This is a genomic window from Pseudomonas farris (assembly GCF_019145235.1).
Lineage (GTDB): Bacteria > Pseudomonadota > Gammaproteobacteria > Pseudomonadales > Pseudomonadaceae > Aquipseudomonas > Aquipseudomonas farris.
On record NZ_JAHSTV010000004.1, the window covers coordinates 173,015 to 513,248 of the forward strand.

The 340,234-nt window shown below is 58.8% G+C and carries 281 protein-coding genes, 3 tRNA genes, 19 pseudogenes and 2 riboswitches (1 of these 305 only partly in view); of the genes and pseudogenes, 145 read left to right on the forward strand and 158 right to left on the reverse strand.

From position 1 onward, the window contains the following. From KVG95_RS09850 to KVG95_RS09860, 3 genes are all read left to right on the forward strand, one after another. Positions 1 to 39: the 3' portion of a sigma-54-dependent Fis family transcriptional regulator gene (locus tag KVG95_RS09850; protein ID WP_217856033.1), read on the forward strand. The gene continues 1,737 nt to the left of window position 1, outside the view; 39 of the gene's 1,776 nt are visible here — the last part of the coding sequence; the start codon falls outside the window, past its left edge; its stop codon occupies positions 37 to 39. Between the two features lie 191 nt (positions 40 to 230). Beyond that, on the forward strand, positions 231 to 1,217 hold the full coding sequence (locus tag KVG95_RS09855; protein ID WP_225922975.1) for an alpha/beta hydrolase: 987 nt from the start codon (positions 231 to 233) through the stop codon (positions 1,215 to 1,217). 57 nt (positions 1,218 to 1,274) lie between these two features. Further along, the gene (locus tag KVG95_RS09860; protein WP_217856035.1) at positions 1,275 to 2,039 is read left to right on the forward strand and encodes a substrate-binding periplasmic protein; all 765 of its coding nucleotides are present in this window, start codon (positions 1,275 to 1,277) and stop codon (positions 2,037 to 2,039) included. Between the two features lie 104 nt (positions 2,040 to 2,143). Here KVG95_RS09860 and otnI read toward each other — a convergent pair whose 3' ends face one another. Both otnI and KVG95_RS09870 read right to left on the reverse strand, forming a co-directional pair. Then, the gene (gene otnI / locus KVG95_RS09865) at positions 2,144 to 2,926 is read right to left on the reverse strand and encodes a 2-oxo-tetronate isomerase (RefSeq protein ID WP_217856037.1); all 783 of its coding nucleotides are present in this window, start codon (positions 2,924 to 2,926) and stop codon (positions 2,144 to 2,146) included. 299 nt (positions 2,927 to 3,225) lie between these two features. Beyond that, positions 3,226 to 4,791, reverse strand: a complete 1,566-nt coding sequence (locus KVG95_RS09870; protein WP_217856039.1) for a carbohydrate porin — start codon at positions 4,789 to 4,791, stop codon at positions 3,226 to 3,228. A gap of 169 nt (positions 4,792 to 4,960) precedes the next feature. Here KVG95_RS09870 and KVG95_RS09875 point away from each other — a divergent pair, with 169 nt between their 5' ends. The 20 genes from KVG95_RS09875 to KVG95_RS09970 all read left to right on the forward strand — a co-directional run bounded on the left by KVG95_RS09875 (position 4,961) and on the right by KVG95_RS09970 (position 28,367). After that, positions 4,961 to 6,235, forward strand: a complete 1,275-nt coding sequence (locus KVG95_RS09875) for an ABC transporter substrate-binding protein (protein ID WP_217856041.1) — start codon at positions 4,961 to 4,963, stop codon at positions 6,233 to 6,235. A gap of 21 nt (positions 6,236 to 6,256) precedes the next feature. Beyond that, positions 6,257 to 7,219 (forward strand): carbohydrate ABC transporter permease, encoded by a 963-nt coding sequence (locus KVG95_RS09880; protein WP_217856044.1) that lies wholly within the window; start codon positions 6,257 to 6,259, stop codon positions 7,217 to 7,219. Next, a complete protein-coding gene (locus KVG95_RS09885) occupies positions 7,216 to 8,058 on the forward strand; it encodes a carbohydrate ABC transporter permease (RefSeq protein WP_217856045.1) in 843 nt (280 codons plus the stop codon). The genes KVG95_RS09880 and KVG95_RS09885 overlap by 4 nt, the downstream gene beginning before the upstream one ends. A 27-nt stretch (positions 8,059 to 8,085) precedes the next feature. Further along, a complete protein-coding gene (locus KVG95_RS09890; protein WP_217856047.1) occupies positions 8,086 to 9,231 on the forward strand; it encodes an ABC transporter ATP-binding protein in 1,146 nt (381 codons plus the stop codon). Further along, a complete protein-coding gene (locus tag KVG95_RS09895) occupies positions 9,228 to 10,730 on the forward strand; it encodes a glycoside hydrolase family 32 protein (RefSeq protein WP_217856049.1) in 1,503 nt (500 codons plus the stop codon). The genes KVG95_RS09890 and KVG95_RS09895 overlap by 4 nt, the downstream gene beginning before the upstream one ends. 92 nt (positions 10,731 to 10,822) lie before the next feature. After that, positions 10,823 to 11,815 carry a LacI family DNA-binding transcriptional regulator gene (locus KVG95_RS09900; RefSeq protein WP_217856051.1) on the forward strand — a complete coding sequence of 331 codons (993 nt, stop codon included), beginning with the start codon at positions 10,823 to 10,825 and terminating at the stop codon, positions 11,813 to 11,815. A 670-nt stretch (positions 11,816 to 12,485) separates the two neighbouring features. Further along, positions 12,486 to 13,007, forward strand: a complete 522-nt coding sequence (gene rfaH, locus KVG95_RS09905) for a transcription/translation regulatory transformer protein RfaH (RefSeq protein ID WP_217856490.1) — start codon at positions 12,486 to 12,488, stop codon at positions 13,005 to 13,007. A gap of 233 nt (positions 13,008 to 13,240) precedes the next feature. Continuing rightward, positions 13,241 to 14,395, forward strand: a complete 1,155-nt coding sequence (locus tag KVG95_RS09910) for an outer membrane beta-barrel protein (protein WP_217856053.1) — start codon at positions 13,241 to 13,243, stop codon at positions 14,393 to 14,395. Positions 14,396 to 14,407: 12 nt separating this feature from the next. Continuing rightward, the gene (locus tag KVG95_RS09915; RefSeq protein ID WP_123721779.1) at positions 14,408 to 14,941 is read left to right on the forward strand and encodes a polysaccharide biosynthesis/export family protein; all 534 of its coding nucleotides are present in this window, start codon (positions 14,408 to 14,410) and stop codon (positions 14,939 to 14,941) included. A 2-nt stretch (positions 14,942 to 14,943) separates the two neighbouring features. Further along, positions 14,944 to 17,190 carry a GumC family protein gene (locus KVG95_RS09920; RefSeq protein ID WP_217856055.1) on the forward strand — a complete coding sequence of 749 codons (2,247 nt, stop codon included), beginning with the start codon at positions 14,944 to 14,946 and terminating at the stop codon, positions 17,188 to 17,190. A 142-nt stretch (positions 17,191 to 17,332) separates the two neighbouring features. Then, a complete protein-coding gene (locus tag KVG95_RS09925) occupies positions 17,333 to 18,724 on the forward strand; it encodes an undecaprenyl-phosphate glucose phosphotransferase (RefSeq protein ID WP_225922976.1) in 1,392 nt (463 codons plus the stop codon). Between the two features lie 11 nt (positions 18,725 to 18,735). Beyond that, positions 18,736 to 19,443, forward strand: coding sequence for a WecB/TagA/CpsF family glycosyltransferase (locus tag KVG95_RS09930; RefSeq protein WP_217856057.1), 708 nt, complete (start codon positions 18,736 to 18,738; stop codon positions 19,441 to 19,443). Between the two features lie 23 nt (positions 19,444 to 19,466). Continuing rightward, positions 19,467 to 20,546: a glycosyltransferase gene (locus tag KVG95_RS09935; RefSeq protein WP_217856059.1), complete on the forward strand. Its 1,080-nt coding sequence runs from the start codon at positions 19,467 to 19,469 to the stop codon at positions 20,544 to 20,546. Continuing rightward, positions 20,543 to 21,655 carry a glycosyltransferase gene (locus KVG95_RS09940; RefSeq protein ID WP_217856061.1) on the forward strand — a complete coding sequence of 371 codons (1,113 nt, stop codon included), beginning with the start codon at positions 20,543 to 20,545 and terminating at the stop codon, positions 21,653 to 21,655. The genes KVG95_RS09935 and KVG95_RS09940 overlap by 4 nt, the downstream gene beginning before the upstream one ends. Beyond that, positions 21,652 to 22,965 (forward strand): O-antigen ligase family protein, encoded by a 1,314-nt coding sequence (locus tag KVG95_RS09945; RefSeq protein WP_217856063.1) that lies wholly within the window; start codon positions 21,652 to 21,654, stop codon positions 22,963 to 22,965. The genes KVG95_RS09940 and KVG95_RS09945 overlap by 4 nt, the downstream gene beginning before the upstream one ends. 17 nt (positions 22,966 to 22,982) lie before the next feature. Then, positions 22,983 to 23,936, forward strand: a complete 954-nt coding sequence (locus KVG95_RS09950) for a glycosyltransferase family 2 protein (RefSeq protein ID WP_217856065.1) — start codon at positions 22,983 to 22,985, stop codon at positions 23,934 to 23,936. Positions 23,937 to 23,949: 13 nt separating this feature from the next. Then, entirely contained in the window at positions 23,950 to 25,368 is a 1,419-nt protein-coding gene (locus KVG95_RS09955; protein ID WP_217856067.1) for an oligosaccharide flippase family protein, read from the forward strand. Between the two features lie 83 nt (positions 25,369 to 25,451). After that, on the forward strand, positions 25,452 to 26,516 hold the full coding sequence (galE, locus tag KVG95_RS09960) for a UDP-glucose 4-epimerase GalE (RefSeq protein WP_217856069.1): 1,065 nt from the start codon (positions 25,452 to 25,454) through the stop codon (positions 26,514 to 26,516). A gap of 11 nt (positions 26,517 to 26,527) precedes the next feature. After that, positions 26,528 to 28,000 (forward strand): family 16 glycosylhydrolase, encoded by a 1,473-nt coding sequence (locus tag KVG95_RS09965; RefSeq protein WP_217856071.1) that lies wholly within the window; start codon positions 26,528 to 26,530, stop codon positions 27,998 to 28,000. Between the two features lie 73 nt (positions 28,001 to 28,073). Beyond that, the gene (locus KVG95_RS09970; RefSeq protein ID WP_217856073.1) at positions 28,074 to 28,367 is read left to right on the forward strand and encodes a hypothetical protein; all 294 of its coding nucleotides are present in this window, start codon (positions 28,074 to 28,076) and stop codon (positions 28,365 to 28,367) included. Between the two features lie 15 nt (positions 28,368 to 28,382). On the opposite strand, the gene KVG95_RS09975 is transcribed toward KVG95_RS09970, so the two are convergent. The 15 genes from KVG95_RS09975 to KVG95_RS10045 all read right to left on the reverse strand — a co-directional run bounded on the left by KVG95_RS09975 (position 28,383) and on the right by KVG95_RS10045 (position 42,474). Next, on the reverse strand, positions 28,383 to 28,637 hold the full coding sequence (locus KVG95_RS09975; protein WP_217856075.1) for a hypothetical protein: 255 nt from the start codon (positions 28,635 to 28,637) through the stop codon (positions 28,383 to 28,385). A gap of 1 nt (position 28,638) precedes the next feature. Continuing rightward, a complete protein-coding gene (locus tag KVG95_RS09980) occupies positions 28,639 to 29,280 on the reverse strand; it encodes a cytochrome c oxidase subunit 3 (protein ID WP_217856077.1) in 642 nt (213 codons plus the stop codon). Beyond that, the gene (locus KVG95_RS09985) at positions 29,267 to 30,865 is read right to left on the reverse strand and encodes a cytochrome c oxidase subunit I (protein WP_217856079.1); all 1,599 of its coding nucleotides are present in this window, start codon (positions 30,863 to 30,865) and stop codon (positions 29,267 to 29,269) included. Before KVG95_RS09985 ends, KVG95_RS09980 begins: the two co-directional genes overlap by 14 nt. Further along, entirely contained in the window at positions 30,862 to 31,806 is a 945-nt protein-coding gene (gene coxB / locus KVG95_RS09990) for a cytochrome c oxidase subunit II (protein WP_217856081.1), read from the reverse strand. Before coxB ends, KVG95_RS09985 begins: the two co-directional genes overlap by 4 nt. Continuing rightward, on the reverse strand, positions 31,803 to 32,603 hold the full coding sequence (locus tag KVG95_RS09995; RefSeq protein WP_217856083.1) for an SCO family protein: 801 nt from the start codon (positions 32,601 to 32,603) through the stop codon (positions 31,803 to 31,805). Before KVG95_RS09995 ends, coxB begins: the two co-directional genes overlap by 4 nt. Then, positions 32,600 to 32,980: a hypothetical protein gene (locus KVG95_RS10000; RefSeq protein ID WP_217856084.1), complete on the reverse strand. Its 381-nt coding sequence runs from the start codon at positions 32,978 to 32,980 to the stop codon at positions 32,600 to 32,602. Before KVG95_RS10000 ends, KVG95_RS09995 begins: the two co-directional genes overlap by 4 nt. After that, positions 32,970 to 33,980 carry a hypothetical protein gene (locus KVG95_RS10005; RefSeq protein WP_217856086.1) on the reverse strand — a complete coding sequence of 337 codons (1,011 nt, stop codon included), beginning with the start codon at positions 33,978 to 33,980 and terminating at the stop codon, positions 32,970 to 32,972. The genes KVG95_RS10000 and KVG95_RS10005 overlap by 11 nt, the downstream gene beginning before the upstream one ends. Continuing rightward, a complete protein-coding gene (locus KVG95_RS10010) occupies positions 33,977 to 34,510 on the reverse strand; it encodes a c-type cytochrome (RefSeq protein ID WP_217856088.1) in 534 nt (177 codons plus the stop codon). Before KVG95_RS10010 ends, KVG95_RS10005 begins: the two co-directional genes overlap by 4 nt. Beyond that, positions 34,507 to 35,031 (reverse strand): DUF3341 domain-containing protein, encoded by a 525-nt coding sequence (locus KVG95_RS10015; RefSeq protein WP_217856090.1) that lies wholly within the window; start codon positions 35,029 to 35,031, stop codon positions 34,507 to 34,509. The genes KVG95_RS10010 and KVG95_RS10015 overlap by 4 nt, the downstream gene beginning before the upstream one ends. Then, entirely contained in the window at positions 35,024 to 36,388 is a 1,365-nt protein-coding gene (nrfD, locus tag KVG95_RS10020) for an NrfD/PsrC family molybdoenzyme membrane anchor subunit (protein ID WP_217856092.1), read from the reverse strand. Before nrfD ends, KVG95_RS10015 begins: the two co-directional genes overlap by 8 nt. Continuing rightward, the gene (locus KVG95_RS10025; protein WP_217856094.1) at positions 36,378 to 39,275 is read right to left on the reverse strand and encodes a TAT-variant-translocated molybdopterin oxidoreductase; all 2,898 of its coding nucleotides are present in this window, start codon (positions 39,273 to 39,275) and stop codon (positions 36,378 to 36,380) included. The genes nrfD and KVG95_RS10025 overlap by 11 nt, the downstream gene beginning before the upstream one ends. After that, the gene (locus tag KVG95_RS10030; RefSeq protein WP_217856096.1) at positions 39,272 to 39,928 is read right to left on the reverse strand and encodes a cytochrome c3 family protein; all 657 of its coding nucleotides are present in this window, start codon (positions 39,926 to 39,928) and stop codon (positions 39,272 to 39,274) included. The genes KVG95_RS10025 and KVG95_RS10030 overlap by 4 nt, the downstream gene beginning before the upstream one ends. A gap of 229 nt (positions 39,929 to 40,157) precedes the next feature. Further along, positions 40,158 to 40,460, reverse strand: coding sequence for a hypothetical protein (locus KVG95_RS10035; RefSeq protein WP_217856098.1), 303 nt, complete (start codon positions 40,458 to 40,460; stop codon positions 40,158 to 40,160). A 217-nt stretch (positions 40,461 to 40,677) separates the two neighbouring features. Next, the gene (locus tag KVG95_RS10040; RefSeq protein WP_217856099.1) at positions 40,678 to 41,622 is read right to left on the reverse strand and encodes a proline iminopeptidase-family hydrolase; all 945 of its coding nucleotides are present in this window, start codon (positions 41,620 to 41,622) and stop codon (positions 40,678 to 40,680) included. A gap of 93 nt (positions 41,623 to 41,715) precedes the next feature. Continuing rightward, complete coding sequence (locus KVG95_RS10045; protein WP_217856100.1) at positions 41,716 to 42,474, reverse strand: LuxR family transcriptional regulator; 759 nt, start codon at positions 42,472 to 42,474, stop codon at positions 41,716 to 41,718. Positions 42,475 to 42,654: 180 nt separating this feature from the next. Here KVG95_RS10045 and KVG95_RS10050 point away from each other — a divergent pair, with 180 nt between their 5' ends. The 6 genes from KVG95_RS10050 to KVG95_RS10075 are packed head-to-tail and all read left to right on the forward strand — an operon-like array spanning position 42,655 to position 48,843. Beyond that, positions 42,655 to 43,542 (forward strand): proline iminopeptidase-family hydrolase, encoded by an 888-nt coding sequence (locus KVG95_RS10050; RefSeq protein ID WP_217856102.1) that lies wholly within the window; start codon positions 42,655 to 42,657, stop codon positions 43,540 to 43,542. Between the two features lie 3 nt (positions 43,543 to 43,545). Next, complete coding sequence (locus KVG95_RS10055; protein ID WP_038983062.1) at positions 43,546 to 44,493, forward strand: ABC transporter permease; 948 nt, start codon at positions 43,546 to 43,548, stop codon at positions 44,491 to 44,493. Next, positions 44,490 to 45,344: an ABC transporter permease gene (locus KVG95_RS10060; RefSeq protein ID WP_217856103.1), complete on the forward strand. Its 855-nt coding sequence runs from the start codon at positions 44,490 to 44,492 to the stop codon at positions 45,342 to 45,344. The genes KVG95_RS10055 and KVG95_RS10060 overlap by 4 nt, the downstream gene beginning before the upstream one ends. Beyond that, entirely contained in the window at positions 45,341 to 46,327 is a 987-nt protein-coding gene (locus KVG95_RS10065) for an ABC transporter ATP-binding protein (RefSeq protein ID WP_217856105.1), read from the forward strand. The genes KVG95_RS10060 and KVG95_RS10065 overlap by 4 nt, the downstream gene beginning before the upstream one ends. After that, positions 46,324 to 47,295: an ABC transporter ATP-binding protein gene (locus KVG95_RS10070; RefSeq protein ID WP_217856108.1), complete on the forward strand. Its 972-nt coding sequence runs from the start codon at positions 46,324 to 46,326 to the stop codon at positions 47,293 to 47,295. The genes KVG95_RS10065 and KVG95_RS10070 overlap by 4 nt, the downstream gene beginning before the upstream one ends. 33 nt (positions 47,296 to 47,328) lie before the next feature. Continuing rightward, positions 47,329 to 48,843 carry an ABC transporter substrate-binding protein gene (locus KVG95_RS10075; protein WP_217856110.1) on the forward strand — a complete coding sequence of 505 codons (1,515 nt, stop codon included), beginning with the start codon at positions 47,329 to 47,331 and terminating at the stop codon, positions 48,841 to 48,843. A 67-nt stretch (positions 48,844 to 48,910) separates the two neighbouring features. Here the strand turns inward: KVG95_RS10075 and KVG95_RS10080 are convergent, their stop codons facing one another. The 13 genes from KVG95_RS10080 to KVG95_RS10140 all read right to left on the reverse strand — a co-directional run bounded on the left by KVG95_RS10080 (position 48,911) and on the right by KVG95_RS10140 (position 61,713). Next, positions 48,911 to 49,858: a Csu type fimbrial protein gene (locus KVG95_RS10080; RefSeq protein WP_437180791.1), complete on the reverse strand. Its 948-nt coding sequence runs from the start codon at positions 49,856 to 49,858 to the stop codon at positions 48,911 to 48,913. Between the two features lie 68 nt (positions 49,859 to 49,926). Next, on the reverse strand, positions 49,927 to 52,284 hold the full coding sequence (locus tag KVG95_RS10085; RefSeq protein ID WP_217856495.1) for a fimbria/pilus outer membrane usher protein: 2,358 nt from the start codon (positions 52,282 to 52,284) through the stop codon (positions 49,927 to 49,929). A gap of 117 nt (positions 52,285 to 52,401) precedes the next feature. After that, positions 52,402 to 53,190, reverse strand: a complete 789-nt coding sequence (locus KVG95_RS10090; protein WP_217856114.1) for a fimbrial biogenesis chaperone — start codon at positions 53,188 to 53,190, stop codon at positions 52,402 to 52,404. Positions 53,191 to 53,221: 31 nt separating this feature from the next. Next, positions 53,222 to 53,719, reverse strand: a complete 498-nt coding sequence (locus tag KVG95_RS10095; RefSeq protein WP_367616739.1) for a Csu type fimbrial protein — start codon at positions 53,717 to 53,719, stop codon at positions 53,222 to 53,224. After that, a complete protein-coding gene (locus tag KVG95_RS10100) occupies positions 53,719 to 54,255 on the reverse strand; it encodes a Csu type fimbrial protein (RefSeq protein WP_217856116.1) in 537 nt (178 codons plus the stop codon). The genes KVG95_RS10095 and KVG95_RS10100 overlap by 1 nt, the downstream gene beginning before the upstream one ends. A gap of 18 nt (positions 54,256 to 54,273) precedes the next feature. Further along, complete coding sequence (locus KVG95_RS10105; RefSeq protein ID WP_217856118.1) at positions 54,274 to 54,807, reverse strand: Csu type fimbrial protein; 534 nt, start codon at positions 54,805 to 54,807, stop codon at positions 54,274 to 54,276. A 119-nt stretch (positions 54,808 to 54,926) separates the two neighbouring features. Next, positions 54,927 to 55,427, reverse strand: a complete 501-nt coding sequence (locus KVG95_RS10110) for a Csu type fimbrial protein (RefSeq protein ID WP_217856120.1) — start codon at positions 55,425 to 55,427, stop codon at positions 54,927 to 54,929. A gap of 192 nt (positions 55,428 to 55,619) precedes the next feature. Beyond that, positions 55,620 to 56,117: a Csu type fimbrial protein gene (locus KVG95_RS10115; RefSeq protein WP_217856122.1), complete on the reverse strand. Its 498-nt coding sequence runs from the start codon at positions 56,115 to 56,117 to the stop codon at positions 55,620 to 55,622. Positions 56,118 to 56,341: 224 nt separating this feature from the next. Further along, positions 56,342 to 57,406, reverse strand: a complete 1,065-nt coding sequence (locus KVG95_RS10120) for a 2,3-butanediol dehydrogenase (protein WP_225922997.1) — start codon at positions 57,404 to 57,406, stop codon at positions 56,342 to 56,344. 89 nt (positions 57,407 to 57,495) lie between these two features. Further along, complete coding sequence (locus KVG95_RS10125; protein WP_217856126.1) at positions 57,496 to 58,608, reverse strand: acetoin dehydrogenase dihydrolipoyllysine-residue acetyltransferase subunit; 1,113 nt, start codon at positions 58,606 to 58,608, stop codon at positions 57,496 to 57,498. Beyond that, positions 58,605 to 59,624 (reverse strand): alpha-ketoacid dehydrogenase subunit beta, encoded by a 1,020-nt coding sequence (locus KVG95_RS10130; RefSeq protein ID WP_123721746.1) that lies wholly within the window; start codon positions 59,622 to 59,624, stop codon positions 58,605 to 58,607. The genes KVG95_RS10125 and KVG95_RS10130 overlap by 4 nt, the downstream gene beginning before the upstream one ends. 33 nt (positions 59,625 to 59,657) lie before the next feature. Then, positions 59,658 to 60,635, reverse strand: coding sequence for a thiamine pyrophosphate-dependent dehydrogenase E1 component subunit alpha (locus KVG95_RS10135; RefSeq protein ID WP_123721745.1), 978 nt, complete (start codon positions 60,633 to 60,635; stop codon positions 59,658 to 59,660). Continuing rightward, positions 60,613 to 61,713 carry an ATP-NAD kinase family protein gene (locus KVG95_RS10140; RefSeq protein WP_217856128.1) on the reverse strand — a complete coding sequence of 367 codons (1,101 nt, stop codon included), beginning with the start codon at positions 61,711 to 61,713 and terminating at the stop codon, positions 60,613 to 60,615. Before KVG95_RS10140 ends, KVG95_RS10135 begins: the two co-directional genes overlap by 23 nt. 346 nt (positions 61,714 to 62,059) lie before the next feature. On the opposite strand from KVG95_RS10140, the gene KVG95_RS10145 reads away from it, so the two are divergent. After that, positions 62,060 to 63,946, forward strand: a complete 1,887-nt coding sequence (locus KVG95_RS10145; protein ID WP_217856130.1) for a sigma-54-dependent Fis family transcriptional regulator — start codon at positions 62,060 to 62,062, stop codon at positions 63,944 to 63,946. Positions 63,947 to 64,057: 111 nt separating this feature from the next. Further along, positions 64,058 to 66,055 carry a peptidase U32 family protein gene (locus KVG95_RS10150; RefSeq protein ID WP_217856132.1) on the forward strand — a complete coding sequence of 666 codons (1,998 nt, stop codon included), beginning with the start codon at positions 64,058 to 64,060 and terminating at the stop codon, positions 66,053 to 66,055. Between the two features lie 201 nt (positions 66,056 to 66,256). Here the strand turns inward: KVG95_RS10150 and KVG95_RS10155 are convergent. Further along, a tRNA-Gln gene (locus tag KVG95_RS10155) sits at positions 66,257 to 66,331 on the reverse strand. 173 nt (positions 66,332 to 66,504) lie between these two features. Here KVG95_RS10155 and KVG95_RS10160 point away from each other — a divergent pair. From KVG95_RS10160 to KVG95_RS10175, 4 genes are all read left to right on the forward strand, one after another. Further along, positions 66,505 to 67,617, forward strand: coding sequence for a CapA family protein (locus tag KVG95_RS10160; RefSeq protein WP_217856134.1), 1,113 nt, complete (start codon positions 66,505 to 66,507; stop codon positions 67,615 to 67,617). An 86-nt stretch (positions 67,618 to 67,703) separates the two neighbouring features. Beyond that, positions 67,704 to 69,443 (forward strand): dipeptidase, encoded by a 1,740-nt coding sequence (locus KVG95_RS10165; RefSeq protein WP_217856137.1) that lies wholly within the window; start codon positions 67,704 to 67,706, stop codon positions 69,441 to 69,443. A gap of 77 nt (positions 69,444 to 69,520) precedes the next feature. Continuing rightward, positions 69,521 to 70,339: a diaminopimelate epimerase gene (dapF, locus tag KVG95_RS10170; RefSeq protein WP_217856139.1), complete on the forward strand. Its 819-nt coding sequence runs from the start codon at positions 69,521 to 69,523 to the stop codon at positions 70,337 to 70,339. A gap of 97 nt (positions 70,340 to 70,436) precedes the next feature. Then, positions 70,437 to 72,401: a metallophosphoesterase gene (locus KVG95_RS10175; RefSeq protein WP_217856499.1), complete on the forward strand. Its 1,965-nt coding sequence runs from the start codon at positions 70,437 to 70,439 to the stop codon at positions 72,399 to 72,401. Positions 72,402 to 72,481: 80 nt separating this feature from the next. Here KVG95_RS10175 and KVG95_RS10180 read toward each other — a convergent pair whose 3' ends face one another. Further along, positions 72,482 to 72,844: a DUF6124 family protein gene (locus KVG95_RS10180; RefSeq protein ID WP_217856141.1), complete on the reverse strand. Its 363-nt coding sequence runs from the start codon at positions 72,842 to 72,844 to the stop codon at positions 72,482 to 72,484. 608 nt (positions 72,845 to 73,452) lie between these two features. Here KVG95_RS10180 and KVG95_RS29740 point away from each other — a divergent pair. The 3 genes from KVG95_RS29740 to KVG95_RS29745 all read left to right on the forward strand — a co-directional run bounded on the left by KVG95_RS29740 (position 73,453) and on the right by KVG95_RS29745 (position 87,004). Further along, complete coding sequence (locus KVG95_RS29740; protein WP_225922978.1) at positions 73,453 to 77,784, forward strand: beta strand repeat-containing protein; 4,332 nt, start codon at positions 73,453 to 73,455, stop codon at positions 77,782 to 77,784. Positions 77,785 to 78,088: 304 nt separating this feature from the next. Next, complete coding sequence (locus KVG95_RS10190; protein ID WP_217856143.1) at positions 78,089 to 80,800, forward strand: DUF5801 repeats-in-toxin domain-containing protein; 2,712 nt, start codon at positions 78,089 to 78,091, stop codon at positions 80,798 to 80,800. A 249-nt stretch (positions 80,801 to 81,049) separates the two neighbouring features. After that, entirely contained in the window at positions 81,050 to 87,004 is a 5,955-nt protein-coding gene (locus KVG95_RS29745; RefSeq protein WP_225922979.1) for a DUF5801 repeats-in-toxin domain-containing protein, read from the forward strand. Between the two features lie 161 nt (positions 87,005 to 87,165). On the opposite strand, the gene KVG95_RS10205 is transcribed toward KVG95_RS29745, so the two are convergent. From KVG95_RS10205 to KVG95_RS10230, 7 genes are all read right to left on the reverse strand, one after another. Next, positions 87,166 to 87,909 carry a response regulator transcription factor gene (locus KVG95_RS10205; RefSeq protein ID WP_123722444.1) on the reverse strand — a complete coding sequence of 248 codons (744 nt, stop codon included), beginning with the start codon at positions 87,907 to 87,909 and terminating at the stop codon, positions 87,166 to 87,168. Positions 87,910 to 88,027: 118 nt separating this feature from the next. Then, positions 88,028 to 88,150, reverse strand: coding sequence for a hypothetical protein (locus KVG95_RS30025; RefSeq protein WP_264082251.1), 123 nt, complete (start codon positions 88,148 to 88,150; stop codon positions 88,028 to 88,030). Positions 88,151 to 88,616: 466 nt separating this feature from the next. After that, positions 88,617 to 89,996: a TolC family outer membrane protein gene (locus KVG95_RS10210; RefSeq protein ID WP_217856145.1), complete on the reverse strand. Its 1,380-nt coding sequence runs from the start codon at positions 89,994 to 89,996 to the stop codon at positions 88,617 to 88,619. Positions 89,997 to 89,998: 2 nt separating this feature from the next. Continuing rightward, a complete protein-coding gene (locus KVG95_RS10215) occupies positions 89,999 to 91,312 on the reverse strand; it encodes an HlyD family type I secretion periplasmic adaptor subunit (protein ID WP_217856147.1) in 1,314 nt (437 codons plus the stop codon). Continuing rightward, entirely contained in the window at positions 91,293 to 93,077 is a 1,785-nt protein-coding gene (locus KVG95_RS10220; protein ID WP_217856503.1) for a type I secretion system permease/ATPase, read from the reverse strand. The genes KVG95_RS10215 and KVG95_RS10220 overlap by 20 nt, the downstream gene beginning before the upstream one ends. A 416-nt stretch (positions 93,078 to 93,493) precedes the next feature. After that, entirely contained in the window at positions 93,494 to 94,897 is a 1,404-nt protein-coding gene (locus KVG95_RS10225) for an MFS transporter (protein ID WP_217856149.1), read from the reverse strand. Between the two features lie 515 nt (positions 94,898 to 95,412). Next, a complete protein-coding gene (locus KVG95_RS10230; RefSeq protein WP_217856151.1) occupies positions 95,413 to 96,429 on the reverse strand; it encodes an AraC family transcriptional regulator in 1,017 nt (338 codons plus the stop codon). Positions 96,430 to 96,560: 131 nt separating this feature from the next. Here KVG95_RS10230 and KVG95_RS10235 point away from each other — a divergent pair, with 131 nt between their 5' ends. From KVG95_RS10235 to KVG95_RS10250, 4 genes are all read left to right on the forward strand, one after another. After that, a complete protein-coding gene (locus KVG95_RS10235; protein WP_217856153.1) occupies positions 96,561 to 97,745 on the forward strand; it encodes an acetyl-CoA C-acyltransferase family protein in 1,185 nt (394 codons plus the stop codon). Positions 97,746 to 97,758: 13 nt separating this feature from the next. Further along, positions 97,759 to 98,610: a 3-hydroxybutyryl-CoA dehydrogenase gene (locus KVG95_RS10240; RefSeq protein ID WP_217856155.1), complete on the forward strand. Its 852-nt coding sequence runs from the start codon at positions 97,759 to 97,761 to the stop codon at positions 98,608 to 98,610. Further along, positions 98,597 to 99,256, forward strand: a complete 660-nt coding sequence (locus tag KVG95_RS10245; protein WP_217856157.1) for a TetR/AcrR family transcriptional regulator — start codon at positions 98,597 to 98,599, stop codon at positions 99,254 to 99,256. Before KVG95_RS10240 ends, KVG95_RS10245 begins: the two co-directional genes overlap by 14 nt. Positions 99,257 to 99,327: 71 nt before the next feature. Beyond that, positions 99,328 to 100,008, forward strand: a complete 681-nt coding sequence (locus KVG95_RS10250; RefSeq protein WP_217856159.1) for a class I SAM-dependent methyltransferase — start codon at positions 99,328 to 99,330, stop codon at positions 100,006 to 100,008. A gap of 144 nt (positions 100,009 to 100,152) precedes the next feature. Here KVG95_RS10250 and KVG95_RS10255 read toward each other — a convergent pair whose 3' ends face one another. From KVG95_RS10255 to KVG95_RS10265, 3 genes are all read right to left on the reverse strand, one after another. Beyond that, complete coding sequence (locus KVG95_RS10255; protein WP_217856161.1) at positions 100,153 to 101,388, reverse strand: saccharopine dehydrogenase family protein; 1,236 nt, start codon at positions 101,386 to 101,388, stop codon at positions 100,153 to 100,155. 27 nt (positions 101,389 to 101,415) lie between these two features. Next, positions 101,416 to 102,513, reverse strand: coding sequence for a carboxynorspermidine decarboxylase (nspC, locus tag KVG95_RS10260; protein WP_048393627.1), 1,098 nt, complete (start codon positions 102,511 to 102,513; stop codon positions 101,416 to 101,418). 207 nt (positions 102,514 to 102,720) lie between these two features. Next, entirely contained in the window at positions 102,721 to 102,918 is a 198-nt protein-coding gene (locus KVG95_RS10265; protein WP_123722430.1) for a hypothetical protein, read from the reverse strand. Between the two features lie 593 nt (positions 102,919 to 103,511). Between KVG95_RS10265 and bcsQ the strand changes: the two genes are divergently transcribed. The 9 genes from bcsQ to KVG95_RS10310 are packed head-to-tail and all read left to right on the forward strand — an operon-like array spanning position 103,512 to position 118,194. Continuing rightward, a complete protein-coding gene (bcsQ, locus tag KVG95_RS10270) occupies positions 103,512 to 104,642 on the forward strand; it encodes a cellulose biosynthesis protein BcsQ (protein WP_217856163.1) in 1,131 nt (376 codons plus the stop codon). Further along, positions 104,639 to 106,870 carry a UDP-forming cellulose synthase catalytic subunit gene (bcsA, locus tag KVG95_RS10275; RefSeq protein WP_217856165.1) on the forward strand — a complete coding sequence of 744 codons (2,232 nt, stop codon included), beginning with the start codon at positions 104,639 to 104,641 and terminating at the stop codon, positions 106,868 to 106,870. Before bcsQ ends, bcsA begins: the two co-directional genes overlap by 4 nt. Continuing rightward, positions 106,867 to 109,170, forward strand: coding sequence for a cellulose biosynthesis cyclic di-GMP-binding regulatory protein BcsB (bcsB, locus tag KVG95_RS10280; RefSeq protein WP_264082252.1), 2,304 nt, complete (start codon positions 106,867 to 106,869; stop codon positions 109,168 to 109,170). The genes bcsA and bcsB overlap by 4 nt, the downstream gene beginning before the upstream one ends. A 22-nt stretch (positions 109,171 to 109,192) precedes the next feature. After that, entirely contained in the window at positions 109,193 to 110,419 is a 1,227-nt protein-coding gene (gene bcsZ / locus KVG95_RS10285) for a cellulose synthase complex periplasmic endoglucanase BcsZ (protein WP_217856505.1), read from the forward strand. Next, a complete protein-coding gene (locus tag KVG95_RS10290) occupies positions 110,395 to 114,258 on the forward strand; it encodes a cellulose biosynthesis protein BcsC (RefSeq protein ID WP_217856169.1) in 3,864 nt (1,287 codons plus the stop codon). Before bcsZ ends, KVG95_RS10290 begins: the two co-directional genes overlap by 25 nt. A 17-nt stretch (positions 114,259 to 114,275) precedes the next feature. Then, the gene (locus KVG95_RS10295) at positions 114,276 to 114,944 is read left to right on the forward strand and encodes an SGNH/GDSL hydrolase family protein (protein ID WP_217856172.1); all 669 of its coding nucleotides are present in this window, start codon (positions 114,276 to 114,278) and stop codon (positions 114,942 to 114,944) included. Beyond that, a complete protein-coding gene (locus KVG95_RS10300) occupies positions 114,941 to 115,615 on the forward strand; it encodes an alginate O-acetyltransferase AlgF (protein WP_217856174.1) in 675 nt (224 codons plus the stop codon). Before KVG95_RS10295 ends, KVG95_RS10300 begins: the two co-directional genes overlap by 4 nt. Before the next feature lie 18 nt (positions 115,616 to 115,633). Further along, entirely contained in the window at positions 115,634 to 117,043 is a 1,410-nt protein-coding gene (locus tag KVG95_RS10305; RefSeq protein ID WP_217856177.1) for an MBOAT family O-acyltransferase, read from the forward strand. After that, the gene (locus KVG95_RS10310; RefSeq protein WP_217856179.1) at positions 117,043 to 118,194 is read left to right on the forward strand and encodes an alginate O-acetyltransferase AlgX-related protein; all 1,152 of its coding nucleotides are present in this window, start codon (positions 117,043 to 117,045) and stop codon (positions 118,192 to 118,194) included. The genes KVG95_RS10305 and KVG95_RS10310 overlap by 1 nt, the downstream gene beginning before the upstream one ends. An 86-nt stretch (positions 118,195 to 118,280) precedes the next feature. Here KVG95_RS10310 and glyA read toward each other — a convergent pair whose 3' ends face one another. Then, complete coding sequence (gene glyA, locus KVG95_RS10315; protein WP_217856181.1) at positions 118,281 to 119,519, reverse strand: serine hydroxymethyltransferase; 1,239 nt, start codon at positions 119,517 to 119,519, stop codon at positions 118,281 to 118,283. Then, the gene (locus KVG95_RS10320; protein WP_217856183.1) at positions 119,516 to 120,721 is read right to left on the reverse strand and encodes a benzoate/H(+) symporter BenE family transporter; all 1,206 of its coding nucleotides are present in this window, start codon (positions 120,719 to 120,721) and stop codon (positions 119,516 to 119,518) included. The genes glyA and KVG95_RS10320 overlap by 4 nt, the downstream gene beginning before the upstream one ends. A gap of 351 nt (positions 120,722 to 121,072) precedes the next feature. Between KVG95_RS10320 and KVG95_RS10325 the strand changes: the two genes are divergently transcribed. Together KVG95_RS10325 and KVG95_RS30355 are read left to right on the forward strand one after the other, a co-directional pair. Then, positions 121,073 to 122,461, forward strand: a complete 1,389-nt coding sequence (locus KVG95_RS10325; protein WP_217856185.1) for an aminotransferase-like domain-containing protein — start codon at positions 121,073 to 121,075, stop codon at positions 122,459 to 122,461. Between the two features lie 12 nt (positions 122,462 to 122,473). Further along, positions 122,474 to 122,589, forward strand: a pseudogene (locus KVG95_RS30355) (LysR family transcriptional regulator); the annotation flags it as partial. On the opposite strand, the gene KVG95_RS10330 reads toward KVG95_RS30355, so the two are convergent. The 6 genes from KVG95_RS10330 to gabP all read right to left on the reverse strand — a co-directional run bounded on the left by KVG95_RS10330 (position 122,564) and on the right by gabP (position 133,635). Further along, entirely contained in the window at positions 122,564 to 125,563 is a 3,000-nt protein-coding gene (locus KVG95_RS10330) for an EAL domain-containing protein (protein ID WP_217856187.1), read from the reverse strand. The pseudogene KVG95_RS30355 and the gene KVG95_RS10330 sit on opposite strands and share 26 nt — an antisense overlap. Then, positions 125,551 to 126,570 carry a substrate-binding domain-containing protein gene (locus tag KVG95_RS10335; RefSeq protein ID WP_217856507.1) on the reverse strand — a complete coding sequence of 340 codons (1,020 nt, stop codon included), beginning with the start codon at positions 126,568 to 126,570 and terminating at the stop codon, positions 125,551 to 125,553. Before KVG95_RS10335 ends, KVG95_RS10330 begins: the two co-directional genes overlap by 13 nt. A 551-nt stretch (positions 126,571 to 127,121) precedes the next feature. Further along, complete coding sequence (locus KVG95_RS10340; protein WP_217856190.1) at positions 127,122 to 129,245, reverse strand: TonB-dependent siderophore receptor; 2,124 nt, start codon at positions 129,243 to 129,245, stop codon at positions 127,122 to 127,124. Between the two features lie 243 nt (positions 129,246 to 129,488). Beyond that, positions 129,489 to 130,592: a choline metabolism transcriptional regulator GbdR gene (gene gbdR, locus KVG95_RS10345; RefSeq protein WP_217856192.1), complete on the reverse strand. Its 1,104-nt coding sequence runs from the start codon at positions 130,590 to 130,592 to the stop codon at positions 129,489 to 129,491. A gap of 425 nt (positions 130,593 to 131,017) precedes the next feature. Beyond that, on the reverse strand, positions 131,018 to 132,115 hold the full coding sequence (gene gbdR / locus KVG95_RS10350; RefSeq protein ID WP_217856194.1) for a choline metabolism transcriptional regulator GbdR: 1,098 nt from the start codon (positions 132,113 to 132,115) through the stop codon (positions 131,018 to 131,020). Between the two features lie 113 nt (positions 132,116 to 132,228). Further along, a complete protein-coding gene (gene gabP, locus KVG95_RS10355; protein WP_217856198.1) occupies positions 132,229 to 133,635 on the reverse strand; it encodes a GABA permease in 1,407 nt (468 codons plus the stop codon). Between the two features lie 595 nt (positions 133,636 to 134,230). Between gabP and KVG95_RS29750 the strand changes: the two are divergent. Next, a pseudogene (locus KVG95_RS29750) lies at positions 134,231 to 134,374 on the forward strand (AraC family transcriptional regulator); the annotation flags it as partial. 44 nt (positions 134,375 to 134,418) lie between these two features. Here KVG95_RS29750 and KVG95_RS10360 read toward each other — a convergent pair. From KVG95_RS10360 to KVG95_RS10370, 3 genes are read right to left on the reverse strand one after another with little or no spacing between them, the layout of a single operon-like run. Next, entirely contained in the window at positions 134,419 to 135,396 is a 978-nt protein-coding gene (locus KVG95_RS10360; RefSeq protein WP_217856200.1) for a saccharopine dehydrogenase family protein, read from the reverse strand. Then, positions 135,393 to 135,794 carry a VOC family protein gene (locus tag KVG95_RS10365; protein ID WP_217856202.1) on the reverse strand — a complete coding sequence of 134 codons (402 nt, stop codon included), beginning with the start codon at positions 135,792 to 135,794 and terminating at the stop codon, positions 135,393 to 135,395. Before KVG95_RS10365 ends, KVG95_RS10360 begins: the two co-directional genes overlap by 4 nt. A gap of 29 nt (positions 135,795 to 135,823) precedes the next feature. Further along, a complete protein-coding gene (locus tag KVG95_RS10370; RefSeq protein ID WP_217856204.1) occupies positions 135,824 to 136,567 on the reverse strand; it encodes an SDR family NAD(P)-dependent oxidoreductase in 744 nt (247 codons plus the stop codon). Positions 136,568 to 136,705: 138 nt separating this feature from the next. Here KVG95_RS10370 and KVG95_RS10375 point away from each other — a divergent pair, with 138 nt between their 5' ends. Beyond that, entirely contained in the window at positions 136,706 to 137,626 is a 921-nt protein-coding gene (locus KVG95_RS10375; RefSeq protein WP_217856206.1) for an AraC family transcriptional regulator, read from the forward strand. 81 nt (positions 137,627 to 137,707) lie between these two features. On the opposite strand, the gene KVG95_RS10380 is transcribed toward KVG95_RS10375, so the two are convergent. From KVG95_RS10380 to KVG95_RS10400, 5 genes and pseudogenes are all read right to left on the reverse strand, one after another. Beyond that, positions 137,708 to 137,911, reverse strand: a complete 204-nt coding sequence (locus KVG95_RS10380; RefSeq protein WP_217856208.1) for a hypothetical protein — start codon at positions 137,909 to 137,911, stop codon at positions 137,708 to 137,710. A gap of 13 nt (positions 137,912 to 137,924) precedes the next feature. Next, positions 137,925 to 138,563, reverse strand: coding sequence for a hypothetical protein (locus tag KVG95_RS10385; protein WP_217856210.1), 639 nt, complete (start codon positions 138,561 to 138,563; stop codon positions 137,925 to 137,927). Positions 138,564 to 138,651: 88 nt separating this feature from the next. Continuing rightward, positions 138,652 to 139,011, reverse strand: coding sequence for a hypothetical protein (locus KVG95_RS10390; RefSeq protein WP_217856212.1), 360 nt, complete (start codon positions 139,009 to 139,011; stop codon positions 138,652 to 138,654). Beyond that, a pseudogene (locus KVG95_RS10395) lies at positions 139,007 to 139,203 on the reverse strand (IS3 family transposase); the annotation flags it as partial. The gene KVG95_RS10390 and the pseudogene KVG95_RS10395, both read right to left, overlap by 5 nt. A 124-nt stretch (positions 139,204 to 139,327) precedes the next feature. Then, positions 139,328 to 140,218 carry a LysR family transcriptional regulator gene (locus tag KVG95_RS10400; protein ID WP_217856214.1) on the reverse strand — a complete coding sequence of 297 codons (891 nt, stop codon included), beginning with the start codon at positions 140,216 to 140,218 and terminating at the stop codon, positions 139,328 to 139,330. Positions 140,219 to 140,357: 139 nt separating this feature from the next. On the opposite strand from KVG95_RS10400, the gene KVG95_RS10405 reads away from it, so the two are divergent. The 3 genes and pseudogenes from KVG95_RS10405 to KVG95_RS30360 form a co-directional block, all read left to right on the forward strand. Then, positions 140,358 to 141,098 carry an SDR family oxidoreductase gene (locus KVG95_RS10405; RefSeq protein WP_217856216.1) on the forward strand — a complete coding sequence of 247 codons (741 nt, stop codon included), beginning with the start codon at positions 140,358 to 140,360 and terminating at the stop codon, positions 141,096 to 141,098. Positions 141,099 to 141,133: 35 nt separating this feature from the next. Beyond that, positions 141,134 to 141,643, forward strand: coding sequence for a DUF1097 domain-containing protein (locus KVG95_RS10410; RefSeq protein ID WP_217856219.1), 510 nt, complete (start codon positions 141,134 to 141,136; stop codon positions 141,641 to 141,643). A gap of 27 nt (positions 141,644 to 141,670) precedes the next feature. Then, a pseudogene (locus KVG95_RS30360) lies at positions 141,671 to 141,754 on the forward strand (oxidoreductase); the annotation flags it as partial. Between the two features lie 260 nt (positions 141,755 to 142,014). Here KVG95_RS30360 and KVG95_RS10415 read toward each other — a convergent pair. After that, positions 142,015 to 142,944, reverse strand: a complete 930-nt coding sequence (locus KVG95_RS10415) for a LysR family transcriptional regulator (RefSeq protein ID WP_217856509.1) — start codon at positions 142,942 to 142,944, stop codon at positions 142,015 to 142,017. Between KVG95_RS10415 and KVG95_RS10420 the strand changes: the two are divergent. Beyond that, a pseudogene (locus KVG95_RS10420) lies at positions 142,930 to 143,181 on the forward strand (type 1 glutamine amidotransferase domain-containing protein); the annotation flags it as partial. The gene KVG95_RS10415 and the pseudogene KVG95_RS10420 sit on opposite strands and share 15 nt — an antisense overlap. A 62-nt stretch (positions 143,182 to 143,243) precedes the next feature. Beyond that, a pseudogene (locus KVG95_RS10425) lies at positions 143,244 to 143,467 on the forward strand (SDR family NAD(P)-dependent oxidoreductase); the annotation flags it as partial. A 228-nt stretch (positions 143,468 to 143,695) separates the two neighbouring features. On the opposite strand, the gene KVG95_RS10430 reads toward KVG95_RS10425, so the two are convergent. Further along, positions 143,696 to 144,685, reverse strand: coding sequence for an isopenicillin N synthase family dioxygenase (locus tag KVG95_RS10430; protein ID WP_217856221.1), 990 nt, complete (start codon positions 144,683 to 144,685; stop codon positions 143,696 to 143,698). Between the two features lie 360 nt (positions 144,686 to 145,045). Between KVG95_RS10430 and KVG95_RS10435 the strand changes: the two genes are divergently transcribed. Next, positions 145,046 to 147,082 (forward strand): NADH:flavin oxidoreductase, encoded by a 2,037-nt coding sequence (locus KVG95_RS10435; RefSeq protein ID WP_217856223.1) that lies wholly within the window; start codon positions 145,046 to 145,048, stop codon positions 147,080 to 147,082. Positions 147,083 to 147,101: 19 nt separating this feature from the next. After that, a pseudogene (locus KVG95_RS10440) lies at positions 147,102 to 147,230 on the forward strand (VOC family protein); the annotation flags it as partial. A 66-nt stretch (positions 147,231 to 147,296) separates the two neighbouring features. On the opposite strand, the gene KVG95_RS10445 reads toward KVG95_RS10440, so the two are convergent. Together KVG95_RS10445 and KVG95_RS10450 are read right to left on the reverse strand one after the other, a co-directional pair. Further along, a complete protein-coding gene (locus tag KVG95_RS10445; protein ID WP_217856511.1) occupies positions 147,297 to 148,073 on the reverse strand; it encodes a pyrroline-5-carboxylate reductase family protein in 777 nt (258 codons plus the stop codon). Next, entirely contained in the window at positions 148,063 to 148,770 is a 708-nt protein-coding gene (locus tag KVG95_RS10450) for a TetR/AcrR family transcriptional regulator (protein WP_217856225.1), read from the reverse strand. The genes KVG95_RS10445 and KVG95_RS10450 overlap by 11 nt, the downstream gene beginning before the upstream one ends. Positions 148,771 to 148,774: 4 nt before the next feature. Here KVG95_RS10450 and KVG95_RS29755 point away from each other — a divergent pair, with 4 nt between their 5' ends. Then, positions 148,775 to 149,014, forward strand: a complete 240-nt coding sequence (locus KVG95_RS29755) for an SDR family oxidoreductase (RefSeq protein ID WP_367616741.1) — start codon at positions 148,775 to 148,777, stop codon at positions 149,012 to 149,014. A 110-nt stretch (positions 149,015 to 149,124) separates the two neighbouring features. Here the strand turns inward: KVG95_RS29755 and KVG95_RS10460 are convergent, their stop codons facing one another. The 12 genes and pseudogenes from KVG95_RS10460 to KVG95_RS29760 form a co-directional block, all read right to left on the reverse strand. Next, a complete protein-coding gene (locus tag KVG95_RS10460) occupies positions 149,125 to 149,904 on the reverse strand; it encodes an SDR family NAD(P)-dependent oxidoreductase (protein ID WP_217856227.1) in 780 nt (259 codons plus the stop codon). Positions 149,905 to 149,999: 95 nt separating this feature from the next. After that, complete coding sequence (locus KVG95_RS10465) at positions 150,000 to 150,929, reverse strand: DMT family transporter (RefSeq protein WP_217856229.1); 930 nt, start codon at positions 150,927 to 150,929, stop codon at positions 150,000 to 150,002. 140 nt (positions 150,930 to 151,069) lie between these two features. Further along, complete coding sequence (locus KVG95_RS10470) at positions 151,070 to 152,083, reverse strand: GlxA family transcriptional regulator (RefSeq protein ID WP_217856231.1); 1,014 nt, start codon at positions 152,081 to 152,083, stop codon at positions 151,070 to 151,072. A gap of 102 nt (positions 152,084 to 152,185) precedes the next feature. Continuing rightward, entirely contained in the window at positions 152,186 to 153,184 is a 999-nt protein-coding gene (locus KVG95_RS10475; RefSeq protein WP_217856233.1) for a 4-hydroxyproline epimerase, read from the reverse strand. Between the two features lie 12 nt (positions 153,185 to 153,196). Then, positions 153,197 to 154,045, reverse strand: coding sequence for an ABC transporter permease (locus KVG95_RS10480; RefSeq protein ID WP_217856235.1), 849 nt, complete (start codon positions 154,043 to 154,045; stop codon positions 153,197 to 153,199). Next, the gene (locus KVG95_RS10485) at positions 154,042 to 154,890 is read right to left on the reverse strand and encodes an ABC transporter permease (protein ID WP_217856237.1); all 849 of its coding nucleotides are present in this window, start codon (positions 154,888 to 154,890) and stop codon (positions 154,042 to 154,044) included. The genes KVG95_RS10480 and KVG95_RS10485 overlap by 4 nt, the downstream gene beginning before the upstream one ends. Then, positions 154,887 to 156,005, reverse strand: coding sequence for a quaternary amine ABC transporter ATP-binding protein (locus KVG95_RS10490; protein ID WP_217856239.1), 1,119 nt, complete (start codon positions 156,003 to 156,005; stop codon positions 154,887 to 154,889). Before KVG95_RS10490 ends, KVG95_RS10485 begins: the two co-directional genes overlap by 4 nt. Positions 156,006 to 156,080: 75 nt before the next feature. Next, entirely contained in the window at positions 156,081 to 156,932 is an 852-nt protein-coding gene (locus KVG95_RS10495; RefSeq protein WP_217856241.1) for a glycine betaine ABC transporter substrate-binding protein, read from the reverse strand. A gap of 68 nt (positions 156,933 to 157,000) precedes the next feature. Next, on the reverse strand, positions 157,001 to 158,347 hold the full coding sequence (locus KVG95_RS10500) for an NAD(P)/FAD-dependent oxidoreductase (protein ID WP_217856243.1): 1,347 nt from the start codon (positions 158,345 to 158,347) through the stop codon (positions 157,001 to 157,003). After that, positions 158,344 to 159,861, reverse strand: a complete 1,518-nt coding sequence (locus KVG95_RS10505) for an aldehyde dehydrogenase (RefSeq protein WP_217856245.1) — start codon at positions 159,859 to 159,861, stop codon at positions 158,344 to 158,346. The genes KVG95_RS10500 and KVG95_RS10505 overlap by 4 nt, the downstream gene beginning before the upstream one ends. After that, on the reverse strand, positions 159,854 to 160,765 hold the full coding sequence (locus KVG95_RS10510) for a dihydrodipicolinate synthase family protein (protein WP_217856247.1): 912 nt from the start codon (positions 160,763 to 160,765) through the stop codon (positions 159,854 to 159,856). Before KVG95_RS10510 ends, KVG95_RS10505 begins: the two co-directional genes overlap by 8 nt. After that, positions 160,762 to 160,964, reverse strand: a pseudogene (locus KVG95_RS29760) (GntR family transcriptional regulator); the annotation flags it as partial. The gene KVG95_RS10510 and the pseudogene KVG95_RS29760, both read right to left, overlap by 4 nt. 629 nt (positions 160,965 to 161,593) lie before the next feature. On the opposite strand from KVG95_RS29760, the gene KVG95_RS10515 reads away from it, so the two are divergent. Beyond that, complete coding sequence (locus KVG95_RS10515; RefSeq protein ID WP_217856249.1) at positions 161,594 to 162,829, forward strand: aromatic ring-hydroxylating oxygenase subunit alpha; 1,236 nt, start codon at positions 161,594 to 161,596, stop codon at positions 162,827 to 162,829. A gap of 114 nt (positions 162,830 to 162,943) precedes the next feature. On the opposite strand, the gene KVG95_RS10520 is transcribed toward KVG95_RS10515, so the two are convergent. Next, on the reverse strand, positions 162,944 to 163,897 hold the full coding sequence (locus KVG95_RS10520; protein WP_217856251.1) for a LysR family transcriptional regulator: 954 nt from the start codon (positions 163,895 to 163,897) through the stop codon (positions 162,944 to 162,946). Positions 163,898 to 164,343: 446 nt separating this feature from the next. Between KVG95_RS10520 and KVG95_RS10525 the strand changes: the two genes are divergently transcribed. The 6 genes from KVG95_RS10525 to KVG95_RS10550 all read left to right on the forward strand — a co-directional run bounded on the left by KVG95_RS10525 (position 164,344) and on the right by KVG95_RS10550 (position 171,276). Beyond that, the gene (locus KVG95_RS10525; protein WP_217856253.1) at positions 164,344 to 165,381 is read left to right on the forward strand and encodes a quaternary amine ABC transporter ATP-binding protein; all 1,038 of its coding nucleotides are present in this window, start codon (positions 164,344 to 164,346) and stop codon (positions 165,379 to 165,381) included. 46 nt (positions 165,382 to 165,427) lie between these two features. Next, positions 165,428 to 166,393, forward strand: a complete 966-nt coding sequence (gene proW / locus KVG95_RS10530; protein ID WP_038982995.1) for a glycine betaine/L-proline ABC transporter permease ProW — start codon at positions 165,428 to 165,430, stop codon at positions 166,391 to 166,393. A gap of 68 nt (positions 166,394 to 166,461) precedes the next feature. Next, positions 166,462 to 167,505 carry a glycine betaine/L-proline ABC transporter substrate-binding protein ProX gene (proX, locus tag KVG95_RS10535; RefSeq protein WP_217856255.1) on the forward strand — a complete coding sequence of 348 codons (1,044 nt, stop codon included), beginning with the start codon at positions 166,462 to 166,464 and terminating at the stop codon, positions 167,503 to 167,505. A gap of 86 nt (positions 167,506 to 167,591) precedes the next feature. After that, positions 167,592 to 168,941 carry an MmgE/PrpD family protein gene (locus KVG95_RS10540; protein ID WP_217856258.1) on the forward strand — a complete coding sequence of 450 codons (1,350 nt, stop codon included), beginning with the start codon at positions 167,592 to 167,594 and terminating at the stop codon, positions 168,939 to 168,941. Between the two features lie 48 nt (positions 168,942 to 168,989). Next, entirely contained in the window at positions 168,990 to 170,024 is a 1,035-nt protein-coding gene (locus KVG95_RS10545) for a GlxA family transcriptional regulator (protein WP_038982992.1), read from the forward strand. 100 nt (positions 170,025 to 170,124) lie between these two features. Beyond that, entirely contained in the window at positions 170,125 to 171,276 is a 1,152-nt protein-coding gene (locus tag KVG95_RS10550) for an MFS transporter (RefSeq protein WP_217856260.1), read from the forward strand. On the opposite strand, the gene KVG95_RS10555 is transcribed toward KVG95_RS10550, so the two are convergent. The 6 genes and pseudogenes from KVG95_RS10555 to KVG95_RS10570 form a co-directional block, all read right to left on the reverse strand. Beyond that, complete coding sequence (locus KVG95_RS10555) at positions 171,262 to 171,534, reverse strand: hypothetical protein (RefSeq protein WP_217856262.1); 273 nt, start codon at positions 171,532 to 171,534, stop codon at positions 171,262 to 171,264. The two genes, KVG95_RS10550 and KVG95_RS10555, sit on opposite strands and share 15 nt — an antisense overlap. Positions 171,535 to 171,566: 32 nt before the next feature. Beyond that, positions 171,567 to 172,427 carry a sensor histidine kinase gene (locus tag KVG95_RS30365; protein ID WP_437180792.1) on the reverse strand — a complete coding sequence of 287 codons (861 nt, stop codon included), beginning with the start codon at positions 172,425 to 172,427 and terminating at the stop codon, positions 171,567 to 171,569. Then, a pseudogene (locus KVG95_RS30370) lies at positions 172,428 to 172,967 on the reverse strand (response regulator transcription factor); the annotation flags it as partial. Between the two features lie 9 nt (positions 172,968 to 172,976). Continuing rightward, positions 172,977 to 175,289, reverse strand: a pseudogene (locus KVG95_RS30375) (sensor histidine kinase); the annotation flags it as partial. Positions 175,290 to 175,312: 23 nt separating this feature from the next. Next, positions 175,313 to 176,413 carry an ABC transporter substrate-binding protein gene (locus KVG95_RS10565; RefSeq protein WP_217856266.1) on the reverse strand — a complete coding sequence of 367 codons (1,101 nt, stop codon included), beginning with the start codon at positions 176,411 to 176,413 and terminating at the stop codon, positions 175,313 to 175,315. A 285-nt stretch (positions 176,414 to 176,698) separates the two neighbouring features. Next, the gene (locus tag KVG95_RS10570; RefSeq protein ID WP_217856268.1) at positions 176,699 to 178,573 is read right to left on the reverse strand and encodes a GGDEF and EAL domain-containing protein; all 1,875 of its coding nucleotides are present in this window, start codon (positions 178,571 to 178,573) and stop codon (positions 176,699 to 176,701) included. Between the two features lie 1,286 nt (positions 178,574 to 179,859). Between KVG95_RS10570 and KVG95_RS10575 the strand changes: the two genes are divergently transcribed. Together KVG95_RS10575 and KVG95_RS10580 are read left to right on the forward strand one after the other, a co-directional pair. Then, positions 179,860 to 180,150 (forward strand): type II toxin-antitoxin system ParD family antitoxin, encoded by a 291-nt coding sequence (locus tag KVG95_RS10575; protein WP_217856270.1) that lies wholly within the window; start codon positions 179,860 to 179,862, stop codon positions 180,148 to 180,150. Between the two features lie 2 nt (positions 180,151 to 180,152). Continuing rightward, positions 180,153 to 180,510, forward strand: a pseudogene (locus KVG95_RS10580) (type II toxin-antitoxin system RelE/ParE family toxin). Positions 180,511 to 180,624: 114 nt separating this feature from the next. Here KVG95_RS10580 and KVG95_RS30125 read toward each other — a convergent pair. Both KVG95_RS30125 and KVG95_RS10590 read right to left on the reverse strand, forming a co-directional pair. Then, entirely contained in the window at positions 180,625 to 180,762 is a 138-nt protein-coding gene (locus KVG95_RS30125; RefSeq protein WP_217856272.1) for a transposase, read from the reverse strand. Between the two features lie 1,139 nt (positions 180,763 to 181,901). Beyond that, the gene (locus KVG95_RS10590) at positions 181,902 to 182,897 is read right to left on the reverse strand and encodes a lipase family protein (protein ID WP_217856274.1); all 996 of its coding nucleotides are present in this window, start codon (positions 182,895 to 182,897) and stop codon (positions 181,902 to 181,904) included. Positions 182,898 to 183,148: 251 nt separating this feature from the next. Here KVG95_RS10590 and KVG95_RS30130 point away from each other — a divergent pair. Next, a pseudogene (locus tag KVG95_RS30130) lies at positions 183,149 to 183,292 on the forward strand (type II toxin-antitoxin system RelE/ParE family toxin); the annotation flags it as partial. 91 nt (positions 183,293 to 183,383) lie between these two features. Here the strand turns inward: KVG95_RS30130 and KVG95_RS10595 are convergent. From KVG95_RS10595 to KVG95_RS10620, 6 genes are all read right to left on the reverse strand, one after another. Next, positions 183,384 to 183,459, reverse strand: a tRNA-Gly gene (locus KVG95_RS10595). 63 nt (positions 183,460 to 183,522) lie between these two features. Further along, a complete protein-coding gene (gene pgsA, locus KVG95_RS10600) occupies positions 183,523 to 184,083 on the reverse strand; it encodes a CDP-diacylglycerol--glycerol-3-phosphate 3-phosphatidyltransferase (RefSeq protein ID WP_052964322.1) in 561 nt (186 codons plus the stop codon). A gap of 33 nt (positions 184,084 to 184,116) precedes the next feature. Then, on the reverse strand, positions 184,117 to 185,940 hold the full coding sequence (gene uvrC / locus KVG95_RS10605; protein WP_123722400.1) for an excinuclease ABC subunit UvrC: 1,824 nt from the start codon (positions 185,938 to 185,940) through the stop codon (positions 184,117 to 184,119). A gap of 2 nt (positions 185,941 to 185,942) precedes the next feature. After that, positions 185,943 to 186,584, reverse strand: coding sequence for a response regulator transcription factor GacA (gene gacA / locus KVG95_RS10610; protein ID WP_008015884.1), 642 nt, complete (start codon positions 186,582 to 186,584; stop codon positions 185,943 to 185,945). Between the two features lie 127 nt (positions 186,585 to 186,711). Continuing rightward, complete coding sequence (locus KVG95_RS10615; RefSeq protein WP_217856276.1) at positions 186,712 to 187,155, reverse strand: GNAT family N-acetyltransferase; 444 nt, start codon at positions 187,153 to 187,155, stop codon at positions 186,712 to 186,714. Further along, positions 187,156 to 187,914, reverse strand: coding sequence for a carbon-nitrogen hydrolase family protein (locus tag KVG95_RS10620; protein ID WP_217856278.1), 759 nt, complete (start codon positions 187,912 to 187,914; stop codon positions 187,156 to 187,158). Between the two features lie 629 nt (positions 187,915 to 188,543). Here KVG95_RS10620 and KVG95_RS10625 point away from each other — a divergent pair. Then, complete coding sequence (locus KVG95_RS10625) at positions 188,544 to 189,632, forward strand: 3-deoxy-7-phosphoheptulonate synthase (RefSeq protein ID WP_217856280.1); 1,089 nt, start codon at positions 188,544 to 188,546, stop codon at positions 189,630 to 189,632. Between the two features lie 60 nt (positions 189,633 to 189,692). On the opposite strand, the gene KVG95_RS10630 is transcribed toward KVG95_RS10625, so the two are convergent. Then, entirely contained in the window at positions 189,693 to 190,745 is a 1,053-nt protein-coding gene (locus tag KVG95_RS10630) for a hypothetical protein (RefSeq protein WP_217856282.1), read from the reverse strand. Between the two features lie 338 nt (positions 190,746 to 191,083). Here KVG95_RS10630 and KVG95_RS10635 point away from each other — a divergent pair, with 338 nt between their 5' ends. The 10 genes from KVG95_RS10635 (at position 191,084) to KVG95_RS10680 (ending at position 204,197) form a co-directional block, all read left to right on the forward strand. After that, positions 191,084 to 191,965, forward strand: a complete 882-nt coding sequence (locus tag KVG95_RS10635; protein WP_217856284.1) for an esterase/lipase family protein — start codon at positions 191,084 to 191,086, stop codon at positions 191,963 to 191,965. Positions 191,966 to 192,099: 134 nt separating this feature from the next. Next, the gene (locus KVG95_RS10640; protein ID WP_007898306.1) at positions 192,100 to 192,381 is read left to right on the forward strand and encodes a peptidylprolyl isomerase; all 282 of its coding nucleotides are present in this window, start codon (positions 192,100 to 192,102) and stop codon (positions 192,379 to 192,381) included. Positions 192,382 to 192,516: 135 nt separating this feature from the next. Further along, positions 192,517 to 194,385, forward strand: coding sequence for an extracellular solute-binding protein (locus KVG95_RS10645; protein WP_217856286.1), 1,869 nt, complete (start codon positions 192,517 to 192,519; stop codon positions 194,383 to 194,385). Then, positions 194,385 to 195,446 (forward strand): microcin C ABC transporter permease YejB, encoded by a 1,062-nt coding sequence (locus KVG95_RS10650; protein ID WP_217856288.1) that lies wholly within the window; start codon positions 194,385 to 194,387, stop codon positions 195,444 to 195,446. The genes KVG95_RS10645 and KVG95_RS10650 overlap by 1 nt, the downstream gene beginning before the upstream one ends. Continuing rightward, entirely contained in the window at positions 195,446 to 196,468 is a 1,023-nt protein-coding gene (locus tag KVG95_RS10655) for an ABC transporter permease (RefSeq protein ID WP_217856290.1), read from the forward strand. Before KVG95_RS10650 ends, KVG95_RS10655 begins: the two co-directional genes overlap by 1 nt. 26 nt (positions 196,469 to 196,494) lie before the next feature. Next, entirely contained in the window at positions 196,495 to 198,075 is a 1,581-nt protein-coding gene (locus KVG95_RS10660) for an ABC transporter ATP-binding protein (RefSeq protein ID WP_217856292.1), read from the forward strand. A 148-nt stretch (positions 198,076 to 198,223) separates the two neighbouring features. Next, complete coding sequence (locus KVG95_RS10665) at positions 198,224 to 199,639, forward strand: sigma-54 interaction domain-containing protein (RefSeq protein ID WP_217856295.1); 1,416 nt, start codon at positions 198,224 to 198,226, stop codon at positions 199,637 to 199,639. Positions 199,640 to 199,922: 283 nt separating this feature from the next. After that, entirely contained in the window at positions 199,923 to 201,314 is a 1,392-nt protein-coding gene (locus KVG95_RS10670) for a GntP family permease (RefSeq protein ID WP_217856297.1), read from the forward strand. A gap of 7 nt (positions 201,315 to 201,321) precedes the next feature. Further along, the gene (hbdH, locus tag KVG95_RS10675) at positions 201,322 to 202,095 is read left to right on the forward strand and encodes a 3-hydroxybutyrate dehydrogenase (protein WP_217856299.1); all 774 of its coding nucleotides are present in this window, start codon (positions 201,322 to 201,324) and stop codon (positions 202,093 to 202,095) included. Between the two features lie 146 nt (positions 202,096 to 202,241). Continuing rightward, positions 202,242 to 204,197 (forward strand): acetoacetate--CoA ligase, encoded by a 1,956-nt coding sequence (locus KVG95_RS10680; protein WP_217856301.1) that lies wholly within the window; start codon positions 202,242 to 202,244, stop codon positions 204,195 to 204,197. Positions 204,198 to 204,320: 123 nt separating this feature from the next. Here KVG95_RS10680 and KVG95_RS10685 read toward each other — a convergent pair whose 3' ends face one another. Further along, positions 204,321 to 205,430, reverse strand: a complete 1,110-nt coding sequence (locus KVG95_RS10685) for a PilT/PilU family type 4a pilus ATPase (protein ID WP_217856303.1) — start codon at positions 205,428 to 205,430, stop codon at positions 204,321 to 204,323. A 119-nt stretch (positions 205,431 to 205,549) separates the two neighbouring features. Here KVG95_RS10685 and KVG95_RS10690 point away from each other — a divergent pair, with 119 nt between their 5' ends. Together KVG95_RS10690 and KVG95_RS10695 are read left to right on the forward strand one after the other, a co-directional pair. Then, positions 205,550 to 208,087: a PAS domain-containing hybrid sensor histidine kinase/response regulator gene (locus KVG95_RS10690; RefSeq protein WP_217856305.1), complete on the forward strand. Its 2,538-nt coding sequence runs from the start codon at positions 205,550 to 205,552 to the stop codon at positions 208,085 to 208,087. A gap of 67 nt (positions 208,088 to 208,154) precedes the next feature. Next, a complete protein-coding gene (locus tag KVG95_RS10695) occupies positions 208,155 to 208,430 on the forward strand; it encodes a peptidylprolyl isomerase (RefSeq protein ID WP_007898282.1) in 276 nt (91 codons plus the stop codon). 144 nt (positions 208,431 to 208,574) lie between these two features. Here KVG95_RS10695 and KVG95_RS10700 read toward each other — a convergent pair whose 3' ends face one another. The 8 genes from KVG95_RS10700 to KVG95_RS10735 form a co-directional block, all read right to left on the reverse strand. Further along, positions 208,575 to 209,507, reverse strand: a complete 933-nt coding sequence (locus KVG95_RS10700) for a sugar kinase (protein WP_217856307.1) — start codon at positions 209,505 to 209,507, stop codon at positions 208,575 to 208,577. 141 nt (positions 209,508 to 209,648) lie between these two features. Beyond that, positions 209,649 to 210,866 carry an amino acid deaminase gene (locus KVG95_RS10705; protein ID WP_217856309.1) on the reverse strand — a complete coding sequence of 406 codons (1,218 nt, stop codon included), beginning with the start codon at positions 210,864 to 210,866 and terminating at the stop codon, positions 209,649 to 209,651. Between the two features lie 39 nt (positions 210,867 to 210,905). After that, positions 210,906 to 211,670 carry an IclR family transcriptional regulator gene (locus tag KVG95_RS10710; RefSeq protein WP_123722383.1) on the reverse strand — a complete coding sequence of 255 codons (765 nt, stop codon included), beginning with the start codon at positions 211,668 to 211,670 and terminating at the stop codon, positions 210,906 to 210,908. 171 nt (positions 211,671 to 211,841) lie between these two features. Next, positions 211,842 to 212,231, reverse strand: a complete 390-nt coding sequence (locus KVG95_RS10715) for a RidA family protein (protein WP_050681226.1) — start codon at positions 212,229 to 212,231, stop codon at positions 211,842 to 211,844. 24 nt (positions 212,232 to 212,255) lie between these two features. Then, the gene (locus KVG95_RS10720) at positions 212,256 to 213,047 is read right to left on the reverse strand and encodes an amino acid ABC transporter ATP-binding protein (protein WP_063340152.1); all 792 of its coding nucleotides are present in this window, start codon (positions 213,045 to 213,047) and stop codon (positions 212,256 to 212,258) included. After that, the gene (locus KVG95_RS10725; RefSeq protein WP_052964342.1) at positions 213,044 to 213,706 is read right to left on the reverse strand and encodes an amino acid ABC transporter permease; all 663 of its coding nucleotides are present in this window, start codon (positions 213,704 to 213,706) and stop codon (positions 213,044 to 213,046) included. The genes KVG95_RS10720 and KVG95_RS10725 overlap by 4 nt, the downstream gene beginning before the upstream one ends. Positions 213,707 to 213,715: 9 nt before the next feature. Further along, positions 213,716 to 214,378 carry an amino acid ABC transporter permease gene (locus KVG95_RS10730; protein WP_105341167.1) on the reverse strand — a complete coding sequence of 221 codons (663 nt, stop codon included), beginning with the start codon at positions 214,376 to 214,378 and terminating at the stop codon, positions 213,716 to 213,718. Positions 214,379 to 214,430: 52 nt separating this feature from the next. Further along, a complete protein-coding gene (locus tag KVG95_RS10735; RefSeq protein ID WP_201062415.1) occupies positions 214,431 to 215,279 on the reverse strand; it encodes a transporter substrate-binding protein in 849 nt (282 codons plus the stop codon). A 425-nt stretch (positions 215,280 to 215,704) separates the two neighbouring features. Here KVG95_RS10735 and KVG95_RS10740 point away from each other — a divergent pair, with 425 nt between their 5' ends. Next, the gene (locus KVG95_RS10740; RefSeq protein WP_217856312.1) at positions 215,705 to 216,109 is read left to right on the forward strand and encodes a hypothetical protein; all 405 of its coding nucleotides are present in this window, start codon (positions 215,705 to 215,707) and stop codon (positions 216,107 to 216,109) included. Between the two features lie 103 nt (positions 216,110 to 216,212). Next, positions 216,213 to 216,704 carry a thioredoxin family protein gene (locus KVG95_RS10745; protein ID WP_217856314.1) on the forward strand — a complete coding sequence of 164 codons (492 nt, stop codon included), beginning with the start codon at positions 216,213 to 216,215 and terminating at the stop codon, positions 216,702 to 216,704. Here the strand turns inward: KVG95_RS10745 and KVG95_RS30380 are convergent. After that, positions 216,673 to 216,786 (reverse strand): annotated as a pseudogene (locus KVG95_RS30380) (hypothetical protein); the annotation flags it as partial. The gene KVG95_RS10745 and the pseudogene KVG95_RS30380 overlap by 32 nt on opposite strands. 249 nt (positions 216,787 to 217,035) lie before the next feature. After that, positions 217,036 to 217,902 (reverse strand): LysR family transcriptional regulator, encoded by an 867-nt coding sequence (locus KVG95_RS10750; RefSeq protein ID WP_217856512.1) that lies wholly within the window; start codon positions 217,900 to 217,902, stop codon positions 217,036 to 217,038. A gap of 165 nt (positions 217,903 to 218,067) precedes the next feature. Here KVG95_RS10750 and KVG95_RS10755 point away from each other — a divergent pair, with 165 nt between their 5' ends. Further along, positions 218,068 to 219,609 (forward strand): MFS transporter, encoded by a 1,542-nt coding sequence (locus KVG95_RS10755; RefSeq protein WP_217856316.1) that lies wholly within the window; start codon positions 218,068 to 218,070, stop codon positions 219,607 to 219,609. 61 nt (positions 219,610 to 219,670) lie between these two features. Further along, positions 219,671 to 219,939 (forward strand): annotated as a pseudogene (locus KVG95_RS10760) (2,4-dienoyl-CoA reductase); the annotation flags it as partial. Between the two features lie 131 nt (positions 219,940 to 220,070). Here KVG95_RS10760 and KVG95_RS10765 read toward each other — a convergent pair. The 5 genes from KVG95_RS10765 to cobW all read right to left on the reverse strand — a co-directional run bounded on the left by KVG95_RS10765 (position 220,071) and on the right by cobW (position 228,667). Next, on the reverse strand, positions 220,071 to 221,717 hold the full coding sequence (locus KVG95_RS10765) for a phospholipase D-like domain-containing protein (RefSeq protein ID WP_217856318.1): 1,647 nt from the start codon (positions 221,715 to 221,717) through the stop codon (positions 220,071 to 220,073). A gap of 184 nt (positions 221,718 to 221,901) precedes the next feature. Further along, positions 221,902 to 222,447 carry a vWA domain-containing protein gene (locus tag KVG95_RS10770; RefSeq protein ID WP_217856320.1) on the reverse strand — a complete coding sequence of 182 codons (546 nt, stop codon included), beginning with the start codon at positions 222,445 to 222,447 and terminating at the stop codon, positions 221,902 to 221,904. 119 nt (positions 222,448 to 222,566) lie between these two features. Continuing rightward, complete coding sequence (locus KVG95_RS10775; RefSeq protein WP_217856322.1) at positions 222,567 to 223,574, reverse strand: magnesium chelatase ATPase subunit I; 1,008 nt, start codon at positions 223,572 to 223,574, stop codon at positions 222,567 to 222,569. Between the two features lie 161 nt (positions 223,575 to 223,735). Continuing rightward, positions 223,736 to 227,602 carry a cobaltochelatase subunit CobN gene (cobN, locus tag KVG95_RS10780; protein WP_217856324.1) on the reverse strand — a complete coding sequence of 1,289 codons (3,867 nt, stop codon included), beginning with the start codon at positions 227,600 to 227,602 and terminating at the stop codon, positions 223,736 to 223,738. Positions 227,603 to 227,605: 3 nt separating this feature from the next. Next, positions 227,606 to 228,667, reverse strand: a complete 1,062-nt coding sequence (gene cobW / locus KVG95_RS10785; protein WP_007898232.1) for a cobalamin biosynthesis protein CobW — start codon at positions 228,665 to 228,667, stop codon at positions 227,606 to 227,608. Between the two features lie 101 nt (positions 228,668 to 228,768). Then, a riboswitch (cobalamin riboswitch) is annotated at positions 228,769 to 228,982 on the reverse strand. 187 nt (positions 228,983 to 229,169) lie between these two features. Next, positions 229,170 to 229,397, forward strand: a riboswitch (cobalamin riboswitch). Positions 229,398 to 229,518: 121 nt separating this feature from the next. On the opposite strand from cobW, the gene KVG95_RS10790 reads away from it, so the two are divergent. From KVG95_RS10790 to cobM, 4 genes are all read left to right on the forward strand, one after another. Continuing rightward, a complete protein-coding gene (locus KVG95_RS10790) occupies positions 229,519 to 229,725 on the forward strand; it encodes a CbtB domain-containing protein (protein WP_123722376.1) in 207 nt (68 codons plus the stop codon). Between the two features lie 11 nt (positions 229,726 to 229,736). Beyond that, on the forward strand, positions 229,737 to 230,444 hold the full coding sequence (locus KVG95_RS10795) for a CbtA family protein (protein WP_217856326.1): 708 nt from the start codon (positions 229,737 to 229,739) through the stop codon (positions 230,442 to 230,444). Continuing rightward, a complete protein-coding gene (locus KVG95_RS10800; RefSeq protein WP_007898224.1) occupies positions 230,441 to 230,854 on the forward strand; it encodes a cobalamin biosynthesis protein in 414 nt (137 codons plus the stop codon). Before KVG95_RS10795 ends, KVG95_RS10800 begins: the two co-directional genes overlap by 4 nt. A gap of 82 nt (positions 230,855 to 230,936) precedes the next feature. Continuing rightward, positions 230,937 to 231,683: a precorrin-4 C(11)-methyltransferase gene (cobM, locus tag KVG95_RS10805; protein ID WP_048392726.1), complete on the forward strand. Its 747-nt coding sequence runs from the start codon at positions 230,937 to 230,939 to the stop codon at positions 231,681 to 231,683. An 85-nt stretch (positions 231,684 to 231,768) separates the two neighbouring features. On the opposite strand, the gene nfuA is transcribed toward cobM, so the two are convergent. Further along, a complete protein-coding gene (gene nfuA / locus KVG95_RS10810) occupies positions 231,769 to 232,353 on the reverse strand; it encodes a Fe-S biogenesis protein NfuA (RefSeq protein ID WP_007898222.1) in 585 nt (194 codons plus the stop codon). Between the two features lie 213 nt (positions 232,354 to 232,566). Beyond that, positions 232,567 to 234,852: a fatty acid cis/trans isomerase gene (locus tag KVG95_RS10815; RefSeq protein WP_217856328.1), complete on the reverse strand. Its 2,286-nt coding sequence runs from the start codon at positions 234,850 to 234,852 to the stop codon at positions 232,567 to 232,569. Between the two features lie 155 nt (positions 234,853 to 235,007). On the opposite strand from KVG95_RS10815, the gene metH reads away from it, so the two are divergent. Both metH and KVG95_RS10825 read left to right on the forward strand, forming a co-directional pair. Beyond that, entirely contained in the window at positions 235,008 to 238,718 is a 3,711-nt protein-coding gene (gene metH / locus KVG95_RS10820; protein ID WP_217856330.1) for a methionine synthase, read from the forward strand. Between the two features lie 196 nt (positions 238,719 to 238,914). Further along, on the forward strand, positions 238,915 to 239,136 hold the full coding sequence (locus tag KVG95_RS10825) for a DUF2970 domain-containing protein (protein ID WP_123722372.1): 222 nt from the start codon (positions 238,915 to 238,917) through the stop codon (positions 239,134 to 239,136). Positions 239,137 to 239,142: 6 nt separating this feature from the next. On the opposite strand, the gene KVG95_RS10830 is transcribed toward KVG95_RS10825, so the two are convergent. After that, entirely contained in the window at positions 239,143 to 240,228 is a 1,086-nt protein-coding gene (locus KVG95_RS10830) for an ABC transporter substrate-binding protein (RefSeq protein WP_217856332.1), read from the reverse strand. A 523-nt stretch (positions 240,229 to 240,751) separates the two neighbouring features. Between KVG95_RS10830 and KVG95_RS10835 the strand changes: the two genes are divergently transcribed. Together KVG95_RS10835 and KVG95_RS10840 are read left to right on the forward strand one after the other, a co-directional pair. Beyond that, positions 240,752 to 242,410 (forward strand): nitrite/sulfite reductase, encoded by a 1,659-nt coding sequence (locus KVG95_RS10835; protein ID WP_217856334.1) that lies wholly within the window; start codon positions 240,752 to 240,754, stop codon positions 242,408 to 242,410. Continuing rightward, a complete protein-coding gene (locus KVG95_RS10840; RefSeq protein ID WP_217856336.1) occupies positions 242,394 to 242,888 on the forward strand; it encodes a DUF934 domain-containing protein in 495 nt (164 codons plus the stop codon). The genes KVG95_RS10835 and KVG95_RS10840 overlap by 17 nt, the downstream gene beginning before the upstream one ends. Before the next feature lie 83 nt (positions 242,889 to 242,971). On the opposite strand, the gene sohB is transcribed toward KVG95_RS10840, so the two are convergent. Next, entirely contained in the window at positions 242,972 to 243,994 is a 1,023-nt protein-coding gene (gene sohB / locus KVG95_RS10845; protein ID WP_052964359.1) for a protease SohB, read from the reverse strand. 202 nt (positions 243,995 to 244,196) lie between these two features. On the opposite strand from sohB, the gene KVG95_RS10850 reads away from it, so the two are divergent. From KVG95_RS10850 to KVG95_RS10880, 7 genes are all read left to right on the forward strand, one after another. After that, complete coding sequence (locus tag KVG95_RS10850; RefSeq protein WP_217856337.1) at positions 244,197 to 244,907, forward strand: histidine phosphatase family protein; 711 nt, start codon at positions 244,197 to 244,199, stop codon at positions 244,905 to 244,907. Between the two features lie 64 nt (positions 244,908 to 244,971). After that, a complete protein-coding gene (locus tag KVG95_RS10855) occupies positions 244,972 to 245,286 on the forward strand; it encodes an SCP2 sterol-binding domain-containing protein (protein WP_123356684.1) in 315 nt (104 codons plus the stop codon). Positions 245,287 to 245,590: 304 nt separating this feature from the next. Beyond that, complete coding sequence (locus tag KVG95_RS10860; RefSeq protein ID WP_217856513.1) at positions 245,591 to 247,438, forward strand: amidohydrolase; 1,848 nt, start codon at positions 245,591 to 245,593, stop codon at positions 247,436 to 247,438. Between the two features lie 282 nt (positions 247,439 to 247,720). Continuing rightward, a complete protein-coding gene (locus KVG95_RS10865; protein WP_217856339.1) occupies positions 247,721 to 249,439 on the forward strand; it encodes a hydrogenase maturation protein in 1,719 nt (572 codons plus the stop codon). 186 nt (positions 249,440 to 249,625) lie between these two features. Next, a complete protein-coding gene (locus tag KVG95_RS10870; RefSeq protein WP_123356843.1) occupies positions 249,626 to 250,489 on the forward strand; it encodes a LysR family transcriptional regulator in 864 nt (287 codons plus the stop codon). Between the two features lie 110 nt (positions 250,490 to 250,599). Further along, complete coding sequence (locus KVG95_RS10875; protein ID WP_217856341.1) at positions 250,600 to 251,742, forward strand: sterol desaturase/SRPBCC family protein; 1,143 nt, start codon at positions 250,600 to 250,602, stop codon at positions 251,740 to 251,742. After that, on the forward strand, positions 251,739 to 252,827 hold the full coding sequence (locus KVG95_RS10880; RefSeq protein WP_217856343.1) for an SMP-30/gluconolactonase/LRE family protein: 1,089 nt from the start codon (positions 251,739 to 251,741) through the stop codon (positions 252,825 to 252,827). The genes KVG95_RS10875 and KVG95_RS10880 overlap by 4 nt, the downstream gene beginning before the upstream one ends. 150 nt (positions 252,828 to 252,977) lie before the next feature. On the opposite strand, the gene KVG95_RS10885 is transcribed toward KVG95_RS10880, so the two are convergent. Then, positions 252,978 to 253,238 (reverse strand): hypothetical protein, encoded by a 261-nt coding sequence (locus KVG95_RS10885; RefSeq protein WP_217856346.1) that lies wholly within the window; start codon positions 253,236 to 253,238, stop codon positions 252,978 to 252,980. 108 nt (positions 253,239 to 253,346) lie between these two features. Beyond that, the gene (locus KVG95_RS10890; protein WP_123722362.1) at positions 253,347 to 253,589 is read right to left on the reverse strand and encodes a hypothetical protein; all 243 of its coding nucleotides are present in this window, start codon (positions 253,587 to 253,589) and stop codon (positions 253,347 to 253,349) included. Positions 253,590 to 253,807: 218 nt separating this feature from the next. Between KVG95_RS10890 and KVG95_RS10895 the strand changes: the two genes are divergently transcribed. Further along, positions 253,808 to 254,329 carry a DUF4142 domain-containing protein gene (locus KVG95_RS10895; protein ID WP_217856348.1) on the forward strand — a complete coding sequence of 174 codons (522 nt, stop codon included), beginning with the start codon at positions 253,808 to 253,810 and terminating at the stop codon, positions 254,327 to 254,329. A 295-nt stretch (positions 254,330 to 254,624) separates the two neighbouring features. Here the strand turns inward: KVG95_RS10895 and KVG95_RS10900 are convergent, their stop codons facing one another. The 7 genes from KVG95_RS10900 to KVG95_RS10930 form a co-directional block, all read right to left on the reverse strand. Then, positions 254,625 to 256,736 carry a hybrid sensor histidine kinase/response regulator gene (locus tag KVG95_RS10900; protein ID WP_217856350.1) on the reverse strand — a complete coding sequence of 704 codons (2,112 nt, stop codon included), beginning with the start codon at positions 256,734 to 256,736 and terminating at the stop codon, positions 254,625 to 254,627. Between the two features lie 131 nt (positions 256,737 to 256,867). Continuing rightward, the gene (locus KVG95_RS10905) at positions 256,868 to 259,945 is read right to left on the reverse strand and encodes an error-prone DNA polymerase (RefSeq protein WP_225922986.1); all 3,078 of its coding nucleotides are present in this window, start codon (positions 259,943 to 259,945) and stop codon (positions 256,868 to 256,870) included. After that, a complete protein-coding gene (locus tag KVG95_RS10910; protein ID WP_217856354.1) occupies positions 259,942 to 261,357 on the reverse strand; it encodes a Y-family DNA polymerase in 1,416 nt (471 codons plus the stop codon). Before KVG95_RS10910 ends, KVG95_RS10905 begins: the two co-directional genes overlap by 4 nt. Before the next feature lie 7 nt (positions 261,358 to 261,364). Beyond that, the gene (gene imuA, locus KVG95_RS10915) at positions 261,365 to 261,982 is read right to left on the reverse strand and encodes a translesion DNA synthesis-associated protein ImuA (protein WP_217856356.1); all 618 of its coding nucleotides are present in this window, start codon (positions 261,980 to 261,982) and stop codon (positions 261,365 to 261,367) included. Beyond that, positions 261,982 to 262,599 (reverse strand): transcriptional repressor LexA, encoded by a 618-nt coding sequence (gene lexA / locus KVG95_RS10920; RefSeq protein WP_217856358.1) that lies wholly within the window; start codon positions 262,597 to 262,599, stop codon positions 261,982 to 261,984. Before lexA ends, imuA begins: the two co-directional genes overlap by 1 nt. Positions 262,600 to 262,795: 196 nt before the next feature. After that, positions 262,796 to 263,764 carry a Gfo/Idh/MocA family protein gene (locus KVG95_RS10925; RefSeq protein ID WP_217856360.1) on the reverse strand — a complete coding sequence of 323 codons (969 nt, stop codon included), beginning with the start codon at positions 263,762 to 263,764 and terminating at the stop codon, positions 262,796 to 262,798. Positions 263,765 to 263,777: 13 nt separating this feature from the next. Further along, entirely contained in the window at positions 263,778 to 264,665 is an 888-nt protein-coding gene (locus tag KVG95_RS10930; protein ID WP_217856362.1) for a Dyp-type peroxidase, read from the reverse strand. A 199-nt stretch (positions 264,666 to 264,864) separates the two neighbouring features. Here KVG95_RS10930 and KVG95_RS10935 point away from each other — a divergent pair, with 199 nt between their 5' ends. Further along, on the forward strand, positions 264,865 to 266,490 hold the full coding sequence (locus KVG95_RS10935; RefSeq protein WP_217856364.1) for an NADP-dependent glyceraldehyde-3-phosphate dehydrogenase: 1,626 nt from the start codon (positions 264,865 to 264,867) through the stop codon (positions 266,488 to 266,490). 47 nt (positions 266,491 to 266,537) lie between these two features. Beyond that, positions 266,538 to 267,578 (forward strand): FUSC family protein, encoded by a 1,041-nt coding sequence (locus KVG95_RS10940; RefSeq protein WP_217856366.1) that lies wholly within the window; start codon positions 266,538 to 266,540, stop codon positions 267,576 to 267,578. Between the two features lie 8 nt (positions 267,579 to 267,586). Here KVG95_RS10940 and KVG95_RS10945 read toward each other — a convergent pair whose 3' ends face one another. Then, the gene (locus KVG95_RS10945) at positions 267,587 to 268,480 is read right to left on the reverse strand and encodes a DMT family transporter (RefSeq protein ID WP_217856368.1); all 894 of its coding nucleotides are present in this window, start codon (positions 268,478 to 268,480) and stop codon (positions 267,587 to 267,589) included. 135 nt (positions 268,481 to 268,615) lie between these two features. On the opposite strand from KVG95_RS10945, the gene KVG95_RS10950 reads away from it, so the two are divergent. The 3 genes from KVG95_RS10950 to KVG95_RS10960 are packed head-to-tail and all read left to right on the forward strand — an operon-like array spanning position 268,616 to position 269,847. Beyond that, positions 268,616 to 269,053 carry an Lrp/AsnC family transcriptional regulator gene (locus tag KVG95_RS10950; RefSeq protein ID WP_008006559.1) on the forward strand — a complete coding sequence of 146 codons (438 nt, stop codon included), beginning with the start codon at positions 268,616 to 268,618 and terminating at the stop codon, positions 269,051 to 269,053. Positions 269,054 to 269,110: 57 nt separating this feature from the next. Then, positions 269,111 to 269,443, forward strand: a complete 333-nt coding sequence (locus tag KVG95_RS10955; RefSeq protein WP_201062431.1) for a YceK/YidQ family lipoprotein — start codon at positions 269,111 to 269,113, stop codon at positions 269,441 to 269,443. Positions 269,444 to 269,454: 11 nt separating this feature from the next. Then, positions 269,455 to 269,847 carry a VOC family protein gene (locus tag KVG95_RS10960; protein WP_217856370.1) on the forward strand — a complete coding sequence of 131 codons (393 nt, stop codon included), beginning with the start codon at positions 269,455 to 269,457 and terminating at the stop codon, positions 269,845 to 269,847. Between the two features lie 72 nt (positions 269,848 to 269,919). Here KVG95_RS10960 and KVG95_RS10965 read toward each other — a convergent pair whose 3' ends face one another. Then, positions 269,920 to 270,591, reverse strand: coding sequence for a Bax inhibitor-1/YccA family protein (locus KVG95_RS10965; RefSeq protein WP_007898177.1), 672 nt, complete (start codon positions 270,589 to 270,591; stop codon positions 269,920 to 269,922). A gap of 124 nt (positions 270,592 to 270,715) precedes the next feature. On the opposite strand from KVG95_RS10965, the gene KVG95_RS10970 reads away from it, so the two are divergent. Continuing rightward, positions 270,716 to 270,803 (forward strand) — tRNA-Ser (locus tag KVG95_RS10970). Between the two features lie 287 nt (positions 270,804 to 271,090). Here KVG95_RS10970 and KVG95_RS10975 read toward each other — a convergent pair. Continuing rightward, entirely contained in the window at positions 271,091 to 272,257 is a 1,167-nt protein-coding gene (locus KVG95_RS10975) for an MFS transporter (protein WP_217856372.1), read from the reverse strand. A gap of 94 nt (positions 272,258 to 272,351) precedes the next feature. Between KVG95_RS10975 and KVG95_RS10980 the strand changes: the two genes are divergently transcribed. From KVG95_RS10980 to KVG95_RS10990, 3 genes are all read left to right on the forward strand, one after another. Further along, positions 272,352 to 273,245 carry a LysR family transcriptional regulator gene (locus tag KVG95_RS10980; RefSeq protein WP_217856374.1) on the forward strand — a complete coding sequence of 298 codons (894 nt, stop codon included), beginning with the start codon at positions 272,352 to 272,354 and terminating at the stop codon, positions 273,243 to 273,245. 501 nt (positions 273,246 to 273,746) lie between these two features. Then, the gene (locus KVG95_RS10985) at positions 273,747 to 274,619 is read left to right on the forward strand and encodes a TauD/TfdA dioxygenase family protein (protein ID WP_217856514.1); all 873 of its coding nucleotides are present in this window, start codon (positions 273,747 to 273,749) and stop codon (positions 274,617 to 274,619) included. Between the two features lie 107 nt (positions 274,620 to 274,726). Beyond that, positions 274,727 to 275,206: a 2,4'-dihydroxyacetophenone dioxygenase family protein gene (locus tag KVG95_RS10990; RefSeq protein ID WP_217856376.1), complete on the forward strand. Its 480-nt coding sequence runs from the start codon at positions 274,727 to 274,729 to the stop codon at positions 275,204 to 275,206. 66 nt (positions 275,207 to 275,272) lie between these two features. Here KVG95_RS10990 and KVG95_RS10995 read toward each other — a convergent pair whose 3' ends face one another. Then, a complete protein-coding gene (locus KVG95_RS10995; RefSeq protein ID WP_217856378.1) occupies positions 275,273 to 276,310 on the reverse strand; it encodes an alpha/beta hydrolase in 1,038 nt (345 codons plus the stop codon). 109 nt (positions 276,311 to 276,419) lie between these two features. On the opposite strand from KVG95_RS10995, the gene KVG95_RS11000 reads away from it, so the two are divergent. Both KVG95_RS11000 and KVG95_RS11005 read left to right on the forward strand, forming a co-directional pair. Beyond that, the gene (locus tag KVG95_RS11000; protein ID WP_217856380.1) at positions 276,420 to 277,445 is read left to right on the forward strand and encodes an AraC family transcriptional regulator; all 1,026 of its coding nucleotides are present in this window, start codon (positions 276,420 to 276,422) and stop codon (positions 277,443 to 277,445) included. Between the two features lie 246 nt (positions 277,446 to 277,691). After that, positions 277,692 to 278,549 (forward strand): TauD/TfdA dioxygenase family protein, encoded by an 858-nt coding sequence (locus KVG95_RS11005; protein WP_217856382.1) that lies wholly within the window; start codon positions 277,692 to 277,694, stop codon positions 278,547 to 278,549. 340 nt (positions 278,550 to 278,889) lie between these two features. Here the strand turns inward: KVG95_RS11005 and KVG95_RS11010 are convergent, their stop codons facing one another. Then, positions 278,890 to 279,543, reverse strand: a complete 654-nt coding sequence (locus tag KVG95_RS11010; RefSeq protein ID WP_217856384.1) for a TetR/AcrR family transcriptional regulator — start codon at positions 279,541 to 279,543, stop codon at positions 278,890 to 278,892. A gap of 101 nt (positions 279,544 to 279,644) precedes the next feature. Here KVG95_RS11010 and KVG95_RS11015 point away from each other — a divergent pair, with 101 nt between their 5' ends. Both KVG95_RS11015 and KVG95_RS11020 read left to right on the forward strand, forming a co-directional pair. Beyond that, positions 279,645 to 280,385, forward strand: coding sequence for an SDR family NAD(P)-dependent oxidoreductase (locus tag KVG95_RS11015; protein WP_217856386.1), 741 nt, complete (start codon positions 279,645 to 279,647; stop codon positions 280,383 to 280,385). Then, positions 280,382 to 281,575, forward strand: coding sequence for an MFS transporter (locus KVG95_RS11020; RefSeq protein ID WP_217856388.1), 1,194 nt, complete (start codon positions 280,382 to 280,384; stop codon positions 281,573 to 281,575). Before KVG95_RS11015 ends, KVG95_RS11020 begins: the two co-directional genes overlap by 4 nt. Before the next feature lie 601 nt (positions 281,576 to 282,176). Here KVG95_RS11020 and umoC read toward each other — a convergent pair. Then, positions 282,177 to 282,677, reverse strand: coding sequence for a lysozyme inhibitor LprI family protein (umoC, locus tag KVG95_RS11025; protein ID WP_217856390.1), 501 nt, complete (start codon positions 282,675 to 282,677; stop codon positions 282,177 to 282,179). A gap of 604 nt (positions 282,678 to 283,281) precedes the next feature. Further along, the gene (locus KVG95_RS11030) at positions 283,282 to 283,707 is read right to left on the reverse strand and encodes an ester cyclase (RefSeq protein ID WP_217856392.1); all 426 of its coding nucleotides are present in this window, start codon (positions 283,705 to 283,707) and stop codon (positions 283,282 to 283,284) included. A 237-nt stretch (positions 283,708 to 283,944) separates the two neighbouring features. On the opposite strand from KVG95_RS11030, the gene KVG95_RS11035 reads away from it, so the two are divergent. Further along, complete coding sequence (locus tag KVG95_RS11035; protein ID WP_217856394.1) at positions 283,945 to 284,895, forward strand: LysR family transcriptional regulator; 951 nt, start codon at positions 283,945 to 283,947, stop codon at positions 284,893 to 284,895. A gap of 104 nt (positions 284,896 to 284,999) precedes the next feature. On the opposite strand, the pseudogene KVG95_RS29775 reads toward KVG95_RS11035, so the two are convergent. The 3 genes and pseudogenes from KVG95_RS29775 to KVG95_RS11050 form a co-directional block, all read right to left on the reverse strand. Then, positions 285,000 to 285,139 (reverse strand): annotated as a pseudogene (locus KVG95_RS29775) (IS66 family transposase); the annotation flags it as partial. 116 nt (positions 285,140 to 285,255) lie between these two features. After that, positions 285,256 to 285,663 carry a DUF3224 domain-containing protein gene (locus KVG95_RS11045; RefSeq protein WP_030131260.1) on the reverse strand — a complete coding sequence of 136 codons (408 nt, stop codon included), beginning with the start codon at positions 285,661 to 285,663 and terminating at the stop codon, positions 285,256 to 285,258. 69 nt (positions 285,664 to 285,732) lie between these two features. Then, positions 285,733 to 285,935, reverse strand: a pseudogene (locus KVG95_RS11050) (transposase domain-containing protein); the annotation flags it as partial. Between the two features lie 287 nt (positions 285,936 to 286,222). Between KVG95_RS11050 and KVG95_RS11055 the strand changes: the two are divergent. Beyond that, positions 286,223 to 287,500: a sugar MFS transporter gene (locus KVG95_RS11055; RefSeq protein ID WP_217856396.1), complete on the forward strand. Its 1,278-nt coding sequence runs from the start codon at positions 286,223 to 286,225 to the stop codon at positions 287,498 to 287,500. 13 nt (positions 287,501 to 287,513) lie between these two features. Here KVG95_RS11055 and KVG95_RS29780 read toward each other — a convergent pair. Together KVG95_RS29780 and KVG95_RS11060 are read right to left on the reverse strand one after the other, a co-directional pair. Then, positions 287,514 to 287,876 (reverse strand): annotated as a pseudogene (locus KVG95_RS29780) (site-specific integrase); the annotation flags it as partial. A gap of 337 nt (positions 287,877 to 288,213) precedes the next feature. Then, positions 288,214 to 288,474, reverse strand: coding sequence for a hypothetical protein (locus KVG95_RS11060; protein WP_123722349.1), 261 nt, complete (start codon positions 288,472 to 288,474; stop codon positions 288,214 to 288,216). An 819-nt stretch (positions 288,475 to 289,293) separates the two neighbouring features. On the opposite strand from KVG95_RS11060, the gene KVG95_RS11065 reads away from it, so the two are divergent. Continuing rightward, positions 289,294 to 289,626: a cyclin family protein gene (locus KVG95_RS11065; protein WP_217856398.1), complete on the forward strand. Its 333-nt coding sequence runs from the start codon at positions 289,294 to 289,296 to the stop codon at positions 289,624 to 289,626. A gap of 418 nt (positions 289,627 to 290,044) precedes the next feature. On the opposite strand, the gene KVG95_RS11070 is transcribed toward KVG95_RS11065, so the two are convergent. Both KVG95_RS11070 and KVG95_RS11075 read right to left on the reverse strand, forming a co-directional pair. Beyond that, positions 290,045 to 290,524, reverse strand: coding sequence for a cyclophilin-like fold protein (locus KVG95_RS11070; protein ID WP_225922989.1), 480 nt, complete (start codon positions 290,522 to 290,524; stop codon positions 290,045 to 290,047). Between the two features lie 81 nt (positions 290,525 to 290,605). Beyond that, positions 290,606 to 291,802 (reverse strand): MFS transporter, encoded by a 1,197-nt coding sequence (locus KVG95_RS11075; RefSeq protein WP_217856516.1) that lies wholly within the window; start codon positions 291,800 to 291,802, stop codon positions 290,606 to 290,608. Between the two features lie 232 nt (positions 291,803 to 292,034). Between KVG95_RS11075 and KVG95_RS11080 the strand changes: the two are divergent. The 9 genes and pseudogenes from KVG95_RS11080 to KVG95_RS11115 form a co-directional block, all read left to right on the forward strand. Further along, a pseudogene (locus KVG95_RS11080) lies at positions 292,035 to 292,532 on the forward strand (AraC family transcriptional regulator); the annotation flags it as partial. Positions 292,533 to 292,712: 180 nt separating this feature from the next. Further along, positions 292,713 to 293,168, forward strand: coding sequence for a (2Fe-2S)-binding protein (locus KVG95_RS11085; protein WP_217856401.1), 456 nt, complete (start codon positions 292,713 to 292,715; stop codon positions 293,166 to 293,168). Continuing rightward, a complete protein-coding gene (locus KVG95_RS11090) occupies positions 293,168 to 295,417 on the forward strand; it encodes a xanthine dehydrogenase family protein molybdopterin-binding subunit (protein WP_217856403.1) in 2,250 nt (749 codons plus the stop codon). Before KVG95_RS11085 ends, KVG95_RS11090 begins: the two co-directional genes overlap by 1 nt. Before the next feature lie 17 nt (positions 295,418 to 295,434). Further along, entirely contained in the window at positions 295,435 to 296,787 is a 1,353-nt protein-coding gene (locus KVG95_RS11095; protein ID WP_217856405.1) for a c-type cytochrome, read from the forward strand. 11 nt (positions 296,788 to 296,798) lie between these two features. Continuing rightward, entirely contained in the window at positions 296,799 to 297,821 is a 1,023-nt protein-coding gene (locus tag KVG95_RS11100; RefSeq protein WP_217856407.1) for an XdhC family protein, read from the forward strand. 406 nt (positions 297,822 to 298,227) lie between these two features. Beyond that, a pseudogene (locus KVG95_RS30385) lies at positions 298,228 to 298,293 on the forward strand (transcriptional regulator); the annotation flags it as partial. Positions 298,294 to 298,311: 18 nt separating this feature from the next. Further along, positions 298,312 to 298,512 carry a hypothetical protein gene (locus KVG95_RS11105; protein WP_007895617.1) on the forward strand — a complete coding sequence of 67 codons (201 nt, stop codon included), beginning with the start codon at positions 298,312 to 298,314 and terminating at the stop codon, positions 298,510 to 298,512. Between the two features lie 54 nt (positions 298,513 to 298,566). Next, the gene (locus KVG95_RS11110) at positions 298,567 to 298,731 is read left to right on the forward strand and encodes a hypothetical protein (protein WP_217856409.1); all 165 of its coding nucleotides are present in this window, start codon (positions 298,567 to 298,569) and stop codon (positions 298,729 to 298,731) included. Between the two features lie 44 nt (positions 298,732 to 298,775). Further along, positions 298,776 to 299,255: a hypothetical protein gene (locus KVG95_RS11115; protein WP_217856411.1), complete on the forward strand. Its 480-nt coding sequence runs from the start codon at positions 298,776 to 298,778 to the stop codon at positions 299,253 to 299,255. A 740-nt stretch (positions 299,256 to 299,995) separates the two neighbouring features. Here the strand turns inward: KVG95_RS11115 and KVG95_RS11120 are convergent. After that, the gene (locus tag KVG95_RS11120) at positions 299,996 to 300,334 is read right to left on the reverse strand and encodes a hypothetical protein (protein WP_217856413.1); all 339 of its coding nucleotides are present in this window, start codon (positions 300,332 to 300,334) and stop codon (positions 299,996 to 299,998) included. A 234-nt stretch (positions 300,335 to 300,568) separates the two neighbouring features. Here KVG95_RS11120 and KVG95_RS11125 point away from each other — a divergent pair, with 234 nt between their 5' ends. From KVG95_RS11125 to KVG95_RS11135, 3 genes are all read left to right on the forward strand, one after another. Continuing rightward, on the forward strand, positions 300,569 to 301,102 hold the full coding sequence (locus KVG95_RS11125; RefSeq protein WP_225922990.1) for an HD domain-containing protein: 534 nt from the start codon (positions 300,569 to 300,571) through the stop codon (positions 301,100 to 301,102). A gap of 103 nt (positions 301,103 to 301,205) precedes the next feature. Further along, positions 301,206 to 301,997, forward strand: coding sequence for an XRE family transcriptional regulator (locus tag KVG95_RS11130; protein ID WP_217856415.1), 792 nt, complete (start codon positions 301,206 to 301,208; stop codon positions 301,995 to 301,997). Between the two features lie 282 nt (positions 301,998 to 302,279). Beyond that, positions 302,280 to 302,954, forward strand: a complete 675-nt coding sequence (locus KVG95_RS11135; RefSeq protein WP_217856417.1) for a polysaccharide lyase family 7 protein — start codon at positions 302,280 to 302,282, stop codon at positions 302,952 to 302,954. A gap of 93 nt (positions 302,955 to 303,047) precedes the next feature. On the opposite strand, the gene KVG95_RS11140 is transcribed toward KVG95_RS11135, so the two are convergent. Continuing rightward, entirely contained in the window at positions 303,048 to 303,293 is a 246-nt protein-coding gene (locus tag KVG95_RS11140) for a DUF3079 domain-containing protein (protein WP_217856419.1), read from the reverse strand. Positions 303,294 to 303,500: 207 nt separating this feature from the next. Here KVG95_RS11140 and KVG95_RS11145 point away from each other — a divergent pair, with 207 nt between their 5' ends. The 4 genes from KVG95_RS11145 to KVG95_RS11160 are packed head-to-tail and all read left to right on the forward strand — an operon-like array spanning position 303,501 to position 306,608. Beyond that, complete coding sequence (locus tag KVG95_RS11145) at positions 303,501 to 304,031, forward strand: iron transporter (RefSeq protein WP_217856421.1); 531 nt, start codon at positions 303,501 to 303,503, stop codon at positions 304,029 to 304,031. Further along, complete coding sequence (locus tag KVG95_RS11150) at positions 304,032 to 304,364, forward strand: cupredoxin domain-containing protein (protein ID WP_217856423.1); 333 nt, start codon at positions 304,032 to 304,034, stop codon at positions 304,362 to 304,364. It abuts the gene before it with no gap. A 22-nt stretch (positions 304,365 to 304,386) separates the two neighbouring features. Then, positions 304,387 to 305,241, forward strand: a complete 855-nt coding sequence (locus KVG95_RS11155) for an FTR1 family iron permease (protein ID WP_217856425.1) — start codon at positions 304,387 to 304,389, stop codon at positions 305,239 to 305,241. Continuing rightward, positions 305,229 to 306,608, forward strand: coding sequence for a 4Fe-4S binding protein (locus KVG95_RS11160; protein WP_217856427.1), 1,380 nt, complete (start codon positions 305,229 to 305,231; stop codon positions 306,606 to 306,608). Before KVG95_RS11155 ends, KVG95_RS11160 begins: the two co-directional genes overlap by 13 nt. A 16-nt stretch (positions 306,609 to 306,624) precedes the next feature. Here the strand turns inward: KVG95_RS11160 and KVG95_RS11165 are convergent, their stop codons facing one another. The 11 genes from KVG95_RS11165 to KVG95_RS11215 all read right to left on the reverse strand — a co-directional run bounded on the left by KVG95_RS11165 (position 306,625) and on the right by KVG95_RS11215 (position 321,280). Continuing rightward, positions 306,625 to 307,320 carry an anaerobic ribonucleoside-triphosphate reductase activating protein gene (locus KVG95_RS11165; RefSeq protein ID WP_217856429.1) on the reverse strand — a complete coding sequence of 232 codons (696 nt, stop codon included), beginning with the start codon at positions 307,318 to 307,320 and terminating at the stop codon, positions 306,625 to 306,627. Further along, complete coding sequence (gene nrdD / locus KVG95_RS30030; RefSeq protein WP_017338867.1) at positions 307,317 to 307,484, reverse strand: anaerobic ribonucleoside-triphosphate reductase; 168 nt, start codon at positions 307,482 to 307,484, stop codon at positions 307,317 to 307,319. The genes KVG95_RS11165 and nrdD overlap by 4 nt, the downstream gene beginning before the upstream one ends. A 32-nt stretch (positions 307,485 to 307,516) precedes the next feature. Next, complete coding sequence (locus tag KVG95_RS11175) at positions 307,517 to 309,532, reverse strand: ribonucleoside triphosphate reductase (RefSeq protein WP_217856431.1); 2,016 nt, start codon at positions 309,530 to 309,532, stop codon at positions 307,517 to 307,519. A 266-nt stretch (positions 309,533 to 309,798) separates the two neighbouring features. After that, positions 309,799 to 310,791 (reverse strand): GTP 3',8-cyclase MoaA, encoded by a 993-nt coding sequence (moaA, locus tag KVG95_RS11180; RefSeq protein ID WP_217856434.1) that lies wholly within the window; start codon positions 310,789 to 310,791, stop codon positions 309,799 to 309,801. A gap of 25 nt (positions 310,792 to 310,816) precedes the next feature. Beyond that, on the reverse strand, positions 310,817 to 311,776 hold the full coding sequence (locus KVG95_RS11185; RefSeq protein ID WP_217856436.1) for a peptidylprolyl isomerase: 960 nt from the start codon (positions 311,774 to 311,776) through the stop codon (positions 310,817 to 310,819). A 10-nt stretch (positions 311,777 to 311,786) separates the two neighbouring features. Then, entirely contained in the window at positions 311,787 to 312,467 is a 681-nt protein-coding gene (narI, locus tag KVG95_RS11190; protein WP_048392509.1) for a respiratory nitrate reductase subunit gamma, read from the reverse strand. After that, positions 312,460 to 313,215: a nitrate reductase molybdenum cofactor assembly chaperone gene (narJ, locus tag KVG95_RS11195; RefSeq protein WP_048392506.1), complete on the reverse strand. Its 756-nt coding sequence runs from the start codon at positions 313,213 to 313,215 to the stop codon at positions 312,460 to 312,462. The genes narI and narJ overlap by 8 nt, the downstream gene beginning before the upstream one ends. Positions 313,216 to 313,217: 2 nt before the next feature. Next, the gene (narH, locus tag KVG95_RS11200) at positions 313,218 to 314,756 is read right to left on the reverse strand and encodes a nitrate reductase subunit beta (protein ID WP_038982852.1); all 1,539 of its coding nucleotides are present in this window, start codon (positions 314,754 to 314,756) and stop codon (positions 313,218 to 313,220) included. A 1-nt stretch (position 314,757) separates the two neighbouring features. Continuing rightward, on the reverse strand, positions 314,758 to 318,531 hold the full coding sequence (locus tag KVG95_RS11205) for a nitrate reductase subunit alpha (RefSeq protein WP_217856438.1): 3,774 nt from the start codon (positions 318,529 to 318,531) through the stop codon (positions 314,758 to 314,760). A 69-nt stretch (positions 318,532 to 318,600) separates the two neighbouring features. Then, on the reverse strand, positions 318,601 to 319,998 hold the full coding sequence (locus KVG95_RS11210) for a NarK family nitrate/nitrite MFS transporter (RefSeq protein ID WP_217856440.1): 1,398 nt from the start codon (positions 319,996 to 319,998) through the stop codon (positions 318,601 to 318,603). Further along, complete coding sequence (locus KVG95_RS11215) at positions 319,976 to 321,280, reverse strand: MFS transporter (protein WP_217856442.1); 1,305 nt, start codon at positions 321,278 to 321,280, stop codon at positions 319,976 to 319,978. The genes KVG95_RS11210 and KVG95_RS11215 overlap by 23 nt, the downstream gene beginning before the upstream one ends. Before the next feature lie 304 nt (positions 321,281 to 321,584). On the opposite strand from KVG95_RS11215, the gene KVG95_RS11220 reads away from it, so the two are divergent. The 4 genes from KVG95_RS11220 to KVG95_RS11235 all read left to right on the forward strand — a co-directional run bounded on the left by KVG95_RS11220 (position 321,585) and on the right by KVG95_RS11235 (position 325,265). After that, a complete protein-coding gene (locus tag KVG95_RS11220; protein ID WP_217856444.1) occupies positions 321,585 to 323,387 on the forward strand; it encodes a HAMP domain-containing protein in 1,803 nt (600 codons plus the stop codon). Then, the gene (gene narL, locus KVG95_RS11225) at positions 323,384 to 324,031 is read left to right on the forward strand and encodes a two-component system response regulator NarL (RefSeq protein WP_052964418.1); all 648 of its coding nucleotides are present in this window, start codon (positions 323,384 to 323,386) and stop codon (positions 324,029 to 324,031) included. Before KVG95_RS11220 ends, narL begins: the two co-directional genes overlap by 4 nt. 86 nt (positions 324,032 to 324,117) lie before the next feature. After that, positions 324,118 to 324,792 carry a Crp/Fnr family transcriptional regulator gene (locus KVG95_RS11230; RefSeq protein WP_217856446.1) on the forward strand — a complete coding sequence of 225 codons (675 nt, stop codon included), beginning with the start codon at positions 324,118 to 324,120 and terminating at the stop codon, positions 324,790 to 324,792. Positions 324,793 to 324,866: 74 nt separating this feature from the next. Next, on the forward strand, positions 324,867 to 325,265 hold the full coding sequence (locus tag KVG95_RS11235; protein ID WP_217856448.1) for a putative zinc-binding protein: 399 nt from the start codon (positions 324,867 to 324,869) through the stop codon (positions 325,263 to 325,265). A 123-nt stretch (positions 325,266 to 325,388) separates the two neighbouring features. Here KVG95_RS11235 and ubiT read toward each other — a convergent pair whose 3' ends face one another. The 7 genes from ubiT to norR all read right to left on the reverse strand — a co-directional run bounded on the left by ubiT (position 325,389) and on the right by norR (position 332,171). Then, positions 325,389 to 325,859: a ubiquinone anaerobic biosynthesis accessory factor UbiT gene (gene ubiT / locus KVG95_RS11240; RefSeq protein WP_217856450.1), complete on the reverse strand. Its 471-nt coding sequence runs from the start codon at positions 325,857 to 325,859 to the stop codon at positions 325,389 to 325,391. Beyond that, positions 325,853 to 326,743, reverse strand: coding sequence for a U32 family peptidase (locus KVG95_RS11245; RefSeq protein WP_217856452.1), 891 nt, complete (start codon positions 326,741 to 326,743; stop codon positions 325,853 to 325,855). The genes ubiT and KVG95_RS11245 overlap by 7 nt, the downstream gene beginning before the upstream one ends. A gap of 10 nt (positions 326,744 to 326,753) precedes the next feature. Next, entirely contained in the window at positions 326,754 to 327,749 is a 996-nt protein-coding gene (gene ubiU / locus KVG95_RS11250; RefSeq protein ID WP_052964423.1) for a ubiquinone anaerobic biosynthesis protein UbiU, read from the reverse strand. 132 nt (positions 327,750 to 327,881) lie between these two features. Next, the gene (locus KVG95_RS11255; RefSeq protein WP_217856454.1) at positions 327,882 to 329,117 is read right to left on the reverse strand and encodes a molybdopterin molybdotransferase MoeA; all 1,236 of its coding nucleotides are present in this window, start codon (positions 329,115 to 329,117) and stop codon (positions 327,882 to 327,884) included. Continuing rightward, positions 329,114 to 329,668: a molybdenum cofactor biosynthesis protein B gene (moaB, locus tag KVG95_RS11260; RefSeq protein WP_201060718.1), complete on the reverse strand. Its 555-nt coding sequence runs from the start codon at positions 329,666 to 329,668 to the stop codon at positions 329,114 to 329,116. Before moaB ends, KVG95_RS11255 begins: the two co-directional genes overlap by 4 nt. 247 nt (positions 329,669 to 329,915) lie before the next feature. Next, entirely contained in the window at positions 329,916 to 330,563 is a 648-nt protein-coding gene (gene pdxH, locus KVG95_RS11265; RefSeq protein WP_217856456.1) for a pyridoxamine 5'-phosphate oxidase, read from the reverse strand. Positions 330,564 to 330,641: 78 nt separating this feature from the next. Then, the gene (gene norR, locus KVG95_RS11270) at positions 330,642 to 332,171 is read right to left on the reverse strand and encodes a nitric oxide reductase transcriptional regulator NorR (RefSeq protein ID WP_217856458.1); all 1,530 of its coding nucleotides are present in this window, start codon (positions 332,169 to 332,171) and stop codon (positions 330,642 to 330,644) included. A gap of 154 nt (positions 332,172 to 332,325) precedes the next feature. Here norR and ytfE point away from each other — a divergent pair, with 154 nt between their 5' ends. Next, positions 332,326 to 333,000 carry an iron-sulfur cluster repair protein YtfE gene (gene ytfE / locus KVG95_RS11275; RefSeq protein WP_008075057.1) on the forward strand — a complete coding sequence of 225 codons (675 nt, stop codon included), beginning with the start codon at positions 332,326 to 332,328 and terminating at the stop codon, positions 332,998 to 333,000. A gap of 75 nt (positions 333,001 to 333,075) precedes the next feature. Here ytfE and KVG95_RS11280 read toward each other — a convergent pair whose 3' ends face one another. Continuing rightward, a complete protein-coding gene (locus KVG95_RS11280; protein ID WP_217856460.1) occupies positions 333,076 to 333,513 on the reverse strand; it encodes a hypothetical protein in 438 nt (145 codons plus the stop codon). A 28-nt stretch (positions 333,514 to 333,541) separates the two neighbouring features. Then, positions 333,542 to 334,732 carry an NnrS family protein gene (locus KVG95_RS11285; protein ID WP_217856462.1) on the reverse strand — a complete coding sequence of 397 codons (1,191 nt, stop codon included), beginning with the start codon at positions 334,730 to 334,732 and terminating at the stop codon, positions 333,542 to 333,544. 617 nt (positions 334,733 to 335,349) lie between these two features. Here KVG95_RS11285 and KVG95_RS11290 point away from each other — a divergent pair. Together KVG95_RS11290 and KVG95_RS11295 are read left to right on the forward strand one after the other, a co-directional pair. After that, positions 335,350 to 336,033 (forward strand): Crp/Fnr family transcriptional regulator, encoded by a 684-nt coding sequence (locus tag KVG95_RS11290; RefSeq protein WP_217856464.1) that lies wholly within the window; start codon positions 335,350 to 335,352, stop codon positions 336,031 to 336,033. A 5-nt stretch (positions 336,034 to 336,038) separates the two neighbouring features. After that, positions 336,039 to 336,230, forward strand: coding sequence for a protein DnrP (locus KVG95_RS11295; RefSeq protein WP_217856517.1), 192 nt, complete (start codon positions 336,039 to 336,041; stop codon positions 336,228 to 336,230). 23 nt (positions 336,231 to 336,253) lie between these two features. On the opposite strand, the gene KVG95_RS11300 is transcribed toward KVG95_RS11295, so the two are convergent. The 3 genes from KVG95_RS11300 to KVG95_RS11310 form a co-directional block, all read right to left on the reverse strand. Continuing rightward, positions 336,254 to 338,095 (reverse strand): nitric oxide reductase activation protein NorD, encoded by a 1,842-nt coding sequence (locus tag KVG95_RS11300; protein WP_217856466.1) that lies wholly within the window; start codon positions 338,093 to 338,095, stop codon positions 336,254 to 336,256. A 78-nt stretch (positions 338,096 to 338,173) separates the two neighbouring features. Then, the gene (locus KVG95_RS11305; RefSeq protein ID WP_217856468.1) at positions 338,174 to 339,601 is read right to left on the reverse strand and encodes a cbb3-type cytochrome c oxidase subunit I; all 1,428 of its coding nucleotides are present in this window, start codon (positions 339,599 to 339,601) and stop codon (positions 338,174 to 338,176) included. 3 nt (positions 339,602 to 339,604) lie between these two features. Beyond that, entirely contained in the window at positions 339,605 to 340,045 is a 441-nt protein-coding gene (locus KVG95_RS11310; RefSeq protein WP_038982840.1) for a c-type cytochrome, read from the reverse strand. Positions 340,046 to 340,234: the final 189 nt, after the last annotated feature.

A 340,234-nucleotide genomic window follows, 5' to 3' on the forward strand; every position in this document is an offset into this window, starting at 1 on the left:
GCCTACCGACTGAAGAAGTACCGACAGGCATCGGCCTGACTCAGGCTGAGTCAATGCAGGCCCACCTCAATAGGAGCAGCCCTGCTCTTGTTGAGGCACGGAGGTTAGCGTAGCAACGACGACCCGTCGTAGATGAGGATGAAACGAAATTATCTTGCCAATATAGTTATGACAATTAACTATGTTTGAAGTTAACTTGTTTTCCCCATAACACGCGCCCCGGAGTCCACATGCCCAATAACAACAACATCGACGGCATCATAGAACAACTCGCCCAACTACCTCCCCTCAGCTCGCTGACTGTCGATCAGCAGCGTCAACAGGCCGAACTACTCTTCGGCGCCGGCTCCTGTGCCGAGGGCGTGACCTTTGAGGCCGCCAATCTGGCCAGCGTCAGCGGGCTTTGGACCATTCCCACAGATGTCCGGCCTGACTTCGTGTTGCTGTATCTGCATGGCGGAGGCTACTCATTCGGCAGTGCCCGGGCCTATCGCCCGCTCACCAGCCAATTGGCCGCCCGCAGCCGGATTCGTACCCTGTGCATCGATTACCGCCTGGCCCCGGAACACCCTTTCCCGGCCGCCGTAGAGGACGCTCTGGATGTTTACCGTGTACTCCTCGAAAACGGTGTGAACGCCGAGCACCTGGTGCTGGCCGGCGACAGTGCCGGCGGCGGTCTGTGCATGGCGCTGATGTTGGCTGCCAAGGCCGCTGGTTTGCCGCTGCCCGCGGCTGCGGTAGTGATGTCGCCTTGGGTGGACATGGCTCAGACAGGAGAGTCCTGGAATTTGCAGAAAGCTCGAGATCCATTGCTCGGCCCGCTTGCTGGCGAGCCCCTTATGGCCGACACCTATCTGCAGGGCGCCGAACCACTGAATCCGCTGGCCTCCCCCCTATACGGCGACCTTAGGAGTCTGCCGCCAGTACTGATCCAGGTGGGCAGCCGGGAATGCCTGCTGGATGATTCAACCCGGCTCGCCAGCCGCCTGGCCAGCGCCGAAGTGGCGGTACACCTGGACGTCTGGCCGGGAATGATTCATGTCTTCCAGACCATGAGCGATCAACTCGAAGAAGCCCGCCGGGCACTGGACCAGATCAGCGCCTTCCTGCTTCGGCACCTGGGGGAAGATGTGTCCCGACTTCAAGTTTGCGTAGAATGCCGTGTCGATACTGAATTCAATAACAAAAAACGGTCGGCAGACTCATCATCCTTGTGATCAACACCACTGGTGACTTGTGGCGCCCTTCTACGTTCAATGCCTGACCTATCAACCATGAGCGAGAGTTCATGGGTATTAATTGCCAATACAAAAGTGCTTTGCAGGTTTTGTCTGTCGGTATCGTTGCTTATTGCCGGTAACGCCTCAGGCGCGCCATTGCCGCTTGAGTTGTATATCCCTGACGCGCCGCCACTGACGTTTGTCGATGACTCCAAGGGTCATGGAATGGTCGGAGAAGCCGTCCTGGCGGCCATTGCCAACGCCGGCTATGTCGCTCATGTCCACGTGCTTCCTTGGGCTCGATCACAGAAACACGTCAGCGAGAAGCAGGATATCCTGATAGCCCCCTTGTCTCGCACGCCGGAACGCGAAGATCGCTTCACCTGGATCGCGTCGATCATGCCCATGGAGCGCGCCTTCTTCAGCCTCGACCGGCCAGTGAGCAGCTTCGCCCAAGCGAAAAAAACCTACCGGGTGATCGGCGTCGGCCTCGGTAGTGCACAGGAGGAAATCCTGCGTGCACAAGGCTTCAGCGACGAACAGATTTACCCGCTGACCATTGGCGACAATCCCGCACAGATGCTCTTGAAAGGTCGCATTGATGCCTGGTTCAACGGTGTTCCCGAGAGTCAATACATCTGGCCGAAAATGTCTGAACGCAAGCTGTTCATGAGCCCCGTCATGAACAGAGCGGAGCTCTATCTGGCTTGCTCCAGGCTTTGCTCCGCTCAACTGGTGCAAGACCTGCGCGAGGCGGTTGAAACGCTTCGCGATGACGGCACTTTGGCGCGTATCCAGCAGAGCTATTTGTCGCCATAACGGTCCGCAACAACTCGTCCGTTGGCCGTAGATTCGCGACTATGTTTGCCCCGCTTTCCCTGTTGGCGGATTTCTTCATTCTGGAGCCTGAATAGCGTAGGGCGTTAGCGCGCCTTCCAGTCACGCAACCACTGCAAGCCGGCCGAGGTGTTACCACGCGGCCGGTATTCGCACCCTACCCAGCCGTCATAACCCAACTGATCGATCAGCTCGAACAGATAGGGATAGTTGACTTCTCCCAGGTCCGGCTCATGTCGATCCGGCACGCCGGCGATCTGGATGTGGCCGATGCCGTCGAAGTCCCGACGCAGTTTAGTCGCCAGGTCACCTTCGACGATCTGGCAGTGGTAGCAGTCGAACTGAACCTTCAGGTTACTGGCGCCCACTTCCTTGCAGATGGCTTGGGCCTGATCCTGCCGGTTGAGGAAAAAGCCCGGCATGTCCCGCGTATTGATCGGCTCCAGCAGCACCGTGATGCCAGCCTTGGCGGCCTGCGCGGTGGCGTAAGCCAGGTTCTCCAGGTACACGCCGTGATGCCGTGGGCGATCGCTTTGCGACGGCAGCAAGCCGGCCATCACATGGATGCGCGAGTTGCCCAGTACCGCGGCGTATTCCAGCGCGCGATCGAAACCGCTACGAAATTCACTCTCCCGCCCCGGCAACGACACCGTGCCGCGCTCGCCCGCCGCCCAATCGCCGGGCGGTGCGTTGAACAGTGCCTGCACCAGGCCGTTGTCGCTCAAGCGCTGTTTGAGTTCCTGAGCGCTGTAATCGTAGGGAAACAGGTATTCCACGGCTTCGAAACCATCGGCGGCAGCGGCGGCGAAGCGGTCCAGAAACTCATGTTCCGGGTAGAGCATGCTGAGGTTTGCAGCAAAACGAGGCATGGTAGCTCCTTGGATAGAAGGTTAGACAAACGGCCAGATCAACAAGGTAATACCGAAACCCAACGTGCCGAGCAAGGGTCAGCAGAAAGCCCTGGGCGGGTACCGGCAGACCGGTGGTACGCAGCATATCGGAGACAACCGCGCCGATTCCGGTATCCACCAACACCTTACCGAACCCGCGCATGTTCCTGATGCTTAATGTTCCAGGACAGCACTACCGTGCTGCTGGCCAAAAAAAATGGATCTCTTTTCAGGGATCCATTTTTTAATGCGTGGAGCGGGTAGTGATGAAGCAGATATCAGAACCAGGTTTCCATCTGTATGCCGTACTGCCATACACCGCCGGCGTTGAAGTCCGTCTTGCCGAAGTTGTCTGTGGAACTGTATCTGTCCAGATCTGAAGACCAGTTCATGAGACTTGCGAACACTCGCAATTCGGGGCGTGTGAGCAGGTCTCCAAAGTCAGGCTTGAATGTCGGAGCGACCGTGAATTTCCAGAAGTTACCGTCCACCGCATTACGTTGCAGGTAACCCTTGGGATCGAGGTCCATGGTTTGCCAGCTCATTTCGTAGGCCATCTCGAAATTGCTGTTGATTTCATTGGCCAACCGCACGTTCAGGGTCATCCAGCGGTAGTCGTCACCCTTGACGTATCTGTCCTTACTCTGTTCGGCCAACAAGCTGGGGCCGATGCGCCAGCCGGGTGCAATGGGTGTCTCGCCATAAAGGGCCAGACGCAGAGCCCGGGCGTCGTCGATCAGTTCGCCATCCGAACCGATGTTCTTGACCTCTGCCCCCAAACCTTGCCCATAGAGCAGCGCCGTTTTGAAGAAGCCTTCCCTGCCGAAAAAGTTTTTCTGGTGATTGGCCAGCATGCTGTGCAAGCCGGAATCCGCAGGCGTCAGGCCCGCTTCATTGGTGCGAGTGCCAAAGTCGTTTTTCTTCGAGCCAATGCCATTGAACATCCACTGCCACTGACCATTATCGAAGAACTGGTTGGAGGTCAGGATGTAGCTTTCCACATCGGCGTTGACACCGCCCTCACTGAAATCTCCGTAGTTACGCCCGATCAAGGAGTAATTCGAGCGCCAGTTCTTGTTCATCTGCACATCGTAGATACCACCCCCGGTGCCGGCCAGAAAGATGACGTCCGAGTCCAGCCAGTGGATATCGAAATTGTCCCTGTCGAATCGTTTGCCTGCCCACAGGGTGGAATTTTCGAACACTGAATTGCCCTTGAAGGCGGCGAGATGATCGAGTTCAGTAAATACCTGACGCACGTTCAGGTTGCTCTCGTCCGCCGTCCAGTCATTGGAACTCTCCACCCCATCGGCGATGGACACCGTGAATTTGGAACGGGTGCCGTTCTGCGCGTAGGCTTCTTTCGACAGGTCTATGCGCATGTAGGTGTCGTCTTCGTTACCGAGTCGCCCGACGGCGCCACCGACTGAACCGGCCGGTGTTGTATAAGGGCCGCCACGACCACCACCCAGCCCATCGTTGATCAGCAATCCAGAACGGGCGTAGCCCTTGAAGCTGAAACCGTCAGTGAGGTGTCCGCTGCTGCCCTGCTTTTCCATGCTTTGCTGACGGGCTTCAAGTTTTGCCAGTCGGGTGTCCAAAGCAGGCGCCGACATGGCTGCTGCAGTAGACGCAGCGGGCTGCAAGGCGGAAGTGGAAAGTTTGATTTGCTGCAATTCCCTGGCGAGTGCCTGGGTTTGCTGTTCGGCTGCGGCGGCGCGTTTTTCCGCTGCGCTGGCACGGGCTTCAAACGCGGCCATGCGCTCTTCCAGAGTAGCGGCCTGAGTGGTCGCCGCCGAGGTGCCGAGCACGCCTGCGAGTAGCCAGCTTGATGCTTTCTGCATGGGGGATTTCCTGTTTTGTTTTTATTGTTTTGTTCCAGTGGCCGAGCCTTTTTTCCGTGTTTCGCGGATTGCCAAAATCGACAAAAAAAAGGATGCCTCATCGCAAATACGCTGCTACATTGACGATGTTAACGTTAACTTTTCTAAAAACAAAAATAAAGAGGGCTTTATGAAACAGCTGAAATCTCTCCTTCCAGCAGCACTGCTAACCCTCTGTGCCGGGCTTCCATCCCTCTCGAGCGCAGCCGATTTGACGATCTCGTGTGGGGCGGTGGGTGCGGAGTTACAACTCTGCAAAGAGGCTGTCGAGGCGTGGTCGAAACAGACCGGCAACAACGTCGAGGTGGTTTCCACGCCTAACTCGGCGACCGAGCGGTTGTCGTTCTATCAACAGATCCTCAGTGCGCAGTCCAGCGACATCGACATCATTCAAATCGACATGGTGTGGCCGGGGATGCTGGCCAAACATTTGATGGATCTGCGCGAGGTGCTTCCCGCCAACGCGACCCAGGGCTACTTCCAGGCACAGGTGGATAACGCCACGGTGAACGGACGGCTGGTGACGATGCCGTGGTTCACCGACTCGGGCCTGTTGTATTACCGCAAGGACTTGCTCGAGAAGTACAACGAGCAGGTTCCCCAGACCTGGGAAGAAATGACCGCTACCGCGAGGAATATTCAACAGGCCGAGCGCACTGCCGGGAATCCCAATGCATGGGGTTACATCTTTCAAGGACGCGCCTACGAGGGCCTGACGTGTAATGCGCTGGAGTGGATCAGCAGCCAGCCGGAAGGCGGACTGGTCAATCCACGAGGCGACATCGTGGTCAACAGTCAGGCTTCAAGAACGGCTTTGACCCTGGCGAAAAGCTGGGTGGGAGACATCTCCCCGCGTGGCGTACTCAATTACACCGAGGAAGAAGGTCGTGGCGTATTCCAGTCGGGAAATGCGCTGTTCATGCGTAACTGGCCTTATGTCTGGGCCCTGGTGCAAGGCAAGGACAGTGCGGTAAAAGACAAGGTCGGGGTCGCTCCCCTGCCCCGCGGCGGCGAGACCGGCAGCCATGCATCCACCCTCGGTGGATGGGGCCTGGCGGTATCGCGTTACAGCGCCCATCCAAAACTTGCCGCAGAGCTGGTGAGCTACTTGACCAGTGCCCAAGAGCAAAAACGTCGTGCCCTGATAGGCGCCTATAACCCGGTTATCGAGTCGCTGTATCAAGACCCCGAATTGCTCGCGGCCATGCCTTATTACGCTCAGCTGCACAGCATTCTCAACGATGGGGTGATGCGCCCCGCCTCCATCACTGCCGATCGCTATCCACGGGTCTCCAATGCGTTCTTCGATCGAGTGCATGGCGTGCTGGCGGGCGAGTTGCCTGTCGATCAAGCGCTGGCGGAACTGGAAAGCGAACTCACGCGCATCAAACGCCGGAACTGGTAAGTCACAAGGAAGGAAATCACCATGTCTGTCTCTTCTACCCATGCCCCCTGTGAGGAGCTTCTGCTCACCAGGGAAACGCCCGTACAACGTCGCCGAGTACGCGCCGCCTGGCTGTTTCTGACACCGATGCTGTTGTGTCTGGCCCTGGTGGCAGCCTGGCCGCTACTGCGCACATTCTGGTTCAGCCTGACCGACGCCAACCTGGCGGACACCGGTGGCGGAACCTTCATAGGTTTTAGCAATTATCTGTTCCACAACGGTTCCAGCTGGTCGGGCATTCTGGTCGATCCACAATGGTGGAACGCGGTGCGCAACACCTTGCATTTCACCGTGGTGTCGGTGGGACTGGAAGTCGTACTGGGACTGCTGGTGGCGTTGCTGCTGAACATCAAGTTCACCGGACGCTCCCTGGTGCGTGCATTGATTCTGATTCCCTGGGCGATTCCGACCATTGTCTCGGCAAAGATCTGGTCATGGATGCTTAACGACCAGTTCGGCATCATCAATCACCTGATGCTGAGCCTCGGCCTGATTGACGCGCCCCTGGCCTGGACGGCAGATGCGGACCTGTCGATGTGGGCGGTGATCATCGTCGACGTCTGGAAGACCGTCCCGTTTGTCACGCTGCTGATGCTGGCTGCCCTGCAGATGTTGCCGAATGATTGCTACGAAGCTGCCAGGGTCGATGGCATTCATCCGCTGAAGGTGTTCTGGCGTGTCACGCTTCCCCTGCTGATGCCCGCATTGCTGGTGGCGGCGATCTTCCGCATCCTCGACTCCCTGCGGGTATTCGACGTGATCTATGTGCTGACCTCGAACTCGTCGAGCACCATGAGTATGTCGGTGTATGCCCGCCAACACCTCGTGGAGTTCCAGGACGTCGGTTACGGCAGCGCGGCCTCGACGCTTTTGTTTCTGGTGGTTGCGGTCATCGCCCTGCTTTATCTCTACCTCGGACGCCGTCAACTGGAGGTCCGCTCATGAGCCCTCGTCTACTGAAAAAAGCACTGTTGCGCCTCGGGTTCTGGTGTCTGATCGGGGTGTTGCTGCTGTATGCGGTTTTCCCTTTCTACTACGCCATCGTGACTTCGCTGAAGCCGTCCAGCGCCTTGTTCGAGGTGAGCTACTGGATCCATAACCCCGACTTCTCCAATTACGCGGCGGTACTCCATCAAGCTTCATTCCTGCGGGCTATCGGTAATTCGCTGGTGGTTGCGCTGTGCGTGGTAACACTGGCGCTGTTCCTCAGCCTGACCGCCGCCTATGCCTTGGGCCGGGTGAAGTTTCGTGGGCGTGGGACGGTCTTGATGATGGTCCTTGGCGTGTCGATGTTTCCTCAGGTCGCGGTGCTGTCGGGGCTGTTCGAAGTGATCCGCGCCCTGGGTCTGTACAACACGTCCTGGGCGTTGATCCTGAGCTACACGATTTTCACCCTGCCCTTCACCGTCTGGGTGCTGACCACGTTCATGGGGCAACTGCCCCACGAACTGGAGGAAGCGGCAATCATGGATGGCGCTTCACCGTGGGTCACGCTGACCCGAGTGCTGCTGCCGCTGCTCTGGCCCGCACTGGTCACCACCGGCTTATTGGCCTTCATCGCAGCGTGGAACGAGTTCCTCTTTGCGCTGACCTTCACCCTCACCGACACCCAACGCACGGTGCCGGTCGCCATCGCCTTGATTTCCGGCGGCAGCCCCCATGAGTTGCCTTGGGGGTTATTGATGGCCGCATCGGTGCTGGTCACCGTCCCACTGGTGATTCTGGTGCTGATCTTCCAGCGCCGAATCGTTTCCGGCCTCACTGCCGGCGCGTTAAAGGGTTGATGCCCAACAAAGACAAGGAACAGCATCGTGATCAAATTGAAACTGGACAACGTGAACAAACAATTGGGCGGCGCGCGGATTCTTCGCGACGTCAGCCTGGAAATCGCGGCGGGTGAATTCGTGGTGTTCGTTGGCCCTTCGGGCTGCGGAAAATCGACCCTGCTACGACTGATCGCCGGACTGGACTCGATCTGCGGCGGCGACCTGCTGATCGACGGGCGTCGGGTCAACGACCTGGAGCCACGCGAGCGTGGCGTCGGCATGGTGTTTCAGTCTTATGCGCTGTACCCGCACATGAGCGTCTACGACAACATCAGTTTTGGTCTCAAACTGGCCAAGACGGAAAAGACCAGCCTGCGCGAGCGCGTACTGAAAACGGCGCAAATCCTGCAGTTGGACAAGCTGCTGCAACGCAAGCCAAAGGAACTGTCCGGAGGGCAGCGTCAGCGTGTGGCCATGGGCAGAGCCATGGCGCGGGAACCGGACATTTTGTTGTTCGATGAACCACTCTCCAACCTGGATGCATCCTTGCGGGTGCAGATGCGTAACGAAATTGCCCGACTGCATGATCGACTCGGCTCGACCATGATCTACGTCACCCACGATCAGGTTGAAGCGATGACCCTGGCCGACAAAATTGTCGTGCTCAATGGCGGTCGCGTAGAACAGGTCGGCTCACCGCGCGAACTCTATGAACGCCCGGCCAGCCGCTTTGTCGCGGGTTTTCTCGGTTCGCCCAGAATGAATTTTCTGCCAGTGCGCCTGCAGACGCCAGGCGAAACCAGCCTGGTCAACACCCTCGTATGGGGTATCACCTCCCTCCCCTTCGACAGCTCGAATCTGGCGGCAGGCACGCAGCTGACCCTGGGGATTCGCCCGGAGCACGTGTCGCTCAAGGCGGCGGAGGGAACCGCCGGCGTCGTCGTGACCGCGGTCGAATACCTGGGCAGCGAAACCTATGTGCACCTCGATACACGTCTGGACGAGCCACTGATCTGTCGTTGCGAAGTCAGCGCCGGCTGGCAGGCGGGCGATCGGGTTGAGCTGCTGCTGGACATCGACAACCTGCACCTGTTCGACGCCGACGGCGCGGCCTTGAGCCGTCATCCACACGCCATTGAAACCCTGCCGGATGGCGTCCCTCTGCGCTCGGCACGAGCAAGCGCCCTATGACTGTGTATTTGAATCCCATGAACGACCCAATGTCTTGCGCCCTTGACCTTGCGCAGTGTGCGCTGAGTGATGGCCTGTCTCGCGTCATCGATGATTATCGGCCCGGTTATCATCTTGCCCCTCCAGCGGGCTGGATGAACGACCCTAACGGGGTGGTGTACTTTGGTGGCGAATACCACGTGTTCTATCAACACCACCCCTTCGACGCGAAATGGGGCCCGATGTATTGGGGGCATGCCAAGAGCGCCGATCTGGTCCATTGGCAGCATCTGCCCATTGCGTTGGCGCCCGGCGATGACTTCGACCGCGATGGTTGTTTTTCCGGTAGCGCGGTGGTGTGTGGCGACACCCTGGCACTGATCTACACCGGGCACACCTGGCTGGGGGACGTGGGGGACGAGCGCTCGATCCGTCAAGTCCAGTGCCTGGCCACCAGCACCGACGGCATCCGGTTCGTCAAGCATGGCGCCGTCATCGACACCGCGCCGCAAGACACGATCATGCACTTTCGTGACCCCAAGGTATGGCAGGAGGATGACTATTGGTACCTGATTGCCGGCGCACGTCTAGGCGATGTGCCGTTGCTGCCGCTGTACCGTTCCACGGATCTGCATAGCTGGGAATTCCTCGACTATGTGTCCAGCGGCAGCGCGGGCGATGGCTATATGTGGGAGTGCCCGGATCTGTTCCGACTGAACGGACGCGATGTGCTGCTGTACTCCCCCCAGGGCATGCAACCCGAGGGTTACGAACGGCTCAACAAGTACCAGACCGGTTATCGAGTGGGCCGACTCGACAGCGAATGGCACTTCACCGGCGGGCCTTTTATCGAGTTGGATAACGGCCACGATTTCTATGCCGCGCAAACGCTCCTGGCCGCCGATGGCCGGCGCCTTGTGTGGGCGTGGCTCGACATGTGGGAAAGCCCGATGCCGAGCCAGGCCCATCATTGGTGCGGCATGCTCGGTTTGCCGCGCGAACTTGAACTGCACGCCGATCGCCTCTGCGTGTACCCGGCACGGGAGCTCACCGCTCTGCGCATGGCGCCATTGCCGGGCACATCCTGGTGGGATGAGTCGGGAACCCGGTGCGTGCCGGAAGTGAATGGCGACATGCTCGAAATCCATGTGCATCTGGATTTGCGCGGCTGCACCGATGGCCACCTCGGAATCGCCTTGCGTTGCAGCGACGATGACCATGAAGAAACCCTGCTCTACTACGATGCGTCGCTGCAGCGACTGGTGCTCGACCGCAACCGGTCGGGTGCGCAAGTCGCCGGTCAACGCAGCGTGTTGATAGACCCGACACAAGAGCGACTGGAATTGCGCGTGTTTCTTGATCGCTCGTCCATCGAGGTGTTCGACGAAAACGGGCGCTTCAGCCTCAGCAGTCGCCTCTATCCGCGGCCCGACAGTCTGGGGGTGAAGCTGTTTGCCAGCGGGAGTGGCGGGCGTGTCTCGATTCCCAAGGCATGGCCTCTCGATTCTGGATGGTTATGAGCGAGGGATGGCTATGAGCGGCGTCATTCGTGTCGCGAGAAGCCCGGGCCCTGTGTCATGATCCTGCGTCAACCTGACCGGCCTCGCCTCGCATGACTTCAGTGAAAGACGTTGCACAGCTGGCCGGCGTGTCCCTGATGACGGTTTCTCGAGCGCTCAATAATCCGGAAAAACTGAGCCCCGAAACCCTTCAGCGGGTGCGTCGCGCCATTGACGAACTGCAATTCGTACCGAGCCTGTCGGCGCGCAAGATGCGCGGCGACAACCTCCAGTCGCGCACCATCGGTGTGTTCGCACTGGACACCGCGACCACACCGTTCGCGGTCGAACTGCTGCTGTCCATCGAACAAACCGCGCAGCAGGCTGGCTGGAATGTGTTCATTCTTAACCTGTTGAGCAACCCGCCCACCGACCAGAACATCGACCTGATGTTGTCGCACCGTCCCGACGGGTTGATCTTCAGTGCCATGGGGTTTCGCCAGGTGAGCATTCCCGAGCGCTTGAAGAGCAAACCCTTGGTACTCGCCAATTGCCTGGCGGATGACAGTCGCCTGGTCAGTTATGTGCCAGACGACGAAACGGGGCAGTATCGCGCCGTACATCACGCGTTGAGCCAAGGCTATCGGCGCCCTCTTTGTATCAATCTGCCAAAACAGAGTCTGGCTTGGGACCTGCGACACAAGGGCTTGCTGCGTGCCTGTCAGGCATTCGGCCTTGCGCCTGACGCACTCCTGCAATACGACCTTTCCGATCATGATGCCTATGGTGAAACCGCAGCCATCCTCGACCGGCACATTATTGACGGTCGCCCAGAATTCGACATTCTGATTTGTGGCAACGACCGCATTGCCTTTTGTGCCTATCAGCTGTTGTTGGGCCGTGGCCTGAAAATTCCCGACGATGTCGCCGTGCTTGGTTACGACAACATGATCGGCATCGCCGAACTGTTCATCCCGCCGCTGACCACCGTGCAACTGCCGTACTACGAGATCGGTCGCAATGCGGCCCTGCACCTGATCGAGGCCCTCGAAGAATCGGGAGCTCAGCCAGTCGATTGTCCATTGGTGGTCAGGGCGTCGCTATGAAGCGATTGACGCATTCCATTCGTAACCTGAGGCGCTTACGCTCTGGAGGCAACGCGGTAGTGGGCAATCCCCTTGCCCTTTACCAAATCGCGCGCCAATTCAGATTCAATAAAACACTTTAAAAACAATAGATTGAAGTCAGCGAGTGGATTATTGGACAGAAGGCTATATTTTTGACTAGTGACATTTGACAGGCCGTCTGGAGTGGTCGATACCTAAGTGGGTCGACGTATAACAAAAGATGTAACTCCATTAATAGATATACGCTGCCCCTGCGTTTAAGTTCACGATCGAAAGTGCTTGTTTTTCAAAGGACCGTGCGTTCGGACCCTGCGGTAGCTTTGGCCATCGCAAAAGAACACCCTTCCTCTGATGACACGACGACATCACTTATAGCGTTAAGTAACGTTTACACTTTCTATCAAGAGTTTTGATTGAGCGCAGCCCCGACAAGAGAATCTTCCCGCACTAGGCAGCGCCTACGCCAGATTATTGACTCAACCTTTATTGTCATCGTTACTTGTGCATTACATGCTTCATTATTAATACACCTGTTCCAGTGACTTAACACCTTCGCGATTCCACATTCTCTATAGAGTTCATTGGAAGCGCAGTGGCATTGCTGAAGCGCGAACAGGCATGTTTAACCAATATTTCGGAGCTTGCCAGAATGCTGACGAGTACCCAAGGTTCCAACTGGTATCTTTTGCAGTGCAAGCCGCGTCAGGACGAACGGGCACAAATCAATTTATTGCGACAAAACTACGTCATATTTTGCCCGCAAATCATTAGCGAGCGCCTGATTCATGGCAAACCCCATCAATCGCTTGAGTCTCTGTTCCCCGGGTATCTTTTCATTCAGCTGAGCCGTGACGACAAATGGGCTCCGTTGCGTTCTACCCGCGGGGTCAGCCGCATCGTCGATTTCAATCATGGCCCGGCAACGGTCCCGGACGACGTCATCGAGCATCTGCGTATCCGGTGTTTCAAACCACCAGAATTGCACACACCCCAACCGTTCAAGCCTGGGGAAACGCTGCAAATAACCCGAGGACCATTATCGACACTTGAAGGTATTTTCCTGAGCATGTTAGGTGACGAACGCGTCATGATTCTTCTGCACTTCTTGAATAGAGAACATCAGGTTCGCGTGCCATTGACTGACATTGAGCGGCCCCGGCCTAATTTATAAATAAATCATTGTCTTTTTTAACTAGCGCGCCTTGCAACAATCTGTACAGTTCCAAATACATCGCCGTTATTGCCAGCACTCTTTTGAATTATTGCACTCTGCACAGCTATTTGATTGAACTTATAAACTCCTCCCCATGAACAAATTATTGATAGCTATCGGCATTACACAACCACATTCACCCACTTTTTTCCGGTCTATAGTCATTGAACTCACCCCCCAGGAGCAATGATATGACTTTCAAGACCCGCGGCCCTTTCGCACTGTTCATGATCTATTTGTGTCCCGGAACGGCCTGGAGTCTTAATCCCCAGTCCATTGATATCTATGGGTTCGACTTCACCCCTACCCTGCTGTTTTCAGAAAGTTATGATGACAACTTCCGCGAACTGGAGCGGGCGCAGTCTTCCATGGTGACAAAAGTGGCGCCCACTTTCGAACTCAAGGCTGAAGACCGCAACAGTGCCACCCGACTTATCTGGCAGCCTACACGGTACATTTATCATGACGATTCGGATGCCTCGAATACGGCACAACGCGTGCGCCTGAACAGCATCATGGAATTCACCGATCGCCATCGACTGAAACTTGAAGCGGAAGCACGTAAATACGAGCGTACGACGTCGACCGCAGTCGATGGCATCAATGACAAGATTCGCAGTAACCGCGTCAATGGTCTCTATACCTACGGCGCCAGGAGCGCTGCCAATCAGATCGATCTGGGCGCCAGTTACGCTCAACTTCGCTACGACAATTCAGGCGGCATCAACGACGACAAAGAGCGCGATACCACTGGCCTGACCAGCACCTGGTACCACCGCATCGGCAGCAACACACGTGGATTGCTGGAATACGACCATACCGACTTTGATTACCGGTCCAACAACCGTCTCAACAGCACATCCGATGCGGTCCTCGCCGGTGCCGAATGGGATTTCACCGCACGCACCTCCGGCAAAGTCCGTGTGGGTTATGAGCGCAAGAACTTCGATGACAGCAGTGTCGATGACCTCAGTAACCCGACCTGGCGGGTGGATCTGCGATGGAAACCACGAACCTATTCGACCTTCTCGTTTGTTGCCCGCCAAGCCATGGCCGAGGGCGACGACGGTGCTGATGCCGTCAAAACCACCTCGGCCCTGGTCGGCTGGCGTCATGGCTGGACCGAACGCATCACCACGGTGGCCGAAGTCGGGCTGGCCCGCTATGAGTACGAAGGGCAGGAGCGCACTGATGACCTTCGTGATTACAACCTCGCCGTGGAATACGCAATGCGCCGCTGGCTGGATATCGAACTGGGCTATCGCTACCGCAACGATGACTCCGATGCGGACGATCAGAGTTTTGAACGCAACATCTTCCTGCTCAGCTTCAACGTAAGTCTCTAAGAGGTTTTCCCCATGAACTCGCGAATGCTTGGCTTGTTGTTCGTGCCGTGGCTGTTGCCCGTGACTTTTGCAGCAGACACCGGTGCCCAGTATAAACTGGCAGCCGGCGATGTATTGCGCATCACCGTGTTCGGTGAGCGGGATCTGAGCTTCGAGAAAATCCGTCTCAATGATGCCGGAATGTTTTCCTATCCATTTCTGGGTGATATTGCCGCCAAGGGGCTCACTCCCAATCAGGTGGAAAAGATCATCGTCGACGGGCTAAAGCAAGGGTACCTGGTCGACCCCAAGGTCAGCCTCAACCTGATTGCCTACCGCTCGTTCTACATCAATGGAGAGGTACAGAAACCCGGCAGCTATCCGTTCGAGCCCGGGCTGACACTGGAGAAAGCCATCGCTCTGGGCGGCGGCCTGACCGAGCGAGCCTCGATCAAGCGGGTGACCATCGTGCGCGGCGATGGCTCCCCACCACTGACCGACACGGTCACGCGCAGCACCGCCATCGCCCCCGGTGACACCATTTCCATTGCACAAGGCTTTTTCTAATCATGGACAACAGCCCTAGCCTATATGTCGAACGTCCACTCCAGCCGCATGTGCCGCAGCATCAGCCGTACAGCGAGGAAAAGGACACCATTGACCTGCTCAAATACTGGAGGGTGATCTGGCGCGCCCATTGGAAAATCGGCTGGCTGGTACTGCTTGGCTGTGCGCTGGCGATGGCCACGCTGTCGTTCATTCCCTCGCAGTACATCGGCAGCACCACGCTGCTGATCAAAGAAAAAACGCCACCGTTGTTGACCTTTCAGCAAGTCACGGATTCGAGCGCCGGTACCGTCGATTATTTGCAAACGCAACTGGCACTCCTGCAATCGCGGGACCTCGCAGAGCGGGCAGTCAGAAAGCTGAACCTGACCACGCACCCGGTGACCGATCCGCGCCAGCAACCGAAGTCGTGGTTCACGCCGCGCAAGTGGTTGGCAACGCTTGAGCTAGGCCAATGGCTGCCAGTACTAGGCCGTTTGACACCCATCGAGGTAATGCCCTCCGAAGCCGAGATCTTCAATCAAGTCACGCAGAACCTCATGCGGCGTACCAGCGTCAAATTCGTCGGCAAGAGCCAGCTGATCAAAATAGAGGTGGAGCTGCCCGACCCTGGTTTGGCGGCCGCTACCGCCAATGCGATTGCCCAGGGCTTCATCGATAGCCAGCTCGACAACAACCTGAAGTCCTCGCTGACCAATACCAGCTGGATGAACTCACGCCTGATCGAGTTGCGCAATAACCTGCGCAGTGCCGAAAACAAACTTCAGGGCTACCGGGAAGCTCAAGGCCTGGTCGACGTCGGCGGTGTCGCCACCATCAGCGCCAATGAACTGGAATTGACCGGCAATCGCATGATCGATGCCCGCCGTAATCTGGCAGAGGCCGAGAGCCAGTTCCGTCAGGTCCAGGCCCTGAGCAATGGCAACTTGAGCAACCTTTCCAGTGTGCCGGCCGTCTTGAGCAACCCTTTGGTGCAGAAATTCCAGGCTCAACAGGCCAAGGCTCAAGCCAAGGTCGAAGAGTTGTCGGGGCGCTACGGTCCAAAACATCCGACCCTTGCCGCCGCTCGCGCCGAGTTGCGAATGGCCACCGACAGTTTGCGTGTGCAGGTTCAGCAGGTGGTTGCCGGGATTGAACATGAGTACCAGCTATCCCGGGCCAATGAAAACTCACTGCGTAAATCATTCAACAGCAACAAGGCGCAGCTACAGGATATTTCGCGCAAGGAGTTTCAACTGCGTGAGTTCCAGCGTGAAGTTGACAGCAGCCGCGCGCTGTATGAAACCTTCGTCACCCGTTTAAAGGAAACCGCAGCCACGTCCGACATGGACTCCACCAAAGCACGCATCGTCGACCCTGCGATTGTTCCTCTGGAACCGAGCAAGCCACGTAAAACACTGATTCTGGCGATTGTCGCCGTCGTGGCTGCGCTGATCGGTGTAGCACTGGCATTGCTGTCCGAAACCCTGAACAAAACCTTCAAGACCGACGAAGCGATCGAAAGCACACTTGATGTTCCTCTGCTCAGCGTGGTGCCGCTGGTCACCAAAAGAAGCCGCCGACAACTGGCGCGACTGTTCGACGACAACGACCATCCGCGTTTTTGCGAGACCATCCGCAACCTGCGCACCTGGTTGATGCTGCACAGCGGCGACACGCCGTCACACGTGGTACTCGTTGCCTCGACCATGGCCGATGAAGGTAAAAGCACCATCGCCAACAACCTGGCCTACTCACTCGCCAAGCTGGAACGTGTGCTGCTGATCGACGCCGACATGCGCAGACCCAGCCTGTCGCTCAATTTCGATTTTCCGGCTGACGGCCCGGGGTTGGCCAACGTCCTGGCGGGCACTGCGCGGCTCGAAGACTGTATCCGTTCTGTCGGCAATCTCGACATGCTGCCGGCCGGCAAGCTGTCGCCGCCACCGCTGGATCTGCTCAGTTCGTCGCGCCTGGCCCCCATGCTTGAGGCGCTGAAGTCGCGGTATCAACGCATCATCATTGACTCCCCGCCTGCACAAATGGTCAGCGATGCACTGTTGCTGGCCAAGCATTCGGACGCGGTGATCTACGTGATCAAGGCCGAAAGCACGCCTGTCAGCCAGGTACAGAAGTGCCTTGCGATACTGCAGCAGAGTCATGCGCCGGTGTTCGGTGTGGTGCTCAACCAGGTTGACCTGAGCAAGGCCCGCAAACAAGGCTACAGCCATTCCGATACGTTCCAGAACTACGACTACATGTCCCGGTAAAACCTTGCGTCTGCCTCATCCGTAGTTCCCTCCAAACATCTACCAAAAGCTGCTTCATCCCAGTCGAGCTATACCAGCGTGCGGGAACGAGGGCGTGCACTATTCGGCGCCGATGTCCAACCCATGCCCGGAGGTTGCGCCGATGACATCGCTCTACACCGCTCAAATGACGCACCGCCGAGGTCTGACCTTCTGGGGCCAATGGCTGTGCGCGCTCAGTCTGGCCAACCTGCTGCTGATGTTGCTCGTGTATTGGCGCGTCGGCAACCTGACCAGTGAATACCGCGTTCTGATGATTCTCACGGTTCTCGGTTCGGTGCCGATCTACAGCGTCATGCAGGTTTACCACAAGCGTCATGAGTGGTTGTCAGGGCTCGCTCGGCTGCTGACGGCCTGGATGATTTTGCTGGCTGTTCTGATCAGCATTGCCTTCGTCACCCAGACCAGCGTGATTTTCTCGCGTCAGGTGATCATCGTCTGGGCCGTGCTGGGTTATCTGGTTCAGGCGGCGAGCTTTGTGCCCCTGCATTACCTGGCCCGACTGCATTCGCACAAGCTCTGCAACGAGCGCCGCGCGGTGATCATCGGGACGTGTCCAACCGCCCATAAGCTGGCGAGAAAACTGTCCAGACGCAATCGCGTACCGCTACTGGGTTTTATTGCAACCGCCGAACATACCGGCCCGGCCCCGAGCATTCTGCCGCTGCTGGGACGCATCGACGAGATTCGCGAAATCATTACCCGCCTGAATATTCGTCGTGTCTATATCGTCTTGCCGATGGCAAAAGCCGCCATCATCGAAGCGCTGTACATCGATCTTCTGGACATGAATGTCGACGTGGTCTGGATCCCCGATTTCGGCAGCATGGTGCTGCTCAATCATTCGATCTCGGAAATAGAGCGAATGCCGGCCATCTACCTCAATGAAAGCCTCATCAGTTCGCACCCCGGCAGCCTGCTCTGCAAAGAGCTGTTCGAACGTAGCCTGGCCGCCGTGGGCATTATTGTGCTCAGCCCCTTGCTGCTGATCGTGGCGGTAGCCATCAAACTTTCCTCGCCCGGCCCGGTGTTGTTCAAACAAAATCGCTACGGCTGTAACGCTGAGGTGATCAAGGTCTGGAAGTTCCGGTCGATGCGTGTGCACGACGACAACGAAGTCCGTCAGGCCACCCGCGAGGACGACCGCGTCACCCCGCTTGGGCGTTTCTTGCGCCGTAGTTCCATCGACGAACTACCGCAACTGTTCAACGTGCTCTGCGGCGAAATGGCCCTGGTCGGCCCGCGACCGCATGCGGTCACGCACAACATCTACTACACCGGCAAGGTCCGCGCCTACATGGCCCGTCATCGCCTCAAGCCGGGAATCACCGGATTGGCCCAGATCACCGGGCATCGTGGTGAAACACAGACGCTGGAAAAAATGCAGCAGCGCGTCGCCCAAGACCTCAACTACATCAACCAATGGTCGCTGTGGCTCGACATCAAGATTCTGGTCAAGACCCCTTTCACGTTGTTCTCAAAAGACACTTATTGAGGAGTCAGGCAATGATCGACCTGGAATTAATCGGGCATTACGCACCGAATTTGCTGGATGCCAACAAGGCATTTTCCTTCATCAATTTTGCGTCCGTCGGCAGTCTGTTCGACCGGGACCCGACGTCCATCGCCTATTTTTGCGACGGCATGCTGATGTCGACCTTCATGTCGCGCATCACCGGCCGCACGGTCGGCCGGGTCAGCTTCGACTTCACGTCCATCGCCGACGCTGTGTTCAGTTGCGCCGAGAAACAAGGCAAACGCCTCTATTTTGTCGGTGCCCAACAAGCCGAACTAGACCTGTTCCTCAATAAGATCAAGGCTCGCTACCCGGCGCTGATTATTGCCGGTCATCACAATGGCTATTTCGATGAAGCACAGGCCGCGTGCATCCAGGCAGACATCTGCCACAGCGAAGCGAACATCCTGATCGTAGGTTTGGGCGCCGGGCTGCAGGAGCAGTTCGAGCAGGATGCCCTGCGGGCCGGCTTCACCGGGGCGGCATTTACCTGTGGCGGTTTCATTCGCCAAGAGGCCACGGCCACTCATCACTATTACCCTGAGCTGATCAACCGCCTGCATCTGCGCGCGTTCTATCGGATGTACCGCGAACCGCACACCATCAAACGTTACCTGATCGACTACCCGACCAATTTTGTTCATCTATTGGTGAAGATCGTTCGGCGGGAAGTGACCATCAATATCACTTATCCCTGAGCATCCAGCACCGAGCAACGACCATGCATATCCTGTTCATCCTCAAGGACTTCAAGCCCGATGGTGGCCTCGAGCGTGTTCAGCAACGCCTGGCCAGGCAGTTTCTCAAGGATGGCCAGCGTGTCAGTTATTTCGTCATGAACGGCGATACGCCGGGCGATGAAGGAGCTGCCACGCTCAATGGCGGCGGCAATGGAATCGTCGGTCTGATCAAGTCCATCGTATTGCTACGCCGGATTATTCGTCGCGAACAGGTGACCCACCTCATCGCCGCCAAGGAACAAGCCAACCTCTGCACCTGGTTTGCCACCTTGGGTAGCCCATGCAAGGTCATCTACACCCGTCACGCGGCACTCGATTGCGGCGAGCAAAAAATAACCCCCACCACCCTGCGTCTGCTCTATGCGTTGTACCTCTGTGGCAACGGTCGGGTAGTGGCGGTTTCCAACGGCTTGCGTCAGTCCCTCGCCGAGCTGGTGCCCTGGGGTCGCGAGCGCATCCGTTATTGCCCCAATGCGGTGGTCACCGAACAACTGCTCAGTGCCGCACAGACGCCCATGCTCACCGGTTTGCCAGCCGATTTCTGGTTAGCGGTGGGTCGGCTGGTGGAGCCGAAGGGTTTCCACCTGCTGCTCGACGCCTATGCCATGGCCTCAAGCAGTGCCGCGCTGCCGGATCTGGTGATCATCGGCGATGGCCCGCAACTCGCCGCGCTGACCTCACAGGCCAGTCGCCTGGGCATCGAGGACCGAGTGCATTTCACCGGTTTTCTGAGCAATCCATACCCTTTGATCAGGCAGGCACGACTGCTGATCTTGAGCTCGTTTCATGAAGGCTTGCCGACCGTCCTGATCGAAGCCCTGGCGCTGGGTACGCCAGTGTTGGCCTGCGACTGCGAAACCGGGCCCAGGGAGCTGCTTGATAACGGTCGTCTCGGCGATCTGGTCAAGGTCAATGACGTACCGGCGCTGGCCGAAGGGATGCTGCGCAGCGTGACCTCGCAACACCATGCTGCGCCAAGCGGCCAAGTGGCCGCTGACGCTGTCCGACAGTACACCAGCCAATGCGCCGCGCAGGCGTACTACCAGGTATGGAATCAATGAAAAGGCTGCTGATTATCCTGCAGGACTTGCGCGGGGGTGGCGCCGAAAAAATGATGGTGCGCCTCGCCACTGCGCTGACTGATGCAGGCAATGACGTGACCTTACTGATGCTCACCGATACAGGTGTGAACTCGGCGTGCATCGACCCAAGGGTCAAGCGCGTCGAGTTGCACAGTGCGCGCAGCTCCAGGGCGGTGCCGGCGCTGGCACGCTTTCTTCGCCAAAACCGCTTTGACGCGCTACTGGCTGCCCTCACCCACGTCAACGTGGTGGCCATCGCCGCGGCCATGCTGTCCGGTACTCTGGCGCGCCTGCATGTCAGTGAGCGCAATGCGTTTTCTCATGACAAACACGTCAACCCCGCGTTGGCGGTGCGCACCGCGTATCTGTTGGCACCGCTGCTGTATCGACTCATCCCCAATCCGGTGATCTGCGTCTCGCGCGGTGTCGCCCAGGACCTGGTCGATACCACCATCACCCGTGCGCAGGATGTCACCATCGCCGACAACCCGGTGCTCGACAACGATTTTCGCGACAAGGCGCCGGGACGTCCGAAGCACCGCTGGCTGTCGAAAAAAACCACCCCGGTGATTGTCGCCGTAGGTCGTCTGGCACGACAAAAAGGCTTTGATGTATTGATCGATGCCTTTGCCCGATTAGCCGATCCCAGGGTCCGATTGATCATTTTCGGCGAAGGCGCGCTCAGAACCGAGTTGCTCGAGCAAGCAGTCGCCTTGGGCGTGGCCGACCGCTTCGATCTGCCGGGCTATACCAGCGACCCATTGGCGGAAGTGGCAGCGGCCGATTGTTTTGTGCTGTCGTCGCGTTTCGAGGGCAGCCCCAACGCGCTGGTGGAGGCCATGTCCACGGGCACCCCGGTGGTATCGACCCACTGCCCCTATGGCCCGCAAGAGATTCTCGACAATGGCGCGATCGCCCCGCTGGTGGCGGTCGACGACCCTGACGCACTGGCACAGGCCATCACTGTAGAACTGACGTTGTCGCGTGATGCAAACCGTCAGGCGCGCATCGATGCGGCTGCCCGTTTTGTGAGCGCCTGCGCGGCGAAGACCTATCTCGATGCGTTACTTGGGAGCCAGTCGTCATGAACAAACTGGAAGTCAGGTACACCACCCTGCGCGACGCCTTTACATTGTTCGGCGTGCTGTTCTATATCCAGGTCATCGGATTTTTTTTCGGGTTGGCGGATACGTCGAATCTGGGCGCAGCCGAAAAAGATCTCGAAGGCAACGTGGTCAACCAGATCTGCGGCCTGATCACCCTGCTGGTTCCGCTGTTCTTTTTCATCCGCAACAAGGTCTTCATCAGCAAAAGCTTTTACAGGAACAACGCCTTCCTGCTGATATTCATGCTCAGCCTGGCCGTATCGATCAGTTGGTCCTACGACCCGATGTTGAGTTTCAAACGTTTTGTGGCGTTGATCAGCATGGTGTTCTTTGCAGGGTTCATCGCCTACAACTACAGCCTCGAGAAAATCGCCTTCATGCTCGGCTGCACCATCGGTGCCGCCGCGTTTTTCGGCTTGATATTCGCGCTGGTAAGGCCGGACATCGCCTTCATCGACGGCGGTATTCGCGATGGTGCGTTCAAGGGGATTTTCCCGGAAAAAAATGCCGGTGCCCGGCTCAACGCGATCGCCATTCTGTTACTGCTGCCGATGATCCGTCAGCGCAATCCCTGGGCCATCATCTGCTCGTTATTCTCGCTGATCGCGATTGCGCTGGCCCAATCTGCCACGGCAGTAGCGCTGATTGTTGCTGGCGCAGTGAGCTATTGGTACTTCCTCACACTGATCCGCTTGCACATCAACCGCTCACTGACAGCATTCCTCGGTACAACAATCATCTATTTTCTGATTTGCCTGTTTCTATACGGCAATTACACCCTGCTGCTGGAGCTGATGGGTCGTGACGCGTCACTTACCGATCGCACGCTGATCTGGGAGCTGCTCACACCGCTGATCGACGCCGAATTCCTCAAGGGTTACGGCTTCGGCGCCTTCTGGTCCAGCCCGGGCGCCGAGATATTCATCAACCGCTGGGGTTACATCGGCAATGCCCACAGCGGCTACATGGAGACCTTGCTCAACGGCGGTGTCATTCAGCTGACAGCGCTGATCTTCATGCTGATCGAGGCGCTGATCAAACACTACCGGGCTGTGGTGGCGGATCAGTCGTCACGGTTTCACGCCAGCGCAATGATCATCATCGGATCGTTCATGCTCACCAACTATGTGGCGTATGTCATTCCCAATTACCGCTCGGCAGAGTTCATGGTGTTCTGTGTCCTGGCCCTGTCCTTCCGGCATCACCACGTGACATACCCCCAGTTGTCACCGGCAACCCTGCGTCAACGTCCGCCTGGCAAGGCATTACCACGCGACTCGGCCAAGGCGTAACAAGAGGAGAAATAACCGTGCCAGACCAAGCCCTCCCTTCACCCCATTCAGTGTGCGTCATAATCGCGATGTACAACGGCGCCGACAGCATTGAGCAAACACTGGCGTCCGTGGCCGGGCAAACGCGACTGCCCGATCACGTCATCGTCATCGACGATGGTTCCACCGATGATGGCCCCCAACGGGTCAAGGACTTCGCGGCGCCGTTTCGCCTGACGCTGTTGCACCAAGCCAACGAAGGCCAGGCCAGCGCCCGCAACCACGGACTGCAGCACTCTGAAGAGACTTTTGTGGCGTTTCTCGATGCCGATGACAGATGGTATCCGCAAAAACTGGAGCAACAAGTGGCACTGTTTGACGAACTGAGTCGTCAGGGACGGCCGGTGGGGCTGGTCGATTGCTACGTGCATAACGATTACAGCGACGGCAAGCGAATACTGGAAAACCGGCAAAAAAACGGTAGGCATTTCGACGATTTCATCCGCGCCAACGTCCTTAATGGCGTGTCCTCCGCGATGGTCAGACGCGACGTTATCATGCAACTAGGCGGCTTCAATGCCAGCCTGCGTTACTCCGAAGACCGCTTCATGTGGACCCGGATCGCCGAACACTGGGAGATCCACACGGTGCCGGAGGTGCTGCTGCAGCGCATGGTCAACAGCGCCAACATGACCGCGCAACCGACAAGGTACTACCCGTACAAGATCAGGTTCATCGAAGCGTTCCTCGCCCTCTATGGCGCGCAGCTCAGCAAGCAGCAACGGATCGATTTCGCGCTGGGCAGCCACAGCGACTTTCTCGAACTGTTTTCCCGCAGAGGCGAGCATGCCCAGGTGATCGGTGTGTACCGGCGAATGCTGGAGTATTCCTGGCAAACGCTGATCTTCAGAAACGGCAAACCGACATTGCGCTTCCTCTACGCGTGCGTCCGATCATTGCGCAAGCCAGCTGCGTCAACCACCGCTCATTGAGCCGGTATCCGCCATGGCCAATCACCGACTGGTTAAATTGATCTGGATTTTCACGGAAAAATTCGGCCTGATTTTCCTGTCGATGATTACCTTTGTCGCGTATGCCAGGCTGCTGTCGCCCACAGAGTTGGGTGTGGGCACGGTCATCATTGCCATCGTCGAGTTGATCGGCATGATTTATTCCTCGGTTCTGGAAGACCCGCTGGTACGACTCGAGCGGCTGGAAGACAAACACATCGCCACAGCCTTCTGGGCGTCGGTACTCGTCAGCCTGGCGTCCATCGTCGTCATCTCGGGCGCAGCGATTCTGTACGCGCCCGACCCGATTCTGCAATGGATGACGGCGGTGGCCTCGGTAAAAATCCTGTTCACCATGATGGCGCGGGTCTATGTGGCGCAAATGCGCCGTAGCGGCAACTTCAGGATGCTGGCGTCACGCACGCTGCTGGGCAAGGTGTGTGGTGGCGTGGGCGGCATCGCTGTCGCGCTCTGGGGATTGGGCGCCTGGGCGGTCATTGCCCAGGCACTGATCATGGAGTTCGTGTCCATTATCGTATTGATGCGCGCAGACCCGCGCCGCATTGCCTTTTACATTGACGGCCCGCTCTTGCGCGAACTGTTGAAAGCCGGCGCACCGGTTGCCGTCAACGCGCTGAGTTCGCAAACGCTACAGCGCGGGGTCACCGTCATCCTGGGCATGACGGCCGGCACCAACGCGGTTGGCATGTTCAACATGGCGATGCGCATCATCGATCTGCCCCGCACGGCGATCTATCACGGCCTGATCAGCTATGCGCTGCCGGTGTTTGCCCGACGCAGCGCCGATCCATCGCGGTTGCGCGCGATCATCAGCGATTCGACCGCCGTCAGCTGCTTCCTGCTGACGCCCCTGTTCATCGGCATCGCACTCACGGCGCACGACCTGATCCTGTTGATCTTCGGCGCCAAATGGACCGAGGCCATTCCCCTGCTGCAAGTGCTTGCGTGCACGGCAGCCATCGGTAATACCGCCATGTACGCCACGACCGCACTGGTCGCGGTCAATTGCAGCCACCTGACCATCAAGGCCGAAGTGGCAACCACCGTATTGGCACTGGCGCTGGTCTATGGCTTCGGCAGCCTCTATGGCGGCATGGCCGCCGCCCTCGCCCTGCTGGCCCGGATGGCGATCATCACGCCACTGCAAATCCGCGGGTTGAACAGTGCAATCGGCTATGGCTGGCGGCGATTTTTCGAAACCAATTATCGCAGCGTGATTGCTTCGTTCGTCATGGCAGCGATCGTCCTGATGGTTTCTTCCCGCCTGGGTGTTCAGGGCTACTTACACCTGATCTGCAGCATCGTGGTTGGCGCGCTGAGTTATGCCGTGGCGTATAGCGTGATGCATCCGCGCTGGCTGCAAGAATTCAAATCGGTTTTCACCACCCGCTGAGAGGACGCACCCGACAAGCTTTTCCCTTCCCGGATCACATTCTCCTGACTCGTGCAATTTCCTTGTGACAGGAACGCCTCATCATGCACAAAACCACGTTGATTACCGGCGGGGCCGGATACATCGGCTCCCATACCACCCTTGCCCTGATTGACGCCGGTCGACAGGTGCTGGTCCTCGATAATCTGTGTAACAGCTGCCGTGAATCGCTCACGCGTCTCGAGCGTTTGACCCTTACACAGGTCGATTTCATTGAAGGCGATATTCGCAATACGAAGCTGCTCGACGATATTTTCAGCCGCTACGACATCGATGCCGTGATGCATTTTGCCGGCCTCAAATCCGTCGAGGAAAGCGTTCGAAAGCCGCTGGATTATTACGCCAACAATGTGGTTGGCACACTCAATCTCTGCCATGCGATGGCCCTACACGAAGTCTTCAAACTGGTGTTCAGCTCATCGGCCACCGTGTATGGCGCCCCCCGGCAGATACCGATCATTGAAGACTTGGGCACCGGTAAACCGGTCAGTCCGTACGGTCGCACCAAGCTCACGACCGAAGAATTGCTCACCGACCTGTGCCTGTCGGACCCGCGCTGGAACATCGCTGTGTTGCGCTACTTCAACCCGATCGGCGCGCACGAGAGCGGGCTGATCGGGGAAAACCCCAATGGCCGGCCCAATAACCTGCTGCCTTGCCTGACCCAGGTCGCGATGGGGCGAGTGCCCGAACTCACTGTGTTCGGCAGCGACTATCCCACTGTCGACGGAACGTGCGTGCGCGATTACGTCCATGTGGTCGACCTTGCCGATGGCCATCTCAAAGCACTGCAAGCGTTGCAGAACAGGAACGGCATCCATGCCTGGAACCTGGGGACCGGTATTGGCTACAGCGTTCTGCAGATCATCCGCGCCTTCGAGGACATCACCGGCATTAGCATCCCCTTCCGATTCGCGCCGCGCCGCGCCGGCGATATCGCTGAATGCTGGGCCAACCCCACCAAGGCCGGGCGTGATCTGGGCTGGTACGCACAGCGCGACCTGGTGCGGATGATCATCGACACTTGGCGATGGCAGTTGCGTAATCCGCATGGCTACCACGCCCAGTCCGATTTATTGGCAACCGTTGCGTTAAAGCAACGGGTATGAGCAAAAGGCCCATGTCCAGGTATGTTCTGCTGATTGTCCTGGCAGCGGTTGTTTGCCACGCGCCTGGAGCGTCCCCACAGCCGCTTGCCGATGGTTTGGTGCTGTGGCTCGACGCTGCCGACGCTTCGAAAATGACCCTCGATGCCCACGCCCGTCTCTTGCGATGGCATGACAAATCCGGCAAAGCCAACGACGCTGCCGTAGACGATGCAGCAAGCGCCTCGCTGCCGTTGCGCGTGGAAAACGCCATGAATGGCCATGCGGTGGTGCGTTTCAGTGGTGCTTCGGCGTTCCTCGGCAAGACCATTCGCGCGGCAAAAGGCCCCGTTACCGTGTTGGTCGTATCACGCAGACTGACCGAACAAAGCAGCAGTGAGACCTGGCAGCGACTGTTCAGCTCGCGCCCGCAGATCGTCGATAACGACAATGTGGCACCGAATTTCGCGATCAGCGTGCAACAGACCACCGCTTACGATCCGACCCTGTTTTTTCTGGAGCTCAACGACGTGCCTATCGGCCCCTATGCGGTTGGGCGCAACGTGGTCGGCAGCGTCGAAGACCTGCGCGGCGACATCGCCGAAGTACTGGTGTACGACCGCCACCTGGCCTCGCTCGAGGAACGGCAGCGCGTGTTTCAGTACCTGGCGAACAAGTGGTCTGTCGCCATGCCCAAGGCTGCCAATTCCTGGACCCGTGCCGGCCCCCTGGGCACAACACCGAAACAGATCAACGCCCACCTGCCGCTGTCCGATCAAGGCAATGTCGGCCAATGGCGGCTGGACCCACGATTTTCCGATGACTTCGATGGCGCGACCCTCAACGCCAATCGCTGGCACGTCAACAATGCCATAGGCACTGAATCGCTCGGGCGTAAGCCGGCACTGTTCAAGCCGGACAATGCCTACTTGAGCGATGGCCATCTGAACATCGTTTTCCGCAAGGAAACCTTGCCGCAAAAATACGTACGACTCGGCTATGAAGGCTATAGCTCGGCGATGGTGCGCACGATCGAGCGCAGTTTTTACGGCTACTACGAAGCCCGCGCCAAACCGATGGACTCGGCAGGTTCCAGCGCCTTCTGGCTCGCGTGGACGGGGCTTGCCGATAACGCCACGGAAATCGACATTTTCGAAATTGGCGGCAAAACCAAAAACGCCTCCTTCGACCGCATGTACAACATGAACGCCCACGTTTGGGCCACGCCGCACAGCACCGAGCATTTGAGCGATGGCAGCAACTGGATCAGCCCTTGGCGGCTGGCCAGCGACTTCCATGTCTACGGTTTTGACTGGCAGCCCGACACGTTGCGCTGGTACGTAGACGGCGTCCTGGTGCGCGAGGCAAAGAACACCCACTGGTTTTTCCCGATGCAGATCAACTTTGACAGCGAGGCCATGTGGAACTGGTTCGGCGTTGTCGACGACGCCGATCTGCCCTCCACCTTCCGCGTGGACTACCTCAAGGTTTGGCGCCGCGGTAAATAGCCGCCAGCCACTTTTTTCAGGCGCCTGGTATTACCCAAAATCCAGAAACACACCCATAAAAGAGGTCGCAGCAATGAACGGTACGATGACTTCCGATCAAGCGATAGCCTGCCTAAACCTGGCGCTTGAACGTAATAAACAACTGTTCAGCGAAGCCTATCACTTGAGCCACGCCGCCCTTGATCTTCTCGATCAGCCCCACATGGACATAGAAAAGTTCACGCTGTATCAGAAGAAAAGAAAGCAGGCCGATCTTAAATACCTGGAAGCCATCGAGCACTTGCGATTAATCATGGCTGAGTACCCTGAGCATCTCTTATCAGCTGAGCACTCAATCCATCAGCCGCAGGTTTCGGCTGAGGAATGATGACGACATTTGATCTCAGCGAGTTGCTGTTTCACCGAGGATGAACACCATCATCATCAGCAGCCACAGCAGATACAGGCAACCGAACAGCCGCACCCAGCCCTGATGGCGATAGAGGCCCAGGTAAAATATCAATAGCAGCAAAAACTGCCCGGCAGCGGCGAGCATGATCAGGCTGCTGTTGCGCGGCCAGAACAGCGCGACCAGCACCTCTACCGCCAGAAGCAGCAGCAAGCCGACGTAGACTTTCAATGCGTTCGCCGTGCTCATCTCAGCGCCCCACCAGGTAGAGGGTTGGAAACAACAGGATCCAGATCCCGTCCACCAGATGCCAGTACAGGGTGACCATTTCCAGACGCGTACGCGTCCCACGCGCTGACAGGTTGTCTGGTGCGAGTCGCATGTAGAGCCACAGCCCCAAACCGACCGCCACCAGTACGTGCACAGCGTGTAGCGCCGTAGCGATGAAATACAGGTTCATGAATAAGTGCGCTGACGGCAGATGCAGTGGTGAATCCTCGGCGAAACCCGGCAGCAGCCCTTCGCGGTATTCAAGACCGTATTCCACGCCTTTGCAGGCCAGAAACAGCACTCCCAGCAACGCCGCGCCCAGCAGGCAGCGGCGCAGACGCAGCGCATTCCCCTGCTCGCTGGCCGCCAGCGCCAGGGTCATCAGCAAACTGCTGGTCAACAACATGAACGTGTTGGCCGTTGCCAGCTGCCAGTGCAAACCCGCCACCGCTTCCGCCACGCCGTCGGGGTGCTGCAGTCGGTACAACCACGCCACCATGATCAGGCTGCCGAACATCATCGCTTCGGTGGCCAGAAACAGCCATATACCCAGCCTCGCGGCCTCACGCTGCTGCGCCCAGGCCACGAAGGGCTCGGCGGGCTTCTCGTCAGACCGGATCACGGCGCGCCTCGGGAGAATAATCATAGGCTTCGAAATCCACCGTCACCGGTTCCTCAAAGTTGTGCAGCGGCGGCGGTGACGGCACGCGCCACTCAAGGCCGGCCGCCTCCCAGGGATTCATCGGCGCCCGTTCGCCCCAGCGCAAGGATCCGAGCAAATAAAAGAACGGCAATACGTAGGCCAGCGCCAGAATCGAGGCCCCGGCCGAGGACAGTACGTTGAGGAACTGAAAATCCGGGTCATAGGCGTGATAACGCCGGGGCATGCCCAGATACCCGAGCAGGAATTGTGGAAAGAACGTCAGGTTGAAACCGCAAAAAACCAGCACCGCAGTGATCTTGCCCCACAGCTGCGAATACAGGCGCCCGGTGATTTTCGGCCACCAGAAATGCAGCGCGCCAAAGTACCCGGCCACTGCCGCGCCGACCATGATGTAGTGGAAATGCGCGACCACGAAATAGGTGTCATGGGCATGCAGGTCGGCGGCGAGCAGCGCCAGGAACAACCCGGTGACTCCGCCGATAATGAACAACCCGATAAAGGTCAGGGCAAACAGAAACGGCGCATGCAGGGTCAAGTCGCTTTTGTACAGGGTCGCGCTCCAGTTGTAGGCCTTGATCGCCGACGGAATCGACACCAGGAAACTCAGCAGCGAGAACACCAGGCTGGCATACATCGACTGCCCGGCGACAAACATGTGATGCCCCCAGACCAGGAAACCGATCACCGCAATCGCCACGCTGGACCAGGCGACAAAACGATAACCAAAGATGCGCTTGTGCCCCGCCGCAGTGATCAGCTCGCTGACCACCCCCATCGCGGGCAGGATCATGATGTACACCGCCGGGTGGCTGTAGAACCAGAACAGGTGCTGGAACAGCAACGGATCACCGCCCAGGCGCGGGTCGAATACGCCAACGTTGAACAGGTGCTCGGCGGCCACCAGCAACAAAGTAATCGCCAGCACCGGCGTCGCCAGCACCAGAATGATCGAGGTGGCATAGATCGCCCAGATGAACAGCGGCAGACGCATCCAGGTCATGCCCGGGGCGCGCAGGGTGTGCACGGTGACGATGATGTTGATGCCGGTGAAGATCGAAGAAAATCCGGCGATAAACACACCGCAGATCACCGCCACCACGTGGCCGTTGCTGAACATCGTCGACAGCGGCGTGTAGAAGGTCCAGCCGGTGTCGACCCCGCCAAGCAGCAGCGCCAGCAACGTGAACAACCCACCGCCGAGCAGCAGGTACCAACTGAACAGATTAAGACGCGGAAACGCCATGTCCCGGGCGCCGATCATGATCGGCACCAGGAAGTTGCCGAACACGCTGGGGATCGACGGAATCAGGAAAAACCAGACCATGATCACCCCGTGCAGAGTGAACGCACGGTTGTAGCCGTCGGCGGTCAACAGATCGCCTTGGGGCGTGACCAATTCGATGCGGATCAGGGTCGCGGCCAACCCGCCGGCGAAAAAGAAGAAGGTCACCGTGACCATGTACAGCACAGCAATGCGCTTGTGGTCCAGGGTCAGAAACCACGAGAGCAAACCTTGCTGATGCAAATAGCTGGGTGCGCTCATTTCGGATCCCCGGAAGCCGTGGCAGGCAACGAGCGCAGGTAAGCCACCAGGCGCTGCACGGCTTCTTCGTCCAACAGATTGCTGTAAGTCGGCATGATCGGCAGGTAACCCGTCACCAGGTGTTTTTGGGGCAACACAATGCTGTCGCGCAGGTAGGCGTCGTCCGCCACAACCTGGCCGCCGTCGGCCAGACGCACCGTTCGATTGAACACGCCAGCCAAGGGCGGCGCGTTACCGGAATCGTGACAACTGCCGCAGCCGTATTGTCGGTACAAGGTCTCGCCCTGGCTGATCAGGTCGGCGGCGCTGCCGTTGTCCTGCAGCCAATGTTGATAGTCTCCCGGATCGAGCACCACCAGCCGGGCGAGCATCGCCGCATGATCGGTGCCACAGTATTCGGCGCAATACACCTGATAGGTGCCGCTGTGTTCGGCCTGGAACCAGAGCATGCTGTAACGCTGCGGCAACACGTCCTGCTTGATCCGCAGGCTGGGGAAAAACAGGCTGTGGATCACGTCTTCGGAAATCATCGTCAGCTTCACCGGGCGTCGTGCCGGGACGTGCAAGGTGTTGATCTCACGCTGCCCGCCCTGATGCTGAAACTTCCACATCCATTGCCGCGCCGTGACCTGTATTTCCAGGGCATCGGCCGGAGGCGTGCGAGCGAAAAAGAATAGCCGTGCCGAAAACAGAAAAATCACCAGCGAACCAATGAACGGCAAGATGATCCAGGCCAGTTCGATCGGCAAATTGCTCTGCGCCCGATGATCCCGATTCGCCTCGCGCCCGCGTCGATAGCGCCAGATAAACATCCATAGCGCGACAAACACTGGCACTACAAACAACGCCATCATTCCGGTGAAGCCGATCACCAGCCAATCGACCGAGACGGCATAGTCCGAGCCCTGCACGGGCCACAAGCGCAGGAAGTGTTCGTTCATGGCTGCCTCTGCCGATCGCGGCGCAACGCCAGAACAATGAACAGGCCCAACACCAGCACGGTCGCCATCCCCGCCACTTGCAGCAAAACAATGATCCGACTGCTATAGGTGCCGCTCTGCGGGTCGTAGTGGTAACACAGCAGCAGAAGCTGTTCCTTGAATGCGCCCAGCTTGCCCTGCCCCGCCTCGGTCAATGCAAGGCGCACATCGCTGGCCTGATAACCGAGGCCGTAGAGCCAGCGCGACAGGCGTCCATCGCCGGTCAACACCGCCACCGCCGAGCTATGCGCATATTGTTGCTGTTGCTCATCGAAGCGATAGCCGAAGCCCAGTGAGCGGGCCAGGGCCTGACCCGCAGCAGCGTCGCCGGTCAGCAAATACAAGCCCGGCTCAACCGCCAGCGACGGCCAATGCTGACTCAGTTTGGCCAGTTCCTCGCGGGCGGCATGGCTGTCTTCCCGCGGATCGAAACTGAACGCAATCACCTGAAAATCCCGGCCCAAGCGGTAAGGCTGATGGGTCAATTGACTGAACAGCGTCGAGAGCGCCGCGTCACAGACGTTCGGGCAGCGGTAATACAAAGGCACCAACAGCGTTGGCTGGCCGCCAAGCAAATCGCCGAGGCGTACCGAGCGGCCGTGCTGATCGGTAAATCGTGTGTCCAGTGCCAAGCGTTGGCCGACCTGGGCCGTGTCGATTCCGGCGGCGGAAAACGGGTCGAACGTCTGCGCGACGCTGTGTTGCAATGTCATCAGCCACAGCAACGCCAGCACCAGCGAGATCCGTTCACGGTTCATGGGGGGGCGTCCTCGGGTGTTGGCCAGCCCTGCTCCAACAGCACCTGCCGCGCCTGCTCCAGTGGCAAGTGTACGATGCGGCGCTCGCGGTCGACCCAGCCGAAGCTGTCGAGGTGAATACGCTCGGCGGCGAGCTGTCGTTCGGCGTTCTGCCGAGGCTGAGATTGCAAGCGTGGGGCCGGTGGTAGCAGGCGCTCGCGTTCCAGGGCACTCAAGGGTGGCTGCCGCGATTCTGCGCGATTCTGATAGCTGATCAGCCACCAGGCCACGCCGGTGAGGCACAGCAGAACCGCCGCCAAAAACAGCGCCACCAGACTCCAGACTTTGCCACTGTCGACCTCGTTGGGTTCGTAGCCGAGCGGTTTTTCAGATTTCATGGCGCCTCCGTTGCCATTGCCAACGCCACCATGCCCACAGGCCGAGACCGTAAACCCCTTGGCAGAGCACGGCCATCAGGCCGGCTCCGATTTCAACGTCGGGGAAGATCGACGGCAAGCTCATCCAGATCGACTCGACACTGCCCAGTAGCAGAATAGCCGTGCACCCCCAAATCAGAACCTGTGGTCGACCGCCCCAAGGAGAGGCCAACGCCAGCAGACAGGCCACCTGCCCTGCCATCAGCAACCCGCTGACCACGCCCCAGATGCCTCCCTCACGCACGCGATACCATTGGGTTTCATGCTGAAGATTCACCGACCAGATAATCAGGTACTGCATGAAATGCACGTAGGCCCAGAACGCCAGGGCACTGACCAGCAATCCGCGCAGCACCTGACGCTGTGGAGCCGGCAGCGGCACAAGGTTCCAGCACAGCACGCAGAGGCCGGCAAACGCCAGGCCATCGAGCAACTGCCGGGCGATCAGCAGTACACCGAACAGGCTGGACACAAACCCCGACTGCAATGACATCAACCAGTCGACCGCCGCCAGGCTGACCATCAGCCCATACAGGATCAGCCCCGGGGCACTGCGCTCGGCGTCCGGACGTTGCGACCAGCACAGCAGAGCCAGGGCAAGCCCGGCGTAAAGCAGCGTGCGCACCACGAAAAACCACGGCGACAACCACAGCCCGCGAAACCCTGGCGCGTCGACGTGGAACCACGGGTACAGCCAGGCCATGGCGAGTAGCACCGGCAACAGCATCGGCACAATCAGCACCACCGCGCTGCGACCCAGTCCGCTGCCCGGCGCCAGCAGTATTTGCCAGCGGCCACTAATCAACGGTGTCAGCAGCGCCAGCAGCAGGCAGCCCAACACGATGTTGCTGCCGTTGATCGCGGCCGCCAACGCCCCGGCGCCCACCCAGGCCGGCTGCCAAACCCCGAGCAGGATGACGCCGACGGCGCCGATGGCGAAGGCTCCCGACAACCGCCTCATTGGTTGTTCTCCTCGAACGCCTGACGCAACTCGGCTGGCAGGCCCTCCAGAGGCGCGTGCTGGCTTAACTGCAGCAAGCGCACATGAGCAACGATGGCCCAGCGTTCTGCCGGCGGGATGCGTGATTCATAGCCGTACATCAGGCCTTTGCCCTGAGCGATGACATGCATCAGCTGAGCGTCAGAGGCGCCGAGCAACCGCGGTTCGGTCAACGCCGGCGGTGCCGGAAAACCACGGCCGACCACCAGACCATCGCCTCGCCCGCTCAAGCCATGGCACGGGGTGCAAAATGTCTGATAGCTCGCTTCGCCGCGGGTGAGCAACGCATCGGTCAATGGTGGGCGCTGCTGCAAAATCGCTTCACGCTCCAGTTGCCCGCGAGCGACGGTGCCGACGGGTGGCTGACGGCTACTCAAGCCGTTTTCGAACAAGGCTCCGGCCCGTTGTTGCTCAATCCTGGCCTGGCGCGACATGTCATCGCAGCCGCTGCACAACACGGCGATTATCAGCGCGCACCGCCAGCCGTTCATGGCCGCACCTCGCGCACGCTAATCGCTCGTTCGGCCAACCAGGCTCGGGTAGCCTGCGCGTCGAACAGCGGGTCACCGGCCTCGATAAACAGAAAAAACCCATCGTCACTGGCCCGCTCGAAACCCTCAGCGCCAAACAACGGGTGATGCAAACGTGGCAGGCGGCTGCTGACCAGCAGCGTCAATACCGCAGCGATCGCCGCCCCGACCACGGCGAATAGAAAGGTCACCACCATCAGCAACGGCAGGGCGATCAACGGCCGACCGCCGACGTTTAGCGGATAGCTCCACACCGAGCCAATCTGCATCAACAGCGCCAGGCCGATGCCGAGTAATCCGCCGATGCAGGCCATGCTCGATACCCTGGAAGCCTTGGGTTTCAACAACGGTTGCAGCGCCTCAAGAGGAAACGGCGCGAACGCATCGAGGCGTCGATAGCCGATGGCCCAGGCGTGCAGGCTGGCTTCAACCAACGGCTGCGGCGCATCGAATTCAGCCAGCAACCCCAGGGATTCAGTCATCGCCGCGCTCCTGATGCAGCGCCTGCTTGACCTCGAACGCCGAGACCATGGGCACGTAGCGCAGAAACAGACTGTAGGGCAGCAGGAACACACCGAAACTGCCGATGAACAACGTCCAGTCCCAAATCGTCGGGGTGTAGCCGCCCCAGGTCGAGACTAGAAAATCGCGGGTCTGCGGCGGGATCACCAGCATGAAACGCTCGGCCCACATGCCCACCAGCACCGCCAGCGCTACGGCTGCTAATACACCCGGACGCTGGCGCACCGAACGCCACCACAACGCCTGGAGCACGCCGACGTTGCAGACGATGGCCAACCAGAAACTCCAGGCGTGAGGGCCGCTCAGGCGTGTCAATAAGACCTCGATCTCATGGGTATCGCCGCTGTAAAACGGCATGAACAGATCCATCAGATAGCCATAGGCGGTGAGCCAACCGGTGGCCAACAGCAGGCGCCCGAGCATGTCCAGATGACGCAAAGTGATCAGCGCTTCGATGTGCAGCAACCAGCGCACACCGATGGCGAGCAACGCCACCAAGGCAAATCCGGAAAACACCGCGCCGGCCACGAAGTACGGCGGGAACAGCGTCGAATGCCAACCGCTTTGCGGGCCCATGGTCAGCAGGAACGAATAGCCGCTGGACACGGCGAACACCAACGGGATCGCGAGCATCGCCAGCACGCGAGTGGTACTTCGCCACAACGCCCAATGCTGCTGCGAACCGCGCCAGCCCAGCGCCATCAGGCCATACAGCGTTTGCCTCAGCGCACCTTGGGCACGGTCCCGCGCCGTGGCGAAATCAGGAATGGCCCCCACCAACAGAAACAGCAGCGACACTGTCAAATACGACAGGATCGCAAACATGTCCCAGGCCGTCGGGCTCTTGAACTGCGGCCACAGCCCCATTTCATTCGGGTACGGCAGGATCCAGTAAAACAGCCAGGGCCGCCCCAGGTGCAGGATCGGGTACAGCGCGGCGCAGATCACCGCCATCAGTGTCATCAACTCTGCCAGGCGATTGAGGGTGTGTCGCCACGGCCGCTCGATCAGCAACAGCAACGCGGAGATGAAGGTGCCGGCGTGGCCGATGCCCAGCCACCAGATGTAGTTGAGAATGCCGTAGCCCCAGTGCACCGGCTGATTGTTGCCCCACATGCCCACGCCGTTGGCCAGCAGTACCGTGGCCGAGGCCAGGTACATCAGCAACAGCGTGATGGCGATTCCAAATAACCAGCGCCACGCCACCCGCCGGGGAAACTGTTGCAGGGGGCCGAATACCTGCCGCGACACCTGCTGATCGCTCAGGTCCCGTGGCAGAAAATGCCCGGTATCGTGCAGCAGCGGTTCAGGCCTCATCGCTGCTCTCCCCCTCCTCGATCCGCGCCAGATAGGTGGTGCGCGGGCGCGTGCCGAGGGCTTCGAGCAAACGGTAATGACGTGGATCCTTGCGGGCATGGCTGACCGCGCTGGCGGGATCGGCAATGTCACCGAAACGGATCGCCTGGCTCGGACAGGTTTGCTGGCAGGCGGTGACGACTTTGGTGGTGTCGAAGTCGAAGCCCTGCTGTTTGTCTTCGATGCGTGCGGCGCTGATGCGCTGAACGCAATAGGTGCATTTTTCCATCACCCCCCGGGCGCGCACGGTGACTTCGGGGTTGCGTTGGGCCTGAATCGACGGAGCGGCGTCGGCGCTCCAGTCCAGCCAGTTGAAGCGGCGTACTTTGTACGGGCAATACGAGGCGCAGGTGCGGGTGCCGATGCAGCGGTTGTAGACCATCTGGTTCAAGCCATCGCGGCTGTGCACCGTGGCATTCACCGGGCAACCGGTTTCACACGGCGCCTGTTCGCAGTGCATGCACGGCAAGGGTTGGAAACGCGAGCGTGGCGCATCCAGTGATCCCTGATAGTAATGGTCGATGCGCAGCCAGTGCATGTTGCGCCCGTTGGCCACCTGTTCGGCACCGACCACGGCGATGTTGTTTTCCGCCTGACACGCCGTGACGCAGGCATTGCAGCCGGTGCACAAGTCGAGGTCGATGACCATGCCCCACTGCGGGCCGCTGTCAACGACCGAGCTATAGAGAGATGCCGGAATCTGCTGCGCCGGCAACTGCGGCGCCTCGCGTTGCACCACGCGAATCGGCGGTGCCTCATAGTCCGGTAACTGGTGATGAGTCTGAGTAACGGCCAGGGTATGGTGCTCGCCACTGGAGCGTACCGAGGCACTTACCGACGATGACTGGATCGGCCGTACCGCATAGCCCAAACCGTTACCGACCCGCCCGGCGTGGCTACGCCCGTAACCGGTGTACAGCGCAATGACCTGATCGGCCTGCCCCGGCTCGATCCACGCCGCGCCGCGCAATAATTGCCCCGGCAGCGCCACTTCAACGCCGTCGCCATTGCGCACGCCCACCTGTTCCGCCAACCGTGGCGACAGCCCGACCACGTTGCTCCAGGTCAGGGTACTGATGGGTTTGGGCAATTCCTGCAACCAGCCAAGATTGGCGAAACGCCCGTCCCATACACAAGGATCCGGACGCACCACGGCTTCGAGGCCATCGATATCGATCAGGTTCAACACCCATGTCGCCGCTTCAGGGACATCCACTGCCGGCGCAGAGGCTTCGATCCAGCCATCGGCCAAGGCCTGGCGCCACTGACTTTGCGGAACATGGGACCAGGTGATGCGCACCTGATCCAGGGCGTCGCTGTCGGCGGAGGTCAGCAGCAGTTCGATGATTTGATGCAGGGTTCGGGTCGAGTACATTGGCTCAATCAGCGGCTGCACAATGCAGGCACTGCCATCCGCCGCGCGTGTATCGCTCCAGCCGTCGAGCGCATGATTGAGCGGCAAATGCCAGTGGCAGTGCGCGGCGCTTTCGTCGTAGTAAAGCCCCGCATGCAGTCGGAACGGTACTTTCTGCAGCAACCCCTCCAGCCCCAGATCCGGCGCCGAGGTGTGCAACGGGTTGCAATCGAGCAGCCACAATTGGCTGACGTTGCCACCCGCCAATTGCTGGCTCAGTTGCTCCAGCGACGCCCAGAACTGTCCGCGTTCGTAACCCAGCAACGTCGGCGTCTGCCAATCCAGCGTCTGGCCGTGCGCACCCAGCCGCTGATTGAGCCGCATCACCTGCGCCTGCACATCTTCTGCCGCTTGCTTGCTCACGCAGATCAGGCCACGGCCGGGATGAGCCTTGAGCGCCGAGGCGGCTTCATCGACCCAGTCGAGCTGTCGCGCACTCAGGCGCGGCTGGTCGGCCACGTTGTCACCCAAGGCGCGGCTCAGCGCCAGCACCAGATCAGGCAGTCGCGATGGGGCAATCGCCAATCGTCGCGTGGCCGCAGCCCCGGTCAGCGTCGGAATGCTTTCGGCGACAAACGACAACGCCGCGCCCTGCCCTTGCGCCGCCTGCCGTCGACGCTCTGCCCAGCCACGTTGCAACAGCGTCTGGCGCGGGCCGCTACCCAGCGGATCGTCTTCCAGGCAAACCAGCACCTCGGCGTTTTCCAGATAACGCCGGGCATTCAGCGGCTGACCGAATACCCGCTCGCTGACGCGTAGAGCCTGAGTCTCGGCGAACGGTTCGGCGTGATACAGCTGCGCTTCGGGCCAGCGCCGACGCAGCGCTTCGAGTTGCCGCCCGAGGGTCGGCGAACTGCTGGCCCCGCAGACGATATGCAGGCCTTTGCCTCGCGTGGTGTCCAGCGTCAGGCGTTGTCGAGCCAGCGCGCCACGCACTTCGTCCCAACTGGTTTCCCGACCCTTGAAGCGCGGCGCTTGGGAACGGTCAGGGTCATACAGTTGCAGGATTGCCGCCTGAGTAAAGGCATCGCACGCGCCACCGGACATCGGGTGCTGCGGATTGCCTTCGAGTTTGATCGGGCGCCCGGCAAGCGTCTTGCCCAGCACGGGTTGGGCGATGCCACAAAACGGGATGGCCGTTGCATACCAGCTCGCAACGCCGGGCGTCAGTTGCGTGGCTTGTCGGATCGCCGGCACGGCTTGCTCAGGGGTTTTGCCACACGCGACCAAGCCTGCCATGGCCAAGGACGCCGCCATCAATTGCAGAAAATGTCGGCGGTCCAACAAGGGCGCGGCACCGGGAAACTCCGCCTCGATCAGCGCTTGCGCCTCGGGCGTCGCCGCCAGCGCTTCGAGGCCACGCCAGTACGCGGAGCCTTTGAGCCCGGCGAGCTGCTCGCGCCATGCGGCGAAGTCCAGCGAGGAGGCGCTCATCGATGGCAGATCCCGCAATCGCTCAGGCCTCGGGGATCGATTCGTCGATCCTTCATTAATTGCTCACCCAGCGCCCGACGATCCTGATCGGTGTGCCATTGCAGCCGGGTCACTTGCCCTGCGGGGCGCAAGTGCGGCGCCGGATCGCGGTGACAGGCCAGGCACTGGCCCATGCTCAGTGGTTCGGCCTTGAACATCAGTTGCATGCGGTCCACCGCGCCGTGGCATTCGCTGCAGCCCACGCCCGCATTCACATGCACGCCATGATGGAAGTACACGTAATCCGGCAGTTCGACCACCCGCTGCCAATGCAACGGCTGTGATTCACGCAGACTTTTTCGCAAAGGTTCGAGCAGGTCGGCGTTTTTCCAGATTTGCGAGTGGCACGTCATGCAGGTTTCGGTGGGCGGCAGACTGGCCATCGCAGAGGACTCCACGGAACTGTGGCAGTAACGGCAATCGATTTTCAGCTCGCCGACATGGTGGGCGTGACTGAACGGCAGCGGCTGCTCGACCACCCAGTTACGGCCGGTTCGGTAGTCGGAGCGGTCCAGGGCCAATGCCACGAGCAAGCCTCCCGTGAGACCGACGAACAGCACCAGCAACCCCAGGCGCAGCCAGGTATCGGCCGAGCGGCTGAAGATCTGCGCCATCGCCGGATTCCAAAATTCACGTTCTTAAGGCTATGGCTCCGTTTGCGCTCAGGAGTTCTTTATTTCCGATGCACGTGATCATCGTGCGACCGCGTGGATCCCGCTGCCGCTGGCTGCGCTCGGTTTGATCCAATTCCCGTAAGAGCGAGGCTGTGGTTGCGGGGTCTTCAGTGGAGATGAGTGAACCTGAAGTTGTAGCGGCACCTGCGGCTTAAGATCACTGCGCAGATCAACCGGCCTTGTCGTTGTCCTGTTCTGGCGTTTCGATGCCGGGCTCTACTTCGCTTGTTTGTGGCCGGGTTTTGGTAGTCGATGGCGCCTGTACATCAGGCGCTTCACGCGGGTAACCGGGCATCCCTCGGGCGTCACTCGGGCCTTGGCGATGGTCTTCAGCGTTCCTTTCCTTGTCCCAGTCTGTGGTGGTGTTCGGGTCTTCATCGCGGCCAGCGGTACCGAGCACGCAGCCGTCGTCATTGGGGTTGCTCAAATCCTCGGTGGGCTCATCTTTGGTGGTAGAAGGATCGGGTTTCATATCAGTCTCCAATACGAGGTAATGGAACTTCTTTGGAGACACTGTCAGTGCCAGAGTGCAGCGCAATTGACGAATGGTGTCTGCGATCTCCACAGCAAGGGCCGCTGGACTCGATCCGGCAATGGGGCCGGCCAGGCGCTGATCAGCGAAAACGATGGGAGAAAATCGGCCGCAGCAACGCCCTGCGCTTGTTTGGTCTGCAGTAACGGCACCCGGGTCAGGGCATCAGCGCTTCAAGCTTGCGATTGCCAACCATCGCCCCGTGCATACACTCATCCAGGAACCTCACCACCGTCCCCATGCAGGCGACCCGCTCCTCGACATGAGGCATATGGCTGGAGTTCTGGAACAACGCCCAACGCACGTTCGGGATCTGCTCCAGATAAGGTCTGACCACCGTCGGTGTTGCTTCATCGTAGCGACCGGAGATCACCAGCGTCGGCACGTTGATGTGCCGCAAGCGGTCGACAATGGTCCAGTTTTTCAGGCTGCCTATCACATGAAACTCCGTCGGCCCGCTCATGGCATGGTAAACGGTGGGATCGGCATCGACCTGGGCAAACGTACGCGCGACTTCGTCCGGCCAGGGAAGGACGCGACACACATGGTTGTCGTAAAAGACCCTCGAAGCTTCCTGATAGGCGACCGCTTGAAAATCCCCTGCCCGTTCGTGTTCAAGCAACGTTTCATGTACGCCGACAGGCAACAATTGACGTAAACGGTTAGCTTCCTCAACCCAGACGCGCATATCCGAAGGGGAATTGGCGGCAATCAAGGCCCGCAGCCCCGCAGGTTGCCGTACGGCGTGCTCACTGGCGAGCATGCCACCCCAGGATTGCCCCAGCAGCGCGTAATTGTCGCTGATTTCCAGATGATCCAGCAGGTTGTCCAGTTCATCGAGAAACAGCGCTACGTTCCAGAACGAGGCATCTTTTTCCGGCAGGTGGGTCGAGCGACCGTTACCCAGTTGATCGTAATGAACCACCGGATAGCCACTCGCGGCGATGTCCTTGAAAGCGTCGACGTAATCATGCGTGCAGCCCGGGCCGCCATGCAGAATCACCAGCGGCGTGTTTTTACCGTCGAAGTGACCCGTGACGCGGTACCAGGTCTGATAAGGACCAAAAGGTGCGAAGCCTTCACGTATTCCGATAGATTCCATTTCTGTTTGCCGCCCCTGAAAAACCGTACGGCACACGATACCGGGATCAGATTTTCGAAATAACTAGAGAAACAAATAGGTTTCTGCCCTATTTCAGCTATCGAGCAATCGATAGTGGGTAGCCCGAACCACGGCCTGGACCCGATTCTTGGCCCCGAGTTTATGCATGGCCGAGGTCAGGTGGAGGCTGATGGTGGCCAATGAGCGATTCAGATGACTGGCAATCTCGGCGGCGGTCAGGCCCTCAGCCGCCCATTTAAGGCACTCGCGTTCACGTTTGGTCAGGTGAATGGGAGGCGTGTGAGCCTCTTTGCCAAGCAACGGATAGGCCGCTTCCTGCAAGGCATGGGAAATCAGGCTGAAATCCGCCAGGGTCCGCCGGGCATCGCAAAGGACACTGCTGCTGGCGGTACGCAGCCCGGTCAAGGAGGCAAAGCCGCCTCTGGGCAGATGAATCGGGACCGACACACCACAGGTCATCTGCGCGTCTTCCAGATAATTCACCACTGGCGCATGGCACTGACTGATGACCGGCTCCAGCACGGTGTCAGTCCCGGGTTTGTAAGACCAGACAAAGGGTGAAACACAATTGAGTGCTACCTGCTGGACAGGGTCGATCTGGTAGTAACCCTCTGCACACCAACGCGCATGCCAATCGGCTGGTGTGTTGCGCAGTTTGAGCACCGCGGGCGTGATCAACTTGCCTTCATGGTCCAGCGGTACCGGGCTGTAGTCGTACACCAAGGCCTCAAAGCCCAGCTCTTCGGCCAACAGCAAGGCGTTGTCCATCAGCTCATCCAGGCTCTTGCCCGACAACAGACGGGGATTGAGGTCTGATAGCTTCGTCTGCATCCATTGCCCTCCCTAATTAATTTCAATCCTGAAATTCAGCACGTAGAATGCCACGCCTCGGCGAGGGACTGCCAGACCAAACCTATAACAAATACTAGCTTTTGGGCACATGACTTACTCAGTAAGGTAGGCCATTTAGTTTGCCTGCGAACCGGTCAGCATCATAAAGGGAGAGTTGCGATGTGGCGTGAAATCGAGCCGGACCAGCACTATAACGTCAAGGTCGATGGCCACAATCTGGTGGTTTATAGCTTTGGCGAGGGCGATGAGGTCCTACTGTGCCTCAATGGAGGCCCGGGGCTTCCCTGCGATTATCTGCGTGACGCCCATGGCTGGCTCAAGGACAAGGGGCTGCGCGTTGTCGCCTTCGACCAACTCGGCACCGGGGCGTCTGACAGACCCGAAGACCCGTCCCTCTGGGACATCACCCGTTATGTCGCTGAGGTGGAAACCGTCCGTCAGGCCCTCGACCTGGGCCGGGTGCACTTGCTGGGGCACTCCTGGGGCGGCTGGCTGGCGATCGAATACGCCATTTACCACCCTCACGCACTCAAAACCCTGATTCTGGAAAACACGGTAGGCGATATCCCCCACCTGTCTCAGGAACTGGAGCGTCTGCGTGGCGCGCTGGGCAGCGAAACCGTGGCCATGATGCAACGCCATGAAGCCATGGGCACCCTCGATCACCCGCAATACCAAGCGGCGATCACCCTCCTCAACTATCGCCACGTCTGCCGCCTGGACGAGTGGCCGGCACCGGTCACGCGCTCTCTGGGCGACTGGAACATGGGGCCCTACACAACCATGCAGGGGCCGAATGAGTTTCTCTATGTCGGCAACCTGAAAAACTGGAACCGTCTGCAGGAAATGGCCGACTTCACCATGCCGGTATTGATTACCACCGGCCAACACGACGAACTCACACCCGCCTGTGCCATGCGCATGAAAATGGCGCTCAAGGATGCTGCGCTGCATGTGTTCCCCAACAGCAGCCATATGCCCTTCTATGAAGAACCTCACGCCTACTTTCCGGTGTTGCTGGATTTCCTCCAGCGGCACCGAGGTTAGTCGATGAATCTGTCGCGTTACCGTTTCATCCTGTCACGGCCCCTGCAACTGCTGCCGGTGCTGTTCGGCATCAGTCTCATCACGTTTGTGCTAGTGCGCTCGATTCCCGGCGACCCGGCGCGCGCCCTGCTCGGCTCGCGCAGTACGCCGGAGGGGCTGCTCAGGGTTCGCGCTCAGTTCGGCCTCGATCAGCCGCTGTGGATGCAGTACTTCTACTTCCTGAAAAACCTGTTCAACGGCGATCTTGGCCAGTCATTGCTGTACAAGGTCGACGCCTTGAAGCTGATCAGCACACGCATCGAGCCCACGCTGTTTCTGGTGCTTGGCAGTGTGCTGCTGGCAATGTTGATCGCGGTGCCGCTGGCCACCGTTGCGGCCCGCAACAAGGGTGGCTGGGGCGACAACCTGATCCGCCTGTTCACCACCGCCGGGCTCGGCATGCCGGCGTTCTGGCTGGGGATCATGTTGATCCTGCTATTCAGTGTGCAACTGGGCTGGTTCCCGGTTTCCGGCTACGGCCGCTCCTGGCTGGACAAACTGCACCACATGGTCCTGCCCTGCCTGACCATTGCCCTGGCGTTATCGGCGGTGCTGGTACGCAATCTGCGGGCAAGCATGCTGATGGAGTTGCAAGCCGACCATGTCACGGCAGCCCGGGCTCGCGGTCTGTCTGAAGACGCGGTGTTTCGTCGGCATGTGCTGCCCAACTCACTCGTACCCGCCGTCAACCTGCTGGCGGTGAACATCGGCTGGCTGATCAGCGGCACAGTGGTCATCGAGAGTCTGTTCGCCATTCCCGGGATCGGCCAGTTGTTGGTCCGAGGTATCTTTACTCGTGACTACATGGTGGTCCAGGGCGTGGCGATGGTGCTGGCCTGCGCCACCGTGGCGGTAAACTTCCTCGCTGATGTGATCACGGTAGCCATCGATCCACGGGTAAAAATCCGATGAGCAGTCAGGCAACGACGGTTCCCCGACTGAACCTGCGCCTGGGTTTGCGCAACCCTCGATTGGCAATGGGATTGGGCCTGACAATCCTGCTCGGTTGGCTAGTGCTGGCGATCTTCGCGCCCTGGATCGCGCCCTTTGATCCCATCGCCCAGAACACCGATATTCGCCTGCTGGCCCCGCATCTGGCCCACCCGTTCGGCACCGACAATTTTGGCCGAGACGTCTTGTCTCGAGTGATCTGGTCGGCCCGCATCGACTTGCAGCTGGCAGTGATCGGGGTCATTTTTCCGTTTCTGATCGGCACCTGTGTCGGGGCCTTGTCCGGCTATATTGGCGGGCGTTTCGATACGTTCTGCATGCGCCTGATCGATATCATCCTGGCCTTCCCGTTCCTGGTGTTGATGCTGGCGATCATGGCGATCCTCGGCCCCGGCCTGATGAGTTTCTACATCGCCATGGCCCTGGTGGGCTGGGTGTCCTACGCGCGGTTGATCCGCTCGCAGATCCTGATCCTCAAGGAAAGCGATTTCGCCCTGGCCGCCAAAAGCCTCGGCTTCAGTCATGGGCGCATTCTGTTTCGGCACCTGCTGCCGAACGCGATGTTCGGCTCGATCGTGTTTTCCATGTCCGATGCGGTGCTGGTATTGCTCAACGGCGCGGCGGTCAGTTACCTCGGCCTCGGGGTTCAACCACCGACTGCCGAGTGGGGCACGATGGTCGCCGAAGGCCAGAGTTTCATTACTTCCGCCTGGTGGATCTGCACCTTTCCGGGATTGGCGATCGTCACCCTGGCCATGGGCTTCAGCCTGCTGGCTGACGCTGTTGCCGAACATCTGGGTGAACGCTCATGAGTGCGCCTGTGCTGAAGGTCGAAGAGCTCAGCGTCATCGCCCGTAAGGGTGAGCACGAGGTAACGCTGGTGGATCGCTTGTCCTTTGACCTGGCCGAGGGTGAAGTACTCGGACTGGTGGGGGAAAGCGGCTCCGGCAAAACCATGGCTTGTCGCGGTTTGATGAGGCTGCTGCCGTCGCCGAACCTGCGAGTCGAAGGCACAACCGTGCAACTGGCCGGGGAAAATCTGTTGCATCTGGACGAGGCCGGCATGCGTCGCATGCGTGGGCGTCAGCTGGGAATGATTTTCCAGAACCCCAGCAGCCATCTCGATCCTTTGATGCGCATCGGCGAGCAGATTGGCGAGGGTATTCGTCTGCACCAAGGCGCCAGCAAGCGCGAAGCCCGCGCCCAGGCCATCGACGTACTTAGGCAAGTGGGCATTCCCGATCCGCAGCAACGAGTCGACTGTTACCCTCACGAATTTTCCGGCGGTATGCGTCAGCGAGCGATGATCGCCGTGGCACTGGGTTGCAACCCCAACGTGCTGATCGCCGACGAACCGACCACCGCCCTCGACGTTACGGTGCAAGCGCAGATCCTGCGCCTGCTGCTCGATCTTCGTGACCAGCGTGGCCTGTCAATCATCTTGATCACCCATGACCTGGGGGTCGTTGCCCAGACCTGCGACTCGATTGCCGTGATGTACGCCGGACGCTTGTGCGAGCACGGCAACAAACACGAAGTGCTGGCGTATCCACGCCACCCTTACACCGCTGGATTGATCGACTGTCAGCCGGCCACCAGTCACGGTCACGCATTGCTCAAAACCATCGCCGGGCAACCGCCCCTGCTTGATGCCCTGCCCCAAGGGTGTCGCTTCAATCCGCGCTGCCAGCAAACCGGCAGCCAATGCACATCACTGATGCCGAGTTTGCAGCCCGTCAGCCATGGACACCGCATCGCTTGCCATTACCCCTTGGCCGTCGGAGACCGCTCATGACCCTGCTCAAGGTCAAGGATCTGCAGGTGCGCTTCGCCGCGCCAGGCACTGGTCTGCTGGGCATGAACCGGCAATGGCTGACAGCCGTCAACGGCGTTTCGCTGACCCTCTCGGCCGGGGAAACGCTCGGGCTGGTCGGCGAGTCGGGCAGCGGTAAAAGCAGCCTGGGGCGGGCGATTCTGCACCTTAACGAGATCTACGCCGGGCAGGTGCTGTTCGACGGCATCGACATGGCCCACGCCGGGAAGGTCGACATCGAGCGGCTGCGTCATGAGACGGCGATGGTTTTTCAAGACCCTTACGCCGCTCTCAATCCACGCCTGAGCATCGGTGAGACCCTTGCGGAAGTGCTCCGGGTACAACGCAAGGTGCCACAATCGCTGATTGCCGCCCGAGTCGATGAACTGCTGACGCTGGTTGGTCTGCGACCCGAATTGGCCTCGCGCAAACCGCACGCCTTGAGCGGCGGCCAATGCCAGCGTGTCGGGATCGCCCGCGCGCTGGCCGTGGAGCCGCGCCTGATCGTCGCCGATGAATGCGTGGCCGCGCTGGACGTGTCCATCCAGGGGCAGATCATCAACCTGCTGCTGGAGCTGCGCCAGCGCATGAACCTGGCGATTGTGTTCATCGCCCATGATCTGGCGATCGTTCGCCGGCTCTGTGATCGGGTGGCGGTGATGTACCTGGGCAAGATCGTCGAAGAAGGCCCCGTGGAGGAAGTATTTCGCGCCCCGCGACATCCTTATACCGCCGCGCTGATCCAGTCGATTCCGGAAATCGATCCGGCCCGGGCGCTACCCATCGACCCGTTGCCCGGAGAACCGCCCAGCCCTTTGCAGCTGCCATCCGGCTGCGCTTTTCACCCGCGCTGTCGCTACGTTCGTCCCGCTTGTAGCCAGGTGGCGCCCCCTACCCGTCAACTCGAAGCTCGCCGTTATGACTGCGTGCTCGAGGAGCCTCTGTTTTAAAAAACCACGTACTCATCAAGAAGGAGTTTGACCATGAGATCCAGGCATTTGAAATTGCTCGCCGCGGCCACATTGACGGCTTGCACCCTTGCCAGCGGCATTGCTCAGGCGGCCGGTGTACTCACCATCGGTTGCCGTGAAGAAAGCACCACGTTCGACCCGATCAAGAGCGCGCAAAACCGCGATACCTGGGTGTTTTCCAATGTCTACGACACACTGATCCGGGTCGACAAGGCCGGCAGCAAGATGGAACCCGGCCTGGCTGAAAGCTGGAAAGTCTCCGACGATGGCCTGACCTACACCTTCAAAATGCGCGCGGCGAAGTTCTCCGATGGCTCGCCGATCACGGCCGATGATGCGGCATTCAGTCTGTTGCGCACTCGCGATAACAAGGCCTCGCTGTGGAGCGATGCCTACAAACTGATCGACACGGCGAAAGCGGCCGACCCGCGTACCCTGGTCGTTACCCTGACCACCCCGTCGGTACCGTTCCTCTCGCAACTGGCCTCGCCGACCGTGTCGGTTCTCTCGCAGAAGGCCATGACCCGTATGGGCGAAGATGCCTATGCGCAAGAGCCTGTGGTCTCAGGGGCATTTTTTGTCAAAGAGTGGCTGCGCGGCGACCGCGTGAAGCTGGAGAAGAACCCGCATTTCTGGCAGGCCGACAAAGTCAGCCTGGATGGCGTGGAGTGGATTTCCATCCCTGACGACAATACCCGGATGCTCAAGGTGCAGGCAGGTGAGCTGGACTCAGCGATCTTCGTACCGTTTTCGCGCGTCGATGCGCTGCGCAAGGACCCCAACCTGACTATCCACTCCGACCCTTCTACTCGGGAAGATCACCTGTTGATCAACCATGAGCACGGTCTGCTGAGCAAGCCTGAAGTACGTCAGGCACTGGACATGGCGATCAACAAAAAATCGGTGGTCGATACCGTCACCTTCGGCCATGGTCAGGAGGCTTACTCCTACATTCCCAAGGGCTCGCTTTACCACTACGCCGACAACTTGAAGCGTCCATTCGACCCGGCCAAAGCCAAGCAGATGCTGAGCGATGCCGGCGCAGCGGGCATGAAGCTGAATTACGTGGTCAACGCCGGCAACGAAGCCGATGAGCAAATTGCCGTGCTGGTTCAACAGCAACTGGCGGCCGTCGGTGTGACCGCCACCCTGCAAAAGGTCGACCCCACCCAGAGCTGGCAGATGCTGGTCGACGGTGACTACGACCTGTCTGTGATGTACTGGACCAACGACATCCTTGACCCGGACCAGAAGACCACCTTCGTTCTGGGCGACGACACCAACATGAACTACATGACCCGCTACAAGAACGACAAGGTCAAGAATCTGGTGTCAGCCGCCCGAGTGGAAGCGGACCCGGCCAAGCGTGAACAGATGTACGTCGACCTACAGAAGGTCGCCAAACAGGACGTCAACTGGATCGACCTTTACTACAGCCCGTACATCAACATTTCGCGCAAGAACATAGAAAACTTCCAGCAGAATCCGCTGGGACGTTTCTCTCTTGAAGAAACAGTGAAGAACTAAGCAATCGTTGCATGGAAAACAAATGGACCTCTTTTCAGAGGTCCTTTTTTTATACCTGGAGCAGGGATTAAAACCCCACATCCAGCACCACACTGTCCAGATAGGTTCCCGGTGACGGCGTGCTCTGGTCTATGTAGATTTTGGCGTTGTAGTTGAAGATCTGACTGCCCGTGCCCAAGCCGTTGCCGGGGTTGACCTCGGCATCGGAACTGGTGCGACGGGCCGTGCCGACGCTGCCCCAACGGGTGGTTCCGGCGCTCTTGAAGAGGTCATAAGCCAGGTAATTGCTGCCTGAGATCATCCGCCTGCGCCCGCCCACGCCGTCAGCATGTTGACCATCGTCCAGCCCCACCGTGTACGCACTGCCCTTGGTGCAGGCCAGGTTGATCGTCTGGCCGGTGACGGTGGCGAAGGAGCTGATTACCGAAGCGCTGCCAAAGCTGATGTTCGGCGCAGTGATCGTGCAGTCGTTGTCCACGGTCATATTCACAGTCAGGCTGGTGGAACCGCTGTTGATGTCTCGCCCCTGGCAACTGCCACCGCCACCGTAGTCATGGCAATAATCCCAGCTCCAGAAAATATTCAGGGTTTCAGAATAGATCCCGGCCGCCACGTTGCTGCCGATAATCGTATTCAGGTAGATCGGTAGGGCCTTGGCAACCGCTGGATTGGAAAGCAGGCCGAGGGCATCGATGATCGAGTGTCGGGCAAAGTCGAACGCTACGCCGCGAGTGATCGGATAGCTGGTGCTGTTGTTGGCAAACAGCGTGTAACCAATCACATCACTGGTTGGCCCGACCGCTCCTGCAGTTGCCGACGTAATGGTGGCGTAAAAATGATCATCGCTGACCAATGACGACGCCAGCGAACCGGTGCAACTCAAACCGGCATGGGAGGTGGAACTGGTTTGCAAAGTAGTACGCACCGCGATCGAACTTAGCGAGCCAAAACCGGCCGGTGAAGTACTGGCCACTTCGCACAAGGCATAGGCCTCACACGGCAGAAAAATCGCCATCAGCCTGATCACTTTACCCGGCCACCCATCAGAAAATTGCACACCCATCTCCCTGTTCTATTGGCGATTCATTGACACAGCAGCGGCCCGATCAACGGCACCTGATCCTGTTGCATGTCCAGCGTGAACTGCGCCTGGCAAGTCCGGCCATCGGCCAGGGTCACCTGCAAACTGTTATGCGCTTCCAGGTTTTCCAGATAGACCAGCCCGTCCCAACCGACCACCGCGTGCGTCCCGCTCTGCTCGTGCCGCACGCGGCTGCCCAAGGGCAATTCGTGTTGCTGCGCGTCCACCAACACAACACTCGCGGCAATGATCCGGCTCAGAGGAAACTCCAGCAGGTAGCCACTGCCACGGCGCACCGCCACGCGTTGTTCAACATTCGAGCTCTGCACATTGGTCGGCAGGTTCAGTGGATCGATTTCATATTTGCCGCGATAGTAGGCGCTGCTCCACGGCACCAGCAGATGACCGTTTTTATCCGTCTGGCCCACCCGTTGATTCTCGTAACGCACCGGAATATCGGCAAATCCACCGGTGCTGACCACGACAAAGGCATCATCGATACGATTGGCGACGAACACTTGATGGTCCATCCACACCAGCGAACCGCTGGCATCGGCCCAGCGGGTCTGGGCATCACTGCTGCCGTAAACCCCAGCCTGCAACTGCACCGATTGCAGGCGCCAGGTCAGGTCGGCCTGACGATAATCCGGGCCTTCGTCGTGGGCATAACCGAGGTTGAAGCCCACGCCGCCGGCGCTGGGCACAGCACGACTGTAATTGACGCGCTGGCGGCTTACGCCGGTCTTGCTGCGCTCGCCACTCATACTCAGGGTGCCACGCAGGTCGAACGGGATGACCAATTGAGCCTGCATCGCCCAGTCGCTATCGCCGATCTCGCGATTGGCCGACAAGTAAAAACTGGTATTGCGCCACAGTGGCTTGCTCCAGGTCAGATTGAGTAGCCGGGTGCGCGAATCATCCGCCGCCCGCACATCGAAATAGCCCGCGCCGAGGCTGCCCCAGCCGTAAAGACTGACGCTCAGGGTCAACTGCTCGCTACGCTGGCTGAGGCTGAGATAAGGGCTGTCGACAACAGTCAGGTCGGCGTATTGGTCGCGGCGCTGCATGCGCTGATAAGAAACGCTGTAGTGCTGGCTGCTGTATTGATAACCAAGGCTGACTTGCTGACCGCTATTACCGTCGAACCGGCTTTGACTGACCGCCGTGTTGAGCACACCGAAATTGCTCAGGCGCAGGTTGCCGCCAACGCCACCAACGGCCAGCGCGTCCGAGGCTTCGGCGTGGGTTTCGAGGGTCAAACTGTCGTTCAGACCGTAACGCAGGCTGCCGGAGGTCACACCCGGGCCGTAACCGAAATCCTGAATCCCGAAGTCACGGCGCAGGCTACCGGCGGCCACCGAGAAGTCCATCAGGCCTTTTTGCAGCAGGTTGCTGGTGACATAGAACGGCACGGTGGTCGAGACCTGTCGGCCGAGGGCATCGGTCGTGACCACCACCGCCTCGCCCGCACCGTTGATGAACGGAATGTTGGTCAGCGTGTAGGGACCGGGCTGCAACTCGGCGCTGCTGGACTTGTAGCCGTTGATGAACAGGTCGACCGATGAAGGTACCGCCGCTTCCCCGGCGAACTGCGGCAACGGGTAGGTCACCAGGTCTGGGCGCACGCCGAAATCGCGCGACACTTGCACACCGCCCAGGCGCACCGAACTGCTCCAGGGCAAGGCGCCGCTGACCAGATCGCCCGCCTCGTAAGTCAGCAGACGTTCATCATCGGAGTACCGCCAGGTGGTGTCGTAACGCCGATAACCGTTGTTCAGTGTGCCGTTGCTGATTCCGGAAATCGTGCGTCGGTATTGCCCGGTGTTGGACAACGTGCCCCAACTATCGAATAGCCGCACCTCGTTCCAGGCCGCGAGGTAGGTGCCGCTGTCATCGGTGTCGTTGAGGTACAGGTCGTAGTTGAGCAAGGCGCCGAAACTGCTCAATGCCACGGTGCGTGGATACGCCTCACGGCTGCCGACAAACTGCTCCGGCAACCAGTCCGGCGGGACGGTTAATAACAGCCGCTGCCCCTGACTGTCATAGTCACTTTGCAAACCTTGCAGACTGTCGAGGGCGACCTCGGCGCTAAGGTTTTCCGGCAGCTTCATTCCAATTTCACGTAACACCGCGACCGGCATAAAGAAGCGACCGCCGCGCTGCTCCACCGCCACCACACGCCCGGTATTCATTTGGTTGACGACCAGTTCCAGAAACAATTGCGCATCGACAATCGCCTCCATGCCGCTGGGGGCCGCCGGCAGGTCTCCCGCCAAGCCGTGGCGGGCGAATACCAGACAGCACATTCCAATCGCGGCCCACAGCGGACGCTTGATACCACGAGCCCGATCCTGGCTCATCACCGCTTTACGTCCGTCAATGGACATTCCTTACTGTGGCGATCAAGAGACGCGCACAACACCTGTGGCTAGGGGGCTTGCAAGCTCCCTCGCCACACTGTTCCCATCACCGGGCTATCACCGCGCCGGCGCAATACTCTGAACCTGCGGCGCACCATTGACCCGTACTTGCAAGGCCTGATCCGCACTGATCGGTCCCGGTGTCGGCCACCGCATGATCGCCCCCGGCAGCACATAACCGAGCAATCCCTCAACCAGCGGCCGTGTCTGACCGCCCTGCTTGAACGCGACATCGGTCAGCCGGGCATGCACCGCGCCCTGATTGCGCACCTCCAGGTAGGAACGGCCATCAACCGCCACTTTGCGCCAGCTCAGATCAGGCACACCGGCGCCTTTGGGGTCGCGTTTACGGTTCATGTCTTCCTTGCTCCACAGACCGGCGCCATAGGCAAACAACGGCACCGAATAGCGCATTTGAAACCGGATGGCCGCAGCGGTTTTGCCATCCTCGGCCGTCACCGGTCGGGCCGCCGGGATTTCATCGATAATGATGCGATAGGCCAACTCTTGCCCCGGCGGTATATCGCGGGTACGGGTCAGGCGCACGAGTTGCTTGTGCCCGGGTTCGATTTTCGCTACCGGCGGGCTGCCAATGACATCGCGCTGGTTCTGATACTGATCGCTGAAACCACTCTGGCTCCAGGCAAACACCCGGATCTGCAGATTCGCCGTCTCGTTGCCGCGATTTTCCAGCCACAGCGCACTCGCCTGTTGATCGGCCTCCAGCACCGGATCGATCGGCCAGATCAGCACCGAACTGGCCGCCTGCACCTTGACCCCGCCCAGCAATACCATCGCCAGCACAGCGCAACGCGCGACCGGTAACCTGCGCAAAGGTGAATACATAGGCCCTACTCCTTATGCCCGAACGACCGAGCTACCACGACAGCTGCACCTGCAGTACGTCGCTATAAATTCCTCCGGGCTGATCACCCGGTAACTGCACTTGTGCGTAAATAGGCAATCGGATGTTGTTCGCATCGCTATAGGCCACGGCCACGCTCTGACCGATGCCCAAGCTCTCACTCAAGGTGGCGTCACTGAATAATTGATAGGCCACACGGGCACTGCCGTCATCAAGCTGCAGGTGCCGCCCGTTGCTGTTGTACTGGCCGCCATCGACGCTCATGTTCAGGCTCACGCCCGGCGTGCATTGCAACTGCATGCCGTCGCTCAATTGCACTTGAACAGTGTTGGTCGCCAACGCCGATTGAGTGCCGAAATCGAGGTTGCCGTAAGTGGAAACCCCGCCCATCACCTGACATGCCGCTGTCACTGTCGCGCTAACCTGAAAACTCTGACTGGTGCCCGCCGCCAGCGGCAGAGGCAAACCAGTCGCGCCGATCAGGATCAGCGCGGCAGGACTCCATTGCACTAGAAGGTCAATACAACGGCGACAGCGTCCGAGTAGACGCCTGCGGGCAGGCCGGCCTTGCCCACGGCCTTGCCGTAAATATTCACCGTCTGCGCTACCCCGGTACTTTCTGCGAGTGTGATCACCCCGTCGATCGCCAGGACCTGCGTACGACCAGAATCGGTGTACAGGTCGTAAGGCACGAAGTTGGTACCATCATCGGTCAGTGCGCGGGTGCCACCGACAGATCCGCCGTCATTGGCGCCAGCACCGACGGTGACGGTCGGTAAGGTGCCGCTGGAGCAGAGAATCGACAGTGCGCCACCGCCGCCAGCGAGCACCGCCCCGTTCGCGGTGGTGAACAGACTGCCGGTGGTGCCGAAGTCCAGCACACCGAAGTCCACCCCGGTAGCCCCGCCGGGGGCACCGTTGATCTCACAGCTGCTGCTGAGCGTCATGCTGGTGGTGATCTGGCCGGCAGATGTGGCTGCCTGAGCATTGCCGGCCAGCGCCAGAACGAGCGCTGATAAACCAATCCTTGATACGAGCTTATGCATGATGTCCATCCTCTGGGTTTACCAATCCAGCGTGACCGTCAGGGTGTCGGTATACACCCCTGCGGGAACCGCGCGGGTATTCGCGACCACCGAGCCAAATACCGGGATTGGTACCTGACCTCCATGGGTAACAGCGAAATTGCGTTGTTGACCGATGCGGTAACTGTCGCCACCGGAAGCATCGAGGAACAATTGATAAGGGATGGTCTGGGTACCATTGCTCAGACGCCGCGTGGTGCCGTCGCCATGGGTGCCGCCATCGATGGTCACGGTGAAACCGGTGACCGACGGGTTGCAGGAAACTTCCAGCGTGCCGTTGCCGGCATCACTCAGGTTGGCGTTGATCGGGTTGGTCCAGGTCGGACCTTGCGAGCCGAAATCCAACAGGCTGAAATCACCGACCGGACTGCCGGCGCTGTTGGTAATGTCATTGGTCACTGCACAACTGGCGATGATGGTCAGCCGCGCATCAATCTGACCGCTGATCGCCGCTTGCGCCTCCTCAGCCAGTAGTAAAACTGTGCCAAGGGTCATTACCACCCAACTCTTCATCGTCTTGCACCGATCCTAATTCCATCAGGATTCAAACATTGGCCGTCCGCTTGCGAACGACGTTCCTTGTGCTGCCCGAATCCATCGGGCAGGGTGTCACTCAATGCCTTGCTGCCTTGCTACCAGCTCACGGTCACTTTCAAGAGATCGGAATAACGGCTGACGCGGGGGATCTCGGCCAGCCGTTCGATACGGGCATACAGAGGCAAATCCACCGTACCTGAATCCGGCACCCGCCCACTCAAGAGCACATTCACCGGCAGCGGAATCTGCCGTGCGGCGTCTTGATAGAGGCGATAAGGAATGGGTTTGCTGTGCTCTGCACTGCCTGCCAGATAGCGGACCTCGCCAACGCCGCCATGCAGGCCGCCGTCGACCTGTAATTGGTAAGGGGTATCGGGATTGCATTCCAGGCGTGGCAGGCGTGTATCAATCAGTGCTGCGCTCAATGGCCCTGCCGGATCGTCCAGGCGGGCGGTGGTGCCGAAGTCGAGGACGCCCAATTGCTCGATACCCGCCTCACGCTGTTGGCCAACCAACTGGCAACCGCGCTGCACATTGACCCGGACCTCAACCTGAAGCTGCGCCGCCAGCGCTGTCGCACTGAGCATTGTGCTCATGACTGCCAAAACCCCGAGTCCGTTCAAATTCCCATTCCCTTTAAGGGGTTATTCGCAGGCTGAGGTTAGCATTCAAGGGGGAAACAATACGTCAAATCCGCACCTTTGCGACGAAGGGACATATTTCGTGTTTATCAGGGTATCGGCAGGATTTCAGAAGGAAAAAACCGTGCTTGACCACGGTCTTCAAGGTCAAAAGGTGACGGTGGCTGTCATGGTGTCGGCATAGGTGCCCGGCGGACTAAGCTGCCCCGCCACCACCCGACCATAGACCGGGATGACCTGGACGGCGCCGCTGCCGGTTCCAGTGATGAGACCGGTGCCACCGGTGTCACCCCAATTGGTCGCCCGAGTGACGTCCGAGTACAGCGCATAGAACAGAATGCCTGCGGGAGTGCCGGACATCTGCCGGGCTGTCGCGGTGCCGCCACTCGTCCCGGCACCGAGGCCGACACTATAGGCCGTCGTGTTGGTGCAGTTGACCGATAGACTGGACTCGGCATCGGCTTGCACACCTGTATAGGCGCCGAAAGCCAAAGGAGAGGCAGTGATCCCGCAACCGGCCACGATGCTTGCGGAAACGGTGAAGGTTGCAGTGGAGGTAGCTGAAATAGCCGGAGTGGGTAACAGACTGAGCGAAAAAACACTGAGGATGCCGATACGGGCGAGAATGCCCCTATCGCGCTGCATCCGAGTTTTCTTGCCTGGCAGCGTGTCGTTACTGGCCCAACGGGGATGTGAGGAGGTCTGCGTGCAATGCAAAAACATCATGGTGATAACTCCCTGTAGCACTTGGCGAACGATCAGGTTTCTTCAGTGCCCTGAAAGGGCCTGATCGTCCAGCCTGGATGCCAAAGCGTAGTCCAGAGTGGGCCTCACACGTATGTTTTCGTGGCAGCACGCTTCAGGTGGCCTTAGATTCGGGCAGGTGACACGATGATTTTCACGTTATGCTCCTTGTTGTTGACCAATTCCTCAAAGCCCTGCCCGACGATCTGTTCCAGCTGAATGCGCCCGGTTACCAGCGGTGTGATGTCCAGCCGGCCGTCGGCAATAAAGGCGATCACATCGGCGAACTCACCGTTGTAGGCAAGCGCACCCAGCACCTGTTTTTCGGTGGCGACCAACTCGAAGAAATTGAACTCGCTGGGTTCCTCGAAGATGCCCACCAGCACACACATGCCGGCCTTGCGGATCAGGTCGATAGCGAGCTTGGCCGTGTGTTTGTTACCGATGCATTCGAAGCTGACATCCGCCCCAAGTCCACCGGTCAGCCGCCGCACTTCTGCCAGAGCGTCACATTCATTGGGGTCTAGCACATGGCTCGCCCCTACCTCCAGAGCCTTGGCCTTGCGCGCTCCTGACATTTCCATGGCGATGACCTGCGCCGCTCCAGCAGCCTTGGCACACATGATGGTGCACAGGCCGATAGTGCCCGCGCCAACCACCACCACATTTTTCCCCAGCAAACTTCCGGCCTTTTTCACCGCGTGCATGCCCACTGCCAACGGTTCGATCAACGCCCCGGCTTCAGCGGGGAAGTTGGCCGGCAACTTGTAGAGCAGATTGGCCGGCACGTTGACCAACTCAGCGAACGCACCGTTGTTCATCAGCCCGGTGAAGGCCAGGTTCTCGCAAATGTTGTACAACCCATGGGTGCAGTAATAACACGTGCCACAGTGCTGACAGGCATCGGCTGCCACCGGTTCGCCAACGTTGAACCCCTGGACACCGGCTCCGATTTCGACGATCTCGCCACAGAACTCGTGACCGAGAATGCACTGCCCCTTGATCCCGGTCAGCGGGTGCGGCGCATCCACCGGGATGAACACCGGCCCGGCCACGTATTCATGCAGGTCGGAGCCGCAAATACCGCACCATTGCACACGAATCTGGACCCAGCCCGCGGGTGGCGACACGGGCAACGGAACGTCTTCGACACGGATATCGTGACGGCCATGCCAGACAGCGGCACGCATGCTGCGGGTCGGGTTGATCAAAAGGCTCATGCTGGAATCTCCTTGAAGTCGTTGGCCTTGGCGACCTGCAAATGGTCGCCAAGGGAGCATTAGTGTTGTTGCACAAAGTCCAGGATCAACCGATTGACCTGCTCGGCCGCTTCCATCTGCACCATGTGCGCCTGGCCCGGCAGGATTTCGATTTGGGCTGTCAGGCCAACGCTATGGGTCGCAGGAATGATCGCGTCGTCACTGCCCCAGATCAGCAACACCGGCTGCCGGCCGTCTTGCACCACGCCGCGCAGATCGAGCTGTTGCCGCCCTTCTTTGAACAACCCCGAAACCAGCTGGCGCAGGACTGTGTCCACCCCTTCCAGGCGCTTGTACTTGAGCATGTCTTCGAGCATCTGCCGATTGACCAGTTCGGGGTCGGAGAACAGTTGCACCAGCTGTGGTTTGAGGGCATTGCGGCTGGCTGCATCGACAAAACCTTGCAGGTAATCGCCGTTGATTTCCGCGCCCAGACCAGCGCTGCCGATCAAGCTCAGGGAACGCACCCGATGGGGCGCCAGACGCGTGGTGTTCAGCACCACCGCACCGCCCATGGAATGACCTGCCAGATGCGCCACGGGAACATCCAGATGATCGAGCAGCGCCAGCAACACCCCGCTCAGCTCATCCAGATCTGCCCGCTCCAGCTGTTTGGTCGACTCGCCATGGCCCGGCAGATCCAGAGCTATCACCCGGCGTTCGGCGGCCAACGCTTCATGATTGAACATCCAATTGTTCAGGTCACCGCCAAATCCGTGAACCAGCACCAACGGCACCCCGCCTTCGCCGCGCTCGAAGTAACGGATCAGCCGCCCGTCCAGTTCGACCTTCTGCGGCTTCGGCCCACTGTCTTCCTCAGCGCCCTCACCCGGCACGAACGCAGCCTGGAACTGCTCGATCACCGCATCGATTTCGGCCTCACTGGCTTCGCCGTCAACCACGATGCCGAGCAACGCACCGACCGCGAGGGTTTCATCCTGGCGCGCGATCTGTCGACGCAGCACACCGGAAAACGGCGCTTCGACGCTGCTGGAAATTTTGTCGGTTTCTACGTCGAGTACTTCATCGCCCTTGGCGATCGCCTGGCCCTCCTCCTTGAGCCAGACATCGACCCGGCCTTCAGTCATGGACAAGCCCCACTTGGGCATGGTCAGGGTATGGATCTGGCTCATGAACGCTTGCTCCACTCGATCAACTTGAGAACGGCGTTTTCGATCTTCGCCGCGTCAGGGATATAGAGGTCTTCCAGGGCGTCGGAGAATGGCACCGGCGTGTGCGGCGCCGTGACCATCTCGATGGGCGCCTTGAGCGAGGCGAAGGCTTTTTGCGCCACCAGGGCCGAGATGTCAGTGGCCATGGAACAGCGCGGGTTGGCTTCGTCGATCACCACCAGGCGCCCGGTCTTTTCAACGCTTTCGAGAATGCTGTCTTCGTCCAGCGGGCTGGTGGTGCGCAGGTCGATGACCTCGCAATCAATGCCTCGCCCTGCCAGGCTGCGGGCTGCGTCCATCGCTGTATTGACCATGCGCCCGTAGGAGACCAGGGTCACGTCCTTGCCATCGCGCAGGAAGTTGGCTTCACCGAACGGGATGGTGTAGAGCTCTTCCGGCACCTCGCCTTGCATGCTGTAGAGCAGTTTGTGTTCGCAGAAAATCACCGGGTCGTTGTCACGGATAGCCTGGATCAACAGGCCCTTGGCGTCATAAGGTGATGACGGGCAGACGACTTTCAGCCCGGGGATGTGGGTCCACAGCGATGTGAGCATTTGCGAGTGTTGGGCGGCTGCCCGCAGGCCCGCGCCGACCATGGTGCGAATCACCAACGGGGTGGAGGCCTTGCCACCGAACATGTAGCGAAACTTGGCCGCCTGATTGAGGATCTGGTCCAGACAGCAACCGGCAAAGTCGACAAACATCAATTCACACACCGGGCGTACGCCACAGGTCGCTGCGCCGACGGCGGCACCGACATAACCCAACTCCGACAGCGGCGTGTCCAGCACGCGTCCGGGAAATTGGTGATAGAGGCCCTTGGTCACGCCCAGCACGCCGCCCCAGGCGTCGTTTTCACCGGGAGCACCGGCACCGCCGGCAACGTCTTCCCCCATGATGAACACGCTGGGGTCGCGGCGCATCTCCTGGGCCAGGGCTTCGTTGATTGCCTGCTGATAACTGATTTTTCTCGCCATGATAAAGGTCTCGATTCTTGTTATAGGGGGCGTTCAGGGATAGGAAACGTAGACGTCGGTGAGCAGGTCGGCCGCGCTCGGCTTGGGGTCGGACTTGGCCTTGCGCACGGCATTTTCGATCAGCAGGTCCACTTCGCTATCGATCTGGTCCAACTGGCTGGCATCAATCAAACCAGTGCGCGTGGTGCGTTCGCGAAACTGCATCAGGCAGTCGTTGTGCTCGCGGAAATACTTGACCTCGTCCGGTGCCCGATAGGTCTGGGCGTCGCCCTCGAAGTGGCCGTAGTAGCGGGTCAGCTTGACCTCGATCAGCGACGGTCCTTCACCGGCGCGGGCCCGCTCCACTGCGGCACCGGCGGCTTCGTGAACAGCAAAAAAGTCAAAGCCATCGACGGTGACCCCGGGCATGCCGAAGCCGGCTGCGCGGTCGGCGATGTGATCGCAAGCCACGGACCAGTTGGAGGCCGTGGCCTCGGCGTAGCCGTTGTTCTCGGCAATGAACAGGCATGGCAGGTTCCACACCGAGGCCATGTTCATCGCTTCAAACACGGCCCCTTCGTTGGAGCCGCCATCGCCGAAGAACACCACGGCGACACCGTCGGTCCCTTTGAGCTTGGCTGCCAGGGCCGCCCCGACCACCAGTGGTGCACCGGCACCGACGATGCCGTTGGCGCCGAGCATGCCCTTCTCGAAATCGGCAATGTGCATGGAGCCGCCCTTGCCCTGACAGACCCCGGTTTTCTTGCCGTAGATCTCGGCCATCATCCCGTACACATCAACGCCCTTGGCGATGCAATGACCGTGGCCACGGTGGTTGGATGCGATGCAATCATCATCCCCCAGGTGAGCCATGACACCGGCGGCCGAGGCTTCTTCGCCGGCATAAAGATGGACGAAACCGGGAATCTCGCCGGTGGCGAACTCCACGTGCAAGCGCTCTTCAAAAACGCGGATGGTGCGCATCACCCGATAGGCATGCAGCAATTGATCAGCGGTCAGCTGTGTCGACATTTTTATTCTCCAGGGTGTCTTGAGACTCAAGGTTCAGAGGGTGTTGCGGATGTTCACGGCCGATGGCCAGCAGCCGCTCTTGCGCTGCATAGGCCAGCGCCGCATTGACATCGATGCTCAACGGACCGCCGGCATCGAGGGTAACGGTGGGTAAGTCATGGGCGCTGAATTCGATCTCCCGCTCGCCATCCAGGGCCAGGGTGCCGTTGCTCAGGCACAGACGATGGGCAACGCCGGGTTCAAGGCTAGCGGCGGCGAGCACGCCGCAGCCTTGCAACAGGCCGGGCGCCAGTGGCACCAGCAAGGCTTCGCAAGAGTGCGGATCAAGGCGCATCCAGGCGCCGTTGGGGGCTTGGCGCGACACCGGAAACCACAAGCCACAGAGGGCCGAGATGCCAATGGACTGAGGCTCGGCGAAGGTCACAAACACCTCCGCCAGATCGATCCCACGGCTGATTGCACGGGCGCCGATAAAGGGCAACGAGGACACCGCCACGTCCACCAATGCCACTTCGCACAGGTCGCGGCTCGGAATCCGCACCAGCAGGCGTTTATTGCGGCGCAAAGCGATTTCGGGTGGAATCCGCCCGCTGGCGAATAGCCCGCCGGCCAACCCGGCGCTGGTGGCTTCACGCAGTTCCGGGAAGGCATTGTTGGTCCCCGTTGACAGGGTCAGCAGTGGAATGTCGCCGACTTCGGCGGCCACCGCTTTGTGGGTGCCGTCACCGCCGAGCACGGCGATCAGCGACACACCGCGTTCAGCCATCCAGCGCGCGGCCTGGCGAGTGTCCGCCACGCTCTGGCGCAAGGTAAGGTCCAGGAACTCCAGGGTTGGCCAGTGGCTGTTACGCGCCTGGCGGCCATGACTGTTCTTCAACACCGCAGCGGCGATGCCGGTCATGTCGGTGGGCATCAGCACCCGCTCGACACCGGTGGCGCCAAAAGCCGCCAGCAGCCGCTGGATCACCGAGACCTTGTCGGTGCTGGAAAACAGCCCGGCATTCGCCGTCAGGCGCCGTACGTCCCGGCCGGACGCCGGGTTGGCAATGATGCCGACGGTCAATGGCAAGGGACTCATTCCAGCACCACAGGTAGAACAGGAAACAGGCCTCGGCAGGAGAACATAGGGCACCTCTTTTTATTATCGGGTTGCCAGTCGCACTGGTTGCAGGGGCTATAGCAAGGCCGGTGCCAGATCCGCAAAAAAGCGCCAGAACGCCTGTTCCAGAGCGGCCACGACCTGAGTCTATGAGGGTTGGGATTACGCTCGATTGAGACGTTTCATGTCAGCCTGCACGGGGTTGCAGTGAGACCTTGAGACGTCGCGTCTCACCTTCGCAGTGAGTGAACCGATGCTTGTCGACCGTCCATGAACGGCGCTTAATAGCCGCACAACTAAAAGAAGATCGAACCGGAGACCTTAAATGCTTTCCGCACACTCGAAGGCGCACGTGGATTGCGTCAGCCGTGTTTTGAAGAACGCAGCGCACCTGCCGCAACTGCCTGTGTCGGACTTGATATTGGACTCCTGGCGCCGCTCCATGGAGCAACACCACCTGGACCCCGGCTCATTACAAGGGCCACGGATCCTTTCGCAGAATGTGCTGCAGGAGTGTCGAGAACGCTCCGAACTGTTCCTGCGCATCGCCAGCGAAGAAGTCGCCCGCCTCCACGGTCGCGTGCGCGATGCCGACTACTGCGTGTTGCTCACCGATGCCCAGGGCCAGACCATCGACTACCGCGTGGAAACCTCGATCCGCAATGACTGCCGCAAAGCCGGTCTGTACCTGGGCACCTGCTGGTCTGAAGGCGAGGAAGGCACCTGTGGGGTGGCCGCGGTGCTGACCGCACGAACACCGGTCACGGTGCATAAGCGAGATCACTTCCGCGCCGCTTTTATCGGACTCACCTGCTCTGCAGCGCCAGTCTTCGACCCTCGGGGCGAACTGCTCGGGGTGCTCGATGTGTCCGCGGTGCGCTCTCCGGACGACCGTCGTTCGCAACACCTGATCCGGCAGATGGTGGTGCAGAGCGCACGGGAAATAGAACAAGCGTTTTTCATGAGCAGTGCCCAGGGTTACTGGGTGCTGCGGGCCCACAACAGCCCGGGCTATGTCGACAGCCAACCCGATTACCTGCTCGCCTGGGACGATGACGGAAGACTGCAGGCGCTGAACCCCGCGGCGCGGCAGTGGCTGTTGCAAAGCTTTGGCCAGCTGCCGGAACACATCGACCAAGTGTTCGATCAGCAGTTATTGCATCGGGCCAGGGACGAATCGCTCTGCCTGCTTCACGGCCAAGGTGGCCGTCATGCCTTGCATGGACGACTCAGCGCGCCACGGCGGGTCAAACGCAACCCTGCGCGCCGGGTGCTGTCACCCGCCGAACTCGACCCGCGACTGGAAGAAAGCCTGCGCCTTGCGGTGCGGGTCAAAGATCGCAATTTACCCGTGCTGATCCAGGGTGAAACCGGTTCTGGCAAGGAAGTCTTCGCCCGCCAGTTGCATCAGGCCAGTCTGCGCCGTGAGCGACCTTTTATCGCGGTGAACTGCGCAGCGATTCCCGAAAATCTGATCGAAAGCGAGCTGTTCGGTTATGTGGCCGGCGCCTTCACCGGTGCATCGAATAAAGGTATGCGAGGTCTGCTGGAACAGGCCGATGGCGGCACTCTGTTTCTCGATGAAATCGGCGATATGCCTCTGCCTCTGCAAACCCGTCTGTTGCGGGTTTTAGCCGAGGGCGAAGTGGCGCCCCTGGGGGCGTCACGAAGCAAAGCGATCGACATTCAGGTCGTCTGCGCAAGCCACCGCGATCTGGAAGCACGGGTGACCTCTGGTGAGTTTCGCGAGGACCTGTACTTTCGCCTCAGTGGCGCGCGATTCCAATTGCCGCCGTTGCGCGAACGCAGTGATCGACTGGCCTTGATCAACCGGATACTCGAAGAAGAATCGTCGAGCTGCGCAATGGAGATGCAACTGGGAAGCGCCGCACTGGAATGCCTGCTCGGCTATCGCTGGCCGGGAAATGTGCGCGAACTGCGGCACGTGCTGCGTTACGCCTGCGCGGTGTGCGAGACCCATTTGATTCTGTTGAGTGACTTGCCTGAGCAACTGCTCGGCCATCGACTCAATGATCCGGCTTCAGCTGACACCGTGGAACACTGCGCCAGCCCGGAACGCCAGGCACTCATCGATGCCCTCGTGCGTCATCGCTGGAAACCCACTGCCGCGGCCAAGGCTTTGGGCATCTCCCGGGCAACGCTGTATCGACGGGTGCATCAACATGACATCGACATGCCTGGCAGAAGCTAACCACAGCTTCATCCGGCGGCCCCGCTCGCCATCGGGCACCACACGGGTGCCGGTCAAACGTTTCGCCGCTACAATGCGCACCTTGACCGTGACAAGCCAGACTAAAAAAACATGTCCCTACCCAAACATCATCTGGAACTGCTCAGCCCCGCCCGCGACGTGGCCATCGCCCGCGAGGCCATTCTGCATGGCGCCGACGCCGTGTACATCGGGGGCCCGAGCTTCGGCGCACGCCACAACGCCTGCAACGAGGTGAGCGATATCGCCCAATTGGTGGAATTCGCCCGTCGCTACCACGCCCGGGTGTTCACCACCATCAACACAATCCTGCACGACAACGAGCTGGAGCCGGCCCGCAAGCTGATCCACCAACTGTACGATGCCGGTGTCGACGCCTTGATCGTCCAGGACCTGGGCGTGATGGAACTGGACATCCCGCCGATCGAACTGCACGCCAGCACCCAGACCGACATCCGCACCCTGGCGCGGGCGAAGTTCCTCGACCAGGCCGGCTTCTCCCAATTGGTACTGGCCCGCGAGCTGAACCTCCAGGAAATCCGCGCGATCGCCGACGAAACCGATGCGGCGATCGAGTTCTTCATCCACGGTGCTCTGTGCGTGGCATTCTCCGGCCAGTGCAACATTTCACACGCGCAAACCGGTCGCAGCGCCAACCGAGGTGACTGCTCCCAGGCTTGCCGCTTGCCGTACACCCTCAAGGATGAAAAAGGCGGTGTGATCGCTTACGAAAAACACCTGCTGTCGATGAAGGACAACAACCAGAGCGCCAACATCCGCGCGCTGGTTGAAGCCGGCGTGCGCTCGTTCAAGATCGAGGGTCGCTACAAAGACATGGGCTATGTGAAGAACATCACCGCCTGGTATCGCCAGCGCCTGGACGAGGTCCTCGAAGATCGCCCGGACCTGGCCCGCGCATCCAGCGGCCGCACCGCGCATTTCTTCGTGCCCGATCCGGAAAAGACCTTCCACCGCGGCAGCACCGATTACTTCGTCAGCGATCGCAAGATCGACATCGGCGCCTTCGACACACCCACCTTCACCGGCCTGCCGGTGGGCGTGGTGGAGAAAGTCGGCAAGCGCGACCTGCTGGTAGTCACCCACGAACCGCTGTCCAACGGCGACGGTCTAAACGTGCTGGTCAAGCGTGAAGTGGTGGGCTGGCGCACCAACATCGCCGAGCCGAAGGGTGAGTTCGAAGAGGACGGGGAAAAGCGCTACCGCTATCGCGTGGAGCCCAATGAGATGCCGAAGGGGTTGCACCAGCTGCGCCCGAATCACCCGCTGAGCCGCAACCTTGACCACAACTGGCAACAGGCCCTGGTCAAGACCTCCGCCGAGCGCCGGGTGGGTCTTGCCTGGGTCGCTCGCCTGCGTGAGGATCGCCTGGAGCTGACCGCCACCAGCGAGGAAGGTGTCAGCGCCAGTGTTGCCCTGGACGGTCCATTCGGTCTGGCCAACAAGCCGGAACAGGCCCTGGAGCAACTGCACGACCTGCTCGGCCAACTGGGCACCACGCAGTACCACGCCACGGCGATCGAGCTGGATGCACCGCAGGCGTATTTCATCCCCAACTCGCAGCTCAAGGCCTTGCGCCGAGAAGTCATCGAAGCGTTGACCGCAGCCCGCATCAAAGCCCACCCACGAGGTGGTCGCAAGGCCGAAACCGAGCCGCCTCCGGTGTACCCGGAGTCGCATCTGTCGTTTTTGGCCAACGTCTACAACGAGAAAGCCCGCGACTTCTATCACCGTCACGGCGTCAAGCTGATCGACGCGGCCTATGAGGCTCACGAGGAGACCGGCGAGGTGCCGGTGATGATCACCAAGCATTGCCTGCGTTTCTCTTTTAACCTCTGCCCCAAGCAGGCCAAGGGCGTCACCGGCGTGCGCACCAAGGTCGCTCCGATGCAACTGGTGCATGGCGATGAGGTACTGACGCTGAAGTTCGACTGCAAGCCTTGCGAGATGCACGTGATCGGCAAGATGAAGGGACACATCCTTGACCTGCCGCAACCGGGCAGCGTGCAGCATGTCGTCGGCCACATCAGCGCTGAAGACCTGCTCAAGACCATCCCTCGCGCACCGCACTGAGTGACTTGCGAGCGCGCCGCTACGGCGCCGCGCTCGCTGCGCTCGCAAGACGGCTGAATGTTAAAGGTGTGACCAAGAGGAATTTACAGGCATAAAAAAACGCCGGGCCGGATCGGCGTTGGCGTTTTCTGTAAAGACAATCATCCGGGACTTCCGCACTACCTGCCGGCGGAGGCCATACTTGGATGAGTATAAGGAAAATGGCAGGGGCGGCTGGATTCGAACCAACGCATGGCAGGATCAAAACCTGCTGCCTTACCGCTTGGCGACGCCCCTGTATCTGTTGCTGCGAGCAACATCGAGATGCTGAGTCCTTGCGCTACAAGCCCCCTGTAAGGGCCTCTGCAAGAACGGGCGGGAATTTATCAACTTTCGCTTCGTCTGGGAAGGCCAACACAAAAATATATTTGTTTTAAAACAGATGCTTACTCCTGATCCTGGAGGGTGCCATGGCAACTGTTACCGATACACTGACGCTGTTTCTCGCAGGCGATGTCATGACCGCCCGCGGCATCGACTCAGTACTGCCGCATCCTGGCGATCCGCGGCTTTACGAAGACTACGTCAAGAATGCCGGCGTTTACGTCCGGCTGGCGGAAAGACTCAATGGCCCGATTCCCCTCCCCGTCGATTTCACCTATGTCTGGGGCGCTGCGCTGGATGAGTTTGAACTTCGCCAGCCACACGCACGCATCATCAATCTGGAAACGGCGGTGTCCCGCCGTGGACGACCAGAGCCAAAGGGCATCAATTACCGCATGACCCCGGAGAACTTCCCGGCCATCAGCGCAGCCGGCATCGACTGTTGCGTGCTGGCCAACAACCATGTGCTGGACTGGGGAGCAGCCGGCCTGGCCGATACGCTGGACACCTTGTCGAGCAACGGCATGTGCAGCGCCGGTGCCGGCCACAACCGACAATCTGCCGAAGCACCCGCCGTGCTGCCACAGCCTGGCGGGCGGCGCTTGCTGGTGTTTGGCCTCGGCGCGCCCGACAGCGGCATTCCGTCGGACTGGGCCGCCACGGATAGGCGCGCGGGCGTGGCGCGGCTGGAAGATCTGACGATGCAAAGCCTGCGTCCTGTGGCCAAACGGATTCTCGAGAGCAAAAAACCGGGGGATCTGGTGGTCGCCTCCATTCATTGGGGCGGCAACTGGGGGTTCGATATCCCGCGCGAACAAGTCCGGTTCGCCCATGCCTTGATCGACGAGGCTGGAGTTGACCTGGTGCACGGACATTCCTCGCACCACATCAAGGGCATCGAGGTGTACCGCGAACGCCTGATTCTTTATGGCTGCGGTGATCTGCTGAACGATTATGAAGGCATCGAGGGCCACACAGATTTTCGCGGCGACCTGGGGCTTCTGTACTTTGCCTCGCTGGAACCGAGCGGGCATTTGCAGTCGCTGGACCTGATACCCACCCGCCTCTGTCGCTTTCGCCTCTCTCGCGCCGAAGGGGATGACCGTCAATGGCTGCACGACACCCTTTCTCGCGAGTGCGCACGCTTGGGCAGCAGCATCCATCCGGGCGCGAAAAATGCCTTCGTGTTGCGTTGGTAGGTGCCTCTGGGCATGTTAATTTGGAAACATTTCTGACTAATCGACCAGAAATTTCTCACAAACCGCCTGCAAAGGAATGCCCAACAATGGATTTATCACTCAAGCACCTGGCCGCGACAACCCTGATGCTGGCCAGCCTTTCGTCGTTCACCACGTCAGCGCACGCCAACATCACCCCGCAACAGAGCGCCACCATCCTCAAGACTTTCAGTGACGCATCGGTAACCGATTTCCGGCAGTTCCTGAGTCGCCTGGCCAAGAGCGACCTTGCCAAAACCAACGACCTCGGCCCGGCAATCAGTGCCTTCCAGAGCAACAAGACCCTTACCCCTGAACAGCAGAACGAGATCCATCGCCTGCTTGGCCTCTATGCACGGGTGAAATACGGCAGTGCTGCCACTGAGACCCTGCGCGAACTGGTGGCAATCCCGACCTTCCGCGTGGACGGCGTTGCTCAGCACGACAATCCCGAATTCATCAAGATCGCCGACAAGCTCAAGGGCCTTGCCCAGGCCTTCAACCTGAACTTTCGCAACATCGACAACCGGGTCTATGAAATCTCCCTCGCAGGCAACGGCGACGAAGTCGTAGGCATTCACGCGCATGCCGATGTGGTGCCCGTGACACCAGAGAACTGGGTCCTGAAGGACGGCACCCGACTCGATCCGTTCAAGGTCACCCTGGTCGGCGACCGCATGTATGGCCGGGGCACCGAGGATGACAAGAACGGCATTGTGGTGGCGCTCTACGCCATGAAGATCATCAAGGAAGAGAAGCTGCCGCTAGCCAGGAATTTCAAGCTGCTGGTAGACACCACTGAAGAAACCACGGGCGACGCCATCCCCTATTACTTCGAACACAACCCGACACCCAACTACAACCTGGCGCTGGATGGCGGCTACCCGGTGGTGATTGCCGAGAAAGGCTACGGCACTGTCATGGCGAACTTTGCCCGGCGTAAGGCAGAGGGCAAAGGCGCCGAAATCACTGCAATGACCGGCGGCCTGGCAACCAACCAGATCCCATCGACTTCAGTCGCCACCCTGGTGACTGACAAGCCCGCTGAATTGGCCGCCAGCCTGCAGAAGGCAGGTAGCGATTATGCCAAGCGCAATGGTGGCAACTTCGAGGTGATCGCCAAGGTCGTCGGCAAGGACGTCTTGCTGACGGTCACCGGCGTATCCGCCCACTCCTCCGAGCCCGAGTCAGGCGTCAACCCGGTGGCAAGGATGCTGGACTTCATCAACAGCCTCGACGGCAAGGTCGCGCTCAAGCACAACCACATTACCGACGCCGCCCGTTACGCCGCTGACAACTGGGGGCTGGACTACCTGGGTGGCAAATTGGGGGTCGGTTTTTCCGATGCCTTCATGGGACCGCTGACCACCTCCCTGACCTATGTCGGGATGGATGAAAAAGCCTTCAAGCTCGCCGTCAATCTGCGCGTACCGAAGGGCAAATCCCCAGAAGTGCTCAAGACCGAAATCGCCGAAAAACTTGGCGCCTGGAGCAAGAAGACCCACATTGAGCCGGCCTTCGACTACTCGATCGCCGAGCCAATGCACCGCAACCCTGAGGGTGAATGGGTCAAGGCTCTGCTAGCCGTGGCCAGCGAAAACCTCGGCATGGAACACAAGTTCGGCACCTCTGCCGGCGCCACTTCGGTTCATGAGCTACCCAATGGCGTGCAGTTCGGCCTGGCCAGGCCCGAGGTCAAATACACCGGCCACAACGACAACGAGTTCAAGACCGTCGACCAGTTCCTGCTGGACCTGCAGATCGTGACCGAAATGTTCGGGCGCATAGGGCAGTTGCCGAAACTCTGATCTCCCCCTTTCGGACCCGCTATTCTGGCGGGTCCGCTTCTATGCGAACGTCAACTCACTCGTTATCAGGATCTATGATGCCGCTGAGCTTTCATAAAATGCACGCCAATGGCGATGACTTCGTTGTTGTGGACTTGCGAAACTCGGCCAATCCAATGACAAGCACCTTGGCTCGGCGATTGGGTGATCGAAACCGAGGAGTCGGATTCAATCAACTCGCCGTAGTGCTCGATTGCGATGATGCCGTTGCGCGCTTGATGTTCTGGAATGCAGATGGCTCCACGCTGGATGTGTGTGGCAGCGCAACGCGCGGTGCCGCGGATATGCTGATGCGCGAATCAAATATGACTTCGATAGCGCTGCGAACCAATCGTGGCCTACTCACGTGTGAACGAACCTCAACCGGTGCGATTTCCGTCAACATGGGGGAACCGCTTTTCGGCTGGTCGGATATTCCCCTGGCCCTGGAACTGGATACTGCTGTTTTACCACTGGCGGGTGACCCAGCAGCTACCAGCATGGGCAATCCGCACTGCACCTATTTTGTCGATGATCTGAACGCCGTTGATATAGCGACCATCGGACCGATCATTGAAACCAACCCTCTATTCCCCCTCAAGACGAACGTGCATTTCGTCCAGATCATTAACCGAAAGCACATTCGATTGCGCATTTGGGAGCGCGGGGGTGGTATTGCGCTCGGTTCCGGTTCCTGCTCGTGTGGCGCCGCTGTTAACGGAATTCGTCGTGGTTTGTTAGACCCTCGCGTTGAGGTTGAATGTGATGGCGGAACCGTAACGGTTCAATGGGATGGCGTGGGACCTGTCTTTCTCATCGGGCCGGTAGAGACAACGTTTTCGGGAACTGTTCACGACAGCCTCTCCTTCAGCCTATGAACCGGCGGCTATCGCCTAACTGACCTATTCTGAATCGACCGACAAAAGATCACCCTTTTGAGGTACCTGAACTCGTTACAGCAATGGAGGCTGGATGATGAAGGAGCAATCGATTGAGTTTCGCGCTGGAGAGGCGCCTACGCCGCACTCTGCGCCCCTCGCCATGACCCGTTCCACCCCTTCTCCCACGCTCAATAGCCGCATCGAGCTTTATACCCAGGAGGCAATGGTCAACTGGCTAGGCCCGCTGCAGCTAATGCGCACGGGCTTACAAACGGCTGTCGCCACCACGATGGGTGCCTTCGCGGACCCACGTGAGGTGCTGGCCATGCTCAACCCTCGGGACTCTAACCCGCCTATCCAGGTGGTTGCCGACGGTGACGTGTGGATCGACTATCTGGCCGATACCGGCGATGGCTGGGACTCCACCTACTCGATGGCGCTGTGCGTCAGCCATGCTGTCGAGTTGCCGGAACACCAGCTCTCGTTGCCGCGCGGCGACGTGCTGCTGCTCGGCGGCGATCAGGTCTATCCCACACCGGCCCGCAACGGCTATCGCACCCGTTTCCTGGACCCCTTCCGCGCCGCATTTCCCGCGCCGGTACCCAAGGAGCGCCCTAATGACCAGGACCAGCCCGTGCGGCAGCCGGGTGCACCGTGGATATTGGCGACGCCCGGCAACCACGATTGGTATGACGGTCTGCGCGGTTTCTCCCAACTGTTTTGCGAGCAGAAGCCCATCGGCGCTTGGGAAACCCGCCAGCGCACCGGTTACTACGTGCTGCAGTTGCCCAATGGCTGGTGGATCTGGGGCCTGGATCTGCAGTTTGAATCCATGATCGACCGACAGCAGAAGCAATACTTCGAGCAGATGCACGCCAAATTGCAGCCAGGCGATCGCGTGATCCTCTGCACGCCCGAGCCGAGTTGGGTGGACGAAGCCGAACGGCTAGCACGCGAGGAGAGCAAGGCCTTGCCCTCGATCGAAACCCAGACGCCGCGCTTTCGCAGCCTGCGCGAGATCGAGGAACTCCTGGGTGACCACCTCGCGGTAGTCTTGGCCGGAGACTCGCACCACTACGCGCGCTACCAGCCAAAAGCTGGCACCCAGGCGCCGCAGCGCATCACCTGCGGAGGCGGTGGCGCCTTCTTGAATGCCACACATCAGCTTCCCGATCCGCCCAAGCCGATCAACGTTGGCGGCACCCGGCAGCACTACGAACTGGCGGCGGTCTACCCGGACAAACAGACCTCCAAGCAACTGCGTAATCGGGCATGGCGGCTACCTACCCGCAATCGCTCGTTCTGCGGCATGCTGGCCATTTTGTACCTGCTGTTCGACTGGATGGTACAAAGCGCCAGCACGGTGCCCCACCCGGCACGAGGCAACCGCAGCCTGATGGACGTGTTGTCTGACCTCCAAGCGTCTATTCCCAACATCAGCGAAGTTTGGCGACACCTGCTCTTGGTCCTGTCACACAGTCCTTCGTCGGTGATGTTCGCCGTGATCATTGTGCTGGGTTGCGCAGTGTTCTCAGCCGCCGGGGTCAAGCGCACCCGAAAGCTCGCCTATGCCATTGGAGCGGCTCACGGGGCACTTCATCTGGGACTGGCAATCGGACTGCTGTGGCTGATGGGCCGTGTCAACATCCACTACTTGCAGCTCGAGGTAGAAAACCTGCACCAGGTTTTGTTGTTCCTGGCGGAGACGCTGGTGCTCGGCGGCAGTTTGGGAGGCCTGTTGTTCGGCGCATGGATGGTGATGGGCAACACTTTTTGGGGGCTACATAGCGAGGCGGTTTTTTCCTCGCAGTGCATCGCCGACCACAAATGCTTCCTGCGCATGCACTTCAAAGGCGACCAACTCACCCTTTACCCGCTCAAATTGGAGAAGGTCTGCCGGCGCTGGTCCGTGGCATCAGGAGTCGCCAAACTGGCGAAGGTGCAGCGCACCTGGAGATTGCGGGCAACGCCTGAAAGCACTGGCCCGCGCTTCGTGCCAGCCTCGGGTGCGCTCGAACCGCAGTTAATCGAGCCGCCCATCGAGATTCTGTGTAAGTAAACCGCTTTTCGTAGGAGCCAGCGGTGCGGTAAGGCGGATCGCCGCACCGCTGGCTCCTACAGGTCCGATTTGCTGAGTTATTACTTGGGTGGAACGAAGTTATCCAGCATTCGATTCACCGCCAGTTCCGCCAGCATGATGACCTGCTGAAGCGCCAGCAGGGTATTGCGGTGGGTGCCCTCCACCAATGCAGCAATGTCGCTGGCCATGACACTGGCCGACGCCAGGTTCTCGCATGTTTGAACCAGCAAGGCTTCATGGTCGACATCCGGCGCAACCATGTACATGGTGCTGGGTTTGCGTGGGGTGTTGTTCATGATCGCTGCCGGGTTGAGGTAAAAATTGAGGGCGCGCTCGGCGGCTTCGTTGAGCTTTTTTGAATCGAGGGATTCGTACGGGGATGCCGGATCGGTGTCCGGTGGGTTGGGTGTAACTTTGAACATAAATCAAACTCCTGATACGAGTTTATTAAAAAGAGCCATCACGCTCGCTACCAAACGAAGGTGGTGGCCATACGCGGGTTGGTAGACCGGTCGTATCAGTTCCCGGCGCCCTCGAAAGGGCCCCGCGCATGACCACCATAATAGGTGACGCGATGCGCCGTGATACGAAACCGGGCTACCAAACCCGATCACTGATTTCAGTGACAGGGAAACGATAGAGCCCGGGCCATCGGCGCACAAGCCGGCGGATTCTGTCTTAACCGTAGGTAACGGCGCAAGGTCTTGTAGCCCTTCGGGAAGTAACACGGAGTGTCTTTAAACACGCATCATTAAACGCGAGAAGACCACTCCGCCAGGGACAGTTACAGAGCTATACGTGCCTGTTCGTTGACCGCTTATTCGTTGGGATTTATCTCAGGCCTGAACAATTTAAAAACGGAATATGACACTCCCTCCTTCGCGCCGTTCCATCTCCTCCTCCCAAGTAGTCTGAAACTCCCACCCCGCTTGGGAGTATCGGTCGATGCGCAATCCCCGGCGTTTATCCATAGTTGCGACCAAAGGTCAACGGTCAGGCCTAGATGACCGCAACTGCCCAGGAAAAAGTCATGACTATTGAGCAAAATTCATCGATTACGGCCAGCGCTATGAGCGTCGTGGCGAGCGGCGCGAACGTTTCGCTGGACGAAACGGCCGGATTGCAGAATGCCACCGCCACTCCAACCCCTGCGGGAGACGCTGACGACAACGACATTCTGGTGACCTCCCTGCCCTCGACCTTCGCTACCCGTTTGACCGCACTGGGGGCAGGTACCGCAACGGGTGCAGCGTTGAGTGGTTATACCGGTGCCGTGGGCAACACAGGCAGTAATGCGTTCACCGTCACCGCTGACCCCGGCGCCAGCATTACCAATATCAGCTTCGTCGACAGCGCTGGCGCACCGCTCAATGGCGTGGACAGCGGACTGGATACCCTCAACGGCACCAGCATCTTGCTCTATACGGATGCGAACAACGACAACATCGTTCTGGGCCGGGCCGGTGGCTCGACCGGCGCGATCGTGTTCGCGGCCTATATCGAAGAAACCGGATCACCGGTCTCCGGCGGCAAGATCTGGACCGTGGAGTACCAACCGCTCAAGCATCCAGTGACTACGAACGCCGATGATTCGCTCAATCTGCTGAATAAGGTATACATCGGAGCCAGTCAGGACCTGGAATTCAGTCTGGCCGGTGTGCCCTCCGGTGCGAACCTCTTCCTGATGTTCACGAAGGCGAACCCGACAGTTGTCGACGTCGGTGGTGTTATGCGGATCACGGATCCCACCATCATCGCCACCGGCAAGGACCCCGCAGACCAGTCAAGCGGCGCCAATATAAACACTGGCGACACGATCATTACCAGCCAGGCGGCTAACCCGACCACCTTCGGCACCAACAACCAGATGATTACGGAACAGGACGGCATCCGCTTTTCGTTCGTCACGGGTGCCAGGCAGGATGTGACCATTCCCAACCTGAGTCCGACCGAAGCAGATGTTGAGTCCAACATCGACTTTACCAGCGTCTTCAACGCGAAGATGGCCAGCTTCGACGTCGTGCAGTTGCAAAGCGGCAAGAGTGCCGTCGTAAAAATCAGCGCATTCAGTACCATTGCTGAACCCGGCGAGAACTTCATCAACGGCTATGTGGGTGATACGTCAGTTGCCATCACCAATGTTCGCGTCTTCAACAGCGCCGGGGTGGTGATCGAGAATTCAAACGGATCGGTGAATGATCCGGCCATTGGCATTACCTTTTCTGGTGGGGTTGCAACCATCACCGGCGTTTTGGCCGGCTACCAGATTGAATACACCACGACGTCGGATCACAACCGCGTGCTCGTCGAGAACGGAGCGGCCCTCGACGCCAGGGGCAATAACCACGCCGATTTTGATATCGGTGGTTTCACGCTGGTCCAAGCCTCTGTTTCGACAACCGAAATCGGCTCCAAGATGATCTTCGACGACGACGGGCCAAGCGCAGACGTGGCCGATGGCGCCGGCGCGGTGACGATCGACGAGACGGCCGGCAACCAGGATAACGACAGCGACTTGGCGGCGGTTCTGGCGCTGTTCGACACGGAAGTGACGAACAAGGGCACGGACTTGAATCCAGCGGAGTTCGCGATCAGCACCACACCTTTGGCCACCACGACGCTCAGCAGCTTTGGCCAGGACGCGGCGGGTGCGACGAAAGTGCTGTCGCTGGCGATTGTGGGCGGTGACGGCACCGACTCGCTGCTCGATACCACTGATGGCAAGAACATCATTCTGTTCAAGGAAGGCGATCTGATTGTCGGCCGCTATGACGTGGCCAATGGCACGGTCACGGCCGACGATCCAGCGGCGTTCGCGATTGCGCTGCAGCAAGACGGCAACGTGGCGGTCGCGCAGTATGTCTCGCTCAAGCACCCCACCGCCGGCAGCTCGGCGGCGGCCTATGACGACCGGATCGATCTGGCGGGCCTGATCAACGCGGTGGTGACAGTGACCGACGGCGACGGCGACACCAGCACCGACAGTGTGGGCATCGGCGACGACATCAACTTTGACGACGACGGGCCGAGCGCGGATGTGGCCGATGGCGGCGGCGCGGTGACGATCGACGAGACGGCCGGCAACCAGGATAACGACAGCGACGCGGCGGCGGTTCTGGCACTGTTCGACACGGAAGTGGTGAACAAGGGCACGGACTTGAATCCAACGGAGTACGCGATCAGTACCACGTCGTTGGTCTCCACGGCGCTCAGCAGCTTTGGCCAGGACCAGGAGGGTGCAACGAAAGTGCTGTCGCTGGCGATTGTCGGCGGCGACGGCACCGACTCGCTGCTCGACACCACCGATGGCAAGGACATCAAACTGTTCAAGGAAGGCGATCTGATTGTCGGCCGGTATGACGTGGCCAATGGCACGGTCACGGTTGACGATCCGGCGGCGTTCGCGATTGCGCTGCAGCAGGATGGCAATGTGGCGGTGGCGCAATATGTCTCGCTCAAGCACCCCACCGCCGGCAGCTCGGCGGCAGCCTACGACGACCGCGTTGATCTGGCGGGCCTGATCAACGCGGTGGTGACGGTGACCGACGGCGACGGCGACACCAGCACCGACAGCGTCGGCATCGGCGACGACATCAACTTCGACGACGACGGACCGGGGGTGTCAGCCAACAGCACGGTGCTGCTCGACGACGATGCGCTCTCGGGTGGCAATCCTGGCGGCACGGACGACGATGTAGACTCGGCTAACCTAAGCGGCACTCTGGGCCACGACTTTGGGCAGGACGGGGCCGGCACGGTGGCCTATCTGACCAGCGGAGCGCCCACAGGCTTCACCTATGTGGCCGACGGCGCCAATCTGTTGGTCAAACAGGGCACGACCACGGTGCTGACGCTGACGATGGTCGCAACAACGGGCGCCTACACGGTGACGCAAAACAACCCGATCCTCCATGCGGCAGGCCTGACCGAGAACAACCAGGCGTTCACCATCAACTACCGGGTGACCGATGGTGATGGCGATACGGCCGATGGCACGCTGGGGATCAACGTCGACGACGATACGCCCGTTATAGGGACAGCCCCTGTGCAGGATGTCGACCCCACTTTGGGTGCGACGTCATGGACCTTTTCGGGTGACTTCGCCTACTCGATAGGTGCGGACAAGCGCGGGCCGACCTACTCTTCGGCAGCGGACAGTGATTTTGCCGAACTCGCCCTCTCTGGCTTGGCGAACGATGTTGCGATCGTTGATCCAACGGTCACCTGGGATTCAGAGAATCTCGACGCTGCCACGTTTAACGTGTCGTTCAAATACGATCACGATCGGAACGCTACCACCGATCCTGAACTGGTGGAAGGCACGCTGGTGTTTGACAAAGTCAATGACACCTATACCTTCGAGATAGATGCGCTGCAAACGACGCAAGACGTCACGCTGGGCGAAGGCACTGGATACGAAACGTATGACGTGGATGGTACGAGCCCTTCCAGTGGCCCATCAAATGTGGCCACTGGGAAGCTTGGGGAAGGTTTCTTCATCCAGATCACGGGCTTCGAGGCACCACTGAGTGCCGACGGCAATACTGTTGTGACGGATGGTGAGCTTGTGAGCGGCACGCTGGCCCCTGTAACCTTGTCCAGCACTGCTCTGGGCGTCTCCGGAAATACGATCCAGGCAGGTGAAGCGGCCAACATCAATTTCTTCCAGACTGATCCGAAAGGAGATCTGGGCGCCGACAATTTTAGTTACGCGACCGATTTCTTTATCAAGTTCGATGGATATGAGACTGAAAGCGATGATCTTTTGCTTATCGTCAGTCTTGCTGATGCAAATGATCCTTCCATCACTACAACACGTGCCATCTACGTCGACCAAGGCGATGTGTACGAGAACGATACGGTCAATACAGATCTTGTTGGAACCAAGTACGAGGCCCTTATCGTCAACGACCCAGCCGATCCGAACGACCCGTTCCTGGACAATAATGATGCTCTATTGATTGTTGAAAGTAATGATTTCAACATTCAGACCGGTGATAACTGGCTCATCAAGGGTATTCAGATTCTTTCGAATGATGCTGGCCTTACGGGCAGCGCGATAAATCTGAATCGCGATGTCGGTGCCGATGGCGCAAGCAGCACTTCCGCACAGCCGGTCAGTGGTCTCGTCGGGCCTGGAAACACGATTGCGGAGGATACGAGTACGAATCCGCTGAAGATCATCGATGCTGGTTTCTCCACCACCACGACTACACCCGCTACCCTTGATCTAGAACTGGATTTCCAGGTCGTCGATAGAGATAGCGATTTCACCGCTGTCCAGACGATTGATATCGAAAATCCTGTCGTGGTCGAACTGGTGGGAGTTACTAACTTGGCACCGACAGATTTGGTGCTTTGATCCGCTAAGAAGAGTAAACGCGCGAGACAGGACGGCTTGGCTCCCACAAGGGGTCAGGCCGTTTTTTTATTGGGCCACTGCGGTCCCTGAGCCAAGGCCAGACGAGCCTTGCGGCATGTCCTCATTCACAAACGGAATAGGCGGCACCGTTCCTTCACGCCCTCGTGCTGTTCCCCCATCCAAGTAGTCTGAAACTCCCATTCCGCTTGGGAGTATCGGCCGATGCGCAATCCCCGGGGCTTATCCATAGTGACGGCCAAGGTCAACGGTCAGGCCTCGATGACCGCATGCTCAGGAGAAAATCATGGCTATTGGAATCACTGGCGTGGACGTTTCGCTGGACGAAACGGCCGGGTTACAGAACGCCACCGCCACTCCAGCCCCTCCGGGAGACGCTGACGACAACGACATTCTGGTGGCGTCCCTGCCCTCTTCCTTCTCTACCCGTTTGACCGCACTTGCGGCAGGTACCGCAACAGGTGCGGCCTTGAGTGGCTATAACGGTGCTGTGGGCAACACGGGCAGCAATGCGTTCACCATCACCGGCGGAGGAAGCATTACCGATATCAGCTTCGTCGACAGCGCTGGCGCACCGCTTGATGGCGCGGACAGCGGACTGTTTACCCTCGATGGCACCAGCATCCTTCTCTATACAGATACGAACAACAACATTCTCCTGGGCCGAGCCGGGAGCGCAACCGGCGCGATCGTGTTCGCGGCCTATATCGAAGAAACCGGATCGCCGGTCTCCGGCGGCAAGATCTGGACCGTGGAGTACCAACCGCTCCAGCATCCAGATGATACGAACCCCGATGATGCGCTCAATCTGCTGGATAAGGTATTCGTCGGAACCAGTCAGGACCTGGAATTCAGTCTGGCCGGTGTGCCCTCCGGGGCGAACCTCTTCCTGATGTTCACGAAGGCGAACCCGACAGTAGTCGACGTCGGTGGTGTTCTGCGGATCACGGATCCCACCATCATCGCCACCGGTAAGGACCCCGCAGACGAGTCAAGCGGCGCCAATATAAACACTGGCGACACGATCATTACCAGCCAGGCGGCTAACCCGACCACCTTCGGCACCAACAGTCAGATGATTACGGAACAGGATGGCATCCGCTTTTCGTTCGTCACGGGTGCCAGGCAGGATGTGACCATTCCCAACCTTAGTCCGACCGAAGCAGATGTTGAGTCCAACATCGACTTTACCGACGTCGTCAATGCGAAAAAGGCCAGCTTCGACGTCGTGCAGTTGCAAAGCGGCAAGAGTGCAGTGGTAAAAATCAGCGCATTCAGCACCGCTGCTGAACCTGGCGTGAACTTCATCAACGGCTATGCGAACGATACGCCGGTTGCCATCACCAACGTTCGCGTCTTCAACAGCGCCGGGGTGGTGATCGAGAATTCAGACGGATCGGTGAATGATCCGGCCATTGGCATCACCTTTTCTGGTGGGGTTGCAACCGTCACCGGCGTTTTGGCCGGCTACCAGATTGAATACACCACAGCCTCGGATCACAACCGCGTGCTCGTCGAGAACGGGGCGGCCCTCGACGCCAGGGGCAATACCCACGCCGATTTTGACATCGGTGGTTTCACACTGCTCCAAACTGCTGTTACGACCGCCGAAATCGGCTCCAAGATCATCTTCGAAGATGACGGCCCAGCACTCGCCTTCGGCAACCTGATCGGGACCGGTAGCGTCCTGCCGCAAACCGGCTACTGGAGTCATTCAGCCGGCGCCGACGGGCTGGATACGAACGGTCTGGATATTTCGGTGAATAACCCGTTCACCCTCGTCAGGCCAGACAACACCACCACGACCGGGACCGCCACACTCACCGAGCAATCGCCCTCACCGGACGGCAATGGCGCGTACCAATTCGCCGGGACGTTGACCGGCGATTTCGACAACAACGCCGACACGGCGGATACCACCATCGACTACACGCTGAGCGCCTTTGACGATGGCAGCTATGTACTGGATCTGGTGCAAGGTTTCAGTTCAACGGTCGTGCTCAGCAGTGCCGATGGCTCGCTCGCTGCCGGCGGTCCGGACCCGGTGCGCACATTGTTAATTCCAGATACGAATGACCCGACTATTCCTTCGGCATCTGAGGAGGTTGTGTTCTTTTCCGTAAAAACAACTGCGTCGACTTCGGACATCCTGACCGGTATCGGGCTTGGAGCACCCGACCCCACCGAAGCCCAGCTACAGACCAATCCCCTGCCCTCGTACATCGACCCGAGGGCCATGAACGTCAGCACGTCCGGCATCGGCGTCGCCAATAACGTCCTCCAGGGAGACAACCTGGTGGCAATCGGCGGTACCGATGAAAGTTTCGTCGTCAATCCGGAAACCCTGCTGACGGCCATGAAGGTCTTCATCGACAACTCCGTGGCGGGTTACAACACAGCGACCGAGGACCTGTACTACAGGATCTACTACGAGGACGGCTCAACTTCGGACCTCATCGAGGTGAACACCCTGACGCCAGAGCCCCGTGGACAGGTGTCCTTCCTCATTGAACAGGAGGGCTCGCTGCTGATCGATGCTGTTCAGCTTACGATGGGCCGAGGCGACATCAAGATCCCGGTGATCCAGTTCATTCAGGAGACTGAAAGCCTGGCCAGCGATATCCAGCTGTCGTTCAACGCGACGGTGACGGACAGGGATGGGGACTCGGCATCAAGTACGTTTGACGCCAACCTGTTCGCCAACGACTTGACTGGCGCCTTCGACTACACGCTGGTGGGCACGGACGGTGAGCTTGATGCCTTCAACGTCGACTTGTCATTCGATGAGAACCTGTACCAGATTACCGGCTTCGATGCGGACGCAAACCTGCGAGACACCTTGGTACTCAACGGCGACCAGACTGCTGATGTCCAGATCGACAACACCGGCACAGACAGCATCGTGACGGTTACCGAAACGGGCGGAGACGTCACGACCATCACCTTGGTCGGGGTTGATCTTCTGACTAGCAACGACATCGTTATCGGCAGCGTCTGAGGCGTCGCGTGCGTGAAAAATGCGAGGGTGGCGCAAGCCACTCTCGCATTGTTTTTTGCAGTTTCAATAGGAGATCCGCACGCTCGCATCACCCTGGGCACCCTGCAGCAGACCACCTACGAGTACGACTAGGCCGAAACTCCCACCCCGCTTGGGAGTTTCGGCCGATGCGCAATTCCCGGCGCTTGGTCATAGTTGTAGAGGTCAATGGTCAGACCTCAATGACCGCAATTGCTCGGGAGAAATATCATGGCTATTGCAATCACCGGCGAGGACGTTGTGCTAGACGAAACGGCCGGGTTACAGAACGCCACCGCCACGCCAACCCCTGCAGGAGACGCTGACGACAACGACATTCTGGTGGCATCCCTGCCCTCTTCCTTCTCTACCCGTTTGACCGCACTTGGAGCAGGTACCGCAACGGGTGCGGCCTTGAGTGGCTACACCGGTGTCGCGGGCAACACGGGCAGCAATGCGTTCACCATCAACGGCGGCGGAAGCATTACCGATATCCGCTTCGTCGACAGCGCTGGCGCCCCCCTCAATGGCGTGGACAGCGGACTGGACACCCTTGATGGCACCAGCATCCTTCTCTATACGGACACGAACAACAACATCCTTCTGGGCCGAGCCGGGGGCGCGGATGGCGCGATCGTGTTCGCTGCCTACATTGAAGAAACCGGATCACCGGTCACCGGCGGCAAGATCTGGACCGTGGAGTACCAACCCCTCAAGCACCCAGATGCTACGAACCCCGATGATTCGCTCAATCTGCTGGATAAGGTGTTCATCGGAGCCACTCAGGACCTGGATTTCAGTCTTGCCGGTGCGCCCTCCGGTCAGAACCTGTTCCTGATGTTCACGAAAGCGAACCCGACAACTGAAACTGTCAATGGTGTCGTGCGGATCACGGATCCCACCATCATCGCCACCGGTAAGGACCCCGCAGACCAGTCAAGCGGTGCCAATATAAATACTGGCGACACGGTCAATACCAGCCAGGGGGGTGGCTCGACCACCATCGGCACCAACAATCAGATGATTGTGGAACAGGAAGGCATCCGCTTTTCGTTCGTCACAGGCGCCAGGCAGGATGTGACCGTTCCCAACCTTAGTCAGACCGAAGCAGACGTTGAGTCCAACATCGACTTTACCAGCGTCTACAATACGACCTCGGCCAATTTCGACGTCGTGCAATTGCAAAGCGGCAAGAGTGCCGTGGTAAAAATCAGCGCATTCAGTACCGCTGCTGAACCTGGCGTGAACTTCATCAACGGCTATGCGAACGATACGCCGGTTGCCATCACCAATGTTCGCGTCATCAACAATAGCACCGGGCTAGTGATCGAGAATTCAGACGGAACAGTGAATGATCCGGCGATTACCATCAGCTTTTCTGCTGCCGGGGTTGCAACCATCACCGGCGTCTTGGCCGGTTACCAGATTGAATACACCACAACGTCGAACCACAACCGCGTGCTCATCGAGAACGGGGCGGCCATTGACGCCAGAGGCAATGACCACGCCGATTTTGATATCGGCGGCTTCACGCTGCGCCAAGCCTCTACTTCGATCGCCGAAATCGGCTCCAAGATGATCTTCGAGGACGACGGCCCGAGCATCAGCATCACCGGCAGCGAGCCGGCGCTGACGGTAGACGAAACGGTGCTGGCGACCGACGCCACACAGAACTTCGCCGCCAACTTCAGCTCGGCGTTTGGCGCTGATGGCCCGGGTACGCTGACCTATGCGCTGGGCGTGGTACCGGGGGCCTCAGGGCTGACCGACACGGCCACGGGCGAGGCAGTCAACCTGTCGCTCAACGGCACAGTGGTCGAAGGCCGCACGGCCACGACCGGCCTGCTGGTGTTCACGGTTAGCGTGGCCGCCAATGGCGACGTTACGCTCGATCAGATTCGGGCGGTGGTGCATCCCGATGCCACCAATCCCGATGATTCGACGACGCTGTCGGCGGACAATCTGGTGACGCTGACGGCGACCACAACCGATGGCGACGGCGACAGCGTTCAGGCAACGCTCAACATCGGACAAAACCTGGTGTTCAAGGATGACGGCCCGAGCATCACCGCCAGTGGCGAGGAGCCAACGCTGACGGTAGACGAAACGGTACTGGCGACCGACGCCACACAGAACTTTGCCGCCAACTTCAACTCAGCGTTTGGCGCTGATGGCGCGGGTACGCTGACCTATGCGCTGGGCGTGGTAGCGGGGGCCTCCGGGTTGACCGACACGGCCACCGGCGAGGCAGTCAACCTGTCGCTCAACGGCACAGTGGTCGAAGGCCGCACGGCCACGACCAACCTGCTGGTGTTCACGGCCAGCGTCGCCGCTAATGGTGACGTCACGCTCGACCAGCTCCGCGCAGTAGTGCATCCCGATGCCACCGATCCCGATGACTCGACGACGCTGTCGGCGGACAATCTGGTGACGCTGACGGCAACCGTGACCGACAAGGACGGCGATAGCGTTCAGGCGACCCTCAACATCGGGCAAAACCTGGTGTTCAAGGATGACGGCCCGAGCATCACCACCACCGGCGAGGAGCCGACGCTGACGGTAGACGAAACGGTGCTGGCGACCGACGCCACGCAGAACTTTGCCGCCAACTTTAGCTCGGCGTTTGGCGCTGATGGCCCAGGTACGCTGACCTATGCGCTGGGCGTGATGCCGGGGGCCTCCGGGCTGACCGACACGGCCACGGGCGAGGCAGTCAATCTTTCGCTCAATGGTGGCGTGGTAGAAGGCCGCACGGCCACCTCCAACCTGCTGGTGTTCACAGCCAGCGTCGCCGCTAATGGCGACGTCACGCTCGACCAGCTCCGCGCAGTGGTGCATCCCGATGCCACCGATCCCGATGATTCGACGACGCTGTCGGCGGACAATCTGGTGACGCTGACGGCGACCACCACCGATGGTGACGGCGACAGCGTTCAGGCAACGCTCAACATTGGGCAGAACCTGGTGTTCAAGGACGACGGACCGAGCATCAGCACCACCGGCGAGGAGCCAACGCTGACGGTAGACGAAACGGTGCTGGCAACCAACGCCACGCAGAACTTTACCGCCAACTTCAACTCGGCGTTTGGCGCTGATGGCGCCGGCACGCAGACCTATGCGTTGGGCGTGGTGGCAGGGGCCTCCGGGTTGACCGACACGGCCACGGGCGAGGCGGTCAACCTGTCGGTCAACGGTGGCGTGGTGGAAGGCCGCACAGCCACGACCAGCCTGCTGGTGTTCACGGTCAGCGTCGCCGCTAATGGTGACGTCACGCTCGACCAGCTCCGTGCAGTGGTGCATCCCGATGCCACCGACCCCGATGATTCGACGACGCTGTCGGCGGATAACCTGGTGACGCTGACGGCGACCGTCACCGATGGCGACGGCGATAGCGTTCAGGCAACGCTCAACATCGGGCAAAACCTGGTGTTCGAGGATGACGGACCAAGCATCAGCGCCTCCGGCGAGGAGCCGACGCTGACGGTGGACGAAACAGTCCTGACCACCGACGCCACCCAGAACTTTGCCGCCAATTTCAACTCGGCGTTCGGCGCCGATGGCCCGGGTACATTGACCTATGCGCTGGGCGTGGTACCGGGGGCCTCCGGGCTGACCGACACGGCCACGGGCGAGGCGGTCAACCTGTCGCTCAACGGCACAGTGGTCGAAGGCCGCACGGCCACGACCGGCCTGCTGGTGTTCACGGCCAGCGTCGCCGTTAATGGTGACGTCACGCTCGACCAGCTCCGCGCAGTGGTACATCCCGATGCCACCGATCCCGATGATTCGACGACGCTGTCGGCGGACAATCTGGTGACGCTGACGGCAACCACAACCGATGGCGACGGTGACAGCGTTCAGGCGACGCTCAACATTGGGCAGAATCTGGTGTTCAAGGACGACGGACCGAGCATCAGCGCCACTGGCGAGGAGCCGACGCTGACGGTGGACGAAACATTCCTGGCGACCGACGCCACGCAGAACTTTGCCGCCAACTTCAACTCAGCGTTTGGCGCTGATGGCGCGGGTACGCTGACCTATGCGCTGGGCGTGGTAGCGGGGGCCTCCGGGTTGACCGACACGGCCACCGGCGAGGCAGTCAACCTGTCGCTCAACGGCACAGTGGTCGAAGGCCGCACGGCCACGACCGGCCTGCTGGTGTTCACGGCCAGCGTCGCCGCTAATGGTGACGTCACGCTCGACCAGCTCCGCGCAGTGGTGCATCCCGACGCCACCAATCCAGATGATTCGACGACGCTGTCGGCGGACAACCTGGTGACGCTGACGGCGACCACCACTGATGGCGACGGCGATAGCGTCCAGGCGACCCTCAACATTGGCCAGAATCTGGTGTTCAAGGACGACGGGCCAAGCATCAGCACCACCGGCACCGAGCCAACGCTGACGGTAGACGAAACGGTGCTGGCCACCGACGCCACCCAGAACTTTGCCGCCAACTTCAACTCGGCGTTTGGCGCTGATGGCGCGGGTACGCTGACCTATGCGCTGGGCGTGGTGGCGGGAGCCTCCGGGCTGACCGACACGGCCACCGGCGAGGCAGTCAACCTGTCACTCAACGGTGGCGTGGTGGAAGGCCGCACGGCCACGACCAACCTACTGGTGTTCACGGCCAGCGTCGCCGCCAATGGTGACGTTACGCTCGACCAGCTCCGCGCAGTGGTGCATCCCGACGCCACCAATCCAGATGATTCGACGACGCTGTCGGCGGACAACCTGGTGACGCTGATAGGGACCGCAACCGACAAGGACGGCGATAGCGTCCAGGCGACCCTCAACATCGGACAGAACCTGATATTCAAGGACGACGGTCCATCGCTTGCATTCGGTAACCTGATCGGCACCGGTAGCGTTCTGCCGCAATTCGGGTTCTGGGACAATTCGGCGGGCGCCGACGGGTTGGGTGCGGCTGGTCTGGATATCTCTGTGAATAGCCAGTTCACCCTCGTCAGGCCAGACAACACGACCACCACCGGGACCGCCACGCTCACCGAGCAGTCGCCCTCACCGGACGGCAATGGCGCGTACCAATTCGCAGGGACGTTGACGGGTGATTTCGACAACAACGCCGCAACCGCGGATACCAGCGTCGACTACACGCTGACCGCCTATGCCGATGGCCGCTATGCACTGGATCTGGTGCAAGGCTTCCGTTCGGAGATCGTGCTCAGCACTGCCGACGGCGCGCTCGGTGCCGGCGGCCCGGATCCCGTGCGCACCTTGTTAATTCCGGAGCAGGATCCGCCGACTATCCCTTCGCCATCTGAGGAGGTTGTGTTCTTTTCCGCGAAGGCACTTGCGTCCACTTCGGACATCCTGACCGGTATCGGCCTTGGGGAACCCGACCCCACCGAAGCCCAGATACAGACCAACCCCCTGCCCTCGTACATCGACCCGTCGGCCATGAACGTCAGCACGGCCGGCATCGGCGTCGCCAACAACCTGTTCCAGGGAGACAACCTGGCGGCAATCGGCGTTGACGACGAAAGTTTCGTCGTCAATCCGGAGAGCCTGCTGACGGGCATGAGGGTCTTCATCGACAACTCCGTGGGAGGTTACAACACGGCGACCGAGGACCTGTACTACAGGGCCTACTACGAGGATGGTACGTTCTCGAACCTCATCGAAGTGAACACCCTGACTCCGGAGGCAGGCGGACAGGTATCCTTCCTCATTGAGAGCGATGGCACGAATCTGATTGACGCTGTTCAGCTCACGATGGCCCGAGGCGAGATCAAGATCCCGACGATCCAGTTCATTCAGGAGAGCGAGAGCCTGGCCAGCGATGTCCAGCTGACGTTCAACGCGACGCTGACGGACAAGGATGGGGACTCGGCGACGAGTACCTTCGACGCCAACCTGTTCGCCAACGACTCGGAGGATGCCCTCTTCGACTTCTCGCTGGTGGGCACAGGCGGTGAGCGTGATGCCTTCAACATCGATTTGTCAGTCGATGAGAACCTGTACCAGGTCACTGGCTTCGATGCGAGCGCAAACCTGCGAGACGCCCTGGTGCTCAACGGCGACCAGAGCGCGGTTGTCCAATCGATCGACATCAGCGGTGCAGACAGCATCGTGACGGTTGCCGAAACGGGCGGACAAGTCACGACCATCACCTTGGTCGGGGTCGATCTTCTGAGTAGCGACATTGTTTACGGCAGCGTCTGAGAAACGCGCGTAAAAAGATGCGAGGGTGGCGAAAGCCACCCTCGCATTTTTTTTTGCAGTTCCAATAGGAGATCCGCACGATCGCATCAACCTGGGTACCCATTGGCAAGCCACCGACAAGGACGGCGATACAGTTGTCGGCCCAGGCGCGCCAGAGGATGTCAGAGCGTCTTTTTTTGACGTGAAACCAAATCCAGTTCCACCCACGAGGACTCGGGTGGCTTTTCGTTGTTGGTGAGCCCGTGCTTCAGCGCATACATCAGCAAATCGATACGGTTGATCAGATTAAGCTTTTGATAAATGTTGCTGAGGTGGTTGTGCACGGTGTGTTCACTGATGCCCAGGCGCCCGGCGATGCTCATGTATTTGGCGGACGGATCCCCCACAATGGCGCGAATAAGTTCCCTCTCGCGCAGCGTCAGCCGCGCCTGTTTCGCCTGCTCCAGATTGCATTTCAAGTGTATATGCTCAGTCGCGGAATAGCCGGAAAGCCCACCGGCCCAGGCTCTATCCTTTCCGGTGTCGCGGTGGTGGACCGTGATGATGGCCTGGATGATCGATTCCGTCGGATCTTCCGCCAGCACGATACCCCGTGCGCCCGCCTCTATTGCCTGGGCAACGGGGACGGCTTCGTACAGGCCCTTGAGCACCAGCACTTTCATTTCGGCGTTGCGGGTGAGCCCCGCAACGACCTCCAGTGGGTTCAGCGCATCTGGAAAGAAACTGAAAAAAATCACATTGGGACGCAACTGATCGGCAAGATCCAGCGCATTGGTATAGGTGGTGGCCTGGCCGCTCACTTCCATCTGAGGCTTCCTGGCATTGATCAAATCTTGAAGGCCCATGAGAACGAGGGGACGACAATCGATCAGCATCACGCGTATTGTTTTTCTGTGGGTCGTCATTACTTTCCTGACTCCCTTGAAGAATTAACTCTGACCTCCCTCCCTTGGCCTTCCTGGGTCAGCAGCTCGCTCACCTGACCACCGTGATCGAAGGACAGATGCGAACGCTGGCAGGCCTTCACCGTGCCCACTCGGGCAACACTTCCACTGGCTTCACCGACAGAGACTGCAGGCGTTTCCAAAAACCGGGCAAAGCCATCGAGGCAACATAAATAGGAATAATCATCAATAGCTTGCGCATGATTGATGTGCTCCCTCGAGCTGTTCAACTGAGTCTAGGCCAGCCCAAGGCGCTGCCAGCCTGCACATCCGCCAGTCGTCGATTCAAGCCTGATGCAAGTCGTTCGGCCGATGTTTAAAAGGATAAATACTCCCTATAAATTCAATGGTTTATGAGCGCCAAGGGCGACCTCCGACCAACGTCTGACCGCGATCAAAATCGTCAATTAACCGACAAATGGTTTGCGTACAAGAACAACCGTAACACTGGCGTCAATTTATCGGCGAGACTCGCCTCCTCGATCCATGAAAATGCTTGCAGTTCCAGGTCTTGCCGCTGGTTTTACCTACCAAGTGCGCTTGGGTAGCCACATGACTGCGGTGCTCGATTTTCTGGCGACAACACATAGCAACCAACACCTGAACTGCTGGAGGTTATGGTCCAAATGAGGGCGCAAGTCGGGACGGGGATCGATAGTGCGGCAGAATCAGTGGGATGTGAGGCTTTGGCTAGAGCTGCCGGGACTCAACCAGGCATTAACGCTTTCGACACCCTCGGCAGGCGGCTTTCCCGCCCAGCGATTGAGAGTAAGGACATTTGTGACGAACTCGTATTGCGCCTTGAGCAGGTCACGACGAGCCCGGAATTCGTTGCGTACGCTGGTCAGTACATCGACGGCATTGACCATTCCGTAATCGAGGGCTTTCTCTGCCGCCACTCTGGACAGCTGTGCCGAGGCCAGGGCATTGCGGCTCGCATTGATTTTTTCTCCGCTCGAATTGGCGGTCAGGTAAGCGCTGGTGATCTCCTTGACCACCCGGCGCCGGATCGCTTCCAGCTCCTGCTCAGCGGTAATCTGATCCTGGTAAAGCCCACGGACCCGCGCCGAGGTCGAGCCGCCGCTGTACAGCGGCACCTGCACGCCGATACCGGCGACATAACTGTCGGTGCGCGGCTGCAGGGTATTGTTGTAGCCCTCGTTGGTCTGCTGCGCGCTCAGCGTAAGGCTCAGGGTCGGATAGTGCCCGCCCTTGCCGCTACGCAACGCTGCGCCCGCGGCTTCCACACTGCTCTCGTTGGCCTTGAGCGCCGGGTTTAGCGCTATACCGTCGCGGACCCAGGTTTCCAGGCTCTGCGCTGAAACCCGCAGTTGCACGTCATCGCGAATCCGGTTGAGCTTTTCCTTGACCGGCCGGCCGACGATCTCCGCCAGTGCCTCGCGACTGATACTGGCCTGGTTCTGGGCATCCAGCTCCTGCGCCGCCAGCAAATCTACCCGGGCCTTGAGGTCGAGCTGATCAGTAATCATTGCCAGCTGCTTTTCGTACAACGCATTGACTCGGTCCAGACTCTTTTGCGTGGTTCGACGCTCCGCTTTCACCAACTCCAGTTCATCTTCGGCCGCCAACGCGGTGAAGTAACGCTGCGCCAAGTCCACCGTGGCTTCGGCCTGGGCGTCCAGCGCTTGCGATTCGGACTGCTTGGCCAGACTTTTGAATTTTTGGTAGTTCTCCCACGCGGCCTTGTTGTAGAGGTACTGACGCAGCACCAGGCTGTAGTTCTCGCTGTCGTAACTGCGCTGCACCAAGTCGCTCTCCTGATGAATCCGATTGTTCCCGGCGTTGAGCGATACTTGCGGGAACAGCGCACCCATAGCCTCGCGCTGATGTTCCTTACCCGCCTGCGCTTGCGCATAGGAGGCCAACACCCGCGGATCCTCCAGCCGTGACTCACGATACAACTGCATGAGGTCGGTGGAAAACGTCGAGGCGCTGACCCCGGTTGGCGTGGCTGCTGGGGTTTGCGCCAGGGCGGCTCCCGCTGCAAGCATGAACGCACCGCCCAGCAGAACTGCCGATGCGTTCATGGTTATTCCTCGATCATCGATTGAGCCATGGCATCGCGAGCCGGCTGCATCAAGTACTGCAACAACGTGCGTTGCCCGGTGATGATCAATACGTCCGCCGGCATCCCCGGCAACAACTTGCGCTCACCCAAGGTGCGCGCACCCTCCTCGGTTACCCGCACCCGCGCCAGGTAATAGGCCGTCCCGGCCTTTTCGTTGACCAGCCGGTCAGCCGATACGCTGCTGACCTCGCCTTCGATCACCGGAGTGGTCGAGCTATTGAACGCGCCGAAACGGATATCGGCACGCTTGCCGATGGCGACACGATCAATATCCACCGGCGCCACCTGGGCCTCTATGACCAGCTCGGAAACCGAGGGCACGATATCCAGCAGCGGCGTCGCCGGGCTCACGACCCCCCCAATGGTGTGCACTGTCATGCCAATCACCATGCCCGCGTCGGGTGCGCGGATGACGATACGACTGAGCCGGTCTTCCAGGGAGGAGGTTTTCTCTTGCAGGTCGTACATCCTGGTCTGCACCTCGGCCAGCTCCTTGACCACCTCGGTACTGAAATCCTTGTCGATTTGCAGAATCTGCAGCTGTGTTTCGTTGATCTGCAGACGAGTCTTGTTGATAGCTGAACGGTGATCAGCCACCTCCGACCTGAGCATCCCCAGCTTGCGTTCCTGCTCGAGCAGACGTTGTTTGTCAACGAACCCTTGCTTGAGCAGGTCGGTCAATTCAACGATTTCACCGCTGTAGGATTTCTCCAGATGAACCTTGGCGCCAATCATCGCCTCCAGCCCCTTGATCTGTTGATTCAACTGGCCAATGCGCTCGCGCAACACCGAGATCTGGCCCAGCCGCGAGCCCTGCCGGGCGTTGAATACCTGGGTCTCGCCCTGACGCGCTTCCACTCCTCGCAGACTCTCGGAATCGGCTATCTCCCCAAAGCTGATCGCCGACAGTGTGTCGCGCTCGGCTCTGAGCCTTGCCTCCATGGCTCTGGTCGCAACCAGCTGGCCTCGGGTTATCTCGTATTCGAAGCGCAACTGGGCATCATCAAGAATGATCAGCGGATCACCGCGCTTGACGATGTCACCGTCATGGACCAGTACCGCTTTGACGATGCCCCCTTCAGGGTGCTGGACCGTTTTGCGGTAAGTCTGCACGGTGACCACTCCCGGCGCGTAAGCGGCACCGTCGAGGGGCGCGAGCGCCGCCCAAGTGCCGAACAGGCCGAAGGTCACCCCTACAATACCAATGCCCAGGCGGCGTGCTTTACGATCAGATATCGGCAGGCCGGCGAAGCTTTCAATTTGACGACTGGGCATCGTAGGGTTCATCGGCATCGCCCTTGCTGGTTTTGACCGAAGCCATGCTGGCGCCTGCCGACATGGCGTGCTTTTGCGCCTGTTGTCTCTGCGCGTTGAGTTCGGCGAGCACCTGCTCGCGTGGCCCGTAGAGACTGATAACCCCTGCGTTCATCACCATGAGTCGGTCAAGTTGCGACACGATGTTGGTTCGGTGAGTAATGACGAACAGGGTCGCGCCGGTCTGCTTGAGCTGCTGAATGGCAGCCACCAGGGCACGATCACCGACTTCGTCAAGATTGGAATTGGGCTCGTCGAGAATAATCAGTCGCGGGCTGCCATACAGGGCACGGGCCAGCCCGATGCGCTGGCGCTGCCCTCCCGACAGCATGAGGCCCTCACTGCCAATGACGGTGTCGTAGCCATCGGGCAACTGCAAAATCATTTCGTGAACGCCAGCGGTCCTGGCAGCCTGAATGACTTTCGCCGAGTCGACCTCGGTGAAGCGGGCAATGTTCTCGCTGATACTGCCTTCGAACAGTTCAATGTCCTGGGGCAAGTAACCTATATGCGGCCCAAGTTCATGTTTGTCCCACGCGCTGATGTCCGCGCCATCGAGCCGGACCACACCATGCAGCGGCACCCATACCCCCATCAGTGCCCTGGCCAGGGTGGACTTGCCCGCGGCACTTGGACCGATGATGCCGACAACGCAGCCGGCAGGTACGCTGAAACTTATGTTGTTGATGATCGGCGTTTTCGAGCCAGGTGCCGCAACAACCAGACTCTCCACCTGCACGTGCCCCTGAGGCGCCGGCAATGACATACGCTCGGGCTGAGCCTGTTGTTTGTCGAGGATGTCGTTGAGACGGCGGTATTGCGAGCGGGCCGCAATAAAGCCCCGCCAACTGCCGATGATCAGATCGATGGGGGCCAATGCGCGCCCTAGCAGCACGGCCCCGGCAAACACCAGGCCAGCCCCCACTTGATGGTCCACGGCCAGGTACGCCCCCAGGCCAAGGATCAGTGATTGCACCAGGATCCGGAAGGTCTTGGAAAGCGTGCTGATTATGGCGCCTCTGTCGCTCGCCTCGGCCTGCAGCAACAGAACGTTTCTTTGACGAAGTCCCCATCGGTCCATAAGGGTTTCAAGCATGCCCATGGATTCGATGACTTCAGCGTTGCGCAGATTTTTCGTGGTGTAGAGCGTCGCGCCAATATGTTCCTTGTTCGCTTGGGCCAGCGCCGGCCCCGTCAGCCTCTCATTGATAAACGCGAGCAATAACAACAGCAGCGCACTGCCCGTCGCTACCCAGCCAAACCAGGGATGAAACATAAACATCACGGCGATATAGATAGGCAACCAGGGCGCATCGAAAAAGGCGAACAAACCGTTACCGGAGAGAAACTGTCTCAAGCCCGTCAAGTCGTTGAGCGACTGGGCCGAGGCATCCATGCCGCCACTGTCCAGAGCCCGTTTGAAACTGGCCTTATAGACTTGGCGACTGAGCAACACATCCAGTCGGGTACTGACCCGAACCATGATGCGCGAACGAATCCACTCCAGGGAACCGAGCGTGATAATCAGCCCGGTCATGATAAGCGTCAGCATTGCCAGGGTTGTCAGGCTTCCGCTGGCCATCACTCGCCCATACACCTGAAGCATATAGAAGGTAGGCACGAGCATGAGCGCGTTGATGAAAAAGCTGAAAAAACCAACAGAAATAAAACTATCTCTACAGGCTTTCAACGCATTTTTCAGGCTGTTTTCAGGTGTGCTTCGCATTGAAACCCCTGCTCGCAAAAACCATCTTTTGGAGCTTAGATCATGCCGAACGACTGTGTGTAGCCATCGGCCGGATCACCTCCCCCTGCAACGACCCGGCGGTGAGGAGCGCCAAGCTATCGGCGACGAGGCCAGGATGCGCTATGACGAGCTGTCGCCCTTATCGCGGGCTGATGAGAGGTTTCTGGTGCAGGGTTACTGGCTAAATAGCAGGATTTCCAGGCAAGCGCTGCTTTGGTCGTGCGCCCTCCTTCACTTATGGCAATCCGATGGTCGGCACCGACAGGCCGTACTTCGTCGACCAAATCAACATGTTCACCGGGTGGCAGAGGCTCAGAGGAAGGCAGTCAAGCCCACGCACTGCGACAAAATCCATCGCAGTGCGTAGCGCTCGCTGACTGACGGGGGCTAGTCATTTACAGATCGGTGATTTCCTTATGGCGAGGTACCAGCGCCTTCATGACACTCCATGCCACCAGATAAGCCAACGCACAGATAGCAAACATGATCATGTAGCCGGTATGAATATCACCGATCAGCTTGTAGTGATCGATCACCCAACCCCCGATCTTGGTCATCACTACACCGCCCAAGCCGCCGGCCAAACCGCCAATACCGACCACCGAAGCGATGGATTTTTGCGGAAACATGTCCGACACGGTGGTGAAAATATTGCACGACCATGCCTGGTGCGCCGATGCGCCCACGCCAATCAACAGCACCGGCACCCAGAAACTGATGTAACCCAATGGCTGCGCCAGTAACACCAGCAGCGGGAAGAAAGCGATCACCAGCATGGCTTTCATGCGACCGTCATACGGCGCATCGCCGCGTGACATGAAATAGCTGGGGAACCAGCCGCCGCCGATACTGCCGACCATGGTCATGCTGTACAACACGGCCAGCGGCATCACGATGGCCTCGCCTTTCATGCCGTATTGCGCCGATAGATAGGTGGGAAGCCAGAACAGGAAGAACCACCACACACCGTCGGTCATGAATTTACCGAAAGCAAAAGCCCAAGTCTGACGGTAGGTCAGCAATTTGAACCACGATACTTTCTTATCGGCGACACCCGGTACCGGGCGGGTGACCACCTGCACGACCTGATCGCTGCGGATGTAGGCCAGTTCCTGCGCCGAGAGGCGTTTTTGCTGCTCCGGCTTCTCGTACAGTGCAATCCATACACCCACCCAAACGAAGCCCAACATACCGATCACGATGAAAGCCGCTTCCCAGCCCCATAGGCTGGCGATCAGCGGCACGCAGATCGGCGCCAGGATCGCGCCCACATTGGCACCGGAGTTGAAAATGCCGGTGGCAAAGGAACGCTCTTTCTTCGGGAAATATTCTGCGGTGGCCTTGATTGCAATCGGGAAGTTTCCCGCTTCGCCTATCGCCAGCACGGCGCGCGACACCATGAAACCTGCGATCGAAACCGGAATCATGGCAATGCCGAACGCGCTGAACACGGCACCAATCCCCTCACCCAACGGCACCGCGAAGGCGTGCATGATCGCGCCAGTCGACCAGATGCAGATCGCCACCACATAGGCGGTCTTAGTGCCGATCTTGTCGACCACCCGGCCGGCAAACAGCATGGAAATCGCGTAGACAAACTGAAAGACCGAGGCGATGTTCGCGTAATCGCTATTACTCCAGCCAAATTGCGTCGATAGGTCCGGCGCCAACAGACTCAATACCTGGCGGTCGAGGTAATTGACGGTGGTGGCAAAAAACAACAGCGCGCAGATCGTCCAGCGATATTTGCCGACGGCCTGGCCGACTCGCTGAGCATTGATGGGCTCGTTCAGATTCATGGCATCACTTTATTGTTGGATTAGGGTGATGATCTCTCGGTTTTAAACGAGATCAATTGGGTCTTAGAGCATCGTCGAAACGCGTTGAGGCCGCGCCAAGGCAAGCAGCCAAGATCGCAGCTTTGGAATGGGCGTTTAGGGAGATGGGTAAACGGGATGAATTCATGATGGGGCCGACACTTTTTTATTTTTAGGGTTGAGCAGTCGATAAATCGTCTGTCGTCGTACAACTGTGCTTTTTATATCGACTCCAATACCGCGCTGTCAATCTGAGAAATGGCCGTCTGTCTCAAAGGTCACTCGCCTAGATTCTGATTTAATCCAGATAACCAGGGCTATGTGGGTCGGCGAGCTTCCAACTCTCCCGGTGTGACGCCAGGTATCTTGCTCAACCATAGTCATATGATCACCGAACCCAATCTGCGGCGATCTGCGCTCCTTCCTTGCACGGCTCGGCACTGAAAAACTACTTTTTCGGGGCTGATAAAGTCTTGCCGTGACCTATCGAGCAGGGCTTATTCAGAACCCTCCTGAAACCGCGCCCGATACCGCCCCGGGCTCTCCCCCGTCCACTTCTTGAATGCCCGATGGAACGCGCTCGGCTCCTGAAATCCCAACTGTTCGGCAATATCGCTGATGCTCGCCTTGCTCTGGCGCAACCGTTCAAACGCCACCGCGCGCCGCACTTCATCCTTGATTTCCTGATACGAACAGCCTTCGCGTCCCAGTTTCCGGCGAAAGGTGCTGGGGCTCAGGTGCTGCTCCTGGGCGAAGGCCTGCAAGGTCGGCCATTCGCTGTAATGGCTGTGGCGCAAGCGCTGATGAACCTGCGACGCCATCCCATGCTGGTTGCGGAAACGGATCACCAGCCATTGCGGGGCGGTGCGTAAAAACACTTTCAGCGAGGCAAGGTCTTGAACCACCGGCAACCGCAGGTAGTGACTGGCGAACTCGATTTCGGTGCGTTCGGTGCCGAAGGTCAGGTTGGGGCCCCAGAGCATGGCATCATCACGCAGCGACAAACGCTGATGACGAAAGTCCGCACGATCGATAGGAATACGCCGCCCGCCCAGCCAGCACAGCAGACTGATCATCAACACCAGAAACGTTTCTTCGCCCAACCGGCTGACCTCACTGTTCTGCGAACAGGTCTGCAAGCTGATGACCGCACGCTTGCCACGCACACTCAACGTGCCGCGAAAATCACGCAGGAACAGAGCGAAATTGGCCAGGCACTGAAGCATGGCTTTTTCCAGTGTCGGTTCCTGAATCAATGCCCGACAGATCAAGGCAAAACTGCCTGGTGGCATTCCATGGGAGTCCAACCGGAAAAATTCGTCGTTCAACTCACGAATCTGCACCAGCCACAACGCGGCGAAAGCCGTGGCCGGCACCCGTGCCGTCGGCTGATCCATCAGTGCCGGATCAATTCCCACCTGCTCAAGTACTGTCCGCAGGCGCTGCGGTTCCTCACGTAGCGCATGGATCATGGGGTACATGAAGTAAACCGCCACTGAATCCGTTTCCCGCATTTGAATGCCTCTCTCGTCACATCTGAATATGGCAAAAAACGCCATCACCCTTGAACAGTTTTGGCATAGGCCTGTGGCGCTGCTGATTCTAGACTCGTGCTCAACAAAAAAGACCTATTCAGAGAGCCAACATGAACCATTCCGATATTTTTGTAGTGAGCGCCGTCCGTTCTGCCATTGGCAGCTTTGGCGGTTCACTCAAGGATGTGCCGCCTATTCAGTTGGCAACCGACGTTTGCCGCGCCGCTATTGAACGATCAGGCCTGGCGCCCGAGCATATCGGCCATGCGGTGATGGGACATGTGATCCCGACCGAGGCACGCGATGCCTACATCTCTCGGGTCGTAGCGATGAATGCCGGCCTGACGAAAGAGACACCTGCCTTCAACGTCAATCGCCTTTGCGGTTCCGGTTTGCAGGCGATTGTCAGTGCCGCGCAAAGTTTGATGCTGGGGGATGCGGGCGCTGCGCTGGCAGGTGGCGTCGAGTCCATGAGCCGAGGCGCGTACTTGTTGCCGCAGGCGCGCTGGGGCGCACGCATGGGCGACATGCAGGCCGTCGACTACATGCTTGGGGCCCTGCAAGACCCGTTTGCCGGTTTCCATATGGGTATCACCGCTGAAAATATCGCCGAGCACTATGGCATCACGCGCCAGACCCAGGATGAATTGGCGCTTCTCAGCCAGCAGCGTGCTGCCCGAGCGATTGCCGAAGGGCGTTTTGCCGGGCAGATCGTGCCGATCGAAATAGCGACCCGCAAAGGGACGGTTTCGTTTGCGACGGATGAGCATGTACGGGCCGAGGTCAACGTCGAGCAATTGAGCCGCATGAAACCCGCCTTCAAAAAGGACGGTAGCGTCACCGCCGGCAACGCATCTGGCCTCAATGATGGTGCCGGTGCACTGATCATGGCCACGGGCCAAACTGTTCAGGAACAAGGCCTCAAGCCAATGGCCCGACTGGTGGGTTATGCCCACGCCGGCGTGGAACCTTCGATGATGGGGCTGGGACCGATTCCCGCCACCCGTCTGGTGCTCAAGCGCGCCGGCCTGACCGTTGCCGACCTTGATGTGATCGAGTCCAACGAAGCCTTCGCGGCCCAAGCCTGTGCCGTAGCGCAAGAACTGGGCTTCGATCCGCAGAAGGTCAACCCCAACGGTTCGGGCATCTCGCTGGGCCATCCGGTGGGCGCCACTGGCGCGATCATCGCGACCAAGGCGATTCACGAACTGCATCGCTGCCAAGGCCGGTATGCCCTGGCGACCATGTGCATCGGCGGCGGCCAAGGCATCGCCGTGTTGTTCGAACGGGTTTGATAAGGACATGCGCATGAATCTTCAAAACATTGGCGTCATCGGCGCCGGCACCATGGGCAATGGCATCGCGCAAGTCTGCGCCCTGGCCGGCATCAATGTGACGTTGATCGACATCTCCGAGAGTGCTTTGCAAAAGGCAATCGCGACCGTCGATAAAAACCTCGATCGGCAGGTCGCCAAAAACACGCTGACCCATGAGCAAAAGCTCGCTGCCCTCGACAAGATTCGCACCAGTACCGATTACAACAGCCTGCAAAACGTGCAGATGGTGATCGAAGCCGCCACCGAAAACCTCGACCTGAAACTGCGCGTGCTGCAACAAATCGCCGCGCAGGTCAGCGCCGACTGTGTGATTGCCTCGAACACGTCGTCGCTGTCCATTACTCAACTCGCTGCCAGTGTCAGTCAGCCTGAGCGCTTCATCGGTCTGCATTTCTTCAACCCGGTGCCGGTCATGGGCCTGATCGAAGTGATTCGTGGCCTGCAAACCAGCGATGCTACCCACGCCTTGGCGCTGGACATGGCGACCACACTCGGCAAAACCGCGATCACCGCCGGCAACCGTCCGGGTTTCGTAGTCAACCGGATTCTGGTCCCGATGATTAATGAAGCGATCCTGGTGTTTCAGGAAGGCCTGGCCAGCGCCGAAGACATCGACGCCGGCATGCGCCTGGGCTGCAACCAGCCGATCGGCCCGCTGGCGTTGGCGGACCTGATCGGCCTGGACACTGTGCTGGCAATCCTTGAAGCCTTCTACGACGGCTTCAACGACAGCAAATACCGCCCCGCTCCACTGCTCAAGGAAATGGTCGCCGCCGGCTACCTGGGACGCAAAACAGGGCGTGGCTTCCATGCCTACGCCTGAGCGTTGCTCGCGCTTCGCCGAATACCGGGACAAGGTGCTGGAGCTCTTTGCCAGCAAGGGTTTCGGCCAAGTCGGCATGCGTGAGCTCGCGACCTGCCTGGGGCTCGCCCCGGGCTCGCTGTATCACCATTACCCCAGCAAGCAGCACATGCTGCTCGACCTGATCGAGGAGTTCTACGAAGAGCTGCTAGCCACCCTGGGGCGCATCGAACACGCGGCCCCGGCAAAACGCGACAGACTCAACCAATTGATCCGCGCGCACCTGAATCTGCATCGGGAGATGCCCTGGCATTTTCGTCTGGTGGAGCGCGACAGCGGCTGCCTGAATGAAGAGCAGCAGGAACGGGTCCGGCAACTGCGCGAACAGTACGAACGCAAGTTGCTGCTGATGCTCGGCGTCCGACCCCGATTCAGTGAACAGGGCCGGATGGCCGCCGGTCATGCCATTGCCGCCTTGCTCAACGGCGCGCCCAGTTGGCTGACGCACTATTCGCTGGATGAACAAGAGCGCGATAATCTGATGGAAAACATGGTGAGTGGCGCCATTGAGCGGTTGCTGGCGCCAAGACGCCCACCTGAGGCGATAAGCCTCGCCCCGTCTCTAGAAAAAATATCTAGAAAAAACCAGACACCCGCCGCGTTATAAAGCGTTACAAGAAGGTCTGCCCACCAGCACTTGTCCTATCCTTTCATCAACCCACAACTCCGGACATCGAAATGCCCGCCCCCGAATCAACCCTGCTCCAGAGCTGGCACCACAATGCCCAATCCTGGATCGAGGCTATCCGCACCGGCACCATCGAAAGCCGCCTCAAGGTCACCGACCAGGCAATCCTGCTGGCGGTACTAAGCCGCCAACCCGAGCATGTGCTCGACCTGGGCTGCGGCGAGGGTTGGCTGTTGCGTGCGCTGGCTGAACGGGCCATCGAGGCGGTCGGTGTGGATGGCGATGCGACGCTGGTCGAGGCGGCGCGGGCGGCGGGCTCTTCGCGGGTGCATTTGGCGAGCTATGAAGAGTTGGTGGAGGCGAAGGTGGATATCGGCAGCGACTACGACCTGATCTGCGCCAACTTCGCCCTGCTGCACCAGGACATCATCCCCCTGCTCGCCGCCATGAACGCCCTGCTCGCCCCTGGCGGTGCGCTGGTGATCCAGACGCTGCATCCATGGACCGCGGCGGCGGGCGACTATCAGGATGGTTGGCGGGAGGAGACCTTCACTGGGTTCAAAGGGCAGTGGCAACCCATGCCGTGGTACTTCCGCACGCTGTCCAGTTGGCTCAATGCGCTGGACATGGCCGGTTTTCGGCTGGCCAGCCTGCAGGAACCGCAGCACCCGCAAAGTCCTGTGCCGCAGTCGTTGCTGTTGGTGGCTGAACAACGGAGTGATTGCGATTAGCCTGGGGCAAAAGTAGCCATCTTGATCCAGGCCTCAACAAGCCCGACAAATGACGCACAAACAAAAACGCCGCTCAAAGAGCGGCGTTTGTGCGTTTGGAGCGCAATACAAGATTCACCTGTATTTTGCGCGCCTCAGGGCGTTTCAGCTCCAGGGACGGTCTCCATTCTCGTCCTTGATGCGGGTCGGCAGACCCATCACATCCAGCGCCTTGAGGAACGGCTCGGCTGGCAGCTCCTCGACGTTGGCCATGCGCTGCACATCCCACTCCCCGCGTGCGACCAGCAGGGCTGCCGCCACAGGTGGCACGCCAGCGGTATAGGAAATGCCCTGGCTGTCGGTTTCTGCGTAAGCTTCTTCGTGGTCGGCCACGTTGTAGATGAACACTTCGCGCGGCTGGCCATCCTTGGTGCCTTTTACCAGATCACCGATGCAGGTCTTGCCGGTGTAGCCAGGCGCCAGCGAGCTCGGATCAGGGAGCACGGCCTTGACCACTTTCAGCGGCACGACTTCCAGGCCTTCAGCGGTTTTGACCGGTTGCTCGGAGAGCAGGCCGAGGTTCCTGAGTACGGTGAACACATTGATGTAGTGCTCGCCAAAGCTCATCCAGAAACGCACGTTGGGCACGCCGAGGTTCTTCGACAGGGAGTGCACTTCATCGTGGCCGGTCAGGTACAGATTCTGCGCCCCTACAACCGGCAGGTCGTCGGTGCGTTTGACTTCGAACATTGTGTTGCTGGTCCACTGACTGTTCTGCCAGCTCCACACTTGTCCGGTGAATTCGCGGAAATTGATTTCCGGATCGAAATTGGTGGCGAAATACTTGCCATGGGAACCGGCATTGACGTCGAGAATGTCGATCGAATCAATACGGTCGAAATACTGTTGTTGTGCCAACGCTGCATAGGCGTTGACCACACCCGGGTCGAAGCCCACACCGAGGATCGCGGTGATGTTCTTCTCTTTGCATTCTTCGAGGTGCTTCCACTCGTAGTTGCCGTACCAGGGCGGCGTCTCGCAGATTTTGCCCGGCTCTTCGTGAATCGCGGTGTCCAGGTAGGCCACGCCGGTATCGATGCAGGCACGCAGCACCGACATGTTGAGGAAGGCAGAACCGACGTTGATGACGATCTGCGATCCGGTTTCGCGGATCAGCGCCTTGGTCGCCTCGACATCCATAGCGTTGAGCGAGAAGGCTTTGATGTCAGCGGGCTCTTTGAGGCTGCCCTTGGCCTTGACGCTGTCGATGATGGCCTGGCATTTGGAGATGTTGCGCGACGCGATAGCAATACGACCGAGTTCATCGTTGTGCTGCGCGCACTTGTGGGCCACCACCTTGGCGACACCTCCTGCACCAATGATAAGTACGTTCTTCTTCAATTTTTCTCTCTCTCCTTCTCTGCCAGCTTACGAAAGGCTGGACATGTAGTCGTTGTAACCAAACTCACGAACCACCTCGACACTACCGTCGAGTTGTTTCACTACGATGGACGGCATTTTCAGGCCGTTGAACCAGTTCTTCTTGACCATGGTGTAACCCGCAGCGTCGATGAACGACAGCCGATCGCCGATGGCCAAAGGACGATCAAATTGATACTCACCGAAAATGTCGCCGGCCAGGCAGGATTTGCCGCACACCATGTAGGTGTGTTCGCCTTCGCTGGGCGCCAGCTTGGCATTCAGGCGATAGATCAGCAGATCGAGCATGTGCGCCTCGATGGAGCTGTCCACGACGGCCAGGTGCTTGCCGTTGTAAAGGGTGTCGAGCACGGTGACTTCCAGCGATGCGCTCTGAGTGATGGCGGCTTCTCCCGGCTCCAGGTAGACCTGCACGCCGTATTTTTGCGAAAAGGCCTTGAGCCGCGCGCAGAACTCGTCGATCGCGTAGCCTTCACCGGTGAAGTGAATGCCGCCACCCAGGCTGACCCACTCGACCTTGTGCAGCAGATGGCCGAACCGCTCTTCGATGGTGCACAGCATCTGGTCGAACAGGCCGAAATCGGCGTTCTCGCAGTTGTTGTGGAACATGAAGCCCGAGATCTGCTCGATGACCTGCTCGATCTTCACCGGATCCCACTCGCCCAGACGGCTGAACGGCCGCGCCGGATCGGCCAGCAGGTAATCCGAGCTGCTCACCTGCGGATTGACCCGCAGACCGCGCACCTTGCCTGCTGAAGCTTCAGTGTAGCGCTGCAACTGGCCGATGGAGTTGAAGATGATCTTGTCGCAGTTGTCGAGCATCTCCTCAATCTCGTCGTCGGCCCAGGCCACGCTGTAGGCGTGGGTCTCGCCAGCGAACTTCTGTCGACCGAGCTTGAGCTCGTAGAGCGACGACGACGTGGTGCCGTCCATGTATTGCTGCATCAGATCGAATACCGACCAGGTGGCGAAGCACTTGAGTGCCAGCAGGGCCTTCGCCCCGGACTGTTCGCGCACATAAGCGATCTTCTGCATGTTCGCCAGCAGCTTTTGTTTGTCGATGAGGTAGTACGGCGTCTTGATCATTTCGAGGCCTCCGGCAAGGCCAGCCAAAAAAAGGATGCGCATTGTGCCTTCACTGGCTACATATCGAAAGAGCAGAGAGCGCAGATCGCTGAGTCGCCCTAACTGGATCCAAAGAGGCAACGCCACCGGCGGCTTGAACGGCCGTCAGTCAGTGCTGCCCAGAATGATGCATAGCGGGGCGCCGCGCCATCGGATGCTGCCTGGTCCTCACGGTGACGAAATGCCGTCTTCGATGCATAAAAATTCGTCATCGTTTTGTAACCTTCCAATAGCAATACTCAGGCTGCTCAACGCCTGCTGTTTTTTCTGCTGCCACTTTAGGCGGCTTTTTTTTTGCTTGATGATTTTGGCATCAGCTTTGCCCGCTTCGGTCAGCCCGGCGGGCTGGGTGATGTCGCACTCCACATGCGCGCGCCGTCATGATGGGAAGGCAGTGGACTGGAGGGAAAAGGCGTCCTTAAGAGCGCCTTCGTCGGCAAGTCTGGCTCCTACGAAAAGCGGTTTACTCGCTTAACTGACTGACCAGGTTTTCAACGGCCAGAGCCAGTCTGCATGTAACGCCTGCCTGGCATCTCTTAAACAGCTTGCCTTATACGAAAAAGTCTCTTTTAAACCACCACCACTTCTTCAAATACATCAGTCAACTTCTTTTAAGACATAACCCAGCATCAAATCATCGAAGGCGATCCGCACTCACACTTCATCGCGCCGGAAGTTATCCCCCTCAACAAATAAACCCATCACCTATCAGCACACTGCACCTGATTGGACAGTCATTATCTTGACGCATTCAACTAACACTTTCCACGAATAACATAACGCTTTAATAACACTCAAATTAACATTAACAAGCCTTGCTGACTTTTTATAACAACCATTGACACCCAGAGGCCGGCACCCTAGATTAATGGCACTCTGCCAACGCCCAGACGATACATCAACTTTGTTAAGTTAATGGAATGCTGAGTTTCTAAGTTATTTCATTCCCGGTACAACGCATGAAATATGTAGACGATATTACGAAACTCTTTACACGTTTTGGCGCTAATGCGGAGAACTATCAGGAAATACAACCGAACTATAAAGCTTTCAAAGACGACCCAGTTACACCTGTACTGGTTGAGCCAGAACCGTCGGTAGCCTTGCCTCCCCCAACACCAACACCAACGCCCCCTGTGTTTTTACTGGACGAGCCACAGCCTTCTTTATTGATTGGCGCGCCCAAATCCCCTCCCCTGACCGTGCCACCTGCCAGTTCTGCTACGGGTGATCGTCAGCGATTGAGCGACCTGTTGCGTGAACTCAATCAGGTTCGTCGAGACGGTCTGCCAGAAACGACTCGCAAGCGGACCAAAGCGAAGGTCATTGCTATCGTTTCGGCGAATGGTGGGGTGGGTAAAAGCACCGTCGCCGCTGGCCTCGCAAAAACATTTCGGCGCCCCGGTGGGCGAACCATCGCGATTGATCTGGACCCTCAGAACGCGCTGTCCAGCCACTTGGGTATCACCAGGCAGGCTCCCGGGCTGATCCAGCTCAAAGAGCAGAACGCAGACTGGGGCGCTCATCGCCTGCCAGGCTTTAGCGACAGTGAGTGCCTGCCCTTCGGCACTGGCGAGGTGAACGATCGCCGATTGCTCAAGCAATTGATGCTTGAAGATTCTGACTGGTTGAATCAGCACCTTGCGTCAATGGACCTCAGCGAAAACGATACCGTGATCCTGGACACTCCTTCGGGTGCGACCGTCTATTCGCAACAGGCACTCGACGCCGCCGATCTGGTGCTGGTGATAACGGTGGCCGACGCGGCTTCCTACCTGGCACTGGACACCATGACCCAGTGGCTGGAAACCACCCGACGACGCGCGCAGCGGCACCGGTATGTGATCAACCAACGGGATGACTCGCGTTCGTTCAGCAGGGACATGGGCGTGCTGTTTCTGCGGCGGCTCGGCGCTGACCTGATCGGGACGATTCGCCTCGATCACCAGTTCAACGAGTCGCTGGCCTATGGTCGGGACCTCCTCCAGTACGCACCTGAGAGCATTGGCTACCGGGACATTCTTTCGCTGTCCGGCGCGGTCCATGCCTTGCTTTTCGCGGATACTTCCAGCCAGCAGGGCACGCCATGACCGCCCAGCTGAATCAGCTACCTGCAAAGACGTGGTGGTTGCAGGGGCTACTGGATACTTTCCAGGCTCGCGCCAGTCGATGGCCCCTGCGTTGGCGCCAAGGCCTGAAGATCTCAGCCGGGCTGATCGCAGCATTATTGGTGCTGGGTATCCTCACTGCGCCGCTGAATCTGTATTCCCAGGCCGCGTTTGCCGCCGTCTGTTTTGCCGCCAGCCTGATCATCCGCAAGCAAGCCGGGCGTCTGGCGATCTTGACCCTGATCACCCTCTCGCTGGTCGCTTCGTTGCGTTACATGTACTGGCGCCTCTCCGACACCCTGAATTTCGACAACTGGCAGGATGCCGTATTTGGCTACGGGCTGGTGCTGGCCGAGCTGTATGCCTTGCTCGTCCTGGTGTTCGGCTATGTACAGACCGCCTGGCCGTTGCACCGCAAACCGCAGTTTCTGCAACAGCCGCCCGCAGAATGGCCGACGGTAGACGTCTTCATTCCGACCTATAACGAATCATTGGGTATCGTCAAACTGGTGGTGCTCGCTGCTCAGGCCATTGACTGGCCCGAGGGCAAACTGCGGGTGCACATGCTCGATGACGGACGCCGGGAGGAATTCAAGGTTTTCTGTCAGCAGATTGGTGTCAACTACATCACCCGCGACAACAATCAACATGCCAAGGCCGGCAACCTCAACGAGGCACTCAAAGTTACCGATGGCGAGTTCATTGCCATATTCGACGCCGACCACGTGCCCACCCGCTCCTTCCTGCAGATCACCATGGGCTGGTTTTTAAAGGACCCGAACCTGGCGTTGCTGCAAACGCCGCACTTTTTCTATTCACCCGATCCGTTCGAAAAAAACCTCGATACCTTTCGCTCGGTACCCAATGAAGGTGAGCTGTTCTACGGCCTGGTGCAGGACGGCAACGACTTGTGGAACGCGGCTTTCTTCTGTGGCTCGTGCGCGGTCATCCGACGGACTCATTTGCTGGAAGTCGGCGGCATCGCCACCGAAACCGTGACGGAAGATGCGCACACGGCACTCAAGCTCAATCGCCGTGGTTTCAATACCGCTTACCTCGCCGTTCCACAAGCGGCGGGACTGGCCACCGAAAGCCTTTCCCGACACATCAGCCAGCGCACACGCTGGGCGCGGGGCATGGCGCAGATTTTTCGGACCGACAATCCGTTGTTTGGCAAAGGACTGAACCTGGGGCAGCGCATCTGCTACCTCAACGCCATGATGCACTTTTTCTACAGCCTGCCCCGCCTGGTGTTCTTGACCGCACCCTTGGCTTACCTGTTTTTCGACGCGCAGATTTTCCATGCCTCGGCGTTGATGGTCACGGTCTATGTACTGCCGCATATTTTCCATTCCAGCCTGACCAACTCCAGCATCCAGGGGCGCTTCCGCCATTCCTTCTGGAACGAAGTGTATGAGTCGGTATTGGCCTGGTACATCATGCGACCGGTGCTATTGGCCCTGATCAGCCCTTCGCTGGGCAGATTCAACGTGACCGACAAGGGCGGCACCATCGAAGAGGACTATTTCAACTGGAAGCTCGCGCGGCCTTATATCGTCCTGCTGACCTTGAACATGGTCGGTCTGGCGATCGGCGTGGTGAAACTGATCGGGAGTGATTCTGCCGAGGCCACTACCCTGCTGATCAACCTGGCCTGGACCGTGTACAACATCGTCATCGTCAGCACCGCTGTGGCGGTGGCCACTGAGTCCTCTCAGGTGCGCAACGAACCCAGGGTGCCCGCGGATCTGCCCGTGCGCGTCTATCGCGAAGACGGCACCTGGTTCGATTGCATTACCCGGGACTTCTCACAAAACGGCGTGGGTCTGGCACTGCCACCGCAGGTTCTGCTCAACGTCAATGAGAAGCTGCGGCTGTGCATTCTGCGCACGCCTCCCTCAAGCCTCTTTCCCGCAAAAACGGTCTTCAGCAACGACAACGTGGCGGGCGTGCAATTCGAGGCTTTGACCCTGCGCCAGCAAAGTGAGCTGGTGCGACTGACCTTTTCACGGGCCGACACCTGGGCCAACACGTGGGGTAACGGCCGCCTCGACGCGCCAATGTCGGCGTTGCGCGAGGTCAGCAGCATTGGCTTTCGCGCCATCCTGCGCTTGTTCGTTGCAACCCTAAAGGACAGCCAGGCGCTGCTGCGCAAACGCCCGGACACTCCATCACCCATCGACTCCACCGCGGACACGCAACGATCTTGAAGCCTTCCACTCGCCGGACCTTTCTTCCTCGTCGCTCACTCATGCTGATCACCTGCTCGCTAGTGAGCTGGAGCGGCTGGGCATTGAGTGCTGCCGCCCAAATCAGCGCCACAGAGCCGGCAATGATGCCGGTCGCAGCGTTGCCCGGGGCCGATGCCCCGAACAACAGCTATACCCGCACCCTCAAGGAGCTGGGCAAAAGCTATTCGATGACCCTTAAAGGCGTGGAGGCTACCGACAGTGTGAACTTCGATGTGCGCGCCGATGAAGTCGTCACGGCTGCGCAGGTCACGCTGCAGTACAGCTACTCACCGGCGCTGCTGGCCGACCTTTCGCAGATCAATGTGCTGGTCAACGATCAAGTGGCCGCCAGCCTGCCCCTCCCGAAGGAAGAGGCCGGTAAATTGCAGACCCGGACCGTGCAGATTCCGCCGCAGACCATCACCGAATTCAACCGGCTCAGCCTGCAGTTCATCGGTCACTACACGATGCAATGTGAAGACCCTTTGCACTCCAGCCTGTGGGCCCGGATCGGCAACGAGAGTCAACTGAGCCTCCAGGTGTCCTCGATTAAACAGCCCAACGACCTGTCCGCTCTGCCGCTGCCCTTGTTCGATCGTCGAGATGCCTCGCCCCTGAAGCTGCCCTTCGTGTTCGCCGGGCGCCCGGGCGGCCCTGAGCTTGAGGCCGCCGGTATCCTGTCGTCCTGGTTTGGCGCGCTGGCCAGCTACCGCGGCGCAACCTTCCCCGCCAGCCTCACCAGCCTGCCGGCCAAAGGCAACGCCGTGGTGTTTGTCAGCGGCAGCGAATCAACGGCCTTGAGTGGCTTACCGGTCAAAGAGGCCACGGGGCCGACATTGACACTCGTGAGCAACCCGAATGATGCTCAGGGCAAACTGTTGATCGTCTCCGGGCGCGATGGCGCCGATCTCAAGGTCGCCGCGACAGCGCTGGCTCTCGGTGGCTCGGCCTTCTCCGGGCAGAGCGTAGTGATAGACCGGATCGACTCGCTCAAGCCACGCCGACCGTACGACGCGCCTAACTGGCTGCCCTCCGATCGCCCGGTTCGCCTGGGTGAACTGGCGAAGCCCGCAGAACTCAATGTGTCGGGTTATAACCCGGGGCAAATGACGGTTGCGCTGCGCTTGCCACCCGACCTGTTCAACTGGCGTGAGCCCGGTGCGCAACTTGACCTGAAATACCGCTATACGCCGCAACCGGTCTCCACCAATTCCTCGTTGCTGGTCAACTTCAACGACACCTTCATCAAGTCGATCGATCTGCCTTCGATCGAGAAACTCGGCAGCAGCGACAGCCTGCTGGCGATGCTCAAAACCGACGACAGCCTGGCCCGCACGTCGCGCATGCTGTTGCCGCTCAATTCCGTAGCGCTGCAATCGCGCCTGCAATTTCGCTTTATGTATGACTACATCAAACAGGGCGAATGCCGCGACATCATCATCGACAACATGCGCGGTGTGATCGACCCGGACTCGACCCTGGACCTCAGCCAATACGAACATTTCATGGCCATGCCCAACCTCGGGGTGTTCAAGGACAGTGGCTTCCCGTTCACCCGCATGGCCGACCTTTCTGAAACATCGGTGATCCTGCCCGACGAGCCAGGCCCGGCCGATCTGAGCGCCTACCTGACCCTGCTGGGCCGCTTCGGCGACTCCACCGGTTATCCGGCCACCGGCGTGAAGGCAGTCCACGCCGACCAGGTAGCCGAGCAAAGCGACCGGGATTTGCTGGTGCTCGCCTCGGGCAACAATCAGCCGCTGCTGGAGCAATGGCGAAACCTTCTGCCTGCCAAGGGCGAAGATGCTGCGCAGTACTTTGAACTGTCTGACCTGCCATTGCGCCTGCGCAACTGGATCAGCCCGGATACGAAAACCAATCTGCGTGAAGCGCGCAGCAGCTTCAGGTTTACCGCTGACGACGGCAGTGCTTATCTGACTGGATTCGAATCGCCGCTCAAGAGTGGGCGCAGTGTGGTGTTTATCGCCAGCGCAAGGCCCGACGGCTTGGCCGACGTAACCAACGCCCTGCTCAGCAGCGAGGAAAATGCCCGCCAGCTGCAAGGCAGTCTGGTGGTGGTCAGGGGCAAGCATGTCGAGTCGCTGGTCGCCGAGCAGGATTACTACGTCGGGAGCTTGGGCCCATTGCGCTATCTGCAGTGGTACCTCTCGCAAAACGTAATGGCGCTCATGCTGTTCACTCTCCTCGGGATCCTGCTGCTTTCTTCGATGGCCTACCTGGCCCTGCGCTTACGGGCCAAACGTCGTCTTGGTCAATGAGCCGCGCATGCCTGTGTCGTCCATGAGCAGCCGAGGTGTTTCACTTCGCCGGTGCCTGCGCGGTAACACGCGCAGGTTGAGCGCTGTGCTTGCACTGGCTCTGCTGGCGCCTGCGATAGTGGCCGCAACCCCCTGTGAGCTGCCAGCCTGGCCACTGTGGCAAACCTATGCAACGCGCTTCGTCCAGGCCGACGGCCGGGTTCTGGAATCGAGCCTGGAGAACAATCACAGCACCTCTGAAGGGCAGTCCTACGGCATGCTCTTCGCACTGATCGGCAACGATCAGCCACGCTTTGACAAACTCTGGCGCTGGACCTCAGCCAACCTCGCAGGCTCCGCCACCGCCACACGCCTGCCGGGCTGGTTATGGGGGCAAGGCACGGATGGTCAGTGGCGCCTGCAAGACGCCAATTCGGCCGCCGACGCCGACCTGTGGATCGCCTTCGCCTTGCTCGAAGCCGCACGCCTGTGGCATCGGCCGGACTATCACCAGGATGCCCTGCACCTGATGGCGACGATTGAAGCGCAATTGGTCGTCAAGCTGCCCGGGCTGGGCCCGATGGTGTTGCCTGGACCACAGGGCTTCGTCCAGCCGGACGCTCTCTGGCGCCTGAACCCCAGCTACCTGCCACTGCCACTGTTACGACGGCTGGCAAAGGAAGCACCCTCGGGGCCCTGGCAAGCGATTGCCAACAACACCGCGACGATGATTGCCCAATCAAGCCGCCATGGTTTCGTCGCTGACTGGGTCGGTTATCGAGGCACTTCCGCGCAATCGGGCGCCTTCGTAAGCGACCCGATCCACGGCGACACGGGCAGCTACGATGCCATTCGCGTGTACCTCTGGCTGGGCATGAGTGATACCTCCGAACCGCTGGCAGCGCTCCTGCTCAAACGGCTGGACGGCATGGCCCGCAGCACTCTCGCGACGGGTTCCCCCCCGGAAACAGTCCAGGTTCTCCACGGCAGTGTTCAGGGTCAGAGCCCGTTCGGATTCTGGGCCGCACTGATTCCCTACCTTGAGGCCAAGGGCCAACCCGGGCTGGCCGATCAGCAACGACGCCGCGTGGAACTCGCCTTGCACGAGGCACTGGTCAGGCCTGATGCCGACGCCGGGCCGCCGCGTTACTACAACTTCATGCTCAGCCTGTTCGCCCTCGGATGGGCAGATAAACATTACCGATTCCGGGAAGACGGAACGCTGAAACTCTCCTGGGAGACCGCATGCACGCGCACCACCGCACGCTAGCCATCGCCGTCATGAGCACATGGACGGCCGCTGCTGCCCACGCTCAAAGTCCGACGCCACAGACATTACTCGTCGAGCAAGGGCAATACTGGCAGCAGCACAACAACCCACAACGCGCTGCGGAAGTCTGGCTGAAAGTCCTGCTGCTGGACCCGGCCCAGGTTGACGCACTATATGGCCTGGGCTTGATCGGCGTGCAACAGGGCAAGCCACAACAGGCTCAGCAATACCTCGCCCGCTTGCAGGCCATCCAGCCACCGCCTCGGCAGGCACTGCAATTGGCGCAGGACATCAGCGTGGACCAACCGCAGAACCAGCAGCGTCTGGAAGAGGCTCGGCGCCTCGTCGATGCCGGTGAACGTGACAAGGCGACTGCAGTGTTTCGCGCGCTGTTCGATGGCCGCCCACCTCAAGGTACGATCGGCCGCGAGTATTACAACAACCTTGCCTTTAATCCGGCTGACTGGGCTGAAGCACGAAGCGGCTTTCAGCGCCTGCAACGCGAGATGCCCAACGACTCGATCGTCGCACTGTTTTACGCCAAGCATCTGGTCCGCCGTGAAGACAGCCGGGCCGAGGGCATCCGCGCCCTGGCCGCGCTGACCCAACGTACCGACATTGCCGGTGATGCCGACGAAAGCTGGCGCCTGGCGCTGACCTGGATCGGTCCGCCCAATCCAGCACAAGTGCCGTTGTTCGAGGCGTACCTCAAGACGCATCCGGATGACGCGCAAATCCGGGCGCAGATGAACAAGGGCAAGCAACAGGTGGCAACGACGGCCAGCAAGGAATGGCAACCGCCCGCCGAAGTCGCGCACGGCCTGAAGGCGCTCAAAGAGGGCGATCAGGCCACCGCCGAACAGGCTTTTCAAGCGCGCTTGAAAACCCGGCCCGAGGATGCTGATGCGCTGGGCGGCCTTGGGGTTATTCGCCAGCAGCAACACCGACTGGCCGAAGCGGAAAAGCTCTTGAGTCAGGCCACGCGACAAAACGACGGCAGCCGCTGGCAAGTTGCGCTGAGCGAAGTGCGCTACTGGTCAGCGTTGCAGCAAGCCCGCGACGCCCAGGCCAAAGGCCAGACAGCCCAGGCACAGGTCTTGGTCAACCAAGCGCTGCGGCTCAATCCAAACGGGGTAGATGCTCGCCTCGCCCTGGCAGATATTCAGGCCAGCGCGGGCCAGTTCGATGACGCTCAGCGCAACTATCGGCAGATTTTGAACCAGCGCCGCGACGACCCTCAAGCACAGGAAGGGCTGGTCAATGTGTTGCTCAAGAGCGGCAAGAACGATGAAGCCTTGCAACTGATTAACAGCCTGCCCGCCACCGGACAGGCAAAGATCGGCCAGTCCGCACGCCTGCAAGCCTTGCGCGCGACGCAACTGGCCGCCCTCGCCGAACAACGCAACGACCTGCCCGCTGCGCGCAACGCCTTGCAAGACGCACTGCGCGTTGAGCCGGACAACATCTGGACTCGTTTCGCCCTGGCCCGCCTGAACCTGGCGATGGGCGAACCGCAAAAGGCTCGGGACCTGATCAACGCCATGCTCCAGGCCCGCCCCGACAATGCCGATGCGCTTTACGTCAGCGCCTTGCTGTCGGTCCAGATGGGTGAGTGGAAAGCCGCCCAGACAACGTTGGGACGCTTGCGCCCCGACCAGCGCACCCCGGACATGGACGCGCTGGCCGCTGATGTCAGCCTCAACCTGCAACTCAGCCAGGCGATCGAGTTGGGCAAGCGCGGACAGCGCCAGGAAGCCCTGACCTTGCTCGATCGTATTCAGCCGATGGCCAACAACAGTCCAGATCGCACGGCGAGCCTGGCCTCGGCGTATGTCGACATCGGCGAGCCAACCCGTGCGCTGGCCCTCATGCGCGGCCAGTTGCAAAACACCACGGCGCCCTCGGCGGACTTCATCCTGCAATACGCCGCTGTCCTGCTTAAAACCGGAGAAGACGTACAGGTCAACGAGATTCTGCGCGACCTTCAGAACAGGCCGTTGAACGCGCCGGCTCGCAAGCGTTTCGACGACCTGCTCTATCTCTATCGCATCCGCCAGGCTGACCAGCTGCGTGAACGAGGCAATCTGGCCAGCGCTTATGACACGCTAGCGCCCGCCCTGGCGCAACGTCCCGGTGACAGCGCTGCCGTCGCGGCGCTGGCGCGGATGTACTCGGCCAATGGCGACACGGCAAAAGCCCTCGAACTCTACAAACCGCTGTTACAACGTCAGCCAAACGACCCGCAACTGCTGTTGGGTGCCGCCGACGCGGCGGTGTTGGCACATGACACTGCCTTTGCCGAACAGGCACTGCAACAGCTGCTCAAGACTGAATCCGGCAACCCTCAAACGCTGACAGAGGCCGCCCGCCTCTACCAGAACATGGGCAAGACCGGCACGGCGACCGATCTGCTGCGCAAAGCGGTGGCCATTGAACAGAGTGAGAAACGCAGAAGCCAGAGCGGCCAACTGGCCGGTTCGACGGTGGCGCCCAACCCTTTTGCCGGGGTGTCGGGTCCACGTAGCGAGGTCAGTCGTGACACCTTGCTGGCAGCGATCCCGCCACCGGTTCAAGAGATGCCAGGCCGCATGACCTCTCACCCCCCTTTTGGCATCGACGCACTGCCAAGGCCGCAGCAGGCGAGCAATGCATACGAGTCGCAGCTGCCGCGCGCAGCACTGGTGAGCGAGGACATCAGCCCCGCGCAACTGGCACTGAATAAGATCCTTCAGGAGCGCAGTGCCTACGTCACCCAGGGCGTGAGCATTCGCAGCAACAACAGTGAGTCGGGGCTGAGCAAACTGACTGATATTGAGACACCGCTGGAAATCAATATCCCGCTGGATGAAAGCCGCGTCGCCCTGCGCGTGACGCCGGTCTCGCTGAACGCTGGCAGTGTCAGCGGCGAGGCGCTGTCGCGTTTCGGTAACGGTGCGCAAAGTGGCAACGTCGGCTCGCAAAAAGCCGAGGGTGTTGGTCTTTCCGTCGCCATTCAACGGCCCGCGGATGGGCTCAAAGCTGATCTCGGCACCACCCCGCTCGGCTTCAAATACAGCACCGCCACCGGCGGCATCAGCATTGATCGCCCGGTGAGCGACACCTCTAATGTCCGTTACGGTGTGAGCGTTTCGCGGCGTCCGGTGACCGACAGCGTCACCTCGTTTGCCGGCACCACGGACAAACGCAGCGGGCAGTCCTGGGGCGGCGTGACCGCCAACGGCGGGCGTGGCCAATTGAGCTTTGACGACAACGAAGTCGGCGTCTATGGCTACGCCTCCTGGCACCAGCTATTGGGCAACCATGTCGAGTCCAATAGCCGCGGTGAGCTGGGCAGCGGTGTCTACTGGTACCTGCAAAATGCAACGGACAGCAAGCTGACCGTCGGCCTGAGCATGACCGGCATCAGCTACGCCAACAATCAGGACTATTTCACTTATGGCCACGGCGGCTATTTCAGCCCGCAGACGTTCTTCGCCCTGGGCGTGCCAGTGACCTGGGCACAACGCACCGGACGCTTGACGTATCAAGTCAAGGGCTCGGTCGGCGTGCAGCATTTCGAGCAGGACAGCGCCGACTATTTCCCCAACGACAAAGCCATGCAAGCGGCCTCGGGCCTTCGCTACGAAGGGCAAAACAAAACCGGGATCGGCTATAGCATCGCTGCGGCGGCTGAATACAAGGTCGCTTCGAACTTCCTGCTGGGCGCCAATCTAGGCCTGGACAACGCCCATGACTACCAACAACTCAGCGGTGCCCTGTCTTTGCGCTACCAGTTCGAAGACATCAGCGGCCCCATGAGCCTGCCGGTCAGCCCGTACACCTCGCCTTATTCCAACTGATCATTCTGGAGTTTTCGATGCCCTCTTCTGCCCTTGCCGGCCTGTCCCTCCTTGTTCTTGGGGAGAGCCATATGAGCCTCGCGGACCATTTGCTGGAGCCGCTGCACGACAACCTGACTCGCCAAGGCGCCCAGGTTCATTCCATCGGTGCCTGCGGTGCCAGCGCCGGCGATTGGCTGATCAGCAAAAAGGTCGACTGCGGCGCCGAGCGCAAAGGCAACGACAAGATCGTGATCAAAGGGCGCGAGGCAACCACCACGCCGATTCAGGACCTGATCGCCACCGACAAGCCCGACCTGGTAGTACTGGTCATCGGCGACACCATGGCGTCCTATGACAAGCCAGTGTTTCCAAAGGCCTGGGCATGGCAAAGCGTCACCGGCCTGGCCAAGGCCATCGCGGCCACCGGGACCCGTTGCGCCTGGGTGGGCCCGGCCTGGGGCAAAGCCGGTGGCATGTACCAGAAGAATGATGCCCGCACCCAATTGATGTCGCAGTTTTTGGCCGCGAACGTGGCGCCTTGCACCTACATCGATTCGCTGACGTTCTCCAAACCCGGGCAGTGGATCACCACCGACGGGCAGCACTTCACCGTCGCCGGTTATCAAGCATGGGGCACTGCGATTGGTGGTGCATTGGCCAAACTGCCCGCCGACCGCGTCAGCAGCGCAGGAGCCGGCAAATGATCCGATCCGCATGTGGCTGGGCGCTGTTCGCGCCCTTGATGCTGAGCCTGCACGCCCAGGCCGCCGACATTGCCTTGTACCCGACGGGCCCGGATCAGGACTCGGCCTTCCTGCGCTTTATCAACGCCGCCGACCGCCCCTTGCAGCTGCTGGCCGAAGGCTCGCGGGCCAGCCTCAGACTGGAAGGCTCGAATGCCGTGTCCGACTACCTGCCCGTGCCCGCCAACCAGCCGATCAAGGGCACCCTGGAACGCAACGGCAAAAGCCAGCCGCTGGACATCCAGGTGGCAGCAGGCGAATTCGCCAGCGTGATCGCTTTGCCAGACGGCACTCAAGGTATCCGCCAGGTCGTCATCCGTGAGCAACCCGACGACTTCAATAGCCTGAGAGCCTCGCTGGCGTTTATCAGCGCCGACCCAGCATGCACCCAGGCCGGTTTGCGCGCTGCGGGGAAGAGCGCCGACCTGTTCAAGGAGGTGGCCGACGGCAGCGTGCAACGCCGATCGATCAACCCGGTCAGCCTGTCGGTTCAATTGGTCTGCGCTCAAACCAACGTCGGTGCCCCGCTTGACCTGGGCCAGCTCAAGGCCGGCGAGCGCTACAGCGTTGTGCTGCTACCTGGCGCAAATGGTCCGTACCTGTTGCTCGCGACTGACGTCCTGGCCCACTGATCGGATCGCGCTGCCACCATGGTTTTTGCCTCTCTCGAGTTTCTGACGTTGTTCCTGCCGCTGTTCTTGTGCACTTATGCAGTGTGCCCAGCCGCCTGGCGTAACGTCACGCTACTGATCGGCAGCTGGCTGTTCTATGGCTGGTTGAGCCCCCGGTTCCTTGCAGTACATGTGGTACTGACGATCACGGCGTGGGCCGGCGGCTTGCTGATTGACGCCTTGCGCGAAGAGGGCAAGGGCCGCGTGCGGCTACTCGCGACATTGATCGTGCTCAACACGGCGGTGCTGTGCTGGTACAAGTACGCCAACATCGTCGCCGGCACGTTGATCGATGGCATCACCTGGTATGGCGCCGTGCCGCTGGACTGGCAGCGGGTCATCATGCCGGCCGGGCTATCGTTTATCGTATTGCAGGCGATTTCCTATCTGGTGGATGTACACCGCCGCACCGTGCCGGTCGAACGCAGCCTCATTAATTACGCTACCTATATTTCGATGTTCGGCCATTCGGTCGCCGGCCCCATCATTCGCTATGACTGGGTTCGGCGTGAGTTGAATCAGCGTTACTTCAACCTGCAGAATTTCTCGCTGGGCGCACGTCGGTTCATGGTCGGGATGTGCATGAAGGTGCTGGTGGCCGACACCCTGTCGCCGGTGGTCGATGTGGCGTTCAGTTTGCCCAACCCCAGCTTCTCCGACGCCTGGATCGGCTGCCTGGCCTACTCCCTGCAACTGTTCTTCGACTTCGCCGGCTACAGCGCCATGGCCATTGGGCTGGGACTGATGCTGGGCTTTCACTTTCCCGAAAACTTCGACCGTCCGTATCTGGCCAACAGCATCCAGGACTTCTGGCGCCGTTGGCACCTGTCGCTGTCCAGCTGGTTACGTGACTATCTGTATATTTCGCTGGGTGGCAATCGCAACGGCACCTGGAAAACCTATCGCAACCTGTTCCTGATCATGGCCATCGCCGGCCTCTGGCACGGTGGCGATAGCTGGAATTATCTGCTGTGGGGCAGCGCCCATGGCATTGCGTTGTGTGTGAATCGCGCCTGGAACAGTTCTACCCTGCCCCCGGTACCGCCGGTGCTTTCCCATGGGCTGACATTGCTGTTCGTTTGCCTGGCCTGGACACTGTTCCGCGCCCCTGACTTTCACAGCGCGCTACGCCTGTATGCCGGACAGTTCGGCCTGCAGGGCATCGCCCTCGGTGATGAACTGTCCGCAACCCTGCGCCCGGTACATGGCCTTGCGGGCTTGCTCGGTGTATTCGGTGTCATCGCACCGCTGCTGCGCCCTTACTGTGAGAAACAACTGGGCGGCCTTTATCTCTACACCGCCGCCCTTTGGCCCATCGCCGGTTTCATGCTGTCGTTCGCACTGATCGCCAGTCGCGAAACCGTACCCTTCCTGTACTTCCAATTCTGATGACGACCCCAAAGCACACCCCGCCCCCCACTCCGCCAGATGATCTGACGACACGCAGCAGTCGGTTGGCAGGCGTGGCGCTGCTGATATTCCTGTTCGTCGGACTGCTGTCCTCTGGCCGTCTGATTGTCTCAGGGCAAATCTCGCTACCCGATAAAGTGCTGCCCCCGCAGATTCTTGACGGCGAAATCACGCATCGGATCGCCAAGGAACTGTCGAACGCGCAACTCCCCACGACCTTTGCCGAGCTGGAGCGCGGTATCAGTTGGCTGCTCCTCGGTGACACCGGACCGAGGGTTCGCTCGGGTTGTCCTGACTGGTTGTTTTTGGCCGATGAGCTCAAGGTCCATCATCAAGCGCAGCGCAATGCCGATGCCAAAGTCCAGGCTGTGATTGATCTGAAGCAGCAGCTCTCCCAACGTGAAATCAGCCTGCTGGTGGTCATCGTTCCAGACAAGAGCCGCATTGCTGCTGAGCAGCGTTGCGCACTGCACCGCCCAGCCGTTCTTGAAGGGCGCATCCGGGCCTGGACCTCGAAGCTGGATGTGGCTGGCGTGTCGAATCTGGACCTCACCGGTGCGCTGATGCCACTGGGGGCCAGTGCCTGGTTGCGCACCGATACTCACTGGAGCGAATCCGGCGCGAAGGCGGCGGCCGAGGCCATCACACAGCGCCTGAAGACCATGGGCATCAGGGCAACGCCACGCAGATCGTTCAACGAAAGTCATGCCCCGCTCGCGGTGCGACCTGGCGATCTGGTCCATCTGGCGGGCATCGACTGGCTGCCGCTCAAATGGCAACCCGCCCCCGAAATGGTCGCCCAAACCAGCACCCATGAACTTCCCGTTGCGTCAGCCGACAGCCCTGATACTGAGGCAGACCTCTTTGGCGATGCCGACCTCCCCAACACCGTGCTCATCGGCACTTCATTCTCGCGCAACTCCAACTTCGCAGGGTTTGTGCAGCAGGCACTGGGCGCCCCCGTGGGTAACTTCGCCAAAGACGGTGGAGCGTTCTCTGGCGCGGCAAACAGCTACCTCAACAACCCGGCCTCCAAAGAAACGCCACCCAAGCAAATCATCTGGGAGATCCCGGAGCGGGACCTGCAGTCGGCTTACATCGACCCCATTGCCTATCGCTCGTTGCGGTAGGCCAATCGCGGGACGCTTCAGGCCCTCCCAGACGTAGTTCGGCGATCAAGGCACCCATGAGCGTTTTTTACACGCTCCGGGCCAAATCAAACCAGCAGATACACCGGAAAGCATTCACACAAATGCATCACCCGGCACCGGATGTTATCCAGCAGCGCCGCGTTGTCCGGTTGTTCCAACAGGTCGGCGATCAGGTTCGCCACTTCCGCGCATTCCGCTTCACCGAAACCACGGGTGGTCAACGCCGGTGTGCCGATGCGAATGCCACTGGTGATCGCCGGTTTCTGCGGATCGTCGGGGATCGCATTTTTGTTCAGCGTGATGTGAGCACTTTCCAGCAGCGCTTCGGCATCTTTGCCGGTGATGTTCATCGAACGCAGATCAAGCAGGAACATATGGCAATCAGTGCCGCCGGACACCACCCGCAAACCCCGCCGGGTGAGAATGTCGGCCATGGTCCTGGCGTTGCTGATCACCCGTTGCTGGTAATGCTTGAATCCATCGCTCAAGGCTTCGTTGAACGCCACGGCCTTCGCGGCGATGACGTGCATCAGCGGCCCACCCTGGTAAACCGGGAAAATCGTCTTATCGAGTAGCGCTGCGTATTGCGCCTTGGCCAGGATCAAACCGCCGCGTGGGCCCCGTAGGGTTTTGTGGGTGGTGGAGGTGATGAAGTCAGCAATGCCGACCGGCGACGGGTACACGCCCGCCGCGATCAGCCCGGCATAGTGCGCCATGTCGACCATCAGGTAAGCGCCGATCTCATCGCAGATGTTGCGAAATCGCTGGAAGTCGATGGTCCGGGAATACGCCGAGGCCCCGGCGATGATCATTTTCGGCCGGTGCTCCCGGGCCAGCGCTTCCATTTCGGCGTAGTCGAGAGTTTCGGTTTCTTTTTCCAGCCCGTAGGAAAACGCCCGGTAGAACTTGCCAGAAAAATTCACCGAGGCGCCGTGAGTCAGGTGCCCGCCGTGGGCCAGGGACATCCCCAGAATCGTGTCGCCGGGTTCGAGCACTGCCAGAAAAACTGCTTGGTTGGCCTGGGATCCGGAGTGCGGCTGGACGTTGACGTATTCGCAGTTGAACAGTTTGCGTGCGCGTTCGATGGCCAAGTTTTCGATCTCGTCGACAACCTTGCAACCGCCGTAATAGCGCTTGCCCGGATAGCCTTCGGCGTACTTGTTGGTGAGCACCGACCCCTGGGCCTGGAGCACCTCTTCGCTGACATAGTTTTCTGAAGCGATCAGCTCCAGATGGGTTTCCTGGCGATTGCGTTCGCGGTCGATCAGGCGGGCAATGGCGGGGTCAAAATTTTGCAGGCTCATGGTCGGCTGCCCTCAGTCAAGGCAGCGGCTTTGCTTTCCCGGGTGTAGGTCAGTACGAAGTGCGCCGCGAGGCCGAAGATCAAGCCCCAGAATGCAGCGGCCAAACCGAGGAAGCTCATGCTCGAGGCCGTCACCAGGAAGGTAATCAACGCCGCTTCCCGTTGTTTCTCGTCCGCCATGGCACCGGTCAGCCCGGCGCTGATTGCGCCGAACAAGGCCAGGCCGGCAAGGGAGGCAATCAACTCTTTGGGCAAGGCGGAAAACACCGAGGCCAGGGTCGCGCCGAAAGTGCCCATCAGAATGTAGAACACCCCGCAGGCGATCCCGGCGATGTAGCGTTTGTCGCGGTCTTCGTGGGCTTCGCGGCCGGTGCAGATCGCCGCTGTAATCGCTGCCAGGTTCAAGCCATGGGAGCCGAACGGCGCCATCAGGATCGAGCCGATCGCGGTGACCGAAATGATCGAGCGCGCCGGGGTGTTGTAACCCGAGGTGCGCAATACCGCCATGCCCGGCACGTACTGGCCGGTCAGGGTCACCAGCGCCAGTGGCAGGCCAATGTTGATGATCGCGTGCCAGCTCCACTCGGGGGTGATGAAGACCGGATGGGCCACGGCGATGGTGATCGAGCCGCTGTTAAGTTCACCGAACGAGGCGGCCACCGCACAGCCGACAATCAGTACCGACAGAATCGCGTAGCGCGGCGAAAAGCGTTTGACGATCAGGTAGGCCGCGATCATCGCCAGCACCAGTTCCGGTTGCAGCTTGATCGACGTGAACAGCTCGGCACCGAAGCGGAACAGAATGCCCGCGAGCATGGCGGCGGCGATGGCTTTGGGCAGGCGACTCATCAGTTTGTCGAATGCCCCGGACAAACCGACCACAGCAATGATCACCGATGCCACCAGATAGGCGCCGATGGCCTGAGGCAGAGTAACGGTGGGCAGCATCGACACCAGCAACGCCGCACCCGGCGTCGACCATGCGGTGATTACCGGAACTCGCAGGCGCCAGCTCAGGAACAGGCCGGTAATACCGCTGCCAATCGAAATGGCCCAGATCCACGAAGACACCACATCGTTGGGCAGGTGCGCTTCCTTGGCGGCCTGAAACACGATGATCAAGGGGCCGGCGTAGGAAATGATTACGGCAATAAAGCCCGCGATGACGGCTGACAGGGATAGATCCTTTCTGAGTGTGTCCATGATGTCTCGACTTGGCGCGGCAGAGTCGCGCAGTGACCCGGGGGGAGATTGAGTCGATTGACTCGATTCGACATGAGTGTATTTGAATGAATTGAGTTGATTCAATAGATGGCAGGATTGTTACGAGATGTTTTTTTGCTATCAGCGCCCTGGTTTTCGACGATTTATCGTTTATTTATTTGATTTATAAGAGAATTAGTTTCTGGAAAAATATTTTCTTCGAGCAATTGATATCGACTCAATCACAAAATCAATCGAATCAATTTATCGATTGGGTCGATTTATTAGATGCCTAACCTCCATGTGATATGCTCGGATATTCATCATTTCTACGATGGGCAGTGATCATCCATGTGGGTTCCCCAGCTAAGCGAGTTCAGCCAGCCGATGTACTTGTCGATTGCCGATGCGTTGGCGCGCGATATCAGCAACGGCGTGTTGAATGAAGGCGATCGCCTGCCGACCCTGCGGGAGCTGGCCACGACCCTGAATGTCACGCCGGGCACTATCAGCCGAGCCTATAGCGAAGCCCATCGGCGTCGCCTGGTGCAGGGGGAAGTGGGGCGTGGTACTTATGTGCTCAACCAGAAGCAGCTGGAACTGCCGGCAAGCAACAGCGCCGCACCGCTGAATCTGGGGCAATCCGAGTTACTCGATCTTTCGATCATCAAGCCCTACAGCGAAACCCTGGAGTACTGGTTGCGCGACGCCCTGGTGGGGATGGCCAAAAGCACCGATTTCGCCCGAGCCCTGGATTACGCACCGGACGGCGGTCACCCGGCGCATCGCGAGGCGGGCGCGCAGTGGTTGCGCCATTCGTTGCCCGATGCGCAATGGCAGCAAGTGGTGATCACCGCCGGGGCCCAGCATGGCTTGATGGTCGCGATGAGCGCTCTGACCAACGCCGGTGACCTGGTGCTCTGCGAAGCGCTTTGCTACCCCGGCATTATTTCCCTGGCCCATGGCCTTGAGCGCCGCCTGCGTGGCGTACCGATGGACGACGAAGGGATCATTCCCGAAGCGTTGCGCGAACTGTGCGAGCGAGAAAAACCGGCGATGCTGGTGTGCGTGGCAACCTGCCAGAATCCGACGGCGGCGATCATGTCGCAAAAGCGCCGGGCCCAAATCGCGGCATTGGCCGAAGAGTTCGACTTCATCATCCTCGACGATGACATCTATGGCTTCCTCGCCACCGATCCGTCGATCAAGCCGCTGTCGGCGTTTGCGCCAGACCGTTCGGTGTACCTGACCAGCCTGTCGAAGTCGGTCATGCCGGCGCTGCGTGTCGGTTACATCTATAGCCCGCCGAAACTGCTGTCACGCCTGACCTCGATGGTGCGCAGCAGCGTCTGGATGCCGTCGCCTTTGACAGCGCAACTGGCCAGCAATGTGATTACCGAAGGCCTGGACAAAAAACTGATCCGCATCCAGCGCAATGAAGCCGCCGGGCGGCAAGCGATTGCCCAGGAAATCTTTGCCAATTTCGAGCTCAAGACTCAACCCTATTCGTACCACATCTGGTTGACGCTGCCCGAGCCATGGACCAGCGACGAGTTCACCATGCTCGCCCGAGCCAACGGTGTGCTCGTACTCAGTGGCACCCAGTTCCAGGCTGAACGCTCCGGGATTACCCGTTGTGTGCGGCTGGTATTGATGTCACCCACGAGCCAGGACGAACTGCGCTTCGCCTTGACCAAACTGGCCAGCCTGATCGATTCCGACCCGCGACTGCACTATTGAGTCACCGCAGGGGCAACAGTGCCCGAACGATCCGCCATCAGTGCGAACAGCCCTTCGGGCTCGCCGTTCTACCGCCGTATCTGGAGTTGCCGAAAATCGAGATCAATCTGTTCTGGCATGCCCGGTACGCCTTACCGAGTCAGGGCTCGCAATGCGGCCCGGCTGAGGCAACCGGGGCGTACGCAGTAACACACTGATTTCATCGCAGCTGACCGCGCTGCTGAACAAATGACCCTGAATTTCATCGCAGCCGTTTTCACGCAGGAAGGTTTGCTGCTCTTCGGTTTCGACACCTTCGGCAATGACCTTCAGGTTCAGTTTGTGCCCCAACGAAATCACTGCGGTGGCGATGGCTTTGTCGTTCTCGTTGTCGGGCAGATCGCGCACGAAAGACTGGTCGATCTTGAGTCTCGCGATCGGGAAGCTTTTCAATGCTGCGAGGCTGGAGTAGCCGGTGCCGAAGTCGTCGATCGAGAGACTGATCCCCATTGATTGCAGTTCTTTCATTTTGCTGATGGCTTGCTGAAGGTCTTGCATGATCAGACTTTCGGTCAGCTCCAGCTCAAGGTACTTCGGGTCCAGTCCGGTTTCTTGCAAGGCATGCCTCACCCGGTCGATCAGGTCCCTTTCGATGAACTGGCGCGCTGAAATATTCACCGACATGGTGATCGGCGGCCAGCCCGCATCCTGCCAGGCCTTGTTCTGTCTGCACGCGGCATGAATCACCCAGTCGCCGATGGGCACGATCAACCCAGTCTCTTCGGCCTGCGGAATGAATTTGATTGGAGACACCATGCCGAGCTCGGGGTGCTGCCAGCGGATCAGTGCCTCTACGCCGATAATCTGACCTGACTGCAAATCCACCTGTGGCTGGTACAGCAGCAGGAACTCGTCATGGTTGAGTGCGTTTCGAAGCCCGTCTTGCATGGCGAGCTTGCCCTGATCCTTGTTATTCATCTCGCTCGTATAGAACTGGTAACTGTTGCGACCCAGCTCCTTGGCCCGGTACATGGCGGCGTCCGCATTGCTGAGCAACGTTTCGGTATCGCTGCCGTCGGCAGGGTAAGTGGCCAACCCCATGCTGCAGGTGACGTGGAGTGTATGTCCGCTGAGCTGAATCGGTCGCAGGATGGCTTCCTGGATTTTGTGCAGGGCTGGAGTAACGCCGTCGAGATCTGAGGGCTGGTCGAACAGGATGATCACAAACTCGTCGCCACCCAGTCGTACGACGGTGTCGGTGCGGCGTACACATGCCAGCATGCGCTGAGCGACGGTTTTCAGCAGTTCGTCTCCAGCACTGTGCCCAAGGCTGTCATTCACCAGTTTGAATTTGTCCAGATCAAGAAACACCACCGTCACCAGCCGGCTGTAGCGCTGAGCATAAAGTATTGCCTGCTTGAGACGGTCTTCGAGCAGTGTGCGATTCGGCAGCCCGGTCAGTGCGTCATGGTCACCCATATAGCGAATGCGCTTTTCGGTCAGTTGGCGTTCTATCGCAATGCCAGCAAGAGGAGTCGCCATGTTGATCAGTCGCGTCTCGGTCGAGCTGGGGCTGCGTACGGTGCTGGAATACAAGGCAAACGTACCCAATACTTTTCGCTCATGGGACAGAATCGGCGTCGACCAGCAGGCGCGAAATCCATAGGGCGCAGCGACTGAACGGTACTCCTCCCACAGCGGATCCAGCTCGATATCGGTGACGATGACCGGTTCTCGTCGATACACCGCGGTGCCGCATGAACCGACGTTCGGACCGATCGCAATCCCGTCAATGAGCTGGTTATAGGCTTTCGGCAAACTGGGCGCAGCCCCGTGCAGCAGGTGTTTGCCCTCCTCATCCAGCACCAGGATGGACACCATCATCCCCTCCAGTTGGGACTCGACCAGATGAGCCAGGCTTTCGAGGACTTCGGCAAGCTCGGTGCTCCTGGCGATCAGCTCCAGGACATGACCTTGCCCGGCACGGATGACGGCCTCTTGCTCTAATCGGCTGTTTTGCACGGCGAGCCGCTCTGTGGCGATACTCAATTGGACCGTTCTTTTTTCCAGCTGAAGTCGGTCTTTGAGGAATTGATTCACCGCACGAGCCATGTTGCCGATTTCGTCCTTGCCATGCTCCGCCATCATCACATGCGTTTTGTCAGTGTGTTCCTGACGCAATTGCCGGCTTATTTCATTCAGGCGCACGAGCACATGACGGCCCATGAAGACCCGGGTCACAAACCAGGCGAACACCAGGCTGGCGCCCAACATGATCAGCACCCATTGCTGGCTACGATTTGAGGCCTCGACCAAGCGCTGCACGGCTTCGCGATAGTCTTCGGTGTAAGCACTGGATTGCGCACGAGCCACCGCGACCAGAACCCCGGCCTCATTCTTCAGTTCCTCATTGAAGCGCTGTATGACGTTGTACTGATTGATGAGCCTCAGGCGCAGGGAGAAGAGATCGGGCGTCTGCACATCAGCGTCGGGGAACTTGCCTGCGGTGCGTGACAGGCGCTCATATCGGATCCGCAGCCGTTGCACGGCATCACTGTCAACAGCCTGCGGCAGATCGAAAAGTAACACCGCCAGTTCCAGGCTGGCCCGGGTCTGGGTCGCGGTTAACCGGGCCGTGTGATCCTCCAGGGTTTGCTCGAAGGTGACCTCGGTTTGCAGCAGGCTTTCTCGCAGCTGCGCAACGATGTTGGCGGTATTGCGGAACAGCTGACTCGACTGATGCATGTCGAGTATCGCCACGCCACTGTTCGCGGCAGTCAGCTGCTGCACCAGTTGATCAAGGGCTTCAAGCTGTTGGACGGTCGCCGCATAGCTTGAATGCAGGGTGTCGGGCGAGCGAGTTGTCAGAAGCTGATCGGTCTGACGTTCGATCAGCAAGGTACGCTGCAGCATGTCTTGCCCATTTTGCATGCGAACCAGTCGTTCATCCGTCAGCTGGCGAGTGGCGCTGTTTGACGTGCGCAACGCGTAGACCGCAGTGGCACCACCCGCCAGGATCAGCAGTGCCAGCGTCAGAAACGCCAGTGTGAACTGTGCGCGTAGCGATTGCGGCAATAGTCGGCGTCCGAGCCGGGAAGTAACGTCCAATATCAGGGATTCCATTGGTGGCGATAGATGTCTCGATAGCCATTGTCAGGGTCGTACTGGAATTTCTTACCGCCGTCGAAGGCGATATTGTCGGCATTGACCAAGTGAATCGGCGCTACGAAGCCGCTCACCGGCTGACCTGCAAACAGCCGGTTCAATTCATCCATCACTTGCCAGCCATGCAGGTTAAGCGGCTCGGCCACGGTAACGGTCTGGTAGGTTTTTGCCTGTATACGCAAAAAAGCCGAAGCGCTGCCATCACCGGCAGACAACAGACTGATGCCGTCACTGGGTATTGCGGCGCTGGTCAATGAGGCAATCGAGTAGTCGAAATAGATATCGTTGATGGCCAGCGTGTGGGTCCAGCGCTTGCCATAGCGCTGAAGCAGCTCCTTGGTGATCGCCGGCATCTTCTCGCCACTTTCGGAGATCGCGACATCGCGCACTTCCAGCAACGTACAGTCCCGACAGGCCCGAATGACGTTTTCCATGGCCTTGGCTTTCGCCATGGCGATGCTGTACTTGGAGTCGGTCAGGATGACCACGCCGGCGCGGCCGTTTGACTGTGCCACTGCCGCCATGGCCGTGAGGCGAGCCACTTCGAGTGGATCGGTCGTGACGTTCATGGCCACCGGCGTGCCGTCAATCGGCCCGGGGCGTGCCCCGGCGTGCCAGCCAACCACCGGCACATCCCTGTTGGCGAAGAGGATCAGCGCCGCATTGTTCTCAAGGGCATCGGAGCCGCACAGAATGAGGCCGTCGGGTTTCGCTGCCAGGGCATCAGAAAAGGCCTTTGCGCGACCGGCCGATGATCCGGCGCCATCGAATATCTTCAGCGTCCAGCCCATCGCCTTGGCTGCCTCGCGAGCGCCCTGCGCGACACCGACAATTCCTCCGTTACGCAAATCTTCTGCGACAAGGGCGATGCTCTTGCCCCGCAGGGCTCGCGGGCCGGATTCAGGGCCGCTCCAGCGAACGGCTTCGAGGGTGGCCCTGGAAACGATTTCCTGCGCTTGAATCACCGTAACCGTGGCGTTTTCGACAGCGTATCCGGGCGTTGCCGTGAAAAGACAGAAAACCGTAATTGAAGCCATCCCGAGTAGCCAGGGCCTGAGTAACCAGGGCCTGATCAGACAGGTTCGATCACCGCATGTGATGCCGGGTCTGGAGCCGATGGCGCGATCATAGTCTGGCATGGTGTCCCTTTTTGCCAAGAGTGCAGCGTTCACTATCCGAAAGGATAGTCGGTTCTGCTGTCATCAGGTCTTTTGTGGGTAAAGTGCGCGAACTTTAGTCCTGTACATTCAGGAAATGGGACAGGGTTCATGGCACAAAACAAGGGACGAAGGTCAATTGCATCGTTGACTGATGGCGCTTCATTGCGCTTCGGCAAGGCGCTATCGCCCGAAGGCGACTGCTCAAGCGTTATTAAGCAGTCGCCGAACGTTCGAGAAAAACATCGCGGGGCATCAGCGTTACAGTGATGTAGTTGTCGATGCGGCTGTGGATCTGCAACGTCGCGCCGGAGACCCGCACAGGCCGATTGATCGTGCGGGCGCTACCTGTCTACCAGTTACAACGTGTACGAGAAACCCATTTGCACGGTTCTCGGCGCGCCCGGATAGGCGTAAACGTTGCCAAAGGCGCCTTCATCATAGTGACTGTCGAACACATTCTTCAGGTCAAGGTTAAGCCGCAGGTGCTCGTTGACTTTGTAAAAGCTGAGCAGGTCGAACACCTCGTAGCTATCCATGGAAAAGGCATTGGCCGCGGTCTGGCCGGCGCGCTCGTCGACATACTTGGCTCCCACCCCCAGGCCCAGTCCTTTGAGGCCACCGTCCTGAAACTCGTAGACGTTCAGCAGGCTGAAACTGTTGCGCGGAATGTTCACCAGGCGGGTGCCTGACTTCAGCACGTTGTCTTGGGTGACTTCGGCATCCACGTAGGCGTAGCCACCGATCATCCGCCACTCTGGCGTGAGGTTACCGGCCACATTCAGATCAAAGCCACGGCTACGAACTTCACCCGCCGCAACGCTGAAGGTCGAGTCCACCGGGTCTGTGGTCAGAACGTTGCGTTTTTCGATCTGATACACCGCGGCATCCACGCTTAACTGACGATCAAGGGCCTGCCACTTGACGCCCACCTCGTAGGATTTGCCTTCTTCAGGTTTGAAACCGCCGCCCGTTCGACTGGCACCGCTGTTGGGTTTGAAGGACCGCGCCGTGTCTGCATAGATCGCCACGGTCGGGGTCAAGTCGTAGATCAGCCCCAGGCGCGGAGTGACGGCGTTGTCACTGTTGGTCCAGCTCGGACCGTTGACGATGTAGTTGTCGTAATCCTGTTCGAAGCGTTCGAAACGCACACCAGCCAAAGCTTTCAAACCCTCGGCCAGGGTCACCTGGTCTTGCACGAAGGCGGCATAGGTCTTGAGGTTTTCCTGATCATGGGTGGTGGTGCGAGTCAGTGCCGGGCGCGGCTGGCCGTAGACCGGATTGAAAATGTCGATGGGGTAAGCACCCACCGCCCCACTGGAGCGACGGATAATCGACTTGTAATCGTAATCCTCATACTCGATGCCCGTGAGCAACGTGTGGTCGAAGCCGCCGGTGGAAAAATGCCCGGTCAGATTCAACTGCACATCAAGGTCACGCCACTCCAGCTTGCGATAGTTGAAGTTGCGCCCCAGCGTTCGGCCGTCGGCAGCGACACCGTTGGCTTCGATGGCATTGCCTTGCAGACTGCCGTCGAGATATTGCGTGCCGCCGCCCAGGGTCCAGTTGTCGTTCAGGAAATGCTCGAAACGCAGTTGCGCCATGTTGTTGTCGTTGTGCAGTTTGCCGACATCCTTCTCACCGAAAAAAGTATCCCGCGACGCGACACCGATCTGATTGCGATAGCGGGTCACACCCCGATCGAGCGGCGCGTTGTTGCGCATGAAATCGCCTTCGAAGGTGATACGGGTGGTGTCGTTGACCTGCCAACCGAGGACCGGCGCCACACCGTAACGCTCGTTTTCGACGTGATCACGGAAAGTGTCACCACCCTCGCCTATCACGTTGAGACGATAGGCCAGTCGCCCTTCATCATCCAGCGGTCCTGAGGCATCCAGCGTTCCGCGACGCATGCCCTGATCGTTGAGTTGACTGCCCAGGGTCACAGTGGGCTCGGCCAGGGGTTGTTTGGACACCACGTTGAAGGTGCCGCCCGGGTCGCCACGGCCATAGAGCGTGGTGGCTGGCCCGCGCAGGACCTCCAGGCGCTCGATGGTATTGGCATCGGGCATGTTCGGATAACCGCGGTTGATCGGAAAACCGTTGCGGTAGAACTCACCGGTGGTAAAGCCACGCACGGTGAAAGTGGTCAGGCCCTGGCCGCCGAAATTGTTCGCACGGCCCACGCCTCCGGCGTAATCGAGAGCGTCTTGCAGGCGGGTCGCGCCGAGGTCTTCCACGACATCCCGGGTGACCACGCTGATCGATTGTGGGGTTTCATGAATCGGAGTGTCCGTGCGCGTCGCACTGGCCGAACGGGTCGCCCGATACCCCTGGACCGGGCCTTGGGCCGGCTCTTCGAATGTGCCGTTAATGTCGATCGCTTGTAACTCTATTGACGCAGGATCAGTCGGTGCCTGGTCAGCCCAGGTGGTCTGGGAAATGGCTTGGATCACACACAGAGAAACGAGAGTTCGACGCATCGACATACAACCTTGAGAAGATGCCGGGCACTTCAGGAGCTCGGCGAGAATTGACAACGAATAATATCAATTCCCATTATCAGTCGATACTTTTTTATCTCGCCAAAGTAGTGCAAAAGTTGCGAAATCAACTCGTATGATCAACGTGGCCAGGCAATAGCCTCATAAAGCCTCTCATCGTATAGGCTTTGAAAGACCGCAAAATCCTGAGTAATGAGCTCAAAAGTCCATCGCGATGTAGCTTTATATCCTGACACTGGCAAAAGTTGATTCGTTGCGAGCTTGGCCGAGCGCCGACGACGGGTCGGACAACGGTGACAGCCCCAGCGCTTGTGGCAGCGGTATCATCGCCACTTGTTGCGTGGTGTTGGAACCCACGCGCTCGTCGCGTGGTGGAATGCCGTAGTACTCGCGGTAGCACTTGGAGAAGTGCGGTGTGGACACGAAGCCACACACCGACGCCACTTCGATGATCGACATGGGTGTTTGCTTGAGCAGTTGTCGGGCGCGAATCAGGCGCAGTTTCAAGTAATAGCGGGACGGTGAGCAGTGCAGGTATTTCTGAAACAACCGCTCCAGCTGACGCCGCGACACGGAGACAAAAACTGCCAGTTCGTCGAGGTCGATCGGTTCTTCAAGGTTGGCGTCCATCAGCGCCACGATTTCCTGCAACTTCGGCTGGTTGGTACCAAGCATGTGCTTGAGCGGAACACGCTGGTGATCCTGCTCATTACGGATGCGTTCGTAGACAAACATTTCCGAGATCGCCGCCGACAGTTCACGGCCGTGATCGCGGCTGATCAAGTGCAGCATCATGTCCAGCGGCGCGGTGCCACCGGAGCTGGTGAAACGGTTTCGATCCAGGGTGAACAGTCGCGTACTTATAACCACTCGCGGGAAGGCTTCCTGCATGGACGCCAGAAACTCCCAGTGAACACTGCAATCGTAACCATCCAGCAGACCAGCGCACGCCAAGGCCCAGCTGCCGGTGCATACCGCGCCCAGGCGCTTGGACTGACGCGCCTGACTCTGTAGCCACGATACATGCGCGCGGGTTACGGAGCGTTGAATACCGACACCGCCGCAGACAAAGATGGTGTCCATGGCAGGCGCGTTCTGCATCGAGGTGTCAGGGGTGATCTGCAAGCCGTCGCTGGCCAGGACTTTGCTTCCGTCGGCAGTGAGGGTCGTCCAGCGATACAGCTCACGACCGGACAATTGGTTAGCCATGCGCAGAGGTTCCACCGCGGAAGCCAGAGAGATCAGTGTGAAATTGTCCAATAGCAAAAAGCCGATGGATTGAGGCGCACGGTTCTGGGGCTTCGTCCCGGAGTTGAATGTCGTCATCGCAGTAACTCCTCACACCAAGCAGGTATTGGCCTCAGGCACAGGCTCTTTTTATTGCCCGTCCAAATACGCCGGGCTATTTATAATTTTAGTGCAAAAATCACGCCGCAGTTGAATAGACTTCCAGTCAATTCAAAAAACGACATGACGATGCTTCTATCTGGAGGGTCGCAAGAACGAAGGTCAAAAGCGAACGGGTCGATCTGGTAAGCCTGCTTATAATCTGCGAGCAATTTGGTAGCAGTTATGGGGAGGATGCCTGGAAACGACAACTTGCTTGTTACCGACAGGCATAGGTCTTTTTTTTTTGAATAACGTAACGCCACTCACAACTAAACTTCATAACAACGAAAAACCGGGAAACAGAGAGGCTTCCGGGTTTTATCGCTGATCGTTTGGAGTGATGAATTGATCACCCGGATTATTCAGGATTTCAAAATTTTGATACTGGCGAATGTTGACTCATCACGTGCCTGATCCAGCAAACTCATCGGCCTTGCCAAGGGCAACGCCTGTGCAATCGGTCTTGCTGTCACTTGCGGTTGCGTTAGCGTTTGCGCCGCCCAGCGCTCGTCGCTGGGTGGGATGCCGAAATACTCGCGATAGCACTTTGAGAAATGGGGGGTGGACACAAAGCCACACACCACCGACAACTCTACAATCGAAATCGGCGTTTGCTTGAGCAACTGACGTGCGCGGATCAGACGCAGCTTGAGGTAGTAGCGCGATGGTGAGGAATGCAGGTATTTCTGGAATAACCGCTCCAGTTGTCGACGGGACAAACCAACATAATTCGCCAGCTCGTCGAGGTCGATCGGCTCTTCAAGATTGGCCTCCATCAACGCGACGATATCCTGCAACTTCGGTTGGTTGGTACCGAGCATGTGCTTGAGGGGCACTCGTTGATGATCCTGCTCGTTGCGGATTCGCTCGTAGACGAACATGTCGGAGATGGCCGCTGACAGTTCATGACCATGATCGCGACTGATTAGGTGCAGCATCATGTCCATTGGCGCGGTTCCACCCGAGCTGGTGAAGCGGTCTCGGTCAAGGGTGAATAAACTGGAGCTGAGGTTCACTCGCGGAAAAGCTTCCTGCATGGCTGCCAGAAATTCCCAGTGCACGCTGCAATCGAAGCCATCGAGCAAGCCTGCCTGAGCCAAGGCCCAACTACCTGTGCACACGCCCCCTATCCGCTTCGCGCGCCGTGCCTGGGCTCGCAACCAGGTAATGTGCTCACGGGTCACCGCGCTTTGAATGCCAATGCCACCGCAGACGATCACGGTATCAAGTATCGGTGCGTTATTGATCGACGAATCCGGAGTGATCGGCATGCCATCGCTTGCCCACACCCGCTCACCCTCCAAGCTGAAGGTGTGCCAACGGTACAGCTCTTGACCGGTCAGTTGATTGGCCATTCGCAGTGGCTCTATGGCAGACGCCAAAGAGATCAGAGTGAATTGATCCAGCAGCAAAAAACCAATGGTTTGAGGAGGAACGGCCTTGGAGGTGTCGTATGCCATCGAAGTTTTTTCTCGCAGTGAGCGGTAATGGCCCGTGGCGCTGGCGGCGTTAACCGCCCCGCCACTGCTGGCGCACTGAAAAGATCGCAAGCAGGTTTACGCTGATATGGCTGCTATGCACTTTCCGCCGACACCGCACTCTGCGGCTGCCCATGCTGACGCGCGGTCACAAGGCCGATAAAGGAAATCACCAACGCCAGGCCGATGGTCGAAGAAACCTCCATACGGTGCTCGGGCGTCACCATCATCACCGCCAACGCTGCGCAGATGAAGGCGATGACCAACCAGGTGAGCCAGGGGAACAACCACATCTTAAAGCTCAGCTCGACGTTCTGCCGACGCAGAATCTTGCGCATGCGCAGTTGCGACACTGCGATAACCAGGTACACCAGCAAGGCAATGGCGCCGGAGCTGGCGAGCAGAAACTGGAACAGTCCGGCGGGCATGAAGTAGCTGAACAAGGTCACACCGGCACCCAGTACGGTGCTGGCGATCACCGCAGCCCTCGGCACGCCCGCCGACGACGTCACCTTCAGCGGCTTCGGTGCATCACCGCGCTTGCCCAGCGAAAACAACATGCGCGAGGCAATATAGATCGACGAGTTCATGCAGCTGGCCACGGCAATCAACACCACCACATCTACCATGAGCTTGGCGTGGGGAATGTTCATCAGTTCCAGCGCTCGCTGGTAAGAACCCACCGACGCCAGCAACGGATCATTCCAGGGCACCACGGAAATGACCACGAAAATGGACAGCAAGTAGAACACCCCGATGCGCCAGATCACCGAGCGTGTGGCTTTGGCAATGTTCTGCGCAGGGTTGCTGGATTCGGCCGCAGCGATGGTCACCGCTTCCGTACCGATGAAGCTGAACATGATGGTGATGAATGCCCCTACAACCGCTGACAAGCCGTTGGGCGCAAAACCGCCATGTTCCTCCATGAGTCGACTCAATCCGCTGGCTTCGCGCTCTGGAATCCACCCCATCAACACCGCAAAACCCAGGCCGATGAATCCAATGATCGCCACGACTTTGGCCAGCGCAAACCAGAATTCGAACTCACCGTATTTGGACACACTGAACAGGTTGGTCACAACCAACAGAATGATCGACAGCAAGGCAAACAACCAGGTATCGATCTGCGGGAACCATTGATTCAATACATGCCCGGCCGCGAGCGCCTCGATGGGTATCACCAACACCCAGAACCACCAATACAGCCAGCCGATGGTAAAGCCTGCCCAACGCCCGATTGCCTGGTCGGCGTAGGTAGAGAAAGATCCGGTGTCCGGGTTGGCAACAGCCATTTCACCCAGCATGCGCATGACCAGAACGACCAACAGGCCGGAAAACAGATAAGCCAGTAATACCGCCGGACCCGCCGCTGCGATGGCATGTCCCGAGCCGACAAACAAACCTGCGCCGATAATCCCCGCGATAGAAAGCATTGTGACGTGACGCGGCTTGAAACCCTGCGCCAACTGACCGTTCGAATCTTTGGAATTCAGGCTATTCATTGTTTTTTTTGTTCTCTGGTGATCGACGTTAGGGCGTACTGACTGAGGGTCAGGCGATCATCATTTCTCCCTGTTGCCGCGTCGAACGCGGCACACCTCAAACGCTCCTGGGTTTCTAAATCAGGCATCACAGCTGCACACGGCCATGAAGTGACGCGTCACCTTACGCGTCTTGTCTTGAAAGCCAGTAGCCCGAATGCGCCACTGACGAGTCTGATTTCGACACGCATTGCGCGTATCGCGTGTGGTGCATTAACCGAAAAAAAAGAGACCGAAGTCTCTTTTCTTGTTTTTAGCTGACCATTACCACCCACTGCCAGCCGCGCAGAAGCCCAGGATCAGGATCAGGACGATTTTTGTCCTACCTAACTTTGTTACCTGGGCAGAGCGAGCGTTATGCCAGCGTATATCTCAAGCCTGAGCAAAGAATCCGGTATTCTCAGCGATCAAAGCGGCTGGCTTCACCTTTCGCGGGCCACTCACTATCAGTATCTTGTTCGATATCTTCAGGTGCAGATGCTTGATCCAAGCTGGTTTCCCATTCGGTAGGGACCGGCTCGGGGGAGGCTTCTGGCAACCGCGGCTGGAGAATCGCGATGCGGCTTCAATCGCTTTCACGGTGGGTTATGAAAGCGCATCGCAATTCAGCCGTGAATATGCATGCCTGTTCGGGATGCTTCCGGCGCGCGATGCTGCCCGGTTCAGAACGCCCATTGTTTCTGGAGCGGCGTCGCCTTGAACGCAACGGCATTCCATGAGCGCGAAACCGATCATTGTCGCGCCCTAATCATCTGTGATTGTCGTCCCTGCAATCGTTCGCGCGAATCCGACGCCAAACACCCGCGCAGGCGTTTCAAAGCCTGGTTGCCGATCACCGTTCAGCACCCGGCGCGCAGCCTCCACTGCCGCCAACGGTGTGTAGGTGTAGCCGTTGACGGTCTCGATCACTGAACGCGCACGTGTGCCATCAGCGCCAATGACCTCAGCCACAGCACGGGCGCTATGAGCCTCTCGCTGTTCAGCACTTGGGCCGTCGGAAAGTTGTAACAGGCCGCCTTCAGGAAAGGCGTCGCCGGTGATGTTCACGAACATGGCGATATTGGGAATGCCGGTGGAGTGCCAGCCAGTGACCAGGTCACCGAAGGACAGCGGCGCGCACAGTGCCGGGCCGTCGCCAAAATCGAAGTGCCGGGGCTGCGCATCAGGTGTTGCAACCAGTTGCCCATCAACCCGCGCCAAGAGGCCCGCGCCAATGATCTCGCTGACACTTAAGGCCGATCCCCGCGACATGGCGCCAGCGACTTGTAGCGCAACGCTCAGCGACTTCGGCTCGCGCACACGGCGAGCAACATGCATCGCCAGGCAGTCTGTCGGCACCACGTCCCAGCCGACCCCAGGTAGCAACATGACACCTGCCTCGGCCGCCTGAGCGCCAAGCCGCTCCGCCAGCCGATAGACATTGATCTCGGCCGTGATGTCCAGATAGTCGACCTCGGCCTTGATACAGGCCTGCATCAAGGCGTCCGCCGTTTGAGCAAAAGGTCCTGCGAAATTCAGCAATACGCCGATGCCGTCCAGGGATTCGGCGGCTTGGGCATCAGGGGTGAACACTCGATAAGGCACACCCAGTTGCGCAGCGAGAGACGCCAGCCTTGCGCCATTGCGGCCAGCGATCACAACGTCCAGCCCCTGCGCTTTGGCATGCTCGGCAGCCATGCGGCCGGTATAGCCCGTCGCCCCATAGATCATTAATTTTTTCATTGGGCGTGCTGCCAGTTTTTGTAGACGAATTCGAGGCTGTAACCGTCCGGGTCAAGGACATTGGCGGCGTAGTAATGGGGGTCGTAATGCAGGCGTGCGCCAGGCGCACCGTTGTCGATAGCGCCATTGTCCATTGCTGCCGCGTAAGCTGCGTCGACCTCGGCCTTGCTGTTCGCCACGAAGCCAACGTGAACCGCCCGTCCCTCCACAACACCCTCGCGCAACCAGAAAAACACCCGGCCATTGGCACCGAAGCCCTTGAGATCCGGGTGGCCTGGCGGACCGTCCTTGCCGTCGTAATCAAGCCTGCCGGTAATGCCAAGCGGGGTCAGTGTCGCGGTGTAGAAACGGATGGAACGATCAACGTCGCTTACCGAGATAAAAATATGATCAAGCATTGCGGTTGCCTCACTATTCAGGTGCCGATTTAGATGGAGTACCCGCCCGCGACTTCGATCGTCTGAGCATTGATCCAGCGTCCTTCTTCGGACAGCAGCAGGGTGATAACGCGAGCGACATCCTCCGGCTCGCCCACCCGACCAAGGGCGGTTCGCGACACGAGTAGAGCCTCGAATTCGTCATTCAAACCGCCACCCAGTTCGGTGCGAATCGCCCCCGGTGAGACGGCATTGACCCGGATACGCCGAGGGCCGAACTCCTTGGCCATGTAACGGGTCAGCACGTCGAGTCCGCCCTTGAAAGCCGCATAAGGCGCAACACCCGCAGTGGCCACGCGGGTCGTGGCGCTGGTCAGGTTGACGATGCTGGCGCCCTCTCCCATCAGTGGCAGCAACGCTTGAGTCAGGAAAAACGGCCCTTTGAGGTGTACGTTCAGCAAGTCGTCAAACTGCGCCTCGGTGACCAATTCCAGGGGATTGAACAAACCATGGCCCGCGTTGTTCACCAGCCCGCCGAGGGTTGCCACACCCCAGGTTTCCTGCAACGTCAGTTGCACCGCTTCTCGGAAGCTGTCGAACCGCTTCACATCAGCGACATCCAGCTCAAGCGCCACTGCCTTGCCGCCCGATGCCTGGATACGCTGGACGACAGCGTTTGCTGAATCAATATTGCTCTTGTAGGTCAGGATGACCCCCATACCGCGCCGAGCGCAGTGTTCGGCGGTACTGGCGCCGATGCCTCGGCTGCCTCCGGTAATGACGATAACGCTCATTCGCTGCTCCAGGATCACTGAGATGAGTCACCACAGTAACCATCGCCGTTGCCACGAGCGCAGCCGTTCCTACTTCAATCCTGCCTGTTTCTGCTTTTTGCTTGCCTGGGCGTATCAGCCTGAGTTCAGATGTTCCCCATGACAAACCAACTGAATGAACTTCGCGCGCTGGCTGCCCGGGCCGAAAACCGCCGCACGGAGACGGGCATCCCCCGCGTCGCCATGGTCCAGGGCGAAATCCCTGAGCACCTGCTGGCCGCGGTTTACGAGCCGATGATCAACCTGATCCTGCAAGGCAGTAAATCAATGACCATCGGAGACCGTACGCTTCGCTATGACCTGGCGACCTATTTCGTCATGTCCATCGAGTTGCCTGCGGTCGGTCAAGTACACCCTGCTGCTTCCGGTGAGCCTTATCTGGCAGTCAGCCTGACACTCGAGCCGACGATCCTGGCGACTCTGCTGGCCGACCTGCCAAAGCCCACCGGGCATTACGACAAGGAAGCAGGCTTTTCGGTAGCCGCTGTCACGCCCGACCTGATGGACGCTTGGGTGCGGTTGCTGCGTTTGATGGGCCGACCGGAGGAAATTGCGGCCCTGGCACCTGTCTACGAACGGGAGATTCTGTACCGTGTTTTGCAAGGGCCTCACGGCTGGATGCTGCGTGATATTGCGGCACCCGATAGCGCCATGGCTCGGGTCAGCCTGGCTATCCAGTACATTCGTCGAGACTTCGCCAAGCCCATCCGTGTGGAGACACTGGCGCAACAAGCGGCGATGAGCGTATCGGCCTTTCACCGGCACTTCAAAGCCGTCACGGCGCTGAGCCCGTTGCAGTATCAAAAAAGGGTTCGCTTGCTTCAGGCGCGGACGCTGCTGGTGGCCAACGCCAAAAGTGTCACGAGTGCAGCGTTCGAGGTCGGCTATGAAAGCGCTACGCAATTTAGCCGCGATTACGCACGGATCTTTGGCTTATCACCAGCACGAGATGCAGCAAGGATTCTTGGGGAAACCCGAGGCGTGACAAGACAGGAAAAAATGGCTTTTAACCGGGAATGAGTTGTCCCTTGATGAGAGACAGCAATCAGCCAGCAGCTGTCAGTCGACTGTCTTGATTGAGGTGGTTAAGCAGGCGTGTTTTCAGGTGCAGGGCTTGGCGCACGACAGAATTATCCCCATGGAGCTGGTCATATCGGGCAAGGTGTTGTAACGCGAGACCTTACCCGCATCACCCGTCGCCTCCAGTGATTTGTTCAGTTGGTCCTTCGCTTTGCCCAACTCATCCAGCATTTCCGGAAGCGTTTGCGTCGTTTCACTTGCTGCCTGCTGTGCACCTTGTGCCACTTCAAACTCCCTCTTACTTAATGATCGCGTACACGCCCGGACGGGATAACAAATACAACCAGGCCGCAGACCTTTTGCCTTGAGCGGCCCTGACCAGCAGCGCCATATGCGCCAGATAACCTCTGGCCATCGATGGGTGCGCTGCAAAATAACGATGACACTCAGGGGTTCTTAACGAGAAAACCAGCCCGCCTGATGCTTCAATCTTTTCCAATCGCTGTTCGGCAAAACGCTTTGCATCCGCCATCGGCAACGTAGAGAGATACTCGTTATCCTTGATAACCACGGATGTTTCATATTTCGCTGGGCACGGCTGCGCTTGCAGAACGTTGTAACGTGCATACTGCTCAACGGTATTCCTCGCGGCCCGCACATCCGCGGTATTGATCATCAGAAAATTAGCGACGGTCAAACTGGTGGTCACGCACGCGTCGTTCATGTCCTGGCAAAGGTTCAACGCTCGGATGCGGTCGTACATCTGTTCATCTGGCGACAGGTGCAGCGACTTTATGTAAAGCGCATCGCTTTCAGGTAAGAAGGTTTCAGAAGCGCTCAGGTTTTCTGCACCGCCGACAAGTTCTACAACCCAGCGCACTTTCTGCGACTCGAAAAACAGCCAGAGGCCATAACCCGCCAGCACGGCCGCTAGCATGCAGAACGTCATGAGCAAGTATATTTTTTTCGTCCTGTGCACATCACACTCCAGCGAATAGAAAGTTCAACCACTGAATGCCTACCGTCTATTCCGATAGCGCATTCCATACCAGCCCGACGATAAGAAAAAAGCCATGAGAGGCGACGGAAACCACGGAGGTCCAAACTGCCGCTTTTTTAAAGCGGTCGTTATTGGCCAGATAACCGCCTGCCATCAACAGCGCCCCTATCCAACCCGCCAGCGAAACCGCACTGATTGTACGAACGAGCAGAGGCGCTTGCTGTGCAATTGATACGTCCAGCCCGTATATCTCGTTGAGCTTGGCCGCCAGTTCCGGCTCTAACGCAACGGCTGCCCGCTCTCCAATTGCGTTGCCGCCCTCGCGAAAACTGTCAAGCGCGCTTTGTGGCAGGTCTTTAATCCCCTCCAGCAGGCCATCAATCAACCGGCTCGTGGACGCTCAGCCGATTGATCAGCGCGTACGCTCGTGACCTTCCGACATCAAGAGCGCGGTAGCCTTTTTTAATATCGATTTTTCCCGTTCAAGACGGGCGATTCGTGCTTCCAGCTCCTGGATTTTCTGCTGCTCCGATGTCAGCGCTTTGCTCTGCGGAGTGACCCTGTGGCGTTCCTTCTGGCGTTCGGTGTTCATGCGAACCAGCCCTGACCACTGCCTTATATAGAGTGACGACCACCCAGTCTCTTGCTGTGGTAGAGAAAAGCCGCCGCATACTAGCGATCCTGGCGCTCAGCGCTCGACCTCAAGATGCCTTGGCAAATATCTCGCCCAACCAGTCCACAAACACCCGTACTCGTGGCGACATGTGGCGGTTGTGCGGGTACAGCACGGAAACCGGCATCGGCGGCGGCGGAGTGTCGATGAGGATTTCCTGCACCAACCCCTGGGAAATCTGCGTCGCCATGCGGTAGTGCGGGCACTGGATCAACCCCAACCCGGCAATCGCCGATGCCGCATAGATTTCTGCGCCGAATACTGATAACTCGCCATCAATGGTCATTTCCCTCAGCTCACCATCAACCATGAACTCAAATGGAAACTGCTTGGCAGTGGTGCGCGAAACATAGTTCACCGCGTGGTGACGGCTCAAATCAGCAAGGCTTTTCGGTTCGCCGTATTTGCGCAGGTATGCGGGGCTGGCACAGGTGATTTGCCGCAGGTTGGCAACACGTTTTCCGATCAGCGCGGAGTCGCTCAGAGTGCCGGCGCGCAGCACACAATCGACGCCTTCGGCAATCAGGTCGACATAACGGTCGGCCTCGCTGATGGACAACTCGATATCCGGATAACGGGCCATGAATTGCGGTAATGCAGGGATCACGAAGTGCTTGGCCAAGGTGCCGTGCAGGTCTACCCGCAGCCGCCCTTTCGGCGCAACACCGCGAAACGCCAGTTCGGCCTCTTCCAACTCCGCCAGCAACTGAACGCAGCGCAGGTAATACGCCTCACCATCCAGCGTCGGACGGACCTTGCGCGTGCTGCGCTCTAGCAAACGTGTCCCCAGCCAGGCTTCGAACTGATTCAGCGTGTGAGTCAACGTCGCCCGAGGCAGATTCAGGTCATCCGCCGCCAGCGTAAAGCTGCTGCGCTCGTAGATCCGCACAAACACCTTCATTGCTTTGACTTGATCCACATTGAATTCCTGGCTTTTCGATTGTTGGCAATTATTGAATAGAAAAGCCAACTCTAAATGCATTTATCACCTTAAGTAAACATGTGAATCTAGCTTCACACCGAGCAAAACAACCCATTATTTCAAAGGAGTCACCACTATGACGACTCAAACGTCGAAAGTAGCCATCGTAACCGGCGCCTCTCGCGGTATCGGCGCGGTCATCGCCAAACAACTGGCCAGTGAGGGTTTCGCTGTCGCCATCAACTATGCCAGCAGCGTTACGGAAGCTTCAAAACTGGTAGCCGAACTGCATGAGGCCGGTCACCAGGCCATCGCGATCAAGGCGGATGTGGCCAACGTTGACGACATTCGTCGTATGTTTGATGAAACCGAAGCGCAATTGGGCAAGGTCGATGTGCTGGTAAACAACGCCGGCATCCTCAAGGTGCTGCCACTAGCGCAACACAGCGACGAACTGTTTGACCAGAATTTCAACATCCACACTCGCGGCACCTTCAACACGCTGCGTGAAGCCGCCACTCGCCTGAACAACGGCGGGCGGATCATCAACTTCTCCAGCAGCACCGTCGGCATGAATCTGCCGGGCTATGCGGTGTACATCGCCAGCAAAGCAGCGGTGGAGTCCCTGACTCAGGTGTTCGCCAAGGAAATGCGCGGTCGCAATATCACCGTCAATGCGGTTGCACCGGGCCCGGTTGCGACGGATCTGTTCCTGCACGGCAAGTGTGAAGAGCAGATCCAGACCTTCGCCAAGATGGCCCCACTGGAACGCCTGGCTCAGCCAGAAGATATCTCCCGCGTCGTGTCCTTCCTGGTCGGCCCTGACTCGGCCTGGGTCAACGGGCAAATCCTGCGCGTTAACGGCGGCCTCGTCTGAGCCGTCTCACCCCCTAGGTTAAAGGAGATCCGACCATGAGCCAGCCAGCCAACACCCCTACCCGTACCGGGCAATCGAAGCTGATGTTCACGCTGTTCACCGCGGTGGCCGCTGCCACCGCTGCACTCGCGGCGGGCTCCAGCATGCTGCTGACCCTGCCGGTCTGGGCGATGTTTGTCGGTTGGGTGGCGTTCTTCAGCCACGGCCTGACCTTGCGTGACGGCCTGGCGAACCTCGGTTGCGTGCTTATAGGCATCGCCTTCGGCATGGGAGCGGCAATGAGCATCGGCGCATTGGCACCCACTCTAGGCATGTTTGCGCTGCCATTGGTGGTATTTGTGGTGGCGATGATTGTGGTGTCGCTGCGAGCCGTCCGGACGATGAACAACATCGTCGCCTACTTCCTCGGCCTGATTGCTTACTTTGCCTCGCACCTGGCGCCATCAATGGAAAGCTTCGCCGAACTGGGTGCCGCCGGTGCCATCGGCTCTTTCGCCGGCTGGTTGTCCCACGCCGTACAACAACGTCTTCCCCGTCATGCCTGAAACCACCACTTTGCAGAGGTCAATAACATGAAATCGATCATCTTAATTACCGGTGCTTCCAGTGGTTTTGGTGCACTCACCGCACGCGCGCTTGCCGACGCCGGCCACACTGGATTTCTATATCAACAAGGTCGGTTTCACCGTGTCCGACGATGTCGTCGATGAGGGCAACGGTGCGCTGATGACCACTTTCAGGTTTTGCTGTGAACGCTGGCTACTTTGTTGCATCGCACTCACCGCTTTCTCTGTCCTCGCCTGTACCGCTCTGACCACCAAGTCGACGCTAGTTGGGTGGACTTATCACCGATCTGCTTGATTGCAGTACGCAGGTTGTCTTGCATCGTTGCCAACGCTGCCAGCCAACGCAGGCCTCATCCCGATAGTTTTGCTGGATATCCGGCTTGGGTGCTGTCCAGGATGAATTCAATCAGCGCCCGGGATGCGGCTGATAATTGCCGGTGAGGCGGGTAAATAATCGAGAATGGCCGACTGCGTCCGCTCAACTGCGGAAGTATTTCCACCAATTGCCCCCGCTGCATTCTGTCCCGGATAACGAAGTCATAGGTCTGGCAGATGCCCAGACCGCTTTCCGCCAACGAAACGATGCCGAGGACATCATCCAAAACCTGCACATTGGCTTGCGGCAGCCATTCGATATTTTTTTGATCAAGGCAGAATAACCACGGCCCGATTTTGCCGCTGCTGGGCATAATGAACGGCAGGCAAACGTGCTCGCCTAACATCTCAAGCGTCGTAGGGACGCCGGCGCGTGCCAGGTATTGGGGAGATGCGACCAGGCAGAGCCGTGCATCTTCCAGCTTGCGCCCCACCAGACCACTGTCCGGCAACTGCCCCAGGCGAATCGCCAGATCGTAGCCTTCGGCGACCAGGTCGACATTGCGATTGGTGATGCTCAGCTCCACCCGCACAGCTGGGTATTGCCGGGCAAAGGCACTGAGCAGCGGCGGCAGACGATGATGCCCGTAAGTCGTCGGCACGCTCATCCGAACGCGCCCGCTCAACTCGCCTTCCTGGCCGAGAATGCTGCGCTCCACCTCTTCGATCTGCGCAAACGCCGAACGAGTCTGTTCCAGATACAACTTACCAGCGTCGGTCAGGCTGAGCCTGCGAGTAGTGCGTCGCAACAATTGCACGCCAAGACGCGATTCAAGCCTGGTCAACGCACGACTAAGCACCGAAGGCGTGGTCGCCAAGGCGACGGCAGCAGCACTAACGGTCCCCTGCTCAACTACGCGAATAAAAGCGCGAAGCCGGCAAAGGGTCGCGCCGACTGGATCTATGCGGGCTACAAGATGACCGTTATCAGCAACAAGGAAGAGGAAGAAGCCAAAGGTCTGCTCAACGGTGGCGCCATGAAGTTCTACCCGCAAACGGCGCTGGAAAAAGCCGGTGGGGTGTACCGCAGCAACGCTTCGAATTGGACGCCTAATGTGGTCATCGATCGCGAGTTGATCACGGGCCAGAATCCGAACTCGGCCATAGAGGTCGGCAAAGCATTGCTCGCTCGACTGAAATAACACGTCTGCCGCACCGCGCTATTCCCTGGCCCCGGATGTTGCCGGGTATTTGGAGCTCTGCAATGACAACTCGCATTTTCCTTATCACCGGAGCCAGCAAAGGCATCGGGCGCGCGCTCGCGGCTCAATTGTTCCAGGCGGGCCACCATGTTGTGGGCATCGCTCGCAACAGTTTGGATCGGCACTTTCCCGGCACGCCTTGCAGACAACGCAAGCATTGCTACCGGGAATACGCAACCGAAGTTGGGGAAGGATCGTCAACATCTCCAGCCTGACTCTTAATGGGAAAGCGCTGCTGAACATCTTGACTTAATGGTCAGACCTAGTGAGGAGTCAATGACCCTCCATCAAGGCGATTCTTATATCTGGGTATTGCTTGATCCTACGAGCGTGCCTCCCGGCACCAATTTACCTGGGACAAGCCTTGGTCTCTCGACGAATTGGTGATTGCAGTAACCTCACTGCTATTACTCAACAATACCTAAATCAGGCATTAGCGTAGCCAGAAAAGCGATCATACCTTCTCGATTTCTTGAAGATGCGCATAGCTATCTACGAAACGCTTAAATTTGTGCTTACCACAAGTGTACGCTTCGTACTTCGCGGGTAGAGCCTCACTCACGCAGGTTGGCACAGGTTCAACAACCGCATCGAAATCCAAATCAATAAAGAACGGTATTGAATAACGCTCCAGGCCGCTGGTATTGATGACACGATGCATTGTCGAGGTGTAGCGATCATTGGTGAGGGTTTGAACCAAATCACCAATATTGACGATAAAAGTGCCTTCAACGGGTGGTGCAGTAACCCACTCCCCTGCACGGTTCCTGACTTGCAAACCGCCAACTGCATCTTGGGATAGGACCGTCAAGAAACCATAGTCCGTGTGTGCCCCAATACCGATCTCCTCTTGGGAAACCCTTCCGATCTGGGGCGGGTAACGCAAAATCCGTTGAATAGTGATGGGCTTACGCTGAAGATGTTCAAAGTAATCTTGTGGTAAACCCAAGCTCAGCGCGATCCCGCCAATAAGCATTCGCGCGAGTGCCAATACAGAGGAATGGTAATCTTCGGCAACCTTCTCAAATTGCGGCAGTACAGATGGCATTTGATTAGGACCAAAGAATGGAGAGACCTCATCATAATGAGCTCCGCAATCAAAACACTCTTTGAAATCGCGAGTATTAGCAGGGTCTACGTTTTCCGCGTACATCGGTATATAACCACGTAGCGTGAGCCCGGAATTCACGACATTAAGCTTGTTCTTCTCCTCATAAGGAAGCTTGAAAAAACTTTTGGTAAGCGCATACATCTCATCTATTAACTGCTGGTCAATGCCATGGTTTTTTATATAAAAAAACCCCACCTTTTCGCATGCATCACCTATTTGACTTGCCACCTTCAGTGGATTTTCGCCGTTTATGAGCGACGATATGTCTATGACCGGAATTTCAGTGAAAGCTGTTTGTTTGCTAGCCAAGCGAATATCAAATAACTCTGTCACCTATGCTCTCCTTTCCGAAATATCAATAAGGCAGAAGATTTAGAAAGCACGACTGTACCCTCTTCAATCCCACTGAATCACACCTGAACCGTCACCTATAACACCCACGTTCACGTCCGCCTCAACGAGTGCGGTTTGCCGCTGCGCGCACTTTCATCACGCCGCGGGCACTGACCGCTCAATGCGATGGCAGCCAGGCGCGTACGAATCCAATCAGCCCGGGTTTTGATGGATGTTAATCCTGGATTTTTTGGCACGCAAGCAAAATGTACACATGTGTCACCAATCGTTGACACAGGTGTACATTTATCCTAATTTTAAGTCACCGAGCCCGATGAAGCCACTTTGGAGCGCACCACGATGTCCAGCGATCCCTTGCTGCAACCCTATAAAATCAAGAATCTGACCCTCAGAAACCGGATCATGACCACCTCCCATGAACCGGCCTACCCTGTGGACGGCATGCCCAAGGATCTCTACCGCGCCTACCACGTGGAGCGCGCCAAAGCCGGTGTCGCACTGACTATGACTGCCGGTTCCGCTGCCGTTTCCCGAGACAGCCCGCCGGTGTTCAACAACGTGCTGGCCTACAAGGACGAAGTGGTCGGTTGGTTGAAGGACCTGACCGATGAGTGCCACGAACATGGCGCGGCAGTGATGATCCAGTTGACTCACCTGGGCCGTCGCACCCGCTGGGACAAGGCCGACTGGTTACCGGTGGTGTCGCCGTCACACCGTCGCGAGGCTTCGCACCGCTCCTTCCCGAAGAAAATGGAGGAATGGGACATTGAGCGGATCATCAAGGACTATGTGGACGCCGCGGAGCGCATGAAGGCGGCAGGTCTCGATGGTCTGGAGCTTCAGGCTTACGGGCATTTGATGGACCAGTTCTGGTCACCGTTGACCAATGACCTCGACGGGCCTTACGGCGGTTCGCTGGAAAACCGCATGCGTTTTACCTTCGACATCTTGCGTGGCATCCGCCAGCGGGTAGGCGAAGATTTTCTGCTGGGAGTTCGCTACACCGGTGATGAAGAATTGCCCGGTGGCTTCACTGCCAGCGAGGGCATGCAGATTTCTCACATGCTCAAGGACAGCGGACTGGTCGACTTCCTGAACGTCGTGCGCGGTCACATCGATACGGATGCAGGGCTGACCGATGTCATCCCGATTCAGGGTATGCGCAACTCGCCCCATCTCGACTTCGCTGGCGAGATCCGCTCGTCGACAGGCTTTCCGACTTTCCACGCTGCGAAGATTCCCGATGTGGCCACGGCGCGCTACGCGATTGCCTCGGGGAAAGTGGACATGGTGGGCATGACCCGCGCGCACATGACCGATCCGCACATCGTGCGCAAAATCATCGAGAAGCGCGAAGAAGACATTCGCCCGTGCGTGGGTGCCAACTACTGTCTGGATCGTATCTACCAAGGCGGTGCGGCCTATTGCATCCACAACGCGGCGACGGGTCGGGAAACCACCATGCCTCACGACATTCCCAAAGCCGCCGTCAAGCGTAAGGTGCTGGTGGTCGGTACCGGCCCAGCTGGGCTGGAGGCGGCGCGGGTCGCCGGTGAGCGCGGTCATGATGTAACGGTGCTTGAGGCGGCTGACCAACCTGGCGGGCAGATTCGTCTGACTGCGTTGAGTGAGCGTCGTCGCGAGATGATCAGCATCATTGATTGGCGAATGGCGCAATGCGAACGGCTGGGGGTGAAGTTTCACTTCAATACCTGGGCCGAGGCCGACACCGTGCAAGCCTTCGAGCCTGACGTGGTCATCGTTGCGACCGGCGGCCTACCGGATACCGAGGTGCTCCGCGTGGGCAACGAACTCGTGGTTTCAACCTGGGACATCATTTCCGGTGACATCAAGCCCGGTCGCAACGTACTGATCTTCGACGATGCCGGGGATCATGCCGCCCTGCAGGCTGCCGAGGTCATTGCGCAAAGCGGTGCGACCGTGGAGATCGTCACCCCTGACCGCTCGTTTGCACCTGAAGTCATGGCCATGAACCTGGTGCCCTACATGCGCAGCCTGCAGGACCTGGACGTCATCTTCACCGTCACCTACCGGGTCGATACAGTGGAAAAACGTGATGGCGGGCTCGTTGCAACCTTTGGCAGCGATTACGGACAGGTCCACAAGCAGCGCGTGGTCGATCAGGTGGTCGTCAACCACGGCACCCTTCCCCTGGACGACTTGTACTTTGACCTGCGTCCTTTCTCCACCAATGGCGGCGCGGTAGAGCAGCATGACCTGATCGCCGGCACGGCACAGAACATCGTCACCAATCCCGAAGGACGCTTCCAGCTGTTCCGAATCGGCGACGCCGTGTCTGCTCGCAACACCCACGCGGCCATCTACGACGCTTTGCGCCTGGTGAAAGAAATCTGAATACGTGCCTCCATCTTTAGCACTCACCGCCGGTGGTACCTGTGAAGGCCAACCGGGTTCGCGTAACTGGGCTGAAAATGCCTATGCCGCTTACGCCCGAGACCTGGATGGCAACAAGCTGGCGGTCTATTGCTTCAAGGCCGAGTAAGCGTAACCGTCTGATGCCTAAAACCATGAAGGCCCTTCAAAGGGCCTTCATTGCTTATCTCTTCGGCTACATGCCTTTGCGGGCAATCTCAGCGCCTGCCTGCACCGCTCGCCCCACAATCGCCTCAATGTTCTGATCGGCCATCGACCGCAGCGCTGCCGCCGTCACGCCACGGTAAGCCATCAATGACTCAATCATTTGCCGCGGATCGCGGCTGGCAAGCATCTGGCCGCCCCCCACCACTACGCCTTGTGCAGCGCGCTGCGCGATGGCAAGGGGGATTCCCGCAGCCACCGCCTGATTAGTCAGTGCCATTTGCAACATTGCCGGAAAGGCCGGCCCAGTCCCAGACAACGCACTGAGATAATCAATACAGTCTTCATCAGGCACTTCGTCCGCCGAACCTACGCACTCGAACAGTCGCTGCACCCACTGGCGGTCGAGTTCAACAAGGTTTCCGACACCGTACCAGGGTGTGAACGACTGCCTGATTTCCACGGCCGCATTCGGCATGGCCCGCACCACGACATCCGCACCGGTGGCCGCGCTGATGGCTGCCGCCGGAACTCCGGCCATCAGAGAAATCACTAGCTTGCCGCGGGCGTTGATCAGCAGTTCGCGAAACTGCTCCGGCCGGATGGACAGCACGACAATATCGCTGAGGTCCACCAACTGCTGGTTGTCGGCCAGCAGCTTCACTCCTGGCTCGAAGGTACTGACGCCGGAGCGGTTCGAGATCAACAAATGGTCAGGTTTGATGAAACCGCTTTCAAGGAGCGCCTCGGCGATTGCACGCCCGAGCCAGCCGGTGCCCCCAATGATGCCCAGAGTTCTATTCTCCATCGGCAGCGGACGCCTCGAATGTTTCGACCAAGGGAACGAAAACACCAGGCTCTTTTTCTGCGTAGCCGAACTTTCCATAAAAGCGATCCAGCTCGCGCCTCTTCGGTACTTTGCCGGTAAACACGCTCACGTACTGAGGAATCCGTCGAAATCGAACGACGATATCTTCATTGGTTTTCATGGAGATGTAGCCGATCTGTGTGAGGTAGATCGTCCTGGCCCGAACGTCAGCCCCCTCGCCGTCGTAGCCAAACCGTCGGAACATCGCGGCCAGGGCGTTCATCCGCGCCTCATCGGCTAAAGCGATTTCAGCTTTGACCTCGTCCGATTGCAGCGCCCAACTGCGCACAGCAAATTCGAACTGCGAGTCGAACAGCTCAGGGTTCACCCAGCACTCGAAGACGTTGAGAATCGCTTCGGAGATACTTTCTGCGTAACTCTCGCATTGGCTGACCATACCGCCGGTGTTCTTGTCCTTCCAGCGGGCCAGGAGCGCCGCGAGCAACTGCTCCCGGTCTTCATAGAACCAGTAGAAGCTGGTGCGAGACAAATTCAAGCGTTTGGCCAGCGGCATCACCCGCACAGCATCAACACCCGACTCTTTAAGAGCTTCGTAGGCGGCGTCCAGCCAACCATCGACGGAGCCTCGCCAGCCTGCGTCCTGCGCTTTGGTTTTCGCCCTTCCTGTCTGCGACATTCGGGTGCACCTTTATTTGAAAATTCTTCGACACTGTACACCGCAAGATCTTTGGCGTACACGACATGTACATAGGCGTACATTTTCAAGACGCGAGATCGCAAAATCAAGTGAGCACGCCATCAATGCCGAGGATGTTGGCGGGATAGTCGTTTTCCTGGCCTCGGAATCATCGGCCTTTATCACCGGGCAAGTACTGGTGGTGGATGGGGGGCGCACGGCGAAACTGCCACTGCCGTTTTGATCGAATCAGCCCCACTTGCGACGGAGGGAGTCACTTACCCACCTCCGTCGCAGGTTGCGCGAAGCCAGACTCTGGCCCGCTGCAAAATTTTGCAGCAGGCAACGCATTCATTACTTGGGCGCTTTGTTCTCTATCAGGCAATTGCCACCATCGACCACCAGCAACTCACCGGTAATGTAACTGGACTCAGGTGAGGCCAGGAACGTAACGGCAGCAGCTACTTCTTCCGGGCGCCCTGCTCTACCAACCGGAACATACTTCGCTGCATTCACCTCCTCTGGGGTGCTTGATCCTGTGGCGATCCAGCCCGGCGCGACCGAGTTCACAGTAATTCCAAAGCGCGCGACCTCAAGGGCCAGGCTCATGTTCATACCCACCATTCCGGCTTTGGCCGCAGCATAAGCCGCTTCTCCTGGATTACCTGCCCGAGTCCCAGTCGTGGAACTGACGTTGACGATTCGGCCGTAGCGTCTGTTACGCATCCCCGGCAAAACTCCACGGGTCAGCAGAAAGGAGGTTGTCAGATTTCGAGCAATTGAAAGATTCCAACTGTCGACACTCATGTCCGCCAGATCGGCAAAAGGCTCCGGATGACCCTGCGCGGCCATGCCGGCATTGTTCACAAGAATATCGATTCGCCCCCATACCGATTCGGCCCAGGTAGTAAGTTCAAGAACTTGATCCTCTTCACTCAAGTCCGCCGTACGACCTTGCGCTTCAAATCCTGCGGTACGTAACTCCTCCACCCGATCATGGATGCGAGCGCTGCTGCCTGTGACGATTAACCTGACGCCCAGACTGCCCAGGCGCTTCGCAATCGCAAAGCCAATTCCACGTTCACTACCGGTGCCACTGATAAGCGCTACCTGACCACTCCAGTCCGCAACCATTGCATATTGCTCCTGTCGTCGGGGGATCAGTCCCTGAACTGATGGCAGTCTAGGAGAAAGAAATCAGCTGAGCCAACCAGCGTGGTACTGCATGTTCACGCCTTCGCTTTAATCGCATACAACCCCCCGATAAACACCAACGCTGCTCCGACAACTACCCAGGTATCAGGGCGCTCGGCAAAAACGATCACACCAATCAAAGTGGCGAACACCAGCAGCGCATAGTTGAAAGGCTGCAGGGTAGAAGCGGTTGCGTATTTCAGTGCTTGAATGAAGAGAATCTGAGCGATTACTCCCGTCAATGACAGGATCCCCATCAAGAGTCCCTGGACCGGAGTCGGAGCAACCCAGACGGGTAGCCCCGCAAATGTGACCGTCAGGGCACCCACACCTGCCATAAAGAGCATGTTCGTCGCAAAGGAGTCGTGTTGGCTTATCCGGCGCGTCAGTACGTTGAACACCGCGAACGCCAAAGCTGCCAGCAGGGGAATCAGCGCCGCGAGTTCAAAAACGCCCGCGCCTGGTCGAAGGATGATCAGTGTCCCGGTGAACCCTATGGCGGCGGCAATCCAGCGCCGCAGACCTATGAACTCCCCAAGCACGGCCCCCGCCAATGCCAGTGCCATCAGCGGAAATACGGCATAGAGCGCATGCATTTCGGCCAGGCCCAAATATCGTAGCCCCACTGCAAACAGTATGGTTTCACCCACGGCTAACAGCGCTCGAATGATTTGGAGCCAAGGGTGCTTACTGCGAAATGACTCTTTGCCCCTACCTTGGTAGGCGGCATATCCGAGGGCAAAAACGACAAACACCCAATAGCGCATCATGACCAGTTGGGCAACCGGGAAGTCTTTGACAAGCACCTTGGTTAGTCCGTCCTGGCTCGCAAAGATAAGCATTGAAAGCAGGCATAAAAAAATCCCGAGTTGGGGCCTTGAGACCCCAGAACTAGCGGAAACGGTGAGCGTAGTTAAGTACGCCGTGTTTTTTGTTTGAGCGCTCTTCAATCGCACCTCGGTCATGCCCTCCTCCTTAACGTGTCAGCAACATCAGGTTTTGCAGCGTTTCACTAACGCATCCAGCACAAACAGCAACGCCACGAAGTCGTTAGCCCACCGTTGCGGTAAACACCGCCAGTCATAAAGGTTTGAACAGGCGTTCTTTACTTCACCAGCCGCGTTTCTCTCGAAGGTCGGTAACCAAAATACGAGCTGTAGCATTTGCTGAAATGGCTCGGCGAAACGAAGCCACAGGCGACCAGCACATCAACCTGAGACAGCTCTGTGTGTTGAAGCAATCGCCGTGCTTCGGTAATGCGTAATTCCAGGTAATACCGTTGCGGTGTGCTACCCAGTTGTTCTTTGAACAAACGCTCTATTTGTCGACGGGAACGTCCGGCATAGGCCGCCAGTTGTTCCATTTGCAGCGGCTCTTCAAGGTTGGCGTCCATCAACTTGACCACCTCTTTAAGGGGGGCGCTCAACGAGATGTTCTGCGTTGGTTTGATGCGCCGATACCGCGACTCTTCGAAAGAAAGAATGTCTTCGATGCCTTCGACAAGCGCCTTGCCGTGCAGCCCCTTGATCCATTCCAGAGCCATGTGAAAAGCACCCGCTGGACTCGAAGCCGTGAGCCGGTCGCGATCCATGACAAATGCTTCACTGGTGACATGCGTGACTTTTGAAATTTCTGCGAGCGCGGGTCGGTGCTCGGGGTGAATCGCACAACGATACCCTTCAAGCAAACCTGACACGCCCAAAAACCACGCCCCATTCCACAGCCCGGCCAGTGTGATACCAAGTTCTGATGCCGTTTTGAGGATGCTGATCAGCTCGTGATTGACTTTGAGTTCGGTGCGGTAGCCGCCGCATATGACCAGCAAATTAAGGTCTTTGAGTGCTGCGACTTCCAAACGCGCATCCGGTCGAATGACCAGGCCAAGGTCGCTGGTGACCTCACCGTCTTGCAACCCAAAGGTTCGTGAAGAGAACGACGTGGGATGCAAAAGGTTGGCGGTGACAATCGTATCGAGTGCTTGCGTAAATGCAGGCAGCGAGAAGTGTTCGAGCAGTAAAAATCCTGCCTGGGCATGAGCCGTCGGCTCACTCCGAGTCTCTTCCAGATAGCGCAGGTTTTTACCTTTCATACACCCACTGAAATCTCGTCGTTCGATCACTTTACGCCTCGCTTCTTTACACTGACGAACGCAGCCATTGTGCAAACCACGGTTGAATCTGCGCGCCCAAAGAATCAACCGTTGGCGCCGTGAGCAAACTCTTTATGCGAGCTGAAAACCGTGGGCTAGAGGGTCTTTGTCATCAACGAAAATTGTGTTGTGACCTATCACCTCAGCCCAGCCGCTGACACTTGGATTCATGCCGTCGAAGGTTCCGACTTTTACCGACGCCTCAACCTTTCCTTCGTAGATCGTACCGATCAGACTTTCAAGTCGGTAAATGTCGCCGACGTTCAGCCGCCCCTTTGCGAAGAGCTGAGCCATTCGGGCCGAGGTACCGGTACCGCCAGGAGAACGATCAATAGCTTTATCACCGTAGAACACGGCACAGCGGCCATGCACGGTTCTGCTCTGTGGTTTGTCACACCAAATGATGTGATGAACACCACTGATTCTGCTGTTCTCTGGATGCACAGGGTCACAAATGTCCGAGAGCGCTGCGCGCAGTTTCTGGCTCAATCCCACAATGTCAGCCGTCGTCTGCCCTTCGAATCCAGTCCAGCACTCCTGTGGTTCGACCACCGCGTAGAAATTTCCGCCGTAGGCGATGTCCACCGTAAATGTTCCAACGCCAGGAACTTCCACCACCACATCAGCGCTGTGCAGGTAGCTGGCTACGTTGAACAAGCGAATCGACTCAACAAATTCGCCGCCCAGGGTGTATTCGACATCGACCCGTCCTGCCGGTGTTTCGATGGCCAGTTTTCCCGGCTCACGAGGTGTCACCAAGCCCTCTTCAATGACCACGGTCGATAACCCGATGGTGCCCGCTCCACACATCGGCAGGCAGCCGCTGACTTCGATAAACAAAGCACCAAAGTCACAATCATCACGGGTGGACGGATAGATAATGACGCCGGACATGATGTCGTGCCCCCGAGGCTCGAACATCAATGCGGTGCGTACCCAGTCGTGATCACGCACGAAAATATCACGTCGCTCCGCCATCGATACGGAGGGCATCAGCGGTGCTCCGCCTGCTACAACCCGAACAGGGTTGCCGCAAGCGTGCGAATCAATGCAAAAAAAGCTGCGTCTCATGCTGATGCCCTTTCAAGGGAGTTTGCTGGGAGAGTGACGCTGCAACGCGCCCCGTGACAGTCGATCCAGCAGCAGCGCAATAGCGACAATGGCCAGGCCCGCTCGAAGCCCCAGGCCCATCTCCATCCTGGAGAGGCCTCGGGTCACTTCAGCCCCCAGACCGCCCGCCCCCACCAGACCTGCCAGCACCACCATCGCCAGCGACATGAGGATGCATTGGTTCAGGCCTACCAACAGCGTGGGTGCGGCAGTAGGCAGTTCAATTTTGAACAGAATGTCTTTAGGTGAAGCACCGGATGCCTGTCCCAGCTCAAGGAGATCCTTGGGCAACTGCTTGAAGGCCAGGGTCGTCAATCTGAGCATCGGCGGGATGCCGTAAACAATCGTTGCGATGATCGCGGGCACCCGTCCCAAGCTGAACAACATCACGGCGGGGATCAGGTAAACCCAAGGCGGCACGGTTTGCATGATGTTCAAAATCGGCAGCAACGCCTCATCTACTCGCTTCACCCGGGCCGCCAGAACCCCCAGCGGGAAAGCGATGGCCACCGAGATCAGGACCGCCACACTGACGAGCGCGATCGTCTGGATGGACGCGATCCAAAGGCCAGCGAACAAACAAAAAGCCAACATCACCGCAGCGAAAACAGCGACCCGTTTATTGGCAAAAAAGAACGCCGCAACGACGACAATACCGATGAACAAATACGGATGGGGAGCAAGCAGCGCTCCCTCCACTGCACCGAGTACCGTCTCAACGACCTGACTGATCCCTTTGAACAAGCCATGTAAATTCGTGTTCAGCCAATCAACGGCAGGCGCCAGGTAATCGCCTGGAGAAAATTGAATGTGCGTTGTCATTGAGAAGCCCCCACCCGCGTCTGTGCAGCGCTCTGCGCCAGACGATCCAGAATCATGGTCAGAATGACGATAGCGATGGCTGCGTTGATCGACTTGGCGATATCCAACGTACGAACGGACCCGTAAATCGCCTCGCCCAAACCGCCCGAACCTACAATGCCGGCAATGACGACCATGCCGAAGGCCATCATCAGGCTTTGGTTAACGCCGGCCATGATGCTGGGCATTGCGAACGGTAAGCGGATCTTGAAAAACATCTGCATTCCAGTCACACCGCTGGCATCTCCCAATTCGATGAATTCCTTGGGCGTCATGCGAATACCCAGGGAGGTCAGTCGTAGAGCTGGGGGAAGCGCGACGATGAAAGTCGCCAACAGCGCTGTGGCGGGGCCGTACCCGAGCAGTGCAATGGCCGGTAGAAGGTAAATGTAGGGCGGCATCGTCTGGATCAAATCCAGACAAGGATCAACCACCCGATCAAAGGCAGGTGCCAGCCCCGCGATGACTCCCAGCGGAATGGCGACAGCCAGTGCCAACACGGTAGCGGTGAGCACCAGTGCAAGCGTACTGACTGTCTCTGGCCACAACCCGATGATGTCGCACAGCAACAATGCCAGACCTGAGAGAATCGCGAAGCGGACGCCGACCACACGCCAGCCAATCAACGCCATGACAATCGCTACGACGTAATGCGGTGGATAAGCGATACACCACAGCACGCCTTTGTAAATGCCATTCAGCACCGCATTGACGGCATCGAACACGAACTCACCATTATCCGAAAGCCATTCCAGCCCTGTATCAATGGATGCATCAAACTGACTGGAAAAATCCGGCGTGCTCATGCGGACGCCTCCATCGCATTGGCAATTGCTACGGGCGCCAATTCATTGGGAATACCTTGCACGCCCCGCAGCAAATCACGGGGGGTGATGATCCCCACCACTGTTCCGTTATCGACGACGGCAAGCGCGTCGCGCTCGGACTTCATCGTCAATCCGATAAGTTCATTGATGTCGGCGTCAAGCGAGGTTTTGGTGAGCCTGGAGATGTCGCACGTCGGGTGCGCTGCCTTGTAGGCCTGGACCGACGTCATGACCGAGTGAGCCTTCACTAGATGCAGTCTGGAAATGCCGGCGACAAATTCCGCCACGTAATCGTCAGCCGGATTGAGCACGATCTCCTCGGCGGTGCCGACCTGAATGATGGCGCCATCCTTCATGATCGCAATGCGATCACCGATGCGGATAGCCTCGTCCAGATCGTGGGTAATAAACACCGCGGACTTGCCCAGCTCCTTGGTCAGTTGGCGGAACTCATCTTGCAACTGTCGGCGAATCAGCGGATCAAGCGCGCTGAATGGCTCATCCATTAAAATCACTTCTGGATCGGCAGTCAGCGCACGCGCCAGCCCGACCCGTTGTTGCATGCCGCCGGACAGCTCGCTGGGATAGCGCGAAGTCCACTCGCTCAGTCCAACCTTCGCCAGCGCCTGCTCGGCTACTTTGTAACGTTCAGCCTTGCCCACACCCTGCACTTCCAGGCCGAACGCGGTGTTCTCAAGAACCGTCCGGTTAGGCAGCAAGGCAACGCTTTGAAAGACCATACCGATGTGACGCGCCCTCACCTCTCGCAGCTGTGCCGGCGACAAGGATGAAACGTCTTTGCCTTTGACCAGCACCTTCCCCGAGCTAGGGGTAATCAGCTTGTTGAGCAACCTTATAAGGGTGGATTTGCCACTGCCGGACAAACCCATGATGCAAAAGATTTCCCCCCGGCGAACCTGGAGACTGACATCAGAAACCCCGACCACGCAGCCGTAGTTTTGCAGGATCTGGGTCTTTGAAAGACCCTGCTGGACAACCGCATCCATGGCTGCCGGTGCACTTTTGCCGAAGATTTTCCAAACCGACTGGCAATCCACCAGCACTTCGTCAGTATTAATTGTGGCCATCGTCATTTCGCAATCCATCGAACCAGTAGTTTGCTGGCTTCTCTAATTAATCAAAGGGCGGCAGTGGCAAACAAACAAAACTTAATAGTTCTTGATGTTTCCCCAACGATTTACAAGATCTGTATGACTATCAATCCAACCCTTGATAGCCTCGTCCATGGTCTTGCCATCCTTGACTTCAGCATTCATCGCGGTGATGTCCGTGATAGGCACATATACGCTGGCCATTAGTTCACGCGCACGCGGATTGGCTTCAGCGAAGCCTTTGTGTCCGATCCAGTAATAACCCTGCAATGGCGGGAAGACCCCTTTTGGATCTTTCAAGAATTTGAGATCAAATTTCTTGGTCATCCACGATGGATCCCAGACGGTTACCGCCACCCATTCTTTGCGGTCGACTGCCGACTTTAAAGCCGCGGTCATTGCCGAAGTACTGCCTTCGACCAGCTTGAGCTTGATGTCGTACGCTTTGACCACATTGTTAGCGTCACTCATCAAACCCGAACCAGGTTCGATGCCAATGATTCTGTTTCCCAGTTTGTCCGCGTTTGCATTCAGTTGTTCGATGGAGTCGATGTCTACGTAACTGGGTACTGCCATGCCCTGATAAAGACCAAAGGAGACCGGTGACAGCTTCTCGATTTTGTTCTTGTTCTTTTTCCAATAATCGGCGGCGGCATAATCAATCTGGGAGGCCAACACCTGAATATCCCCTTTGCTGAGTGCAGCGTAGGCGATACCCCACTCAGAAAATTCCACGACTTTTACGGTGTATCCTGCGTTCTCAAGTACTTTCTTGGTGATGCCAGTAATAGGCACCAAGTCCTCCCAAGACATGGTACCCATTACTATGTTTTTTTCTTCAGCGTGTGCTTGCAAACTCATCATGCCCACAAGCGCGAGCGCGCAGAATGCCTTCCAGATATGTTTCATGGATTATTCCGTTATTATTAGTGACTTATTAAACGGCCTCTATAGAAAAAGCCGACAACTTAAACTTGTTAACCTTCTCGCCCGGCCCAAAACTCATGCCAACGAATGACCGAACTGACGCCCAGTTTCGTTATTATTTTGGGGGGTAGCCTGCTGGGTCCTGGTGCGTGACTGAAACTATCCAGAAAATCAGAACGTACACCCGAAGCCAATTCCGCCGCCATGACACCTGCCAGGGTGCTCTTGACCGTTCCCAACCCATTTTCGCAGCAAGCCGAATACAGGTTTTCTTCGATCTCGCCAAATGCAGCGGCGCTGTTGCGGCTCAAACACAGGCGGCCGGCCCAGCTGAACTCCAACGCAGTGGATTTCAATTCGGGAAAGCGGGCATCCAAGGAATGTCGCTGTTCTTTGGCCACCGCAGCTACCCGCTCTGGAGTGACCTGGATACTCGGGTCATAGGTGAACTTTGTCCGGATGACGATACGCGAGAGACCGTCTGAAGAGATCTTGCGAACGGTCGCGCCCATTGGATCCGCCGGCAACAATGCCCACTTGGCTTTGCCCGGCACCTCTTTCCTGAATTCATCATCACTGTACGCCGCCGTCATGGAAGCGTAAGTGAAGACGTGCAGCAGTCGTCCTTGATAATGGCCAAAGTCTTCAATGTGGCCGTTAACCCCCAGGATGACCTTGGGTGCGTGCACCGTCCCGTTATGAGATCGAGCGCTCCAACCGCTTCCCTGCTTGGTCAATTCAATAATCGGAGAGCGTTCGAACAGCGTGATTTTCCCTTCGAGCCCTGCTGCCAGGTCTCTAATGTATTGCGCGGGTTGAATCATCACTGCGCCGGGGGTGTAGATCCCACCGTGGTAATAGGTGGACCCGGTGATTTCGCGCATTTGCGCGGCATCTAACATCTCGAACTTCTCGCCAATGCGTTCAAGGGATTGAGCGTAATTGACATTCAGCTTCAATCCCCGCTCAGTGGCGGCCGCGTTGATCTTCCCGGAAGGGTCGAACGTGTCGGCAGACATGCCGTACTCCCGCGCGGCTTCAGCGGCAAAAGCAATCGCAAAACGATTTTGCGTGATTTCCAGCGCCGTTGCAGACTCACTCGCCACGGAGTATTCCCCGGACGACAGACTGTGCGGCACATCGATCATGAAGCCAGAGTTTCTGCCCGCCGGGCCCTTGGCAACTTCATGCGCATCGACCACAACAATGCTGTCGCCAGGGTGCAGCTGTGAAAGTCTGCGAGCGGCGGACAGACCGGCAAAACCGGCCCCGATAATCAGCCAGTCCGCCGTCACGTTTCCATCAAGCATGCGGACAGGCGCAGTGCGTGCGGAAATCGCCTCCCAACCTGAAACCCCGGTGTCTACCGGCAGGCGCTTGATGGTATGGGTGCTCATTTTTCGGTCTCTTCATCCGACCGATCAGACACATCGATCCAGATGGTTTTGATTTCGGTGTACTGGTCATGGGCAAAAATCGATTTGTCCCGACCGCCGAACCCTGATTCCTTGTAGCCACCGAAAGGCGTGGATGCATCGCCCTCACCAAAGCAGTTCACTGTGACGATGCCGGCGCGAATTTCCCGCGACAACTTGATTGCCCGCCTCAGACTGCCGGTATAAACAGAGGCCGCCAGGCCGTATACCGTGTCATTGGCCAGCGCAATGGCTTCGGAGATCGTGTTGAAGGAGGTGACCGAGAGAATCGGGCCGAAGATCTCTTCCTGGAACAGCCGGTTGTCTCGACCAACACCGTCAATCACCGTTGGCTCTACAAAGGCACCGTCTTTGGTAGCGCCACCGTAAACCACTTCAAGCTTTCCGGCGGCGGCGTGCTCAAGGTACGACTTCACTTTGGCAAAATGCTCAGGGCTGACCAGCGACCCTACGCGGTTTTCCGGATCGAGTGGGTCGCCCATCTTCCATTCGCGGATATAGGCGCCCATGCGCTCTAGCAGCTCGTCTTTAACAGACGCGTGCACGATCAGACGAGAAGTCGCGGAGCAGTTTTCGCCCATGTTCCAGAATGCGCCGTTGACGACATGCTGAGCGACGAGATCCAGGTCTTGCGCATCGTCCATCACCACGGCCGGGTTTTTCCCGCCGCACTCAAGCACGATGCGTTTCAGGTTCGAATCGGCTGCGTAATGCAGGAAGCGGCGACCGGTCGCGGTGGAGCCGGTGAAGCTCACCATGTCTACATCGTGATGCAAACCGATCGGCTCACCGACCTCTTTGCCCGTGCCGGTCACAATGTTGAGTACACCAGCGGGTATACCGGCTTCAAACGCCAGCTGAGCGACACGCAACGTGGTCAGCGAGGTTTGTTCAGCAGGTTTGACGATGACCGAACAGCCCGCAGCGAGCGCCGGGCCGATTTTCCACGCCAGCATCAGCAGCGGGAAGTTCCAGGGCAATACGCAGCCCACCACGCCAATCGGCTCACGGACAACCATGGTCAGCGCGTCGCTGCCCACCGGGGCGGTGTTGTCATAAATCTTGTCAATCAGTTCTGCGTGCCAGCGGATCGTGTGGATGGTGTCCGGGATGTCGACCAACTGACATTCACTGACCGGTTTGCCGCTATCGAGACTTTCGAGGACGGCCAGTTCGTGTTGATGGCTTTCAAGCAGGTTTGCAAACTTCAACAGAACCGCTTTGCGCTCCCGAGGAGAAACAGATCTCCAGCGTCCATCCTCAAAGGCCTCCTTGGCATTGCTCACCGCACAGTTGACATCATCGGACGAACAAGCTGCGACGTCGGTCAAAAAGTCACCGGTCGCCGGATTGTTCGTGGCGAAGGTTTTGCCAGAGATCGCGGGTTTAAACGCGCCATTGATGAACGCCTTGGATGGCAACGAAATGTCTTTGGCCAGCGCGGCATATTCGGCCTTGCTCAGAAGATCACCCATGGCTGGCTCCCGAAGAAATGTTGGCTACGTTACGTTTGAGTTCAGTAATGACCGACGCAAAACTCTGCTTTTCGTCCGCTTCAAGTGGCTGCAATGGCAGGCGCACGTTACCGACTTTCAATCCGGCAACTTCGCAGCCGTATTTGATCGACTGCACGAACTTGCCACCGTCCAGGGCATTCATCAGCGGCATCATTGCCGACATGATTTGACGGCCTTTGTCGAAGTTCTTTTCGATCACGCAGGCTTCATAAAGCGCAACGTGTTCCTTGGGCAGGAAGTTGGAACCTGCGCACACCCAACTGCGGGCGCCCCAGGCAAAAAATTCGAGCGCCTGGTCGTCCCATCCGCAGGACAAGGCGATGTTGGGGAATTGCCGGGCCAGCATATGCACCTGGCCCATGTCGCCGGAACTTTCCTTGATGGCAACTACGTTTTTCGATTGGCTGACACGCGTGAAATATTCTTCATCCATCGAAACGCACATGCGCCCCGGATAGTTGTAAAGCATGATCGGCAAGTCCGCTGCGCGATCGATAGTGAGCGCGTGAATCGCGTTTTCCTGTGAGGTTGGCAGCGCGTAAGGTGGTGACGTGACGAGAATGGCGTCCGCTTTGATCGATTTGGCATCCTTGGCGTACTGAACCGCATCTTCGGTGCGAATCGCCCCGGTACTGACGATAAGTTGCACCCGAGTGCCGATCACATCTTTGGCATAGGCTGCCAACTCGGTGCGTTCTTCCGAAGTCTGCGCATAATACTCGCCGGTCGACCCGCCGATAATAATGCCGTGCACCTTCGCCTCAATCAGCGACTCCAAAACTTCCGAGTACACAGTCCAGTCAATTTCCCCATCAGAGTTATAAGGAGTTACTGCTGGTGTATAAATACCTTCAAATTTCAAGATAAATGCTCCGAATGCGAGTTAGGTGAAAGGTCAACGAGCGCGTCAGCTTTGATGCCTTGAGGCGCGATAAAAATCTCCATGTTTTCACGGGACAGTTCCCAATGCTCAAACACGAGATCAACTACGGTACTTTCATCACGCCGTTCAATGGCTTCAATAAAGCGTCATGATGTCCGGCAGATTGCTCGAGTCGTTCTCCATGTTTTACCGATTAGTACGGCTAACTGTTGAATCCAGACTGGCATGGGCCAAGAAGACGGTCAATAGAGTGTATTTCTAGCGTATACATTTCTAGATGGGTGCTTCACTCGCCCCTAAAAACAATTTCCCCTTTGCTTTCAATGAGTTGAAATTTCCTCATCAGCGCTGCGACGTCAATCGATAACATTTGCTTATGCATTGATAAGAGTAAATGTTTCTTGTTGATGCATGATTGCCGTCGTAGCCTTACAACAGCGATATTCTACCGACGAGTTGGATAAGCGAATTTCTCGTACATTCGTTCCATTAGTTAGGATCTGTTTGTCCGGGCTGGAATAAGGTGCTGTAGAAATATTGCTATTGATGCAAACATCGACATACAGAATTGTCTGCATTAGTAAGGACTCGAACGAAATGAGTGCACGGATGGCACCACCATCCAAGAAGGCACATTTTTCGTAAAGCGCTTCCTGGACGTGGCAAACCGTTCCGGTTCGCGGATAGAAGCAGCACGGTTTGATGGGTTGCATCCACAGACGGTACTGCGAACTCAAGACCGTTTGGCCTCACCTCGCTGAGCAGGCTGAATGTGTCGCCCCCTTGGTATTTTGGAGTGTGTTGACCGTGAGCACTAAATCGGCAGTTTCAAATCTAATCGCGCAGCGCAAGCCTGACCACGCGCTGCCAGGTGCCCTTTATAGCGATCCAGACGTTTACAGGCAGGATCTGGAACAGATCTGGCACAAAAGCTGGATCTTCGCAGGGCACACATTTGAGCTGGAGAAGTCGGGTCAGTACCTGTCGCTGCAAGTCGGCGACTACCCCGTCGCGGTCGTCCGTGGCGCAGACAAACAGATTCGGGCCTTCCACAACTCCTGCCGTCATCGCGGTTCCAAGGTGTGCCCGGAAGCCAGCGGCAAGGTAGCCAAGCTGGTGTGCCCTTACCACAAATGGACATTCGAGCTGGATGGCAGACTGCTTTTCGCCGGGAACATGGGGGATGATTTCGACAAGTCTCAGCATGGTTTGAAACCCGTGCATTGTGAGGTCGTCGAAACCTACATCTATGTGTGCGTCGCTGACGTCGCTCCAGACTTTTCTTCGTTCAGAAAATCCGTCACCCCTTTCGTTGCGCCTCATAACCTGGATGACTGCAAAGTCGCGTTTGAGTCGAACATCATTGAGAAAGGCAACTGGAAACTGGTTTTCGAGAACAACCGCGAGTGTTACCACTGCGATTGTACTCACCCGGAATTGATGCACTCATTCGTGGACAACCCATCAGTGGGCGGCGCCGGCGGCGATGAAGATCTCGAGCTCAAAGAGCACTGGGATCGCTGCGAAGCGGCAGGCTTGCCTAGCCGATTGGTGATGGACGATGAGGGGCGCTTCCGAATGACGCGCATCCCCCTGTTTTCCGGGGCCGTCAGCTACACAATGGACGGCAAGCCTGCGGTCGCAGGCCGGTTGGACACAACTGGTGAAGCCAACATCGGTGCGCTGCTTTATTTCAACTACCCATCCACCTGGAACCACTTTCTGGGCGATCACGCGTTGAGCTTCCGCGTTCTGCCCATCGGTCCGAACGAGACGCTGGTCACTACAAAATGGATTGTGAAGAAGGACGCACAGGAAGGTGTCGACTACGACATCGATCGTCTCACTAAAGTTTGGCTTGCGACCAATGACCAGGATCGTACCTTGGTGGAAGGCGCACAGGTAGGGGTGAACTCCCCTGCGTACGAGCCAGGCCCGTTGTCGGTGGCCAGCGAAATTGGCGTGTGCCAGTTTGATGATTGGTACTGCAAAACGATGCTTGAGCAGCTCAATGACACGATCCCGTTAAGATCTGTCGGCTAAGTGCAACACTGCCGGTGGTGAGAACCACGAATGATCACCACCGGCACACCCAAACCTCTCCCCTCCTCACACCCCGAGTCACTGCTCAGTCAGTACTCCTATCTTCTAAACAGCTCAGGAAAACTGGGCGAGAATCCAGTCGCGTAGCCGGCAACAGGCGTCGTCATTGATCCGGTCTTCTCGAAATGTCAGATAGTGCTGACTTTCATGGAGAACTACTTCTTCTTCGATCGGCCGAATCAGCGTGCCGTTCTCGATCAGATTTGCAACCAGGTGATTCCATCCGAGGGCTACGCCCTGATGGGTCAACACCATGCTGATTACCAGGTTGTAGTCGTTCGCGTTGAAAACGTGAGGGCTGTCGTGGGGGCGTTTCTCGATATCAACATCGTGATAAGCCAACCAAACGCCCCAGTCAACGTGCTCCGCTACCTGGGATCTGCCATAGGGGCTGAGGTTTAGCAAAACCCCGTCGCGTATGCCTTCCAGGCTGGACAGTTCAGGGTGCTCCTCTTTGTAACGAGGCGTGCACACCGGGTAGATGACGTCATGAAACAACGGATAACTGCGATAGCCATCCTGAACCCTGGCCATTTTGGTGATAAAGATGTCCGGCGTTACACCCGGTTCCATCGACAAGAAGTTTTGAGTGGTTACCAGATTGAGGTCGATGTCTGCGTTCATGGTAAAAAACCCCGGTAGCTTCGCTGCGAGCCAGAGGGCAGAAAACGCGGGAGAACAGCAAAGTGTCAACGTTCGCTTGCCTGCATTGTTGGTGCGAATGCGCTCCGCGGCTTGCGAAATGTTGACGAAAGAAATCTGTGCAGCATCAAAAAAGATGGATCCGGCTTCCGTCAACTCGACTGCTCGTCCCACCCTCTTGAAGAGATCCACCCCAAGGTACGCCTCAAGCTCCCGAATCTGACGGCTAATTGCCGCTTGAGTAACGCACAGCGCTTCAGCCGCACGCGTAAAGCTCTGATATTTGGCGGCGGCTACGAATGACTTCACTGCTTTCAGAGACGGCATTTTCAGCAGCGTCATGTCTGGATCGATGTGCTTAACCATAACCTAGAGTATTGAATATCCGGTTCGGGGCCCTTTGGAGGGCCGTTAGGGACGAGATCGGCGAGAGGGGTTCCACCTGGAGCCTACGCTGGAGCGTAGCTGAAACAGAGGGTCTAAGACAGGGCCAGCGGCAGTGGCCTTCGCAACCAGCACTGTCGCAGTCGCAAATTGATACGTCAATTGATTGATAACATGACGTTATTGATTGGCTGGAAGAAATGTTGTTAGACGCTGACTCTATAAGGTAATAACTTGGGTCCCAAGCCACTGATTAATTCAGCGCCGATAAAACAAGAATAATAAACATCACAATAAAGAGGATGGTCACAATGACTAACTCCGCACCTTTATCCCAGCTTGACTGCCCCTATAAGCACCGTCTTAACTGATTAAGATACGTATATCTAAAATCTTGATCTTACGTCGTATTTGCAGCAGGAGGGGTTATGAGTCTTGGTGACGAGATACTCTCGGTAAAAAACATTTACAAAGTCTTTGGTACTCAGCCAAAGCTCGCGATGGAGATGCTGGCTGGCGGTGCTGATAAAAGTGAAATTTTCAGCAAAACCGGTCAAGTCGTTGGCGTTTTTGATGCCAGTTTCTCCGTAAAACGTGGAGAGATTTTCGTCATCATGGGGCTTTCCGGTTCCGGGAAGTCGACGATGGTCCGGTTGTTCAATCGACTGATCGAGCCAACCTCCGGAACCATCCATCTTAACGGCCAGGAAATCACCGGTCTGTCAGATGCAGATCTCCTCAGCGTTCGTCGCAAAGACATGAGCATGGTGTTTCAGTCGTTTGCCCTGATGCCCCACATGAGTGTGATCGACAACGTTGCTTTCGGCCTGGAAATCTCGGGTGTCGAGGAAAGTGAACGGCATAAACGTGCACTCGAGGCACTCAAACAGGTAGGGCTCGATGGCCACGCCTACAGCTATCCGCACCAACTGTCCGGCGGTATGCAACAGCGGGTAGGTCTGGCCCGAGCGCTGGCCAACGACCCCGCCATCCTGCTGATGGACGAAGCCTTCTCGGCACTCGACCCGTTGATTCGCCACGAAATGCAGGGCGAGCTGATCCGCCTGCAGGCAGAACAGCATCGCACCATCATCTTCATCTCCCATGACATTGACGAGGCGATTCGCATCGGCCATCGCATTGCGATCATGGAGGGTGGCCGGGTAGTTCAGATCGGTACCCCGCAAGAGCTGCTTTGCAACCCCGCGAACGATTACGTCAGAGCTTTCTTCAAAGGCTTTGATGCCTCGAAGATCCTCAAGGCTGGTGATGTTGCAAAAATTTGCGCAGAGCATCCGTACGCCATGGATCAATCCACTCCTACGCTGCGCGACGATGTACTCCTGCAGGACGTCTTTCACATCGTTGCGGATGCAGTTAATCCAGTTGCCGTCCTGGATCGCCAGGGTGTGTTCAAAGGCACGATCTCCAAGAGCCTACTGCTTCAGACAATGAGCCGACACTAATAGTCTCTATTGGTGGCTTGCCAGGCTCGGACATTCAGGTGATGACATGAACGAATTCAGTTTTCTAGACCCGTTTCAATCCATCAACGTCCCTTTGGGCCAATGGGTAGAAGTTGCCCTGAATTATATGGTTCAGAATTTCCGCGAGGTATTCCGCTCGATAAGATGGCCAATCGACCAGGTACTTAATGGTATTCAGTACGGACTATTGGCCATTCCTCCGTCAATATTCATTATTATCGCCACACTCTTTGGCTGGCAGGTAGGCGGAAAAAGAATAGGTATTCTTTGCTTTGTAACTCTTACGCTATTAGGCGTAATCGGCGTGTGGAATGACGCCATGATCACCCTCGCCCTGGTGCTCACTTCACTGTTTTTCTGTGCAGTTATTGGCATACCGCTAGGTGTCCTGTGTGCCCGGAGTGACCGGCTGGAGATGCTGCTGCGGCCGGTACTCGATGCAATGCAAACACTGCCTGCATTTGTTTATCTGGTACCCGTAGTGATGCTGTTCGGTATCGGCAACGTACCGGGTGTACTGGTCACGATCATCTTTTCGGTAGCCCCACTCGTCAGGCTCACTAATTTGGGAATTCGCCAAGTGCCGGAAGATAAGGTTGAGGCCGCCCGGGCTTTCGGATGTACCCCACGCCAGATGCTGAGGCGAGTTCAACTTCCTTTAGCTGCACCGACAATCATGGCGGGCCTGAATCAGGCATTAATGTTGTCGCTTTCCATGGTGGTGATCGCATCAATGATTTCGGTTGGCGGGTTGGGAATGATGGTGCTTCGCGGGATTGGCCGCCTTGATATGGGCTTGGCAACCGTCGGTGGTTTGGGCCTGGTATTACTGGCAATTTTCCTTGACCGCCTGACCCAAGCGATGGGCGAGCGCAGTAACAGAGCAACCAAAGGTGAGCACTGGTACCAGACAGGCCCGGCGGGTGTCATTTATCGCCTGAAAAGAAAAAACACTGTTACGAAAATAGAAGTCAGTCCCAAAGAAAGCTAACTCCGCTAAGCGGCGCGTCGTGAACCAAAAGAAATGCCAACTTAGTAATCCAGCCAAGGTAAACGATAATGAACTTCACAACATTCGGAATAAAACAGAAATTCATTCATTCTGTCGCGCTTTTAGTTTTAGCGGTATCACCTGTGTTCGCATCGGCCGCAACGGCGCAGGAGCCCGGAAAAGGGGTATCAATCACCCCTATCTTTCCGTCAATCGCCGAGGAGCGGTTCCGCGGAGAGATTGCAATGGCGGGTCTCAAGGAGTTGGGCTACGACGTTGAAACACCAAAGGAAACCGAGTACTCCACCATGATGGTTGCGATTGCCAATGGTGACGCGGATTTCTCAGTGCATTTGTGGGAGGAACTGCACAAATCTTTCTACGAGAAGGCCGGCGGCGATGAGACGATGGTGAAAACCGGCGCTATCATGCCGGGCGTGTTGCAGGGCTACATGATTGACAAAAAAACGGCCGATGAACACCACATCACCTCGCTCGCAGATTTGCAGAAGCCGGAAAATGCCAAACTGTTCGATGCCAATGGCGACGGTAAAGCCGACCTGACAGGTTGCAACCCCGGTTGGGGCTGTGAGCTGATCATTGCCCACCATATGAAAGCCTATGGCTTGGAAAAAACCGTCACAAACAACCAGGGCTCCTACTTTGCATTGATGGCTGACACCATCGCTCGTTATAAACAGGGCAAGCCGATTCTCTATTACACCTGGGTGCCTCAGTGGATCTCCGGTGTTCTGGTCGAAGGCAAAGATGTTGTGTGGTTAACCGTGCCGCGTACGGATCTTCCAGGTGGCAAAAACGATGTCAACACGACCTTTAATGGTAAAAACCTTGGTTTCGCCGTAGACAGTGTCAAAGCGGTAATCAATAAAGAGTTCGCCGAGAAAAATCCGGCGGCCGTGAAATTCCTGTCTGAAATGCAGATCACTACCGACGATGAAAGCGCGCAAAATCTGAAAATGCACAACGGTGAAAAAAGTGCAGCTGACATAACTCGTCACGCCAAAGAATGGATCGCGGCCCATCGCGCGAAGTACGACAGCTGGCTGGCAGACGCACGAGCCGCGGCTAATACCGCCACCGTAAAAAATTAGTCCCTTCATTTAAATCTGCATAAAAGGTTGCCCTTCCCCGGGCAACCTTTTATCCGTTTGGGCGTTCATCATTCAGGAATCATGAAATGCAGTTGTATTCATTCGTCCAGAATTTCAGTTACAAGGACGCGCCCCTGCATACACGGGAGTTGGTTAAAACTTGCCTGCTCGACATCATTGGTGTGGCCGCCGGTGCTCGCGACAATCAAACCAGCGTGATGCTCAAAACCTACGCTGACACCCACTACTCTGCCAACAAACTGTCCAGCCGCCTCTGGTTCGACGGCAGAGCCGTACATCCATTGGGCGCCGCGTATGCAGGCGGCTTCTGCGTTGATAGCCTGGATGCACATGAAGGTCACTTCACCTCCAAGGGGCATGCGGGTGCAACCGTAGTCCCGGCCATTGTTGCATTGGTAGACGCGTATCGCAGTCAGGGCAAAGACATCAGCGGCGAGGAATTCCTCAGCGCACTGTGCATCGGTTACGAGACCGCCTTGCGGGCGGGCCAGGCATTGATGGCCACGGCCCCTGAATATCATGCCTCAGGCGCCTTTTCCGGGATCGGGGTCGTTTGCGCTGGCGCCCGCTTGCTGAAGCTTGATGAAACGACGTTCCGTCATGCACTGGGTATCGCGGAATACTTTGGCCCCAGGTGTCCGATGATGCGCCTGGTGAGTTTTCCGACGATGTTGCGTGACGCTCACGGTGCCGGGGCGTATGCCGGACTGAACGCACTACTGATGGCACAGCTCGGTGTCACCGGCGCTCCAGCCGCCACCGTTGAACCTTTGGAGATTTCCACTTTCTGGCGGGACATCGGAGCCCGCTGGGAGATCGACGAACAATATTTCAAACCGTGGCCGGTATGTCGCTGGGCGCAACCGGCACTCACGGCCATGACCGATTTGATGCGAGCACATCCGGTCATCACTGCTGAGTTGATCGAGGCCATAGAGGTCGAAACATTCCATGAGTCTGTGTGCTTGCAGGGGCATTTTCCGAAGAATGCGGACGAGGCCCAGTATGCGCTAGCGTTCCCGCTGGCTGCCTTGATCGTTCGCGGGAAGCTGGGGCCAAATGAGGTCACCGGGGATTCCATTCATGCGCCAGACATCTTGCATATCAGCGAGAAAATAACCCTTCATGAGGCGCCTGACCTGTCTGCCAGGTTCCCAGAGGAAATCCTCTCCCGCGTCACGGTTACCCTGAAAGACGGCACGCGTCTTACGAGCCCAACCGCGACGGCCAAGGGCGACCCCGGCAACCCTATGTCGAGTGACGAACTCACTGCCAAGTACCATTTACTGGCTGATGACAGCTTGGGAACCACACTCAGCAATGCCATCAAGAACAGTGTTGAAGCATTGCCCGGTAGTGATGACTGCCAATCATTCTTTGATTTGTTGCTGTCCGCTCCAAAAACCGCTGTTTAGATTCCGCACCGTGTTCTTAGCTATTCGTTCAGGTGTCAAAGAGGATTTATGCCATTCGTATTCGAGAGCGTGCTCAAAGACAAAAACATGGGGTACTCCTATACGGCGGAGAAACCAATAAAGCCGCAGGCGGTGACTCGTGTAGCTTTCGTGCTTTTGAACAATTTCTCGATGATGTCGTTCACCGGCGCTATCGATGCGCTGGTTACCGCCAACCTGATTAGTGAGACACCAGCGTTTGAGGTATTGACTGTCGGCATCAGGAGCCGTCTGGTGATGAGCGATCTGGGAATTGCGATTTCAGCAGACCTGGAGCTATCACAACTACCGGATCGTATCGACGTTCTCATCGTCGCCGGTGGATTGCGAGTGAAGCTGATTAGCGACCCGCTATTACGGCGCAAGCTACGTAACGTCGCCTCTCTTGGCGCGACCATGGGCGGTTTGTGGAACGGTGCATTTTTCCTGGCGGAAGCTCAGCTAATGGACGGTGTCGAGTGTGCCTTCCATCCCGATGGACGAGCGATGATGGAGGATGTTTTCCCCAAAGTCCTGGTCTCTTGTCGAACGCACGTAATAGACAGAAACCGTATCACGTGCGCTGGCGCCAGCAGCTCGTTACGCATGATGCTGGAGCTCATCACCGCTAAACAAGGCGTGTCGCTGACCCATGCTGTCGAGGAAATACTCAGTTGCGATCAAACCTCTGAAGTCTCTGGGATATCGACTGTCATCGTTGACTCTGACCCCACCTTGCCACAAACCCTGAAGCTCGCTTTAGAGCTGATGCAAAAGAACATCGAAGAGCCCTTATCGATCGACGAACTGGCTGAGTGTGTGAACATTTCCCGACGACAATTGGAGCGTCGCTTCTGCCGTTTCGTGGGTGCCACGCCCACACGCTACTACCTTGAGCTGCGCTTGACTCGAGCGCGGCAGCTTATTCTGCAGAGCAATCGGCCGATCACCGATATCGCGATTGCGACCGGCTTTTGTAGTTTCGCCAACTTCCATATGCGCTTTCGTGACTTCTTTGGCGTAGCGCCGAGTAGTTATAGAGCGACGTATGAGCGCAGGCGCTAAGTTTTTTCGAAACCTGGGCACGCAAAAAAACATACGAAACCTGCACTGTCTAAGCCGAGTAAACGATGGCTAGCATCATCGATAAGGATTACCGAGAATTATGAATGCTCCATCGCCGGTGTTGGTTCCCGCGGCTAACCACAGTGAGCGGATGTCTACCCGCATTGCCTTCCTTATCGCAGGCTTACTCATGTCCGCATGGGCGCCTCTGGTCCCATTGGTTAAAGCCCGCGCTGGCCTGGACGATGGTGGCCTGGGGTTGCTGCTGCTTGGCTTGGGCGGTGGATCTATTGTGGCCATGCCCTTCGCTGGATATCTCACTGCACACTATGGATGCCGACCGGTCGTAATCTGGGCGACGATTGTCTTGTGTGCCGTTTTTCCCCTGTTGAGCACCGTGGCGTGGCTGCCTGGCCTGGTCATCGCTGTCGTTATCTTCGGTGCCAGCATGGGCATGCTTGATTGCGCCATGAACATACAGTCCGTCATCGTCGAGAAAAACAGCGGGCAGGCACTTCAGTCCGGCTTCCATGGCCTTTACAGCGTCGGAGGCATATTAGGCGCCGGGGCGATGACCGCTCTACTGACCTTAGGCCTGGATCCGTTGATTGCCGCGCTCTGCATCGTTGCCACAGTTTTGGGAGCGCTCTACAAGGCAGCGCCTGCTTTTCTGACTTATGGCACTGAAAGGGGTGGACCCATGTTCGCGGTACCCAAGGGTATCGTGCTGTTTTTAGGGGCACTCTGTTTCATCGTCTTCCTCACTGAAGGCGCAATACTCGACTGGAGCGCGGTTTTCCTTGTCTCGAGCCGAGGGTTAGAGCCGAGCATCGCCGGCTTGGGCTACGCATCCTTTGCCGCCGCGATGACGGTGGGTCGCCTGACAGGAGATGCCATCGTCAGCAAACTAGGGGGCGTGCGCGTCGTTGCGCTTGGCGGACTCTGCGCAGCCGCAGGCATGATCGTGTCGCTTGGAATCGATGGCTGGGCCGCGTCCTTGATTGGCTACGCTCTGGTCGGTGCTGGATGCTCAAACATTGTCCCTGTGCTCTTTACCGCTGTAGGCCGCCAACAACGTATGCCACAGGCGGTAGCCATCCCCGCTGTCATCTCGATGGGCTACGCGGGGATTCTGATAGGTCCCGTATTTATCGGGGCGGTCGCCCATCTGAGCACCTTGTCATTCGCTCTTGGCTGCGTAAGTGTTCTGCTGGTTTTTGTCAGTGCGACAGCTCGATCACTTCGCAATTAACCGACTCTTTTCAGGTGCGCTTTCAACCCCCCAGGCACGTGCTTCAAAGAACGATTCAAGGCAGGCCCGCTTCCAGCGAGGGCTGCACTTTGGCCAACGCTTCCTGTTCCTGATAAGCCGAATACAGCTCGCAAGTGACCGCAGCAGCCGCACCGGCGGTGCGTCACCGAACAGCGCCGCCTCGGCGTCGTTGAAACCGGGATGCTCGAGCACCAGAGATGCGAGGATTTTGCGGAGATCCTCATAGATCGCGGGCATATCGCCGACCAGTAGGATGCGCCGGTTCGGTGTCATCGCTTATTCTGCGGAGCATCAAGGGGGATATCGAGGGTGAAGGTTGCGCCCTGTCCGTCCCCGTCGCTGTGAACGGTCAAGCTGCCACCCATTTCCATCGCGGCTAGCGCGCAGCTGTGCAGGCCGAAACCGTGACCGTCTTTGCGAGTAGTGAAGCCATGCGAAAAGATAAGCGTCAGGTACTCTGGCGCAATCCCATTGCCGTTGTCGGCCACCGTGATACGCAATACTGGCCCCTCAACGAGGGAGGCGCCGAACGTGATGCACGGGCTGCGATCGATCACGCCGTCCAACGCCTGCTTGGCATTGCTGATCAGGTTCACCAGAATCAGCAGCACCCGGTGCCGGTCCAGCGACAGCAGGGGCAAGTCGGCAATTTCCTTGACCACCGTCACCTCCTGGCGTGCCAGTGATCCGGCACTCATGCGCAAAGCATCATCGATTAACTCTGAGACCGGCACTGTCTCGACGACACTGACGGCAACGGCATAGGACTGTTGGGCATCGACAATGGTTTTGATGTGGTCAACGCCCTTGGTGAGTCGCTCGAGTTCTTCGATGATGCCCTGTTGCTCTGCCGTCACCACCTCCGCCAGCTTGAGCAGGTAGTCGGGCAGCATCCTTCCTTTGTGGTCTCTGGTGAGAAAATCGCTCAGGTCATTGACGTGTTCGTTCATCAGCTGAGCCACCTTGCCCAGCCCCTGGGCTTTGGAGGTGCGCATCTGGCTGCTGACCAGTTCTGCCGATATGTTCACGCTGTTGAGGACGTTGCCGACGTTGTGCAGCACAGTAGTGGCGATTTCGGCCATGCCCGCCTGACGGGATTTTGCATGCAGTTCGGTTTGCACCTGGCTCATGCGTAGCGCCGCGCGTACGCGAGCCTTGAGCTCCAGCGGCGAAAAAGGTTTGGCGATATAGTCATCGGCGCCACTCTCCAGCCCTGAGACGCAGGCCTCGCTACCGCCGCGGGCGGTCACCAGGATCACGGGCAAATGGGCAAAACCGGCGCTGGCTTTGATTCTCGCTGTCAGGCCGAAACCGTCGAGCTCCGGCATCATCACATCCGAGACGACGACATCGATTGGTCGACGCTGCAGGAGTGCCCAGGCCTGTTCTCCATCAGCTGCGGTGGCGACGATGTAGTCGTTGTGCAAGAGTTCGCGGAGGTAGCTAAGCATTTCCGGGCTGTCGTCTACCACTAGCACTCTGGAATGCGAGGCGTGTTCCGGATGCTGCTCGTCGTCTGCACCTTCCGTCGAAGGTCGGTCGTTGCTACTGCCATGGCGGCCGTCGTCGAAACGCAGGTGGCGTTGCTCGGTTGTGCTCGTTGTGCTCGGTGACGATCGCTCGTGCATATTGCTGGCCCCGGTCGGCACGGTGTTTTGCTCCGCCCCCATCGGAAGTCGAACAAAGAAGCACGAACCCCGTCCGGGCTCGCTGTTGACGCCAACTTCGCCCCCCATCAGTTCAACCAGATCCTTGACCAGGGCCAGACCAATACCTGTGCCGCTGTAGTGGCGCGTGGCGGAATTGTCGATCTGGGAAAAACGCTGGAACAGCAGCGGCAGTTTGTCAGGCGCAATGCCAATGCCCGAGTCTTGCACCGCGAGTTCAAATTGCTCGCCATCAAGCGGAGTTACTGCCAGGTGCACGGTGCCGCCTGCGGGCGTGAACTTGATGGCATTGCTCACCAGGTTGAGAAGAATTTTCTCGAAGTGTTGGGGGTCCAGGAACACCGTGCCGAGTGCGGGATCGATGCTGCAGGTCAAGGTGCAGCCTTTGCCCGCGGCCACCATGGCAGCATCCTCGGCCAGCACACCAACCGTCTTGTTCAAGTCAATTGGCGCCGGCCACAACTCAAACTTGCCCGCTTCGGCCTTGGAGAAATCGAGGATTTCGTTCACCCGGTTCATCAAGCGCAGTGCGTTGCGTTGGGCGCGGTCGATTTGCACATGCCAGTCCGCTGGCGGGGTGGTCGCCGCCGAGAGCTGCTCCAGCGGGGCGAGAATGAGGGTCAGGGGGGTGCGCAGTTCGTGGCTGACCGTGGCCACGAAATCGCTCTTTGCCTGGTTAGCCGTCTCGGCCTGGTTGCGCGCCTGAATGAGTTCGATGGCCTGCGCCTCCAGCACCTCGGTCTGCTGGTGCAGCGTGTCGGTCCGTTCGGCGACCATTCTTTCCAAAGAGGCCTGGACTTGCTGGCGTTCGGCCTCGGCCTCGGCCTCCAACACCCGGATGCGCAGGGCATTCTCCTGGAACACCCGTACGGCGCGGGTCATGATTCCAATCTCGTCGCCGCGTCCGGCGCTGGCGATCTCGGCGTTCAGGTCGCCAGCCGCAAGCCGGCGCATGACCGAGGCCAGGGCCACGATGGGCTGCGCGACAAATCGCGACGTGCTCCAGGCGATGGCGCCGGCCAGCAGGATGGCGACGGTCCCTGCAACTATCGTCGCAAGCATGCCGCGATCATTGTGGACCAAGGCGTCGGAGCGCGCTTGACCAGCGAAGCGCGCCACCAACAGGCCGGCGCTCCGTGCCTCGTTGCGAACCTGGTCGCGCGCGTCGCTCAAGGCGTTGCTCGCCTGATGGAACCTGGCGAATGCCGCCCGGTAGCCGGCAATCTGATCGCTGACCGTCAGGGGCGTAGCCTTGGCTTGCAGCCCCACGGACGCCGGGAGAACCCGAGAGAGCCGGGAAAGTTCGTCCAGGATGTGGCTAACAGAGCCGGCGACCTCGGCCGACGGTGACAGGCGAAACGACAAGGTCTGCGCCTCCAGGGTGGCAACACGCTCGGCGAAACGCTTGGACAACGCGGCGGCATTTTGCAGCAAACCGGTTGCTGCCTGAATGTCGCTTGCGTCATGGGCAACGTGCCCATCCACGTCGCCCAACATTTCCTCGAGGCGCTCGGCCATATCCCCGACGGTGGCGAGATGCCGCAAAGCCTCGCCTCCCCGGAGCTTGGGAGCCTCGCCAAGGTGCTCGACCGCCAGGCTGGCAGCAGCGACCGCCGTCGCCAACTGGTCCAGAGTCTCTCTCTCCTGCGGCGCCCCCATCACTTCTCGTAATTGCTCGACCACGGGAGGGAGTGCCGCGCAGGCGTTCCGCGCCGCGGTGGCGGCAGCCCCATCACCGGTCACCAGCATCTTGGCCACATTGGCGGTGACGATCCGTTCGCCGTTGCGGAGGATATTCAGGATGCGATGGGCGCTTTCGATATTGCTCACCCGCACCTCGTGCTCAGCGGTGCGGGACTCAAGCCCCTTCAACCCATCGGCGATGCCCTGTTCGACGAGGATCGTCGCCTCTCGCATCCGGCCGTAGTGGGCGGTCATGTTCTCCGTTTCGCCATCCATGGTCAGGCTCGCCGTCCGCAAGGCGGCGATTGCCGCAGCGAGCCTTTCCAGACTGCCCTTGAGCGATTGCGCCTCTGCCACCGGAATGGCGGTGAGGCCGGCGATAGCCGTCGCCACCATGCCTTCGGCCTGGGACAGGCTTTCCTGGTCGCGGGTGGCGATGAAGTTTTCCACCCGCCCGGTGGCCCCGTTGACCGAGGCGAGAATTTCCGCGGAATGGCTGGCGGAATCCACCGCACGCACCATGCCGCGCAGGCCGTAGAGGTTCACCAGCGACACCGCCAGCATCAGGAACACCAGCGCGGCGACCGCCAGGCCGATCCTGACGGCAATGGGCCTGTCCGTGGCGGGTCTGAATATCGACATGGCGCCTCGCCCCCCGTCCGCCACTACTGCTTCGTCACCTCCGGCAAAGGCGTCGGCGGCGCCGTATTGTTGATGGCCGCGTCGATCATCGCCACAACGGAAGCCTGGTTATAGGAAGGATTGGCGGCGCCGCCCACCGGCATAGTGGCGAGCCAGGCGTCCAGGTCTTTCGCATCGATACGCACCAACGGCACTTCGACGAACTTCGGCACCTGCTTGCCCGCCAGAATCTGCTGGGCCACCCAGAACCCCACCTGGGAGACGCTCGGGGAAGCGGAGACAGAGACGGTCTCGTAGCCATTGGCATCGCGCTCCTGTTTCCACAGGGCGAGTTCGTCCTGACGGTTCCCCATCACGATGATCGGCAAAGGGCGTCCCGCCGCCTTGAACGCCATGGCCGCGCCATAACCGTCGCCCCCCTGAGTAGCGACGGCATCAATGCTGGGCAGCGACGGCAGCGCCAGCGCCACCTCCTTGCGTGCGACGGAAGCCGTCCAGTTCCCGTAGACGGTCTTGGCGAACCTCAGGCCCGGATAGTCGCTGGCGGCCTTGCGAATGCCGTCGCTGATGTTTTTATCGGTGGCATCGCCGGCAATGCCGCGGATCTCTAGCAGCGTTCCGTTCCCCTTGAGGCGCTCGGCGATATAATCCATTTCCACGCGGCCCATGGCGGACCAGTTGTAGTCCACGGTATAGACGCAGCGTTCGGTGACCAGGCTGGCCATGACGACCACCACGATGCCGGCGTTGCAGGCATCCCGGATCACCCCGTTGAGGGCCGTGTCGGACGCGGCCAGGATGACGATAGCATTGACGCCCTTGACGATCATGTCCTGGATATGGGCCGCTTGTTCCGACGCCGAGTTGTTGGCGCTGACCACCGGAGCCTCCCGGATCAAGCCATCCTTTTGCGCCTGGACCGCAATCTCCTGCCAGTTGCGCACCATCACCTTACGGAAATCGCTGCCCGCGTAGGAGTTGCTGAAGGCGATGCTATTGCTTGCGGTAGGGCCGCCGGCGATGCCGCCGTCGGCAGCTTGGGCTGGATTGGCGGCAACCATCGCCAGCCCGGTCAGGCAGCCGGCGAAGCGCCACAAGATTTTGTGGATCGGTTTAGTGTTCATGCTGCTCTCCATCGTCCTTGGGATTTACCACCAGAACTCCACCTGCACCTGCACCTGCACCTGCCGACAGCCTGGACCGACTGCTTGATCTGGTTGAAGAAGTTGGGCTGCAGATTGGAGATCGCCGGCCATGTGAAGTTTGGCGCAGGCATTGAGCGTCTCCCTGTACGAAGCGCGCGCGAGGGTTTGTTCCGTATTGCCTTCGAAAAAGCCTGAAACCCACCAATCTACTATCTTGCCGGCATAGGGCTGCTGGGCAGCGACAATGATCTTGATAGTTTCGAATTACTCATAAGGTGCAGCGTTCACTCTGTTAATTTTCAGTAGTGTGGCAAACGCCGGGCCGTCTACTGCCTTGCTAAAATAGTAGCCTTGGCCCTCCTCGCACTGGTGAGCCTTCAAAAACTCAAACTGTTCGTTGGTTTCTATGCCTTCGGCAATCACGTTCAATTTGAGACTTTTACCCAGGCTGATAATAGCGTCGACCAAGGCGGCATCATTGCTGTCGGTGTTCAGGTTGCGCACAAACGACTGGTCTATTTTCAACACATCAATGGGTAAGTGCCGCAGATAGCTCAGGCTTGAATAACCGGTACCGAAGTCATCGATAGCCAACCGTACCCCCATCTCCTTGATGGTCTTCAGAATCGCGATGGTCGAATCGATGTTTTGCATGAGCACGCTTTCGGTGATTTCCAGTTCGAGTAGGCTGGGCTCCAGGCCAGTATCTTCCAGCACCTGCTGAATACCTTCGAGAAAGCCGCGCTGGCGAAAGTCGATGACCGAAATATTCACCGACACACAGATCGGCGGCAGGCCGCTCACCTGCCAGGTACGGGCTTGCTGGCAGGCTTCGCGCAGTACCCACTTGCTCAGCGGAACGATCAAACCGCTGTCCTCGGCGATTGGAATGAAATCGGCGGGAAAAACCCAGCCTCGCAGCGGATGGAGCCAGCGGATCAGGGCTTCAGCACCGACTATCTTGCCGCTTTCGAGGTCCAGCTTCGGTTGGTAGTGCAGCGCGAACTCTTTGCGCTCCAGGGCCAGACGAATACCCGACTCGATGTATTGTTGTTCTCGGGCGCGCTGGTTCATGTCATCGATAAAAAAGCTGAAATCGTTCGGGCCGCGCTCCTTGGCGCTGCGCATGGCGGTTTCCGCCTTCTTTAGCAGCGCCAGGGCCTCTTCACCATCGTCGGGATAGATGCTGATGCCCAGGCTTGCGGTCACGCTCAGATTATGACCAGCGATAGGGTGCGGAACACTCAACGCGGTCAAGACTTTCTCCGCAATGCCTTTGGTTTGCATGGGATGAAGAATATCCGCCAGGATAAGAACGAACTCATCGGAGCCATAGCGAAACACTGAATCCGACTGCCGCACGGTATTGACCAGGCACTGAGCGACCAACTTGAGCATTTCATCGCCGATCGGGTAGCCAAGGGCATTGTTGATGCGTTTGAAACGATCGAGTCCAAGAAACATCACCGCCAGTTGTTTGTTGTGGCGCTTGGAAAGCAAAATCGATTGGGTCAAACGGTCGCCGAGTAAGGTGCTATTGGGCAGTTCGGTCAGTAAATCGTACTGGAGAAGATGGGAAATTCTCAGTAACTCCTGCGCGCGCGCCTCATTGCCGAGCTCAATGCTGAGCGTTTTGGCCATTGCGTTCCGAGCCATTTGCCATTTCCAAGTCAAAGCATTGGCCATCTGGAGGATTTCTAGAGCAGTGAAGGGCTTTTTCAGGATAAACAACTGATCATCGAGTTCCAGACGCTTCGCCATGGTTTCCCAAGAGTAGTCGGAATAAGCGGTGCACAGCGCGATTTGCAGGTGCGGGTCAACTCTCCACAGCTGTTCAATGGTTTGCAGACCGTCCCAGCCGGGCGGCATACGCATGTCTGTGAATGCCATGGCGTAAGGCCGGCCTTCGGCCAAGGCCTGTTCGACCAGCATGAGGGCCTCCTGGCCCTGGTAAGCCGAGTCGAGGCTGAAGGTCGGTCGCGTGGGCTGCGCGGTGCCAAACAACGCCTCTTCGGAGCAGGCCAGAGACAACACACTCGCGGAGTCGGGGCTGAGGATCCTGAAAAAGTCCTCATGGATCGAAGGCGTGTCGTCAATAATCAGGATGCGCCGGTTAGTCACAACTGACGATGGGGTCATCTCGCGACCTCCACCGGACGGTGCAAGTCTTTGATCACTAGAGTTGCGGCGTCAGTGGCGGGAGGCAGCACGCTGCTACCGGCTATTACCATCAAGTGTTGTGCCGCGTGCTGGCCGCTAACCGCTTTGAAACAGTAGCCCTGAGCATTCATCGGCAAGCCGGCGGAGATCAGTGAGGTTTGTTGCTCTAGGGCTTCCACGCCTTCGACGGTCATGCCAATGCCAACATCGCAGGCGAAACTGATGAGGCGCGCAGGTTTGTAGCACTAGCCGCCCCCCGGGAGGCGCTGCCGATGAAAGCCCCTGCGGCACTGCCGAACAAAACTTCTTCAGCGGACGCCAAGCTATCTTCGGCATACGCGGCAAGACCGAGAGTCTCGCGGAAACTCTCACGGACTGACGTTGTGTCGCCAATGAACAAAATGCGCCGATTGACACGTGTTATCAGACTGCTCATTCGGCCATTCCAATTATAGAACCAAGCATAAAGAACTAAACACATACAGACTCCTTTCCTTGGCGGCCGACAATTGAAACCAATACATTGCTTGCAGTAGCGATGAGCATAGTCTCAACTAGCCCGCTTCGTTGGAAAGGTGACGTCAATCCGAAATCAATGATCTTTCTGCTGAGCTGAGTCGTCAGCTGACAGGGCCAGAGGCTGTTCCTGCATCAGCACTGCATCTTTCTCAAGTGCTGTTTGAGGTTGAGCCGCTACCGTGGTGGTGACTGAGAGGCCGCCTTACGCGGGCTTTTGCCAGCGTTTTCGTATCCGCCCTGTCATGCCTTCGTCACACCCACCAAGCACAATGCGGTCAGCCAAAGGGATTTGGCCCCATCGACAGAAAGCCCGGCTAAGTGCCGGCTTTTTCGTTCCAGCGACATGCTTTTCACGAAGTGCTCACACAACGGAGCGCAGATTGAACGGACAAAAGGATTTGACCCCATACAGAGAGCCCGCCATGCGCGGGCTTTTTGTTGTCAGCCATTCCCGCGGCTAAGCTCCCCACTCTCTCGAATGGAAAACGCCAGACACATCAAGCAGGGTTTGGCCAAGCTGAGGACCCAAGGCCCACACTAATTAAGCTGTCCCCGACGTCCGCCTGCAACACCCTTTTTGGACTCGGTGCACATGCAGTCCGGAGCCAGTACACGCTGTTCGCGCGAAGGATGGTCCCGTACGCCCCAGTTCGTCAGATACAGCTCTCTAGCTAGGTGCTCCTGGGCAAAATGGCATAATATGCCAATGATCGAAAAAACCTGTTTGCCCAGAGCTGGAGCTAATTATGGCGACGCGAAACGTTGTGCTCACCCCTCACCAGGAACAGGTTATCCAGGACCTGGTGCAGTCCGGCCGTTATCAGAATGCCAGCGAAGTGATGCGAGAAGGTTTGCGTTTATTGGAACAGCGTGTCGCCGAAGACGCCGCCAAAATTGAGGCCCTGCGTCAGGCGACCTCAATCGGCATCATGGATCTTGAGTACGGGCGCTTCACGCAGTTGAACGAAGGGGATCTGGAGCGCTACCTCGAGGCTTTGAGCCTGGAGGCCACCCTCCCCGCGCGTGAAAAACACTGAGCATGCCGCCGTATCGGATTTCCAACGCGGCGCGCGCCGATATTGTCGACATCCTCAGGCTCTCCCAGACGCAGTTCGGCGATCAAGCACGCCAGGCGCTACCAGGCACTGATCCTCGCGGCGCTGCAAGCGATTGCCGATACGCCTTATTGCATTGGCAGCCACGACCGCGATGAGCTTGCACCGGGTCTTCGCAGCTATCATCTCAACTACTCACGCCAGCAGGCCAAACAAACCCATGGAACGGTCAAAAGCCCGCGCCATATCGTGTTCTATCGTGTGGCAAACGACGACGTGATCGAGGTCGTCAGACTCCTTCATGACGCCATGGAAGTGCAGTTGCATCTGCCCAGAGATTGACCCAAACGTTAAAGGCTGACGCCTCAGCACATAAATTTCAGGCAAAAAAAAGCCACTCATCTGAGTGGCTTTTTTCTGAATCTTGGAGCGGGAAACGAGCTTCTTACTAAACGTCTATCCAATCCACTTTCGGATCACGTTGGCGTTGATGCCATGGCTGATGGCGGCACTGGAAATGGAAGCTCCGGGTTGCAGATATTCCTGAACAACCTGGGCTTTGAACTGTTTAGGGTAAGAGTTTCGTTGGCGCATTAAGGGCTATCGCGTCCGCCAAAAATAGGCGGACACCATCGCCCTTAATTTGGGAGCTCGGAAGGTGTGTTGGCGGTTCGCTTACCGCCTGCCAACGCAGCGGCCGAGTGAAATCGAAGAGCTTCTACCTCATAAGTGGAGCGAGTAACACTCGGACTGGATTGGTGAGCGCTACGTCTCGAATAGGACCATTCCAAGCGATGGATGAGAGTAGGAATACTATGATAAGAAAAGCTACCTGGGACAGGTAGAACGGCTCCAGCCACTGCTGCTTCAATGCGACGTAAAAAGTGTTATGAGTTACGTCGACCAAAATAATCGCTACCGTAAGCACGATTCCGACTCTTGGTTTGATGAAAAGTAGCAGTGCTGCAAGCGGGTCAAAAAACGTAAGCCCCCCCCCAGAAAATACGGCTAGCCAAGTAAGTGCTAGGCCCGTATCCGTAGTCCCAGAGCAGTCCATGCGAAACGTCTGCACGGATGTGATTAGCGGTTGCGATGAAAAGGCAGCATGCGAACAAAACTCTGACGGCGAATGACAATCTTGGCATAGCGTTATCTACATTCGTGATCTACGCCCTGCATGATAGCGGGATCGACCAACGGCGCCAGCAGTTGCAATGGGAGGGTGTGATCGCTGAACGCTTACCGAGATCACACTGCATTGAGGTGTCCCTCGTCCCCGTTCCTGAAGCAGCCCCATCTCACTCTTCATAGGCGCTTGCAGCCAGCGTCGACAGTACAAGATCACCCATTTCGGCATCTGGTGATGTTCCAGAGCCTTGATGATCAGGCTTGCCCAACGTGGTCAAAGAACGCGCTGATATCCCCTTCCAGTACCCAGTTCTTGCGACGGCACCGAATGGAACATTGATGCAAAGCATCGTGGGCCGATCGTCCGGGCCTGCCCCCATACGAGTCAGGATGGAAAATCGGACCGATCAATGCCTTGCGTTGTCACCAAGAGGCCCCCTTAGGTATGTAGGTACCTGGCAATATACGAATCCGTCGACCACGTCGCGCCGGCTTAAGTACCGTGTACGAGCGAAAGCGCTGCGAATAAGCGAGTTGCAGCTGTGTGATTTCCCGAACAAATGCCGGCAACTGCAACTCGAACACCTGATCGATGAGACTGCGCGCTAGCTGCCAGACGGCGGCGGCATCGGGATATCACCAAGCTGCAACCCCAGCAGCGTCATGTATTCGTAGATGTGCTGATAGCCGGATTGCGCTTCATAGCTTGGGCACGGGGATTGAGGTTCCCCACAGAGCCGCAGCTCCATGTTTGCACCGCCCATGCCCCATTGCGTGTAGTTCAAGTTGTTACGGGTAACGGTATCGATTTTGGAGCAAACCATTTCCTTCATTTTTTCATCGATGACGTTGGTAGACTCATAGAGCGTCAAGGAGAAGTCGAGAGAGGTTGCGCACCATGCCATCGGAACGACATCCAGCGTGTTGTAGATGCGTAGCGCATTGCCGGCCATCTGCTGATTGAAATAGCTCGCAAAAATACTATCGCCGGCCGTTGGCGCAGCAATCGTTTCGCAATGGAAATTGAAGTTCGAGAATTTATCTTTCAAGTAAAGCGCTAGAACCGACATCAAGGCACCGCCAAGGCTATGCCCGACCAACCGGATCGTTGCACCACTGCGCTGTTTTGCCAGAAAATCGCAAAGTGTGCCTTGGAAACCGATTGTCGATACCTGATCCAATATCGCCTTTACACCGTCCGCAGTCCCCTGCGCCAGATGTGCCGGCACTGGGCAGTTCTTGATAAGCTTCTGCAGCGGCACCATTGGAGAAATATCAAGATCGTCTATCTGATCCTTGAGGGAATCGGCAAGGGTTCCACTCGTCACCACGACGATGTCGTTTTCGTTTTGCCCGCCGACCAGCACCACCGTGATGTGAGCCACATGCTCGCCATCCGGGACCAGGGCGGGCCCCCAGGCTACGCCATAACCGCCGCCTACCTTGGAGCCATTAAGGCGCGTAAGAATGTTGTCTTTTACCTGGCTCGGCGAAGGGTTCTTCATGTTTTTCCAATCCGGCGAAGACAGCGCCGCATTGTTCACCACATACGCGTGGGTAAGATTAATTTGTCTTTGCTGAAGTGAGTCTAGCGAAGTCATGACTGCTCCTTGTCTCGAAGATAGATAATTCAACGGGACCAACGAAAACTCACTGCTGCCGTCGATCCGTCTTGGCCAGCAAGATCGAGTGTAGCCGCAGTTTTGGAAGCGACAACTTAATGCGCGGTCGCTTGCGCAGCAGTTAGAACGGTCCTTGATTCCGCCAATCCGAAACCGCTGATACTGACCGCATCCGGTAACGATCACGTTAATCGTACGCCCTGTCTCGCGGGACTTTGGTCGCCCGCCCACGTCAGCAGGCCAAACACCCTCATGGGTCGGCCAAAGGCCCACGGCATATGGTGTTTTATCGAGTGGCAAACGTCGACGTGATTGAGGTCGTCCGACTTCTTCATGACGCCATGGAAGTGCAGTTGCACCCCAACCGTTGCTGACTGCTTTTAGGGGGGCGCGGCAAAAGTCAAAGAAGGACTTTTCTTTGGACGAAAAAAATGGACCTCTTTTCAGAGATCCATTTTTAATGCTTGGAGCGGGAAACGAGACTCGAACTCGCGACCCCGACCTTGGCAAGGTCGTGCTCTACCAACTGAGCTATTCCCGCGTCTTGGTGAGGCGCATTCTATAGAATCCTGATGCCCCGTCAACCCCTTGATTCAAAAAAGTTTTATTTCTTTTCCACGTCCGTCTTCAGATGCGGCCAGGCAGCCCGCAAGTATTGGACCATGGACCACAATGTCAGGCCAGCGGACACCAGCAGCAAGGCGTACCCCATCAGGACCCAGAAGGTAAAGTCGGAAGGGTTGGCCAGCAGGATCACCAGCGCCAGCATTTGCGCGGCGGTTTTCCATTTGCCCAGGTTCGACACCGCTACATGGGCGCGGGCACCGAGTTCGGCCATCCACTCGCGCAGTGCCGAGACGACAATTTCGCGACCGATGATGACGGCGGCCGGCAGCGTGAGCCACAGGTTGCCATGCTCTTGCACCAGCAGAACCAGGGCAACGGCGACCATCAGCTTGTCCGCAACAGGGTCGAGGAAGGCTCCGAACGGTGTGCTTTGTTCCAGACGACGGGCTAGATACCCGTCGAGCCAGTCGGTCGCGGCGGCAAATGCAAAGACCGAGGCAGAAGCCAAATAGCTCCAGTGGTAAGGCAAATAAAACAGCAAAATGAAGATCGGGATGAGCAGGACGCGTAGAACGGTAATCAGATTAGGGATATTCATCGGCACAACTGGCTACGAGGTGAGTTGGGCATTCTACTCGCTGTGCAGATTTGCATAAATCAACTCTGCGAGCTTTTTGCTGATTCCGGGTGCTTTGGCGATCTCTTCGATGCTGGCACGAGTCAGCTCCTGTAATCCACCAAAATGTTTCAACAAATCGCGTCGACGTGTCGGTCCGACGCCGGCAACGCCCTCAAGTGTAGACGTGCGGCGAGTTTTGCCACGACGTGCGCGGTGCCCCGTAATGGCGAAACGGTGCGCTTCGTCGCGGATCTGCTGGATCAGATGCAGCGCGGGGGAATCGCCGCGCAAGGTGAATTCATGGGCCGCGTCGTTGAGGTACAGGGTTTCGAAACCGGCCTTGCGCGTCGCGCCCTTGGCCACACCCAAGAGAATCAGGTCTGGCACAGCCAGTTCGTTAAGCACATCACGGGCCATGGACAGCTGACCTTTGCCGCCGTCGACCAGCAGGATGTCCGGCAACTTGCCCTCGCCGTCCTTCAATTTGCTGAAGCGTCGGGTCAGGGCCTGGTGCATCGCGGCATAGTCATCGCCCGGCGTCACGCCCTCAATGTTGTAGCGACGGTAGTCTGATTTGATCGGGCCTTCCGGGCCGAACACCACACAGGACGCCACCGTGGCCTCGCCGCTGGAATGACTGATGTCGTAACACTCGAGACGTTGCGGCGGCTCGTCCAGTTTCAGCACTTCGGCCAGGGCATCGAAACGTGCCGCAACGTGTTGCCGGTTAGCCAGACGTGCGCCCAGCGCTTGCTCGGCATTGGTGACCGCCAATTGCTGCCAGCGCGCTCGGGTGCCGCGAACTCGATGGCTGATGGTCAATTCGCGACCGCGCAGCTCTTCGATGGCTGCGATCAGGGTCGGAAAGTCTTCGTGAACCACGTTGACGATCAGCTCGCTCGGCAAGTCGCGCTCGGGACTGCTGATGAAATATTGACCGAGGAACGCTGCCATGACTTCGGAAACGTCTTCCTCGATACCCACCTGCGGAAAGAAGTTCTTGCTCCCCAACACCCGGCCACCGCGCACGCTGATCAAGTGCACGCAGGCGCCACCTGGATTGACGAACGCCGCAATCACATCGATATCGCCCGTCCCGCCTTCCATGCTCTGCTGGTCCTGGACCCGACGCAGCAATGAGATCTGGTCACGCAACTCGGCGGCGCGCTCGAACTCGAGGTTAACCGCCGCTTCCTCCATGGCCGCAGACAACTCGTCCGCCAGGGCATTGCTGCGACCTTCAAGAAACATTACCGAGTGGCGTACATCTTCGGCATACACCTCGGGCTCCACCAGCCCCACACACGGCGCCTTGCAACGCTTGATCTGATATTGCAGACAAGGTCGAGCACGGTTCTTGTAGAAGCTGTCTTCGCACTGACGAACAAAAAAAGCCTTTTGCAGCAGACTGAGGCTTTCGCGAATCGCCCCTGCGCTGGGATAAGGGCCGAAATATTTGCCCTTGGCCTTTTTCGCGCCCCGATGAATGCTCAAGCGTGGGAACTGGCCATCCGAGAGAAAGACGTAAGGGTAGGATTTGTCGTCGCGCAGCAGGATGTTGTACGGCGGACGCCATTCCTTGATCAGCGTCTGCTCAAGCAGCAAGGCTTCGGTTTCGTTGGCCGTGATGGTGGTTTCGACCTGGGCGATACGGCCCACCAGCGCGGCGGTCTTGGGGGCAAGACCGGCTTTGCGGAAGTAGCTCGCCAAGCGCTTCTTGAGATTTTTGGCTTTGCCGACATAAAGCAGCCGCGCATCGCTGTCGAACATGCGATAGACGCCCGGCCGCCCACTGACCGTCGACAGAAAAGCACTTGGATCGAAGATTTCAGTCATTTTCAGAGGCTGGCATCAACCATGCCGTGACGAACCGCCAACAGCGTCAACTCGACATCGCTGCTGATCGAAAGCTTCTCGAAAATACGGTAACGGTAGGTATTCACTGTTTTTGGCGACAGGCACAGTTTGTCGGAAATGATCTGCACCTTCTGACAGCCGACAATCATCAACGCAATCTGGATTTCCCGCTCCGACAAGGCGTCGAAGGGCGAATCATTGGTTGGCTGGAACGACTTGATCGCCAGTTGCTGGGCAATCTGCGGGCTGATGTAGCGTTGCCCGGCAAATACCAGGCGAATGGCCTGGACCATTTCCGGCAGTCCGGCGCCCTTGGTCAGGTAACCTGCGGCACCTGCCTGTAACAGCCGGGTAGGAAACGGATCTTCTTCGCACACGGTGACCGCAACGACTTTGATGTCCGGATGACTGCGCAATAATTTGCGCGTGGCTTCAAGACCGCCGATCCCGGGCATCTTGACGTCCATCAGCACCACATCAGGTTTCAACTCACGCGCTTTAAGCAGGGATTCCTCCCCTGACTCAGCCTGGCCGACTACTTGCAGGCCATCGATGTCAGCCAGCATTCGTGTAATGCCTGTACGAACGAGATCATGGTCATCGACTACTAGCACCCTAATCAAGCAGACACCTCGCGATTTGGTCTTATTGGGTTGTCGGACACCTTAGCAAAAAGCAACTGGCAGACCTAGCGGCAAGCCGCATATAAAAAGTGTCAATTCTTCTTGCGAGGCTTGCCGCCAGTGTGTTTCAGCGATGCAGTTCATTGATATCACGCTGCATTCTCAGGAAACACTGGTCTTGACCGACCACCTTGAGACCCTTTCTCTCGTAAAGCATTTTTGCCGGATTATTTTCAAAGACGGTCAGACGCAATGCCGGACGTCGTTCCTTGCACGCCATGGCGAATACCTGATCGATCGCCCAGGAACCGGCGCCCTGCCCCTGGTACGCTGCTAATAAATGCAATTCGCGGATATACAAGGCTCTAGCGTCGCGGCTCAGACTGACATACCCCATCAACGTGTCATCACGCACAATCAGCCAGTTTTCGCGTCCCTCCCAGGCGACATCAAAGGCCTCGTCCAGCCACAACAGCTCATGTTGAATGTAGTAGCGAAGCATATTTCGACAAGTCAGGTCACGAGCAAAGTCCAGATCCCGAGACGTTGCCGGACGCAATTCGAAACCCATTCAAGCCTCCGCCACAGCCACGATTTGCCCTTTCCAGCCATCAGCGTTGCGACGAGCAACGACCATAAGGTTCCCCGTACCCAGCGCCGCCACAATCAACGTCCCGTCCGCTGCCCAGATTGCACTGCGCCCTGCCGACTCCCAGCCACCCGTTGCGCCACCATGGTTGGCCATCAGTACCGCCATCGAGTGGGTGCGAGCATAGCCCTGCAATAGTGCGGTATCTGGAGCGTAGCCGTTTTCCGTGATCAACACGCCCGCGGCATAAAGATCAGCGCCCTGCCGTGCCGCGGCTGCCGCGTGACTGGCGTGAGAAAAATCGGCGCATACCGCTAGCGCGACGGTGTCGCTGCCGATCTTTAATGTCGAACCGCCCGTTCCCGGGGCAAATGCCACGTCCTCGCCCGGGTGCAGATGCTGCTTGCTGTAAACCCCAAGCGATCCATCGGCACCCAATACCAGCGCACCGATCAATACCGGCGAATCGTCCGACAGACGAATCGGCATCCCAACGACACTGGTCACACCGACTTCCCGCGCGAAATCGCGCAACGGTTGCAGCACATCGGCGTCTGGCACTATGGCCAGCTCCACCGCCAAGCCGCGTTCATACCCGGTCAGCGACAGTTCCGGAAACACCAGCAATTGCACGCCCTGCTCCGCAGCAATCTGCATGAAGCGCCGATGCCAGGCCATACTGGCGGCAAGATCACCGACGATGGAGATCGATTGAGCGGCGGCAATGGTCAGTGTCGTCATGGTTCGTCCTTGTGACGTTGTGGTGGTTGGGCGCAGCGCAAAGTGTGTCACAACCCCCGACGTACTCAAGCGATAGACAAGCCCATGATCATCGATAGCATTTTCTGATTGAATCCGCGTACCGGCCTCTAGTAAGCTCGGCGCATTCATCGGAGACAGACCATGCTCAACGCCCTCTCACAGCTTCGTACCGCCAGCGCCCCGCGCTCGGTTGCGGCTGCCCGGGCGAATGACGTTTGTGCTTCGGTCAGCTTTTATTTTGGGTATTGGTTTAGCCACTGGCGCGCCTGATACCCACACGGCGCCCACTTTAAACGGGTCGCCACCAGAGAATTCTCAACCCCCGGTCGGCCTCCCGACCGGGGGTTTTGTTTTTTTCAGCCCTGAACATTTTTAGCGTCAACCAGACAATTTGAGGATTCACGACATGAACTACGCCACTTATTACCGTTACGACAGTTTTACCGCCTGGCGATTTACCAGCCTCCGCTCGGGACAGCCTGCCGCCTCCGATCGGTCACCCACAGGTGGCAAGCACACACACGCAGCCAATCCGGCCAATTGTCGAACACCCCAGTAGGGCCGAGCGCGCGGGAACGAACCCGCCGCCAGCCCCAGGAAGCCCGAATATGAACTCGTCCGTCTCTGCTCTGCCGCTGTCCACCCTGAGCCCTGCCAATGAAGCGCTGACCTTGCGTCTGCCCACCTCATTGCAGCTCAAACAGCAATTGCCACTCAGCAACGCCCTGACCCGGCAAGTCGCCGACCACCGTCAGGCGGTTCGCGCGATCCTCAACGGTGAAGACTCCCGTCTGCTGGTCATCGTCGGTCCCTGCTCGATTCACGATCCCCGTTCTGCTCTCGAATACGCCGCCAACCTGGCCCGTCTGTCCACGCAAGTCAGCGATGAGATGCTGCTGGTGATGCGCGCCTATGTCGAAAAACCCCGCACCACGATCGGCTGGAAAGGCCTGGCCTACGACCCGCATCTGGATGGCAGCGATGACATGGCGAGCGGTTTAACGCTGTCCCGCGAATTGATGCGCGAAATGCTCCAACTGGGCTTGCCCGTTGCCACCGAATTGCTGCAACCGATGGCCGCCGGCTACTTCGACGACCTGCTGAGCTGGGTCGCGATTGGCGCCCGTACCACCGAATCACAGATCCACCGGGAAATGGCCAGCGGCCTGAGCATGCCGGTAGGGTTCAAGAACGGCACCGATGGCGGTGTGGCTGTCGCCAGCGATGCCATGCGCTCGGCCGCCCATCCGCATCGCCATTTCGGCGTCGATAGCCAAGGGCATCCGGCGATTATTCAGACACCGGGCAACCCCGACACCCATCTGGTACTGCGTGGTGGCCATCGCGGGCCGAACTATGACCGCGACAGCATCGCCCAGGTGCACAGCGATTTGACCAGACTCAAGATCCCGGCGCGGATCATGGTCGACTGCAGCCACGCTAACAGCGGTAAAGATCCATTGCGTCAGCCAGTCGTGTTCAACGACGTGCTTGAACAACGCCTGCAAGGTGATCGTTCGCTGGTCGGCATGATGATTGAGAGCCATCTGTTCGAAGGCTGCCAGCCATTGAGCCCGTCGCTGCGTTACGGTGTGTCGGTAACGGACGGCTGCCTTGGCTGGACCGGGACGGAACAATTGTTGCTGCAGGCAGCCGAGCGACTTCGTACGCAGCGCCATATTCAACAGCCAAAGTGACCAATCCCCGCCTTCCGGTTTTCAATCGAATACCGGAAGGCGGTTGACGTTAAAACAGGTTTACGAGTGCACATGCACCAACGTGGCTTCGGACTGCTGGCTCACATCGTCGAGACGCTCGACCGAATAGGCTACTCGGACCGTCAAGTCCTGATGCTCGCGCCAAAACCTGTAGGGAACGATAAATACCAGCGGTTGACCGGCCATTTCCCTGGAGATTTCACGATCATCGCGATGATTGAAATGCTCCCCGTCACATTTCAGATAGACCAGTTCCCCCTCTTCAGCCTGAGCATTGTCGATCACGACGGTGACACCATCGATCGCATCTTGCACATCCAGCCAACCCTCATCGGTTTCCAGCACGGTAGGTGGTAAAAGCGGCTCTCTTTCCAGCGGCCCGATCAACAGTGGTGCCAGCTCCGAGAAACGTGACGCCTGCCCCTTCTGCTCGACGCGGTAGCCGATCGTAACGGCTGCCCCAAGATTGGGTGCAATACAGTCAGGACTTACCCAGAACGACAGCTCACCACCCACTGCAAAGGATTCGACTTTCAACGTGTCATTGAAACTCGCTTGTGGCGTAACACCTGCCCAGGACAGCAAGACCCGATCTCCCGCCGCCATCCGGGCATACGGCCTGATCGTTACGCGTGCACCCTCCACGACTCGGTCCGGATCGAGCGTGCCGCCCACCGCATCGTTCACAATCACTGGCAGCAAATCTGGCCGGACATCACCGACGCTCAGGTATAAACGCCCGGACTCCACAGGTTCACAAAGGCGCGCAGTGTAGAGGGCGTAATAAACCTCGAGTGACCCGCCGTCCAATGCGGCGATGTGCACGGCCGATACGCAAAAGACAATCGCCCTGCCCACCTGAGCTTCGCTGACAAAACGCGATACCTCATGCCGATACGCAACACCCTCTGCATCAATACCTGACCAGAACATGACCAGTTTGTCTCCGCAGGTCATGTCCGGGTAAGGCGCGACGGTGATAATCGCCTTATTGTCGGACGGATCGAGTGTGGCGTTATCCGCCTGATCCAGCTGTGGTGCCACCAGGCATTGCTCTACAACATTCAAGTTATCTGCTTCATAAGAAGTCATTTATACGCTCCAGTCCTTGGAATGAATGTCGCCTTGAGGTCGACATCGAACGAAGCCTATTGAAACCCGCGGTGCTGATTCGCGCTGCCGGACAATCGCGTCGGCTTGCACGGTAAAAGGACGTTTCAGCGGTAGGTCATTGCGAGGAAGCTCGCAGTCATCGTTAAAAAGATGTCCGGATATTCCGACCAAGACCTCATGTTCATCCGAGCTTTCGTACAATTTCTATTCCGTTTTCATCAGGTTACAGCGGCTTTTTCATACATCGCCGAACGGGTGGTGTGCTTTAGAGTGCGCCCTTGAGCACACACCCGACCTACTGCGAAAAAGGAATGTACATGCTACGGAATGCGACCACTCACTATCCAATCCTGCTGGTGCACGGGCTCTTCGGCTTCGATCGCATCGGCAACCTGGAGCTTTTCCATGACGTCAAACTGGCCCTGAGAAACGCAGGCGCAAGAGTTTTCATCCCACACCTGTCAGCCACCCACAGTAATGAAACCCGCGGCGAACAACTGTTGGCGCAGATTGACCGGGTATTGCAAGGAACCGGTGCAAGCAAAGTCAACCTGATCGGTCACAGTCAGGGGGCACTGGCGGCACGGTATGCGGGGGCGCTGGCGCCGGAGGCGGTCGCTTCGGTGACATCGGTCAGCGGGCCGAACCATGGCTCGGAACTGGCCGATTTCCTGCGCAAGGCGCTGACACCCGGGCGCCTGCCGGAACAAGTCGCCGGAGCGGTGGCCACCCTGTTCGCCGACTTCCTGTCGTTGCTCAGTGGCAGCCGACACCTGCCTCAGAACGCCATCGCCGCCCTCAATGCACTGACCACCGAAGGCGTCGGCGCCTTCAACGACAAGTACCCTCAAGGGTTACCGAAAACCTGGGGCGGCAAGGGTCGCGAATTGGTGAACGGCGTGCGCTACTATTCCTGGAGCGGCATCCTGCAGGGCAACATTCTCGATGAGGGGCTCCATGCACTCAATCCGCTGCACGGATTCCTGCGGGCCTTCTCCCACTATTTCACCACCGAAGCCGAACAGAATGACGGCATGGTCGGCCGATTCAGCGCCCATTTGGGGAAAGTGATCCGTTCAGACTATCCGCTGGATCATCTAGATAGCCTCGGCCAGACAACCGGTAAGGTCCGCAAGGGCATCGACCCGATCGCCCTGTACGTACAGCATGCCGAACGCTTGAGAAATGCCGGCCTTTAAGCAATGTCTTGATGCCACGCGATAGACGGAACTGATATCCACGGAATTGATATTCACGGAACTTTGAGAGAGAAATAGCCCACTGAATCCGGTAGGCTCCGCACTTTATTGAACATTGAATGGAGTATTTTCCCATGGCCAAAGCTACTGCCCGTCACATCCTGGTTTCCAGCGAAGAAAAGTGCAACGAACTCAAAGCCCAGATCGAGGCCGGTGCCGACTTCGCCGAAGTCGCTAAAGCCAACTCCAGCTGCCCGTCCAGCCGCCAGGGCGGTGACTTGGGTTCGTTCGGTCCAGGCCAGATGGTCAAGGAATTCGATACCGTGGTCTTCAGCGCACCGATCAACGTGGTGCAAGGCCCGGTCAAGACCCAGTTCGGTTACCACCTGCTGGAAGTGACCAGCCGTCAGGACTGATCAACCCTTGAGTTTGCTGCATAACGGCCCGCCTTTTGGTGGGCCGTTGTGTTTTCGTTACGTGATACGGCTGGCGAGGGACGCGCCGCTAGCGTACAAATTGTGGTTATCGACCACCCGGCTCTAAGGCTGACAATGCGACTGGTTTTCCCCACTTTGTTGTTCACTGCCGTGGCCCTGTTATTGGGCGCCGCCGGTGTGAACGCTGCACCGCAACATGCGTTGACCGTGTACGGTGAACCGGCGAAGTATCCCGCTGGCTTCAGCCACTTCGCCTACACCAACCCGCAAGCGCCCAAGGGCGGCACGATGCGTCGCTCGGCGATGGAAATTGGCCATTTCGACCATATCCTGCCGTACATCGACAAGGGCACGGGTGTCACGCAGATCGACGGTTTGATCTACTCGCCCCTGGCCCAGCGCTCGCTGGACGAGCCCTATACCGTTTACGGCTTGGTCGCCCAACAGATGGAGCGTTCCGATGACGGACTGTCTCTGCGCTTCTATCTGAATCCGAAGGCCCGTTTCGCCGACGGCAAGCCGATCACCGCCGAAGACGTGCGCTACACCTTCAATCTGCTGATGACCCAAGGCAGCTTGCGCTATCGCACGCAATTCGCCGATGTCAAAGGCGTCGAAGTGGAGTCACCACTCACCGTTCGGTTCGACTTCAAGAGCAACGAAAACCGTACCCTGCCCCTGGACCTCGCGACCTTGCCGGTATTCCCCGAGCACTGGTGGAAAACCCGCAACTTTGCCAGCGGCGGTGGTTACGAGCCACCGCTGGGCAGCGGGCCGTACCGCGTGAGTAAAATCGACTCCGGGCGCAGCATCACCTTCGAACGTAACGCCGACTGGTGGGGCAAGGATTTACCGGTCAGCCGCGGCCTCTACAATTTCGATCATTTCAGCATCGAGTACTTCGGCGATACCGACGTTGCCCGTCAGGTGTTGCGTGGCGGCGCCTATGACTACAACCGCGAATTCTCCGCCACCGCCTATTCCATCGGCTACGACAGCCCTGCCCTGAACGACGGTCGCCTGCAAAAAGCCCACTTGGCCAAAGAGGCACCGCAAACGGCCCAGGGGTTTGTGTTCAACCTGCAAAACCCGATGTTCCAGGACCGCCGAGTGCGCAAGGCCCTGGCCATGCTCTGGGATTTCGAGTGGAGCAACCGGCAAATGATGCGCGACCTCTACATCCGCCAGCAGAGCTACTTTTCCAATACTGACCTTGCAGCCCGGCAGCTGCCCGACGCAGGTGAACAGGCGATCCTCGAACCGCTACGCGGACAGATCCCCGACGAAGTCTTTACCCAAGTCTTCGAAGCGCCGAAAACCGATGGCAGCGGCGTGATCCGCGATAAACAGTTGCAAGCCCTGGACCTGCTCGAACAGGCCGGCTGGAAACCCGATGGCGATCAACTGGTCAATGCCCAAGGCCAACCGCTGAGCTTCACCTTCCTGATCAGCCAGAACGGCATGGACCGATTGCTGCTGCCTTACAAGCGCACCCTGAAACAAATCGGCATCGACATGAATATTCGCCACATCGACGCTTCCCAGTACGTAAACCGCTTGATGTCCCGGGATTACGACATGATCGTCACCGGCTACCCGGTCACCACTTCGCCGGGCAACGAGTTGTACAACTATTTTGGCTCGGCGGCGGCCAACGATCCTGGTTCCAACAACTACATGGTGCTGAAGAACCCGGCGGTCGACACGCTGGTCAACGGCCTGGTCCGCGCCACCACCCAAGCTGACATGCTGCGCTACGCCCACGCCCTGGACCGCGTCCTGCAATGGAACTTCTACTGGATTCCCAATTATTACCCGCCGGGCAGCTCGACTGTATGGTGGAACCGCTTTGGCATTCCCTCTGTGCAAGCGAGCAATGACGAAGCCATCGAGAGTTGGTGGCAAGTGAGCTCCACCCCGCTGACCAACCAACAGATGACTGCCGAGCTCATCAAACGCGGCAAACCCGGAGGGCCGCACTAATGTGGGCTTACGTATTGCGGCGCTTGCTGCTGATCATTCCGACACTGGTGATCATTCTTCTGGTCAATTTCGTTATCGTCCAGGCTGCACCCGGCGGCCCGGTGGAACAGGCCATCGCGCAGTTGCAAGGCATCGGCGGCGCGAGTGTCGGCGGCGGTTCCAGCGACGCCGTGCAGGGCAGTTCGCGTGCCAGTCGCGGGCTCGATCCGCAGTTGATCAAGGAGATCGAAAAGCAATATGGCTTCGATAAGCCGGCGCCGGAACGTCTGTGGCTGATGCTCAAGAGTTACGCCCGCCTCGACTTCGGCAAGAGTTTTTTCCGTGGCGCCACCGTCACCGACCTGATTCTGGAAAAGATGCCGGTAACCATTTCCCTCGGGCTCTGGGCCACGTTGATCACCTACCTGGTGTCGATCCCTCTGGGCATCCGCAAGGCTGTGCATCACGGCAGCCATTTCGATATCTGGAGCAGCACCGCGATCATCATCGGTTATGCGATGCCGGCGTTCCTGTTCGCGATGTTCCTGATCGTGATCTTCGCCGGCGGTACCTCGTTGAACTGGTTCCCGGTGCGCGGCCTGGTCTCGGACAATTTCGAATCACTGTCGACCCTGGGCAAAATCACCGACTACTTCTGGCACCTGGTGCTGCCGGTGACGGCGCTGGTGGTTGGCGGTTTCGCTACGCTGACGATCCTCACCAAGAATTCCTTCCTCAATGAAATCACCCGCCAATACGTGGTCACCGCCCGAGCCAAGGGCTTGAGCGAACGCCGGGTGCTTTACGGCCATGTGTTTCGCAACGCGATGCTGTTGGTGGTGTCGGGAATCCCCCAGGCTTTCATCAGCGTCTTCTTCGCCGGCTCGCTGCTGATCGAAGTGATTTTTTCCCTCGATGGCCTGGGGCGCATGAGTTACGAAGCCGCAGTATCACGGGACTATCCAGTGGTGTTCGGTTCGCTGTTCATCTTCACCTTGTTCGGCCTGCTGATAAAACTCATCGGCGACCTCTGCTACACCCTGGTCGACCCACGCATCGACTTCGCCGCGAGGAATGCCTGATGTTCAAGCTCTCGCCGTTGGGCCGTCGCCGTTTCGAGCGCTTCAAGAAAAACCGCCGGGGCTGGTGGTCGCTGTGGTTGTTTATCGGCCTGTTCCTGTTGACCCTGGGCGGCGAGCTGATCGCCAACGACAAACCGCTGATGGTCAGTTATCAGGGCTCGCTGTACCTTCCGGCATTCAAACGCCACACCGAACAGGAGTTCGGCGGGCAATTGCCGTTTCAGGCCGACTACCGCAGCGAATACGTGCAAAAGCTGATTCACAAGGACGGCGGCTGGATGCTGTTTCCGCCGATCCCGTTCAGCGACGACACGCCCAATTACGACCTCAATCAACCGGCGCCGAGTCCACCATCGAAGGTCAACTGGCTGGGCACCGACGATCAGGCCCGGGACGTGTTGGCCCGGGTGATTTTCGGGGCACGGGTGTCGATTCTGTTCGCGCTGGCGCTGACCTTCATCAGTGCGTTGATCGGCATCGCCGCCGGTGCGCTGCAAGGCTATTACGGCGGCTGGGTCGACCTGCTCGGCCAGCGTTTGCTGGAGGTCTGGTCGGGGCTGCCGGTGCTGTACCTGCTGATCATTCTGTCGGGCTTCGTCGAGCCGAATTTCTGGTGGCTGCTGGGGATCATGGCGCTGTTTTCCTGGCTGGCGCTGGTAGACGTAGTGCGCGCCGAGTTCCTGCGCGGGCGCAACCTGGAATACGTCAAGGCCGCCCGTGCGCTGGGGCTGACCGATCGCAAGGTAATCGTGCGGCACATTCTGCCCAACGCCATGAACGCCACCCTGAGTTATTTGCCGTTCATTTTGACCGGGGCGATTTCCACTCTCACGGCGCTGGATTTTCTCGGCTTCGGCATGCCCGCCGGCAGTGCATCGCTGGGTGAATTGATCGGTCAAGGCAAGCAGAACCTGCAGGCACCGTGGCTGGGTCTCACAGCGTTTTTCACCCTGGCGCTGATTCTTTCTTTACTGGTGTTCATTGGCGAGGCATTACGTGATGCCTTTGACCCTAGATCTTGATCACGATCATGAAGCGGACCGTTGATATGAGTGACAACCTGATCGAAATCCGTGACCTCTCCGTGGCCTTCAGCGGCCAGACCGTGGTGCGCAACCTGTGCCTGGACATCCGCCCCGGCGAGTGCCTGGCGTTGGTCGGCGAGTCGGGTTGCGGCAAATCGGTGACCGCCCACTCGATCCTGCAACTGCTGCCCGAGACCGGCACTGAAACCACTGGTAGCATTCGCTATCGCGGCCAGGAATTGATCGGCGCTGACATCAAGACTTTGCGCGAGCTGCGCGGCAACCGGATCGCGATGATTTTTCAGGAGCCGATGAGCTCCCTCAACCCTCTGCACAACATCGAAAAACAAATTGGCGAAACCCTGTTGCTGCATAAAGGACTGGGCGGCAAAGCGGCGCAAGCGCGGATTCTCGAGTTGCTGCAACTGGTGGGCATCCAGAAGCCCGAAGAGCGGCTCAAGGCCTATCCCCATCAACTGTCCGGCGGTCAACGGCAACGGGTGATGATCGCCATGGCCCTGGCCTGCGAGCCGGAATTGCTGATCGCCGATGAGCCGACCACTGCGCTGGATGTGACAGTGCAGCGCAAGATCCTGCTGTTGCTCAAATCCCTGCAACGGAGGCTCGGCATGTCGCTGCTGCTGATCAGCCACGACCTCAATCTGGTGCGCAGCATTGCTCAGCGAGTGTGTGTGATGCACGCCGGGGAAATCGTCGAGCAGGCACCCTGCGAAACACTGTTCACTGAGCCGAAACACCCTTACAGCTGCGTGCTGCTGAACGCCGAACCGGAAGGTGAAGCCCTGCCCCGGGACGAGCGTGAAAAGGTGCTGGAAGTGGATAATTTGCAGGTGCAGTTCGTCATCGGTGGTGGCCTGTTTCAGCGTAAAACCTACCTGCGCGCGGTGGATGGCATCAGCCTGAACGTCCAGCGCGGCAAGACGTTGGGCATCGTCGGCGAGTCCGGTTCGGGCAAGTCCACGCTTGGTCAGGCGATCCTGCGCTTGCTCGACTCCGAAGGCAGCATTCGCTTTCAGGGTGAGGTGCTGGATGGCTTGACACAAAAGCAGCTGCGACCGTGGCGCAAGAAGATGCAGGTGGTGTTCCAGGATCCCTTCGGCAGTCTCAGCCCGCGGATGTCGGTGGCGCAGATCATCAGTGAAGGACTTGAGGTGCACAGCCAGTCCACCCCGGACGAATGCGAAGCCCAGGTGATCCGGGTGCTTGAAGAAGTCGGCCTCGACCCGCAAAGCCGTCATCGCTACCCGCACGAATTCTCCGGCGGCCAGCGCCAGCGCATCGCCATTGCCCGCGCACTGGTACTGAAACCGGCGCTGATCCTGCTCGACGAACCGACCTCGGCGTTGGATCGCACGGTACAAAAACAAGTGGTCGCCCTGCTGCGCCAGCTTCAGGAGAAACATGGCCTGACCTACCTGTTCATTAGTCACGACCTGGCGGTGATTCGCGCCCTGGCCCACGACATGATCGTGATCAAGGAAGGCAGAGTGGTGGAAAGCGGTGCCAGCCACGACGTGTTCGACTCGCCGCAGCATCCCTATACCAAAGAGCTGTTGGCGGCGGCGCGTCCGGGGTGGGCATAATCGGCGTCATGTCGTTGGACCGTGTCGCGGCCTTCGCGAGCAAGCCCGCTCCCACATTGGATCGCATTAACACCTCAATTCAAATGTGGGAGCGGGCTTGCTCGCGAAGACGCCCATAACAACACCACACATTCTGGATATGACACCGATGAACACCACCGAAAGCCTCAAGGACTACCAGCGCGTTCGCACCCTGGCGATCCGTTCGCTGTTCGAAATCATCGAGCAATCGAGTGAAGGCACGGTGATTGTCGACCGCGACGCGAACATCGTCTGGATGAATGAGCGTTATGCCCGGCGTTTCGGCCTCGAATCGGCCGAAGGTGCGATCGGCAGGGCCTGTGAAAGCGTGATCCCCGGCAGCCTGTTGCGCGACGTGGTGCGCACCGGACGACCCATCCTGCTAGACATGCAGGACACCCCCAAGGAACCGCTGGTGGTGATGCGCCTGCCGATTCACGACGATGCCGGCGCGGTGATCGGTGCCATCGGTTTTGCCCTGTTCGATGAATTGCGCAGCCTGTCGCCGATGCTCAAGCGCTACCTGAGCATGCAGGAAGAACTGGCATCGACCCGCTCACTGCTGCGGGCACGGCAGACCAAATACAACTTCGCCCATTTCATCGGCACCAGCGCCGCCAGCCTGGACGTCAAACGCCGCGCCAGGCGCAGCGCCAGCGCCGAGTCTCCGGTGTTGCTGCTGGGCGAAACCGGTACCGGCAAGGAGTTGCTGGCCCAGGCGATCCACGGCGCCTCGCCTCGGGCGCACAAGGCCTTCGTCAGTATCAACAGCGCGGCGATCCCCGAGTCGCTGCTGGAAGCCGAGTTCTTTGGCACCGCCCCCGGTGCATTCACCGGCGCCGATCGCAAGGGCCGCACCGGCAAGTTGCAAATCGCTCAGGGCGGCACGCTGTTTCTCGACGAGATCGGCGACATGCCGCTGCCGCTGCAAAGCAAGTTGCTGCGAGTTTTGCAGGAAAAGGAATTCGAGCCGGTGGGCTCCAACGAAGTGATCCAGAGCGATGTGCGGGTGATCGCAGCCACCTCCACCGATCTGGAAGCGGCGATCAAACGCGGCGAGTTTCGCGCCGATTTGTATTACCGCCTCAACGTGCTGCCGATTCAGGTCCCGCCCCTGCGTGATCGCCTTGATGACCTGCCGGCCCTCAGCGAAGCGATCCTCGAGGAGCTGCGCAGTCAGCACGAACTGAACGCCGAAGCCCTGGATTTGTTGGGTCAACACGCCTGGCCAGGGAACATCCGCGAACTGCGTAACGTGCTGGAACGCGCGGCGTTGCTCAGTGATGATTTGATGCTGAATGCGGCAGATATCCGCGCGGCGATTGGCAGTTTTACGCCGGTGCAGCGTGTGGCGCCCCAAGCCATTGAGCCGGTTGCCCATGAAACCTTCAGTGAGGCTCGCGAACGGTTTGATCGGCAATTGATTGAATCCGCCCTCGCGCAATGCGGCGGAAAGGTTATCGAAGCAGCGGCGCGGTTGGGGTTGGGGCGGTCGACGTTGTACAAGAAGATGGTGGCGTTGGGGATTGCAGAGTCTCCATAAAGAGACGTTGATCTCTATTGGTAGATAGGGCCTCTTCGCGGGCAAGCCTCGCTCCTACAGGTGATGCAATTGTACGAATAATCCCAATCCGTAGGAGCGAGGCTTGCCCGCGAAAGCGTCAGCCCAGCCATCAAAAATCTCAATACAGAGACAAAAACTCGAACAACCCTCTCAAAACCAAATAATCCCTTTAAATTTCAATAGCTTAACTTCTGGCACGAAACTCGCTATAGCCCTTCATACAAAGCTTCACCTACAAAAATAACAATCCAGGAGACACACCATGAGTGTGATCATTGCCTTGGCAGCTCTTACGCTGCTGATGGTGGCTGCTTACCGTGGCTACAGCGTTATCCTCTTTGCCCCGATCGCCGCCCTCGGCGCCGTCCTGCTCACCGACCCTTCCGCCGTTGCCCCAGTCTTCACCGGGGTGTTCATGGAAAAAATGGTCGGCTTCGTCAAACTGTATTTCCCGGTGTTCCTGCTCGGTGCCGTGTTCGGCAAGCTGATCGAGTTGTCGGGTTTCTCCCGCTCCATCGTCGCAGCGGCAATTCGCTTGCTCGGCACTCGCCAGGCGATGCTGGTGATCGTGCTGGTCTGCGCCCTGCTCACTTACGGCGGCGTGTCACTGTTTGTAGTGGTGTTTGCGGTCTACCCGTTTGCCGCCGAGATGTTCCGCCAGAGCAATATTCCCAAGCGCCTGATCCCGGCGACCATCGCCCTCGGCGCGTTTTCGTTCACCATGGACGCCCTGCCCGGCACGCCGCAGATCCAGAACATCATCCCTAGCACCTTCTTCAACACCACCGCCTGGGCGGCACCGTGGCTGGGTGTGATCGGCACGATTTTCGTGTTCTGCGCCGGCATGCTGTTCCTTCAGAGCCAGCGCAACAAGGCCCAGCGCAGGGGTGAGGGTTATGGTTCCGAGCTGCGCAACGAGCCGGAAACCGCGCCGGACATCAAGCTACCCAACCCGTGGATCGCGCTCTCGCCGCTGTTGATGGTGGGCTTGATGAACCTGCTGTTCACCCGCTGGATTCCGCTGTGGTACGGCAAGACTCACAGTCTCTCGTTGCCAGGCATGGCAGCACCGGTGACCACCGACATCGCCAAACTGACGGCGATCTGGGCGGTCCAGGCAGCCTTGCTGGTAGGCATCGTCATGGTGCTGGTGTTCGCCTTTCAGACGATTCGCGGCAAGTTGGCCGAAGGCAGTAAAAGTGCGGTCAGCGGCGCGCTGCTGGCGGCGATGAACACCGCGTCGGAATACGGTTTCGGTGCAGTGATCGCATCGCTACCGGGTTTTCTGGTGCTGTCCGGCTGGCTCAAAAGCATTCCCAACCCGCTGGTCAACGAAGCGATTACCGTGACCCTGCTGGCCGGCATCACCGGTTCGGCGTCGGGCGGCATGAGCATTGCCCTCGCGGCGATGTCCGAGACGTTCATCAGCGCCGCCCATGCCGCCAATATTCCGCTGGAAGTGCTGCACCGGGTCGCCGCGATGGCCAGTGGCGGCATGGACACCCTGCCGCACAACGGCGCGGTGATTACTTTGCTGGCGGTTACCGGTTTGACCCACCGCGAGGCCTACAAAGACATTTTCTGTATTACGCTGATCAAGACACTCGCTGTTTTTGTGGTGATCGGTACTTTCTACGCCACTGGCATTGTGTGAGGTATTCATGACGACTCTTTCGGGCAAGACCGCACTGGTCACCGGTTCCACCAGCGGCATCGGTCTGGGGATCGCCCTGAGCCTGGCCAAGGCTGGCGCCAATCTGATCCTCAACGGTTTCGGCGATGCATCCAGGGTGATTGCCGAAGTCGAACAATTCGGCGGCAAGGTTGGTCATCACCCGGCCGATGTCAGCGACCCGGCGCAGATCGCCGACATGATCGAGTACGCCGAGCGTGAGTTCGGTGGCGTGGATATCCTGGTCAACAATGCGGGGATCCAGCACGTGGCGTCGGTGGAAAATTTTCCGGTGGAGCGCTGGGACTCGATCATTGCGATCAACCTGTCGTCGGTGTTCCATAGCACCCGTTTGAGCCTGCCAGGTATGCGTACCAAAGGCTGGGGACGGATCATCAACATCGCTTCGGTGCATGGCCAGGTCGGTTCGGTGGGCAAGGCGGCGTACGTCGCGGCCAAGCATGGTGTGATCGGTCTGACCAAAGTGGTCGGTCTGGAAACCGCTACGACGAACGTCACCTGCAACGCCATCTGCCCGGGTTGGGTGCTGACGCCACTGGTGCAGAAGCAGATCGATGATCGCGCCGCAACCGGGATCGACTCGCAGCAGGCGCAACATGATTTGCTGGCCGAAAAGCAGCCGTCGCTGGAATTCGTGACGCCGCCGCAGCTGGGTGAGTTGGTGCTGTTTTTATGCAGCGAGGCCGGTAGCCAGGTGCGTGGCGCTGCGTGGAATATTGATGGTGGGTGGTTGGCGCAATGAACCACCGGTAACCTGTGGCGAGGGAGCTTGCTCCCGTTCGGCTGCGAAGCAGTCGTAAATCGGTTTTGGGACAGCTTCGCTGTCCAGCGGGAGCAAGCTCCCTCGCCACAGTAGACTGTGTACACATAAGAAAAAGAGGCCAAGCCATGTCCGACATCCTCTGGCAACCCGGCACCGAGCGCATCGGCAAGACCCGCATGGAGGCCTTCCGGCGCTTCGTCAATCAGCGACATGCCCTTGAGATCGCCAACTACCCTGCCCTGCACCAGTGGAGCATCGATCAGCGGGAAGCCTTCTGGCAGGCCATCGTCGATTTTTTCGACATTCGTTTTCACAATCAGCCAGACACGGTGCTGATTGAGGGCGCACAAATGCCCAGCGCCCAGTGGTTCCCCGGCGCCACGCTGAACTTCGCCGAGCACCTGCTACGTCGTCGCGACGATGCCGTGGCGGTAGTGGCCATCGGTGAAAACGGCCAACGGGAACACCTGACCTGGGTCGAACTGGCGAGCCATGTCGCGGGTTTTCAAAACGGCCTGATAGCCGCCGGTGTCGGCCTCGGCGACCGAGTAGCCGCGTGCATGCCAAACACCTGGCAAACCCTGGTGGCGATGCTCGCCACCACCAGTCTGGGCGCGATCTGGTCTTGTTCATCCCCCGACTTCGGTACCCACGGGGTGATCGACCGCTTCGGCCAGATCGAGCCGAAAGTGCTGATCACCTGCGCTGGTTACCGCTACGCCGGCAAAGAGATCGATCAGACCGTCAAGATCAACGAAATCCTCGGGCAACTGCCGTCCTTGCAACAGTTGATCGTTGTGCCTTACGCACGACCCCGGGCGCGCATCGAAGACTTCCGTAGCCAGGCCAACGTGACGCTGTGGGACGATTTCTACGACCCGGGCGGCGAGCCGCAATTCGTTCCCGTGCCCTTCGCTCATCCGCTGTACATCCTCTACTCCAGCGGCACCACCGGCGTGCCAAAGTGCATTGTTCACAGCACCGGCGGCGTGCTGCTGCAACATGTCAAGGAACATGGCCTGCACACTGATCTCGGCCCCGGCGACCGCTTGTTCTATTACACAACGTGCGGCTGGATGATGTGGAACTGGCTGGTCTCGGCCCTGGCAGTCGGCAGCGCCGTGGTGCTTTACGACGGCTCGCCGTTTCATCCAGGTCCGGAGCGCTTGATCGATCTGATCGACGACGAACGCATCAACGTCTTCGGCACCAGTCCCAAGTTCCTCACCGCGCTGGAAAGCAATGGCGTGAAGCCGTGCGAAAGTCATGACCTGAGCAGCCTGAAAACCGTGCTGTCCACCGGTTCCGCGCTGTCCCCGCAAAGCTTCGATTACGTCTATCGCGCGTTCAAGTCCGACCTGTGCCTGTCCTCGATGTCCGGCGGCACCGACATCGTTTCGTGCTTTGTGATCGGCAATCCGGTGCTGCCGGTGCGCCGTGGCGAGATGCAGTGCAAGAGCCTGGGCATGGCGGTCGAAGTCTGGAACGACGCCGGGCAGCCGGTGATCGGGGAAAAAGGCGAGCTGGTGTGTACCCGCCATTTTCCGGCCATGCCTATCGGCCTGTGGCATGACCCTGACGGGGAGAAACTGCGAAAGTCCTATTTCAGCCTGTTCCCCGGCGTCTGGGCCCAGGGCGATTACGCCGAGCAACTGCCCCATGGAGGGATGCTGATCCACGGTCGCTCGGATGCGGTGCTCAACCCCGGTGGCGTGCGCATCGGCACGGCGGAAATCTATCGTCAGGTGGAGAAAGTCCCGCAGGTGCTGGACAGCGTCGCCATCGGCCAGCAATGGCAGGATGACGTGCGAGTGGTGCTGTTCGTGAAGTTGCGCGACGGTGTCGAGCTGGACGAAGCGCTGCAACAACAGATTCGCCAGGTCATCCGCGCCAACACCACGCCACGGCATGTGCCGGCGAAGATAGTCGCGGTGACGGACATTCCACGGACCATCAGCGGCAAGGTGGTCGAGCTGGCAGTGAGGAATGTGGTGCATGGCCAGAAGGTGAATAATACCGATGCACTGGCCAATCCCGAGGCCCTGGAGCAGTTTCGCGACCGCCCTGAATTAAACGATTGAAACGTAGATCCCCTGTGGGAGCGGGCTTGCTCGCGAAGACGATTTCACATTCAACATTGATGTTGTCTGATAGGCCGCTTTCGCGAGCAAGCCCGCTCCCACATTTGATCGTCGTTGTCAGCGCTAGTCCACCAATCCCCATTCTCCCGGCGGTGTATGGGGCCCGGGCGTGGCCTCGGCGTGCATTTTCAGGCGCAGTCGCAAGTTGTTCACCGAGTCCGCATGTTTCAACGCCTCTGCCTCATCGATCGCGCCCTCGGCAAACAGTTCGAACAGCGCCCCATCAAACGTCTGCATCCCCGCCTCTGACGACTTTTCCATAATCCCCTTGAGCTCGGAAAGCTCATTGCGCCGGATCAGGTCGCCGATGGTCGGCGTTCCCAGCATCACCTCCACCGCCGCCCGGCGCTGCCCATCGCGGGTCCGCACTAGCCGCTGGGAAACAAAGGCCTTGAGGTTATTGCCCAGGTCATGGAGCAGTTGCGTCCGGCGCTCTTCGGGAAAGAAGTTGATCACGCGGTCTAGCGCCTGATTGGCGTTGTGCGCATGCAAAGTGGAAATTACCAGATGACCGGTATCGGCAAACGCCAGCGCGTGCTCCATAGTCTCGCGGTCACGGATTTCGCCGATCAGCACCACGTCTGGCGCCTGGCGCAGGGTGTTTTTCAACGCTGCATGAAAACTGCGGGTGTCGACGCCAACCTCACGTTGATTGACGATCGACTTCTTGTGCCGATGGATAAACTCGACCGGGTCTTCGATGGTGATGATATGGCCGCTGCTGTGGCGGTTGCGGTAATCGATCAGAGCCGCCAGCGAGGTCGACTTGCCCGAACCGGTCGAACCGACGAACAATATCAGCCCTTGTTTGAGCATCACGGTTTCGAGCAGCACCGGTGGCAGTTTGAGGTCTTCGAAGCGTGGAATGTCGAGTTTGATGTTGCGCGCCACGATGGACACATCATTGCGCTGCTTGAAGATATTGAGCCGAAAGCGTCCGACGCCGGCCAGGGAAAGCGCCAGGTTCATCTCCAGTTCGCGATCGAACTCCAGGCGCTGTTCAGCGTCCATGATGGACGCCGCGATGGCCGCGATTTCTCCGGGCTTGAACGGTTGCTCGGCCAAGGGTTTGAGCACACCGTCGAATCGCGCGCTGGGTGGCGCGCCCGTGGACAGGTAAAGATCGGAGCCATTGCGGCTGGCCAGAATTTGCAACAGTGCATCGATTTCCATGGCAAAAAGCACCCGCGAAGCATTCAATTGAAAAAATGACCCAAAACGGGTCATCCAGCGTCTACCGCCATGCAAGGATAGTAGACGCCGCCACACCGACTGACGCGCAGGACATTGTAATGAACGCACCACCGACCGCCAGCGACGCCCAGGCCTTGATTGCTCGACTGGACTGGACAAACAACCCCTTGGGCGCCGCCGATCACTGGCCGCAGAGCCTGCGCACCGCCGTGGACATTGTGATTCACTCGCCCATGCCGATGCTGTTGCTGTGGGGCCCGCAGCTCACGCAGATCTACAACGACGGTTTCGCCTTCCTCGCCGGCAGCAAGCACCCACACGCTTTCGGACAACCGACGCACCTGATCTGGCCAGAACTGAAAGACTTCACCGACCCGATTTACAGCGCCGTCCTACAGGGCCAGGTGCGGACCTACAGCGAACAGCGCTTTACCTTGCAGCGTGATGGTGAGGATTCTGACTTCTGGCTGGATTTGACCTATAGCCCCATTCGCAATGAAAGCGCCGAGGTCGCCGGGATTCTGGTCACGGCCATCGAAACCAACGAACGCCGCCGCATCGCCCTGGAACTCGAACAACGCTCCGCCGCCAGTCTCAAGGCCCAGCACGAAACCGAGCAGCGCCTGCAACTGGCGCTGGCCGCCACCGATGCCGTCGGCACCTGGGACTGGGACATCGGCGAAGACCGTTTCATCGCCGATGCCCACTTCGCCCAATTGCATGGCGTCGACGCAAGCCTGGCCAGCCAGTTGCCCATCAGCGAATACCTCCACGGTGTGCACCCGGAAGATCGCGCGATGATTGCCCGCAGCATCAAGCACTGCATCACCCATGGCAGCGAGTACGCCGAGGAATATCGCTTGCTGCAAGCCGACGGCCAACTGCGCTGGGTGTTTGCTCGGGGCCGTTGCTACAAGGATCATCATGGCCGACCGATCCGTTTCCTCGGTGCCGCATTGGACCTGACCGAGCGCAAACACATCGAACAGGCCTTGCGCCAGAGCCAGACCGAGCTGCAACTGATCATCAACGCGATGCCGATCCTGATCAGTTACGTCGACAGCGAGGAGCGCTTTCGCCTCAACAATGCCGCCTACCTGGAATGGTACGGCCTGACGCCCCAGGAGCTTTACGGCCGCACCGTCCGTGAAGTGCTGGGCGATGAAGCCTATGCCCTGCGCGCCGAATACATTGCCGAGGCACTGAAAGGCAAGGCCTGCAGTTTCAGCATCAGCGCCGCGCACCGCGACGGCAGCAACCGTCAGGCCTTGATGAACTACCTGCCCCGTCATGGCGCGGACGGCGCGGTCAATGGTTTCTACATCTTCGTGATCGACGAGACCGAGCGCAAACAGACCGAAGAAGCCCTGCGCAACCTCAACGAAACCCTTGAAGAACGCGTCAGCGCCCGCACTCAGCAATTGGCCGAAGCCAACCAGCGACTGCAAAACGAGATGGTCGAACGCGAGCGCGCCGAAGACGCCTTGCGCCATGCGCAGAAAATGGAGGCGGTGGGACAGCTCACCGGCGGCATCGCCCATGACTTCAACAACATGCTCACCGGGATCATCGGCAGCCTCGATTTGATGCAGCGCTACATCGCCGACGGGCGTGCCGCCGAGATCGGTCGTTTTACCGAAGCCGCGGTATCCTCGGCTCACCGCGCCGCCGCCCTGACCCATCGGCTGCTGGCGTTCTCCCGGCGTCAGTCGCTGGATCGCAAGCCGCTCAATGCCAACGAGCTGGTGCATTCCCTGGAAGATTTATTCCGCCGGACCAAGGGCGACCATATCGAACTCAAAATGCAGCTGGCCGATGAAGTCTGGCCCGTCAGCACTGACGTCAGCCAACTGGAAAACGCCCTGCTCAACCTCGTTATCAATGCCCGGGATGCGATGCCCGAAGGCGGCGAGCTGCTGATCGAAACCGCCAACGTTCACCTCGACGGTAGCGACATCACCCCCCTGGAACCGGTCAGGGCCGGGGATTACCTGATGATTGCCGTTAGCGACAACGGCACCGGCATGACGCCGACTGTGTTGGCCAAGGCTTTCGACCCGTTTTTCACCACCAAACCCATCGGCCAGGGCACCGGCCTTGGGCTATCAATGATCTATGGCTTCGCCCAGCAGTCGGGCGGGCATGTCAATCTTCACAGCCTGCCGGGCCAGGGCACCTGCGTTCGCCTGTATTTGCCACGGTTGCACGTCGCGGTGCCGGAACTCACGCTGGTGCCGCTCACCGGCGAAACACCGGCAGCGGTGGCCGGTGAAACCGTGGTGTTGGTGGAAGACGATCCGGCGGTGCGCATGCTGGTGCTCGATCTGCTCAATGAGTTGGGTTATCACGCCCATGAAGCCGAAGACGCGAAGGCCGCCCTGCCCTTGCTGGAATCGGACCTGCGGGTCGATCTGTTGGTGACCGATGTCGGGCTGCCGGGGATGAACGGTCGGCAACTGGCGGAAATCGCGCGTCAGCATCGCCCGGATCTCAAGGTGCTGTTCATGACCGGTTATGCGGAGAAAGCCGCCGAACGCCAGGGCTTCCTGGAAGAAGGCATGGACATGGTGGCCAAACCCTTTTCCATAGACCTGTTGGCCAACAAGATTCGCACGATGATCGGCCAAGCGGACTGAGTTAAGGCATAATCGCGCGCCCCACGCTGGCACCAACATAGCCACCACCGTTGCAAGGTACGCCTCAATGAAAGCCCAAGCCCGCCATATTCTGGTGAAAACCTCGGAAGAAGCCGAGCAGCTCAAACAACGCATCGCCAAGGGCGAAGCCTTCGATGTGCTGGCCAAGAAATACTCCACGTGCCCGTCCGGCAAACGCGGCGGCGACTTGGGCGAAGTGCGGCCCGGGCAGATGGTCGGCGTGATCGATGCGGTGATCTTCAAAAAACCACTGCGGGTCGTGCATGGGCCGATCAAGAGCAAGTTTGGTTATCACCTGGTGCAGGTGTTTTATCGGGATTGATGGGCTTGGCTTCAGGGCCCCTTCGCGAGCAAGCCCGCTCCCACATTTGATCGGTGATGTTCACCCATTATGTGTTCACTGAAGATCTAGTGTGGGAGCGGGCTTGCTCGCGAACCGATTGCGCAGCAAGCGGCCATCCACCGCTTATCTCGGGATCAGTGCCCCCGGCACCTGAATCACCCGACTCGCCAACCGATGCCCCGCCTCGGCAGCCTCAACCGGGCTACCGCCCTTAAGCCGACACGCCAAATACGCCGCGCTGAACGAATCCCCCGCCGCCGTGGTGTCCACCACCCGTTCGACCACCTGCGCCGGCACTTCGAACGACTCACCGCCACAGCGAATCAGACACGCCTCGGCCCCGCGCTTGAGCACCACTTCAGGCGTGCCCATCTGCTCATAAGCGGCAAACACCGCCGCGCAATCGGAAAAGTGGAACAACGCCTGCTCGTCGTCAACCGTCAGCAACGCCAGGTCGATATAGGGCAGAACGCTGCGATAAGCCGCCCGTGCCTCTTCAATCGATGCCCACAGGCGTGGTCGATAATTGTTGTCGAACACGATCCGGGCATCCCGTTGCCGGGCTTCGATCAGGGTTTCCAGAAGTTTTTCCCGCCCCTGCACACCGAGCACCGCCAGGGTGATGCCACTGAAATACAACACGTCGTAATCCGGCAGCGCCGCCAGAATCGGCGCGGCCGCCGGGGTGGTGAAGCAATCGCGCACCGCTGCTTCGTTGCGCCAGTAGAGAAAACGCCGCTCGCCGGACGCATCGGTCTGAATGCAATACAGGCCGGGCAAGCGACCGGGCAAACGCTGGACCATGTCCAGGCCAATGTTTTCGCTGGCCCAGCTCTGGCACATCGCGTCGCTGAAACTGTCATCGCCCAAGGCGGTGACGTAATCCACCGTACCGCCATCGCCCAGCTCACGGGCCAGGTAGACCGCAGTGTTCAGGGTATCGCCGCCGAAGCTTTGTTGCAGCGTGCCATCGGCGCGCTGCTGCAATTCGATCATGCACTCGCCGATCAGGGCGATGCGCGGGGTGTTGGGGCCCAGGGGGCTGATGCTGTTCATCGTTGTGGGGTCTCTGGTGTTTCGGTGGTGTCTGGGCGGACGTCTTCGCGAGCAAGCCCGCTCCCACAGGGGTCTTGTGAACACTGAAGATCCAATGTGGGAGCGGGCTTGCTCGCGAAGGCCGCGCCTCGGTTCCGAACCTTAAAAACAGGTTTCCATGGTTTCGATGACATTCAGTTGCTCATCCACCAAACACCCAATGCGCCACTTGTCGAACGTCAGGCACGGGTGCGAAGTACCAAACGAAATGATATCGCCCACCCGCAACTCAACCCCCGGCGCCACGGTCATGAACGCATGCTGATCCATCACCGCCGTCACCTTGCAGGCACTCACGTCCTCGCCGGTCGCCGGCACCACACCGGCCTTGTAACGCAGCAACGGCACCGGCAGACCGGCGTCATAGGCGACGTCGCGTTTGCCCAGGGCGATCACCGCAAAACCCGGTTCCGGCAACGACTGCACATGCGCCCAGACTTCCAGCGCCGGGCGCAAACCTTCGTGCAGGTCGCTGCGACGGTCGAGCACGCAGCATTGCGCTTCTTTGTAGATGCCATGGTCGTGGGCCACGTAACTGCCGGGGCGCAGCACGCTGAGGAAACGCCCGCCGGCATTCTGCGCTTCGAACGACTCAGCGATCAGGTCGTACCAGGCCGAACCCGACGCCGTGATGATCGGTTTGGCAATGGCGAACGCACCGCTGTCCTGCAACTGCACCGCCAGACGCACCAGGGAATCGGCGAACTCACGGATGCCGCTCACGGCGTGATCGCCGTGAATCACCCCTTCGTAACCCTCGATGCCGGTCAATGCCAGCGCCGGTTGAGCCGCGATTGCCTTGGCCAGCGCCAGCACTTCGGCTTCGGTGCGGCAGCCGCAACGACCGCCGACCACGCCGTACTCGATCATCACGTTCAGGCGCACACCGCGCGAAGCGAAATACGCGCCGAGGTCCGCGACGTTATCCGGGTGATCGACCATGCAATAGAAATCGAAGGTCGGGTCTGCCAACAGATCAGCGATCAGCGCCATGTTCGGCGTACCGACCAATTGGTTGGCCATCAGCACCCGATGCACGCCATGGGCGTAGGCCGCGCGGGTTTGCGTGGCACTGGCCAGGGTGATGCCCCAGGCACCGGCGTCCAGTTGGCGACGAAACAGCGCCGGGGTCATGCTGGTTTTACCGTGCGGCGCCAGTTCCGCGCCGCTGTTGCTGACGAAGTCCTGCATCCAGCGAATGTTGTGTTCCAGCGCTTCGCGGTGCAGCACCAGCGCCGGCAGGCTGACGTCGCGCACAAGATTGGCGCCTGTGTGGGCAAAACCCTTTTCCACGGCGGCAGTATTTTTGGCAGAAGACATGGTCGAACTCCTCACATTCGCGGCCGCAGGCAGCCGCTGTTATTCGTTGATACGCCGGGCGAGACTGTTGGCGCTGTCGATCAACACCCGACGATAGTCGTTGTAATTGTTCTTCGCATCGGCCCGCGGGGCGACGATGCACAGGGTCGCAATGGCCACGCCGTTCGGGTCTTTCACCGGGGCGGCGAAGCAATGGGTAAAGGTGTCGGCGACGCTATCGAAGGAAAAGAACCCATCGATACCGGCCTGGCGGATTTCCTCGAGAAACCGCTCCAGCGGCAGGTGTTCACCGCCGGGCAGGATGAAGTCGTCGGGGTCGATCAAATCGACTATCTGCTGATCGCTCAGGTGCGCCAGCAACAGGCGCCCGGAAGCGGTCCAGGGGATTGGCGCGTTCTCGCCGATGTCCGAGGAAATGCGGAAATGTCGTTCGCCCTCTTTCATCAACGCCACGGTGTATTTGCGCCCGTTGAGCAGGCACATCTGCGCGGTTTCGCGGGTCTGGCTGACGATCTCTTGCAAGGCGAGATCGGCCTCGCGGGTCAGATCGAAATGACGCAAATGCGCCTGTCCGAGGAAGTACAGCTGACGACCGAGGTAAACGTGACCGTCCTTGCCCACAGGTTCAAGGATGCGCCGCTCCAACAAGGACGCGACCAGTTCGTAGACCGTGGATTTCGGGCTGCCGATGCCGCTGGCGATTTCATTCGGGCGCAGGGGCTGGCCGATTTCCTTGAGGAATTCGAGAATGTCGAACGCCCGGTCCAGACCGCGAGCCCGGCGCTTGATGGTGTCTTCGGTCATGTCAGTGGTTCCCATTAATATGCCGGGAGTTTACCCAGAGTGCTGCGGCGACTGTTAGGCCGCCTTCGCGGGCAAGCCACGCTCCCACAGGGTTCTATTTGCCGCCACAGGTTGCAGACACACCTTCCATCCCTGTGGGAGCGGGCTTGCCCGCGATGGGCGCGCCTCGGCTCAGGCCTTTTTCTTGTACGCAATGCAGTCAATCTCGACCTTGCAATCGACCATCATGCTCGCCTGTACGCAGGCCCTCGCCGGTGCGTGTTCGCTTTTGAAGTACTCGGAAAACACTTTATTGAAACTCCAGAAATCCCGTGGGTCTTCCAGCCACACGCCGGTACGGACTACGTCTTCCAGACCGTAACCGGCCTCTTCCAGAATCGCGATCAGGTTTTTCATGGTCTGGTGAGTCTGCTCGACAATGCCGCCCACGATAATTTCACCATCCAGCGCCGGCACCTGGCCGGACACGTGCAGCCAGCCATCGGCTTCGACGGCGCGGGCGAAAGGACGGGGCTGGCCGCCACCGGCGGTGCTGCCGGTGCCGTAACGAGTAATGCTCATGGGTGTTTCTCCTGATTGAAAAAGTTAAAAACGAGTGTTCTTGAGAAATTCCGCCAGACGCGGCGACTGCGGGCGTTCGAACAGTTCCTTGGGTGGCCCCTGCTCTTCGATCCGCCCCTGATTCATGAACACGATCTTGTCTGAGACCTCAAAGGCAAAGCGCATTTCGTGGGTCACCAGCAGCATGGTCATGCCGTCTTCGGCCAAGCCCTTGATCACGTTCAGCACTTCGCCGACCAGTTCCGGGTCGAGGGCCGAGGTGACTTCATCGAACAGCATCAGGCTCGGGTTCATCGCAATCGCCCGGGCAATCGCCACGCGCTGTTGCTGACCGCCAGACAACTGACCGGGGTAATGGTCGCGACGTTCCAGCAGGCCAACCCGCTCCAGCCATTTTTCCGCCAGCGCCACGGCTTCATCCTTGTGCAGCTTTTTGACCTTGAGCAACCCGAGGGTGACGTTCTGCAACGCGGTGAGGTGCGGGAACAGATTGAATTGCTGGAACGCCATGCCGGTCATCGCTCGATGGCGGGCGATGACTTTTTCCGGGTGCCGCACGCGCTTGCCGTTGACCTCGTGATAGCCGATGGATTCGCCGTCGAGCAGAATCTGCCCGCCCTGGAACTCTTCGAGCATGTTCACGCAGCGCAGCAGCGTGGTCTTGCCCGAGCCGCTGGAGCCGATCAGCGTGACCACGTTGCCGCGCTGCATGGTCAAGTCGACGCCCTTGAGCACTTCGAGCTGGCCGTATTGTTTGTGCAGGCCGCGGATGTCCAGCAGCGCTTGATTCTGTGTCGAAACTTGAGCTTGTGTCATGGCAAGGCCACCCGCTTTTCAATGTGCCGGCCGAGTAATTCGATGGCGTAATTGATGATGAAAAAGAGCAAACCGGCGAACAGGTAAAACTCCAGGGTCATGAACGTCCGGGCGATGATCTGCTGGGTGCTGAGCAGCAATTCGGCGACGCCGATCACCGACAACAGCGTCGAGGCCTTGACGATCTCGGTGGACGAATTGACCCAGGTCGGCAAGATCTGCCGCAACGCCTGGGGCAACAACACGTAGCCCAGTGCCTGGTAAAACGTCAGGCCGATGGCCTTGCTCGCTTCCATCTGGCCACTGGGCAGCGCCTGCAACGCACCGCGCACAATCTCGGCGACGTGGGAGCCGCAAAACAGCGTCAGCCCCAGGGTGCCGGCGCCGAATGCGCTGATTTGCCAGCCTAATGCCGGCGCCATGTAGAAGCACGCCAACACCAATACAAACACTGGCGTGCCGCGAATGATGTCGACGTAAAACCGGAACGGCGCGCGCATCCAGAACGTGCCATAGGTGAGCACTAAACCTGCAACGATGCCGACCAGCGTGCCCAACAAAATCGCCAGCGCCGAGCACTGCACACTGGTCAGAAAGCCCTGCCACAGGACGTCCCGCGCCACCCATAACTCATGCAACCAGCTGGGGGATTCGTACATGGGGGCCTCCTATCGGCGAATCGCCAGACGCTGCTCGAGGTAACGCAGCATCATGGCAATGAGGTAACAGGCCGCAACATAGAGCGCTGTGGTCACCAGCCAGGTTTCAATCACCCGGTAGCTCTCGACATTGATCTTGCGCGCGTAATAGGTCAGCTCCGGCACGGCAATCGCCGCCGCCAGCGAGGTGTCCTTGAACAGTGAAATGAAATTGTTCGACAGGGCCGGCAGCACGTTGCGCAACATCACCGGCACGGTGATGTACGCCTTGACCTGCCACTCACCGAGCCCGATGGCCAGGCCGGCTTCACGTAGCCCCTTGGGAATGCTCAACAACCCGCCGCGGAACACTTCGGTCAGGTACGCCCCGGCATACAGCGACAGGGTGATGATGAACGACGGGATCTTGTCCAGACGAATGCCAAGGCTCGGCAACGCGAAGTAGATCAACAGGATCAACACCAGAATCGGCGTATTACGGATCACCGTCACATACACCGACGCCAGCACCCGCAATGCGCGATGCTTTGACAGCAAAGCAAACGCCATCAGCAGGCCGATCACGCAGCCGATGGCGATCGACACCAGCGCCAGCTCAAGGCCCAGACCGAGCCCCGCCAGCAAGGTGTCGAAGTCGCGCCAGACGGCGGCAAAATTCAACTGATAGTTCATGGTCAGCAGTACCTTGAGCGGGGCGATTTAAAACCGCCCCGCTCTCACGGGATCATTTGTATTCGACGGGGAAACCAATCGTAGGTGTCGGAAGGTCTACACCGAACCACTGCTTGAACGATGCCGCGTAAGTCGGGAACTCAACGCCGGTCATGGCTTCATGCAGGACGGTGTTGACGAAGTTCAGCCAGTCCTGATCGCCGCGTTTGACGGCGCACGAATAGGTTTGCGGGCTCCAGGCATAGGCCGGGCTGCGATAGCGACCAGCGTTCTGCACCATCAGGTACTTCACCGACGACTGATCGGTGGCCGCCGCATCGGCACGACCGGAGTTCACCGCCTGATACATCAAATCCACGCTGTCGTACTGGTCGACCTTGGCCTTGGGCAACGCCTGATGCACCAGTTCTTCGGCATACACGTTCTGCAGCACCGCCACGATCACACCGTCGCCGGCGGCCTTCAGGTCGTCGATTTCCTTGTACTTGCTGTTGGCCGGCAACAACAGGCCCACGCCTTCGCGGTAGTACGGCAGGGTGAACGCCACTTGCTGGGCGCGGCTGGCGGTCACGGTGATGAACTGGCAACTCATGTCGACCTTGTCGGTCAGCAGATTCGGAATTCGCGCATCGGACGACTGCACCACGAACTCGACCTTGCTCGGGTCGTTGAACAACCCTTTGGCCACCATCCGCGCGATATCGATATCAAAACCCTGCAACTTGCCATCCGCTCCCTGGAAGTGCCACGGCGCATTGGTACTGCCCGTGCCCACAATCAATTTCCCACGGGCCAGCACGCTGTCGAGCTTGCTGTCTGCCGCTTGAGCGACACCCATGACAGCGGCCGAAGCCGCGAGAACGAAAACACACGCTTTAAACAACGAAGGTCGGCGATGCATGGCAAGTACTCCAGGGTCATGTTTATTCCGCTATACCGGAAGTAGGTATGTAACAACGGAATAGACAGCAGAAAGTGTGCCACAGGATCGGCAGAAAATCGTGGGTTATGAAAATCCAATTGATTCAGTTGGTTAGAAAAAACGATGTGGGCTATCTCGCACGGCCCCTGGCATGCGCTCGCTACCGAACGCAACCCATTGGGAAGTAACGCCACATTCAGGTGCCTCTGTGCGATAAATCCATGCACCCAGTGCCGGATATAGACGCCGCGAGGCTCTTGACTGCAAGTGACCGCTCATCGAATTTACTGCCTTACCTGTCAAAACTGACAGTTGTGGAATGCCTATTCGAATTGCCTAATTACTCAGCACCTCAATGCGGTGCAAACCACTAAAAACGAACGATTCCGAAAAGGACTTTTGCAATGGCTAATTTGATCAAGAACGGTGACTTTTCTCAGCAAGGCAATGAGTGGACGGCGACCAATCCAGATAACGTGAGCTACGTAACCGGTCATTGCATTATCGGTGCCCCGGATTCAATCAGTCAGGACGTCCCCACCGGTAGCGGCGCCGGCGGACAGTTCATGCTGTCCGCAAGAATGAAAACTCTCCCCGGCTCTGCTGCCCGGCTTCAAGTGCAGCCGCTCCCCACAGGCGAGCCGGTTTACCTTGACCTCCATGGCAACCAAGATTGGACCGTATTATCCAAAAAATTCGAAGTCCAGATCTCAACGATCAAGTTCAAAGTCACACTGGAAGCTAATGATGGTGAGTTCGGCACTTTGGGCTCTTATTTCGGCGATGTGACGCTATCAAAGCTTCTCTAGTACGCCGCTGAGGCCTGACACGCGAGTTATCACGTGGCGATGACTCGCGTTTTGTTTCGCCTTAGCACGCCGCCGATGCATCCCGAGAGAAAGGAGTTTTTCAATGAACTCGACAGCCCCCCACTCAACATTACCCCCCATCTACCGCAAGGCCCTGAAAACCTGGCGGCCGGTGATCCTGTATTTCGGCAATCAGCACTGTCCAGCCTGCGAAACAGCCGGGCCGATTTTTCGTCAGATTGGCGAACGATATCGCCATCACGCGAACATCTACATGCTCAACACCAGCGAATCCCCTCGACATCCGGACGTCACCGGCACACCCACCGTGCTGTTTTATAAGGATGGGAGGTTGCTGAAAAAGCTCAAGGGAATCGGCACTGAGCAAACCCTGCAAGAAGACTTCGCCAGGCACATTGGCAAGGTGAAACCCAGATACATGGCTCGCAAACCGAGCCATGACCTAGTGTGGTTGCGTCAATCCCTGCGGACCCTGTGCACCGTGCCTCGGGCACATCAGATGGGCAGTCGTCGCCGGGCTCTGCCGCAAACCCGGTCCGCTATCGCACGCGCACCAGGTTCAACGCGCCGCTGACCATGAATCCACCCTTCTCCTCGATCACATCCGGCCCCTCGATTTCGCTGGCCTCGGGTAACTCGCCGGCGATCGATTCGAGAGTGTTGAATTCAGAATGCCGAGCACGGCAAGGCGTCGCGGAGGCCGTGGAACTGCAATATCAAAGGTATTCAGAAGTCGAAAGACTGGGTGTTTCGCGTGCATCAAGACAGCGCAGTAGCGCGAGGAGAAAAGGATTACCGGCAGGCTCCGAGAGGGTGTTCATGCACGTCCTGAAAGGAAAAAGGCCTTGGAGCGTACAGGCAAAAGCGACATTTCCTACAGTTGGAAATAATTACAAAATCTGTAATCAGCGATTTTTGACTCGCTCGATATACCTCGCCACCGCCGGTGATTTTTCGAATCGCCGATGGATCAACGACAACCAGGAGGTCGCCTCACACCCATTGATCGGCCGGTACAAGACACCGGGCAGACCGACATGCCCGACCACCGATTCTGGCACCACCGCCACGCCCTGCCCCAACGACACCAATGCAATGACCGCCACCAACCCGCCCGGTTGCGCCCCCAGTTTTGGCGCAAATCCGCCCTCGGCAGCGACTTGCAAGGTGCCGCTGATTTGCTCCGGCAGGATGAACGTCTCGTTCTGCAAATGTTCCGGACCAATCTCTGGCAGTCGGCACAGCCAGGACTCGGCCGACACCGCCAGCACAAAACCCTCTGCATCCAGGCGAATGGCTTCCAGGCCCTCTGGCAAGGTCATGGGTGAGCGGACATAGCCAATATCGAAACGACCCTCGACCACCATCATCGGCAATGACGCCATGGGACTTTCCCGTACGTTCAGGCTGACGTCGGGACACTCGCGGCTGAAGGCTTGCACCTGTTTCTGCAGCAAGCCCGAATACACCGCCGAAGCCACGTAACCCAGTTCGATATGGCCAATATCCCCGCGCCCTGCGCGCTGGGCGTTGTACTGAGCATATTCGAATTGCCGCACCGTCGCCTCGGCCTCGATTACCAGCGCGGCGCCGGCCTCGGTCAGGCTGACTTCACGTGTCTGGCGCAGGAACAGTCGCGTGCCGAGTTCGTTCTCCATGTCCTGGATCTGTCGAGTCAAGGTCGGCGGTGCGATACCGAGTTGTTCGGCGGCGCGGGTGAAGTTGCCTTGCCGGGCAACAGCCAGAAAATAGCGGAAATGCCGTATGTCCATTGGTGTATTAGCCAAAAGGTAATGAAATCCCGTTGTCCGGCTAACGAAGCCTGTAACCGGTCGCGATAAGCTCGTCTGGCAATCACAGTAGAGAGCCCACCTCATGTACGTCAAACCCCATATCGCCCCAATGACCAATGGCCTTGCCCAAAAGGCAATCACACCATGAGCCGGGTCAGTCCTCGTCTGACACTGCTGACGGCTTCCGGCGTCTGTTCGCTGATTGTCCTCGACACCAACATTGTCGCCGTCACCCTGCCTACGATCGCCCGCGACCTGGGTGCAAACTTTGCCGACATCGAATGGGTAGTCAGCGCTTACATGCTGGCCTTCGCCGCTCTTTTATTGCCGGCTGGCAGCATCGCCGACCGCTTCGGCCGGCAGAGAACCCTGTTCTGCGGGCTGGGTATTTTCATCCTCGCATCCATCGGTTGCGGTGCCGCGCCCAATGCGCTGTTCCTCGACATCGCTCGGGCAGTCAAGGGTGTTGGCGCGGCCTTGCTGCTGACCTCGGCTCTCGCCTCCATCGGCCACACCTTTCACTATGAAGTAGAACGAGCCAAGGCCTGGGCGTTCTGGGGCGCGTGCATGGGGGTGGCGATGACCGCCGCGCCGACGGTCGGCGGGCTGATCACCGAATACATGGGCTGGCGCTGGATTTTCTACCTTAACCTGCCCGTCGGATTGTTCCTGATGGTGATGGTCTGGCGCGCCGTGCCGGAGTCCCGCGACACTCAGTCCGCACGCCTCGATCCCTGGGGCAGCCTGGCGTTCAGTGCGAGTTTGCTGTGCCTGATCTGGGGCCTGATCGAGGCGAACCAGATCGGCTGGAGCAATCCGCTGACCTATGCTCGGCTCATCAGCGGCGCTCTGTTGCTGGGGCTGTTCGTGGTGATTGAGCGGATGCAGCGGCGGCCGATGGTCGACCTGCAATTGTTCAAGCATCCGCGTTTTATCGGCGCGCTATTGGGCATGTTTGCCTACGCCGGTTGCGCCCAGGTGATGATGACCCTGCTGCCCTTCTACCTGCAAAATGGCCTGGGTTTCTCGGCCATCGCTTCAGGTCTGGGGATGTTGCCGTTTGCCCTGACCATGCTGATTTGCCCACGCATCGGCGTACGTCTGGCGAGTCGATTTGCTCCCGCCACGTTGATGGCTGCCGGTTTGACTCTGGTCGGCAGCGGCAATCTGCTCAGTGCCTGGGCGGTCAGCAGCGGCGGTTACCTGCCCTTCGCCCTGGCGATTGCCGTGACGGGCGCCGGTGCCGGGCTGCTCAACGGCGATACGCAAAAGAACATCATGGCCTGCGTGCCACGGGAGCGCACTGGCATGGCCTCAGGCATGAGCACCACCATGCGCTTCAGCGCAATCGTGCTGGCCATCGGCGTGTTCGGTGCGTTGCTGTCCAGTCATACCGAGCTCTTGTTGCGCACGAGCCTGACGGCACAAGGTGCGCAATGGCTCGGCCAAACCCAAGGCATTGCCTCGCGGGTGGTAGCCGGTGACATGACGGCGGCAATGGGCCTGTTGCCGGAAGCTGCGCGCTCCGTGATCGAACCGTTGGCCCGGCAAGCCTTCGTCGGCGGCTTCAGTCTGTTGCTGTGGGTCGCGGGATTGTTGGCACTACTGGGTGCGCTGGTGGTGGGCACACTGATGCGCAATCCGATCCCCGCTCCGTCGACCGCAGCTATCGACGCTAAGGCTTGAACGACGCCAAAACCCGCTGGGCATTCGCGTCGCAGCCCATGCCCTCGGGCCGCGACTGAATGCCGGTATTGGCACGGCAATGGCCATTGAACCGAACCTGGCCAAACACTGGCATGAAGGCCAGAACAGCCACCCGCAATTGTCACCGATTCGCTGGAACGCAAACCCCTGGTGGCGCTGGCAAACATGGCCGTGGTGAAGTTTCAGTTCCATCGATTGGGCCGCGGGCGCAAGCCTAGACCGCAGGTTTCGGCGGTATGGGCATTGATCCTCGACCAGTTGTACATCGCTCGGCGTACTCGTCAGTATCGGCAGGCCGTGGGCAAATAGTCAGTGAGATGCAACTCCTGTGGGAGCGGGCTTGCTCGCGAAGACGGCGGCACAATCAACATTGATGTCGCCTGACACACCGCTTTCGCGAGCAAGCCCGCTCCCACAGGTTCCGCTCCTTGCCGGGTTGTTTATCGTCCGGCAAAGCGCAACCGCGACAGCATGCGCAAATCGCCCTGGAGATAATAGTCATCGGTCCAGCTGTCATCCGCAGCCAACGGCCGGACCTGCTTGAGCGCCAGTTTTTTTGCGAAGTAGCGGAACCGGTAATGCTCATAAAAGCGCAGTAGTTCCAGGCCGTAACGATCGGCCAGATCGGTGTCGCCACGGATGATCAGGTAGTTCTCGTCATTACCGTTGCTGGCCGCGGCGCTGAGGTTGTGGCTGCCGCTGATGATGGTCGGTGTGTCGGTGGTGAAGTCGACGACGATGGCTTTGGTGTGCACCAGCAGGTTGCCCTTCTGGCCTTTCATGTTTTCCTTGAGCCAGCCTTCCAGACCCGTATTGAGCAGCGCGGTGGCGGCAAATTGGGCGGTGCGGTCGGCGTGAAACCCGGTGATGCGGCTCACGGTGTTTTGCAGGCCGTAACGCAAGATGTCGTCGTGAGGCTGACCGAGCAACGCGTTGAGCACTTCCTCCGGCAAGGCAAACGCCGTGACAAACAGCAGGTCTTTTCTTGCGGCGTTGATGATTTCAACGAACTCACGCAAGTCGCCCTGGCCCGAACGCGGTGAGAAGCCGGCGAACAGCGCCTGGTCCGGCTGCATCGGATTGTTTTCCGTGAGCCATTCCCGAGTCGCACCGACATCCGCCGGCGTGGCCCAGACTTGTTCAAAGGTTTGCAGATAACTGGCGCCGATCCGAGCATCGTCCAGCACATGCACAACATTGGCCTGACGATAAACGCCGTTGGCGGTGAAATTGGTGCTGCCGCAGAGTACCGCTTCGGGCTGATGCTGCCCCGCCGCGTCGAGCCGGCTCAGGACCATGAACTTGTTGTGAAAGATGTTGTGCGTGACCCGCCCGCGCTTGTTCGCCGCCGGGATTTTTTCCAGGCTGGCTTCGTTCAGCGCCGTGGTGTCTTCGTCTGGTTGGGCGTGGTACAGAACCCGAACCTTTACGCCGCGCTCAAACGCGGCGTTCACCGCATCGACGATCACCTTCAACTGATATTCGTAGATCGCGATGTCCAGCGCCCACTGGCCATCCTCGGCCCGTTCGATGAACCCCAGCAAGCGTGCGAGCAGGCCATTTTCCAGCCATTGCCGCGGAGCATCGGGCCAGGCTTCGATGGGCAGTTTCTTGTTGGCGCTGAGCAGCGCATCAAGGTCGGCGAATTTGCGCTGGAAGGCCTGACTCGCGGCCACCGCCCGGTTGAAGATGACGTTCTGGCCCGCTGGAAGGCCATTGTCGGTGGTGAGCGTCACTTCCAGAAACTCACCCAGCTGCGGCGCATCGGCAGTGCCGTAGGCCAGGTGAATCCGATAATGGATCGTCACGCCCGGATTGACCGCGTAATCGGCCCAGCGAAATTTCTGCAATGGCGCGGCATCGCTGGGGGTGGCGCGAAACTGGGGGAACGTATGAGCCTTGCCGGGGAAGGTCAGGCTATTGAACAGAAACAACCAGGGTTTGTTGCCTTGCTGTTTTTCGATGGCGAAACCCAGCAGGCCTTTGCGGCGGTGCTCCGCCAGATCGATCGCCAGCAACACGCCGTTGGTGCCAGCGTAGGCTTTGACACGGAAATCGTCCTGGTCGTTGCGGGCTAGAACGCGCATGGGTCACTCCTGTGATTGGCTTGCTTACAGCAGCATAGGGCAGCGATGCAGATGAACTGCGATTATCCGATTCCGAGGTGATGCCATCGCGAGCAGGCTCGCTCCCACATGGGATTTTGAGCGCCGCAGATCAAATGTGGGAGCGAGCCTGCTCGCGATGGAGTCAATACTGTCAGCACAAAACTCAACCTGAAATCAGCTCATCGATATGTCGATAATCAACCTGCAACTGCGCTGCCAACACCTTTGCCCGGCCAAGATGAATCGGTCCGCGCTCAATGTCGATCAGCAACCCCGGGCAATCCAGCGCCGGCAACGTTGACCATTCCTTCACCCGTCCATCCGTCACCAGCAACAGCCGTTGCTGTTCTGCCGGAAAACGCTTTTGCCGTGCCGCTAGCCAGTGCCCTGCTTCACTCAGCGCCGCCAGCATCGGCGTTCCGCCACCGGCACCAAGCCCTTCGAGCCAGTCGCGCAAGCCAGCGGAAGCTTTCAACCCTTGCACCTGCCACTTCGGTACATGGCCGCTGGCAGTCAGCAAAGCCAAGCGCGCACGCTGTCGATAGGCATCGTCGAACAGCTGCGCCAACAGTCCCTTGGCATCGCTCAACGCCTGATGGCGTCGGGTCGAGGCCGAGGCATCGACGATCACCAGCCATAATTCATGAGGACTGCGGGTGCGCAAGTGAAACAGCACATCGTCGCGTTGACGCGGTCGGCCATTGAGCAAGGTGCCGGGCCAATTGATCGATCCGCTACGGGCTGCGTGATGCTTGCCCTGTTTACCGTGATCCAGCCGTCCTGCGCGGGGTCTGGCATTCGCCCCCGCGTCTGATCGAGGGCGAATGCCTAGGGCTTTTTTGGCCAGCTCGGCACTTCACGTCGAGCGCCGACCGGCAGCGCCTGGGCGGGCATTTCGCCCCACTGGCCCTGACCTTCGCTCGAGTTGTTGTTCTGATTGGAAGGCGGCTGCGCTGCGGGTGATTGGTGCGGCGCCGGTGGCGAGTGTTCGCGACGACGATGGCGCAAGGCAAACTCGGCGACCGCGTCGATATCTTCCTCGCTGATCGCGGTCGCGCCCCGCCATGCCGCGTGGGCTCGTGCCGCGCGCAACCAGACCAGATCGGCTCGCAGGCCATCGACGCCGGCAGCAAAACAACGCTCGGTGATCTGCGCCAGCGCGGCATCGTCGAGGGGAATGCCCGCCAGTGCCGAGCGCGCCTTTTGGCAACGCTCGCGCAGTGCGTGTTGCTGGCTTTCCCATTCGGCGCAGAACCCTTGCGGGTCGCTGTCGAAATCCAGTCGGCGACGGATGATCTGACCACGCTCGGCCGGTGCGGTGTGGCCACTGAGGGCGACGTTCAGGCCAAAGCGGTCGAGCAATTGCGGGCGCAATTCGCCCTCTTCCGGGTTCATGGTGCCGATCAGCACAAACTTCGCCGAATGCCGATGGGAAATCCCGTCGCGCTCGATCAGGTTGGTGCCGCTGGCGGCCACGTCGAGCAGTAAGTCCACGAGGTGATCGGGCAGCAGATTGACTTCATCGACATACAACACGCCGCCGTCGGCCTTGGCCAGTACACCGGGGGAAAACTGTGCGCGACCTTCGCTCAAAGCCGCGTCGAGGTCGAGGGTGCCCACCAGCCGTTCTTCGGTGGCGCCCAGAGGCAAAGTGACGAATTGACCGCTGGCCAACAGGTCCGCCAGGCCTCGGGCCAGGGTGGATTTGGCCATGCCGCGCGGCCCCTCGATCAGCACGCCACCGATTTTCGGGTCGATGGCGGTCAGGTACAGCGCGAGCTTCAAGTCATCGGCGCCGACCACGGCGGAGAGCGGGAAATGGGGGGTGTCGGTCATTTTCAAATCTCAGTCATGGTCGGTGATCCATCAGCAAATATCACAGGCACCTTCATCCCTGTGGGAGCGGGCTTGCTCGCGAAGGCGGCGTGTCAGCCAACATCAATATTGAATGACCCATCGCATTCGCGAGCAAGCCCGCTCCCACAGGTTTAAGCGCACTAGCCGTCTTCTTCTATATCCAGCAACAAATTCTCCAGCGCCTCGCGGTACTCGCCCGGCTCTTTCCACATCCCCCGCTGCTGCGCTTCGAGCATGCGCTCGGTCATGTCGCGCAAGGCATGGGGATTGTGTTCGCGGACAAACTCCCGGGTCGCCGGATCGAGCAAATAGGCGTCCGCCAGCAACGCATATTGGTGGTCGTCGATCAACTGCGTGGTGGCGTCGAACGCAAACAGGTTATCGACCGTCGCCGCCAGTTCGAACGCGCCTTTATAGCCATGACGCTTGACCCCGTCGATCCATTTCGGATTGGCCGCCCGGGAACGGATCACCCGGTTTAGCTCTTCCTTCAAGGTGCGAATCTTCGGCAAGTCCGGCTGACTGTGGTCACCGTGATAACTGGCCGCTGCTTCACCGCTGAGGCTTTCGACGGCCGCCAGCATGCCACCCTGGAACTGGTAATAGTCATTGGAATCGAGCAAGTCGTGCTCGCGATTGTCCTGGTTTTGCAGCACTGCCTGCACCTGGCTCAGACGCTGGGCGAATTGTTCGCGGGCGGCGGTACCTTCATCGGAGCCGCCGTAAGCGTAGCCGCCCCAGTTGAGGTAAACCTCGGCCAGGTCTTCACGGCTTTGCCACAAGCGACCGTCGATGGCGCCCTGCACGCCCGCTCCGTAAGCGCCCGGTTTGGCCCCGAAGATGCGCCAGCCGGCCTGCCGCCGCGCCGCGTCTTCATCCAGACCGGATTCCAGCAGCGCTTGCCGCTCGGCGCGGACCTTGGCCGCCAACGGGTTGAGATCGTCCGGTTCATCCAGCGCGGCGACCGCTTGCACGGCGGCATCGAACAGGCGGATCAGGTTGGCAAAGGCATCGCGGAAAAATCCGGAGACGCGCAAGGTCACATCCACTCGCGGGCGGTCCAGCAAACTCAACGGCAGAATTTCGAAGTCATCGACACGCTGGCTGCCAGTCGCCCACACCGGTCGCACGCCCATCAGCGCCATGGCCTGGGCGATGTCGTCGCCGCCGGTGCGCATGGTCGCGGTGCCCCAGACCGACAGGCCGAGCTGCCGCAGGTGATCGCCGTGGTCCTGCAAGTGCCGCTCAAGAATCAGGTTCGCGGATTGGAAGCCGATGCGCCACGCGGTGGTGGTCGGCAGGTTGCGCACGTCCACCGAATAGAAATTGCGCCCGGTGGGCAGCACGTCCAGCCGGCCGCGACTCGGTGCGCCGCTCGGGCCGGCGGGGACGAATCGGCCGCTGAGGGCGTCGAGCAGACCGCGCATTTCTGCCGGGCCGCAGGCGTCCAGACGTGGGGCAACGACGTTGCGCAGGCTGTCGATGATCGCGTTCACCTCCGACCAACTTGCTTCCTGTGGGAGCGGGCTTGCTCGCGAAAGCGGTGTGTCAGGCAAATCAATGTCGACTGACACTCCGCTTTCGCGAGCAAGCCCGCTCCCACAGGGGCCGGGTTGGGCTTGAGGCTGGTTCAACGTATGCGAAATCAGTTGAGTGGCGAACAGCTCCAGGCGTTCACGGGTATCCCCGGCGGTGCGCCAGGGTTCATCGTTAAGCAATTGCAGTTCCGCGGGACGTGGTCCGGTCCACGGCTCGGCCAACGCACAATCCAACGGATCAAACCCCAACGCAAACGCCTTGGCCAGCGCCCGCAGCAAGCTCGATTGCGCCCCACGGCCATCGCCGCGAGGAATACGCAGCAAAGCCAGTAAGGTATCGATGCGCAACCGCCCGACCGGCGACTCGCCAAACACGTGCAGGCCATCGCGGATCTGCGACTCCTTCAAATCGCACAGATACGTGTCCAGACGCGGCAACCAGATCGCCGCATCGGCATCGCTGTCGAGCTTCTCGTCCAGTTGCAGTTCGCGGTCGATGTGCGTGTCGCGCACCAGTTGCAGAATGTCGCGTTGCAGCTCCCGGGCGCGGCGCGGATCGAGCAATTGCGCTTCGTAATATTCGTCGGCCAACAATTCGAGATTACGCAGCGGACCGTAGGTTTCGGCGCGGGTCAGTGGCGGCATCAGGTGATCGATAATCACGGCTTGCGTACGGCGCTTGGCCTGGGCGCCCTCGCCCGGGTCGTTGACGATAAACGGGTAGATGTTCGGCAACGGCCCGAGCAATGCGTCCGGCCAGCAGTTTTCCGACAGCCCGACGCCCTTGCCCGGCAGCCATTCGAGGTTGCCGTGTTTGCCGACGTGGATCACGCCGTGAGCGCCGTAGGTGTTGCGCAACCAGAAGTAGAAAGCGAGATAGCCGTGAGGCGGCACCAGGTCCGGGTCGTGATAGACAGCACTTGGATCGACCTGGTAACCCCGGGCCGGTTGAATGCCAACGAAGGTCAGGCCGAAGCGCAGACCGGCAATCATCATTCGTCCGCCACGGAACATTGGATCGTTTTCGGGTGTGCCCCAACGTTCCAGCACGGCTTGGCGATTGGCCTCGGGCAACGCGTTGAACATCAGGTTGTAGTCGTCCAGCGCGAGGCTTTGATGACAGGGACGCTGGTCGAGGGTGTCGAGGTCGTTGCTGACGCCGCCGAGCAATTGCTGGATCAGCGCGGTGCCGCTGTCCGGCAACTCGGCCGGCAGCGGATAACCTTCGGCGTGCAGCGCTCGGAGGATATTCAACGCCGCAGCCGGAGTGTCGAGACCGACGCCGTTGCCGATACGCCCATCGCGAGTCGGGTAGTTGGCGAGGATCAGAGCGATGCGTTTTTCGCCATTGGGCACTCGCGCCAGATCGATCCAGCGCCGCGCCAGTTCGGCGACAAAATCCATGCGTTCCGGCTGCGGCCGATAGCAGACCACGTCGGACTGACTGCGCTCACTGCGCCAGGCCAGATCCTTGAAGCTGATCGGCCGGCTGATGATCCGGCCGTCCAGTTCCGGCAGCGCGATGTGCATCGCCAGATCGCGAGGACCGAGACCTTGTTCGCTGGCGCGCCAGCCGGGTTCGTTGTCTTGGGCGCAGATTGCTTGAATCACTGGAATGTTGCGGCGAAACGGCCGCAAGTGCGGCGCTTCGGGACTGGACTGGGCGAAACCAGTGGTGTTGAGAATCACCCCCGCCTCGACTTCATCCAGCAAGTCCTCAACCACCGTCAGGCAGCCGGGCTCTTTCAGACTGGCCAGCGCAATCGGCAACGGGTTCAACCCCGCCGCTTGCAAACGCTGGCAGAAAATATCGATGAAACCAGTGTTCGCCGCCTGCAAATGCGAGCGGTAAAACAGCACCGCCGCCACCGGCTGATCAGCTTGCCAGTCGGCTTGCCAATCCTTCAGTTCTGCGGGGCTTTTTTGCGGGTGGTAAATCGCGGTGCGTGGCAGGGTTTGCGGCTCGGACCAGGCGTAATCACGGTCCAACCATCGATTGGCCAGGCAGCGAAACAGGTCCAGCGCGTTAGCCATGCCGCCCTGACGCAGGAAGTGCCAGAGCCGGTCGCGGTCTTGCGCGGTGACGGTGCTCAGGTCACTGAGTTCCGGGTCCGGACGATCGTCCCCCGGCACCAGAATCAGTTGCACGCCGCGCTCGGACAATTCCACCAGACGCTCGATGCCATAACGCCAATAGGCGATGCCACCGTGCAGCGAGATCAGAATCACCTTGGCGTGGCGCAGCACTTCGTCGACGTAGAGATCGACCGAGGCGTGATTCTGCACCTGCATCGGGTTGGCCAGGCGCACGCTCGGGTAATCGTCGGGCAACTGCTGCGCCGCTTCGGCGAGCAACGCCAGGCTGGAATCGCCGCTGCACAGGATCACCAGCTCGGCGGGGGTTTGTCCAAGGTCGGCAATGTTGTCATCCGACACGAAACCGCCGGGCTGGGTCCTGAGCAGGTGCATGGTTTAAACGCTGAGCGCAGCGCGCAATTGCGCTTCAAGTGCAGCGGCGTCGAGATCCTGACCGATCAACACCAGACGGGTGGTGCGCGCTTCTTCAGCGCCCCACTGACGGTCGAAGTGTTTGTCGAAACGCGTGCCCACGCCCTGGATCAGCAGGCGCATCGGCTTGTTCGGCACTGCTGCAAAACCTTTCACGCGAAGGATGCCGTGCTGGACCACCAATTGAGTCAGCGCATCCATCAGCAGGCTTTCGTCGGCTTGTGGCAGCTCGATCGAGATGGAATCGAACGCGTCATGGTCATGGTCGTCTTCACCTTCGTGGTGATGATCGTGATGGCTGTGACGGCTGTCGATGTGTTCTTCGGAACCGGCGCCCAGGCCGATCAGCACGTCCAATGGCAGACGACCGCTGCTGGCTTCGATGACTTTCACCGCTGGCGGCAGTTCTTCGGCGACTTCCAGGCGCACACGGGCCAGGTCTTCAGCGCTGATCAGGTCGGCCTTGTTGAGGATCACCAGGTCGGCGCTGGCCAGTTGGTCGGCGAACAGCTCGTGCAGCGGCGATTCGTGGTCCAGGTTCGGGTCGAGTTTGCGCTGGGCATCGACCTGATCCGGGAACGCAGCGAAGGTGCCAGCAGCGACGGCCGGGCTGTCGACCACGGTGATCACCGCGTCAACCGTGCAGGCGCTGCGGATTTCTGGCCATTGGAAGGCTTGAACCAAAGGTTTTGGCAGGGCCAGGCCCGAAGTTTCGATGAGGATGTGGTCGAGGTCGCCGCGACGAGCGACCAGTTCGCGCATCACCGGGAAGAATTCTTCCTGAACCGTGCAGCACAGGCAGCCATTGGCCAGTTCGTAGACGCGACCATTGGCTTCTTCTTCGGTGCAACCGATCGAGCACTGCTTGAGGATTTCGCCGTCGATGCCCAGCTCGCCAAACTCGTTGACGATCACCGCGATGCGACGGCCCTGGGCGTTGTCGAGCATGTGGCGCAGCAAGGTGGTTTTGCCCGAGCCGAGGAAGCCGGTAACGATGGTGACGGGGAGTTTGGCCAGTGTTTTCATCGGATGCCCTTTGGCAAGGTGGCGGGCATACGGGACGACAATCGCAGCGGCAGGTGCACGCGCGCAAGAGTTCCGCCACCGGATCACCCCGCCCGGTTGTAGTGAGAATCTGTGTCGAGGCAGGTCTCCTGGCTGACGGTGTGCCAATCGTTCGACTGGCGTTTGCTGCGCCTTCCCGCGAACCTGATGGATCAGGGCTTGCAGTGGCGTGGCAGCGAACATCACCGTTCACAGTTGCGGGGGCAGCCGCGGCTTCGACCGCGTTCCCTTCTTAGCTTCGGCAGACGCCGAAGAACCTCGAAAGCGCAAGGCTACGCATCGTGTGGGGGCGGGTCAATGTCCACCTGAGTTCTGTGGCGCCTGAGCCGACGCCTTCGCGAGCAAGCCCGCTCCCACATTTGAAATGCGTTCCCCTGTGGGAGCGGGCTTGCTCGCGAAAGGAGCGACTCGGTATCCAAGTGAGAACCCTTGCCAATTGACGCCCAACCCCCGCCCATGCTCTCCTACACACCTTGTTACGGGTGCCCTTCACAGGGTGAAACGGGAAACCGGTGAATCATGTGCTTTACTCTAAAGCCATGTCAGTCCGGTGCTGCCCCCGCAACGGTAAGCGAGTGAAGCGTCAGATCCACTGTGCCCGTCATACGGCATGGGAAGGTGATGCTTGCAGGTTTCGGCGCAAGCCCTGCCCCTCGCGAGCCCGGAGACCGGCCCGCAACACAAAGTGACTTTTACGTTCACTGAATAACAAACCCGCGGTGGGCGGGCGCTGTTCGAAATCTCTGTGTGCCCCGGCGTGCGGAGGTTTTCATGCGCTCTATTCACCCGCTGACAGACCAGAGGGAAGCGCCATGTCGATCATCAGCAGCACCGGCAGCAACACCGATAAAAAGATCACGATCAGCACCACTACTACCCTGAGCCAACGCCTGACCGCCGCTTTTTGTGCGTCGATCCTTGGCGCGTGCCTTGTGTATTTCGCCGGTTTCTCGCACATCGAAGCAGTGCACAACGCCGCGCACGACACCCGTCACAGCTCCGCCTTTCCGTGCCATTGAGACCTGCTGACATGATCAAGCGTATTGCGCAAACCGCAGGTTTCGCCGGGCTGCTGGCCGCCCTGCTGTTGACCCTGCTGCAAAGCTTCTGGGTGGCCCCGCTGATTTTGCAGGCCGAAACCTACGAAAAATCCGAGCCGGCCGCTGTTGAAATTCACGAGCACGCCGCGGGTGCTGTCACCGCTCACACCCACGATGCCGAAGCCTGGGAGCCGGAAGACGGCTGGCAGCGCGTGCTGTCGACCACCGGCGGCAATCTGGTGGTAGCGGTCGGTTTCGCTTTGATGCTCGCGGGCCTCTACACCTTGCGCGCCCCACGCCGTACCTCTCAGGGCCTGCTCTGGGGGCTGGCCGGTTATGCGACGTTCGTGCTGGCGCCAACCCTCGGCCTGCCACCTGAGCTGCCGGGCACTGCTGCTGCGGATCTGGCGCAACGGCAGATCTGGTGGATTGGCACGGCAGCGTCCACTGCTGTCGGCATCGCGCTGATCGTGTTCAGCCGCCACTGGCTGATGAAGATCCTCGGCGTGGCGATCCTGGCTGTGCCTCATGTGATCGGTGCGCCGCAACCGGAAGTGCACTCCATGCTGGCTCCGGAAGCCCTGGAAGCGCAGTTCAAAATCGCTTCGCAGCTGACCAACATGGCGTTCTGGCTGGCCCTGGGCCTGATCAGCGCCTGGTTGTTCCGCCGCAAAAGCGATGGCCAATACTCCGCATGACTGACGTCAGCGCAGCGCCGACCCTGGTGGTCGGCCTGGGCTGCCAGCGCGGCTGCCCCGTCAGCACGCTGCGGGCGCTACTTGATCAGGCGTTACAGGCCCATCAAATCGAGCTTCGTGAGATCAAGGCCCTGGCCAGCATCGACCTCAAGCGCGAAGAGCCCGCCCTGATCGAACTGGCCGAACAGCTGGCATTGCCGTTGATGTATTTCAGCAGCGAACAATTGGCCGGTTATGAACCACAACTCAGCCACCACTCGGACATCGCGTTCGAACGCACCGGCTGTTACGGCGTAGCGGAAAGTGCCGCGCTGGCATTGGCCGAACAGTTGGCTCAGGCACCGGCAAAGTTACTGATTCCACGACAAAAATACGCCCAGGCCACCCTTGCATTGGCCAGCGCCGCGTAAAATCCCCGATAATCCCCGTCTTCGATCATGAGCAATCTTCATCTGAAGCGTGCCCATACCCTTTTTCTGACAGGAAACGACGATGACCGTCTACTTCATTGGCGCAGGCCCCGGCGACCCGGAACTGATCACCGTCAAAGGCCAGCGGCTGATTCGTAGCTGCCCGGTCATCATCTATGCAGGCTCCCTGGTGCCTGCCGCTGTGCTGGAGGGTCACCGGGCCGAACAGGTGGTCAACAGCGCCGAATTGCACCTGGAACAGATCATCGAGCTGGTCAAGGCCGCCCATGCCAACGGCCAGGACGTGGCCCGGGTGCATTCCGGCGATCCGAGCCTGTATGGCGCGATTGGCGAGCAGATTCGCTACTTGCGTGAACTCGACATCCCTTTCGAAATCATTCCCGGCGTCACCGCCACCGCCGCCTGCGCGGCCCTTTTGGGTGCCGAGCTAACCTTGCCGGACGTGTCACAGAGCGTGATTCTGACCCGCTACGCCGACAAGACCGCCATGCCGGCCGGTGAAGAGCTGGGCAGTCTGGCGCAGCATGGGGCGACCATGGCGATCCACTTGGGGGTCAATCATCTGGAGAAGATCCTCGTCGAATTGCTCCCGCACTACGGCGCCGATTGCCCGATAGCGGTGATTCATCGGGCAACCTGGCCGGATCAGGATTGGGTGGTGGGGACGCTGGCGGATATTGCCGGGAAGGTTGAAGCCAAGGGATTTCGCCGCACGGCGCTGATTCTGGTGGGCCGGGTGCTGGGCAGCGATCATTTCAGTGAATCGTCGCTGTATCGCGCGGGGCATGCGCACCTCTACAGACCCTGAGATGATCGTTCCCATGCTCTGCGTGGGAACGATCAAAAAAAAACGGTGCTCACGGGCACCGTTTTTTTATGTCGCAGCGAACACCTTAGTAGTAGGCGTTTTCTTTCTGCGTGTGGTCGGTCACGTCACGAACGCCCTTGAGCTCAGGAATACGCTCGAGCAAGGTGCGCTCGATGCCTTCGCGCAGGGTGACGTCTGCCTGGCCGCAGCCTTGGCAACCGCCGCCGAATTTCAGCACAGCAATGCCGTCTTCGACCACATCGATCAGGCTGACCTGACCGCCGTGGCTGGCCAGCCCCGGGTTGATTTCGGTTTGCAGGTAGTAGTTGATGCGCTCGTTGACCGGGCTGTCAGCGTTGACCATCGGTACTTTGGCGTTTGGCGCCTTGATGGTCAGTTGGCCGCCCATGCGGTCGGTGGCGTAGTCGACTACCGCATCGTCCAGGAATGCTTCGCTGAACGAGTCGATGTAAGCGGTGAAGCTTTTGAGCCCCAGCGCTGTGTCTTCAGGTTTTTCTTCGCCCGGCTTGCAGTAGGCAATGCAGGTTTCGGCGTACTGGGTGCCAGGCTGGGTGATAAAGACGCGGATGCCGATACCCGGGGTGTTCTGCTTGGAGAGCAGATCAGCCAAGTAATCGTGGGCGGCGTCGGTAATGGTAATAGCGGTCATGGAAACTCCTCGCAGGCTTGGACGCAGTTTACGCCAATCATCGCGCCGGACAAAGTCCTAGTATTTTTGTCGGGAAAGCGCAGCTGATCCAATGTGGGAGCGGGCTTGCTCGCGAAGGCGGCGACACAACCAACATTAATGTTGCCTGACACACCGCTTTCGCGAGCAAGCCCGCTCCCACACTGGGTCGCAGGCACCTCTAAATTCCGTGCATCAAAGATTCTCGTAGCGATTCATGTCCAGCACGCCCTCTTCCACCGGGTCGGTGTCGTGGATGTAGCGGCTCAGATCATGGAAATACTGCCAGAACTGCGGATGGCTACGGCGAATGCCCCAGCGTTCGACGATTTTCTCGAAACTGGCAGCATCCTTCGCGTTTTCCATCGCGTCAACGAACGCGGGCACTTGCCCGGCCGGGATGTTGAACATGAAGTTCGGGTAGCTGCTGAGCACACCCGGATAAATCGTCAACGTATCGAGCCCCGGCTGATAGCGCAGCGACTCACCGAGCAGGAACGCCACGTTGCTGTGGGCGCGGTTGCGCAGCAGGCTGTAGACCTCGCGCTTGCCGCTTTGGGTCTCGATACGCAACATCGTGGCTTCCGGCAACTGATCGATGACCTTCAGCCCTGCAGCCGGACGTGAAGTCAGGCGGCTCAAGGCCTGTTCGGCGTTCTGCAAGGCCAGATCGATGTTCGGTCGCGAGCAATAAGCGCCATCGCAACGGTTGATCGGGTCGGGCCTGGCATTGAGGTCGCCGTACCGGGCCAGCAATTGCAGGGCGAAATCGCGTTTCGGGTCCTTTTCGTCCAGCGTCAGCGCCGTTGGTTTGTCATTGTCGATGTACTCATAATCCAGCCACATCTTGAACTTGCCGCCGTTCTGATACCAATCGTCGAGGTAGCCGTCCCGTGAGTCGGCCGGCATCAGACGCAAGAAGTTCTGCTCGGCACCGTTGCGGATCAGGTCGAAGTACAACCGGGTCTGGGCCTGATGGGATACGTTGCCAAACACATCGAAGTTGACCGCCAACTGGTAATACGTGCGTTCCAGCAACGGGTAATCGAACAGCCAAATGGTTTGCGGCACGTCACCGATCAGGCCTTTGTTCACCGAGGCGCTGTCGAAATGCCGGAAGATACTCAGCAGCGCGTTGTCATTGCCGGCCCACAGGGTCGACCAGCTCGGTGCCGCCAGATCGGCATAGCTGTCGCGGCGCAAGGCTTCGTACTCGTTGCGTTTGTCGCGGTAGTCGTGCCACAGGCTCAGAACACTGCCGACGTCATCGTTCTGCCCCGGCATCGCCAGCAACGGCGTGGCCTGCCCGCGATAATTCGGGTCGGTGATGTAAAGGTCATGCTCCGGGGCCTGGAACAACGCCCAGAAGTTATCGCGAATCACGTCGGTGGCGATCTGACCGCGGCAGACCGGGCCACGAATAAAGGTGCGCACGAAGTACTCGGCGTTATCGAGCATGAACTGGTAACGCGCCTGAGCCGGGATGGCCTCAAAGGTCGTGAACGGATTGGCCCGTCGTTCCGGCCCATAACCTGGCAGCGCGTTGACCTGCCAATTGCCGCTGTAGAACAGGCTTTTGATCCGCGCCATCTTCGCCGCACTGAACGGATAGGTGATGTGGGTCTTGTGCACGATCACGCCTTGCACCGGCCACAAACGGTAGTAAATCTGAGTGCCCGGATCGTCATTCGGACGGCGGGTATTGATCAAATCAATGGGCTGCCCCGTCGGCGTGCGCGAACGTACCCACTGAAAGAAATGCCCCGGCTCGCCGTCTTTGAAAAAGATGTGCGCCAAAAACCAGTGTTCAAACAACCAGCGCCCGACCAGGCTCTCCCGGGCGCCCGGCGCGTTGAGCAGGTTTTCCCACTGCACAACCTGCAAGGCTTCCTTGGCGCTGGGCACCAGGCCCTGCTCATCAATCGGCGCGCCGGAGGCCAGCCAGCGTTGCAACGTCTGGTATTGCTGATCGGTCAGGCCGGTGACCGCCAACGGCATGCCTTCTTTCGGGTGGGAGCTGGCGTAGCCGTCGAACTCCCCCGGCATGGCGCACATGTTTTCCCGGTTCAGGCCCAGGACGATCTCTTCCGGCAATTTGGCGTTGGGTTGCAACGGGGTTTTGTGGCCCAGTTCGAGCATCCGAGCCATCAGCGCCGCCTGGCTGCCTTGGGCGTCGAGCACCGAATAAAAGCCTTTTTGCTGCCAGGCACGCTTGCCGAAGGCGTCATAAAACAGCCGGGTCGGCGCCGCTGCCTGGCGGCGCTCGCCGTCATAGACAGGCGCCTTCGTCGCGCCTCGGGCCACCCCTTCGCCACTGCCCAGATTGAGCTGACAGGCGGAATCGTAGCAGGCATGGCAGGCCACGCACTTTTCGGTGAAGATCGGTTGAATGTCGCGAACGTAGGAAATATCCGGACCTTGTGCAGCAGCGCCCCCGCTTAAAAACAGCATCAATAGGCTGGTGACGACGCGATACGACATATCCCTGGTCCTGATCATGAGAAAACGCCGCGATTCTACCGGTGTGGCCCGCGCACCAACATGAACGATATTCATGCAAAACCCGCACATGCTCCAAAAGCGCACAGGTTTGTTATTATCCCGCCCCTTCGTCATGGCCTTACCGAGTAGTCCAAATGTCCGATCGCAGCGTTCGCCTTCAAGCTCTCAAGCACGCCCTCAAAGAGCGCATCCTGATTCTCGATGGCGGCATGGGTACGATGATCCAGAGCTACAAGCTCGAGGAGCAGGATTACCGTGGCAAACGCTTCGCCGACTGGCCGAGCGATGTAAAAGGCAACAACGACCTGTTGGTGCTGACGCGCCCGGACGTGATTGGCGCTATTGAAAAAGCTTACCTGGATGCCGGCGCCGACATTCTGGAAACCAACACCTTCAACGCCACCCAAGTGTCCCAGGCCGACTACGGCATGCAGGGCCTGGCGTACGAACTCAACGTAGAAGGCGCGCGCCTGGCACGCAAGGTGGCGGACGCCAAGACCCTGGAAACCCCGGACAAGCCGCGTTTCGTCGCCGGCGTGCTCGGCCCTACCAGCCGCACCTGCTCGCTGTCGCCTGACGTGAACAACCCCGGCTACCGCAACGTGACCTTCGATGAACTGGTGGAAAACTACACCGAGGCCACCAAAGGCCTGATCGAAGGCGGCGCCGACCTGATCCTGATCGAAACCATTTTCGACACCCTCAACGCCAAAGCCGCGATCTTCGCTGTGCAGGGTGTTTACGAGGAGTTGGGCGTCGAGTTGCCGATCATGATCTCCGGCACCATCACCGACGCCTCTGGCCGCACCCTCTCCGGCCAGACCACCGAAGCGTTCTGGAACTCCGTGGCCCACGCCAAGCCGATTTCCGTCGGCCTGAACTGCGCCCTTGGCGCCAGTGAACTGCGCCCGTACCTGGAAGAACTGTCGAACAAGGCCAGCACCTACGTGTCAGCGCACCCGAACGCCGGCCTGCCGAACGAATTTGGCGAGTACGACGAGCTGCCGGCCCAAACCGCCAAGGTCATCGAAGAATTCGCCCAAAGCGGCTTCCTGAACATCGTCGGCGGCTGCTGCGGCACCACGCCGGGCCACATCGAAGCCATCGCCAAAGCGGTGGCCGGTTATGCGCCGCGCGAGATTCCGGACATTCCCAAGGCTTGCCGCCTGTCGGGCCTGGAACCGTTCACCATTGATCGCAGCTCCTTGTTCGTCAACGTCGGGGAGCGGACCAACATCACCGGTTCTGCCAAGTTCGCCCGTCTGATCCGTGAAGACAACTACACCGAAGCCCTGGAAGTCGCCCTGCAGCAGGTCGAAGCCGGCGCCCAGGTGATCGACATCAACATGGACGAAGGGATGCTCGATTCGAAGAAGGCCATGGTGACCTTCCTCAATCTGATTGCCGGTGAACCGGACATCTCCCGCGTCCCGATCATGATCGACTCCTCCAAGTGGGAAGTGATCGAAGCCGGCCTCAAGTGCATCCAAGGCAAGGGCATCGTCAACTCGATCAGCATGAAAGAAGGCGTCGAGCAGTTCATTCATCACGCCAAACTGTGCAAGCGCTACGGCGCCGCCGTGGTGGTGATGGCCTTCGACGAAGCCGGCCAGGCCGACACCGAAGCGCGCAAGAAAGAAATCTGCAAACGCTCCTACGACATTCTGGTCAACGACGTCGGCTTCCCGCCGGAAGACATCATCTTCGACCCGAACATCTTCGCCGTGGCCACAGGTATCGAAGAACACAACAACTATGCTGTGGACTTCATCAACGCCTGTGCCTACATCCGCGATGAACTGCCGTACGCCCTGACCTCTGGCGGCGTATCGAACGTGTCGTTCTCGTTCCGTGGCAACAACCCGGTGCGAGAGGCGATTCACTCGGTGTTCCTGCTGTATGCGATTCGTAATGGCCTGACCATGGGTATCGTCAACGCCGGTCAGCTGGAGATCTACGACCAGATTCCGGCCGAGCTGCGCGACGCCGTCGAAGACGTGATCCTCAACCGCACCCCGGAAGGCACCGACGCCCTCCTCGCCATCGCCGACAAGTACAAGGGCGACGGCAGCGTCAAGGAAGCCGAGACCGAAGAGTGGCGCAACTGGGACGTCAACAAGCGTCTGGAACATGCGCTGGTCAAGGGCATCACCACCCACATCGTCGAAGACACCGAAGAGTCGCGCCTGTCCTTTGCTCGCCCGATCGAAGTGATCGAAGGCCCGTTGATGTCCGGCATGAACATCGTCGGTGACCTGTTCGGTGCCGGTAAAATGTTCCTGCCGCAAGTGGTGAAATCCGCCCGCGTGATGAAGCAGGCCGTGGCCCACTTGATCCCGTTCATCGAGCTGGAAAAAGGCGACAAGCCGGAAGCCAAGGGCAAGATCCTCATGGCCACGGTCAAGGGCGACGTGCATGACATCGGCAAGAACATCGTCGGCGTGGTGCTGGGTTGCAATGGTTATGACATCGTCGACCTCGGCGTGATGGTGCCGGCGGAGAAGATCCTGCAAGTCGCCAAAGAACAGAAATGCGACATCATCGGCCTGTCTGGCCTGATCACGCCGTCGCTGGACGAAATGGTTCACGTGGCCCGCGAGATGCAGCGTCAGGACTTCCATCTGCCGTTGATGATCGGTGGCGCGACCACGTCCAAGGCGCACACCGCGGTGAAGATCGAGCCCAAGTACAGCAACGACGCGGTGATCTACGTCACTGACGCCTCCCGCGCTGTAGGCGTGGCGACGCAGTTGCTGTCCAAGGAACTGAAGGCCGGTTTCGTCGAGAAGACTCGCCTGGAATACATCGACGTTCGCGAGCGCACCGCCAACCGCAGCGCCCGTACCGAACGCCTGAGCTACCCGGCGGCCATCGCCAAGAAGCCGCAGTTCGACTGGGGCAGCTACGAACCGGTCAAACCGACGTTCACCGGCGCCAAGGTGCTGGACAACATTGACCTGAAGGTTCTGGCCGAATACATCGACTGGACACCGTTCTTCATCTCCTGGGACCTGGCCGGCAAGTTTCCGCGCATCCTCAAGGACGAAGTGGTCGGTGAAGCCGCCACCGCGCTGTACGCCGACGCCCAGGAAATGCTCGCCAAGCTGATCGATGAAAAACTCATCAGCGCCCGTGCGGTGTTCGGCTTCTGGCCGGCCAATCAGGTGCGTGACGATGACATCGAAGTCTACGGCGATGACGGCAAGCCATTGGCCAAGCTGCACCACTTGCGCCAGCAGATCATCAAGACCGACGGCAAACCGAACTTCTCCCTGGCCGACTTCGTCGCGCCCAAAGACAGCGGCGTGACCGACTACGTGGGTGGTTTCATCACCACCGCAGGGATCGGCGCCGAAGAAGTGGCCAAGGCCTATCAGGATGCGGGCGACGACTACAACTCGATCATGGTCAAGGCCCTGGCCGACCGCCTGGCCGAGGCCTGTGCCGAGTGGCTGCACCAACAGGTGCGTAAAGACTACTGGGGCTACGCCAAGGACGAGACGCTGGACAACGAGGCGTTGATCAAAGAGCAATACACCGGCATCCGCCCTGCTCCGGGCTACCCGGCCTGCCCGGATCACACCGAAAAAGCCACGCTGTTCAAACTGCTGGACCCGGAAGCGGAAGAACTCAAAGCCGGTCGCAGCGGCGTGTTCCTCACCGAACACTACGCCATGTTCCCGGCGGCAGCGGTCAGCGGCTGGTACTTCGCTCACCCGCAGGCGCAGTATTTTGCCGTGGGCAAGATCGACAAGGATCAGGTGCAGAGCTACACCTCGCGCAAAGGCCAGGAGTTGAGCGTGACCGAGCGCTGGCTGGCGCCTAATCTGGGTTACGACAACTAATCCTAGGCCTGTTGGCCACAATACTGCGGCCAACAACGATCCCTGTGGGAGCGGGCTTGCTCGCGAAGAGGTCATAACAGTCGATATCAATATTGACTGTCAGTCCGTTTTCGCGAGCAAGCCCGCTCCCACATTTGATTTGTGCATGCCGTGGATTGTCTATGCTTAGCTCTCACACATGCGTGACGGGGGATTTATGGACGATCCAGTCGACAACAACAAACCGCCGACCTTCTGGCAGATGCTGCACAGCGTGATGGCGGCGGCTTTCGGGGTGCAGAGCGGGAAGAATCGGGCTCGGGATTTCAGCCACGGCAAGCCGAGTCATTTCGTGATGTTGGGGATTCTGTTCACGGCAGTGTTCGCGTTGACGCTGTTTGGCATCGTCAAACTGGTGGTGTACCTGGCGGGTATCTGAACCGGCTCAGTGCATCAGGGCTTGCAAGCTGAACGGGTAGCGATACGACGTCGGTCGCCCCTTGGCGGAGAGTTTCTGAAAATCCACGCCATAATCCTGAGTAGCACTCAACGCCAGCAACCGCTTGGCTTGTGCGTGATTGATCAGCTGTAACAACGGAATCTGCCGGTCGCGCCCACCGTACTGGCTGACATCCACCCCCAGGTCGTAGTCATGCAGTTGCACCAGGGCCCAACCACCCAGAGTGAAGTGCCCGCCCAACAGCACACTCAACCGCCCTTCCAACAGCGCCTGTAGCGCAGTCGGTGAATTGTTGACGGCGCTGAACAGCGCGCCCTTGCCGGGTTGGCCGCCCGTTTCGGCGTAGGCCTGCATGGCACCAAAGGCCATTTCATCGTTGGCCGACCAGACCAGCGACGTGTGCGGATAACGCTTGAACAATAACCTGGCCTGTTCATAGGCGCGCTCGCGGGTCCAGCCGCCGTAGACCAACTGACGCAACCGCACTTCAGGGTGTTCGGCCAATGCCCGCATCATGCCCTTCTCACGCTGTTGCGCGGCTGGCGTGATCTTCAGGCCAGAGAAGGCCACGAGATCAATGACCTGACCGGGCGCGACCGGGCGATGCAGGCGAATCAGCTCCTTGAGCATCAAGTAGCCGCCCTCCTCATTGTTGGGCACCAGGCTGCCCAACAATGAGGGATACTTGTCCGGCTGGTCGCCGAGCAAGCGCATCTGGTCTACGGTCAGGCCGTTGTTGACCAAAAACAGCTTCACACCGCTGCCTTGAGCCAGGCGCAGGATTTCGGGCGCGACGTACAGTTCGTTGACGAATACCAGATAGTCCGGTCGATTCGGCCCTTGCAGGGCTTCGCGGGCCTGCTTGATTGTGGTTTCAGCGTTTCGCTCGGAATACTGGATGCGCAAATCCATGCTCAGGTCCTTGGCCGCGGCCTGCATGAACTGCGAGTAACTGACCCAGAAGACCTCTTGGGTGGTTCCTGGATTGAGGAACAATACGGACGCCGCCTGGGCACACGGTCCCAAGACCGTACCAAGCGCCAGCACTACACCACAGAAGAACTTCAACATTAAACGTCCGAGGCCCCGAAAATCCGCTGCGCATTATAGCCAGCGAAGTCCCTGGAACGGCGCTTATTCCGGCTTCTGTCCGACAATCGTCAGCGCCGGGCCCGGACGGGGTCGTTTATTGATGGCTGACCCAGAACACCGCTGTGCCCACGACCAGGATGATCAGGAACAAAATCGCCCAAGCATCGACCGTGCTATCGCTTTTCCCTGCTTTGGTTGGGTTGCTCATTGCATCGCCTCTTGTCGGTTTTATCGGTGATTGCATAAAGACTCGAGCACAGTTAAGACGATGATTGCCCGCACCACAAATGTGGGTTTTGCTCCCATGAACTTCATTAGTCTTTTTGGTTCTTTACATATACTCAAACATCACTTTTGCGCATAACTGCAAACTGGTATCTTGCCTCCGCTCCGTTGGGAGTGCGCGGCCGTGCGCGCAGAATTGCCGAGGCAGCATCGGAGACTTCAGCAAGCGAAAAACGCAACTGGATCCGACCGGCCCAAGCCTGAGAACAGGACTTATATGTACGTATACGACGAGTACGATCAGCGGATCATCGAGGACCGCGTCAAGCAGTTCCGTGATCAGACCCGACGCTATCTGGCAGGCGAGCTGAGCGAAGAAGAATTCCGCCCCCTGCGCCTGCAAAATGGCCTTTACATCCAGCGCTTCGCGCCAATGCTGCGGGTGGCGGTGCCTTATGGCCAACTGACTTCGCGCCAGACGCGAATGATGGCCAAGATTGCCCGCGACTATGACAAGGGCTACGCCCACATCAGTACCCGGCAGAACGTGCAGTTCAACTGGCCGGCCCTGGAAGACATCCCGGACATCCTGGCTGAACTGGCGACCGTGCAGATGCACGCGATCCAGACCAGCGGCAACTGCCTGCGCAACGTCACCACCGACCAGTTCGCCGGTGTCGCGGCCGACGAGTTGATCGACCCGCGTCCATGGTGCGAAATTGTGCGCCAATGGACTACTTTCCACCCGGAATTCGCTTATTTACCGCGCAAGTTCAAAATCGCCATCAACGGTTCGACGTCCGACCGTGCGGCCATTGAAGTCCATGACATCGGCCTTGAGCCGGTACATAACGCCGCGGGCGAACTGGGTTTCCGTGTGCTGGTTGGTGGCGGCCTGGGCCGTACGCCGGTGGTGGGCGCGTTCATCAACGAGTTCCTGCCATGGCAGGACCTGTTGAGCTACCTCGACGCCATCCTGCGGGTCTACAACCGCTACGGCCGTCGCGACAACAAGTACAAGGCGCGGATCAAGATTCTGGTCAAGGCCCTGACGCCTGAAGTGTTCGCGCAGAAAGTCGACGCGGAAATGGAACACCTTCGCGGTGGCCAGACCACGCTGACCGAGGCCGAAGTGCATCGCGTGGCCAAACACTTTGTCGATCCGGAATACCAGGCTCTGGACAACCAGACTGCCGAACTGACCAAGCTCGACAAACAGCACCCAGGCTTCGCCCGCTGGCGCACCCGCAACACCCTGACCCACAAGAAACCGGGTTATGTGGCCGTGACCCTGTCCCTGAAGCCGACTGGCGTTGCGCCGGGTGACATCACCGACAAGCAGCTCGATGCCGTTGCCGACCTCGCCGATCGTTACAGCTTCGGTCAGCTGCGCACCTCCCACGAGCAGAACATTATTCTTGCCGATGTCGAGCAGAGCCAATTGTTCGCTTTGTGGGGCGAGTTGCGCGAGCAAGGTTTCGCCACACCGAACATCGGTTTGCTGACCGACATCATCTGCTGCCCGGGCGGCGACTTCTGCTCCCTGGCCAACGCCAAATCGATCCCGATCGCCGAATCGATCCAGCGCCGTTTCGACGATCTGGACTACCTGTTCGACATTGGCGAGCTGGACCTGAACATCTCTGGCTGCATGAACGCCTGTGGTCACCACCACGTCGGCCACATCGGCATTCTCGGGGTGGACAAGAAAGGCGAAGAGTTCTACCAGGTGTCCCTGGGTGGCAGCGCCAGTCGCGATGCGAGCCTGGGCAAGATCCTCGGCCCGTCTTTCGCACAGGAAGCCATGCCTGACGTGATCGAGAAGCTGATCGACGTGTACATCGAACAACGTACCGAAGACGAACGCTTTATCGACACCTATCAGCGTATCGGCATCGACCTCTTCAAGGAGCGCGTCTATGCAGCGAATAATTAAGAACAACGAAGTCGTCGATGAAACCTGGCACCTGCTGCCGAAGGACTTCAACATCGACGAAATCAGCAACTGCGACGACCTTATCGTCCCGCTGCAACTGTGGCGCGAGCACAGCCGTATGCTCAAGGCCCGCGATGGCGGCTTGGGTGTGTGGCTGGACGCCGATGAAGAAGCCGAAGAAATCGGTGACGACGTTGCACAGTTCCAGGTCATCGCCTTGAACTTCCCGGCCTTCACCGATGGACGCAACTACTCCAATGCTCGCTTGCTGCGTGACCGTTATGGTTTCAAAGGCGAACTGCGGGCGATCGGCGATGTGCTGCGCGACCAGCTGTTCTACCTGCACCGCTGCGGTTTCGACGCCTTTGCGATCCGCGCCGATAAAGACCCGTATGAAGCCCTGGAAGGTCTCAAGGACTTCTCGGTGACCTATCAGGCTGCTACCGACGAACCGCTGCCGCTGTTCCGTCGCCGCTAAGTACGCGTACAACAAAAAGCCCTGAATCGGAAATCCGGTTCAGGGCTTTTTTGTGTCCGGCATAAACGATTACGCGACGGTGCTTACCAGAAGCGTTGCTGAGTCAAGCGGCTCCACCAGCTCAGCAATACACGATCGATCGAACCGCTGGCCGCGATGCCGATGCGCTCCTGCAGGCTTTTGCGTTCGGCGTAATGCAAGTGGTAGAGCTCGGACTGCTTGGCTCGTTCGGCAAGGTATTCATCGCTGGTCTTGAGTTCATCCACCAGTTGCTTGTCGAGCGCCGCAACGCCCAGCCAGATTTCTCCGGTGGCCACTTCGTCGATGGCCAGTTGCGGGCGATAGCGGGAAACGAAGTTTTTGAACAGCTGATGGGTGATGTCCAGGTCTTCCTGGAATTTCTCCCGGCCCTTCTCGGTGTTTTCGCCAAACACTGTCAGGGTGCGCTTGTACTCGCCGGCCGTCAGTACTTCGAAGTCGATGTCGTGTTTTTTCAGCAGGCGATTGACGTTGGGCAACTGCGCCACAACACCGATCGAGCCGAGGATCGCGAACGGCGCACTGATAATTTTCTCGCCGATGCATGCCATCATGTAGCCGCCACTGGCCGCGACCTTGTCGATGCACACGGTCAACGGCACGCCGGCTTCACGAATCCGCGCCAGTTGCGAAGACGCCAGGCCATAGCTGTGGACCATGCCGCCGCCGCTTTCAAGGCGCAGCACCACTTCATCCTTCGGCGTGGCGAGGGTCAGCAGCGCGGTGATTTCGTGGCGCAGGCTCTCAGTGGCCGACGCCCTGATGTCACCGTCGAAATCCAGCACGAACACCCGCGGTTTGGCCTCGGGTGTCTTCTTTTGCTTTTTATCGGTTTTAGCCTGGGACTTGCGCAAGGCCTTGAGCTGATCCTTGTCGAGCAAGGTTTGCTCCAGGCGTTCACGCAGCTCTTTGTAGAAATCATTGAGTTTGTTGACTTGCAGCTGCCCGGCCGACTTGCGCCGACCTTTGCTGCGCAACGCCGCAAAACTGGCCAGGACCACCAGAATGGCGATCACCAGGGTCACGGTCTTGGCCAGAAAAATGGCGTACTCGAACAAAAGCTCCACAGGGACTCCTTCAATCAATGCGCGGGGTAAACACGCGCGGGATACCTCCAGCATACCCATCCGCCGGCTCGACGACCAGCCGTGAAACCTCTGGCAACAGGCCTGTAACGGGCATTTCAAACAAGCGTATGTTTTTTCATTGACAGCTCACCGCCATCCTCATAACCTCGCCAAACCTTCAACGTACCGGGATGACGCGGACGTGGGCAGCATCTATTTGATTCGACATGGCCAGGCCTCCTTCGGTGCAGACGACTATGACGTCCTGTCGCCGACCGGTATTCGCCAGGCAGAACTCCTCGGCCAGCACTTGGCCGAACTCGGTGTCAGCTTCGATCGCTGCCTGTCGGGTGACCTGCGCCGCCAGCAACATACCGCCAACAGCGCGCTGGAACAATTCGCCGCCGTCGGGATGCCGGTGCCGGTGCTGGAAATCGATTGCGCCTTCAACGAATTCGATGCCGACGCGGTGATCCGTGCCCTGCTGCCAGCCATGTTGGAGGACGAGCCCCAAGCGCTGGATATCCTGCGCAACGCCGCACAAAACCGTGCTGAATTCCAACGCATCTTTGCCTTGATCATCGAGCGCTGGCTCGCCGGCGCCTACGACACGCCGGGCCTGGAGAGCTGGCTGGGCTTCGTCGAACGCGTGCAGGCCGGTCTGCATCGATTACTCGAGCACGCCGACAATACCCAGAAAATCGCCGTGTTCACCTCCGGCGGCACCATCACTGCCCTGCTCCACCTCATTACGCAAATGCCCGCAAAGCAGGCCTTTGAACTGAACTGGCAAATCGTCAACACCTCGCTCAACCTGCTTAAGTTTCGTGGTCGCGAGGTGGCCCTGGCTTCCTTCAACAGTCATGCACACCTGCAACTGCTGAAGGCCCCGGAACTCATCACGTTTCGCTGAGTCCGGATTATTGTGACCCTGGCTGTAATCACCCAGCTCTTATTACCCAAGAAAGGATCGAACCATGACCTCCGTAGCTGATGCCGTACAAGCAATGAAAGCCAAGTTCAACCCAGCCGCTGCTGCCGGTCTGGACCTGGTATTCGGTTTCCGCATCGACGACACCAAGAACTTCTCGCTGATCGTCAAAGACGGCACCTGCGAACTGCAAGAAGGCGAGAACCCGGACGCCCAGGTCACGCTGGTAATGGACGGCGAAACCCTGGAAGGCATCGTTGACGGTTCGACCGACGGCATGCAAGCGTTCATGGGTGGCAAACTGCGCGCTGAAGGCGACATGATGCTGGCCATGAAACTGTCCGAGCTGTTCCCGGCCTAAGCACGCCGCTCCCGTCTTTCGGGAGCACGTCTGGCTGCAAACGAATCCCGCCCCTCGTGGCGGGATTTGTCGTTTTCGCTTTCGGAAAACGGCCATCTGCGGATTTGCCGACTATATTCCTTCTGGCCGCATGCGTCAGACATCGGCTGTTTGCCCTCACTTCTTTGTGAAGAACTTAGTGGAGTGCAGTGCCATGAGCCCACCTGACGAGCCCAACGACTTCAGCCGTCGCCGTGTATTGCAAGGCCTTTCAGCAGGCGCCGTCGGTGCCTGGGTCAGCCCACTATTCGCAGGGAGTAAAACCATGCCCGATGCTCCGGCCGATCTGATTCTTTACAACGGACGCCTGCACACCGTCGACCGCAAGAAACCCCAAGCCAGTGCCGTCGCGATCAAGGACGGGCGCTTCGTGGTGGTCGGCAGCGATGCCCAGGCCATGGCGCTGCAAGGCCCCGGCAGCCAGATCATCGACCTGCATGGCCGCACGGTGATTCCGGGGCTCAATGACTCCCACCTGCACTTGATCCGTGGCGGTCTGAATTACAACCTCGAACTGCGCTGGGAAGGCGTGCCGTCCCTGGCCGATGCCTTGCGCATGCTCAAGGATCAGGCCGACCGCACACCGACGCCGCAATGGGTGCGGGTGGTCGGTGGCTGGAACGAATTCCAGTTTGCCGAGAAGCGCCTGCCGACGATTGAAGAGCTGAACAAGGCCGCGCCGGATACCCCGGTGTTTGTCCTTCACCTCTACGACCGCGCCCTGCTCAATCGCGCGGCGTTGAAAGTTGTCGGTTATACCCGCGACACGCCGAACCCGCCGGGCGGCGAGATCCAGCGCGATGCCAATGGCGACCCCACCGGCATGCTGATTGCCCGACCCAATGCGATGATCCTCTACTCGACCTTGGCCAAGGGGCCGAAGCTGCCGCTGGAGTATCAGGTCAACTCGACCCGCCAGTTCATGCGCGAACTCAATCGGCTGGGCGTCACCAGCGCCATCGATGCCGGCGGCGGTTATCAGAATTATCCGGACGACTATCAAGTCATCCAGCAACTGGCCAAAGACCAGCAGCTCACGGTGCGCATTGCCTACAACTTGTTCACCCAAAAACCCAAGGAAGAGCTGACCGACTTCAAAAACTGGACCAGCACCTCCCATTACGGTCAGGGCGATGACTTCCTGCGGCACAACGGTGCCGGGGAAATGCTGGTGTTCTCGGCAGCGGATTTCGAAGACTTCCTAGAACCCCGCCCCGACCTGCCGCAAACCATGGAGCAGGAGCTGGAACCGGTGGTCCGCCACCTCGTCGAGCAGCGCTGGCCCTTCCGCCTGCACGCCACTTATAACGAATCCATCAGCCGCATGCTCGACGTGTTCGAGAAGGTCAACCGGGATATTCCGTTCGACGGTTTGCCATGGTTCTTCGATCATGCTGAAACCATCAACCCACGGAACATTGAACGGGTTAAAGCCCTCGGTGGCGGCATTGCCATCCAGGATCGCATGGCATTCCAGGGCGAATACTTTGTCGACCGTTATGGCGCGAAGGCGGCCGAAGCGACACCACCGATCGCGCGCATGCTGGCCGAGGGTGTGCCGGTGGGCGCCGGTACCGATGCCACGCGCGTGTCCAGCTACAACCCCTGGACCTCGATGTACTGGCTGGTCAGCGGCCGCACCGTCGGCGGGTTGGCCCTGTACCCGCAAGGCTTGAGCCGCGATACGGCGCTGGAGCTTTTCACTCACGGCAGCGCCTGGTTTTCCTCCGAACAAGGCAAGAAAGGCCAGATCAAGGTCGGGCAACTGGCGGACCTGATCGCACTGTCGGCGGACTACTTTCACATCGAAGACGAAGCCATCAAATGGATCGAGTCGGTGCTGACCATTGTCGACGGCAAGATCGTCTACGGCAGCGTCGAGTTCGAAAAACTGGGACCACCGCCTATCCCGGTGGTGCCTGAGTGGTCGCCCGTGGTGAATGTACCGGGACACTGGAAACCACTGGCGCCGCTGACGGCGCAAGTGCACCAGTGTGTGGGCGCTTGCGCGGTGCATGCCCACAGCCATGAGCGGGCGCGGTTGTCGTCAGCGCCGGTCAGTGACTTTCAAGGGTTCTGGGGGGCGTTTGGCTGTTCGTGTTTTGCGTTCTGAACAAAATATTTCCAAACACCATCCATCTAATGTGGGAGCGGGCTTGCTCGCGAAGACGGTTCAACATTCAACAGTGATGTTGACTGTCAGTCCGCTTTCGCGAGCAAGCCCGCTCCCACATTAAATCGCTGTTCAACCTTCTGTCCCGAAACACCCACTGACACAAGCTTGACCTCGATCAGTTGTTCCCCACCGCACAATCACTACTATCGCGCTTCCATCGAAGGCCACGGACGGCTCATTGGGAGCCTGCGGCCCGTTATTCTCAAGGAAGAGACAATCATGCGGTCATTAAAAATCATTCTGCTGGCGTCAGCATTCAACGGGCTGACCCAACGGGCCTGGCTGGATTTACGTCAAGCCGGCCACTCGCCCAGCGTGGTGCTGTTCACCGACGCGGACGCGGTGTGCGAGGAAATCGAACACTCCGGCGCCGATCTGGTGATCTGTCCATTCCTCAAGGACCGGGTACCGCAACAGTTGTGGGGCAACTGCCAGCGTCCCGTGGTGATCATTCACCCGGGCATTGTCGGCGACCGTGGCGCCAGTGCGCTGGACTGGGCGATCACCCGTGAACTCGGCCGCTGGGGCGTGACCGCGTTGCAAGCGGTGGAGGAAATGGACGCCGGGCCGGTCTGGGCCACCTGTGAATTCAACCTGCCCCAGGGCTTGCGCAAATCCGAGCTGTACAACGGGCGCGTCAGCGATGCCGCGATATCCTGCATCCGCGAAGTCGTGGAAAAATTCATCGCCGGTTTCGTTCCGGCACCCTTGGATTACAGCCAACGCCATGTGATTGGCCGCTTGCAGCCGAACATGAAGCAAGCCGACCGCTCCTTCAGCTGGCACGACAGTTCACACTTCATCAAACGCTGCATCGATGCGGCCGATGGCCAGCCCGGCGTATTGGCGAGTCTGGCCGGCGGTCAGTATTACCTGTACGACGCTCACCTGGATTCGCGCAGCGGCACGCCGGGGGAGATTCTCGCGGTGCACGACGATGCGGTGCTGGTGGCGACCGGCGATACCTGCCTGTGGATCGGCTCGCTGCGACACAAACCCCAGCCCGGTGAAGAAACCTTCAAACGCCCGGCCCGGCATGTGCTCGCCGAACATCTGGCGCAAGTACCGACCCTTGATTGGTCGATCGCTTCCCTGCCCTTCAACAATGAGTCCTATCAACCGATCCGCTATCGCGAATCAGGCCATGTCGGCGAACTGACCTTCGAGTTTTACAACGGCGCGATGAGCACCGAACAGTGCCAGCGACTGGTGGAAGCTCTGCGCTGGGTCAAGTCCCGGGACACCCAAGTGTTGCTGATCAAGGGCGGGCGCGGCAGTTTTTCCAACGGCGTGCACCTCAACGTGATTCAGGCCGCAGCGGTTCCGGGGCTGGAAGCCTGGGCCAATATTCAGGCGATTGATGACGTCTGCCAGGAGTTGCTCAGCGCCCGGCAACTGGTGATCAGCGGCTTGACCGGCAACGCCGGGGCCGGCGGCGTGATGCTGGCGCTGGCTGCCGACATCGTCTTCGCCCGGTCCGACATCGTGCTCAACCCCCACTACAAAACCATGGGCCTGTACGGCTCCGAGTACTGGACCTATAGCCTGCCCCGCGCCGTCGGCCAGGCAATGGCGAAAAAACTCACTGAAGACTGTCTGCCAATCAGCGCCACCCAGGCGTTGCAGCTGGGCATGGTCCAGGAAATCGGCCCGCGTTGCCCCGACGAGTTTGGCCTGTGGTTGTTGCAGCGGGCCAACGGTGCGTTGAGTGATCCGGCGTATCAGGCGGTGCGTGAACGCAAAAGCCAGCTCGATAATCAACTGATGCAGCACTGTCGCAATGCCGAGCTGGAAGAGATGCAACTGGACATGGTGCAGAACCGCAAACAGTTTGCCGAGAAGTGCCAAAATTTTGTGTTCAAGCGCAAGGCGTGTGGCACGCCGCAGCGGTTGGTGGCGCAGTGGGCGACTGTTCAGGAAGTCGAGTTAGCCGATTGATTCGCGGTGCCTGACAGGGCCTCTTCGCGAGCAAGCCCGCTCCCACATTGAATGGGTGTTGGGCATAGATATTTGTAACATCGCAGATCGAATGTGGGAGCGGGCTTGCTCGCGAAGAACGATAACGCGGTATCGGAAGACAAATGCTGCTCTTACAATGCCCGCACCTCCCACATCGGCCAGCCCATGGACATCGACCTCGCTCGCACCTTTCTGGAAATCGTTCGCCACGGCAGCCTGGCCGCGGCGGCTGAAAAGTTGCACGTCACCCAGACCGCGATCACTGCCCGCGTGCAGAAGCTCGAAAGTCAGCTCGGCAGCACGCTGTTCGTGCGCAATCGCGCCGGGGCGCGCCTGACGCCGAACGGTGAGGCCTTTGTGGTTTACGCCAATCAACTGGTGCAGACCTGGGAAGCGGCGCGCCGGGACTTGCCGCTGCCCGAGGGCTACCGCGACGTGCTGCACATCGGTGGCGAGGTCAGTCTGTGCAACCCGTTGATGCTCAGCTGGGCCGGCGAACTGCGCGAGAAAATCCCCAGCCACGCCTTGCGCATGGAAATCCGCGACGGCGAAAACCTGCTGCGCCAACTGGAACTGGGGGTGCTGGATGCGGCGCTGGTCTATCAGCCCGAGTACTGGCCGCGCCTGCAAGTCGAGCAAGTGCTGGAAGAAAAACTGATCCTGGTACGCCTGGCCGGACGACCCGATCCTTACGTGTATATCGACTGGGGCCCGGACTTCCGTCGTCAGCACGATGCCGCACTGCCAGAAAAAGCCAAGGCGGCCTTGAGCTTCAACCTCGGACCGCTGGCCTTGCAATACATTCTGGAAAACGGCGGCAGCGGCTATTTCCGCACCCGCGTGGTCCAGAGCTACCTGGAAAGCGGCGTGCTGGAGCCAGTGCCCAAAGCCCCGGAGTTCAGCTACCCGACCTACCTGGTCTACTCCCGGGACCGTGACTCGGCGACCCTGCAACGAGCCTTCGATTTGCTGCGCGAAGTGATAAAGACGGACGACGACTGGTCCCAGCGCTGGAACCCCTTGACCTGACGCCAGGCGTCTTGCACCGGAGCATGGCGCATGTGTCCTCAAGGTTGGGCCAGCCTCTGCGGCGGGATCGACTAATCTGCTGGTTATAACAATAACCACAGGTGAACGCAGTGAGGCAGACCACCGAAGCATTCCGCGCGCGCTACCGTGCCGATATTCATCCGCTCTACAACCCCTGGCTGCATGGCGCCTTTGTGTTGCTGTTCGGTTTGCTGGCCATCGGCGCGTTCTGGAGCACCGTGCATCAGGTACACCCCCTGGAATGGCTGACGGTGCCGCTGACCCTGTTGTTCTTCAACTTCGGTGTCTATGTCGTACATCGGCATCTGGGGCACCACAAAAAACGCTTGGCGCGAATGTTCTACGCCCGTCACGCCGGTGACCATCACAGCTTTTTCACCCCCAGCCACATGACCTACGACAGCGCCCGGGACTGGCGGGTGATTCTGTTTCCGGCCTGGCTGATCGTGTTGCATACCCTCGTCATCACCACGCCCGCCTGGTGGCTGTTGGCTCAGATCAACGGCAACGTCGCAGGGCTGTTTAGCGGCTGTATGGTCCTCGGCTACCTGACTTATGAAGTGTTCCATGCCTGCGAACATCTACCACCCGGCAACCCGCTGACACGTCTGCCATGGATCCGCCAGATGCGCCGTCTGCACGCATTGCACCATCGCCGCGAGCTGATGCAGGAGCGCAATTTCAATATCGTGTTTCCGCTGATGGACTACCTGTTCGGAACCTTGTACTGGGAACCGGAGCAAGCATCCCCGCACCTGACGAGAACGCCCACCCGTCTGCAGCACGTGGTCGACATCGCTGGAAATCCGCTCACCGTGCTCGCCTACGCCAGCACCGCGACACGTTGGCCGGAGTGGCATCCGTCCTCCCTCAAGGTCGATGGCCAGAGCGGCCCGCTGTATGCCGGTGCGCGGTTCGAGGAAGACATTCGGGCCGGCGGGCGTGAGGGACATTTGAGTTGGGAGGTCGACGAATACTTGCCCGGTCGCCGCTGGAGCGCTCGGGCCTGGGGTGATCATGGGCTGTCGTTGGTGGTGATTTACGAGTGCGAGGCTGAGGGCGACGGCACGCGGTTTGTCCGCACCCTGGAATATTACTTCAGCGGTGTGGTGATGCGCATCGCCAATCGATTGTTGCTCAAGCGGCGCATCGAGCGTGAATCGGCGCAATCGATGCTGGCGTTACGCGACATGGCGCAAAAACATCTGGCCTCGACAGGAGTCACCGCGTGAAAAGAGCCCTCAAGGTTCGGCATTTATTGTTGCTGTTGATCATTGTGATTGGCGGCTTCCTGTTGTTATTACCCACCAAAGTCCAGCCAATCGCCTGGACACCGTCACCGGCGCCCTCACTCATCGATGGCATCTACACAGACAATCAGCGCCTCAAAGGCGTGGAGCGTGTCGGCGCCGCTGACATCGACGGCCCGGAGGCGTTGCTGCTGGAGGAAGGCGTCCTCATCACCGGCCTGCATGACGGCCGGTTGATCAGCACCAGCCTCGACGGCAAAACCACCAAGGTGCTGGCCGATACCGGTGGCAGGCCATTGGGCCTGGCGCGCCATCCCAATGGTTTGCTGGTGATCGCCGATGGGGTCAAGGGTTTGCTGTCGCTCGATGCTCAAGGCCGTGTGATTGCATTGAGCACCACGGCCAATAACGTGCCCTTCGGCTTTACCGATGACGTGGTTATCGACAAGCCCGGGCATTACGCCTATTTCAGCGATGCTTCCAGCCGTTGGGGTTACGGCAAGGATGGCGAGGCAATCATCGAGCACGGCGGCGACGGCCGACTGCTGCGTTATGACTTCCAGACCGGCACGACGACGGTCTTGCTGGATAAGCTGGAGTTCGCCAACGGAGTGACCCTGGGGCCTGACGATGCGTTTGTGCTGGTCAACGAAACCGGTGCCTATCGCATCAGCCGCTATTGGCTGACCGGGCCGAAAGCCGGAACCCACGATCTGTTCATCGACAATTTGCCAGGGCTGCCGGACAACCTGGCATTCAATGGTCGCGACCGTTTCTGGGTGGCGCTGTATACCCCACGCAATGCACTGCTCGACGCCACGGCGCCCTACCCTCTGGTACGCAAAATGATCGTGCGCGCGCTGACGGTCCTGCCCAAACCGGTGGAGAGCCGCGCCTTTGCCCTCGGCCTGGACCTCGACGGTAAAGTGATCGCCAATCTGCAGGACGCCAGCAGCGGCAACTACTCCCCCATCACCACCGTGCGCGAGTATGGGGACTGGCTGTATCTGGGTTCGCTGAAAGCACGGCACATGGCGCGGTTGCCGTTGAGTACGGCATTGAAGTAATAACGGTGATCAACCTGTGGGAGCGGGCTTGCTCGCGAAGGCGGACTGACATTCAACATTGATGTCGACTGGCATGGCCTCATTCGCGAGCAAGCCCGCTCCCACAGTTGATTGGGGTTGCCGCGAGGTTTGTGATCACCCCTCGTGAACTCAACGCGGATCCATCTCACCATCACGAACCGAATTGTCTGTCTCTTCGCGCACTCGCTCCGGGTCGATGCCAGTGACGTCATCCTGCTCCAGAGGCGTTATGTCCTCATTGTCCGGCAATTCATCGATGCCCGGTTCATCCTCGGGGTTGACTGTGGTGCGTCCCGGGCTCAAGGGTTCGGGATGTGTCGGGATCGGGTCGTAGCCGCCCTGTTCTTCGCTGGGGTACTTTTCTTTATGGGGATAGGCTGAATGGGGCATGGGGCACCTCGCATGGGCCGAAAATTCGGGCCCTGATCGTTCGAGGTGCCGGTATTTATCCCCGTTCCAATTTTTCAGCCGCCGGTCGTCAGTGGCTTGATACAGAAGTCAGGACGGCGTCTGGAGTCGTTCAACGATCTTATTCTTGACCAGCACGCGCTTCTCCTTGAGCTTCTTCAGTTCGTCATCGCTGAGCGCGTCCGATTGGGCGGTCTCAGCCTTTACCACCTCGGCGTCCGCCTGAGAATACTTGTTGATCAGTGAATCCAGTAACGGATCCTTGGTGCGTTTTTGCTGGATCTCTTCCTTCGAAAGTTTCAGATCCTGATACAGATCATGAGTCACCGGCATGGAACACCTCCGTTTGTTAATCGGTAGCAAACGCGATTGATTGCGCTCACCAGCTATCAGAATGGCCTTGCTTACCGTGTTCTGTCGACCGTCTATCAGACCAGCGGTGTCCGTTCGTCGTCCTGTCGCAAACGCGATAAAACCTTTGCCCAATCGTCCGCCTCCATTGAATAACGATCACCTGGATCGCTCATGAAAACCTGTGTGGAGAATGACCGATGGACGGATTCAATCTGCGTCACCTCGCCTTGGCCGTTGCCTTGAGCACCAGCATGGGCACGGCTTTTGCTGCCACTTCCAACGACTTCGTCGATGACGCGGCCGAGGGTGGCATCGCGGAAGTCGAGACCAGCAAACTGGCGCTGGAAAAAAGCTCATCGGCCGACGTCAAGGCGTTCGCCAAGATGATGGTCACCGATCATTCCAAGGCCAATGAAGAGCTGGCGGCCCTGGCGAAAAAGCATGACATCGAGATGCCAGACACGACGACAGTGGTCAAACAGGCCAAGGAAAAAATTCTTGACCTGCGCGATGAATCCTTCGACACGGCCTATGCCAACAATCAGGTAAAGGCTCACGAAGAAACCATTGAACGGTTCAAAAAAGAAGCCAACACAGTGACGGACGACAGGACCAAAGGCGCCACCGAACTCAAGGCATTCGCGCAAAAAATGTTGCCGGCGCTGGAAAAGCACCTGGATATGGCGAAAAAACTCCAGGCGGCTCATCCTGATAAATAATCCCAAGCCTTGAGGCCAGGTGCGGAACCTGTGGGAGCGGGCTTGCTCGCGAAGGCGGCGTCACAGTCAACATCAATGTTGCCTGACACACCGCTTTCGCGAGCAAGCCCGCTCCCACACGTATTGCGCAGTCAACGAAAACCCACAGTCTGGCGATCCATTGTGGCGAGGGAGCTTGCTACCGCTCGGCTGCGAAGCAGTCGTGAAACCATTCACCGCGTAGTATCAGATGAACAGTGATACAGCTTTTGGAGCGCTTCGCACTCAGCGGGAGCAAGCTCCCTCGCCACAATAATCAACCACCCAGCACGCTGCGGATCATGCTCAACAGCGCTTCAGGGCCATAGGGCTTGCTCAACAGATAAGTGTCGGGGCTGAGTTGGTGATTGCGCGAAATAATGTCCCGGGTATGGCCGGAGGTAAACAGCACCGCCACCGGCGGATTCTGCACCTTGGCCCAGGCGGCCAGGTCCGAGCTTTTGATCAGACCGGGCATGACCACATCGGTGAAGATCAGGTCCACCGCCGCGCCATCGAGCAACATCTGCATGGCCAGGTCACCGTTGGCCGCGGTCAGAACCTGATAGCCCTCTTCACGCAACAAGTCCACCGCCGAGCCACGCACCGCTTCGTTATCCTCGACCACCAGAATGGTTTCGTGCCCGCCATGGTGCTGCGGATCATGGCGCGTTGTTTCACCGGGCAACGGACGCAAGCTGCGCGGGAAATACAGCTGCACCCGCGTGCCCTGCCCGACGACGCTGGAGATCTCGATATGCCCGTCGCTCTGTTTGACGAAACCGAACACCATGCTCAGACCCAGGCCGGTGCCCTGACCGTCGGCCTTGGTGGTGAAAAACGGTTCGAAGGCCTGTGCGAGCACTTGAGGCGGCATGCCGACACCCGTATCAGCCACCGCGACGCAAACATAGTCGCCGGCGACGATGCCCTTGCCTGCGCAGAACTTGCGGTCGAGGGTAATGTTCTCGGCGCTCAGGGCAATGGTCCCCTCGCCGTTCATGGCGTCCCGGGCGTTGATCGCGAGGTTGAGAATGGCATTTTCCAGTTGATTGCGGTCCACGTAGAGATGCCATGGATCGTCAGGCGCCGTCACCTTGATCTGGATAGTTTCCCCCAGCGCCCGCTGCAACAACTCTCCCAGGCCTTCGAAGATCTGCCGTGGATCGCAGACCGCCGGCGACAAAGGTTGACGACGGGCAAACGCGAGCAATTGCGACGACAGTTTGGCACCGCGCTCGACCGCGGCAATCGACGCACTGACCCGGCGTTGCACGTTGGCGTTGTCCGGCTCGTGACGCGCCAGCAAATGCAAGTTGCCGGCGATGACCTGCAACAAGTTGTTGAAGTCATGGGCCACGCCGCCGGTGAGACCGCCGATGGCTTCGAGTTTCTGTGACTGACGCAACTGCTCTTCGGCCGCCAGCCGCGCTTCGACTTCGTCGGCGACGCGCTGCTCCAGGTTGCGGGTGAATTTGAGCAACGACTCTTCGGCGCTCTTGCGTTCGTGGATGTCAATCAACACCCCGGGAAAGCGGAACGCCTCGCCTTGCTCATTGAACTCGCAACACCCGCTGGCGAGCACCCACAGGTAACTGCCATCGGGACGCAGAACCCGGTATTCAGCGTTATAGGGAATGCCGGTTTCCACCGACTGATTGAGCCGCTCTTGAACCCAGCTACGGTCGTCGGGATGAATCTGCATTTCGGCAATGAGCGGTGGCAGGTTGGCCAAGTCCTGGTCGAGCGGATAGGAAAACGTACGGGCGAAGCGTTCGTCGGCAGACAGCACATTAGTCTTGATGTCCCAGACGAACGAGCCGAGCAAAGCCCCGGCATTAAGAGCCAGGCGAACTCTTTCGTTGTCAGCGCGATAGGCACTTTCGGCTTCCTGGCGGCGGCGCTCGGAAATCACATGATCAGTGGTATCGACCACCATCGCCATGACCCCGGCGGGGTGTCCGTCATCATCGGCGACGGGACTGTAGTAAAGATCCATCCAGACATCTTCGGGTACGCCGTCACGCAACAGCACCAGGGCTTTGTTGTGATAGGACAAGGTTCCGCCCGCAAGGCAGATATCCACCACATGCCGATTGAATTCGGCGACCTCTGGCCAGCCCAACTCCACCGGGGAGCCCAGCAGGTAAGGATGGCGCCCACCGGCAAATCTCGAGTAGGCATCGTTATAGATCATGTAGCCGGGGCGGCCCCACAGCATCACCATCGGCAGGGGTGAGGCGAGCAATAATTGCACCGCGCTACACAGGCTCCCGGGCCAGGCATCGATGCTCCCGAGCTCGGTCAGGCTCCAGTCGAACGCGCGAATGCGTCCGGCCATTTCGCCGCTCCAGCCGGTACATCCGTGGCTATTGTCTAGAAACTGCATCGACTGGCCTATGTCCTGTGAATGACATGTTTTCAGGCAGTGCAACGGCGTGAGGAGACGGTGCGTGCCCGTTTGTTTCGAGCACCGCCGACGCCAATGGTTTCATAGAGGTATAGCTGAATGTCTCAGGTTCAGCGGAAATCCCGGCTACGCACATGGATACCGTCGAGCAATGAACTCAGGTCGCTCAAGCGTCCGGCAATCAGATGCCGCACCTCGCCTTCCTTTTCCCAACGCCCATCGACCTTGAGCAATTGCGAGCCGACCAGTACCTGCCGTTGCCGTTCGGCCAAGTCGCGCCAGACCACCACGTTGACGTTGCCGAACTCGTCTTCAAGCGTCACGAAGGTCACGCCGCTGGCGGTGCCCGGGCGCTGCCGACCGGTGACCAATCCGGCGACGCTGACCGGTCGGCCGTGCTCGACATCCATAAGTTCTTTCGAGCTGCGACAACGTCGGGCTTTCAACTCACTCCGCAGCAATGCCAGCGGATGTGGGCCGAGGGTGGTGCCGACACTGTTGTAATCGGCTTGCAGGTCCTCGCCCACGGTGGGTTTGGGCAGAGACACCGCCGGCTCTTCCTGGCTCGGCAAACCGGCAAACAAGCCGAGCTGCTTCTGCACCCCCGCCACTTCCCAGCGCGCCCGATGCCGGTCACCGGCCAGCCCGCGCAACGCTCCGGCATCGGCCAGTTGCTCCTGGGCGCGAGCATCGAGTCGCGCCCGTTCGCCAAGGTCGGCGATGTCGGCAAACGCCCCTTTCGACCGTGCGATTTCAATGCGCCTGGCATCGTCCTCGCGAAAGCCTTTGATCATCCGCAACCCCATGCGAATGGCCGGCTGCGCGCCGGTGATCGGTTCCAGACTGCAATCCCAGTCACTGGCCCGCACGTCCACCGGACGAATCTGCAAATCGTGTCGGCGGGCGTCCTGAAGAATCTGGTCCGGGCTGTAGAAACCCATGGGCCAGCTGTTGATCAGCGCACAGGCGAAGGCCGCCGGCTCGTGGCATTTCAACCAGCAACTGGCATAGGTCAGCAAGGCGAAACTCGCGGCGTGGGATTCGGGAAAACCGTAATTGCCGAAGCCTTTGATCTGCTCGAAGATCTGCGCGGCGAACTCCGCCGTGTAGCCGTTTTTCTTCATTCCGTCCGCCAGTCGTTCCTTGTGCGGTTCCAGTCCGCCGTGGCGTTTCCAGGCGGCCATGGAGCGACGCAATTGATCGGCCTCGCCGGGGCTGTAGTCAGCGGCGACAATCGCTATCTGCATCACCTGTTCCTGGAACAGCGGCACGCCCAATGTACGCTTCAGCACCGCTTCAAGTTCTTTCGACGGGTAGATCACCTCTTCTTCGCCCTTACGCCGCCGCAGATAGGGATGCACCATCCCGCCCTGAATCGGCCCCGGACGAACGATCGCCACCTCGATCACCAGATCGTAGAAATTCTTGGGCTTGAGCCTGGGCAACATCGACATCTGTGCCCGGGATTCGATCTGGAACACCCCGATGGTGTCCGCATGGCCAATCATTTCGTAGGTTTGCGGGTCTTCGGCCGGCACCGTCGCCAGACTCAGGTCACGGCCACGGTGCCGACGCAGCAGATCGAAACAACGACGAATCGCGCTGAGCATGCCCAGCGCGAGGATATCGACCTTGAGCAACCCGACCGCGTCCAGATCGTCCTTGTCCCACTGGATGATGGTGCGCTCGGCCATGGCGGCGTTTTCCACCGGCACCAGGCTGTCCAGGGGCTGCTCGGAAATCACGAAACCGCCAGGGTGCTGGGACAGGTGCCGGGGGAAACCGATCAACTGTCCCGTCAGACTCAGCACCCGGCGCAACACCGGGCTATCGGGATCGAAGCCTCCTTCACGCAGGCGCTCGACGGGCGGCGCCTGATCACTCCAGTGACCGCAACAGTCGGCCAGGGCGTTGACCTGATCCGGCGGAAAACCCAATGCCTTGGCCACATCGCGCACGGCGCCGGCACCATGGTAAGTGCTGACCACTGCGGTCAGCGCCGCACGGGCGCGACCATAACGCTGGAATACGTACTGCAGGACTTCTTCACGCCGTTCGTGTTCGAAGTCCACGTCGATGTCCGGCGGCTCGTTGCGCTCTTTGGAGAGAAAACGCTCGAACAGCAGCGTGCTCCGCTCTGGGTCAATCTCCGTGATGCCCAGCACGTAGCACACCGCCGAGTTGGCCGCAGAACCGCGCCCCTGACAAAGAATGTGTTGTTTGCGAGCGAAATTCACAATGTCGTGAACCGTCAGGAAATAACTTTCGTACCCCAGCTCGGCAATCAGCTGCAGTTCCTTGTCGATCTGCGCCAACACCTCGGCTTTAGGACCTTTCTCCCAGCGCCACCGAACACCCTTTCCTGCCAACTCCCGCAGCCAGGACGTGGCCGTGTGACCCTCAGGCACCAGCTCCCGGGGATATTGATAACGCAACTGACCGAGGTCGAACGTGCAGCGCCGGGCGATGCTCAGCGTTTCGTCGAGCAGTGCCTGCGGATAGAGATCGCGCAAGGCGTCGAGGCTGCGCAAATGCCGTTCGCCATTGGGATGCAAACGCAACCCGGCCTCGGCCACCGGCACGTGATGGCGGATCGCGGTCATGGTGTCCTGCAAGGCGCGCCGGCCACGGGCGTGCATGTGCACATCGCCGCTGGCCACCGCGGGGATCCGCAGTTCCCGCGCCAGTGTCAGCAGCGCCGCCAGTCGCCGGGTGTCGTCCTGCCCGCGATGTAACTGAACGCTCAGCCACAAGCGCTCGGCGAAGGTCTGCTTCAGCCAGTGACCCTGCTCAAAGTCATCGACGGTGTCCGGCACCCACAATGCCAACAGTCCCGGCAACGGCTCGCCGAAATCCTCCCGCTGCACCTGATACTGGCCTTTCTGCGTGCGGCGTCTGGCGCGAGTAATCAGGCGACACAGGGTTTGATAACCCTCGAGGTTTTCCACCAGTAGCACCAGTTTCGGGCCGTCTTCGATGCGTATTTCACTGCCGATGATCAGCGGCAATTCCACGGCCTTGGCTGCCTGCCAGGCACGGACGATGCCCGCCAGGGTGCATTCGTCGGTGATCGCCAACGCTTGATAACCCTGCTTTTTCGCCCGTTGAAAAAGCTCAAGCGCACTGGAAGCACCGCGCTGAAAACTGAAGTTCGACAGGCAGTGCAGTTCGGCATAGTCGACACTCATGCGAACCAGCCTTGCAGCCACAACGGACCGCCCTCACCCACCGTCCGATAGGCCCAGCCCTGCTGACCGGAGCGGGTTTCGATCAGGTAGTAATCGCGGCGCACGTCGCCGCCGTCCCACCAGCCCGACTCGATGCGTTCCGGCCCCATGAGGATGCGCGTCGAACCTTCGTGTACCGCCTGCGGTTCAGTCAGTAGCCAGCCCGGACGTTGCACGGCAGGCAGCACCCCACAGGCCTGGCTGTCGACACTGGCCTGCCACGCGCATTCCGGCCGATGATCGGCCTGGAACCGCAAGCCCTGCACCGCATCATCCCCCAGCCGTGCGCGCAAGCGTTCGCGCAGTTGCTCCCAGGGCAAGGATTGCTGCGGACGATCATCGAACAGTTCCTGGTACTGGGGCACAAAGGCCGGTAGCTCTTCGGCGCGCAGACGAAAACCGCGCACCGGCGCCTCGACCTGAACCTGTTCCAGACGCCCCCGGGCCAGTTCGAACAACATCGCCGGATCGCGCTCGGCGCTGAGCAGGCCGACCTTGATCAGCGTGTCAGGCAACCCAGCGTGCTCCAGGTGCAAATCAAAACGCTGCACACCGCTGTCCCGCCCGCAGAGGAACGCCGCCAGATCGCCGGTCAGCCTGCGCAACGGAAACAGCAATGCCTGATGGGATTGCACATCGAAATTAAGCTCGATGCGCACATCGAAACGGTCCGGCGGCAGGTAAAACGCCAGCGCCAGCCGTCGCTCGCCGAACAGGGTGTCCAGATGCTTGAGCACCTGAGCCTCGAAACGCCGGGCCAGGCTATGCCGGGGCAGCGCCTGCACCTGACTCAAGGTGCGCAGCCCCATGCGCGATAACGCCGTGGCAACGCTTGGCTCCAGGGCGATCCGGTCGACGGGCAACTGCCCGAGGTGGTACTGCAAGGCTTCATTGTCCGGCACCACCAGACCGTCATAAACGTTGGCCAGCACCCGCGCCGCCACCGGATTGGGCGCGGCGACAATCCGGTGACGAAACCCCAGCTCGCCGAGTTCCGCTCGCAACCGCGCCTCGAACTGCGGCCAGGGCCCGAACAAGCCCAGGCTGGATTCGATTTCAAACACCACGGCTCGCGGGTAATGCACGCTGACCTGAGAGCTGAACCGATAGGCCCAGGCAGCCAGGAACTGCTGCCAGTGTTCGATCTCGGCGGCGTCGTATTCGGCGGTGACAAAACCTTTGCTCAAGGCCTGAGCGGCGGTCATCGACTGGCCGGGCCGCAAGCCCAGCGCCCGCGCCGAACCGTTGACCGCTTGCAGCACCCGACGCTGGGCCGGGCCGGTCAGCAGTGCCAGCGGCTCATCAGGGTCGGGGCGCTGACGCAGTACCGCGTCCAGCGCCAATTGCGGGAAGAGAATGCAAACCCAGCGCATGGCAACCTCAATGCCCGACGGCAAAGGCAATGGGCGCCGAACGGGCCAGCCCGCCCCGGCACTTGAGCACCCGCAATTGCGCAGGTTTGGCGTCGATGGCGATGCGCAGGGCCGCTGGCGACGGGTTGATGGCTTCACTGATCGAGCGATAGGCGAACGCCAGGGTCTGACCCGTTTCCGCTGCCACCTGCAAACGTCGCAACGCTCGATCGTCGGCTTTGTGCGGCCAGCACAACACCGCCCCGCAACTGCCCGAACGCAGGCATTGCTCCGCCGCCCACAGCGCATCACGCTCGCTGGCCTGGATAATCGACAGTTGCCGCAAATCAACCCCGGCGTTCTGCCAGGCCTGGGGATACGGCACGTAAGGCGGCACCACCAGCACGATACGCTCCCCCGCCGCTGACAGCCGCGCCAGCGCCGGCCATACCAGTTGCAACTCACCCACGCCCTGCCCGGCCAACAGGATTTCAGTCAGCGCCGCTTCCGGCCAGCCGCCAGTGGGCAATGCCGCATCCAGCGCCGCATGTCCGGTGGATTGCGGGCTGACGGCCGGTGGCGCAGGCCGGCCCTTCCAGATCTGGCCGCCATTGAACAGCGTATCCAACGCAACGACGGCGCCCATCACCCTTGCCTCACCAGACCGCAGAACACGCCTTCGATGGCCAGATCCTGATCGGCTCGAACAATGATCGGCTTGTAAGCCGGATTGCGCGGTAGCAGGCGAACAGAATCGCCGACCCGCTCGAAACGCTTGATGGTGACTTCACCATCGAGCCGCGCCACGACGATCTGGCCGTTGACCGCTTCGGGGTTGCGCCGCACGCCCACCAGATCACCATCGAGAATGCCGTCCTCAATCATCGAGTCGCCCTGCACCCGCAGCATGTAATCCGGCACCCGCGAGAAGATCGACGGATCAAGCAGCAAACGGCTGTGGACCTCGGCATCGGCACCGATCGGCACACCGGCCGCCACTCGACCGAGTACCGGAACGTCCAGCAACTCAGGTCGCGGCGGTTGATTCAATAGCCGGATACCTCGCGCCTGATGCGGATTGACCTCGATAAAACCGGCCTCGGTCAGCGCCAACACGTGCTTGCGCGCCACGCTGCGGGAGGCGAAGCCAAAGGCCTCGCTGATTTCAGCGAGGCTCGGGGGCTGACCGTGTTCGGCGATTCGATCGCGGATGAAGGTCAGGATGGCGGTACGGCGGGGAGTTAAAGTCGTCATGGAGTACATTTGTACTCTTTTGGGTTTTTCCTGACAAGGACCGCCAGTCAGCTCAACCCGCGGCAGGGGCGCTAAGTGTCAGCAATCCTCTGACCGCTATTGCTTCCTGTGGGAGCGGGCTTGCCCGCTCCCACAGGGATATCAGTCGTTTTCGGGGGCGAGGTTTGCCAAGTAGGGCCACGGGTAGATGCCGCGTTCTATTTCTTCAATCGCGCTTGAGGATCTGGTCCATCACCCAATCGGTTTTCAACGCTTGCTCGGCCAGTGCCGGATGCTGCGCTTCGCCACGGATGTGGGCGTTCATGCCCAGCACGTGGTGCCACTGGATGTGTTCGTGATGTTTGATGTGCAGGCTGAGGTGTTCATCGGCCTCAAGCTGTACCGGATGTTCGTCGAACACCGAAAAGCTGATCCGGCCTTGGCTGCCGATTACCTCGACCCGGTCCTCGCGACGGTCCGCCACAAAATTCCAGCAGCCCATGCCCAACGCCCCCGATGCAAATCGCCAACTGGCGCTGACGGCATCTTCGGCGGCATAGAGACCAGCCTGATGCGCGGTGAAACCGGCGACCTCAACGATGTCACCCAGCAGGTACTGGAACAGGTCGAAGCCATGGCTGGCGAGGTCGGCGAAGTAACCACCGCCGGCAATCGCCGGGTCGGTTCGCCAGTTGTCTGTGCCGCCAAGGTCGCTCGATGAAGGCGCTTTGGTCAGCGTCCAGATCAGGTTCCAGACTTCGCCGATCCGGCCCTCCTCCAGCCATTGTCGAACCTGCTGGAAGCGCGGCAACGAGCGTCGGTAATAAGAAACGAAGAGGTGCAGTCCGGCCTCGGCAAAGGCTTTTTGCATCTCACGGCTTTGCCCGGCGCTCAGCGACATTGGTTTTTCGACGCAGCAATGTTTGCCGGCGGCAGCCACTTGCAGGCTGTAAGCGTGATGGCTGTCGGGGGGCGTGGCGATGTACACCGCGTCCACCTCGGGGTCGTTGATCAGCGCGCTGGCGTCGGTGTAGGCCCGGGCAATGCCGTGGCGCGCGGCGTAATCGCTCACCGCCTCCAGACGCCGTCCCATCACCGCCAACAGCGCCGAGCCGGGCGCCTTGTAGAACGCCGGCCCGCTCTTGCGCTCGGCCACACTGCCGCACCCAATCATGCCCCAGCGCACCACGCTCATAGACACTGCAGGTTCAACCGATGCGCAGTGCGCGCAGGTCGAGGCGACCGTCCTTGAGCGGTGGGCACCAGTAGTAGCCGCCGGTGATCGGCCGACTGATGCGATACAGACCGTCGGTGATGCCGTCTTCCAGACCGCTCATGCGCCGCAGCTGGGATTCGAACGCATCGAGGGAAAAACCGAAGGCCAGGAACATCAGGCCGGCACGATCACCTTCGATCCACGGCATCGAGCGACGGACCACGAAGGCTTCGGGTGTGAAGCTTTCCTGGGCGGTGCGTTTGACGTGAGCGGAGATCGGCGCGTCGTCGAGTTCTTCGTTGTCGCTCAGGCGCCGGCCCATGATGTTGTCTTTCTCATGGGACGGCATCGCGTGAAAGCCTTTCAAATCATGCTGCCACTGCTGAATCGCGGCGAAGCTGCCACCGACCAGTCCCTCAGCGCCTTCGCCCAACAACGCGGCGGCCACAGCGGCTTCGTCGTGAGGGTTTTCGGTGCCGTCTTCGTAACCGGTCAGGTCATGGCCGGTCATGTGACGAAAGGTTTCGTTCATCTGCACCAGACGCAGGGCCGGTGCCAGCGCGGCTTCGATCGCATGACTGCGATTGAGCAGTTCGCCACGGTCAACACCGTGCAGCCAGCACCAGAGCGCGTGTTGGGTCGACGGGTTGTCGACGCCGACACCGACCAGCGCAGGAAAGGCACGCAGCCCGTCGATCTGCGCGTGCAGCGCCTTGACCAGGGATTCACCGAAACCGACGACCGCCGACTTTCCGTCCACCAGGCGCATCAGATTATCCAGCGCAGCCGGCAGTGCCTCGGCGGATTCAAGGGCGAAGAACATATGACGAGCTTGAGGCGGAACAGGGGTGGCGAGAATGCCCGGCTGGTAATAACTCATATGAACTCCTTCAGAAAGAGCGTGAAGTTTAACCGGGGGATGCTCAGTTGTGTGCGCTCAGGTCAAAAGATCAGCGGGTCATGACAATGTGTTGCGATCTTGGTAAAACGATTCAGCTATGCTGATCAGGCCTTGACCTAATAACGGAACGTAGCGATAACACCTTATCCGCATCACCCAATCCAGACGGGGTAGCGACATGACCACAGCACAGATCCTTGGCAACCTGTTTCCCACCGCCGACAACGTCCCGGAAAAATACCGCCTCAACGGCCAGACCGAGCAGCGCGAGTATCTGGTCGATGGCGAACTGAAAACCTGGTCCGGGCCCCTCGCCCAAGTCCGTAGTCCGGTGTACCTGAGCGGTGCGAATGGCGATGAACAAGTGATTCTCGGCAGCACGCCGCTGCTCGATGCCGACACCGCATTGACCGCGCTCGACGCCGCCGTCCGCGCCTATGATCGCGGCCAGGGCCTGTGGCCGACCATGCGCGTGGCCGAGCGTATCCAGCACGTCGAAACCTTCCTGGCTCGCATGCGCGAACAGCGCGAGGCGGTGGTCAAGTTGCTGATGTGGGAGATCGGCAAAAACCTCAAGGACTCGGAGAAAGAGTTCGACCGCACCTGCGACTACATCGTCGACACCATCAACGCCCTCAAGGAGCTCGACCGCCGCTCCAGCCGCTTCGAACTGGAACAGGACACCCTCGGCCAGATCCGCCGCGTGCCGTTGGGTGTGGCGTTGTGCATGGGACCTTACAATTACCCGCTGAACGAAACCTTCACCACGCTGATTCCGGCCCTGATCATGGGCAACACCGTGGTGTTCAAACCGGCAAAGCTCGGCGTGCTGTTGATTCGCCCGCTGCTCGAAGCGTTCCGCGACAGCTTCCCGGCCGGGGTGATCAACGTCATTTACGGCAGCGGCCGCGAAACCGTCAGTGCGCTGATGGCCAGCGGCAAGATCGATATCTTTGCGTTCATCGGCACCAACAAGGCCGCCAGCGACCTGAAAAAACTCCACCCAAGGCCTCACCGCCTGCGTGCGGCGCTGGGCCTGGATGCGAAGAACCCCGGCATCGTTCTGCCGGAGGTCGATCTGGACAACGCGGTCAATGAAGCCGTCACCGGTTCCCTGTCGTTCAACGGTCAGCGCTGCACCGCGCTGAAAATCCTCTTCGTCCATGAAGACGTGGTCGAGGCGTTCATCGAGAAATTCAACGCCAAACTCGCCAGCCTCAAACCCGGCATGCCGTGGGACAGCGGCGTGGCCCTGACGCCATTGCCGGAATCAGGCAAGGTCGATTACCTGTACACGCTGGTGGCAGACGCGGTCAGCAAAGGTGCAGCCGTGGTTAACCCCAACGGCGGTGAATCCCGCGCATCGTTCTTCTACCCGGCCGTGTTGTACCCGGTGACACCGCAGATGCGCGTCTACCAGGAAGAACAGTTCGGCCCGGTTGTGCCGATCGTGCCTTACCGTCATCTGGACACCGTGATCGATTACGTCCTGGAGTCCGACTTCGGCCAGCAACTGAGCATTTTCGGCACCAACCCGGTGGCGGTCGGCAGGCTCGTGGACACGTTCGCCAACCAAGTCGGCCGGATCAACCTCAACGCCCAGTGCCAGCGCGGTCCAGACACCTATCCGTTCAATGGTCGCAAGAACTCCGCCGAAGGCACGCTGTCGGTACATGATGCGCTGCGAGTGTTTTCGATTCGGACCCTGGTGGCGACCAAATTCCAGGAGAGCAGCAAAGAGCTTCTCAGCGAGATCATCAGCGGACGAAACTCGAGCTTCCTGACCACCGACTACATCTTCTGAGGACACCGAGCCTGAGCATCATCAGAAGCCTTCGACTGCCACCGCTGTTGCGCCGGATACTGCGTCCGTTACTGGACCCGTACCGGCGCTACCGCCACGCCAAACTGATCCATGCGGTGCGGGTTTCGTTGGGATTGCTGGCGACGATCCTGCTGACCACCGGTATCAACCTGCCCCACGGCGAATGGGCGTCGGTGACCATGCTGGTGGTGATCGGTGGTTTGCAACACCACGGCAATATCGGCAAAAAAGCCGCCGAGCGGGCTATCGGCACCTTGATCGGGGCCGGCGTCGGCTTGTTGCTGGTGGCGCAACAGGCCTGGCTCGGGATGCCGTGGCTGACCTATTTCGCAATGTCGGTGGTGTGCGGATTCTTCTCGTACCACGCCATCGGCAAGGGCGGTTACACGGCGCTGCTGTCGGCGATCACCGTGTTTATCGTCGCGGGGCACGGTGACAACCCCGTCACCGATGGCCTGTGGCGCGGGGTGGATATTCTGATCGGCATCGCCTTGGCACTGGCCTTCTCCTTCGCCCTGCCGCTCTATGCGGTGTACTCCTGGCGCTACAACCTGGCCGATGCGTTGCGCGACTGCGCGGCAATCTACGGCCGCATCATCAAGGGTGAGTCCGTCACCGCTGACGAACACCTGAAACTGATGAATCGCTTGAACACGGTGATGATACAACTGCGCTCATTGATGCCCTCGGTGTCCAAGGAAGTGCGAGTTTCCATGACCGAACTCGATGCGATTCAGCGCAATCTGCGGATGTGCGTCAGCATCCTGGAAATCCTCGGCAATAGCCGACCGAATGCCGATGACGCCGAGGCAATGGCCCATCTGCAATCGGCATTGAAAGCTGAACATCGACAGATTCGGGTGCAACTGATCGGTATGGCCCGGGCATTGAAATCGGGCGCTTCGCAACGGCTCAGCCGGCCAGCCGAATCGCCATCAGACTCAACGCTCGGTGCGCCGGTCTACAGTCCGCTGGATGGCTATCGATTGCTGACCCGACAATTGACCGCGAACATCGGCGAGATGCGCCAGCGCTTGGCGAAGACCGCACCGCGCTGGAACATCTGAGAGTCTGTTTATTGTGTAGCCACCCGCCGAAGCTTTAAGCCCCACCCCTGTTGCATCCCGGCGGCGGCCAACAGAATCGCGGCAACACCGATCCATTGCAGCGGCTCCAGGCGATGGCCGAAGGCGAACCAGTCAACGAAAATCGCCGCAATCGGGTAGATGAACGACAGCGCACCGGTCAGCGCTGTCGGCAGTTTTTGAATCGCGCCGTAGAGCAACACATACATCAGACCGGTATGCACGATGCCCAGAGTCACCAGACTGGCCCAGGCATCGGGCGTTTGCGGTATCGCCGAGAAATGCGCAAAGGGCGCGAGCAACAGCACGCCGGTGCAGACCTGGATCAACGCGATCAGATGCGGTGGCGTACCGGTCAGGCGTTTGATGATCAGCGCGGCAATCGCATACAGAAAGGCAGCCCCCAGCGCCAGACCAATCCCCATCAGGTAATCGTTGCCGCCCTCGCCCTGCCCACCATGTGCGCTGACAATCGCCAGCATGCCGAGAAACGAAATGCCCAGCCAGAACAGTTTCTGCAGGGTGATTTTCTCTCCCAGAAACAGCGCGGCCAGCCCCACCAGCATAAACGGCTGGACGTTATAAACCGCCGTGCCAATGGCAATCGAGGCGCGGGAGTAAGATGCGAATAACAACACCCAGTTGCCGACAATCGCCACACCGCTCAGCACGGCCAGGAGGAAAGTGGTGGACGTCAAAATGCCAGGGCGCAGAAAGCCGAACGCCGCGCAGATCAGCAATAAGGTGGCGGCACCGAACACGCAGCGCCAGAACACCACGTCCAGCACCGGTTGCCCGGACACCAGCACGAACCAACCAATGGTCCCGGAAATCAGCATGGCGGCGGTCATCTCGAATGAGCCGCGACGTAGTGTTTTGTCCATCATCAACCTCCCGTGTTTGAGCCCAAAGTATGCCAATCCACCGGGGGGCTTCTCCAGCGCAAAAAGCAGGCTAAACTCGGCTTCTGCCTTTTTTATCAAGGCTTATTCAGCTGATTGCCTAACAGGGGATTCGCCATGACCGACGACATCGACCAAGTGCTGATCAGCGCGCTGATGGAAGACTCACGCCGCTCGCTCAAGGCCCTGGCACAGATCAGCGGCCTGTCCTCGCCCAGCGTCGCCGAGCGCCTGCGCCGCCTCGAAGAACGTGGCGTGCTCAAGGGCTATACCGTCGAGATCGACCCCAAATGCTTCGGTTATCAACTCCAGGCCATCGTCCGCATCCGCCCGTTGCCGGGCCAGTTACAGGAAGTGGAGCGACAGATTCAGGCCATCCCCGAATTCACCGAGTGCGACAAAGTCACCGGCGACGACTGTTTCATCGCCCGCCTGCATGTGCGCTCGATGGAACAACTGGACACCCTCCTCGATCGCCTCAACAGCCACGCCGAAACCAACACCGCCATCGTCAAGAAGACCCCGGTCAAACGCCGGTTGCCACCGATGGCGTGAGTGCTGTTTTGTTCGCGAAAGCGTAGATTGATCTTTTTCCGGCGAAGGATTGGCGGTATGAAAACTCAAGTCATGTTACTGGCGGCGCTGATGCTCGCCGGCTGCGGTACGTTCGAGACGGTAGTGCGCAGTGACGAGGCTGCGGTGAAACGTCTTAAGGAACGGAAAACCTACTGCGGTGCGGTTCCACGGATTTATAGCGGCGTGACTTATGATTTTTGCACCCTGCATGCGCTTCCAGGCCCGGGCATTGATGAGTACCAATATGATGGCGCTGGCACGCCCGTTGTCCTGCTGGATGTAGTGATTTCCGGCGTTCTCGATACCATGCTGCTGCCCTACACCATTTATCGGCAGCAGGCTGATGGCAGCATCATTGTGGCCGAATAAGGAGCAGGTGAATGTTGTCCCACGTTTTTATCGGTATCACCGACTTCGATCGTGCATTAGCGTTCTACCAACCGATCATGGATGCACTGCAGCTGCAGATGAAATTTTGCGACCCCGGCAAACCCTGGGCTGCGTGGATGAGCAAGGGTGCACCGCGTCCGCTGTTCGTCATTGGCACAGCGTTCGACGAACAGCCGGCCAAACCGGGCAATGGGCAGATGATCGCCCTGCTTGCGCCGAGTCGCGAGATCGTCAACCGCTGTCACGCACTGGCCATGGTTCATGGTGGATCCTGCGAGGGGCCGCCCGGCCTGCGTCCGCACTACCATCCCGACTACTTCGGCGCCTACATGCGCGACCCGGACGGCAACAAACTCTGCGTGTGTTGCCACGAACCCGATTGAAACCAACGCGCTGAGCCAAATCACAGACAATAAAAAACCCGCCGAAGCGGGTTTTTTACTCAGGGCTGGCGATCAATCATCGCGGCTCATGATGCCGAACAGTTGCAACAAGCTGACGAACAGGTTGTAGATCGATACATACAGGCTGATGGTCGCCATGATGTAGTTGCGCTCGCCGCCGTGAATGATGGCGCTGGTCTGGAACAGAATGCACACCGACGAGAACAGCACGAAACCTGCGCTGATCGCCAGTTGCAGACCGCTGATCTGGAAGAACAAGCTCGCCAGAGTCGCGCCCAGCAGCACAAAGAAACCGGCTGTGATGAAACCACCGAGGAAGCTCATGTCCTTACGGGTGATCAGCACATAAGCCGACAGGCCGCCGAACACCAGCGCGGTCATCGCGAAGGCCGAACTGACCACTTCCGCGCCGCCCTGCATACCCAGGTAACGGTTGAGGATCGGGCCGAGCAGGAAACCCATGAAACCGGTCAGCGCGAACGCAGACACCAGGCCCCACGCCGAGTCACGGAGTTTGTTGGTAAGAAAAAAAAGGCCGTAGAAGCCGATCAGCACCACGAAGATATTCGGGTAGCCGACACGCATCTGCTGCGCGACAAACGCCATCACGCCGCTGAATGCGAGGGTGAGAGCGAGTAAGCCGTAAGTGTTGCGCAGGACGCGGCTAACCTCTAGCTGCTCAGCCTGCACGCTGTTATTAACTGCGTAATCCTGTTCGCGCATGGCGACACTCCTGTTGGGTTTGAAACGTTCAGTCGCAAAGATCATAACAGACGCTCTGTAACAAGCCATGCAGAGAGTTTGACAGTGTGTTTCATTCAGGTATTATGGCGCCCGCAACGCAAACGGAGGTGTGGCCGAGTGGTTTAAGGCAACGGTCTTGAAAACCGTCGACTGTAACAGGTCCATGAGTTCGAATCCCATCGCCTCCGCCATCTTATGTACGACAAAGCCCTGATTTTTCAGGGCTTTGTCGTTTCTGGCATTCAGGAATTTTGCTCCTCTCTTTATGGATCGTTTCCGCATCTTTTCGGCCATTTCCGCAACCCCACCTCTCCGCCCCCTCCTCCACCCAAATTAAATAGCTCGACCAAAAAGTGAAGGATGCGTTTGAGATTGGGCGGTAGGCAGCTTTCGGCCGTATCTGCCGGTCAGCAACGGCAGAAATCTACCACTTGCCGCCACTCATCGATGGTAACGAATCACTCCCCCTTCATCTTCGTCACACCACTGCTGCTTCAATCGTTCTGGAGCGCCAGGCAAAAGCCAACACCATCAGCAGCCCCAGGCCTGCCATCGCCGCTCCGGCCAGGGAAATCGCCGGATAACCCAGACCCGCGTTGATCACCGCTCCGCCCAGCGCTGCGCCAATCGCGTTGCCAAAATTGAAGGCGCCAATGTTCACCGCAGAGGCAAGATTGGGCGCGTCCTTCGCTGCTTCCATGACGCGCATCTGTAGCGGCGGCACCAGGGCAAAGCTGGCGATACCCCAAATCAAGATGGCTACGGCAGCCGGCAGCGGCCAACGCATCAGTACGGTGAACGCCAACAAGACGAGAATCAGCACGCTCAGCGAGATGATCAGAGTGCGATCTATCGAGCGGTCAGCGGCCTTGCCGCCCCACATGTTACCCAGCGTCAACCCGACACCGAATAGCACCAGCATGGCGGTGATGAAGGCGGTGGACGCATGGGTCTCGCTGCTGAGGATCGGCGCAATGTAGGTGAAGACGGTGAACATGGCACTCGAGCCGACTACGGTCAGGGCCAGCGCTCCCAGCACCGGGCCGCGCCCCAATACCCGAATTTCCGCCATTACACCGACGTTTTGCGGCGTCTTCAGGTTAGGCAGGGCGAACCACAACGCGGCCATGGTCAACAGGCCCAGGCCGGTAATACCCCAGAAAGCGGTGCGCCAACCGAACAGTTCGCCAAACCAGGCGGCCAGCGGCACACCGCCGATGGTCGCCAGGGTCAGGCCCATGAACATTGCCGCCACCGCCCCGGCACGTTTCTCCGGGGCGACCACGCTAGCGGCGACGATGGAGCCAACGCCAAAGAACGCACCGTGGTTCAGTGAGGTCACCACCCTGGCGACCATGAGGCTGTAGTAATCGGTAGCCAGGGCTGACATCAGATTACCCAGGGTGAAAATCGCCATGAGTCCGATCAGCAGATAGCGCCGGGGAATCCTGCCGGTGGTCAGGGTCATCAGGGGCGCGCCGAGCAGTACGCCCAAGGCGTAAGCACTGACCAACAGACCTGCGGCGGGAATGGAAACGCCGAGATCCGCAGCGATACCCGGCAACATGCCCATGGGAGCGAATTCTGTTACGCCGATGCCAAAGGCACCGATGGCGAGTGCGACAAGTGGTGGATTGATACGCATGGAAAGCTCCTTATCTATGCCGCTGATGCTACGATCCAGTCTTTTCAGGCGGTAGATAGCATTTTTGGTAATCACCTTTGCGCAGGAGGCACAAGTGGATTTCAACGGCAGGTCAGGTGAAATGAGCGTGTTTACCACCGTGGCGCAGGAAGGCAGCCTGTCGGCCGCCGCGCGTGCATTGGGGCTGACACCCTCGGCGGTCAGTCGGATCATCTCGCGTACCGAACAACGTCTTGGCACCCGCCTGCTGTTGCGCACCACCCGAGCGATCACCTTCACCGCCGAGGGCGAGGCTTTCCTGCGCGGCGCCCGGCGTATCCTGGCCGACATGGCCGAGGTCGAAGAAGCCATCGCCGACCAGGGCGTACCAAGGGGCCGATTGCGGGTCAGCGCCGCCCTTGGCCATGGGCGGCTGGCCATCGTTCCCTTGGTGGCAGCATTCAGCGCCCGTTACCCGAACATCGTCGTCGACCTCACCCTCGGCGACGAAGTGGTCGACATTCTCGGCGGCCAGGCCGACGTCGCGGTACGCTTTGGCCATCTGCCCGACAGCCCGCTGACCGCGCGCAGGATCGGCGACACCGGCCAGATAGTGGTGGCATCACCCGAGTATCTGCAGCGCCACGGCATCCCCCAGGAACCGGAAGACCTGCTACGGCACAACTGCCTACGCTTCAACTTCCGGCGTGCCGAACCCAACTGGCCGTTCATCCGCGACGGAAGAGAGTTTTCCCTGAAGGTCAGCGGCAACATCGAATGCAGCAGTGGTGAAGCGCTGGCACAACTCGCGCGAGTAGGTGCCGGCATTGCGCGTATCGGCGAGTTCAGCGTGAGCGAGGATCTGCAGCGCGGTGACCTGATACCGCTGCTGGAAGCCTGGAACCCCGGGGACCAGGAACCGATTCATGCGGTGTTCGTCGGTGGGGCGGCAATGCCGGCGCGGGTGCGATTGTTCGTGGACTTCTTGCTGGAACATCACCGGATGTAAGCGGAGGCGTAGGCTGATACTTCCGGGTACTCGTGATATTGAAGTGACCACAACATTTTGGGTGCACTATCAATAGGTGGTTTGCCTTACTGGAACAATCGTGAGCTCTGGCATTGATGGGTCGTCCGCACGTCTTAAATGGCCGTCGTGAAAGACCGCTTTCAACCAAAAGCTGCCTCTCATCAAAGGCCACTTTCAGCCAAAATCGGATCACCCAACCTGCATCGCAATGTTGTTCGTTTTCCTCTCCTCCCTTGTCTCAATATGCGAAGAAACTGTCCTGCCAAGCCCATGGCGTCGCGCCCGCGATACCTACTATAGGCCCGGTGCCTCTGCCCAATTTGGCAGGGAGCAGTTACCCATAGCGGATGCACATATTGCGCAACGCCGTACAAGCCCGGATTGGAGACAACAATGACAATAATCGCCACCCAAGACACGCCTTCACAACTCCCTCCCTCGGCACCCGCCATTATCCGATCGTCAGTGCGCCAGCATTCGATCAAGGTGGAAATTTGCTCCCCCGCCATCGGTGCCGAACTCAGCAATATCAACCTGGCCGATGCTGCCCAGGACCCAGAACTGATCGCGGAAATCCGGGCGCTGTGGTTGAAGCACAAAGTGCTGTTTTTTCGCGATCAGGACATCACCCCCACGGAGCAACAGCACTTCGCCGCGCAATTCGGCGATTTGGAAGGTCATCCCTTGGCGCCGAGCCATCCGGAGGCAGACAAGCTGCTGATGCTGTACCGCAACCTCGACCTGAGTAAGCCCAAGAGCTTTGTCGAAAAAGCGAGCCGCGAAAACCTGTGGCATACCGATGTCACCTTTAAGCCGGCGCCACCTCGCGGAGCGATATTGCGCTGTGAGCAAGGCCCTGAATCCGGCGGCGACACCCTGTTCTCCAACATGGTGATGGCTTACGAAAACCTGCCCGACACCATCAAGCAACGGATCGAAGGTCTGTTCGCAAAACACAGTGCCGAGCACTCCTTTGGTGCCCAGTTGCCCCGCGAAGATCGTCACGCCATGGCCCTGAAGACCCCCGCCGCTGAACACCCGGTGGTACTGATCCACCCTGAAACAGGTGAAAAGGTGCTGTTCGTCAACTCCGCGTTCACCACCCATTTCGCGAATTTCTTCAACTTCGAGGACATCCGCTACGGCCAGGACTTCATGCCCGAGGCTCATCACCTGATGAACTACCTGACCTCTCAGGCGGCGATTCCGGAGTACCAGGTACGCCTGAAGTGGCGCACCAACACGGTTGCCATGTGGGATAACTTGCAAGTCCAGCACTACGCGGTGGCTGACTACGGCAATGCGCCAAGAAAGATGCTCCGCGCCACCCTTGCGGGCACCCCGCTCACCTGATTCGAACAGTCTCCCCAGAGAAACCAGGCCACCCGACCATCAGAGATTGTCGGGCGGCCTTGGCTGCCGACGAATACTCGATCTGAACCGCATCAATGGAGATAGACATGCTCTACGAACACATCGACACCGCAGTCATCGATGGCGAATCGCTGCCGTGGGTACCCTTTACGCCCTATGCGGAAAACGTCCTGCTGAAGTACTTCAAGCTTGACCCCATCCGTGGTGAATGGATCGTCATGATGAAGTCGCCGATCGACATGCAACTGCCCAAGCATCACCACACGGGTACGGTGATGGTCTACACGATCGAAGGCCAGTGGAAATACAAGGAGCATGACTGGATCGCCGGCCCTGGCAGCATCGTCTATGAGACGGCCGGATCGACTCACACGCCTGAAGTCGTCAGCACGGGAAGCACAGACGGCTATGTGCTCACGCTGGTTCAGGTTAATGGCGATCTCGCGTTTCTGGACGGGAACGACAACATCGTCGCGCTCGAAAACTGGAAGTCAGGATTGCATCGCTACCTTGCCTACTGCGAGCAGTATGACATCGCACCGAAAGATCTGACGGCATTCAACTGAGTTACAGGCATCGCCGCGAAAAACGCGAGTCGGGGCGAGCGCACCAAGGCGCTCGTCCCCCAACCGTTAGAACTGCTCGAGAAACGTCAGGAGCAGTTCGTTGACTTGTCCGGCGTTTTCTTCCGCGGCGCTATGGCCCACGCCGGGTAGCAGTACTTTTTTCTTTAGCCCGGGTAGATAGGTGTCGAGCTGATCGTAGAGACCGCGGATTTCGACCGGCTCCAGTGAAGGGTCGGCAGCACCACCGATGAACATGCTCGGCTGGCGCACCACCGCACCGTCAAGAAACGCGGTGATTTCCCAGTTCCGGTCGCGACAGCGATAGTAGTTCAAGGCACCGGTAAACCCGGTGCGCGTGTATTCGGCGACGTAGTAATCGAGCGCCCGTGCGCTCAGCCATGATGGGAACTCGCCCTTCGGTTCAGTGAAGGCATTGAGAATGGGCTCACCTTGCTCGACGAACAGACGCCAACGTTCAGCGCCGACAGCACTGCCGGAAATCGAATAGAAAACGCTACGCAAGGTCTTGCGCGGGTCGCTGGCCAACTCGCGATCCGGCTTGTCGAGCTGCTGGAAATACAGGTGGTGATACACCCGGCCCTTCGCCATTGCCTGCAAACCTGCGGTCGGCTTGACCTTGCCGCGTGGTGGCACCGGCGTATTGAGCATCACCAGGCCACGGATCAGATCCGGCCGTAGCATGGCTGCCGCTTGGGCCACCCAGGCGCCCAAGTCGTGCCCAATGATCACCGCGGACGTTTCGCCCAGAGTCGCCATCAAGCCCACCATGTCGCCGACTGCCTGAGTCATGTCATAGGCTTCAATGGCATCGGGTCGATCCGTTTGACCAAACCCCCGTTGATCGGGGACCACGACTCGATAACCGGCCTCGGTCAACGCCACGATCTGGCGTCGCCACATGTACCAAAGATAGGGAAAACCGTGCAGCAGGATGACGAGCGGACCCTGTCCCTCGTCGATGTAATGCATGCGAATGCCGTTGAGTTCGGCGAAGCAGTGATTGAATGCCTCAGGGTCATCGGCGTCCACTTGCGCCCTTGCCGCGAACGGCTGACTGATACGTGTTGCGGTGCGCGTGTTCATTTATCTACCTCCATCTTTTTGTCGTTGTTGGCCTGAAGGTAGCCGTGAGAAGGTGTCTTGCACTAAGCTTCGCAGGACACAATCTTGTGAAACTGGGACATCAGGACACATGTATACCCTGACGCGAAGCGCCAGCCTTACCAACTATGAGCAGGTTGCCCGTTCAGTGGGACTCGATCCATTTCGTATGCTGCGTTTGGCCAAGTTGCCAGCCAGTGCCCTCGACGATCCGAATATCATGATCAGCAGCGATTCGGTGGGTTGGCTGCTGGAGGAATCGGCCCACCTCTCCGGCCAGGAGGCCTTCGGACTGCTGCTCGCGGAAACGCGACACCTATCCAATTTCGGCATGCTCGCGCTACTCATCCGCGAAGAACCGACACTTCGCGCCGCCTTGCAATCGTGCGCGCGCTATATGCGGCTGCATAACGCTGGGGTGGAGTTGCGACTTGAGGATGTAGGCGACCTGGTGCTGCTGCATGTGGGTGTGAAAATGCAGGGCCATCACGGTGTCTGGCGCCAGGCTATCGAACAGTCGACGGGTATTGGATTGCGGACGTTGAGCGTACTGACGCGCAATACGTTCCGCCCGATAAGGGTCAGTTTTACTCACGAGCGACCTGCCAGCCTTGAAGTGCACCACCGCGTGTTGGGCACAGCTATTGAGTTTTCACAGGAGTTCAATGCCATCGTTTGCCGAAGGCGCGATCTGGACATGCCCATTCCTGCGGCTGACCCCGCGTTGCATCGCGAAGTAAAGCGATCGCTGGACATGCAGTTGACTACCCTGCGCGACGAGCCGGCGCAGCGGGTACGCCAGATCGTCAAGATACTGCTGCCAAGCGGACTGTGTTCTGTCGATGGGATTGCCCAGCATCTTGGCATGCATCGACGCACCCTTAGCCGACACCTGGCAGCCGAGGGAGAGAGTGTCACAACGATCATCAATGCTGTCCGCGCTGAACTCGCCGAAGAGTACCTGGCCAACAGCAAACGCCGATTGTATGAAGTTGCCGAACTCCTCGGTTTTTCCTCCGCCGGTGACTTTTCACGCTGGTTCCGCAGCCAGTTCGGCAAGACACCATCGGATTGGGCCGCCGCCTACCGAGAGAGTAAGGCGACACTGCCGCTTTAACCCGTTGGTCACGTCCCAATACGCGAAGATTTTGTCTCGCAATGCCCATGGCGCTGCTCTCGAGCAATCTACCATGGGGCCGCAATCGCTCTGCCGATCGGGCAAGAGCTTATGCCGGGCGCGCGTATCCCCACTTACCGAACCCGCAAAGACTGGATCAACAATAAAAAACGCCGCCGTGTATCAAGGCACTATTTCACCTGCCCCGCCCACTGTCCGGCGATAAAGCATCGAAACGGAGACGCCATGCGAGTCGAACAACTGACCTGTGCCATCGGCGCGGAACTGCACAACGTGAACCTGGGTGACGCAGTGCGCGATGATGGCTTGTTCATTGAAATTTACGCGGCGCTATTGAAATACAAGGTGCTGTTCCTGCGTGATCAGGATCTGGACAAACTCTCACGTCGCGATCACGAAGCATTTGCCAGCCGCCTTGGCCAGCTTGAAACCCACCCGATGCTCCCAAGCCATCCGGAGGCTCCCGGTCTGGTGCAAATCTACAAGACCCCGGAGAATCCGGCGGATCGCTACGAGAATGCATGGCACTGCGATGCCACCTGGCGTGAATCGCCTCCGATGGGTGCCGTACTGCGTTGCATCGTATGCCCACCGACCGGTGGCGACACCATGTGGGCCAACATGGTGCTGGCTTATGACAATCTGCCCATAGATGTGAAGCAGGAAATCGACAGCCTGATCGCCAACCACAGCTTCAATTCTTCCTTTGCCGCCGCCATGCCAAAGGAGAAGCGCCTGGCGATGAAGGCGCAATACCCGGATGCCGAACATCCAGTCGTGCGTACCCATCCCGAAACGGGCGAGAAGGTGCTGTTCGTCAATGCCTACGCTACGCATTTCGTGAATTACCACAGCCAGGGACGTGTCCGTGTCGGCCAGGACTACAACCAAAAAGGCGTCGATCTGCTGAAGTACCTGATCAGCCAGGCCTACAACCCCGAGTATCAGGTCCGTTGGCGTTGGAAGAAAAACAGCGTGGCGATATGGGACAACCGCTGCACCCAACACTATGCAGTGATGGACTATCCGCCTTGCCATCGCAAGATGGAGCGCGCGGCCATTATCGGCGATAAACCCTACTGATATGTGAATGGTCCAGAGACCGGAGACGCTTCTGAGCGTCTCCTTGGGTCGATTGCAGCCCTTCGCGACAGGCAGAAATCGGCCGAGGGTGTGTAAAAACGTTTTTGAGCGCGACAGGTACTCAAAACTGGACTGGAAATTACGCTTCTACGCGAAATCCACATCTGCTGACGTGCCGATAAATTTCAGATTTAACGTAGACGCGCGCACTTCAATTTTGGCGAAGCGTTTTTACACACTCTGGACCAATAGCGGACACTCTCCGACGGCGCCCCCCCCCTGTTGGCAGAGCCGTCCCCCACTCCAGTCGTACTCTGCTGTCCAAATAATGCGAACACTATCATGAGTGCGTTCGAAGAACAGTGGTGTCACGGTTTTGTGCCAATGAATCATCCCTCGTCAGTGCCTGCCACGCGACGAGCGCGCTGTGGGCGATTTCCTCGAGTTTTTGACGCCTCGCGCCATCGCGCGCTTGAATCGACATACCTTGTTGAACCGTGATGAGAAAACGCGCTACCGCCTCAACGTTTACCCCTTCGTCAATCTCACCACTCTGCACACCTTGAGCGAGCTTTTCGGCAAGGATCTCGACGTTGCGCGCTCTTTTGGCTGATACGTCGGCTCCGACAGCGGCGCTGGCCTGCGTCGAGTGCAAGGCTGAAAGGATGATGAAGCACCCGCTTGGCTTGTCGATCCTGCTGAATTCGCGGGCTGAAGACATCAGGAACGCCTCAACAGCGCCATATGCCGAGGTCGCGGCAAGTGTCTCTTGCCAAACCGCGGCTCCATCGGTCGCGCGATAAAGATCCACTGCTTCCCTGAAGAGTCCTTCCTTGGAGCCGAACGCTGCATACAAGCTCGGCGAGCCGATGCCCATTGTGGCAGTCAATTCCGCCATCGAAGCGCCTTCGTAACCCTTCTCCCAGAAAAGTTCCATTGCCTTGGCAAGACTTTTCTCTCTATCGAAATTCCGGGGCCGTCCACGATCCGCCATGTGTTTTCACCATTTATGTGTTGATCGTTATATTAATTGTTGACGCGTGTTTTCGGAGAATTATATTCTGTATCGATCATCACATAAATAGAGGACTCACCATGTTGTCACTTATCGGTAAGCGCGCATTTGTCACCGGTGGAAGCCGCGGTATCGGCGCGGCCATCGCTCGCAGGCTCGCAGCAGAGGGCGCTGACGTTGCGATTGCTTATGAGCAATCAGCGGATGCCGCCCAGGTCATCGTCGAAGAGCTAAACAACGCCGGCCGCCGCGCGGTCGCGATCCAAATGGACGCAGCATCGCCAGATTCGATCCGACAGGCAGTCGATCGCGCAGCTGCTGAACTGGGTGGGCTCGATATCCTGGTCAATAACGCGGGCATCATCCGTGGTGGCCCGGTTGAAACTATGAGCGTTAAAGACATCGATGACACCCTTGCAGTCAACGTAAGAGCGGTGCTGCTGGCCTCGCAAGCAGCACTGGTTTATCTGCCAAAAGGAGGCAGAATCATTTCCACCGGCAGTAACCTCGCCGAACGAGTGCCTGACGCGGGTATGAGCTTGTACTCGATGAGCAAGGCGGCATTGATCGGTTGGACCAAAGGTTTGGCACGAGACCTCGGGCCGCGAGGCATCACCGTCAATATTGTGCACCCTGGCTCTACTGACACGGACATGAACCCCGCCAATGGTCCGCGTTCTGAAGCCCAGCTTAATCGCATGGCGATCAAGAGTTACGGCCGAGTGGAGGATGTTGCAGCGCTGGTTGCATTTGTTGCTCGAGACGAAGCTCGCTCGATCAACGGCAGTGGTTTGACCATCGATGGCGGTGCCAACGCGTGAACGTCGCCACCATCTCTGCCGATGCACGGCTCAAGCAAGTGCTCTGGGTACTTGTGCCCGCCATCAGCGTGGTGGTGGCAACTGAGTTCATTGTGATCGGTTTGCTGCCACTGATCGCCAACGATCTAGGCATTTCGCTTGCAGAGGCGGGACGCCTGACAGGATTGTTCGCGTTATCCGCGGCGGTGGCCGGCCCTGGACTCACGCTGCTAGGCAGTCGTTGGTCTCCACGCTCCGTGCTGGTGTTCACGTTGTTGCTTTACAGCGTCGGCAACACAGTGATGGCCTCTTCATCCAATTTTAGTGTTCTGCTGACCACACGCATTATTCAGGGCGCAATGCTTCCGGCGTTCGTCAGCGTGGGTGCTGCGGCCGTGGCATCACTCGCCATGCCGGATCAAAGAGGTCGAGCGCTGGCAAATGCCAACCTGGGCTTTGTCATTGGAGTATTGGTCGCCCTGCCTGCGGGTGCTGCACTGGCGAAATGGGGCAATTGGCGACTGCCATTCGTGCTGCTGTCGTTGTTTTCCTTGGTGGCAGCCGCAGTGACATGGGGTCGCTATCCCAACTATCGAGTCCCGGAGATTCCCAGCATCGCTTTGCCGCTTAACTTGCTACGAAACGCCCTGTTCCTGGGACATCTGCTGCTCTCCGTCCTGCTCTTCGCCTCCATGTTTGCCGCGTACACCTTTCTCGCCGCCTGGCTGGACGGGTATCTGAATCTCAGTGGCTCACAGATTGCACTGACGCTATTGCTGTTCAGCGCCATTGGGCTGATGGGTAACAGTGTCGCAGCTCGGGTAGCTGATCGTGCACCCGTTGTCGCGACTGTGGCGAGTGCGGCCGCCCTGGTCGTGGCAGTCAATCTGGCCGGAGCGTTTCATAATGTATTGCCGGTCATAGCCGTGCTGCTCGTGATCTGGAGTGTCGCCCACACTGCCGGAGTCACGCTTAGCCAAGTGCGGGTAACGATGGCCGGAGGACAGGCGCCAGCGTTCGCCATGACTATGAACTTATCCTGCGCGAACCTGGGGATAGCGATTGGAGCTTTTTGCGGCGGATGGGCCATAGATCGTGGGGGAGTTGCTGCAATCGGCTGGGTACCAGCCATTTTTGGGGCGCTGGCGACAATACTATGCATCGTACTCGCCCGAGCTGGCCTAGTAAGAAATCACCGATGCATTGAATGAGACGATTCAATTTCACCTGTTGTTGTATTAACAAGGATTGTCATCATTGCGTTTAGTGGGCGCTGGAAAGTCCGATCCTGTTGATTTTTTGCCATTCCCAACGACAGCTATGGGTCGAGGCTGTGTAAAATGCTTTAGAACACGATCGACAGTCGGGGCTGGAGCAAAAATCGCGCTCCTACGCAAATTTCTGGTCTGCTGATTACACATGCACCAGCAGATTTTACGTAGCAACGCAGACTTCAAAAAAACGCTTCGCCAAAATTGAAGTGTGCGCGTCTACGTTAAATCTGAAATTTATCGGCACGTCAGCAGATGTGGATTTTGCGTAGAAGCGCGATTTTCAGTCCAGTTTTGAGTACCCGTCGCGCTCAAAAACGTTTTACACACCCTCGGCCAAAAGTGGACGTTCAACCCACACCTTCTTCTTGGCCAGAAGCCGGCGACTGGTGGACAATCGCGCAAAGAAATTACGATCGCTCGGCTGCTACTCAGACCGCTGCTCCCTTATAAGGGAAATAGATTCGTGCAGATTCAGATTATTCATACCCGAACAGAAAAGTTGCTCCCCGATCACCTTTACTTTGAACCGTCAATAAATTCAATCGGAAAGTTTCTTTGTTCTCCACCGGATCAAATCGACTTTGCAGGCATTTAAAACATCCCCAGAGCCCGAGCCCCCCATCATGGAGTCTCCTTCCCACTGGCACTGTGCATCCTTGAACGTCTCGAAAGCCTTCTGAGAGGCGAGCAGCGAGGTAAGCGCTTTGGCCGTCGCACTCGAATCGATCTCCTTTGTCTTGGCTTCCAGTTTTTTGTAGGCGATATGCATTTGTGACGTGGCTTCGCGAATCTTACGCTCAAGACAAGACTGCAAGACGGTCCGGGGCTGATCGCCAATGGTGTCGTAGCATTCGTTCAATGCTCCAGCTCGAGCGTCGCTGGTCACTGCAGTTTTTGCTGCGGTGGTAGTAGACGTAGCAGCCACATTGACCGTGCCATTTGTGATTGGGTTTACATCAGGTTTCGCGGGTACTTGAGCAAATGCCGTACCGATAGCAAATGAAGTCGCTACAGCGACCACAGAAATGAGTTTTCTCATTTTTATCTATCCTTTTGATGTATTTATCGAGGGGCCAGAAACAACTTTGAGTGCAAAGCCGATTGTGTACTGCGTACGCAGGATTAGGCCCGTTGAGGTAAGTAGTGCTCACAGTCCCAGACCTGTATGACCGCATCCAGGGCAAGCTGTTCAACGCCACCAAGAACAAGCATCAGCAACAGTTTCGGCGCCCGGCAAATAGACCTGTATGGGCGCATCGGCCAAGCTCTGATCGACGCCAAGCAATCGGGTCATTCCGCCAACAATTAAAAGATGGAACTGCTGCTGGACAGTTTTGATTGTGTTGCATCGACCGGTTGAATCCACAGTTGATTTCGGTCGGTCGTGACAGGCAGAAAGCGACCCAGAGTGTGTAAAAACGCATGCGCCATTTTGAAGTCTGCGTTGCTACGTAAAATCTGCTGGTGCATGTGTAATCAGCAGACCAGAAATTTGCGTAGGAGCGCGATTTTTGCTCCAGCCCCGACTGTCGATCGTGTTCTAAAGCGTTTTTACACAGCCTCGGCCAATAGCGGCCTCTGACCACCGTAGAGAAAATAATTTCACCACGGTGGATTTAGCTCCCTTGAGATTTAACTAAGTGTTACTCGTAACTGATGATTCCGAGTTGCTTTGCCATGAACAGTTCGTTCCGTTCAACGATCTCCTCGATCACTTTACCCTCTTTGTTGAACCGGAAATACGTCAGGGCCGTCCACGTCAAGCTCTTGCCTTCTACGTTAAAGCCGTGCCATGTATTGGAGCCAGTTGCACAGTGTGTCAACGCGACTACAACAACGTCATCTGTGACAACTTCCTTGCTGAACGTAGTTTTAATTGTCTTATAGCGTTCGAGAACATTTGCGCTCAAGGCTCGCTTGAAATTTTCCAAACCACCTATCGGAGCATCGCAGTCCGGCCGATGCACGACCACGTCGACATCGAAATACTCGGAAACTCGCTCAACGTCCTTACCATCCACACAGTATTTAAAGTAGCTCTTCACCGTTTCTAGATTTTTGACGCTCATACAACCTTACTCCTCTCACATTGATAACAGGCAATAAATTCAAGGACTTTATAAAAGGCCGCCCCGCTTAAAATGAGTCGTATCCCAGAGATGTTAAATCAATACGGACAAGACCTTTTGCACACGTCGCAAGTGTTTAATTGGAACGCCCCAGCGCGTCAGGCACATTCTAGGAGGGGTTATGGTATTCGTAAATCTATAATATAGTAGATGTGATATCGGCTGTAGGAATACCACATGAGTCTGGAACGGTTGGAAAAATGGGCGACAGTCAGGCATTTCCGCTTGGCGATTGCATTGTTTGAATATGGCAGTGTTTTGCACGCTGCACGCTCGCTGAACCTCTCACAGCCTACAGCGAGCAAGCTGCTACAAGATCTGGAAGAGGCTGTAGAGGCTCAGCTCTACACTCGGAATCGCAGGGGGGTTACGCCTACAGAGCTTGGTCGGGACTTTGTGCAGCGCAGCCGGATGATCCTTGCCCAGCTGGATCATGTATCCCAAGCAATCGACGCTCTTGGAAAAGGGCATGCCGGGCGTGTTGCCATAGGAAGCGTGTTAACAGGGTCAAGTTATCTTGTGCCTGCAGCCATCGCGCGACTCTGGGCAAGCCGACCAAGCATCCGCATCAAAATCGTCGATGGTGTGAGCGGAGAACTGATACCTCGGCTCATCTCAGGCGAATTGGACTTCTTGATTGGGAGACTTTCCGATGTCAGCTCAAGCGTCGTTGTCGCTCAGGAGGCGCTCTTTAGCGAAAACGCCATCATCGTTGCGCGCCGTGACCACCCTCTTGCTCAGCAATCTGGGGTTAAACTGGAAGAGCTCGCGCGCGAAGCATGGATTCTGCCGCCAATAGAAACTACTTTACGGAAGCAGTTCGATAACATTTTTCATCGAAAGGACATTGACCCACCACATGCAACTATAGAAACAGCATCATTCTTTAATATACTTTGGTTATTAAAACAGACCGATCTTCTTGGAATATTACCTCAATCAGTTATTTCTGACCCAGCACATAGTAATGAGCTAGTTCGCCTCCCGGCTTTCGAACCTTTAATTCTGGAGCAAATCGGTGTTTCCCGACTGGGAGACGCTACATTGTCACCTGCCGCCTCCGCTTTATTAGACGCACTAAGAGAGGTTATGCACAGCCCCCCAAAAACGGGGGAGTACCTTGTGTAAGAGAAGGGTTCTAATCTTTGCACTAGCCCATCGTATGGATGGATAGCCTTGAGAACAGGAAGCAATCGGCCAATAGTTGGGAGCCCTGAAGGTCTGCTTTGGGTCGGCAGCTGCCCTTCGCCCAGATAGCACGTCAGCGCTACCCAGCGCTTAAGGCTGTAATCCAGGGCTTTGGCCGTAGCTGATCCGTTGGGTACAAGGTCACGCTGGGCCGCATCCAGTCATGCAGCGTTTTGATGAACGGTGATTAAGGATTAAGCCGCTACTCCATAAAAGTAAGCGTCCGGCAAAGCCCGTTAAGCACCTAGCGAAGACACCTCCCTGATGCGTCAGGGGCGGTGCCCTTTTCGGCTTGTTAAATTATTCGAGGTGGTAATTCAACCAAATATGGTGCGTTCCATCGATGTCAATTGTGATCCCTCCTGACCCTGATATCCCTTTCAAACCATCCGTACCACTGCCTCCAACTATGCAGAAAAACTCATCTGCACGATCAATTCCGGTCGTGGAGGCGGAATGAATGAAGTTAAAGGAACCCTCTACCCCATTCACCGTACCCTTGAAGCTCTCCATCGCGATGTAGCTGCCCCTTCTTGACGCTTGGTCGAACGCCGCAGTAAAAGCTGTTGAAGAAATACCATCGATAGCTCCTGTATAGGACTTTTCCATGGAGCTGATCGACACTGGTAAGCCTGTTGTAATTTCGGGCGTGGGAGTCAGGTCAGTTGGTTTGAAATTCTTGGAGGAAAAAGTGGCTCGCGCTTCCATTCGGATCAGTCCTGTTCCATATGAGTTGAGGGGTCATTCTAATGCAAGAGCACCCTCACGTTGAGAACGTCAGGCCGAGACCCAATGCTGTGGCAGCAGTTGATCGATCTCACTCGCTCCGTCGGCAGGCGCGTCAGCACATCTTTGAGATACGCATAAGGATCATGCCCATTCATGCGGGCTGACTGAATCAAGCTCATGATCGCAGCTGCCCGCTTACCGCTGCGTAGCGACCCGGCGAACAACCAGTTCGAGCGTCCAAGTGCCCACGGCCCTGCTGCAGCCCAAATGAGCGAATTTACCCCTTATCTCGGCATAACCCCCAAGAGATCCAGCGGCTTGCCAAACGAAAAGTCAGGCACTAAGGTAGCGCCCTCTAACGACTGGCCCCGGACTTTGGGTGAGCGGTAGCGGCTACAGACAAAAAATCAGATGGCAGCGCACCCTCCTTTGGCGAGTACTTCACCGCACAAAGATAGCGCTGTCTCACTATCAAGGTGCCTGAGGCTCGATAGAGCTTTCCTTGAAAGTAACAATCACAAGAAAGAGGAAGCCCGTGATGACGAACGCTAGTGCTAGCGCGACTGTCACCAACAGTTTGGCAACACCCCACGCCCAACGGATGAGCACCTACGTGTTCGCGCTGTTTTTCATCCTCGGCAGCATCACCAGCCTTAACGATGTCCTGGTGCCAAAACTCAAGCACCTCTTCAGCCTCAGCTATACCGAGGCCATGCTTGTGCAGTCGTCATTCTTTTTTGCCTATTTCATTTTCGCCATACCCGCAGGCCTGCTCATTTCGCGAATCGGCTACATGAGAGCGGCCGTCCTCGGGTTGCTGCTGATGGCTGGTGGATGCCTGCTCTTCATTCCTGCCACCCAGTCCGCATTGTTTCCAGCCTTCCTCGGCGCCCTCTTTGTGCTTGCGATTGGCGTGACAACCGTTCAGGTCGTTGCGAACCCGCTGCTTTCACTACTCGGAACCGCCGCAATGGCCCCCAGCCGCCTCACCCTCGGCCATGCGTTCAATTCGCTGGGAACCACGGTCGCACCCTACCTGGGTGCCATACTGATCCTGGGCTCCCTCAATGCGGTAGATACCTCCGCATTGTCGCCAGCAGAACTGACGTCCTTCCTGTCGCAGGAAGCCAGCGTGATCAGCAACACCTATGCAAGCATTACGCTCTTCATCTGCATCGTCGCCTTGATCGTCTGGCTGAAAAGAAATGAGCTGCAACCGTCAACAAGACCTGAACGTCTCAATCCACTCGCTGCGCTCGACCTTCTAAAGCAGCCGCGCTTTGCACTCGGCACCGTTTGCATATTTCTCTATGTCGGCGCCGAAGTCACGATTGGCAGCCTCATCACCGACTACCTCATGCTGCCGACAACCCTGGCCCTTCCCGCCGAAGCCGCAGGCAAGCATGTTGCCTTCTATTGGGGTGGCGCCCTGGTTGGCCGCTTTATCGGCTCGGCGCTGATGCGCACTTTCGCGCCCGGGAAACTGCTGGCCTTTGCCGCCACGGCAGTCATTGTGCTGTTGACGATCTCTGCCACCACACAAGGCGTTGTTGCCGGATGGTCGCTGCTGGCCGTCGGGCTGTTCAACTCCATCATGTTTCCGACGATCTTTACCCTTGCGACCGCAGGGCTCGGTCATCGCGCGGCGGAAGGTTCGGGCCTGTTCTGTTGCGCCATTGTTGGCGGGGCATTTATTCCGCCATTGACAGGGTATGCGGCCGACCTCTCGACGCTCGCGATGGCATTGAGCGTGCCAGCGACCTGTTATGCCGGCATCGCAATTTACGGTTGGTATGCCCGCGCTCCGAAGCACTAGCATTCCCTGGCGCGCGGCTAGCCCATTGGTAGAGGCTAACGATTAGATTCAACCGCTTGTTCGCCGTGCCAGGATCGAGCCCCAGCTCGCCTTGAGACCAGTCCCGGTAACGAGATAGGACGCTCAGACCGTTAGCGGGGCTCTCTTCACCCCAGACCAATCCATTGGCTTCCAAGAAAGCGAAGTAGTCGTACAGACGACGTCCGTAGGCTTCCCAAGTCAGTTCGCTTCGTGCCTCACCGGACTCCACGAGAATGTGCCTGAGGAAGGATTGCACGGGCTCAACAGGCCAGCCATCTGAGCCAACCAACAGCGGAAAACCTTCGAAAGATCGACCTGCTAACGACAGATCTTTTGTTGCGAATATCAGTCTCATCCCACAGCCTTCAAACACCTTCCAGCGGACTCCCCATCAATAGCCAGGATGGGAAAGGGGCCGGTGGCTGTGCCCTGAACGTTTACAGTCCCTAGGATTAGGGTTGAATTTTCGGTTTTGCTGGCTTCGACCAATGTGAAGACAACGCCGTACTGATGTCGGCGGTGTTGGTCATCAGGCAAGGGGAAACGCGCGCGGACTCAGGCTGGGCCAGCGGATTCTGGGATGCAGCGCTGGCAGTCGAGGGTTCACATATCTACGGAGGGTCATCAAAGCAGTGCAGGAAGCGCTACACCAGGAAAAGCAGCAGGTGGCAACCTGACCAATCCTTACCTTTTCACACACTCTCCACAATCAGTTGATGCTTCGTAGTCTCGATACGCGTAATCGCAGGCACTTGGCCCGGCTGAGAATGGATCATTAAGTACTGTTGGGTACGCTCGGTGTCAAAGACCTGACCTGCTGCCTCCATCTCGTCAATCAGCTGCCGATCGACTGAGTAGTAGCCACAGTTCGAACATTTAAACTCATCAAAACTGCCTACTGGATAAGCTTTCTCGGCGCTATCGCCACATACGACGCAGACAGTGATGCTCATACGCACCTCCTTTTGAATCATCTATCAACTGTAGCTGATCTCGCCTCTATCAACCCTTCCACCGCCCGGGCATGACCCGGCATAGGACGCCCCATTACGAGTGCAGACCAGGCCGCGTGGAATACATACCAACTGGATCGCGCCGCATGAAACGCATCTACTTCAGTGCCGCCATGACCGGCTTCACCGATCTGAACTTCCCCACCTTCAAAGCTAGCGGCTAATCCCGGCACTCGTCATCACCTTTGCCTGAACCGCTTGCACGACTGCGAACCAGAAGAATCTGTTGCATTGCCAGTTGTGCATCAGGATCTCTGCATTCAGCCATGACTCAAGACAATCGCCTCCGCAATCTTCGAGCTCTGGCGCGGTATCGAGAGGACGCTTGCAAATATTGCATGTACGCATTCTGGGCTCCTGCCTCAGTGTTCAGGCAAATCAGCTGCTCCCTCTTCCTTCAAAGTCAGCCGCTATAGCGGTAACGATCCAATGGCATCAGGGATAGGGGACAAAATCCCCTAAGCGTTCTCGGGCGATCGGGACAGCGTATTCAAGCAGCTCAAGCGGAACGTCCTGTACGAACAGAGTCACCTCAAAGCGAAGCGTCTCGTCGTTTCTGAAAATTTCAAATAGGGGGCCTTTGTTGCCTCTCCAGCACTCCAGCGCTAGGCCATCGTGACCTTCAACAACGCTTGAAGCGCAGCAAAACCGATATTCAACTCCGTGTACGACCACGTCCCACCTCCATTTTTTAATGGCGGCAACGATACCTCTCTCCCATACGAACTTGATAGCCGCTATAGCGGCAAAGGAACTGTCATGCCTGAAGAAACTGTTTTGATTGATTCGCTTCCGGTCCATCGCGATGCGGACGGCTGGTGGTCGCACCCTGACTACCTCTCGGAGTTCGATGACGAAATTACCGAGGAGCAGTTCAACGATTGGTGCAAGCGCCATCAGGTGGAAACGAAGATCACCTATATGGAAAGCGACGTATCGACCGACGTGTTCAACGTTTACATGGAGGAAGGTCAGGTTGATTGTTCGGCTTGGGAGATTCAGCCCCCAAACGAGCCTGGCTGGTTCATCCTTTCGATCCACGACGCCGAGGATGGCCCTGTTTGCATCTGGGGCCGGCGGGTGACGCCATGACCGACATAAAAGAACGGCCGATCTTGTTCTCAGCCCCGATGGTGCGCGCCATCCTGGAAGGCCGGAAGATGGTCACTCGGCGAGCAGTTAAGGTTCAGCCGAACGATGACGCCACTATCGAGGTCGACCTATACAACCCCGTGGTTGTGGATCGGCGAGGGATTGAGCAACCAGGCCCTGAGATATTCGGGGCTTTTAGTGATGATGGTATGTGGGGTGTCCGCAGGAGGCCTCCGGCCAAGCACTCATAGCTCACGGCAATGCCGAACGCCTGCTGCGTCTTTGAAGTAGGGTTAATGAAGATCCATCAAACAGGACGACATCTAGCCGCGTGCAGTTTGAAGCAGGGCTCATCGTTGCAGCTGGTGTGACCCAGGAGGTCCCAATGCCCAATAAATGAACAGAACGGAGCCCCCAACTACTCGCTCACCTCTAAACGGGCACTGAACTCCCCTTCCATCGCTGCAAGCTGCTCGATCCCTGAAATAAAACGGCCTAGATGAACGAGATCACCGGAACTCTTGAAGCTGCGGTAGTACACCACCAAATTGCCCCATGGCGCATAGAGCGCTAAATCTCCCACGGATGGCTTTAGTCCAAAGGGTGCCCTATCGGTTGAGAGCTTCCGGGGCGGATAAGCGATCTTCTCGACGTTGTTGTAGTCACTGAACTTCAACGTGAGTGGCAGCATGGACACAAGATCGCGGGAAGCCGGGTTGTCATTCAACTCAACCACCGCCTCATGGCCTTCAAACTTGAGTCTGACCTTGGTCAGCATGGTTGATCTGGCTGGCATCGCAGGAACCTCTTTGATCGGTCCTGCCTGATCAGGGCCTTCGTGCAGCGATGAGTTTTGGGCCATGGCAGCAGGACTTATCGATGCACAGATTACAATCATCGAGAGGCTCAACCACACAGTCGATCGAGCGTTTCTTTTTCTCATGTCGATACCCCATGCGCCGAGCCCTTCCTGATTTTGTCAGGCAGTCGCGTTCGACTCGGCAAGATGAACTTCAGTGGCATTGCGACCCGCTAACCAAGCGAGCGCAGACGCGGCGACCAATACGGCTGCGCTGAGCTCGAATGTGGCTTTGTAACCACTTAGATCAAATGCCAAGCCGCCGATAATTGCGCCGCCTGCGATAGCCAGTTGGACAATGGCCACAAGCAAGCCCCCTCCGGTTTCCGCATCATCAGGAAGAGTTTGAGCCAGCCATGTCCACCATCCAACGGGAGCAGCAGTAGCGACCAGCCCCCATAGACCGAGCAACACTGCGGTCAGCCACGGCGATGCGCCGAAGTTCACTAAAGCCAGCGCTATGACAGCCATTATCAGAGGGATAACCGTCAGCGTGCGGTAGAGGCTATTCCCGATGAATCTTTCGATCAGAAAGGTCCCGATCAAACCTGAAAGTCCCAGCCCCAGCAGCATGAAAGACAATGTTGAGACGCTAACACCGGTCACGACCTCAAGAAACGGGCGCAGGTAAGTGAACAGCATGAACTGCCCCATGAAAAATACGCTGACGGCTACCATTCCCAATGCGACTGGCAACTGTTTCATCAGCCGCAAGGCGTTGCCGCTACCTGTTTGGCGCTCGGTCTTGAAGGACGGAAGACTTATCAGCAGCCACACGGCCGCAAGTGCTGCGACAGGTACAACACAGAAGAACGCGCCGCGCCAGCCTATCAGCGAGCCAAGGAAGCTGCCCGCCGGAGCTGCGATTACCGTGGCCAGAGCGTTTCCACCATTGACAATGGCCAGCGCTCGGGAAACTTGATCAGGCGGCACCAGGCGCATTGCGGTCGCCGCCGACAATGACCAGAAACCACCGATGGCTATCCCGATCAAGGCACGCCCAAGCATGAATGAGGGGTAGCCCGGCGCGAGCGCGACGACCGTACCTGACCCGATCATTAGCAAGGTCAGACACAGCAGCAACTTCTTGCGTTCGACGCGAGCGGCGATCGATGCAATGACCAGGCTTGTGATCAATGCAAATGCACCGGACACCGAAATGCCCTGCCCTGCCTGGCCTTCCGTGATGTGCAGGTCTGCCGCAATGGGAGTCAGCAGGCTGACAGGCATGAATTCTGATGCGACCAAGGCGAATGCGGCCAACGACATGGCCAGCACGGCACTCCAGCCGCGTTTTTCTGTAGAAGGAAAAGTCATGGAAATTACCTGTGGTGCGAAAAGCGTGTTGGTGTGATGCGCAGGGGGGTCGAGCAGTTTGTCGCCCGCGTGGGCACTCCCCCTGTAACAGATCGACACATTCTCCCGGTCGATCTGCTTGAGCCCTAGTGCATTCCTCTTGAATGCTTGCCTGATCCTCTGAGGCTGCAGGGTGATGGATAGGAAACGTCTGTTCAGCGGATTAGAGTTCGGACAACAGGAGCGACCAACCATGATTCATATACCCCAGCGCCATGAATCACCTTTGGCGTTGAACATTGACCCGCGCGTGAGCGTATCGGGTGACTTCGCGACATCTATTCCCGGCCTGTCGCTGTTTCGTCGCGACCTGCCGGCGCCCCCCGCCGTGTGCATGATCGAGCCGAGCCTGATTCTGGTGGGCCGTGGTGAGAAACGGTTGTGGGTGGGTGGTGAGGGTTACAGCTACGGCCCTTCGCGTTTTCTGGTCATGTCACTGGATCTGCCAGCCAACTCCGAAGTGATTCTTGCCAGTCCCGAACAGCCCTGTGTCGGCCTCGTACTGAAACTGGATGTCAGCCTGCTCGCCGAGGTAATCACCAAAAGTGGCTTGCCTGCGAAGCGACATCAATCAACGGGTACGGGCGCGGGCATTGGCAGCATGTCGCCTGCCCTAGAAGGCGCGCTCGATCGCCTGCTGGCATTGCTCGATGAACCCGAGGCGATCCCGGTGCTGGCGCCGCTGATTCTGGCCGCCTGTTCGGTACCGCGCCCAGTCGTGACATTGCGCTGCTGCGTGGACAGCCACTCGAAACAGAAGCGCTCGGCAACGCGGCAAGTTGAACGAAAGACAAGCTTTTCCGGTGATGCGCCTCGCAGCGTTTCACTACTAATAACAATGCAAGTCAACCGATGATCAAGCGGGTGAGCCATGGAACTACGAATCAACCAGAAGACCTATCAAGTCGATGCCGACGCCGATACGCCCTTGCTGTGGGTGATCCGCGATGATCTGGGCATGACCGGTACCAAGTACGGCTGCGGACTGGCGCAGTGTGGTGCCTGCTCCGTACTGGTGGACGGCAATGTGGTGCGCTCGTGCGTCACGCCGGTGGCTGGTGTGGTCGGCCGGGAGGTCACCACCATTGAGGCCATCGAGGCCGATGAAGTGGGCAAGCGAGTCGTCTCCACCTGGGTCGATCTTCAGGTCGCCCAATGCGGTTACTGCCAGTCCGGGCAGGTGATGGCAGCCACTGCACTGCTCAAACAAAACCCCAAGCCGAGTGACGCACAGATCGAGGCCGCGATGGTCAATCTGTGCCGCTGCGGCACTTACAACGCCATTCATGCCGCCATGCATGAGCTTGCCGATAAGGGAGACGCATGATGAACGTTCGTATCGACCCTTCCCAGGAAGCATCAGCGCTTGATCTGCACGAACCGGTCAATGTGTCGCGCAGACGTTTTCTGACCGGTACAGCCGTGGGCGCACTGGTGCTCGGCTTCGGCCTGCCGCTCGGTTCGACACGCGTGCAAGCGGCGGCGGCGGCGACCGCCGAGCGTGGCACGCAGGTCCCGGCGTTTCTGGAAATTCGCCCGGACAACCGCGTGCGTCTGCTGTGCCCGTTCATGGAAGGTGGGCAAGGTACGTTCACCGCGATGGCGCAGATCGTCGGTGAAGAACTGGATGCCGACCCGGCGACCTTCCTGGTCGAAGCCGCGCCGCCCGGCGAGGCCTATGTGGTCATGGACAACGGCATGCGCATCACCGGTGGCAGCATGTCGGTGCGCATGAGTTACCCGGTCATGCGCCGCCTCGGCGCGCTTGCCCGCGCCATGCTGCTGCAGGCGGGCGCGGAGAAGCTTGGGGTGCCGGTGGGCGAATTGACCACCGAACCTGGCAAAGTGGTGCATGCCGCGTCGGGCCGTTCGTTGGCGTACGGTGAATTGGCCGAGCGCGCGATGGATCTGCCGGTTCCCGCCCCTGACACAGTGCAACTTCGTGATCCGAGCCAGTTCCGCTGGATCGGTAAGCCCGTGAAGCGCGTCGATGCCTATGACAAGTCCACGGGCAAGGCGCTCTACAGCATCGATCTGAAGGTCGAAGGCATGCTGCACGCCGCCGTTCAGCATGCCCCACGCTTGGGTATGACAGTGGGCAACGTGCGCAACGAAGACCAAGTCAAGGCCATGAAAGGCGTTCACTCCGTGCATCGTCTGCCGGGTGCCGTGGCAGTGGTCGCCGAGCGCTGGTGGCACGCAAAACGTGCGGTAGAAGCGATTCAGGTCGACTGGCAAGAGCCAACGGTCGACAGCAAAGTACGGCCGATGCCCGCAGATTTTTCCAGCGATGACTGGCTCAAGCGACTCGCTGAAGAAAAGGGCCCAGCCAGGGATGACGAGAATGAAGGGAACGTTGCTTCGATTCTCAGTGATGCCAAGTCTCGAGTCGACGCCACCTATCACAACCAATATCTGAACCACGGGCAATTGGAACCGCCTTCTGCGCTGGCCAGATTCAATCCGGACGGTTCGCTGGAAGTCTGGCTGCCTAATCAGGCGCCGGACATGTTCCGTGCGGATATCGCCAAACGCACGGGGCTGGATCCGTCTCGCATCACATTGCATTCACCACTGCTGGGTGGATTCTTCGGTCGGCATTTCCTCTACGACTCAGCCAGTCCTTATCCCCAGGCGATCGAGCTGTCCAAGGCGGTTGGCCGCCCGGTCAAACTGATCTGGAGTCGAGAGGAGGAGTTTTTGCGTGACGTGCTCCGTCCCGTTGCAGCGGTGAATTTCCGAGCCGCGCTGGATAACGACGGCTGGCCGCTGGCAATCGAAGCGATCAGTGCCACCGAAGGTCCTACTGAGGCCATCGCCGGCAAACAGGGTGAAAAGCTAGACCCCACAGCGCTTGAAGGGTTGTCGGGCAAGTCCTATGCGATCCCCAACAAGCGGATCGCGCAGATCTATGTCAAAGGCCCGGCAATGTTGGGCTACTGGCGTTCGGTGGGCAATTCGCTCAACGACTTCTTCTATGAGTCGTTCCTTGACGAACTGGCCGACAAAGGCGGCAAGGACCCGTTCGAACTGCGCCTGCATTTGCTGCGTGACAACAAGCGCCTGACCACACTGCTGCAGGCGGTGGGTGAGCTGTCGGGAGGCTGGAAGCGTGGGCCGTTTACAGCCGAGGACGGCACCAAACGCGCGCGAGGCGTGGCGATGGCTTCGCCGTTCGGTACACAGACGGCGGTGATCGCCGAGGTATCCATCGAGAACGGTCAGGTCAAGGTGCACGACATCTGGCAGGCGATTGACCCCGGCAGCATCGTCAATCCGGCGATTGTCGAGGCTCAGGTTAATGGCGCCGTTGCGCTGGGGCTGTCTCAGACACTGGTAGAGGAGTCAGTGTGGGTTGATGGCAAACCTCGGGCTCGCAACTACGACCTGTATCCGATCCTGCCGCCTGCGCGGATGGCACGGGTACACGTTCGTGTCGTCGAGAGCGGGGAAAAAATGGGTGGCATCGGCGAACCGCCGTTGCCGGCCGTCGCGCCAGCCGTCGCGAACGCGGTGGCAACGCTGACTGGGCAACGGGTTCGAAGCCTGCCCATGAGCCGACACACCTTCACCTGATCAACGCCGGAGCGTCCATGAATAACAGCCGATTCGCAAGAACCGCTGGCTGGCTGGCGGTGCCGTGCCTGGTAGCGGCAGGCCTGCTGGCCTGGTATGTCACTCGCGAGCCCGCCTCGCCTTTTGAAAACCACCACATAGCCGTGGCCGACATCGACCCTGCGCTGGTCGCCCGTGGCGAATACGTCGCCAGGCTCAGCGATTGCGTGGCTTGCCACAGCGTGCCAGGCGGAGCACCGTTCGCCGGCGGCCTGGAAATGGCCACACCGCTGGGAGCAATCCATGCGACCAATATCACACCGGACACTGAAACCGGGATCGGCCACTACAGCCTGGCGGATTTCGACCGTGCCGTCCGCCACGGTGTGGCACCCGATAGCCGCCGTTTGTACCCGGCAATGCCCTACCCGTCTTACGCAAAGCTCAGTGATGACGACGTGCGTGCGCTGTATGCGTTCTTCATGAAAGGCGTGGCGCCGGTCAAACAGGCGAACATCCAGAGTGAAATTCCCTGGCCATTGAACCTGCGCTGGCCTATAGCACTGTGGAGCGGTGTGTTTGTTGAGGCCGAGCCCTATGTTGCAAGACCTTCGCAGGATGAAATGTGGAACCGCGGTGCTTACCTGGTTCAGGGTGCCGGGCACTGTGGCAGTTGCCATACGCCACGCGGCCTGGCGTTCAATGAGAAGGCACTCGACGAATCCGGTGCGCCGTTCCTCGCCGGCGCCTTGCTGGATGGCTGGTATGCCCCGAGCCTGCGTGATGACCACAACACGGGTCTGGGCAGATGGAGCGAGACGGAGATCGTGCAGTTTCTCAAGACTGGGCGCAACAGACACGCGGTGGTCTACGGCTCGATGACCGAGGCGTTCAACAACTCCACGCAGTTCATGACCGATGATGATTTGACTGCGATTGCCCACTACCTGAAATCGCTGCCCGGGGACCCTCAACGCGATGGAGCGTCCTGGCAGTATCAGAAGGTATCTGCCGCTGAGCGTCTGGACACTCCCGGTGCCCACACCTACGTGACGCGGTGTGCGTCATGCCATGGTCTGGACGGCAAAGGGCAGCCCGAATGGATGCCGCCACTGGCCGGAGCGACCTCCGCATTGGCCAAAGAGAGTGCATCGGCGATCAACATCACCCTCAACGGCTCGCAGCGTATCGTGGCCGCCGGCGTGCCGGACGCCTATCGCATGCCCGCCTTCCGCGAGCAGCTGTCGGATCAACATATCGCCGAGGTCCTGACATTCATGCGCAGCGCCTGGGGCAATCAGGGTAGTGCTGTCGATGCGCAGGCGGTTGGCAAGCTGCGTGAACACACCGATCCGGCTAGCAGCAGCCCGACCATCCTCCACATGCGCTAGAGGAGAGTTTGATGGAAAGCATCGATTTGCTGGTACTGCGCACCGCGCGGGACTGGCTCGCGGCCGGAGAACGCGTGCTACTGGCCACCGTGGCGCGAACCTGGGGCTCCTCACCGCGCCCGACAGGGTCGATGATGGCCTTGCGTAACGACGGTCGGGTGGTCGGCAGCGTGTCCGGTGGTTGCATTGAGGATGACCTGATCCATCGCTATACCACGGCCTATGGTGGGAGTGGCTTGAAGGACGGCGCACCGGAAGTGGTGCGCTATGGCGTCAGCGCCGATGATGCGCATCGATTCGGCTTGCCCTGCGGCGGTACGCTTGAGCTGATTCTCGAGTTCAACCCGTCTTGGCAGTCGCTCGATGAACTGCTGGCCCATCTGGATGACGGGCGGCTGGTGCGCCGCTGCCTGGCAGTGGCGTTCGGTCAAGTCACGCTCCAACCCACCGCGACACCGGAGCAATTCAGTTTCGACGGCAAGCATATGCTCAATACCTTGGGGCCAGGGTATCGAATGCTCATGATAGGTGCCGGCGCGCTGGCCGAGTATCTAGCCACCATGGCGTTGTTCAACGGCTTCAAAGTATCGGTTTGCGATCCACGTCCGGAATACATCGAGACTTGGGCGGTGACCGGCGTGGAGCGAATCGTCGGCATGCCCGATGATGTTGTCCGCGACTTCGCGGTCGATCTGAGAACCTGCATCGTCGCCTTGAGTCATGATCCCAAACTCGACGATCTCGCATTGCTCGAAGCCCTCCATAGCCCGGCGTTTTACATTGGCGCCATCGGCTCGCGGCGCAACAGCCAGCTGCGCCGCGAACGCCTGATTGAGCATTTTGGTGAGACCCAGGCGTCACTTGAGCGTCTGCACGGACCGATCGGCATCTACATTGGCAGTAAGACGCCTGCAGAAATCGCCGTCAGTGTGATGGCCGAGATCCTTGCGGCCAAGAATGGTGCTAGCTTGCCAAGTGAGTTCAGTGTCGCCCAAGCTAAACATTCCATCGAATCTGTAGCCTCATCACCGTAGACCTATGCTTGGTTGAAAATCTCCAGGGTCCCCGCCGGTTGTCAGCTCTTCCCCGCATACGGTTCTTCCAGTAACGGCCTCCGCACCCTACTGCCTTCGTGTAGGTCGCGACTTAAGCGATCCGGATTTCATTTTGGCTAGCCGACAAGCACTCCCAGCTCGGAGCAATGGGTGTGGTGCCCAATGGGTGTTCATCGAAAGCCGAGGCAAGCGCCCGCTAGTTGGCCAGATGTACGCCCAATACAGAAATACCCATATTGCACGGTTATGGGAATACCGACTTGCAAGGGTATGGGAGCGCCCGTAATACTTCGCGGATGGAATTTAAAGAAAGACTCAAAGCCGCCCGTCGCCATGCAGGTCAAAACCAGACCGAGCGTGCTGAGCCCGCCGGTCTCACGCAGACGATATCGTCGACGGCGACATGTACGCGATCAACCACAACGGTCAGCTCCGCGTGAAGCTGGTCTACCTGAAGAAAGGTTGATCAATGCCAAAGAAACATCAGGAAAGCAAAGCAGCGACGGCTGCTGACATTGAGCGCTCTATCCAGGCGCTGAACAAAATGGCTGAACGCCTCTGGGGCGATGGCCGGGAAGCTGAGGCGAAAGCCCTCCTCGATGCCTTGGACGCGTTAAACAGGGCGCTCGATCGGATCAGGATTGGAGAGAGCCGCAGGGTTCTTCATTGAAATGTACACGTCCCGGCTGAAGGCTGGGAGTATAAACAGCAAGGTGGATGGCTGATGGGGCTGCTCGAGTTTCTATCCGACCTTCTCGGTGGTCCCGCTAATCTCCAGCCTTACGAAAAGCCTCGCAGAGTCTTCACGCGCGGCTTTGTTGCATTCTGCGTGCTGGTGGCTGTTTTTGAGCTGATAGCGCTGAACCAGTTCTATGGCGCGCGCGGCTGAATTCTAGCTACCCGATCGCCGATATATCAATTGAAATGAAATTTATGAAAAAGCTACTTCTCTCGCTCTTTATAGGCTTGCTTCTTTCAGGTTGCGCCACAGCCCCAAGCTACCAGGTGCCCGATGGCCTTTGGTACGCAGAAAAAGAAGATCCTGATCACTATCGATATCACGTTTATGTTTACTTTAAGGATGATAGTCACTTCATCTGGTGGCGGACCAAGGAAACTCAGGACGTTGTCATGAAGCGATGGGCGTACTACACCCACGACCATCCTGGGGTAGACAATCCGACCATTTACACCCGCCAGGGGGAGCAATTAAAGGGCGAGCGGCGCATTGTCAATAGAAGCAGTGAGGGCATTCTTCAAGCCACGACCACTCAGACTTTTAACGGGCGCTTTAACGGTGACGAGCTGGTCATGGAGTTCATTACCGCCTCGGTTTGGGCCTCTGGTGACGATGCTGGCAGGGATGTGGTGCGATGGTCGATGAAGCAGCTCAGATCTCAACCCGCCAAATGATCAGCTGTCCGGCGATCACCGGATGCCATCGAAAGTGCTGAGGCTAAGCAACGTGTTTCCGGACTCTGAGGTTGTACGGCCTCGAAAACATACAAACAAATTAAAAGGATTTTAAATGCGATTCACCCCAGTACTACTAGCGCTCGCCCTTGCAGGTTGCGCTGGCAAGCCTCCCCAGCTTTCCGAGGGTGCTCAGGCGAGACTAGATGCGCCGATGCCCACATCTGAAAAGCAGCGCGTTTGGGAGTGCGCGGGAACGAGCAACGTAATCGAAGGCCAAAAGTTCGTTCTCAAATTGCAGGGCAGACCAGTAGATTCGGGCGGCGAAATCTGGTCGACCCGGGAACGAGCGAAGCGCTTGGGCTGCACTCAGGCAGAGATGGACGCGCCGGATATGGGGAGATGGTCGAGCCCGTCGGTGTCTCCTCGCCCGCGCTGACCGGAAAGATCTGCTAGCGGTTCATGCGGATGAGGTGAAGGAGGGATCGTCTATAGGGACTCGGTGAGCGAAAAGTATCCGCCTATTATCGACTGACAGATTCACCGCCATTGAGCCCGCCGAGCGCGGGCTTTTTTGCGTCTAAAAATATGGGAGTGCGGGCAGAAGCCGGCGCAGGCTGAGCCAAAGGTGACGACCTCGCGCAGATCACACCCGATGCGCACGAAACTGCGGCCTATAACCGCCCACCTGCATCACCAAAGCGAATCGTGAGCAACGAGCGCCAGCAAGGCAAACCGAACTACTTTGCGCCGTAGCTTTTGCACATATCCTGTGCCATGGCCGCCATACCTGAGCTGTTGAGGGATTGCATCATAAATCCGACCTCGCTTTTGTAAGCAGGGTCTGAGCTCACTTTTCGGACTTCGGCCTTGGTTGCTTCGTCCATCTTGGGATCGCTGGCCATAGCATTTTCGATAGAGCCATTTAAGCCAGGGTTTGCTTTATTGCAGAGCTGCCCCATTGCAACAAGCGTTACGGCAACTTGATGCGTATCAACGGCTTGATTCGCGAAAGAGCTGCTGGCAAAGCCAAAGCTCACAAGGGACATGCACAGCGTTGCGTTCCTTAATGAAAACATTCAATAGCTCCTGGACGTTCAAATAAATAAGTATGTTCTAGGCCACTCTGGAGGCGCCCATGTCAGCACAACGCAAGGCTCAGTTCCAATTCTGCCTCCTCCGACCTGACTGAGATTGATTGGCTGGAAGCGAAGGCGGAAAACCTGATGCGGCTTCGTCGTCAGTTGGGGTATCCGTGCAGATGCGCGTCCAAGCCTATAAAGTAGCCACTTCCAAACAAGGAGGATGGAATATTGCTCATCAAAATTGAGCTGCTGGACGAGCTGCTTCAGCGCTATGCCGGATACCTCGGCAATGACTTCACCGGATACCGAAATCATGTGTACCGAGTCATCAACTTTTGTTGCTCGCTCAACATGCTGGATGCTGTAGACCTGGAAAAAATAGTGGTGGCCGGGGTATTTCATGACCTTGGCATATGGACGGCCAGGACGTTTGATTATTTGCCCCCGTCAGAGCAATTGGCAAAAGACTTCCTTCGGGAAATCGATAAGCTGGGTTGGACGGAAGAGATTATCTCGATCATTCACAACCACCATAAAATTACTCGGTCCCATACCGATCCACAGAACCTTGCAGAGGTTTTTCGGAAAGCCGATTGGATCGACGTATCCCACGGAGCGGTTACTTTTGGACTCTCACGACAGAAGCGACGTGAGGTGTTTTCGGCCTTTCCTGATGCAGGATTTCACTTTCGCTTAGTTCAGCTTTCGCTCAAGCGACTGCTAACGAACCCGCTGAGTCCACTGCCAATGATGCGGCTCTGAATGTAGTAATTCACTCGTCACCCACCCTATATAGCAGCATAGCTGCTTTATTTGCCAAAATTACTAGCAGCGCTATTTGCTGAAATATCATACTCTTGTCGCCATGAAAACACGCCGCCCCCTTACCCCTGAAGAAATCGCCGAAAGCATCAGGCTCAAGGCTATTTACATCCAGCGAAAGTCTGCTGCCAAAGCGGCTGGATCAAATCTCACTCAAGCAGATGTGGCTGAGGCCTGCGGATGGTCTGGCCAAAGCGCATTCAGTCAGTACGCAACCGGCAAGGTTCCACTGAACGTCGAGGCACTCCTGAAACTGGCAAAAGCCTTGCGCTTCGATGCCAGTGAAGTGAGCCCACGCCTGATGTCGACCGTTGCCAGCGTCCAGCCTTCCGAGCGCATCCAGCCAAGCGTATTGATGTCGGACATCCAGCCTTGGGATGACGACACGCCCCTGGATGACGATGAGGTCTACGTGCCCTTCCTGCGCGAAGTGGAACTGGCGGCCGGATCAGGCCGTTTCGTGATTGAGGAAAGCGATAGCGCACGGCTGCGCTTTTTCAAGAAAGACCTTCGCCATAACAGCGTTCAATTCAGCAACGCGAAGTGCGTGGTTGTCAGCGGCAACAGCATGCTGCCAGTGCTGCGTGACGGCGCAACCGTGGGCATCAACGTCGGCAAGAGCTCACTGGGCGATATCGTTGACGGCGACATGTACGCCATCAACCACAATGGTCAGCTACGGGTGAAGCAGGTTTACCGCCTACCAATGGGTATCCGCCTGCGCAGCTTCAATCGCGACGAGCATCCGGATGAGGACTACACCTTTGCCGAGATCCAGGAACAGCAGATCGTGATCCTCGGCCATGTGTTCTGGTGGGGGATGTTTGCCCGCTGATTGAACCGTAGACCCGTTTTTTACCAAATGAAGCCCGCCTGGCGCGGGCTTTCTTATGTCCGCGGAAAATATTATTAGCAGCGCTATTTACTTAAAATATAAGCACTGCTACTTTTACCTCAAGCCAAGACAACACCACCCGCATCAAAAGTCGCGGCGCGAGCAATAACGAAAGCATCACTTCTGCCCATTCATCGAGTGGGCAGTGGGATGTAAGCCTACATCAAAAGCGAAAGGCTCAATGGAGCAAAAGGTGACATCAATGAACTGAGGTAAATAACCATGACTGTAGACATCAGCAACTACACAATCGCTACACCGCTTCCTATCTCCGAGACCAACCCCATCGCACTTGAGCTCATCGGTTGGCGGGCCCTGCTTGAATGTCCGGAAGTCGTTTCGATGCTTCCGGATGGCTCGCTGCAAATGACGGCGCCGACGCTCGGTGCTTCGAGCAAAAGCACGCACCGGACGCGCTGCGAGTGGAAGGAGCCGGGTTATTGGCTATTCGCCAGCGCTGCTGACCACTGGAACCGACAAGAAATGCGGCTAACCAAAGTCAACTCGCTGCAGAAGGTCGTGATCGGCCAGATTCATGTGCAGGGTTCAGAGCGACCACCTGTAAAAGTGTTTTGGAACAAAGGCCGAATCACCATGGGGTTCCGGTCGAGTTATCTTCAAGAAGACCCGGTGAACACGACGGTTCTGGAAAACGTGCCGCTTGGTGCACTGTTCAAAATCAACATTCACGCCAATTCGAGCGGCGCTGTCTCCGTTTCGGCGAGCTGTAACGGCGTCAAATCGACCTCCGCAATCATGCGCCTCGACAACACCTGGGACACGAAAACGCTGGCCTTCCACGGCGGTGTGTACAACCAGATCGATTACTCCGACACCACCGACCCCGAAGACGGTTCGGTGTGCATCATCAGCGACCTTTCCATCACCCATGCTTGACCTGTAGGAGCCAGGCTTGCCGGCGAAGGCGTCCTTAAGCGCGCCTTCGCCAGCAAGCCGGATCGCCGCACCGCTGGCTCCTACAAAAACGGATCAACGCTTTGCGTGCAGCGCATCATCAGGCAGTGATTGAAAGTCATCCACCACCTTGTCTGTAGTAATGACCGCATCAAGGCCCCAGTCGCCAGGCAGGTGCCAATCCTCTCCAAACATCTCCGCCGGATGCATCGTGCGCTCGGAACCATTGCCGCACGCCAAGGACTTCGCCGGACAATACAGGTCGCATCCCCAACAAATCCGCTCGGGGTGTTTGGGGTTGACGGGGAAGTTCTTGGCCATGCCGATCTCCGATCATTGAGTGGCGTCGTTCCAACCTACAGCCCTTGCGCAACGCCAGCCTTGATACATATCAAGAATCGACATCGAGCCCCTCTGCGCAATCCCGAGCCATCGGTTTAATTGCTCAAAACTTGATAACAATCATTATTGTTCGCAGCAAAGCTTCCTAGACTCGGGCTCCTACTCGTCAGTGTTCAGGAAGCTATTATGCGTACCCCTTTTTCGCTATCACTCGCCCTGCTCTTGCTCACACCACTGGCTCACGCCAAGGAATACCCGATCGGGGAACCCCAGTTGTGTCCCGGGCTGGAAGTCGGGGCGGTGTATTTGCAGCCGATAGAAATGGCACCTGCGGGGATGATGCGCGCGACCGCGGATTCCGACGTCCACCTGGAAGCCGATATCCGGGCCACGGCGGACAATCGGCAGGGCTTTCAGGAAGGCAGTTTCGTGCCCTACCTGAACGTCTCTTTCAACCTGAAAAAACACGGCAGCGACCCCGAGGTCAAAGGCGATTTTCACGCCATGGTGGCCAATGACGGTCCGCACTATGGCGACAATGTGAAGCTGCTTGGCCCCGGTAAATATCAGCTGACGTTCACCGTCCTGCCACCCGGCGGTCATGGTTCCCTCGGGCGCCACACCGATAAAGAAACCGGTGTCGCTCCCTGGTTTGAACGCTGCGAACTGCACTACGAATTCATCTACGCCGGCATCGGTAAAAAAGGCGGCTATTGAATGAAGCGCCTGCGCATTGCCTGGCTGATCCTCGCCGGAGTCGTTGTGCCAGTGACGGCTTATGCCCAGTTACCCAGCTTTGAGCTGATCCTGCGCGATGGCCACTTCACGCCGGCCTTGCTGGAGGTGCCGGCCGGACAGCGCTTCAAGATCGTTCTGAAGAACGTCGGCCAAGGTCCGGCCGAGTTCGAGAGCACGCCGTTGCGGGTTGAAAAAGTCCTGTCGCCGGGTGTGACGACCTTCGTGGTCATTCACCCCCTGAGGCCCGGTCACTACCCCTTTTTCGATGAGTTCAATCCGCAATTGCCCGAAGGCGGCATCCTCGCGAAATAACCTGTCAGCGCACGGAGCTTGCATGAATCAATCAATGTTCATCGTCTGGCGCGAAAGTGTCGAGGCGTTACTGGTGATCGGTATTCTCCAGGTTTGGGCCAGCCAGCAAGGCCAACCTAATCGTCTGGTCAAATTCCTCTGGGCGGGTGTGGTGCTGGGGTTGATGCTCTCGGGCCTGCTGGCGGTGTTGATTCTGTTTGCCGGTGAGGCCATGAGCGGGTCAGCCAGTGAATGGTTCCAGGCCGCACTCGCGCTGGTTGCCAGCCTGTTGATGGTGCAGATGGTGGGCTGGATGCATCGCCACGGGCGCAGCCTCAACCACGATTTGCGACGACACGCCGACAGCCACCTGGCTCGACAAGGTGGCGCTGGTCTATTACTGCTGGCAATGCTCGCGATCAGCCGCGAAGGCAGCGAAACGGTGGTCTTTCTCTATGGCGCCGGCGCCCGGTTGCGAGGTCCGCAGCTCGGTTTGTTTGCCATCGGCGGCGTGTTGGGGCTGGTGCTGTCGGCGCTGACCATTACGCTGCTGCACAGCAGTCGCCGATTCATTTCATGGCAACGATTTTTTGCCATCAGCGAAGTCATCCTGCTCATGCTCGGCGCGGCCTTGCTGGTCAGCGGCACCGAGCGAATCGGCGGCCAATTGCTCGCCCTGGATTTGCCGGACATGGTTTACAGCCTCGTTGGCGAAGCGCTTTGGGACAGCAGCACGTTGCTGAGCGACAGCCACGGATTGGGTGGCTTTCTTGCAGGTTTCGCCGGTTATCGGGCAAGCCCCAGTGGCCTGACCTTGTTGGTGTGGATCGGTTATTGGCTGGCCGTCGGCGGCTGGCTGCGGCAACGGACTGCGGAGAACCTGCCATGCCCAACCTGAGCCGACGCAATCGATGGCTCCAACGACTGGGCGACGGGATGCGTCGCCATGCGCCCGTCATCCGTGCGGTCCAGTGGGCTGTTGTAGTGTTTTATGCGGTGCTGTTGGTGACCCCGGCGCTGTTGCCGCTGCCAGACAGCCAGGCACGGATACTCGACAACCTGACCTTGCTCGCGCAGTTTCTATTCTGGGGAATCTGGTGGCCGTTCGTGTTGCTGTCGATGGTGTTCTTCGGCCGACTCTGGTGTGGCGTTCTGTGCCCGGAAGGTTCGCTCAGCGAATGGGCCAGCCATTACGGTAAAGGCCTGGGTGTGCCGCGCTGGTTGCGTTGGGGCGGCTGGCCTACCTTGGCGTTCTGCCTGACGACCCTCTACGGCCAGTTGATCAGCGTCTATGACTACGCCCAGGCCGCGCTGTTGATTCTGGGCGGTTCGACCGTGGCAGCGGTCATCGTCGGGTTGTTGTTCGCCCGGGGCAAGCGAGTCTGGTGCCGTTACCTGTGCCCGGTCAGCGGAGTCTTCGCCCTGCTCGCAAGGCTTGCCCCTGTGCACTTTCAGGTCGATGAACAACGCTGGCTAGAAAATGCCGCACCGCGCCTGCCGCCGCCCAACTGCGCTCCCCTGCTCGATATCCGCCGCCTGCAAGGCGCCAGTGATTGCCACGCCTGCGGACGCTGCAGCGGGCAACGCGGTGCCGTCCAACTGATCGCCCGCTCCAGCAATCAGGAGATTCTTCACGCGACGGCGCAGACGCTATCCCCCTGGGATACGCGCTTGCTGCTGTTCGGCGTGATCGGCTTGGCCATGGGCGCGTTTCAATGGACGGTCAGCCCATGGTTTGTCGCCCTCAAACAATCCCTGGCCCAGTGGCTGGTCGAACACAACCAGCTCTGGGCCCTGCAGGACAATGCTCCCTGGTGGCTGCTGACCCATTACCCGCAGCTCAACGACAGCTTCAGCTGGCTCGACGGTTTCAGCATCGTCGCTTACCTGAGCTTGAGTTCGATCTTGCTCGGCACGGCGTTGATGCTGCTCCTGCGCCTGACGGCCCGACTGGCGCAAGATCGCACTCTGTATTGGCCTTTGGCGCTGACACTCACGCCCCTGGGAGGTGCCGGTCTGTTTCTCGGGCTGTCGGCCACCACCGTCAAATTACTGCGTTATGAAGGTCTGCTGCTGGAGTGGGTGCAACCGGCCAGGGCCTGTCTGTTATTGGCCGCGATGGGTTGGAGCCTGCTACTGGGTTGGAAACGGCTGAGTCGCGAAGGTCTTTCCCAGGTGCGACGCGGGTCCGCCATCGCCTGCCTGCTCCTGGCCGAAGGCATGGTGGGATTTGGCTGGTGGTTGCAATTCTGGGGCTGGGCTTGAGTTCCCCCAGCCCCCTTTACCCGCGCAACACGAAGGCTGGAAACAACTCGCGCATGGCCTCCCACAACTCTGGCAGCAACGCTTGAGCCGAAACGCTCGGCAACAGCGGATCGAACATCCGCTCGGTGCGAACCAGTTGCACGGCAAAGCGTTTGACGCCAAGCGCATTCAAGCGTTTGGCCAGGATCAGCAGACGCGCCGGCTCGAACAGATGCCAATGCACGGTGGTGCGACATTCGTAGTCGACACCACTGGCCAGCAGATGCTCGAGGCTGCGCCAGTTGGCGGTTCCACTGCCCTCGACCCGGGTGATGGCCTGGCAATCCTCGGGCAACGCCTTGACGTCGAAACCGACCCAATCCGCCCCGGTCAATGCCTTGGCAAATGCAGCAGGCTTGATCCCGGCGCTGTGCAAGCCGATGCGAAATCCCATGCCCCGCACTTCGTCCATGGCGCTAAGCAAGCCGTCCTGCAGAGTCGGTTCACCGCCGCTGAACACCACGGCATCAAGCAGATCCTGACGACGTTGCAGAAACGCCAACACCCGCCGCCAATCCACTTCCTCACTGCCACGAGGGGGAATCAGCTGCGGGTTATGACAATAACGACAACGCCAGGCGCAACCCTGGCAAAACAGCACGCAGGCGAGCTGTCCCGGATAGTCGATAGTGGTCAGGGGCACCATGCCCCCGACCCGAAGCATTCGACTCATTGCCGCCCGGCCAGTGCCGCGCTTTCAGTGAAGTGCACCCGCTCACGGTGCTCCGACTGTTTACCCGGATTGAACGCCGACACAGGACGGTGATAGCCCATCACCCGGGTCCAGACTTCGCAGCGTTGACGTTGAGCCTGGGGCAGTGTTTGCGATGCAGTCATGGTGAAGCTCCTTGCGGTTGAGTGGATCGAAATCAATGAACGGCGCCGGCTTTCTGTTCTTGCAGCAGCAGGACCTCGTCGCATTTGGGGCAGAACTCATGTTCGCCATCGAGGTAGCCGTGCACCGGGCAGATGGAGAACGTCGGGGTCACGGTCAGGTACGGCAGGCGGAAACGTCCAAGGGCTTTTCGCACCAGTTGCTTGCAGGCTTGGGTCGAGGAAATTCGCTCGGCCATGTACAGGTGCAAGACTGTGCCGCCGGTGTATTTGCATTGCAGTTCGTCTTGAAGTTCCAGGGCTTCGAAGGGGTCTTCGGTGTAGCCCACGGGCAGTTGCGAAGAGTTGGTGTAATACGGCGCCTGCACACTGCCGGCCTGGAGAATGTCGGGATAGCGCTTGAGGTCTTCCTTGGCGAAGCGGTAAGTGGTGCCTTCTGCCGGTGTCGCCTCCAGGTTGTAGAGATGACCGGTTTCCTCCTGGAAACGCAGCAACGTGGCGCGCACGTGGTCCAGCATATTCAGGGCAAACTTGCGGCCCTGCTCGGTGTGCATGCCCTCCTCGTCGCCGCTGAAATTGCGCAGCATTTCATGCAGGCCGTTGAGGCCGATGGTTGAAAAATGGTTACGCAAGGTGCCCAGGTAGCGCTTGGTGTAAGGGTACAAACCGGCATCCATGTGGTGCTGAATGACCTTGCGCTTGACCTCCAGGCTCTCCATCGCCAGCTGCATCAGCGTGTCCAGTCGCTGCAACAAACCACTGGTGTTGCCCTTGAACACATAGCCCAGACGCGCGCAGTTGATGGTCACCACGCCGAGCGACCCAGTCTGTTCCGCCGAGCCGAACAAACCGCCGCCGCGCTTGAGCAACTCGCGCACATCCAGCTGCAAACGGCAGCACATCGAGCGCACCTGATTGGGCTGCAGATCCGAATTGAGGAAGTTCTGGAAGTACGGCAAACCGTAGCGCGCCGTCATCTCGAACAGACGGTCGGCGTTTTCACTGTCCCACGGAAAGTCATGAGTGATGTTGTAGGTCGGGATCGGAAAGGTGAACACGCGCCCTTTGGCATCGCCAGCCTGCATCACCTCGATGTAGGCGCGATTGAGCAGGTCCATTTCGACTTGCAGGTCGCCATAGGCAAACGGCATTTCCTCCCCGCCGATGACGGGTATCTGCTCACGCAAATCCTGCGGGCACACCCAATCAAAGGTCAGGTTGGTGAACGGCGTCTGGGTGCCCCAGCGTGACGGTACGTTGAGGTTGTAGATGAACTCCTGGATCGCCTGGCGCACTTCTTGATAACTCAGCTGGTCCTTGCGCACATAGGGCGCGAGGTAGGTGTCGAACGAGCTGAATGCCTGGGCACCGGCCCATTCGTTTTGCAGGGTGCCGAGGAAATTCACCATCTGCCCCAAAGCGCTGCTCAAGTGCTTCGGCGGACCGGCTTCGACACGCCCCGGCACACCGTTGAGCCCCTCGTGCAACAGGGTGCGCAGCGACCAGCCGGCGCAGTAGCCGGCGAGCATGTCGAGGTCGTGCACATGCAAATCCGCCTCGCGGTGGGCCTGGCCAATGGCCTCGCTGTACACCTCGTCCAGCCAGTAGTTGGCAGTGACCTTGCCCGACACGTTCAACACCAGCCCGCCCAGTGAGTAGCCTTGATTGGCGTTGGCCTGAACCCGCCAGTCTTCACGGTCCAGGTACTCGTTCATCGAGGTCGCCACTTCGACCATGGTCCGGCGGTCGCGACGCAAACGTCCGTGTTGTTCGCGGTAGACGATGTAGGCGCGCATGGCGAAGAAGAAACCGGCGTCCATCAACACCCGTTCGACACGGTCCTGGATCTGCTCGACATGCAGCCTTGGCAGTCCGTCCAGCCGAGCGAGTACCGCCTGAAGCAAACCTTCAACCTCAACCTCGGTGTACTCCCCCGTAGCCTTGCCGGCAGCGATCAACGCCTGACGGATTTTGTCGGCATCGAAGGCGACCAGACTGCCATCGCGCTTGTGCAAGCGGTTACATCCTACTGAGATCAGCGTGCTCTGCATTCGGCCTCCAGATACTACATATAGATGTTTATAGACAAACAAACACAACATGCAGTGAAGACTACGGACAAAGGGCTGATCTGCAATTGATCGATATCAAGATTTGCCGGTGAAAAAAAACGCCCGATGACGACAAAAGAAAATCCAATGTGGGAGCGGGCTTGCTCGCGAAGAGGCCATCACATTCAACATCATTGTTGACTGATAGACCGCTTTCGCGAGCAAGCCCGCTCCCACATTGGATTTGCTGTGTTTTACAGATCAGCTCAACCGCCACTCATGTTCATGAACCGCACTATCTGCACCTCCCCTTCGGGGCTGAAATCGTGGCGCAACGGCTTGCCGCGCAAGGCCTTCTGCACCGCGTTGATCACGGGCTGATCATCCAGCGGATAACGCCGCAGCAATCCTCTTAAATCCAGCGCGTCCTCCTGCCCCAGACAAAGCAACAGCTTCCCTTCAACAGTCATCCGCACCCGATTACAGCTGCCACAGAAGTTGTGGCTGTTGGGTGAAATGAAACCGATCCGGGTATCGGGATGGCGTTCCAGGCGCACGTAGCGCGCCGGTCCGCCGCTGCTCTCAGTGCTGTCGAGTAATCGATGCTGGCTTGCGATCAGCGCCCGTACCTCGTCGCTGGAACAAAACGATTCTCCCCGTGAGCGCCCGACGTCGCCCAAGGGCATTTCTTCGATAAAACTGATGTCGATGCGCTGATCGATGGCGTATTGCACCAGCGCCGGGACTTCATCGAAGTTGCGCCCTTTCATCACCACGCAGTTGAGTTTGATCCGTTCAAACCCCGCGTCCCGCGCCACTTCAATGCCGTTGAGCACCTGATCAAGATCGCCGATGCGGGTGATTGCGCGGAATTTCTGCCCGTCCAGGCTATCGAGGCTGATGTTCATCCGCTTGACCCCCGCCTCCGCCAATGGCCGGGCCAGACGGCCCAGTTGCGAGCCGTTGCTGGTCATCACCAGTTCGCGCAAACCGGGCAGCGCGGCGATGTTGCGGCACAGTTCGACAATGCCCGGGCGAATCAGCGGTTCGCCGCCGGTCAGGCGGATTTTGCGTACGCCCAACCCGACGAACAGCGTTGCCAGACGCTGCAACTCCTCCAGCGTGAGCACCTGCTGACGCGGCAGGAAGGTCATGTTTTTCGCCATGCAATACACACAGCGAAAATCACAACGGTCCGTCACCGACATCCGCAGATAATCGATCTGCCGTCCAAAGCCATCCTGCATTACAGCGTTCATCACATCTCCCGGTTTGCCTCGATGCTCACTGCACCAGCGGTGAGTCGGCGCCCTGCAAGTGGATGCCGCGAATATCCGCCGCACCGATCAGGGTTTGCAGGTACTGCACCAGGGCTTTTTGCCAGACGCCTTGCTGCAACTGCGTGCGAATCGCCGTCGACACCACTTCATAGGGCAACGGCATGCCTTCGATCCGCTGATCGACACTGACCACATGCCAGCCGTAGCGACTTTCCAGCGGTTTGCTGGCCAGGCCCGGCGCCAGAGTGAACAGCTGACGTTCCAGTTCGGGCACGGTCTGGCCCTTGCTGATTTGCCCCAGAGAACCGCCCTGAGCCTTCGACGGGCAGGCCGAATACGTCACGGCCAGCTCGGCGAAACTGCCGGGGAAATCCTCCAGACGTTGCAGCAGAACTTCCGCCTGATCATGCGCAACGGCGCGCGCCTCGACATCATCCGGCGCGCATTCGAGCAGGATGTGCCGAACCGCCAGCAACGGTGCGCTGTGAAAGCGCCCGCGATTGTTTTCGTAGTAACGAAGACTGGTTTCCTCGTCGCATTGAGGCACGTGCACCTCGCGTTCGAGTAACAAACGCGTGGCCGCTTCTTCTTCGTTTTCCCCCGCGCCGATCTCCAGCGACACGCCGAGTTCGGCAATGCGCTGCTGCAACAACTCGCGGATCACCAGCGCCCGGGCGGCCAGATAGACCGCCTCTTCGCGGCTTTCGGCCGGGTGATATTGCAGCTCCTGGGCCATCGCTTCCGGGGTGATCGACACCTCGTTGACGCTGATGATCGGCCACTCCTGCTCGCTGCTAGCGATCAACTGCAACGGGGCGTCATCGGCCGCTGCGGGCTCAACCGGCAAAGCTTCGAACTGCGCCTCTGCGACCGGCGCGATGTCGAGAACGGCCTCCGCTTTTTTTGAAGAACCGCAGCCACCGCTGCCCCCATTACCGCCACCACATCCGCATCCACCTGACATGATTGTCTCCTCAGTACTTCTGACGAACGATTTGATAACGACGCCCCAGGTACCAGATCGGTGCGCTGATCATGTGTACGAGACGGGTGAAGGGGAACAGCACAAACAGGGTCAAACCGAGAAACACATGCAGCTTGTAGGTCAGCCCGACCGGCGCGATGGCCGCCGCCGCTTCCATCGGCCGCAACAGCACGGTGTTCTGCGCCCAATCAGCGAGCATTACCATCACCGAGCCATCCATATGCGCGGTGGACGCCGCAATCGTCAGCAGACCGAGTAGCAACTGCGCTAGCAGGACCAGCAGAATCAGAATGTCCGAAGGGCTGGAGGTGGCACGTACCCGTGGATCGGTGAGCCGCCGATTGACCAGCATCAGCAAGCCGATCAAGCACAGCAGGCCAAAGAATCCGCCGGACACCATCGCCAGCAACTGCTTGTTCTCAGTGCTGATGACATGGTGATAAACCGACGCAGGCGTCAGCAGGCCGACGAAGTGCCCGGCCAGCACGAACAACACACCGATATGGAACAAGTTGCTCGCCACGCGCATGCCGCGTTGGTTGAGCATCTGGCTCGAACCTGCCTTCCAGCTGTATTGCGACAGGTCGAAGCGGGCCCAACTGCCGATCAGGCAAATGGCCAGGGCGACGTAGGGATAGATCCCGAACAACAATAGATTCCATTTAGACATTACCGACCTCCTTGGCTGGCGCGGCGGCCAACCCTTCATGCTGAAAATCCACCCAGTGCAACGGCACCGCGCTTTCTTCCCGAGCCTTGCCCGGTGCGCTTGGCAGTCCACTGCAACGGTCCTGCTGTTCGGCCTGGAGAAAGTCCACGGCCTCCTCTTCCCAGATCTTGTCGAGGGCTTCGAGGGAGTCGTCACGGGGTTCCGCGGCGACCTGCGCCCGCAGGTCAGCCACTGCTTGATGAGGCTCGGCCCCGGCAATTTGCAGCAGTGCCCGGAAGCAGCTGGCATAGGCGCTTTCGCGCTCTTCCAGACGTGCGGCGAGCAAGGCCAGCAAGTGCGAAACATCCGCCAGGCCCTCGCGGGCCTCGATGTCTTCGCGGGTGGACAGGAACTCCAGGTACAGCGGGATATAGTCCGGCAGCTCTTTGACGCCGATGGCAAAACCGGCTTCTTCGTATTGCGCCATCATGTCGACCATGGCCTGGCCACGGTCGCGGGACTCGCCGTGCACGTGCTCGAACAACAACAGCGATAGCGAGCGACCTCGGCCGAACAGTGCACCGTAGTGCTCCTGCCCATCCATCAGGTCATTGCCGCAGATCAGCTCGAGCAATTCGAACAACGCACCGCGCTGCTTGGGGCTGATTTCCCGTGACTGGATAATCGCCTGCTCCAGTTCGTCACGCCCGCCAATCAGCGTCTCGGTCGGGTAATCGAGCAGCAGCGAAATCACTTTGAGAATTTGCATGCTCATTCCTCCCACAACTGGACGGTTTTCAGGATGTCGCGGCGGTTGGCTTTCTTCGCACCGAACATGTTGGTGTCGGAACTGCCGCTGCAGCCGCTGCCGAAACTGAAGCCGCAACCGGAGCGTTCGGCAAAGGCGTCGCTCATGGCGTCTTCACGGTGCGCGCTCGGTACCACAAAGCGGTCTTCATAGTTGGCAATCGCCAAGTAGCGGTACATCTCCTCGACCTGGGCCACGCTCAAGCCGACATCCTTCAGTACTTGCAGGTCCTGAACGCCATCGACTTGCTCGGAACGTTTGTAAGCGCGCATCGCCAGCAAGCGTTTAAGCGCACGCTTGACCGGTTTTTCATCGCCGGCGGTCAGCAGGTTGGCCAGGTACTTCAGTGGAATACGCAGGCTGTCGACATCCGGGATCACCCCGTTCATACCGACGGTGCCGGCAGTGGCGGCGTTCTGGATCGGCGACAGCGGCGGCACGTACCAGACCATCGGCAAGGTGCGGTATTCCGGGTGCAGCGGCAGTGCGAGTTTCCAGTCCACGGCCATTTTGTAGACCGGCGAACGCTGGGCTGAATCAATCACCGACTGCGGTACGCCATCGGCCAAGGCCTGACGAATCACTGCCGGGTCATTCGGGTCGAGGAAGATCTCCAGTTGTTTCTCGTACAGGTCCTGCTCATTGGCAGTGCTCGCCACTTCGCTGATGCGGTCGGCGTCATACAGCAGCACCCCGAGGTAACGAATGCGCCCGACGCAGGTTTCCGCGCAAACAGTTGGCATCCCGGCTTCGATACGCGGGTAGCAGAAGATGCATTTCTCGGACTTGCCGCTCTTCCAGTTGAAGTAGATTTTCTTGTACGGACAGCCGCTGATGCACATCCGCCAGCCACGGCATTTCTCCTGGTCGATCAGGACGATGCCGTCTTCTTCACGCTTGTAGATCGCCCCGCTCGGGCACGACGCCGCGCACGTCGGGTTGAGGCAGTGCTCGCACAGGCGCGGCAAATACATCATGAAAGTGTTTTCGTACTCGCCGTAAATGTCCGCCTGAATCTTGTCGAAGTTCTTGTCCTTGCGACGCTTGGCGAATTCGGTGCCGAGGATTTCTTCCCAGTTCGGGCCCCACTCGATTTTTTCCATGCGCTTGCCGGAGATCAGCGAGCGCGGGCGCGCAGTGGGCTGATGCTCGCCCAGCGGCGCGGTGTGCAGGTGCTGATAATCGAAGTCGAACGGTTCGTAATAGTCGTCGAGGCTCGGCAGATCCGGGTTGGCGAAAATGTTCGCCAACACGCGAAATTTACCGCCGATGCGCGGGTTGATCGTGCCGTTGGCGTTACGGATCCAGCCGCCCTTCCACTTGTCCTGGTTTTCCCATTCTTTCGGGTAACCGATCCCGGGTTTCGATTCGACGTTGTTGAACCAGGCGTATTCCATGCCTTCACGGCTGGTCCAGACGTTTTTGCAGGTGATCGAACAGGTGTGGCAACCGATGCATTTGTCCAGGTTCAGAACCATGCCGATTTGTGAGCGAATCTTCATCTCAGTTCTCCTCGATATCGGTCGGCAGCGGACGTGGCAGGTCATCGCCACTTGAACCATCGAGCCAGTCGACTTTGGACATTTTGCGCACCACGACGAATTCGTCGCGGTTGCAACCGACGGTGCCGTAATAGTTGAAACCGTAGGCCTGCTGGGCATAGCCGCCGATCATGTGGGTCGGTTTGAGCACGACGCGGGTGACCGAGTTGTGGTGGCCGCCACGGGTCTTGGTGGTTTCGGAACCTGGCACGTTCACGATCCGTTCCTGTGCGTGATACATCATCACCATGCCGTCCTTGACGCGCTGACTGACCACCGCCCGGGCGGTCAGTGCACCGTTGACGTTGAAGCATTCGATCCAGTCGTTGTCCTCGATGCCGGCGCGTTTCGCGTCGTTCTCCGAGAGCCAGACAATCGGCCCGCCACGGCTGAGGGTCAGCATCAGCAGGTTGTCGCTGTAGGTGCTGTGGATGCCCCATTTTTGGTGCGGGGTAATCCAGTTCAGGACGATTTCGGTCTCGCCGTTGCTGCGCTTGCCTTTCACCCCTTCGATGGTGCGGGTGTTGACGGGCGGGCGATAACTCATCAATTGCTCGCCGAACGCCTGCATCCACGGGTGATCCTGGTAGAACTGCTGGCGACCGGTGATGGTGCGCCATGGGATCCCTTCGTGAACGTTGGTGTAGCCGGCGTTGTAGCTGACGTGATCGTCTTCGAGACCCGACCAGGTCGGGCTGGAAATGATCTTGCGCGGCTGTGCCTGAATGTCGCGAAAACGAATCGCCTCATGGGCCTTGGACAGCGCCAGGTGGCTGTGGTCGATGCCGGTGAATTCCGACAGCGCGGCCCAGGCCTTGACGGCGACCTTACCGTTGGTTTCCGGCGCCAGGGACAGAATCACTTCCGCAGCATCGATCGCCGTGTCGATTTTCGGACGGCCGTGACTGATACCGGCATTGCCTTCTTTGTGATTGAGTTCACCGAGGAATTTCACTTCCTCTTCGGTGTTCCAGTTGATGCCCTTGCCACCGTTGCCGTGTTTTTCCAGCAATGGCCCAAGGGACGAGAACTGCTTGTAGATGTTCGGGTAGTCACGCTCCACCACGTGCAGGTTTGGCGCGTTCTTGCCCGGCTCCGGTGCCACGCCGGCGCTTTTCCAGTCGGTGCCGCCAAACGGTTGGGCCAGTTCGCCGACGCTGTCGTGCATCAACGGGATGGTCACCAAATCCTTTTCAACGCCCAGATGCCCTTCGGACATGCTGGAAAACGCCTTGGCGATGCCTTTGTAGATTTCCCAGTCGGAACGCGATTCCCACGCCGGGTCGATGGCGGCCGACAACGGGTGAATGAACGGGTGCATGTCCGAGGTGTTCATGTCGTCTTTTTCGTACCAGGTCGCGGTCGGCAAGACGATGTCGGAATAGACGCAGGTCGAGGACATGCGGAAGTCCAGCGTGGTGACCAGATCGAGCTTGCCGATGGCGCCCTCGTCCACCCATTCGGCTTCTTCGGGTTTGCAGTCGCCGACCTGGCCGATGTCTTCGTTCATCACACCGTTCTTGGTGCCGAGCAGGTACTTGAGCATGTACTCGTGGCCCTTGCCCGAGGAGCCCAGCAGGTTGGAACGCCAGATGAACATGTTGCGCGGGAAGTTGACCGGGCTGTCCGGCTGTTCGCAGGAGAAGCGCAGCGACCCGTCCTGCAGCGACTTGACCACGTAGTCTTTGGGGTCCATGCCGGCCGCAGCCGCGTCGCGGCAAATGTGCAAAGGGTTAGTGTTGAGTTGCGGTGCGCTGGGCAACCAACCGGCGCGTTCGGCGCGGATGTTGTAGTCCAGGGCATGCTCGGGAAATTGTGATTTATCGGCCAAAGGCGAGAGCACGTCGTGCATGCTCATTTTCTCGTGGCGCCACTGCGAACTGTGGGCGTAGAAGAAGCTGGTGCCGTTCATTTGGCGAGGCGGACGGTTCCAGTCCAGGCCGAACGCCAGGGGCAGCCAGCCGCATTGCGGGCGCAGTTTTTCCTGGCCGACGTAGTGTGCCCAACCACCACCGGTCTGGCCGACACACCCGCAGAGCATGAGCATGTTGATCAGCCCGCGGTAGTTCATGTCCATGTGGTACCAGTGGTTCATCGCCGCGCCGACGATGATCATCGAGCGACCCTTGGTCTTGTCGGCGTTGTCGGCGAACTCACGGGCAATCTGGATGGCTTTCTCGCGGCTGACGCCGGTGATCTGCTCCTGCCACGCCGGGGTGCCGGGCACCGAGGCGTCGTCGTAATCCTTGGCCACGTTAGCGCCGCCGAGGCCGCGATCGATGGCCAGGTTGGCTGCGGACAGGTCGAACACGGTGGCGACTTTGGCTACGCTGCCGTCCGCCAGCACCACGTTATGCACTGGCACGCGACGGTATTGCACCGCATCGCCGGCCACGTGCTGGAAATGCTCGTGGGACTCGCCGGCAAAATACGGGAACGCCACTTCGGCAACGTCATCACCGATCAGGCTCAGCTTCAGATCGATCTCACGGCCCTCGCCACCTTCACGAGGCAGGATGTTCCACTTGCCCTTCTCGCCCCAGCGATAACCGATGGAGCCTTGAGGGGAAACCAGTTCGCCGCTGACATCCAGCGCGATGGTTTTCCATTCCGGGTTGTTTTCCTGGCCGAGGTTGTCGGTCAAGTCGCTCGCGCGCAAGAAACGGTCCGGCTGGTAACCGGCGCCCGGTGCCTTGTCGACCATTTGCTTGAGCAGCACCAGCACCGGCAAATCGGTGAAGCGCTTGGCGTAGTCAGTGAAATAGGCGCTCGGTTTGTCCAGGTGGAATTCTTTGAAGATCACATGGTTGAACGCCTGCGCCAGCGCCGCATCGGTGCCCTGCTTAGGGTTCAGCCACAGGTCGGTGAGCTTGGCGACTTCCGAGTAGTCCGGGGTGATCGCCACAGTCTTGGTGCCCTTGTAGCGGACTTCGGTAAAGAAGTGCGCGTCCGGGGTACGGGTCTGCGGGACGTTAGAGCCCCAGGCAATGATGTAGTTGGAGTTGTACCAGTCGGCCGATTCCGGCACGTCGGTCTGCTCGCCCCAGACCATCGGCGAGGCCGGTGGCAAGTCGCAGTACCAGTCGTAGAAGCTCAGGCAGGCGCCGCCGATCAGCGACAGGTAACGCGAGCCTGCGGCATAGCTGACCATCGACATGGCCGGAATCGGCGAGAAACCGACGATCCGGTCCGGGCCGTATTGCTTGATGGTGTAGACGTTGGCCGCCGCAATGATCTCGTTGACTTCTTCCCAGTTGGAACGAATGAAGCCACCCATGCCGCGCTTGCTTTTATAGGAGTCGGCCTTGGCCTTGTCCTCGACAATGCTGGCCCAGGCTTCGACCGGCGCCATGGTCTGCCGCGCATCGCGCCAAAGCTTGAGCAACGGCTTGCGGATTTTCGGGTATTTGAGGCGGTTGGCGCTGTAGATGTACCAGCTGTAACTGGCACCACGGGGGCAGCCACGGGGCTCATGGTTAGGCAGGTCGTTACGGGTACGCGGGTAGTCGGTCTGCTGGGTTTCCCAAGTGATCAGGCCGTTCTTGACGTAGATTTTCCACGAGCAGGAGCCGGTGCAGTTCACCCCGTGGGTGGAACGCACGATCTTGTCGTACTGCCAGCGCGAACGGTAGACGTTCTCCCAGTCGCGAGACTCTTTGCGGGTCTCTCCATGACCGTCGGAAAACTCGTTTTGCTTACGGTTGAAAAACCGCAATTGATCCAGTAAATGACTCACGGTGTAGTCCTCTCAGGCTTTGTCGCGGAGTCTGTGCCCCGCCCACGCAATGGTTGAATTCGGGTCGTCTCAGCAGGGTGTCGCGGCGCCTTTGCGCGCGTACCACCACCAGGTCACCACGATGCAGCTCAGGTAAAAGCCGACGAACATGTAGAAGGCCATCTCCGGGCCGCCGGTCTGGGCCATCGAAGTGCCGAAGGATTTGGGAATAAAGAACGCGCCGAAGGCGCCCATGGCCGAGCTGAAGCCCAGGACCGCGGCTGATTCTTTGCCGGCATCCTTGAGTGCTTGTTCGCGCACGGCGGGTGGTTTTCCGGCCGAGGCTTTTTCGTGCTGGGTGCGGAAGATCACCGGGATCATGCGGAAGGTGGAACCGTTGCCGACGCCGGTGGTGATGAACAGCAGCATGAACATACCGAGGAAGCCGTAGAAGTTACCGCCCTGGCCGCTTTGCGGCAGAAAGTGCAGAACACCGAACACCATCACGATCATCAGCACGAAGTTCCACAAGGTCACTTTCGCGCCACCGAGCTTGTCGGCCAGCCAGCCACCCAATGGCCGTACCAGAGCGCCAACCAGTGGACCGAGAAAGGCAAACTTCAAGGCAATCACGTCAGGGAAGGAGGTTTTGATCAGCAGCGGAAACGCGGCGGAGAAACCAATGAACGAACCGAAGGTCGCCAGGTACAACCAGCACATCAGCCAGTTGTGTTTGCGTTTGAAGATCACCGCCTGTTCGCTGAAAGAAGCGCGGGCACTGGACAGGTCATTCATGCCGAACCAGGCCAACACCGTCACCAGGACAATAAAGGGCACCCAGATGAAACCGGCGTTCTGCAGCCACAACTGGCCACCGTCCGGCAGTGCTTGCGGCGAGCCGCCCATGAAGCCGAACACACCGAAGGTAATCACCAGCGGCACACAGAACTGCATCACCGAAACGCCCAGGTTACCCAACCCGGCGTTGAGGCCAAGGGCCGTGCCCTGCTGGGACTTGGGGTAGAAGAAGCTGATGTTGGACATGCTCGAGGCAAAGTTGCCGCCACCAAAACCGCAGAGCAAGGCAATCAATACGAACACGCTGTAGGAGGTGCTCGGGTCCTGCACGGCGAAGCCCATCCAGATCGATGGCAACAACAGCGACGCGGTGCTCAGGGCGGTCCAGCGCCGGCCACCGAAGATCGGCACCATAAAGGAATAGAAAACGCGCAAGGTCGCGCCGGACAACCCCGGCAACGCCGCCAGCCAGAACAGCTGGTCAGTGGTGAAGGTGAAGCCGATGGCGTTCAAACGCACAATCACCGTGCTCCAGACCATCCACACTGCAAAGGCCAACAACAGCGCAGGAATGGAAATCCACAAGTTGCGAGTGGCGGTCTGTTTGCCGCTACTTCCCCAGAACGCGGGGTCCTCGGGGCGCCAGTCATGAATGACCGGGCCTTTGTCAGGCTTTTGCAGAACGGACATGTTCTTCTCCTAGGGCAATGCTGGAAATCGGGGACGGGGTCAGCAGCGGCGCTTTACCCAGCACCGGGCTTTTGCGTATTTCGCTGAAGTACATCCAGGTGAGGGAGACCCAGACCACGCCGTACATCAACATGAAGCAGGAAGAGCGCACGCCGGTGAGGTCCACCAGGGCGCCGAACAGGATCGGCAGCACAAAACCGCCCAAACCACCGGCGAGGCCGACGATGCCGGACACCGCGCCCATGTTTTTCGGGTAGTCATTGGCGATGTATTTGAAGACCGAGGCCTTGCCGAACGCGAAGGCGATGCCCATGACGAACAGCAGCACGGTGAACAGCGCAGGGCTCAGGCCGATGTGGAAATCCACCGGGCCGTTGATGGTCTGCACTTGCAGTTGGGTCTGGGGATACGAGAGCAGGAACAGGCAGATCCAGCTGACCCACAACACCCACCAGGTCACGCTTTGCGCACCCCAGCGATCCGACATCCAGCCGCCGACGGCGCGCAGTACGCCACCGGGCAGAGAAAAACACGCTGCCAGCAGCGCCGCGCTTTGCAGGCTGAAACCGTATTCCTGCACGTAGTACTTGGTCATCCACAGGGCCAGGGCGACGTAGCCGCCGAAGACGATCGAGTAGTACTGGCAGTAGCGCCACACCGCAGGGTCCTTCAGCGAGCGCAATTGCTCACGCAAGCTGGCGCCGGTGGCACTGTGGTGGTCCTTGTTCTCGGCACTGAGGAACCAGAACAGCAGCGCGGTGATGAAGAGGATCGCGCTGAAGACTTTTGGCACCAGCTGCCAGCTGCCGGCAGCGATCAGTGCCGGGGCAAGAAACTTGGTCACTGCGGCCCCGGCGTTACCGGCGCCGAAGATGCCCATGGCGAAGCCTTGATTCTCCTTGTCGAACCATTTGGCGACGTAGGCAATCCCGACCGAGAACGAGCCGCCGGCCAGGCCGACGAACAAGCCCAGCACCAGGAACTGCCAGTAGGCGGTGGCGTGACTGATCAAATACAGCGGTGCGACGCAGGCCAGCATCAGCAGGAAGAACACACTGCGTCCGCCAAAACGGTCGGTCAGCAAACCCAGCGGCAAACGCACCAACGAGCCGGTCAGCACTGGGGTCGCGGCCAGCAGGCCGAATTGGGTTTCGTTGAGCTGGAGAAGGTCCTTGATCGGCACCCCGAGCACGGCAAACATCATCCAGACCATGAAGCACACAGTGAAGGCCAGCGTGCTCATGCCCAGCACCAAGCCTTGTCGTACACGCGGTGGGTTCACAATGCTCTCCAGTCAGTTAGCCATGGCGGCAGACTAGAGAGGCCAACCCCGCAAAAACTTGATCCATGTCAACGAAGCCCTAGGGGGCATAGGCCTATGCTTGTGCGGTCTACCTCTAAGGAGGTAGTGCAATAAAGCCTTAAAACCCTTTATTTATCAGCTCGTTAAGGGTTTTAACCGACGCTTTTGCTGACAAGGAACAGTCGACAACTCTTTAGAGGTAGCGCGCCCGGGATCGGCGGCAAAACCCCACGCTGGAACTTTGCATGCTTTGTTTTCTGATCTTTTCCCCGAACCTGCGCCGATGATGCGCTGGTTGCGCAGCTCCCTGCCCGCTCGCGCCGGGCTGGCGGTGATCCTAATCGCCGTGCTGGCGCTCGCCAGTTCGTTGAGCGCCGGGCTGATCGCCTGGTTCAGCCAGGGCGATGCCGCCGCCATCAACACCGCAGGCTCGGTGCGCATGGAGACCTATCACCTGAGCTGGAAACTGGCCGCGGGGGCAACGCCCTCAGAAATCGCCGCTATCACCGACAGCCTGCAAACCCGTCTCACCAGCCAGTCACTCAAGGCCGTGCTGGAAGATGGCCCGACCGCCGCCCTGCAAGTCAGCTATGGGCAAATCCAGCAACAATGGAACGAGGATTTACGCCCGGCACTTGAGCGCGGTGATGCGGCAGCCTTTCAAGTCCAGGCTCATTCCTTCGTTGAGCAACTGAACCAGTTCGTCAATCTGTTGCAGCGTCAAAGTGAACAAAAGCAGGGCTGGCAACAGGCGATCCAGGGCATGGCCTTGTTCACCACCATGATTGTCCTGCTGATCGGGTTGTACGAGTTGCAGTACGGTGTCGTCACGCCCCTCAAGGAGTTGGTGGACGCAACCCAGCGCTTTCGTCGCGGCGACTTCAAGGTGCGGGTCAACCATCAGTCCCAGGACGAGCTGGGCCAGTTGGCCACCAGTTTCAACACCATGGCCGAAACGATCGAAGAGTCGCACCGCACTCTGGAAAGTCAGGTCCGGCAAAAAACCCTGAACCTGCAACAAGCCAATGCCGCCCTGGAGCTTCTGTATCAAAGCAGCCGAAGCCTGGCCACACGCCTGGCCAATGCCGAAGGCCTCGATGAATTGATTCGACGCTTCCAGCAACGCCTGCCCGGCTTGCGCCTGTCGCTGTGTCTGCAAGGCCAACTGCAGGCACCGGCCCAACAGCTACTGGCCCTGCATGGCGCGAATATCCGCGAAGTCTGCGCCAGTAGCGACTGCGCTACTTGCCAGAAGCACCATAAAGCCAATCCGCAAGCCTTCAGCATCAGCAACCAGGGCAGTGAACTGGGTGAGCTCAAGGCACACTTTGTCGACGGGCATTCCATGCAAGCCTGGGAAACCCGACTGATCCAGGCCTTGGCCAACCTGATCGGCACCTCACTGTCGCTCAAGCGCCAACGGGAACAGGATCATCGCCTGCTGCTGCTCGAAGAACGCACGATCATCGCCCGCGAGCTGCACGATTCACTGGCCCAGGCCCTGTCCTACATGAAGCTGCAAGTCAGCCGCATGCAGACCCTGATGCGCCGGGGCGAACCGGTCCAGACCCTGGAAACCGTCACCGCCGAATTGCGCGAGGGACTGAACAATGCCTACCGCCAGTTACGCGAGTTGCTGACGACTTTTCGTTTGCAGATTCACGACGCGGGACTGGTGCAGGAACTCAAGGACACCGCCGAGGAATTTTCCCGTCGCGGGGAGTTTCAGGTGCATCTGCACGTCGACACGCTGGCCTTTCAGCTATCGGCCAGCGAACAAATACATATTCTGCAGATCACCCGCGAGGCGCTCTCCAACTGCTTGCGCCACGCCCATGCGCAAAACGCCTGGCTACAACTGCGCCAGGACGGCGAGACGGTCAGGCTGTCGGTCGAAGACGACGGTCGCGGCTTCAGCGGCAATGTCGATCAACGCGAACACCACGGCCTGAACATCATGGATGAGCGGGCTCGCAGCTTGCACGGCCAGCTGCAGATCATCTCCAGGGAACCCCAAGGCACCCGTGTCCAGCTGGAATTCCACCCGGAATTTCTCGGGCAGCAAACAGAAGGTAGCGTCACATGACCCCGTCCCCGCAACACAGAATCCTGCTGGTAGACGACCATCCGATGATGCGTCACGGCATTCGTCAGATGCTCGAACTCGAAGATGATTTCCTGATCGTCGGCGAAGCCAGCCAGGGTGAAGAAGCACTCGGCCTGATTGAGCCGCTTCGACCGGATCTGGTCTTGCTCGACAACAACATGCCGCAAATGAATGGCATCGAAACCCTGCGCCGATTACGGGCGATGCACTACACCGGCAAAGTGCTGCTGTTCACTGTGTCGGACGCCGAAGACGATATTCGCGACGCACTACGGCTGGATGCCGACGGTTATCTGCTCAAGGACATGGAACCCGAACTGTTGATCCAGTACATCCGCGATGCCTTGAACGGCGCCTTGGTCATTAGCCCCGGCCTGACTCAAGTCATGGCCCAGGCGCTGCGCTCGCCGCCGCGCCAGGCCGTGGTGGAACTGACCGAGCGTGAGCGTCAGGTGTTGAAAACCATCGCCAGCGGCTTCAGCAACAAGGTCATCGGGCACAAGCTGGGCATCACCGAAGGGACGGTCAAGGTCCACGTGAAAAACCTGCTGCACAAACTCGGCTTGCGCTCGCGGGTGGAGGCGGCGGTGTGGGCCATGGAGCATCTGCGCAGTGCGGGCTGACGGGCATCCCTCCTTGGAGGTAGGCCTGCAGAGGCATAGGTCAATTGGCCTGCGCTCTCTACTATGACGGTCAGCGGAGGTACGCCATGCTGACCCACCCTTCCATCGTTTTAACGTTGCGTCGTCATCATCTGTTCAGCCAGCTCCCGGAGAAAGTCTTCGAGGAAGTCTGCAACCTGGCCATGCTCAAGCGCCTGGCCTGTCACAGCACCCTCATGCATCAAGGGGATCCGGCCAGGCGTTTTTTCCTGCTGGTCAGCGGCCAGGTCAAGTTGTACCGGCTCACCGGCGAAGGCCAGGAAAACCTGGTGGAGATCATTCAGCCCGGCCAGACCTTTGCCGAGGCCTTGCTGTTCAGCCAGGCCCGTCTCTACCCGGTGAGCGCCACGGCCCTGAAGGACAGCGTGCTGGTGAGTATCGAGGGCAACCATTACCGCAATGCCCTGGAGGACCAGCCGAAAGTCTGTCTGGCGATCCTCGCGAGCATGAGCGTTCACCTGCACCTGCGTCTGCGCGACATCGATACCTTGACCATGGCCAGCGCGAGCCGTCGGGTGATTAATTTTCTATTCCAGGAACGCCACCCGGTTACCGGCCAGATTGTCTTGCAGGTGTCCAAACGCCTGGTGGCGTCGAAGCTGGGGATTCAGCCGGAAACCTTCTCGCGGATTTTGCATCGCCTGGTGGAGTGCGGCCTGATCGCCATGGAGCGTCGCCATATCAGCATTCTCGCTGAAGAAGAGCTGGCGGCTTTCCAATAGTCGGAATTGACCGCCATCAAGGCGCAATGCCACGCGCCTTGCACACTGGCAGCGTCCATCCACGGAGAGTACAAATGCCCCGTTCAACCCTGCCTTTGGTTTACTCCTGCTCAGGTTGCTCCAACGTCGCCCAACTGGCCAACACCCTGGCCGTGCGACTGGAGCGCAGCGGCCTGGCTGAAATGTCCTGCATCGCCGGTGTCGGCGGGCATGTGGCGGCGCTGGTCAACAAAGCGCGCTCGGGGCGCCGGATCTTCGCGCTGGATGGCTGCCCGTTGCAATGCGTTGAAAACTGCCTCAAGCAACATGGCCTGCATGCTGATGTGCACCTGATTCTCAGTCATTACGGGCTGCGTAAACGCCATGGTGTGGATTGCACGCAGGCGCAGAGTGATGAGTTGTTTGAAGGGATCAGGCAGTTGATTGCCAGTGATGCTCGCCAGCATGAAAGCCGCCGGGAAACGATGGCCTGAAGAACAACAAAAATCCAATGTGGGAGCGAGCCAGCTCGCGATAAGGGAGTGTCAGTCGACATCAATGTTGAATGTACCTGCCTCATCGCGAGCAGGCTCGCTCCCACACTTAATCTGTGTCGGTTATCCCGCCGCCAACCCCTTCCCCGCCCGCTCCAGATTGCGCCACAACCACACAGGCAACACATCAGGATCCAGACTGTCGATCAGATTCTTCAACGCCAACCCCAACTCCGTATCACCCTCAATCACCAGACGCCGGCGAAAGAACAGCGTATCCGGATCTTCCTGACGGCTCGCCAGCAATAAAAACTCCCGCCAATTACCACTGATCGTCACATGCGCCACGGCGTGCTCGGCAATCCGCAGCCCTTTACCGCTGAGAGTCAAATACCAGGACAACCCCAGATCGGGAATCCGCAAACACAACCAACGCCCACGCAAAACCTCGAACTCACCATCGCGCAACGGCTCGGCGAGGCAACGATTCAGCGCCTGTTGCAACGCCAGGCGCTGCACGGAAAAAGGCACCCGGCGCACCAGCGGCAACAACCGGTCGGCACCTTTCAACAGCCACTTTTTTCGATTCAACACAGGCCGACCTCCTCGACGCGCAGCATGCCGGCCTGGCCATGCCAATAACCATTGCACCCTTCTACAAACAGCGGCGGTGTCTCGCCCAGACGAACCCGTTGATAGGCAGCGACCACTTCGGCCATGCCCTGAGCACGAGGGCTCAAGCGCAACAGATCGGCGCCGCAGGCCACCAGCCCGGAGTAATCGGCCAGCAGATTGGTCACCTCAGCCGACATTGTCTGAATACCGTTGATGGTGAACAGCGCCTGCCCTTCCTGACTGGTCAGCGCCAGGCCGTCGGGGTAGTTGATGCAACAAAACTGGCAGTCATCCTTGGGCCGGTTTTCCGCACGGGCGGTGAAGCAGCGTGCGGAATAGGCCAACGGCAAATGCCCATACGCAAAAATTTCAACTTCCGGCACTGCACGGCCCAGTTCGCGTACCTGTTCGATCACATCACTAATCAGCGCCGCTGAACATTCCACAGGCGGCACCCAGCGGGTCATTCCGCTGTCGAGCAATTGCGCCAGCGCATGACCGTTGTACAGATTGAGGGCCGGGCCGCCCACGAACGGCAACTTGCGCTCAGCCAGGAATTGCACCGCGCCCATGTCGTTGGCTTCCACCAGCAATTGGCCGTTGTCGCACAGCCGGCGCAGGCTGGAGAGTTCGGACGCCGCTTCGATCAGCGTCAGACTGGAAAGCACCAGTTGCGCCTGGCTGCATTCCTGCAACTCGCGTCCCAACCCCAGCCATTGATCCAGCGAAAAGGCCCGGCGTTTCGAGCACACGGTTTCCCCCAGATAAATCACGTCCAGGGGCAAGGCCGACATCTCGGCGTAAAAGTTGCTGAGTTGCTCTTTGTCCCAATAAAACAGAACCGGTCCCAGGCTGAGTTTCATGTCGAATCCCTCATTGCCATGATCGATGATAAGCACCCAGAGTGGTCTGGCTGCCTTCGGACAAACCGGCCAGCACCTGACGCCATTCCTCCTTGACCCGAAAACTGCCCGGCGCGCCACGATGGGCGTCCAGTGCCGCGCGCCAGACGCGGGTGACTTGTTCGACATAGGCCGGGCTGCGTTGGCGGCCTTCAATTTTCACCGCTTCGACGCCGATGGCCGTCAGTTCCGGCAGCAAGTCCAGGGTGTCGAGGCTGGTGGGCTCCTCCAGCGCATGAAAGCGTTTGCCGCCGACCAGGAAGCGGCCTTTGCACAAGGTCGGGTAACCGGCCGGTTCGTCAGGGGTGTAGCGATCGATCAGCACTTCGCTGAGGCGTGCGCTCAAGCCTTCGGCGTCCTCACTCCAGCGCACCGCTTTGGCCGGCGAACAGACACCGCACAGGTTCGGCGACTCGCCGGTAATGTAGGAAGACAGATGGCAACGCCCTTCGGCCATGATGCACAAGCTGCCGAAGCCAAACACTTCGATGGGCACCGGGCTGCTGGCAGCGACTTGGCGTACTTGCGCCAACGACAACACCCGCGGCAGCACCGCGCGTCGAATGCCGTAGCGCTGCGCATAAAACTCCAGCGCGGCGGCATGGGTCGCCGAGCCTTGGACCGACAGGTGCAACGCCAGTTGTGGATGCCGCTGACTGGCGTAGTTGAGCACCCCGGGGTCGGCGGCGATCAGCGCATCGACGCCGAAATCAGCGGCGCGATCCACCGCTCGCTGCCAGCGCTCCCAACCCTTGGGTTGCGGGTACGTGTTGACCGCGACGTAGAGTTTTCGTTGATGCTGACGGATATGGGCGACCGCGGCGTCGAACTGTTTGTCGTCCATGTTCAGCCCCGCGAAATGCCGGGCGTTGGTGTCATCGCGAAAGCCGACATAGACGGCATCGGCGCCTTGGCGCACCGCCGCTTTAAGCGCAGGCAGGTTCCCTGCCGGGCAGACCAGTTGCATGGGTAATCCTCATGAAAAAACGCATCCGGGCCATCGCCTGATGCCCATGACGCGAAGGTCCGGGGCGATCGAAAAAGGCGCTGCCAGTCTAGCCAGACCGGCAGGCACGGCCTTGACGGCAATCAATTGCCATCAATGCATCAGGTCGGCGAAGGACAGGAACATCACGTTGTCGTGCTTGAGCACTTGCTGCTCGCACTCGATCACCGCCAGCCCATCGGCCCAGCACGCGGCGGTCAACATGGCCGAGCTTTGCTGAGGGTGCAGTTCCACGCTCAACTGGCCGTCGGCGCCGGGCGTCAATCTGGCCCGCAGGTACTGCCGACGCTTGTTACGTTGCAACCAGTCGAACCCGGCGGGCACGGCCAACGGCACCGGCAGCACGTCAGTCACGCCTTGGGCCCTGAGCAGGAACGGACGCACCACCACCAACGCGGTGATCAGCGCCGCCGAAGGATTTCCCGGCATGCCGATCCACGGTTTGCTGGCCACTTCACCAAAGGCCAGTGGCTTGCCCGGCTGAATGGCCAGCCGCCAGAAATCGACGTTGCCCAGTTCCTCGATCGCCTGTTTGAGGTGATCTTCCTCGCCCACCGACACGCCACCGGAACTCAACAGCAAGTCGCATTCCGAAGACGCCAGGCTCAAGGCATGCCGGCTGGCCGCCAACTCATCGACCATGACGCCATAGTCGTGCACCTCGACGCCCCAACCGCGCAACAACGCGGCGAGACAGTACCGGTTGCTGTTGTAAATCTGCCCCGGCGCCAAGGCATCGCCCGGCTCACGCAGTTCATTACCGCTGCTGAGCAGGCACACCTGCAACGGCCGATAGACCTCGACCCGCGCGATACCAGCGCCAGCCATCAACCCCAATTCTTGTGCGCGCAGGCGTTTGCCGGCCTTGAGCAACAGATGCCCACGGCGAACTTCCTCACCCTCCTTGCGCACATGGTCGCCAACGGATACAGGCGGGAACCAGACACGCTCGCCCTCGACCCGACAGCGCTCTTGCGGCACGACGGTATCGGCGCCCGGTGGCAATGGCGCGCCGGTAAAGATCTGCACCGCTTGCTGCGCGAGCAAGGGTGAACTTGCTTGATCCCCCGCCGCAATTCGCCCGCCAATCAATAAACAGCCACCTGCCTGGGGCAGGTCAGCCGCCCTGAGGGCATAGCCGTCCATGGCACTGTTGTCCCAGGCCGGCAGGTTCACCGGGGAATGAACATCCGCCGCCAGCACCCGCCCCATGGCTTGATCCAGACGAACCATTTGCGCCAGAGGCGGCGGCGGTGCCTGGTCCAGCAGACGGCTGATGGCCTCGTCCACCGGCATCAGGTTGCCGATGTCGCACACCCGGCCAGTCATGTGCGCGTCCCGCAGGCGTCGATGATCCGCTGTGCTTGCGGTTTCAAATGCGGGGCGAAATTGCACGGGCCGGTGCGACTGTCCAACTGTTCGAGCAGGATCTTGTTCCAGGCCGTCCGGCAGGCACCCGGCGAGCCTGGAACGCAGCACACCAGCACGCCGTTACTCATGCCGGCCAGTGCCCGGGACTGCAGGCTGGACATGCCGATCTCCTCCAGAGACACCTGCCGGAACAGTTCGCCGAAGCCTTCCACATGTTTGTCCAGCAATGGCAAGACCGCTTGCGGTGTGTTGTCGCGAGCGGTGAAACCGGTGCCGCCGGTCATCAAAACCACTTGCACCTTGGGGTCGGCGATCCACCGGGAAACGGTAGCGCGGATCTGATAAATGTCGTCCTTGACCAGATCGCGATCGATCAACACATGCCCGGCTGTTTGCAGCAAATCCGTCAGGGTCTGCCCCGAAGTGTCGGTGTCAAAAGTGCGCGTATCGCTGATGGTCAGTACGGCGATGTTCAGGGGTTCAAACGTGCGTTGCGCCAGATGGGCCATATCCAGGTCTTCCCGTAGATGAGGGTATGGCCCGAAGCCTGAACCGGAATAGCGAGCGAGCCAATTCCTCCAAGGAGGTACCTCGTCGGGGACATAGAGAGAATGTGCCGGGCACAAAACCTGTGGGAGCGGGCTTGCTCGCGAATGCGGTGTGTCAAACAACATTAATGTCGACTGACACACCGCATTCGCGAGCAAGCCCGCTCCCACATTGTCCTCCGTCGCTACAGGTTCTGCGCAATGGGGCTCAAGGCGCCAACCGGCTTCGCTTCCACAAACCATCGCGCAAACGGTAGTCGAGTCGATCATGCAAACGGTCAGCCCGCCCCTGCCAGAACTCCAGACGTTCAGGGCGCAGGCAGTAGCCGCCCCAATGCTCGGGACGCGACACGCTTTGGCCAACGAAGCGTTTGATGGTGTCAGCCAGCATGGATTCCAGCGCTGCACGACTGGCCAGCGGGCGACTCTGCGGTGAAGCCCAGGCCCCCAGGCGACTGGCCATGGAACGAGAATCGAAGTACGCATCCGACAACGCCGGATCGAGTCTGGACACCTGCCCTTCGATACGCACCTGACGCTCCAGTCCCGGCCAGAAAAACGTCATCGCGGCATAGGGATTAGCGGCCAGTTGCTGACCCTTGTCGCTCTGGTAGTTGCCGAAAAAAGTAAAGCCTTCATCGCTCAACCCCTTGAGCAGCAGAACCCGACAGTGCGGCCGTCCTTCAAGGTCGACCGTCGCCAGCACCATGCTATTGGCCTCGACAGGTGCGCACTCGGTGTCGCGGGCCTGTTGCAACCACTGCCGAAACATCGCCAGCGGATCGTCCAGCGCAGCCTCATCTTGCAAGCCATTAAGGGTGTAGTTACGGCGCATCTGAGCCAGGGAAAGCGGCATGATGGTGATCTCCGGAAGGTTTTACGCAGTGTGCGAGGCACTGCGCAAAGCCACCTTGACCGCCATCAACACTGTCGCCTACTTGAGACGCAGCCGCCGCGCCAGTTTGTGCAGGTTGCTGGGGTCGACTTCCAGGATTCGCGCGGCGCTGGCCCAGTTTTCCCCGGACAGGCTCAGGGCCTGGAGGATTTTCTTGCGCTGGTAATCGTCGACGGCTTCGCCCAAGGGCTGGAACGGCAGATCAGCCGTAACGTCCGGGGATGGTTCGACCACCGTCCCCGATGCCGCCATCGCACTGTCGAGATCGAGAATTTCAGGCTCCAGCGTCATGATCAACGCGCGACTCGTCCCACGGCTGAGCTGCTTCAACGCGGCCCGACTGATCACGTGTTCCAGTTCGCGTACATTGCCCGGCCAGGTATAAAGCAGCAGCGCGCGTTCGGCCGCCGGCGACAGGCGCAAACCACGCAGGCCGAGCCGCGCCCGATTGAGTTCAAGGAAATGCCCGGCCAGCATCAACACATCGTTACCGCGCTCGCGCAGGGGCGGAATCGGCACCGGATACACCGAGAGCCGGTGATACAGATCGGCGCGAAAAAAACCGTCGCGGATGCTGTCCGGCAGATGCCGGTTAGTGGCGGCGATGATCCGCACATCGACGTGCAGCGGCTTGTCGGCGCCGAGGCGCTGGATCTCACCGTTCTGCAGGGTGCGCAGTAACTTCGCTTGCACGCTCAAGGGCAGTTCCCCGACTTCATCGAGAAACAGCGTGCCTCCGTTGGCGGCATCGAAGCGTCCGGCACGGTCACTGGTGGCGCCGGAAAACGCGCCTTTGACATGCCCGAACAACTCACTCTCTGCCAGCGACTCCGGCAAAGCGGCGCAGTTAACGTGGATCAGCGGTTTGTGGTGGCGCCGTGAAAGACGATGCAAGCGCCGGGCGAACAACTCTTTGCCGACCCCGGTCTCGCCCAACAGCAATACCGGCAGGTCGGAGTCGGCCAGTACATCCAGCTCATTGAGCAATTGATGCAGCACCTCACTCTGCCCGAGGATCTCGCCCTCCTCGACCGGCATTCGCAAGTCCTGGGGATCGCTGCGGGACAGACGCAAGCTACGGTTTTCCTGTTCCAGACGGGTGACCCGCACGGCGGCTTCGATCTGCAAGGTGCAGCGTTTGAGCTCCTCCCGCGCCCGACTGTCGAAGGTCCCGGCGTGCAGCGCATCGAGGGTGATCGCGCCCCAGATCCGTCCTTCGACATAAAGACTCACGCCCATGCAGTCATGCACCGGCAGCGGTTCGCCGACGTGATTGTCGAGCAAGCCGTCGTAGGGGTCTGGCAGGCGACTGTCGGGTTCGAACCAGGTCGGCTCGCGCGACGCCATGATTGCCGCCAGCCGTGGATGCTGGGCAATGACGAACCGGCGCCCCAACGCTTCATGAACCAGCCCCACCGTCGCCACCGGCCTGAGGCTGTCGTCATCCAGACGCAACAAGCCCACGGCGCCACTGTTGAAGTATTCGCGCAGGGTCTGCACCAATCGTTGCAACCGCACGGCATTGGGCAACTCGACGATCAGGTCGGCTGCCAGGCTTTCTCGCAGCATGGTAGTAATCACCCTCTATGGTTGGATTCACCCTAAAGCGTCAGGGTGCCTATCACCACAACTAAAAATTAATCCATGTTTTTCAATCACTTAAATATGGCATGCCGGATGCAATGAGCCTGGAGAACCGTTGAAACCCAAACAAGGAACCCTGATGAGCCAGACCCTATTGGAACAAAGCCTCGGCCAACTGGCCTGCGACATTCCCGGTGCCACCCGAATCTTCCATACCTTCAAACTGGACTTCTGTTGCGGCGGGCATAAAAGCCTGCGTGAAGCGGCCCTTGGCAAAAACCTCGATCCGGTCCTCATTGCCGACGCTCTGAACATTCTGCAAGACGCCGGCGAAACCCAGCACGACTGGCGCAACGAACCTTTGGAACTGCTGATCGCCCACCTTCTGGCGCGCTACCACGCCCGTCACCGCGAGCAACTGCCGGAACTGATCCGTCTGGCCCGCCGCGTCGAGCAAGTCCATGGCGCGCGCAGCAGCTGCCCCAACGGCCTGGCCGATCTCCTGACCGACATGCAACAAGAACTCGAAGGCCACATGCTCAAGGAAGAACAGGTGCTGTTCCCGATGCTGCAACAAGGCATCGGTGCTCAAGCGGCTCCGCCGATCCAGGTGCTGCGCTTCGAACATGATCAACATGGCGAAGCACTTGAGAAGATGCTCGCCCTGACCAATCACATCATCCCGCCTGCCGATGCCTGTAACACCTGGCGTGCGCTCTATCGCGGGCTGCTGGAATTCAAAGACGACCTGATGCAACACATCCATCTGGAAAACAACGTGCTGTTCATCAACGCCCTGAACCCTCGTCACTGATCGATCGCCAGTCACACCCAACCCGCGGCAGCCCATCGGTTGACGCGGGTTTTGTTTATCCGGGACTGCTTATGATCAACCCTGCCAATAGAACATCGCCTTGGCCAGGATCACGATCAACACCATGTGCCCGAGGATGCTGCGGCGAATCCAGCTTGCGCGAGTCGCGGTCAGGCGCGCATGGGTCAGCCAATAGGCCAGCAGCAAGTAATGGCCGATGATGCTCAGGGCCAACAGGATCTTAAGGCTCAACAACGTGCCAAAGCTGCTGGCCAGCGGCTGACTCAATGCGCCCCGGTACTGCCACGCCAGGCCTATCCCGGCGCCATACAACAGCAACACCACGCCATGCAGCACTTTGCGCGAACGCACGGCAATCGCCTGATCCGCCGTGGTTTGCGCGGGATCCGCCAACTGCTGGCGCGCGCGATGCCAGATGACCACCTCGAAAAACAGTGTGCCGATGAAGGCAATCGCTGCCAGCAAATGCGTGACCAGTAAAAAGGGATACATCAGCGCCCGCCTCTGTCAGTTCGCGTGCTCATCCCGGATGACCGTCGACCCGGGCCCGCAGCAGCATCGGCCCGTAGCGCCAGGCATACAGCGCAAACGCCAGCGCCCAGCACACACCGGCCAACCACAATGCTGGCAAGGGAAAGAACTCGATCAACACGACCCGGCTCAGGCACGCCAGGTTGAGCAAGATGAACGCCAGGGTCATGCCCGACGGCGGCTCCAGTGCGCGGCCGGTGTGGCCCAGGCTGACTCGGGCGATCATCGCCAGCACCAGGCCGCCCATGGCACCGATGGTCAGGCAATGCACCGCCAGGCTCGGATTGATCGGCACGCCGAAATGCCACAGCGCCATCCCGAGACAGGCCACCGCCAACCAGCCATAAGCCAGGTGCAGCGACCACAGTAACGGTACCTGCCACAGTGCCCGGTCATGCCAGCGCACCAGTCGCAGCAGATGCCCCGCACCCAGCACCGCGAACAGCAGGCCCACCCAGACATTGGGGTTGAGCGCTGGTCCTGCGGCATATAACAACGCCACCAGCGGCGAACCTACCAACAGCAGTCGATCCAGCCAGGGCCAGGCGGCAACGCCTTCCACCCGACCAAGGCCACGCTGGGTGAAGAACGGAATCACCCGCCCGCCGATCAACCCCATCATCGCCGCCACCAGCCAGATACCGGTCAGCACGCCCTGACGCTGCCAGCCTTCATGCCCCTCGACCAGGCCGTACAGGGACAACCCGTCGGCCACGGCCAACAACAGCAAGACCACCACAATCGGGTAGTTACGTTTCTGCCGCACCTTCCACAAGGTGAAGCCCATGAGCACCGCCACCGCCAACGGGAACGCCAACTCCAGCACCGCGAGCAACGGCCACGGCACATTGGCCAGCCAGGCCACTCGCGCCAATAACCACAGCAGCGCCAGAGCGGCCAACGGTTTGCCGCTGAGGCCGGGGCGACCGGTCCAGGTCTGCACGGCCGTCAGCAGAAAGCCCGCGATAATCGCCAAGCCGAACCCGAACAACAATTCATGCCGATGCCAGCCCAGCCAACCGCCTGCCGGCTGCAAGTCGGACATCGAACCACTAAAAGCCGCCAGCCACAGCGGAATGGCCAGCACCGCCAACAGGCAGCCGGCGAGGAAAAACGGCCGGAAGGCCAGCCGTAACAGCGGCGCGATTGCCATCGCTTTACGGCGGTCAAGCACTTGCATAAAGCCACTCCTCTACCTGTTTGCTGACCTGGCGCCAACCCGCACGCGCCGAGGTAAATCCAGGGGCAATCATCGGGTATTACCGATTCATTGCCTTTGTCATAGATCAAGTGTGCAAGGGACGTGCCCCGATGCTCATTCGAACCTGTCTGGACTAGGAGAATGATGGCCCCTGTGGCGAGGGGGCTTGCCCCCGTTGGAGTGCGAAGCGCTCCTGAAACCGGCATCCGCGGCGCGTCAGATAGAACCCCTCAGCCGGTTTTACGACTGCTGCGCAGCCGAACGGGGGCAAGCCCCCTCGCCACAAAGGTGATCGGTCGTCAGGGTAAAAATGACCATTTGAGGGTTATTTAAACCCTACACAGCATAGTCTTTTTTACCCTCACGCCTGAGAACCCCAATAAGCAGGGCCCTCCAAGCCTGGCCCGCGTCTTGCTCAGCATGGGCAACCTTTTAGAAATCCTGGATCCCTCTCGATTACCCGGAGTCGTCATGAAAAAAGTCATCCAGCCACTGGCCTGGTTTGTTGTGTTGACCTCAATCCTGGCCCTGGCCAGCGGCGTTTCTCTAGGTCTCGTCTGACCTGATCCCCTTCTCTATCTTCAGGATGAATTCTCATGGTGCTTCATCGCGTCCATCACCAGATTCTGCGCAGTCATCACTTGTTCGAGCCGTTGAACGAAGAACAGCTGGATGAACTGATGAGTACCAGCCACTTGCTGAGCATTGACAAGGGCGAGCCGTTGTTCCGTCAAGGTGAGCCGGCCGATTCGTTCTATTTCATCATTGCCGGCGCGGTGAAAATCTACCGGCTGACACCCGATGGGCAGGAGAAAGTGTTTGAGGTCATCAGCGATCGGCAAACTTTCGCCGAGGCGATGATGCTGATGGACACCCCGAACTATGTGGCCTCGGCCGAAGCGATCTGCCCCACCCAGCTCTACCGCTTATCCAACAGCACCTACATGCGCCTGCTGCAGAGCAACAGCCGGCTGACCTTTGCACTGCTGGGCAAGCTCTGCGTTCGCTTGCATCAACGGGTTAACGAAATCGAGACCCTGTCACTGAAAAACGCCACCCACCGGGTCGTACGTTATTTGCTGACGCAACTGGTTCGTCAGCAAACCATAGACAGCCAATTCGAGTTGCCGATGGCCAAGCAACTGATTGCCGGGCACCTGTCGATCCAGCCGGAAACCTTTTCGCGGATCATCCGCCGCTTGATCGATGAAAACATCATCACTCAGGACGGCCGTCAGATCGCCATTCTTGATCGTCTGCGCCTGGAACAGTTCGAGTGAGCGCCATGCCCGTCTGCCTGTATTGCCAACATGCCAACCCACCCCAAGAAATCGAGTGCCGCCAATGCGGCATGCCCCTGCCGGCACTGGCCGAACACGCCGGAGAACGTCGGCAGCGCCGATTCATGTGGTTCTGCATCGGCCTGACGATCTTCTGCGTGACGATGTTTTTCTGGCTGCCGCGCAGCATCAGCTGATGCTGCGTTGATCAAACCGGGGTTCAAGGTTGAGTCAGCTGACGATACAACTGCGGCAAGCGCAGAGGTAACTGCTCAGGCTGACGGATCAAGGTGTAGCCATTGGCGCCAAACATGTACGGCAGGTAATCCCCGGCGTCGCGATCGATCGTGATACAGAACGGCGTCAGCCCCTGACGCCGCGCCTCAAGCACCGCTTCGCGGGTGTCTTCAACACCGTAGCGCCCTTCATACAGATCCAGATCATTGGGTTTGCCATCCGTGAGCAGCAGCAACAGTTTGCTGCGCCGCTTGCTCGTGCCCAATAGTTGCGTGGCCTGGCGAATGGCGGCGCCCATGCGCGTGTAATACCCCGGTTTGAGACCTTGAATACGACCTCGGGTGGTGTCGTCATAACGCTGGGTGAACGCCTTGAGTTCCTGCATGCGCACTTGCTGACGACGCAGCGAGGAAAACCCGTACAGGGCGAAGTCATCGCCCAGCACCGACAAGGTTTCGCCGAACAGCAGCAGGCTGTCGCGGATGACATCGATGACGCGATGCTCATCGTTCAGATGGGCGTCGGTGGACATCGACACGTCGGCCAGCAACAGACACGCCAGGTCGCGGCGGGTCTGCCGTTGCTCCATGAACAGACCGCGTTCGGCACACTGGCCATGCTCGCGCTCAACGTGAAAATCCAGCCAGGCCTGCATGTCGAGCTCTGAGCCCTGAGGTTGCTGGCGTAACCACTGGCGGTCGTTACGCAGATGCTCGAATTGGCGCCGCAAGCGGTGCGCCGAGGCCTTCAGCCGTAAAGGCAATGGCTGTGCCTCACAGTCGCGGGGCACCATCATTTGCAGATTGACGAAGCTGTCCTGCATCTGTTGTTTACGGTAGTCCCACTCCGGCAACTTGATGCCCTCGCCGAGGGGAATATCGTCGACATCGGCCGGTGGCAAATCCAGGTGCAACTTGAGAGCGCCGCCCTTGCGCAGGCGGGTGCGCGACAGCGTCAGTTCATCCAGGTCGTCGGCGACTCGGGCGGCGTCCGGGTTTTCGCTGTCGTCGGACCAGCGATCCAGGTCGACGTGCTCGGTCCAACTGAACAGGTTCTCAAGGCGCACGATTAACAACCCGCCGTCGCGGCTGCCTTCATCGATCCGTGTCGCGCGTTTACGCCCGCTTTTCTGTTCGCCGGGTGGCGTGGTCAAAGACTCTTCGGATTCATCGCCCAGATCCGCAGCCTGCGGGCTGGCGAGGTTTTGCGGCGGGTACAACCACAGCGGCAGCGGCCACGCGGCCCGTTCGCTGCGGGGGAAATGCTCAACACTGCCGGGTTCGCGCAGCGCCTGGCATAACGCCCGTTCCAGTGCCGCTTCGCTAGCGTTCAATGAGGCCGGATCGGGGCGCAATTGCAGATGGGCATCGACCAGACGTTTATAGCGAGTACGCAGCGCGGGATAGCGTCGCAACAACTGTTGCGTCCAGCGTTGATTGTCCCGCCCCCAGTGACGCATCGGCCCGGCCTGTGCCGCCAGCAACGCGAGCCAGCGATAGAGTTCCTCATTCAGTGCGACTTCAGGGAAGACCGCCAGGCTCGATGGCAGCCGCAAATTACTCGCGTCACACCACGCCAACGGCACTTGTTTGCAGGTGCCGGCGATCTGCTGCAACACGTTGCGCCGCAGCAGCAGGTCGCGATCACTGGCAGCTTCCACACCGATGCCATTGGCACCGCCCATGGCGCGAAACAACAGTGCCAGCGGGCGTTGCTGGCTGGCCAGTTCAACCCTTGCTTCAGGGAAGTCCGGGCTGGCACGCCGTGTGATGAAACGATGCCAGACACTGCCTACCCACTCTTCCAGTTCGACGGTAAACGCCATGATGCTTGCCCTTCCCGGAAACCAAAAAAACGGCCCGCTGTATCAGCCGGGCCGACCTTTTCTAGCCATTGCACTCGTTCATGAAGGTACAACCGCAGCCGGGGCGCGTAAGGCTGCGCGGCTACGTTGCTTGAAGCTGAACAGGTAACAGAGCAAGCCTGCGAAGAAGCCGAGACCGGCGCCCAGACGCGCCCAGAACAGCACCTGCAGATGTTCGACCGTGGACATGAATGGCAACGCAATCCCGTCGGCCTGCCAGCGTTGCAGGTAAACCTGTACGACACCGGCAGCGGTGAGGAACAGCGTGATCATCACCATCGACAGGGTCATCAACCAGAAGCCCCAGATTTCGAAGGTCTGCGAACGCTCGTCAGCGGCTTCACCCAACCCGCGCAAACGCGGCATGGCGTAGCTGATCAAGGTCATCACGATCATCGCGTAAGCACCGTAGAAGGCCAGGTGACCGTGCGCCGCCGTCAGTTGCGAACCGTGGGTGTAGAAGTTGACCGGTGCCAGGGTGTGCAGAAAACCCCAGACGCCCGCACCGAAGAACGCGGTGACCGTAGTGCCCTTGGCCCACAGTGTGGCGGCGCGGTTCGGGTGTTGCCGGCGACGATTCTTCACCATGCTGAAGGCGAAGATCACCATGGCCAGGAACGGCAGCGGTTCGAGTGCAGAGAAAATCGAGCCGACCCACAACCAGACCTCAGGCGCACCAATCCAGAAGAAGTGGTGACCGGTGCCGATGATCCCGGTAATCAGCGCCATGGCGATGATCACGTACAGCCATTTCTCCACGACTTCCCGGTCGACACCGGTGATCTTGATCAGGACAAAAGCGAGCATCGAACCCATGATCAGTTCCCACACGCCTTCCACCCAAAGATGCACCACCCACCACCAGTAGAACTTGTCGCGGGCCAGGTTGCCGGGGTTGTAGAAGGAGAACAGGAAGAACACCGCAAGGCCGATCAACCCGGTCATCATCACCATGCTGACGGTGGTCTTGCGACCTTTGAGCAGGGTCATGCCGATGTTGTAAAGGAAGCCCAGGCACACCACCACAATGCCCATCTTGGTAATGGTCGGCTGCTCCAGGAACTCCCGGCCCATGGTCGGCAGCAACTCGTTGTGGGTCAGTTTGGCCAGGCCCGCATAAGGCACCAGCAGATAGCCGAGGATCGTCAGCACGCCCGCGGCGGCGAATACCCAGAACAGAATGATCGCTAACTTCGGACTGTGCAGTTCGCGGTCGGCCTCTTCCGGAATCAGGTAATAGGCAGCGCCCATGAAGCCGAACAGCAGCCAGACGATTAGCAGGTTGGTGTGCACCATCCGCGCCACGTTGAAGGGAATGACCGGGAACAGAAAGTCTCCCACCACGTATTGCACACCCATGATCAAACCGAACAACACCTGACCGAGAAACAGCATCAGGGCAAACACGAAGTACGGTTTGGCCACGGCTTGCGAGGCGAATTTCAGATGCGGATTAGCAATGCTCATCTCTTAGCCCTCCTTGTTTGGCGGCCAGCCATTGGTGTTGATGTTCGAACTCCATTTGAGGAACTCGGCGATGTCATCCACCTCCTGCTCGCTCAACTTGAACTGCGGCATCGCTCGCCGGCCCGGTACGCCCAGCGGCTGCATTTTCATCCAGGCATGCAGAAAGGGTTTGAAGCCCGCCTCCCCGCCGCGCCGCTGGAACACGTTACCCAGCTCAGGCGCAAAGTAGGCGCCCTCGCCCAGCAGCGTGTGGCAGCCGATGCAGTTGTTTTGCTCCCAGACCGTCTTGCCGCGGATCACGGATTCGGTTAACTGCGCTTCATTGCTGCGCTCTGGAAAGGTCTGTTCCGTGTGATAGGTCAAGGCCAGGAATATCAGGAAGAAGAAGATGCTTCCCCCGAAGTAGATATTCCTGGCCATGCCTTTGGTGAAGGTCTCTGACATGGTCGCTTCCTCTTTGCTTGGCCCGTCCATGATAGGAAGCGAAGGGTTGAAACCTGCTTGATGGCGATCAAGAAAGGCAGATGGTTTTGGTCGGGTTTAGATCGTATGACTGACAGAGATCGAATGTGGGAGCGGGCTTGCTCGCGAAGGCGGCGTGTCAGTCAACATGGATATTGAATGTGCCGGCCC

Excerpts from the sequence above, each read along its gene's own strand:
- KVG95_RS09855 (WP_225922975.1), top strand. The coding sequence starts at position 231 with ATGCCCAATAACAACAACATCGACGGCATCATAGAACAACTCGCCCAA.
- KVG95_RS09860 (WP_217856035.1), top strand. The coding sequence starts at position 1,275 with ATGAGCGAGAGTTCATGGGTATTAATTGCCAATACAAAAGTGCTTTGC.
- otnI (WP_217856037.1), bottom strand. The coding sequence starts at position 2,926 with ATGCCTCGTTTTGCTGCAAACCTCAGCATGCTCTACCCGGAACATGAG.
- KVG95_RS09870 (WP_217856039.1), bottom strand. The coding sequence starts at position 4,791 with ATGCAGAAAGCATCAAGCTGGCTACTCGCAGGCGTGCTCGGCACCTCG.
- KVG95_RS09875 (WP_217856041.1), top strand. The coding sequence starts at position 4,961 with ATGAAACAGCTGAAATCTCTCCTTCCAGCAGCACTGCTAACCCTCTGT.
- KVG95_RS09880 (WP_217856044.1), top strand. The coding sequence starts at position 6,257 with ATGTCTGTCTCTTCTACCCATGCCCCCTGTGAGGAGCTTCTGCTCACC.
- KVG95_RS09885 (WP_217856045.1), top strand. The coding sequence starts at position 7,216 with ATGAGCCCTCGTCTACTGAAAAAAGCACTGTTGCGCCTCGGGTTCTGG.
- KVG95_RS09895 (WP_217856049.1), top strand. The coding sequence starts at position 9,228 with ATGACTGTGTATTTGAATCCCATGAACGACCCAATGTCTTGCGCCCTT.
- KVG95_RS09900 (WP_217856051.1), top strand. The coding sequence starts at position 10,823 with ATGACTTCAGTGAAAGACGTTGCACAGCTGGCCGGCGTGTCCCTGATG.
- rfaH (WP_217856490.1), top strand. The coding sequence starts at position 12,486 with ATGCTGACGAGTACCCAAGGTTCCAACTGGTATCTTTTGCAGTGCAAG.
- KVG95_RS09910 (WP_217856053.1), top strand. The coding sequence starts at position 13,241 with ATGACTTTCAAGACCCGCGGCCCTTTCGCACTGTTCATGATCTATTTG.
- KVG95_RS09915 (WP_123721779.1), top strand. The coding sequence starts at position 14,408 with ATGAACTCGCGAATGCTTGGCTTGTTGTTCGTGCCGTGGCTGTTGCCC.
- KVG95_RS09920 (WP_217856055.1), top strand. The coding sequence starts at position 14,944 with ATGGACAACAGCCCTAGCCTATATGTCGAACGTCCACTCCAGCCGCAT.
- KVG95_RS09925 (WP_225922976.1), top strand. The coding sequence starts at position 17,333 with ATGACATCGCTCTACACCGCTCAAATGACGCACCGCCGAGGTCTGACC.
- KVG95_RS09930 (WP_217856057.1), top strand. The coding sequence starts at position 18,736 with ATGATCGACCTGGAATTAATCGGGCATTACGCACCGAATTTGCTGGAT.
- KVG95_RS09935 (WP_217856059.1), top strand. The coding sequence starts at position 19,467 with ATGCATATCCTGTTCATCCTCAAGGACTTCAAGCCCGATGGTGGCCTC.
- KVG95_RS09940 (WP_217856061.1), top strand. The coding sequence starts at position 20,543 with ATGAAAAGGCTGCTGATTATCCTGCAGGACTTGCGCGGGGGTGGCGCC.
- KVG95_RS09945 (WP_217856063.1), top strand. The coding sequence starts at position 21,652 with ATGAACAAACTGGAAGTCAGGTACACCACCCTGCGCGACGCCTTTACA.
- KVG95_RS09955 (WP_217856067.1), top strand. The coding sequence starts at position 23,950 with ATGGCCAATCACCGACTGGTTAAATTGATCTGGATTTTCACGGAAAAA.
- galE (WP_217856069.1), top strand. The coding sequence starts at position 25,452 with ATGCACAAAACCACGTTGATTACCGGCGGGGCCGGATACATCGGCTCC.
- KVG95_RS09965 (WP_217856071.1), top strand. The coding sequence starts at position 26,528 with ATGTCCAGGTATGTTCTGCTGATTGTCCTGGCAGCGGTTGTTTGCCAC.
- KVG95_RS09970 (WP_217856073.1), top strand. The coding sequence starts at position 28,074 with ATGAACGGTACGATGACTTCCGATCAAGCGATAGCCTGCCTAAACCTG.
- KVG95_RS09975 (WP_217856075.1), bottom strand. The coding sequence starts at position 28,637 with ATGAGCACGGCGAACGCATTGAAAGTCTACGTCGGCTTGCTGCTGCTT.
- KVG95_RS09985 (WP_217856079.1), bottom strand. The coding sequence starts at position 30,865 with ATGAGCGCACCCAGCTATTTGCATCAGCAAGGTTTGCTCTCGTGGTTT.
- coxB (WP_217856081.1), bottom strand. The coding sequence starts at position 31,806 with ATGAACGAACACTTCCTGCGCTTGTGGCCCGTGCAGGGCTCGGACTAT.
- KVG95_RS09995 (WP_217856083.1), bottom strand. The coding sequence starts at position 32,603 with ATGAACCGTGAACGGATCTCGCTGGTGCTGGCGTTGCTGTGGCTGATG.
- KVG95_RS10000 (WP_217856084.1), bottom strand. The coding sequence starts at position 32,980 with ATGAAATCTGAAAAACCGCTCGGCTACGAACCCAACGAGGTCGACAGT.
- KVG95_RS10005 (WP_217856086.1), bottom strand. The coding sequence starts at position 33,980 with ATGAGGCGGTTGTCGGGAGCCTTCGCCATCGGCGCCGTCGGCGTCATC.
- KVG95_RS10010 (WP_217856088.1), bottom strand. The coding sequence starts at position 34,510 with ATGAACGGCTGGCGGTGCGCGCTGATAATCGCCGTGTTGTGCAGCGGC.
- KVG95_RS10015 (WP_217856090.1), bottom strand. The coding sequence starts at position 35,031 with ATGACTGAATCCCTGGGGTTGCTGGCTGAATTCGATGCGCCGCAGCCG.
- nrfD (WP_217856092.1), bottom strand. The coding sequence starts at position 36,388 with ATGAGGCCTGAACCGCTGCTGCACGATACCGGGCATTTTCTGCCACGG.
- KVG95_RS10025 (WP_217856094.1), bottom strand. The coding sequence starts at position 39,275 with ATGAGCGCCTCCTCGCTGGACTTCGCCGCATGGCGCGAGCAGCTCGCC.
- KVG95_RS10030 (WP_217856096.1), bottom strand. The coding sequence starts at position 39,928 with ATGGCGCAGATCTTCAGCCGCTCGGCCGATACCTGGCTGCGCCTGGGG.
- KVG95_RS10035 (WP_217856098.1), bottom strand. The coding sequence starts at position 40,460 with ATGAAACCCGATCCTTCTACCACCAAAGATGAGCCCACCGAGGATTTG.
- KVG95_RS10040 (WP_217856099.1), bottom strand. The coding sequence starts at position 41,622 with ATGGAATCTATCGGAATACGTGAAGGCTTCGCACCTTTTGGTCCTTAT.
- KVG95_RS10045 (WP_217856100.1), bottom strand. The coding sequence starts at position 42,474 with ATGCAGACGAAGCTATCAGACCTCAATCCCCGTCTGTTGTCGGGCAAG.
- KVG95_RS10050 (WP_217856102.1), top strand. The coding sequence starts at position 42,655 with ATGTGGCGTGAAATCGAGCCGGACCAGCACTATAACGTCAAGGTCGAT.
- KVG95_RS10055 (WP_038983062.1), top strand. The coding sequence starts at position 43,546 with ATGAATCTGTCGCGTTACCGTTTCATCCTGTCACGGCCCCTGCAACTG.
- KVG95_RS10060 (WP_217856103.1), top strand. The coding sequence starts at position 44,490 with ATGAGCAGTCAGGCAACGACGGTTCCCCGACTGAACCTGCGCCTGGGT.
- KVG95_RS10065 (WP_217856105.1), top strand. The coding sequence starts at position 45,341 with ATGAGTGCGCCTGTGCTGAAGGTCGAAGAGCTCAGCGTCATCGCCCGT.
- KVG95_RS10070 (WP_217856108.1), top strand. The coding sequence starts at position 46,324 with ATGACCCTGCTCAAGGTCAAGGATCTGCAGGTGCGCTTCGCCGCGCCA.
- KVG95_RS10075 (WP_217856110.1), top strand. The coding sequence starts at position 47,329 with ATGAGATCCAGGCATTTGAAATTGCTCGCCGCGGCCACATTGACGGCT.
- KVG95_RS10080 (WP_437180791.1), bottom strand. The coding sequence starts at position 49,858 with ATGGCGATTTTTCTGCCGTGTGAGGCCTATGCCTTGTGCGAAGTGGCC.
- KVG95_RS10085 (WP_217856495.1), bottom strand. The coding sequence starts at position 52,284 with ATGAGCCAGGATCGGGCTCGTGGTATCAAGCGTCCGCTGTGGGCCGCG.
- KVG95_RS10090 (WP_217856114.1), bottom strand. The coding sequence starts at position 53,190 with ATGTATTCACCTTTGCGCAGGTTACCGGTCGCGCGTTGCGCTGTGCTG.
- KVG95_RS10100 (WP_217856116.1), bottom strand. The coding sequence starts at position 54,255 with ATGCATAAGCTCGTATCAAGGATTGGTTTATCAGCGCTCGTTCTGGCG.
- KVG95_RS10105 (WP_217856118.1), bottom strand. The coding sequence starts at position 54,807 with ATGAAGAGTTGGGTGGTAATGACCCTTGGCACAGTTTTACTACTGGCT.
- KVG95_RS10110 (WP_217856120.1), bottom strand. The coding sequence starts at position 55,427 with ATGAGCACAATGCTCAGTGCGACAGCGCTGGCGGCGCAGCTTCAGGTT.
- KVG95_RS10115 (WP_217856122.1), bottom strand. The coding sequence starts at position 56,117 with ATGCAGCGCGATAGGGGCATTCTCGCCCGTATCGGCATCCTCAGTGTT.
- KVG95_RS10120 (WP_225922997.1), bottom strand. The coding sequence starts at position 57,406 with ATGCGTGCCGCTGTCTGGCATGGCCGTCACGATATCCGTGTCGAAGAC.
- KVG95_RS10125 (WP_217856126.1), bottom strand. The coding sequence starts at position 58,608 with ATGAGCCAGATCCATACCCTGACCATGCCCAAGTGGGGCTTGTCCATG.
- KVG95_RS10130 (WP_123721746.1), bottom strand. The coding sequence starts at position 59,624 with ATGGCGAGAAAAATCAGTTATCAGCAGGCAATCAACGAAGCCCTGGCC.
- KVG95_RS10135 (WP_123721745.1), bottom strand. The coding sequence starts at position 60,635 with ATGTCGACACAGCTGACCGCTGATCAATTGCTGCATGCCTATCGGGTG.
- KVG95_RS10140 (WP_217856128.1), bottom strand. The coding sequence starts at position 61,713 with ATGAGTCCCTTGCCATTGACCGTCGGCATCATTGCCAACCCGGCGTCC.
- KVG95_RS10145 (WP_217856130.1), top strand. The coding sequence starts at position 62,060 with ATGCTTTCCGCACACTCGAAGGCGCACGTGGATTGCGTCAGCCGTGTT.
- KVG95_RS10150 (WP_217856132.1), top strand. The coding sequence starts at position 64,058 with ATGTCCCTACCCAAACATCATCTGGAACTGCTCAGCCCCGCCCGCGAC.
- KVG95_RS10160 (WP_217856134.1), top strand. The coding sequence starts at position 66,505 with ATGGCAACTGTTACCGATACACTGACGCTGTTTCTCGCAGGCGATGTC.
- KVG95_RS10165 (WP_217856137.1), top strand. The coding sequence starts at position 67,704 with ATGGATTTATCACTCAAGCACCTGGCCGCGACAACCCTGATGCTGGCC.
- dapF (WP_217856139.1), top strand. The coding sequence starts at position 69,521 with ATGCCGCTGAGCTTTCATAAAATGCACGCCAATGGCGATGACTTCGTT.
- KVG95_RS10175 (WP_217856499.1), top strand. The coding sequence starts at position 70,437 with ATGAAGGAGCAATCGATTGAGTTTCGCGCTGGAGAGGCGCCTACGCCG.
- KVG95_RS10180 (WP_217856141.1), bottom strand. The coding sequence starts at position 72,844 with ATGTTCAAAGTTACACCCAACCCACCGGACACCGATCCGGCATCCCCG.
- KVG95_RS29740 (WP_225922978.1), top strand. The coding sequence starts at position 73,453 with ATGACTATTGAGCAAAATTCATCGATTACGGCCAGCGCTATGAGCGTC.
- KVG95_RS10190 (WP_217856143.1), top strand. The coding sequence starts at position 78,089 with ATGGCTATTGGAATCACTGGCGTGGACGTTTCGCTGGACGAAACGGCC.
- KVG95_RS29745 (WP_225922979.1), top strand. The coding sequence starts at position 81,050 with ATGGCTATTGCAATCACCGGCGAGGACGTTGTGCTAGACGAAACGGCC.
- KVG95_RS10205 (WP_123722444.1), bottom strand. The coding sequence starts at position 87,909 with ATGACGACCCACAGAAAAACAATACGCGTGATGCTGATCGATTGTCGT.
- KVG95_RS30025 (WP_264082251.1), bottom strand. The coding sequence starts at position 88,150 with ATGCGCAAGCTATTGATGATTATTCCTATTTATGTTGCCTCGATGGCT.
- KVG95_RS10210 (WP_217856145.1), bottom strand. The coding sequence starts at position 89,996 with ATGAACGCATCGGCAGTTCTGCTGGGCGGTGCGTTCATGCTTGCAGCG.
- KVG95_RS10215 (WP_217856147.1), bottom strand. The coding sequence starts at position 91,312 with ATGCCCAGTCGTCAAATTGAAAGCTTCGCCGGCCTGCCGATATCTGAT.
- KVG95_RS10220 (WP_217856503.1), bottom strand. The coding sequence starts at position 93,077 with ATGCGAAGCACACCTGAAAACAGCCTGAAAAATGCGTTGAAAGCCTGT.
- KVG95_RS10225 (WP_217856149.1), bottom strand. The coding sequence starts at position 94,897 with ATGAATCTGAACGAGCCCATCAATGCTCAGCGAGTCGGCCAGGCCGTC.
- KVG95_RS10230 (WP_217856151.1), bottom strand. The coding sequence starts at position 96,429 with ATGCGGGAAACGGATTCAGTGGCGGTTTACTTCATGTACCCCATGATC.
- KVG95_RS10235 (WP_217856153.1), top strand. The coding sequence starts at position 96,561 with ATGAACCATTCCGATATTTTTGTAGTGAGCGCCGTCCGTTCTGCCATT.
- KVG95_RS10240 (WP_217856155.1), top strand. The coding sequence starts at position 97,759 with ATGAATCTTCAAAACATTGGCGTCATCGGCGCCGGCACCATGGGCAAT.
- KVG95_RS10245 (WP_217856157.1), top strand. The coding sequence starts at position 98,597 with ATGCCTACGCCTGAGCGTTGCTCGCGCTTCGCCGAATACCGGGACAAG.
- KVG95_RS10250 (WP_217856159.1), top strand. The coding sequence starts at position 99,328 with ATGCCCGCCCCCGAATCAACCCTGCTCCAGAGCTGGCACCACAATGCC.
- nspC (WP_048393627.1), bottom strand. The coding sequence starts at position 102,513 with ATGATCAAGACGCCGTACTACCTCATCGACAAACAAAAGCTGCTGGCG.
- bcsQ (WP_217856163.1), top strand. The coding sequence starts at position 103,512 with ATGAAATATGTAGACGATATTACGAAACTCTTTACACGTTTTGGCGCT.
- bcsA (WP_217856165.1), top strand. The coding sequence starts at position 104,639 with ATGACCGCCCAGCTGAATCAGCTACCTGCAAAGACGTGGTGGTTGCAG.
- bcsZ (WP_217856505.1), top strand. The coding sequence starts at position 109,193 with ATGAGCAGCCGAGGTGTTTCACTTCGCCGGTGCCTGCGCGGTAACACG.
- KVG95_RS10290 (WP_217856169.1), top strand. The coding sequence starts at position 110,395 with ATGCACGCGCACCACCGCACGCTAGCCATCGCCGTCATGAGCACATGG.
- KVG95_RS10295 (WP_217856172.1), top strand. The coding sequence starts at position 114,276 with ATGCCCTCTTCTGCCCTTGCCGGCCTGTCCCTCCTTGTTCTTGGGGAG.
- KVG95_RS10300 (WP_217856174.1), top strand. The coding sequence starts at position 114,941 with ATGATCCGATCCGCATGTGGCTGGGCGCTGTTCGCGCCCTTGATGCTG.
- KVG95_RS10305 (WP_217856177.1), top strand. The coding sequence starts at position 115,634 with ATGGTTTTTGCCTCTCTCGAGTTTCTGACGTTGTTCCTGCCGCTGTTC.
- KVG95_RS10310 (WP_217856179.1), top strand. The coding sequence starts at position 117,043 with ATGACGACCCCAAAGCACACCCCGCCCCCCACTCCGCCAGATGATCTG.
- glyA (WP_217856181.1), bottom strand. The coding sequence starts at position 119,519 with ATGAGCCTGCAAAATTTTGACCCCGCCATTGCCCGCCTGATCGACCGC.
- KVG95_RS10320 (WP_217856183.1), bottom strand. The coding sequence starts at position 120,721 with ATGGACACACTCAGAAAGGATCTATCCCTGTCAGCCGTCATCGCGGGC.
- KVG95_RS10325 (WP_217856185.1), top strand. The coding sequence starts at position 121,073 with ATGTGGGTTCCCCAGCTAAGCGAGTTCAGCCAGCCGATGTACTTGTCG.
- KVG95_RS10330 (WP_217856187.1), bottom strand. The coding sequence starts at position 125,563 with ATGGAATCCCTGATATTGGACGTTACTTCCCGGCTCGGACGCCGACTA.
- KVG95_RS10340 (WP_217856190.1), bottom strand. The coding sequence starts at position 129,245 with ATGCGTCGAACTCTCGTTTCTCTGTGTGTGATCCAAGCCATTTCCCAG.
- gbdR (WP_217856192.1), bottom strand. The coding sequence starts at position 130,592 with ATGACGACATTCAACTCCGGGACGAAGCCCCAGAACCGTGCGCCTCAA.
- gbdR (WP_217856194.1), bottom strand. The coding sequence starts at position 132,115 with ATGGCATACGACACCTCCAAGGCCGTTCCTCCTCAAACCATTGGTTTT.
- gabP (WP_217856198.1), bottom strand. The coding sequence starts at position 133,635 with ATGAATAGCCTGAATTCCAAAGATTCGAACGGTCAGTTGGCGCAGGGT.
- KVG95_RS10360 (WP_217856200.1), bottom strand. The coding sequence starts at position 135,396 with ATGAAAAAATTAATGATCTATGGGGCGACGGGCTATACCGGCCGCATG.
- KVG95_RS10365 (WP_217856202.1), bottom strand. The coding sequence starts at position 135,794 with ATGCTTGATCATATTTTTATCTCGGTAAGCGACGTTGATCGTTCCATC.
- KVG95_RS10370 (WP_217856204.1), bottom strand. The coding sequence starts at position 136,567 with ATGAGCGTTATCGTCATTACCGGAGGCAGCCGAGGCATCGGCGCCAGT.
- KVG95_RS10375 (WP_217856206.1), top strand. The coding sequence starts at position 136,706 with ATGACAAACCAACTGAATGAACTTCGCGCGCTGGCTGCCCGGGCCGAA.
- KVG95_RS10385 (WP_217856210.1), bottom strand. The coding sequence starts at position 138,563 with ATGCTAGCGGCCGTGCTGGCGGGTTATGGCCTCTGGCTGTTTTTCGAG.
- KVG95_RS10405 (WP_217856216.1), top strand. The coding sequence starts at position 140,358 with ATGACGACTCAAACGTCGAAAGTAGCCATCGTAACCGGCGCCTCTCGC.
- KVG95_RS10410 (WP_217856219.1), top strand. The coding sequence starts at position 141,134 with ATGAGCCAGCCAGCCAACACCCCTACCCGTACCGGGCAATCGAAGCTG.
- KVG95_RS10435 (WP_217856223.1), top strand. The coding sequence starts at position 145,046 with ATGTCCAGCGATCCCTTGCTGCAACCCTATAAAATCAAGAATCTGACC.
- KVG95_RS10445 (WP_217856511.1), bottom strand. The coding sequence starts at position 148,073 with ATGGAGAATAGAACTCTGGGCATCATTGGGGGCACCGGCTGGCTCGGG.
- KVG95_RS10450 (WP_217856225.1), bottom strand. The coding sequence starts at position 148,770 with ATGTCGCAGACAGGAAGGGCGAAAACCAAAGCGCAGGACGCAGGCTGG.
- KVG95_RS10460 (WP_217856227.1), bottom strand. The coding sequence starts at position 149,904 with ATGGTTGCGGACTGGAGTGGTCAGGTAGCGCTTATCAGTGGCACCGGT.
- KVG95_RS10465 (WP_217856229.1), bottom strand. The coding sequence starts at position 150,929 with ATGACCGAGGTGCGATTGAAGAGCGCTCAAACAAAAAACACGGCGTAC.
- KVG95_RS10475 (WP_217856233.1), bottom strand. The coding sequence starts at position 153,184 with ATGAGACGCAGCTTTTTTTGCATTGATTCGCACGCTTGCGGCAACCCT.
- KVG95_RS10480 (WP_217856235.1), bottom strand. The coding sequence starts at position 154,045 with ATGACAACGCACATTCAATTTTCTCCAGGCGATTACCTGGCGCCTGCC.
- KVG95_RS10485 (WP_217856237.1), bottom strand. The coding sequence starts at position 154,890 with ATGAGCACGCCGGATTTTTCCAGTCAGTTTGATGCATCCATTGATACA.
- KVG95_RS10490 (WP_217856239.1), bottom strand. The coding sequence starts at position 156,005 with ATGACGATGGCCACAATTAATACTGACGAAGTGCTGGTGGATTGCCAG.
- KVG95_RS10495 (WP_217856241.1), bottom strand. The coding sequence starts at position 156,932 with ATGAAACATATCTGGAAGGCATTCTGCGCGCTCGCGCTTGTGGGCATG.
- KVG95_RS10500 (WP_217856243.1), bottom strand. The coding sequence starts at position 158,347 with ATGAGCACCCATACCATCAAGCGCCTGCCGGTAGACACCGGGGTTTCA.
- KVG95_RS10505 (WP_217856245.1), bottom strand. The coding sequence starts at position 159,861 with ATGGGTGATCTTCTGAGCAAGGCCGAATATGCCGCGCTGGCCAAAGAC.
- KVG95_RS10520 (WP_217856251.1), bottom strand. The coding sequence starts at position 163,897 with ATGGTTAAGCACATCGATCCAGACATGACGCTGCTGAAAATGCCGTCT.
- KVG95_RS10525 (WP_217856253.1), top strand. The coding sequence starts at position 164,344 with ATGAGTCTTGGTGACGAGATACTCTCGGTAAAAAACATTTACAAAGTC.
- proW (WP_038982995.1), top strand. The coding sequence starts at position 165,428 with ATGAACGAATTCAGTTTTCTAGACCCGTTTCAATCCATCAACGTCCCT.
- proX (WP_217856255.1), top strand. The coding sequence starts at position 166,462 with ATGAACTTCACAACATTCGGAATAAAACAGAAATTCATTCATTCTGTC.
- KVG95_RS10540 (WP_217856258.1), top strand. The coding sequence starts at position 167,592 with ATGCAGTTGTATTCATTCGTCCAGAATTTCAGTTACAAGGACGCGCCC.
- KVG95_RS10545 (WP_038982992.1), top strand. The coding sequence starts at position 168,990 with ATGCCATTCGTATTCGAGAGCGTGCTCAAAGACAAAAACATGGGGTAC.
- KVG95_RS10550 (WP_217856260.1), top strand. The coding sequence starts at position 170,125 with ATGAATGCTCCATCGCCGGTGTTGGTTCCCGCGGCTAACCACAGTGAG.
- KVG95_RS10555 (WP_217856262.1), bottom strand. The coding sequence starts at position 171,534 with ATGCCCGCGATCTATGAGGATCTCCGCAAAATCCTCGCATCTCTGGTG.
- KVG95_RS30365 (WP_437180792.1), bottom strand. The coding sequence starts at position 172,427 with ATGAGCCAGGTGCAAACCGAACTGCATGCAAAATCCCGTCAGGCGGGC.
- KVG95_RS10565 (WP_217856266.1), bottom strand. The coding sequence starts at position 176,413 with ATGAACACTAAACCGATCCACAAAATCTTGTGGCGCTTCGCCGGCTGC.
- KVG95_RS10570 (WP_217856268.1), bottom strand. The coding sequence starts at position 178,573 with ATGACCCCATCGTCAGTTGTGACTAACCGGCGCATCCTGATTATTGAC.
- KVG95_RS10575 (WP_217856270.1), top strand. The coding sequence starts at position 179,860 with ATGGCGACGCGAAACGTTGTGCTCACCCCTCACCAGGAACAGGTTATC.
- KVG95_RS30125 (WP_217856272.1), bottom strand. The coding sequence starts at position 180,762 with ATGCGCCAACGAAACTCTTACCCTAAACAGTTCAAAGCCCAGGTTGTT.
- KVG95_RS10590 (WP_217856274.1), bottom strand. The coding sequence starts at position 182,897 with ATGACTTCGCTAGACTCACTTCAGCAAAGACAAATTAATCTTACCCAC.
- pgsA (WP_052964322.1), bottom strand. The coding sequence starts at position 184,083 with ATGAATATCCCTAATCTGATTACCGTTCTACGCGTCCTGCTCATCCCG.
- uvrC (WP_123722400.1), bottom strand. The coding sequence starts at position 185,940 with ATGACTGAAATCTTCGATCCAAGTGCTTTTCTGTCGACGGTCAGTGGG.
- KVG95_RS10615 (WP_217856276.1), bottom strand. The coding sequence starts at position 187,155 with ATGGGTTTCGAATTGCGTCCGGCAACGTCTCGGGATCTGGACTTTGCT.
- KVG95_RS10620 (WP_217856278.1), bottom strand. The coding sequence starts at position 187,914 with ATGACGACACTGACCATTGCCGCCGCTCAATCGATCTCCATCGTCGGT.
- KVG95_RS10625 (WP_217856280.1), top strand. The coding sequence starts at position 188,544 with ATGAACTCGTCCGTCTCTGCTCTGCCGCTGTCCACCCTGAGCCCTGCC.
- KVG95_RS10630 (WP_217856282.1), bottom strand. The coding sequence starts at position 190,745 with ATGACTTCTTATGAAGCAGATAACTTGAATGTTGTAGAGCAATGCCTG.
- KVG95_RS10635 (WP_217856284.1), top strand. The coding sequence starts at position 191,084 with ATGCTACGGAATGCGACCACTCACTATCCAATCCTGCTGGTGCACGGG.
- KVG95_RS10640 (WP_007898306.1), top strand. The coding sequence starts at position 192,100 with ATGGCCAAAGCTACTGCCCGTCACATCCTGGTTTCCAGCGAAGAAAAG.
- KVG95_RS10645 (WP_217856286.1), top strand. The coding sequence starts at position 192,517 with ATGCGACTGGTTTTCCCCACTTTGTTGTTCACTGCCGTGGCCCTGTTA.
- KVG95_RS10650 (WP_217856288.1), top strand. The coding sequence starts at position 194,385 with ATGTGGGCTTACGTATTGCGGCGCTTGCTGCTGATCATTCCGACACTG.
- KVG95_RS10655 (WP_217856290.1), top strand. The coding sequence starts at position 195,446 with ATGTTCAAGCTCTCGCCGTTGGGCCGTCGCCGTTTCGAGCGCTTCAAG.
- KVG95_RS10660 (WP_217856292.1), top strand. The coding sequence starts at position 196,495 with ATGAGTGACAACCTGATCGAAATCCGTGACCTCTCCGTGGCCTTCAGC.
- KVG95_RS10665 (WP_217856295.1), top strand. The coding sequence starts at position 198,224 with ATGAACACCACCGAAAGCCTCAAGGACTACCAGCGCGTTCGCACCCTG.
- KVG95_RS10670 (WP_217856297.1), top strand. The coding sequence starts at position 199,923 with ATGAGTGTGATCATTGCCTTGGCAGCTCTTACGCTGCTGATGGTGGCT.
- hbdH (WP_217856299.1), top strand. The coding sequence starts at position 201,322 with ATGACGACTCTTTCGGGCAAGACCGCACTGGTCACCGGTTCCACCAGC.
- KVG95_RS10680 (WP_217856301.1), top strand. The coding sequence starts at position 202,242 with ATGTCCGACATCCTCTGGCAACCCGGCACCGAGCGCATCGGCAAGACC.
- KVG95_RS10685 (WP_217856303.1), bottom strand. The coding sequence starts at position 205,430 with ATGGAAATCGATGCACTGTTGCAAATTCTGGCCAGCCGCAATGGCTCC.
- KVG95_RS10690 (WP_217856305.1), top strand. The coding sequence starts at position 205,550 with ATGAACGCACCACCGACCGCCAGCGACGCCCAGGCCTTGATTGCTCGA.
- KVG95_RS10695 (WP_007898282.1), top strand. The coding sequence starts at position 208,155 with ATGAAAGCCCAAGCCCGCCATATTCTGGTGAAAACCTCGGAAGAAGCC.
- KVG95_RS10700 (WP_217856307.1), bottom strand. The coding sequence starts at position 209,507 with ATGAACAGCATCAGCCCCCTGGGCCCCAACACCCCGCGCATCGCCCTG.
- KVG95_RS10705 (WP_217856309.1), bottom strand. The coding sequence starts at position 210,866 with ATGTCTTCTGCCAAAAATACTGCCGCCGTGGAAAAGGGTTTTGCCCAC.
- KVG95_RS10710 (WP_123722383.1), bottom strand. The coding sequence starts at position 211,670 with ATGACCGAAGACACCATCAAGCGCCGGGCTCGCGGTCTGGACCGGGCG.
- KVG95_RS10715 (WP_050681226.1), bottom strand. The coding sequence starts at position 212,231 with ATGAGCATTACTCGTTACGGCACCGGCAGCACCGCCGGTGGCGGCCAG.
- KVG95_RS10720 (WP_063340152.1), bottom strand. The coding sequence starts at position 213,047 with ATGACACAAGCTCAAGTTTCGACACAGAATCAAGCGCTGCTGGACATC.
- KVG95_RS10725 (WP_052964342.1), bottom strand. The coding sequence starts at position 213,706 with ATGTACGAATCCCCCAGCTGGTTGCATGAGTTATGGGTGGCGCGGGAC.
- KVG95_RS10730 (WP_105341167.1), bottom strand. The coding sequence starts at position 214,378 with ATGAACTATCAGTTGAATTTTGCCGCCGTCTGGCGCGACTTCGACACC.
- KVG95_RS10735 (WP_201062415.1), bottom strand. The coding sequence starts at position 215,279 with ATGCATCGCCGACCTTCGTTGTTTAAAGCGTGTGTTTTCGTTCTCGCG.
- KVG95_RS10740 (WP_217856312.1), top strand. The coding sequence starts at position 215,705 with ATGGCTAATTTGATCAAGAACGGTGACTTTTCTCAGCAAGGCAATGAG.
- KVG95_RS10745 (WP_217856314.1), top strand. The coding sequence starts at position 216,213 with ATGAACTCGACAGCCCCCCACTCAACATTACCCCCCATCTACCGCAAG.
- KVG95_RS10750 (WP_217856512.1), bottom strand. The coding sequence starts at position 217,902 with ATGGACATACGGCATTTCCGCTATTTTCTGGCTGTTGCCCGGCAAGGC.
- KVG95_RS10755 (WP_217856316.1), top strand. The coding sequence starts at position 218,068 with ATGAGCCGGGTCAGTCCTCGTCTGACACTGCTGACGGCTTCCGGCGTC.
- KVG95_RS10765 (WP_217856318.1), bottom strand. The coding sequence starts at position 221,717 with ATGCGCGTTCTAGCCCGCAACGACCAGGACGATTTCCGTGTCAAAGCC.
- KVG95_RS10775 (WP_217856322.1), bottom strand. The coding sequence starts at position 223,574 with ATGACCGACACCCCCCATTTCCCGCTCTCCGCCGTGGTCGGCGCCGAT.
- cobN (WP_217856324.1), bottom strand. The coding sequence starts at position 227,602 with ATGCACCTGCTCAGGACCCAGCCCGGCGGTTTCGTGTCGGATGACAAC.
- cobW (WP_007898232.1), bottom strand. The coding sequence starts at position 228,667 with ATGAAAACACTGGCCAAACTCCCCGTCACCATCGTTACCGGCTTCCTC.
- KVG95_RS10790 (WP_123722376.1), top strand. The coding sequence starts at position 229,519 with ATGTCGATCATCAGCAGCACCGGCAGCAACACCGATAAAAAGATCACG.
- KVG95_RS10795 (WP_217856326.1), top strand. The coding sequence starts at position 229,737 with ATGATCAAGCGTATTGCGCAAACCGCAGGTTTCGCCGGGCTGCTGGCC.
- KVG95_RS10800 (WP_007898224.1), top strand. The coding sequence starts at position 230,441 with ATGACTGACGTCAGCGCAGCGCCGACCCTGGTGGTCGGCCTGGGCTGC.
- cobM (WP_048392726.1), top strand. The coding sequence starts at position 230,937 with ATGACCGTCTACTTCATTGGCGCAGGCCCCGGCGACCCGGAACTGATC.
- nfuA (WP_007898222.1), bottom strand. The coding sequence starts at position 232,353 with ATGACCGCTATTACCATTACCGACGCCGCCCACGATTACTTGGCTGAT.
- KVG95_RS10815 (WP_217856328.1), bottom strand. The coding sequence starts at position 234,852 with ATGTCGTATCGCGTCGTCACCAGCCTATTGATGCTGTTTTTAAGCGGG.
- metH (WP_217856330.1), top strand. The coding sequence starts at position 235,008 with ATGTCCGATCGCAGCGTTCGCCTTCAAGCTCTCAAGCACGCCCTCAAA.
- KVG95_RS10825 (WP_123722372.1), top strand. The coding sequence starts at position 238,915 with ATGGACGATCCAGTCGACAACAACAAACCGCCGACCTTCTGGCAGATG.
- KVG95_RS10830 (WP_217856332.1), bottom strand. The coding sequence starts at position 240,228 with ATGTTGAAGTTCTTCTGTGGTGTAGTGCTGGCGCTTGGTACGGTCTTG.
- KVG95_RS10835 (WP_217856334.1), top strand. The coding sequence starts at position 240,752 with ATGTACGTATACGACGAGTACGATCAGCGGATCATCGAGGACCGCGTC.
- KVG95_RS10840 (WP_217856336.1), top strand. The coding sequence starts at position 242,394 with ATGCAGCGAATAATTAAGAACAACGAAGTCGTCGATGAAACCTGGCAC.
- KVG95_RS10855 (WP_123356684.1), top strand. The coding sequence starts at position 244,972 with ATGACCTCCGTAGCTGATGCCGTACAAGCAATGAAAGCCAAGTTCAAC.
- KVG95_RS10860 (WP_217856513.1), top strand. The coding sequence starts at position 245,591 with ATGCCCGATGCTCCGGCCGATCTGATTCTTTACAACGGACGCCTGCAC.
- KVG95_RS10865 (WP_217856339.1), top strand. The coding sequence starts at position 247,721 with ATGCGGTCATTAAAAATCATTCTGCTGGCGTCAGCATTCAACGGGCTG.
- KVG95_RS10870 (WP_123356843.1), top strand. The coding sequence starts at position 249,626 with ATGGACATCGACCTCGCTCGCACCTTTCTGGAAATCGTTCGCCACGGC.
- KVG95_RS10885 (WP_217856346.1), bottom strand. The coding sequence starts at position 253,238 with ATGCCCCATTCAGCCTATCCCCATAAAGAAAAGTACCCCAGCGAAGAA.
- KVG95_RS10890 (WP_123722362.1), bottom strand. The coding sequence starts at position 253,589 with ATGCCGGTGACTCATGATCTGTATCAGGATCTGAAACTTTCGAAGGAA.
- KVG95_RS10895 (WP_217856348.1), top strand. The coding sequence starts at position 253,808 with ATGGACGGATTCAATCTGCGTCACCTCGCCTTGGCCGTTGCCTTGAGC.
- KVG95_RS10900 (WP_217856350.1), bottom strand. The coding sequence starts at position 256,736 with ATGCAGTTTCTAGACAATAGCCACGGATGTACCGGCTGGAGCGGCGAA.
- KVG95_RS10905 (WP_225922986.1), bottom strand. The coding sequence starts at position 259,945 with ATGAGTGTCGACTATGCCGAACTGCACTGCCTGTCGAACTTCAGTTTT.
- KVG95_RS10910 (WP_217856354.1), bottom strand. The coding sequence starts at position 261,357 with ATGCGCTGGGTTTGCATTCTCTTCCCGCAATTGGCGCTGGACGCGGTA.
- imuA (WP_217856356.1), bottom strand. The coding sequence starts at position 261,982 with ATGGGCGCCGTCGTTGCGTTGGATACGCTGTTCAATGGCGGCCAGATC.
- lexA (WP_217856358.1), bottom strand. The coding sequence starts at position 262,599 with ATGTACTCCATGACGACTTTAACTCCCCGCCGTACCGCCATCCTGACC.
- KVG95_RS10925 (WP_217856360.1), bottom strand. The coding sequence starts at position 263,764 with ATGAGCGTGGTGCGCTGGGGCATGATTGGGTGCGGCAGTGTGGCCGAG.
- KVG95_RS10930 (WP_217856362.1), bottom strand. The coding sequence starts at position 264,665 with ATGAGTTATTACCAGCCGGGCATTCTCGCCACCCCTGTTCCGCCTCAA.
- KVG95_RS10935 (WP_217856364.1), top strand. The coding sequence starts at position 264,865 with ATGACCACAGCACAGATCCTTGGCAACCTGTTTCCCACCGCCGACAAC.
- KVG95_RS10945 (WP_217856368.1), bottom strand. The coding sequence starts at position 268,480 with ATGGACAAAACACTACGTCGCGGCTCATTCGAGATGACCGCCGCCATG.
- KVG95_RS10950 (WP_008006559.1), top strand. The coding sequence starts at position 268,616 with ATGACCGACGACATCGACCAAGTGCTGATCAGCGCGCTGATGGAAGAC.
- KVG95_RS10955 (WP_201062431.1), top strand. The coding sequence starts at position 269,111 with ATGAAAACTCAAGTCATGTTACTGGCGGCGCTGATGCTCGCCGGCTGC.
- KVG95_RS10960 (WP_217856370.1), top strand. The coding sequence starts at position 269,455 with ATGTTGTCCCACGTTTTTATCGGTATCACCGACTTCGATCGTGCATTA.
- KVG95_RS10965 (WP_007898177.1), bottom strand. The coding sequence starts at position 270,591 with ATGCGCGAACAGGATTACGCAGTTAATAACAGCGTGCAGGCTGAGCAG.
- KVG95_RS10975 (WP_217856372.1), bottom strand. The coding sequence starts at position 272,257 with ATGCGTATCAATCCACCACTTGTCGCACTCGCCATCGGTGCCTTTGGC.
- KVG95_RS10990 (WP_217856376.1), top strand. The coding sequence starts at position 274,727 with ATGCTCTACGAACACATCGACACCGCAGTCATCGATGGCGAATCGCTG.
- KVG95_RS10995 (WP_217856378.1), bottom strand. The coding sequence starts at position 276,310 with ATGAACACGCGCACCGCAACACGTATCAGTCAGCCGTTCGCGGCAAGG.
- KVG95_RS11000 (WP_217856380.1), top strand. The coding sequence starts at position 276,420 with ATGTATACCCTGACGCGAAGCGCCAGCCTTACCAACTATGAGCAGGTT.
- KVG95_RS11005 (WP_217856382.1), top strand. The coding sequence starts at position 277,692 with ATGCGAGTCGAACAACTGACCTGTGCCATCGGCGCGGAACTGCACAAC.
- KVG95_RS11010 (WP_217856384.1), bottom strand. The coding sequence starts at position 279,543 with ATGGCGGATCGTGGACGGCCCCGGAATTTCGATAGAGAGAAAAGTCTT.
- KVG95_RS11015 (WP_217856386.1), top strand. The coding sequence starts at position 279,645 with ATGTTGTCACTTATCGGTAAGCGCGCATTTGTCACCGGTGGAAGCCGC.
- umoC (WP_217856390.1), bottom strand. The coding sequence starts at position 282,677 with ATGAGAAAACTCATTTCTGTGGTCGCTGTAGCGACTTCATTTGCTATC.
- KVG95_RS11030 (WP_217856392.1), bottom strand. The coding sequence starts at position 283,707 with ATGAGCGTCAAAAATCTAGAAACGGTGAAGAGCTACTTTAAATACTGT.
- KVG95_RS11035 (WP_217856394.1), top strand. The coding sequence starts at position 283,945 with ATGAGTCTGGAACGGTTGGAAAAATGGGCGACAGTCAGGCATTTCCGC.
- KVG95_RS11045 (WP_030131260.1), bottom strand. The coding sequence starts at position 285,663 with ATGGAAGCGCGAGCCACTTTTTCCTCCAAGAATTTCAAACCAACTGAC.
- KVG95_RS11055 (WP_217856396.1), top strand. The coding sequence starts at position 286,223 with ATGACGAACGCTAGTGCTAGCGCGACTGTCACCAACAGTTTGGCAACA.
- KVG95_RS11060 (WP_123722349.1), bottom strand. The coding sequence starts at position 288,474 with ATGAGCATCACTGTCTGCGTCGTATGTGGCGATAGCGCCGAGAAAGCT.
- KVG95_RS11065 (WP_217856398.1), top strand. The coding sequence starts at position 289,294 with ATGCCTGAAGAAACTGTTTTGATTGATTCGCTTCCGGTCCATCGCGAT.
- KVG95_RS11070 (WP_225922989.1), bottom strand. The coding sequence starts at position 290,524 with ATGATTGTAATCTGTGCATCGATAAGTCCTGCTGCCATGGCCCAAAAC.
- KVG95_RS11075 (WP_217856516.1), bottom strand. The coding sequence starts at position 291,802 with ATGACTTTTCCTTCTACAGAAAAACGCGGCTGGAGTGCCGTGCTGGCC.
- KVG95_RS11085 (WP_217856401.1), top strand. The coding sequence starts at position 292,713 with ATGGAACTACGAATCAACCAGAAGACCTATCAAGTCGATGCCGACGCC.
- KVG95_RS11090 (WP_217856403.1), top strand. The coding sequence starts at position 293,168 with ATGAACGTTCGTATCGACCCTTCCCAGGAAGCATCAGCGCTTGATCTG.
- KVG95_RS11095 (WP_217856405.1), top strand. The coding sequence starts at position 295,435 with ATGAATAACAGCCGATTCGCAAGAACCGCTGGCTGGCTGGCGGTGCCG.
- KVG95_RS11100 (WP_217856407.1), top strand. The coding sequence starts at position 296,799 with ATGGAAAGCATCGATTTGCTGGTACTGCGCACCGCGCGGGACTGGCTC.
- KVG95_RS11105 (WP_007895617.1), top strand. The coding sequence starts at position 298,312 with ATGCCAAAGAAACATCAGGAAAGCAAAGCAGCGACGGCTGCTGACATT.
- KVG95_RS11110 (WP_217856409.1), top strand. The coding sequence starts at position 298,567 with ATGGGGCTGCTCGAGTTTCTATCCGACCTTCTCGGTGGTCCCGCTAAT.
- KVG95_RS11115 (WP_217856411.1), top strand. The coding sequence starts at position 298,776 with ATGAAAAAGCTACTTCTCTCGCTCTTTATAGGCTTGCTTCTTTCAGGT.
- KVG95_RS11120 (WP_217856413.1), bottom strand. The coding sequence starts at position 300,334 with ATGTTTTCATTAAGGAACGCAACGCTGTGCATGTCCCTTGTGAGCTTT.
- KVG95_RS11130 (WP_217856415.1), top strand. The coding sequence starts at position 301,206 with ATGAAAACACGCCGCCCCCTTACCCCTGAAGAAATCGCCGAAAGCATC.
- KVG95_RS11135 (WP_217856417.1), top strand. The coding sequence starts at position 302,280 with ATGACTGTAGACATCAGCAACTACACAATCGCTACACCGCTTCCTATC.
- KVG95_RS11140 (WP_217856419.1), bottom strand. The coding sequence starts at position 303,293 with ATGGCCAAGAACTTCCCCGTCAACCCCAAACACCCCGAGCGGATTTGT.
- KVG95_RS11145 (WP_217856421.1), top strand. The coding sequence starts at position 303,501 with ATGCGTACCCCTTTTTCGCTATCACTCGCCCTGCTCTTGCTCACACCA.
- KVG95_RS11150 (WP_217856423.1), top strand. The coding sequence starts at position 304,032 with ATGAAGCGCCTGCGCATTGCCTGGCTGATCCTCGCCGGAGTCGTTGTG.
- KVG95_RS11155 (WP_217856425.1), top strand. The coding sequence starts at position 304,387 with ATGAATCAATCAATGTTCATCGTCTGGCGCGAAAGTGTCGAGGCGTTA.
- KVG95_RS11160 (WP_217856427.1), top strand. The coding sequence starts at position 305,229 with ATGCCCAACCTGAGCCGACGCAATCGATGGCTCCAACGACTGGGCGAC.
- KVG95_RS11165 (WP_217856429.1), bottom strand. The coding sequence starts at position 307,320 with ATGAGTCGAATGCTTCGGGTCGGGGGCATGGTGCCCCTGACCACTATC.
- nrdD (WP_017338867.1), bottom strand. The coding sequence starts at position 307,484 with ATGACTGCATCGCAAACACTGCCCCAGGCTCAACGTCAACGCTGCGAA.
- KVG95_RS11175 (WP_217856431.1), bottom strand. The coding sequence starts at position 309,532 with ATGCAGAGCACGCTGATCTCAGTAGGATGTAACCGCTTGCACAAGCGC.
- moaA (WP_217856434.1), bottom strand. The coding sequence starts at position 310,791 with ATGAACGCTGTAATGCAGGATGGCTTTGGACGGCAGATCGATTATCTG.
- KVG95_RS11185 (WP_217856436.1), bottom strand. The coding sequence starts at position 311,776 with ATGTCAGGTGGATGCGGATGTGGTGGCGGTAATGGGGGCAGCGGTGGC.
- narI (WP_048392509.1), bottom strand. The coding sequence starts at position 312,467 with ATGTCTAAATGGAATCTATTGTTGTTCGGGATCTATCCCTACGTCGCC.
- narJ (WP_048392506.1), bottom strand. The coding sequence starts at position 313,215 with ATGCAAATTCTCAAAGTGATTTCGCTGCTGCTCGATTACCCGACCGAG.
- narH (WP_038982852.1), bottom strand. The coding sequence starts at position 314,756 with ATGAAGATTCGCTCACAAATCGGCATGGTTCTGAACCTGGACAAATGC.
- KVG95_RS11210 (WP_217856440.1), bottom strand. The coding sequence starts at position 319,998 with ATGTCCGTTCTGCAAAAGCCTGACAAAGGCCCGGTCATTCATGACTGG.
- KVG95_RS11220 (WP_217856444.1), top strand. The coding sequence starts at position 321,585 with ATGATGCGCTGGTTGCGCAGCTCCCTGCCCGCTCGCGCCGGGCTGGCG.
- narL (WP_052964418.1), top strand. The coding sequence starts at position 323,384 with ATGACCCCGTCCCCGCAACACAGAATCCTGCTGGTAGACGACCATCCG.
- KVG95_RS11230 (WP_217856446.1), top strand. The coding sequence starts at position 324,118 with ATGCTGACCCACCCTTCCATCGTTTTAACGTTGCGTCGTCATCATCTG.
- KVG95_RS11235 (WP_217856448.1), top strand. The coding sequence starts at position 324,867 with ATGCCCCGTTCAACCCTGCCTTTGGTTTACTCCTGCTCAGGTTGCTCC.
- KVG95_RS11245 (WP_217856452.1), bottom strand. The coding sequence starts at position 326,743 with ATGAAACTCAGCCTGGGACCGGTTCTGTTTTATTGGGACAAAGAGCAA.
- ubiU (WP_052964423.1), bottom strand. The coding sequence starts at position 327,749 with ATGCAACTGGTCTGCCCGGCAGGGAACCTGCCTGCGCTTAAAGCGGCG.
- KVG95_RS11255 (WP_217856454.1), bottom strand. The coding sequence starts at position 329,117 with ATGACTGGCCGGGTGTGCGACATCGGCAACCTGATGCCGGTGGACGAG.
- moaB (WP_201060718.1), bottom strand. The coding sequence starts at position 329,668 with ATGGCCCATCTGGCGCAACGCACGTTTGAACCCCTGAACATCGCCGTA.
- pdxH (WP_217856456.1), bottom strand. The coding sequence starts at position 330,563 with ATGCCGCTTTCCCTGGCTCAGATGCGCCGTAACTACACCCTTAATGGC.
- norR (WP_217856458.1), bottom strand. The coding sequence starts at position 332,171 with ATGCTGCGAGAAAGCCTGGCAGCCGACCTGATCGTCGAGTTGCCCAAT.
- ytfE (WP_008075057.1), top strand. The coding sequence starts at position 332,326 with ATGAGCCAGACCCTATTGGAACAAAGCCTCGGCCAACTGGCCTGCGAC.
- KVG95_RS11280 (WP_217856460.1), bottom strand. The coding sequence starts at position 333,513 with ATGTATCCCTTTTTACTGGTCACGCATTTGCTGGCAGCGATTGCCTTC.
- KVG95_RS11285 (WP_217856462.1), bottom strand. The coding sequence starts at position 334,732 with ATGCAAGTGCTTGACCGCCGTAAAGCGATGGCAATCGCGCCGCTGTTA.
- KVG95_RS11290 (WP_217856464.1), top strand. The coding sequence starts at position 335,350 with ATGGTGCTTCATCGCGTCCATCACCAGATTCTGCGCAGTCATCACTTG.
- KVG95_RS11295 (WP_217856517.1), top strand. The coding sequence starts at position 336,039 with ATGCCCGTCTGCCTGTATTGCCAACATGCCAACCCACCCCAAGAAATC.
- KVG95_RS11300 (WP_217856466.1), bottom strand. The coding sequence starts at position 338,095 with ATGGCGTTTACCGTCGAACTGGAAGAGTGGGTAGGCAGTGTCTGGCAT.
- KVG95_RS11305 (WP_217856468.1), bottom strand. The coding sequence starts at position 339,601 with ATGAGCATTGCTAATCCGCATCTGAAATTCGCCTCGCAAGCCGTGGCC.
- KVG95_RS11310 (WP_038982840.1), bottom strand. The coding sequence starts at position 340,045 with ATGTCAGAGACCTTCACCAAAGGCATGGCCAGGAATATCTACTTCGGG.